Annotated in this window: 446 protein-coding genes, 8 tRNA genes, 1 other RNA gene and 1 riboswitch (1 of these 456 cut by a window edge); of the genes, 225 read left to right on the forward strand and 230 right to left on the reverse strand. The window is 64.8% G+C overall.

Annotated elements, in window-relative coordinates:
* The 7 genes from BMX36_RS04180 to BMX36_RS04210 form a co-directional block, all read left to right on the forward strand.
* A protein-coding gene (locus tag BMX36_RS04180; RefSeq protein WP_093063767.1) for an LPS-assembly protein LptD crosses the window boundary here: on the forward strand, nt 1-662 show its 3' end. It extends 1,597 nt beyond the left edge of the window; only the last 662 of its 2,259 coding nucleotides appear in the window; its start codon lies off the left edge, out of view; its stop codon occupies nt 660-662.
* A gap of 80 nt (nt 663-742) precedes the next feature.
* The gene (locus BMX36_RS04185) at nt 743-2,110 is read left to right on the forward strand and encodes a peptidylprolyl isomerase (protein WP_066780444.1); all 1,368 of its coding nucleotides are present in this window, start codon (nt 743-745) and stop codon (nt 2,108-2,110) included.
* A gap of 1 nt (nt 2,111) precedes the next feature.
* Complete coding sequence (gene pdxA, locus BMX36_RS04190) at nt 2,112-3,116, forward strand: 4-hydroxythreonine-4-phosphate dehydrogenase PdxA (protein WP_093065214.1); 1,005 nt, start codon at nt 2,112-2,114, stop codon at nt 3,114-3,116.
* Complete coding sequence (gene rsmA / locus BMX36_RS04195; protein WP_093063768.1) at nt 3,113-3,931, forward strand: 16S rRNA (adenine(1518)-N(6)/adenine(1519)-N(6))-dimethyltransferase RsmA; 819 nt, start codon at nt 3,113-3,115, stop codon at nt 3,929-3,931. Before pdxA ends, rsmA begins: the two co-directional genes overlap by 4 nt.
* A gap of 503 nt (nt 3,932-4,434) precedes the next feature.
* Complete coding sequence (locus BMX36_RS04200; RefSeq protein ID WP_256210651.1) at nt 4,435-6,006, forward strand: sensor histidine kinase; 1,572 nt, start codon at nt 4,435-4,437, stop codon at nt 6,004-6,006.
* Nucleotides 6,003-6,581 carry a response regulator transcription factor gene (locus tag BMX36_RS04205; protein ID WP_093063769.1) on the forward strand — a complete coding sequence of 193 codons (579 nt, stop codon included), beginning with the start codon at nt 6,003-6,005 and terminating at the stop codon, nt 6,579-6,581. Before BMX36_RS04200 ends, BMX36_RS04205 begins: the two co-directional genes overlap by 4 nt.
* 10 nt (nt 6,582-6,591) lie before the next feature.
* Nucleotides 6,592-6,975 carry a hypothetical protein gene (locus tag BMX36_RS04210; RefSeq protein WP_143058507.1) on the forward strand — a complete coding sequence of 128 codons (384 nt, stop codon included), beginning with the start codon at nt 6,592-6,594 and terminating at the stop codon, nt 6,973-6,975.
* Between the two features lie 121 nt (nt 6,976-7,096).
* On the opposite strand, the gene BMX36_RS04215 is transcribed toward BMX36_RS04210, so the two are convergent.
* From BMX36_RS04215 to guaB, 3 genes are read right to left on the reverse strand one after another with little or no spacing between them, the layout of a single operon-like run.
* On the reverse strand, nt 7,097-7,600 hold the full coding sequence (locus BMX36_RS04215) for a tetratricopeptide repeat protein (RefSeq protein ID WP_066780488.1): 504 nt from the start codon (nt 7,598-7,600) through the stop codon (nt 7,097-7,099).
* 34 nt (nt 7,601-7,634) lie between these two features.
* Nucleotides 7,635-8,807, reverse strand: coding sequence for an RsmB/NOP family class I SAM-dependent RNA methyltransferase (locus BMX36_RS04220; protein ID WP_093063771.1), 1,173 nt, complete (start codon nt 8,805-8,807; stop codon nt 7,635-7,637).
* Between the two features lie 6 nt (nt 8,808-8,813).
* Nucleotides 8,814-10,271 carry an IMP dehydrogenase gene (gene guaB / locus BMX36_RS04225; RefSeq protein WP_066780432.1) on the reverse strand — a complete coding sequence of 486 codons (1,458 nt, stop codon included), beginning with the start codon at nt 10,269-10,271 and terminating at the stop codon, nt 8,814-8,816.
* Nucleotides 10,272-10,392: 121 nt separating this feature from the next.
* On the opposite strand from guaB, the gene BMX36_RS04230 reads away from it, so the two are divergent.
* Together BMX36_RS04230 and BMX36_RS04235 are read left to right on the forward strand one after the other, a co-directional pair.
* A complete protein-coding gene (locus BMX36_RS04230; protein ID WP_093063772.1) occupies nt 10,393-11,367 on the forward strand; it encodes an SPFH domain-containing protein in 975 nt (324 codons plus the stop codon).
* A complete protein-coding gene (locus tag BMX36_RS04235) occupies nt 11,364-11,813 on the forward strand; it encodes an NfeD family protein (RefSeq protein ID WP_066780428.1) in 450 nt (149 codons plus the stop codon). Before BMX36_RS04230 ends, BMX36_RS04235 begins: the two co-directional genes overlap by 4 nt.
* Here BMX36_RS04235 and BMX36_RS04240 read toward each other — a convergent pair whose 3' ends face one another.
* On the reverse strand, nt 11,814-12,866 hold the full coding sequence (locus tag BMX36_RS04240) for a mechanosensitive ion channel family protein (protein ID WP_231731852.1): 1,053 nt from the start codon (nt 12,864-12,866) through the stop codon (nt 11,814-11,816).
* A 161-nt stretch (nt 12,867-13,027) separates the two neighbouring features.
* Between BMX36_RS04240 and BMX36_RS04245 the strand changes: the two genes are divergently transcribed.
* From BMX36_RS04245 to BMX36_RS04285, 9 genes are read left to right on the forward strand one after another with little or no spacing between them, the layout of a single operon-like run.
* Complete coding sequence (locus BMX36_RS04245) at nt 13,028-13,732, forward strand: response regulator transcription factor (protein WP_066780424.1); 705 nt, start codon at nt 13,028-13,030, stop codon at nt 13,730-13,732.
* Complete coding sequence (locus BMX36_RS04250; protein ID WP_093063773.1) at nt 13,701-15,269, forward strand: stimulus-sensing domain-containing protein; 1,569 nt, start codon at nt 13,701-13,703, stop codon at nt 15,267-15,269. The genes BMX36_RS04245 and BMX36_RS04250 overlap by 32 nt, the downstream gene beginning before the upstream one ends.
* A 1-nt stretch (nt 15,270) precedes the next feature.
* Nucleotides 15,271-15,690 carry an HPr kinase/phosphorylase gene (locus tag BMX36_RS04255; RefSeq protein ID WP_093063774.1) on the forward strand — a complete coding sequence of 140 codons (420 nt, stop codon included), beginning with the start codon at nt 15,271-15,273 and terminating at the stop codon, nt 15,688-15,690.
* A complete protein-coding gene (rapZ, locus tag BMX36_RS04260; RefSeq protein ID WP_093063775.1) occupies nt 15,687-16,601 on the forward strand; it encodes an RNase adapter RapZ in 915 nt (304 codons plus the stop codon). The genes BMX36_RS04255 and rapZ overlap by 4 nt, the downstream gene beginning before the upstream one ends.
* 17 nt (nt 16,602-16,618) lie before the next feature.
* Nucleotides 16,619-17,032, forward strand: a complete 414-nt coding sequence (locus BMX36_RS04265; RefSeq protein ID WP_066780483.1) for a PTS sugar transporter subunit IIA — start codon at nt 16,619-16,621, stop codon at nt 17,030-17,032.
* Nucleotides 17,032-17,298 carry an HPr family phosphocarrier protein gene (locus BMX36_RS04270; RefSeq protein WP_093063776.1) on the forward strand — a complete coding sequence of 89 codons (267 nt, stop codon included), beginning with the start codon at nt 17,032-17,034 and terminating at the stop codon, nt 17,296-17,298. The genes BMX36_RS04265 and BMX36_RS04270 overlap by 1 nt, the downstream gene beginning before the upstream one ends.
* Before the next feature lie 8 nt (nt 17,299-17,306).
* On the forward strand, nt 17,307-18,122 hold the full coding sequence (locus tag BMX36_RS04275) for a TrmH family RNA methyltransferase (protein ID WP_093063777.1): 816 nt from the start codon (nt 17,307-17,309) through the stop codon (nt 18,120-18,122).
* Nucleotides 18,123-18,127: 5 nt separating this feature from the next.
* A complete protein-coding gene (locus tag BMX36_RS04280) occupies nt 18,128-18,598 on the forward strand; it encodes an RNA pyrophosphohydrolase (protein WP_371262857.1) in 471 nt (156 codons plus the stop codon).
* A gap of 57 nt (nt 18,599-18,655) precedes the next feature.
* Nucleotides 18,656-19,564, forward strand: coding sequence for a DUF481 domain-containing protein (locus BMX36_RS04285; protein ID WP_331710407.1), 909 nt, complete (start codon nt 18,656-18,658; stop codon nt 19,562-19,564).
* A 54-nt stretch (nt 19,565-19,618) separates the two neighbouring features.
* On the opposite strand, the gene BMX36_RS04290 is transcribed toward BMX36_RS04285, so the two are convergent.
* The 4 genes from BMX36_RS04290 to thiE form a co-directional block, all read right to left on the reverse strand.
* Nucleotides 19,619-20,431: an inositol monophosphatase family protein gene (locus tag BMX36_RS04290; RefSeq protein ID WP_093063778.1), complete on the reverse strand. Its 813-nt coding sequence runs from the start codon at nt 20,429-20,431 to the stop codon at nt 19,619-19,621.
* A 136-nt stretch (nt 20,432-20,567) separates the two neighbouring features.
* Nucleotides 20,568-21,131, reverse strand: a complete 564-nt coding sequence (gene efp / locus BMX36_RS04295) for an elongation factor P (protein ID WP_066780413.1) — start codon at nt 21,129-21,131, stop codon at nt 20,568-20,570.
* Nucleotides 21,132-21,294: 163 nt separating this feature from the next.
* Entirely contained in the window at nt 21,295-21,888 is a 594-nt protein-coding gene (locus BMX36_RS04300) for a M23 family metallopeptidase (protein ID WP_066780411.1), read from the reverse strand.
* A gap of 187 nt (nt 21,889-22,075) precedes the next feature.
* Nucleotides 22,076-22,753, reverse strand: coding sequence for a thiamine phosphate synthase (gene thiE, locus BMX36_RS04305; protein ID WP_093063779.1), 678 nt, complete (start codon nt 22,751-22,753; stop codon nt 22,076-22,078).
* Nucleotides 22,754-22,867: 114 nt separating this feature from the next.
* Here thiE and BMX36_RS04310 point away from each other — a divergent pair, with 114 nt between their 5' ends.
* A complete protein-coding gene (locus tag BMX36_RS04310) occupies nt 22,868-23,530 on the forward strand; it encodes a fasciclin domain-containing protein (RefSeq protein WP_218142133.1) in 663 nt (220 codons plus the stop codon).
* A gap of 37 nt (nt 23,531-23,567) precedes the next feature.
* Here BMX36_RS04310 and BMX36_RS04315 read toward each other — a convergent pair whose 3' ends face one another.
* From BMX36_RS04315 to pgsA, 3 genes are read right to left on the reverse strand one after another with little or no spacing between them, the layout of a single operon-like run.
* The gene (locus BMX36_RS04315; protein WP_093063781.1) at nt 23,568-24,002 is read right to left on the reverse strand and encodes a molybdenum cofactor biosynthesis protein MoaE; all 435 of its coding nucleotides are present in this window, start codon (nt 24,000-24,002) and stop codon (nt 23,568-23,570) included.
* Nucleotides 23,999-24,256, reverse strand: a complete 258-nt coding sequence (gene moaD, locus BMX36_RS04320) for a molybdopterin converting factor subunit 1 (protein WP_093063782.1) — start codon at nt 24,254-24,256, stop codon at nt 23,999-24,001. Before moaD ends, BMX36_RS04315 begins: the two co-directional genes overlap by 4 nt.
* The gene (gene pgsA, locus BMX36_RS04325) at nt 24,256-24,822 is read right to left on the reverse strand and encodes a CDP-diacylglycerol--glycerol-3-phosphate 3-phosphatidyltransferase (RefSeq protein WP_093063783.1); all 567 of its coding nucleotides are present in this window, start codon (nt 24,820-24,822) and stop codon (nt 24,256-24,258) included. Before pgsA ends, moaD begins: the two co-directional genes overlap by 1 nt.
* Nucleotides 24,823-24,935: 113 nt before the next feature.
* On the opposite strand from pgsA, the gene BMX36_RS04330 reads away from it, so the two are divergent.
* Nucleotides 24,936-26,231, forward strand: a complete 1,296-nt coding sequence (locus BMX36_RS04330; protein ID WP_093063784.1) for an MFS transporter — start codon at nt 24,936-24,938, stop codon at nt 26,229-26,231.
* 6 nt (nt 26,232-26,237) lie between these two features.
* Here the strand turns inward: BMX36_RS04330 and BMX36_RS21590 are convergent, their stop codons facing one another.
* The gene (locus BMX36_RS21590; protein ID WP_177179016.1) at nt 26,238-26,399 is read right to left on the reverse strand and encodes a hypothetical protein; all 162 of its coding nucleotides are present in this window, start codon (nt 26,397-26,399) and stop codon (nt 26,238-26,240) included.
* Between the two features lie 88 nt (nt 26,400-26,487).
* Here BMX36_RS21590 and BMX36_RS04335 point away from each other — a divergent pair, with 88 nt between their 5' ends.
* Both BMX36_RS04335 and BMX36_RS04340 read left to right on the forward strand, forming a co-directional pair.
* Nucleotides 26,488-27,012: a gamma carbonic anhydrase family protein gene (locus BMX36_RS04335; protein ID WP_093065221.1), complete on the forward strand. Its 525-nt coding sequence runs from the start codon at nt 26,488-26,490 to the stop codon at nt 27,010-27,012.
* Nucleotides 27,013-27,092: 80 nt separating this feature from the next.
* Complete coding sequence (locus tag BMX36_RS04340; protein WP_066780399.1) at nt 27,093-28,061, forward strand: NAD(P)H-dependent flavin oxidoreductase; 969 nt, start codon at nt 27,093-27,095, stop codon at nt 28,059-28,061.
* Between the two features lie 132 nt (nt 28,062-28,193).
* On the opposite strand, the gene BMX36_RS04345 is transcribed toward BMX36_RS04340, so the two are convergent.
* Nucleotides 28,194-28,469, reverse strand: a complete 276-nt coding sequence (locus BMX36_RS04345; RefSeq protein WP_093063785.1) for a DUF3297 family protein — start codon at nt 28,467-28,469, stop codon at nt 28,194-28,196.
* 116 nt (nt 28,470-28,585) lie between these two features.
* Nucleotides 28,586-28,924, reverse strand: a complete 339-nt coding sequence (locus BMX36_RS04350) for a hypothetical protein (RefSeq protein ID WP_371262795.1) — start codon at nt 28,922-28,924, stop codon at nt 28,586-28,588.
* Between the two features lie 153 nt (nt 28,925-29,077).
* Here BMX36_RS04350 and BMX36_RS04355 point away from each other — a divergent pair, with 153 nt between their 5' ends.
* On the forward strand, nt 29,078-29,482 hold the full coding sequence (locus BMX36_RS04355) for an EVE domain-containing protein (protein WP_093063787.1): 405 nt from the start codon (nt 29,078-29,080) through the stop codon (nt 29,480-29,482).
* Between the two features lie 35 nt (nt 29,483-29,517).
* Here BMX36_RS04355 and BMX36_RS04360 read toward each other — a convergent pair whose 3' ends face one another.
* Nucleotides 29,518-30,585, reverse strand: coding sequence for an oxidoreductase (locus tag BMX36_RS04360; protein ID WP_093063788.1), 1,068 nt, complete (start codon nt 30,583-30,585; stop codon nt 29,518-29,520).
* Nucleotides 30,582-32,405 (reverse strand): translational GTPase TypA, encoded by a 1,824-nt coding sequence (gene typA / locus BMX36_RS04365; RefSeq protein ID WP_093063789.1) that lies wholly within the window; start codon nt 32,403-32,405, stop codon nt 30,582-30,584. Before typA ends, BMX36_RS04360 begins: the two co-directional genes overlap by 4 nt.
* 226 nt (nt 32,406-32,631) lie before the next feature.
* Between typA and BMX36_RS04370 the strand changes: the two genes are divergently transcribed.
* From BMX36_RS04370 to BMX36_RS04380, 3 genes are all read left to right on the forward strand, one after another.
* Entirely contained in the window at nt 32,632-33,843 is a 1,212-nt protein-coding gene (locus tag BMX36_RS04370) for a toxic anion resistance protein (protein ID WP_093063790.1), read from the forward strand.
* Nucleotides 33,840-34,556: a hypothetical protein gene (locus tag BMX36_RS04375; RefSeq protein WP_093063791.1), complete on the forward strand. Its 717-nt coding sequence runs from the start codon at nt 33,840-33,842 to the stop codon at nt 34,554-34,556. The genes BMX36_RS04370 and BMX36_RS04375 overlap by 4 nt, the downstream gene beginning before the upstream one ends.
* A gap of 94 nt (nt 34,557-34,650) precedes the next feature.
* A complete protein-coding gene (locus tag BMX36_RS04380; RefSeq protein ID WP_093063792.1) occupies nt 34,651-35,430 on the forward strand; it encodes a tyrosine-protein phosphatase in 780 nt (259 codons plus the stop codon).
* A 31-nt stretch (nt 35,431-35,461) separates the two neighbouring features.
* Here the strand turns inward: BMX36_RS04380 and BMX36_RS04385 are convergent, their stop codons facing one another.
* The gene (locus tag BMX36_RS04385) at nt 35,462-36,775 is read right to left on the reverse strand and encodes an Nramp family divalent metal transporter (protein WP_093063793.1); all 1,314 of its coding nucleotides are present in this window, start codon (nt 36,773-36,775) and stop codon (nt 35,462-35,464) included.
* Nucleotides 36,776-36,807: 32 nt separating this feature from the next.
* Nucleotides 36,808-37,677 carry a phosphorylase family protein gene (locus tag BMX36_RS04390; RefSeq protein ID WP_093063794.1) on the reverse strand — a complete coding sequence of 290 codons (870 nt, stop codon included), beginning with the start codon at nt 37,675-37,677 and terminating at the stop codon, nt 36,808-36,810.
* Nucleotides 37,678-37,700: 23 nt separating this feature from the next.
* On the opposite strand from BMX36_RS04390, the gene BMX36_RS04395 reads away from it, so the two are divergent.
* Nucleotides 37,701-38,117: a DUF2147 domain-containing protein gene (locus BMX36_RS04395; RefSeq protein ID WP_066780374.1), complete on the forward strand. Its 417-nt coding sequence runs from the start codon at nt 37,701-37,703 to the stop codon at nt 38,115-38,117.
* Nucleotides 38,118-38,150: 33 nt separating this feature from the next.
* Here the strand turns inward: BMX36_RS04395 and BMX36_RS04400 are convergent, their stop codons facing one another.
* Entirely contained in the window at nt 38,151-38,780 is a 630-nt protein-coding gene (locus BMX36_RS04400) for a DNA-3-methyladenine glycosylase family protein (protein WP_093063795.1), read from the reverse strand.
* Between the two features lie 54 nt (nt 38,781-38,834).
* On the opposite strand from BMX36_RS04400, the gene BMX36_RS04405 reads away from it, so the two are divergent.
* On the forward strand, nt 38,835-39,152 hold the full coding sequence (locus tag BMX36_RS04405) for a 2Fe-2S iron-sulfur cluster-binding family protein (protein WP_093063796.1): 318 nt from the start codon (nt 38,835-38,837) through the stop codon (nt 39,150-39,152).
* 99 nt (nt 39,153-39,251) lie between these two features.
* Here the strand turns inward: BMX36_RS04405 and rlmB are convergent, their stop codons facing one another.
* The gene (rlmB, locus tag BMX36_RS04410) at nt 39,252-39,995 is read right to left on the reverse strand and encodes a 23S rRNA (guanosine(2251)-2'-O)-methyltransferase RlmB (protein ID WP_093063797.1); all 744 of its coding nucleotides are present in this window, start codon (nt 39,993-39,995) and stop codon (nt 39,252-39,254) included.
* A 241-nt stretch (nt 39,996-40,236) separates the two neighbouring features.
* Between rlmB and BMX36_RS04415 the strand changes: the two genes are divergently transcribed.
* From BMX36_RS04415 to BMX36_RS04430, 4 genes are all read left to right on the forward strand, one after another.
* A tRNA-Tyr gene (locus BMX36_RS04415) sits at nt 40,237-40,322 on the forward strand.
* 177 nt (nt 40,323-40,499) lie between these two features.
* The gene (locus BMX36_RS04420) at nt 40,500-41,771 is read left to right on the forward strand and encodes a tyrosine-type recombinase/integrase (RefSeq protein WP_093063798.1); all 1,272 of its coding nucleotides are present in this window, start codon (nt 40,500-40,502) and stop codon (nt 41,769-41,771) included.
* Nucleotides 41,772-42,322: 551 nt separating this feature from the next.
* Nucleotides 42,323-43,156, forward strand: coding sequence for a KilA-N domain-containing protein (locus tag BMX36_RS04425; protein WP_093063799.1), 834 nt, complete (start codon nt 42,323-42,325; stop codon nt 43,154-43,156).
* A gap of 121 nt (nt 43,157-43,277) precedes the next feature.
* Nucleotides 43,278-43,733 (forward strand): hypothetical protein, encoded by a 456-nt coding sequence (locus BMX36_RS04430; protein ID WP_093063800.1) that lies wholly within the window; start codon nt 43,278-43,280, stop codon nt 43,731-43,733.
* A 130-nt stretch (nt 43,734-43,863) separates the two neighbouring features.
* On the opposite strand, the gene BMX36_RS04435 is transcribed toward BMX36_RS04430, so the two are convergent.
* Nucleotides 43,864-44,253 (reverse strand): HIRAN domain-containing protein, encoded by a 390-nt coding sequence (locus tag BMX36_RS04435; RefSeq protein WP_093063801.1) that lies wholly within the window; start codon nt 44,251-44,253, stop codon nt 43,864-43,866.
* Nucleotides 44,254-44,328: 75 nt separating this feature from the next.
* Here BMX36_RS04435 and BMX36_RS04440 point away from each other — a divergent pair, with 75 nt between their 5' ends.
* From BMX36_RS04440 to BMX36_RS04455, 4 genes are all read left to right on the forward strand, one after another.
* Nucleotides 44,329-44,568 carry a hypothetical protein gene (locus tag BMX36_RS04440; protein ID WP_256210652.1) on the forward strand — a complete coding sequence of 80 codons (240 nt, stop codon included), beginning with the start codon at nt 44,329-44,331 and terminating at the stop codon, nt 44,566-44,568.
* On the forward strand, nt 44,568-44,879 hold the full coding sequence (locus BMX36_RS04445; RefSeq protein WP_093063802.1) for a hypothetical protein: 312 nt from the start codon (nt 44,568-44,570) through the stop codon (nt 44,877-44,879). The genes BMX36_RS04440 and BMX36_RS04445 overlap by 1 nt, the downstream gene beginning before the upstream one ends.
* Nucleotides 44,870-45,085 (forward strand): hypothetical protein, encoded by a 216-nt coding sequence (locus BMX36_RS04450; RefSeq protein WP_093063803.1) that lies wholly within the window; start codon nt 44,870-44,872, stop codon nt 45,083-45,085. Before BMX36_RS04445 ends, BMX36_RS04450 begins: the two co-directional genes overlap by 10 nt.
* A gap of 535 nt (nt 45,086-45,620) precedes the next feature.
* Nucleotides 45,621-46,433: a DUF1828 domain-containing protein gene (locus tag BMX36_RS04455; RefSeq protein ID WP_093063804.1), complete on the forward strand. Its 813-nt coding sequence runs from the start codon at nt 45,621-45,623 to the stop codon at nt 46,431-46,433.
* Nucleotides 46,434-46,484: 51 nt separating this feature from the next.
* On the opposite strand, the gene BMX36_RS04460 is transcribed toward BMX36_RS04455, so the two are convergent.
* The 7 genes from BMX36_RS04460 to BMX36_RS04485 all read right to left on the reverse strand — a co-directional run bounded on the left by BMX36_RS04460 (nt 46,485) and on the right by BMX36_RS04485 (nt 54,113).
* Complete coding sequence (locus BMX36_RS04460) at nt 46,485-46,853, reverse strand: hypothetical protein (RefSeq protein WP_093063805.1); 369 nt, start codon at nt 46,851-46,853, stop codon at nt 46,485-46,487.
* A 935-nt stretch (nt 46,854-47,788) separates the two neighbouring features.
* Nucleotides 47,789-48,244: a hypothetical protein gene (locus tag BMX36_RS04465; RefSeq protein ID WP_093063806.1), complete on the reverse strand. Its 456-nt coding sequence runs from the start codon at nt 48,242-48,244 to the stop codon at nt 47,789-47,791.
* A 4-nt stretch (nt 48,245-48,248) separates the two neighbouring features.
* Complete coding sequence (locus BMX36_RS04470; RefSeq protein WP_143058508.1) at nt 48,249-48,695, reverse strand: hypothetical protein; 447 nt, start codon at nt 48,693-48,695, stop codon at nt 48,249-48,251.
* Entirely contained in the window at nt 48,695-50,524 is a 1,830-nt protein-coding gene (locus tag BMX36_RS04475) for a hypothetical protein (RefSeq protein WP_093063808.1), read from the reverse strand. The genes BMX36_RS04470 and BMX36_RS04475 overlap by 1 nt, the downstream gene beginning before the upstream one ends.
* A 15-nt stretch (nt 50,525-50,539) precedes the next feature.
* Complete coding sequence (locus tag BMX36_RS04480; protein WP_093063809.1) at nt 50,540-51,784, reverse strand: phage tail protein; 1,245 nt, start codon at nt 51,782-51,784, stop codon at nt 50,540-50,542.
* 738 nt (nt 51,785-52,522) lie between these two features.
* Nucleotides 52,523-52,792, reverse strand: a complete 270-nt coding sequence (locus tag BMX36_RS21295) for a hypothetical protein (protein WP_143058509.1) — start codon at nt 52,790-52,792, stop codon at nt 52,523-52,525.
* A gap of 463 nt (nt 52,793-53,255) precedes the next feature.
* Nucleotides 53,256-54,113, reverse strand: a complete 858-nt coding sequence (locus BMX36_RS04485) for a manganese catalase family protein (protein WP_093063810.1) — start codon at nt 54,111-54,113, stop codon at nt 53,256-53,258.
* Nucleotides 54,114-54,257: 144 nt separating this feature from the next.
* Between BMX36_RS04485 and BMX36_RS04490 the strand changes: the two genes are divergently transcribed.
* The gene (locus tag BMX36_RS04490; RefSeq protein WP_143058510.1) at nt 54,258-55,334 is read left to right on the forward strand and encodes a hypothetical protein; all 1,077 of its coding nucleotides are present in this window, start codon (nt 54,258-54,260) and stop codon (nt 55,332-55,334) included.
* 40 nt (nt 55,335-55,374) lie between these two features.
* On the opposite strand, the gene BMX36_RS04495 is transcribed toward BMX36_RS04490, so the two are convergent.
* Together BMX36_RS04495 and BMX36_RS04500 are read right to left on the reverse strand one after the other, a co-directional pair.
* A tRNA-Gly gene (locus BMX36_RS04495) sits at nt 55,375-55,448 on the reverse strand.
* Between the two features lie 275 nt (nt 55,449-55,723).
* Nucleotides 55,724-56,635, reverse strand: a complete 912-nt coding sequence (locus tag BMX36_RS04500; protein ID WP_093063812.1) for a fructose bisphosphate aldolase — start codon at nt 56,633-56,635, stop codon at nt 55,724-55,726.
* A gap of 235 nt (nt 56,636-56,870) precedes the next feature.
* Here BMX36_RS04500 and BMX36_RS04505 point away from each other — a divergent pair, with 235 nt between their 5' ends.
* From BMX36_RS04505 to BMX36_RS04515, 3 genes are all read left to right on the forward strand, one after another.
* On the forward strand, nt 56,871-58,916 hold the full coding sequence (locus BMX36_RS04505) for an NAD(+) synthase (protein ID WP_093063813.1): 2,046 nt from the start codon (nt 56,871-56,873) through the stop codon (nt 58,914-58,916).
* Nucleotides 58,883-60,730: a sensor domain-containing diguanylate cyclase gene (locus tag BMX36_RS04510; RefSeq protein ID WP_143058511.1), complete on the forward strand. Its 1,848-nt coding sequence runs from the start codon at nt 58,883-58,885 to the stop codon at nt 60,728-60,730. The genes BMX36_RS04505 and BMX36_RS04510 overlap by 34 nt, the downstream gene beginning before the upstream one ends.
* A gap of 61 nt (nt 60,731-60,791) precedes the next feature.
* Nucleotides 60,792-61,226 (forward strand): PaaI family thioesterase, encoded by a 435-nt coding sequence (locus BMX36_RS04515; protein WP_093063815.1) that lies wholly within the window; start codon nt 60,792-60,794, stop codon nt 61,224-61,226.
* Nucleotides 61,227-61,228: 2 nt separating this feature from the next.
* Here the strand turns inward: BMX36_RS04515 and BMX36_RS04520 are convergent, their stop codons facing one another.
* The 4 genes from BMX36_RS04520 to serB all read right to left on the reverse strand — a co-directional run bounded on the left by BMX36_RS04520 (nt 61,229) and on the right by serB (nt 65,530).
* Nucleotides 61,229-62,008, reverse strand: coding sequence for an SDR family NAD(P)-dependent oxidoreductase (locus BMX36_RS04520; RefSeq protein ID WP_093063816.1), 780 nt, complete (start codon nt 62,006-62,008; stop codon nt 61,229-61,231).
* Nucleotides 62,009-62,108: 100 nt separating this feature from the next.
* Nucleotides 62,109-63,548 carry a glucoamylase family protein gene (locus BMX36_RS04525; RefSeq protein ID WP_093063817.1) on the reverse strand — a complete coding sequence of 480 codons (1,440 nt, stop codon included), beginning with the start codon at nt 63,546-63,548 and terminating at the stop codon, nt 62,109-62,111.
* A gap of 3 nt (nt 63,549-63,551) precedes the next feature.
* Complete coding sequence (locus BMX36_RS04530) at nt 63,552-64,532, reverse strand: LacI family DNA-binding transcriptional regulator (protein WP_066780353.1); 981 nt, start codon at nt 64,530-64,532, stop codon at nt 63,552-63,554.
* A 116-nt stretch (nt 64,533-64,648) separates the two neighbouring features.
* Entirely contained in the window at nt 64,649-65,530 is an 882-nt protein-coding gene (gene serB, locus BMX36_RS04535) for a phosphoserine phosphatase SerB (RefSeq protein WP_093063818.1), read from the reverse strand.
* Between serB and miaA the strand changes: the two genes are divergently transcribed.
* From miaA to BMX36_RS04565, 6 genes are all read left to right on the forward strand, one after another.
* Complete coding sequence (gene miaA, locus BMX36_RS04540; RefSeq protein WP_093063819.1) at nt 65,523-66,449, forward strand: tRNA (adenosine(37)-N6)-dimethylallyltransferase MiaA; 927 nt, start codon at nt 65,523-65,525, stop codon at nt 66,447-66,449. The two genes, serB and miaA, sit on opposite strands and share 8 nt — an antisense overlap.
* Nucleotides 66,450-66,526: 77 nt before the next feature.
* Nucleotides 66,527-68,272 carry an acetolactate synthase 3 large subunit gene (locus tag BMX36_RS04545; RefSeq protein WP_093063820.1) on the forward strand — a complete coding sequence of 582 codons (1,746 nt, stop codon included), beginning with the start codon at nt 66,527-66,529 and terminating at the stop codon, nt 68,270-68,272.
* 85 nt (nt 68,273-68,357) lie between these two features.
* Complete coding sequence (ilvN, locus tag BMX36_RS04550) at nt 68,358-68,873, forward strand: acetolactate synthase small subunit (protein ID WP_066780346.1); 516 nt, start codon at nt 68,358-68,360, stop codon at nt 68,871-68,873.
* Between the two features lie 135 nt (nt 68,874-69,008).
* Nucleotides 69,009-70,028 carry a ketol-acid reductoisomerase gene (gene ilvC, locus BMX36_RS04555; protein ID WP_093063821.1) on the forward strand — a complete coding sequence of 340 codons (1,020 nt, stop codon included), beginning with the start codon at nt 69,009-69,011 and terminating at the stop codon, nt 70,026-70,028.
* 164 nt (nt 70,029-70,192) lie between these two features.
* Entirely contained in the window at nt 70,193-70,951 is a 759-nt protein-coding gene (locus BMX36_RS21600; protein WP_177179018.1) for a hypothetical protein, read from the forward strand.
* 84 nt (nt 70,952-71,035) lie between these two features.
* On the forward strand, nt 71,036-71,671 hold the full coding sequence (locus BMX36_RS04565; RefSeq protein WP_066780342.1) for a YceI family protein: 636 nt from the start codon (nt 71,036-71,038) through the stop codon (nt 71,669-71,671).
* Nucleotides 71,672-71,674: 3 nt separating this feature from the next.
* Here the strand turns inward: BMX36_RS04565 and BMX36_RS04570 are convergent, their stop codons facing one another.
* Complete coding sequence (locus tag BMX36_RS04570) at nt 71,675-72,070, reverse strand: BLUF domain-containing protein (RefSeq protein ID WP_066780340.1); 396 nt, start codon at nt 72,068-72,070, stop codon at nt 71,675-71,677.
* 255 nt (nt 72,071-72,325) lie between these two features.
* Here BMX36_RS04570 and leuA point away from each other — a divergent pair, with 255 nt between their 5' ends.
* The gene (gene leuA, locus BMX36_RS04575) at nt 72,326-73,987 is read left to right on the forward strand and encodes a 2-isopropylmalate synthase (RefSeq protein ID WP_093063822.1); all 1,662 of its coding nucleotides are present in this window, start codon (nt 72,326-72,328) and stop codon (nt 73,985-73,987) included.
* A gap of 120 nt (nt 73,988-74,107) precedes the next feature.
* Here the strand turns inward: leuA and BMX36_RS04580 are convergent, their stop codons facing one another.
* Genes BMX36_RS04580 through folE form a run of 3 tightly spaced genes read right to left on the reverse strand, consistent with a single transcriptional unit; the run spans nt 74,108 to nt 75,838 of the window.
* Complete coding sequence (locus BMX36_RS04580; RefSeq protein ID WP_093063823.1) at nt 74,108-74,458, reverse strand: dihydroneopterin aldolase; 351 nt, start codon at nt 74,456-74,458, stop codon at nt 74,108-74,110.
* A complete protein-coding gene (locus BMX36_RS04585; RefSeq protein WP_093063824.1) occupies nt 74,451-75,212 on the reverse strand; it encodes an SDR family oxidoreductase in 762 nt (253 codons plus the stop codon). The genes BMX36_RS04580 and BMX36_RS04585 overlap by 8 nt, the downstream gene beginning before the upstream one ends.
* Nucleotides 75,209-75,838: a GTP cyclohydrolase I FolE gene (gene folE, locus BMX36_RS04590; protein WP_066780332.1), complete on the reverse strand. Its 630-nt coding sequence runs from the start codon at nt 75,836-75,838 to the stop codon at nt 75,209-75,211. Before folE ends, BMX36_RS04585 begins: the two co-directional genes overlap by 4 nt.
* 220 nt (nt 75,839-76,058) lie before the next feature.
* On the opposite strand from folE, the gene BMX36_RS04595 reads away from it, so the two are divergent.
* On the forward strand, nt 76,059-79,106 hold the full coding sequence (locus tag BMX36_RS04595) for a TonB-dependent receptor (RefSeq protein WP_093063825.1): 3,048 nt from the start codon (nt 76,059-76,061) through the stop codon (nt 79,104-79,106).
* Between the two features lie 79 nt (nt 79,107-79,185).
* Here the strand turns inward: BMX36_RS04595 and fghA are convergent, their stop codons facing one another.
* Complete coding sequence (gene fghA / locus BMX36_RS04600; protein WP_093063826.1) at nt 79,186-80,016, reverse strand: S-formylglutathione hydrolase; 831 nt, start codon at nt 80,014-80,016, stop codon at nt 79,186-79,188.
* A gap of 187 nt (nt 80,017-80,203) precedes the next feature.
* On the opposite strand from fghA, the gene BMX36_RS04605 reads away from it, so the two are divergent.
* On the forward strand, nt 80,204-80,485 hold the full coding sequence (locus BMX36_RS04605; RefSeq protein ID WP_093063827.1) for an SWIB/MDM2 domain-containing protein: 282 nt from the start codon (nt 80,204-80,206) through the stop codon (nt 80,483-80,485).
* A 110-nt stretch (nt 80,486-80,595) separates the two neighbouring features.
* On the opposite strand, the gene BMX36_RS04610 is transcribed toward BMX36_RS04605, so the two are convergent.
* The 5 genes from BMX36_RS04610 to BMX36_RS04630 all read right to left on the reverse strand — a co-directional run bounded on the left by BMX36_RS04610 (nt 80,596) and on the right by BMX36_RS04630 (nt 83,012).
* Nucleotides 80,596-80,672, reverse strand: a tRNA-Arg gene (locus BMX36_RS04610).
* A gap of 70 nt (nt 80,673-80,742) precedes the next feature.
* Nucleotides 80,743-81,171, reverse strand: a complete 429-nt coding sequence (locus tag BMX36_RS04615) for a DUF1178 family protein (protein WP_093063828.1) — start codon at nt 81,169-81,171, stop codon at nt 80,743-80,745.
* Nucleotides 81,168-81,995, reverse strand: a complete 828-nt coding sequence (locus BMX36_RS04620) for a carbon-nitrogen hydrolase family protein (protein WP_093063829.1) — start codon at nt 81,993-81,995, stop codon at nt 81,168-81,170. The genes BMX36_RS04615 and BMX36_RS04620 overlap by 4 nt, the downstream gene beginning before the upstream one ends.
* Nucleotides 81,992-82,255, reverse strand: a complete 264-nt coding sequence (gene grxC / locus BMX36_RS04625; protein ID WP_066780320.1) for a glutaredoxin 3 — start codon at nt 82,253-82,255, stop codon at nt 81,992-81,994. The genes BMX36_RS04620 and grxC overlap by 4 nt, the downstream gene beginning before the upstream one ends.
* Nucleotides 82,256-82,286: 31 nt before the next feature.
* The gene (locus BMX36_RS04630) at nt 82,287-83,012 is read right to left on the reverse strand and encodes a ComF family protein (protein WP_093063830.1); all 726 of its coding nucleotides are present in this window, start codon (nt 83,010-83,012) and stop codon (nt 82,287-82,289) included.
* A 45-nt stretch (nt 83,013-83,057) separates the two neighbouring features.
* Here BMX36_RS04630 and BMX36_RS04635 point away from each other — a divergent pair, with 45 nt between their 5' ends.
* The gene (locus tag BMX36_RS04635) at nt 83,058-83,894 is read left to right on the forward strand and encodes a class I SAM-dependent methyltransferase (RefSeq protein ID WP_177179019.1); all 837 of its coding nucleotides are present in this window, start codon (nt 83,058-83,060) and stop codon (nt 83,892-83,894) included.
* A 3-nt stretch (nt 83,895-83,897) separates the two neighbouring features.
* On the opposite strand, the gene BMX36_RS04640 is transcribed toward BMX36_RS04635, so the two are convergent.
* A complete protein-coding gene (locus BMX36_RS04640) occupies nt 83,898-84,287 on the reverse strand; it encodes a MerC domain-containing protein (protein WP_066780317.1) in 390 nt (129 codons plus the stop codon).
* A gap of 108 nt (nt 84,288-84,395) precedes the next feature.
* Here BMX36_RS04640 and BMX36_RS04645 point away from each other — a divergent pair, with 108 nt between their 5' ends.
* A complete protein-coding gene (locus tag BMX36_RS04645) occupies nt 84,396-85,436 on the forward strand; it encodes a COX15/CtaA family protein (RefSeq protein ID WP_093063832.1) in 1,041 nt (346 codons plus the stop codon).
* Nucleotides 85,437-85,511: 75 nt separating this feature from the next.
* On the opposite strand, the gene BMX36_RS04650 is transcribed toward BMX36_RS04645, so the two are convergent.
* Entirely contained in the window at nt 85,512-86,168 is a 657-nt protein-coding gene (locus BMX36_RS04650) for a sulfite oxidase-like oxidoreductase (protein ID WP_093063833.1), read from the reverse strand.
* A gap of 192 nt (nt 86,169-86,360) precedes the next feature.
* Here BMX36_RS04650 and BMX36_RS04655 point away from each other — a divergent pair, with 192 nt between their 5' ends.
* The 4 genes from BMX36_RS04655 (at nt 86,361) to BMX36_RS04670 (ending at nt 90,855) form a co-directional block, all read left to right on the forward strand.
* A complete protein-coding gene (locus BMX36_RS04655; RefSeq protein ID WP_256210653.1) occupies nt 86,361-88,790 on the forward strand; it encodes a TonB-dependent receptor plug domain-containing protein in 2,430 nt (809 codons plus the stop codon).
* Nucleotides 88,791-88,957: 167 nt separating this feature from the next.
* Nucleotides 88,958-89,437: a 50S ribosomal protein L13 gene (gene rplM / locus BMX36_RS04660; protein ID WP_093063835.1), complete on the forward strand. Its 480-nt coding sequence runs from the start codon at nt 88,958-88,960 to the stop codon at nt 89,435-89,437.
* Nucleotides 89,437-89,991 (forward strand): 30S ribosomal protein S9, encoded by a 555-nt coding sequence (gene rpsI / locus BMX36_RS04665; RefSeq protein WP_082746251.1) that lies wholly within the window; start codon nt 89,437-89,439, stop codon nt 89,989-89,991. Before rplM ends, rpsI begins: the two co-directional genes overlap by 1 nt.
* Nucleotides 89,992-90,225: 234 nt before the next feature.
* Nucleotides 90,226-90,855 carry a retropepsin-like aspartic protease family protein gene (locus tag BMX36_RS04670; protein ID WP_093065225.1) on the forward strand — a complete coding sequence of 210 codons (630 nt, stop codon included), beginning with the start codon at nt 90,226-90,228 and terminating at the stop codon, nt 90,853-90,855.
* Here BMX36_RS04670 and BMX36_RS04675 read toward each other — a convergent pair.
* The 3 genes from BMX36_RS04675 to modA are packed head-to-tail and all read right to left on the reverse strand — an operon-like array spanning nt 90,842 to nt 92,881.
* Nucleotides 90,842-91,447: an ATP-binding cassette domain-containing protein gene (locus BMX36_RS04675; protein ID WP_093063836.1), complete on the reverse strand. Its 606-nt coding sequence runs from the start codon at nt 91,445-91,447 to the stop codon at nt 90,842-90,844. The genes BMX36_RS04670 and BMX36_RS04675 overlap by 14 nt on opposite strands.
* Entirely contained in the window at nt 91,437-92,123 is a 687-nt protein-coding gene (gene modB, locus BMX36_RS22035) for a molybdate ABC transporter permease subunit (RefSeq protein WP_256210654.1), read from the reverse strand. Before modB ends, BMX36_RS04675 begins: the two co-directional genes overlap by 11 nt.
* Nucleotides 92,120-92,881 carry a molybdate ABC transporter substrate-binding protein gene (gene modA / locus BMX36_RS22040; protein WP_066780304.1) on the reverse strand — a complete coding sequence of 254 codons (762 nt, stop codon included), beginning with the start codon at nt 92,879-92,881 and terminating at the stop codon, nt 92,120-92,122. The genes modB and modA overlap by 4 nt, the downstream gene beginning before the upstream one ends.
* A gap of 138 nt (nt 92,882-93,019) precedes the next feature.
* On the opposite strand from modA, the gene BMX36_RS04685 reads away from it, so the two are divergent.
* The 3 genes from BMX36_RS04685 to BMX36_RS04695 are packed head-to-tail and all read left to right on the forward strand — an operon-like array spanning nt 93,020 to nt 95,950.
* A complete protein-coding gene (locus BMX36_RS04685) occupies nt 93,020-93,991 on the forward strand; it encodes an acyl-CoA dehydrogenase family protein (protein ID WP_218142134.1) in 972 nt (323 codons plus the stop codon).
* The gene (locus BMX36_RS04690; protein ID WP_093063838.1) at nt 93,988-95,139 is read left to right on the forward strand and encodes an acyl-CoA dehydrogenase family protein; all 1,152 of its coding nucleotides are present in this window, start codon (nt 93,988-93,990) and stop codon (nt 95,137-95,139) included. The genes BMX36_RS04685 and BMX36_RS04690 overlap by 4 nt, the downstream gene beginning before the upstream one ends.
* A gap of 13 nt (nt 95,140-95,152) precedes the next feature.
* Nucleotides 95,153-95,950 carry a crotonase/enoyl-CoA hydratase family protein gene (locus tag BMX36_RS04695; RefSeq protein ID WP_093063839.1) on the forward strand — a complete coding sequence of 266 codons (798 nt, stop codon included), beginning with the start codon at nt 95,153-95,155 and terminating at the stop codon, nt 95,948-95,950.
* A 76-nt stretch (nt 95,951-96,026) separates the two neighbouring features.
* On the opposite strand, the gene BMX36_RS04700 is transcribed toward BMX36_RS04695, so the two are convergent.
* A complete protein-coding gene (locus tag BMX36_RS04700) occupies nt 96,027-96,614 on the reverse strand; it encodes a DUF924 family protein (RefSeq protein ID WP_066780296.1) in 588 nt (195 codons plus the stop codon).
* Here BMX36_RS04700 and BMX36_RS04705 point away from each other — a divergent pair.
* Genes BMX36_RS04705 through BMX36_RS04715 form a run of 3 tightly spaced genes read left to right on the forward strand, consistent with a single transcriptional unit; the run spans nt 96,613 to nt 99,501 of the window.
* Entirely contained in the window at nt 96,613-97,857 is a 1,245-nt protein-coding gene (locus tag BMX36_RS04705; protein ID WP_093063840.1) for a MiaB/RimO family radical SAM methylthiotransferase, read from the forward strand. The genes BMX36_RS04700 and BMX36_RS04705 overlap by 2 nt on opposite strands.
* Nucleotides 97,854-98,786, forward strand: coding sequence for a signal recognition particle-docking protein FtsY (ftsY, locus tag BMX36_RS04710; RefSeq protein ID WP_093063841.1), 933 nt, complete (start codon nt 97,854-97,856; stop codon nt 98,784-98,786). Before BMX36_RS04705 ends, ftsY begins: the two co-directional genes overlap by 4 nt.
* Nucleotides 98,787-98,844: 58 nt before the next feature.
* Nucleotides 98,845-99,501 carry a septation protein A gene (locus tag BMX36_RS04715; RefSeq protein ID WP_093063842.1) on the forward strand — a complete coding sequence of 219 codons (657 nt, stop codon included), beginning with the start codon at nt 98,845-98,847 and terminating at the stop codon, nt 99,499-99,501.
* A gap of 33 nt (nt 99,502-99,534) precedes the next feature.
* Here BMX36_RS04715 and BMX36_RS04720 read toward each other — a convergent pair whose 3' ends face one another.
* Nucleotides 99,535-100,305, reverse strand: a complete 771-nt coding sequence (locus tag BMX36_RS04720) for a PadR family transcriptional regulator (RefSeq protein ID WP_256210655.1) — start codon at nt 100,303-100,305, stop codon at nt 99,535-99,537.
* A gap of 94 nt (nt 100,306-100,399) precedes the next feature.
* Between BMX36_RS04720 and BMX36_RS04725 the strand changes: the two genes are divergently transcribed.
* From BMX36_RS04725 to BMX36_RS04755, 7 genes are all read left to right on the forward strand, one after another.
* Nucleotides 100,400-101,728 (forward strand): replication-associated recombination protein A, encoded by a 1,329-nt coding sequence (locus BMX36_RS04725; RefSeq protein WP_093063843.1) that lies wholly within the window; start codon nt 100,400-100,402, stop codon nt 101,726-101,728.
* Nucleotides 101,729-101,837: 109 nt separating this feature from the next.
* On the forward strand, nt 101,838-104,132 hold the full coding sequence (locus BMX36_RS04730) for an FdhF/YdeP family oxidoreductase (protein WP_093065231.1): 2,295 nt from the start codon (nt 101,838-101,840) through the stop codon (nt 104,130-104,132).
* Between the two features lie 117 nt (nt 104,133-104,249).
* Nucleotides 104,250-105,692 carry a serine hydrolase domain-containing protein gene (locus tag BMX36_RS04735; protein ID WP_256210656.1) on the forward strand — a complete coding sequence of 481 codons (1,443 nt, stop codon included), beginning with the start codon at nt 104,250-104,252 and terminating at the stop codon, nt 105,690-105,692.
* Nucleotides 105,689-106,030: an MmcQ/YjbR family DNA-binding protein gene (locus BMX36_RS04740; RefSeq protein ID WP_093063845.1), complete on the forward strand. Its 342-nt coding sequence runs from the start codon at nt 105,689-105,691 to the stop codon at nt 106,028-106,030. Before BMX36_RS04735 ends, BMX36_RS04740 begins: the two co-directional genes overlap by 4 nt.
* The gene (locus tag BMX36_RS04745) at nt 106,027-106,875 is read left to right on the forward strand and encodes a hypothetical protein (protein ID WP_177179101.1); all 849 of its coding nucleotides are present in this window, start codon (nt 106,027-106,029) and stop codon (nt 106,873-106,875) included. The genes BMX36_RS04740 and BMX36_RS04745 overlap by 4 nt, the downstream gene beginning before the upstream one ends.
* Before the next feature lie 19 nt (nt 106,876-106,894).
* Nucleotides 106,895-106,970, forward strand: a tRNA-Thr gene (locus BMX36_RS04750).
* Nucleotides 106,971-107,318: 348 nt separating this feature from the next.
* Complete coding sequence (locus BMX36_RS04755; protein ID WP_143058513.1) at nt 107,319-108,200, forward strand: hypothetical protein; 882 nt, start codon at nt 107,319-107,321, stop codon at nt 108,198-108,200.
* Between the two features lie 73 nt (nt 108,201-108,273).
* On the opposite strand, the gene BMX36_RS04760 is transcribed toward BMX36_RS04755, so the two are convergent.
* The 5 genes from BMX36_RS04760 to BMX36_RS21605 form a co-directional block, all read right to left on the reverse strand.
* Nucleotides 108,274-110,628, reverse strand: coding sequence for an arylsulfatase (locus tag BMX36_RS04760; RefSeq protein WP_093065233.1), 2,355 nt, complete (start codon nt 110,626-110,628; stop codon nt 108,274-108,276).
* Nucleotides 110,629-110,727: 99 nt separating this feature from the next.
* A complete protein-coding gene (locus BMX36_RS04765; RefSeq protein WP_093063848.1) occupies nt 110,728-112,242 on the reverse strand; it encodes an arylsulfatase in 1,515 nt (504 codons plus the stop codon).
* A gap of 166 nt (nt 112,243-112,408) precedes the next feature.
* Nucleotides 112,409-114,769, reverse strand: coding sequence for an autotransporter domain-containing protein (locus BMX36_RS04770; protein ID WP_143058514.1), 2,361 nt, complete (start codon nt 114,767-114,769; stop codon nt 112,409-112,411).
* Between the two features lie 146 nt (nt 114,770-114,915).
* Nucleotides 114,916-115,155 (reverse strand): hypothetical protein, encoded by a 240-nt coding sequence (locus BMX36_RS04775; protein ID WP_093063850.1) that lies wholly within the window; start codon nt 115,153-115,155, stop codon nt 114,916-114,918.
* 45 nt (nt 115,156-115,200) lie between these two features.
* Entirely contained in the window at nt 115,201-115,347 is a 147-nt protein-coding gene (locus tag BMX36_RS21605) for a hypothetical protein (RefSeq protein ID WP_156455556.1), read from the reverse strand.
* Between the two features lie 133 nt (nt 115,348-115,480).
* Between BMX36_RS21605 and BMX36_RS04780 the strand changes: the two genes are divergently transcribed.
* The 10 genes from BMX36_RS04780 (at nt 115,481) to BMX36_RS04825 (ending at nt 125,134) form a co-directional block, all read left to right on the forward strand.
* Nucleotides 115,481-116,176: an endonuclease/exonuclease/phosphatase family protein gene (locus BMX36_RS04780; RefSeq protein ID WP_093063851.1), complete on the forward strand. Its 696-nt coding sequence runs from the start codon at nt 115,481-115,483 to the stop codon at nt 116,174-116,176.
* A complete protein-coding gene (locus BMX36_RS04785; protein ID WP_066781498.1) occupies nt 116,173-118,458 on the forward strand; it encodes a patatin-like protein in 2,286 nt (761 codons plus the stop codon). The genes BMX36_RS04780 and BMX36_RS04785 overlap by 4 nt, the downstream gene beginning before the upstream one ends.
* 56 nt (nt 118,459-118,514) lie before the next feature.
* Nucleotides 118,515-118,859 (forward strand): DUF1049 domain-containing protein, encoded by a 345-nt coding sequence (locus BMX36_RS04790; RefSeq protein WP_093063852.1) that lies wholly within the window; start codon nt 118,515-118,517, stop codon nt 118,857-118,859.
* 3 nt (nt 118,860-118,862) lie between these two features.
* Nucleotides 118,863-119,537, forward strand: a complete 675-nt coding sequence (gene pyrF / locus BMX36_RS04795) for an orotidine-5'-phosphate decarboxylase (protein WP_066781494.1) — start codon at nt 118,863-118,865, stop codon at nt 119,535-119,537.
* A gap of 81 nt (nt 119,538-119,618) precedes the next feature.
* Nucleotides 119,619-120,254 (forward strand): phosphoribosylanthranilate isomerase, encoded by a 636-nt coding sequence (locus tag BMX36_RS04800; RefSeq protein ID WP_093063853.1) that lies wholly within the window; start codon nt 119,619-119,621, stop codon nt 120,252-120,254.
* Nucleotides 120,251-121,480, forward strand: coding sequence for a tryptophan synthase subunit beta (gene trpB, locus BMX36_RS04805; RefSeq protein ID WP_093063854.1), 1,230 nt, complete (start codon nt 120,251-120,253; stop codon nt 121,478-121,480). The genes BMX36_RS04800 and trpB overlap by 4 nt, the downstream gene beginning before the upstream one ends.
* 61 nt (nt 121,481-121,541) lie before the next feature.
* Nucleotides 121,542-122,333, forward strand: a complete 792-nt coding sequence (gene trpA / locus BMX36_RS04810) for a tryptophan synthase subunit alpha (protein WP_093063855.1) — start codon at nt 121,542-121,544, stop codon at nt 122,331-122,333.
* On the forward strand, nt 122,330-123,190 hold the full coding sequence (accD, locus tag BMX36_RS04815) for an acetyl-CoA carboxylase, carboxyltransferase subunit beta (RefSeq protein ID WP_066781177.1): 861 nt from the start codon (nt 122,330-122,332) through the stop codon (nt 123,188-123,190). The genes trpA and accD overlap by 4 nt, the downstream gene beginning before the upstream one ends.
* A gap of 106 nt (nt 123,191-123,296) precedes the next feature.
* Nucleotides 123,297-124,637, forward strand: coding sequence for a bifunctional folylpolyglutamate synthase/dihydrofolate synthase (locus BMX36_RS04820; protein ID WP_093063856.1), 1,341 nt, complete (start codon nt 123,297-123,299; stop codon nt 124,635-124,637).
* Between the two features lie 65 nt (nt 124,638-124,702).
* Nucleotides 124,703-125,134 carry a DUF6628 family protein gene (locus tag BMX36_RS04825; protein ID WP_066781173.1) on the forward strand — a complete coding sequence of 144 codons (432 nt, stop codon included), beginning with the start codon at nt 124,703-124,705 and terminating at the stop codon, nt 125,132-125,134.
* Between the two features lie 12 nt (nt 125,135-125,146).
* Here BMX36_RS04825 and BMX36_RS04830 read toward each other — a convergent pair whose 3' ends face one another.
* From BMX36_RS04830 to BMX36_RS04855, 6 genes are all read right to left on the reverse strand, one after another.
* A complete protein-coding gene (locus BMX36_RS04830) occupies nt 125,147-126,490 on the reverse strand; it encodes an AmpG family muropeptide MFS transporter (RefSeq protein WP_093063857.1) in 1,344 nt (447 codons plus the stop codon).
* 248 nt (nt 126,491-126,738) lie between these two features.
* Nucleotides 126,739-126,815, reverse strand: a tRNA-Asp gene (locus BMX36_RS04835).
* A gap of 87 nt (nt 126,816-126,902) precedes the next feature.
* Nucleotides 126,903-126,979, reverse strand: a tRNA-Asp gene (locus tag BMX36_RS04840).
* A 24-nt stretch (nt 126,980-127,003) separates the two neighbouring features.
* Nucleotides 127,004-128,245 carry an AI-2E family transporter gene (locus BMX36_RS04845; protein ID WP_371262798.1) on the reverse strand — a complete coding sequence of 414 codons (1,242 nt, stop codon included), beginning with the start codon at nt 128,243-128,245 and terminating at the stop codon, nt 127,004-127,006.
* 78 nt (nt 128,246-128,323) lie between these two features.
* Nucleotides 128,324-129,049 carry a Crp/Fnr family transcriptional regulator gene (locus tag BMX36_RS04850; protein ID WP_066780020.1) on the reverse strand — a complete coding sequence of 242 codons (726 nt, stop codon included), beginning with the start codon at nt 129,047-129,049 and terminating at the stop codon, nt 128,324-128,326.
* A 30-nt stretch (nt 129,050-129,079) separates the two neighbouring features.
* Nucleotides 129,080-130,774 (reverse strand): class I adenylate-forming enzyme family protein, encoded by a 1,695-nt coding sequence (locus BMX36_RS04855; protein WP_093063858.1) that lies wholly within the window; start codon nt 130,772-130,774, stop codon nt 129,080-129,082.
* A 150-nt stretch (nt 130,775-130,924) separates the two neighbouring features.
* Between BMX36_RS04855 and BMX36_RS04860 the strand changes: the two genes are divergently transcribed.
* From BMX36_RS04860 to BMX36_RS04895, 8 genes are all read left to right on the forward strand, one after another.
* Nucleotides 130,925-132,148, forward strand: coding sequence for a serine hydrolase domain-containing protein (locus BMX36_RS04860; RefSeq protein ID WP_093063859.1), 1,224 nt, complete (start codon nt 130,925-130,927; stop codon nt 132,146-132,148).
* Nucleotides 132,149-132,246: 98 nt separating this feature from the next.
* Nucleotides 132,247-134,277, forward strand: a complete 2,031-nt coding sequence (locus BMX36_RS04865) for a 3-hydroxyacyl-CoA dehydrogenase NAD-binding domain-containing protein (RefSeq protein ID WP_093063860.1) — start codon at nt 132,247-132,249, stop codon at nt 134,275-134,277.
* Nucleotides 134,278-134,409: 132 nt separating this feature from the next.
* On the forward strand, nt 134,410-135,732 hold the full coding sequence (locus BMX36_RS04870; RefSeq protein WP_093065237.1) for an amidase family protein: 1,323 nt from the start codon (nt 134,410-134,412) through the stop codon (nt 135,730-135,732).
* Nucleotides 135,729-136,133: a VOC family protein gene (locus tag BMX36_RS04875; RefSeq protein ID WP_093063861.1), complete on the forward strand. Its 405-nt coding sequence runs from the start codon at nt 135,729-135,731 to the stop codon at nt 136,131-136,133. Before BMX36_RS04870 ends, BMX36_RS04875 begins: the two co-directional genes overlap by 4 nt.
* On the forward strand, nt 136,130-137,314 hold the full coding sequence (locus BMX36_RS04880) for an acyl-CoA dehydrogenase family protein (protein WP_066780031.1): 1,185 nt from the start codon (nt 136,130-136,132) through the stop codon (nt 137,312-137,314). Before BMX36_RS04875 ends, BMX36_RS04880 begins: the two co-directional genes overlap by 4 nt.
* 103 nt (nt 137,315-137,417) lie before the next feature.
* A complete protein-coding gene (locus BMX36_RS04885; RefSeq protein WP_093063862.1) occupies nt 137,418-138,545 on the forward strand; it encodes an acyl-CoA dehydrogenase family protein in 1,128 nt (375 codons plus the stop codon).
* 89 nt (nt 138,546-138,634) lie between these two features.
* The gene (locus tag BMX36_RS04890; protein WP_066780035.1) at nt 138,635-139,522 is read left to right on the forward strand and encodes an acyl-CoA thioesterase; all 888 of its coding nucleotides are present in this window, start codon (nt 138,635-138,637) and stop codon (nt 139,520-139,522) included.
* A 68-nt stretch (nt 139,523-139,590) separates the two neighbouring features.
* The gene (locus tag BMX36_RS04895; protein WP_093065239.1) at nt 139,591-141,423 is read left to right on the forward strand and encodes a DUF885 domain-containing protein; all 1,833 of its coding nucleotides are present in this window, start codon (nt 139,591-139,593) and stop codon (nt 141,421-141,423) included.
* 110 nt (nt 141,424-141,533) lie between these two features.
* On the opposite strand, the gene BMX36_RS04900 is transcribed toward BMX36_RS04895, so the two are convergent.
* The 5 genes from BMX36_RS04900 to BMX36_RS04920 all read right to left on the reverse strand — a co-directional run bounded on the left by BMX36_RS04900 (nt 141,534) and on the right by BMX36_RS04920 (nt 146,963).
* A complete protein-coding gene (locus BMX36_RS04900; protein ID WP_066780117.1) occupies nt 141,534-142,331 on the reverse strand; it encodes an SDR family NAD(P)-dependent oxidoreductase in 798 nt (265 codons plus the stop codon).
* A 105-nt stretch (nt 142,332-142,436) separates the two neighbouring features.
* Complete coding sequence (locus BMX36_RS04905) at nt 142,437-143,201, reverse strand: SDR family NAD(P)-dependent oxidoreductase (protein WP_093063863.1); 765 nt, start codon at nt 143,199-143,201, stop codon at nt 142,437-142,439.
* A gap of 120 nt (nt 143,202-143,321) precedes the next feature.
* Nucleotides 143,322-144,398, reverse strand: coding sequence for a phosphotransferase family protein (locus BMX36_RS04910; protein ID WP_093063864.1), 1,077 nt, complete (start codon nt 144,396-144,398; stop codon nt 143,322-143,324).
* Nucleotides 144,395-145,483 carry a Zn-dependent alcohol dehydrogenase gene (locus BMX36_RS04915; protein WP_093063865.1) on the reverse strand — a complete coding sequence of 363 codons (1,089 nt, stop codon included), beginning with the start codon at nt 145,481-145,483 and terminating at the stop codon, nt 144,395-144,397. The genes BMX36_RS04910 and BMX36_RS04915 overlap by 4 nt, the downstream gene beginning before the upstream one ends.
* Nucleotides 145,484-145,646: 163 nt before the next feature.
* Nucleotides 145,647-146,963, reverse strand: a complete 1,317-nt coding sequence (locus tag BMX36_RS04920) for an acyl-CoA dehydrogenase family protein (RefSeq protein WP_093063866.1) — start codon at nt 146,961-146,963, stop codon at nt 145,647-145,649.
* A 156-nt stretch (nt 146,964-147,119) separates the two neighbouring features.
* On the opposite strand from BMX36_RS04920, the gene BMX36_RS04925 reads away from it, so the two are divergent.
* A complete protein-coding gene (locus BMX36_RS04925; protein WP_066780044.1) occupies nt 147,120-148,364 on the forward strand; it encodes a TetR/AcrR family transcriptional regulator in 1,245 nt (414 codons plus the stop codon).
* Nucleotides 148,365-148,578: 214 nt separating this feature from the next.
* Here the strand turns inward: BMX36_RS04925 and BMX36_RS04930 are convergent, their stop codons facing one another.
* The 4 genes from BMX36_RS04930 to BMX36_RS04945 all read right to left on the reverse strand — a co-directional run bounded on the left by BMX36_RS04930 (nt 148,579) and on the right by BMX36_RS04945 (nt 155,607).
* On the reverse strand, nt 148,579-149,880 hold the full coding sequence (locus BMX36_RS04930) for a spinster family MFS transporter (RefSeq protein WP_093063867.1): 1,302 nt from the start codon (nt 149,878-149,880) through the stop codon (nt 148,579-148,581).
* Nucleotides 149,881-149,988: 108 nt separating this feature from the next.
* Nucleotides 149,989-153,042 carry a TonB-dependent receptor plug domain-containing protein gene (locus tag BMX36_RS04935; protein ID WP_177179020.1) on the reverse strand — a complete coding sequence of 1,018 codons (3,054 nt, stop codon included), beginning with the start codon at nt 153,040-153,042 and terminating at the stop codon, nt 149,989-149,991.
* A 174-nt stretch (nt 153,043-153,216) separates the two neighbouring features.
* Entirely contained in the window at nt 153,217-154,281 is a 1,065-nt protein-coding gene (locus BMX36_RS04940; RefSeq protein ID WP_093063869.1) for an acyl-CoA dehydrogenase family protein, read from the reverse strand.
* 105 nt (nt 154,282-154,386) lie between these two features.
* Nucleotides 154,387-155,607, reverse strand: coding sequence for an acyl-CoA dehydrogenase family protein (locus BMX36_RS04945; RefSeq protein WP_093063870.1), 1,221 nt, complete (start codon nt 155,605-155,607; stop codon nt 154,387-154,389).
* A gap of 123 nt (nt 155,608-155,730) precedes the next feature.
* Between BMX36_RS04945 and BMX36_RS04950 the strand changes: the two genes are divergently transcribed.
* A complete protein-coding gene (locus BMX36_RS04950; protein ID WP_093063871.1) occupies nt 155,731-156,939 on the forward strand; it encodes an MFS transporter in 1,209 nt (402 codons plus the stop codon).
* 45 nt (nt 156,940-156,984) lie between these two features.
* Nucleotides 156,985-157,683, forward strand: a complete 699-nt coding sequence (locus BMX36_RS04955; RefSeq protein WP_093063872.1) for a glutathione binding-like protein — start codon at nt 156,985-156,987, stop codon at nt 157,681-157,683.
* 123 nt (nt 157,684-157,806) lie between these two features.
* Here the strand turns inward: BMX36_RS04955 and BMX36_RS04960 are convergent, their stop codons facing one another.
* Nucleotides 157,807-158,592 carry an SDR family NAD(P)-dependent oxidoreductase gene (locus tag BMX36_RS04960; RefSeq protein WP_218142135.1) on the reverse strand — a complete coding sequence of 262 codons (786 nt, stop codon included), beginning with the start codon at nt 158,590-158,592 and terminating at the stop codon, nt 157,807-157,809.
* A gap of 66 nt (nt 158,593-158,658) precedes the next feature.
* On the opposite strand from BMX36_RS04960, the gene BMX36_RS04965 reads away from it, so the two are divergent.
* From BMX36_RS04965 to BMX36_RS04995, 7 genes are all read left to right on the forward strand, one after another.
* The gene (locus tag BMX36_RS04965; protein WP_093063874.1) at nt 158,659-160,203 is read left to right on the forward strand and encodes a class I adenylate-forming enzyme family protein; all 1,545 of its coding nucleotides are present in this window, start codon (nt 158,659-158,661) and stop codon (nt 160,201-160,203) included.
* Nucleotides 160,200-160,985: a thioesterase family protein gene (locus BMX36_RS04970; RefSeq protein WP_093063875.1), complete on the forward strand. Its 786-nt coding sequence runs from the start codon at nt 160,200-160,202 to the stop codon at nt 160,983-160,985. Before BMX36_RS04965 ends, BMX36_RS04970 begins: the two co-directional genes overlap by 4 nt.
* 138 nt (nt 160,986-161,123) lie before the next feature.
* The gene (locus tag BMX36_RS04975; RefSeq protein ID WP_093063876.1) at nt 161,124-161,738 is read left to right on the forward strand and encodes an EF-hand domain-containing protein; all 615 of its coding nucleotides are present in this window, start codon (nt 161,124-161,126) and stop codon (nt 161,736-161,738) included.
* An 80-nt stretch (nt 161,739-161,818) separates the two neighbouring features.
* Nucleotides 161,819-162,538: a response regulator gene (locus tag BMX36_RS04980; protein WP_093065241.1), complete on the forward strand. Its 720-nt coding sequence runs from the start codon at nt 161,819-161,821 to the stop codon at nt 162,536-162,538.
* Nucleotides 162,535-163,872, forward strand: a complete 1,338-nt coding sequence (locus BMX36_RS04985; protein WP_256210657.1) for a HAMP domain-containing sensor histidine kinase — start codon at nt 162,535-162,537, stop codon at nt 163,870-163,872. The genes BMX36_RS04980 and BMX36_RS04985 overlap by 4 nt, the downstream gene beginning before the upstream one ends.
* A gap of 91 nt (nt 163,873-163,963) precedes the next feature.
* Nucleotides 163,964-164,518, forward strand: a complete 555-nt coding sequence (gene dcd / locus BMX36_RS04990; RefSeq protein ID WP_093063878.1) for a dCTP deaminase — start codon at nt 163,964-163,966, stop codon at nt 164,516-164,518.
* Between the two features lie 486 nt (nt 164,519-165,004).
* Nucleotides 165,005-166,447, forward strand: a complete 1,443-nt coding sequence (locus tag BMX36_RS04995) for a reverse transcriptase domain-containing protein (RefSeq protein WP_256210658.1) — start codon at nt 165,005-165,007, stop codon at nt 166,445-166,447.
* Between the two features lie 94 nt (nt 166,448-166,541).
* Here the strand turns inward: BMX36_RS04995 and BMX36_RS05000 are convergent, their stop codons facing one another.
* A complete protein-coding gene (locus tag BMX36_RS05000) occupies nt 166,542-166,877 on the reverse strand; it encodes a nucleotide-binding domain-containing protein (protein ID WP_093063879.1) in 336 nt (111 codons plus the stop codon).
* Nucleotides 166,878-166,902: 25 nt separating this feature from the next.
* Here BMX36_RS05000 and BMX36_RS05005 point away from each other — a divergent pair, with 25 nt between their 5' ends.
* From BMX36_RS05005 to BMX36_RS05020, 4 genes are all read left to right on the forward strand, one after another.
* Nucleotides 166,903-167,610 (forward strand): TniB family NTP-binding protein, encoded by a 708-nt coding sequence (locus BMX36_RS05005; protein WP_093063880.1) that lies wholly within the window; start codon nt 166,903-166,905, stop codon nt 167,608-167,610.
* Entirely contained in the window at nt 167,607-169,484 is a 1,878-nt protein-coding gene (locus BMX36_RS05010) for a hypothetical protein (RefSeq protein WP_093063881.1), read from the forward strand. Before BMX36_RS05005 ends, BMX36_RS05010 begins: the two co-directional genes overlap by 4 nt.
* 85 nt (nt 169,485-169,569) lie before the next feature.
* Nucleotides 169,570-170,583: a hypothetical protein gene (locus BMX36_RS05015; RefSeq protein WP_093063882.1), complete on the forward strand. Its 1,014-nt coding sequence runs from the start codon at nt 169,570-169,572 to the stop codon at nt 170,581-170,583.
* A 63-nt stretch (nt 170,584-170,646) separates the two neighbouring features.
* Nucleotides 170,647-171,345 (forward strand): hypothetical protein, encoded by a 699-nt coding sequence (locus tag BMX36_RS05020; RefSeq protein WP_177179022.1) that lies wholly within the window; start codon nt 170,647-170,649, stop codon nt 171,343-171,345.
* Between the two features lie 193 nt (nt 171,346-171,538).
* Here BMX36_RS05020 and BMX36_RS05025 read toward each other — a convergent pair whose 3' ends face one another.
* The 4 genes from BMX36_RS05025 to BMX36_RS05040 all read right to left on the reverse strand — a co-directional run bounded on the left by BMX36_RS05025 (nt 171,539) and on the right by BMX36_RS05040 (nt 176,036).
* Nucleotides 171,539-172,447: an Hsp33 family molecular chaperone HslO gene (locus tag BMX36_RS05025; protein WP_093065245.1), complete on the reverse strand. Its 909-nt coding sequence runs from the start codon at nt 172,445-172,447 to the stop codon at nt 171,539-171,541.
* A 126-nt stretch (nt 172,448-172,573) separates the two neighbouring features.
* Complete coding sequence (argF, locus tag BMX36_RS05030) at nt 172,574-173,494, reverse strand: ornithine carbamoyltransferase (RefSeq protein WP_066780075.1); 921 nt, start codon at nt 173,492-173,494, stop codon at nt 172,574-172,576.
* 174 nt (nt 173,495-173,668) lie between these two features.
* Nucleotides 173,669-174,859, reverse strand: coding sequence for an aspartate aminotransferase family protein (locus tag BMX36_RS05035; RefSeq protein WP_093063884.1), 1,191 nt, complete (start codon nt 174,857-174,859; stop codon nt 173,669-173,671).
* A gap of 79 nt (nt 174,860-174,938) precedes the next feature.
* Complete coding sequence (locus BMX36_RS05040; RefSeq protein ID WP_093063885.1) at nt 174,939-176,036, reverse strand: DUF5694 domain-containing protein; 1,098 nt, start codon at nt 176,034-176,036, stop codon at nt 174,939-174,941.
* A gap of 78 nt (nt 176,037-176,114) precedes the next feature.
* On the opposite strand from BMX36_RS05040, the gene BMX36_RS05045 reads away from it, so the two are divergent.
* Both BMX36_RS05045 and BMX36_RS21610 read left to right on the forward strand, forming a co-directional pair.
* Nucleotides 176,115-176,942, forward strand: coding sequence for a TIGR00266 family protein (locus tag BMX36_RS05045; RefSeq protein WP_066780077.1), 828 nt, complete (start codon nt 176,115-176,117; stop codon nt 176,940-176,942).
* 117 nt (nt 176,943-177,059) lie between these two features.
* Nucleotides 177,060-177,641, forward strand: a complete 582-nt coding sequence (locus tag BMX36_RS21610) for a hypothetical protein (RefSeq protein WP_218142136.1) — start codon at nt 177,060-177,062, stop codon at nt 177,639-177,641.
* Here the strand turns inward: BMX36_RS21610 and BMX36_RS05055 are convergent, their stop codons facing one another.
* Together BMX36_RS05055 and BMX36_RS05060 are read right to left on the reverse strand one after the other, a co-directional pair.
* Nucleotides 177,642-178,070 (reverse strand): hotdog fold thioesterase, encoded by a 429-nt coding sequence (locus BMX36_RS05055; protein WP_093063886.1) that lies wholly within the window; start codon nt 178,068-178,070, stop codon nt 177,642-177,644.
* Nucleotides 178,070-179,605 carry an aminoacyl--tRNA ligase-related protein gene (locus BMX36_RS05060; protein ID WP_093063887.1) on the reverse strand — a complete coding sequence of 512 codons (1,536 nt, stop codon included), beginning with the start codon at nt 179,603-179,605 and terminating at the stop codon, nt 178,070-178,072. Before BMX36_RS05060 ends, BMX36_RS05055 begins: the two co-directional genes overlap by 1 nt.
* 47 nt (nt 179,606-179,652) lie before the next feature.
* Here BMX36_RS05060 and BMX36_RS05065 point away from each other — a divergent pair, with 47 nt between their 5' ends.
* Genes BMX36_RS05065 through BMX36_RS05075 form a run of 3 tightly spaced genes read left to right on the forward strand, consistent with a single transcriptional unit; the run spans nt 179,653 to nt 182,623 of the window.
* Entirely contained in the window at nt 179,653-180,552 is a 900-nt protein-coding gene (locus BMX36_RS05065) for a DMT family transporter (protein ID WP_066780084.1), read from the forward strand.
* 41 nt (nt 180,553-180,593) lie between these two features.
* Nucleotides 180,594-182,348 carry a DUF885 domain-containing protein gene (locus tag BMX36_RS05070; protein WP_093063888.1) on the forward strand — a complete coding sequence of 585 codons (1,755 nt, stop codon included), beginning with the start codon at nt 180,594-180,596 and terminating at the stop codon, nt 182,346-182,348.
* Nucleotides 182,349-182,368: 20 nt separating this feature from the next.
* On the forward strand, nt 182,369-182,623 hold the full coding sequence (locus BMX36_RS05075; RefSeq protein WP_093063889.1) for a hypothetical protein: 255 nt from the start codon (nt 182,369-182,371) through the stop codon (nt 182,621-182,623).
* 13 nt (nt 182,624-182,636) lie between these two features.
* On the opposite strand, the gene BMX36_RS05080 is transcribed toward BMX36_RS05075, so the two are convergent.
* The 6 genes from BMX36_RS05080 to BMX36_RS05105 form a co-directional block, all read right to left on the reverse strand.
* Nucleotides 182,637-182,948: a hypothetical protein gene (locus tag BMX36_RS05080; protein ID WP_093063890.1), complete on the reverse strand. Its 312-nt coding sequence runs from the start codon at nt 182,946-182,948 to the stop codon at nt 182,637-182,639.
* Between the two features lies 1 nt (nt 182,949).
* On the reverse strand, nt 182,950-184,545 hold the full coding sequence (gcvPB, locus tag BMX36_RS05085; RefSeq protein ID WP_093063891.1) for an aminomethyl-transferring glycine dehydrogenase subunit GcvPB: 1,596 nt from the start codon (nt 184,543-184,545) through the stop codon (nt 182,950-182,952).
* Between the two features lie 92 nt (nt 184,546-184,637).
* Complete coding sequence (gene gcvPA, locus BMX36_RS05090; RefSeq protein ID WP_066780106.1) at nt 184,638-185,996, reverse strand: aminomethyl-transferring glycine dehydrogenase subunit GcvPA; 1,359 nt, start codon at nt 185,994-185,996, stop codon at nt 184,638-184,640.
* A 148-nt stretch (nt 185,997-186,144) separates the two neighbouring features.
* Complete coding sequence (gene gcvH, locus BMX36_RS05095) at nt 186,145-186,516, reverse strand: glycine cleavage system protein GcvH (protein WP_066780111.1); 372 nt, start codon at nt 186,514-186,516, stop codon at nt 186,145-186,147.
* Between the two features lies 1 nt (nt 186,517).
* Nucleotides 186,518-187,660 carry a glycine cleavage system aminomethyltransferase GcvT gene (gene gcvT, locus BMX36_RS05100; protein ID WP_093063892.1) on the reverse strand — a complete coding sequence of 381 codons (1,143 nt, stop codon included), beginning with the start codon at nt 187,658-187,660 and terminating at the stop codon, nt 186,518-186,520.
* Nucleotides 187,661-187,817: 157 nt separating this feature from the next.
* Nucleotides 187,818-187,922: riboswitch (glycine riboswitch) on the reverse strand.
* An 88-nt stretch (nt 187,923-188,010) separates the two neighbouring features.
* Complete coding sequence (locus tag BMX36_RS05105; RefSeq protein ID WP_256210659.1) at nt 188,011-188,676, reverse strand: hypothetical protein; 666 nt, start codon at nt 188,674-188,676, stop codon at nt 188,011-188,013.
* 90 nt (nt 188,677-188,766) lie between these two features.
* Here BMX36_RS05105 and ispH point away from each other — a divergent pair, with 90 nt between their 5' ends.
* The 3 genes from ispH to rnhA all read left to right on the forward strand — a co-directional run bounded on the left by ispH (nt 188,767) and on the right by rnhA (nt 191,209).
* A complete protein-coding gene (ispH, locus tag BMX36_RS05110) occupies nt 188,767-189,717 on the forward strand; it encodes a 4-hydroxy-3-methylbut-2-enyl diphosphate reductase (RefSeq protein WP_066782128.1) in 951 nt (316 codons plus the stop codon).
* 83 nt (nt 189,718-189,800) lie between these two features.
* Complete coding sequence (thrB, locus tag BMX36_RS05115) at nt 189,801-190,760, forward strand: homoserine kinase (protein WP_093063893.1); 960 nt, start codon at nt 189,801-189,803, stop codon at nt 190,758-190,760.
* A complete protein-coding gene (rnhA, locus tag BMX36_RS05120) occupies nt 190,757-191,209 on the forward strand; it encodes a ribonuclease HI (protein ID WP_093063894.1) in 453 nt (150 codons plus the stop codon). The genes thrB and rnhA overlap by 4 nt, the downstream gene beginning before the upstream one ends.
* Nucleotides 191,210-191,224: 15 nt before the next feature.
* On the opposite strand, the gene BMX36_RS05125 is transcribed toward rnhA, so the two are convergent.
* Both BMX36_RS05125 and BMX36_RS05130 read right to left on the reverse strand, forming a co-directional pair.
* A complete protein-coding gene (locus BMX36_RS05125) occupies nt 191,225-192,304 on the reverse strand; it encodes an NAD(P)/FAD-dependent oxidoreductase (protein ID WP_093063895.1) in 1,080 nt (359 codons plus the stop codon).
* Nucleotides 192,301-193,227, reverse strand: coding sequence for an alpha/beta fold hydrolase (locus BMX36_RS05130; RefSeq protein ID WP_093063896.1), 927 nt, complete (start codon nt 193,225-193,227; stop codon nt 192,301-192,303). The genes BMX36_RS05125 and BMX36_RS05130 overlap by 4 nt, the downstream gene beginning before the upstream one ends.
* 55 nt (nt 193,228-193,282) lie before the next feature.
* On the opposite strand from BMX36_RS05130, the gene BMX36_RS05135 reads away from it, so the two are divergent.
* The 8 genes from BMX36_RS05135 to BMX36_RS05170 all read left to right on the forward strand — a co-directional run bounded on the left by BMX36_RS05135 (nt 193,283) and on the right by BMX36_RS05170 (nt 200,955).
* A complete protein-coding gene (locus BMX36_RS05135) occupies nt 193,283-193,756 on the forward strand; it encodes an A24 family peptidase (RefSeq protein WP_066777689.1) in 474 nt (157 codons plus the stop codon).
* Nucleotides 193,757-193,812: 56 nt separating this feature from the next.
* Nucleotides 193,813-194,859 carry a Flp pilus assembly protein CpaB gene (gene cpaB / locus BMX36_RS05140; RefSeq protein ID WP_066777693.1) on the forward strand — a complete coding sequence of 349 codons (1,047 nt, stop codon included), beginning with the start codon at nt 193,813-193,815 and terminating at the stop codon, nt 194,857-194,859.
* A 1-nt stretch (nt 194,860) separates the two neighbouring features.
* Nucleotides 194,861-196,513: a type II and III secretion system protein family protein gene (locus BMX36_RS05145; RefSeq protein WP_066777701.1), complete on the forward strand. Its 1,653-nt coding sequence runs from the start codon at nt 194,861-194,863 to the stop codon at nt 196,511-196,513.
* A gap of 23 nt (nt 196,514-196,536) precedes the next feature.
* Nucleotides 196,537-197,181, forward strand: coding sequence for a CpaD family pilus assembly lipoprotein (locus tag BMX36_RS05150; RefSeq protein ID WP_093065249.1), 645 nt, complete (start codon nt 196,537-196,539; stop codon nt 197,179-197,181).
* Between the two features lies 1 nt (nt 197,182).
* The gene (locus BMX36_RS05155) at nt 197,183-198,469 is read left to right on the forward strand and encodes a CpaE/TadZ family protein (RefSeq protein ID WP_093063897.1); all 1,287 of its coding nucleotides are present in this window, start codon (nt 197,183-197,185) and stop codon (nt 198,467-198,469) included.
* A gap of 38 nt (nt 198,470-198,507) precedes the next feature.
* Complete coding sequence (locus BMX36_RS05160) at nt 198,508-199,482, forward strand: type II secretion system F family protein (RefSeq protein ID WP_093063898.1); 975 nt, start codon at nt 198,508-198,510, stop codon at nt 199,480-199,482.
* 2 nt (nt 199,483-199,484) lie between these two features.
* Nucleotides 199,485-200,486 (forward strand): type II secretion system F family protein, encoded by a 1,002-nt coding sequence (locus tag BMX36_RS05165; RefSeq protein WP_093063899.1) that lies wholly within the window; start codon nt 199,485-199,487, stop codon nt 200,484-200,486.
* 67 nt (nt 200,487-200,553) lie between these two features.
* Entirely contained in the window at nt 200,554-200,955 is a 402-nt protein-coding gene (locus tag BMX36_RS05170) for a hypothetical protein (RefSeq protein WP_093063900.1), read from the forward strand.
* A gap of 22 nt (nt 200,956-200,977) precedes the next feature.
* Here the strand turns inward: BMX36_RS05170 and BMX36_RS05175 are convergent, their stop codons facing one another.
* The 4 genes from BMX36_RS05175 to BMX36_RS05190 form a co-directional block, all read right to left on the reverse strand.
* A complete protein-coding gene (locus tag BMX36_RS05175; RefSeq protein ID WP_093063901.1) occupies nt 200,978-201,643 on the reverse strand; it encodes a hypothetical protein in 666 nt (221 codons plus the stop codon).
* 44 nt (nt 201,644-201,687) lie between these two features.
* Complete coding sequence (gene ppdK, locus BMX36_RS05180; protein WP_093063902.1) at nt 201,688-204,381, reverse strand: pyruvate, phosphate dikinase; 2,694 nt, start codon at nt 204,379-204,381, stop codon at nt 201,688-201,690.
* A 102-nt stretch (nt 204,382-204,483) separates the two neighbouring features.
* A complete protein-coding gene (gene glyS / locus BMX36_RS05185) occupies nt 204,484-206,718 on the reverse strand; it encodes a glycine--tRNA ligase subunit beta (protein WP_093065251.1) in 2,235 nt (744 codons plus the stop codon).
* The gene (locus BMX36_RS05190; RefSeq protein ID WP_093065253.1) at nt 206,715-207,554 is read right to left on the reverse strand and encodes a glycine--tRNA ligase subunit alpha; all 840 of its coding nucleotides are present in this window, start codon (nt 207,552-207,554) and stop codon (nt 206,715-206,717) included. Before BMX36_RS05190 ends, glyS begins: the two co-directional genes overlap by 4 nt.
* A 127-nt stretch (nt 207,555-207,681) precedes the next feature.
* On the opposite strand from BMX36_RS05190, the gene BMX36_RS05195 reads away from it, so the two are divergent.
* The 10 genes from BMX36_RS05195 (at nt 207,682) to lptG (ending at nt 218,122) form a co-directional block, all read left to right on the forward strand.
* Complete coding sequence (locus tag BMX36_RS05195) at nt 207,682-208,581, forward strand: TraB/GumN family protein (RefSeq protein WP_256210660.1); 900 nt, start codon at nt 207,682-207,684, stop codon at nt 208,579-208,581.
* A 127-nt stretch (nt 208,582-208,708) separates the two neighbouring features.
* Nucleotides 208,709-209,323, forward strand: coding sequence for a 50S ribosomal protein L25/general stress protein Ctc (locus tag BMX36_RS05200; RefSeq protein ID WP_066777726.1), 615 nt, complete (start codon nt 208,709-208,711; stop codon nt 209,321-209,323).
* 102 nt (nt 209,324-209,425) lie between these two features.
* On the forward strand, nt 209,426-209,995 hold the full coding sequence (gene pth, locus BMX36_RS05205; protein WP_093065255.1) for an aminoacyl-tRNA hydrolase: 570 nt from the start codon (nt 209,426-209,428) through the stop codon (nt 209,993-209,995).
* Nucleotides 209,996-210,045: 50 nt separating this feature from the next.
* Nucleotides 210,046-211,146 (forward strand): glutamate 5-kinase, encoded by a 1,101-nt coding sequence (gene proB, locus BMX36_RS05210; RefSeq protein ID WP_093063904.1) that lies wholly within the window; start codon nt 210,046-210,048, stop codon nt 211,144-211,146.
* Nucleotides 211,143-212,024 (forward strand): NAD-dependent epimerase/dehydratase family protein, encoded by an 882-nt coding sequence (locus BMX36_RS05215; protein ID WP_093063905.1) that lies wholly within the window; start codon nt 211,143-211,145, stop codon nt 212,022-212,024. Before proB ends, BMX36_RS05215 begins: the two co-directional genes overlap by 4 nt.
* 56 nt (nt 212,025-212,080) lie before the next feature.
* The gene (locus tag BMX36_RS05220; RefSeq protein WP_046410945.1) at nt 212,081-212,323 is read left to right on the forward strand and encodes an acyl carrier protein; all 243 of its coding nucleotides are present in this window, start codon (nt 212,081-212,083) and stop codon (nt 212,321-212,323) included.
* A gap of 98 nt (nt 212,324-212,421) precedes the next feature.
* Complete coding sequence (locus BMX36_RS05225) at nt 212,422-213,684, forward strand: serine palmitoyltransferase (RefSeq protein ID WP_066777735.1); 1,263 nt, start codon at nt 212,422-212,424, stop codon at nt 213,682-213,684.
* Nucleotides 213,685-213,739: 55 nt separating this feature from the next.
* Complete coding sequence (locus BMX36_RS05230) at nt 213,740-215,662, forward strand: ATP-binding protein (RefSeq protein WP_371262800.1); 1,923 nt, start codon at nt 213,740-213,742, stop codon at nt 215,660-215,662.
* A 175-nt stretch (nt 215,663-215,837) separates the two neighbouring features.
* On the forward strand, nt 215,838-217,034 hold the full coding sequence (lptF, locus tag BMX36_RS05235; RefSeq protein ID WP_177179025.1) for an LPS export ABC transporter permease LptF: 1,197 nt from the start codon (nt 215,838-215,840) through the stop codon (nt 217,032-217,034).
* Nucleotides 217,031-218,122, forward strand: coding sequence for an LPS export ABC transporter permease LptG (gene lptG / locus BMX36_RS05240; protein WP_066777737.1), 1,092 nt, complete (start codon nt 217,031-217,033; stop codon nt 218,120-218,122). Before lptF ends, lptG begins: the two co-directional genes overlap by 4 nt.
* A 259-nt stretch (nt 218,123-218,381) precedes the next feature.
* On the opposite strand, the gene BMX36_RS05245 is transcribed toward lptG, so the two are convergent.
* The gene (locus tag BMX36_RS05245; protein WP_256210662.1) at nt 218,382-219,458 is read right to left on the reverse strand and encodes a fatty acid desaturase family protein; all 1,077 of its coding nucleotides are present in this window, start codon (nt 219,456-219,458) and stop codon (nt 218,382-218,384) included.
* A 108-nt stretch (nt 219,459-219,566) separates the two neighbouring features.
* Here BMX36_RS05245 and BMX36_RS05250 point away from each other — a divergent pair, with 108 nt between their 5' ends.
* Nucleotides 219,567-220,721 carry a GNAT family protein gene (locus BMX36_RS05250; RefSeq protein ID WP_093063907.1) on the forward strand — a complete coding sequence of 385 codons (1,155 nt, stop codon included), beginning with the start codon at nt 219,567-219,569 and terminating at the stop codon, nt 220,719-220,721.
* Nucleotides 220,722-220,991: 270 nt separating this feature from the next.
* On the opposite strand, the gene BMX36_RS05255 is transcribed toward BMX36_RS05250, so the two are convergent.
* The 10 genes from BMX36_RS05255 to BMX36_RS05300 all read right to left on the reverse strand — a co-directional run bounded on the left by BMX36_RS05255 (nt 220,992) and on the right by BMX36_RS05300 (nt 229,916).
* A complete protein-coding gene (locus BMX36_RS05255) occupies nt 220,992-221,240 on the reverse strand; it encodes a hypothetical protein (RefSeq protein ID WP_143058516.1) in 249 nt (82 codons plus the stop codon).
* A gap of 291 nt (nt 221,241-221,531) precedes the next feature.
* Nucleotides 221,532-222,302 carry an exodeoxyribonuclease III gene (gene xth, locus BMX36_RS05260; protein WP_093063908.1) on the reverse strand — a complete coding sequence of 257 codons (771 nt, stop codon included), beginning with the start codon at nt 222,300-222,302 and terminating at the stop codon, nt 221,532-221,534.
* A gap of 10 nt (nt 222,303-222,312) precedes the next feature.
* Entirely contained in the window at nt 222,313-222,651 is a 339-nt protein-coding gene (gene erpA / locus BMX36_RS05265; protein WP_066777749.1) for an iron-sulfur cluster insertion protein ErpA, read from the reverse strand.
* A gap of 67 nt (nt 222,652-222,718) precedes the next feature.
* Complete coding sequence (locus BMX36_RS05270) at nt 222,719-223,831, reverse strand: M23 family metallopeptidase (protein WP_256210663.1); 1,113 nt, start codon at nt 223,829-223,831, stop codon at nt 222,719-222,721.
* 228 nt (nt 223,832-224,059) lie between these two features.
* A complete protein-coding gene (locus tag BMX36_RS05275) occupies nt 224,060-224,848 on the reverse strand; it encodes a ferritin-like domain-containing protein (protein ID WP_256210664.1) in 789 nt (262 codons plus the stop codon).
* On the reverse strand, nt 224,845-225,291 hold the full coding sequence (locus BMX36_RS05280; RefSeq protein WP_093063910.1) for a peroxiredoxin: 447 nt from the start codon (nt 225,289-225,291) through the stop codon (nt 224,845-224,847). The genes BMX36_RS05275 and BMX36_RS05280 overlap by 4 nt, the downstream gene beginning before the upstream one ends.
* Nucleotides 225,275-227,947: a bifunctional [glutamine synthetase] adenylyltransferase/[glutamine synthetase]-adenylyl-L-tyrosine phosphorylase gene (locus BMX36_RS05285; protein WP_093063911.1), complete on the reverse strand. Its 2,673-nt coding sequence runs from the start codon at nt 227,945-227,947 to the stop codon at nt 225,275-225,277. The genes BMX36_RS05280 and BMX36_RS05285 overlap by 17 nt, the downstream gene beginning before the upstream one ends.
* Before the next feature lie 242 nt (nt 227,948-228,189).
* The gene (locus BMX36_RS05295; RefSeq protein WP_066777819.1) at nt 228,190-228,831 is read right to left on the reverse strand and encodes a sigma-70 family RNA polymerase sigma factor; all 642 of its coding nucleotides are present in this window, start codon (nt 228,829-228,831) and stop codon (nt 228,190-228,192) included.
* Between the two features lie 102 nt (nt 228,832-228,933).
* A complete protein-coding gene (locus BMX36_RS21615; RefSeq protein WP_177179026.1) occupies nt 228,934-229,077 on the reverse strand; it encodes a hypothetical protein in 144 nt (47 codons plus the stop codon).
* A gap of 41 nt (nt 229,078-229,118) precedes the next feature.
* Nucleotides 229,119-229,916, reverse strand: a complete 798-nt coding sequence (locus BMX36_RS05300; RefSeq protein ID WP_066777822.1) for a response regulator — start codon at nt 229,914-229,916, stop codon at nt 229,119-229,121.
* A 248-nt stretch (nt 229,917-230,164) separates the two neighbouring features.
* On the opposite strand from BMX36_RS05300, the gene BMX36_RS22045 reads away from it, so the two are divergent.
* The 3 genes from BMX36_RS22045 (at nt 230,165) to BMX36_RS05310 (ending at nt 232,339) form a co-directional block, all read left to right on the forward strand.
* The gene (locus BMX36_RS22045; protein WP_256210665.1) at nt 230,165-230,332 is read left to right on the forward strand and encodes a NepR family anti-sigma factor; all 168 of its coding nucleotides are present in this window, start codon (nt 230,165-230,167) and stop codon (nt 230,330-230,332) included.
* A 9-nt stretch (nt 230,333-230,341) separates the two neighbouring features.
* On the forward strand, nt 230,342-231,928 hold the full coding sequence (locus BMX36_RS05305) for a sensor histidine kinase (protein ID WP_093063913.1): 1,587 nt from the start codon (nt 230,342-230,344) through the stop codon (nt 231,926-231,928).
* A gap of 276 nt (nt 231,929-232,204) precedes the next feature.
* The gene (locus BMX36_RS05310) at nt 232,205-232,339 is read left to right on the forward strand and encodes an entericidin A/B family lipoprotein (protein WP_066777768.1); all 135 of its coding nucleotides are present in this window, start codon (nt 232,205-232,207) and stop codon (nt 232,337-232,339) included.
* A 56-nt stretch (nt 232,340-232,395) separates the two neighbouring features.
* Here BMX36_RS05310 and tatC read toward each other — a convergent pair whose 3' ends face one another.
* The 8 genes from tatC to argS form a co-directional block, all read right to left on the reverse strand.
* Complete coding sequence (tatC, locus tag BMX36_RS05315) at nt 232,396-233,169, reverse strand: twin-arginine translocase subunit TatC (RefSeq protein WP_177179027.1); 774 nt, start codon at nt 233,167-233,169, stop codon at nt 232,396-232,398.
* A complete protein-coding gene (gene tatB, locus BMX36_RS05320; RefSeq protein WP_093063915.1) occupies nt 233,166-233,600 on the reverse strand; it encodes a Sec-independent protein translocase protein TatB in 435 nt (144 codons plus the stop codon). Before tatB ends, tatC begins: the two co-directional genes overlap by 4 nt.
* Nucleotides 233,601-233,629: 29 nt before the next feature.
* Nucleotides 233,630-233,869: a twin-arginine translocase TatA/TatE family subunit gene (locus BMX36_RS05325; protein WP_066777776.1), complete on the reverse strand. Its 240-nt coding sequence runs from the start codon at nt 233,867-233,869 to the stop codon at nt 233,630-233,632.
* Between the two features lie 26 nt (nt 233,870-233,895).
* Entirely contained in the window at nt 233,896-234,471 is a 576-nt protein-coding gene (gene scpB / locus BMX36_RS05330) for an SMC-Scp complex subunit ScpB (protein WP_093063916.1), read from the reverse strand.
* Nucleotides 234,468-235,193: a segregation and condensation protein A gene (locus BMX36_RS05335; RefSeq protein WP_066777783.1), complete on the reverse strand. Its 726-nt coding sequence runs from the start codon at nt 235,191-235,193 to the stop codon at nt 234,468-234,470. Before BMX36_RS05335 ends, scpB begins: the two co-directional genes overlap by 4 nt.
* Nucleotides 235,190-236,194, reverse strand: a complete 1,005-nt coding sequence (locus BMX36_RS05340; protein ID WP_093063917.1) for a glycoside hydrolase family 3 N-terminal domain-containing protein — start codon at nt 236,192-236,194, stop codon at nt 235,190-235,192. The genes BMX36_RS05335 and BMX36_RS05340 overlap by 4 nt, the downstream gene beginning before the upstream one ends.
* 122 nt (nt 236,195-236,316) lie before the next feature.
* Nucleotides 236,317-237,042: an SPOR domain-containing protein gene (locus BMX36_RS05345; protein WP_093063918.1), complete on the reverse strand. Its 726-nt coding sequence runs from the start codon at nt 237,040-237,042 to the stop codon at nt 236,317-236,319.
* Between the two features lie 3 nt (nt 237,043-237,045).
* Nucleotides 237,046-238,770, reverse strand: a complete 1,725-nt coding sequence (gene argS, locus BMX36_RS05350) for an arginine--tRNA ligase (protein ID WP_093063919.1) — start codon at nt 238,768-238,770, stop codon at nt 237,046-237,048.
* Between the two features lie 175 nt (nt 238,771-238,945).
* Between argS and BMX36_RS05355 the strand changes: the two genes are divergently transcribed.
* On the forward strand, nt 238,946-239,224 hold the full coding sequence (locus tag BMX36_RS05355; protein ID WP_066777793.1) for a hypothetical protein: 279 nt from the start codon (nt 238,946-238,948) through the stop codon (nt 239,222-239,224).
* A gap of 81 nt (nt 239,225-239,305) precedes the next feature.
* Here the strand turns inward: BMX36_RS05355 and BMX36_RS05360 are convergent, their stop codons facing one another.
* The 7 genes from BMX36_RS05360 to BMX36_RS05390 all read right to left on the reverse strand — a co-directional run bounded on the left by BMX36_RS05360 (nt 239,306) and on the right by BMX36_RS05390 (nt 249,174).
* Nucleotides 239,306-240,457, reverse strand: coding sequence for a DUF1501 domain-containing protein (locus BMX36_RS05360; protein ID WP_093063920.1), 1,152 nt, complete (start codon nt 240,455-240,457; stop codon nt 239,306-239,308).
* Between the two features lie 3 nt (nt 240,458-240,460).
* Nucleotides 240,461-241,903, reverse strand: a complete 1,443-nt coding sequence (locus BMX36_RS05365; protein ID WP_093063921.1) for a DUF1800 domain-containing protein — start codon at nt 241,901-241,903, stop codon at nt 240,461-240,463.
* 93 nt (nt 241,904-241,996) lie between these two features.
* On the reverse strand, nt 241,997-242,773 hold the full coding sequence (locus tag BMX36_RS05370) for a metallophosphoesterase family protein (RefSeq protein ID WP_066777834.1): 777 nt from the start codon (nt 242,771-242,773) through the stop codon (nt 241,997-241,999).
* Nucleotides 242,774-242,836: 63 nt separating this feature from the next.
* On the reverse strand, nt 242,837-243,091 hold the full coding sequence (locus BMX36_RS05375; RefSeq protein WP_066777798.1) for a hypothetical protein: 255 nt from the start codon (nt 243,089-243,091) through the stop codon (nt 242,837-242,839).
* A 69-nt stretch (nt 243,092-243,160) separates the two neighbouring features.
* Complete coding sequence (locus BMX36_RS05380; protein WP_371262801.1) at nt 243,161-244,684, reverse strand: efflux transporter outer membrane subunit; 1,524 nt, start codon at nt 244,682-244,684, stop codon at nt 243,161-243,163.
* A gap of 5 nt (nt 244,685-244,689) precedes the next feature.
* Nucleotides 244,690-247,899 carry an efflux RND transporter permease subunit gene (locus tag BMX36_RS05385; RefSeq protein WP_066777802.1) on the reverse strand — a complete coding sequence of 1,070 codons (3,210 nt, stop codon included), beginning with the start codon at nt 247,897-247,899 and terminating at the stop codon, nt 244,690-244,692.
* A 6-nt stretch (nt 247,900-247,905) separates the two neighbouring features.
* Entirely contained in the window at nt 247,906-249,174 is a 1,269-nt protein-coding gene (locus tag BMX36_RS05390) for an efflux RND transporter periplasmic adaptor subunit (RefSeq protein WP_093063923.1), read from the reverse strand.
* A gap of 153 nt (nt 249,175-249,327) precedes the next feature.
* On the opposite strand from BMX36_RS05390, the gene BMX36_RS05395 reads away from it, so the two are divergent.
* Entirely contained in the window at nt 249,328-249,891 is a 564-nt protein-coding gene (locus BMX36_RS05395) for a TetR/AcrR family transcriptional regulator (protein WP_177179028.1), read from the forward strand.
* Between the two features lie 25 nt (nt 249,892-249,916).
* Here BMX36_RS05395 and BMX36_RS05400 read toward each other — a convergent pair whose 3' ends face one another.
* The 4 genes from BMX36_RS05400 to otsB are packed head-to-tail and all read right to left on the reverse strand — an operon-like array spanning nt 249,917 to nt 255,922.
* Nucleotides 249,917-251,962: a TonB-dependent receptor gene (locus tag BMX36_RS05400; protein ID WP_093063925.1), complete on the reverse strand. Its 2,046-nt coding sequence runs from the start codon at nt 251,960-251,962 to the stop codon at nt 249,917-249,919.
* A gap of 59 nt (nt 251,963-252,021) precedes the next feature.
* Complete coding sequence (locus tag BMX36_RS05405) at nt 252,022-253,404, reverse strand: alpha,alpha-trehalose-phosphate synthase (UDP-forming) (RefSeq protein WP_093063926.1); 1,383 nt, start codon at nt 253,402-253,404, stop codon at nt 252,022-252,024.
* Nucleotides 253,401-255,197 carry a glycoside hydrolase family 15 protein gene (locus BMX36_RS05410; RefSeq protein ID WP_093063927.1) on the reverse strand — a complete coding sequence of 599 codons (1,797 nt, stop codon included), beginning with the start codon at nt 255,195-255,197 and terminating at the stop codon, nt 253,401-253,403. Before BMX36_RS05410 ends, BMX36_RS05405 begins: the two co-directional genes overlap by 4 nt.
* The gene (otsB, locus tag BMX36_RS05415; RefSeq protein ID WP_093063928.1) at nt 255,194-255,922 is read right to left on the reverse strand and encodes a trehalose-phosphatase; all 729 of its coding nucleotides are present in this window, start codon (nt 255,920-255,922) and stop codon (nt 255,194-255,196) included. Before otsB ends, BMX36_RS05410 begins: the two co-directional genes overlap by 4 nt.
* A 124-nt stretch (nt 255,923-256,046) precedes the next feature.
* Between otsB and BMX36_RS05420 the strand changes: the two genes are divergently transcribed.
* Entirely contained in the window at nt 256,047-257,225 is a 1,179-nt protein-coding gene (locus BMX36_RS05420; RefSeq protein WP_066778291.1) for a vWA domain-containing protein, read from the forward strand.
* A gap of 54 nt (nt 257,226-257,279) precedes the next feature.
* Here BMX36_RS05420 and BMX36_RS05425 read toward each other — a convergent pair whose 3' ends face one another.
* From BMX36_RS05425 to BMX36_RS05435, 3 genes are all read right to left on the reverse strand, one after another.
* Nucleotides 257,280-257,978: a ribonuclease T2 family protein gene (locus tag BMX36_RS05425; RefSeq protein WP_256210668.1), complete on the reverse strand. Its 699-nt coding sequence runs from the start codon at nt 257,976-257,978 to the stop codon at nt 257,280-257,282.
* Between the two features lie 143 nt (nt 257,979-258,121).
* A complete protein-coding gene (gene nadC / locus BMX36_RS05430) occupies nt 258,122-258,988 on the reverse strand; it encodes a carboxylating nicotinate-nucleotide diphosphorylase (RefSeq protein ID WP_256210669.1) in 867 nt (288 codons plus the stop codon).
* Complete coding sequence (locus BMX36_RS05435) at nt 258,955-259,317, reverse strand: SH3 domain-containing protein (protein WP_371262802.1); 363 nt, start codon at nt 259,315-259,317, stop codon at nt 258,955-258,957. The genes nadC and BMX36_RS05435 overlap by 34 nt, the downstream gene beginning before the upstream one ends.
* Nucleotides 259,318-259,544: 227 nt before the next feature.
* On the opposite strand from BMX36_RS05435, the gene BMX36_RS05440 reads away from it, so the two are divergent.
* The gene (locus tag BMX36_RS05440; RefSeq protein ID WP_066778296.1) at nt 259,545-260,543 is read left to right on the forward strand and encodes a 2-hydroxyacid dehydrogenase; all 999 of its coding nucleotides are present in this window, start codon (nt 259,545-259,547) and stop codon (nt 260,541-260,543) included.
* Nucleotides 260,500-260,826 carry a hypothetical protein gene (locus BMX36_RS22050; protein ID WP_256210670.1) on the forward strand — a complete coding sequence of 109 codons (327 nt, stop codon included), beginning with the start codon at nt 260,500-260,502 and terminating at the stop codon, nt 260,824-260,826. Before BMX36_RS05440 ends, BMX36_RS22050 begins: the two co-directional genes overlap by 44 nt.
* Nucleotides 260,827-260,896: 70 nt before the next feature.
* On the opposite strand, the gene BMX36_RS05450 is transcribed toward BMX36_RS22050, so the two are convergent.
* From BMX36_RS05450 to BMX36_RS05470, 5 genes are all read right to left on the reverse strand, one after another.
* Entirely contained in the window at nt 260,897-262,300 is a 1,404-nt protein-coding gene (locus BMX36_RS05450) for an NAD(P)H-dependent flavin oxidoreductase (protein ID WP_093063931.1), read from the reverse strand.
* Nucleotides 262,301-262,389: 89 nt separating this feature from the next.
* Nucleotides 262,390-263,526, reverse strand: coding sequence for a glycosyltransferase family 4 protein (locus tag BMX36_RS05455; RefSeq protein WP_093063932.1), 1,137 nt, complete (start codon nt 263,524-263,526; stop codon nt 262,390-262,392).
* Between the two features lie 234 nt (nt 263,527-263,760).
* Entirely contained in the window at nt 263,761-264,879 is a 1,119-nt protein-coding gene (locus tag BMX36_RS05460; protein ID WP_093063933.1) for a glycoside hydrolase family 130 protein, read from the reverse strand.
* Complete coding sequence (locus tag BMX36_RS05465; protein WP_066776487.1) at nt 264,876-265,649, reverse strand: SDR family oxidoreductase; 774 nt, start codon at nt 265,647-265,649, stop codon at nt 264,876-264,878. The genes BMX36_RS05460 and BMX36_RS05465 overlap by 4 nt, the downstream gene beginning before the upstream one ends.
* Before the next feature lie 47 nt (nt 265,650-265,696).
* Nucleotides 265,697-266,572 carry an alpha/beta fold hydrolase gene (locus BMX36_RS05470; protein WP_093063934.1) on the reverse strand — a complete coding sequence of 292 codons (876 nt, stop codon included), beginning with the start codon at nt 266,570-266,572 and terminating at the stop codon, nt 265,697-265,699.
* Nucleotides 266,573-266,609: 37 nt separating this feature from the next.
* Here BMX36_RS05470 and BMX36_RS05475 point away from each other — a divergent pair, with 37 nt between their 5' ends.
* From BMX36_RS05475 to BMX36_RS05515, 8 genes are all read left to right on the forward strand, one after another.
* Nucleotides 266,610-267,968 carry a protein adenylyltransferase SelO family protein gene (locus BMX36_RS05475; protein ID WP_093065261.1) on the forward strand — a complete coding sequence of 453 codons (1,359 nt, stop codon included), beginning with the start codon at nt 266,610-266,612 and terminating at the stop codon, nt 267,966-267,968.
* A 59-nt stretch (nt 267,969-268,027) separates the two neighbouring features.
* Nucleotides 268,028-269,437: a succinylglutamate-semialdehyde dehydrogenase gene (astD, locus tag BMX36_RS05480; RefSeq protein ID WP_093063935.1), complete on the forward strand. Its 1,410-nt coding sequence runs from the start codon at nt 268,028-268,030 to the stop codon at nt 269,435-269,437.
* A gap of 132 nt (nt 269,438-269,569) precedes the next feature.
* Nucleotides 269,570-270,229 carry a hypothetical protein gene (locus tag BMX36_RS05485; RefSeq protein ID WP_093063936.1) on the forward strand — a complete coding sequence of 220 codons (660 nt, stop codon included), beginning with the start codon at nt 269,570-269,572 and terminating at the stop codon, nt 270,227-270,229.
* Between the two features lie 237 nt (nt 270,230-270,466).
* Nucleotides 270,467-271,258 (forward strand): uroporphyrinogen-III C-methyltransferase, encoded by a 792-nt coding sequence (gene cobA / locus BMX36_RS05495; RefSeq protein ID WP_066776508.1) that lies wholly within the window; start codon nt 270,467-270,469, stop codon nt 271,256-271,258.
* A complete protein-coding gene (locus BMX36_RS05500; protein WP_066776501.1) occupies nt 271,255-271,551 on the forward strand; it encodes a DUF2849 domain-containing protein in 297 nt (98 codons plus the stop codon). Before cobA ends, BMX36_RS05500 begins: the two co-directional genes overlap by 4 nt.
* Nucleotides 271,552-271,594: 43 nt before the next feature.
* Nucleotides 271,595-273,226, forward strand: a complete 1,632-nt coding sequence (locus tag BMX36_RS05505; protein ID WP_066776503.1) for a nitrite/sulfite reductase — start codon at nt 271,595-271,597, stop codon at nt 273,224-273,226.
* 117 nt (nt 273,227-273,343) lie between these two features.
* Nucleotides 273,344-273,778 (forward strand): DUF934 domain-containing protein, encoded by a 435-nt coding sequence (locus BMX36_RS05510; protein ID WP_093065263.1) that lies wholly within the window; start codon nt 273,344-273,346, stop codon nt 273,776-273,778.
* Nucleotides 273,771-274,529 carry a phosphoadenylyl-sulfate reductase gene (locus BMX36_RS05515; protein WP_093063938.1) on the forward strand — a complete coding sequence of 253 codons (759 nt, stop codon included), beginning with the start codon at nt 273,771-273,773 and terminating at the stop codon, nt 274,527-274,529. The genes BMX36_RS05510 and BMX36_RS05515 overlap by 8 nt, the downstream gene beginning before the upstream one ends.
* Before the next feature lie 336 nt (nt 274,530-274,865).
* On the opposite strand, the gene BMX36_RS05520 is transcribed toward BMX36_RS05515, so the two are convergent.
* Nucleotides 274,866-276,356: a replicative DNA helicase gene (locus BMX36_RS05520; RefSeq protein ID WP_066782175.1), complete on the reverse strand. Its 1,491-nt coding sequence runs from the start codon at nt 276,354-276,356 to the stop codon at nt 274,866-274,868.
* Nucleotides 276,357-276,455: 99 nt separating this feature from the next.
* On the opposite strand from BMX36_RS05520, the gene BMX36_RS05525 reads away from it, so the two are divergent.
* From BMX36_RS05525 to BMX36_RS05535, 3 genes are read left to right on the forward strand one after another with little or no spacing between them, the layout of a single operon-like run.
* The gene (locus BMX36_RS05525) at nt 276,456-276,938 is read left to right on the forward strand and encodes a UPF0262 family protein (RefSeq protein ID WP_066782174.1); all 483 of its coding nucleotides are present in this window, start codon (nt 276,456-276,458) and stop codon (nt 276,936-276,938) included.
* A 15-nt stretch (nt 276,939-276,953) separates the two neighbouring features.
* The gene (locus BMX36_RS05530) at nt 276,954-277,619 is read left to right on the forward strand and encodes a GH25 family lysozyme (protein WP_177179029.1); all 666 of its coding nucleotides are present in this window, start codon (nt 276,954-276,956) and stop codon (nt 277,617-277,619) included.
* Nucleotides 277,616-278,074 (forward strand): cytidine deaminase, encoded by a 459-nt coding sequence (locus tag BMX36_RS05535; RefSeq protein WP_093063940.1) that lies wholly within the window; start codon nt 277,616-277,618, stop codon nt 278,072-278,074. Before BMX36_RS05530 ends, BMX36_RS05535 begins: the two co-directional genes overlap by 4 nt.
* Before the next feature lie 55 nt (nt 278,075-278,129).
* On the opposite strand, the gene BMX36_RS05540 is transcribed toward BMX36_RS05535, so the two are convergent.
* The gene (locus BMX36_RS05540) at nt 278,130-278,909 is read right to left on the reverse strand and encodes an SDR family oxidoreductase (RefSeq protein ID WP_066782171.1); all 780 of its coding nucleotides are present in this window, start codon (nt 278,907-278,909) and stop codon (nt 278,130-278,132) included.
* A gap of 129 nt (nt 278,910-279,038) precedes the next feature.
* Here BMX36_RS05540 and BMX36_RS05545 point away from each other — a divergent pair, with 129 nt between their 5' ends.
* From BMX36_RS05545 to BMX36_RS05555, 3 genes are all read left to right on the forward strand, one after another.
* Nucleotides 279,039-279,785, forward strand: a complete 747-nt coding sequence (locus tag BMX36_RS05545; RefSeq protein WP_093063941.1) for a helix-turn-helix transcriptional regulator — start codon at nt 279,039-279,041, stop codon at nt 279,783-279,785.
* A 47-nt stretch (nt 279,786-279,832) separates the two neighbouring features.
* On the forward strand, nt 279,833-281,017 hold the full coding sequence (locus BMX36_RS05550) for an acyl-CoA dehydrogenase family protein (RefSeq protein WP_371262806.1): 1,185 nt from the start codon (nt 279,833-279,835) through the stop codon (nt 281,015-281,017).
* A gap of 131 nt (nt 281,018-281,148) precedes the next feature.
* Nucleotides 281,149-282,696 carry a porin gene (locus BMX36_RS05555; protein WP_093063942.1) on the forward strand — a complete coding sequence of 516 codons (1,548 nt, stop codon included), beginning with the start codon at nt 281,149-281,151 and terminating at the stop codon, nt 282,694-282,696.
* Between the two features lie 33 nt (nt 282,697-282,729).
* Here the strand turns inward: BMX36_RS05555 and BMX36_RS05560 are convergent, their stop codons facing one another.
* The 4 genes from BMX36_RS05560 to BMX36_RS05575 form a co-directional block, all read right to left on the reverse strand.
* Complete coding sequence (locus BMX36_RS05560) at nt 282,730-283,476, reverse strand: acyl-CoA dehydrogenase family protein (protein WP_177179030.1); 747 nt, start codon at nt 283,474-283,476, stop codon at nt 282,730-282,732.
* Nucleotides 283,473-285,005, reverse strand: a complete 1,533-nt coding sequence (locus BMX36_RS05565; protein ID WP_093063944.1) for a fatty acid--CoA ligase — start codon at nt 285,003-285,005, stop codon at nt 283,473-283,475. Before BMX36_RS05565 ends, BMX36_RS05560 begins: the two co-directional genes overlap by 4 nt.
* Nucleotides 285,006-285,029: 24 nt before the next feature.
* Complete coding sequence (locus tag BMX36_RS05570; protein WP_256210672.1) at nt 285,030-287,582, reverse strand: TonB-dependent receptor; 2,553 nt, start codon at nt 287,580-287,582, stop codon at nt 285,030-285,032.
* A gap of 92 nt (nt 287,583-287,674) precedes the next feature.
* Nucleotides 287,675-288,595, reverse strand: coding sequence for an oxygenase MpaB family protein (locus BMX36_RS05575; RefSeq protein WP_066775339.1), 921 nt, complete (start codon nt 288,593-288,595; stop codon nt 287,675-287,677).
* A gap of 92 nt (nt 288,596-288,687) precedes the next feature.
* Here BMX36_RS05575 and BMX36_RS05580 point away from each other — a divergent pair, with 92 nt between their 5' ends.
* Nucleotides 288,688-289,356 (forward strand): CerR family C-terminal domain-containing protein, encoded by a 669-nt coding sequence (locus tag BMX36_RS05580; protein ID WP_177179031.1) that lies wholly within the window; start codon nt 288,688-288,690, stop codon nt 289,354-289,356.
* 63 nt (nt 289,357-289,419) lie between these two features.
* Here BMX36_RS05580 and BMX36_RS05585 read toward each other — a convergent pair whose 3' ends face one another.
* The 8 genes from BMX36_RS05585 to BMX36_RS05620 all read right to left on the reverse strand — a co-directional run bounded on the left by BMX36_RS05585 (nt 289,420) and on the right by BMX36_RS05620 (nt 295,553).
* Nucleotides 289,420-290,208 carry an SDR family NAD(P)-dependent oxidoreductase gene (locus BMX36_RS05585; protein ID WP_093063946.1) on the reverse strand — a complete coding sequence of 263 codons (789 nt, stop codon included), beginning with the start codon at nt 290,206-290,208 and terminating at the stop codon, nt 289,420-289,422.
* 12 nt (nt 290,209-290,220) lie between these two features.
* A complete protein-coding gene (locus BMX36_RS05590) occupies nt 290,221-291,417 on the reverse strand; it encodes a zinc-dependent alcohol dehydrogenase (RefSeq protein ID WP_093063947.1) in 1,197 nt (398 codons plus the stop codon).
* A complete protein-coding gene (locus BMX36_RS05595; protein ID WP_066775352.1) occupies nt 291,417-292,022 on the reverse strand; it encodes an SRPBCC family protein in 606 nt (201 codons plus the stop codon). Before BMX36_RS05595 ends, BMX36_RS05590 begins: the two co-directional genes overlap by 1 nt.
* Nucleotides 292,023-292,184: 162 nt before the next feature.
* Nucleotides 292,185-292,613 carry a hypothetical protein gene (locus tag BMX36_RS05600; protein WP_093063948.1) on the reverse strand — a complete coding sequence of 143 codons (429 nt, stop codon included), beginning with the start codon at nt 292,611-292,613 and terminating at the stop codon, nt 292,185-292,187.
* Between the two features lie 243 nt (nt 292,614-292,856).
* Nucleotides 292,857-293,777: a glycosyltransferase family 2 protein gene (locus BMX36_RS05605; RefSeq protein ID WP_093063949.1), complete on the reverse strand. Its 921-nt coding sequence runs from the start codon at nt 293,775-293,777 to the stop codon at nt 292,857-292,859.
* The gene (locus BMX36_RS05610; RefSeq protein ID WP_256210673.1) at nt 293,774-294,649 is read right to left on the reverse strand and encodes a glycosyltransferase family 2 protein; all 876 of its coding nucleotides are present in this window, start codon (nt 294,647-294,649) and stop codon (nt 293,774-293,776) included. The genes BMX36_RS05605 and BMX36_RS05610 overlap by 4 nt, the downstream gene beginning before the upstream one ends.
* Nucleotides 294,646-295,263, reverse strand: coding sequence for a CatB-related O-acetyltransferase (locus BMX36_RS22295; protein ID WP_269450376.1), 618 nt, complete (start codon nt 295,261-295,263; stop codon nt 294,646-294,648). Before BMX36_RS22295 ends, BMX36_RS05610 begins: the two co-directional genes overlap by 4 nt.
* Nucleotides 295,264-295,361: 98 nt before the next feature.
* On the reverse strand, nt 295,362-295,553 hold the full coding sequence (locus BMX36_RS05620; protein WP_066777466.1) for a hypothetical protein: 192 nt from the start codon (nt 295,551-295,553) through the stop codon (nt 295,362-295,364).
* 50 nt (nt 295,554-295,603) lie between these two features.
* On the opposite strand from BMX36_RS05620, the gene BMX36_RS05625 reads away from it, so the two are divergent.
* Together BMX36_RS05625 and map are read left to right on the forward strand one after the other, a co-directional pair.
* Entirely contained in the window at nt 295,604-296,413 is an 810-nt protein-coding gene (locus tag BMX36_RS05625; RefSeq protein WP_093063950.1) for a class I SAM-dependent methyltransferase, read from the forward strand.
* A 13-nt stretch (nt 296,414-296,426) separates the two neighbouring features.
* On the forward strand, nt 296,427-297,206 hold the full coding sequence (map, locus tag BMX36_RS05630) for a type I methionyl aminopeptidase (protein ID WP_093063951.1): 780 nt from the start codon (nt 296,427-296,429) through the stop codon (nt 297,204-297,206).
* Nucleotides 297,207-297,269: 63 nt separating this feature from the next.
* On the opposite strand, the gene phaR is transcribed toward map, so the two are convergent.
* Nucleotides 297,270-297,812: a polyhydroxyalkanoate synthesis repressor PhaR gene (gene phaR, locus BMX36_RS05635; RefSeq protein WP_066777457.1), complete on the reverse strand. Its 543-nt coding sequence runs from the start codon at nt 297,810-297,812 to the stop codon at nt 297,270-297,272.
* 318 nt (nt 297,813-298,130) lie between these two features.
* On the opposite strand from phaR, the gene BMX36_RS05640 reads away from it, so the two are divergent.
* Nucleotides 298,131-298,877: an alpha/beta hydrolase gene (locus BMX36_RS05640; protein WP_371262808.1), complete on the forward strand. Its 747-nt coding sequence runs from the start codon at nt 298,131-298,133 to the stop codon at nt 298,875-298,877.
* Here BMX36_RS05640 and alr read toward each other — a convergent pair whose 3' ends face one another.
* Together alr and BMX36_RS05650 are read right to left on the reverse strand one after the other, a co-directional pair.
* Complete coding sequence (gene alr, locus BMX36_RS05645) at nt 298,878-299,906, reverse strand: alanine racemase (RefSeq protein WP_093063953.1); 1,029 nt, start codon at nt 299,904-299,906, stop codon at nt 298,878-298,880. It abuts the gene before it with no gap.
* Between the two features lie 86 nt (nt 299,907-299,992).
* Nucleotides 299,993-300,442, reverse strand: a complete 450-nt coding sequence (locus BMX36_RS05650) for a DUF3597 domain-containing protein (RefSeq protein ID WP_093063954.1) — start codon at nt 300,440-300,442, stop codon at nt 299,993-299,995.
* A gap of 99 nt (nt 300,443-300,541) precedes the next feature.
* On the opposite strand from BMX36_RS05650, the gene BMX36_RS05655 reads away from it, so the two are divergent.
* Nucleotides 300,542-300,979, forward strand: coding sequence for a type 2 periplasmic-binding domain-containing protein (locus BMX36_RS05655; RefSeq protein WP_143058517.1), 438 nt, complete (start codon nt 300,542-300,544; stop codon nt 300,977-300,979).
* The gene (locus BMX36_RS05660; protein WP_066777446.1) at nt 300,976-301,920 is read left to right on the forward strand and encodes a cation efflux transmembrane domain-containing protein; all 945 of its coding nucleotides are present in this window, start codon (nt 300,976-300,978) and stop codon (nt 301,918-301,920) included. Before BMX36_RS05655 ends, BMX36_RS05660 begins: the two co-directional genes overlap by 4 nt.
* On the opposite strand, the gene BMX36_RS05665 is transcribed toward BMX36_RS05660, so the two are convergent.
* The 8 genes from BMX36_RS05665 to BMX36_RS05700 form a co-directional block, all read right to left on the reverse strand.
* Nucleotides 301,907-302,365 carry a GreA/GreB family elongation factor gene (locus BMX36_RS05665; RefSeq protein WP_066777443.1) on the reverse strand — a complete coding sequence of 153 codons (459 nt, stop codon included), beginning with the start codon at nt 302,363-302,365 and terminating at the stop codon, nt 301,907-301,909. The genes BMX36_RS05660 and BMX36_RS05665 overlap by 14 nt on opposite strands.
* On the reverse strand, nt 302,362-303,288 hold the full coding sequence (mmsB, locus tag BMX36_RS05670; RefSeq protein WP_371262858.1) for a 3-hydroxyisobutyrate dehydrogenase: 927 nt from the start codon (nt 303,286-303,288) through the stop codon (nt 302,362-302,364). Before mmsB ends, BMX36_RS05665 begins: the two co-directional genes overlap by 4 nt.
* 167 nt (nt 303,289-303,455) lie before the next feature.
* Complete coding sequence (locus BMX36_RS05675) at nt 303,456-304,238, reverse strand: enoyl-CoA hydratase-related protein (protein WP_066781786.1); 783 nt, start codon at nt 304,236-304,238, stop codon at nt 303,456-303,458.
* 54 nt (nt 304,239-304,292) lie between these two features.
* Nucleotides 304,293-305,336 carry an enoyl-CoA hydratase/isomerase family protein gene (locus BMX36_RS05680; RefSeq protein WP_093063958.1) on the reverse strand — a complete coding sequence of 348 codons (1,044 nt, stop codon included), beginning with the start codon at nt 305,334-305,336 and terminating at the stop codon, nt 304,293-304,295.
* Nucleotides 305,337-305,551: 215 nt separating this feature from the next.
* A complete protein-coding gene (locus BMX36_RS05685) occupies nt 305,552-306,715 on the reverse strand; it encodes an acyl-CoA dehydrogenase family protein (protein ID WP_093063959.1) in 1,164 nt (387 codons plus the stop codon).
* A 9-nt stretch (nt 306,716-306,724) separates the two neighbouring features.
* Entirely contained in the window at nt 306,725-307,561 is an 837-nt protein-coding gene (purU, locus tag BMX36_RS05690; RefSeq protein ID WP_093065271.1) for a formyltetrahydrofolate deformylase, read from the reverse strand.
* Nucleotides 307,561-308,052, reverse strand: coding sequence for a hypothetical protein (locus BMX36_RS05695; protein WP_143058518.1), 492 nt, complete (start codon nt 308,050-308,052; stop codon nt 307,561-307,563). Before BMX36_RS05695 ends, purU begins: the two co-directional genes overlap by 1 nt.
* 5 nt (nt 308,053-308,057) lie before the next feature.
* On the reverse strand, nt 308,058-309,590 hold the full coding sequence (locus tag BMX36_RS05700) for a CoA-acylating methylmalonate-semialdehyde dehydrogenase (protein WP_093063961.1): 1,533 nt from the start codon (nt 309,588-309,590) through the stop codon (nt 308,058-308,060).
* Between the two features lie 125 nt (nt 309,591-309,715).
* Here BMX36_RS05700 and BMX36_RS21625 point away from each other — a divergent pair, with 125 nt between their 5' ends.
* Complete coding sequence (locus tag BMX36_RS21625; RefSeq protein ID WP_177179032.1) at nt 309,716-309,886, forward strand: hypothetical protein; 171 nt, start codon at nt 309,716-309,718, stop codon at nt 309,884-309,886.
* 6 nt (nt 309,887-309,892) lie between these two features.
* Here BMX36_RS21625 and hemW read toward each other — a convergent pair whose 3' ends face one another.
* Entirely contained in the window at nt 309,893-311,050 is a 1,158-nt protein-coding gene (hemW, locus tag BMX36_RS05705; protein ID WP_093063962.1) for a radical SAM family heme chaperone HemW, read from the reverse strand.
* A gap of 21 nt (nt 311,051-311,071) precedes the next feature.
* Between hemW and BMX36_RS05710 the strand changes: the two genes are divergently transcribed.
* Nucleotides 311,072-311,626, forward strand: a complete 555-nt coding sequence (locus BMX36_RS05710) for a CAP family protein (RefSeq protein ID WP_371262809.1) — start codon at nt 311,072-311,074, stop codon at nt 311,624-311,626.
* Between the two features lie 37 nt (nt 311,627-311,663).
* On the opposite strand, the gene rdgB is transcribed toward BMX36_RS05710, so the two are convergent.
* Together rdgB and rph are read right to left on the reverse strand one after the other, a co-directional pair.
* Nucleotides 311,664-312,290, reverse strand: coding sequence for an RdgB/HAM1 family non-canonical purine NTP pyrophosphatase (gene rdgB, locus BMX36_RS05715; protein ID WP_093063964.1), 627 nt, complete (start codon nt 312,288-312,290; stop codon nt 311,664-311,666).
* Complete coding sequence (gene rph / locus BMX36_RS05720) at nt 312,287-313,003, reverse strand: ribonuclease PH (protein WP_066781807.1); 717 nt, start codon at nt 313,001-313,003, stop codon at nt 312,287-312,289. Before rph ends, rdgB begins: the two co-directional genes overlap by 4 nt.
* A gap of 162 nt (nt 313,004-313,165) precedes the next feature.
* Here rph and hrcA point away from each other — a divergent pair, with 162 nt between their 5' ends.
* Both hrcA and grpE read left to right on the forward strand, forming a co-directional pair.
* Nucleotides 313,166-314,209 carry a heat-inducible transcriptional repressor HrcA gene (gene hrcA, locus BMX36_RS05725; RefSeq protein ID WP_093063965.1) on the forward strand — a complete coding sequence of 348 codons (1,044 nt, stop codon included), beginning with the start codon at nt 313,166-313,168 and terminating at the stop codon, nt 314,207-314,209.
* A 24-nt stretch (nt 314,210-314,233) separates the two neighbouring features.
* Nucleotides 314,234-314,779, forward strand: a complete 546-nt coding sequence (gene grpE, locus BMX36_RS05730) for a nucleotide exchange factor GrpE (protein WP_093063966.1) — start codon at nt 314,234-314,236, stop codon at nt 314,777-314,779.
* A 72-nt stretch (nt 314,780-314,851) separates the two neighbouring features.
* Here the strand turns inward: grpE and BMX36_RS05735 are convergent, their stop codons facing one another.
* The 8 genes from BMX36_RS05735 to ssrA all read right to left on the reverse strand — a co-directional run bounded on the left by BMX36_RS05735 (nt 314,852) and on the right by ssrA (nt 321,263).
* A complete protein-coding gene (locus BMX36_RS05735; protein ID WP_093063967.1) occupies nt 314,852-315,880 on the reverse strand; it encodes a 5-oxoprolinase subunit C family protein in 1,029 nt (342 codons plus the stop codon).
* Complete coding sequence (locus BMX36_RS05740; protein ID WP_093063968.1) at nt 315,880-316,539, reverse strand: 5-oxoprolinase subunit B family protein; 660 nt, start codon at nt 316,537-316,539, stop codon at nt 315,880-315,882. The genes BMX36_RS05735 and BMX36_RS05740 overlap by 1 nt, the downstream gene beginning before the upstream one ends.
* The gene (locus BMX36_RS05745; RefSeq protein WP_218142137.1) at nt 316,536-317,300 is read right to left on the reverse strand and encodes a LamB/YcsF family protein; all 765 of its coding nucleotides are present in this window, start codon (nt 317,298-317,300) and stop codon (nt 316,536-316,538) included. Before BMX36_RS05745 ends, BMX36_RS05740 begins: the two co-directional genes overlap by 4 nt.
* A gap of 95 nt (nt 317,301-317,395) precedes the next feature.
* On the reverse strand, nt 317,396-318,151 hold the full coding sequence (locus BMX36_RS05750; protein WP_093063970.1) for an SDR family NAD(P)-dependent oxidoreductase: 756 nt from the start codon (nt 318,149-318,151) through the stop codon (nt 317,396-317,398).
* Nucleotides 318,152-318,208: 57 nt separating this feature from the next.
* Nucleotides 318,209-318,283, reverse strand: a tRNA-Glu gene (locus BMX36_RS05755).
* 80 nt (nt 318,284-318,363) lie between these two features.
* Nucleotides 318,364-320,109 carry a single-stranded-DNA-specific exonuclease RecJ gene (gene recJ, locus BMX36_RS05760; RefSeq protein WP_093063971.1) on the reverse strand — a complete coding sequence of 582 codons (1,746 nt, stop codon included), beginning with the start codon at nt 320,107-320,109 and terminating at the stop codon, nt 318,364-318,366.
* A 4-nt stretch (nt 320,110-320,113) separates the two neighbouring features.
* Nucleotides 320,114-320,794, reverse strand: coding sequence for a prolyl hydroxylase family protein (locus tag BMX36_RS05765; RefSeq protein WP_093063972.1), 681 nt, complete (start codon nt 320,792-320,794; stop codon nt 320,114-320,116).
* 79 nt (nt 320,795-320,873) lie between these two features.
* Nucleotides 320,874-321,263: a transfer-messenger RNA gene (gene ssrA, locus BMX36_RS05770) on the reverse strand.
* A 43-nt stretch (nt 321,264-321,306) separates the two neighbouring features.
* On the opposite strand from ssrA, the gene BMX36_RS05775 reads away from it, so the two are divergent.
* Complete coding sequence (locus BMX36_RS05775; RefSeq protein ID WP_066781816.1) at nt 321,307-321,738, forward strand: RrF2 family transcriptional regulator; 432 nt, start codon at nt 321,307-321,309, stop codon at nt 321,736-321,738.
* A gap of 54 nt (nt 321,739-321,792) precedes the next feature.
* On the opposite strand, the gene mscL is transcribed toward BMX36_RS05775, so the two are convergent.
* The gene (gene mscL / locus BMX36_RS05780) at nt 321,793-322,245 is read right to left on the reverse strand and encodes a large conductance mechanosensitive channel protein MscL (protein WP_066781817.1); all 453 of its coding nucleotides are present in this window, start codon (nt 322,243-322,245) and stop codon (nt 321,793-321,795) included.
* A 103-nt stretch (nt 322,246-322,348) separates the two neighbouring features.
* On the opposite strand from mscL, the gene BMX36_RS05785 reads away from it, so the two are divergent.
* The 7 genes from BMX36_RS05785 (at nt 322,349) to BMX36_RS05815 (ending at nt 328,401) form a co-directional block, all read left to right on the forward strand.
* A complete protein-coding gene (locus BMX36_RS05785) occupies nt 322,349-322,927 on the forward strand; it encodes a LemA family protein (protein WP_093063973.1) in 579 nt (192 codons plus the stop codon).
* Nucleotides 322,928-322,935: 8 nt separating this feature from the next.
* A complete protein-coding gene (locus BMX36_RS05790) occupies nt 322,936-323,871 on the forward strand; it encodes a TPM domain-containing protein (protein ID WP_093063974.1) in 936 nt (311 codons plus the stop codon).
* Nucleotides 323,871-324,542, forward strand: a complete 672-nt coding sequence (locus BMX36_RS05795; RefSeq protein WP_093063975.1) for a TPM domain-containing protein — start codon at nt 323,871-323,873, stop codon at nt 324,540-324,542. The genes BMX36_RS05790 and BMX36_RS05795 overlap by 1 nt, the downstream gene beginning before the upstream one ends.
* Nucleotides 324,539-325,063: an NUDIX hydrolase gene (locus BMX36_RS05800; protein WP_093063976.1), complete on the forward strand. Its 525-nt coding sequence runs from the start codon at nt 324,539-324,541 to the stop codon at nt 325,061-325,063. Before BMX36_RS05795 ends, BMX36_RS05800 begins: the two co-directional genes overlap by 4 nt.
* A 104-nt stretch (nt 325,064-325,167) precedes the next feature.
* Entirely contained in the window at nt 325,168-326,505 is a 1,338-nt protein-coding gene (locus tag BMX36_RS05805) for a PQQ-dependent sugar dehydrogenase (protein ID WP_093063977.1), read from the forward strand.
* Nucleotides 326,506-326,638: 133 nt separating this feature from the next.
* Nucleotides 326,639-327,943 (forward strand): alkaline phosphatase family protein, encoded by a 1,305-nt coding sequence (locus tag BMX36_RS05810; RefSeq protein ID WP_093065273.1) that lies wholly within the window; start codon nt 326,639-326,641, stop codon nt 327,941-327,943.
* 8 nt (nt 327,944-327,951) lie between these two features.
* Nucleotides 327,952-328,401 carry a MaoC family dehydratase gene (locus BMX36_RS05815; RefSeq protein ID WP_093063978.1) on the forward strand — a complete coding sequence of 150 codons (450 nt, stop codon included), beginning with the start codon at nt 327,952-327,954 and terminating at the stop codon, nt 328,399-328,401.
* A gap of 29 nt (nt 328,402-328,430) precedes the next feature.
* On the opposite strand, the gene BMX36_RS05820 is transcribed toward BMX36_RS05815, so the two are convergent.
* The 5 genes from BMX36_RS05820 to petA all read right to left on the reverse strand — a co-directional run bounded on the left by BMX36_RS05820 (nt 328,431) and on the right by petA (nt 332,623).
* Nucleotides 328,431-329,066 carry a hypothetical protein gene (locus BMX36_RS05820; RefSeq protein WP_093063979.1) on the reverse strand — a complete coding sequence of 212 codons (636 nt, stop codon included), beginning with the start codon at nt 329,064-329,066 and terminating at the stop codon, nt 328,431-328,433.
* A 79-nt stretch (nt 329,067-329,145) separates the two neighbouring features.
* Nucleotides 329,146-329,727 carry an adenine phosphoribosyltransferase gene (locus tag BMX36_RS05825; RefSeq protein WP_066775205.1) on the reverse strand — a complete coding sequence of 194 codons (582 nt, stop codon included), beginning with the start codon at nt 329,725-329,727 and terminating at the stop codon, nt 329,146-329,148.
* 143 nt (nt 329,728-329,870) lie between these two features.
* A complete protein-coding gene (locus tag BMX36_RS05830; protein WP_066775207.1) occupies nt 329,871-330,713 on the reverse strand; it encodes a cytochrome c1 in 843 nt (280 codons plus the stop codon).
* Between the two features lie 25 nt (nt 330,714-330,738).
* Entirely contained in the window at nt 330,739-332,025 is a 1,287-nt protein-coding gene (locus BMX36_RS05835; protein ID WP_066775210.1) for a cytochrome b, read from the reverse strand.
* Nucleotides 332,026-332,038: 13 nt separating this feature from the next.
* A complete protein-coding gene (petA, locus tag BMX36_RS05840; RefSeq protein ID WP_066775213.1) occupies nt 332,039-332,623 on the reverse strand; it encodes a ubiquinol-cytochrome c reductase iron-sulfur subunit in 585 nt (194 codons plus the stop codon).
* 199 nt (nt 332,624-332,822) lie between these two features.
* Here petA and BMX36_RS05845 point away from each other — a divergent pair, with 199 nt between their 5' ends.
* From BMX36_RS05845 to BMX36_RS05855, 3 genes are all read left to right on the forward strand, one after another.
* Entirely contained in the window at nt 332,823-333,278 is a 456-nt protein-coding gene (locus BMX36_RS05845; protein ID WP_066775216.1) for a tRNA (cytidine(34)-2'-O)-methyltransferase, read from the forward strand.
* A 75-nt stretch (nt 333,279-333,353) separates the two neighbouring features.
* The gene (hemF, locus tag BMX36_RS05850; protein ID WP_093063980.1) at nt 333,354-334,196 is read left to right on the forward strand and encodes an oxygen-dependent coproporphyrinogen oxidase; all 843 of its coding nucleotides are present in this window, start codon (nt 333,354-333,356) and stop codon (nt 334,194-334,196) included.
* Entirely contained in the window at nt 334,187-334,780 is a 594-nt protein-coding gene (locus BMX36_RS05855; RefSeq protein ID WP_093063981.1) for a GNAT family N-acetyltransferase, read from the forward strand. The genes hemF and BMX36_RS05855 overlap by 10 nt, the downstream gene beginning before the upstream one ends.
* Here the strand turns inward: BMX36_RS05855 and BMX36_RS05860 are convergent.
* Together BMX36_RS05860 and BMX36_RS05865 are read right to left on the reverse strand one after the other, a co-directional pair.
* Entirely contained in the window at nt 334,750-335,496 is a 747-nt protein-coding gene (locus BMX36_RS05860) for a hypothetical protein (protein WP_093063982.1), read from the reverse strand. The genes BMX36_RS05855 and BMX36_RS05860 overlap by 31 nt on opposite strands.
* A complete protein-coding gene (locus tag BMX36_RS05865; protein ID WP_093063983.1) occupies nt 335,493-336,305 on the reverse strand; it encodes a hypothetical protein in 813 nt (270 codons plus the stop codon). Before BMX36_RS05865 ends, BMX36_RS05860 begins: the two co-directional genes overlap by 4 nt.
* A gap of 53 nt (nt 336,306-336,358) precedes the next feature.
* Between BMX36_RS05865 and lipB the strand changes: the two genes are divergently transcribed.
* The 3 genes from lipB (at nt 336,359) to BMX36_RS05880 (ending at nt 338,274) form a co-directional block, all read left to right on the forward strand.
* A complete protein-coding gene (gene lipB / locus BMX36_RS05870; RefSeq protein WP_371262810.1) occupies nt 336,359-337,060 on the forward strand; it encodes a lipoyl(octanoyl) transferase LipB in 702 nt (233 codons plus the stop codon).
* Between the two features lie 88 nt (nt 337,061-337,148).
* Nucleotides 337,149-337,403 carry a hypothetical protein gene (locus tag BMX36_RS05875; RefSeq protein ID WP_066775232.1) on the forward strand — a complete coding sequence of 85 codons (255 nt, stop codon included), beginning with the start codon at nt 337,149-337,151 and terminating at the stop codon, nt 337,401-337,403.
* A 166-nt stretch (nt 337,404-337,569) separates the two neighbouring features.
* Nucleotides 337,570-338,274 carry a hypothetical protein gene (locus BMX36_RS05880; protein WP_371262812.1) on the forward strand — a complete coding sequence of 235 codons (705 nt, stop codon included), beginning with the start codon at nt 337,570-337,572 and terminating at the stop codon, nt 338,272-338,274.
* Between the two features lie 163 nt (nt 338,275-338,437).
* Here the strand turns inward: BMX36_RS05880 and BMX36_RS05885 are convergent, their stop codons facing one another.
* The 4 genes from BMX36_RS05885 to BMX36_RS05895 form a co-directional block, all read right to left on the reverse strand.
* Complete coding sequence (locus tag BMX36_RS05885; protein WP_093063984.1) at nt 338,438-338,929, reverse strand: asparaginase domain-containing protein; 492 nt, start codon at nt 338,927-338,929, stop codon at nt 338,438-338,440.
* An 80-nt stretch (nt 338,930-339,009) separates the two neighbouring features.
* Complete coding sequence (locus tag BMX36_RS05890) at nt 339,010-340,482, reverse strand: flavin-containing monooxygenase (protein WP_093063985.1); 1,473 nt, start codon at nt 340,480-340,482, stop codon at nt 339,010-339,012.
* A 111-nt stretch (nt 340,483-340,593) separates the two neighbouring features.
* Nucleotides 340,594-340,761, reverse strand: a complete 168-nt coding sequence (locus BMX36_RS21630) for a hypothetical protein (protein WP_156455303.1) — start codon at nt 340,759-340,761, stop codon at nt 340,594-340,596.
* A 53-nt stretch (nt 340,762-340,814) separates the two neighbouring features.
* Nucleotides 340,815-341,756 carry a threonine ammonia-lyase gene (locus BMX36_RS05895; protein ID WP_093063986.1) on the reverse strand — a complete coding sequence of 314 codons (942 nt, stop codon included), beginning with the start codon at nt 341,754-341,756 and terminating at the stop codon, nt 340,815-340,817.
* A 198-nt stretch (nt 341,757-341,954) separates the two neighbouring features.
* On the opposite strand from BMX36_RS05895, the gene BMX36_RS05900 reads away from it, so the two are divergent.
* From BMX36_RS05900 to BMX36_RS05910, 3 genes are all read left to right on the forward strand, one after another.
* Nucleotides 341,955-343,187: a type III PLP-dependent enzyme gene (locus BMX36_RS05900; RefSeq protein ID WP_093063987.1), complete on the forward strand. Its 1,233-nt coding sequence runs from the start codon at nt 341,955-341,957 to the stop codon at nt 343,185-343,187.
* Between the two features lie 112 nt (nt 343,188-343,299).
* Nucleotides 343,300-344,379 (forward strand): 1,9-bis(guanidino)-5-aza-nonane synthase, encoded by a 1,080-nt coding sequence (locus tag BMX36_RS05905; protein ID WP_066775246.1) that lies wholly within the window; start codon nt 343,300-343,302, stop codon nt 344,377-344,379.
* Between the two features lie 110 nt (nt 344,380-344,489).
* Nucleotides 344,490-344,927 (forward strand): MAPEG family protein, encoded by a 438-nt coding sequence (locus tag BMX36_RS05910; RefSeq protein WP_256210675.1) that lies wholly within the window; start codon nt 344,490-344,492, stop codon nt 344,925-344,927.
* 36 nt (nt 344,928-344,963) lie between these two features.
* On the opposite strand, the gene BMX36_RS05915 is transcribed toward BMX36_RS05910, so the two are convergent.
* The 8 genes from BMX36_RS05915 to BMX36_RS05950 all read right to left on the reverse strand — a co-directional run bounded on the left by BMX36_RS05915 (nt 344,964) and on the right by BMX36_RS05950 (nt 352,860).
* The gene (locus BMX36_RS05915; protein WP_256210676.1) at nt 344,964-345,533 is read right to left on the reverse strand and encodes a GNAT family N-acetyltransferase; all 570 of its coding nucleotides are present in this window, start codon (nt 345,531-345,533) and stop codon (nt 344,964-344,966) included.
* 11 nt (nt 345,534-345,544) lie between these two features.
* Nucleotides 345,545-346,681, reverse strand: a complete 1,137-nt coding sequence (locus BMX36_RS05920; protein ID WP_093063988.1) for a calcium:cation antiporter — start codon at nt 346,679-346,681, stop codon at nt 345,545-345,547.
* A gap of 116 nt (nt 346,682-346,797) precedes the next feature.
* Entirely contained in the window at nt 346,798-348,066 is a 1,269-nt protein-coding gene (gene clpX, locus BMX36_RS05925) for an ATP-dependent Clp protease ATP-binding subunit ClpX (RefSeq protein ID WP_066775251.1), read from the reverse strand.
* Between the two features lie 79 nt (nt 348,067-348,145).
* On the reverse strand, nt 348,146-348,835 hold the full coding sequence (locus BMX36_RS05930) for an ATP-dependent Clp protease proteolytic subunit (RefSeq protein ID WP_066775254.1): 690 nt from the start codon (nt 348,833-348,835) through the stop codon (nt 348,146-348,148).
* Nucleotides 348,836-348,906: 71 nt separating this feature from the next.
* Complete coding sequence (locus BMX36_RS05935) at nt 348,907-349,713, reverse strand: MipA/OmpV family protein (RefSeq protein ID WP_093063989.1); 807 nt, start codon at nt 349,711-349,713, stop codon at nt 348,907-348,909.
* A 41-nt stretch (nt 349,714-349,754) separates the two neighbouring features.
* Nucleotides 349,755-350,711, reverse strand: coding sequence for a glycosyltransferase family 2 protein (locus tag BMX36_RS05940; RefSeq protein WP_093063990.1), 957 nt, complete (start codon nt 350,709-350,711; stop codon nt 349,755-349,757).
* A gap of 329 nt (nt 350,712-351,040) precedes the next feature.
* Nucleotides 351,041-352,714, reverse strand: coding sequence for a trigger factor (gene tig, locus BMX36_RS05945; protein WP_093063991.1), 1,674 nt, complete (start codon nt 352,712-352,714; stop codon nt 351,041-351,043).
* Nucleotides 352,715-352,775: 61 nt separating this feature from the next.
* Nucleotides 352,776-352,860 (reverse strand) — tRNA-Leu (locus tag BMX36_RS05950).
* A gap of 273 nt (nt 352,861-353,133) precedes the next feature.
* Between BMX36_RS05950 and BMX36_RS05955 the strand changes: the two genes are divergently transcribed.
* Entirely contained in the window at nt 353,134-353,376 is a 243-nt protein-coding gene (locus tag BMX36_RS05955) for a hypothetical protein (protein WP_143058519.1), read from the forward strand.
* Nucleotides 353,377-353,461: 85 nt separating this feature from the next.
* On the opposite strand, the gene BMX36_RS05960 is transcribed toward BMX36_RS05955, so the two are convergent.
* Entirely contained in the window at nt 353,462-353,920 is a 459-nt protein-coding gene (locus BMX36_RS05960) for a response regulator (RefSeq protein ID WP_093063993.1), read from the reverse strand.
* Nucleotides 353,921-354,033: 113 nt separating this feature from the next.
* On the opposite strand from BMX36_RS05960, the gene BMX36_RS05965 reads away from it, so the two are divergent.
* Nucleotides 354,034-355,104: a pseudouridine synthase gene (locus BMX36_RS05965; protein WP_256210677.1), complete on the forward strand. Its 1,071-nt coding sequence runs from the start codon at nt 354,034-354,036 to the stop codon at nt 355,102-355,104.
* A complete protein-coding gene (gene rsmD / locus BMX36_RS05970) occupies nt 355,104-355,643 on the forward strand; it encodes a 16S rRNA (guanine(966)-N(2))-methyltransferase RsmD (protein WP_093063994.1) in 540 nt (179 codons plus the stop codon). Before BMX36_RS05965 ends, rsmD begins: the two co-directional genes overlap by 1 nt.
* 40 nt (nt 355,644-355,683) lie before the next feature.
* Here the strand turns inward: rsmD and BMX36_RS05975 are convergent, their stop codons facing one another.
* The 3 genes from BMX36_RS05975 to BMX36_RS05985 form a co-directional block, all read right to left on the reverse strand.
* Nucleotides 355,684-356,994 carry an MFS transporter gene (locus BMX36_RS05975; protein WP_093063995.1) on the reverse strand — a complete coding sequence of 437 codons (1,311 nt, stop codon included), beginning with the start codon at nt 356,992-356,994 and terminating at the stop codon, nt 355,684-355,686.
* 142 nt (nt 356,995-357,136) lie between these two features.
* Nucleotides 357,137-357,538 (reverse strand): GFA family protein, encoded by a 402-nt coding sequence (locus BMX36_RS05980; RefSeq protein WP_093063996.1) that lies wholly within the window; start codon nt 357,536-357,538, stop codon nt 357,137-357,139.
* A 62-nt stretch (nt 357,539-357,600) separates the two neighbouring features.
* A complete protein-coding gene (locus BMX36_RS05985; protein WP_093065282.1) occupies nt 357,601-357,996 on the reverse strand; it encodes a GFA family protein in 396 nt (131 codons plus the stop codon).
* Nucleotides 357,997-358,037: 41 nt separating this feature from the next.
* Between BMX36_RS05985 and BMX36_RS05990 the strand changes: the two genes are divergently transcribed.
* From BMX36_RS05990 to BMX36_RS06005, 4 genes are all read left to right on the forward strand, one after another.
* Nucleotides 358,038-360,356 carry an ATP-dependent helicase gene (locus tag BMX36_RS05990; protein ID WP_093063997.1) on the forward strand — a complete coding sequence of 773 codons (2,319 nt, stop codon included), beginning with the start codon at nt 358,038-358,040 and terminating at the stop codon, nt 360,354-360,356.
* Nucleotides 360,357-360,408: 52 nt separating this feature from the next.
* A complete protein-coding gene (locus tag BMX36_RS05995) occupies nt 360,409-361,554 on the forward strand; it encodes an aspartyl/asparaginyl beta-hydroxylase domain-containing protein (protein WP_093065284.1) in 1,146 nt (381 codons plus the stop codon).
* A 94-nt stretch (nt 361,555-361,648) separates the two neighbouring features.
* Complete coding sequence (locus BMX36_RS06000; protein ID WP_066775289.1) at nt 361,649-362,197, forward strand: glycine zipper 2TM domain-containing protein; 549 nt, start codon at nt 361,649-361,651, stop codon at nt 362,195-362,197.
* The gene (locus BMX36_RS06005) at nt 362,194-362,610 is read left to right on the forward strand and encodes a cupin domain-containing protein (protein ID WP_093063998.1); all 417 of its coding nucleotides are present in this window, start codon (nt 362,194-362,196) and stop codon (nt 362,608-362,610) included. The genes BMX36_RS06000 and BMX36_RS06005 overlap by 4 nt, the downstream gene beginning before the upstream one ends.
* Here the strand turns inward: BMX36_RS06005 and BMX36_RS06010 are convergent.
* Nucleotides 362,593-362,943: a WYL domain-containing protein gene (locus BMX36_RS06010; RefSeq protein ID WP_066775295.1), complete on the reverse strand. Its 351-nt coding sequence runs from the start codon at nt 362,941-362,943 to the stop codon at nt 362,593-362,595. The genes BMX36_RS06005 and BMX36_RS06010 overlap by 18 nt on opposite strands.
* 133 nt (nt 362,944-363,076) lie before the next feature.
* Here BMX36_RS06010 and BMX36_RS06015 point away from each other — a divergent pair, with 133 nt between their 5' ends.
* Nucleotides 363,077-364,189, forward strand: coding sequence for a 2OG-Fe(II) oxygenase (locus tag BMX36_RS06015; protein ID WP_093063999.1), 1,113 nt, complete (start codon nt 363,077-363,079; stop codon nt 364,187-364,189).
* 26 nt (nt 364,190-364,215) lie between these two features.
* On the opposite strand, the gene BMX36_RS06020 is transcribed toward BMX36_RS06015, so the two are convergent.
* A complete protein-coding gene (locus BMX36_RS06020; RefSeq protein WP_093064000.1) occupies nt 364,216-366,321 on the reverse strand; it encodes a prolyl oligopeptidase family serine peptidase in 2,106 nt (701 codons plus the stop codon).
* A gap of 232 nt (nt 366,322-366,553) precedes the next feature.
* On the opposite strand from BMX36_RS06020, the gene BMX36_RS06025 reads away from it, so the two are divergent.
* Together BMX36_RS06025 and BMX36_RS06030 are read left to right on the forward strand one after the other, a co-directional pair.
* Nucleotides 366,554-367,948 carry an MFS transporter gene (locus BMX36_RS06025; protein ID WP_093065288.1) on the forward strand — a complete coding sequence of 465 codons (1,395 nt, stop codon included), beginning with the start codon at nt 366,554-366,556 and terminating at the stop codon, nt 367,946-367,948.
* A 69-nt stretch (nt 367,949-368,017) separates the two neighbouring features.
* Entirely contained in the window at nt 368,018-368,842 is an 825-nt protein-coding gene (locus BMX36_RS06030) for an alpha/beta fold hydrolase (protein WP_093064001.1), read from the forward strand.
* A gap of 42 nt (nt 368,843-368,884) precedes the next feature.
* On the opposite strand, the gene BMX36_RS06035 is transcribed toward BMX36_RS06030, so the two are convergent.
* The 5 genes from BMX36_RS06035 to BMX36_RS06055 all read right to left on the reverse strand — a co-directional run bounded on the left by BMX36_RS06035 (nt 368,885) and on the right by BMX36_RS06055 (nt 373,692).
* The gene (locus BMX36_RS06035; protein ID WP_256210678.1) at nt 368,885-369,667 is read right to left on the reverse strand and encodes a sulfotransferase; all 783 of its coding nucleotides are present in this window, start codon (nt 369,665-369,667) and stop codon (nt 368,885-368,887) included.
* Nucleotides 369,664-370,584: an aminotransferase class IV gene (locus BMX36_RS06040; protein ID WP_093065292.1), complete on the reverse strand. Its 921-nt coding sequence runs from the start codon at nt 370,582-370,584 to the stop codon at nt 369,664-369,666. Before BMX36_RS06040 ends, BMX36_RS06035 begins: the two co-directional genes overlap by 4 nt.
* 149 nt (nt 370,585-370,733) lie before the next feature.
* The gene (lpdA, locus tag BMX36_RS06045; RefSeq protein ID WP_093064002.1) at nt 370,734-372,134 is read right to left on the reverse strand and encodes a dihydrolipoyl dehydrogenase; all 1,401 of its coding nucleotides are present in this window, start codon (nt 372,132-372,134) and stop codon (nt 370,734-370,736) included.
* Nucleotides 372,135-372,137: 3 nt separating this feature from the next.
* Nucleotides 372,138-372,335 carry a hypothetical protein gene (locus BMX36_RS06050; protein WP_066778489.1) on the reverse strand — a complete coding sequence of 66 codons (198 nt, stop codon included), beginning with the start codon at nt 372,333-372,335 and terminating at the stop codon, nt 372,138-372,140.
* A gap of 1 nt (nt 372,336) precedes the next feature.
* A complete protein-coding gene (locus BMX36_RS06055; protein ID WP_093064003.1) occupies nt 372,337-373,692 on the reverse strand; it encodes a pyruvate dehydrogenase complex dihydrolipoamide acetyltransferase in 1,356 nt (451 codons plus the stop codon).
* A 110-nt stretch (nt 373,693-373,802) separates the two neighbouring features.
* On the opposite strand from BMX36_RS06055, the gene BMX36_RS06060 reads away from it, so the two are divergent.
* A complete protein-coding gene (locus tag BMX36_RS06060) occupies nt 373,803-374,255 on the forward strand; it encodes a universal stress protein (RefSeq protein ID WP_066778486.1) in 453 nt (150 codons plus the stop codon).
* Nucleotides 374,256-374,299: 44 nt separating this feature from the next.
* On the opposite strand, the gene BMX36_RS06065 is transcribed toward BMX36_RS06060, so the two are convergent.
* A complete protein-coding gene (locus tag BMX36_RS06065) occupies nt 374,300-374,782 on the reverse strand; it encodes a GAF domain-containing protein (protein ID WP_093064004.1) in 483 nt (160 codons plus the stop codon).
* An 85-nt stretch (nt 374,783-374,867) separates the two neighbouring features.
* On the opposite strand from BMX36_RS06065, the gene BMX36_RS06070 reads away from it, so the two are divergent.
* Complete coding sequence (locus tag BMX36_RS06070) at nt 374,868-376,145, forward strand: methyltransferase family protein (RefSeq protein ID WP_177179034.1); 1,278 nt, start codon at nt 374,868-374,870, stop codon at nt 376,143-376,145.
* Nucleotides 376,146-376,158: 13 nt separating this feature from the next.
* Here BMX36_RS06070 and BMX36_RS06075 read toward each other — a convergent pair whose 3' ends face one another.
* A complete protein-coding gene (locus tag BMX36_RS06075; RefSeq protein WP_093064005.1) occupies nt 376,159-377,418 on the reverse strand; it encodes a glutamate-5-semialdehyde dehydrogenase in 1,260 nt (419 codons plus the stop codon).
* Nucleotides 377,419-377,569: 151 nt separating this feature from the next.
* Here BMX36_RS06075 and msrB point away from each other — a divergent pair, with 151 nt between their 5' ends.
* On the forward strand, nt 377,570-378,061 hold the full coding sequence (gene msrB, locus BMX36_RS06080; RefSeq protein WP_093065296.1) for a peptide-methionine (R)-S-oxide reductase MsrB: 492 nt from the start codon (nt 377,570-377,572) through the stop codon (nt 378,059-378,061).
* Nucleotides 378,062-378,143: 82 nt separating this feature from the next.
* Here msrB and BMX36_RS06085 read toward each other — a convergent pair whose 3' ends face one another.
* From BMX36_RS06085 to BMX36_RS06095, 3 genes are all read right to left on the reverse strand, one after another.
* Nucleotides 378,144-378,671: a CHAP domain-containing protein gene (locus BMX36_RS06085; RefSeq protein WP_177179035.1), complete on the reverse strand. Its 528-nt coding sequence runs from the start codon at nt 378,669-378,671 to the stop codon at nt 378,144-378,146.
* Nucleotides 378,672-378,870: 199 nt separating this feature from the next.
* Nucleotides 378,871-380,379 carry an MFS transporter gene (locus tag BMX36_RS06090; RefSeq protein ID WP_371262813.1) on the reverse strand — a complete coding sequence of 503 codons (1,509 nt, stop codon included), beginning with the start codon at nt 380,377-380,379 and terminating at the stop codon, nt 378,871-378,873.
* Nucleotides 380,376-381,194, reverse strand: coding sequence for an SDR family NAD(P)-dependent oxidoreductase (locus tag BMX36_RS06095; RefSeq protein WP_066778476.1), 819 nt, complete (start codon nt 381,192-381,194; stop codon nt 380,376-380,378). Before BMX36_RS06095 ends, BMX36_RS06090 begins: the two co-directional genes overlap by 4 nt.
* Before the next feature lie 155 nt (nt 381,195-381,349).
* Here BMX36_RS06095 and BMX36_RS06100 point away from each other — a divergent pair, with 155 nt between their 5' ends.
* Nucleotides 381,350-382,138 (forward strand): SDR family oxidoreductase, encoded by a 789-nt coding sequence (locus BMX36_RS06100; protein WP_093064006.1) that lies wholly within the window; start codon nt 381,350-381,352, stop codon nt 382,136-382,138.
* A gap of 122 nt (nt 382,139-382,260) precedes the next feature.
* Here the strand turns inward: BMX36_RS06100 and BMX36_RS06105 are convergent, their stop codons facing one another.
* The 4 genes from BMX36_RS06105 to BMX36_RS06120 all read right to left on the reverse strand — a co-directional run bounded on the left by BMX36_RS06105 (nt 382,261) and on the right by BMX36_RS06120 (nt 387,896).
* The gene (locus BMX36_RS06105; protein ID WP_093065298.1) at nt 382,261-383,223 is read right to left on the reverse strand and encodes an RcnB family protein; all 963 of its coding nucleotides are present in this window, start codon (nt 383,221-383,223) and stop codon (nt 382,261-382,263) included.
* 170 nt (nt 383,224-383,393) lie between these two features.
* Nucleotides 383,394-384,986: an AMP-binding protein gene (locus BMX36_RS06110; protein WP_093064007.1), complete on the reverse strand. Its 1,593-nt coding sequence runs from the start codon at nt 384,984-384,986 to the stop codon at nt 383,394-383,396.
* Complete coding sequence (locus BMX36_RS06115) at nt 384,983-386,578, reverse strand: acyl-CoA synthetase (RefSeq protein WP_093065300.1); 1,596 nt, start codon at nt 386,576-386,578, stop codon at nt 384,983-384,985. The genes BMX36_RS06110 and BMX36_RS06115 overlap by 4 nt, the downstream gene beginning before the upstream one ends.
* 58 nt (nt 386,579-386,636) lie before the next feature.
* A complete protein-coding gene (locus tag BMX36_RS06120; protein WP_066778473.1) occupies nt 386,637-387,896 on the reverse strand; it encodes an acetyl-CoA C-acetyltransferase in 1,260 nt (419 codons plus the stop codon).
* 86 nt (nt 387,897-387,982) lie between these two features.
* Here BMX36_RS06120 and BMX36_RS06125 point away from each other — a divergent pair, with 86 nt between their 5' ends.
* The 3 genes from BMX36_RS06125 (at nt 387,983) to BMX36_RS06135 (ending at nt 391,256) form a co-directional block, all read left to right on the forward strand.
* Nucleotides 387,983-388,564: a TetR/AcrR family transcriptional regulator gene (locus BMX36_RS06125; RefSeq protein ID WP_231731784.1), complete on the forward strand. Its 582-nt coding sequence runs from the start codon at nt 387,983-387,985 to the stop codon at nt 388,562-388,564.
* Nucleotides 388,561-389,520, forward strand: a complete 960-nt coding sequence (locus BMX36_RS06130) for an NADPH:quinone oxidoreductase family protein (RefSeq protein WP_093064008.1) — start codon at nt 388,561-388,563, stop codon at nt 389,518-389,520. Before BMX36_RS06125 ends, BMX36_RS06130 begins: the two co-directional genes overlap by 4 nt.
* 119 nt (nt 389,521-389,639) lie before the next feature.
* Nucleotides 389,640-391,256 (forward strand): choline dehydrogenase, encoded by a 1,617-nt coding sequence (locus BMX36_RS06135; RefSeq protein ID WP_093064009.1) that lies wholly within the window; start codon nt 389,640-389,642, stop codon nt 391,254-391,256.
* Nucleotides 391,257-391,457: 201 nt separating this feature from the next.
* Here BMX36_RS06135 and pgk read toward each other — a convergent pair whose 3' ends face one another.
* The 3 genes from pgk to gap are packed head-to-tail and all read right to left on the reverse strand — an operon-like array spanning nt 391,458 to nt 394,107.
* Nucleotides 391,458-392,648, reverse strand: a complete 1,191-nt coding sequence (gene pgk / locus BMX36_RS06140; RefSeq protein WP_093064010.1) for a phosphoglycerate kinase — start codon at nt 392,646-392,648, stop codon at nt 391,458-391,460.
* The gene (locus tag BMX36_RS06145; protein ID WP_093064011.1) at nt 392,573-393,106 is read right to left on the reverse strand and encodes an MOSC domain-containing protein; all 534 of its coding nucleotides are present in this window, start codon (nt 393,104-393,106) and stop codon (nt 392,573-392,575) included. The genes pgk and BMX36_RS06145 overlap by 76 nt, the downstream gene beginning before the upstream one ends.
* Nucleotides 393,106-394,107, reverse strand: a complete 1,002-nt coding sequence (gene gap, locus BMX36_RS06150) for a type I glyceraldehyde-3-phosphate dehydrogenase (RefSeq protein WP_066778466.1) — start codon at nt 394,105-394,107, stop codon at nt 393,106-393,108. The genes BMX36_RS06145 and gap overlap by 1 nt, the downstream gene beginning before the upstream one ends.
* Before the next feature lie 135 nt (nt 394,108-394,242).
* Between gap and BMX36_RS21635 the strand changes: the two genes are divergently transcribed.
* From BMX36_RS21635 to BMX36_RS06170, 5 genes are all read left to right on the forward strand, one after another.
* A complete protein-coding gene (locus tag BMX36_RS21635) occupies nt 394,243-394,419 on the forward strand; it encodes a hypothetical protein (protein WP_177179036.1) in 177 nt (58 codons plus the stop codon).
* Nucleotides 394,419-394,733 carry a cell division protein ZapA gene (gene zapA, locus BMX36_RS06155; RefSeq protein WP_066778464.1) on the forward strand — a complete coding sequence of 105 codons (315 nt, stop codon included), beginning with the start codon at nt 394,419-394,421 and terminating at the stop codon, nt 394,731-394,733. The genes BMX36_RS21635 and zapA overlap by 1 nt, the downstream gene beginning before the upstream one ends.
* A gap of 152 nt (nt 394,734-394,885) precedes the next feature.
* On the forward strand, nt 394,886-395,449 hold the full coding sequence (locus BMX36_RS06160) for a 5-formyltetrahydrofolate cyclo-ligase (RefSeq protein ID WP_093064012.1): 564 nt from the start codon (nt 394,886-394,888) through the stop codon (nt 395,447-395,449).
* Nucleotides 395,446-395,652 (forward strand): DUF2842 domain-containing protein, encoded by a 207-nt coding sequence (locus BMX36_RS06165; protein ID WP_093065302.1) that lies wholly within the window; start codon nt 395,446-395,448, stop codon nt 395,650-395,652. Before BMX36_RS06160 ends, BMX36_RS06165 begins: the two co-directional genes overlap by 4 nt.
* Nucleotides 395,653-395,726: 74 nt before the next feature.
* Nucleotides 395,727-396,806, forward strand: coding sequence for a PA0069 family radical SAM protein (locus BMX36_RS06170; protein WP_093064013.1), 1,080 nt, complete (start codon nt 395,727-395,729; stop codon nt 396,804-396,806).
* 19 nt (nt 396,807-396,825) lie between these two features.
* On the opposite strand, the gene BMX36_RS06175 is transcribed toward BMX36_RS06170, so the two are convergent.
* Complete coding sequence (locus BMX36_RS06175) at nt 396,826-397,635, reverse strand: transporter (RefSeq protein ID WP_218142138.1); 810 nt, start codon at nt 397,633-397,635, stop codon at nt 396,826-396,828.
* Nucleotides 397,636-397,640: 5 nt separating this feature from the next.
* Entirely contained in the window at nt 397,641-401,135 is a 3,495-nt protein-coding gene (gene dnaE, locus BMX36_RS06180) for a DNA polymerase III subunit alpha (protein WP_093065304.1), read from the reverse strand.
* Between the two features lie 90 nt (nt 401,136-401,225).
* On the opposite strand from dnaE, the gene BMX36_RS06185 reads away from it, so the two are divergent.
* Complete coding sequence (locus BMX36_RS06185; RefSeq protein ID WP_093064015.1) at nt 401,226-401,792, forward strand: HdeD family acid-resistance protein; 567 nt, start codon at nt 401,226-401,228, stop codon at nt 401,790-401,792.
* A 51-nt stretch (nt 401,793-401,843) separates the two neighbouring features.
* On the opposite strand, the gene BMX36_RS06190 is transcribed toward BMX36_RS06185, so the two are convergent.
* From BMX36_RS06190 to BMX36_RS06200, 3 genes are all read right to left on the reverse strand, one after another.
* Complete coding sequence (locus BMX36_RS06190; RefSeq protein WP_093064016.1) at nt 401,844-402,323, reverse strand: glutathione peroxidase; 480 nt, start codon at nt 402,321-402,323, stop codon at nt 401,844-401,846.
* A 94-nt stretch (nt 402,324-402,417) separates the two neighbouring features.
* Nucleotides 402,418-403,089: an ABC transporter ATP-binding protein gene (locus BMX36_RS06195; RefSeq protein ID WP_066778347.1), complete on the reverse strand. Its 672-nt coding sequence runs from the start codon at nt 403,087-403,089 to the stop codon at nt 402,418-402,420.
* A gap of 39 nt (nt 403,090-403,128) precedes the next feature.
* Nucleotides 403,129-404,379: a lipoprotein-releasing ABC transporter permease subunit gene (locus tag BMX36_RS06200; RefSeq protein WP_093064017.1), complete on the reverse strand. Its 1,251-nt coding sequence runs from the start codon at nt 404,377-404,379 to the stop codon at nt 403,129-403,131.
* 377 nt (nt 404,380-404,756) lie between these two features.
* Here BMX36_RS06200 and BMX36_RS06205 point away from each other — a divergent pair, with 377 nt between their 5' ends.
* The 4 genes from BMX36_RS06205 (at nt 404,757) to BMX36_RS06220 (ending at nt 407,729) form a co-directional block, all read left to right on the forward strand.
* On the forward strand, nt 404,757-405,344 hold the full coding sequence (locus BMX36_RS06205; protein ID WP_093065306.1) for a cysteine hydrolase family protein: 588 nt from the start codon (nt 404,757-404,759) through the stop codon (nt 405,342-405,344).
* 39 nt (nt 405,345-405,383) lie between these two features.
* Nucleotides 405,384-406,478: an AI-2E family transporter gene (locus BMX36_RS06210; protein WP_066778349.1), complete on the forward strand. Its 1,095-nt coding sequence runs from the start codon at nt 405,384-405,386 to the stop codon at nt 406,476-406,478.
* 97 nt (nt 406,479-406,575) lie between these two features.
* Nucleotides 406,576-407,274, forward strand: coding sequence for a response regulator transcription factor CtrA (gene ctrA, locus BMX36_RS06215; protein WP_066778351.1), 699 nt, complete (start codon nt 406,576-406,578; stop codon nt 407,272-407,274).
* A gap of 200 nt (nt 407,275-407,474) precedes the next feature.
* Entirely contained in the window at nt 407,475-407,729 is a 255-nt protein-coding gene (locus BMX36_RS06220; RefSeq protein ID WP_093064018.1) for a hypothetical protein, read from the forward strand.
* Nucleotides 407,730-407,904: 175 nt separating this feature from the next.
* Here the strand turns inward: BMX36_RS06220 and BMX36_RS06225 are convergent, their stop codons facing one another.
* Nucleotides 407,905-409,086, reverse strand: a complete 1,182-nt coding sequence (locus BMX36_RS06225) for a glycosyltransferase (protein WP_093064019.1) — start codon at nt 409,084-409,086, stop codon at nt 407,905-407,907.
* A gap of 99 nt (nt 409,087-409,185) precedes the next feature.
* Here BMX36_RS06225 and BMX36_RS06230 point away from each other — a divergent pair, with 99 nt between their 5' ends.
* Nucleotides 409,186-410,136, forward strand: coding sequence for a cation diffusion facilitator family transporter (locus BMX36_RS06230; protein ID WP_093064020.1), 951 nt, complete (start codon nt 409,186-409,188; stop codon nt 410,134-410,136).
* A gap of 52 nt (nt 410,137-410,188) precedes the next feature.
* Here BMX36_RS06230 and BMX36_RS06235 read toward each other — a convergent pair whose 3' ends face one another.
* Entirely contained in the window at nt 410,189-411,199 is a 1,011-nt protein-coding gene (locus BMX36_RS06235; protein WP_066778357.1) for a polyprenyl synthetase family protein, read from the reverse strand.
* Between the two features lie 51 nt (nt 411,200-411,250).
* Between BMX36_RS06235 and BMX36_RS06240 the strand changes: the two genes are divergently transcribed.
* Nucleotides 411,251-411,529: a chorismate mutase gene (locus BMX36_RS06240; protein WP_066778359.1), complete on the forward strand. Its 279-nt coding sequence runs from the start codon at nt 411,251-411,253 to the stop codon at nt 411,527-411,529.
* A gap of 39 nt (nt 411,530-411,568) precedes the next feature.
* Here BMX36_RS06240 and BMX36_RS06245 read toward each other — a convergent pair whose 3' ends face one another.
* The 7 genes from BMX36_RS06245 to BMX36_RS06275 form a co-directional block, all read right to left on the reverse strand.
* Nucleotides 411,569-412,360 (reverse strand): enoyl-CoA hydratase/isomerase family protein, encoded by a 792-nt coding sequence (locus BMX36_RS06245; protein ID WP_066778361.1) that lies wholly within the window; start codon nt 412,358-412,360, stop codon nt 411,569-411,571.
* Between the two features lie 13 nt (nt 412,361-412,373).
* Complete coding sequence (locus BMX36_RS06250; RefSeq protein ID WP_066778363.1) at nt 412,374-413,309, reverse strand: NAD(P)H-dependent flavin oxidoreductase; 936 nt, start codon at nt 413,307-413,309, stop codon at nt 412,374-412,376.
* Nucleotides 413,310-413,378: 69 nt separating this feature from the next.
* A complete protein-coding gene (locus BMX36_RS06255) occupies nt 413,379-414,362 on the reverse strand; it encodes a DUF2891 domain-containing protein (RefSeq protein ID WP_093065308.1) in 984 nt (327 codons plus the stop codon).
* Nucleotides 414,359-415,261: a DUF979 domain-containing protein gene (locus BMX36_RS06260; protein ID WP_093065310.1), complete on the reverse strand. Its 903-nt coding sequence runs from the start codon at nt 415,259-415,261 to the stop codon at nt 414,359-414,361. Before BMX36_RS06260 ends, BMX36_RS06255 begins: the two co-directional genes overlap by 4 nt.
* Nucleotides 415,258-415,899, reverse strand: coding sequence for a DUF969 domain-containing protein (locus BMX36_RS06265; protein ID WP_066774992.1), 642 nt, complete (start codon nt 415,897-415,899; stop codon nt 415,258-415,260). Before BMX36_RS06265 ends, BMX36_RS06260 begins: the two co-directional genes overlap by 4 nt.
* 8 nt (nt 415,900-415,907) lie before the next feature.
* The gene (locus BMX36_RS06270) at nt 415,908-416,858 is read right to left on the reverse strand and encodes an alpha/beta hydrolase (protein WP_093064021.1); all 951 of its coding nucleotides are present in this window, start codon (nt 416,856-416,858) and stop codon (nt 415,908-415,910) included.
* A 34-nt stretch (nt 416,859-416,892) separates the two neighbouring features.
* On the reverse strand, nt 416,893-418,416 hold the full coding sequence (locus tag BMX36_RS06275; protein ID WP_093064022.1) for a fumarate hydratase: 1,524 nt from the start codon (nt 418,414-418,416) through the stop codon (nt 416,893-416,895).
* Nucleotides 418,417-418,574: 158 nt separating this feature from the next.
* Here BMX36_RS06275 and BMX36_RS06280 point away from each other — a divergent pair, with 158 nt between their 5' ends.
* Together BMX36_RS06280 and BMX36_RS06285 are read left to right on the forward strand one after the other, a co-directional pair.
* Nucleotides 418,575-421,214 carry an EAL domain-containing protein gene (locus BMX36_RS06280; protein WP_093064023.1) on the forward strand — a complete coding sequence of 880 codons (2,640 nt, stop codon included), beginning with the start codon at nt 418,575-418,577 and terminating at the stop codon, nt 421,212-421,214.
* Nucleotides 421,215-421,654: 440 nt separating this feature from the next.
* Nucleotides 421,655-423,547 carry a ribonucleoside-diphosphate reductase subunit alpha gene (locus BMX36_RS06285; protein ID WP_093065312.1) on the forward strand — a complete coding sequence of 631 codons (1,893 nt, stop codon included), beginning with the start codon at nt 421,655-421,657 and terminating at the stop codon, nt 423,545-423,547.
* A gap of 136 nt (nt 423,548-423,683) precedes the next feature.
* Here the strand turns inward: BMX36_RS06285 and BMX36_RS06290 are convergent, their stop codons facing one another.
* On the reverse strand, nt 423,684-424,136 hold the full coding sequence (locus BMX36_RS06290) for an EF-hand domain-containing protein (protein WP_197420620.1): 453 nt from the start codon (nt 424,134-424,136) through the stop codon (nt 423,684-423,686).
* A 342-nt stretch (nt 424,137-424,478) separates the two neighbouring features.
* Between BMX36_RS06290 and BMX36_RS06295 the strand changes: the two genes are divergently transcribed.
* Complete coding sequence (locus tag BMX36_RS06295; RefSeq protein ID WP_093064025.1) at nt 424,479-424,826, forward strand: ArsC family reductase; 348 nt, start codon at nt 424,479-424,481, stop codon at nt 424,824-424,826.
* A gap of 485 nt (nt 424,827-425,311) precedes the next feature.
* Here the strand turns inward: BMX36_RS06295 and BMX36_RS06300 are convergent, their stop codons facing one another.
* Nucleotides 425,312-425,563 (reverse strand): DUF2171 domain-containing protein, encoded by a 252-nt coding sequence (locus tag BMX36_RS06300; RefSeq protein WP_066780691.1) that lies wholly within the window; start codon nt 425,561-425,563, stop codon nt 425,312-425,314.
* A gap of 70 nt (nt 425,564-425,633) precedes the next feature.
* Between BMX36_RS06300 and BMX36_RS22365 the strand changes: the two genes are divergently transcribed.
* The 5 genes from BMX36_RS22365 (at nt 425,634) to phhA (ending at nt 428,534) form a co-directional block, all read left to right on the forward strand.
* Complete coding sequence (locus tag BMX36_RS22365) at nt 425,634-426,017, forward strand: hypothetical protein (protein WP_371262816.1); 384 nt, start codon at nt 425,634-425,636, stop codon at nt 426,015-426,017.
* Complete coding sequence (locus BMX36_RS06310) at nt 426,014-426,214, forward strand: hypothetical protein (RefSeq protein ID WP_093064026.1); 201 nt, start codon at nt 426,014-426,016, stop codon at nt 426,212-426,214. The genes BMX36_RS22365 and BMX36_RS06310 overlap by 4 nt, the downstream gene beginning before the upstream one ends.
* Entirely contained in the window at nt 426,211-426,492 is a 282-nt protein-coding gene (locus tag BMX36_RS06315; protein ID WP_093064027.1) for a hypothetical protein, read from the forward strand. The genes BMX36_RS06310 and BMX36_RS06315 overlap by 4 nt, the downstream gene beginning before the upstream one ends.
* Nucleotides 426,493-426,495: 3 nt before the next feature.
* Nucleotides 426,496-427,551 carry a ribonucleotide-diphosphate reductase subunit beta gene (locus BMX36_RS06320; RefSeq protein WP_066782073.1) on the forward strand — a complete coding sequence of 352 codons (1,056 nt, stop codon included), beginning with the start codon at nt 426,496-426,498 and terminating at the stop codon, nt 427,549-427,551.
* A 107-nt stretch (nt 427,552-427,658) separates the two neighbouring features.
* A complete protein-coding gene (gene phhA / locus BMX36_RS06325; protein WP_093064028.1) occupies nt 427,659-428,534 on the forward strand; it encodes a phenylalanine 4-monooxygenase in 876 nt (291 codons plus the stop codon).
* A 28-nt stretch (nt 428,535-428,562) separates the two neighbouring features.
* Here the strand turns inward: phhA and BMX36_RS06330 are convergent, their stop codons facing one another.
* The 4 genes from BMX36_RS06330 to BMX36_RS06345 all read right to left on the reverse strand — a co-directional run bounded on the left by BMX36_RS06330 (nt 428,563) and on the right by BMX36_RS06345 (nt 433,055).
* Nucleotides 428,563-429,501: a 50S ribosomal protein L11 methyltransferase gene (locus BMX36_RS06330; RefSeq protein WP_093064029.1), complete on the reverse strand. Its 939-nt coding sequence runs from the start codon at nt 429,499-429,501 to the stop codon at nt 428,563-428,565.
* Nucleotides 429,491-430,192, reverse strand: coding sequence for an SDR family NAD(P)-dependent oxidoreductase (locus BMX36_RS06335; protein ID WP_093064030.1), 702 nt, complete (start codon nt 430,190-430,192; stop codon nt 429,491-429,493). The genes BMX36_RS06330 and BMX36_RS06335 overlap by 11 nt, the downstream gene beginning before the upstream one ends.
* Nucleotides 430,193-430,295: 103 nt before the next feature.
* Nucleotides 430,296-431,666 (reverse strand): methyl-accepting chemotaxis protein, encoded by a 1,371-nt coding sequence (locus BMX36_RS06340; protein WP_093064031.1) that lies wholly within the window; start codon nt 431,664-431,666, stop codon nt 430,296-430,298.
* A gap of 45 nt (nt 431,667-431,711) precedes the next feature.
* Nucleotides 431,712-433,055, reverse strand: coding sequence for a methyl-accepting chemotaxis protein (locus tag BMX36_RS06345; protein ID WP_093064032.1), 1,344 nt, complete (start codon nt 433,053-433,055; stop codon nt 431,712-431,714).
* A gap of 191 nt (nt 433,056-433,246) precedes the next feature.
* Here BMX36_RS06345 and sdhC point away from each other — a divergent pair, with 191 nt between their 5' ends.
* Genes sdhC through sdhA form a run of 3 tightly spaced genes read left to right on the forward strand, consistent with a single transcriptional unit; the run spans nt 433,247 to nt 435,854 of the window.
* The gene (gene sdhC / locus BMX36_RS06350) at nt 433,247-433,672 is read left to right on the forward strand and encodes a succinate dehydrogenase, cytochrome b556 subunit (RefSeq protein WP_066776169.1); all 426 of its coding nucleotides are present in this window, start codon (nt 433,247-433,249) and stop codon (nt 433,670-433,672) included.
* On the forward strand, nt 433,672-434,052 hold the full coding sequence (gene sdhD / locus BMX36_RS06355) for a succinate dehydrogenase, hydrophobic membrane anchor protein (protein WP_066776172.1): 381 nt from the start codon (nt 433,672-433,674) through the stop codon (nt 434,050-434,052). The genes sdhC and sdhD overlap by 1 nt, the downstream gene beginning before the upstream one ends.
* Nucleotides 434,052-435,854 carry a succinate dehydrogenase flavoprotein subunit gene (gene sdhA, locus BMX36_RS06360; RefSeq protein ID WP_093064033.1) on the forward strand — a complete coding sequence of 601 codons (1,803 nt, stop codon included), beginning with the start codon at nt 434,052-434,054 and terminating at the stop codon, nt 435,852-435,854. The genes sdhD and sdhA overlap by 1 nt, the downstream gene beginning before the upstream one ends.
* 293 nt (nt 435,855-436,147) lie before the next feature.
* Here sdhA and BMX36_RS06365 read toward each other — a convergent pair whose 3' ends face one another.
* Nucleotides 436,148-436,750: a 2-hydroxychromene-2-carboxylate isomerase gene (locus BMX36_RS06365; protein ID WP_093064034.1), complete on the reverse strand. Its 603-nt coding sequence runs from the start codon at nt 436,748-436,750 to the stop codon at nt 436,148-436,150.
* Nucleotides 436,747-437,442: a glutathione binding-like protein gene (locus BMX36_RS06370; protein ID WP_093064035.1), complete on the reverse strand. Its 696-nt coding sequence runs from the start codon at nt 437,440-437,442 to the stop codon at nt 436,747-436,749. Before BMX36_RS06370 ends, BMX36_RS06365 begins: the two co-directional genes overlap by 4 nt.
* 107 nt (nt 437,443-437,549) lie before the next feature.
* On the opposite strand from BMX36_RS06370, the gene BMX36_RS06375 reads away from it, so the two are divergent.
* The 9 genes from BMX36_RS06375 (at nt 437,550) to sucD (ending at nt 445,649) form a co-directional block, all read left to right on the forward strand.
* The gene (locus BMX36_RS06375; RefSeq protein ID WP_093064036.1) at nt 437,550-438,527 is read left to right on the forward strand and encodes a C13 family peptidase; all 978 of its coding nucleotides are present in this window, start codon (nt 437,550-437,552) and stop codon (nt 438,525-438,527) included.
* Between the two features lie 70 nt (nt 438,528-438,597).
* The gene (locus BMX36_RS06380) at nt 438,598-439,167 is read left to right on the forward strand and encodes a ClpP family protease (RefSeq protein WP_093065314.1); all 570 of its coding nucleotides are present in this window, start codon (nt 438,598-438,600) and stop codon (nt 439,165-439,167) included.
* A 49-nt stretch (nt 439,168-439,216) separates the two neighbouring features.
* A complete protein-coding gene (gene creD, locus BMX36_RS06385) occupies nt 439,217-440,596 on the forward strand; it encodes a cell envelope integrity protein CreD (protein WP_093065316.1) in 1,380 nt (459 codons plus the stop codon).
* A gap of 14 nt (nt 440,597-440,610) precedes the next feature.
* Nucleotides 440,611-441,393, forward strand: a complete 783-nt coding sequence (locus BMX36_RS06390; RefSeq protein ID WP_066776187.1) for a succinate dehydrogenase iron-sulfur subunit — start codon at nt 440,611-440,613, stop codon at nt 441,391-441,393.
* A gap of 104 nt (nt 441,394-441,497) precedes the next feature.
* Nucleotides 441,498-441,950 (forward strand): PaaI family thioesterase, encoded by a 453-nt coding sequence (locus BMX36_RS06395; protein ID WP_093064037.1) that lies wholly within the window; start codon nt 441,498-441,500, stop codon nt 441,948-441,950.
* Nucleotides 441,951-442,172: 222 nt separating this feature from the next.
* Nucleotides 442,173-443,267, forward strand: coding sequence for a cell division protein ZapE (gene zapE, locus BMX36_RS06400; RefSeq protein WP_093065318.1), 1,095 nt, complete (start codon nt 442,173-442,175; stop codon nt 443,265-443,267).
* 130 nt (nt 443,268-443,397) lie between these two features.
* The gene (mdh, locus tag BMX36_RS06405; RefSeq protein ID WP_093064038.1) at nt 443,398-444,360 is read left to right on the forward strand and encodes a malate dehydrogenase; all 963 of its coding nucleotides are present in this window, start codon (nt 443,398-443,400) and stop codon (nt 444,358-444,360) included.
* Between the two features lie 53 nt (nt 444,361-444,413).
* A complete protein-coding gene (locus tag BMX36_RS06410; protein ID WP_093064039.1) occupies nt 444,414-444,710 on the forward strand; it encodes a GIY-YIG nuclease family protein in 297 nt (98 codons plus the stop codon).
* Between the two features lie 54 nt (nt 444,711-444,764).
* Nucleotides 444,765-445,649 (forward strand): succinate--CoA ligase subunit alpha, encoded by an 885-nt coding sequence (gene sucD, locus BMX36_RS06415; RefSeq protein ID WP_066776200.1) that lies wholly within the window; start codon nt 444,765-444,767, stop codon nt 445,647-445,649.
* Nucleotides 445,650-445,695: the final 46 nt, after the last annotated feature.

Raw genomic sequence — 445,695 nt, forward strand, 5'->3', positions numbered from 1 at the left:
TTGAGGATTCGAACCTCTTCGCGCTGAACCGCTTCGCCGGTTATGATCGTTGGGAGGATTCCTCGCGGGCAACCTACGGCATCGAATATGATCTCGATCTGCCTGGGTTCAGCCTCTCGGCCAATATCGGCCAAAGCTACCGTCTGGATAATCGGGCAACGATCCTTCCGTCGGGCACCGGGCTCAGCGATCGGTTCTCCGATATCGTCGGCCGCACCACGCTGCGCTTCCGCGACTTCGTATCGCTGACGCATCGTTACCGGCTCGACAAGGATGGGCTGGCCGTCCGCCGCAACGAAGTCGACGCCACCGTCGGATCGCGCGATACCTATCTTCTGGTCGGCTATCTTCGCCTGAACCGAGACATCGTGGATCTGGAGGATCTGCAGGATCGGGAGGAAATCCGGGTCGGCGGACGCGTGCAGTTTGCCCGCTTCTGGTCGGCTTTCGCGTCGGGCCTCATTGATCTTACCGATCGCACCGATGACGTTTTCTCGCTGGCCGACGGCTTTGATCCGATCCGCCATCGTCTCGGCGTCCAATATGAGGACGATTGCCTCACGCTCGGTGTCACCTGGCGCCAGGATTACCGGACCACCGGCGACGCCCGGCGCGGCAGCAGCTATTTGTTGACGCTGGCCTTCAAGAACCTCGGGCGCTAAGCCTCGGTTCAGCTACAAGAATGCAGTGCCGGGCCGGCAGCAACGGCGCGCAAGATGGGATTCCTGAACGAGTGACGACGATGGGCAACAAGGCGCTGCGGTTCGGCCGCGTCGCGGGCATGGTGCTGGCGCTGGCCGCCGCGGGCGCAGCCACGGGGCAGCAGGCAGATCCGGCGACGGTGGCTGACCAGTCGCTGCCGGACAATACCGGGCTGAACATCCCCCAGAATCTGGAGATCTTCGGCACCGTCGACCCGAACGTGCGCAAGGCGACGGCGATCGTGAACGACAATGTGCTGACCCGCACGGATGTGGATCAGCGCGTGGCCCTGATCCTTGCCGCGAACAATGTTCAGTTGAAGGCCGAGGAGATCGATCGACTGCGCCTTCAGGTGCTGCGTCAGCTGATCGACGAGGTGCTTCAGATCCAGCAGGCGAAGACCGCTGAGATCACCATCACCGATGATGAGCTGAATCAGAGTCTCAACCGCATCGCCGGCAACTTCGGCCGTACCCCGGAACAGTTCCGCGTGTTCCTGCGTGAACAGGGCTCGTCCGAACGCTCCATCAAGCGCCAGATCGAAGGCGAGCTTGCATGGCAACGCTATCTGCGACGCCGGGTCGAGCCGTTCGTCAACGTCGGCGACGAAGAGGTGAAGGCGATCCTCGACCGGCTCGAGGCAGCCAAGGGGACGGACGAGTTTCACCTGAACGAAATCTATCTGTCCGCCACGCCGGATCGCACCGAAGAAGTCTATGGCGCGGCGCGTCAGTTGATTGGTGAGATCCAGAAGGGCCAGGCGCCGTTCGGCTATTTCGCCCGCAACTTTTCCGAAGCGTCGACGCGCGGCGTGAACGGCGATCTCGGCTGGGTCCGCGGGGCACAGCTCCCGGCGGAGCTGGCGGAAGCGGCCGGCCAGATGCAGGTCGGCCAGGTCGTCGGCCCGATTCCCGTGCCGGGCGGCTTCTCGATCCTTCACCTGGTGGACAAGCGCCAGGTGCTCACGGCCAACCCGCGCGACGCCCGTCTCAGCCTGAAGCAGATGACGATCAAGTTCCCGCGCGGCACTACCCAGGCGCAGGCGAGTCAGCGGACGGCCAGCTTCGCTTCCACGCTGACCAAGCTTCAGGGCTGCGGCTCGGTGGAAAAGGTCGCTGCCTCGATCAATGCCGAAGTGGTGCAGAACGATGCGATCCGCATTCGCGATCTGCCCGCACCGCTGCAGGACATCATGCTGAACCTCCAGGTCGGCCAGGCAACGCCGCCCTTCGGCAATCCGGACGAAGGGGTGCGCACCCTCGTCCTTTGCGGACGGGACGATACGGCATCGGCCCAGCTTCCCGGCTCGGAGCAGATCCAGAACCAGCTGGAGCAGCAGCGCGTCAACCTGCGTGCGCAGCAGGCCCTTCGTGACCTGCGTCGCGACGCCATCGTGGAGTATCGCTGAGATCTCGGTCGTGTCGCCTCTCGCTGTTTCCATGGGCGATCCGGCCGGCATCGGGCCGGAGGTGATCGCCAAGGCCTGGGCCGCGCGCAACGCCGCGGCGCTTCCCCCCTTCTTCGCCGTCGGCGACGTGCGCGCGATCGAGCGGGTGTGGAAGGGCCCGGTCGCCCCGATCACCGATCTGCGGGAGGTGGAAGGCGCGTTTGACGCGGCGCTCCCGGTCCTGACCGTGGAGGATGCCGGGGAGATCGTGCCCGGCCGCCCGGACGCTGACGGTGCGCGCTGCGCGCTTCATTCGCTGGAACTGGCAGTCGGGCTCGCGCGATCGGGCGCAGCCTCCGCCCTTGTGACCGGGCCGGTTTCCAAGGCGCAGCTCTACGGCATCGGCTTCAGCCATCCGGGGCAGACCGAATTCGTTGCCGAGCGCTTCGGTGTGTCGAAGGAAAATGCCGTCATGATGCTGGCCGGCCCGTCGCTGCGGGTGGTGCCGATGACGACGCACGTTCCTCTGGTGCAGGTCGCCTCGCTGCTGACGATCGAACTGGTGGTCGCCAAGGGCCGTGCCACCGCGCGGGGGCTGCGTCGCAATTTCGGCGTGGAGGAGCCGCGTCTCGCCTTTGCCGGCTTCAACCCGCACGCAGGCGAATCCGGCACGCTGGGCCGCGAAGAGATTGAGGTGCTTGAACCGGCCATCGCGCAGCTGCGGGGGGAAGGCATCAACGCCATGGGGCCGTTTGCCGCGGACACCATGTTCCATGATCGCGCGCGCGAACAATATGATGCGGCGCTCTGCTGCTATCACGATCAGGCACTGATCCCGCTCAAGGCGCTGCATTTCGATGAAGGCGTCAACATCACGCTCGGGCTGCCCGTCGTGCGGACCTCGCCGGATCACGGCACCGCCTTCACCCTTGCCGGACAGAACAGGGCGGAACCGGGCGCGACGATCGCCGCCATCGCCATGGCCGCCAAGGCTGCCGCGATGCGCGCCGCCTGTCCCAACCTGTGACGGATCTGCCGCCGCTGCGCGACGTGATCGCGCGGCATGGTCTCAGCGCCTCCAAGGCGCTGGGCCAGAACTTCCTCTTCGACGCGCAGCTTCTCGCCCGCATCGCCCGCATTCCTGGCGATCTGGACGGCGCGGAGGTGCTGGAGATCGGGCCCGGCCCCGGTGGCCTCACGCGGGCGCTGCTCGCGGCGGGGGCGAGCGTCACCGCGATCGAGCGGGACCGACGCTGCATCCCGGCGCTCGCTGAACTCGGCGAAGCGTATCCCGGCAAGTTAAAGGTGATCGAAGGCGACGCGCTGACGATCGATCCCCGCCCCCTGTTCGCCGGCAAGCCCCATATCGTTGCCAACCTCCCCTATAATGTCGGTACGGCGCTGCTGGTCGGCTGGTTGTCCGCGGAATGGCTGCCTTGGTGGCGATCGCTCACCTTGATGTTTCAACGTGAGGTGGCCGACCGGATCGTGGCGTCGCCCGGCACGGACGCTTACGGGCGCCTCGCGGTGCTGGCCCAATGGCGCAGCACGCCGCGCATCGCCATGCCCGTCCACCGCTCTGCCTTCACCCCGCCGCCAAAGGTGATGTCGGCAGTGGTGCATATCGAGCCGTCTGAAGCGCCATCCGGCGTCGCCCTGGCAAAGCTGGAGGCGCTTACCGCAGCCGCCTTTGGTCAGCGGCGCAAGATGCTGCGGCAAAGTCTGCGTGGCGTGCCCGGCGCATTGGCCGCGCTGGAGGCTGAGGGCATCGATCCCACCCGCCGGGCGGAAACGGTAAGCGTGCCGGAGTTCCTGGCCCTCGCGCGCCATCTCAGCACCTGACGACGCGCGCTACGCTGCCAAACAGTCGGTCTGAGTTTTTGCGATTGGGAGGCCGGCATGATCCCCCCGGTCCTCCGGCCTCCCGCTCGCCCGGCCACGCAGCCGCTACCGCTAGGTCGCTCCCTTCTCGACCCCGCGATCACCCGCACGGCGCGCCACATGACAGATGCGGAGCCGGCCCCCTTGCACAGCTCCGCATCATTTCCGTCGCAACGTCCCCCCGTTTTGGTCCGTCTCGACGTGTCGCGCCCTCAGAGGCATCGGCCTAATGCCTAGGGCGTGTACCGGGTGTTATCCGGGAAATACCCGGTAAGTCATCGCGGTACCGGGTATTTCCCTGCTTGGCCGTGATGCTCCCGCACGCCAACGACATGTTTCGCGTTTTCCGTGCTAGATGCAGGGTTTACGCTACCTGTTTGGGGGAAAGGACCGCGTTTCGGAAATCTATGGCCAGCGGCGCGCTCCATGACGATGAGGTACGCTCAGCCTCGCGGCGTCTCGTTTTGGCGCTTCCGCGGGGGCGTGCGCGCGATGTGGCGCTGCTGGCATTGTACGCGCTGGGCTTCGTTCTTACCCACAGGCTTGCCGCCGCCTGGGATGGTGACGGCTATTATTCGCTCTGGTTTCCGGCTGCCGGGGTGCGCTTCGCGCTCCTTTGGCGCGCCGGCGCGCGCCTCACCCTGCCCGTCGCCGCCGTGGAACTCGGCATGGATCTGCTCACCGGCGCGGTGGTGCTCACCCGTTCCGACTGGTTCATGCTCGTGTCCGCCGTGGTCCGGCCGGTATTTGCCTATGGCCTGATTGTCTTTGTCACCCGTCGCCTGCTGCGGGGGATGGAGAGCCGCGGCGTCATGTTTACGGCGCCAATGCCGTTCGCCGTGGCGGCTGTGTTGGCGCCGATCGCCGCATCGCTTGCGGCCATTCCACAGGCGCTGCTCCGCCCGGATCTGACCGGCATCACCGATTTCCGCGCCATGGTACTCTCGCTCAATGCCTTTGCCATTGGCGATCTGCTTGGCGTGCTCCTGGTTGCCCCGCCCCTGCTTTGGGTAGCGGATCACATCAGCGGGAAGAACCGCTTCACCATTCGTCATCGTAGCGCGCCCATCCTGATTGAAAGCGCGTCGGTGTTGGGGTTCGGTATCCTGCTCGGGGTCGGGCTCGCCTGGGTCGGGCTGGGGCTTCAGCCGGCGCCGGTGCTGGTGGCGATCGCCTGGGTTGGCCTTCGCCTCGGCCGGTTCGGTGCCTGGTGCGCGCTGCTCATCGTGGCGACCATTGTGCTGCCCTTCACGGCCACGGAAATGTCGACGGCCGCCCGCCTGAACCTTCACCTTGGCCTCGCTACTTTGGTGGTGACGGGGTATCTGGCCGGCAGTTTTTCCGATGCGCAGGCGCGTGCGCGCGAGGCCCTGGCCCGGCGTGACCGCCTGTTGTTCCAGGCCGAGCGGCTGAAGACGCTGCGCGCCATGTCGGTGGCGGTGATCCATGAGATTTCGCAGCCGCTCTCCACTCTCTCGATCGAGGCGCGTCACCTGCACGAATCGGCGGAGAACGCGCCGCCGGAAGTCGTCGCCACCGCTGCCCTGATCCATGCGAAGGCGACGCAATTGTCGGAGCTCGTGCGGCGTCTGCGCCGCTATGGCGGGCGCGCGGTTGATGAGCCGACGCCGCTGCCGGTCAGTGCATTGATGGACAGCGTCCTTGCACTGGCTCGTCCGGAGATCTCCGCGGCGGGCGTCGGTTTGGCAGTCGGCCGGGTTGACAGCAATCTGATCGTGCTCGGACAGGAAGTGGAACTCGCCCAGGCCATGATGAACCTGATCCGCAACGCCGCGCAGGCATGCGGAACGGGTGGCGAGGTAAGCCTGGTGGTGGAACAGGAAGGCGAAACCGTGCGCCTCTGCGTCGAGAATGGCTGCGCGCCAGGCCGTTCCTCCCAGCCGGGGATGGGCGTGGGCACGATGATCGCGCGCGCCATTGTCGAGGCGCATGGCGGCACGCTCGTCCGCGCCACGGAAAAGAACGGGCGGGTGCGCGCTACCATCACCCTCCCCTTGGTGGGGGAGCCGGCGTGAGCAAAGGTGATACCGTTTACGTCGTTGATGACGATCCCGATCTGGCGGCCAGCGTCGCGCGCCTCCTGCGGCGGCACGGTTATGCCGCCGAACCGATCCTTGATCCGATTGATCTGCTTCATGTCTATCTGGATGCGCCGGCGCACTGCATCGTCACTGATGTGATGATGGGGGATCTGGACGGCTTCGGGTTTGCCGATCGCGTTCGCGTTCTCGATCCGGACGTGGCGATCGTCTTCATGACCGCCTGGCCCACCACCGCCAACGCCGTCGATTCCGTGCGGCGTTATGGCGGGCTGGATTACCTGGAAAAGCCGATCGACGAGGATCGCCTGCTCGCCGCCATCCGCGAGGGCGTCGTGTGGAGCCGCGACCGGCGCGCCGTCAGCGCCCGGACCGCCAGCCTGACGCCGCGCGAACGCCAGGTTTTCGATCTTCTTGTGCAGGGGCATCCGAACAAGGTCGTCGCCGACCGCCTCGGCCTGTCACCCAAGACCGTCGAGGATCATCGCGCATCCGTCCTCGCCAAGACCGGAACGACCGGTCTTGCCCAGCTCATCGCCTTGTCAAAATGAGTTCTTCATCATGACTGCTTCTGTCGCGACACCGCCGCATCAGCGCGGAGATGAGATGCTGATCGAACTGGCGATCCTTGGCGTCCTTGCCGAGCGAACCGAGGTCTATCCCTCGCATCTCGTCGGAGAATTGCGTCGTCGTCTCCCCTGCGTCGCTGGGGAGGAGGTCCGCCCCGTCCTTGAACGGCTCTGGCAGGAAAAGCGCGTCGCGCGCCTGTGGCACCGCTATTTGCTGCCTGGTCGGGTGCCGGCCGTGCGCAAGAAGTGGCTGGAGATGATCGACCGTCGGCGCGAAGATCTGGAGGCGCTTGAGTCTAACGAGAATGGCTATGTCGAAGGGCGCGCCGCCCTGCTCGGCTGGGACGGATGGCACGTGGGGAATGTCGATGCCTGATCGCGACTACGGGCACTCGGCGGTCAGGCGCTTCGGAGCATGTTAGCCATATGACGAGGCGCACCAAGCGGCACCACCGACCATCAGGGCAAAGGCCGCATCGGCGGCGCCTGCCCGCCGCTTAGTTCTTGGCGGGCACCTGCTTGGTCGTGTTGGCCTGGGCCGTGGCGACCGGCGGCCCCTTGGCGATGGTGGCGGCAAGCGTCGTGGCCTGCGGGCAGGAGGCTTTGCACAGCACCTTCACCCGCGCGAGATTCTCCTTGGCCCGCGCAACGGCGCCCTTGGCGACCAGCGCCTCACCCTGGCCTGTCAGCGCGTCCACGTCGTTGGGCTCGAGCAGCAGCGCCTCGCGGTACAGGCGGATCGCCTTGCCCGGCAGACCCCGCCCCTCCGACAACTCGGCCAGGACGATGAACGCCTGGCGATTGCGCGGGTCAACAGCCACCGCCGTCTCCAGCAGGTCGATGGCGGTGTCGACATTGCCGGCGGACCGGGCGGCCTTGCCCTGCTGCAACAGCGCGAGCGACTTGGCATCGATCTGGTCATCGGGACGTTGGCCGTGAAGCGATGTCGAGATTGAAACCATCGCGAGCGCAGCGGCTACGGCGACTGACGTGTAACGCATCAAGGGCTCCAGCTTCGGCACGGCAACGTACCGGTTAGCACGGCGCCACCAGACGCGCGACGAAAAAACCGTCACTTTCGTCTTGCGCCGGCGACAGACGGACACCGGCACCGTGCGGCACCCCCATCGGCAGCGCCGGTGTGGACGCCTTCCAGCCCGGATGCCCTGAGAGGAACTGCTCCGCCTGGAGCGTGCCCTCCGCATCGAGCAGCGAGCATACCACATAGACGATCGACCCGCCCGGTCGCACCAGTGGCGCAGCCAGCTCCAGCACATGCGCCTGTGTCGCCGTCAGCCGCTTCAGCCGTTCGGGCGTCAGCCGCCACCGCGCCTCGGGATTGCGCCGCCATGTGCCCGTTCCGGAACATGGCGCGTCCACGAAGACCACATCAGCGGCGCCGGCAAGGTCGCCAAGTGCCTCGGCCTCCTTTCCGGGGTTCAGCAGCCGGGTCTCGACAATCGTCAGCTTCGCCTTGTCGGCGCGTGGCGGCAGTCGCGAGAGCCGCGCACGGTCGACGTCGCAGGCGATGATCCGCCCGGTTCCGCTCATGGCGTCAGCCAGCGCAAGCGTCTTGCCGCCAGCACCGGCGCACAGGTCGACCACCGTCATGCCGGGCCTCGCCTCCGCGGCCAGCGACACGACCTGGCTTCCCGCATCCTGCACTTCCGCCACCCCGGCAAGCGGAGCGACATCTGTCCCGGCAGGAAGCCGCCAGCCGCGATCCAGACCGGCGATCGGCTGTGCGTCCGGAAACGTCGACAAGGCCTCGCCCGCGTCCACGTCGCTACGGATCCGGATGTCCAATGGTGCCCGGGCCACCAGTGCAGGCCAGGAGGCTGCGGGCAGGCCGGATTGCTCCAATTCCCGCCCAATCCATGCCGGAACCACACCGCTTACGGCCACCGGTTCGCCCTGTTGGATCGCCGCGGGACCATGCGGTGATCCATCGAACCGCGCGGCAATGTCGGGATCTGTCTCGGCCAGCAGCAGCATCGCCGCACGTCCGCTCGGCGGCCGTTCACCACATTGGCGAATGGCCGCATACACCAGTTCCCGGACTGCGCGCCGATCCTTCGATCCCGCATAGCGCCGGGTCGCGAAGTAGCGGGCGATGAGCGTATCAGCCGCAGCGCCTGCCTCCTGCGCGGCGGCGATGATGGCGTCGAGCAGTTCGATCGCCGCCTGGGTGCGTGCCGCAGGTGTCATGCTGGCTCAGCGCGTCGGATAATTGGGTGCCTCCCGCGTGATCGTCACGTCGTGGACGTGGCTTTCCTTCAGCCCCGCACCCGTGATCCGCACGAAATTTGCCCGCTCACGCAGGTCAGCAAGCGTGGCCGACCCGGTATATCCCATGGCCGCCTTGATGCCGCCAACCAGCTGGTGGATCACGTCGCGTGCCGGCCCCTTGAACGGCACCTGGCCCTCGATCCCCTCGGGCACGAGCTTCAGCTGGTCCTTGATCTCGCCCTGGAAATACCGGTCCGCCGAGCCACGCCCCATCGCGCCCACGCTTCCCATGCCGCGGTAGGATTTGTACGCACGCCCTTGATAAAGGAAGGTTTCGCCTGGTGCTTCCTCGGTACCCGCCAGCAGCGATCCTACCATGCAGGTCGAGGCGCCGGCGGCCAGTGCCTTGGCAAGATCGCCGGACGTGCGCAGGCCGCCATCCGCGATCACCGGGACGCCACTCGCCGCGGCAGCCTCGGCGCAGTCCAGCACGGCGGTCAGCTGCGGCACACCCACACCTGCAACAACGCGGGTCGTGCAGATCGAGCCAGGGCCGATCCCGACCTTGATGCCATCCGCGCCCGCATCGATCAGGGCACGCGTCGCCTCACCGGTCGCGACGTTCCCCGCGACGACCTGAACGGAGTTGGACAGCTTCTTTACGCGCTCCACGGCACGCGCCACGTCGCGGTTGTGGCCGTGCGCCGTATCGATCACGACCAGGTCGCATTCCGCGTCGACCAGCGCCTCGGTGCGCGCAAACCCCTTGTCGCCCACCGTTGTCGCGGCCGCGACGCGCAAGCGGCCGGCCGCATCCTTCGTCGCATCCGGATAAGTAACGGCCTTTTCAATGTCCTTGACGGTGATCAGGCCGACGCAGCGGTAATTGTCGTCAACGACGATCAGCTTCTCGATGCGGCGCTGGTGCAGCAACCGCCGCGCTTCTTCCTGCCCCACGCCGACGCGGACGGTGGCAAGATTGTCCCGGGTCATCAGCTCCGACACGGGCTGCATCGGGTTCTCCGCGAACCGCACGTCACGGTTCGTCAGGATGCCGACCAATTTGCCGTCCGTCTCCACCACCGGAATGCCGCTGATCCGGTTCTGCGCCATCAGCGCCTGCGCCTCGGCCAGCGTGGCCTGCGGCGTGATGGTGATCGGATTCACCACCATGCCGCTTTCGAACCTCTTCACCTGCCGGACCGCCGCGACCTGCTCTTCGACGGTCAGATTGCGGTGGAGCACGCCCATCCCGCCGAGCTGCGCCATGACAATCGCCATGTCCGCTTCGGTCACCGTGTCCATTGCCGAGGACAGGATCGGGATGTTGAGCGCGATGTCGCGCGTCACTCGCGTTCGGGTATCCGCCTCGCTCGGCAACACCTCGGATGCAGCCGGAACGAGGAGAACGTCGTCGAAGGTGAGGCCGAGCCGAATATCCATGAAGTGCCGTTTCCGTGTCGCGCAGGAGTGGCGGGCCATGTAACCGCGACAGCGACGATCCGCTAGGCCCCCTCGCCCGCCCCTGCTAAGCTGGCCCTAATCTGGGGAGGAAAGTTCGCGCATGGCCATTGCAACCGCCACGCTGATTCTGGCTATCGTGCTGCTCTATCTGCTGACCAGCATCAAGATCGTACGCCAGGGCTACCAATATACGATCGAGCATTTCGGCCGCTACACGACGACGGCCACGCCGGGCTTCAACTTCTATCCCGCCTTTTTCTATCGCGTTGGCCGACGCGTGAACATGATGGAACAGGTGATCGATATCCCCGGTCAGGAGATCATCACCAAGGACAATGCGATGATCTCCACCGACGGGGTCGTCTTCTTCCAGGTGCTGGACGCCGCGAAGGCCGCTTATGAGGTGTCGGATCTCTACGTCGCGCTGCTGCAGCTCACGACCACCAATCTGCGCACGGTCATGGGTTCGATGGATCTCGACGAGACCTTGTCGAAGCGGGACGAGATCAACGCCCGGCTGCTCAGCGTGGTGGATCACGCCACCACCCCCTGGGGCGTCAAGATCACGCGGGTGGAGATCAAGGACATCCGTCCCCCGGCCGATATCGTCAACGCGATGGGTCGCCAGATGAAGGCCGAGCGGGAAAAGCGCGCGAATATCCTTGAAGCCGAAGGCATGCGCGCATCGGAAATCCTGCGCGCCGAGGGTCAGAAGCAGGCGCGCATCCTGGAGGCCGAGGGGCGGCGCGAGTCGGCCTTCCGCGATGCGGAGGCTCGCGAGCGTGCCGCGGAAGCGGAAGCCAAGGCCAGCCACGTCGTGTCTGCCGCCATCGAGAGCGGTGGAACGCAGAGCCTGAACTATTTCATCGCCCAAAAATATGTGGAGGCGGTTGGCAAGTTCGCGACCAGCCCGAACGCGAAGACCATCCTCTTCCCGGTCGAGGCGACTCAGCTGATCGGCACCCTTGGCGGTATCGGCGAGCTGGCCAAGGCGACGTTCGGCGACAAGGCATCCGATCCCGCGCTCCCGACCAAAGCATCGGTGCCGCAGGTCCGCACGGAGCCGAAGCAATGACCCTCGCCGGCCTCGCACTGAACGCTCCCGTTCTGTGGCTCCTCGTCGCGGTGCTGCTTGCCGGTGCGGAACTGGCGCTGCCCGGTGTATTCCTCGTCTTCCTCGGCGTGGCGGCGGCGATCGTATCGGCGGCCACCTTCATCCTGCCGGACCTGCCGATCGCGGCCCAGCTTGGCGCATTTGCGATGTGGAGCGTGGTGGCGGTGCTGATCGGCCGCCGCTGGTATCTGGACTATCCGGTGGACACGAGCGACCCGCTGCTGAACGACCGTTCGCGGCGACTCGTCGGCGAAACGGTGATCGTCGCGGATCCGATCATCGCCGGACGTGGCCGCGTGCGGGTCGGTGATGGCGAATGGCCCGCGGCCGGGCCGGATGCGCCGACCGGTGCGCGGATGCGGATCATCTCCGTCGCCAGCGGAATCGTGGTGGTCGAACCGGCCTGATCAGGCGAAGCGCTGAGAGGGCAACGCATCACTCTCCGCAAGCGAAAGCAGCCGGTGCTTGGGAAGCGCTTCGGGCATCTCATCGCGGATGAATGCGAGCATCGCCTCACGGATGTCGCAGCGTAGGTCGAAGGCGGTGGGCGCATCCTTCGCCGTGGCGAGAACGCGAACCTCGATCGCGTCCGGCTTGGTATCGGTTACCTGAAGCACGAAGGCGCGTCCGTCCCAGCGCGGGTTGGCGCGGACCACCTCTTCGTACCGCGCGCGAAGTCGGGGAATGTCGGCGGTTGGATCCAGCCAGAAGAAGGCGCTTCCCAGAAGCTTGCTGGTGTTTCTCGTCCAGTTCTGGAACGGCATTTCGAGGAAGCGGGATACCGGCACGATCAGCCGTCGCTCGTCCCACAGCGCCACCACGACATAGGTCAGCCGGATCTCCTCCACCTTCCCCCATTCCCCCTCGATGATCAGAACGTCATCGATGCGGATCGGCTCGGTGAAGGCGAGCTGCACCCCCGCGATCAGGTTCTTCAGCGCCGGTTGAGCGGCCGCGCCCACCGCCAGGCCAGCAAGACCGGCCGAGGCCATCAGCGTGATGCCGACACTGCGGATGCTCGGGATGGACAGCAGCATCAGAGCAATCGTGACCATGGACACGCCGATGATGACGATCCGGCCCAGGATCGCCGCACGGGTGCGCCGCCGACGCGCGCGCAAATTGTCTTCAACCGCGATATCGTAGCGAAGCTCGATGGCGCGGATATACACCTGCACAACGGTGACGATCAGCCATCCGAGAAGGCCGGGCACGACGAACCCAGCGATCATCTGCCAAAGATCGTCGGCCCATTCGGGCAGCACAAGAAAACGCCGCGCGACGGCCAGCGCAATCGCAACCACGATCCAGCGCATCGGTCGGGCGGAAAGGGCGAGGACGGCGTCGTCCACTGAATCGGGCGTCCGCGCGGCCAGGCGGCGGCCAACCGCCATAAACGCGGCATGCAGCGCCAGCGCCAATACCACGGTTCCGATCACGATCGCGGCGTTGGCGACCATGTTGGGGATTTCCCAACCGCTCCAATACGCATCCATGCGGACGTAAAGAACATAGGCGGCAGGATGTTCCGCCGCACTGCACCATGACGGATGCAAGTCGGACCGACGGCGAACCACAAGCCGGCATTGAGCCGATCACCCGTTTGCACTAACGCCGTTTCATGACGGCAACGATCGCGCTCGTCGATGACGACCGCAACATCCTCACCTCCGTTTCGATCGCGCTTCAGGCCGAGGGATTCCTCACACGCGTATACGCCGATGGCGAGACCGCGTTGAAGGCGTTGGTCGACAATCCACCCGATCTCGCCATCTTCGATATCAAGATGCCGAGAATGGACGGGCTTGAGCTGCTGCGCCGCGTGCGTGAGCGCAATCAGATCCCGGTCATTTTTCTCACCAGCAAGGATGACGAGCTGGATGAAGCGCTTGGCCTGGCGATGGGTGCGGACGATTATATCGCCAAGCCCTTCAGCCAGCGCCTGCTGATCGCCCGTATCCGGGCGATCCTGCGCCGCACCGAACTGGCGCAGACGACCGAAGCAGGCGAGCCGGAGGCCGCCGCTCCGATCGAGCGCGGGCGCCTGTCAATGGATCCTGCACGTCACCGTGTGACTTGGAACGGCGAGCCGGTGACGCTGACGGTCACCGAATTTCTGATCCTGGAAACGCTCGCGCAGCGACCGGGCATCGTGAAGACGCGCAACCAGCTGATGGATGCGGCGTACCAGGACGACATCTACGTCGACGATCGAACAATCGATTCCCACATTAAGCGTGTGAGGCGCAAGTTCCGCCAGGTGGATCCCGCCTTTGATGCCATCGAGACCTTGTATGGCGCCGGATATCGCTTCTCCGAAGAGTGACGCCAACGATCTGACGCTGCGATGGTCCGGCCGGGTATCGCTCACGCGGCGCATCCTGGCGGTGAACATCTTCGCGTTGCTGTTGCTCGCGGGGGGCTTCTTCTACCTCGATAGCTACCGCACGCGGATCCTCGACAGTCGTACACGCCAGGCCATGCAGGAGGCTCGACTGATCGCCGAGGCGGTGGGCGTCGTGCCTGAAGAGCGGCGGGAACAGCTGATGCGGCAGCTCGCGCGCGATACGGGCACCCGAATTCGCCTGTTCTGGCGCAATGGCGACCTTCAGGCGGACAGCAGGGCGCTGGGCGAGCGGAACTTCCTGCTGCGCGATCCGGACAAGGACGGGCTGGGGCAGAGGATCGCACGCTTCCTCGACGCCGGGATCGATACGGTGGTCGGTGCGACACGCCCTCCCCTTTACCGCGAGAAGACGAGCGGCATCGCCTGGACAGATGTGCGCACCGCGCTGGGCGGATTTCCTTCGGCAACGGTGTGGCGAGCGCCCGATCGCACGCCCGTCATCACCGCGGCTGCCCGCGTGCCGGGCCGCGACGCCGCCATCATGACCGCGGTGAACGCCCGCGACATCACCCAGACCGTCCGGGTCGAGCGCTTTCGCCTCAGTGTCGTGCTTCTGGTCGTGACGCTGGTCTCGGTTTTCCTGTCGCTGTTCCTGGCACGAACGATCGTCCGGCCGTTGCGGCGACTGGCGCGAGCGGCTGTCCGCGTCCGGCTGGGCCGCGCGCGGGAAGTGGTCGTGCCTCGCCTGCCGGAACGTAAGGACGAGATCGGGCTGCTGGCGCGCGCACTATCCGACATGAGCCTCGCCCTGCGCGCCCGGATCGACGCCACGGAAGCTTTCGCCGCGGACGTGACGCACGAGCTCAAGAACCCCCTCGCGTCCCTGCGCTCGGCCGTTGATGGCCTTGGCAGCGTGCGCGATCCCGTCCTTCAGGAGCGTCTGCTCGCGATCGTTCGCGATGACGTTCATCGCCTTGATCGCCTGATCAGCGACATCTCCGAAGCCTCGCGCCTGGATGCGCAGCTCAGCCGCGCGAAGTTCGAGCCGGTCGATGTCGTCGCCGTGCTCCACGGGATCATCGCCGAGCGCGAGGAGCGCCGGCTGGAGCGGGGCATTCGGCTTCGTCTCGATCATGAAGAAGGCGCGCCCCTCCTTATTTCCGGTGAAGGGGCGCGGCTCGAACGAGTGTTCGAGAACCTCATCGACAATGCGGTGTCATTCTCGCCGGACGGTGGCCTGGTTTCCATCGCCGCGCTCGCCAGCGGCGACAAGCTGGAACTATGCTTCGAGGACGAAGGTCCGGGCGTACCGGAAGATGCGCGCGAATCGATCTTCCGCCGCTTCCACTCCGTACGGCCAAGCGGGGAGGATTTCGGCCAGCACTCCGGTCTCGGGCTCGCGATTGCACGCACGATCGTGGAGGCGCATGGGGGCTCCATTCACGTGGAATCGAGGGAAGATCGCTTGAGCGGCGCGCGCTTTGTTGTTCATCTCCCGCTGATCTCGCGGGCGTAAAGTGAGCGCGCACGCCACTATCCACGCGTCCACAGTGGCGATCGATGGCCGGGCCGTCCTGCTGCTCGGCCCGTCGGGCAGCGGCAAGTCTGACCTCGCCCTGCGCCTGATCGATCGCGGAGCCGTCCTCGTATCCGACGATTACACGCACATCGCGGCGTTCGGCGACACGCTCGTGGCGAGCGCCCCCTCCACGATCGCCGGCCGTATCGAGGTTCGCGGCCTCGGCATCATCCCGATGGAACATGTTGATGGAGTTCGGGTAGCTTTGGCTGTCCGGCTGCAGGATGGGCCGGAGCGGATGCCGGAGCGCCAGTTGGAGCCATTCGCCGGCATCGCCGTTCCTGTTCTGTCACTCGATCCGCGCCCGGCCTCCGCCCCGCTCGTCATCGAACATGCCCTGAGACACGATCTGCCATGAACGCTCCCTCGGAAATCCTGCTGGTCACCGGCATGTCGGGCGCCGGCAAGTCGACGGTGCTGAAAACGCTGGAGGATCTCGGGTGGGAGGTGGTCGACAATCTCCCGCTGAGCCTGCTTGATCGCTTGCTCGGCACTGATGCCGCCATTGGCCAGTCCGAGTTCGCGCGCCCCCTCGCCATCGGCATTGGCGCCATGACAAGGGACTTTGATGCTGCGGCCATCGCGCGCCAGATCGATCGCCTGCGCGAAGTAGGCCGGCAGGAGATCGATACGCTGTTTCTCGATTGCGCCACCGACGAACTGGCCCGCCGGTATGACGAGACGCGACGACGGCATCCGCTCGCCGCGGACCGCCCGGCGCGCGAGGGCATCGCGCAGGAGCGAGAGCTGCTCGAACCCCTCAGGCGCTGGGCACCGCGGCTCATCGATACGAGTCGCTATACCAGTGCCGAGCTGGCACAGCAGATCCGGCGCACCTTCGCGCAGCCAGGGCTCAGCGAGCCGGCCGTCTCGGTCATGTCCTTCGGCTTTTCCCGGGGTTTACCACCAGATGCGGATCTGGTTTTCGACATGCGGTTCTTACGTAATCCGCACTGGGTTCCACATCTGCGCCCGGGCACCGGGCAGGACGAGGCGGTTGCCGCTTATGTGTCACAGGACCCCGCATATGAGCCGGCGGTCAGCCGCATAGAGGAGCTACTTCTGCTCCTCCTCCCCCGCTATCGCGCTGAAGGAAAGTCTTATATAAACATTGCGGTCGGCTGTACCGGCGGGAGACACCGGTCGGTGCATGTAGCAGAACGGATCGCAGCACGGTTGCGCACTGCGGCATTTTCGCCCAGGGTCACGCATCGTGATCTTGCGGCAGTGCCGCAAGATCGGCTCGAGGGACGGCCTGACGGGCAATGAACGGATTGACGACGCAGATGATCGGGCTTGTGCTCGTGACGCACGGCCGGCTGGCCGATGAGTTCGTGACGGCGATGGAGCACGTGGTGGGCCCGCAGAAGCAGGTTCGCACCGTGGCGATCGGGCCGGATGACGACATGGAAGCACGCCGGGCGGACATTCGCTCCGCCATAGCGGAGGTGGATAGCGGTCGCGGGGTGATCGTCCTGACCGACCTGTTCGGCGGCACGCCCTCGAACCTGGCGATCTCGCTGATGGAACGCGGCAGGATCGAAGTGATCGCCGGCATCAACCTGCCGATGCTGATCCGGCTTGAATCTGCGCGTCGGAAGATGGGCGTTGCGGCCGCAGTGGCGGCAGCGCGTGAAGCGGGCCGCAAGTATATTTCCGTTGCCTCCGAGGTGCTCGGGGTGGGAGAAGCCGCCGCGTGATGGTATCCCGCGACGTTCTCATCTGTAATCGGCGTGGCCTGCACGCCCGCGCCAGCGCGAAGTTCGTGACGCTCGCCACCCAACAACCACTGACGGTTCAGGTCGCCAAGGGTGCCTCCACGGTCACCGGCACCTCGATCATGGGTCTGATGATGCTGGGGGCCGCGAAAGGTGACACGATCACCATCAGCGCACAGGGCGGGGAAGCCGAAACGGTCGTGGCCGCCATGTGTGCGCTGGTGGAAGCCAAGTTCGGCGAAGACTGACCAAGGCAATGCCTCGTATCATTACCGCCTTCTCCAATCCGCTGGTCAAGCGCATCCAGGGACTGCGTGAAAAGCGGCACCGCCGCGAGGAAGGCATGTTCGTGGCCGAGGGGCTGCGCATCCTGACGGAGGCGCGGGAGACCGGGCGCCTGCCGCAGTTCCTTTTCTACACGCCGGCCAGCGCGAACCATCCGCTGGTCACGGCGCTCGTCACCGAAGTGGAACGTGCCGGTGGTGAGGCGATCGAGACATCCGATGCGATCCTTTCCAAGCTGTCCGGCAAGGATAATCCGCAATCGGTCGTGGGCGCCTTCACCATGTTCGACACGCAACTGGAGGCGCTGGACAGGGCGGCGAGCCCGATCTGGCTGGTTGCCGAGCGGCTGCGCGATCCTGGCAATCTGGGCACCATCCTCAGGACCGGCGATGCGGTCGGCGCTGGCGGGCTGATCCTGATCGGCGATTGCGTCGATCCTTTCTCGACCGAGGCCGTTCGGGCAAGCATGGGCGCCCTGTTCACGGTGCCGCTCGTCAGGACCACGTGGGACGCGTTCCTGCCGTGGCTCCGATCCGGCCCGGGACAGCTGGTTGGCCTCAGCCTCCGAACGGACAATCACTATCGCGCCGCCCCTTATGCCGCGCCTACGTTTCTGCTCACCGGCAACGAAGCGCAGGGCCTTCCGGCCGACATGGAAGACCAATGCGATTTGCTGGTCAAAATGCCCATGCTCGGAAAGGCTGACAGCCTCAACGCCGCCGTTGCAACGGCCGTGATGGCGTATGAGGTCCTCGCCCATTCGGACAATCAAAGGCTGTCGCAGTGACTGAAATGCTCGATCTTCCCTATCGTCCCTGCGTCGGCGTGATGCTCTTGAACCGCGATGGTCAGGTGTTTGTCGGTCAGCGTCTCGATACCACGCTTGAGGCGTGGCAGATGCCGCAGGGCGGGATCGATCCGGGTGAGGATCCGCGCGACACGGCCATTCGGGAGCTCGGCGAGGAAACCGGCATCAGCCCGCAACTCGTTGAGCTCGTCGCCGAGGCACCCGGAGAGTTCCGCTACGAACTCCCCCCGGAGTTGATCGGGAAGGTGTGGAAGGGCAAGTATCGCGGTCAGGTACAGCGCTGGTACCTGTTCCGCTTTCTCGGCCGGGACAGCGATATCCACATCCAGACCGCGCACCCGGAATTTCGTGCATGGCGTTGGGCCGAGCCAAAGGACCTGACGTCGCTGATCGTTCCGTTCAAGCGCGCTTTGTATGAGGAAGTGCTGGCGGCATTTTCAGCTCATCTCGCCTGAGCCACCGTCCATCCGCCGCTTCTTCTCCTCCTCCCTTACCGTGAGTAGCGGTTGACCGTGATCATCGCCCTGCTTCTTGCCTCATCAAGCTTGCCGGGCGACGGGTCCGGTACGGACGCCGCCGATCAGGTGCGGATCCCGCCGCCGATCCGCGCCATGCTGGATGCCGCGATTGCTTCAGGCAACGAGGCGGAGGTTTCCACGATCGTCAAATATGCGCGCGCCGCTGATCCGGCGAGTGGGGATGCGGTGCTTCGTATCGCCGACGAATGGCGCGCCGTTCGCGCGAAGGATCGTGAAGTCCGCATCGTTCGTGCGGGTTGGACCGATCTGTGGACCGGGCGCGCGGAGTTGGGCGGCTTCATCAGCACCGGGAACACGAGCACGGCGGGGGCCACGGGCATCCTCGATCTCACGCGCGAGGGGCTGGAGTGGCGGCACAAGCTGCGCGGCCAGGCGGACTTCCAACGTAGCCTCGGGATCACCACGCGCGAGCATTACCTCGCGGCCTATGAGCCGAACTGGAAGATCGACTCTCGCCGCTATGTTTATGGCGCGCTGCAATATGAAAGCGATCGGTTCTTCGGCTATTCGGATCGTTACTCGGCATCGGCCGGTGCGGGCTACAGTGCGGTGCAGACACGCGCACTGACCCTTAATCTCGAACTCGGACCGGCGTTCCGGCACACGCAGTTCACCGATGCCACGATCGAGAGCAGCATCGCGGCACGTGGCAATATCGATCTGGATGTGAAGCTGTCGCCCGGCCTCTCCGTAAGCCAGGACGCCTCGGCCTACCTGCAGCGATACAACTCGACCGTCAGCAGCACGACAGCGCTTGCCGCAAAGCTGGTGGGCCCCCTGTCAGCGCAGATCAGCTACACTGTTCAATATGAAAGCGAGCCGCCGGTCGGGCGCGTCTCGACTGACACGACCAGCCGGGCCTCACTCGTCTACACCTTCTGATCAGATGTCCTGGCTGACGAGGCGCGGCCGTCATCGGACCGCGCGCCTGGATCATTAACGCAGCGCGCCCGCCAGCAGCTTGTGCAGCTTTGAATGAAGGCCGTCGTTGGCCGCCAGAAACTCGCTGCGCTCGATCGAGCGGTCGCCGCCGCGGAAGTCGGTAACGAAGCCACCGGCCTCCTTCACCAACAGCATGCCCGCCGCTGCATCCCAGATCTTGAGCTTCGATTCCCAATAACCGTCGAACCGGCCAGCCGCGACCCACGCCAGGTCGAGCGCCGCCGAGCCGAGGCGCCGGATCCCGGCAACCTGCGGAGCAATCGATCCGAAGATACGGGTCCATTCGGCGAAATCGCCATGCCCCATGAAGGGAATGCCGGTCGCAATGACCGACTCAGTCAATTCGCGGCGCGAGGATACGCGCAGCCGCTGATCCTGCAGCCAGGCGCCCCGCCCCTTCTCGGCCCAGAAGCTCTCGTCCGTTAGCGGCTGGTACACCAGCCCGGTCGTCACCTCCCGCTTGCCGTTGGGCAGGGGTTCCTCGACCGCGATGGAGATCGCGAAGTGCGGGATGCCGTGAAGGAAGTTCGTGGTGCCGTCCAGCGGATCGATGATGAACCGCGGCTTGGATGGATCGCCGGCGATCTCGCCACGCTCCTCCATCACGAAGCCCCAGTCCGGCCGCGCCTTCGACAATTCCTCGTAAAGGGTCTGTTCGGCGCGCTGGTCCGCCATCGAGACGAAATCTGCAGGCCCCTTGCGACTCACCTGAAGGTGCTGGACTTCGTTGAAGTCACGCCGCAACCGCGGCGCCGCCTTGCGCGCGGCACGTTCGATGATCGTGAAAAGACCGGAATGGGATGGCATCTCGACAACTCCCCCCTCCCGCTAAGGAGGGGTCGTGGGCTTCAACAATCCGGGGCTTGTTCATGGCGAAGATCGCCATGTCCTTCGGCGGCACTCCCGCCAGTCCCGGTCCCTCCCGAGCGGGAGGGAAAAACAATCAGTCCGCGCGGCGGACGTAGGTCTGCTCGTAAACGTCCACGACGATGCGGGTTCCGCTGGAAATGTGCGGGGGCACCATCACGCGAACGCCATTGTCGAGAATCGCGGGCTTGTAGCTGGAAGAGGCGGTCTGCCCCTTCACCACCGCATCGGCCTCGACGATCGTTGCTTCAATCGTGTCGGGCAGCTGAACGCTGATGGCTTCCTCTTCATAGAGCTCCATCACCACGTCCATGCCGTCCTGCAGGAAAGCGGCCGCATCGCCGAGAAGATCGCGCGGCAGCGTCACCTGATCGTAGGTCTCCTTATCCATGAAGACCAGGCCGTCGCCGTCCGCGAACAGGAACTGAAAGTCCTTGGTGTCGAGCCGCACGCGCTCCACCGTCTCTGCCGAACGGAAGCGGACGTTGTTCTTGCGGCCATCGCGCAGGTTCTTCAGTTCGACCTGCATATAGGCGCCGCCCTTGCCCGGCTGCGTATGCTGGATCTTCACCGCGCGCCAGATGCCGCCTTCATATTCGATGATGTTACCCGGACGGATGTCCACACCGCTGATCTTCATGACTTTTTACTGCCCATTCTCCGTTCGGGCCGAGCAGATCGAAACCCTTGCTCCCCTTCCCCAAGGGGAGCGCCCGTGACGGAAATCCTGGACATGCAGGCGATCAGGGCAGGTTTCGACCAGCTCAGGGCAAACGGCAGTGTTGAACTGGAAGGCGGTCGCCCTAACGAACCTTGCGCTTTCCGGCAAGCAGCGGGTACGGATTGACCGGTGTTCCCTCGTACCATTTGTCGCCGGGTCCCATCTGGCTGACGGCAAAGTGGAGATGGGTATTGCCGGCGCCGGCGTTCCCCGTGTCGCCAACATAGCCAAGCAACATGCCCCTGGTTACCGGCGCGCCCTCGCGCAGTCCGGGCGCGTAGCGGGCGAGATGCGCATAATAATGGCTCCAGCGTCGCCCCGGCGAGCGCACATATAGCGTCGTACCGCCTGCCTTGCTTTGGAACATCTTCTCGACTGCGCCTGGTGCGGCCGCGAGGACGGGCGTGTTCGCGGGCGCGATGATGTCAATCGCCTGATGGCGCCGGCTCCCCCCTCCTCGTGAGTCTCCCCACGTGTCCGCAAGCTGCCTAGGCGCGATCCCGGCTACCGGCACCATCAACGGGGCTGCGACCGAATTGCCTGCTGGCGAAGGCGCCGCCACCGTGCTGGTCGCCGCTGGTGATCGCTTCTCCGACGGCCCGAACGACAACATCGACGCGAAGCCGGCGATAGCCAGCAGGATCAGCGCTAGGATCGTACCGCCCAGCCTGGTCATTCAGCGCGCATCCGCCACGCGGAACGCTGACCCGACCAGCGATCCACGTGACTTTGTCTGCCCGTCAGATCGAACGACGACATCAGGCCGGAAACAGGCCGATCTTCGCCAAAGCGGAACGTCTGGATGGCCGAGCACGATCATTCAACGGCCGTCGGCGTGCCTGGTTGCGGCCGCGACACGGGGCTCAGCCGAGTGCCTCACCAAACGCCCGTACCGCCGCGGCTTCATCGCCGTTCCACACCGCGCCGGACACCGCAATGAAGTCCGCGCCCGCCGCGACCAGCGGACGCGCATTGCTCGGCGTGATCCCGCCGATTGCGACACAGGGAAGCTCGAACAGTGTCGACCACCAGGAAAGGATCACTGGCTCGGGGTGATGCTTCACTTCCTTGGTCGTCGTCGGATAGAAACTGCCGAACGCCACATAGTCCGCGCCCGCCTCGCCGGCTTCCATCGCCATGTGCCGGCTGTCGTGGCAAGTCACACCGATCTGGACATCAGGACCAAGCGTCACTCGCGCCTCGCGCGGATCGCCATCTTCCTGGCCCAGATGGACGCCATCGGCACCCAGTCTCTTGGCCAGCGACACGCTGTCATTGACGATAAAGGCCACGTCCCGATCGGCGCAAATACGCTGCAGCGGCTCCGCAAGCCGGGCTGCCTCGTGCTGGTTGACGTCCTTTACGCGAAACTGAAACGCCGCCACGGGCCCCGCGTCCAGTGCCCGCGCCAGCCGGTCAGAAAAGTCACCTGCCACGTTCAATGGCGAGATCAGATAAAGTTGGCACGGCGGACGTTTGTCATCGCGCTGAAAGGCGGCTGCGAACTGGGGATCCAGCGGGCCAAGGGGATCGTCGATCATCCCACTCGCCTAGCGCTCAACCGCGACAGACGGAAGCCGCCGCGGGCTGTCCGGGGCAACGAACCGGCGGGACAACCGTTGTCTTCTATGTATCGAGCCAGACACAGGTGGTCCGTGACCAAAGCCCTGCCCCTTTCCCTTCTCTCCTTCAGCCTACTCGCCGCTGCGTGCGCGCCACAGACGAAGATCGTTTCCGCCCCGGTGGGCGCGCCTGCCACTGCTACAGCCGTGGCCCCGGTTCGAGCGCCAGCGCCGGTGGACCGCACCGCCGCGATGGCCGCGACCGCGATCAATCCGCGGCTCGCCGGTGCGGAGATGCTGGGCACGCGCACGATTGCGGGCAATTGCGCGGCGGCGCCCAATCTTCAAACGCTGTCGCGCGCCCTCTTCGCCAGTGACGCCGGTCGCTCGCTTGGCGCCACCGGCCCGGTGACGGTATTCGCGCCAAGCGACGAGGCATTCGGTCGCATGCAGCCACAGGTGGTCAACGCGCTTCTTCAACCAGCAAATCGAGCGACGTTGAACAAGCTCGTCAACTATCACGTCGTGGCCGGCACCATGACGCTGGAGCAACTGCGCGCGAAGGTCGATCAAGGCCGTGGCACCGCCCGCCTCGCGACTGTTGAAGGTGACACCCTAACCGTCACGAAGGAGGGCGCTGCCGTGGCTCTGACCGACGCGCAAGGCAACAAGAGCTATGTGCAGACGCCGGACGTTCAGCAAGCCGATGGGGTGTTCCACGTCATCAACGGCGTCATGGTGCCCCACTTGGCCTGAGTCCCTAGAGCGAGAGACGTTGCACTGGCAGCGCGCCTTACGACCGCCACTTCGCCGCTGACTGATCGTCGCTGGCGCGCGCCTCTACCCAGCGATGCTGCCCCGCCACCTGCTCCCGCTTCCAGAACGGCGCATCGGTTTTCAGCCGATCGATCAGGAAAGCGCAGGCTTGCAGCGCCTCTGCCCGATGCGATGCGCTGGTGGCGACAAAGACGATCCGGTCGCCCGGCACCATCCGGCCTACGCGATGCACGATGGTGGCACCGGCAAGCGACCACCGCTGCACCGCTTCTTCGGCAAGCACCTGCAACGCTCGCTCGGTGGCGCCCGGATAATGCTCCAGCATCAGCTCCGTCACGCCATCATCGGCGCGCACCATGCCGGTGAAAGTCGCCAGCGCCCCATCCAACTCGGCCCTCTCCTGCTCCGCGGCCACATCGATCGGCGACGGGCTGACCAGAATGCGGATCATCCGCCTGTCACCGGCGGAAAGATGGCGATCTCCTTCGCGCCGGCAATCGCCGTGTCCAGCGTGACGAAATCCTGGTCGCGGGCAGCCCGCAAGCGATCCGGCTCGCTAAAGGCGGCGGCATGGCGATCCGACCGCCCGGCTAGCCAGCGGATCAGCGCGGCAATTGTTTCAACGTCATCGGGCGGGCTCACCACCTCTTCCGCAAGACCGATCCGCTCGCGCACCCAGGCGAAGTAAAGCACCCGCATCGCCATCAATCCATGTGCTTCAGACCGACGCGCAGGTAGTCCCACCCGGTCACGATCGTCAGCACCGCGGCGCCCCAAAGGGAAACAAGCCCGACCAGCTTGATCCAGCCAAGATCCGGCAGGGCGCCCGCCAGGATCAGCGCGCCTAGTGCCACCAGCTGCAGCGTCGTCTTCCACTTGGCCAGTCGGGATACGGGCAGCGATACCTGCAAGCCGGCCAGAAACTCGCGCAGCCCCGAAACGGCGATCTCGCGTAGCAGGATCACCAGCGCGGCGACGATATGCACCCCGGTGATCACCGCGGTGTCATTGTGCCGCGTCCCTACCAGCATCAGGATGACAGCCGCGACCATGATCTTGTCGGCAATCGGATCTAGGAACACGCCTAAGCGCGACACCGCTCCCTGCGCACGTGCGAGATATCCGTCGAAATAGTCGGTGATCCCCATCAGGCAGTATAGGCCGAAGGCGATGGCGAACCCGGCGTGCCATGTCGGCCACCACAAGAACGCCACCAACGCGGGCACCGCGACGATTCGCGACAGGCTGAGCAGATTGGGCAACGTAAGCACGATTGCTGACTTAGCTCAGCAAGCCGGTGGCGCAACCCTGCCGGGGTTGGCAGCGGTAGCGACGAGCGGCTATGTCGAATGCTCATTCTGCCACAGTCGGGCTACCTCCTGCCATGATCAATGCCCTCGGGCTTCTCAAACGGCGGCGCTTTTTGCCGCTTTTCGTCACCCAGTTCCTGGGCGCCTTCAACGACAATCTATTCAAAACCTCCATGGTTCTCTTTGCGACCTACGAGATTTTCGCGAACGAAAAGCAGGAAAGCTTCTTCAACGCCCTGGCTGCGGGCCTTTTCATCTTGCCTTTCTTCCTCCTGTCCGCCCTGGCAGGGCAATTGGCGGACACCATGGACAAGGCGCGGATCATCCGCGTGGTCAAGATTGTTGAATTCGGCATCATGGCACTCGGCTGCGGCGGTCTCTTGCTGGCCCGCACGGGGCAGGTCACGCTTCCCGTCGTGATGATGCTCGGCGCGGTGGTCGGCCTGGGTATTCACTCAACGTTCTTCAGCCCGATCAAATACGCCATCCTGCCGCAGCATCTCGAGGATGACGACGTGCTTGGCGGCACGGGTCTGGTTGAGGCGGGAACCTATCTGTCGATTCTGCTCGGCACCATCCTCGCCGGGTTCATCTACGAATCGATACCGCTGATCGCCGGGCTGACCTTTCTCGTGGCGCTTCTTGGCTATCTAAGTGCCCGGATGGTTCCTCCCGCGCCGCGGCTGGGGCCGCCGCTGACGCTCGATCACAATCCGCTGCGGGCGTCGTGGCGGCTGGTGGCGGGCACGATGCACATCCCGCGACTGTTTCTGGCGATCTGCGCCATCAGCTTCTTCTGGACGATCGGGTCCGTCCTCGTGGTCATCTTCCCGCCTTTAGTGAAGAACGTTCTCACCTCCGATGCGAGCGTCGCCAGCCTGGTATTGGCCATCTTCTCCGTCGGAGTCGCGATCGGTTCGGTCGTCATCAACCTCATGCTGCGCGGCCATATCTCGGCGCGCTATTCGCCGGCCTCGGTGATCGCGATGGGCGTGGCCGTTCTCGCCTTCTGGTTTGTTGCCTCAAGCTGGGAGGGAGCGCCTGCGGGAACGCTGTTCGACATCGCCGGCTTCATGAGGCACCCGGGCGCGCCTTTGGTACTGCTGACGCTGATGTTCGTGGCAATCTTCGGCGGCATGTTCGTCGTGCCGCTCTACGCCTTCCTCACCACGACCGTTCCAAAGGACCAGACGGCGCGAACCGTGGCGGCGAACAATGTCGTGAACGCAGGCGCGATGACGATCGGCTCGGCTGCGGTCGCCGGGATCACCGCGCTAGGTGCCACGGCCAGCCAGTTGCTGTTGCTCGTGGCCGGCATGTGCCTTGTTTCGGCATGGATCGCACAGCGCCTGCACCGCGCCTGCGACTAGCCGCGATCACATGATGAGGGTGTAGAAGCAGATGAAGAAGGCGGTGAAGCTCAGCACGAACAGCTTGAGGTCCTGATCGTCGCTGTGCTTCGGCTGCGAGTCTTCCGAGACCAGCATTCGCCGAATGGGATGGCGGGCGGCCCGCTCGGGGATCAATCGTTGCTGCATTCCCCCATGGTTAACGAGGCGTTTACGTTTTGGAACTGCCCTGAAGAAGTAATCAGGCGAGTGTCCAAGGTTGGTACAGGAGAGGATGATGCCGCTTTACGAGTTCCGGGGCCAACGCCCTACCTGCCACGAAACGGCCTGGGTGGCTCCGAGCGCTGATATCGTGGGAGACGTTCAGCTGGCCGAGGACACCAGCGTGTGGTTCGGGGCGGTGATCCGCGGCGACAACACGACCATTCCCATCGGCGCGCGCAGCAACATTCAGGAGGGCGCAATGCTGCACTCCGATCCGGGATCACCGCTGACAGTAGGCGAGGATTGTACCATCGGCCACCATGCGATCCTCCACGGATGCACCATCGGTGATCGGGTGCTCATCGGCATGGGCGCGACGATCCTCAACCGCGCGCACATTCCGGACGATTGCATCGTCGGGGCGAACGCGCTTGTCACGGAGGGGAAGACCTTCCCGCCGCGTAGCCTCATCGTAGGCAGCCCGGCTAAGGTGGTCCGCTCGTTGGACGACCAAGCCGTCGCCGGCTTGAAGGTGTCAGCCGCCCATTATGTCGAGAATGGGCGGGCCGCCGCGTCCGGTCTGAAGCGCATCGACTGATCCGACGCACGCTGCACAAGTGTAATCGGCGCCGGCGGGGCGGCTGGACAGGTGATTACTCACCCGACATAACCTGACTTATGTCAGTTCCATCGATCCTCTCCCGTCTGCGCCTGCCGGTCATCGGCTCGCCGCTGTTCATCATCTCCGGTCCGGATCTCGTGATCGCGCAGTGCAAGGCCGGTGTCGTCGGCTCCTTCCCTGCGCTGAACGCCCGTCCGCAGGGCCTCCTCGACGAGTGGCTGCACCGGATCACCGAAGAGCTTGCGGCACACAATCGCGACAATCCCGATCGCCCGGCGGCGCCCTTCGCCGTCAATCAAATCGTTCACAAGTCGAACGATCGTCTGGAGGCCGATCTCGCCACGTGCGAAAAGTGGCAGGTGCCGATCACCATCACGTCGCTCGGCGCACGGGAAGAACTGAACCAGGCCGTCCACAATTGGGGCGGCATCACGTTCCACGACGTGATCGACGATCGCTTCGCGCGCAAGGCGGTCGAGAAGGGAGCCGACGGCCTGATCCCCGTCGCGGCGGGCGCCGGCGGGCACGCCGGGCGACTTTCGCCCTTCGCCCTCGTCAGCGAGATCCGTCAGTGGTTTGATGGCCCCGTGGCCCTCTCGGGGTCGATCGCCACCGGTGACGCCGTACTCGCCGCGCAAGCCATGGGCGCGGACTTCGCCTATATCGGCTCACCCTTCATCGCTACCGAAGAGGCGAATGCCGACCAGCGGTACAAGGAGGGGATCGTCGAAGGCCGCGCCGCGGACATCGTCTATTCGAACCTCTTCACCGGCGTTCACGGCAATTATCTACGCGGTTCGATCGTCGCTGCCGGCCTGGACCCAGATAATCTGCCCGACGGCGACTATAAGACGATGAACTTCGGCCAAGGGGACAATGCGCCCAAGGCCAAGGCGTGGCGCGACATCTGGGGTTCGGGCCAGGGCATCGGCGCCGTTCAGAAGGTGGAGTCAGTCGCCGACCGGATCGACCGGATGGAGCGGGAATATAACGCGGCCAGAGCGCGGATCGGCCTCGCTGCCTGATCGGGCCGCCGCGCATCCGCTGCGGCCGTCCTCGCTTTATCGACGTTGCGAACCTGGCCGGCGGCGGCCGGGTTCGCAGCGATCACATCGTTTTATCGGTGACCCGGGAGGCTCAACCGACATCACGAAGCGTCAGTCGGCCTGGATGTCCTCGCCATCCGTCGCGCCGGCGACGTCTTGGAAATATGCCTCAACGGGGCCGTTCAGCTTGATGGTAAGCGGGCGCCCGCGACGATCCACCTTCTTGCCCAGCGCAACGCGGATCCAGCTTTCGGAGATCGAGTATTCTTCGACATCGGTCCGCTCGACACCTTTGAAGCGAATGCCGATGCCGCGTTCGAGCGTCGGCTGGTCGAAATAAGGGCTCGAGGGATCGATGGAGAGATGATCAGGCGGTGTGTCGGTCATGGCAGCGCGACTAGACGATCACTGCGTCAGCCCCAATAGGAAAAGCGGCGCGGGAGAATGGATCTCCCGCGCCGTCCCCTGCATGCCCATTCAAACAGCTTGCCGGGTCAAGCCGATCAGCGGCAGACCCGAACTGGCACCCGACCGCCGTAATAGGGGTCCCAGCGCCACTGGCGAAAGCACCGCGGCCCGCGCCATGCCGGCCGGTAGGCATCATAATAAGGCTGCGGATAATAGCCCCGATACCCGCGATAGCGTGGCGGATAATCATAATATGGTCCGCGATTGCTCGATGCGATCGCCGCACCCAGACCCAACCCGACAACGCCGCCGATCAGCGCGCCGGCAGCGACATCCGACCCGCGGTCATGACGATGGCCCCAGCGCTGCGCCGTCGCGGGCGTAGCCGTGGCAAGCGCCGACGCGGCCAATGCCGTGCCGAGACCCGCTTTCATCAGAAATCCATTCATCTCGAACCTCCTAACACAAACGCTCGGTCCGCTCTGAAGGTGTAAACACACGATGCCGTGAGCGTGTTCAATGTTATGGGCGATTCGGGCTTAACCACCGCGGAATGCGGCGTTCATGATCGGTTTAGGAAAAAGTAGATGCGTTTCTGGTTGTTGAGGTCGGAACCGGATGTGTACGGGTGGGATCATCTGATTGCGGATGAAGGCACCGAGTGGGACGGCGTGCGAAATTACACCGCACGCAACTTCATCAAGGAGATGGAGCCCGGCGATCAGGCGATCTTCTACCATTCGAACAAGGAAAAAGCTGCCGTCGGAACGATGGAGATCGTGCGTGCCTGGCAGCCCGATGGTGAAAAGGGCATCTGGGCATCGGTTGCCGTGAAGCCGCTGACGAAGCTGCCCCGCCCCGTCCCGCTCGCCACGATCAAGGCGGAGCCGCGCCTGGCGACGCTGGAGGTTCTTCGCCAAAGCCGCCTTTCGGTCACCCCGGTCAGGGATGAAGAATGGGCGGTCCTGATGGAGCTTGGCGGCCTGTCGTGAACCGAGAAAGGAGCGTGTGGCGCTCGCGCATGGTTTTAGTCCTCCGCGAACGCCACCTGCTCTGCCCGCGTCAGGCTGAGCGGTATTGCACGCTGCTCCGAGGACGAACGCAGCGCAGCCTCTATCACCGCTGTGGTTGCAAGTGCCTGGGCGAGTGGCACGGGGCTTTTCGCACCATCACGTATTGCGGCAACCACACCGCGGTAGAAGGCGCGCTGGTCTCCCGCCGGTGCCGGTAACTCTGTCCGCCCACCCTCATCATAACGGACTAGCGGGTCTTCATCCCTGCCCCATCCCGGCGAGCCGGGCACCACCCCGGCCAGCAACTGCGCTTCCTGTTGATCAGCGCGTTCCTTCACCAGGCTGCCTAACGTGCCATGCACGATAAATCGCGCGCTGCCGCCTGCCGCCAGCATGCTCGCGTGCAGGATCACCCGCTTGTCGGGATAGTGTAGAATGGCATGTGCCCAGTCGTGCGCCGACGCGCCGGGGCGAAGAATGGCAAGGCTCGCCTCGACGCGCTCGGGCAAGCCGAACAGCTGAAGGGCTTGGTCCACCAGATGCGGCGCCAGATCGTACCAGATCCCGCCGCCGCCTTCAGGCCGTTCTCGCCAGCGATCGCGCACCTGCGGGCGAAAGCGGTCGAAATGACTTTCGAAATGGACGACCTGGCCGATCAAGCCACGTTCGATCGCAGCGCGAACTGCCAGAAAGTCGCTGTCCCATCGCCGGTTCTGGAATACTGCAAGCAACCGCCCGCTCCGGCGTGCCCGTTCATTGACGCCGCGCGCCTCATCCAGCGTCAGCGCGTAAGGCTTTTCGACTACGACATGCTTGCCCGCCTCAAGCGCTTGGCAAGCGATTGAGGCGTGGCTGTGGTTCGGACTCGCGACCACCACCAGATCGACATCCTGACGCACGAGCAAGTCGGCCACGGACCCAACGACTGGGACAGGCCCGAGTTGATCGGCAATGGCGTCGCGTTGCGAAGACGCAATCGCCGCAAGCTCGATCCCCTCGGTCGCGCCGATCAGCGGGGCGTGAAACGTCCGCCCCGCATAGCCAAAGCCGATCAGGCCTACCCGGACCGGCCGGTCACTCACGCCGCTTCGGCAGACCGCTTCATCCGCTTGCGCTCGTTCGGATCGAGGAAGCGCTTGCGCAGGCGGATCGTCTTCGGCGTCACCTCGACCATCTCGTCATCGTCGATGTACGCGATCGCCTGCTCCAGCGTCATCTTCTTCGGCGGGGTCAGGCGAACGGCATCGTCCTTGCCGCCCGAGGCGCGGAAGTTGGTCAGCTGCTTCGCCTTCATCGGGTTGACCTCAAGGTCTTCCGTCTTGGCGTTCTCACCGATGATCATGCCCTCGTAGAGCGCCTCGCCATGGCCGACGAACAGGATGCCGCGATCCTCCAGCGGGCCGAGTGCATAGGCCTGTGCCTCGCCCGCGCCGTTCGAGATCAGCACACCGTTCTTGCGCCCCTCGATCACGCCCTTGTGCGGGCCGTACTTCTCGAACAGCCGGTTCATGATGCCGGTGCCGCGCGTGTCCGACAGGAACTCGCCGTGATAGCCGATCATGCCGCGCGACGGCGCCGAGAAGGTGATGCGCGTCTTGCCACCGCCCGACGGGCGCATGTCGGTCATTTCGGCCTTACGCAGGTTCATCTTCTCGACGACCGAGCCCGAATGCTCCTCGTCTACGTCGATGATGACGGTTTCATACGGTTCGGTGCGCTTGCCGCTCTCGTCCTCGCGGAACAGCACGCGCGGGCGGCTGATGCCCAGCTCGAAGCCCTCGCGGCGCATCGTCTCGATCAGCACGCCAAGCTGAAGCTCGCCACGGCCGGCAACTTCATAGCTGTCACGGTCGGACGATTCGGTCACCTTGATGGCAACGTTCGACTCGGCCTCGCGGAACAGGCGGTCGCGGATCATGCGGCTCGTCACCTTGCTGCCCTCGCGGCCAGCCATCGGCGAATCATTCACCGCAAAGCGCATCGACAGCGTCGGCGGATCGATCGGCTGCGCCTGGATCGCCTCGGTCACGCTGGTGTCGGCGATCGTGTTCGACACGGTCGCGACGGTGAGGCCGGCGAGGCTGATGATGTCGCCGGCGCGCGCCTCGTCGGTCGGCACGCGCTCGAGGCCCTGGAAGGTCATGATCTTCGACGCGCGGCCGGTCTCGATCACCTTGCCGTCCATGTCGAGCGCGTGGATCGGCTGGTTGACCTTGACGGTGCCCGAGTTGACGCGGCCGGTGAGCACGCGGCCGAGGAAGTTGTCGCGGTCGAGCAGAGTCACGAGAAAGGTGAACGGCGCATCGACGTCCAGCGCCGGCGGCGGCACGTGATCAACGATTTTCTGGAACAGCGGCGTCAGCGTGCCCTCACGGCGATCGGGATCCTCGCTGGCATAGCCGTTGCGGCCCGACGCGTAGAGCACCGGAAAGTCGAGCTGCTCATCGCTCGCGTCCAGGCTGACGAACAGGTCGAATACCTCGTCCAGCACTTCCTGGATGCGCTGGTCGGGGCGGTCGACCTTGTTGACCACCACGATCGGGCGCAGGCCCAACGCCAGCGCCTTGCCCGTCACGAACTTGGTCTGCGGCATCGCGCCTTCCGACGAATCGACCAGCAGGATCACACCGTCGACCATCGAGAGGATGCGCTCCACCTCGCCGCCGAAATCGGCGTGGCCCGGCGTATCGACGATGTTGATGCGCGTGCCTTCCCACTCGATCGAGGTAGGCTTGGCGAGAATCGTGATCCCGCGCTCCTTCTCGAGGTCGTTCGAATCCATCGCGCGCTCTTCGATGCGCTGGTTCTCTCGAAAGGTGCCCGACTGGCGGAACAGCTGGTCAACAAGCGTGGTCTTGCCATGATCGACGTGCGCGATGATGGCGATGTTGCGCAAATTCATACAAATTCCTGGATGGCCACCACGGCGCGGCAGCGTTGCGGGCGCGCATAGCCGAAACGACCCGAAAGCGCCAGCCTTCGCGCTCGCAGCATCGTCATGCCGGGAATCACATGTCGAGCACCGCTCTTCTCACGCTTTGCGCAGTCTCCACAGCGTATTATATGACTGATACACTTGAACGAAGACCCGTCTGCCGCCATCCTGACGGCAACGCTGGAGGAACCACATGGCGAGCACCCCCGACACGATCACCGCGACCGAGCCGGCGCTGACGCTCACGCCCCCCGATCCGGTGCCGACGGTCGCTGCGGAAAAGGCAGCCGGCCTCGTTCCGGTCGATGACGGCACCAAGTCCAAGCTGGAGGAACGCGCCGACTATGCCGTTCAGCAGCTGATGGAGCGGGATGCAAACAGCCCGGAATTCGGCAAGGTGGTCGATGCAATCACCAACATGGGCGCGAAGGAAATCCGCGACGCGGCCGGCCAGTCCAACCGTTTTCTCGATCGCCCCGTCCGGGCGATGGATCAGGAAACCGGCGTGGGCAAGGATCTGGCCCAGTTGCGCCGCGTCGTGGAGGATCTCGATCCGGGCAAGAAGGGCAACCTTACCGCCCCGCAGAAGCTGTTCGGCATCATCCCATTCGGGAACAAGATGCGCAATTATTTCGACAGCTACAAATCCAGCCAGACGCACATCGCCTCCATTCTTAAGAGCCTCGGGTCAGGCAAGGACGAGCTCCTGATGGACAATGCGTCCATCGACACCGAACGCGCCAATCTTTGGAGCGCGATGGGCAAGCTGGAGCAGATGATTCAGCTGTCGAAGATGCTGGATAGCAAGCTGGAGGACAAGGCGAACGAGCTGGACGCGACCGACCCGGCCAAGGCCAAGGCGATCCGCGAAAGCGCGCTCTTCTACGCACGTCAGCGGACCCAGGATCTCCTGACTCAGATGGCGGTGACCGTTCAGGGCTATCTGGCACTCGATCTGGTCAAGAAGAACAACGTTGAGCTGATCAAGGGCGTGGATCGGGCATCCACGACGACGGTCGCCGCGCTACGCACTGCCGTCACCGTCGCGCATGCGATGACCAATCAGAAGCTGGTGCTGGAACAGATCACTCAGCTGAACAACACCACGGCCGGCATCATCGATTCGACCGGCAAGCTGCTGCGCTCCAACACCGCCCGGATCCACGAACAGGCGGCAAGCTCGGCCATTCCGCTGGAAACACTCCAGCGTGCGTTCCAGAACATCTACGAAACGATGGACGCGATCGACACTTTCAAGGTGAAGGCGCTCGATTCGATGAAGAGCACGGTCGACACACTGTCGAACGAGGTGGAAAAGTCGCGCGGCTATATCGCTCGGGCGGAAGGCGCCGCACAGAATCGAGTCGGTTCCTCGCCTGAAACCTTCAAGCTGGAGGCGCTGTGACCTCTTACGATACCGACGACGCGCTTGCGCGGGCACGTGGCACGCTCGATCGGGTCAGGCTGCAGTCGTTCGAGCAGGTGCCGGTCCGCCGCCGACCGCGAGAGGGACGCAGCCTTGCCAAACGCGTCGCCGCCATCGGCATTTCCAACGCCGCCATCCTGATTGCCGCTGCTGTGATCGGCCTGGCCGCGGCTCCTCTGGGCCTGTTCGGCGCGCTTGCAGTGATGATGGTCATGATGGCGGTGACGCTGGCCATTGCCTTTGCGCCAGGGCCCAAACCGGTGACGCACGAAAAGCTTGCCAAAAGCGAGTTGAAGGCATTGCCAACCCAGACCACCCGCTGGCTCGATGCGCAGCGGCCGGCGCTGCCCGCCCCGGCGGTTCAGGTGACCGACCGGATCGGCCTGCGACTGGATACGCTCGGCAAGCAGCTGGCGTCGGTGGAGGATGACACGCCCGCGGCGCTCGATATCCGGCGCCTGGTCGGCGAGCAGCTGCCCGAATTCATTCGCGACTATCAGCGCGTCCCGGCGGAACTCCGGGATACCGAGCGCAACGGCAAGACACCCGATCGGCAGCTGGTCGAAGGACTGGAACTGATAGAGCGCGAAATCGGCCAGCTAAGCGAGGAACTGGCGCGCGGCGATCTCGATTCGTTGGAAACGCGCGGCCGCTTTCTGGAAATGAAATACAAGGACGGTGACCCGGCGTGACGTGATTTGCCAGTCTTCGGAAGGGCATGGGCTCCTCTAAGCCGATCCGCTTAATTGACGCGACATTGTCATGTGGATGCGTTAGCAGTCGCGCATGAACGATCGTGTCCTCGTCTTTGAAGGTATCCACAACTTCCGCGACTATGGCGGCTATGCCGCGCGCGATGGCCGATTGCGGCAGGGTGTCCTTTGGCGCTCTGGGCAGCATGGCGATGCCACGTCCAACGATCTTGCCGGCGTCGCAAACCTCGGCATAGCGACGGTCATTGATCTTCGCGGGGATAGCGAGCGGCAGCTTATGCCCTGCCTTCGTCATGACGGCTTTGACGGCCTGGTGCTTTTCGCACCGGGCGAGACCGCCGGGTCGGAACTGGCGCCGCATGAGGAAGCGGGCAGCGGGATCACAACCGCTTCCGAGGCGCGCGCGGCGATGACGCGCTTGTACGAAAATATGCCGTTCCGGACCGTGCTGGTCCGATCGCTTACTCTTTATTTCGAGGCACTGGCGACGCGCCAGGGCCCCAGTCTGCTTCATTGCCTCGCGGGCAAGGATCGCACCGGCCTTGCCGCGGCCCTGCTTCACCGGCTTCTTGGCGTGCACGAAGATGACGTGATGGCCGATTACCTGCTCACGAATGCAGCGGGCGATCAGAAGCGGCGCATTGCCGCCGCCGGTGACTCGATCCGTCAGCGTTATGGTCCGCAGATCACCGATGAGGCCATCGAGACATTGATGGGCGTGGACGCCCAGTATCTCAAGGCTGCGACCCGCTCGATTAACGAGCATCACGGCTCAGTCGAACGCTATGCCGATGAAGTGCTGGGCGTCGACGCAGCCCGGCGTGAAGCGCTCCGCGAGCGGCTGGTAGCCTGATCGTCACCACCCGCAGCAAACTTCGGCCGAATTATCCAGTGATAAGGCCCCAAAGCATCCAGCCGTTCAAGGTGACGATCGCGGCGGCGATGCCCCACGCAAGCACTGCCAGCCACCTTGGCGCCGCCAGCGGCCCCATCATCCGCCGACTTCCGGTGAACGCTACCAGCGGCAGCACCGCGAATGGAAGTTGCAGACTGAGCACCACCTGGCTGAGGACGAGCAACTGCGTCGCTCCGCTGTCTCCCGCCAGCGCCACGCCGATCACCGCGGGGATGATCGCCAGCCCGCGCGTAATCATCCGCCGCAGCCAGAGCGGCAGACGAAGCTCAAGAAAGCCTTCCATAACGATCTGACCGGCCAAGGTGCCAGTCACGGTGGAATTCTGCCCGCTCGCCAACAGCGCAACGGCGAAAACGACGCTCGCCACGCCGACACCCAGCATGGGCGCGAGCAGGCGATGCGCTTCCTCGATCTCTGCCACTTCCGTCCGTCCCGCGACATGGAAGGTCGCGGCCGCCAACACGAGGATTGCGGCGTTGATGAAGAACGCCAGGCCAAGGCTGACGGTCGAATCGATCGTTGCCATCTTCAGCGCGTCGCGCTTTTCGGCAACCTTCGTTCCGACAGCCCGGGTCTGCACGATCGCCGAGTGCAGGTACAGGTTGTGGGGCATCACGGTCGCGCCAAGAATGCCGATGGCGATGTAGAGCATGGCGGGATTGCTGACGATTTCAGCAGACGGGATCAGTCCCACCGCGGCCGCGCCCCAGTCCGGTCCGGCCCATGCGAGCTCAAGCGCAAAGCAACCGGCGATCACGATCAGCAGCGATGCGACAAATGCCTCCAGGCGACGAAAGCCGTAGCGCTGCAATGCCAGGATCAGGAATACGTCAAGCGCCGTGACGCAGACCCCTGCGACCAGCGGCAGTCCGAACAACAGCTTCAGCGCGATCGCCGTGCCAAGCACCTCCGCCAGATCGCAGGCGATGATCGCGATCTCGCACAAGATCCACAGCACCATGGAAACCGGCCGCGAATATTGTCGTCTGCACGCCTGCGCCAAATCCATACCGGCGCCAATCCCCAGCCGTGCTGACAGCGCCTGGAGCACGATGGCCATCAGGTTGGAAAGAAGGATGACGCTCAGCAGCGTGTAGCCAAAGGCCGATCCCCCGGCGATGTCGGTGGCCCAGTTCCCCGGGTCCATATAGCCGACGGCCACCAGCCAGCCGGGTCCGACAAAGGCGAACAGCCGGCGCCAGAAGCTCGCGCCTTCCGGCACCCGGATGGAGGCGTGAACCTCCGGAAGCGATCGCATCAGCTCGGCAGCAGGCGGGGTCATCCCCGCTGCAATGCGGAATTCGCTTGGGAGTTTCAACGTTTCAATCGGGAAAGAATGGCCGCGTTGCGCTCGACCAGCGCAGGATCGCGCGCCATTGATGCGGTGATAATGGCGCCGTCCAGCGCGGTATCGATCGGGGATGGAGTGCGCTCGGCGGGCAGGCTGGCGACCAGCGCCTTCACCGCCGCTCGTGCAATCGCGCCGTTGGCGGCCATGTGCGACAGGATCGCGTTCACATCGACAGCGGCTTCGTCTTCTCGCCAGCAATCATAGTCGGTCACCATTCCGACCAGCGCGTAGGGCAGCTCGGCTTCGCGGGCGAGCCGCGCCTCCGGCATGCCGGTCATGCCGATCACGTCTCCGCCCCATGCGCGATACATCAGGCTCTCGGCGCGGGTCGAGAATTGAGGTCCCTCCATCGCGAGGTAAGTGGCGCCTTCCGTCACCCTGCCACCGGCTGCCTGCACGGCAGCGGCGGCGAATGCGGACAGCCGCTCGCACACCGGGTCCGCCAGCGACACATGCGCCACCAGCCCCGTGCCGAAGAAGCTCGCCGGGCGGGAGACCGTGCGGTCGATGAACTGGTTGACGATGGCGAATTGGCCGGGCGCCACTTCCTCCTGCAGCGAACCGACCGAGGATAAGGCAAGTAGGTCCGTGCACCCTGCCCGCTTCAATGCGTCAATGTTCGCTCGCACCGGAATGTCATGCGGGGCGATCCGGTGTCCACGGCCATGGCGCGGCAAGAAGCGGAGTCCGACATCGCCTATGCGACCGAAGAGAATGTCGTCCGACGGCGTACCCCAGGGGCTCGCCACCGATCGCCACTCCGCATCCTCCAGGCCATCGATGGCGTAAAGGCCCGAGCCGCCGATGATCCCAATCGTCCATTGCGTGTTCATCGCGCTCCTCCGATAAGATCGGCATGACGATCATCCGCGCCGCCGCCGCCCTTTTCGCCCTCTCCCTTGCCGGGTCGGCGCATGCGGCACAACCGATCGCCGGTCGGTGGCTGACCGAAGATGGATCCGCAATCATTCAAGTGGGACCTTGCGGCGCCAGCACGTGCGGCAGGATTGCTTCGGTGGTGAAGCCCCGCCCCGGCGCTCCCGCTACCGATGTCAACAACCCCGATGCCAAGCTTCGCGCTCGGCCGATGATCGGATTGCCGATCCTGTCCGGCTTTAGCGATGCGGGCGAGGAGTGGCGCGGCCGAATCTATGATCCGCGCAACGGCAAGAGCTACAAGTCGATCGTTACTCGCGGTGAGAATGGCACGCTGCGGGTGAAAGGGTGCGTTTCCTTCATCTGTCAGACGCAGGTCTGGAAGGCCGCGCGGTAACGCTTCATCGGCTCGCCGCGCGCGTGGCAAGGATCAGACCGGCACCGCTTCTCCCTTTGCGCCATAATGGTGCCAGGCAAAGATGGCAGCGGCCCCGCGATGCGGGCTCCAAGGCGCGGCGAGCTCCCGCGTCAGCTTTTCGCTCGGGCGCGTATCGTGCCCCAGGATCTTGCCGACCTCGATCTGCACCGCCAGATCCCCGGCTGGCCAGATGTCCGGCCGGCCTTCTGCGAACAACAGGTAGATTTCGGCCGACCAGCGTCCGATGCCCTTTACGCGCATCAGCAGCGCGACGGCCTCATCGTCGTCCGCCGGCAAATGGGCGAAGTCCAGCCGTCCGCTGACGACCTCTTCCGAAAGGCTCCGCAGATAGGCCGTTTTTTGCCGGGACATGCCCGCGGCTCGCATCTCCTCGTCGCTGGCGTGGCCGAGACGATCCAGATCCACGGGGTCTCCAATCAGGTCGATCAGCTTCCGCCACATCGCCTCGGCGGCCTTCACGCTCACCTGCTGCCCGACGATTGTTCGCATCAGCGTAACATGGCCGCGCTCGCGTATTCGGGTGGGCGGATAGCCAACGCGCTCCAAGGCTGGCGCAAATTTGGGTTCGAGCCGGGCGAGCGCATCCACGCCCTCGCGCAGCTGCTCGGCGCTCAGCCCCATTGCAGCTTGCCCTCAAGATCGGCAATGGAACAGGAAACTTGCGGGGAGAGCATAATGTCCAAGCTTATCGTCACGCTGCGGGACGGGGAAGAACGTGTCATCGATGGCGCGGCGGGGCTGTCAGTCATGGAAGTCATTCGCGATGGCGGCATCGATGAAATCCTCGCGCTTTGCGGTGGTTGCTGCAGCTGCGCGACCTGCCACATCCATGTCGACCCGGAATTTGCGGACAAACTGCCGCCGATGACCGAAGACGAGAATGACCTCTTGGAATCGTCCAGCAGCCGCGATGGCACTTCCCGGCTTTCGTGTCAGCTGCCGTTCGGCCCGGAACTTGATGGCTTGAAGGTTCGGATCGCCGAGGAAGACTGAGGCTTCACCAGACGCGCACCGGCATGCTGCTGCCGGTGCGTGAAGCTCCGCCTGCCACCTCATCAATCGACACTCATGAACCCTGAGCCGATGTCCCGCCTATCGCGTGGCGATAGCGTATAAGGCGATCGCCGCCGCGTTCGAAACGTTGAGGCTCTCGACATTGGGACTGATCGGGAGCTTGGCGAGCTGATCGCAATGTGCCTCGGTGTTCTGGCGCATCCCTTCGCCTTCCGCACCCAGAACCAGGGCGATCCGCCCTTCGCCCATGGACTCCCCAAGCGTTTGCGTCGCGTGCCCGGTCAGGCCGATGCGCCAGAAGCCTGCTTCCGCAATCTCGTCCAGCGCCCGCGCCAGGTTCACCACGCGAACCCACGGAACCGTCTCCAGCGCGCCAGACGCCGAGCGGGCGAGCGCTCCCGATTCCGGCGGCGCATGGCGATCCTGGGTGACGATCCCCAGCGCATCGAACGCCGCCGCCGACCGCAGCACCGCACCCACGTTATGCGGGTCGGTCACCTGATCCAGGATTACGAGTGGACGACGATCATCGCGCCCCTGATCCAGCAAATCTCCCAGCCAGATCTCCTCAAGCGGATCCACCTCCGCCACCAGCCCCTGATGCGGCGCGTCCGCCGGCACCATGCGCCCCAAGTCGGCTACATCAGCGTACACGACCGGCAGAAGCGGCGGGAGTTGCAGGTTCGCCAGCGCCTCCCGCGTGCCCCACAGCTTCTTCACGGTGCGGTCAGGGTTCGCGAGCGCTGCGGTCACGGCATGGCGCCCCCAGAATCGGGGTCGGTTGCCAGGTGCTTGGCTTGGGCGATGTCCACGGCGCGCCATCAGTTCGTCTCTTCCGGTTTGATCGTAAAGGTTGGTCGGGAACGATCGAGCAGGTGCCCGCGAATGGTCGACCCGTTCGTCTGCTACGCTCCAGAAACCCCCGCATAAGCGCAAAGTGCAGCGACGGAAAGTTGGCGCCTGACAGGGAGCCAGCAAAATTCCACCACACCGTGATCACATGCGTTGACACGCCGCCCAGGCTTCGGCATTGGGCGCCCTCGCTCTAACGAAGCGGCCCTGTGGAAGGGTGGCCGAGTGGTTAAAGGCAGCAGACTGTAAATCTGCCCACGCAAGTGTACGCTGGTTCGAATCCAGCCCCTTCCACCAAGAACCGCTCCGGCGGCTTCCGAAACAGTCCGAACAAGGGTAGAACAGGCGCAGAAACGCGCGGGTTCTATCGTCCGGCTTTGTCCAGCACGATCCAGCCCAAGCGTACCCCCTGTCGGGGTATCGGCGGGGGTACTGTTCAGAGGTGGGGGTATTGATACCCCCAGACAGGGAACGATGCTGACGGACGCCCAGATCAAGCGCGCCAAGGGCGCGGACAAGGCCTACAAGCTCTCGGACACGGGCGGATTATTCCTGCACGTCGCCCCCTCGGGCGCCCGCTCCTGGCGCCAGAAGTACCGGTTTGGGGGTAAGGAGAAGCTCCTCACTCACGGCCTGTACCCCCAGGTGAGCCTGTCGGCCGCGCGCGATCTGCGAGACACCGCAAAGAAGGCGCTCCGCGACGGGCGCGATCCGGCGATAGAAAAGAAGCAGGAGAAGGCCGCGCGCGTGATCGGCACGTCGCACACCTTTGAGGCGTGCGCCCGCGCCTGGCACGAGCTCAACAAGCCGCGGTGGAGCAAGGTGCACGCCGGCAACGTGATCGACAGTCTGGAGAAGGACCTGTTTCCCGCGATCGGCGCGATGCCGATCAAGGACGTGACCGAAGCGATCCTTCTCGACGCCCTGCGCCGGGTGGAGAACAGGGGCGCGATCGAGACGGCCAGCAGGATCCGGCAGCGTGCGAGTGACGTCTTCGCCTATGCTGCGGCCGCCGGCCTGCGCACGGGCGACCCGGCGGCGGTGGTCAAATCGTTGCTCAAGCCAAAGCCGAAAGCGACCAAGCAGCCGGCCATCACCGATCTGGACCAACTGCGCGCCATGATCGCGGATATCGAGGAAGAACGGGCGAGCCCGATCACGAAGCTGGCGAACCGGCTGGTGGCGCTGACAGCCGTGCGATCGGCCGTTCAGCGCTTCGCCAAGTGGGAAGAGTTCGAGGGACTGGACGGCCCCTCTCCTATCTGGCGAGTCCCGCCTGGCACCATGAAGCTGGCGCTCCGACTGAAGGACGACACGCAGTTCGAACATATCGTGCCGCTGTCCCGGCAGGCAGTGGAGGTGATCGAAGCGGTTCGACCGCTCACCGGCCACCTGCCCTACCTGTTCCCGAACGACCGTCACGCCCACCGACCCATGTCGGAGAACGGCGTGCGCGCGCTGATCATCCGGGCGAACGGCGGGATCTATCGCAACCGGCACTGCACCCACGGCTACCGCTCGTCGTTCTCGTCCATCATGAACGAATGGCGCCGGCGGGAAGGTCGGCCGGATGATCGCGAGGTGATCAACCTGATGCTGGCCCACGTGGTCGAGGACAAGGTTGAAGGCGCATACAACCGGGCCGCGCACATGGATCGGCGTGTCGAGTTGGCGCAGATCTGGGCTGATATGGTCCTCGCCGACGCGCCGCCGGCAGCGGCGCTGCTGGATGGCAAGCGGAACTGAACTGGGACGCAAAACGGAAGGGCAGCTAACGCCCAATTGCGGACGTTCGACGGAGATGCCACCCGTAGCCAATGCGAGAGATTCTTGGTGGCGCTATAATCGTCCTTGGCGGACAGTGGGTGATCACCGCACCGTTCGCGATCGTGTGGAGCCTTCGGCGGAGACGATGGGTGCTCGCAGCCCTTCTCGCTCTACCTGCGCTGTGGTTCGTAGTCGGGTATTTAGCCGCCGATCAGCGATAAAGCCGAACGTCCGCTCCCCACCCAAATCGGACGTTCACCGGCGGCGTGACAACACGCCGAAGAAGACCTCGACAGAGGATCTACACCCCGTCCTGAAATGGGACGTTCCCGTAAGGTTTCACCCCTGTTCTTCAAACAGAGGATTGGAACAACACTACGAGAACGGATAAAAGGGGACAACCGGCGCTCGTGGGGAGCGACCGGCCGTCAGTCAACCTCTGTCAGGGAGGCCAACCTTGCTAACTGTCGGCTACGATAATCGTACACTGCCGTCAAGCGGTTTCCCTGATCATATAAGGGAAACGTTATATGACATTCACCGGTAAAACACTCGCACTTGTCCCGCACAGCTATCAAGGATCGCTGATCCAGCTTCGCGCTGACGACGGCTACATCAACGCGACCGCGATGTGCAAAGCGGCCGGCAAGCTCTGGGGCCACTACCGCGAGAACGCACAGACGAAGGCATTTCTTGACGCGCTAGCGAGCGATATCGGTATTCCGATATCGACCCTAGTGCAGTCCGTGAAAGGCGGCGCCGCCGAGCATCAGGGCACTTGGGTGCACCCACAGGTATCGGTTCATCTCGCGCAATGGCTTTCGCCTCAGTTCGCTGTGAAGGTCAGCCAGTGGGTGCTAGCCTGGATGACAGGTTTGCGCCCCAACGACCGCGTCTGGGCGCAGTTCGAAGACCGCGTATCGCTTGTTTATGACAACGTCCCCCTGGGCTACTTCGCGGTGTTTCAGCAGATCAGCGACCTGTTCGCTTCAATGATCACCAACGGCGCCGACTTCGGCACAAGAATGATCCTTGACCTAAGCGTCGGGGGATGTTGGGGGCGGCACTGGACAAAGCATCAGCTCGATGAGGATTTCGGCCCACGCGCCCTCTACCCTCACAGCTACCCCTCTTACTTCCCGCAGTCGTGGTCGAACCCGCAGGACGCTTGGTGCTATCCTGAAGACGCTATTCCCACTTTCAAGCGGTGGCTGCGAGAAGAGTATGTACCGGTAAAGATGCCCGCGTATCTTCGAGATCAGGTGCGTAAGAGCAAGCTTCCGGCGCCGGTCGCGAACAATGCGCTGGCCGCTCTGGCGGCGCGCGAGCAGGGCCGCGCGCTCCCGCGATATTCGCCTAACTGAGATAACTTCCCAAAACGCGACAACTGGCCCGCCCTCACCCGGCGGGCTCCTTCGCAGCTCCGCAGGTTCGCTGCTTTCAAACCGCACGGCTCAGAGCTATCTACCCGGAGAGGCGTTGCTTATGACCCCGGCCATGCGGGAAACTCTCGTGTCTGTCGCTGCCGTAATGCAGCCAGAGCGCGATCCTTGGTGGATCGTAGGCAGCGCGGCTGTGGCGCTTTTAGGGGTGTCGCCGGTGCGCGTGGCCGAGATCGACGCCCTGCTCAGCGTGAGAGATGCCGCGAAAATCCTCCCGATGATTGGCGTTGAGCCGATCAGAAACTTCGAGCGCGGGAATTTCCGCTCGGAGATCTTTGCCACTTGGAGGGGCAACGCGATGCGGGTTGAGTTCATGGCGGGCGTGGAAACCCGGGTTGATGAGAAGTGGGAAAGCTTAGTCCTTCAGCCCCGACAGGCCATCGCAGTAGATGGCGCACTCGTGTTCGTTCCCAGCCTGGTGGAGTTGCTCGGCATGTTGGTAGGCTTCGGCAGGCCAAAGGACCGGGAGCGTGTCCGATTGCTCACGGCGAAGCTGTGAAGGCCGCTAAGTCCATGCCCGTCTGGGCGGTAACTTTGCTGGTCCTGCTGACCTACGTGGTTCTGCGGTACGTATGGGTGAGAACGCACGGCACCTAGCCGGCGCGCTTACGCGCTGCCGCCGCGTCGGATCACCGGTGGCTGAGAAGGTAGTCGCCGATGTCCGGCTTGATCGGACCCAGCGCCGGATCCTCGCCGTCCATATTAAGCCGCATCACCAGCCCAAGAGTGCTGTTCGGCAGCGAGGCGCCCTTGATGCGCTCCACAATCCCTCGCACGTCATAACCGCGGTCGATCTTCGACCCGATCCAGCGGGCCCGGTCGCGGCGCAGGTAGCCGATCTTGATGCCCCGAGCGCTTCTGACCGCGACGGCGGCCGGGTCGTGCGGGTTGTCGGGCTCACGCACCAGCTTGATCGGCTCTCCCGGAACACAGCGCGCCAGTTCCTCTTGGCGGCTGCTGCCATCCTCGTTGTTGTACCACTCTCCACATGCCGGCAGTCGAAAATCGCAGATACCCAAGGCCTCGCCTCATCCCTAGAACAAATGCGGAACATCCGGTAAAAGAGGGCATCCGATTCGGGCAAGAGAGATTCGATGATGGCCAATGTCGCAGATCAGAGCACCGCCGTAGACGAAGCGTTCGGCACCTGGCTGGTGAAGCAGGACGGTCGAGGGGGATTGATTGGCAATCTCGCCACGGCGCTGAAAGCCGACCGCACGTTTCCGCGCGCGGCTGATCCTGAGGGAGTGCGCAAGTTCATGGGCGATCGCCGTGCGGGCGGTGACGACTGGGAGGCGCTGGAAGACGCTGAGCTTGAGTGGCGCTGCTACTGATGATCGTTCGAGATCCGCGCGCCAAGCTGCGCGAGCTGGCGGTTCAGCGCAGAACGAGCCTGAACGGCCTGTCCTGCACGATCGGCCGGCCGCGGCGTTACCTGACGAGGTTCGTAAAGGAAGGCCATCCGGAGCGGCTGAGCGCCACGGACATTGACCAGCTATCTCGCTTCTTCGGTGTCAGCCCGGTAGAGTTCGGCGCCGATGATCCACGGTGGCGTCGGTGGCGCGACCATGCGTTCCATACCACCGAGCGCAAGCTAGGGTTCGAGGTGTGGGACGAGAAGCAGGGGCGGTATCGATGCGCGTGATTATTCTCGGACAGCCCGAAACCTCCGTGCCCGACAGCGCCGTCCGGCTTGCCTACGAGCTTGTCCAGACGCTCGGCCGGGAAGAGACGCACGATCTCATCGTCACCGGCATCCGTAGCGCGGAGTCCGGCCGGAGCGACGTAGTTGATGGCTGGGTCGAGTTAGCGCAGGGGATTGAGGCGTTGACGCACGCGACGCGGCATTAACGCCCGGACTCGTTAGCGGGTCGGAAAGGGTGTTACGCTAACCCCGAATCGGGGGGACACGTGCGCGTCAGGCATCTCATTGCGCTGCGGAAGCAGCTTGTTTCTGACACAGGAAACTGGTCTTCAAATGACATGCCGCCTCGCCACTGCCCAATATACTCGAAGACGCGGCCGATCCGCGCGGGGTGGCAGTGGCGATCTGCGACTGCGCAGGGAGGCGGCCGCTCTTTCGTGATGGTGGCCGAATGCAATCCATCCCGGGGCAATTGGAAGTCGTTCCTTCTGCTTGAGACCGCAAACGGGCACTCGGTGATTGCCCGCTTTGAAGATCATGCGAGCCATCCTGGGCAGCACGTTCATTCGCATTGCGAGCGTAGCGGCCTTCAGGTTGGCGCCGAGGGGCTGGGCAACCTGATACGGATACCTCCAGCCGGCAATCGCCACCGAAATGCAACAGCTCTGACCCTGCAGACGTTCTGGGCTAGAGCGCGCCGGTTCTACCGGATCGATGACAACTTAGGCCCGCTGTTCGCAAATGTCTCCTGACGCCCTCTCCGATGCGCTCTGCCGTGCGTTCTGCGGAGCCATAGACGTACGCCCTGTTCCGAGCGGATTAGCGATCAGCTCAGCCTTCGAGGATAGCTCCGGTGACCGCCTCACCTTCTACCTGACGGAGGATGAGGACGGCTATCGCATCGAGGACGATGGCGATTACCTGGCGACGCTTATCGCCAAGGATATCCCCATCAACGAAGGCATGAGGGGACAATTGCTCGATGCAATCCTTGATCAGGGCAAAGCCTATTGGGATCGCGAAACGTTCGAGATCAAGACCACCGCATTTCCTGCGAAGGACGTACAGCGCCGTACGATTGATTTCCTTTCGTCGCTAATTCGCGTCCGCGACCTTGAACTAGTGACGCGCGAAGTCGTCCGATCCACATTTCGCGAGGACGTTGTGTCCGCGATGGTGCGACGCTTCGGCCCAGCGATCACGATCACTGAGGGCGGGGTCGTCGCAAACGACTTTTCCGAGTTTCCCGCGGACATTGTTGTTCATCCAACCGCCTTTGCCCCTGGCGCAAAGGCCGGCGCCATTTATCTCGTGAACAACAGCGACAAGCTGAATGAGGCGCTGTTGGCTCATCAAGAGGCCCAGATGCATGATCGGCACGACATCGGCGTGGTAGCGCTCATCGAAGAGCCGGACATGAAGGTTGTAAGTCGCCGGCGCTTCCAGCGAGCACAGAACCGTTCATTGCCCATGCCGATCTTTCGGGGTGACGAAGACGGCGCGATGACGCTGATTGCTCGGGAGCTTTCACTTCCAAGGACCGTAGCTGCTTAGTTTTGAGCGGCATTCCCCTCCCAGGCAAGGGCCTGTCCGCCGCCCTCAGATTCATCCTGAAGAAGCGCCAGCCCCGTCGGTCGCACCCAACAGCCGCTCCGCCGCCACCACCTCGGCCGCGCGCTGGCGGATCTCGCCACGCGCTTCGATCGCCGCCTCTAGCTTGATCACCTTGCCCTCAAGCATCGACTTCTCCCGGTGGCAGTCGCGCACCTCCTTCTCGAGCGCGTCGATCCGGGCGCCGTCTTTGGCGGATCGCTCGTCCAGGCGCGTGATCTCGTTTGCGAGCCGCTGCCACTGCATGTCGGTGACTTCCTCGGCGCTCTTCTTGGCCTCGCGCCGGTAGGTGAGGATCGACCCCACCGCCCCTCCGCCGAGCAGCGAGGTAATGGAGGCGATTATCAGTTCGGGATCGATCACAAGCGACCTTTCGATTCAGTCGGCTAACCGGCTGTGTTTTCGAGAGTATTGCCGGTTTTGAGGTGTGAAACGCCCAAGACGATTCACACCCCTGGCCGTGCCAACGCGGCTCAGCCGGTGACGATCAGTTCCGACACGCTCTGGGCAGCGCCAGCCCCGACCGTGTAGGTCGTCGGCATTTCTTTGGGCGAAAACCGCTCGTGTCCTAAGGATACTGCCGGATGGGTGCCGCTGCCGAACCCGTAGCCAAAATCAACCGGATGTCGGCCGTTTGAGAACCGCATGTAGAGGCAGCGATCTCCTTCCCCCGATTTACATTGTTGCCACTTTCCAACCCGATAACTTCATTTCCCCATCGCTTGAAAGCCAGCTGCCTGTTAGCTTGAAACAACGAATTGCGAGGATGACAAACGAATGCTTGTGAAGAGACGGGTCGTAATCATCGCGCTTCTGTCGTTTGTGGCCACTGGTTGTTCACTAAAACCGGGAACAAGTAAGGTGGCATCAAATATGAGCCGTCATCCTCTAACGAGTTACCGCAAGTTGTCGGGCTTGGAAGTTAGGTCCTTTCTTGCCAACCGATCGATCAATCTAGGTTGGTCTAATCACATGTATAGTGGCAGGCGACACGAGACGTTCTACACGGATGGCCGGTGGAAATCGTACAAAGAGGCTCGCGCTCCTATCTCAGAGGAAGGAAATTGGCACGTCTCTGATGACGCGTTGTGCGTAGTCCCAAGTCAAAGAAGTAAAGAGTGCAGGGAAGTTTGGATATCTCCCGATCGAACCCGTGTTCATCTTCAACCCCACCCTTTCGGTACGCCACCGTACCACTCTGGAGACTTTACCTTGGCCGTTGGCAATTTACGATAGGAGGTTTCCTTGTCCTACGCCGATATCGGCATTCCGATATCGCTCCGGCGAACGTGTCAGGATCAGCCGCTCTGCGGCAGAAAATCGTATTCGGGCCGAACGCGGATCAGGAGCGCGTCGCTGTCCGACGAGGTAGAAGCAGGCGTGCCGGTCGCGCCTGGCGCAGGCTCGATGACCAGCGGCCCTCCCATGAAGGTATCGAGAACGCCCTCCCCCAGGACTTCGGCGAGCCGCCAGCGCAGGTTCGGGTGTCCGGCGAGCTTCTGTGTCACCTCGGGATCGTGGCGCATCTCCAACAGCCGCCCCTCTGACACATTAGTGCGCAGGACGCTCGCCACGGTCACGGCATCCGCGGCGCGGCCCAAGGCCTTGCCGACGCCCGGGCCGAACACCGTGAACGCCAGCTTCTGCCCTTCCATCCCGCGCGGCGTGCCGTCGGAAAAGCATTCCTGATAGTGAAGGACCAGAACGTCCTGCTGCGTGCAGCGGAGCTGGTCGTCGTCATCGAGCAGCACCATCGCGTCACTCGTCCTCTTCGCCTGGCTGCAGCCGCTCGATGATCAGGAGGCTTCCGCCTTCGCTCGGGAGATCAGGGGTGATCCCATCCACGTCCGGGCTGGGCTCGATCACGAACTGTCCGCCGAAACGAGGCACCAGCGCCCCGTCCGGGCGGACCTTCGCGAAGCGGTAGCGAAGACGCGGAAGGCCGGCGAGGCGCCGGCTAACCTCAGGCAAATGGAGGAACTCGTACGATGGCCCTTCACCGCTCTCCAGGCGGACACCGTTGGCCGTCACCTCGTCTGACGGCAAGCCGAGCGCGGCACCGACGCCCGACCCGTAGATGGTGAAGACGTACGCCTCGCCTTCCATCTGGCTGAACTCGCCGGTGGCGAGTTTCCGCTGATAGGACAGGCGCAGAGCGTCGTGTTGGAACGCCCGCATGTTATCGTTGCGGTCCAGATCCAGCATCAGGCCGCTCCCGTGAAGACGCGCCGATCTGTCCGGCCAGCCGCCACCGCGGCCGCCCATTGCTTGATCACCGGCGTCACCGCGGCGTCGTAGAGCGGCATGTTCGGGTGAAGCGGGTTGCCGCTGTCATAGTAGGTGTCGAGGCCGGCCCCGAGATTGGTAACCGTCTCGATCGCGTTCCGATAGGACGCCCACTCGAAGTCGAGCAGCGCGCAGTTGTATCTGGCTGCCAGCAGGCGAACGAGATGGTTCACGTGCCAGATGCGCTTGTAGCCGGTGCGATTCTTCGCCGGGTCATTGTGGCCGGTCCAGTCGCGTACCTCCAGCAGCTGGTTAAGCCGCGGCTCCATGTGATTTTGCGGGCTGACGGGCGCGGCGTGGTAGGCGGGAAAATTCATCTCCGACGTGGCGCCGCTGACGCCATTTCCCATGTCCGTCGTGTCGGCGAACCAGTTCGGGTCCAGCGCGATCGCCGAGCCTCGCGGGTCAGGCGGAAAGATCGTGTTGAGGACCGGTTCAGCGCCTTTCGCGCGCACCTTCCGAATGCCCGCTTCAAGTGCCGCAAGCTGCGCCATGATGCCGCCCTGCGCGTGATAGAACAGCGTGCGCGCGTCGTTCATGCCGAACATCGTCAGGACAAAGGCGGTATTGCCGGCAGTGAAGGCGGCCGAAGCGTCAAGCTGGCTTGCCATTGACGCCATCGGCGCACCCGGCGCGGATCGGTTATCTGCCTCGAAGACAAGACCAGACCCTGGGAAGCTGTCGTTCAGTGCCGCTGCCGCGACCGTCGCCGGGATGCGGGACGCCTCCACGTAATCAGGGTAAGCGTTGGAGCTGCCGACGACCGTGACATATTTGGTGATCGTCGTGGTGGTGCGCCCGCCGGTGCCCCCGTTCGCGTAGGTCACTGTGCCCCACGGCTTGGCCGGATCCAGCGGCTTCACCGGCTCAAGCAGCTCGTCCACGCCGTCAACGTCGCGCGGCGGGCCCGTCAGGATAAATGACCCGCCGCCAGCCGAATAGGTGAGCGTGACGATCTTTCCCTGTGGCAGATCGCCGGCGAGGGTATCGTTGCCGCCGCCATCGCGCGCGATCCGACGCCGGAAGCCGGGCGCCGTCTCAAGGAAGCTCTGCCCCGTGTTGGTCGCGGTGATGAGCAGATCGAACGACGCGCCGGTAGAGCCAGCGGGAGCGTTGGCGAGCAGGTCGTTCGCGTTCCCTCCGATCGGGGTGGCGGCCGGGGCGCCTACGAGGGTCTCCGTGATCACCTTCGCGACCGCCGCCTGCTCGTTCGCCTGCGCGACGACTGGCGCTAGCAGATCAGCGCCGTCAAGGTTGAGGACGGTCGTCTCGGTGCCGCTGATCGTCAGCGTCGCGCCGGCCAGTGGAACGCCGGTGCTGGATCCTTCCCCTGAGACCGATCGGGTCGCAGGCGCCCCATCACTTCCGTAGGTGTGCGGCAGGACAATGAACTTTCCCACCATCCGGGTGATGCCGGAGAGGACGAGCGCATACTCGAACGGTGACGGATCACCCACGCCGCCGAGGTACGGCAGCCCCTGAAGCGTCGACTTGTTGATGCGAATGCGCAGATCGGTTTCGGGCAACCCGTCGACTGTCGACACGCCCGCCACGCGCAGGCCCTGCGCATTGCCGTTGGTCGTGCCAAGAAGGTCGATCAACGGCGCTCCGGGACGATCCGGGCCCTGACGCACCTGCATCGCCAGCCCGGCGTTGGTCAGGTCCGCTCCCCGCACCTTAAGCTGGTATTCCCAGGCATTATCATCGTTGCGCCAGACCGACAGGTCGTGGCGGGCAGTCAGTGCCATTCGTTTTCTCCGGTCTTAGGGAATGGGGTTCATGCCGCCGCCACCGGGAGGCGTGCCGCCGCCGCCGGTGGACCCGCCGCCGCCTGCGGCCGGCGTGAGGATCCAGCCGACATAGTGGCGGGCCGGGTTGGCGTCTGAGGGGAAGGCGTTCGCGTAAGTCGTGGTCGCCTGCAGCGACACATCACCGCCGGATCGAGCGGCGTCGTCGTAATAGAGCCAGTATGTCGTGGAATAGGCGAGGCCGATCTGCGCGCTTGCGGCGACCGAAACCGTTCGATCGCTGTAGACGCGTTCGTGGGCAGACACGTTGATCGTCGTGCTGCCGCCGGCGTCCCCAGCCGTGATTGAGACGCCACTCGGCCAGCTGTTGCTGATCATCAGGCGCTCGCTGACATCGACTGTGTCGTTGATCGCCTGCGCGAACGGGTTCTTCGCTGGATCATAAGCCGGCGCAGCGACTGCCTGAACCGCAGGAAGATCGTTGGCGTCCCACGCATAGATCTCCGCGGCCTCTTCCCGCAGCGTCATGTTGCAAGTGCCGCCCTCGCCGATCTCCTGCTCCACCACCCGGAACAGCTTTCGATCGAAGCCCAGCGGTGAGAAGGTGAACGGCACCACGCCGCCGACCGGCCAGTTCCACGCCCGGATGTCGAACGGCGCGGTAAATGTCCGCTGGTGCTGCTTGCGCTGCAGCACCTGACGGGCGATCCGCTGCGCCTGGCTCGGGCTTTCCACAACGGCCAGGTCATACGTCAGGGGGCGATCGATGCCGTCGGGGCTCGGAATCCGGACCTCCGGATAGTCGACCATCTGGTAAAGCGAGGCCGCCGACGTATCGACGTAGCGACCGCGAACGACGTTATAGGTCTGGTCCAGCGCGGGATCCGGGTCCCAGGTGAACGGCCCGATCACGTCGTCAGTGAACAGGCCGGCGTCCGTGGCGGCTTCGGCAAGGTCGTTGTGCGCGATCACCAGTGACAGGCGCCCGCCTGTATCGGTGAAGCGCCCGCAGCAGGCCGCGCAGAGCGCATCCAGGCTGGTCTTTGGGTCGTCGCCCTCAGTCATGACGCCAGCGCCCGTATAGCGCCGCTCGGTGCCGCCGGCAGAGCGATTGACCAGTTCTTCTGCCTGATTGGCCGCTTTGATGAACGACGCGAGGTTGATGCGCTTCGGGGGGATGCCAAGTCCCGTTGCTAGCCGCTTCTCGCCGGTAGCCGGGTTGGTGATCCGCCAGCCGAGCAGAAGCCGCAGGATCTGCAAGGGTATACAGGTCAGACGCTCTACGCGTTCCTGATCGATGCCAGCACTGAACTTCGGTCGATCAGCAACGCCGAATATGTGAACCGTGATCTAGAGGCGGAGTGTGCCCGGGAGAGCGTGCTGTTCCGAAGAGCGGTGCGATCATTCACGCCGAAACCAGCCACGCCAACTCGGCCGCTATCGCTACGCATCATTTCATAAAGAGCGGGATCGGAAAGATCGTATGCGTTGTACGCTACAATCGGCCCGCTGAGCGCTGGCTTCCCGGCCGTAGTTGCCTGGCGCGGCGAGATGCTGCGACGGAAGCCGGCGCCGCGGCGATAATCGTCTGAGGTCTACCTTGGCATGCTAGCGGGCCACGTGCCGCGCGACCAGATGAGGGCGGCGATCGCAAAAGCTGCTCGCAGTGATGTCGCCTGGATGGAGCGCGGCATCGATGAACCGCTCAATACCACAAACGGAACGTCGATCGCCCGCGTGATAGGCGACGGGTCAGCGTCGCGCCACTTGGCGGCGTCGAAAGCTGCCGTGCCGGAACAACCGCAGACCAGCAGAAGGGGCAGAAGCAGAGCGCGCACGGCTGCGTCATACCAAGTCATCCCAACGTCCGCTATTGGGCGTGAGCGGAATGGCGGCTTTCGGGATCGACCCCATGATAGCTGCCGTTCCGCCTATTGGGTTGTGCGCCCTCTCGGATGGCCGTGAATGGCAAGGGAAGCGGACCCGCTTTCGGCGATTTCAATCGCGAGCAGCTGCCTTGATCTCACGGACCCACTTCGGGGCGACATAGAGGAGGAAGGCAACCCACAAAGCGGCGTTCCCGAAGAACAGAGCATCTGCAACGGCTTCGCTCACAGGCAGATCAATCCGCGTCCATGCCGTCAGTCCAGCCGCAAGCAACAGCAACATGCTGGCTGCATTCGCCTTGAACGAGGGCGGTGTTAATTCGGTGACTGCAAACGATGCTACGAATAGCATCCCGGATACTGGTGCCGTAACATCTACCATAACGGACACGCTAAGGTGACAACCGGGAGACTGCAAGTGGGCGTTAGCTGCCAAGCTGGTCCCGGGAGGCGTCGCCCAAATGAGACTGCAAAATATTTTGGGGGTACTTTAGGGGGTATATCGTATGATGCTTAACCGAAAGTAACGGTTTTCCGCCGTTTATGGGATGTAGTTCAAAGGAAGCCCCTTCCACCATCCTCTCGCCGGGTCGGGAGAGTTCCCCAAGTAGCGCGGAAATAGACCGCTCTAAACGCCGGTGTGACTTGTCGGCGTCAGCGACGAAACTCCTTTAACAACAGCACCGGAAAACCCACCAAGTTTTCGCAAGGCAGCCAAACACGCCAGCCTGCTTGGGAAAACTATTCTCGCGCTGCACTTGTCGCCCGTGACACCTCTCTGAAGCTGCACAAAAAGGCGGGCCGATCGGCCCGCCTTCTATGTTTCTGGTTCAGCCCGAAACGGCCTAGCCGCCAATCTGCTCGGTCTGCGCCCCGCTGTCAGGCCTCGCCGGACCAAGCACCGGCTCCTCCCCCAACGGCTGTGCGCGAAAGACGCTGAATTCACCCTTGCCGTCGAACGTTTCTCCGTCGGTCCAGCGCCCTTCCGGGAAGCTGCCGTCGAGGGAGGTGACGAAGAAATCGTGGTTATGCTCCTGATTCTCTTCGCTCTGCGGGAAGCTGTTCGGGATCGGCAATGCCGCGCGCAGCCCGCCCATATCCTCGAGCGCCGCGAGCCATTGTTGCTGGTGCATGGTATCCCGAGCAATAAGGAACCGGAGCATATCCTTCATACCTGGATCTTCAGTGGCATTGAACAATCGCACTGCAAGAACACGACCGGTGCTCTCGGCAGCTACGTTGCAGAACATGTCAGCCGCTGCGTTCCCACTGGCGTAAATATGGCTCATGTTGAACGGCACGCCATCGGAATCGATGGGCATCGCTGCCATGCCGGACGACAGCAGGTTCTTGTGGATGATCCCTTCAATCGCGTGCTTGGCATTGCCGCCGCCCATGACGGCACCGACGATACTGTCGGTTGCGCCTTCCTCCTGGGCAGAGCTCGGCGCCGTCTCGAGATTCAAGGCCACTGCTGTAGCCAGCATTTCAATATGCCCTAGTTCTTCCGTTGCCGTGTTCAGCAACAGGTCCCGATATTTCGTGGTCGGCGCACGGTTGCCCCACGCTTGGAAAAAGTATTGCATGGCGACACGGATCTCACCTTCGACCCCGCCGATCGCTTGCTGGAGCATTCGGGCAAACTGGGGATTAGGCGTATCCACACGAACCGGATACTGAAGCCGTCGGTCATGATAATACATGGGGAGCCTCTCTCGCTATCGCTGTAGCGCATCCCCGAACGCATCCAGGCCGGAACAGTTTATTACGCAGCCGAACAAAGTCGGCTTTTCTCCATAACTTAGGTTAAAGTGGTCACAGCTTCTACGAAGAGGTATTGCGACAAGATGTTTGAAGCTGATCCGCCAGTATCTCGACGGCTCGTGATCCATGCGGGGCTGGGCAAGTCGGGATCGTCCGCAATCCAGAAATACTGTCGCGAGCAGGGCGCCGCACTGCGCAACAGCGACGCCGGCTACCTCGGTATGTACCTGGAACGTGGGGAGACCACGCAGCATGATTTTACCTCTGCGGATGATCTCGCTCGCGCGTTGACCGACGATCCAAACATCGAAGACCGGCTCGTCTCGCTGATCATGCAACGCATGCAGGCCCGACCGGCGATCAGGACCTTCATCTGGAGCCACATCGAACTGGCTATGCATGCGGACCTGTTGTCGCGGGTCGCCGCGAGGATTGCGCCGGTCTGCAGCGTGGAGATCATCCTGTATTTTCGACATCAGGCGAGTTGGTTGATCTCCGCCTACCTGCAATGGGGCGTGAAGCACAAATCGACGCCAGGCCCGATACCGGCCTTCAGAGACTGGCTTCCCGAAGCGAAATCACGCGGCGCCGATTATCGGCAGGTGATCGAAAGCTGGCAAAAGGCTGTCGGACCGGAGCGACTGCATATTCGCTCCTACGATCAAACGCCTGATGTGGTCAGCGACTTTCTCGTCACTGCCGGTCTGCCAGCACCGGAAGGAACTGCCGAAGCAAACTGGCACTACCGTACGCCCGATCCCACGATCATGACGCTGTATCGGCTTTTTCAGGGGCAGAATGAAGGCGCGGCCCTGCCCGGCACGCTTCAGCGCTTGCTCGCGACGAATGGCGTCGAGAAGAAGCAATATCGGGATGTCGATCCCGCATCGACTGTTCCTTCCGCTGAAGAATGGGGAGAGTTCGTAACGGCGTTCGGGCAAGAAAATGCTGCACTCGCGCGTGATTTCGACCTTATCCTTACCCCTCCGCACCGCGCTCCGGAGCCCGATCCTGCGTATGCTGCGCCGGCCACGGTCGTGCCAGCATTACTGGACCTGATTATTTCGATGGATCGACGCATCGCGGCCCTGGAGCGGCGCTTGAAGGGGATAGGTGCGGCAAACGGCACCTCGATCGAACAAGAAGATGATGCTCTTTAGGAATCCTCGACGGTCAACCGACGGCGGATCAACGTGCCGGTGGAGCGGGTAACGGGAATCGAACCCGTGTATTCAGCTTGGAAGGCTGCTGCACTACCATTGTGCTATACCCGCGCATCCATCGGACGGGCGCTCACTGCCACGATCAACCGTCGGCGGTCAACTGCATCCTAAACTTACATTTCCCGGTCGTCGGACGGGGTGTGCGGCGAATGGACAAAGTTCCAATTGGCCGTACGGCAGCCACTTGGAGCCCTGCCTTCGCCGATTGTTCATAGGTTTCAGCCATCGCCCGTTAATGAAACGGGCCGATCGCACGTGTCGATCAGCCCGATGCATTTCAGTCCTATGATCCTGACGCGGTCATTCCGGCTACGACCCGGAAGCCATTAAGCCGCGGCCGACAGCGCCTCCTTTTTCGCCGATGCGGTCCAGATCTGATCGATCGCCGCGCCAAGAGATTCGTTGAATTCGGCGTCGCTCATACCGTGGCGGAGATCCTCGAGCAGCGCGCGGCTGAAGCTGGCGATAACCCCATGGTTGCGGGCAAGCTCACGACACGCTTCCGGACGGGCATAGCCACCGGAAAGCGCGACGACGCGCAGGACGCGTGGATGTTCTACGAGCGGCAGGAACAGGTCGGGCTTCGTCGGCAAGGAAAGCTTCAGCATCACCTTCTGATCGCCACCCATCGCGTCGAGTGCCTTGGTCAGCTCTTCGAGCAGGATGGTGTCCGCCTCGGCACGCTCGGCGCTCTTGATGTTGACCTCCGGTTCGATGATCGGAACCAACCCATGGGAGAGGACCTGCTGCGCAATTTTGAACTGCTGCGCCACAACGGCCGCGATGCCCTCACGATTGGCGAGGTTGATCACCGAACGTTCTTTGGTTCCGAAAACGCCCAGCTTGGCCGCGCGATCGAGCAGCGCATCCAGCCCCGGCATTGCCTTCATGAGCTGAACGCCGTTGTCTTCGTCTTCCAGCCCCTTGTCGATCTTCAGAAAAGGCACAACGCCGCGATCTTGCAATGCCTGCGGGACGGGCTTGCCGCCGGCTTGGCCATCCATGGTCCGCTCGAACAGAATGGCGCCAATCACCTTGTCGCCCGTGAACACCGGTGAGGTGATGATGCGTGCGCGCATGTCATGGATGAGGCCGAACATCTCCTCTTCTGTAGACCAGGCTCCCTCTTCGATGCCGTACCCCTTCAGCGCCTTCGGCGTGGAGCCACCCGACTGATCAAGAGCGGCGATGAAACCCTGGCCTTCTGCAATCTTGGCGGTCATCTCAGCAGGAGTCATGATCAGCTTCCCCTCACATTGTTGCGTTGCGTTGCGTCATTAAGGACGCTGGTCGGGTTTGACCAGCGGCTCCCCCAATTGGGGAGGGCAGCGGAACGGCGATCAGCACAGGTCTCCGGCGAACAAACAAGCGCAATGACCGTTGTCCGGCAACAATGTCGTGATCGCAACGAGGCGAGCTGTTCGGCATAGCCTCCCTTGGCGTCGCGTCAGAAAGAAGGATAACGGTTCCGCAATGAACGAGCGCTTCACTTCCATTCACCACCACCGCATGCTTCGCGTGGCGGCGGCTACTCCGATCGCCAGTGTCGGAGACACGGTTGCGAACGCGAAGGCAACGCTGGAGTTGGCGGCACGCGCGCACAAAGAAGCGGTCGACCTTGTCGTTTTTCCCGAGCTTAACCTCAGCTCCTACGCGATCGATGATCTGCACCTCCAGTCCGCGCAGCAGAATGCGTCCTGTGAGGCGCTCCTCGCCCTAGCCGAGGGCACGGCAAACCTCAGACCTGTCCTTCTTGTGGGTGTAGCACTGCCAAGGAACGGCAGGCTGTATAACTGTGCCGTCGCGGTCGCCCGGGGCAAGATCCTGGGTGTGGTCCCCAAGACTTTCCTGCCGAACTACCGGGAATATTACGAAAAGCGCTGGTTTAGCAGCGGATCCGGTCTGACCGGGCTTTCGATGGACCTGAACGGGCAAACGGTGCCTTTCGGCACCGATCTCTTATTTCAGGCGGCGGATCTGCCGCATTTCTTCTTCCACGCCGAAATCTGCGAGGATTACTGGTCGCCCACCCCGCCCTCCACTGCGGGCGCGCTTGCTGGCGCCTTGGTCTGCTGCAATCTCTCTGCATCAAATGTGGTGATCGGGAAATCGCGAGAGCGGGCGATGCTCTCCGCTGCACAATCCGCGCGCGCCGTTTGCGCCTACGTCTATTCCGCCGCAGGCCCTGGCGAAAGCACGACCGATCTCGCATGGGATGGCCAAGGCACCATCCACGAACTTGGAGAGCCGCTGGCAACCTCCACACGCTTCGCGCTCGATCCTGAGCTGGTGATAGCGGACGTGGATTGTGAGCGCCTGACCCAGGAACGTCTACGGACGGGCACGTTCGGGGACGCAGCGGCCTTTTCTGGTCACCCTGAGACTCGGTTTCGACGTATCGCGTTCAATCACGCTCCCGATTACGCCGACGTTGGGCTCAAGCGGGCGATACGGCGCTTTCCCTTCGTTCCCGACACACCGTCCCGCCTTGATGAGGATTGCTACGAAGCGTTCAACATCCAGGTGGAAGGCTTGCTGAAGCGGGTTGTTGCCACAGGCGTGGAGCGACTGGTGATCGGCGTGTCCGGGGGGCTTGATTCCACACATGCGCTGATAGTGGCGGCAAAGGCGCTGGACCGTCTGGGCCGTCCCCGTTCGGACATTCTCGGCATCACCATGCCAGGGTTCGCGACTAGCGAAGGCACGAAGGATAATGCCTGGAAACTGATGCATGCGCTCGGCATCACCGCCGAAGAAATCGATATTCGTCCCGCCGCTCGGACCATGCTGGAAGGGATGGCTCACCCTTACGCCAAGGGTGAGCCCGTCTATGACGTCACCTTCGAAAATGTTCAGGCTGGCCTGCGGACAGACTATCTCTTCCGCATCGCCAACCAGCGTCGCGGGATCGTGGTCGGCACGGGCGATCTCAGCGAGCTCGCCCTTGGCTGGTGCACTTATGGCGTCGGCGACCATATGAGCCACTATGGCGTCAACGCAGGCGTGCCCAAGACGTTGATCCAGTTCCTGATCCGCTGGTGCATTGCGACGGATCAATACGATTCGCAGACCGATGCGGTCCTCGAGGCTATCCTGGCCCAGGAGATTTCACCCGAGCTGGTGCCCGCTGACGAATCCGGCGCAATGCAAAGCACCGAAAGCAAGATCGGTCCCTATTCGCTGAACGACTTCTTCACGCATTACGTGATCCGCCATGGGCTCGCCCCTTCCAAGATCGCCTTTCTCGCCTGGCATGCTTGGCGAGATGTGGATGCCGGACGGTGGCCGATCGGATATCCGGAGGAAGCGCGTACGGCTTACGACATTGATGTGGTGAAAGGCTGGCTGGAGAAGTTTCTCGTCCGCTTCTTCCAGACGAGCCAATTCAAGCGATCGGCCCTGCCGAACTCGCCCAAGGTGTCGGCGGGCGGCGCCGTGTCTCCGCGGGGTGACTGGCGCGCGCCTTCGGATGGCACTGCCTCCTCGTGGCTGGCGGAACTGGCGGCGAACGGACCCTGATTTTTAGCCAAGCAACGCGCCGTTTACGCTCTGCTTGTATCGGCCGCGTCATGGCGACCACCAGACAACCGCGAATCGCCTCTTCGATCTTACTCGGCTGCGCGTATTTCGTCATTTGCGCAGGGACGCTGCGTCTCACCCGTTTCGACGAAGGCGTCGCATTTCTGTGGATCGCGACGGCGCTCCTCACGGCCTGGCTGAACACCCGGCCGTTCCAGCAATGGACGGCGCCGCTGGCCGCCTGCGCGGTTGGAAGCGCCAGTGCGACCGCCCTTTGGGGCCTCGGGCCGCAGATGGCGCTTCCCTTTGCGGCCATCAACATGTTCGAAGCGGCCGTTGGCGCTGCATTTCTCAACCGCCTGGCACCACATCGGTCGGTGCTGGACTCCCACCGCTGGCTCGTGATCTTCGCCCTTGCGGCTGGTGTCATCGCACCCTTTCTCTCAGCGCTTCTGGCTGCGAGCGTGCTTTCGCTGGGTGCCGATCAGCCCTTTCTGAGGAATGCGCTGAACTGGTACAGCGGACATGCCCTCGGCACGCTGACGTTCATGCCCATTTTCCTGCTGGTCATGCGTGGCGACGCTACCCGCCTCATGAAGCGAATGGACCGGCGCAAGGCAGCGGAATTCTGCGCCCTGGTGACGCTGGTCGCGGTGGTGAGCTATGTCAGCTTCGCCCAGGACCGCCTTCCGCTGCTGTTCCTGCCCATGCTGCCGACGGTGCTTGCAACCTTCCGCGGAGGTGCTCTTTCGACGGCCGCCTCGATCGTCATTCTCGCGGTGATCGGCGGGACGCTAACGTTCCAGGGGCATGGACCCATCGGCCTGATTGACGCGCCTCTTGGCGCAAGAATGCAGTTCCTCCAGCTCTATATCGCGTGCGCGATGCTGACGATCCTGCCAGCGAACGCGGAACTGCAGCAACGCGCCAAACTCTTCCGGCAATTGCGTGAAAGTGAAGCGCGGTACCGCGTGCTCATGGAAAACTCGACCGACATCGTTATCAATCTCGATCGATCAGGACGCCTGCTGTTCGCTTCAGCATCAATTCGACAGATCAGCGGTTTCGCCCCAGAAAAACTGATCGGCCGCAGGATTGGTGGCTTGCTCCTCGAGGCGGACGCGGAACGGGCGCGTGCATCGTTCCGCCGCATTGTGGCGGATCCGGATCGCACCCATGTGAATGAATATCGCGGTGTGATCGAAACTGGGGACGTCCGCTGGTTCGAAACACACAGCCGCGCGGTCACCGACGAAACCGGCACGGTTACGGGTGTCGTCAGCGCGATCCGGGACATTTCGAACAGAAAGGCGCACGAAGAGCGTCTGGCACGCGCCGCACTGACGGATCCGCTCACCGGGCTCGCCAATCGGCGGGGCCTGGACGAGGAGCTCAGGGCCCGTCTTTCCTCCGGTTCGGGAGGGTGCCTCGCCCTGTTCGACCTCGATCATTTTAAGCGTGTCAACGATACGCACGGGCACGCTGCAGGCGATGAGGTGCTGCGCCGCTTCGCCGCCCTCGCCCGAGCCAGCGTCCGCGATCAGGATCTGGTGGCGCGACTTGGCGGAGAAGAATTCGCGGTCGTCCTGCCAGATGCAACGATCAGCCAGGCGGCGCTGGTCTGCGAACGACTGCGCCAGACGATTGCGGAAGTGGGCGTGCAAGCTGAGGGTGCGCTCATTTTCGTCACAGTAAGCGGAGGGGTCGCTCCATACCTGCGCAATCAGCCGCCGGAAGAGGTGCTGCGTTCCGCCGATCAGGCACTCTACAAGGCTAAGCATGCCGGGCGCGACCAGCTGGCGCTGGCCGCCTGACCCCCCGCTCTTGATAGCGCCAGCCGCAGCGGACATCATGCGCGTTAAAAAGAGAGGCTGAATGAGCGATCAGGATGATGCACTCCCCGAGCTGAGCCGCACCTTGGGGCTGGTTCGAGTGATCGAAATGAATGTGGAGGGCCGAGCACGGCTCGAATATCGCGCGGGTCAGCACATGTGCCACTCAGGCGGCGTCGTTCAGGGAGGCTTTGTGACCGGTTGGATCGATGCTGCCATGGCGCATGCGGCGATCGCGATGGGCGGCCCCGATATCGTACCCATGTCGCTTGAACTGAAGGTAAGTTTCTTCGCACCCGCCCGGCCGGGACTCGTGATCGCGGAAGGCTGGGTAGAGCGCCGGGGCCGCAGCACCTGCTTTTTCGAAGGACGACTGCTCGACGCCACCGGCCGCGTCCTTGCAAAGGCCAGTTCGACCCTGATGCTCGCTTCGCGCGGCCGGGTCGAACAAGCCTCTGCGGCTGCCCTTCCAGCCTGATTTCAGGCGTTGCGCGCCATGAGACCACCGTCGACGGGAATGATGGCGCCTGTGACGAAACTTGCGCCCGGCGCGCACAGGCTTGCCGTCATGAACGCGACTTCCTCCGGCAGACCATAGCGGCGTAGCGCCGTCCGGCGTGCAGCATAGACCTGCTTCGCCTCATCCGGAATCGCTTGAGTCATTCCTGTCTCGACCGGGCCCGGGCAGATGCAATTGACCGTGATGCCCGACTTGCCGAGTTCCACAGCGAGGCTACGGGTCAGACCAATGACGCCAGCTTTCGCGGCAGAGTAAGCACTGAAACCGGCGGTAGCGCCCAGCCCCTCGGTCGAGGCGATGTTGACGATCCGCGGGTTCGCGGCGCGCCGAAGGTGGGGGAGAGCCGCACGGATCAGGCGCTGATGCGCGGTCAACAGGACGGAAAGGTGCCGATCCCAATGCTGATCGTAGCGATCATCGTCGATCGGCAGATTGGCAGAGATCCCCGCATTGTTCACGATGATCGACAGGTCGCCGAACGCCGCGGCTACGTCCTGAACGACGCTGGTGATGTGGGTGGCATCCGCCACATCGAGCGCCCACGCCTTGGCCCGCAAGCCCTCACCCGTGATTTCATCCGCAACCGACTGGGCCGCTTCGAGCCGCACGTCTGTTACAGCAACGCTGGACCCGGCCCGAGCCAGCAGGACGGCTGTCGCCCTGCCCATTCCGCTGGCGGCACCGGTGACGATCGCACCCGCGCCATCCAGGCGACTGATTACCTCTGGCACAGCCCGCATCCTCTCTCTCCCTCGGTTTACCGACGATTTTTGTTCTCTACCGATATGACATTCTTATTCGGGCCCATGGCCCATCAATCGCGCAAAAGGCTCGCTTCTTCTAATCGGACTTCTGCTGGATCCATCCTCCGGTGAACCCTGCGCGCGTCAACCCGCGACGTAGCACCGGAGAGCGCCGCATGATCTTCCACACGAAATCACTTCGCGCATTCGCAGCCTGAACAAGGATCAGTGCCTGCGTAAGCGCAAGATAGTCTCCCGCCACCCATCCGCTCTGCAGGTTGAGATTGCCCGTTTCAACTTTCCGGTCAGTGAAACGGAAGCTCGGATTGTACCCATTCAGGAAACCATATTCACGGTACAAGCCCGGAACGGCCATGAACGCCTTGGCGGCGGGAAGCACGATCTCGGGCGCGAACGGCAGACTCCCGAGCGATGCGGCAGGCGACAATGTGCCGTCATCCCTCTCCCCCGGCAGATCGAGCGGGCCTCGCCGGGCATAGCCGTGGAACGTGCGTGTCTCGCCCTTAAACGGCAGTTGAAACGCACCGGGCCCGTCGCTCGCCGTCAAGCCCCAAAGGTCTGCGGAATAGCCGTCCCACCGCATCGGATTGGCGATGCAATAGGCTCGGTTGGCGTAGGTCGCCCTGCGGCTGTTCTCGAAATAATCGAAGCCGGCGCCGCGCATCACCGTGTCGCGGATCCCGCGAAAATCGATCCACATATGGCCAAGCTGATGGCCGCATAAAGGACCGTAAGCGAGGTGGCGGGTCTCGCCTTCGCCTCGCCACAAGCGCGGATAGGGTGCACTCCAGGCCTCCCAGGCGCCGTCCTCCACGGCATGGCGCGCCGATCCCAGTGCCAGCAGTACGGCGGTCAGCCCCTCATTGTAGCCAATCACACCCGAGCGGGCGAAGCCGCCCTCCGGACGCCAACTCTGCGATATCTCCGCGCTGCCGTTCTGAAACCAAAGCCACTCGGCGCGATCCACGATGTCCGTCGCGCGGCGGCGAACCTCCTGCTCGTCTTCGTTATCGCCGCTCCACCATCCGGCGGCAAAGAGCATCCCGAGATGAAGGGAGGCGGTGTCCACGCTGGAAATTTCGGCCTTCTTGTACCGCGCGCCGCTTTTCATATCGATCAGGCGATAAAAGAAGCCGCGATGGCCGCTCATCCCACTGGGTCCCTCACCCTGCGGCGCCTCATCGAAGAAGCGAAGCGCCGCGCGTGTCAGGGTCAGCGCCAGATCCCGGCTGATCCAACCACGCTCGACCGCCATCGGCCAGATCGCCAATGCCGCGCCCACTGCGGCGATATTGGCCGCGCTCGGGCTTGGCCACCGGTCGGGAATCAGGCCGTTCGCCGCATTCACCGTGTCCCGGAAATAGCGGAAGGTGCGATATTCGATCTCTTCGTAGAAGTCGGGCAGCGCCGGCGGCTTGGGACTTGGCGTGACCGGAATGGCCGGATCGGCACACCCCGACGCTAGTCCCGCAAGGCCAAATGAGGTGTTCGCAAGGAATGTCCGGCGATCAAGCATTCGTTACTCCAGCACGCTCGTACCGCGAACCACAAGCGCCGGCACGATGGTCTCGTCGACGGGCGTCCCTGCTTCGCCCACCAAGGTTTCGATCAGATGTGCGGCCGCACGCGCGCCCATCTCCGCCATTTGAACCCGCATGGTGGTGAGCGAGAGATATCGCGCGAGCGGAACATCATCGAAGCCGCCAACCGCCACGTCGGCCGGCACCCTTCGTCCAGCCGCTCGCAGCGCATGCAGAACGCCAAGCGCCATCATGTCATTCGCCGCGAACACGGCGTCGAAAGGGACATTGTCGGCAAGCATTGGATTGATTGCGTCTGCGCCAGATTGCTCAGTGAAGTCGCCGTGCGTCACGCGGAGCTCAACCTGGGCGGGAAGAGCAGCGCTACAACCCTCCAGCCGCTCCCGCGCATCAGAGTTGACGGCCGGTCCGGCAACATGAACGATACGTCGCCGACCCTGCTCTATCAGATGGCGGATCATCGCCGTTGCGCCGGCGCGGTTGTCGACCCGCAGCCTGCCTTCCTTCGTCTCCACGTGCGTATTGATCGTCACGGTCGGCATGTTTGACGGCAACATGGCCGCGAGCGCCAACGGATCGACGTTCGGGGCCATCAGAACGAGCCCGTCGATACGCCCCCGCATTGCGCGTAGCGCCTTCAACGCATGATCCGTGTCGGGCTGAATATTTGAAAGAAGAAGGTGGTACCCGCGCGCACTTGCCTCTCGGTCCATGCCGCGGATCATTTCGGAAAAGAATTCACTGTGTAGATCCGGCAGCACTACGCCGATTGCATGTGTTCGCGAGAGGCTGAGGCTTCGCGCGCCGGCGTGCGGCACATAACCAAGGTCATCCACCGCGGCGAGCACGCGAGCGCGCGTTTCCGGATGAACATTGGCGGCGCCGTTCAGGGTTCTGGATACTGACGCGACCGAGACAGAAGCGAGGCGCGCCACGTCCCGGATCGTGGCCCCTGTCATTTAACTCCTCTCCAGCAGTGCGGGTAAGTCGCAACAACCTACGGAACCGGTTACAGCCGCGCAACGATCATGACGCGGCTCTACCGTCAACGAAACGATTAGCTGCCCTTCGCGGATCAGCTGCCCACCCACTCCGACCGGCGGATCCCTTGCGCCCAAAGAAGTGCGGTCAGATCATTATTGTCGATGCGAGCCGCTGCGGCGGCAGCGACGACTGGCTTGGCACGATAGGCGACACCCAGACCGGCGATGTCGATCATTGCCAGATCATTGGCTCCATCGCCCACTGCCAGCGTAAGCTCTTCCGCAAGGCCGAGTTCGGCGCGCGCCTCTCTAAGCGTCCTTTCCTTGGTCGACGAATCCACGATAGGCTTCGAAACCGTCCCGGCCAGTACCCCCTTACCCACCTCAAGAACGTTCGCGATGGCTCGGTCGAAGCCAATGTCCGCTGCAACGGGCTCCGCAAATGCGGTGAACCCGCCCGACACAAGAATGGTCTTGGCGCCACGCGATCGCATCGTGCGAACCAGCGTACGCGCGCCCGGCATCAGGCGCACGCGTTCGTTCCGACACTGCTCGATCGCTGCGGCATCTAGGCCCTTCAGCAAGGCGACGCGCGCGTCTAGAGCCGCCGCAAAGTCCAGTTCGCCACGCATGGCCGCTTCGGTAATTTCCGCGATCTGCGGCTTGATCCCGGCATAATCCGCCAGTTCGTCGATGCATTCGACGGTGATCATGGTCGAATCCATGTCCGCGACCAACAAGCGCTTCTCGCGTCGCTCGCTTGGCTGAACCACCACGTCCACGCCGTCGAACACGCCCTGCAGAGTGGTTCTGGCGGCCACCATGCCCACTTCGAAGCCGATATCAGCCGCATCTCCTTCGTCCAGCCACGCCCAGCCGCTCGGCACGCAACCCGCAGTCGCGAGGCGCTCAACGGCCGACGAGAGGGTCTGGGGCGATAGACGGCCCGCTGCTATCAAGGTTGCAGTGAACAAGAAACTTTCCCTTCCGAAGCTGGCGCTCATCGCAGGGCCTACCGCCAGCGGCAAGTCATCACTGGCCATGGCCGTGGCGCGGCACACAGGCGGCGTGATCATCAATGCCGATGCCAGCCAGGTGTATCGGGATCTGCGCATCATCACCGCACGCCCGACAATCGAGGATGAGAGCGAGGCCGAGCACCGCCTCTACGGCTATATCGGCGGAGCGGAGGCCTGCTCCGCCGCTCGCTGGGCACAGGATGCGCGTGAAACAATCCGCGATCTGATCTCCGACGGCCGGACGCCGATCGTCACGGGAGGTACCGGTCTCTACATGCGCACGTTGCTGGACGGAATCGCGCCGGTCCCTTCGATCGATCCGGCGATCCGAGAAAGCGTGCGCGCATTGCCGGTTTCGGAGGCGCATGCAGCATTGCGTGCCGAGGATCCGCGGGCAGCGGCGCGGCTTGCGCCCACCGACAGCACGCGGGTGGCACGCGCGCTTGAGGTGGTCCGATCCACTGGTCGACCCCTTTCCACTTGGCAGGCAGAGCGGACCGGCGGCATCGCAGATGAGGTGACGGTCTTGCCGATGATCATCCTGCCGGATCGCAAGGAATTATATGAGCGGATCGAAGCGCGGCTGCAGTCGATGTTCACGCAAGGCGCTGTGGAAGAAGTCGCAGCCCTCCTGGAGCAACCGGACGTGCCTCCTGAGGCGCCGATCCGCCGAGCTATCGGCGTGGAGGAGATCGCGACCATGCTTCGGGGCGAGATCACGACGAGCGAAGCCATCTCGCAATCCGTGCTTGCCACCCGGCGCTATGCCAAGCGGCAATTCACGTGGTTCCGCCACCAATTTCCGAGCGACTGGCCACATGTGATAGATCCCAGGCTCGTCAATGTGAAAGAATATTTCAACAACTATCCTTGACGCGCAATTTTAAGCGGCGTAGCGCGCGCCCCACTCCCGCCGTGACCATGCGGCGCCAGTAAAGGAAGGAATTCGACGTGACGGAGAAGAGCGGAGCAGACATCCTGGTCGAGGCGCTGTGCGATCTCGGCGTGGAAGTCATCTTCGGCTATCCAGGTGGCGCCGTTCTTCCGATTTACGACGCGCTTTTCCGCGCAAAGCGCATTCGCCACGTGCTTGTTCGTCATGAGCAGGCCGCCACGCATGCGGCGGAGGGATATGCGCGTTCGACGGGTAAGCCGGGCGTGGTTCTGGTGACCTCTGGTCCGGGGGCGACCAATGCCGTCACGGGCATCACCGATGCGCTGCTCGATTCGATCCCTATGGTCGTCATCACCGGACAGGTGCCCACCGCTTTGATCGGGTCCGATGCCTTCCAAGAGGCAGACACTGTTGGCATCACCCGGCACTGTACCAAGCACAACTATCTGGTGAAGGATCCGGCGCTGCTTGGCGGCGTGATCCATGAAGCCTTCCATATCGCCACGTCCGGGCGGCCCGGCCCGGTCGTGATCGACATACCAAAAGACGTTCAGGTCGCTACAGCCGCTTATCAGAAGCCGGGTCCGATCCAGCACAAGACTTATCGTCCTGCGCTGAAGGCGGATCGCAGCGATATCGAGCAGGCCGTGGACATGCTGGCGGCTGCCGAACGCCCGATCTTCTACACGGGTGGCGGCATTATCAATTCCGGTCCTGCTGCCTCGCAGTTACTGCAGGAGCTTACCCGACTGACAGGCGCGCCGGTCACGTCGACGCTGATGGGGCTCGGCGCCTATCCGTCCAGTTCGCCGCAGTTTTTGGGCATGCTCGGCATGCACGGGACGTATGAAGCCAATATGGCGATGAACCAGGCGGATCTGATCATCGCCATCGGCGCCCGCTTTGACGATCGCGTGACTGGCCGCCTGGACGCATTTTCGCCGTTCAGCCGAAAAGTTCACATCGACGTCGATCGCTCGAGCATCAACAAGACGGTGCGCATCGATCTGGGCATCGTCGCCGACGCCGGCCATGCGATGGAAGACATGCTGCGCATCTGGAAGGCCCGTCAGCATCCAAAACCTGACACAGCCGAGTGGTGGCGCCGCATTCAAGGCTGGCGCGCCGTGCAGAGCCTCAACTTCCCGCAGGATGACCAGGTCATCATGCCGCAGCGCGCGATCAAGGCGCTATGGGAGGCCACAAACGCACGCGAGCCGATCATCACCACCGAAGTAGGGCAGCACCAGATGTGGGCCGCGCAGCATTTCGGCTTTGAAAAGCCGAACAAGTGGCTGACGAGCGGCGGGCTGGGCACCATGGGTTACGGCCTGCCGGCGGCGATTGGCGCACAGCTTGGCAATCCCGGTGCCCTGGTGATCGACATCGCTGGCGAGGCCTCGATCCAGATGAACATCCAGGAGCTGGCCACGGCGACGCAATATCGCCTGCCGGTAAAGGTCTTCATCTTGAACAACGAGTATATGGGCATGGTCCGGCAGTGGCAGGAACTGACCTACGAGAGCCGCTACGCCGAAAGCTATTCGGATTCGTTGCCCGATTTCGTGAAGCTGGCGGAAGCATATGGGTGGAAGGGCATTCGGATCGAGCATCCGGACCAGCTTGATGCCGGCATTGCGGAAATGCTCGCCCATGACGGGCCGGTGATGGTGGATTGCATGGTGGCAAAGCTTGCCAATTGCTTCCCCATGATCCCGAGCGGCGCCGCCCACACGGACATGATCCTGCAGGCGAACGAAGTATCGGGCACCATGGACGATGAGGCCAAGGCGCTGGTCTGAACCAGCTCACCCCAGCTCCTATCGCTTCCACGCCCACTTATTCTCCCCACCCCTCCCGATCACGGGAGGGGAGAAGGACTCCACAGTGCACATCAAATCCGAAGCAGCCGAGCGGCACACGCTTGCCGTCATCGTGGACAATGAGCCCGGCATCCTGGCCAGGATCGCCGGCCTGTTCACCGCCCGCGGCTACAATATCGAAAGCCTGACGGTGAGCGAGATCACCGCCGACAAGGCAGTCAGCCGGATCACGATCGTCACGTCGGCCAGCAAGCCGATGCTGGAACAGATCGTGGCGCAGCTCGACCGGCTGGTGCCGGTCCACAAGGTCCGCGACCTTACCGCGGAAGGCGCGCATGTCGAGCGCGAGCTGGCGCTGGTGAAGGTCCGCGGAGTCGGTGACCACCGGATCGAGGCGCTGCGCCTCGCCGATGTTTACCGTGCGCGGGTCGTGGATGCGACGACATCCAGCTTCGTCTTCGAAGTCACTGGTGGGATCGAGAAGATCGACAAATTTGTCGAGCTGATGGGCGAAGTCGGCCTGATTGAGGTCGCTCGCACCGGCGTCGTCGCCATCGCCCGCGGCAAGGAGGCCGCGTAGCAAGCTTTCCGTCATCCCCGCGTGGAATCCCCATCAACCTAGTACTTTGATGGGGCTCGCAGGCGGGGATCCATAATCACTGACCGCAGCGGGTATGGAGTCCCGCCTCCGCGGGAATGACGAAGGGGTACTATAATGCGTGTCTATTACGATCGTGACGCCGATCTGAACCTGCTGACGACCAAGAAGATCGCGATTGTCGGTTACGGCAGCCAGGGCCATGCCCATGCCCAGAACCTGCGCGATAGCGGCGTGAAAGACGTTGCGATCGCCCTTCGCGATGGTTCGGCCACGGCGAAGAAGGCCGAGGAAGCCGGCTTCAAGGTGCTATCGAACAAGGAAGCCGCTGGCTGGGCGGACATCCTGATGATCCTGGCGCCGGACGAGCATCAGGCGGCGATCTGGGAGAATGATTTGAAGGGCAACATGAAGCCGGGCAGCGCGCTCGCCTTCGCCCATGGTCTGAACGTCCACTTCGGCCTGATCGAAGCGCCGGCAGATCTCGACGTGATCATGATCGCGCCCAAGGGCCCAGGCCACACCGTGCGCAGCGAATATACCAAGGGTGGCGGCGTCCCTTGCCTTATCGCCGTTCACCAGGATGCCAGCGGCAACGCACACGATATCGCGCTTGCCTATGCTTCCGGCGTCGGCGGAGGGCGCTCGGGCATCATCGAGACGAACTTCAAGGAAGAGTGCGAGACCGACCTGTTCGGCGAGCAGGCCGTGCTGTGCGGCGGCATCACTCACCTCATCCAGGCCGGGTTCGAGACGCTGGTCGAGGCGGGCTACGCCCCCGAGATGGCCTACTTTGAATGCCTGCACGAAACCAAGCTGATCGTTGACCTGCTGTATGAGGGCGGCATCGCCAACATGCGCTATTCGATCTCGAACACCGCCGAATATGGCGACATCACCACCGGCCCGCGGATCATCACCGACGAGACCAAGAAAGAGATGAAGCGTGTCCTCGCCGACATTCAGTCGGGCCGCTTCGTCAAGAACTTCGTGCTCGACAACCGCGCCGGCCAGCCCGAGCTGAAGGCGGCGCGCAAGGCCGCCGCGGCGCATCCGATCGAGCAGGTCGGCAGCAACCTGCGTGCGATGATGCCGTGGATCGGCGCCAACAAGCTGGTCGACAAGGCCAAGAACTGACGCAAGGGCAAACGTGGGGTGTTGTGGCTGCCGACGCGCGCCACATCACCCCTGCCGGCTCGCGATCCTCGACCGCAAAGCTCCGCGAACACAAAAAAATTACCCGTTCTGAAGATCTCTCGCCGCATTGTTCCCGCCGGCGTTAGCGACTAGGCGTCGCGACGATGCGGGCGGCGCCTTCCCCCTACGCGACGTACCGGGCGCGCCCCTCCTGGCGAAGTCGCGCGACGTCAATCGCTCTGGCACTGGTGATCGTCGGATTGCTCATCTGGGTCTTGATCCGGATGGGGGGCCTGCCGTCTTTTAGCCCCGGCGACGGTCGCTCACTCGCGACATTTGACGTTCGCGGAGCGGGACCAACAGCCGAGCGGAGCGAGCAGCGTAGCGAAACGCGACCGCGCGAACAGCAGCAGCGCGCGGAGGCGCCGACGCACGCGCCGCCCCCTGCTCCACCGCTGCCGCCAGCGCCAATCCAGCTTCCCGGCGTGATCAATCTCTCGCGTGCGGAATTCGCCGGATCAGACATCGGCCGTATCGCGTCGGCGCCGCCTGCGGTTGGCGACACCGGCGGCGGTTCGTCCGCCATGGCCGGCGGCGGCAGCCAGGGGATGCCGGGCGCAGCACCGGGCGGGGAGACGCTGTACGCGGCCGAATGGGTGCGCGAGCCCACACGCGCGGAACTCGTGACCTACATGCCGCCGCGTCGAGAGAGCGGATGGGGAATCATCGCCTGCCGCACAGCGGAGCGCAATCGTGTTGAGGATTGCCGTGAAATGGGGGAGACGCCCGGTTCCGGCATCGCCCGCGGTCTACGGCGCGCCTCCTGGCAGTTTCTGGTCCGCCCGCCGCGCACGAACGGAAAGCCGATGATCGGCGTCTGGGTGCGGATCACTTTTGATCTGACGGTCGGGATCGAAAAATAATCGAAACGAGTTGTTTTGCGTGAGGAGCTTTCCCGCCGCAGCGCGTTGTGGTTTCAAACGCGAAACGGTTCGGGAGCCTTTATCATGCGCATCGCACACGCCTTCCTTCTCTCCGCTCTTCTAACTGGCGCCGTCGTTGCCCAGCAGGCACCCAGCAGCGCTCCCGGAACGAAGAACGTCGCGGCCATCAGCGGTGGAACCTATACGGCAGATGCTGGCCACACCTTGGTTGAGTGGACCGTCGATCACCTCGGCTTCTCGCCGTACTTCGGCCTGTTCGGCAACGTCACGGGCACCCTGACCCTTGATCCCAAGAGCCCCGCTGCTGCCAAGGTGGACGTGACGATCCCGGTGGCAGAAGTAACTACTGCAAGCGCCGGCCTGACGAAGCATCTGCTGAAGCCGGCCGACGCGGGCAAGCAGGCTGATTTTTTCGGCGCAGCGCCAGCCCCGGCGCGTTTTGTTTCGACGCAGGTGACGCCAAGCGGAGAGAATGCGCGCATTCAGGGCAATTTGACGCTGAATGGCGTGACCCGGCCGGTCACGCTGGACGCCAGCTTTTACGGTGCGGGCAAGATGCCAGCGCAGATGGGCGGCAAGGAGAATGTCGGCTTTACGGCGACGGGCGTCATCCGTCGCAGCGAGTTCAACATCGGCTACGGCATTCCGATGGTGTCTGACGAGGTAAAGCTGAAGATCACCGCCGCCTTCCAGAAGTAATCGTCACGCGGCGCGTCGGGCAGCGATCAGCCCTTCGAACGTGCCGCGTACCGACGGCGAGGCTCCGGCAAGATACTGACGCATGCGAACATCGAATGCGTCGGCAGTGTCACCGGGGCCTCGTCTCGCCATCTCCCAAGCGCCGAATTCGCGCACCGCGATCGTGCGATCCTGAAGCACGACGATACCGCGGTGACGCGCATCGATCTTGATCCGATTCAGAACCGCCTGAACGGCATCGTCCGCCCCTTCCAGCACCTGAAGGAAGCGGCGCTCATCCGTCCACAGCAGGCCGGTTACGCCGTCCCGACGATTGTTGCGCAGAGAGCTGGAAAGGATGCCGGTGATGTCGATCACGGCACCAGGGGTCGCCGTGCTGATATAGAGGAGCTGTCGCACGCCAAGGTCCCTTCCTGCTTGCCTTCCGACATTCCGGCATTGCGGCGCAAATCGTTACGAAAGCGTCAAATTTCTTTGCCGCTGGACTTCGCTGCCGTGATCGGGCAACCAACGCGAGATGATCCGGGCGAGCGGCCTTCTTCTTCGACTTACGCGCCCTTAGGCGCGAATACCGACGCGTGCCTCTGGGCACCGCGATCCGCCTAAGGGCCAGCTAGAACGACCTGAAAGCCCCATCAGCAGAGCGAGCCCATCATGCTGCGCGATCCATCGACCAAATACCGTCCCTTCCCCATCATCGACATGCCAGATCGGCAGTGGCCGTCGAAGACGATCACCCGCGCACCCCGCTGGCTGTCGACCGACATGCGTGACGGCAATCAGGCACTCATCGATCCGATGGATGCCGAAAAGAAGACCCGCTTCTTCGACCTGCTGGTCAAGGTCGGGCTGAAGGAGATCGAAGTTGGGTTCCCTTCCGCGGGCCAGACCGAGTTCGATTTCATCGCCGGACTGATCGCCGATGATCGTGTGCCGGAAGACGTGCTTGTGCAGGTGCTGACGCAATCCCGGCGCGACTTGATCGAAACCAGTTTCCGCAGCCTGGACGGGGCACATGCCGCCATCGTTCACCTCTACAACGCGGTAAGCCCGGCATGGCGCCGGATCGTCTTCGGTATGAGCCGCGAGGAAGTGAAGTTGATCGCGGTCGAGGGTGCGAAGGTTTTGCGCGACGAGGCGGCAAAGCGTCCGAACACCGTATGGCATTTCGAATATAGTCCGGAGACCTTCTCGACCGCCGAGGTGGATTTCAGCATCGAGGTGTGCGCAGCGGTGATGGACGTTCTCCGCCCAACGGCAGAACGGCCGCTGATCCTGAACCTGCCGGCGACGGTCGAATGCGCGACGCCGAATATCTATGCGGACCAGATCGAGTATTTCGGGCGCCACATTCCGAACCGGGAAGCGGTGGTGATCAGCCTTCACACTCACAATGATCGTGGCACCGGTGTCGCTGCGGCCGAGCTTGGGCTGATGGCCGGCGCTGACCGGGTGGAAGGTTGCCTGCTGGGTAATGGCGAGCGTACCGGCAATTGCGATCTCGTGACTGTTGCGCTCAACATGTACACACAAGGGATTGATCCAGGGCTGGATCTTTCGGACATCGACGGCATCGTCAAGACGGTGGAATATGCCACCAACATTCCGGTGCACCCCCGCACGCCCTATGCCGGCGATCTCGTGTTCACCGCCTTTTCGGGCAGCCATCAGGACGCAATCAAGAAGGGGTTTGCCGCACAAGCTTCCCGCAACGACGGTTATTGGGAAGTGCCTTATCTTCCGATTGATCCCGCCGACCTCGGTCGCAGCTACGAGGCTGTGATCCGGGTCAACTCCCAGTCGGGCAAGGGCGGCGTTGCGTGGGTGATCGAGCAGGACAAGGGCCTGAAGCTGCCGAAGCGGCTGCAGGCCGACTTCAGCCGACACGTTCAGGCGCTGGCGGACGAAACCAGCCGGGAGTTGAACGCAGCGGACATTTGGGGAGCGTTCGAGCGGACCTATCTTCCGGGTGATCGTGACCGTTTCGTTCTACGCGACTATGAGGAGACCGGCACCGCAGGCGATCGACTGTTTATTGGTCGCATCGCAATTGATGGGGAGGAACGGTCGCTTTCTGGACGTGGCAATGGCCTCATCTCCGGTGTGATCGCCGCTCTTACCGAATCGACGGGCCCCGCGCTCGACGTGGTCGATTATGCCGAACATGCCATTGGGCACGGCGCCGGGGCGCAGGCCGCCGCCTATATCGAGTGCCGCACCGTGGACGGACAGACCATCTGGGGTGTCGGGATCGATACCGATATCGCAACCGCGAGCGTCCGGGCGGTCCTGAGTGCCGCGAACCGCGCGCAGTAGTGAACCCGTTTGCTGCCGCCTAATCCCGTGTTGCCGCTGCCTCGCTCCTGTTGAGCTTGGCGGCGGCACCAGGCTGAAGCTCAGGCGTGGCTACCTTGTAGTGCCAAGTGACTTGGACCTTCAGCGCCGGCGGATGATCTCGCAGCCGACGCGAGCATCCGGATAGACGTCCAGCTTCATTGAACGAACCGTGACCGCCCGCACGCGGCTGTCAGCAAGACACAGGTCAGCCACCGCTTCCACCAGTGTCTCCTGCAGCGCAAACCCTGGGCCGGAAGCCAGCTGATGGATGCCGTCCCGCAAGAAATCATAGTCGAGCACTTCAGAAATCGCGTCAGCGGAGGGCGCTGCCGCGTAAGCCACAGTCATCTCGACGGAGAGGCGTACGCGCTGCGGCTCTGCCTCATGTGGATGGATGCCAAGGCGCATCGCTACGTCGAACTGGTCCAGAATGATCGAGTATTCAGCCACCCGGTGCAATCCGCTCCCTACCTTCGAACATCACATCACCCTTCCGCTTCAGGAAGCGCTGGCCGCTGTCGACATAAAGCGTCTGCCCGGTCACACTGGTCGCGTCCAGAAGGTAAACGACGGCCGCCGCAACCTGGTCCGCGCCAACGGGCCGACGCAGCAAGTTTTCGCGCGCGACACGGTCGAACTCGTCCGCGCTTTGATCGCCGCTCGGCAGCGTCAGGCCGGGAGCAATGGCATTGACGCGAATTCGCGGTGCGAAGGCCATCGCCATCATGTCCGTCGCACCGGAAAGTGCATATTTGCTCAGTGAATAGGAGAAGAAGTCCGGATTCGGATTTTGGAGCTTCTGGTCCAACAGATTTACCACGGCGCCAGCCTCGAGATCCGGTTGCGCCGCGAGCGCAGCGGTGAGCACGGCCGGTGCGACACAATTGACCGCGTAGAGCCGCGACGCCAGCCTCGGATCAATCGCCTCGGGGCGATCTTCCTCGAACTGTGAGGCGCTATTGATAAGCGCGTGAATCGGTCCGCCGGCCACGGCACGTGCCCGCTCGAACAGATCGGTGAGACGTGCCGTTTCCGCCAGATCGCCCGGAACCACGGCTCCATCCAATTCTTCGGCAAGCGCGCACGCTGCGGCCGACGATGATCCATAGTGAACCACCACGCGCCAATCCGCGCCGGCACAGGCGCGAACGATGGCCGCACCCAGCCGTTTCGCTCCCCCCGTGACCAGAACATTGCGCGTCATGCGCGCCCTTGCATGCCCATCAGCGCGAGCACTTCCTTGCGACTGCGCTCGTCGTCGCGGAACACGCCCATCATCCGACTGGTGACCATCGACACGCCAGGCGTCCGCACCCCGCGCGCCGTCATGCAGGCATGGCTCGCCTCGATGACGACCGCGACCCCCTGCGGCTTCAGTCCGTTCCAGATGCAGTCGGCTACCTCTGCGGTAAGTCTCTCCTGCACCTGCAAACGACGGGCGAAGGCATGAAGCACTCGCGCCAGCTTCGAGATGCCAACCACGTGATTTTTCGGCAGATACGCGATGTGCGCGCGGCCGATAATGGGCGCCATGTGATGTTCGCAGTGCGATTGAAACGGAATATCTTTCAAAAGAACAATCTCGTCATAACCACCCACCTCTTCAAAGATTCGCGAGAGGTGGTGTGACGGATCCTCCGAATAGCCGGCGCAATACTCCTTCCAGGCACGCGCCACCCGTCGTGGCGTATCGATCAGCCCCTCGCGAGAGGGATCATCTCCGGCCCAGCGGATCAGCGTTTGTATCGCATCTGCAACATGATCTGGAACCGCGATCTTCCCGTCCTCGGAAACAATATCGCCATCCTCCGGAGAGCTTTCTGAAATCATCTACGACCAACCTTTGTGCATTGCGGCGAAACCGATGCTGCATCGAAGCATAGGTTTAACTCAGCTACTGTTCCATTTCAGACACAACTGCGCGCCTGGCAATTAAATCCTTTCGAAATGTGTTTGACGAACGAAATTTTCTGACGCTAACTTCCATACCGGACCATCAAACACCGTGACACCGCCATAGAGCGGGCATGGGTCCCAGGAGGGGAGATCGATGAGAAAATCCTATTTGCTTGCTGCTTCCGCTATCGTGATCGTGGCCACAACGCCAGCACATGCGCAAACCGGAGCCACAACCTCGGCTCAGGATACCGCGCCGACTAATGGCCCCGGCCAAGAGGTTCGCACTTCAGAGCCTCAGTCCAGCGCTGGAAGTTACGCCGACATCGTCATCACGGCCCAGCGCCAGTCGCAGCGGCTTCAGGACGTGCCGATCGCCGTCTCGGCGTTTACCGCCGAGAACCTTGAAAAGCAGCAGATCGTCAATCCGCTTGCTTTGCAGCAGACTCTGCCGAACGTAACCTTCACCAAAGGCCAGTTCGCCACGAATACCTTCACCATCCGAGGCATCGGCGACCTTTGCGTTGGCGTGACCTGCGACTCCGCAACAGGCATTGCACTGAACGAACAGCCGGTCGGCGGACGTATTCTGGAAGGTGAATTCTACGATATCGAGCGAATCGAGGTCCTGCGTGGCCCGCAGGGCACCCTGTTCGGGCGCAATGCGACTTCCGGTGTCGTGAACATCATCACTGCAAAACCTGATCTTTCCGGCTTCCACGCCGCGGGCGAGTTCGAATACGGCAACTACGATTCGAAGCGCGTCAAGGGCATGATCAATCTTCCGCTAACAGAGACGATCGGCGTTCGCGTTGCCGGTTACTATCTCAACCGCGACGGATACATCAAGAATACCTATACCAACACCAGCTTCGATGGCCGGGACATGTATTCGTTCCGCGGCACATTGTCCTGGGAGCCGTCACCGGACACTCGCGTAGACCTCATTGCATACTACAGCCGAGAGGACGACGATCGCTCGCGCCTGCAGAAGCAATTGTGCGATCGTGATCCTACCGGCATTCTCGGCTGTCTTCCCACCCGCCGAGACTTCGGCACCCCGAACGCCAATGCGACCCTTGGCGGCGCCACGGAATCGATCCAGGGACTTCCGCTATTCCTTGCAGACGCCTCTGTGGCGTTGTCGACGAGCAACCCGGCCTATGTTCCGACCTTCCTCGCCACGCTGGCCGCCACCCGGCCGATGCTGGCGCCCTTTGGTCTGGGCAGCATCGGCAGCCCGGGCATACCTGCCACGCCGGATGCCTTTGCCAATGCTGTGAACCCGCGCGACTTGCGCACGGTCACAGCGGATTATCTGCCGACCTGGAAGACCGAGGACCAGATCTACACGCTCAAGGCGTATCACAATTTCGGCAACATCGCGGTGAGCCTGACGGCCGGTCACTCGCGCAGCAAGCTGAACGCCACCTCTGACTATAACCTTGCCGTAAACGGTCTGGGCGCGAATGCTCCCGGTTTTGCCACGCTGGAGGCGGTCGGCAATCCTGCATCGCCGCTGTACAATCCGCTGTTCGCCGGACTGCGCAATGCACTGATCCCCAACGGGCCGCAGGGCGGCATCTGCCAATCCGACGGCGGCCCCAGCGGCGTCGGCGTATATGGCGGCGAGACGATCGGCTGCTTTCCTCAGAGCCTCGATTTCGACCGATCCAGGTCTAACTCGAAGGGCTGGGTCGGCGAAGTGCATGTGGACAGCTCCTTCGATGGGCCGTTCAACTTCCTCCTCGGCGGTATCTATACGAACGCCGTCGCCCGTGACATCGACTATTATGTTAACAACGTCGGCCTCGATTATCTGTCGGGTCTGATTGGCACGATCTCTGGTGCGGGCGCCGGTCGCACGACCAGTTCGTTCCTGGCATCACCATTTTTCCGCAGCAATTCGGACCGCTTCGAGCTCGACTCCTACGGCATCTTTGGCGAAGCATATTTCGAGTTCAATGATCAGCTGAAACTGACACTCGGCGCCCGGTACAACAACGACAAGAAATACGTGCGTGCGCGTACCACCTTCGCCAACGCCCTTCTCCCGATCGGCACCACGGATGCCAATCCGGCCTTTGACAGCGGCGCAGCTGATTTCGACGCAACCATCCCGGGGGCGCAGCCGTGGGCAGAGGCACGCGTAAGCTACTCGCGCATGACGGGCCGCGCGGTGCTTGATTACCAGATCACGCCGGACAACCTCATCTATGCCTCTTATGCGCGTGGCTACAAATCAGGCGGCATCAATCCGCCTCTGTCCCCGCTGTTCGCCGTGCCGACCACGTTCCGGCCGGAAACGGTGGACTCCTTCGAGATCGGCAGCAAGAACACCTTTGGCAATGGCGCGCTGCGCCTCAACGTCACTGGCTTCTACTACAAGTACAAGGACCTGCAGCTTACCCGCATTGTTGCGCGTACTTCGGTCAACGACAATATCAGCGCAAATATCTACGGCGTCGAAGCGGAAGCGATCCTCAGCCCGACGCCGGCGTTCGTGATCAACACGAACTTCAGCTATCTTAAGACAGAGGTGTCGCAGGATCGTCTGCTTACCAATCCACGTGATGTTTCCGGCGGCCGCTCCGACGCCGTGATCGTCAAGGATATGGCGGCTGCATACAATTGCGTGGTGCTGCCGACGACAGCTGGCAATGCGGCTGCGTCTCGCGGGTTCGTGGATGCGAGCAATGCACTGCTCGGATTGAACGGCACCGTTCCGCTGCTTGCCAACGGCACATACGGTGCATTCAGCGCCTGCAAGTTCCTGCAAGCGCAACAGCTCGCCACCAATGCGCCCGTTTCGGTTTTGCTCGACGGCAATCCGGTGAGCGTGAAAGGCAATCGCCTGCCGAATAGCCCGACGTTCAAGTGGTCGGTAGGCGCACAGTACACGATCGACATCGGGGACTACACCCTCGTGCCCCGCGCCGACCTGAACTACACTGGCGACCAATATGGCACGATCTTCAACCTGAATCCGATCGATCGAATCCCTGGCTATGAGGTGGTCAATGCCCAGGTTCAGCTGAACGGGCCGGACGACAAATTCTACATCCGGGCATTCGTCAGTAATCTGACCGGCAATGACGCCATCACCGGCCTTTTCGTCACGGATCAGTCTTCGGGCCTGTACACGAACGTGTTCACTGTGGAACCGCGGCGCTACGGCGTCGCGGCAGGCTTCAAGTTTTAAGCGTATCCGCTCCGGCCGGGATCAACCGGCCGGAGCAACAGGTTGACCTATAAGCGGGCCCCTTCGGGGCCCGTTCTTGTCAGAGGCGCTCAGCCGCCCAAGCGACGTGATCACTCATGAAAGTCGAAATGAAGTTATAGCTATGGTCGTAGCCAGGCTGCATTCTCAACGTGAGGCTGATCCCGGCTTCGTCGCACGCGTTTTTGAGCAGCTCAGGTTTCAACTGCTCATGCAGAAACCCATCGTCCGCGCCTTGATCTATCAGGATCGTGTCAAGTCGCGCGCCTTCGTTGATCAGTGCACAGGCATCATAGGCGTGCCACGCCGCACGGTCCGGGCCCAAATATCCGCTCAGCGCCTTCTCTCCCCAAGGGCAGGACAAGGGAGACACGATGGGAGCGAATGCTGACACGCTCTTGAACCGGCCGGAATTTCGTAGCGCGATCGTCAGGGCGCCATGGCCGCCCATAGAGTGACCGGAAATTCCCTGTCGTGTCAGGTCAGCCATCGGAAACTCGCTGGCGATTAATCCAGGCAGCTCATCCTCGATATAGCTGCGCATCCGGAAATTGACCGCCCACGGTTCTATAGTGGCATCGACATAGAAGCCTGCGCCCTGACCGAAGTCCCAGCTTTCGTCATCCGGAACGCCTGGGCCTCGCGGGCTGGTATCCGGCGCGACGAACACGATGCCGTATTCGGCACAGGCGCGGCGATACTCTCCCTTGTCGGTTACGTTCGCATGCGTGCAGGTAAGCCCCGACAGGTACCACAAGACGGGCAACCGAGCTCCCGGCGCGTGTGGCGGCACATAAACCGAAAAGGTCATGTCCGTCCCGGTGACGGCCGAATGGTGCCGATAGACGCCTTGAATACCCTCATAGGCGCGGCTTTGACTGAGCGTTTCCATGCCTTCTCCGCTAAGGCTGTTCGGGCGCTGATTAGCGCAGGGATCGGCAGCACGCCAATTCGCCGGTCATCAAGGCCTTGACCTTGGGTGGTGACAAGCGCCACCGGGCAGCGCACAAGAGACGTCACGCTTTCGAAACGGCGTGATTCCGAGATGCCGAATGACCGGCGCAACAGGAAGGACAGCAATGGCTACGAAGACCAAGACTGAGGAGGGCAAGGCCAAGACCGGCGGCATTCACGCCCCCGTTCAGCCCTCGCCCGAGCTCGGCGTGATCGTCGGCACGGACAAGCTGCCGCGCAGCGAGGTGATCAGCAAGGTTTGGGACTATATCAAGTCGAACAACCTTCAGAATCCCGAGAACAAGCGCGAAATCCTCGCCGACGACAATCTCAAGAAGGTCTTCGGCAAGGACAAGGTCACCATGTTCGAGATGAACAAGTACATCTCGGCACACGTCAAGGCGTGAACAGCTAATGGGCGGGCGCCGGACTGCGGCGCCCGTCTTCACCGTTGCCTCGCTTCGGGACCACAAAACGCATCAAGGGCCGCGCCATTTTGAGCGTCATCCTGTTCTGCTGGTGCCCCCGGCGAGATTCGAACTCACGACCTGCGGTTTAGGAAACCGTCGCTCTATCCTGCTGAGCTACGGGGGCACGCCGCCTAGCTACGGTGCGGGTGTCGGCGGGTCAATGACGCACGCAGTTGCCTGGTGAACGAACCAGTTCAGTTCGTCCGCTCGGGCGGCAGCACCGGAAACGGGAGCGGAGCGACCGGGACACCTTCATCGGCTAGAGCTTTCGCCTCCTCCAGCGTAGTCTGGCCGTGGATCGGCTCCTGCGCCTGATCCCCGACGTGCATGGCGCGTGCTTGCGAAGCAAAGCCCCTTCCCACCCAGCGCGACCCTTCGAGCGCCTGCTGTTGCGCCGTCGCCAGCGCTTTCATGGCGGCTTTCACCACTTCGGGCGTGACCGATGGGCGGGTATTCGCCTTGGCTGCAACGTTCGGCGCCATGACGGCCTTTTCAACCACCGTGTCAGCACAGATCGGGCATTGTACGAGCGAGTGCTCCCGCTGGTCCTCAAAGGCGCTCGACGAGGCGAACCAAGCCTCGAACACGTGACCTTGCGCACAACGAAGATCGAACACGATCATTGCGGCACCACCGTCGCAGCCGGAATGGAGCGGCGATGAGCAATGACCGGAATACGCTGCCTGACGTCCAAGACCTTGGCGGGATTCACGTCCACAAAGCCGAGGCCGACACTCTCGCCCATATCGCCAAGGACGTCTCCCCAGGGGTCCACCGCCAGCGAATGACCGTATGTTTCCCTCCCGTCCTCATGCTGGCCCGTCTGGGCGGCCGCGATGACGAAGGCAGCGCACTCAATCGCTCGAGCACGGAGCAAAATGTGCCAATGCGCCGCCCCGGTGGGTCTGGTGAAGGCGGCCGGTACCGAGAGGATCGTCGCGCCGGCATCGCTCAAGGCACGAAACAGATCAGGGAAACGCACGTCGTAACAGATCGAAAGGCCTAACGCGCCCAGTGGCGTATCAACTACCACGGCGCCCTCTCCACCAGCGTAGGCCGCGGACTCACGCCAGCTTTCCCCGTTGGGCAAGTCGACATCGAAGAGATGCAGCTTGTCATAATGGGCACGAATTTTGCCGGCGCCATCAATGACAAAACCGCGGTTGACGAGCCGGTCAGCGTCACCTTTCAACGCCAGGCTACCAAGGTGCACCCAGATCCCCGCCTTTGCCGCCGCCTCGCGCACCGCGCCAAGGACGCGGTCATTCTCCTCCCGCACGATCGACTGCGCCGCACGGGCACGATCACGATCCAGCAGCCCGGACATTTCCGGCGTGAACAGCATGGCGGCGCCATGCTCAGCTGCCGAACGCACCGCCGTGACCAGAATTTCTGCATTTGCGGCGGGCGAAATCCCGCTCGTCATCTGCAGTATCGCCGCCTTCATGGTGCGGCAGCGAGCATAGCATCCAGCTTACCGGCCTGCTCCAGCGCAGCGAGATCATCCGATCCCCCGACATGCTGACCATTGATGAAGATCTGCGGGACAGTCGTACGCCCTCCAGCGCGATCAATCATCTCACCACGCTTCGCCCCGCCCAGAGTGATGTCGAACTCGGTCGGCTCCACGCCCTTGCTCGCGAGAAGGTGTTTGGCGCGCACGCAATATGGGCACCACGCCTTGGTGTAGATTTCTACCTGTGCCATCGGCTTGACGTGTGGTTGCTGAGGTCGATTGTCAATCTGGCACGGCATCGATCACGCGCGCCCAGCACAGTATGGAGACGCTCGCCGCACCTGACCGCCGTAGCGCACGCACGCACGCATCCGTGGTCGCCCCGCTAGTATAGATGTCGTCCACCAAAACGACATGTCGCCCCGAGATCCGCCACTTGTCCGCCGAAGCGACGGAGAATGCGCCGCGAACGGCGCGTCGGCGCGCTGCTCCGTTCATTGCGCGCAGCACGGGCGTAGATCTGCGCCGCACCAAGGTGCCGCTTGCGTGGGGAACACCACTTTGTTCTGAAAGCGCTGTCGCGATCAGCCCGGCTTGATTGAAGCCGCGGTTCCAGATTCTCCAGCGGTGAAGTGGCACTGGAACAAGGACTTGCGCATCACCGCGCAGGTGGCGGATCATGAGACTGGCGGCGGTCCGTGCCAGGGATGTCCGCCCGCCGTATTTGAGGCGGAGCGCAAGGGTACGCGACACCGGCCCGTAAGCGACCGCCGCATCTACGCTGGCGTGAGCCGGCGCCGCAGCGAGGCACGGGCCGCATTGGGCATAGGGGCCCTGATCATACTCGAACGGAGAGTGGCAAGTCGCACACCAAGGCGGTCCGAGAAAATGAAGCGAACTCCAGCAGGCTGCGCAAAACCGATGATCACTATCCGTGATCGCTCCGCATCCCGCGCATCGGGGCGGCAGCGCAAAGTCGACAACCGGACGAAGAAGCGCAGACAGCATCGCAATGCTTGTCGCGACTGCATGATCCGCGCACAAGCCGCCTGCATGAGCGCACCAGAAATTTTCGATCGAGCCGCCCGCCGCGTCCTCCGCAACCGGGCAGCCCTGAATTACTCGGCGCACGACTTCGTACGCGCCGCAATGCTCGACGGCATCTCGGAGCGCCTCGCAACCGTCAAACGTAGCTTCGTGGACGTGCTCGATCTCGGCAGCTTTGATGGTGCTTACGTTCCGCCGGCGGGCTCGCGAGTCGCGCGCATGGACGCGGGACATACCTTCGCCCGCCAGAGCGGCGCCATTCAGGCCGACGAAGATCGTCTGCCCTTTGCCGACGCGTCATTCGACCTGGTGGTGTCGGCTGGCGTGCTTGACCAGGTGAATGACGTTCCGGGGTCGCTCGCCCTTGCCAGGCGCGCGCTGCGACCTGACGGCTTGTTCCTGGGCGCCCTGCTGGGTGCCGGGTCACTTTCTACGCTTCGCGGCGCGCTGCGAACGGCGGAGGGAGAACGTCCGGTAGCTCGGTTCCACCCGCAGATAGACGTGCGCTCCGCCGGCGATTTGCTGATGAGGGCGGGCTTCGCCTTGCCCGTTGCCGATACAGAGACGCTGCGCGTGAGATACGGCGGGCTGGGCAAGCTGCTTGACGATCTTCGAGGAATGGCAGCCACCAATGTCCTAATCGAGCGGCAGTCGCTCCGCCGAGACACGTTGGCACGAACCGCAAGTGCGTTTGCCGACGCCGCGGATCCGGACGGTCGCACCGCCGAACGGTTCGAGATCATCTTTCTTACCGGCTGGGCGCCTTCGCCTGATCAGCCACAACCGGCACGTCGCGGCAGCGCGACCGCCTCACTTGCGGCGGAGCTTGCGAAGAAGAGCTGATCGTCAGCCGACAGCGCGGCGGTTCAGATCGTGACCAAAGGCTAGAATGGCGACCCCGATGATCGTCCAGAGCGCCTCGCCATCGTGCGTCAGACCGGCATCATGCGGAAGCGACAAGGCACCGGCCATGATCCCGAGACCGAGCGAACCCACTGCGATCGGGAGAAGAAACCCGTGCTGAAGCGCGCCCCGCCCCAGTCCCAACGCGCCCAAGCCAATCGCCACGGCAAGGCCAATTTCGTGAACCAGCGGGTCCACGAACAACCCTCCGACGGCCGATAGCATGGCCAGCAATACAGCGCTGGCGATGCAGTGAACCACGCACAGCCCGGAGACGATGATCGCGAAACGATCCAGCCGAGAAGACAGTACAGGGCGAGCAGCGGTTAGCATCTGACCCGCAGATAGCGCCGTGATGATGAGGATACAACATCACACCAGCAATTTTTTGGCGAGATGATGCGCCATTGCCCCCGTGCTTCGGCGATCCTAAAGGGCGTCATGCTCAAGCCTAGTCCCGGCTTTCGTGTTTCAGCCCGACCGCTGGCTCTTGCTCGCTGGCTGTACGCAGTGGCGGCACTGATCGTGTTGATGGTGGCCGTCGGCGGCATCACGCGCCTGACCGAATCGGGTCTCTCGATTACGCAATGGAAGCCCCTCACGGGTATCATCCCGCCGCTGAATGACGCGCAATGGCAGGCTGAGTTCGCGAACTATCAGAAAATACCCGAGTATCAGCAGATTAACGCGGGCATGACCCTCAGCGGGTTCAAGGCGATCTTCTTCTGGGAATATGTGCACCGCTTGCTGGGCCGGGTGATCGGGCTGGCCTTCGCGCTGCCGCTATTGTGGTTCGCCATCCGCCGTCAGGTGCCGTCAGGGTATATGCCGCGCCTGCTAGCGCTACTCGCACTGGGCGGAATGCAGGGTGCGATCGGTTGGTGGATGGTGGCATCTGGTCTGTCGGTACGCACCGACGTCAGCCACGTACGCCTCGCCGTGCATCTTTCGGCCGCGTTGGTGATCCTGGGCGGCGTGGTCTGGACGGCGCTTGATCTGCGCGACCTTGCCCGCAGCCCGCTTTCCCGTCCCGCCAAGCTGACAGCACTGGCCGCTACAGCGCTGTTGTTGCTAGGTTTTCAGATCGTGCTGGGCGCGTTCACCGCGGGTCTGAATGCCGGCTACGCCTTCAGTAGTTGGCCGTTGATGGGCGAGACCCTCTTCCCCGAGAACACGTCGATGGTTGATCCGGCCTGGCGCAATCTCGTCGACAATCCGGTGGTGGTGCAGTTCGCGCATCGCTGGTTCGCATTCGTTGCCGCCCTGGCCGTGATCTGGCTGGCGGTTGCCGCGCGACGCCTTGGCGCCGTTGCCGCATGGGGCAGCGTGATCCTGCTTGTCGGGTTGCAGATCGTTCTGGGGATCTCGACTCTGCTGACTGGCGTCGAGATCAACGTCGCCGTTGCGCATCAGGTGAATGCCGCCGTCCTGTTGATCGCAGTGGTTGCCGCCGCGCATAAAGTGGGCCGAGGCGCAGGCTAAATTCGGGCATGATCGGCCGGACCTGAGCCGTTTTCGGCCGCACCTTGGTCACTTTCGGCCTGTTTCCGGACGGTTTCAGCCATAACGCTCTTCCCGCCACGGATCGCCGCGCATGTGATATCCATTCACCTCCCAGAACCCCGCACGATCGGCGCCAAGAAACTCAATTGCGCTGATCCATTTCGCGCTCTTCCAGAAATAAAGGTGCGGAATGATCGCGCGGACCGGACCGCCATGCTCCCGCGTGAGCGGCTGCCCCTGCCATGAATGGGCGATCAACGCGGCGGGGTCGGCGAAGTCGCGCAAGGGGACGTTCGTGGTGTAGCCATCATAGCCATGAAGCATGACGAACTGAGCCTCGTCGCGCGGCTCCGCCAGGTCGAGAAGCGTCGCGGTCGACACGCCTGACCAATCATTGTCATAGCGCGACCATGTGGTGACGCAGTGAATGTCGGAGCACATGCTCGCTTGCGGCAGTTGCTGGAAGGATTCCCAATCCAGCGTGATCGGTCGGGACACCAGGCCGCGTACGTCCAGTCGCCAGCGATCGAGCGACACGTGCGGCTGTCGGCCTAGATCCAGGACGGGCCAGTTGCGCACGAGGTGCTGCCCGGGCGGCAGGCGATCACGCTCGGGCGCGGCACCAGGGGGAGCGATGAACTTCCCTTTGGCGGCCCATTGACGCTTGGACCGGGTCAGCTTGGAATCGGGCGGTGGCGTGGGATCACTCATCTCTTGCTACTCCTCCCAGCGCGGACTCTAGCACTGCAGCCTTCGCTTAACATCCACGCGGCCACCCTATTCAGCGCTTGTTCTTCTGCGCCGGATACATCTTGCGACGAATAAGCCCGTGGATCGGCACATAGCAGCCACAAGCATCGTTCAGACCGATCCAATCAACCAACCTCCCTGGGGAGCACGTCCTTGCCTGCATGGCTTCTGCCTCTCGTTACCCTTGCCCCTGCTGCTGTTCCTGCTGCCGCAGTGCCGGCGGCTCCCGTTCCGAGTCCGGCGCAGCAGGCTCCGGCGGGTCAGGAGGCGCCGCCGCCTGATGCCGAGGAGGAACTGGAGCTGGAGGACGATATCGTCGTCACTGGCAACAGGACGCCGCGTGGATCCGTGATCGGCGACATCAAGCCTGAAGTGGTGCTAAGCGGACGCGACATACGCGCCTATGGCGCCAGCGACATCGGTGAGCTGCTGGAGGAGCTCTCCCCTCTGATCGGAAGCATTCAGGGGCGCGAGTCCGGTTCTCCGGTGGTGTTGCTGAGCGGCCGGCGCATCAGCAGCTTTCGCGAGATCCGCGACCTGCCACCGGAAGCGATCCAGCGGGTTGACATCCTGCCGGAAGAAGTCGCGCTCAAATACGGGTATCGCGCTGACCAGAAGGTGGTGAACATCGTCCTTCGCCGACGCTTCAATGCCGTGACCGCGGAGGTCGAGACGAACCTGGCGACCGACGGGGGACGGCAGGTTCATGAGGCCGACCTCAACTACCTGCGTCTGGGCAATGGCAGCCGCTTCAGCGTGGATGGCGAATATACGCGCAGCAATCCGCTGTTCGAGACCGAGCGCGAGCTTGCCAATGCCGATCCGAACCGCACCCTTCTGGCCGCAAGCGATGCGGCCAAGCTGAACGCGACCTACAATCGCACCATCCTGGGCAACGTCTCCGCGACGCTGAGCGGTGAGCTTGAGGGCGCGAATACGCTCGCCGGCCTTGGCAGTGCATCGGATGGCCAGCCGCTGCGCCGTGATGCGCGGACGCGCACCGGATCGCTGAACTATGCCTTGAACGGTGATCTGGCGCGGTGGCGCTGGTCTCTTGATGGCGGATATACCCGGGACTGGTCCACCACACGGACCGATCGCGATTATGGCACGGCTGTCCGGCGCGATCGCGCCAGCTCCGTCACCGAGCTGTTTCAAAGCGAAGCGACGTTAAGCGGCAGCATCGTCGATCTGCCGGCGGGCGCACTGACTGCTACGTTGAAGACGGGCGTCTCGCTACGAGACTTGCACAGCGAGTCGCGCCGGGCCGACCTCTTGTCGTCAACCGACCTGTCGCGCGATCAGGCGAATGGACAGGCGAATGTCGATCTTCCGGTGTTCCGGGACGGGCCGATCGGCGCCTTGAGCTTCAACGTGAACGGAGCGGTGGACCAGCTTTCGGATTTTGGGACGCTTGGCGCGGTGGGTTACGGCTTCAATTGGCGCCCGGCAGAGGCGATCCGGCTGATCGGCTCCGTAACCCACGAGGAAGGTGCCCCCACGATCCAGCAGCTCGGCAACCCGACGATCGTCACGCCCAACGTGCGGGTATTCGACCTTACCACCGGCCAGACCGTGGATGCGACCACCGTTGAGGGCGGCAATCCTAGCCTGCTGGCGGATCGTCGACGCGTGCTCAAGCTGGGGCTTACCGCCAAGCCCATCTCGGGCACCGATCTTACCCTGTTGGTGAACTATACCGACAGCCGGATCGACAATCCGATCGCCAGCTTTCCTACTGCCACGCCCGAGAGCGAGGCGGCTTTTCCCGACCGGTTCGATCGCGATGCTGCCGGAACGCTGATCCGCATCGACAATCGGCCAGTCAACTTCGACAGCAGTCGCCAGCGCCAGATCCGCTGGGGGCTGAACTGGTCGGAGGAACTGGAAGCACCGCCGCCGACCGGACCGGACGGCCAGCCGCTCACCCCCGAGCAGATCGAGGAGCGGCGGTCCGAGTTCCGCGAGCGGTTCCGGCAGGAGCGCGGATCCGGCACCAGCGAGAGCGGCGTTCGAATCGGCGGGCCACGGGCATTCCCCGGCGGAGGCCCGCGCGGGTTCGGCGGTGGCGGTTTCGGCGGTGGCAGAGCCGGACGCGTGCAGCTAAGCGCCTTTCACACCTGGCGCCTGGAAGACACGATCACCATCCGACCGGGTGTGCCCGAACTCGATCTGTTGAACGGCTCGGCCGTGGGCGCCCGTGGCGGGCAGCCGAGGCACGAGATCCAGTTCAACGCCGGGTACAACCGCAGCGGGATCGGCATCAGGCTGAACGGCACCTGGGAAAGCGGCACCACCATCCTGGCCAACCCCGGCGGCGCGTCATCGCCCGAGGATCTTGCATTCGGCTCGCTGTTCACGGCCAATCTGCGGATCTTCGCCGACCTGAGCCAACAGCGGTCGCTGGTGCAGAAAGCGCCATTCTTCCGCGGGTCCCGGCTGACGCTGGCGATCAACAACGTGTTCAACCAACGCCTTGATGTGCGCGACGCGACCGGTGCGGTCCCGATCGGCTATCAACCGGCGCTGCTTGATCCGCTTGGCCGGTCGGTGAAGGTGAGCTTTCGAAAGCTGTTTTTCTGAGCACAGCGTGAGCAAACACGGGCGTGACGATCGCGGCGGTATTTAGGTACCCGTCGTGAACGCCGCGGTTTTGTTGACTTTCTGCACGGCTTACATCAGAGCGCCCCTCAACACGCCGCGCTCGAATTGGGGGCGGCGTCTTCGTTTATTGCAAAGGTCCATAGCCCATGAAGGCGCTGATGAAGACCACCAAGGCGGCCAAGCCCGCAGAGGTGGAAAAGAAGTGGCACATCGTTGACGCCACCGACCTGGTGGTCGGCCGCGCCGCGGTCGTGATCGCTAACGTGCTGCGCGGCAAGCACAAGCCGTCGTTCACCCCGCACATCGATTGCGGTGACAATGTCATCGTGATCAACGCCGACAAGGTGCGCTTCACCGGCAACAAGCTGGCCGACAAGGTCTATTACAAGCACACCGGTTATGCCGGAGGCATCAAGGGCGTCACCGCCGCCAAGGTGCTGGAAGGCCGCTTCCCCGAGCGCGTGCTCGAGAAGGCCGTGGAGCGCATGATCCCGCGTGGCCCGCTCGGCCGCCAGCAGATGCGCAACCTGCGCATCTTCAAGGGCGCAGAGCATCCGCACGAAGCGCAGAACCCTGAGGTCCTCGACATCGCCGGCATGAGCCGCAAGAACAAGGTGGGCGCATAATGTCCGACAATCGCCAGTCGCTTTCCGACCTCGCCGCGCTGACCCAGCAGGCGCAGCAGCCCGCCGCTGACGCGCCGGCCGCCGCCGGTGCCGAGACCGCCACGACCACCGAAGCACCGGTGCAGACCCAGCCGACGACGCCGCTGCGCCAGCAGGAGCTGGACAAGTACGGCCGCGCTTACGCCACCGGCCGCCGCAAGGACGCCGTTGCGCGCGTCTGGCTGAAGCCGGGCTCGGGCAAGATCACGATCAACGGTCGTGACCAGGAAGTCTATTTCGCACGTCCGACGCTGCGCCTCGTCATCAACCAGGTGTTCGGCATCACCGAGCGCGAGGGCCAGTATGACGTGATCTGCACCGTTAAGGGCGGTGGTCTGTCGGGCCAGGCCGGTGCGGTGAAGCACGGCATCAGCCAGGCGATCACCAAGTATGAGCCGGCACTGCGCGCCCCGGTGAAGGCAGCGGGCTTCCTGACCCGCGACAGCCGTACCGTCGAGCGTAAGAAGTACGGCCGCGCCAAGGCACGTCGTAGCTTCCAGTTCTCGAAGCGCTGATCCGGCTGCTCCGCGCCGCCAAACGGCGTCGGAGTTCGCTCACAGACAAGAAGGGGATCGCTCATTCGGGCGGTCCCTTTTCTTTTGCCTGTCGCAGATTGCCGCCGCGATGTTTGTCGCTGCCGGTTCTGTCGCTGCCGGTTTCTTCGATGCCGGTTCGTTCGATGCCGGTTCGCTCGATGTTTGTGACGGCGGATCATCGCAGAGCAAGGATTGCGCTCCTATATCGCTTCCATGCCTGCTCTGGCCGACCTTGCCCCTCACCTTCCGCTGATCCTCACGCTGCTGGCCGTCACGCTGATCGCCGGGTTCCTGCGCCGAATTCCCGTCATCGGGCGGATCGTCGGCGTGTTCACATGGCTGATCCTCATCGCCGCGCTGGCGCTGGTGCTGGGACAGCGCGAGCGGTTTGATCCCTATCTTGGACGAGTAGCGGAGATGCTGGACCTCTCCGGGCAACAGGTGGTCGGCGAGGAGACCCGCATCACGATGAGCCCGGACGGCCATTTCTGGGCCTCGGTTCGCTTCGGCGGGCTGACCCGGCGCATGCTGATCGATAGCGGCGCGACCGTTACCGCTTTGTCCCTCGACACGGCTACGCGCGCAGGGCTGGACGTGCGCGATGCGCTCTTTCCGATGCTCCTGCGCACCGCCAACGGTACCATCCGGGCGCAGACTGCGGCCGTCGAGGAACTGAAACTTGGCAATGTCGTCGCGCGCGATGTGCCGGTGGTCGTCTCACCGGCGTTCGGCGATACGGACGTGCTCGGCATGAACTTTCTGTCGCGACTGAAATCCTGGCGGGTGGAGGGGCGGACGCTGATCCTGGTCCCGCATCATCCGCAGGACGTCACAGCCGGATAATCTGCCGCCCGCCCAGTCGTTCGGCCTCCTCCGGATCGTGCGTGACGATCAGCATCGGCAGCCGTACCTCGTCGCGGACGCGTTCGATCGCGCGCATCGCCTCCTCTCGCCGGGCGCGGTCCAGCGAGGCGAGCGGCTCATCGAGCAACAGGAAATCCGGCTCACTCAGCAGCGCGCGGCCGATCGCCACGCGGCGCGCTTCACCGCCTGACAGGGTGCGCGGCCAGCGATCGAGCAGATGGGCGATGTCGAGCCTGCTCGCCATGTCCGGCAGCGCGGCCGCGTTCGGCGCCCCGTAGAGCAGATTGCGGCGCACGGAGAGATGCGGGAAGAGCCGCGGTTCCTGAAACACGACGCCCGATCGGCGCCGCTGGGGCGCCACGTCGACCCCGCTCACGGCATCGAAGAGCAAGCGGCCGGCGACGCGGACGTGGCCGTGATCCGGGCGGAGCAGGCCCGCGATCGTCATGAGGATGCTGGTCTTTCCGGCGCCGGATGGGCCGAACAGGACGCTGGCGCCGTCGCCCGAGCGAAAGGCGGCGGCGACCAGGGCACCCCCGCGCCGGACCGTGACGTCTATGTCAAAGGACATGGAGGCGGCGCCCCTGGCGGCGGGCGAGCAGTTCCGACAGGATCAGGGCTGCGAGACTGAGCGCGATCGATATGGCCGCGAGTTGCGACACCATCGCCTCGCCGCCAGGACGCTGGAGCGCGGCATAGATGGCAAGCGGCAGCGTCTGGGTCTCACCCGGCACGTTGGAGACGAAGGTGATGGTGGCACCGAATTCTCCAAGCGAGCGCGCGAAGCCGAGCATGGCGGCGGCGAGCACGCCGGGGAACGAAAGCGGGAGGGTGATGGTCACAAAGGTGCGCCACGGGCCGGCACCCAGCGTTCGTGCGGCCTGCTCAAGTCGCTGGTCAACGCTTTCCAGCGACAGGCGAATGGCCCGGACCATCAGCGGCATGGCCATGATCGCGGCCGCCAGCGCGGCGCCGGTCCAGCGGAACAGGATGGTGATGCCGAACCATCGGTCGAGCAAGGCGCCGAGCGGACCGGCGGGAGCAAAGGCGAGGAGCAGCATCCAGCCGGTCACTACGGGTGGGACGACGAGCGGCAGATGGACCAGGCCATCGAGCAGGATCTTGCCCGGGAAGCGGCCGCGCGCCAGCAACCAGGCGAGCGCGAACGCCACCGGCAGCGAGCCAAAGGTGGCCACTCCCCCGATCAGCAAGGACAGGGAGACGATCGTTTGCAGGCCGTCGTTCAAGGTCTGGTGAAGCCGAAACGGCCCATGATCTGCCGGCCACGGGCAGAAATGAGGAACGTGCGGAACATTTCGGCCTGATCGTGGCGGGAGGCGCGCAGGCGAGCGATCGGATAGGTGATTGGCGCATGGCTGGCCGGCGGAAAGACGCCCGCGACGCTCAGCCCGGATGCCATTCGCGCGTCCGTCCGATACACCACGCCATACGGAGCTGCCCCCCGCTCGACCAGCGCAAGCGCGGCCCGGACATTCTCCGCCCGGACAACCCGCGGCAGGACCATCTCCCAGGCGCCGAGCCGTTCGAGCGCCGCCTTGCCATAACGACCGGCCGGTACGGCATCGGGATCCGCCATGGCGAGCGCGGCCCTGCCGAGCGCGCGACCCAGCGCCGCGCCACTGAGGCCGACGATCGACGGCTGTCCCGGACGCGCGACGACGACCAGACGATTGCCGACAAGATCCGCCCGGCTGCCGGGCGCCAGCAGCTGTCGCCGGGCGAGATCGTCCATCCATTCCTGATCGGCCGATATGAACAGATCGGCCCGCGCGCCCGCCGCGACCTGTCGCGCCAGGGCAGAAGATGCCGCGAAGGAGAGAACGGGCCGGGCATGCCCCTGTTTCGCCCAATCATCGGCGGCGGCGCTCAGCGCCTCCTGCATGCTGGCCGCGGCAAGGACCAGCGGGCCGCGTTGCTGGGCCCAGGCCGGGGGGGCGAGCAGCGACAACAAAAGGAGCAAAGCGGAAAAAAGACGCACGGACATCTCCAGCAACTACCCCTTCGTACTGGCGGCATCGCGATCCGACCAGCCGCAGTGTCAGGTGGACAAGCACCGGAACGTTGCTTAGCGACAGGCCAAACGGAGAGGAGCGGCCATGCACAAGCAGGACCGGCTGTTGCGATGGAGATGAACGACGTCGGCGCGATGCTGGCCGATACGGCCGAGCGGCTGTTCACCACCCACGCCAGCGCAATCGACGATGCGGCCAGCGAGGGCGTGTGGCCTGACACTGCCTGGGCCGCGATCGAGGAAAGCGGACTTCCGCTCGCGCTGGTGCCCGAGGAACATGGCGGCTTCGGCATACCGGCGATCGAGGCGCTTGCGCTGATCCGGCAGACCGGTCGCCATGCCCTCGCCCTGCCCCTCGCCGAAACCATTGTCGCCAATGCTGCGCTGGCCGCCGCGGGACTGCCGCTGGCCGAGGGGCCGGTGGGCCTGGCCGAGAGCAGCGATGCCCGCGTTCCCTGGGGCCGATTTGCCCAGACGGTCGTCGTGGCCAGCGCAGGCGGAGTGCAGCGGTACGACACGTTGCCCGTACCTGCGGAAAGCGCCAACCTTGCCGGCCATCCGCGTGATCGTCTGGCGATACCTGCCGGGCAGACGGAGGCGAGCGGCGGCGTGCCATTGCTGGAACTGGGCGCCCTTGCCCGCGCCCTGCAGATGGCAGGCGCGCTGGAGCGCGTGCTCGAGCTGACGGTGGAGCATGTATCGAGCCGCGTCCAGTTTGGTCGGCCTTTGGCGAAATTTCAGGCGATCCAGCAGGAGCTGGCCAAGCTGGCGGGCGAAGTGGCCGCCGCATCCGCCGCGGCCGATCACGTCGCCGACGCTTATGCCAGCGGCGGCGACCTGAGCTTTGCCGTGGCCGTCGCACGCACGCGGATCGGCGAAGCGGCAAGCAAGGCGACGGCGATCGGGCACCAGCTGCACGGCGCGATCGGCTTCACCCGCGAACATTCGCTGCATCGCTTCACTACCGCCTTATGGGCGTGGCGTGACGAACTCGGCACCCAGCGGCACTGGACGCTGATGCTGGGGAAGCGCGCGCTGAGCGCAGGACGGGACGGCTATTGGCCGATGGTGGTGGCGGCATGACGACCCTTCGCTTTCCGACACCGCCGGTCCGCGAAGCCGCGGAAACTTTGCGCAGCGAGGTACGCGCCTTTTTGAGCGAGACACTGGCCGATCGGGCGCCGGTGCGGCGTGCCGACAGCTGGAACGGTTTCGACCGCGATTTCAGCCGCAAGCTGGGCCAACGCGGCTGGCTGGGCATGACATGGCCCAAGCAATATGGCGGGCATGAGCGCAGCGCCTTTGAACGCTATGTCGTGGTGGAAGAGACGCTGGCGGCGGGCGCGCCTGTCGCGGCGCACTGGATCGCCGATCGGCAGAGCGGGCCCAGCCTGCTGAAATATGGCACCGAGGAGCAGAAGCAGACGGTGCTGCCCGGCATTGCGGCGGGTGAAACCGTGTTTTGCATCGGTATGAGCGAGCCCGATTCGGGTTCCGACCTGGCCGCGACCCGCACCCGCGCGGTTTCTCAAAATGGTGGCTGGCGCGTGACCGGCACGAAGCTGTGGACGACCGGCGCGCACCATGCCGATTACATGATCCTGTTCTGCCGGACGAGCGGAGGCCCCGCCGACCGGCAGGCCGGGACCAGCCAGTTGCTGGTCGACCTGAAGGCGACCGACGGCATCACGATCAGGCCGATCATCGATCTCGCCGGCCAGCACCATTTCAACGAGGTGCATTTCGAGGATGCGTTCCTCCCTGGCTCCGCCCTGATCGGGACGGAAGGCGCAGGCTGGGAACAGGTGATGAGCGAGCTTGCGTTCGAGCGGAGCGGACCGGAGCGCTTCCTTTCCTCGATGCAGCTGCTGATCGAGCTGATCGGTGCCCTGCAGGGCTCGTCAAGCGAGGCGGCGGAACTGGCGCTCGGGCGACTGACCGCCCATCTCGTCACGCTTCGGCGGCTGTCGCGCGGCGTGGCGGCGATGCTGGAAGCCGGCGCGAACCCGGGCACGCATGCCGCGATCGTCAAGGATCTGGGCGCCACCTTCGAACAGGATCTGCCGGATATCGCCCGCAACCTGATCGATGCCGAACCGGATGCCGCATCCACATCCGATTTCGTCGCCGTTCTTGCCAACATCACCTTGAACGCCCCCAGCTTCTCACTGCGCGGTGGCACGCGCGAGATCCTGCGCGGGATCATTGCGCGCGGCCTGGGCCTGCGCTGACCGGAGATCATTCATGACCGTTGTTACCACCGAGATCCGCGGCCCGATCGCCATCCTGCGCCTGAACCGCCCGGACGCGATGAATGCGCTGGGCGCGGACGGCGACGGCGAGGCGGTGCGCGCCGCGTGCGACGCGCTGAACGCCGACATGTCGATCCGCTGCGTGATTCTGACCGGCGAAGGACGCGCCTTTTCGGCCGGCGGCGACATCAAGAAGATGGCGGATCCCGAGGGGCCATTCTCCGGATCGGGTCTTGGCATCCGTAGCCATTATCAACGCAACATTCACCGGATCGCGCGGGCGCTCTTCTCGCTGGACATGCCGGTGATCGCCGCGGTGAACGGGCCCGCGATTGGCCTTGGCTGCGACGTGGCGTGCATGGCCGACATCCGCATCGCCAGCGACAAGGCAAAGTTCGGCGTCACCTTCCTGAAGCTGGGATTGGTGCCGGGTGACGGCGGATCATGGCTGCTGCCGCGCACGATCGGCATGAGCCGTGCCGCCGAACTGTTCTTCACCGCCGACGTAATCGACGCTGCCATGGCTGCCGACTGGGGACTGGTGAGCCGGGTCGTGCCCCATGACACGCTGATGGACGAGGCACTGGCGCTTGCCGGCAAGATCGCGGCGCTGCCGCCCCATTCGCTGCGCCTGACCAAATCGCTGCTGCGGCAAGGCCAGACCAGCAGCTATGACCAGGCGCTGGATTCGGCATCCACGGCGCAGGCGGTGAGCCATGCGACGGCAGACCATCGCGAGGGCGTGGCCGCGTTGCTGGAAAAGCGCGAGGCCGTGTTCCAGGGCAAGTAATCGCGCGGCGGGCGATCGATCCGGCCCCTAGCGCCACCATGCGGCGGAGAGGGGCCGGTGCCTTGCCCCCTGTCTCTCAATCCTTGGGCGGGCCGAAGCTCTCGCCGGGCTCATCCAGATAGGCACGCTCTTCGGCGGTCGTGTCGCGGCCCAGTGCGGCGTTGCGGGTTGGGAAGCGGCCGAAGCGGGCGACGACCTCAAGGTGCCCGATCGCATAGGACAGGTTGCCGCCGCCGATTTCCGAGAACTTGGCAACGCTCAGCCGCTGCATCGCAATGTCTTCGGCATGCATCAGGGGCATGTAGAGAAACGCGCGTTCCTCCGTCGCGTAGCGGGACTCCCAGCCGCGCTCGATCGCCAGCCGGCACAGCTCGACCGCGAGCGTATCGGCCTCATAGGCGCGCGGCGAATCGCGGTAAATGTTGCGGGAGAATTGATCGAGCAGGATGATCGCGGCGAGCAGCTGATCCGGGCCATCACGCCATTCCGCGGCCCCCGTCCGAAGCACCTCATCACGCAGCGCACCGAAGCGCGACGCGATTTCCTCATCAAGCGCCGCATCCCTCGCGAACTGCTTTTCCATCGACAGTGCGAACCAGAAGTCCAGCACCTCCTGCGCGGCATCGTGGACTAACGCGTGCTCTCTCCCTAGATCGCCGACCATGCTTTCCCCTCGTTCGCCCGATGTCATCACACTGGGCTGCCGTTTGAACCTTGCCGAGAGCGAAACGATTCGCACGCTCGTCGGTGCCAATGATATGGTGGTGATCAACGGCTGTGGTGTGACAAACGAGGCCATGCGGCAAACGCGGGTGGCGGTGCGGCGCGCGCGGCGCGACCGGCCGGAGGCGCAGATCGTCGTAACGGGCTGTGCATCGGAGATGGACCGCGCAGGCTTTGCGGCCATGCCGGAGGTCGACCGGATCGTTCCCAATGCGGCAAAGCTGCTGCCGGCGACCTGGGGCGGCTTTCCGAACCGGCCGCCGGCGCGTCGCCACGCGCGCGCATTCCTGGGCGTGCAGAACGGCTGTGATCATTCCTGCACCTTTTGTGCGATCCCCATGGGGCGCGGCCCGAGCCGTTCGGAGCCGATTGGGCAGGTCGTCGGGGCGGTCGCCGGCCTGGTGGAGCAAGGTGCGCAAGAGGTCGTGCTGACGGGGGTGGACCTGACCAGCTACGACGGCGGGCTCGGCGCCCTGGTGGAGGCGGTGCTTGGCGGCGTGCCCACGCTGCCGCGCCTTCGCCTCTCCTCGCTCGATACGATCGAGATTGACGAGCGGCTGTTCGAGCTGATCACGCAGGAACCGCGAGTGATGCCGCACGTCCACCTGTCGCTTCAGGCGGGGGACGATCTGATCCTGAAGCGCATGAAGCGGCGGCACCTGCGCGCCGCAGCCGTGGCGATGGTGGCGCGGCTGAAGGCGCGGCGGGACATTGCCGTGGGCGCGGACCTGATCGCCGGCTTTCCGACCGAGGATGAGGCGGCGTTCGCCAACACGCTCGCCCTGATCGACGATTGCGATATCGTCCAGGCTCACGTCTTTCCCTTTTCGCCGCGTGCGGGCACGCCGGCCGCGCGGATGCCGCAGGTGGCGCCCGCGGTGGTCAAGCAGCGTGCGGCGCGGCTGCGCGCGGCGGCGGACCAGCGCCGCAGCGCCTGGCTCCAATCGCTGATCGGCACGAGCCAGCGGATCGTCATCGAAAAGCCTGGCGACCGCGGCCATGCGGAGAATTTCGCCGAGGTCCGGCTGGTCGATCCTCTCTCGCCAGAACCGGATCGGGCCGCGACAAGCTTGAACGGTGACGCCACTCTTCTATCGACCAGCGCGACGGGAGCGATCGGCACGGTTCGATCGGTTACCATCACTGGCGCTGCCCACGATCACCTCATTGGGATTCCTGCATGACTGACCAGCGTTCCTGGCATGACAAGCTCCTTGGCGGTTTCCGTCGCACGTCCGACCGGCTGGTCGGCAATCTCGCCGGCCTCGGCACCGCGCGGCTGGACGACGAGACGCTGGAGGAAATCGAAGAGGCCCTGATCGCGTCCGACCTGGGGCCGGAAACGGCCACGCGGATCCGGACCCGGCTGGCCGAGGGCAGCTTCGAGCGCAACATGGAGGAGCTCGGCATCCGCCTGGTGGTGGCAGAAGAAGTCGAGAAGGTGCTGGCGCAGGTCGCCAAGCCGCTGGAGATCGACGCCTTTCCCCGGCCGCAGGTGATCCTGGTGATCGGTGTCAACGGTTCGGGCAAGACAACCACCATCGCCAAGCTAGCGCATCTGTTCATGGAACAGGATTACGGCGTCATGCTGGCGGCAGGCGACACGTTCCGCGCGGCGGCGATCGGGCAGCTTGCGACCTGGGCCGATCGGGTCGGCGTGCCGATCGTGACCGGGCCAGAAGGCGGCGACGCCGCCGGCATCGTGTGGGACGCGGTGAAGAAGGCGACGGAGACGGGCATCGACGTGCTGATCGTCGACACCGCCGGGCGGTTGCAGAACAAGCGCGAGCTGATGGACGAGCTGGCGAAGATCCGCCGCGTGCTCGGCCGCATCAACCCCGCCGCCCCACATGACGTGGTGCTGGTGCTGGATGCGACGACCGGCCAGAATGCGCTGAGCCAGATCGAGGTATTCAAGGAAGTCGCCGGTGTGACAGGTTTGGTGATGACCAAGCTGGACGGCACGGCGCGCGGCGGCGTGCTGGTGGCTGCCGCCGAACGCTATGGCCTACCCATCCACGCGATCGGCGTTGGCGAGTCGATGAACGACCTGAGGCCGTTCGACCCCAATGAAGTGAGCCGGATCATCGCAGGCGTCGATCGCGGCGGGTGAACCGCAGCGATCGTCAGCGGTTCTGATCAGGATAAGAAACCGCGCCAGTCGCGGATCGATGGCAAAGCGCCCGCTGGATCACACCGGGCGAACGGAGTTTCAGTTGAGCGAAGCGAGCAAATCCTCCCCCGGCCTGCGTCTGGCGCTCGATTACGGGCCGCTGATCGTTTTCTTCGCGGTCAATTTCCTGACGCCCGGTCCGACGATCGCGCGGATCATCGCGGCGACCGGCGCCTTCATGGCGGCGATGGTCGGCGCGCTCGCCTTGTCCTGGTGGAAGACGCGGCACATTCCGCCCATGCTGCTGATATCGGGCGCGCTGGTGATTGTGTTCGGCGGCCTGACAATCTGGTTTCAGGACGAACGCTTCATCAAGATGAAGCCGACGTTCGTCTATGCGATCTTCGCCGCCACGCTTGGCGTGGGCCTCGCCACCGGACGACCGCTGCTGCAGATGCTGCTGGAAAGCGCCTATCCTGGCCTGACGCATGAGGGATGGCGCAAGCTGACCCGCAACTGGGCGCTGTTCTTCGTTCTGATGGCCGTGCTGAACGAAGCGGTGTGGCGGTCCACCAGCACGGATTTCTGGGTCGGTTTCAAATTGTGGGGCGCGATCCCGCTGACACTGGTGTTCGCCATCGCGAACGTTCCCATGCTGATGCGCCATGGCCTGCAGGCAGGTGACGCCCCCGCCACCATCCCGCCGCAGGAATAGCCCGGCGACACCAGGGCCGCCGGGCATTCGCGATCAGGCGAGGCGCTCGATCTTCTGCGCCGCCTCGTCGATCAGGGCAGCGACCTGCAACAGCGTGTCGTCGCTGACCTCGCCCTGGCTGAGGCGATCCTGCAAGGCGACCTTCAGGTTCGTCATGGCGCGCCGCACCGGCATCGCATCGGTCCGCTTGTGCTTCTCACCGGCGGTGGAGAGGCGCGCGAACAGCTTGCCGACCTGTTCCTCCTTCTCGACCAGCTCGGCGCTGCCGCTGCCGGTGATCGAAAAGCGCCGACGCCCTTCGCCATCATCCTCGCTGGCGGCATGGCCGGTTTCCTCGAGCAGGGTAAGCGTCGGGTAGATCACGCCCGGAGAGGGCGCATAACCGCCGCCGGTCAGTTCCTCGATCGACTTGATCAGTTCATAGCCATGACGCGGCTCGTCCCCGATCAGCTTCAGCACGACGAGGCGCAGTTCGCCGCTGTCGAACATACGGCGGCGGCGCAGGCCGACCAGCTTGCCCAGGCCGTTGCCGTGTCCCTTGCCGTGTCCCTTGACGGCGCCCTTCCCGCCGGCACGGCCGCCACGGGCCTTCGCGCCGCCTCGACCCTTCAGTTCCCGCGCAGCGACTGTCGCGCCAGCGGCGGCAGCAGCGGCGGCGGCAACACCAGCGGCGCCAGCGGCCGCACGGCCACCGCGGCCCATGCGCTTCTTCTCAGCGCCACCCGCAGCTGCGCGTGCAGCCTTCCGCATGGCAGCACGGCGCGGCCCGCCGCCGCGCTTGCCCTTGCCTTCTTCCATTTCCATGTTCCGAACTCCTCAAGATACTATCAAGATATATCTTATAAGCTGATCGTCAACCCTGCTGGGAAAGTATCGGGCCAACGCCTATGTGAGGTGCATGGCCGATCTTTTCGCCGAACTGGGAGCGCCGGAAGCCGCCGCCCCGCCTGCAGCCAATGCCCCCCTCGCCGACCGTCTCCGCCCCACCCGGCTGGCCGATGTGGTCGGGCAGGAACATCTGACCGCACCGGACGGCGCGATCGGGCGCATGATCGCAGGCGGCCGACTGTCCTCCATGATCCTGTGGGGTCCGCCGGGTGTCGGCAAGACGACCATCTCGCGGCTGATCGCGCGCGAGGCGGGTTACGACTTCATGCAACTATCCGCGGTGACGACAGGGCTGGCGGATTTGCGCAAGGCGATCGCGACCGCCGCTGCGCTGCACACCGCCACAAACCGCGCAACGGCCGTCTTCATCGACGAATTGCACCGCTTCTCCCGCCCCGTGCAGGACGCGATGCTCCCGGCGCTGGAAGATGGGACCTTCACGCTGATCGGCGCCACTACGGAGAACCCGAGCTTCAGCCTTGTCTCCGCGTTGCTATCCCGGGCCAAGGTCTTCACGCTGAAGCGGTTGAGCGAGGATGATCTGGAGCAGGTGATCGCGCGGGCGGAGCGACATTTCGACCGGTCGCTTCCCCTGCTGCCCATCGCACGCGGCGCCTTGATCGGCATGGCGGACGGCGATGCCCGGTACCTTCTGGGGCTGTGCGAGGAACTGTTCGCGCTGCGTGCCGACCAGCCGCTCGACGTGGCGCAGTTGGCGGACATCGTGCAGGCGCGCGCGCCCTTGTACGACAAGGGGCAGGAAGAGCATTTCAACATGCTCAGTTCCTTTCACAAGAGCCTGCGCGGCAGCGACGTCGATGCCGCGATGTACTGGGCCGCGCGGATGCTGGGCGGCGGCGAGGATCCGGCGGTGATCTTCCGCCGGCTGCAATGCGCGGCGTCGGAAGACGTCGGCATGGCCGACCCGCAGGCGATGGTGCAGGTAATGACGGCCTGGCAGGCCTTCGAACGGACGGGCCTGCCCGAAGGACGGCTCTTTCTGGCGCAGGCCATCGCCTATGTTGCCACCGCGCCGAAATCCAACGCGGCCTATCTGGCGTTCGATCAGGCAGCGGCGCTGGCGCGCAAGACCGGCTCGCTGCCGCCACCCAAGCACATCCTGAATGCGCCGACCGCGCTCATGAAGGAACTGGGATACCACGACGGCTACCAATATGATCACGATCGACCGGACGCCTTTTCCGGCCAGGAATTCTATCCCGACGAGATCGCCGCGGGCGATCCCGAGCCACTGTATGCGCCCAACGAACGCGGTTTCGAACGGGAGATCCGGAAGCGCCTGGCGTTCTGGTCGGCGCGGCGGAAGTCCGGGCGCTAGACTAAAGCGAGCGCCCTGCGCGCTCCCATCAAGCGCACACCGGCGCCGGTGAATGGCGATGCATCCTCCCGCCCAGACGATTGTTCTGTCTTCGAGCGAGGAGACGGCAATGGGCAAGCTGCTGGATGATGACGCGAAAGAAGGCACCATTCACTATTCGGGCACGGAAGGTGGATGGGGATCGGTACGCGGCATCGTGGAAACAGCGCTGCGCGAACGGCCGAAGGCGGCGGCGCTCGACACACTGCGGCGCCAGAACAAGCCCGGCGGCTTCATGTGCGTTTCCTGTGCCTGGACCAAGCCCAAACATCCGCACACGTTCGAGTTCTGCGAGAATGGCGCCAAGGCGACGCTGTGGGAATTGACCAGCCGGCGCTGCACGCCCGAGTTCTTCGCCGAACATACCGTGTCCGAGCTGAAGGGCTGGAAGGATTATGATCTGGAGCAGACCGGGCGCCTGACGCACCCGATGCGCTACGACCAGGCCAGCGACAAATATGTGCCGTGCAGCTGGGATGAGGCGTTCGGCGCGATTGGCCGCGAGCTGAAGGCGATCGATCCGGGCGCGGCGGTATTTTATGCCTCCGGACGCGCGAGCCTGGAGACCAGTTACCTCTATGCCCTGTTCGCGCGTCTGTACGGCCACAACAACCTGCCAGACAGTTCGAACATGTGCCACGAGACCACCTCCGTGGCGATGAAGGAGGTGACGGGATCGCCGGTCGGCACCTGCGTGCTTTCGGATTTCGAGCTGTGCGACGCGATCTTCTTTTTCGGGCAGAACCCCGGCACCAACTCCCCTCGCCTGCTGCACCCGTTGCAGGAGGCGGTGAAGCGCGGGTGCAAGATCGTGACCTTCAACCCCATTCGCGAGAAGGGCCTGGAAGTCTTCAAGAACCCGCAGAGCCCCAAGGAGATGCTGACGCCAGCGGCGACGCCGATCTCCTGCCTGTACCTTCAGGTGAAAACGGGCGGCGACATTGCGGCGATCACGGGCATGATGAAGCATGTGTTCGCCCGCGAGGCCGAACGCTGGGCGGCGGAGAAAATCCATGTCCTGGACGTCGACTTCATCGAACAACATACCGCCGGGTTCGACACGCTGAAGGCGCATGTGGATGCGACGGGCTGGGACGAGATCGAGCGGGAAAGCGGACTTGCGCGGGCCGACATTGAGGCAGCGGCCGATGTGTATGTCGAGGCGAAGCGGTCGATCGCCATGTATGGCATGGGGCTGACCCAGCATGTCCATGGCAGCGACAATATCAAGCAGCTGGTGAACCTGTTCCTGCTGAAAGGGAACATCGGGCGTGACGGTGCCGGCGTGTCGCCGGTGCGCGGCCATTCCAATGTCCAGGGCCAGCGCACGGTGGGCATATCGGAGAAGCCCGAGCTGGTGCCGCTCGACAAGCTCGCCGAGCAATATGGCTTCGAGCCACCGCGCGAGGAAGGCCTGACGACGGTACACGCGTGCGAGAAGATCCAGAGCGGTGAGGTGAAGGCGTTCATCGGGCTGGGCGGAAACTTCATCCGCGCGATTCCGGAGCAGGAGCGGATGGAGGCCGCCTGGACGAAGCTGCGCCTGACGGTGCAGATCGCCACCAAGCTGAACCGCAGTCACCTCATCAATGGCGAGATCGCCTATCTGCTGCCGTGCCTGGGCCGATCGGAGGAGGACATGCAGGTGACGGGCGCGCAGGCCGTGACGATGGAAGACAGCCTGAGCTGCATCCACGGCTCGATCGGCCGGGCGCCGCCGGCATCGGCCGACCTGAAATCCGAGATCGCGATCGTCGCCGGGATGGCCAAGGCGACCCTGCCGCCCAACCCCAAGGTGCCCTGGGATGACTGGATCGCCGATTACGGGCTGATCCGGGACGCGATCGAGGAGACCTATCCCGAGCAGTTCCACGACTTCAACAAGCGAGTGTTCACGCCCGGCGGCTTCTACCGCGGTAATTCCGCGCGTGAGCGGGTGTGGAAAACCAAGAGCGGCAAGGCCGACTTCACCCTGCCGAAGAAGCTGAACAGCTGGGGCACGGAGGACAAGGAGGGCCGCTGGCGCCTGATGACCCTGCGGTCGAACGATCAGTTCAATACGACCATCTACGGCTATTCCGATCGATTGCGCGGCATCGAGGGCTCGCGCGACGTGCTGCTGATGAACCCTGAGGATATCGCCGCCGCCGGACTGAAGGAGGGCCAGGTGGTGGGGCTGGCGAGTGACGCCGGCGACGGGGTGGATCGCCGTGTCGGCGGCCTGACGGTCACACCGTTTCTGCTGCCGCGCGGGTGCATCGGGGGCTATTATCCCGAGATGAACCCGCTGGTGCCGCTGAGCTGGCATGACGAGCAGTCGAAGACTCCGGCGGCAAAGAGCGTGCCCGTGCGGATCGTCGCCTGACCGCGGCATGATCTGCCCTGTTTTCCCGCCGCATCGATTGTGGCAGCGCATTCGGGCGCGGTCCGATCGGCTGCGCTCACCATCTTGGTCGCTTGCCCCACTCGATAGGAGCCGCAGTTGAAGCCTGGCGCACATGCACGGACCCGCAGTTTTAACCTTGCCGACCTCGCGCCGCGAACCCGCGCCCGAAAATTGCTGTGCGCCGGGCTGATCGCGCTCGGCCCTTCCGCAGCGCCGGTATCGGCACAGGTGATCGCCGCCGATCGATCAACGGCGTACGAGCACGCGGTCGCCGCCGGCTACAAGGCGCTGGCGCTGTGCGAGGGCGTGATCGCCGCGGGGCGAACGGAGGCGCAGGTCGAGGCGCTGGAGCTGCGCGGCATTTATCCGGATTATCAGCCGCTGCTGCCCCGGCTCAAGGCGACGATCGATCACAAGGCCCGCAGTGTCCTGGTGTCCTTCCCCGGCGACCTGCCACCGCGCCGCGCCGACTGGGCCCCCGGTGCGGGCTGCGTCCTCGCTCCGATCGGCGGAGCGGCGCGGCTGTGGCCGGCCGGACCATGGCGCGGCCAATTGCCTGCGCCGGCTGATGCGCGCGCCTGGCCGCTTGGCGACGCGGGCATCGCGCCCCGGCCGTCCGCCGCGCTCTCCGCCACCATCGGCAAGGCCTTTGACCGGACGACCTACAAGGGCGAGACGGTTGGCGTTATCGTGATGCGCGACGGGCGGATCATGGGCGAGCAATATGCCAGCGGCTTCGGGCCGTTCGTCGCCAACCGCACCTGGTCCGTTGCCAAGAGCATCGCCGGCACGCTTGTCGGCATGGCGGTGCACGAACTGGGCATGGATCCGAAGAAGCCCGCGCCGATCCCGGAGTGGCGCGTGGCCGGCGACCCGCGCCGGGCGATCACGCTGGACCAGCTGCTGCGCATGTCCTCCGGCCTGCACAGCGACCATTATGGCAACCGGACCGACGCGATCTATTTCGGTGGCACGACCGTGACCGAGCAGGCCGCGGGATGGCCGCTGGAGGTGAAGCCGGGCACACGTTTCCGCTACGCCAACAACGACATCATGCTGGCGGCCCGCGCCGTGCGCGCGGCGATGAACAACGACAGGCGCTATGCCGCCTGGCCGCAGCGCCTGTTCGGTCCGCTCGGCATGCAGCACACGACGGCGGGCACCGACTGGCAGGGCAATCTGATCCTTTCCAGCCAGGTCTATACCACCGCCCGCGATCTTGCGCGGCTCGGCCAGTTCTGGCTCCAGGATGGCGTGTGGCAGGGCAAGCGGCTGCTGCCGGCCGGGTGGATGCGCTACATGACCACGCCCACTGGGCCGCAGCCCGCCGACGGCCCGGGCTATGGCGCCACGATCTGGCTGTTCGGCACGAAACAGGGCCTTCCCGCCGGCACCTATTCGGCGCAGGGCAATCGCGGCCAATATGTGATGGTCGTGCCATCGCATAAGCTGGTCATCGTGCGGCGCGGAGAGGATACGGCAAGCTCGCGCTTCGACATTGCTCGCTTCGCGGCGGACGTGATCCGCGATCTGAAATGAAGGACTGGGACGCCGTCGTGGCCTTTGCGTGCGCCCTCCCGCACGTGTCCATGGCGCCCTATTACGGCGTCCCCTGCCCCAAGGTGAACGGCAAGGCATTCGTATCGCCGGGGCGCGAAGCGGGCAGCTTTTACGTCGCCACGCCGCACGATGAAAAGGCGGTGCTGCTGGACACCGATCCCGACACCTTCTGGCAGACCGCACATTATGAGGGGTGGCCCGGCGTGTTGGTGCAATATGGTGCCGCCGACGAGGAGCGGGTCCGCAATGTCATCCGCCGCGCCTGGTGGGACCGGGCGACAAAGGCGCAGCGGCAAGCCTTCGGACCTCGCCCCTGACGCACTTCCGGCAATTCGCCGCCATCGACTGGTCAGGCGCGAAAGGACATCGGCACAAGGGGATCGCCCTTGCCCTATGCCACGCCGGACATGCTGCTCCGCAGCTGATCGCTCCACCAGACGGAGCCTGGTCCCGATCGCAGATTCTGGCTTGGCTGCGCGCGAACGCCGACGCTCCCCTGCTGGTGGGTATCGATTGCAGCTTCTCCGCCCCCTTTGTCGCGCGCGGTGCGCACCTGCCCGGGGAAACCCAGACGCGGACGGCACGCGATCTGTGGGCCTATGTCGACGCGCATAGCAAGGATGAGGATCTGGGCGCCGCCTCCTTTCTGGAGGAGCGGCGCGGGCGGCAGTTCTATCTGGGTGCCGCCGATGGACCCAAGCGCGACTTCCTCCACTGGCGCGCCTGCGAGATGGCCGGCGGACATTCGACCAAGCCAACCACTGTCTATGACGCGATCGGCGCCGCACAGGTCGCCAAGGCGAGCTTCGCCGGCATGCGGATGCTGCACCACCTTGCGGGGCAAATGCCGGTCTGGCCCTTCGATCCAAGACCTAAGGCCGGCGCGCTGCTGGTGGAGATCTATACGGCGATCGCCGCGCGTGCCGCCGGCGTTCCGCGCGGCAGAAGCAAGCTGCGCGACGCCGTGTCGCTGGACATGGCACTCGCGGCGCTGGGCAGCACACCGCACCAGCCGCTCAGTCGGTACGACGATCATGCCACGGATGCCATCCTAGCCGCCGCGTGGCTCCGCACCTCAGCCAATCGCGAGGATTTGTGGCACCCAACCGGATTGAACGAGAAAATCCGACACACCGAAGGCTGGACCTTCGGCGTATCCTGACGCATGAGCCGGCAACCACGCCGGTTTAGCTCAGCTGGTAGAGCAGCGGTTTTGTAAACCGAAGGTCGCGGGTTCGATCCCTGCAACCGGCACCAGGCCTTTCGGGACAGGCTTGCCCGCCCACTCTCCAGGTTCGACATCTCTGTCGAGATGCGTGCGGAAGCATGGAAACGCTGTTCCCGTTACAAGTTCGTCGCCTTTGGCCCACAGGATGGCTGATGACAGCGCCGGGCTCGCTCCGTTCCGGACTGAATAGTGGATCCACCTGACCGATCGTTCGCGTATCGATGATGACGAACATCGGCTGATCGAATCAGCCTTACTGCGGCAGGCAAGTTCGCAAGGAGGGTACCTCCTTCGCGGTACGGCAGCACAGGCGGGCTCGTGCTATCGTAAGATCATCGCATTACTCACGCTTCTATCGCGAACACATGGAGGGTGTCGTGATACTGAACCTCCCACTGCCCCTGATCTGCGGCGTTGCGTGTGCCAGCGCACTGGCCAGTGCTGCCCCGGCCCAGACAGCACGAACTGTGCTGCCGCGTGAGATACAGCAGGTCATCGCCGAAGCCGTTGCGACGTGCAGGTCCGAGGGCGGGCGGCTGGCGGTACGCCCTGGCTATCTGTCGCGGGCAGATTTCAATGGCGATGGACGCGCCGACTATATCCTCAGCGACCGCGAGCTGACCTGCTCCAACGGCAATGCCTCCTCGGGAAGCTGCGGATCACGAGGATGCAATCACACCATCCTCATATCGCGCGGTGCGGGCTTTTACCCCCGCGCCGATGTCGTTGCTCATGACGCGGCCATCGAACGAACGGGCGGACGAACTCTTCTCCTTGTGAACAAAGAGGCTCCTGACGGCGGAACCCGTTGGGGTTGGCAGGACGGCCGCTTCGATGTCCTGCCCCACGGGTCTGCCACTCGCTCTTCGCCTGCCGCTCAGGCCGGAGCGGGACGGAGCCAAGCACCGCCGTCTGGTCTTTTCCCCTTTCCAGTCGGGATCTACACCAGTGCGAGCAGTTGCAGCGCCGATTCCGGCGGCCTGGTCGAGTTCTTCAGTGAGGGTTATCATCACTGGGAAGCGGACCAAAGCACGTCGTTCGTGCGCAGGATCGAGAAAGCGCCAGGCAAATTCAGCATTGCCGAACGCTTCAACAGCGATGAGGGCGGCGATCCGATCGAGACGGTCGAGTACGAGCGGGTCGGCGCGCAATCCTTTCGCCGCACATCCTTTCAGCGCTGGGATGATCGCCTGCAGAAGATGGTACCCGGCAGGGAGGTAGAGACATACCGCTTCTGCCGGCCGCGCGATCCGCAGTGATCGTGCCGCACCACGTGGCGACCGGCGGCTGCGCCTGACACATGGCCGCCGATCACATCCAACATCGTCCCGCTCACTGACGGGCGTATTTCGCCTTGATCACCTGATCATGGTCGTGATGAGCTTCGCCGCTCACGTCGATCGTCACGGAGTCGATCTCCCCGGTGAACGTGGCACCGTTCGGACCATAATCCTCGACGACCGGCTCACCATTATCCTGGCCGATGTCCATGAAGTCATCGAAGGAGAACAAGGCCGGCACCGTTTTCTCCACGCGGCCGGAGCCGATGTCGCGGCCATCGGCAAGGAAGGTAACGGTGCCGCCCTTGCCCGATCCGCCGCCGTCGTAGGCGAACTGAAGAACCAGCTCCTTCGTCTCCGCCGGCACCGGCCCGAATCCCTTCACGACGAACGTTTCAAGACCGACCCAATTGTGGGCATAGGCCGGCACGCCTTCCTTCAAGTAGAAGCTCCATCCACCGAACTTGCCGCCCTGCGCCACGATCGCGCCGTTCGCTGGACCTGATCCAAGGCGCACCGCCGCAGTCACGGTGAAGTCGGTGTTCTTCACATTGGGAACGGTATTCTCGTTCATCCGGGTCATGCCGGACTGAAAGGTCATGGATGTCCGACCATTCAGCAGATCCGGCCTTCCTGCCACGCGCGCATCAAATCGTTCACGTTGGCGCGGATCGAGCGGGAGGACGTTATACTTGGCGGCCTCGATAAGAAAGCGGTCCTGCAACTTGCGCAGCATCGCTGGATCCTTGTCGGCGATGTTGTGCGCCTGGGTCCAATCGTCAGGGCCGTAAAGCTCCCACGGATCCTCCTCGATCGGGCCGACCTCCTCGCGCTTGTCGGGCCATGGCAGGCGGTGCATCGTCACGGCGGTCCAGCCTTCGTGATAGATCCCGCGATTGCAGCCGATCTCGAAATATTGCGTGGTGTGCCGGTCCTCGGCCTCCGGCTCGTCAAACAGATACACCATGCTGGTGCCTTCCATAGGACGCTGCTGGATACCGTTCACGAAATCCGGTTCGGGAATGCCGGCGAGTTCCAGGACAGTGGGCGCGACATCGATGAGGTGGTGGAACTGGCCGCGTAGCTCCCCTGCCCCCCTGATGCGCTTGGGCCAGCTGATCGTCATGCCGACCCGAGTGCCGCCCCAATGCGAGGCCACGATCTTGCTCCACTGGTAGGGCGTATTCATGGCGTGCGCCCAGCCCGACGGAAAGTGATTGAAGGCGTTCGGCCCGCCGATCTCGTCCAGCCGGGGCAGGATGTCGGCGGTCGTCATCGGAATGCTGTTCTGAAAGGCCATCTCGTTGAACGTGCCATAGGGGCCCGCCTCCGCTGAGGAGCCGTTGTCGCCCAGAATGTAGATGACCAGCGTATTCTCTAGCACGCCGCGCGCCTCCAGCGTGTCCAGCAGGCGCCCGACGTGGTGATCGGTATGCGAGGCGAAGGCCGCGTAGGTTTCCGCGAGGCGGCAGGACACCTTTCGGTCATCGTCAGTCAGTTCATCCCAGCACGGGAGCCATTCGGTCGGCGCGGTAAGCTCTGCATCCTTCGGAATGACGCCAAGCTCCTTCTGCCGCTCAAACGTGATTTCGCGCTGCCTGGTGTAACCGTGATCGAACTTGCCCTTGTACCGGTCGATCCAGTCTTTCGGCACGTGATACGGCGCATGGGTGGCGCCAAAGGACAGGTAGGTGAACCACGGCTTGTCGGGCGTGAAGGTCTGGAGCGAACCGGTCCATTTGATGACCTGATCCACCAGATCCTCGGTCAGATGATAGCCCTCTTCCACAGTCTTCGGCGGATCGATCGCGGTGACGCCGTCCACCAGGGGCGGCGCATATTGATTGGTGTCGCCGCCGAGGAAGCCATAGAATTTCTCGAAGCCATCCCCGATCGGCCAATGGTCGAACGGGCCCGACGGACTCGTTTCCCATGTCGGCGTCTGATGCATCTTGCCAAAGGCGCCGGTGTTGTAGCCGTTCAGCTTGAGGATCTGCGCCAACGTTGCGCAGGTGTCGGGGCGCAGGCCGGTGTTGCCGGGCATGGCAGTGGCGACTTCGGTGATGCCACCCATGTTCACCGTGTGGTGATTGCGACCGCATAGCATCGCCTGACGCGAGGGCGAACAGAGCGCCGTGGTGTGAAAGCGGGTGAACTTGAGCCCGCGGCTCGCCACCTTCTCCGCCGTCGGCATCTCGCACGGTCCGCCATAGGCGCTGCTGGCGCCGAAACCCATGTCGTCGATGAGGACGATCAGGATGTTGGGCGCGCCCTCCGGCGGACGCAGGAACTCCTTCGGGCGGGGACGGTCGGCCTCCTTCGCGTTCATCGGCGTATCGTGCGGAGGCACGCGTTCCGGAATGGGCAGAACGTAACGATTAAGCTCACGATGCTTGCTTGCCGTCATCTTGGCCATTCCTTCTCACCGATAAGAGCGAGCGGACATTCGCCCGGCAGAAGACAGTCGATGGCGGTGGGAGCGACGTGCCGCCATCGAGCATCTGTCCTAATCGTGGCCCTTGCTCATGAACTGTTCGACCACGTTGGACATGTCGAAGCTCTTGCCGCCCTGCACCGGGGGATATTTGGCGAGGGTCGACAGATGCTCCTTCATGAGCTCGCCCAAGGGGCCGGTCTGCCACGACACTTTCTGGATCAGGTGACCATAGCTGTCCGAATTGTCGTAGCTTTCGAAGGGATCCATGCGGATATTGAAGACGAGCGGCTTCGACCGGCCCGTGATCGTTCCGTAGTAATCCTCCGAGGTCGCGAAATGCCACTTCCACGGCCCCATGCGCAGCGCCGCGAGCTTCGACTCATTGTAGAAGAACAGATGGTCACGCGCGGAATTGGCCGCCTCGCCTTTCCAGTAGGAAAGGTTATCAATGCCATCGATATATTGCTGCTTCTCCGCCAGCACCTTGTCGTTCACATCCTGCACGCCGGCCGCGACGGCCAGGGTGGTGAACATGTCCTGATGGCATTGGATGCCGTTCTTCAGCTGCATCGGGGCGATCACGCCCGGCCATTTCAGCATGGAGATGACCCGGACGCCGCCTTCGTAGGTGGTCATCTTCTCGCCACGCCATGGCGTCGTCGCGCCATGCGGCCAGGATGAATGCTCGGGCCCGTTATCGGTCGAATACCAGACGATGGTATCCTCCTCGAGCCCGTTCTCCTTCAGCCAATCGAGCACGAGGCCGATATCGTGATCGTGCTGCAACATGCCCGAGCCGTGAAGGTCTGCCTCGGACGTGTATTTCTCGGCGGCGTAGCGCCATTTGTCGTTGAGGCGGGTGTAGAGATGCATGCGGCTGGTGTTGAGCCAGACGAAGAAGGGCTCATCCGCCTCCTTCGCGCGTTGCATGAAGTCGAGCGCGGGCGGGATGAACTCCTTCTCGTCCACTTCGTGCATGCGGTCCTGATGCAGGGGGCCGGTGTCGACGATCTTCTGCTTGCCGACGCGCCCGAAGCGCGGATCTTCGGTCGGATCGTCCTCGTCCGTCGCCCAGCAATGCAGCACACCGCGTGCGCCGAACTTCTTTTCATAATCCTCCAGGCTGCCGGGATAGGCCTTGGCGAACGCCTGATAGTCGCGCTGCTGATCCTCTTCCGAGACGTTCAGGTGATAGAGGTTGCCGAAGAACTCGTCGAAGCCATGATTGGTCGGCAAATGCTCGTTGCGGTCGCCCAGATGCGATTTGCCGAAATGGCCGGTGCGATAGCCGGCTGCCTTCAGCACTTCGGCGAGACAGGGCGATGCCGGCTGCAGGCCGAGCGGATCGCCCGGCTGGCCCACCGTCACCATGCCCGAACGGATCGGATATTGGCCGGTGATGAAGGAGGCGCGACCCGCAGTACAAGATGGCTGCGCGTAATGATCGGTGAAGCGGATGCCGTCATATCCGATCGAGTCGATATTCGGCGTCGTATATCCCATGGTACCCAGTCCATAGGCGCTGACGTTCTGCCATCCGATGTCGTCTCCCCAGATGACCAGGATGTTCGGCTTCTTAGGCATGTGCGACTCTCCGCTAAAATGGCGGGAGAAGAATGTTTCGTCAGCCGGCGGGCCAGTATCGGAGATAACCCCGAACATCCGCGGTGCCTTCATCCGCCCTCACGGCAGAACACCCCCGTCGAGGGAACAGCCGGCTGGCAGACCCAACCCGCGATGGCAGCTCAAGTCAGAAGCGGAAGGACAGACTGGCGCGCCATCGCCAGCTGGAGAGCCCGCCAGAGCCAATCCCGTAATATTCACCCGAGCCGACCAGCGCGACGCTGCGGCGCACCTGCATCCGTGCACCGAACCGCACCGAGCCGATCACCGAGCGCGTCGAGACCAGGTTGAGATCGGGACGCAGAATGCGGCCTTCGTTCGGGCGGAGGACAGCAAAGTCCATTCCGCCTTCGACAAAGGGGATGACGATTACATCGCGCGCCCGGATCGGGCGGCTGATCTCCAAGGATGCGGCGAAGGCGCCATAATCGAGACGGCTCGCCGGTTGCTCGACCCGTAGGTCGATGCCGGCGGCATTGCCTTGCAAGCTGAAGGGGTCGTGCCAGAAGCGTGCATAGCTGAGCGCGAGGCGCGGTCGAAGCAGCAGGCCGGCGCCGAGTGGACGCTGCGTACTGACGCCCAATGTTCCGGCGAGGGAGAAGCTGTCATGCTTGCCCGACAGCATCAGCACGTGCCGCTCATATTCGGCGAAACTGAAGCCCAAGCTTGCATCCAATATGACGTCTGAACCTGCAATCCTGTGAACCATATAGGGCTTGAGCACGAGGAACTCGGCTTTCTGACGCATGGCACCGCGGAAGGATGAGTGCTCCGAATTGCCAAACTGGATCGCCAGTCCGGCAACCGTCTGATTGTCAAACAAGCGATCGAGTCCGACGCTGTAGAGCGACGAATCGGCCTTCATCGCGCCGCCGGATCGCTTGTCTTCGAGCGACGTGAACGATGCTTCGCCCCACGCCGTCCACCGCCGGCGCGCGTCCGCGACGACGGCGCAGGCCTGTTCGACCAGCTTCGGATCGACCCTGAGCCAGCCCTTGCGCCCGGCCTCGCAAAGCTGGTCGGCGGTCATCAGCATGGGGCGGGGATCGTCAGTCCTCAGGCGAACGTCGCGCGGAAGATGACGCTCCGGGCGCGAGCCGGGCGTGAGCGCGCCGGGCGTGGGTCGCAGCCCCGGAGTGAGCGTGCCCGGGTCGGGATGAACCTCTGGCGTTAGCGTGTCTGGATCTGGTCGCAGTTCTGGCGTGAGCGTGCCGGGATCGGGTCGCACCTGCGGCGTGAGAGCTCCCGGATCCGGTCGCACCTCGGGCGTGAGCGTGTCGGGGTCTGGACGCATCTCAGGGGTGAGCGCGTCGGGATCAGGACGCACCTCTGGCGTTAGCGTGCCAGGATCGGGACGCAGTTCCGGAGTCAGCGTTCCCGGATCAGGCCGCACCTCCGGCGTCAGGGTTCCCGGATCGGGCCGCACCTCAGGCGTCAGCGTGCCAGGATCGGGCTGCACCTCTGGTGTCAGCGTCCCCGGATCGGGACGCAGCTCCGGGGTCAGTGCCCCTGGGTCGGGTCGCACTTGCGGAGTGAGCGTATCTGGATCGGGACGCACCCCTGGTGTCAGCGTTCCCGGGTCTGGCCCAACCTCGGGGGTCAGCGTTCCCGGATCAGGCCGCACCTCCGGCGTGAGCGTTCCGGGATCAGGACGGACCTTTGGCGTCAGTGTTCCCGGATCGGGCCGCACCTCTGGCGTCAGCGTTCCCGGATCAGGACGTACGGCCGGCGTCAGTGTGCCGGGATCGGGGCGAATCTCTGGCGTCAGTGTTCCGGGGTTCGGCCGCACCTCAGGCGTCAACGTGTCGGGGATCGGCCGCAAGCCAGGCGTCAACGTATCCGGATTGGGCCGCACCTCGGGAGTCAGCGTGTCGGGGATCGGGCGCAAGCCAGGTGTCAACGTATCTGGATTGGGCCGCACCTCGGGAGTCAGCGTGTCGGGAATCGGCCGCAATTCGGGTGTCAGCGTATCTGGGTTAGGCCGCACTGCCGGCGTCAACGTACCGGGGTTGGGCCGCACCTCCGGCGTGAGCGTGTCGGGATTGGGCCGGACGCCCGGGGTCAGCGTATCGGGAAGGTCGCGATCCGGGGGATCCCATTGATTGGGGAAGTTCAAGCCGCCCGGCCGCTGATCGGCGGAGTCGAGGAAGATGTCGTATTCGGCAAACTCTGTCCGGATGTGCGCGAAAAGATTGTGTGTTCCGCCATATTCGCGGACGATCGGGGAGATGGTCAGGTGCAATCCGGTGTCGGGCTGCGTCCAGCTATCCACATGTTCGCCCGTTTCGGGAAACACGACAAAGAACTCGCCCGGATCGGTGCCCGAGAGCCATACCGAATGCTCTCTGTTCTCCGTCCAGCCCAGGAACAATATTCGGCCGTCCGGCTCCGCCGTTTGCGCGCCAGCCGCGTTCGTCAGCAACAGGCCGGCAGTTGCTCCCGCCAGGCAGAAGCCGGGAAGTTTCCAAACCGGGCGACGATAGGACACCTCCCTATTCTCTGCCCTGGGCGGCGTTCAGAGCATCAGTAGAAGCCCGTATTTTTGCAGATATCGACAGTTCTCGAAGGAAAGTTCACGGCCGCCTCACGGGCCCGTCCGCAGGGCCGGTGCGTCTCCTTTGCCGCCTCCCGGCGTCACCTGCTTCGCCGCTCTCGTGGACCGATCCGGCGCGTTTCTTCCGCCATGTAGCGCACCACCAGCTTGCGGATGTGGCGCCAGCGTCGGCGTTCGAACGAGGCGAGGCGTGTGCGTGCAATCCGCTTGTCGACATAGCCCAGCGGATCATCGACCTGCTCACCCAGGACGCGGCGCGCACGGATCTTTGCCTCGGTACGCCAGCCGGACTGCGCGCCGAATAGATAATCGAACAGCATCAGCGCGCCTGTAACTTGCTGGCCCTCGGCTGAAAATGCCGGATATCACCTATTCGGATGGCCGGCCGCGCGGATCATGTCTCGCCACACCGCCTCTTGCCGGGCACGGCGATCGGGATCACGCCGCGCGGCGCGCGCGGAAAGCAGCGCCAGCCCGACCAGCGGGAACACGAACACAGCTTCCGATAACATGATGCGCCTCCCTTGCCGCCGACTCCTGACGCCCAGCCATTGCGCCGGAATGCGGTTAGGCGCATCGCCGTTGCGACCGCCACGCGACAAAGTGGCGGCAACCAGCCGGCGAATAAGGCGTTTCACCACCGCAATGATCCGTGTCGCGAGCTACAACATGCGCAAGGCGATCGGCACCGATCGCCGTCGCAATCCCGAACGCATTCTGGAGGTGCTGCGTGAAGTGAACGCAGACGTGATCGCGTTGCAGGAGGCCGATCGCCGCTTTGGCGCCCGCGCAGCCGTGATCACGCCCCATCTGCTGGAAGAGCACAGCGACTGGAAGCCCGTCACCTTTGGCGTGCGCGTCAATTCCATGGGCTGGCATGGCAATGCGCTGCTTGTCCGAAAGAACAGCCAGATCGTCGATTGCGAGTTGATCCACCTCCCCGCGCTGGAGCCACGCGGCGCCGTGATGGCGGATGTTCGCATCGGCGCGACGATCCTCAGGGTCATCGGCATGCACCTGGACCTGTCCGGCCTGTGGCGCCGGCGGCAGGCGGCAGCCATTCTTGCCCATGTCTCGGCCAGCACGCACAAGCGCCCGACGGTGATGATGGGCGACCTGAACGAATGGACGCGGGCTGCGGGGTGCCTGCGCGACTTTTCGCGCGACTTCGCCTTTGCCGAGACGGGGCCGAGCTTTCACGCACGCCGGCCGGTGGGCAGGCTGGACCGGATCATGGTTTCCGAGCAGCTGACGATCGTGGAATGCGGCGTTCATCAAAGCGCCGCTGCCCGCAAAGCCAGTGATCACTTGCCCATCTGGGCCGATCTGCGCCCTGCATGATCCGCGAGACCGAGCTGCGCCTGGCGCTGGTATGCTATGGCGGCATCAGCCTTGCCGTATACATGCATGGCATCACCAAGGAGATCTGGCATGTGGCGCGGGCCAGCCGCGCAAGCCACGCGGGAGAGGTGCTGACCGGCAGCGCGGCCGTTTATGCCGAACTGATGGACGAGATCACGCGCGAGACCGGCACCAGGCTGCGCGTGCTACCGGATATCATCGCAGGCGCCAGCGCGGGCGGCATCAACGGCATCTTCCTGGCGCAGGCGCTGAGTGCGGGGCAGTCGCTGGACCCGCTCACCGACCTCTGGCTCGAGAAGGCGGACGTCGAGGCGTTGATCGCGCCTGGCACCGCCCCCGCCACGCGCTTCTCCAAGGCGTGGGCGCTCCCGCTGGCCTGGATGGCGGCGGGAAGGAGCGCCGACAAGCTGGAGGCGCTGGACGACGATACACGCGACGAGGTGCAGGCGAAGCTTTCCCACTTCGTGCGATCGCGCTGGTTCGAACCGCCGTTTGATGGACCCGGGTTCACCGCCATGCTGCTGGACGCGTTCGACGCCATGGCCGCAGCGCCACGCGGCCCGCGCCTGCTGCCGGAGGGGCAGCCGCTTGACCTGTTCGTCACCGTTACCGACTTCACCGGCCATCCCGAACGCCTGCAGCTTCATTCGCCCGCGGAGGTGATGGAGACCGAGCACCGGCTGATCCTGTCCTTCACCGATCATGGCAGAGAGTGCGAGACCCTCGCCGCCTCGCCCGAACTGACCTTTGCTGCCCGGGCGACCTCGAGCTTTCCCGGCGCCTTTCCGGCATTCAGCGTTGCTGAACTGGATGCGGTGCTCGACGGACGCGCTGCGCAATGGCCGGGCCGACGCGCGTTTCTTCAGCGCACCCTGCCGCGCCATGTGGCGGCGAACGCCGCCGAGAAGGCGCATTTGATCGACGGGTCGGTGCTGGCCAATGCGCCGTTCCGCCCTGCCATCGACGCGCTGGACGAGCGGCCGGCGCGGCGCGAGGTCGATCGGCGGTTCGTTTACATCGATCCGTCGCCGGGCATGAAGTTTCGGCTGACCCGCGGCAATGATGGGCAACCGGGCTTCTTCCAGACCATCCTGGGAGCGATCAGCGAGCTTCCCCGCAAGCAGCCCATTCGGGATAATCTGGAGGCACTGGAAGCGCGTTCGCGCCGGATCGAACGGATGCGCGCGATCACCGATGCGGTTCGGCCGGCGATTGAAGCTGAGGTGGAGGCCCTGTTCGGGCGCACCTTCTTTCTCGATCGCCCGACGCCGGCTCGTTTGTCGGGATGGCGGCGGCGCGCCCAGATGGCGGCGGCGGAGCGCGCCGGGTTCAGCTACGCCGCTTATGCTCACCTGAAGATTGCCGGTGTGATCGAGACGATCACCGCGCTGCTCCATGCGGCCGGTGGCGAGCCTGGGCCGCAGCGCTGGGCAAAGATCCGCGACCGCATCGAGGCTGCCTTGCTTGCGCGCGGGTATGACGAGGCCAGCCCGTCCGATGCCTCAAGTGCGGCGTCGATCGATTTCCTGCGCACCTTCGACATTGGATTTCGGATCAGGCGCCTCCGCCTGCTCGCTCGGCGGCTCGGCGAGCTTGAGCCCGATCATGACGAGGCCGTGCTGCTGCCTGTGCGCCAGGCGATCTACGATTCTCTGGCCGCCTATATCGCCCGCAAGCTACCGGAGCCGCATCGATCCCTGCGCGGCAAGGTGCGATCGCTGAAGAGCGACGCAAGCGGGCTGCTCGACGAGCTTGCCGGATCGCTCGCGCTGACGCGCATCGATGGCGAGACGGACGAGCGGATGGCGGCTGCGCTGGCCGGATTGCCGCGAGCCCCGCGCCGGACCTTGCTCCTCCACTATCTCGGCTTTCCCTATGTCGATCTGGCGACCCTGCCGCTGTTGCAAGGCGCCGGCGTGGACGAATTTGATCCGGTGAAAATCGACCGCATCGCCCCGGATGATTGCGTTGCCATTCGGCAGGGCGGCGCTGAAGCAACGCTGAAGGGCATCCAGTTCAGCAATTTCGGCGCTTTCTTCAGCCGCGCCTATCGAGAGAACGACTATCTCTGGGGGCGCCTCCACGGTGCAGAGCGCATGATCGACATCATCATTTCGGCGCTACCGCTGGACACCCGGTTGAAGGCGGGCATGGTGGCCGCAGCGAAACGGCGGGCATTCCACGCCATTCTGGACGAAGAGGAATCGCGGCTGTCGACGGTGAGCGCGCTGATCGCTTCATTGCGCGCCGAGATCGGCTGAGGCTGGCCAAAGCCCGCGCACCGTAATAGCGTCGCCGGCATGCCGGAGCCTTGTTCATGCAGTTCCTGAAAATCCTGTTCTGGGCGTTGATCGCCTTTGCCGCCGCACTCTTCACCTTCGGCAACTGGAATTGGGTGCCCATATCCTTGTTCGGCAATCTGGTTGCTGAGGTTAACCTGCCGATCCTGCTGCTGGTGACGTTTCTGGCGGGATTTCTACCGACGCTTCTTTACCAGCGCGCCGTTCGATGGCGCCTGCGCCAGCGACTCGCTGCGGCGGAGCGCATGGCGGCCGATCTCCGCGCCCGGGATGTGGCGTCACCAGCGCCCGTGCCCGCGAATGCCCCGGCGCCACACCCAGCGCCGATTTCACCCGTTGCCGTTTCCCCAGAGGTCGCCTGACGCATGTCCAACCGCATCTTCGTCGCCATCGATACGCCGGATCTGGAGCGTGCAAAGGCAATGGCCGCGCGCGTCCGGCACCATGTGGGCGGCCTGAAGCTCGGCCTTGAATTCTTCGTGGCGAACGGCGCGCAAGGGGTGCGGGACATGAGCCAGATCGGGCTCCCGATCTTCCTTGACCTGAAGCTGCACGACATCCCGAACACGGTGGCAAAGGCCATCCAGGCGCTTGGCGGGCTGGAGCCGGCGATCCTCACCGTTCATGCCTCGGGCGGACAAGCCATGCTGGAAGATGCCAAGGCGGCCGCCCCTTCGGGCACCAAGGTGGTCGCCGTCACCATGCTGACCAGCCTGGATGACAATGATTTGGCAGCGACCGGCGTTCAGGGCCGGGCACATGACCATGTCCTACGGCTGACCGAACTCGCCCAGCGATCGGGTGTCGACGGGATCGTCTGTTCGGGCGAAGAGGTGGAGGCGGCGCATCGGAACTGGCCGAAGGGCTTCTTCGTCGTACCCGGCGTCCGACCGGCGGATGGCGCGGCAGGCGACCAGAAGAGGATCGTCACGCCCCGTCAGGCACTCGATCGGGGCGCGTCCGTGCTGGTGATCGGCCGGCCAATCACCCAGGCGGACGATCCCGACGTTGCCGCACGCGCGATTGGCGCGACGCTCTGATCCGGGGGGCGCGGGCGGTGTCTTGCAGCAGTGGCATGCGCGTTGCGGAACACGAGCCCTGCCCCGAGTGAGATTGCTTTGATGACGGACGTAAAAATTTGCGGGCTGAGCACCCAGGCAACCGTCGACGCCGCCATAGCGGGCGGCGCGACGCATATCGGCCTGGTCTTCTTCCCGCCCTCCCCCCGCAACTTGAGCTTCGACTCGGCGGCGGCGCTTGCCGCGCGCATCCCCGCCCGGGTTCGGCGGGTCGGCGTCTTTGTCGACCCCGACGATGCAGCGGTCGAGCGCGCCGTTCAGGCCGGGGGATTGCACGCGCTTCAACTACATAAGGCGTCGCCGCAGCGGGCAGCCCATCTGCGGCAACGCACCGGGCTTGAGATCTGGTCGGCAGTGGCGGTGAAGACACGAGCCGATCTGGACGGCGCCAGGGATTATGCCGGCGCGGCCGACCGCATCCTCTATGATGCGAAGACACCCGCAGGCGCGGCCCTTCCCGGCGGCATGGGCGTGCGGTTCGATTGGTCGCTGCTCGACGGATTTCGCCATCCGCTGCCCTGGGCGCTTTCCGGCGGCCTGGATGCGGCCAATGTTTCAGAGGCGATCCGCCGCACCGGCGCGCCGCTGGTCGATGCGTCGTCCGGTCTGGAAAGCGCGCCCGGCGTCAAGAGCGTGGACAAGATCGCCGCCTTCCTGCAAGCGGTCGCCGCATCATGAACGCTCCGAATTCCTTCCGGGCCCAGCCCGACGAGCGCGGCCACTTCGGCGATTATGGCGGCCGCTATGTCGCCGAAACGCTGATGCCGCTGATCCTTGATCTGGAACGCGAATATCGCGCGGCGAAAAGCGATCCGGCGTTCCAGGCGCAATTCGACGATCTGCTGGAACATTATGTCGGCCGGCCCTCCCCGCTTTATTACGCCGAGCGGCTGACGGATGCGCTACGCGAAAACGCCCCTGAGGGAATGGGCGCGGAGATCTGGTTCAAGCGGGATGAGCTGAACCACACCGGTGCGCACAAGATCAACAATTGCATCGGGCAGATCCTGCTGGCGATACGCATGGGCAAGACGCGGATCATCGCGGAAACTGGCGCCGGTCAGCACGGTGTGGCGACGGCCACCGTCTGTGCCCGCTTCGGCCTTCCGTGCGTGATCTACATGGGCGCGAAGGATGTCGAGCGTCAGCAGCCAAATGTGTTTCGTATGAAGCTGTTGGGCGCCGAAGTTCGCGCGGTGACTTCAGGTGCCAACACGCTGAAGGATGCGATGAACGAGGCGCTGCGCGATTGGGTCGCCAATGTGCACGACACCTTCTACATCATCGGCACCGCCGCCGGCCCCCACCCGTATCCGGAGCTCGTGCGCGATTTCCAGAGCGTGATCGGCCGCGAGGCGCGCGAACAGATGCTCGGCCGTACCGGACACCTGCCCGACCTGCTGGTCGCTGCGATCGGCGGAGGATCGAACGCGATTGGCCTGTTCCACCCATTCCTCGACGATCCCGAGGTGCGGATGCTGGGCGTCGAGGCGGCCGGCGAGGGATTGCAGAAGAAGCACGCGGCGAGCCTTGCCGGCGGTTTCCCGGGCGTTCTCCACGGCAACAAGACCTATTTGTTGCAGGACGAGGACGGGCAGATCGCCGAGGCCCATTCCATCTCCGCCGGGCTCGACTACCCTGGCATCGGTCCGGAGCATGCCTGGCTTAAGGACATCGGCCGCGTAGAATATACGGCGGTCACCGATGACGAGGCGCTCGATGCCTTTCAGCTTCTTTGCCGCACCGAGGGCATCATTCCGGCGCTGGAGCCATCGCACGCAATCGCAGCTGTCGCTCGCATTTCGCGGGAAATGCGGCGGGATCAGGTGATCCTCGCCAATCTGTGCGGCCGCGGCGACAAGGACATCTTCACGGTCGCGCATGCGCTGGGAGTAGCGATATGATCGCTGACAAACATCGCTCGCCGGCAATCAGCCCGGCTCTCCCGATCGGTGGAGGGCCGCAATGACCCGTCTATCCGCTGCATTCCAGAAGGATCATCCTGCCCTCGTCTGTTTCGTGACAGCCGGTGATGGTAACACCCCTGCGGTGCTCGACGCCCTGGTCGAAGGCGGCGCCGACGTGATCGAACTCGGCATGCCCTTCACGGACCCGATGGCGGATGGCCCAGCGATCCAGGCCGCCAACATCCGCAGTTTGGAAGCAGGCACAACAACAGCCGATATCCTTAGGTATGCACACGGTTTTCGCGCGCGGCACCCGAACGTTCCGCTGGTGCTGATGGGTTATGCCAATCCCATGCTGCGTCGTGGCGCGGCATGGTTTGCTACCGCGGCGCGCGATGCTGGTGTGGACGGGATCATCTGCGTGGACATTCCGCCAGAAGAAGACGACGCGCTTGGACCGGAGCTGCGCAAGGCCGGGATCGATCCTATCCGTCTGGCCACGCCGACGACGGATGTAGCGCGCCTGCCCGATGTGCTGAACGGTGCGTCGGGCTTCGTCTATTACGTCTCTGTCGCCGGGATCACCGGCCTGCAGCAGGCGGTGCAGGGCTCGATCGAGGCAGCTGTCGCGCGGCTGAAGGCAGCGACCGATCTGCCGATTGCAGTAGGCTTCGGCATCCGCACGCCCGAACAGGCGCAGGCGATCGCTCGCGTTTCCGACGGGGTGGTCGTCGGATCGGCGATCGTTGAGCTTGTTGCCCGTCACGCAGCGGATGCGCCGCGCCACGTGCGCACCTATGTTGAAAGCTTAGCGGCCGCTGTTCGCGCCGCGCGGAAGGAAATGGCATGAGCTGGTTGTCCAGCGTTCGCAACGCTTTGTCGTTCGTTGTTCCCGCGACGAAGGAGACTCCCGACAACCTCTGGCACAAGTGCAAGGGGTGCGGGACAATGGTGTTCACCAAGGAGTGGGAGGAAAACCTGTCGGTTTGCCCGTCTTGCGATCACCATGGGCGGATCGGCCCGGCAGCCCGTTTCGAGCAACTGCTCGATGAGGGTAGCGCAAAGGTCCTGGCTGCACCGAACGCGCCGGAAGATCCGCTGAAGTTCCGCGATTCCAAGCGCTATTCCGACCGGTTGAAGGCGGCGCGCGCGGAAACCGGGGAGCAGGACGCCTTCATCAACGCGCGCGGCACCATCAAGGGCCATCGCGTGGTGATCGGCGTGCAGGATTTCGCCTTCATGGGCGGATCCATGGGCCAAGCGGTCGGGGAAGCGTTCATCCAAGGCGTGGAAACCGCGATCGCTGATCGCGCGCCCTATGTTGTGTTCACGGCCAGCGGTGGTGCGCGCATGCAGGAAGGCATTCTGAGCCTGATGCAGATGCCGCGCAGCACGGTTGCCATCCAGATGCTGCACGATGCGGGCCTGCCCTATATCGTGGTGCTGACCGATCCGACATCAGGCGGGGTGATGGCGGCTTACGCCATGCTGGGCGATGTCCATATCGCCGAACCGCGCGCAACGCTTGCCTTCACCGGCCGCCGCGTGATCGAGAATACGATCCGCGAAAAGCTGCCCGACGATTTTCAGACCAGCGAATATTATCTGGAACATGGGCTGGTGGACATGGTGGTGCACCGCAAGGAGCTGCGCGATCGTCTGGCCACGGTGATCGGCTATCTGTGCGCAGACCGTAAGGCGGCCTGAGCGCGGCGGCCATCGGCGCAGCACCGGAAGGCCTTGGTAGAAGTTCGGAGCGGCGGCGGGTGTTTTCGGCCTGTCGCCGGCCAGCGCGTGGAGAGCCGGAGCGACAATGCCCGACCATGCCGTTTCGTCCGATCCCGCGGTGCAGGCGCAGCTTGCCCGGCTCTGGTCCCTCTCCCCGGGCGCGGACGTCCTGGGCCTTTCGCGGATCACGGCGCTGCTCGCGCGGCTGGGCGATCCACACTTGCGCCTCCCGCCGGTGTTTCACGTGGCCGGAACGAACGGCAAGGGCTCAACCTGCGCATTTCTCCGCGCGATGCTGGAGGCGGGCGGGAAACGCGTTCACGTCTATTCCAGCCCCCATCTGGTGCGTTTCAACGAACGGATCCGCATCGCGGGCGAGCTGATCGAGGATGCGGACCTTGCGGTTCTGCTACGGGAAGTGCTCGACGCCGGCGGCGATATCGGCGCGAGCTTTTTCGAAGTAACGACTGCGGCCGCCTTTCTCGCCTTCTCCCGCACTCCGGCGGATGCCTGCGTCATCGAGGTTGGCCTGGGCGGAAGGCTGGACGCGACCAATGTTGTTCATCCCCTGATCTGCGGCATCGCGGGCCTCGGGATCGATCATGAAGCGTTCCTTTTGGCCGACGAAGCCGGCACGCCCGCCGAGCCGATGGCGCGAATAGCTTTCGAAAAGGCAGGGATCGCCAAATCCGGCGTGCCGATCGTGACGCTGAACTATCCCGCAATCGCGAACGAGGCCGTCAGCGCGGTTGCTGGAGCGAAGCGCGCGATCCTGCACCGAGCGGGTGATAGCTGGAGGTCCGAAGCCAAGCCGGCGGGTATCCGGTATTCGGATGAGGGCGGCACACTTGATCTGCCCCTGCCCTCCCTTCCGGGTCTCCATCAAAGTGACAATGCTGCCCTTGCGGTCGCCATGTTGCGACACCAGCGCACCTTCAACATCGGGCCGGAGCACATGGCGACGGGAATCCAGCGCACATTCTGGCCGGCGCGCATGCAGCGGTTGCGGGACGGGCCGCTGACACGGATGCTGGGCGATCAGCCGAGCGGCGGCGTCTGGCTGGACGGTGCCCACAACGAATCGGCAGCGGCGGCGATCGCTGCCGCCTGGCCCGGCGATGCGCGCACGGTCGTTGTCATCGGCATGCTGGCCAACAAGGATGCAAATTCGGTGGTCCGCTACCTCACAAAGATGGCGGCAGCGGTTCAGGTCATTGCCATTCCGGTTCCCGGCCATGCGCACCACGATCCAGCGGATCTGGCGGCGATCGCGGCAAGCGAAGGTGCCCTTTCCACCGCTGCGGCCGCCGATGTGGAGCAGGCTTTTGCCATACTCTCCGGCACCGATGCCGAACGCATTCTGATCGCCGGCTCCCTCTATCTGGCCGGTGAGGTGCTCTCACGAAACGACGAGATACCGAGCTGATCGTAATGTGCGATTGACTTGCAATAGCGGATTGAGAGAGACTTGCCGGAAGAGGAGTCTCTTCCATGACCATGTCCGCACCCGCCACTCTGGCGCTTCTGCCACATGCACTTCCTGTCTGCTCCAACGCCCGCACGGCCCTGTTCGCGATGCGTCGGATGGGCGCCCACGGACTGAACGATGCGCGTGCGGCGCACGCCTTCTTTACGGCATTCGGCGAAAGCTTTCGCAGGCCACTGATGCTGATGCGCGGGTTGATGGTGGACCTCGCCACTGCAGCGGCCGGGCCGATCTCCATCGCGCCATGCTGCTATTCGCGGATGACCCATGCCGAGGCCGCCGTGTTGACGATCCTGTCCCGCGTTGAGGTCCATACCGATACGGCACAGCTGCTGATGACCGACCTGCTTGGCATCAGGGCAGTGGATGGTGTTCTGGCCAGTGCAGCGGCCGTCGCCATGGCCTTTGCCGACGAAGGCCGACCGATCACCGCTTGACGCTCGCCCCCGCTAGGCGGGAGCGCCCTCTGCCCGCGCGGGATCCTCTTCGGCCGTTGGCTGGCGTGCCTGCTCCACGACGAAGCCGCGCTTCCACAGGATCCACAACAGGATTAGGCCTGGCACCGCCACGATCATGGTGACGATCCAGAAGCCAACCCAGCCGAAGGCCTCTGCGACATAGCCGGAGGGCGTGGACAGCCAGGTCCGGCCCACCACGGCGAACGACGACAAGAGAGCGAACTGGGTCGCCGTATAGGCAAGGTTGGCCAGACCGGAGAGATAGGTGGCGAAAACCGTCAACCCGATGCCGCTGGTCACCTGTTCCGTCGCCACGGCGATGAACAGCCACGTGGGCGAGTGGCCGTTCGCCGCAAGAATGGCGAAGGTGGCGTTGGACAGCATCATCAGCACGCCGGAGACGAACAATGCCCGTCCCATGCCGAGCCACGCCAGGAACGGGGCGCCCAGCGCCGTCCCGATCAACAGTCCCCAGAGGCCAACCACCTTGTTGATCGCCAGGAATTCGGTGTCGGAAAAACCAAGCTCCACGATCATGGGGTTGAGCATCCCCTGCCCCATCGCATCGCCAAGCTTGTAGACGAGGACGAAGAGCAGGATCAGCACGGCACCGCGCCGCTGGAAGAACTCACGGAACGGGCTCACCACCGTATCGGTGAACCAGCCGCGGCCACCCCGCTTCACCGCCTGTTCGTGCAGGCCTGGGCCGATCCACAAGGCAGCGATCGCAGCGGGCACAAGGCAGAGGGAAGTGAGGCCATAGCCAAATGCCCATCCGAGCCCCAGCCCCTCGGCCGAGGCAATCGCGATAGTGCCGACACCGGCGATGAAGTTGCCCGTGCGATACCCGAACTGGTTCATGGCGGTGCCATGCGCCAGCTCGGCATCGGGCAAAATCTCGATACGGTAGGCATCGATGACGATGTCCTGCGTCGCCGACAGAAACGCCGTCACGATCGCCCAGAATGCAAAAACGCCAAGGTGCAGCTCAGGCTGGCTCGCCCCCAACATCCACACGGAGACGAACAGCATCGCCTGCACAAGGAAGAGCCACGCGCGGCGCTGGCCGAAAAGCTCCGTCAGGAACGGAAGACGCGTGCGATCGATCAACGGCGCCCACAGGAACTTCAGCGTGTAAGGCGTGGTCAGCCCGATGGCGAAGCCGATCGTCTTCTTGTCGATGCCGACCTTCGCCAGCCAGAAGGTCATGGTGCCAAGCAAAAGTGTCAGCGGAAATCCGCTGGAGATGCCGAGCAGAAAAGCGGCCAATGGCCGCGGCCGGAAATACGGCCCCATCGCGGCGCCAAACCCACGCCGCGAAACTGCTTCGGTCATCTACGCTTGCTCCAAACCCCGAACGGAAAGCGACACTAACGGCAATTCGTGGACAGGTAAGCCCATGATCGCGGCCGCTGAGAATCTCATCCCCGTGTCGCTGCGCTTCGTCGCCCTTCCACTCACGCGCGCGTAGCGCCTGCGCTGCGCAGCTGGAGGAGGGATATTGGCGGCGGGGCCAAACCTGGAGAGGGTTGCCGATGCGGCACCCTGCCTTCTCGCGGCAGGGTCAATGCCATCCTGCTGGATGGCGCGAGTGACGGGGCTCGAACCCGCGACCTCCGGCGTGACAGGCCGGCGCTCTAACCAACTGAGCTACACCCGCTCAAACAATCCAAACGCTTGTCAGCACCCCGTGATTTCCGATGCTTCCCGCACCGGTTATAATGAGACGCATCCTCCACCTTGAAGGTGGCGCGAGTGACGGGGCTCGAACCCGCGACCTCCGGCGTGACAGGCCGGCGCTCTAACCAACTGAGCTACACCCGCTTGGATCAGCGTGGAGGCGCGCCACTATGCCACCGGCGCGGGGCTGTCAACGACCTCATCATCGCTTTTGTCGAATCCTCGCGATCTCTTCGTCGGCTGGCGCACCAGGGTACCATGTTCGAAGAGGAAGCCGGCGATATCCGGCTTGCCAGCGCCATTGATGATCGTCTGGATGATGATGAGCAGCGGCACCGCGAGCAGCGCGCCGATCGTGCCCCAGACCCAGCCCCAAAAGCTGAGCGAGATGAGAATCAGCACCGGGCTGATCGTCAGTCGATGGCCCACGATCAGCGGCGTCACGACGTTCGCCTCGATCAGATGAAGCCCATACATGATCGCCGGTGCCGCGAGCGCCGTTGCGACATCGTTGAAGGTCATCAGCCCGCCGAGTGCGACCAGCAGCGCCGCGATCACCGGCCCGAAATACGGGATGTAGTTGAACAGCGCGACGATCCCGCCCCACATCAGCGGAAAGGGCATGCCGAGCAAGTGAAGCGCCCCAGCCGTGACGAGCCCGAGCACGATGTTGATCGCGGTGATCGTGCCGAGATAGCTGGAAACATCGTCCACCACATCCTGGATTACCCGCGCCGTCGCCATCGCGCCGCCGAAGCTTTCGCGATTGGTGATCATGTTCGTTCTGGTCCGCGTCCAGCCAGTCAGGAAGAAGAAGGTGACGAGGACGGCATAGAGCACCTGGATGATCACTGCCGGCGCGGACGTGGCCGCAAGCTCCAGGATCGAACTGGGCGGCGCTACCGCTGCGGTCGGCGATTGCCGCACCGGCGCGGCGGCAAGCCGCCGCAGGGTGCGGTTCGCATATCGCTCCAGGTTCGAGTAGAGATCGAGCAGCGGCTCGAGATTGTCCTGGATCCGGTCGATCCTTCGCGGCAGCAGGCGGAAGAAGTCGATCGCGGGCACGACGATTGCGGCCAGCGCCACATTGGCCGCAAGCAGAAAGAGGATCACGCACAGCAGCGCGGCAAGCGCTGGCGGAAGGCGGCGCGCCTCCAGCCACTCCAGCAATGGGATCAGCGCGATGCTGACCACGATCGCGACCGCCGTCGGCATGAAGAACTCGGCGCCCGCTTTCAGCGCGAACGGCAAGCCAATAAGCAGCCCCATGCCGGCGGTGAGCGTCAGGGCGGCCAGCAGACGATCCCGTCGCAGCGCGACGCGTGGCTCAGGCGACGACGCCCCTGACAATGAAGGGTCGGCAGCATCATCAAGGAGCGAAAGCGACGGGCCCGGTGAGGTTTCAACCACCGTGCGCGCGATCCCGGGGCGAGGCGGCGATCCCGTAAACAGTCTGGTCGTAGCGGGGTACGGAAAGCGTGCTGTTGATCATTCCCGCCAGGGTCCGCCTTCAAGATAGAGGTAATCGGCCTTGAACTCCCCCAACCGGGCGAGTCGGTCAATATCGAGTATCTGCAGCTTGCCACGGTTGAAGATCGCCAGGCCGTCTTCCCGGAGCCGCCGGAGAACGCGATTGACGTGAACGCTGGTCAGCCCGACGACGTCGCCCAGATCCTGCTGGGTCAAGGGGAGCTCGCATCTGCCATCCGCCGCCAACCCGATGGCGTGCATCCGGCAATAGGTCTCGCAAACGAAGTGCGCGACCCGCCCGGCCGCGTTCAGCCGCCCGATGCGAAAGACCCATTCGCGATGAAGCGCGGCGTCGAGCAAGGTGCTGAACCACAGAAGCGATGCCAGATGCGGCCGCTCCTTCATGATAAGGTCGAGCCGGTCGTGGCGAACATAAGCCACCTTGGCCGACGTGATGGTCGCCACATTGTGGTCGATATAGCGGGTCGGATAACTATGGAGGTCCACGAAGTCGCCGGGGACGTGATAGGACAGCATCTGTCGATAGCCGTCGCGTGCATCCATGTAGCGACAGGCGTAACCTTCGACGATCAGCGTGCTCCGCCGAAGGCGATCACCGCGGTTCGCCAGCGACTTGCGCGGCGGCACCACCTCAATCGTTTCGACCGCTGATTCAAGAACAGCCAGTTCTTCGGCAGACAGTTCGCTGCGCCGTCTGCCTCGGAGAAAATCCTTTGTATGCATCGACGCCCCTCGTTTCGCCGATGTAACGCTTCAGGCAGCGGCGCGATCCTCGAAGTAGCTCTTTAACTCACGCTTGAGTATTTTCCCGTTGGCGTTGCGCGGCAGCATTTCCTGACAGAAGCGGATCGCGACGGGCACCTTGAACGCGGCAAGCCGATCCCGGACCCAGACCTGAAGCTCAGCCTCGGTCGCTGTGGTGCCGGGCGCGAGGTGAACGACGGCGGCAGGTTCCTCCCCAAGGATGCGATGCGGGATGCCGATCAACGCGCAATCGGTGACGGCGGGATGGTCGTAGAGAACGTTTTCCACCTCGCTGGAATAGATGTTCTCGCCGCCCCGGATCACCATGTCCTTCGCGCGATCGACGATGAAGCAGAAGCCTTCCTCATCGAGCCGGGCGAGGTCACCCGTGCGCACCCATCCGTCGACAAAGGTGGCAGCGGTCGCCTCGGGCTTGTTCCAATAGCCCTTCACGATCATTGGTCCGCGCGCCCACAATTCGCCGATCTCACCAGGCGCTAGCGCCTCGCCATCCGAACCGGTGACCTTCAGATCGGCGACCGCGACCGCCGGCCCGCAGCTTTCCGGACGTCGCAGGTAATCCTCTCCGGAATGGGTGGTCACGGTGGCGGTCGTCTCGGTCATGCCCCAGCCGTTGCCGGGCGCGGATTTCAACTCGGCGGCGATCTTGCGCACCAGTTCGGGCGCTGATGGCGCACCGCCATAACCGATCGTCTCCAGGCTGGAGAGATCGTACCGATGGCGTTCGGGATGCTCCAGCAGCTGCCAGGCGATGGTCGGCACGCCGCCAGTGGAATTCACCTTTTCCCGCTCGATGATTTCCATCGCCCGGACGGCATCGAACTTGCGCATGTAGATCACCGTGTGACCGGCGGCCATCGCGCCCATCAAGCCGGACGAGAGAGCGGTGGCGTGGAACAGCGGGATCACCGTCAGCGCCACTTTCCGGCTGGGTTCCGGCAAGGGATCGCCGCGGCGCAGGATCGACCGAGCCATGGCATAGCCGGTCGAAAGGATGTTCGTCATGAAATTGCGATGCGTGCCGAGCGCTCCCTTGGGCTGCCCCGTGGTGCCGCTGGTATAGAGGATCGACGCCTCATCGTCCGGATCGAGCGCGACCGGCGGCAACTCACGGGCGGGAAGCCGCGACCAATCGTGGGGCGTGCCGATCACGTCCTCGAGGCGCTCCGCCCCTTGCAGCGGCGCGGTGGCGCGACTCACCAGGATACGCGTGAGGCCGGCCAGTTGCGGACGCAGCGGCGCAATCCTTTCCCACCGCTCATCATCGGCGATCAGCACCTTCGCGCCGGAGTCCGACAAGCCATAGGCAAGCTCCTCACCCGTCCACCAGGCGTTGAGCGGAACCGCGATCGCGCCAAGCACCGTGGCGGCGAAGAAGCCGACGATCCACTCGGGCAGGTTGCGCATTGCGATCGCCACCCGATCACCCTTCCCGATACCACCGGCAGCGAGATCCGCCGCGAGCGCCGCAATGGCACGGAATTGTGCGTCGTAGCTGACCCGCTCATCCTCATAGATGGTGGCCAGTTGCTCTCCGTGCGTGCGCGAAAGCGCCACCAGCGCGGCCATGTGTGGGGGCGCATTCTTCCACACGCGCGTCGGCACGCCGCGGATCACCACCGTTTCCATCTCGAACCTGGCGCCGGGCGCCGTCAGCACGGCTTCCGCTTCCTTCACGGACATGGCCGGCCAAGCTGCGGCCAGAGGTTGCGTTGCCACGTCGGTTTCTCCCAGCGTTGAAATTCGGTTCTCCAGACGCGCACGTTAGGATTGATTCACCAGCCGCTCAAGCGATAGGAAGAGGCCGATTAGAAGCCGGGGTATGGAGGGGCAATGAACATCGCATCACCCGAGAAGCATGGGTTCGACAGCCGGCGCCTTGCTGCGATCGATACCTTCCTGAAAGAACGGTACCTCGATTCGGGTGAGTTCCCGCACACACAGCTTCTCGTGTCGCGCGATGGCGAGCTTGTGCATTTTTCGTCGCAGGGCGCGGCGCGCGAGGGCGGCGGCGCCACCATCGACGAAAGCAGCCTGTTCCGTATCGCTTCCATGACGAAGCCGATCACTTCCGTGGCGTTCATGATGCTGGTGGAGGAGTGCAAGGTCGCGCTCGATACGCCGGTTCATCACGTTCTGCCCGAATTCAAGAAGCTGGGGGTCTATGCGGGGGGCGGCGCCGGCGTGCCGTTCATGACGCGCCCGACGGAAGAGCCGATGCGGATGGTGGATCTGCTGCGGCATACGTCGGGGCTGACCTACGGCTTTCAGAACCGGTCGAACATCGATGCCGCGCATCGCGAACTGAAGCTGGAGAACTGGCACGGCAATTACGATCTTGACGGCTTCGTTGCCGAACTTGGCAAGTTGCCGCTGGAATTTTCGCCCGGCACCAGCTGGAATTATTCTGTTTCGACAGACGTTCTGGGCGCCGTGGTCCAGCGGGTTTCGGGCATGTCGCTGCCGGACTTCTTCGAGCAGCGTATCTTCAAGCCGCTGGGCATGAACGACACGGGGTTCACCGTGCCGACGAACAAGCTGGATCGCCTCGTCGACTGCTATACGCTGGTACCGGGCAAGGGACGGGTCATGTTCGACCGCGCCGAGGAAAGCATGTGGTTGAAGCCCTTCACGCTGGTTTCCGGCGGCGGCGGCCTGGTGTCCACCGCGCTGGATTACCAGCGTTTCTGCCAGATGTGCCTCAATGGTGGCACGCTGGACGGTGCGCGCATCCTCGGCCGCAAGACGATCGATCTGATGACCCAGAATCATCTGCCCGGCGGGGCGGACCTGTCGTCCATGTCGCGTTCCTTGTTCAGCGAAACGCAGAATGCCGGCACCGGCTTCGGCCTGGGCTTCGCCGTGACGATCGACACCGCCCGCTCGATGATGCCCGGGAGCGTCGGTGAATATTATTGGGGTGGCATGTTCTCCACCGCGTTCTTCATCGATCCGGTCGAGCGGCTGACGATGGTGTTCATGACGCAGCTTTCGCCCAGCATGATCTATCCCATCCGCCGCGAGCTCAAGACGATGATCTACTCGGCGCTGACCTGACCCCTCTCCGTCCGTCCCGAGCGAAGTCGAGGGACGGACGCCACACGACACCGTGTCCCGGCTCCGCTCGACACGAACGATTTTGATTGGAGATCCAAATGACTTCCCCCGTCCGCTTCGAACGCCACGACGATGTCCTCGTCATCATTTCCGATTCACCGCCGGTGAACGCGCTCGGCGCTGGCGTGCGCGACGGGCTGCATGAAGGCGTGAGCCAGGGCATCAACGATCCCGCGATCAAGGCGATGGTGATCCGTTGCGACGGCAAAACCTTTTTCGCCGGCGCCGACATCACTGAATTCGGCAAGCCGCCAAAGGGCGCGTCGCTCCACGAAGTGATCGCCATGATGGACTCGAGCGAAAAGCCGATTGTCGCGGCGATCCACGGCACGGCTTTGGGCGGCGGCTGTGAAGTCGCGCTCGCCTGCCATTATCGGGTCGCGGTTCCCTCGGCCGTGATGGGCCTGCCGGAAGTGAAGCTTGGCCTGCTGCCGGGCGCCGGTGGTACGCAGCGCCTGCCGCGCATCGTCGGAGTGAAGGCAGCGATCGAGATGGTTGCGATTGGTGATCCGATCCCCGCCAAGAAGGCGAACGAAGTCGGCCTGGTCGATCGCGTGGTCGGCGAAGACTCGCTGGAGGCGGACGCGATCGCCTTTGCGCGCGAAGTTGCCGACAAGAAGCCGATCCCGCGCGTTCGCGACAAGACCGTCGCGCCCGATCCCGAAGCCGTGGAGGCATTCAAGAAGCAGCATGGCAAGCGCATGCGCGGCTTCGACGCGCCCGCCGCCAACATCGCCTGCGTCGTCGCGGCGAGCGAGCTGCCGTTCGACGAAGGCATGAAGTTCGAGCGCGCAGAGTTCGTCAAGCTGATGGAGGGCACCCAGTCGGCCGCACAGCGTCACCTCTTCTTCGCCGAGCGCCAGGCCGCCAAGATCGACGACGTCGATCCCAAGACTCCGCTGCGCCCGATCAACAAGGTCGGCGTGATCGGCGCCGGCACGATGGGCGGCGGCATCTCGATGAACTTCCTGTCGGCCGGTGTGCCCGTCACGATCGTCGAAATGCAGCAGGACGCGCTCGATCGCGGTACCGGCGTGATGCGCAAGAATTATGAGGCGAGCGCCGCCAAGGGCCGCATCAAGCCCGACGCGCCGGAAAAGGCGATGGGCCTCGTCACGCCGACGCTCAACCTCGAGGATCTCGCCGATTGCGACCTCATCATCGAGGCCGTTTATGAGAATATGGACGTCAAGAAGGAGCTGTTCACCAAGCTCGACGCCATCGCCAAGCCGGGCGCGATCCTCGCCACCAACACCAGCTATCTCAACGTCGACGAGATCGCCGCGGTGACGAAGCGGCCCGAGGATGTGCTGGGCATGCACTTCTTCTCGCCGGCCAACGTGATGCGCCTGCTTGAGGTGGTGCGCGGCGAGAAGACCGCCAAGGACGTGCTCGCCACCGTCATGGCGCTGGCCAAGAAGATCAAGAAGGTCGCGGTCGTGGCGGGCGTCTGCCACGGCTTCATCGGCAACCGCATGCTCTCGCCGCGGCAGATCGAGGCGAACAAGCTGCTGATGGAAGGCGCCACCCCGGCGCAGATCGACAAGGTCCATCTCGATTTCGGCATGCCGATGGGTCCGTTCCAGATGGCCGACCTCGCCGGCATCGACATCGGCTGGCACCGCGACCCAAGCCGGATCGAGAGCATCCGCGATGCGCTCGCCGCCGAAGGCCGCTGGGGCCAGAAGAAGGGCGCGGGCTATTACGACTATGACGAGAAGCGCAATGCGACCCCGTCGCCGCGTGCCTTGGAGATCATCGAGGAATTCCGCGCCAAGTCCAACCTGCCCAAGCGCGAGATTACCGATCAGGAAATCGTCGAGCGCACGCTCTACACGATGGTCAACGAGGGCGCGCTGATCCTCGAAGAGGGCAAGGCCCAGCGCGCAAGCGACATCGATGTGGTGTGGATCATGGGCTACGGCTGGCCGGTGTATCGCGGCGGCCCGATGTTCTGGGCGCAGAACGAGGTCGGCCTGAAGAAGGTGGTCGAGGGGCTGGAGAAGCATGGCTTCAAGGTCGCCGAAGGCCTGAAGAGCGCCGCGGAAACGGGCGGTTCGCTCAAGTGATCGCGACCGGCCCCTTTCCGTCCGTTTCGCCCGGCGCTCTCGCCGGACGGAGCGGTGCTGCGAGGTGGCCGGGCGCTCGCCCTGTCTGTTTACGGTGGCGGTCGGTGGAGCCCGTGGGAGATGTCGCACATCATGGCTGAGCGGACCGCTCTTGGAACCGCAGCGGCAATCCGGTCCGGCGAGACCAGCGCCTTGCTGGAGGCTGAGGCGGCCATTGCGCGGATCGAGGCGCGCGATGGCCAGCTGAACGCGGTGGTCGTGCGCGATTTCGATCGGGCGCGCCACGCGGCCGCCGAGCTAGACCAGCGGATCCGGAACGGCTTCGACGCGCCGCTGCTTGGCGTGCCGATGACGATCAAGGAAAGCTTCAACGTCGCGGGCCTTCCCACCACCTTTGGCTTCGAAGAACATCGCGACTTTATCGCGACCGAAGACGCGGTCGCCGTGAAGCGGCTGAAGGCGGCGGGCGCGATCCTGCTCGGCAAGACGAATGTGCCGCCGGCGCTATCCGACCTTCAGTCGAACAATCCGGTCTATGGGCGCACCCGAAACGCCATCAACCCAGATCGTAGTGCGGGCGGGTCGTCGGGCGGATCTGCCGTGGCACTGGCCGCCGGCATGGTCCCGCTGGAATTCGGCTCCGACATCGGCGGTTCGATCCGAGCGCCCGCTGCCTTCAACGGCGTCTATGGGCACAAGCCGACCTGGGGCGTGCTGCCGACCGATGGACATTGCCACCCCGGAACGGACGGCGCGCGAAGCGTCCTTTCCGTCATCGGCCCGCTGGCGCGCGATGCGGACGACCTGGAAACGGCGCTGGGCGTCGTCGCCGACCATCCCCTCGCCCCCGCCCGTCAACATGGCCCAGCCTGGCGCATCCTGATGCTGACGGATCACCCGCTGGCGAAGGTGCAGCGAGCCATTGTTTCCGCGATGGAGACGCTGGCGAACGTGCTGGAGAAGGCGGGCGCGGTGGTGGATCGGTCATCCGACCTGCTGCCCGATCTGCCACGACAACATGCCGGCTATTGGCAGATGCTGAACATCGCCATGACGCGCCGGCAGCCGGCGCGAGAGGGGCAGCAGGAGCCGACGCTGGAAGCCTGGCTGCACCTTCACGACGAGCAGGCGCGCATCCAGCGACAATGGCGACGGCTGTTCGAACAGTATGACCTGGTGATCGCACCCGTCATGGGCATGACGGCCTTTCCGCATGACGACACCCCGCTGGCGGAGCGGCGGCTGGATGTGGACGGCGAGGATACGCAATTCTTCCATCAATTCGCCTTTGCCGGGCTCGCGACATTCCCGATGCTGCCAGCGACCAGCGTGCGCATCGGCACCGATCCGGACGGCATGCCGATCGGGGTGCAAATCATCGCCGACCTATACGCGGATCGCACTGCAATTGCGGGCGCGCGTACGGCCCATGATCTTACCTGGGGGCAGGCATGACGGTCAGCCGCATTCTGTTCACCAAGTTCATCGTGGCCGATCTGCCGGCGGCGATTACCTTTTACGAGCAGGCCTTCGGGTTCGTGGTCCGCAACCGGATCACGCTGCCGGGCATGGAGGAAGTGCTGATCGGGCTGGCCGACGACACCTTCACGCTCGTTCTCTACCATCATACGGATGGTCGCGCGCTGACCCGCGGTGATCACCATGGCCCGCTCGGCCTGTCGACCCGCGACATCGACGCTGCCTGGGATCGAGCGATCGCTGCGGGTGGCACTGCCGTACGTCCCCCGGAAGACCTGCCCGGTATGCGGATCGCGTTTCTGGACGATCCCGAGGGGCACGCGATAGAATTGATTCAGTACAAGCGGGACAAGGCCCGCGAAGGAGCAACCCAATGAGCGATCTTGAACAATTTCGCGCCGAGACGCGTGCCTGGCTGGAGGCGAACTGCCCGCCCGAGATGCGCGAGCCGATCCGCAGCGAGAAAGACACGGTGTGGGGCGGACGCGACCAGAGCGCGATGAGCCCGGCCCAGAAGCAGTGGATGAACGCCATGGGCGCCAAGGGCTGGACCGTGCCCGATTGGCCCAAGGAATATGGCGGCGGCGGGCTTTCCGCGGCGGAGACCAAGGTCCTGCGCGAGGAAATGGGCCGCATCCGGGCGCGCAATCCGCTGAACAGCTTCGGCATCTCGATGCTCGGGCCGGCGCTGCTCAAGTACGGCACCGAGGAGCAAAAGAAGGAGCATCTGCCCAAGATCGCGCGCGGCGAGATCCGCTGGTGCCAAGGTTATTCCGAACCGAACGCCGGGTCGGACCTCGCCAGCCTCGCCACCAGCGCGGAGGACAAGGGCGATCACTTCCTGGTCAACGGCCAGAAGATCTGGACCAGCTACGCCAACTATGCCGACTGGATCTTCTGCCTCGTTCGCACCGACAAGACGAACAAGCATAACGGTATCAGCTTCGTCCTGTTCGACATGCAGACGCCGGGCGTGTCGACGAAGCCGATCCTTCTCATCAGCGGCTATTCGCCGTTCTGCGAAACCTTCTTCGACAATGTGAAGGTGCCCAAGGAAAACCTCGTCGGCGAGCTCAACAAGGGCTGGGACGTGGCGAAGTATCTGCTCGGCCACGAGCGCGAAATGATTTCCGGCATGGGCCTGGGCAGCGGCGGCAAGAACCCGCTGATTACCGGTGCGATCGCCACCATCGGACTTGATCATGACGGGCGCCTGGCAGACCCGCTGCTGCGCGCGAAGATCGCCGAGTTCGAAGTGCGATCCAAGGCTTTTGCGGCGCAATCCGAACGGTTTATCGATGAGCTGAAGGCCGGCCGCGCGCATCCCGCACAGCCTTCGATGATGAAATATTACGGCACCGAGCTAAACAAGGCACGCCATGAACTGATGATGGCGTCGGGCGGATCGGACGCGCTGGAGTGGGAAAGCGAACGCTCGGACGGCGGCAGCGCGCCGCGCGCCTGGCTGCGCACCAAGGCGAACTCGATCGAGGGCGGCACCAGCGAGGTGCAGCTCAACATCATTTCCAAGCGCATCCTGCAGCTGCCGGGCGCCTGACCCTCGCGATTGCACGGTTCCGGCTCCGGCCGGAACCTCCCAGCATCAGGCGCATCCAAGTGGTGCGCAATCCCGGCGAGTGCCGGGGATGACGGAGTAGACCATGCCTCTCTACCTCAATGAAGACCAGACGATGCTCCGCGACACGGCCCGCGACTTCGTGGCCGATGCCGCCCCCGTGAGCCACATGCGCAAGCTGCGCGACGACAAGGATCAGACGGGCTTTTCCCGCAACCTGTGGAAGCAGTTCGCCGAGATGGGCTTCACGGGCATCCTCGTCGGCGAAGACCAGGGCGGTCTTGGCCTCGGGCATGTCGAAGCCGGCATCGTTCTGGAGGAAATCGGCCGCAACCTTTCGCCGTCTCCGTTCCTTCAGACTGGCGTGGCTGCGGTGGAAGCGCTGAAGGGCACGCCGCACGCCGATCGCTGGTTCCCCGGCATCCTGGCCGGCGACACGATAGCCGCGCTCGCGATCGACGAAGGCGCCAAGTTCCGCAACAGCGTCGCGATGAAGGCGGAGCGTTCGGGCAACGGGTTCAAGCTGACCGGTGCCAAGCAATTCGTGCAGCATGGCCATATCGCCGACGTGCTGATCGTCGCGGCACGGACCGCCGGCTCGGCCGATGACGATCAGGGCGTAACCCTCTTCGCCGTGCCGAAGGGCGCCGCCGGCCTCACCGCCACGGCCGAGCGGCTGACAGACGCGAGCCTTGCGGCGCGGATCGAGTTTGAAGGTGTGGAGGTGGATGCCGACGCCGTGATCGGAGAGGTGGACGCCGGCCGTACCCCGCTCGCCCGCCTGGTGCGTGCCGGCCAGGCAGGCGCCGCGGCCGAAATGCTGGGCGTGGGCACCGGCGCCATGGACATGACGGTGAACTACCTGAAGGAGCGCAAGCAGTTCGGCACGCTGATCGGCACGTTCCAGGCGCTGCAGCACCGCGCGTCGCACCTTTACAGCGAAATGGAAGTGGCACGCGCCGCCGTGCTGAAGGCGCAGCAGCTGCTCGACGCCGGTGACGACAAGGCAGACGAAGCCGTGTCGGTGGCAAAGGCGATGACCGGTCTGGCCACCATGCTGAGCGTGCAGGAAGGCATTCAGATGCACGGCGGCATCGGCATGACCGATGAATATGACATAGGCTTCTACATGAAGCGGCAGCGGGTGCTCGCGGAGCTGTTCGGCGATGCGAACTTCCACGCCGATCGCCTGGCGCGCGCCGCCGGCTATTGACCTTTCAACGTGCCCCCGCGCAGGCGGGGGCACCATGATCAACAGCGCATCGCGAGCGCCGTCCGGCTGTCGCCTGCGCGGGAGCACCGATGACCGACACGCCCAGCCCGCAAGCGCTTGCCGCTGATCTCGTCGACCTTCTTGACGTGGAGGAGATCGACACGGACCTGTATCGGGGACGCCGATCGAAGGGCGGCGTCGGACGGGTGTTCGGCGGCCAGGTGATCGCGCAGGCGCTGCAAGCCGCGCAGCGATCCACCGACGAACCAAAGATCGCGCATTCGCTCCATGCCTATTTCATGCGCCCGGGCGACGAGAACTTTCCCATCATCTATCGCGTAGTGCGCGATTTCGAGGGGCGCAGCTTCGCCACCCGCCGGGTAATCGCGATGCAGCGCGGCGCGCCGATCCTCAACATGGCCTGTTCGCTGCAGGTGCCGGAAGAAGGCTTTCACCATCAGGACGGGATGCCGGATGTGCCCCCTCCGGAGTCGCTACCGACCGAGGCCGAGCTGCGCGCGCGCGACGCCGTTCACCTGCCGGAGCGGCAGCGCCGTATGGTCACGCGGCCGCGGCCGATCGAGATCCGCCCGGTTTACCCGCGCAAATGGTTCAACCCCACGCCGACCGATCCGATCCAGCACAGCTGGTTCAAGGTCGTGGCACCGATCGGCGATGATCCCGCGATGCACCGAGCGATCCTGTCCTATGCATCGGACATGGCGCTGCTCGGCACCTGCATGTTGCCGCATGGCGTGAACTGGACCACGCCGGGGTTCCAGAGCGCGAGCCTCGATCACGCGATCTGGCTGCATGAGCCGTTTCGCGCCGACGAGTGGCTCCTCTACGCCACACACAGCCCTTGGGCTGGCCATGCCCGCGGGATGAACCATGGCAAGATCTTCACCCAGGACGGTCGGCTGGTCGCCAGCGTCGCGCAGGAGGGATTGATCCGGCAGCGTCCGCCGAAGGAATGATCGACCGGACGACAACCTTCCTCTACCCCCGCTTCCCGATCCCCTCTCGCCTTCACCTGGAATTGTTGATGACCCTCGCTCGCCGTGATTTCCTCGCCGGCACTGCAGCGCTTGCCGCAACGACCGCCCTTCCCGCGGCGGCAGCCGGGTCGAACGGCGATGCGCAGGCGCTAGCGCTGCTCCAGCGTCATGCCGAAGCGCTGCTGCAGGATTACCCCGAAGGTGCGGCGTATCTTGGCCTGGATACGGGATCGCGCGCAGCGCTGAAGGGGCGGTTGACGGATCGCAGTGCGGCGGCCGAGGCTGCCCGGCGCGCCGGAGCGGCAGAGCGCCTGACGCAACTGAACCGCATCGATCCCGCGGCGCTGTCTCCCGCCGTGGCCGTCCATGTCGAGACGGTTGCTGCCGCCCATCAGATCGGGGTGGAAGGCTGGCGGCAGATGCCGATCGGCGACATGGCCTTCCTGTCGAACAACAATTATCGATCAACGCCCTATGTCGTGACGCAGGGCAATGGCGCCTTTGTCGACACCCCTGACCTGCTGGAAAACAAGCACCAGGTGGCAAACCGCGCTGATGCCGAAGCCTATATCGCCAGGCTGAATGCCTATGCGAAACAGCTGGGCGACGAGACGGAGCGGGTACGGGCCGACGCGGCCGCCGGCGTGCTGCTTCCGGCCGCGTTCAACGAAATCACGGTCGCGCAGCTTCGCGCCGGCGCCGCGCAGCCCGCGCGCGAACAAGGCATGATCCGCACGTTCGGCGAAAAGACCAGAAAGGCCGGGCTTGGTGATGATTGGGAAGCACGGGCGACAGCAGTCGTCGAGCAGCGGATAGCCCCTGCGTTGCTTGCCCAGGCAGACGCGATCGCCGCGCTGCGACCGCAGGCGCCCGCCCATGGCGGCATGTGGAGCATGCCGGATGCCGCCCGCCGCTATGCTTGGCTGGTAGAGGCCAGCACCACGACCAAGCGGACGCCCGACGAGATCCACGAATCCGGGCTGGAACAATGCCGCTCCTATGCCGCCGAGCTCGACCCACTGCTGCGGGCGCAGGGCCTGACGCAAGGCACCTCGGGTGAGCGGCTCGCCGCCTTGGGCAAGCGCACTGACCTGCTGTTCGCCAATACGGACGCCGGGAGGGCGGACCTGCTCGCCTACCTCAACACCGTCGTGGCGCGGCTGCGCCCGCGATTGCCACAGGCGTTCGGCAAGCTGGTGCGCGGCAATCTGGTGATCAAGCGGGTGCCGCCGGCAATCGAGAATGGCGCGCCCAACGGCTATGCAGGGCCGGGCGCTCTGGATGGTTCATCGCCCGGAATCTATTACATCAACCTGCGCGACACCGCCAATTGGCCGCGCTTCGAACTGGCCACGCTGACGTTTCACGAAGGCATACCGGGCCACATCTGGCAGGGGGAATATACGTTCGACCTGCCGCTGATCCGGACGCTGCTGGGCTTCAACGCCTATTCCGAAGGCTGGGGCCTGTATGCCGAGCAGATCGGTGCCGAGCTCGGCTATTACGACGACGATCCGCTAGGCCGGATCGGATATCTGCAGTCCATGAATTTCCGTGCCGCGCGCCTGGTGGTGGACACCGGGCTTCATCATAAGCGCTGGACAGTGGATCAGGCGGTGCGCTGGCTGATGGCGGCGACCGGCTATACCGAAAGCCGCGCCCGGTCCGAGATCAACCGATATTGCATCTGGCCGGGTCAGGCGCTTGGCTACAAGACCGGGCACAATGAGATCAACCGACTGCGCGACGATGCGAAGGCACGGCTGGGTAGCCGGTTCGACGTGCGCGGGTTCAACGACACGGTGGTACAGGCAGGCGGGATGCCGCTGGGCGTGCTGGCCAAGGTGGTGGATCGCTGGGTAACGGCGCAGCGCGGCTGAGCGGATACAGCACGCGCCTGTTCCCGCGCGGCAATGGTGAAGGTTTCCGGAAGTGGCGATCGATTGCCTCCTTCCGGAAATGCGCCTCCTAGCGTGATCGACCAACCCTTTCAGGCGGTGGTGCGACCATATTCCTGCCTGGTCACCGGATGGCTGGACGACAGCCCGCCATCCACGGCAATCGCCTGCCCGTTGACGTAGCTCGCATCGTCGGAAGCGAGGAATAGCGCGACACGGGCGAGTTCCTCCGGCTGTGCCCCGCGACGCAGCGGGTTGAGCCGGCCGACGCGGTCCATTTTCCCGGCATCGCGGGCATAATCGAACACCTGCTTGGTCATGCCGGTTTCGGTGAGGCCCGGGCAAATGGCGTTGACGCGCACGTTCGAGCCGGAAAGCTGCTGCGCGGACACCTGCGCGAGATTGATCACGCCGGCCTTAGACGCGGAATAGGCCGGCGAGCCCGCGCCCGAGCGGATGCCGGCCACGCTGGCGGTAAGGATGATGGCGCCCTTGCCGCGCTCCGCGATCCGCGGTGCACCGTGCTTGATCGCAAGGAACGGACCGATCACGTTCACGCGCAGGACTTCGCTGATCAGCGCCACGTCGGTATCGAAGATGTTGGCCATGCCGCCCGAGATGCCAGCATTGGCGAACATCACGTCAAGACCGCCGAACTTGTCGCACGCCAGCGCGACCGTGCGGACGACATCCTCTTCGCTGCCCGCATCCATGTCGATCGCATGAGCAATGCCGCCCGCGGTGCGGATCGCCTCGGCCGTCGCTTCAGCGCCAACCTTGTCGGCCACGATCACCTGACCGCCCTCGGCCGCAAACAGCGTCGCCGCGGCCCGGCCAATGCCAGAGCCCGCGCCGGTGACGATGATCGATTTGTCGGTGAACCTAGCCATCATGCACTCCGTTCGCCTCCGGATGAACCGAGAGGCCGCCTAGTTTTCCGCGTATCAATACAGGTGCCTTCGGCCCAGCGCCGAAGACACCATGCTCAAGGCGGATCAGATCGTGACGCCGCCGTCGATCACCATCGTCTGCCCCGTCATGAAGCCGCTGGCCCGGGACGCCAGGTACACGACGGCGCCGGCGATCTCTTCCGGTTCGCCGATGCGGCGCAGCGGCGTGGTGCTGTTGCGATCTGCGACAGCGGCTTCGTCTTCCCACAGCGCCTTGGCGAAATCGGTCTTGATGAGGCCCGGCGCGATGCAGTTCACGCGGATGCCATGCTTGCCATATTCATGGGCCAGATTGCGCGCGAGCTGCATGTCCGCCGCCTTGCTGATGCAATAAGCGCCGATCACGGTCGATCCGCGCAGGCCACCGATCGAGGACACGATGACGATGGAGCCTTCTCCCCGCTCCTTCATTTCCGGCGCCACCATGGTGATCAGCCAGTGGTTCGACAGAATGTTGTTGTCGAGGATTTTGCGGAACTGCTCGTCGGCGATCCCCTCCTGCGGCCCGTAATAAGGGTTGGACGCGGCGTTGCAGACCAGGCAATCGATGCGGCCGAACTCCCGTCGGCTCTGATCCACCAGGTGCTGTAGCGCCGCCTTGTCCGAGATGTTCGCCGCAGCCGCCACGGCCGTGCCGGCGCCGAACCGCTCGTTGATTTCAGCCGCGACCGCATCGCAGGCGTCTTGCTTGCGGCTGGAGATCACCACCTTGGCACCCTGCTCGGCGCAGGCGATCGCGCTGGCTTTGCCGATCCCGCGCGACGAACCGGTGATCACCACGACCTTGCCGGACAGATCGAACAGACTCATCGAATCTCCTCTTCCCACTTGTGGGAGCGGGCCGGCGAGAGGGGCGGTCGAATGCCGCGCCGCTCCGAAACTGCCCCCTCTCCCCGACCCTCTCCCCGACAGCAGGGAGAGGGAGATTTCCTATTCGCTGGCTCCTGCCTTGCGGGCGAACTCCCATGCCGCTTCGGCCAGCATCGGGACGCGCGCACTGGTCGCTTCGGCATTGGCGCTGGACGCGGTGCCGATCAGAAAGCGTTTGCGGATACCCTGTACGATCGAGGCCAAGCGGAAGAGGTTGAACGCGAGCAGCCAGTTAAGATCGGGCACGCCATCCCGCCCGGTCTTCTCACAATAGCGCGCGACGACTTCCTCCACCGTGGGAATGCCGGTTTCCGGCCCGGTCAGACCCATCACGCCCGATCGACCTTCCGGCACGGTCACCCAGCTGATCAGGAAATAGCTGAGATCGGCGAGCGGATCGCCGGTGGTGCACAATTCCCAGTCGAGCACGGCCGCCACCCGCGGCTCGAGCCCGGGCGCGAACTTCATATTGTCGCAGCGATAGTCGCCATGAACGATCGCGGTTCGGGTCTGTTCGGGAATGGTCTTGGGCAACCACTCGATGAGCCGCTCCATGGCCGGCATATGCTCGGTCTCGGCGCCGCGATATTGCTTGGTCCAGCGGCTGACCTGACGCTCAAAGTAGTTGCCCGGCCGGCCGAAATCCTCCAGCCCCGTGGCCTTCAAATCGACATTGTGAAGCGCCGCCAGCGTATCGATCATTGCATAATAATGCGCGCGCCGCGTGTCGGCATCCATGCCGGGGAACGACCCGTCCCAGATCGTCCGGCCGTCGACCATCTCCATGACGTAGAAGGCCGATCCGATGACATCATTGTCCTCGCACAGGCCGTACTGGCGCGGCACCGGAAAACCGGTGGGGTGAAGCGCCGCCATCACCCGATGCTCGCGATCGACCTGATGCGCCGAAGGCAGCAACTCGCCCATCGGCTTTCGCCGCAGCACATAGTTCCGCCCCGGCGTCATCAGCTTGTACGTCGGGTTCGACTGCCCGCCGGCGAATTTCGCATAGGTCAGGGGACCCGCGAAATCCGGCACATGCGCCGCCATCCAGGTCGAGAGGCGATCGGTGTCCAGCCGATCGCGCTCGCTCACCTCCGACTGGAGGCTGGTATCTTCCGCTACCGCCGTGCTCATTGATCGAACACGATCACGCTGCGGGTCGCATCGCCCTTGCGGAGCTCGTCAAATGCATCGTTGATGCGGTTGAGCGGCATGCGCTCCGCGATGATCGTGTCGAGATCGAGCAGGCCGCGCATGTAGAAATCGACCAATCGCGGGATATCGACCGGGAAGCGGTTCGACCCCATGATGCCGCCCTGCAGCTTCTTGCCCGACAGCAATTCCATCGCGCTTAGGCCGACCTTCTGATCGAGCGGCATCATGCCGAGGATCGTGGCGGTACCGCCGCGGCGGAGCACGTCGACGGTGGTCTGGGCCGATTGCGGCCGACCGACCGCCTCGATCGCGTGATGCACGCCGCCCTTGGTCAGCTCGACCACTTCGCCAACGACGCCGTCCTGCATCGGATCGTAAGTATGCGTAGCACCAAGCTTTTCGGCAACGGCGCGCTTTTCCGGCACCGGATCGAGCGCGATGATCTTGCCGGCGCCGGCGATCTTGGCCGCGTTCACCGCAGCAAGGCCGATGCCGCCGCAACCAACGACGCACACCGTCTCGCCCGGCGTCACGTCCGTGGTATTGAACACCGCGCCCGCGCCCGTCGTCACCGCGCAACCGATCAGCGCCGCGCGATCCAGCGGCATCTCGGGATCGATAGCGACACAGGCATGCTCGTGAACCAGCATCTGTTCGGCATAGGCCGACAGATTGAGCATCTGGTTCACCACGCCGCCATTGGCGAGCTTGAGCCGCGGTTCCGCCTTCGGACCACGGCGGGTCTCGGCGCTGACGCACAGGAACATCCGGCCGGTGATGCAGAATTCGCAATGCCCGCAAAAGGCGCTGAGGCAGGTGACGACGGCGTCGCCCACCTTCACTGTGCGCACTTCATCACCCACGGCTTCGACGATGCCGGCTGCCTCATGGCCCGGAATGGCGGGCAACGGGTGCGGATAGGCGCCATCGACAAAGTGAAGGTCGGATCGGCAAACACCGCATGCAACGGTGCGGATCAGCACCTCATGTGGGCCCGGCTTGGAGACGACGACGTCCTCGATCTGAAGCGGCGCCTTGGTTTCGAATATTACTGCGGCTTTCACGGTTTCTCACTTCCCCTCCCCGTGCGCCCTGAGCCTGCCGGGGTGCCCATCAAGTCTAGGTTTGATGGGGTCCTCGAAGCGCGTGTCACCTACGTTCCTGGCTGTGACACGGACCTCGACAGGCTCAGTCCGAACGGATGATTGTTGTTCGATCAGGCGGCGTTCAGCGCGACACGCCGATGTCGCCGCTCGAGATTTCGCCAGCACGCGGCGCACCACGATCGTTGGCGATGTCTGCCTTCCAATCGCCGTACTTGCCGAACTCATTGCGAGCGATGGCGCGGGCGTGAACCTCGTCCGGGCCGTCGGCGAGGCGCAGCGTGCGCTGCGACGCCCAGGCGTGCGCGAGACCGAAGTCCTCCGCAACGCCGCCGCCGCCATGCGCCTGCACCGCATCGTCCAGGATCCGCAGCGCCATGTTTGGCGCGAAGACCTTGATCATCGCGATCTCCTGGCTCGCGGCCTTGTTACCAGCCGCATCCATGGTCTGCGCCGCCTTGAGACAAAGAAGACGCGTCATCTCAATCTCGATGCGGCCCTGGGCAATACGCTGCTCCCATACCGAATGATCGGAAATGCGCTTGCCGAACGCGACCCGGCTGAGCAGCCGCTTCGCCATCTTCTCCAGCCCGACTTCGGCCACGCCGATGGTGCGCATGCAGTGATGGATGCGGCCGGGCCCGAGCCGACCCTGCGCGATCTCGAACCCGCGCCCTTCGCCAAGGATCACGTTCTCGACGGGCACGCGGACGTTGGTGAAGCTGACCTCGCCATGGCCGTGCGGCGCATGATCATAGCCGTAGACCGAAAGCATCCGCTCGATCTTGATACCCGGCGTATCCATCGGCACCAGGACCTGGCTCTGCTGCTGGTGACGCGAGCCCTCGAAGCTCGTCTTCCCCATCAGAATGCCGATCTTGCAGCGCGGATCGCCAACACCCGACGACCACCATTTGCGACCGTTGATGACGTAATGATCACCATCCCGCTCGATCCGAGTTTCGATGTTGGTGGCGTCGGAGGACGCAACGGCCGGCTCGGTCATGAGGAACACCGAGCGAATCTCGCCATTCATCAGCGGGCGGAGCCATCGCTCCTTCTGCTCCAGCGTGCCGTAACGGTGCAGCACTTCCATGTTGCCCGTATCCGGCGCGGAGCAGTTGAAGACCTCGCTCGCCCAGCCGATCTTTCCCATTTCCTCGGCGCACAGCGCATATTCGAGGTTGGTGAGCTGCGTTCCTTCGAACTTGAAGGTGTCATCAACATGCTGCTGGCCCGAATGCGGTGGCATGAAGAAGTTCCACAGGCCCGCCTCGCGCGCCTTGGCCTTGACTTCCTCGATGACCGGGATGACCTTCCACTTGTCGCCGCTATGCGCCTGTTCGTGATATTCGGCCTGGCGCGGCGCGATTTCCGCGTCGATGAAGGCTTTCACGCGGTCCCGGAAGTAGGTCTCGCGCTCGGTCAAGGTGAAGTCCATGGCATCCCTCCGCTTCGCTATTTGACCAAAGCTGTAAAGCGTACCGCATCTTCGGACAAGCACTCGAATCGGCGAGATGACCCCCTGCGTCGGTGAGGTTCCGGCGAATGCAAAAAGGGACTGTTCGTTCGAAAATTAGTCGCTAGGATTGATGGGATGCAGGCTCGGGGGGAACCGGGCGGCGATGGAGAGGAGGTAGGCACACGTCGCTTTCGAGCAAAGCGCGAAGCCATCCTCGCCGCAGCTGCCGACGCGATCAATGAACAAAGCGCGAAGGGCATGACCTTCGCGGATGTAGCGCGGCGCGTGGGGCTGAACACCACAAGCGTCACCTACTATTTCAAGCGAAAAGAGGACCTGGCGGCCGCCGCGTTCGAGCATACGCTCGATTACCTGCTGGTCATGCTGGACACTGCGATGGAGGCGGAAACGCCGGAGGCGCGGGTCGAACGCTATCTAGCGCTCAACATGGCGCGGCTTGCCCGGGTGCAACGTGGCGAGGAACGCCAGATTGCCGGCCTGTCGGACCTGCGGGCGATGGAAGATCCGGTTCGCGCGCGCCTGATGGCGGGCTGGCGCGAGGTGTTCCGCCGCGCGCGCTTGCTCTGGGGCCCGACCGAAACCCGGGCCCAAACCGACCTGAATGGCGCCCGCGCGCACGTTCTGATGGAAAACACTTTCTGGCTGCCGGTGTGGTTGAACCGGTACGACATGGATCAGCTCGCCCGCGTCGAAACCTGTGTCATGGACGTGTTCCGGCGTGGCCTGGCGGCCAGCCAGGCCGAATGGGCGCCGCGCCCCCTTTCCTTGCCGCAAGACTCGTTGGAGGGACGCGACGCGTTCCTGCACGCCGCCACCCGGCTGATCAACGAGCTGGGCTATCGCGGAGCATCGGTGCAACGGATCGCCAGCGAGTTGAACGTCACCAAGGGCAGCTTCTACCATCACCTTGATGCCAAGGATGATCTGGTGATCGCTTGCTATCAGCGCAGCTTCGACACGATCTCCGCGGCACAGCGACTGGCGGATGAGAAGGGCGGAACGCATTGGGAGCGGCTGTGCGCCATGTTCGCGACGCTGCTGGAAGTGCAATTTTCGGAGACGGCGCCGCTCCTGCGCACCACGGCGCTCAGCGGCTTGCCGATGTCCGTCCGCGCCACAATGGTCGACCGGTCGAACCGCATCGCACGGCGCTTCGCGGGCACGATCTCCGACGGGATCGCCGAAGGTACGATCCGCGCGGTCGATCCGCTGGTCGCGAGCCAACTGGTGATGGCATTCCTGAACGCGGCCTTCGATATGCGGAAATGGGCCTGGGCGATCCCGCGCGATCGTGCGGTGGCGCTCTACGCCTCGACCCTGGCGTTCGGCATGTTCGATGATCGGATGATCCGGCGCTGATCCGCCCGGCTGATTGCTGACAACGGGTGTTTAAAAACGGCTGATGGCTGAGCCAGCCGTTCTGCGAAGTTGCGCCACGCAGCCACCCCGCGAGGCTAATCTGTCGGCACGCGGCGCGGACGGCCTATCTTGAAGGAACAAGCTCCGGATCGGCGGCGATCCGGAGCTTGCAGGTGTCGTTACTCAATCGGAAGTGCGACGCAGATGGCGCGGCTTACGTGCCGGCTCGCTTCATCAGCACGCCTGCGCGCCAATAGTGAAAGATCCCCCAAGGCGTCAGCATCGCCACGGAGAACATCGCCCAGCGCAGGGACTCAGGCCCGTACACCGGCTTCAGCATGTCGCTGATCTGCCCAACCGCGAACGGCCCCAGGCCGAGACCAAGCAGGCTGGTCGCGAGAAGCGTCAGCGCCGCCCAGGTCGCGCGGAGCCGAAGCGGGGCCAGGTGCTGGATCATGGCATAGGTCGGCCCGATATAGGCACCGGCGAATATGGCGGCGACGAAGTAGGAGCTGAGCGCCAGCCAGAGATGATCCACGAAGTAGAAGCCGAGCGCGAACGGGAAGGCGATGACCTTCATGATCACGACCACGAAGCTCTGCGCGTAGATGCCCTTGTTACGGGCGGCGCGATCACAGAACCAGCCACCGAGCATGGCGGAGAACCCCGCCACGAACGCTGCGGGAAGCGCGACGTACTTCGAGACATCCAACATCGACATGCCAAGCGAGCGCTGCATGTAGCTCGGCCCCCAACCAGTCACGGCATAGCCGACCAGCGAGGTGATGGTGATCGCGGCGACGAGGTGGAAGGCGGCGCGATTGTGCCAGAGGGAAGCGATGCCCTTCCACAGGCCAATCGCCGGCGCGTCGGCCGGAGATGCGGGTGCCTTGCCGTCCGCGAGGCCACGGCGCGGCTCGACCACGAACAGCTTCATGATCACGGCAAGCGCAATGCCCGGCAAACCGACGACCATCATCGCCGCGCGCCAGCCGTAGGAGTGCGCCACAAAGCCGCCGATCACCATGCCAAGACCGCCGCCCAACAAGACACCCAGCGAATAGATCGCCATGGCGCTCGCGCGCTTTTCCGGCGGATAAAGGTCCGCAATGATCGACTGGCTGGGCGGACCGAAACCGGCCTCGCCAATGCCAACGCCGATCCGCGCCAGCATCAAATGGGTGAAATTCTGTGCCACGCCGCACAGCGCCGTCATGGCGCTCCAGAAAGCCAGACTGATCGCGATGATGTTGCTGCGGCTCGATCGATCCGCCAGGCGTGCGATCGGCAGACCGAGCGTGGCGTAGAACAGCGCGAAAATAAGGCCCGACAACAGGCCGAGCTGAGCATCCGAGAGCTTCAGGTCAGCCTTGATCGCCTCCAGCAGAATGGCAAGGATCTGCCGATCCATGAAACTGAAAAAATAGGCGATGGTCAGCAGTGCCAGCGTCCAACCTCTCCTGCGGATCGCCCGCGCGTCGCGCTCGTCGTGCGACCACGTGGTGCTGGCATCCATATCTCTCTCCTAATCGTGATCTTATCGCGGCAGCTTAAACGAGCCGCCGCGACAAGCCAGCCTGTCAACTCGGCTGCAACGCTTCGAAACAAACGTTGCAGCCGTGAATCAGAACCGCTGGGATACTGCTGCCTTCAGCGTAAAGCCAAGAGGTGATGCAGTGAAGCTGTCGTAATTCGGATCCAGCCGAGCGAACGGCGGCTCGCGATCGAAGATGTTGACTGCCGACAGGGTGAAGGTCGTGCCGCTTTCGAGCGCCAGGCGGTAGGTGGCATCGAACGTCCGCCACGAGCCAATCTCCTTGCCGCGCGTGTTGGCGGCACCGCCAAGCGCACCAAGGTTCGGCCCGAAAATCGCGGCGCCGCGCTGATCGGTATAACCGTCGACGTAATTGAACTGCAGCCGGAGCGAATGGGCGCCCGTGTCGCCCTGAACGTACCAGTTCCCGCGCCATTGCGGGATCGGATAGGACGTCGTCTGGAAGTTCAACTGACCCACGGCGTCGAACGCCGGCTGCACCAGCACGCCTTCGACCACCAGATCATCGACCTTATAGTCGATGACATAGGTCGCAGCGCCACCCACCACGATGTCGACGGGGCCAAGCTCGCCGCGGTAATTGGCGGTGAAATCCAGACCCGACGTCTTCACGTCAGCGCTGTTGAACACCTGCGCCCGCAGCCGGCTGACGTTGTTGATGCCGCAACCGGTTGCGTTGAAGGTGAAGCGGGCCTGCAGCGCCGCATAGGCAGGATTGCCGCAATTGGCCGAGCCGGTGGCGCCAAACAGCGCGTTTGTGAGGCCGGAGACGGGCTCGGACTCGATCGGCCCGGCGAATTCGTAGCGCCAGTAATCGAGGCTGGCGTTGAACGGTCCGCTGTCGATCAGGACGCCGGCGTTGTAAGTGGTCGCGCTTTCGGGCTTGAGGTTCGGATCACCGAACACCTCAACCGCACGGAAGCCGGTTCCGATCACCTGCAGCGACACCACCGAGCCGGAGAGGTTCTGCGGCGGCGGGCCGCGGAAGCTGGTTCCAACGCCGCCGCGAAGGCCGAGCCAATCGGTCACTTCGACCTTCAGGCGCGCCTGCGGATCGAAGGTGGAGCCGACCGCGCCGCCATAATCCTCGTAGCGGGCAGAAAGTTGAAGGTTGATGGCGTTGATGATCGGAACCTGAAGTTCCGCGAAGAGCGCATAGACGTCTGCATCGGCGTCCTGCTCCGGATTGGTGCCAAGGAAGCCCAACGCACCCGTCTGCGGATTGCACGTGGCGTTAGGGTTCAGCGGCGTGCCGGGGCAGGGATAAACGGCGATGTTGGAATCGGCGTTCAGGCGTCGCTGAAAGGTGTTCTTGCGATACTGGCCACCAAGCGCGAAGCCAATTGCTTCATCTGCCCACAGGCGAACACCTGTGCGGCCGGAGATCGACATGTCGCCGACGAATTGCTGCGTGCGCAGCTTCGTATTGGGGGTGCGGAAGAACAGATCAATTGTCGAGGGATCGTTGATCAGCCCGGCGCCGGGCGTCAGGCTGAAGCCCGCCGGGTTGCGCGTGCCGGCATAGTTCGGGTTTGCCACGCCGTTCACGGCATTGGCGGCGACGCTGGTCGAGAAAGGATTGAAATAGGTGCAGCCGTTCGTGCCGGCCAGGCCGGCAAGCTGTGCCGGCGTCAGCCCCGCGCGTGACGCCGTGCTGGCATAAGCGCAATCAGGACCGCCGAACCCCGCCAGCGCGTTCTGCAACAGATCACCGAAGGAGTCGGTGCCGTCATAGTCACGCTCATATTGGCTGAAGGTGAAGCCGGTCGCGAAGTCGATGTCGCTGGATAGCTGGACGTTCAAGTCCGCCGTGAAGCGGAACGCCTCCGTGTCACGCTTGGAAATAGCCGAACCGCGATCGTTGCTGTCACTCTGAAACAGCGGATTGCCGCCGAGCAGAAAGGGTCGGAACAGCACTGGCAGGCCAACCGCGCTGTCCAGCCCGCCGGCAGCATTGCGGGTGCACCCGGCCTGGGCGCCATAGAGGGCGCAATAGTCCTGCAGCGCCGGCGAATAGCCCGGGATGACGAACAGGGCATTGTTGCCGAGTGCCGCATTCGTGGAGGGCGGCAGCGTGGGAAGATAGCTCGGCGAGCTCGTCACCCGCGTGTTGGTGAAGGAGTAAAGGCCAGAGAAACGCAGCGACGCATTGTCCGCCACGTCGAACTCGGTTTCCAGATAGGCCTGCATGCGCTCTTCAGGCTCGACCAGATTGTCGAACTGGCCGAACTGGGTGAAGCAGCGATCGGTATTCGAGCCCGGCGCGCTGCGGAACCCGCCGAGGCCCTCGCATCCAAGATCCGTGGTCAGGTTGATCCCGCCAACGGTGCCGTTGAAGTCGAAATTGCCCGGATTGCCGCCGCCCGTCCAGGCGCCCTGCGGATTTTCGGGATAGGATCGCACGGCGAAATCGCGATCGGTGAAGCGCAGTTCGGAGCGGCGCTGATATCCCACGGCGGCGAAGACGCGAAAGCCTTCCTGATCGTGGCCGAACGACGCGGCGCCGCCGTAATCGCCCTTCGAACCATCAATCCAGCGATAGTCCCCGGAAACCAGAAACCCTTCCTGATCGATGCGGGTGATGAAGTTCACCACGCCCGCGATCGCATCCGATCCGTAGGTGGCCGCGGCGCCATCCTTGAGGATTTCGATGCGGCCGATCGCGGCGGCGGGGAACATGTTGACGTCAACGATCGGGATGCCGAGCCCGGAGGGGACCATTCGCTTGCCGTTCAGCAGCACCAGGGTGCGCTGTGGCCCGAGCCCGCGAAGGTTGACCGAGGCAACGCCCTCGGACCCCTGCGCGCGATTGTCGAACTGGTTCGCGTCACCGACTGTGCCATTCGCCACCGTCAGATTCTTCAGCAGATCGACAGCCGTCGGCGCGCCCTGCTTGGCGAGTTCCTCACTGGAGATCACATCGACCGGTACCGCCAGATTTTCCGGCGTGCCGCGGATCAACGTGCCCGTCACGACAATATCGGGTGCCGATGAGGCTTCGGCTACATCAGGAGAGGTCTGGGCCGGAAGTGGATCGCCGCCAATCTGGGCCTGCGCCGTACCCATCGCGAGCGCCCAAGCGAGCGCAGACGCACTTACCCGGACGAAAACCGCTTTCGCCATTCTCTCTCTCCCAATGTTGGTTGGCGTCTGTGTGCGCCATACCGGTTCATCGAATAGACGCTGAGGGTTCCGCTGCGTCAAGCATGAAAACACGAGAGCAAAAGGCATTAAACGAAAAAGCGGCGACAGCCCCGCTGGGCTGCCGCCGCCATACTCATTGTTTTAGAACGCGTTTCAATAACCGTTTAGACGCGCGAAGCGATCGCGGTGATAAGAAGCCGTGCCCCACATGCTTTCCAGAACAGCAGACCGCTTCAGATACAGACCGGCGTCATATTCATCGGTCATGCCGACACCGCCGTGCAGCTGAACCATTTCCCGGCTGACAAGGCGCAGCGTATCATTGGCGATCGCCTTCGACAGGCTGACCGCCTGATCGATGTCCGAGCGGCCAGCGTCAATCGCCTCGAGCGCGCCCTCCACGGCAGAGCGCATGAGTTCAAGCTCGGTCTTCATCTTCGCCATGCGGTGCTGCAGTGCCTGGAAGGTCGAGAGGACCTGCCCGAACTGCACGCGCTGCTTCAGGTAATCGAGCGTCTGATTGAACGCGCTGTCCGCCATGCCGAGCATCTCTGCGGCCGTCACGGCAGTGGCACGGTCGACAATCGCCTGGGTCAGGTCCGCACCGCCGAGCTTCTCGGCCGGAGCATCGCGGAATTCGATGTCCGCGTGGCTGCGGCTGTCCACCATCTTGCGGGCAGAAACGGTCACCCCCTCACCCTTGGCAACGAGGTACAAGCCGTCGGCGGCCACCACGATGAACACGTCGGCCCCGTCGCCCTCGGCCACGAACCGCTTGGTACCGCTGAGCTTGCCAGCGGAAACCGACGCCTTGATCGCGCCGCCGTGGACGGGCGCTTCGTCGATCGCGAGCGTCGCGACCGCCTCGCCCGAAGCCAGCTTCGGCAGCCACTCCTGCTTCGCCGCATCGGATGCGCCCATCACGATCGCGGTGGCCGCCACCGCGGTGGACGACAAAGGCGACACGGCCAGGTTGCGCCCGAGCTGCTCGACCACCAGACCCAGCGACAGATAGCCAAAGGCAGACCCGCCGAATTCCTCCGGGATCACCACGCCGGCCCAGCCCATCTGGCCGACGGTAGTCCACGCCTCAGGATCAAAGCCCTTTGCGGGAGCCGCATCGCGCAGCTTTCGGAAGGCCGCGATGGGGGATTCATTGTCCGCCCATTCGCGCGCCATGTCCCGCAGCATCACCTGTTCGTCGTTCAACACCGCCATGTCATCAAACCCCAATCAAAGGACTTGCCGGGGAGGAGGAGCGTCTGGCGCACTCCTCCTCGACCCGGCCCTCTCCGACGCGTGTCTTGCCGCGCCTAACCGAACTCACTGGTGATCGAGCATCCCGAGAATGCGCTTGGCGATCACATTATTCTGAATTTCCGACGAGCCGCCGTAGATTGAAACGGCCTTGCCCCACAGCCAGGTGCGCGTCTGGGCGAGCTCCTCCTGAGCGAAGCCTTCGCCTTCCCAGCCAAGCCCCTGCATGCCCATGATCTCGATCGCCAGTTCGGCGCGATCCTGGGTAATCCGCGCGCCGACGTTCTTCATGACGCTGGTCGCGGCGGACGGCCCGGCATTGCCCTTCGCCTCCAGCGCCGCGCGGCGCAGCGTGAGCGCAAAGGCACGCTGATCCATCTCATGCTTGATGATGCGGGTCCTGAGATCGCTGTCCGACAGGCGGCCTTCCGCATCGAGCTCACGATATTTCTTGGCGATAGACGGGATCGGCTCACCCTGGTTCATGCGGCCCTGCGATCCGCCGCCCCCGGAGAGCGAATTGCGCTCATGCTGCAAAAGGCGCGTGCCGATTTCCCAGCCCTGTCCTTCGCGGCCGACCAGATTTTCCTTTGGCACCTTCACGTTGGTGAAGAAAGTTTCGCAGAACGGCGAGGCGCCGGAGATTAGCTTGATCGGGCGCGTCTCAACGCCTTCCGCATCCATGTCGATCAGCAGGAAGCTGATGCCGGCGTGCTTCTGTGACTTGTCGGTGCGCACAAGCGCGAAGCACTTGTCCGCCCATTGACCGCCAGAGGTCCAGGTCTTCTGCCCATTGACAATGTAGTGATCGCCCCTGTCCTCGGCGAAGGTCTGAAGGCTGGCGAGATCCGAACCGGCGCCTGGTTCGGAATAGCCCTGACACCAGCGGACCTCGCCGCGAACGATGCCGGGAATGTGCTTCCGCTTCTGTTCCTCATTGCCATATTCGAGCAAGGTCGGGCCGAACATCATCACGCCCATGCCGCCGATCGGGTTCCACGCCCCGATGCGCATCATCTCCTCACCGAGCACCCGCGCCTGTTCACGCGTCAGCCCGCCGCCGCCGAGTTCCGCCGGCCAGGTCGGGACACCCCACCCCTTTTCACCCATCGCCTCGCGCCAAGCCTTCTGATCCGACGTCTCGTCAGTCGGACCATCCACGGCAGACATTGCATTGTCCTTGCCACGCAGGCTCTGCGGGAAATTGGCCTCAAGCCACGTCCGCGCCTCCTGGCGGAAGCCCTCCAGCGAGTCAGTGGAACGGTCTAGTTCGGCGGCACTTGCCATCAATCAAATCTCCGAAGCCGATTCTGAAGATCGGGTATGGCCGGGACATGGCACGTTTCGCGTCTCAAGCAAAGGGACAAGGCGCTTCGGCTCGGCTAGGTGAAACGTGGGAGAGCCAGAGCGATGCGATTCGAACATCGTGCCGTGCCGATTGCGGTGATCGCCATGCTGATCGATTCGATCGGTTTCGGGATCGTATTGCCGGTATTGCCGTCGCTGATCGTGGAACTGGGCAAGGTACCGCTTGCCGAAGCGACGCGGATCGGCGGGTACATGCTGGCGGTCTATGCCGTAACTCACTTCTTCGCCGGGCCGGTGATCGGGAGCCTATCGGATCGGTTTGGCCGCCGCCGCGTGCTGCTGGCGAGTCTCGGGTGCTTTGCGGTCGATTATGCATTGATGGCAGCCGCGCCATCGCTCGGCTGGCTGTTCGCCGGCCGCGCGATCGCCGGGATCGCTGGCGCGACCTACGGCCCGGCCAATGCGGTGATCGCGGACGTGACGCCACCCGAGAAGCGCGGCGCGGCCTTTGGCTTGCTGGGCGCGGCCTTCGGCGGCGGCTTCATCCTGGGGCCGGCGATTGGTGGCTTGCTGGCAGATCAGGGCGCACGCGCACCGTTCTTCGCCGCGGCGGGGCTCGCTTTCGTCAACATGGTGCTGATCCTCGCGTTCATGCCCGAAACGCTGCCGCCGGAGCGGCGGCGTGCATTTGACTGGAAGCGGGCATACGCCGTGGGCGCTTTCGCCCCGCTGTTCCAGAGCGCGGGAGCAAGCGCGCTGCTGGCGGGCGCATTGGTCTGGCAGGTGGCTCATATGGTCTATCCGTCGACCTGGGCCTTTTTCGCGGCGCTCGCGCTGGGTTGGGATGCGGAGGCCGTCGGCTGGTCGCTCGCAGCGAGCGGGCTGGCCATGATGTTCGCTCAGGTCGTCCTGATCCGGCCGGCAATTCGTTATCTGGGGGAGGAGCGAACGGTGTTGATCGGGCTGGCGAGCGGCGCGATCGTCTTTGCCGGATATGTCTTCGCGCGGGAGGGGTGGCAGATATATGCCCTCATTGCGGTGGGCGCGCTCACCGGCCTGGTCTTCCCGTCGATCAACGCGCTGCTGTCGTCCCGCGTCGATCCGTCCAACCAAGGCGCATTGCAGGGCGGCATGGCGAGCCTCGCCAGCATTGCCGCGATCGTCGGCCCCCTTGCGATGACCCAGGCGCTGGCGCTCGGCGCGGAGCGCGGACATGCCGGCGGCGCGTTCCTCCTGGCCGCCATCCTGTGCCTTATCACCTTCTGCATCTTCTTGTTCGGCGTAGTGCGGCGGCCCGGTCGGCTTGCCTGACCCGCCCGGCCCCACCATCTGCTGCGCGACACAACGGAGGAACGGATGATCGATCTCTATTATTGGCCGACGCCGAACGGCCACAAGATCACGCTGTTTCTCGAGGAAGCCGGCCTCGAGTACACCATCAAGCCTGTGAACATCGGAGCGGGAGAGCAATTCCAGCCCGATTTCCTGAAGATCGCGCCGAACAACCGTATGCCGGCGATCGTGGACCACGCCCCGAAGGACGGCGGCGAGCCCGTGTCCGTGTTCGAATCGGGTGCGATCCTGCTGTACCTTGCGGAAAAGACCGGGCGGTTCGGCGGCGAAAGCGTCCGTGCGCGCGCCGAGGTGAACCAATGGCTGATGTGGCAGATGGGCGGTCTGGGCCCGATGCTGGGGCAAAACCACCATTTCCGCAACTATGCCCCGGAAAAGATACCCTATGCGATCGATCGCTATCTGAAGGAGACGAACCGGCTGTACGGCGTCCTTGACCGGCGCCTGGCAGACCGGCGTTTCGCGGCAGGCGACGATTATTCGATCGCTGACATGGCCAGCTATCCCTGGATTCTGCCTGACGCGCAGGGGCAGGACCTTGCGGATTTCCCAAATCTGGCGCGCTGGCATGAGGCCATCAAGGCGCGACCCGCAACCGAGCGGGCCTATGCCCGCGCCAAGGAGGTCCAGGCGCAATCCGCTCCGATGAGTGAGGAAGCCAAGAAGGTGCTCTTCGGACAGACCGCCGCGACCGGTCGCTGAGCATCGGCGACGTCGATCTGCCACGATAGCCGCACCCCCTTTCCTTGGAGGCGCGGCCATCGCGGAGGCGCGACCTGCAGGCGCGACGGCGCACGAGCGGCTATGCCGCTCGGCGTCGGCGGATCAGCCTTCGCGGCCTGGCCGGCGGCTGCCGCCGGTGTCGAGATGGAAGCCGGCGTCGATGCGCAGGACCTCTCCGGTGATCGCCTTGCCCGCCGGGTCCAGCAGCATCTCAATCGGACCGGCGATATCCTCTGCCTGCGGCGCCATCGCCATCGGCGTGCGCTTCGCGATATTGTGGTCGAGCTTCGCCTTGCCTTCCTCGCCGAGCGACTTCTCGAACCACCCCGTCCCGACATAGCCCGGCGCAACCGCGTTCACGCGGATCGCCGGCGCGAGAACGCGGGCGAGGCTCTGCGTCATGGTGATCAGCGCGCCCTTCGACGCCGCATAGGCGATCGACGAGCCGACCCCGTGCAGGCCAGCTATCGAGGCGACGTTCACCACCGCGCTCATCGACCCACTTTGCATCGCCGGCGCGCAAGCGCGAACCATCTGGAACGCGGCAATGGTGTTCAGCCTGTAAATGTCCACGAAGTCTTCCGCGTCCAAGCCGTGCAGATCCTCATGCGCGACATGCTTGGTACGGCCGGCATTATTCACGAGGAAGTCGAGTCGCCCGAACGTCTCCATCGCCGTCGCAACGAGCTTCCGGCATTCCGCATCATCGGCGATGTCGGCCTTAACCGCGATCGATCCGTTCGCGACTTCTTCGGCGAGCCCCTCCGCCTCGGTACGACTATGAGCGTAATTGATCACGCTCTGCACGCCGCGGGCGGCAAGCCGCCGAACAACCGCGGCCCCGATCCCGGTCCCGCCGCCGGTTACGATCGCAACACCTCCCCGCATCATCAACCTCCTTAATTTTGAATGTCGCGTATGGCATTCGGAAGAGCCTGCCGCTAGCGACGTCGCATGGAGAGTATCGCAGACCTTCTGGCGCAGCCCTTTGGCACCCTGCCCGACCTCATCCGGCAACATGCCGGCAATCAGCCTTACAAGATCGCCATCACGGATGGCGATGCCGAGCTGACCTACCGCGCGCTGGACGCGCTGATGGATCGTGCGGCCGCGGCGCTTCAGCGCGATGGCACGGCTCAGGGCCAGGCCGTGGCGATGGTGAGCTACCCCAGCGTCGCGCAGGCCGCCGTGTTCCTGGCGGCTGTACGCGCGGGCTCGATCGCGGCGCCGATCCAGCCGTCAGCGACGCCGGAGCAGATTGCCGGCATGATCGGCGACAGTGGCGCCAATCTGGTGTTCCTGGATGCGGCCAACGCCGAAGCGCTCGCCTCTGAGACGCTGAGCGCGCGGATCGTTATGCTGGAAGAACTCGACCGCTGGCTGGCTCCTGAAGGTGCGACGCCGGATGAGGTGACCGTTCACCCGAACGACGGGTTCAACATCATCTATTCGTCCGGAACGACGGGGATCCCGAAGGGCATCGTTCAGAGCCATGCGATGCGGTGGCAGCATCTGTCCCGCAACAGCGCCGCCGGGTTCGACACGGCGGTGACGCTCCTTGCCACCCCGCTTTATTCCAACACGACGCTGGTCAGCTTCCTGCCCACACTCGCCTGGGGTGGAACGGCGGTGCTGATGAAGAAGTTCGACGCGCACCGCTATCTGGAGCTCGCCGAGCAGTATCGCGCCACGCATACCATGCTCGTGCCAGTCCAGTATCAGCGCATCATGGCCCTCTCGAACTTCGACCGCTTCGATCTCTCGTCATTTCGCTTCAAGACGTGCACGTCCGCGCCGTTCAAGGCGGAACTGAAGCGCGATGTGCTGAACCGCTGGCCCGGCAAACTGGTCGAATATTACGGCATGACCGAGGGGGGCGCGTCGTTCATCCTTGCCGCGGATGAGTTTCCTGACAAGCTGCACACGGTCGGGCGTTTGTCGCCCGGGCATGAAGCAATCCTGCTCGACGACGAGGGCAACGAAGTGGCGCCCGGCGAGATGGGCGAGATCGTCGGGCGCTCGCCCGCGATGATGAACGGCTATCACAAGCGCGAGGGCGCCACGCGCGATGCGGAATACCATGACGCCCAAGGCAATCGCTGGATCAGGCATGGCGATGTCGGTCGGTTCGATGAGGATGGCTTTCTGATCCTGATGGATCGCAAGAAGGACATGATCATTTCCGGCGGCTTCAACATCTATCCGTCTGACCTTGAGGCGGTACTCGCACAGCATCCTGCCGTTGCCGACTGCACGGTGGTGGGAGTGCCGAGCGAGGAATGGGGTGAAACGCCGGTGGGCTTCTACGTGCCCCGTGCCGGCGCCAGCGAGAGCGCAGAAGACGTGCGCGCAGCGACCAATGCGAAGCTCGGCAAGACCCAGCGACTTTCCGCGCTGTACGTGACCGATGAACTGCCGCGCAGCGCGATCGGCAAGGTATTGAAGCGGGAATTGCGGGACCGGCTTTCCGCAGGCGAATTCCGGGGGGAAACAGCATGACGAGCCTGAAGACGATTTTGGACAATCTGGTGCCCATGGCGGAAGGCACCGGCTGGCGCGGCGAAATTCCCGATAGCTGGTTGCAGGGACGCACGGCTTATGGCGGCCTTTCCGCCGCCATGGCGCTGCATTGCGCGATGCAGTCCGATGACGATCTTCCCCCGCTGCGCTCGGCACAGGTAAGCTTCATCGGCCCGCTTTCCGGACAGGTCATGGTGACGACGCATCGCCTCCGTCGTGGCAAGAACGCCGCCTTCATCCAGGCAGATATCGAGAGCGAAGCGGGGCTCGGGCTGCGCTGCACCTTTGTCTTCATGCGCGCGATCGACAGCGAAATCGATTACGCGACCACCACGGTGCCCGACTTCGAACAGCCCGGACCGGAAGAGAAGACCTTCAAGGGCAATCCGCATGTCGCCTTCACCCAGAATTTCGAGTTCCTCGACCGGCGGGATGGCGCCGACCTTCAGCCGGCGGAGTGGCTCCGCTGGACCCGCCTGAACGAGCGCGACGGGATCGACCCGATGGTAGAGCTGATTGCGGTGGGCGACTGCCTGCCACCGGCGGCGCTGCGCCTGCTGGGGCGCAATGTGCCGATGAGCTCGATGACGTGGATTCTCAACGTGCTGGGCCCGGCTCCTCGAACCGAAGATGGGTGGTGGCTGCTGCGTTCCAACGCGGATTACGCACGCGCGGGAAGCTCGTCGCAGCAGATGGGGATCTGGAACAGCGCCGGCGAAATGGTGGCGGAACAGATGCAATCAGTCGCCGTGTTCGCCTGATTCGCCGGGGTTCGCAGCCGTCCGCGACGACAAGTTGCGACACTTTCCGCGCGCGGTGGCACAGTCGGGCGACAGATCGGTTTCATAAGGGCCTCATCGACGGACATCTGCTCCGTCCACACGAAGGACTCTGAAGCCATGAAACGCCTCCTCATCGCCGCTGCGCTCAGCGCAACCACCCTCGCCGGCGTGGCCGTCGCGCAGAACCCTGCGCCGTCGGCCGCAATGGCCAAGCGCGGACCGGCGGCGGCCGACACCAATGGTGACGGCATCGTCACCCGCACCGAAGCCTCTGCCGCTGCCGACGCGCTGTTCGCCCGCTTCGACGCCAATCGGGACGGCAAGATCTCGGCAGACGAACGCCGCGGTCGACGCGGGGCCGATGCACCCGACATGACGCAGCAGCAGTTTCGTGAGCGCGCCATGAAGCGCTTCGACCTGGCGGATGCGAACAAGGACGGCCGCATCGATCAGGCGGAGCGCCAGAACATGCGGGGCAAGCGCGGGGATCACCGCCGTGGTGGCATAATGCACCATGGTGGTGGCAAGGGCGGCATGGGCATGATGATGCGCGCGGACGCGAACCGCGACGGCATCCTGACCAAGGCCGAAGCAACCGCTGCTGCCGCTGCAATGTTCGATCGGGCTGACACCAACAAGGATGGTCGGATCGACCAGGCTGAGCAGGAAGCTGCACGCGCCCAGATGAAGAACCGGATGGGCGCACGGCCGAACCCCGCTGCCGTGAAGTAAGGCAGAACAGCCATCCCTCGCACTGGGCGTGCCCCGCCCGGTGCTTTTCGCGGAAGAGTGACATGCTAGACGGCGATCCCATGGTCGATACGCCTCACCTGCTGCTCGTCGATGACGAGCGTTCAATCCGCGAGCCGCTCGCGCAATATCTCACCAAGCAAGGCTTTCGCGTTACGCAGGTCGGCGACGCGGAGGCCGCGCGCACGCGGCTGGGCGCTTATGCGATCGACCTCGTGGTGCTCGACATCATGATGCCGGGGGAGGACGGCCTGAGCCTCTGCCGCTACATCCGGGCGACCAGCGACACGCCCGTCATCCTTCTGACGGCCCGGACGGAGGAAACCGACCGGATCGTCGGGCTCGAAATGGGCGCCGACGATTACATGGTGAAGCCCTTCTCACCGCGGGAGTTAGCCGCCCGGATCAAGGTGGTGCTGCGCCGCCTGCAAGCCGGTGGCACGCGCCAGCACGCGCCCGACGCCGAAGCCTATGCCTTCGCCGGCTGGATCCTGAAAACGGGCGAGCGCACGCTAGTGGATCAGGAGGGCGTCGCCGTTCCGCTCTCCACCGGCGAGTTCAACCTCCTTCATGCGCTCGTCACCCGCCCGCGCCAGGTGCTCACGCGCGACCAGTTGCTGGATCTGACGCAGGGGCGAGAAGCGGCGGCGTTCGATCGCGCCATCGACAATCAGGTAAGCCGCCTGCGCAAGAAGATCGAAACCGACGTCAAGAACCCGCAGCTGATCAAGACGGTATGGGGCGGCGGCTACACGCTTGCGACAGAGGTGACGCGCTTGTGAAGCTGCCGTATCCTCGCAACCTTTCCGGCCAGCTTGCCCTTCTACTCGCTCTGGCGCTTTTCGCCGCGCAGGCGATCAATCTTGCGCTGGTCCTGCGCGAGCGGGCCAACTTTCGGCTGGCGCAGGCGACCCGCCCCGCCGCCGTTCGGATTGCCGATGCGCTCGATCATGCCATGGACCGACGAACGGCGCAGGAGCGCAGCCGGGTCCGGCGGCGCGATACCAATCCCATCCCGAGCGATCTGGAACGCATGCCGATGATCGCGGCCGAGCTTCGTACGCAGTTGGCCGAACTGGGGATCTCCGCCGGCCGGATCGATACCGGCATTCGTCTGCGCATTCATGAACCCAAACACCGTGGAGACCGGCTGATCGGGCGGCATAATGATACGCTGCTGATCGCCGTTCAGCTCGCCGACGGATCCTGGATCACCACCAACGCGCCATGGCCGCGGCGAGACAATCGAATCCTATGGGCATTGCTGTCCCAGACGCTGATCATTTACATCCTGATTTTGCTGCCCGTTCTGTGGATTACCCGCCGGATTTCCCGTCCGCTGCGAGGACTGGCCGGTGCAGCGCGCTCCTTTGCGCCCCGCAAGGAATTGCCACCCCTCCCTGTTGAGGGGCCGAGCGACGTGCGCGACGTGATTGTCGCGTTCAACGGCCTCGCGCAGCGCGTCACGGCTATGCTGGACGAAAAGGATCGCATGCTCGGCGCGATCGGCCATGATCTTCGCACGCCGTTGGCCGCGCTGAGGGTGCGCATCGAGTCCGTCGAGGACGAGCAGGACCGCGCGCGCATGGCAGACACGATCGCGGAAATGAGCCGCACGCTCGACGACATCCTCTCCCTTGCGCGCCTGGGCCGCCCGAGCGAACCCGTCACAGAAGTCGATCTTAACGCGCTGGTGGATGCCGTGGTGGACGATTTCCACGACCTTGGCGCGGAGGTTCTCTTCGAAGCGGATGCGCGACTGCGGATGCACCTGCGGCCGACGCTGTTCCGGCGCGCCGTGCGAAACCTGATCGAGAATGCGATCAAATATGCCGGCTCGGCCGAGGTAACGATCCTGCGCGAGCCAACGACCATCCGCGTTTGCGTCGCCGATCGTGGTCCAGGAATACCGGAAGACGGGTTGGTGAAGGTTTTCGATCCCTTCACGCGCCTTGAGACTTCCCGAAATCGGGAAACTGGCGGTATCGGCCTTGGGCTGGCACTGGCGCAGGCGATCGTTCAGGATGCGGGCGGTACGATCACCCTGGCCAATCGCCCCGGAGGCGGATTGGTGGCAACCATCGCCCTTCCCACAGGCGCGACCGCGCAGGGCTGATCGGTACCAGCGGGAACGTACACATGATCCGCGTGCGGGCTTGCCTCCTGATCGATGTGCGGCAAAGAGCACCCGCGAGGGAGCCACGCACATGTCCATCCAATCCGACCGCTGGATTCGCGAGCAGGCGCTTGCGCACGGCATGATCGAACCGTTCGTGGAGGCCCAGCGGCGCGACGGCTGCATCAGCTATGGTCTCAGCTCCTACGGCTATGACGCTAGAGTCGCTGATGAATTCAAGATCTTTACCAACGTCGATTCTGCGACGGTCGATCCCAAGGACTTCGCTGCCAACAGCTTTGTCGATCGCAAGACCGACGTGTGCATCATCCCACCCAATAGCTTCGCACTCGCCCGCACGGTGGAATATTTCCGCGTTCCGCGTGACGTGCTGGTGATATGCCTTGGCAAGTCCACGTACGCGCGTTGCGGCATCATCGTGAACGTCACGCCGCTGGAACCGGGCTGGGAGGGGCATGTCACGCTGGAATTCTCCAACACCACCCCGCTCCCCGCGAAGATCTACGCCAATGAGGGCGCGTGCCAGTTCCTGTTCCTGCAAGGCAATGAGCCGTGCGAGACTAGCTATGCCGACCGGGCCGGCAAATATATGGGGCAGCTTGGCGTGACATTGCCGCGCCTGTGAACGTTCGGACAACCTTACACTGACATTCGCACAACCTTACACTGACATCCGGCTGATTTCGGGGCTTTTCACGACGCACGAGGACATAAAGGTCGAGCCTCCTTCGCTCATGCACCCTCGACTGGCGGTAAGGCAGAGGCGGCAATCCTTACACCTGACCCCGATCCACAACGACCGGTTAGGAGCACAGATCGCTGTTCACCGTCTTCGTTCCCTCTGGTATAAGCATTCTACGGGGTCTCCCCCTCGCATACGCGCTGTAGAAACTGCGGCGTAAGAGTCAAAGTCTGCACCTATCGTGCCCGCCGAATGCCCTTGGGTGCACCGGCGTGATTGGAAGGGGACCCCGTGCCACGCCCTGCCCGCGCCTTCGGTCCCCCGATCCGCGTCAAGCTGCCTGTCGAGGTCGCGAGCGAGGGAGCGATCCTCGCACATCTCGCCGTCAGCCCGGCCGAAGCGAAGAAGATCCGCTACTATCGGGCGAGGATGTACCGGACCTTCTCCATCCAGAAGAAGTCCGGGAAGGCGCGCATCATCACCGCGCCCGACCGGCGGCTGAAGATGCTCCAGCGCAGGATCTGCGACCTGCTCACGCCGGTGTATCGGCGTCGCAACCCCGTTCACGGCTTCGTCGCCGATCGATCGGTCAGAACGAACGCCGAGGCGCACCTCGGAAGCAAATACGTTGTTAACATCGACCTCAAGGACTTCTTCCCGTCCATCTCGGAACGCCGCGTCACCGGCGTGCTGATGTCTTTAGGCATCGGCCGAGACGTGGCCGAGATCCTCTCGTCCATCTGCTGCGTGAACGGCTGTCTGCCACAGGGCGCGCCGAGCAGCCCGCTCCTGTCCAACATGATTTGCTTCAGGCTGGACAAGGAGCTGATGGCGTTCGCGAAGAGGACGCGTTGCATATACACCCGCTACGCCGACGACATCACCTTCTCGAGCTATCAGCCGCTCGCAGGGCTGTTCGAAGCGGTTCCCCCTTCACCCGGCCGCTTCGCTCCGGACCTTCTGTCCGCCGAGGTCGCCGCGATCTTCGCTGCGAACGGCTTCGTCATCAATCCCGAGAAGGCCCACTACGCAGATCGACACTCGCGCAGGACCGTGACGGGCCTTCGCGTGAACGAGGCGATCAACGTCGATCGTCGCTTCGTCCGCAACCTGCGTGCCGCCCTCTTCTCCGTGGAGAAGCTCGGGGCGGCGGCGGCGCAGGCCAAGTTCCATGCCACGCACGGCGGAAGGGTCGCGCTCGGCAACCACCTGCAGGGCAAGCTGTCATGGCTAGGATACGTCAAGGGCCAGTCCGATCCCGTCTTCCGCAGCATGGCGTCGCGCTTCAACAGATCCTTCCCCGACCGGGCGCTGACGATCCAGCCGACCAGGGACGAGATCCGTGATCGCGCGGTCTGGCTGGTGGAGCACTGGGAGAACGGAGGTGACCAGGGCACCGCCTTCTTCCTCAGAGGCGTGGGCCTCGTCACGGCAAGCCACTGCGTGTCGCCCTCCGGTGCCGTGGAGGTCTACCATCCGTCGAAACCGTCGAACAAGTTCACGGCGAACGTGAAGCACCGCTGCGAGCACCGAGATCTCGCCGTCCTCGATCATGCGATCGCCGCCACGGAGTTCTTCGAACTGGAGGCAGCCGCGACGGCGGTGGTCACCGGCGACGCCACCGTCGCGGTCGGATATCCGGGCTTCGGACCGGGCGACAAGCTGAACGTGAGGACGGGGAACGTGACCTCCCTCCCGATCAAGAGCGGTGTGCAGATGGTGGAGGTCCAGCAGATGCTAACCCAGGGCATGTCCGGTGGCCCGCTCACGGATCCGGACGACGGGGTCATCGGCATCATACACAAGGGCGGGCCGGAGCACGGAAGGCAGTTGTCCGTAGCCATCGAGGTGCTCAGGGACTGGCTGGCCTGAGCCACAGCAAGGCACCCGTCCAGACACTCCTTCAAAATCGTGCCTTCGCCTCATCTCTTCACCTGGTCCGGCTCTGCATCCCGCGGTCGACGGCTCAGACGATCGTGACGAGGAAGGAACCGCTCCTGGCGACGAGCAGTCCGTCCTTCACGATGAGGCACTCGATGCTGTGCGTGCCGGGATATTCGGCCCCCTCATACCTCGAGAGCACCCCCGGCGTGACGTCACCGGCATCGAAGCCGCCGCGGAGATCCCGCGCCACCCTCGCGGCCTCGCCCGTGTTCACGATCTGCCAGAAGACCTCGAACGGTCGCTTGACCTCCGTCCGAGCATCGAAGCGCAGCTCGGAGCCACGGGCGATCGGCTCGCCGCTCGAGAAGACGTGAGGCCTGAAGCCGTCGCGCATCGCGGTGGCCGTGACGATGTCCACGCTTCCTTCACGGTAGATCGGCCAGGTGGGCGAGCGTGAAGCCGCCGGTCTGCCGCCCAACCCCTACCAGGTCGTCATCGTCGAGCTGGACCGGCGCATGACGCTCAAGGCCTTCTACCAGGAGGTCCTGAAGGAGCTGGACGACGAGTTCTGGAACGAGAAGGTCAGCGCCAAGGTGCTCGAGAACCGCATCGCCGACTTCGTCCGTCGGCTCGGCGTCGAACTCCTTATCGCGGACGAGGTGCAGCACCTCAGGAGCAAGGCGAAGGAGGCGGGCGAGGTCACCGACCGCCTCAAGGTCTTCCTCGACAAGGGCGTCGTTCCGCTCGTCCTGGTCGGCGACGAGGACTCGGTCGAGTTCTTCCGGATCAACGGCAAGCTCGCGGCCCGCCTCGGTCGACCGCTCGAACTCACCCCGCTCGATCCGCAGCGGACCAAGGGTGACGCGAGGCTGTTCAAGCTCTTCTGCGGAGCGGTGGACGATCTGCTCGTCACGAGCGGGGTGTTCGGCATGAGGTCCGGCCTCACGGACCACGCGATGCTCGACAGGCTGCTGAAGGTCTCGAGCGGGCACGTCGGCCGCGTCGCGCGTGTCGTGGGCATCGCGGCATCCGACGCCGTCTGGAGGGGCGCGGACCGGGTCGAGCCCTACGACCTCAGCAAGGTCACGCGGGAGTATGCGATCGGTGCCGGCTGGCTCACCGATGATCCCTTCTCGGCCAAACCCGCATGAGCGAGCATGACCGGCAGCTCCGCCGCCTCCGCTTCGATCTCGACGTTCTATCCGACGAGAGCGTGCCGGGCGCGATCGCGCGCGGCGTCGCCGAAAATCATCTCGTCAAGCTCAACGTCGTATTGAAGGAGATCGGGATCGGCAGATACGCCGGCGCCAGCCAGCTCGCCGACACAGCCACGCTCGATCGCCTCGCGACGGTGCTCCGCTGCGACCCCGAACGACTTCGGGCCCAGGCGGGGCGGCGCCTCGTCGAACCCGGCGACCGACGTCTTCAGCACTTCCTCGACTTCGACGGACTCGTCGTGCCGAGAGGCCATCTCGAGCTGGCCCGTCGGCGCATCTCACCCCTTTCCCTCGCCCGCTCTCCCCACCACCGCCAGTCGTGGCTCATGTCGGTACTGCCGTTCTGCCCCGAATCCCTTGAATGCCTCATCGACTCCTGCAGCCACTGCGGCAAAACGCTCGGTTGGGTGCAGTCCGTCGGCATCGGGCGATGCGAGAACTGTCTGCGCCCAATCGAGCCGAACCCGATTCCGCCGCTCTCCGATGACCTCGCCGAGGACTACCGCATCTTCGCAGGACTGCTGTCGTTGATTCCCGAAGAGCGCGACGCCGCAAGGAGCATCATGCCCGACCGGCTGAAGGACCTCTCGCCGGGAGCGCTCGCCCGCCTCGCCATGCGCTGCGGGCTGGACTGCGACGATGGCGAGGAGAAGCGCGCCTGGCAGACGCGCGCCGGTCGCATGCGCCCCGAACGACTGGCGCTGACCGCGGTGCGCGGCGTGGCCCTTCTTCGCAGCTGGCCCAACGGCATCCTCAATTGGGCCACCCAGCGGGTCGCAGCTGCGAGCGATGAGAAGGGGTGTAGGGCCGACATGGCCCGCCGTATACGCCGTATTGCATGGGGCGACTCCAGGTTCGACGACCAGCGCGATCTCGTTCAGGAGGCGTTCCCCGGCTTCGCACCACCTCGGGTCGGTTTGGCCGGTGGCGGCCGGGTCTATACCGGGCGACAGGCAAACCGCGTTCTTCCCGGCTTCCGTACGCAAGCAGAGACGATCCGCCGTTTAAGGATCGTGCCGACCCGAGCGGTCGCCTCACATGGCATTATGCTCGAGCACGCGTACTCCGCGGTTCCGATCGATGCCGCGGCGGCGAGATGGGCCGACTCCGTTCCGATCAGCACCATCGCCAGCCGCCTGCGCCTGCCGCTCTACGCAGTCGAGCAGTTGATCGAGACCGACCTCCTCGCGCGACACGATGACGAAATCCTCGCCATCATCTTACGTCGCCCTCAGGCGGTCGCCTCCACCTTCGAAGCCTTCGTCCGGCGCCTCACCGAGCGAGCTTCGCGAAAGCGGATGCCTTCCACGGCCCTGCCGATCGGGCAGGAGAGCCGTCGGATCGGAGGGCGACCGAAGCCCTGGTCTGAGATCTACGCGGCCCTGCTCGATGATCGCATCCCCTTCTGGCTCGACGGAGACGTCGATACGGACCGCCTCCTCGTCGCGCGGGGAAGCCTCGACCGTTTCATCGTCGCGTCAGAGCCGAAGGTGTTCGGCTCAAATACGCCGTTCGCCACTCAGATGTCGACGGGAGATGCTGCCGAACTGCTGAACGTTCGGCCGGCCGTAGTCGCAGAGCTGAGCTCGGCCGGGGTCATCACCCGCACCAAGGGTCTGCGAGCAATGATGACCCCACGCATCGGCGTCGAGCGGCTCGCCGCAAAGCTCGTCTCCGCCGCCGAACTGGCTCGACGTGCCCGCACTTCGGCGGAGCAAGTGAACGATCGGCTGCGGGCGGCCGGCTTCGTCGACTTCCACGGGTTCTGGCGCAGGCGCGAGGTGCTCGACCTCCTGCCGCTCCGATGAAAACGCACACGCCGATGGGCAGCACCAGGTCCCCGCCCCTCTCCAACTCGCCGCCACCCCGATCCCGTCAACAGGAACCAATCTTATGAGGTACGAAACGATCAAGCCGGAACTGTCGAACCGCATCACCACGGCGGTGCGCACCGGCCAGGAGGCTGCTGGGCATTCCAGGCCATGGTTCAAGGACGGCTCGTTGGCGCTTTATCGGCACGAGACGGGAGGGATGATCCTGGAGGCACGCGTGCCGGTCGGGCCGCGCTTCCGCCTCCGGGTGCGAAGCGGCATCATCGACGAGACGTCTCCCGACGAGCGGGTATCGCACGCCTTCGTGGAGGATCTCGTCGCGGTCCTTCCGACGATCCGGCGCGTCGCCCGCACGATCGGCGCGACCGCGGCCGGGATCCTCGACCTGGTCCGAGCCGCCATCGATCCCGCTTACTATGAAGTCGAGCATGTCGCGGAGGATGCATCGTTCATCAGGAGCCTGACGCCGGCGGAGCTCATTGCCCGCATGCGCTTTCGTGTCTCCTTCAACACGCTCTCTGCGACCTTTACGAACGAGAAGCAGACTTTCGAGGTGGCCGATGCGGACGAGGTCCGATGCGAAATGGGGCGACGCCTCGCACACCAGGATGAGCGTTCCCGGGCCTACAGGCGGGCGCTTGCAGTCGGGGACACGTTCCTGATCGACGAGGTCGCCATCGGACTGATAGAGGCGAACGGCGCCGACGTGATCGCGACGCTGCGCCGGATGTCCGAGGTACCCTGGCTCAAGCTCGGCGATCCTCGACTGGGGCCACGCCGGTTGCTGGCGCTCGTCGGTCGGAACGGGCGAGTGCAAGCACACCAGCGCCTCTTCGAAGACGAGGATCACGGGTACTGGTACGAAGATCGCCTCTATGTGAAACGCCGTCGCGAACACGCGCGAACCGCTGTCGCTGGCGCCCCCGTCGCCCCGCTCGTCGAACACAGCGTATTCGCCGAGCGACGAATAGTCTCGGTGAAAAAGGAGGAGCGCGGGCTCTGGTGCATCAAGGTCGACGCGGCCACGCTGCGGTTCGACGCAGCGGATGGTAGCCTGCGCCAGAGCCGAGAGTGATCAGCTGCCGCGAGCGCGCATCGTCGTTGGAGTAGAACGAAGCTCTTCAAACAAGGGCATGGAATGAAGCACTTTGTCCCGTCGAAGCATGGAGCAGAAAGATTGCCGCCTAGTCTACCCGAAGTGTTCCTGCGCGCTGACGCCCCGAAGCGGATGAATCAGGATCGTGAGGACGGTCAGAACGCCTTTCTTATTCTTACCGACGAAGCTCGGATCGGACTGATCACCGACCTGATCATGCATCTGGAGGACATGAAGCCACTCAATACCGCAGCCACCGGCTCCGCCTTCCGACTGGCATGGGAGCTCGAACCATATCTTGGCGGCAAGCGGTTGGGCACGTACTTCAGTGCCGCAGAAATCATCTCAGCCGGGCGGTTCGAGTCGGGGGTGAGCGAAATCGTCGGGCGCTTGGCGAACGAGATGATGACGGCCGACGAACGACGGCGACTGTCGGAAACGAAAGCGCCACTCATCGTCTATCGCGGCGGCGTGGGCGATCCGGCGTCGATCTCTCAAGGCATGAGCTGGACCACGGACATCAGCTGCGCTGACTTTTACGCTCGAAAATGGCTCGTCCGTTGGGGGGCCGCGGGCGAGCCGCGCATACTCTCATCTCAGATCGAACCGGAGGTTGTCGCCGCGATGTTCGATGGTCGGGACGAGAGCGAAATCCTGATTCCTAATGGGCTACCGGTTGAGCGCGTGGTCGAAGTGCCGACCCTCTCTGACGTCAAGCCCCGCTCTTCTGGTAGCTGTTAGGAGGCAGCTGGAGGAATGTCATAATAAGGTTGTGCCAACGGTGAAATCAGAAAAACGTCGTTAGGCGTTAGGCGGTTAGGCGGTTAGGCGAAAGTCTTCCTACCTGACATGAACATGTCCCACGTGCATCTTGGATGCTCGTTGCCCGCCGTGCGCCGTCCGGGAGTTTGATTTCCGGCCGGCGCATCCCCGATCAGTCGGCGAGTTCGTCGACCTTGATCGGGAAGGTGATGGAGCAGAAAGCGCAATCCACGCCGATCACGCCATCGGCGTCGGCCATCGCCATCCGTTCGTCAGCCGGGAATTTCGCGAGCACCGAGCGGATGTAGTCAGCGTCGCAGCGGCATCCGCGTGACAGGCCAGTGCTGGCCATCACGCGCACCTCATCCTCCTCGTTGAAAAGCCGCCATAGCAGCGTTTCCAGCGGGAGAGTGGCGTCCGCTAGCTCCTCCGCACCGACCGTTGCCCCAAGCGCAGCGACATGCTCCCATTCGGGATGGTCCATTTTGGCGTGAAGCCGCTCGCGGCCTTCCTCACCCTCCGGCAGATGCTGGAGCAGCAAGCCGCCAGCAACGCAGCGACCATCCTGGTGAGTGAAGCCAACGCGCACTTGCGTCGGGATCTGCTCCGACTGGGCGAAATAGCTCTGCACGGCGTCCGCCAAGCGGTCGCCGTCCAACGGCACAATCCCCTGATAACGCTCGCCCGTCGCTGCCAGATCGAAGGTGATGGCAAGATAGCCCTGGCCGAACAGCGCGAACAGCGTGGGATCCACCGGCGCTTCGGCGAGGCGATCCTCGTTGAACTGAACATAGCCGCGGATCTCGCCGCCCCGATAGTCACACACCAGCAGCCGGACGACCCCGTGCTCGCTTTGCGTCTGCAGGGTCAGTTGACCGTTCACGTCCTTCAGGGTCGCGCCGACCAGCGCCGTCAGCGTCAACGCTTCGGCGAGCAGCGCCTCGATCGCGGGCGGATAGGCGTGGACGGAAAGGATCGTATCGAGCACCGGGCCGAGCCGGACCATCCGGCCCCGCGCGTTCCGGGCCGGGATGGCGAAGCCGATCGCACGGTCCAAGTCATTCGAAATCGTATCTGCCATATCCACCATTCGCGCTGAGCTGGTAAAGCCCCGTCCGCTTCCTTCAGGTGAAGACGTGCAGCGCTTCGATCAGCTCAGCACAAACGGGGCCCCGAGAGCTTCAGATGGGAAGCCGTGCCACCATGATCAACCGATCTGCCCAAAGCACCAGCGAAGGATGGATTTCTGCGCGTGAAGGCGGTTTTCCGCCTCGGCCCAGATCAGCGACTGCGAACCATCGATCACATCGACGGTGACCTCCTCGCCGCGGTGGGCGGGAAGGCAGTGCAGGAACTTCGCATCCGGCTTTGCCGTGGCCATGAGTGCCGCATCGACCTGGAACGGCATCATTGCGGCGAGCTTAGTGTCGGCATGGGCCTGGCCCATGGATATCCACGTATCGGTGACGACGATGTCCGCGCCCTCGACCGCCTCACGCGCGTTGCCGACGACGGTGGCGCGCCCGTTGCCGAGCGCGAGATCAGCCTCGGTCGGCTGAAATCCCTGCGGGCAGGCGGCAACCACGTCGAACTGCATCAGCCCGGCTGCCTCGACAATCGAGGCGAGCACGTTGTTACCATCGCCCAGCCATGCAACCTTGAGCCCGGGCAGCGACTTGCCCTGTTCGATCACGGTCAGCAGATCGGCGACGATCTGGCACGGGTGCGACGCGTCGGTGAGGCCGTTGATCACCGGAACGCTCGCATAATGCGCCATTTCCTCGACCTTTGCATGATCGTCGGTGCGGATCATGATGGCGTCGACATAGCCCGACAGGACCCGCGCGGTGTCGGCGATCGTCTCGCCGCGGCCGAGCTGCATCTGGCCCGCCTCCATCACGATCGACTGCCCGCCGAGCTGCCGGACGGCCATGTCGAAGGAGACGCGGGTGCGGGTCGAATTTTTCTCGAAAATCATCGCCAACACGTGCCCGGCAAGCGGTGCATCGGCGTCCACACGGCCCTTGGTCCAGCCAGCGCGCGCCTTTTTGCGATCAAGCGCGTCGGCGAGGATGGCGGCGATACCATCGGGTCCGGCATTCGACAGGTTCAGAAAGTGGCGGGTCACTTAGCTCTCCAATGGCCTGATGAGCATCATGGGGACGCATGGTTCGGCGAAAATCGGCCTTGCTCCGGGGCCGGGTCGGATCAAATCGGCCAGATCGCGACAATCAGCCCGGCCGGCAGCGCAGTCGCACCGTCAGGGACGATGCGGCCGCCGCTGCCGGCGCGAGCCAGAAGGTCAATCGTCGCTGGCCGGCACATAGACGCGCGCCGCTTCGCTCAGCTTCTCGACGCATTCGGCGATGTGGCTTTCTTCGATGACGAGCGGCGGCAGCACGCGAACGACATTCTCGCCCGCCGACACCAGCAACAGCCCGTGATGGTCGCGTGCGAACTCCACGAAGCGGCGGCTGTCGCTCTTGAGCTTCAGGCCGAGCATCAGCCCGTGGCCGCGCACACTGTCGAACAGGTGATCGTGGTTGGGGATCATCTGTTCCAAGCTGGAGCGCAGGCGCTCACCCATCTGGGTCACGCGGTCGAGAAAGCCATCGTCGAGAAGCACGTCGAGCACCGCCTCACCGGCGGCCATCGCCAGCGGATTGCCACCATAGGTGGAGCCGTGTGTGCCGATCACCATGCCCTTGGCCGCTTCCTCGGTCGCGAGGCACGCACCGAGCGGGAAACCGCCGCCAATACCCTTGGCCACCGCCATGATGTCCGGCGTGATACCGTACAGCTCATGCGCGAATAGCTTGCCGGTACGGCCATAGCCCGCCTGCACTTCATCCAGCACCAGCAGCAGGCCATGATCGTCGCAGGCCTTGCGCAGGCCCTGAAGGAACTCCGGCGTCGCCGCGCGGATGCCGCCTTCGCCCTGGATCGGCTCAACCAGGAAGCCGGCGGTATTTTCGTCGATCAGCGCAAGCGCGCCTTCCAGATCGTTGAACTCGGCATATTTGAAGCCGGGCAACAGCGGCTCGAACCCATCACGCATCTTGGCCTGATTGGTGGCCGAGATGGTGCCGATCGTGCGACCGTGGAACGCCATCGAGAAAGTGATGAGGTCGTGCCGCTGGGGGTTGCCGTTCGCGAAATGGTAGCGGCGCGCCGTCTTGATCGCGCATTCCACCGCCTCAGCGCCGGAGTTCGTGAAGAACACCGTGTCGGCGAAGGTGTTGTCCACCAGCCGCTGCGCAAATTGTTCACCCTGCGGGCTGCCGTACAAATTGCTCACATGCATCAGCGTGGCGGCCTGATCGGCGATCGCCTTCACCAGCTTCGGATGACCATGGCCAAGCGCGTTCACCGCGATACCGCTTGCGAAGTCCAGGAAACGGCGGCCATCCTCGCTGATGAGATGGCACCCCTCGCCTCGCACTGGCCGCACCCCGCAGCGGGGATAAACGGGCATCAGGGCGGTGATCGACACGGGGCGTCTCCTTGAAAGAGCAAAGGCGGCCCGGAAGGAGCCGCCCTGTCCCCTTGATAAAGATGCGGTGCCGGGGGCGTCAACGCTTGTGAAGCAACGCCGCCGTATCAACGACCTGAACATCGTGCAGCATGCGCAGATAGGCGTCGAAATAGGGCTTGTGCGAGGAGCCAACGATCGTGAGCAGCCGCGCGCCGGGCTGACGCTGCAGCACTGCGCGGATATTGGCCACCATGCGCAGGTTCCGCGTTTCCCACCAGCCGACATAGCGGCGGCCAAAGCGCCCGGCTGAGGGCTCCTTCAGCGCTGCACCCCAATCGCTGTCAAAGGCGATCTGCGCCGTGCTCGGATCATTGTGATAGCGATAGAGCGCCAGCAGACCATCAGTGGTGCCGAGCTTCGCCTCCAGGGCCGCAGCGCTGGCCTTGCGCTGCTCGGTCGCCGCATTCTGCCAAGCGCCGTTCACCGCCGGTCCAAATGCTGGATCGTCACTCGCATCATCGTCGGCGCTATGGTCATCGGTGGGATAGACGCGCTCCAGCCCGAGCCGCGCGGCGAGCGTGGCGGCAATCAGCACATTCTCGTTCTGGCGCGCGCCCGCTTTCTCCAGACGCGTCACCATCGCTGCGTCGAGCCCGTCGCCTGTGCGGCGCTCCGCCGGCGTGAGTCGCAGCCATTGCACATAAGCCGAGGCAGGATCGCCGCTCGCCAGGAACAGCGCCGCCAGCCGCCGCCGCTGCGCCGCATCGGGATGCGCGGGCCAGCCCTTCAACATGGTTTCCACGGCGATCGTCGCACCTGCCATATCCAGACCGAGCGCCTTCTGCTCCGCCGCGACGTCAGGGCAATAATCCTCGGCGGCATTGGCGTGCAGCGCCGCATAGCGACGCAGATGGTCGCATTGCGGGCCGGACAGCGCCTCGATGGTGATGATCTGCGGCTGCCACGCGGCGAGCCGGTCCAGTAGAGGTGCGAGCTGTTCCGGGCGAAAAGTATCCGGCAGGCCCGACAAATGCGGCGTGCCGAGCACCAGCACTTGCGACGATGGACCGGCGAAGGTGCGATGCGCGCGCGGATCCCAGCCCTGCGCCAACGCAGATGCCCCCGCCGTTCCGCCGAACGCTGCTGCGCCGACCAGCCCCGCCAGCCCGGCCGCCAACCATGCCAAATGCCGCATGACACCCCTTCCTTGCCCTTGCCCACTCGGCTATCAGAAGTGTGTTAGCTCATCAACACACATGGAAGGAGCATCCGCATGGCCGGTCCCTGGTCCCATCACGCCCGCACGGGCCTGTCCGATGATATCGATTTCGAGATCAAGGGACAGGAACTGCAGTTCGTCGAGATCGAGCTTGATCCCGGCGAAAGCGCAGTGGCGGAGGCGGGCGCCTTTGTGTGGAAGGATGCGTCGATCGACATGACGACGGTCTTCGGCGACGGCTCCGGCGACAGCGATGGCGGCTTCATGGGCAAGCTGCTGGGTGCGGGCAAACGGCTGGTGACGGGAGAAAGCCTGTTCACTACAGTCTTCACGCATCGCGGCAGCGGCAAGGCGCGCGTCGCCTTTGCCAGCCCGACGCCTGGCACGATCCTGCCGATCCGCCTTGCCGATGTGGGCGGCACGCTCATCTGCCAGAAGGACAGCTTCCTCGCCGCGGCCAAGGGCGTGTCGATCGGGGTCGCGTTTCAGCGGCGAATGATGACGGGGCTGTTCGGCGGCGAAGGCTTCATCATGCAGAAGCTGGAGGGCGATGGTTGGGTCTTCGTGCAGATGGGCGGCACGTTGGTGGAGCGCGAGCTTCGGCCAGGCGAGCAGCTCCATGTCGACACCGGCTGCCTGGCCGCATTCACGCCCTCCGTCGACTTCGAGCTGGAGATGGTGCGCGGGGTGAAGAGCATGATCTTCGGCGGCGAAGGCGTGTTCTTCGCGCGTCTGACCGGACCGGGCAAGGTATGGGTGCAGTCGCTGCCGTTCGCGCGCCTGGCCGGGCGGATGATGGCGGCGGCGCGCGGTGCCGGCGGCAACCGCGGCGAGGGCTCGGTGCTCGGCGGGCTGGGCGATCTGATCGGGGGGAATGACTGAGGCTGGAACGGTGATGGGCTGAAGCCGATTGCGATCCAGGGGCGAATTAGCGGCGGGAGGTTTATGGATCCGGCGCCGCCTCCGGCGAGTTGTCGAATGGCAAGAGAAAGGGCTACGATGAAGTCGCTTTTCTACCTGTTATCGCTTGGCGCCATGACAGCAGCTCCCGCTCTTGCGCAGGACATACCGCGAGACTTGCGCGACATGGTCGGCGCGCGCGCCGGGCAGGCGGAGAGCGAATTGGTGCGGCGCGGCTATCGCAACGTTCGCGGCGAGAAGGGCGACGATCGCAGCTACACCTATTGGTGGAATGACGACCGCCGCGAGTGCGTTACCATCGCGACCATGGACGGGCGCTACTCATCGATCACAGCGACAACACCGCCGGATTGCCGGCAGTCCGGCTCCAACTCCTCCCGCGGGCGGCGAGACTATTCAGATCAGGACGGCGCTGCCCGCGACCGTCGACCCGACCGGCCAAATTACGGATCGCTCGATAGCACCCGCTTGCAGCGCGAATGCCGGATGGAAGCGTCGGAGTCCTTTGATCGACGGCCGGGTGAGCTGTTCGTGAACGCGCCGATCCGCCAGCCCAACGGCTATATCGTGCAGGGCTGGTACGAGCAGACCCGCGACAAACGGAGCCGCTTCTTCAACTGTCGCTTCGATCAGGATGGCGCGTTCATCAACCTGTATTGATCAGCCCGAAGCCGCATCGATCACCGCGGCAGTCATGCGGGACAGGCAGATGAGCTTGCCCGCATCATCCTCAATTCGGATGGTCCAGACCTGCGTCGTGCGGCCGAGCTGTTCGGCCTTGGCAGTGGCGTAAACATAGCCGTCGCGCGCGGCGCGGACGTGATTGGCGTTGATGTCGAGCCCGACCGTCACCTTGCCCTCCGGCACCGCCATCGCCCCGGCGACCGAGGCGACCGTTTCGGCGAGCACCACCGACGCGCCGCCGTGAAGGCGGCCGAACGGCTGATGCACCTTTTTGCCGACCGGCATCCGTGCCCGGATCCAATCGTCGCCGTATTCGGTGAATTGGATGTCGAGCAGGCCCGGCAGCACACCATCACCCAGCGCGGTGAGCTGTGCGAGGTCGATCGGCCGCGTCCAGACCGCCATCAATACGCCCTTCCGATCAGGACGCGCTCGACCGCCGGCGCGCCGGTAAAGATGCAGGGTGCGCCTGGATGGCCGGTCTGCCCCATTGGTGCGTTGCGGATCGTGAGCTTCAGCGCCTTCAGCCGCTCGACTACCTTGTCGAGATCCGCGCCGGTGGGGCGCGACCAGGCGATATCGGCCCAGCCAGGACGGGCGGCGCTGTCAGCGAACATCGCTTCGACGCCGGCCCAGTCATCGACCGGGCTGATGCTGGCCTTCAGCCGCTCGTCGGCCTGCGCAAAAAGCTGCGCCTGGATGTCGGCGAGCGTGTCCGCGACCTCGCCGACGAACGCGTCACGCGCGACGATCGCACTGTCGAGCTTGCCGTCCTCGCGGTACAGCCGGTCGCGGCGCACCACCGATACGTTGCCGCCCGCCATGTCGCGCGGGCCGACCTCGACGATCACGGGGGCGCCCTTCTTCACCCAGCCCCAGCGCTTGGTCGCGGCCTTGGCGGGCTTCAGGTCGAGCAGGGCGCGCACCGGCTCGCCGAGCGCGGACTGCTTGGCGAGATCGGCCTGCAGCGCCTTGCAATAGTCGATCAGCTCCGCATCCTCGGGCTTGTCGCGCAGCATCGGCACGATCACCACCTGCCACGGCGCGATCTTCGGCGGCACGCGCATCCCGTCATCGTCGCCATGCACCATGATCACGCCGCCAATCATGCGCGTCGACATGCCCCAGCTGATCGTGTTGGCGAGTTCGAGCTCGCCATTGGCATTCTGGAAGCGGATGTTCTGCGCGGCGGCGAAATTGGTGCCCAGGAAATGCGAGGTGCCGGCCTGCAGCGCCTTGCCGTCCTGCATCATCGCCTCGATGCTGTAGGTCGCGACCGCGCCGGGGAAGCGCTCGTTCTCGGGCTTCTCGCCGGCGACCACCGGAAGCGCGGCGCATTCCTGCGCGAAGGTGCGATAGACCTCCAGCCCGACCATCGTCTGCTCGCGGGCCTCCTCGGCCGAGGCATAGGCGGAATGCGCCTCCTGCCACAGGAACTCCGAGGTGCGCAGGAACATGCGCGTGCGCATCTCCCAGCGCACCACGTTGGCCCATTGGTTGATCTGCACGGGCAGGTTGCGCCACGACTGCACCCAGCGCGAGAACGCGGTGCCGATCACCGTCTCTGACGTAGGCCGCACGACCAGCGGCTCCTCCAGCTTCGCGGCGGGATCGGGAGTCAGCCCGCCCTTGCCGTCGGCGATCAGCCGGTGATGGGTGACGACCGCCATTTCCTTGGCGAAGCCGTCGACATGCTCGGCCTCCTTCTCGAAATAGGAGAGCGGGATGAACAGGGGAAAATAGGTGTTGTCATAGCCGACCGCCTTGATGCGATCGTCGAGCAGGCGCTGGATCCGCTCCCAGATGCCATAGCCCCATGGCCGGATGACCATGCAGCCGCGAACGCCCGATTCCTCGGCAAGGTCGGCTTCCGAAATGACGGCCTGATACCAGGCGGCGAAATCCGCCTCGCGGGTGACGGGAAGAGCATGCTTGATCATGCGCCGCGGATAGCTTCTCGCGCGGTCGCTCGCTAGGGCCTGTTCCAATGCCTCAGGATAACGTCGCTCGCGCCATCGGCCTGCGCCTCACTTCCGTTGCGCTATTCGCAACGATGAACGTGGTGATCAAGGTGGCGGAGGCGCATGGGGCAGGACTGGGGGAGATCCTGTTCTGGCGGCAGTTCGGGGCCGCGCTGCTGGTGGGGGCGATCGTCGGCGCGGGACCGGGCTTCGCCTCGCTTCGGACGCAGCGGTTCGGCGCGCATGTGCTGCGCTGCGTGATCGGGCTGACCGCGATGTCGCTCACCTTCTGGACGCTGCTGCTGCTGCCGCTGGCGGAGGCGACGACGATCGGCTTTTCTATGCCGATCTTCGCGACGGTGCTGGGTGCGCTGGTGCTGCACGAGGCGACGGGGTGGCGGCGCTGGGCGGCGGTGCTGGCGGGGTTCATCGGCGTGTTGATCGTGACCCAGCCAGGGGACGGGCATATCCCGCCGCTGGGGATCGCCACCGGGCTGGGGGCGGCCTTCTGCACCGCGTGCATCTCGATCCTGCTGCGTACCATCGGCAAGACGGAATCGGGGCTGACCACCGTGTTCTGGTTCTCCAGCCTGTCACTGGTGCCGCTGTCCGTCGTTTACGCAACGTCGATGAAGGCGCACACGCCGCTGGTTTGGGGATTGCTGTTGGCCGTCGGCCTGCTGGGCGGGGTGGCGCAGATCGCCATGACGCGATCGCTGCAGCTTGGCGACGTCAGCCTGGTGGTGCCGATGGACTATACCGCGCTCCTCTGGGCAACCTTGTTCGGCTGGCTGGTGTTCGGCACCCTGCCGGTGGCGAGCACATGGCTTGGCGCGCCGGTGATCATCGCATCGGGCCTCTATATCGTGTGGCGCGAACATGTGCGGCGGCGTCAGGCGACGAAAGGCGCGATTTCGCAGGAGTGACCGCTTGCGGGAAAGCCGCCGATCAGACACCAAGCGTCCCCATGCGTTTCCTTGCCCCGCTGGCCCTTGTCGCCATCGCCACCGCCGCCACCCCCGCCCCTGCCGCCACCAGCGCCGATGCGGCGTTTGACTCGATATGGCAGGCCGAGTGGGCGTGGCGGCAGAGCGAGGGGATCGCGGATTCAGGCCCGGGCGTCGTGGACGATCGCCTGCCAGACGTATCGGCGGCCGCCCACGCCAAGCGGCTCGCCTATTGGCAGGGCACGCTGGCCAAGCTGGACGCGGTCGATACCAAACGGCTGTCGCCTGACACGCTGATCGACTGGCAGGTCTATCGCGCGCAGATCGCCGCGCAGGTCGATGAAGAGCAGTTCCGTGAATGGGAAAAGCCGCTGAACGGCGACAGCGCCTTCTGGAGCGACCTGCATTACGCCACGCGGGGGGACTTCACCGGGGGTGACGAGGATTACCGCCGTTACCTGCGCTGGCTCGCCGATGTGCCGCGCTATCTTGGACAGCAGACGGATAACATGCGACTGGGCCTGAAGCGCGGCTTCACTCCGCCCGCCGTGATCATGCAGGGCCGCGAGAAGGCGGTGGAGACGATCGCGACGGCGAGCGACCCGACAGCAGTGGTTTATTACAAGCCGTTCGCCAGTCTGCCCGCATCCATCCCGGCCGCACGGCGCGCGGCGATGCAGGCCGAGGCCCGCGCGATCATCGCCGAGCGGATCATCCCGGCGCACCGCACCCTGCTGGCATTCCTGCGCAACGACTATTTCCCGGGCATGACGAACGAGCTGGGGGCAACGCGCTACGACAATGGCGCGGCCTATTACCGCAGCCGAATTCGCGCGTTCACCACGCTCGACATGACACCCGACGCGATCCACGCCCTTGGTCTCGCCGAGATCGCAAAGATCCGTGCCGAGATGGAGCAGGTAAAGAAAGATGCGAAGTTCGACGGCGATCTTCCGGCATTTCTGAAGTTCCTGCGCACCGATCCACAATTCTATCCGAAAACCGCCGACGAGCTGATGAAGGAGGCGGCATGGCACGCCAAGCGCTTCGACGCGATGGCGGGCAAATGGTTTGGCCGCCTGCCGCGGCAGCGTTTCGCGATCATCGAGGTGCCCCCCGACATCGCGCCCTTCTACACCGCCGGCCGCGGCGGGCCGGGCACGTATCTGGTCAACACGTATAATCTGCCCTCGCGCCCGCTGTTCCAGCTGCCGGCGCTGACGCTCCATGAAAGCGCGCCTGGACACGCATTCCAGATGCCGCTCTCGATCGAGAATACGAGCCTGAAACCGTTCCGCCGCAACAGCTACATCTCGGCCTTCGGCGAAGGCTGGGCGCTTTATACCGAGCGGCTGGGCGACGAGATGGGGTTCTACCGCACGCCCTATGAGCGGTTCGGCATGCTGTCCTACCAGGCGTGGCGTGCGGCGCGGCTGGTGATCGACACCGGCATCCACGCCAAGGGATGGACGCGCGAGCAGGCGCTGCAATATTTCCGCGAGAATACCGCGCTCAGCGAGCATGAGATCACCACCGAGGTGGATCGCTACATCGGCTGGCCGGGGCAGGCGCTGAGCTATTACCTGGGCCAGCTTGCCATTCAGCGCACGCGAGCAAAGGCGGAAAAGAGCCTTGGCGACAAGTTCGACATTCGCAATTTCCACGACATGGTGCTGAGCCTTGGCAGCGTGCCGATCCCGGTGCTGGAGGCGCGGGTCGACCGGTTCATCGCGGAAGGCGGCCCCTCCCCCTACCCCAAGGAACCCGCGGCCTGATCGCATGCGTTCAGCGCGGCATGGATGACAATCTTGCGCTGGGCGCCAGACGAACGGCCGAAATGGCCGCGGTGTTCATGATCGGTGACGGGCTGCTCGGGCTATTGCAACCCGAGCGCCATGTGGCCCTGTGGCGATCCGATGTCGCGCCGGTCGACGCGCTGGTGCGCCCGTTCGGCGGGCACCCGGGACGCCGCCGGCTTTATGGGTTGGTACAGATCACGGCCGGTCTTGCGCTGGCGGCGGCGCAACGACCCAAGCGACCGAACAACTGAGTATTTCCGCCCGTCATGAGATAATGGCGATCAATCCCGCGAGGATCAGTGCGAGGGCGGCCGCGAACACCATTACCCGGCCGCGCAGCGCCTTTCCTTGGCGTGCGCGGCGGATCATGTCGGCTGCACCCGCCATCGCCCCAGCGATCGTGGCGATCGGCACCACGCCGCCCAGCATTGCGATGCCCGGCTTGGGATCATCGCTGAGCGGCGGCAGGCTCAGCACATTGTGCCACAGGTAAACAAAGGCGAGCGCCGCCAATAGGCCAAGCGCGGCCCCGCCAAGAAGACCGGCGGCGCCTGCCGGCGCCGCACGGCCGCGCATGTTATTCCGCCGCCTCGCTGGAGACGACCGGCTCCTTCCACACCAGCTTCGGCTTTCGCGCCGCCAGCGTCTCGTCCAGGCGGCTGCGCGGGGCAAAGTGCGGGGCGGTCTTGAGCGACGCGTCGCCCGCCTTCGCCCGCTCCGCCACCGAGCGCAGCGCGCCGATGAACTGATCGAGCGCTGCCTTCGACTCGGTCTCGGTCGGCTCCACCAGCATCGCGCCATGAACGACCAGCGGGAAATACATGGTCATCGGGTGAAAGCCCTCGTCGATGAGCGCCTTGGCAACGTCGATCGTGGAGAAGCCTTCCGGGAAGCCCTCGTCGGAGAAGATCGCCTCATGCATGCACGGGCCGCTCGAGGCGAACGGGGCGTCCAGCGTGTCCTCCAGCGAGCGAAGAACGTAATTGGCGTTGAGCACCGCATCCTCGGCAACCTGGCGCAGGCCATCGCCGCCGTGGCTGAGAATGTAGGTCAGCGCACGGGTGAACATGCCCATCTGGCCATGGAAGGCAGTCATGCGGCCGAAGCTGTCCATTTTGCCGCCGAAATGTTCGGCGGAGAACTCCTCGGCGCGCTCCTCTTCGATCAGGTGAATATGGCCGTCCTTGGTCCGCGCCGTATAGGGCAGCGGCGCGAAGGGGCTAAGCGCCTCCGACAGAACGGTCGGGCCGGAGCCGGGGCCGCCGCCGCCGTGCGGGGTGGAGAAGGTCTTGTGCAGGTTAATGTGCATTGCATCAACGCCGAGGTCACCCGGCCGCACACGTCCGACGATGGCGTTGAAGTTCGCGCCGTCGCAATAGACGTAGGCGCCCGCCGCGTGGACCGCGTCCGAGATCGCCTTCAGATCGCGCTCGAACAGGCCACAGGTGTTGGGATTGGTGATCATCACCGCGGCCACGTCCGGCCCCAGCCGCGCCTTGAGCGCTTCGGTGTCGACGCGGCCCTCCGGCGTGGCGGGAATGTCCTCGACGGTGAAGCCGGCGAAGGCCGCCGTCGCCGGATTGGTGCCATGCGCGCTCTCTGGGACGAGCACGACCTTGCGATGGCCCTCGCCGCGCTTCTCCAGCGCTGCCTTGATGCAAAGGATACCGCACAGCTCGCCATGCGCGCCCGCCTTGGGGCTCATTGCGACGCCGTGCATACCGGTGAGGTCGATCAGCCAAAAGGCCAGTTCGTTGATGACGCCGAGCGCGCCCTGCACTGTATCGACCGGCTGGAGCGGGTGGACGTCCGCGAACCCGGGCAGCCGCGCCATCTTCTCGTTGAGGCGCGGGTTGTGCTTCATGGTGCACGAGCCGAGCGGGAACAGGCCGAGGTCGATCGCGTAATTCTGCCGGCTTAGACGTGTGTAGTGCCGGATCGTTTCGGGTTCCGACAGGCCGGGCAAGCCGATCGCGGCGGTGCGCGCGAGATTGCCGAGCCGGCTCGCGGTGGTGACGGGCTCGGCCACCTCCACGCCAGTGGTGTCAGTTGAGCCGATCTCGAAGATCAGCGCCTCCTCCAACATCAGCGCCTTGTTGCCGGTGAAGGTGGCAGGCGCGTTCCCGCCAGCCTCGGGAGTGGTGGGACGCCAGCCGCTCTGGTTCAGTGCCATTGTTCGAACCCTCAATTCCGTTCGGGCTGAGCCTGTCGAAGCCCGTGTGATCGTGGCACGCCCTTCGATAAGCTCCGGGCGAACGGTTGTTGTTAGACCAGCGCCTCTTGTAGCGCCGTCGCCAATGCCTCGACGTCCTCGGTCGTGGTCGTTTCGGTCACCGCAACGACAAGCCCGTTCTCCAGCGCCGCCTCACCCGGATAGAGCCGCCCGAGCGACACACCGGCAAGGATGTGCTTGTCGGCAAGCGCGCGGACGATCGGGCGTGCCTCACGGCCGAGATCGAGCGTGAACTCATTGAAGAAGGTGTCGTTCACCAACCGCACGCCCGGCACCTTCGCCAGTCGCTCCGCCGCGGCGACCGCCCCCGCGTGGTTCGTGGCGGCAAGCGCACGCAGGCCTGCCTCGCCGAGCAGGGTCATGTGGATGGAGAAGGCCAGCGCACAAAGCCCCGAGTTGGTGCAGATGTTGCTGGTCGCCTTCTCGCGGCGGATGTGCTGCTCACGCGTCGAGAGCGTCAGCACGAAACCGCGTCGGCCATCCGCGTCCACAGTCTCGCCGCAAAGGCGGCCCGGCATCTGGCGAACATATTTGTCCTTGCAGCCGAACAGGCCGACATATGGTCCGCCGAACTGAAGCCCGACGCCAATCGACTGGCCTTCGCCCACCACGATGTCGGCGTCCATTTCGCCCGGTGACTTGATCGCGCCGAGCGCCACCGGCTCAGTGACCACGGCGATGAGCAGCGCCTTATTGGCATGGCAGGCATCGGCGAGCGGCCGAAGATCGGCGATGCGGCCGAGGATGTCAGGGTACTGAACAACGACGCAAGAGGTGTCGGAATCGATCTTGCCGATCAGTGCATCCAGGTCGGTCTCGGCAGAAAGCGCCGGAAGCGATACGTCCAGCGCGTCACCGGTGTACTTCGCCATAGTCTTCGCGACCGAGACGTAGTGCGGGTGGAGCCCGCCCGACAGGATCGCCTTGCCTCGCTTGGTGATGCGCCGCGCCATGCCGATCGCTTCCCAGCAAGCGGTGGAGCCATCGTACATGCTGGCATTGGCAACGTCCGTCCCCAGCAGGCGCGCTACCTGCGTCTGGAACTCGAACAGCATCTGCAGCGTGCCCTGCGCGATCTCGGGCTGATAAGGTGTGTAGGCGGTCAGGAACTCGCCACGCTGGATCAGGTGATCGACGCTGGCCGGCACGTGGTGGCGGTAAGCGCCGCAGCCGAGGAAGAACGGCGCCTCGCCTGCCGACAGGTTCTGCCGCGCGAGCTTCGTCATGTGGCGCTCGACCGCCAGTTCGCTGGCATGGGCGGGCAGGTTCGCGATCGGGCCGGAAAGTCGCGCGGCTTCGGGCACATCGACGAACAGGTCGTCAATTGAACCCGCGCCAATCACGGCGAGCATCTCACGGCGATCATGGTCAGTAAGTGGTAGGTAGCGCATTCGATACACTCCTCCCCTCCCGCTTAGGGTTGCCATGAAAGTGATACTTTCATGGGGCCCTTCCGGGAGGGGTCGGGGAGGCCTGTCCATCATCGGAGCGCTAGGGGACAGGCCCTCCCCTAGCTTCGCCCGCAAGCGGGAGGAGAACTCAAAGCTTGGCGACGAAGGCCTGATAGGCGGTTTCGTCCATCAAGCCGTCGAGTTCGGACGCGTCCGACAGCGTCAGCTTGAAGAACCAGCCTTCCCCTTCCGGATCGGTGTTCACCAGCCCCGGCTCGTCGGTGAGCGCGGCATTGCCCTCGATCACCGTGCCCGACACCGGCGAATAGACGTCGCTCGCCGCCTTGACGCTCTCAACCACCGCGGCTTCGTCACCCTTGGCGAGCGAGCGGCCTTCTTCGGGCACGTCGACGAACACGATGTCGCCAAGCTGACCCTGGGCATAGTCCGAAATGCCGACGATGCCGGTCTGGCCGTCGACGTCGATCCACTCATGATCCTCGGTGAAATAACGGCTCATTTTACTTCGCTCCTCGGACGTAGCGATGGGGGACGAAAGGCATGGGAGTGACGGTGGCGGCGTGGAGCTTGCCACGCTGCGAAAGTTGAATGCGGGTGCCGGGCGCAGCCATGGCCAGCGGAACGTACGCCATGGCGACCGGTGCCCCGACGCTCGGCGCGAAGCCGCCGGAGGTCACGTTGCCGACGATGCTGCCCGCGGCGTCAACAACGCTTGCGCCCTCGCGTACCGGCTGACGGCCCTCGACGAGCAGGCCAACGCGCTTCGTGGCGGGGCCATTCTCCCGTTCGGCCAACAGGCGCTCCGCGCCGGGGAAGCCGCCCTCCTCGCGGCGGCGCTTGAACAGGGCAAAGCCGAGATCGGCCATGACCGGCGTCGTCTCGGGCGACAAATCATGGCCATAGAGCGGCAGGCCCGCCTCCAGCCGCAGGGAATCGCGCGCGCCAAGGCCGATCGGCTTCACCTCGGGCTGCGCCAGCAGCGCATCGGCGAAGGCTTCTGCACCCTCCGCCGGGATCGAGATTTCAAAGCCGTCCTCGCCGGTATAGCCGGAGCGGCTGATCCACAGCTCATGCTTCTGCCAGGTGAAAGCGGCGGCCTGCATGAACACGAGCGCATCGACGCCAGGCACCAGCCGCATCAGCGCATCCACAGCCTTCGGACCCTGAAGCGCCAGCAGCGCATGGTCCTCCATCAGGTTAAGCGTGATATCGTCCGGCAGATGATCGAGCATGTGCGCGATATCATCATATTTGGTCGCGCCGTTCACGACCATATAGATGCGCTCGCCGTCCTCATCCGCGGGCTGGCGCGTAAGCATCAGATCGTCGAGCACGCCGCCATGATCGTCCAGCAGCAGCGAATAGCGTGCGCGGTTCAGCGCAAGGCCCGCGATATCAGCGGGCATCATCGCCTCGAGTGCGGGCACAAGCCCGTCGCCGCGGAAGGTGATCTGACCCATGTGGCTGACATCGAAGAGGCCAGCGCTCTCGCGCGTCCACAGATGCTCGGCCATGATGCCTTCATACTGGACCGGCATCCAATAGCCCGCGAACTCGACCATGCGGCCGCCACGCGCCCGATGCCAGCCGTCCAGCGGCAGCGTCATGGTTTCGATGATTACGTCTTCGTCCTGGTCGCTCATCACGGCAATTCCGTCAGCAAGGGCGATCGTCCGCCACTGCTGGCGACACGAACCGAACCCCCTCTGTCACGGAACCTGAGAGCTTTCCCCCGCCAGTCGCGAGGTTACCCCTTCGGTGGGCCAGGGCAAAGCCAAGGCCGCTTTCCAGAGCGTCGAATCGGGCTGCGCGGTCCCTGTTGCCTGAGAGATTCCGGGGTGGTTGCTCCTTCGGCGGCGACATTGCTGGCCTGAAAGGCCGGTCGCACTCTCCCGCGCGCCCATCCCGGTTGCCCGGCATCGACCTTCGCGCTGTGGCCGCGCCCGGGAGACGAGTCAATCGCCCAGGTGCGGCCGCTACTTTGGGTTAGTCTTCAGCGCTGCGCGTTGTAGCGCAGTTGATCGTCGGTCAGCTGAAAACCGACCAGCGCCTCGAAGCTGGCGGACAGCACCGCCTGGCGAACCTCCGGCGTGGACAGCGGATCGACCGCGGCGTCCTGATCGCCCGCCTTGCGCTTGCGCGTGAGCTGTTCGCGCACCGAGTCGGGCAAGGTTGCCGCCGAGCGGTTCACGGTGGCGCTCCCTTGCGCGGACGTGCTGGCGAGCGCCTGCTCGGCTTCGAACCGGACCGCGACGGCGCCGACCCGCTTGGCGACCACCTGCGTGCCACCGCGAACGATCGTGATGAAATACGGCAACGTCACTTCGCGCGCACCATCCGTGCGGGCGCGACGGGCGCGCACGTCAAAGGTGACGTTGCTGACCACTTCGGCGCCGCTGTCATCGCAAGTGCTGCGAACATTGGTGATCACCGCCGTCACGTCGATCGCGCTGGCATCTCGGCTGGCGGGCGGATCGAACAGGGTGATATCCCCCGTGCCGGTAGGAACGCCGACCACCGGACAGGCGGACCGCACTGCGGTGATGCCTACCCCGCCATCGACCGAGATGTCGCCGCTCTTGGCGCAACCGCCGGCAAGCAGGACCAGGGCGAGCGGAACGAGGCTGACGGCGCGATACGCTGGGGTGCAAAAGGACACGTGCGGAGAAACCTTATACGAACGGGTACGAAGTGCCCGGGCGCTCATAACCGCCTTCCGTGCGGGCAGGCAATCGCGTAAGCGGCAGGGATGACCGACAAGCCAGCGCTCGAACTGCTGATCGCCGCCCCCCGCGGCTTCTGCGCCGGAGTGGACCGCGCGATCCGCATCGTCGAACTCGCGATCGAGAAGCACGGCGCACCCGTCTATGTCCGGCACGAGATCGTCCATAACAAGTTCGTGGTCGACACGCTGAAGGCCAAGGGCGCGATCTTCGTCGAGGAACTGGACGAGGTGCCCGATGGCGCCCCGGTGGTCTTTTCCGCGCATGGCGTGCCCAAATCGGTGCCGGCCAATGCCGAGGCGCGCGGGCTGGAATATCTCGACGCCACCTGCCCGTTGGTGTCCAAGGTGCACCGTCAGGCGGAGCGGCTGGTCGCATCCGGGCGGCACATCCTGTTCATCGGCCATGCCGGTCACCCGGAGGTGATCGGCACCTTCGGCCAGGTGCCCGAAGGCGCGATGACGCTGATCGAGGATGTCGCGGATGCGGAGGCGCTGCAGCCGGCGGATCCCGAGAACCTCGCCTTTCTGACGCAGACGACGCTGTCGGTGGACGATACGGCGGAGGTCGTGCGGGTGCTGCAGCGGCGCTTCCCGAATATGCAGGCACCGCGCGGCGAGGACATTTGCTACGCCACGTCCAACCGTCAGGCAGCGGTGAAGGCGATCGCCAGCGCGTGCGATGCCGTGCTGGTGATCGGTGCGCCAAACTCCTCCAATTCGCTGCGTCTGGTGGAAGTAGCCGAGCGCGAAGGCATTCGCGCCACGCTGATCCAGCGCGCCAGCGATCTCGACTGGTCCTTCCTGGACGGAGTTGGGACCTTGGGGGTGAGCGCAGGCGCGTCGGCTCCGGAGCTTCTGGTGCGCGAGCTCGTGGATCTTCTGTCAACGCGATATGAGGTGAGCGAGCGCGAGGAGGAGACCACGCGCGAGACGATCGCCTTTAAGCTGCCCCGCTCGCTTGAGGCGGCCGCCTAGAACCGATCGCGCGGGTTGCCCGTGAGGCGATCCCTATATTGACTTGGCAGGGGGATGCCGGCGCGCCGGCATGGTGATCGCGAATGGCGGTTTATACTCATGTGTCGGCGGAAGCGCTTGCCGCCTTTCTGCGGCGCTACGACGTCGGCGAGCTGGTGTCCGCAAAGGGCATTGCGGAAGGAGTGGAGAACTCCAATTATCTCGTGGACACGACAGGCGGGCGGTACATCCTGACGCTGTATGAGAAGCGGGTAGCGGCGGATGACCTGCCCTTTTTCATGGACCTGCTCGACCATCTGGATGCCAAGGGACTTCCGGTGCCGCCGGCGATCAAGGATCGCGACGGGCGCGAGATCCAGGAACTGGAGGGTCGCCCCGCCTGCCTGATCAAGTTCCTGTCCGGCGTGTCGCTGTCACACCCGACGCCAGCGCAGGCGCTGGCGGCTGGCGATGCAATGGGCGCTATGCACCGCGCGGTGGCCGATTTTGCGCCGGTGCGCACCAACTCCATGGGGATCGAGACCTGGCGACCGCTGTTCGAACGCTGTGGGCGCAGCCTCGATGAGATCGCGCCGGGATTGTACGATGACCTCGGCACTGCGCTGGATCACGTGGAAGCCGACTGGCCGGGCACCGAATTCGAGCGCAGCGCGATCCACGCCGATCTGTTTCCCGACAATGTGCTGATGTTGGGAGACCGGGTCACCGGGCTGATCGACTTCTATTTCGCGTGCACCGACATCCGCGTGTACGATCTGGCGGTGATGCACACCGCCTGGTCCTTCGACGCCAAGGGCGGCAGCTATGACGCCGCGGTCGGCGACGCGCTGATTGCCGGCTACGGGCGGCACTTCCCCTTGTCGACACTCGAGCGCGCGCAGTTCGGCACCTTGGCGAGCGGCGCGTGCATCCGTTTCGCCCTGTCACGCGCCTGGGACTGGCTCAACACGCCGGCGGATGCGCTGGTCGTGCGCAAGGATCCGCTCGCCTATGTGCGGCGGCTCGCCCACTACAATCCGGCACTGGTGACGCACATTAAATGACCGAAATGACGAAGGTGGAGGCGTTCACCGATGGCGCGTGCAAGGGCAATCCTGGCCCAGGCGGCTGGGGCGCGGTGCTGCGGATGGGCGCGCACGAGAAGGAATTGTCGGGAGGCGAACCGCTGACGACCAACAACCGCATGGAACTGACCGCCGCCATAGAGGCGCTGAACGCCTTTACGCGGCCGTGCCACGTGATGCTCTATACTGACAGCCGTTACGTGATGGATGGGCTGACGAAGTGGATCCACGGCTGGCGGCGCAACGGCTGGAAGACGGCGGACAAGAAGCCGGTCAAGAATGCCGAGTTGTGGCAGGCGCTGCTCGATGCCGCCGCGCGGCACCGGGTGGAGTGGCAGTGGGTGAAGGGGCACGCCGGCCATCCGGAGAATGAGCGCGCCGACCGTCTGGCGAGCGATGCCGCGGTCGCTGCTGGCAAGCGCGGCTGAAGCCCTTCGCTAGGCCTACCCGAACCGCGTCGGCGCATAGCGCGCAATGTCGATCTCGCTGGCAAGCGCCGGGATCTCGCCAAGCAGCAACGCGGCACCGATCATGGCGGCGGCAGGTGCGGTCTGAATACCGAAGCCGCCCTGCCCCGCGAACCAGAAGAAGCCGGGCGTATCGGCCGCGAAGCCATAGACCGGCAGGCGATCCGGCGCGAAGCTGCGCAGCCCGGCCCATTTGCGCTCAAGCTGCGTGATGCGCCAGTCCACCGCCTGTTCGAACCGATCGATCGCGATGGCAACATCCAGCTCCTCCGGCTGGACATCAGCCGGATCGGTAGGTGTCTCGTCATGTGGGCTGAGCCATAGCCGACCGCCCGCCTCCGGCTTGAAGTAGAAATCGCCGCCGACGTGCACGACATGTGGCACGCCGGGCGCGGGCGCCGGATCGGTCTTCAGCTGCACCATAGTGCGACGGTAGGGCTGGATGTTCAGCGGCGTGGCGCCGGCGCGTCGCGCGATCTCGTCGGCCCAGGCGCCGGCAGCATCGACCAGCACGCTCGCCTCGTATGTGCCGGCCGTCGTCTCGAGCCGCCATCGGCCGTCCAGGCGGACGGCGCTGGTCAGCGCGGCCTGCAGCAGCACGTCGGCTCCGGCGCGACGCGCGCGCGCCAAGGCATCGGCGTGCAGCGCGGCAACGTCGATGTACGCGCAGGTCGGCTCCATGATGCCGATGGTCCAGCCGGCACGCAGACCGTGCACGTGATCGCGCGGATCAACCGGGATCAGGGGCACGCCGCTGCCGGCGAAGGCGGCGAGGAAGGCGTCTGCCTCCTCCCGCTCGGCAGCGCGGCCGATGTGCAGCGAACCCAAGGGATCAAGAAACCCGCCCGCCCGCAGATACTCGCCCGACGCCGTGGTGAGCGGCTGGATTCCAGGCCCACCATAGGTTTCCGACCAGAAGGCCGCGGAGCGACCGGTGGCGTGATAGCCGGCGATCTCCTCCGCCTCGATTAGCAGAACGCGCGCCCGGGTGCCTATTTCGGCCGCGAGCGACGCGCCGGCCATGCCGGCACCCACAATGGCAATGTCGTGGGTCACCGCGCGTGCGCCTGCAGGAACTGATCAATGGCGGCGAGCGCCCGATCCCGCACCGGATCGGCCTCACGCAGGATCTCATGCGCCGACTCCGCGCCGAAGCGCAGCAGCTCCGCATTCGGCAGGCGGCTCGCCACCTCTAGCGCCGCACGCGAATCGACCAGCCCATCCCGGTCGGCCAGCAGCATGAGGATCGGCGTCCTTAGTGTAAGCAGGCGCGGATCGCTGCGCTGCCGGCGGGTGGAGGCGAAGGCCTGCGCCAGCCATGACCAGCTCGGCGGACCCAGCTTGATCTCGGGCACCTGGTCGTACCACCATTGTTCGTCTTCATAACGGCTGACGTCCGCCGTCAGCAGCTGTTGCCGCTTCAATCGGCTGACCGGCCGCTCATTGCCCTTCCACGCCGCACGCGCCGGATCGCCGAGGTCGCGCATGGTGCAGGCGAGCCATTCACCAAAGCGCGGCGCGATCGGCGCCTTCAGCCCCAGCATCGGTGCGACCAGCACGGCGGCATCAGGCGTGATCGCCTGCTCCAGCATCGCCTGCAACACCAGGTGGCCGCCCATCGAATGGCCGATTGCCACACGTGGGCCGGCGACGTCCCATTGCGTCCAGAAGGCGGCGAGATCGCCCAGGAACAGCGTGAAATCCACCGCATGGCCAACGTGCGGATCCGGTGACAGCCGGCCCGACCCACCCTGCCCGCGCCAGTCGAACGCGGCAACCGACCACCCCCCGGCATGCCAGTGCGCGAACGTCTCCAGATATTTTTCGAAAACGTCCCCGCGCCCCGTCTGGAACAGGATGCCGCCGCGCCCGCTGCCGCGCCAGTCGAACCGCCGCAGTTGCCACCCATCCGGCGCGGACCAGTGCGCAACGGTCGCATCGGCCGGGATCGCCCGGCGGATCGGGGAAGATGTATTCATGATGAGGCGGCTTGGTTACGGTTTCGCAAGCCATTCCGTCTAGTGCCGCCTCCTTATGGGGTGGAATTTTCTTTCCTGGGCGCTGCCGATCATGCTTGGCCTGCTGTTGCTTTCGGCCGGCATCGAAGACGCACGCGTCCGTGAAATCGCCAACTGGAAGAACGCGGCCATCGCTCTCCTGGCGCCCTTGTGGTGGCTGGCGATCGGCATCGCGCCATGGCCGGGCATGGCGGTTCAACTGGCCGTCGCACTGGTGACGCTCGCACTGTTCTGCGTTGCATTCCACTTCGGGCAGATGGGCGGGGGCGACGTGAAGCTGATCGCCGCCCTCGCGCTCTGGATGCCGGTGACCGCGTTGATCCAGCTTCTGCTGATCATGTCGATTGTTGGCGGGGCCATCACAATAGTGATGCTGATTGATCACAGGTTTCGCAAAAACAGCGGAAATCCCGAGATCCCCTACGGTGTCGCGATTGCCATCGCAGGACTGATCGGACTGCGCGAACCGCTTCTTAACCACTTCACCTAATCATACGCCAGCATGGGCAACACTGGCCAGCGCTGATGCGAAAGGCACGATGATTCATGGATAGTCGCAAGGTCATATTGCTGATTGGCGCTTTGTTCGTCGCAGCGATCACTGCCTTCATGGCGCGCTCGCTCATCATGGGCACCAGCGCGCCGCAGGCGGGCGCCGTTCCAGGCGCGCCGGCGCCGGTACCCGCCGGGCCGAAGGTATTGGTCGCCACACGCGCCCTGCCGGTCGGCACGATCCTGGACCCGGCCTCGGTGAAGTTCCAACCCTGGCCCGCCGAGCTCGTCGAGGGCGCTTATTTTCAGGAAACTCCAGAGTTCGACATGAAGAACGTGCTGGGCACGGTGGTGCGCAACCCGATCACGGCCGGCCAGCCGATCACGCAGGGCGCGCTGGTGAAGCCGGGCGACCGCGGCTTCCTGGCTGCCGCGCTCGGCCCCGGGATGCGTGCCGTTACCGTGCCGGTGTCCACGCAATCCTCCGTTGCCGGCTTCGTCTTTCCCGGTGACCGGATCGACCTGTTGCTGACGCAAAGCGTGGAAGGTGGCGGCGATGGCCCTCCGCTTCGCGTGTCGGAAACGATCCTGCGCAACCTGCGCGTGCTCGCCACCGACCAGCGGACCAGCCAGGAAAAGGACGAAAGCGGCAATACGGTCGTCCAGGCCTTCTCCACCGTTACCATCGAGGCGACGCCGAAGATCGCGGAACAGATCGCGGTGGCGCAGACCATGGGCACCATTTCGCTCTCGCTCCGCTCCATCGCGGACAATGCGGCGGAGCTGGAACAGGCGATCGCCTCGGGTGACGTGAAGGTGCCGGAGGGCGGCGATCCGAAGGCGGAGCGCGACATGCTGCTGCGCGTCGCCAGCGCGCCGCAAGCCGGCAACCCCACCTATGCAGTCGGAGCGGACGTGTCGCGGTTCCAGCGGCGTACCGTGCCCGGTCGGGTGCAACAGCCATCCATGATGCCGAGCGCGCCCAGCGCTGGCGGCGCACCGGCAACGTACCCCGGCGCGGCGGTTCGCCCGTCCGGACCGGTGGTGAGGATCGCACGCGGCAACAACGTGACCGAAGTGCCGGTCGGAGGGAAGAACTGAGATGCGTGTTGCTTCAAAGCCAATCCGCCTGTCCCTCGCCCTGGCGATCGGGACTGCGGCGAGCGCGATCACGCCCGCAGTGGCGCCGGCGCAGAACGCAGCCGTGTCGGGCCGGACGCTTCAGGTCGCCACCAATCGCGGCCAGCTGATCAATCTGCCCCGGCCGATGACCGATCTGTTCGTGGCCAACCCGGACATTGCCGACGTTCAGGTCCGTTCCCCAACGCAGCTTTATGTGTTCGGCAAGAAGCCGGGCGAGACGACCATCTCGGCAACGGCCAAGGGCGGGGGCGTGGTCTATGGCGCGACCGTTCGCGTCGGCAACAATTTCGACTCGCTCGGCCAGATGCTGTCGATGGCGATGCCGGAAGCGAATATCACGGCAACCACCATGAACGGCGTGGTGCTGCTGACCGGCACGGTCGCGAGCCCCGATGACGGCGCGGAAGCAGAGCGGCTGGTTCAGGCGTTTGTCGGCGAGGAGACCAAGGTCATCAGCCGCCTGCGCACCGCGACGCCGCTGCAGGTGAACCTGCAGGTCCGCTTCGCCGAGGTGAGCCGCAGCTTTGTGAAGAATATTGGCGCAAACCTGACAACGATCGACGGCACTGGTGGATTCAAGTTCGGGATCGGCAGCGGCCGACCGGTCGGCACCATCAACACCACCCCAGGGCTTCCGCTTGGTGTCGGCGGCACCGTGCAGGGCTACACGATCGATCCGACGGCGATCACCTATCTGCCCAATGGCCAGATCGACCCCAGCTCGATCAAGCTGATCCAGCAGGCCGGCACGACCATCACCCCCGGTGCGCAGCATACGACCATCGGCTTCCTGACCAAGCTTCTGGGGCTGAACCTCGCCGGAGCGCTCGATCTTGGCGAGCGGATCGGCCAGGTGACCAGCCTTGCCAACCCGAACCTGACGGCGCTGTCGGGCGAGACGGGCACCTTCCTGGCTGGCGGCGAAATCCCGATCCCGATCGCTCAGGGGCTGGGCGGCGTCGGCGTAGAATATAAGCAATATGGTGTCAGCCTGGCCTATACGCCGACAGTCCTGTCGGATGGCCGCATCTCCTTGCGCGTGCGCCCAGAGGTGTCACAGCTGGACTATTCCAATGCGGTGGCGATCGGCGGCGTACAGGTCCCAGGTCTTACCACACGGCGGACGGAAACCACGGTGGAGCTTGGCTCCGGCCAGAGCTTCATGATCGCCGGCCTGCTCCAGAACAATCACAATAACTCGATCGAGAAAACGCCCGGTGCGGGCGACATCCCGATCCTGGGCGCGCTGTTCCGTTCGAATGGTTTCCAGCGCAACGAGACCGAGCTGGTGATCGTGATCACGCCCTATCTGGTGCAGCCGGTGAACGGCAACGACATCAAGCTGCCGACGGACGGATACAAGTCACCGACCGACGTGGAACGCGTGCTGCTGGGCCAGCTTTCGTCGGGCACGACCGGGGGAGATCGACCCAAGCCGACGCTTGAAGCCGGCCCCCCTGCTGCTCCGGCGATCGGCGCAACAACGCCGATCCAGCCAGCCGCACCCGTGCCGCTGCCCGCGACCGGCGGTGATGAAAAGGCCGTGAACGCGGGCAAGGGCAAGAAGGACAAGAAATCGAACACGCCCGCGCCGGGCTTCTCGTTGAACTGATGGTGACGGTGAGGAACAGCAACATGCGCAAACGCACACTCCTCCTGGCGCTCGCGCCGGTCCTGATGATCGGCGGCTGCGGCGGCACCATGAACCGCGGGTTGGAATCGGTGCATCAGCCGGTCGTCGCCCGCGCCGATTATGCGTTCGACGTCGGCGCTGGCCCTGGCGGCCTGGCACCCGGCGAGCGTGAGCGGCTGGGTGCCTGGATGGGCTCGCTGAAGGTCGGCTATGGCGATCGGATCGCGGTGGACGATCCGGCGCGCGACCCTGCCACCCGCGCTGATGTTGCCGCGGCGGCCGCGCAGTTCGGATTGCTGGTGTCGGACGAAGCGCCCGTCACCCCTGCGCCGATCGCGCAGGGGACGGCGCGCGTGGTGGTCAGCCGCGCCCATGCCTATGTGCCCGGCTGTCCGGACCACAGCCGCATGTACCAGCCAGATTATGAAGCGCACACATCATCCAACCAGGGCTGCGCGGTGAATTCCAACCTGGCGGCAATGGTTGCCAATCCGACAGATCTGGTGCGCGGCGAAGGTGCCCGCAATCCTTATGACCCGGCGGTCGCCACCAAGGCGATCGATCGCTTCCGCAAGGCAGAGCCGACCGGGAGCGGCGGCACCAAGGTGCAGGCGGACGGCACTGGCGGACAGTCGGGGGGACGCTGACATGAATGCACCATGGAAACCCGCGGGCGCGACGAACCGCGAACCGTTCGTCGCGTATGTCTGCGACGAGAACACCGCCGAGGCGCTGCGGCCGGTGGTCAGCGAGATGGGCTGGTCCGCCGAGAAGGTAAACAAGGGCGGGCTGCGCAATGCTGTGCAATCCCTTTCCGTCTCCGCCTCGCCGCAGATCCTGTTCGTCGATCTTGCCGAATCCGGCGATCCGCTGAACGACATCAACTCGCTGGCGGAGGTCTGCGAGCCCGGCACGATCGTGATCGCGTCCGGCCAGGTAAACGATGTCCGGCTGTACCGCGATCTGGTGTCAAGCGGCATCCAGGACTATCTGCTGAAGCCGCTCAACCCGGACATGTTGCGTGATGCCTTCAGCCATGCGCAGCTGCTGCTCAACACGCCCAAGGTGGCCGAGGCAGCCAGCGAGCACCCGCATTGCTCCGTTGCCGTGATCGGCACGCGTGGCGGTGCCGGCGCATCGACGATCGCCACGTCGCTTGCCTGGCTGATGAGCGAGCGAGAACGCCGGTCCACCGCGCTGCTTGACCTCGATGTCCATTTCGGAACGGGCGCGCTGGCGCTCGACCTGGAACCCGGCCGGGGGCTGACCGACGCGATCGAGAATCCCAGCCGGATCGACGGCCTGTTCATCGAACGGGCGATGGTGCGCGCGTCGGAAAAGCTGGCCGTGCTGTCGGCGGAGGCACCGATCACGGCGCCGATCATGACGGACGGCGGCGCCTTCCTCCAATTGCAGGAGGAAATGCGGGCCGCCTTCGAATGCACGGTAGTGGACCTGCCGCGCAGCATGCTGGTCAGCCATCCCCAGTTGGTGAAGCAGATGCAGACGGTGGTGGTCGTCACCGAGCTGACGCTGGCCGCCGCGCGCGACAGCATTCGCCTGCTTTCGTGGTTGAAATCGAACGCACCTGAGGCCCAGGTGCTGGTGCTGGCCAACAAGGTGCAGCCGACCGCACAGCTCGAAATCAGCCGCAAGGACTTCGAGACATCGATCGAGCGCAAGGTCGATTATCTCGTACCGTTTGACCAGAAACTTGCCGCGCAGGCGGCGAAGCTCGGCAAGCCGCTGGTGGAAGCCGGCAAGGCATCCAAGACCGTCGCGGCCATCGCCGAGATCGTGACTCACCTGTGCTTCATCAGCCAGGATGATGGGGCGCGCGGCAAATCGGGACGCCGCGGCAAGGGTGGCACATCGCTGATGGGCAAGTTTGCGGATTTGAAAGGCTTGATGCCTAGGAAACCCGCCAAGAGCTGATCCCGCCAACGACACGGCGGAGGAGAACGGAACGCGATATGCCCCTGTTACCGGTGATTACCCTGGCGATCGGTGCGCTTGTCACCCTGGGGCTGGTGTATTTCGCGCTTGCCGGCCCCTCGTCGCAGCGGGTCGCGTCACGCCGCATGGATACGGTTCGCCAGCGCCATTTGGAGGTGGCGGGCGATCCCGTCGAGGCGCAGATGCGGCGGATCACGGGCCGCGGCGCGACCAAGGCGGACCGCGCCGCCATGCGCTTCCTGCCACGCCCGGAGGAGCTTCAGAAACGCCTGAACATGACGGGCAAGCCGTGGACGGCCGGTCGCTATGGCGGCGCCACGCTGGGCATATTCGCCGTCTCGCTGCTCCTGCTGCTGTTGATCGGCTTTCCCCTGCTGCTGGCGCTGTTCGTGGCGCTCGCCGCTGGAGGCGGGATCCCGCACTTCGTGGTAAGCTATGTCATCGGGCGGCGCATCAAGGCGTTCAACGCGAAATTTCCGGATGCGATCGAGCTGCTGGTGCGCGGTCTGCGCTCGGGTCTGCCGATCACCGAAACCATGGCGGTCGTCGGAAGTGAGGTCAGCGGCCCCGTGGGTGAGGAATTTCGCTCCGTCGCTGACAAGATGAAGATCGGCCGGTCGATGGATGTGGCGCTTCAGGAAACCGCCGACCGGCTCGGCACGGCGGAATTTCAGTTCTTCGTCATCACCATCGCGATCCAGCGCGAAACCGGCGGCAACCTGGCCGAAACACTCCAAAATCTGGCCACCGTGCTTCGCCTTCGCGGCCAGATGAAGCTGAAGATCAAGGCCATGTCGTCCGAATCCAAGGCATCGGCGATGATCATCGGCGCCCTGCCGTTCATCGTCTTCGGCCTGATCTGGTTCATCAACGGCTCTTACATGCAGAAGTTCTTCTCCGACGAACGACTGATGGTAGCGGGAGTCGGCGGGCTAATCTGGATGGGCATTGGCGCCTTCATCATGTCCAAAATGGTCAACTTCGAGATCTGATGATGGAACCGACACAGGGACCGACGCTGCTTGGCGTGGACGTACTTTGGGTAGCGACGATCCTCGCTGCGGTGGCAGCATGCGCGGTGTTCGTCGCGATCTACGCTGCGATCAGCGTGCGCGATCCGATGACCAAGCGGGTCAAGGCGCTGAACGACCGTCGGGAGCAGCTAAAGGCAGGCATCACCGCTTCGACCAGCAAGCGTCGAGCGAAGCTGGTGCAGAAGAGCGAGAACGCCGATCGCATCCGTCAGCTGCTGGAATCGCTGAAGGTGCTCCAGGACAGCCAGGTAAAGGAAGCGCAGACCAAGCTGCTGCAGGCAGGTATCCGTAAAAAGGAATGGGCAGTCGGCGTGATCTTCGGCCGAATGATGCTGCCAATCGTGTTCGGCGGCTTCATGCTGTTCCTGGTCTACGGCACCGACAATTTCGCGCACTGGTCGCCGCTCAAGCGCTACCTGGTGGTCGCCGGCACGTTCCTCCTGAGCTACAAAGCGCCGGACATCTATCTCAAGAACAAGATCACCAAGCGTTCCGATGCCATTCGCAAGGGCTTGCCGGACGCGTTGGACCTGCTGGTGATCTGCGCCGAAGCCGGCCTAACGGTGGACGCCGCCTTTCACCGCGTAGCCAAGGAACTGGGCAAGGCTTATCCCGAACTCGGCGACGAATTCGCGCTTACCGCGATTGAGCTGGGTTTCCTTACCGACCGTCGCCTTGCCTTCGAAAACCTGGCGAACCGCGTCGCCCTGGAAGAGGTGAAAGGCATCGTCACGACGATGGTCCAGACGGAGAAATACGGAACGCCGCTCGCCAGCGCGCTGCGCGTTCTCTCCGGCGAGTTCCGCAACGAGCGCATGATGCGCGCGGAAGAAAAGGCGGCGCGGCTGCCGGCGATCATGACGGTGCCGCTGATCCTCTTCATTCTTCCCGTGCTGTTCGTCGTCATCCTCGGTCCGGCCGCCTGCTCGATCAGCGATGCGTTCATCGGGGGCAACTTCTGACGCCCCGCACGAGCTGCGGAACGCGGACCGTGAAGCATCGTTTGACCTGCGTAACAGGAGGAACGCGATGCTTTTCACGACGCCCACGCAATGGCTGGCGCTCGCGGTTGCCCTGATCGCAGGATGGCTGCTCGGACTGGCGAGCCATCCGGGGGGTCGCAAATGGAAGCAGCGCTACGTTGACGAGCGCGATGTGCATGGACGGACCCGCAAGGACCTGGACGCCCGGATCGCCGATCAGGACGCGCGCATTGCCGAGCTCACGCGCGAGAATGAGCGGCTCGCCCGCGCGACGCCGGTTGCCACCCCGGAAATGGCGAGTGACCGCGCGGTGACGACACGAGATCATCTGGGACGAGATCATCTCGCCACCACCCATGCGCCCCTCGCGCAGAGTGCGGCGCGACCGGCCGGTTCAATGCGCGCACGGTGGTTCGACTGGAAGAACCGAGTCGGCACGAACGGCTGACCTCCTGCGGCGCAGCGGGCGTTCACCGGTCCGCCGGTTCTCCAGACCATATCAGCCGCATCCACGCGGTTTCCCGCCCTGCCCTGCCCTCGCCCATGATCGTCAGATGTTGAGCATTGGAGTGGAGGTCCGGAAGCGATGCTATTGCGCCCAGCCGTAGCGGCAGTGTGGCAAGCACCTCCAGCCCACCGCCAAAGGTGACGATCTGCGAGCGTTCGGTGTCGCCGGTCGCGTTCCACAACCCGATCCACTGGTCATCCCGGATCTGCGTTCCGGCAACGAACTGAAAGCCAGGGATCGTCGGCGTCGCTTCGGGCTTCGCAGGGACATAGCCGGCGCGATACCCGCTTGGCGCGATGCGACCGCCCAGGATGCGACGGACCTTGCCGCCAGCATAATCACTGTCCCACCCAAACCAGCAGTTCGAGCTTCGCGAGTGGACGAAACCAGGAGACAGATCGAAGTCAGTAAACCGGGGATCGTCAGACTGCAGCATCAAGCCCCAGTCGTACCGCAGCTTGCCGACGCGCGGATCGCCGGGCGGTGACCAGCCGCGGGTGACTTCATGCCGCCCGCCAAGCTCCGACAAGGCCATCGGACGGGAGGTGATCGCCACCGGTTCTCCGATGACGCCGGCGCAGACGGGTGCCACCGCCTGCGCCAACACGAACGCGATCGCCGCCGCCACCTTTTGTCGGACTGATCAGATCATCGAAACCCGATGACGGCTGGTCAGCCCTTCGCCTTGAGCGCCGCTTGCGCCGCTGCAAGTCGGGCGATTGGCACGCGGTATGGCGATGCCGAGACGTAATCGAGGCCAATGCTCTCGCAGAAGGCGATGGAAGCCGGGTCGCCGCCATGCTCGCCGCAAATACCGAGCTTCAGCTTGGGCTTGGTCGCCCGGCCGCGCTCCGCCGCCAGCTTCACCAGCTCGCCCACGCCCTCCACATCAAGGCTCACGAACGGATCCTTGGCGTAGATGCCCTGCTCCACGTAGGAACTGAGGAAGCGTCCGGCATCGTCGCGGCTGACGCCCAGCGTGGTCTGAGTGAGATCGTTGGTGCCGAAGGAGAAGAACTCGCCAGCCTCCGCAATCTCGCCCGCACGTAGCGCCGCGCGCGGCAGCTCGATCATCGTGCCAACGAGATACTCCACGGTCTTGCCGCGCTCGTCGAACACCGCCTTGGCCGTGCGATCGACCACCGCCTTCATCAGCTCCAGCTCGCGCTTGGTGGCGACCAGCGGGATCATGATTTCCGGTATCGGCGCCTCACCCGTCTTTTCCGCGACATCCAGCGCTGCCTCGAAAATGGCGCGGGCCTGCACCTCATAGATCTCGGGATAGGTCACGCCGAGACGGCAGCCACGATGGCCGAGCATCGGGTTGAACTCGTGCAACTCACCCGCACGGCGCTTCAGCGTGTCGACGTCGACGCCCGCGGCGCTCGCCACCTCGGCGAACTCGGCTTCCTCATGCGGCAAGAATTCGTGCAGCGGCGGATCGAGCAGGCGAACCGTCACTGGCAGGCCTGCCATCACCTCAAAGATCGCCTGGAAGTCGCTGCGTTGTTCCGGCAGCAACTTCTCCAGCGCCGCGCGGCGCCCCGCCTCGTTCTCGGCAAGGATCATCTGGCGCACCGCAGTGATGCGGTCGGCCTCGAAGAACATATGCTCGGTGCGGCACAACCCCACGCCCTCGGCGCCGAAATCGCGCGCCGTCTGGCAATCGAGCGGCGTCTCGGCATTGGCGCGCACCTTCAGGCGGCGCACCTCATCCGCCCATTCCATCAGCGTGCCAAAGTCACCAGCCAGCTCGGGCTGGATCGTCGCCACTTCGCCCGCCATCACCTCGCCGGTCGCGCCGTCGATGGTGAGCAGATCGCCTTCCTTCACCTCGCGACCGGCAACGCGGGCGATCTTCGCCTTGTTGTCGATCGACAGCGCGCCGGCGCCCGATACACAGGGACGACCCATGCCGCGCGCCACCACGGCGGCGTGGCTGGTCATGCCGCCGCGGGCGGTGAGGATGCCCTTCGCCGCGTGCATCCCGTGGATGTCCTCCGGCGAGGTCTCGGTACGCACCAGGATCACGGCCTTGCCCTCGGCGGCCATCTTCTCGGCCGTGTCGGCATCGAACACCGCCGCGCCCGAGGCCGCACCGGGCGAGGCAGGTAGCCCCTTGGTGAGCACGTCGCGCGTCGCCTTGGGATCAAGCGTCGGGTGGAGCAGCTGATCAAGCGCCTGCGGATCGACCCGGGCAATCGCTTCCTCGCGCGTGATGAGGCCTTCCGCCGCCATGTCCACCGCGATCTTCAGCGCCGCGTTGGCAGTGCGCTTGCCCGAGCGCGTCTGGAGCATCCAGAGCTTGCCCTGCTGCACGGTGAACTCGATGTCCTGCATGTCGCGGTAATGCCGCTCCAGCTGGTCGAACACCGCCGCAAGCTCGGTATAGGCGTCCGGCATCGCCTCTTCCATGCTGAGCGGCTTGGCGCCAGCCTCCTCGCGCGCAGTCTTGGTGAGATATTGCGGCGTGCGGATGCCGGCCACGACGTCCTCGCCCTGCGCGTTGATCAGGAACTCGCCGTAATAGGCATTGTGCCCGGCAGAGGGATCGCGCGTGAAGGCGACGCCGGTGGCCGACGTGTCGCCCATGTTGCCGAACACCATCGCCTGCACGTTGACGGCGGTGCCCCAGCTGCCCGGAATGTCGTTCAGGCGGCGATAGACCTTGGCGCGGTCCGACTGCCAAGATCCAAATACCGCACCAATCGCGCCCCAGAGCTGATCGTGCACGTCCTGCGGGAACGGCTTGCCCTGCTGCTCCTCCACAAGGCCCTTGAACTCGGCAACCAGCGCCTTCCAATCGGCGGCCGACAGCTCCGTATCAAGCGTGAAGCCCTTGTCTTCCTTGGCGACTTCAAGCGCTTCCTCAAAGGCGCCGTGGTCCAGGCCGAGCACCACGTCCGAATACATCTGGATGAAACGGCGATAGCTGTCCCAGGCGAACCGCTCATCACCGCTTGCGCTGGCAAGGCCTTCAACGGTCTGGTCGTTCAGGCCGAGATTGAGAACGGTGTCCATCATGCCCGGCATCGACACGCGCGCGCCCGAGCGAACCGATACGAGCAGCGGATCGGCGGAATCGCCGAACTTCTTGCCGGTGATCGCCTCGATATGGGCAAGGCCATCCGCCACTTCCTGGCGCAGGCTCTCCGGGAAGCTTTCGCCTTCCTCGTAATAGCGCGTGCACATCGCGGTGCTGATGGTGAAGCCCGGCGGCACCGGCAGGCCGATCGAGGCCATTTCGGCAAGGTTCGCGCCCTTGCCGCCCAGAAGGTTCTTGTCCCCGCTCCCGCCGTCAGACACGCCGCCGCCAAAGCGGTAGACGTACCGTTCATCCGCCTGGGTCTTAACCGCGGTTGCCATGGGTTATCGCCTCCTGAATCTTGTTATTGCGCCGCAACACACGTCCGGACGCCGGATTGCAAGCGCAAAGCGGCACCTAAGTAGATGTAACCGTTTACCCGATTATCCCTCAATGCGAGAGAAATCCGCAACACCGTGAACAGCCGCCCGGACGCGCGCCAGCAAGGCCAGCCGGCCAGCACGCTTGTTCGGATCTGGGTCATTCACCGTGACCTGGTCGAAGAACGAGTCGATCGGCGCGCGCAGCGTCGCGAGTGCAGCCATGGCACCTTCGAAATCCTCGTTCGCGATCGCGTTCGCCGAGGCAGGTTCGGCCGCATCGAGCGCGGCGACCAGCGCCGCTTCGGCCGCTTCTCGGCTATAATCGGCCACGGACTGATCGGAGCTGGCCAGATAGCCTTCCTTCTTCAGGATATTGGCCGCGCGCTTGTATCCGGCGAGCAGATTTGCGCCGTCCTCGGTCCCGACGAACGACTGCAACGCCTTCACCCGCGCGAGCAGCCGAACGAGATCGTCCTCCCCGCCCAGCGCGAACACCGCGTCGATCAGGTCGTGGCGAACGCCGGCTTCGCGCTGCTGAACCTTGAGGCGATCGGCGAAGAAAACAAGCAATGCTCCTACCGCATTTTCAGAGGTTTGGATGAAAGCAGAAATGAGTGGATTGCTTTGGTGAGCGCGAAGCCGCTCATCATGAATAATGCTTTGGAACAGCTCACGTGTTCCTGCCTCTGCCCCCGGAGCGTTGTTAAAAGCCGCTAGCAGATCACCACCAAATGCTTGCGCCAATCTGAAGCCGAACGCCTGCGCGACTTCGCCTACTGCTACGGTGAAAGCGGTTGTTAGTCGCATTCGAATTTGGGCCCGTTCAACCAGCAGGATCACACCCAAAGCGGCTCTGCGCAAGGCAAATGGGTCTTTCGATCCGGTGGGCAGCTCACCTAACGCGAAAAAGCTTGCTAACGTATCCAGCTTATCCGCCAGCGACACCGCGACCGTTACCGGCGCGGTGGGCACGTCGTCGCCCTGCCCGACCGGCTTGTAATGGTCGCGGATCGCTTCGGCGACTTCGGCGGGTTCGCCCTGCGCGGCGGCGTAATAGCCGCCCATCAGGCCCTGGAGCTCGGGGAACTCGCCGACCATGCCGGTAACGAGATCGGCCTTGGCGAGCCGCGCGGCGCGCTCGGCGAGGTCCGGGTTTGCGTCCTTGACGATTCCCTCGTCGGCCAGCCAACGGGCGAGCTTCGCAACACGCTCCACCTTGTCGGCGACGGTGCCGAGCTTTTCGTGGAAGACGATCTTTTCGAGCTTCTTCGCCTGGCCGGCGAGCGGCACCTTGAGATCCGTCTCGTAGAAGAAGCGCGCGTCGGACAGGCGAGCGGCGAGCACCTTCCGGTTGCCCTCAATGATCTTATCGCCGCCGTCCGCCGCATCGATGTTCGCGGTGCAGACGAAGGCGTTGGCGAGCTTCCCGTCACCAGAGCGGCAAACGAAATACTTCTGGTTCACGCGCGCGGTGAGCTGGATCACCTCGGGCGGCACATCCAGGAACGCGGCATCGAAGCGGCCGAGCAGCGGCACCGGCCATTCGGTAAGGCCGGCATTCTCGCTTACCAGTCCTTCATCCTCAACCAGCGTCAGCCCGGCCTTGTTCGCCGCCATCTTGGCGCCGAGCGCGATCGTCGCGCGGCGCTCGTTCTGGTCGACGATCACGTGGCAGGCGCGCAGCTTTTCAACATAATCGCCGGCGCTGCCGATGGTGATCACGCCAGGATGGTGGAAGCGATGGCCGACCGTCGCCGCCCCGCTCTCCACTCCCGCCACGGCGCAGGGCACGACCGTATCGCCGAACAGCGCGACGATGCCCTGAAGCGGGCGAACCCACCGCGGGCTCTCGGTCGAGATCGACGCCGCGCCCCAGCGCATCGACTTGGGCCAGGGAAAGGCGCGGATGATCGCCGGGATCGCTTCCGCCAACACTTCCACCGTTGGGCGGCCGGGCTTGTCGATCACCGCGAGCAAGGTCGCCCGGCCCTTTACGTCGCGGGTCTGAAGCGCGTCGCGCGTCAGGCCAGCCTTGCGCAGAAACCCCTCGACCGCAGCGTCGGGCGCATCGGCGGGCGGGCCCTTCAGTTCCTCGCTCACCGCCGCCGTCTCGCCCGGCAGGCCGCGCGCGATCAGCGCCAACCGACGCGGTGTCGCATAGGTGACGAGCTCCGACGCCTTCAGCCCGGCCTTGTCGAGTTCGGCAGCGAACAAGCGCGCCAGATCCTCGCGCGCCTTGTCCTGCATCCGCGCGGGGATTTCCTCCGAGCGCAGTTCAAGGAGGAAGTCGGTCACGCCATCCACCCGTTCTTTTCCATATACGCCGTGCAGGCACCCTTCGCGAGATCGCGGACGCGGCCGATATAGGCCTGACGCTCGGCGACGGAGATCACGCCGCGCGCGTTCAGCAGGTTAAAGATGTGGCTTGCCTCGATCGCCTGCTCATAGGCCGGGATCGGCAGCTTCGCGGCGAGGCAATTCTCGCACTCGGCCGCGGCCTTGCGGAACAGGTCGAACAACGTGTCGGTGTCGGCGACCTCGAAGTTCCAGGTCGACATCTGCCGCTCATTTTCGAGGAACACGTCGCCGTACGAAACGCCGGCGTCGTTGAAGCGCAGGTCGTACACATTGTCGACATTCTGGATGTACATCGCGAGCCGTTCGAGCCCGTAGGTCAGCTCGCCCGCGACGGGCTTGCAGTCAAAGCCGCCCATCTGCTGGAAATAGGTGAACTGAGTCACCTCCATCCCGTCGCACCACACTTCCCAGCCGAGGCCCCAGGCGCCGAGCGTCGGGCTTTCCCAGTCATCCTCGACGAAGCGGATGTCGTGGCGGGTGAAATCGATGCCGATCGCCGCGAGTGAGCCGAGATACAGCTCCTGCAGATCCGGCGGACTCGGCTTCAGGATCACCTGATATTGATAATAATGCTGCAGCCGGTTCGGGTTCTCGCCGTAGCGGCCGTCGGTCGGCCGGCGGCTTGGCTGGACAAAGGCGGCGTTCCACGGATCCGGGCCGAGCGCGCGGAGCGTGGTGGCAGGGTGAAAGGTGCCGGCGCCCATGCGCATGTCATAGGGCTGGAGAATGGCGCAGCCCCGCGCGCTCCAGTAGGAATGGAGGCGCAGGATCATGTCCTGGAAGCTCAATGGCGCGTCTGTTGAGGTGGCGTTCATCGCGGGGCGGGCAATGGCCGATGCCTCGCCAACAGGCAAGGGCCACGCTAGGCTCGCTATGTCCCGTTCAGGAAGGCTCAACCCCGTGTTTCGTCCCTTTATCTCGCTGTTCGCTTCTGCCGGCCTCGCCTTCACCCTGCCAGCCTGCGCCCAGCCGGCGCCCGCCGTGCAGCAGCAGGATGCCGATCCCGCCTTGTGGGTCGTGCGGGACAAGGACACGACGATCTATCTCTTTGGCACCATTCATGTGCTGAAGCCCGGGCTGTCGTGGTTCGACGAGGCGGTGAAGAAGGCGTTCGACCGATCGGGCACGCTGGTGCTGGAGATGGTGGAGCCCGACGTCGAGACTCAGCAGAAAGTCGTGGTTTCCAAGGCGTTCGACCCGGTCGGGCCGACGCTGGTCGAGAAGCTGCCGGCGGACAAGCGAGCGGCGTTCGAGAAGGCGCTGGAGGACAACAAGCTGCCGCGCGCCACCTTTGAGCGAATGCAGCCGTGGTTTGCCGCGATCAGCCTGTCCGTGCTGCCGGTGCAGAAGCTGGGCTATGATGCAGGAAACGGGCCCGAAGGCGTGCTGACTCAGGCCGCCAAGGCGCAGAAGAAGCAGGTCATGGGGCTGGAAACTTTCGAAGGGCAGATGTCGATCTTCGACTCGCTGTCGCAGAAGGCGCAGCTCGAACTGCTCAGCTCCACCGTCGACGAACTGCCCAAGGCTGGCGAGACGATGGACCAGATGGTCGAGGACTGGGCCAAGGGCAATCCCGAGGGCCTTGCCGAGACCATGAACGAGAGCCTCAAGGACTCGCCGGAGGTCGGCAAGGCACTGCTGGTGGATCGCAACGCGAAATGGGCCGAATGGATTGCCGAACGGATGCGCACGCCCGGCCGGGTCTTCATCGCGGTCGGCGCCGGACACCTTGCCGGGCCGCAGAGCGTGCAGGCGCACCTGGGCAAGTACCGGCTGAAGGCAGTGCGGGTGAAATACTGACAGCAACGCGCGGCCGGACACGAGGATTGCGTTTCGCGCCCCTGCCCGCTATGCGCGCCCGCTTCCGGCCATGGTCATCCCTGGAGGCGTGGCGCGGAAGGACACACATGAGTTTCGGAGAATATCAATGAGCGACCAGTTGACGCTCGCAGCCGAGACGCGTGACCGGGTTGGCAAGGGAGCCTCCCGTGCGCTGCGTCGTGACGGCCGCGTACCCGCCGTGATCTACGGCCAGAACAAGGAACCCACCTCGATCCATCTCGAGGAAAAGGCGCTTGTGAAGGCGCTGGGCACCGGCCACTTCATGAACACCGTCGTGATGATCAACGGCGAGCGCACCCTGCCCAAGGACGTGCACTTCCATGCCGTGACCGACCGTCCGGTGCACGTCGACTTCCTGCGCATTTCCGCGCACGCGACCGTCACCGTCGCAGTGCCGGTGGTGTTCGCTGACGAGGAAGAGGCGCCGGGGCTGAAGAAGGGCGGCGTGCTGAACGTGGTTCGTCACGAGCTGGAGCTGGTGTGCGACGCGGCGGAAATCCCGTCGGAAGTGACCATCTCGCTCAAGGGCCTGGACGTGGGCGATTCGCTCCACATCTCCGCCGTCACGCTGCCCAAGGGCACGCAGTCGGCCATCGACGATCGCGACTTCACCATCGCGACCGTGGTTGCGCCGTCGGCGCTGAAGTCCGCCGAGGGCGAGGCTGCAGCCGAGACGACCGAAGAAGCTGCCGGCGAGTAATCTCGCCGACCGCCGCAGCGATGCGGCGCGGATGATCGGGCGGGTGGCGGCAACGCCCCCGCCCGTTTTCGTATGGGCGCGTGGCAAGCGGATGGATGGGTGATGCAGCTTTGGGTCGGCCTGGGCAATCCGGGTGCGCAATATGCGATGCACCGGCACAATGTCGGCTTCATGGCCGTGGACGCCATTGCCGGGGTGCATGATTTCAGCCCGGTGGCGAAGAAGTTTCAGGGCTGGGTTCGCGAAGGGCGGCTCGGCAACCAGAAGGTGCTGCTGCTCAAGCCCGCCACCTTCATGAATGAAAGCGGCCGCAGCGTCGCGGAGGCGCTTCGCTTCTACAAATTGGGTGTCGAGGCGCTGACCGTCTTTCACGACGAGCTGGATCTCGCGCCGATGAAGCTGAAGGTGCGGATGGGCGGCGGTCTTGCCGGCCACAACGGGCTTCGCTCAATCGACCAGCATCTCGGGCCCGAGTTCCGCCGGATCCGGATCGGCATCGGCCATCCGGGGCACAAGGATCGGGTGACCGGCCACGTGCTCGGCAATTATGCCAAGAGCGAGATCGACCCGCTCAGCGACCTGCTCGGCGCGGTGGCGGCGGAGGCACCGACGCTGGCCGCGGGCGATGACGTCCGCTTCATGAACGACGTGGCGCTTCGACTGCAATCGTAAGGGGCGGCGCCCTTCCCCATCCGCTTGCGGCGCAGTATCGCCGATCCGCCATGCTCTTTCCTCCCGCCTCCTGTGCCCGCCTCGTGGTCAAGATCGGTTCGGCGCTGCTCGTGGACCCGTCGGGCGCGGTGCGACGGGAATGGCTGGCGGGGATCGCGGCCGATGTCGCCGCGCGCACCGGCGCCGGCCAGCAGGTCGCCATCGTCTCCTCGGGCGCGATCGCGCTGGGCGCGCGCCGGCTCGGCCTGCCACGCGGCGGACGCGCCAGCCTGGAGGATGCGCAGGCGGCGGCCGCGACGGGGCAGATCGCCCTCAGCCAGACTTGGGCGGAGGTGCTTGGCGCCAATGGCCTGACCGCCGCGCAGATGCTGGTGACGCTGGACGATCTGGAGGACCGGCGCCGCTATCTCAATGCCGCCGCGACGCTGGGCCGGCTGCTTCAGCTTGGCACCGTTCCCGTGATCAACGAAAATGACAGCGTCGCCACGGCGGAAATCCGCTTCGGCGACAATGATCGGCTTGCCGCGCGCGTGGCACAGGCCGCGACGGCGGAGGGCGTCGTGCTGCTTTCCGACATCGATGGCCTCTACGATCGCAATCCGGCGCAGCCCGGCGCCGTCCACATCCCCGAAGTGGCCCATATCGATGATCGGATCGCCGGCATGGCGGACGATGGCTCGGCTTCCGGCATGGGATCGGGCGGCATGGTCTCAAAGATCGCGGCCGCCCGGATCGCCACGTCGGCAGGGGTGGCGCTCGCCATCGCTTCCGGCCGGGTCGATCGCCCGCTTTCCATCGATGCCCGCCACACCATCTTCCTTCCCGAGAAACGCGCAACGGCGCGCAAGGCGTGGCTGGCCGGTCGCCTGACGGTGAAAGGGGCGGTCACGGTAGACGCGGGTGCTGCCGAGGCGCTGATGCGGGGGCGCAGCCTGCTGGCGGCCGGTGCCGTCGCGGTCTCCGGCGCATTCACGCGCGGCGACGTGGTCGCGATTGAGGGACCGGCGGGGCCGATCGCGCGCGGGCTGGCGGAATATGACGCGGGCGAGATGCAGCGCCTGCTCGGCCGGCGCAGTGAGGAGCAAGAGGCGCTGCTTGGTTATGCCCCGCGCGCCGCGCTGATCCACCGCAACCATATGGCGATGCTGTGATCCTGGCGCTGACCGGCGGTACCGGCTTTGTCGGCCGGGCTACGATCGAAACCGCGCTGGCGGCCGGACATCAGATCCGCGCGCTGACCCGTCGGCCTCAGCCTGATCGCGACAGGGTGACGTGGATCTCCGGCGCGCTGGACGATGTGGCGAGCCTGGCCGCCCTGGCCGACGGCGCCGATGCCGTCATTCACATCGCCGGCGTGGTCAACGCGCCCGACCGTGCGGGCTTCGTGGCCGGCAATGTCGAGGGAACCAGAGCCGTCGTCGCGGCGGCGGGCACGCGCCGGCTTGTGCATGTGTCATCACTGTCCGCGCGCGAGCCGGACTTGTCCGTTTACGGCTGGTCCAAGCGGGAAGCGGAACGGATCGTCGCCGAAAGCGACAGTGACTGGACGATCGTGCGGCCAACGGGCGTCTATGGCCCAGGCGATACCGAGCTTCGTGACATGTTCCGGCTCGCGCGGTTCGGACTGGCCTTTCTGCCCCCGCCGGGGCGCGTTTCCCTGATCCATGTCGAGGATCTCGCACGCCTGTTGGTGATGCTGGTGCAGCGCCCCGGCGCACGCGAAACCTTTGAGGTGGATGATGGCAGGGCCATGACGCATGCCGATCTCGCCGCGGCGATCGGCCGGGCAGTGGGTCGCCGGGTGCTGCCGATGCACCTACCCAAGCCGTTGATGCGGGTCGGTGCGCGGCTCGATCGCATGGCGCGCGGACATGGCGCAAAGCTGACGCTCGACCGGGTCGACTATCTCAGCCACCCGGACTGGGCGGCGGCGGCCGAGCTGCGTCCGCCGGCGGCGCTCTGGTCACCTGCCATCCCGCTCGAACAAGGCTTGGCGCAAACCGCGCGGTCTTACGGCATCGCAGGATGAACACGCTTCCGCCGCATTCGATTGGCACCTCGCCCGCTTGCAGCTAAGGACCCGGCATGAGCGACCGCGACAGCATCTTCGACACCGTCAAGGCCCAGATCGAACCCTTCAACAAGAAGGGCGTGACCGTGACGGAGGCCACCACCTTCCAAGGCGATCTCGAATGGGATTCGCTGACGGTGATGGACTTCGTCGCCGCGATCGAGGACGAATTCGACATCATCATCACGATGAACATGCAGGCTGAGATCGAGACGGTCGGTCAGCTTGCCGATGCCGTCGCCAAGCTGAAGAACTGAACGCCCGTTTGTGCAGCGGGCGATGACCGGAACCATGCCGGGCGCGCGTCGCCCGGCGTTTCCACACGGCCCGATGCGAACGGTTGGGGATTGAACAGATGACCGAAACCGGCCTCCAGGCAGAAGCACTGCCCGCCGATCCTGCCGAAGTGGCACCCGAACGCGACCTGTTCGACAAGTTCGCGCCCTTGATCGCGGAGCGCCAGGCGCTGCTCGATTCCGGCGTGCGCGACCCGTTCGGGATCGTGATGGAAGAGGTGAAATCCCCGACCGTTGCCGTGATCAAGGGGCGCGAGACGATCCTGCTCGGCACCTACAATTACATGGGCATGACGTTTGATCCGGACGTGATCGCCGCCGGCAAGGAAGCGTTCGACCGGTTCGGTTCGGGCACCAACGGCAGCCGCGCGCTGAACGGCACGTTCCACGATCACATGGAAGTCGAGCAGGCGCTGCGCGACTTCTATGGCATGTCCGGCGCCATCGTCTTTTCAACAGGTTACCAGGCGAACCTCGGTATCATCTCAGCCATTGCGGCAAAGGGTGAGTATATCATCCTGGACGCCGACAGCCACGCCTCGATCTACGACGGCTGCGCCATGGGCAATGCCGAGGTCGTGCGCTTCCGGCACAATTCGGTGGAGGACCTGGACAAGCGGCTAGGCCGGTTGCCCAAGGAGCCGGGCAAGCTGGTGGTGCTGGAAGGCGTCTATTCGATGCTGGGCGATGTCGCGCCGCTGAAGGACATGGTGGCGGTCGCGAAGAAGCATGGCGCGATGGTGCTGGTGGACGAAGCGCATTCCATGGGCTTCTTCGGCCCGAACGGCCGCGGCGTTTATGAAGACCAGGGATTGCAGGACCAGGTCGACTTCGTGATCGGCACCTTTTCCAAGTCGGTCGGCACCGTTGGCGGTTTTTGCGTGTCGAACCATCCCGAGTTCGAAATCCTGCGCTTCGTCTGCCGCCCCTACATCTTCACCGCCAGCCTGCCCCCCGCGGTGGTCGCATCCGCGACCGCCTCGATCCGCAAGCTGATGCATGCCGCCGACAAGCGCGAGCGGCTGTGGGCCAATACGCGCCAGCTTCACGCCGGCCTCTCGCAGCTTGGCTTCCGCCTGCCGACGGCGCAGCCCGAATCCGCCATCGTCGCCGTCCTTCTGGACGACCAGGAGCAGGCGGTGCGGATGTGGCACGGCCTGTTGGAGGCCGGGCTGTACGTGAACGTCGCGCGCCCCCCGGCAACGCCCGCCGGCATGTTCCTGCTGCGCTGCTCGGTCTGCGCGGAGCACACGCCCGAACAGATGGCGCAAGTTATCGCGATGTTCGAGGCGGCGGGACGGGCCACTGGCGTGATCGCTTGATCGACGCCAGCGGGCCGCTTTCGCGAACCTTTTCCATCTGCTAATTCCCATCCCCGTGATCGCGGACGAGGGCGTCGACACTAAAGACGGGCCGGCCTCGGCCTGGCGCACCTTCACGCTGCTCGTGATGGGTGTGCTGGGGATTGGCGTGCTGGTGGCGCTGATCCTCGCACTCGGCGAGGCGAACCGGCAACGCGACCGCGCCGTATCGCTGCAGTCGCACAGCTATGACGTCATGATCCTGGCGCGAACGCTGTCGGGCACGATTGCAAAGTCCGAAGCGTCGCTGGGGCGGTATGTCATTTCCGGCGATAAGCAACTCGGCCAGCTGTATTTCGACGATTGGCGCCGCGCCGGGGAGCAGATCCAGCGGCTGGAGTCGCTCACCCGCGACGATCGCGGGCAACAGCGCCTTATGGCGCGTCTCCGCTCCGCCTATCGCAGCCGGGGCGAGGAGCTGTCGCTCACGGCGCTGTCGACGACCTACGGGAAAAACGAACAGGCACTGTCACGCTATTACGCTGCGCGACAGGCAGCGTCGCTCGACGAGCTACGCGTCGTGCTCGATGCCATCATCACCGGCGAGCGTGATGTGCTGCTGCGTCGCACGGCCGCTGCCATGGCGCTGGTAAACCGCTCCACCAAGGCGGCATTCGTCTTCTCGGTCTTCGGCGTCCTGCTCCTGCTGGGCGCGCTGTCGCTGGGGTGGCTGACGGTACAGGCCCTGACCGAGCGCGCGATCGCGCAGGCGGAGGCGGATGCCGAGCGCGCCCGCGCCGAGGAACTGTCAGTCGCCGTCGACGAGGCCACCGATGAGCTGCGCACGCAGGAGGCGCGATTGCGGCAGGCGCAGAAGATGGATGCCGTGGGCCAGCTCACCGGCGGTATCGCGCATGATTTCAACAATATGCTGGCGATCGTTATTGGCGGACTTGAACTCGCCCAACGATCCATGCCCAGCGGCGCGGATGAGACGAGCCGACATATCGAAAGTGCGCGCGAAGGTGCCTTGCGCGCCGCGGAGCTGACGCGGCGGCTTCTCGCTTTTGCCCGAGAGGGGCCGATCGACCCGCAGCCGATCCATATCACCACCCTCCTAGAGAATATGCGCGACCTTCTGGATCGCACCCTTGAGGACGGCATCCGGATCGAGATCGTCGATGCGACCGAAGGCGCCTATGTCCATGCGGACAAGGTGCAGCTGGAGAATTGCATCCTCAACCTGGCCGTCAATGCGCGCGACGCGATGGATGGGCGCGGCGTGCTGACGATCAACGCTCGGCTGGAATGGTCGGACGACGGTGACTTCGTTGCGCTCGCCATTCGCGATACGGGTTGCGGCATGACCCCGCAGGTGGCGGAGCGGGTGTTCGAGCCGTTCTTCACCACCAAGCCCGTTGGCAAGGGCACCGGCCTCGGCCTCAGCCAGATCTTCTCCTTCGTGCGGCAGCTGGGCGGCGACGTGGTGATCGACTCCGCGCCGGGAGCCGGGACCACGGTTCACCTGCGCATGCCCCGCGACACCACGTCGCAAACGCAGCTCGAAACCGAAAAGGCCGAGCCCGCGACGCCCGCCCCGGTCGGATCTCTTACCATTCTGGTGGTCGAGGATGATCCCCGGGTGCTATCCGCCACGACAGACGCGCTGCAGGAACTCGGCCATCATCCGATTGCCTGCGGCAGCCCGGTGCAAGCGCCGGCCATACTGGACCAACATGCGCCCGTCGACCTGATCATCACTGACGTCCTGATGCCGGAGCAAACCGGCCCGGAGATGATCGCCGCCCTTGATCGGCGCCACGCGGGCATCGCCGTGCTGTTCGTCACCGGCTTTGCCGGCGAAACCCGCGATCCGGAATTGTTCAGCGGCCACCACGTGCTGCGCAAGCCGTTCACGCTCGTCGCGCTCGAAAAGGCGATCGCCGAGGCAATCACACGGCGTCAATCGAACGGACCGCACAGTCTGGCGGCTGAATGACGCTGGCGCGGCACCAATCAACCGTTCCCCCGTTGTCCCCCATGATCGCGTTGGTTTCGCCTCTTCTCACGGCCTGGCATCGGTCAGCGATGTCATGCAAAGGGGGTGGCGCTTGCCGCCCGGTCCCCTATACCCGGCCATCCACCCGTCAGCCTGAGCTTCCCAGCCGCCGCCCATGAAATCGATCGACCGCTACATGGCCCGGCTGATCGCGCTGCCGCTGTTCTCCACATTGGTGATCGCGGCAATGCTTCTGCTGCTGGATCGCATGCTCCGCCTGTTCGACTTCGTGGCGACGGAGGGCGGGCCGGTCAGCGTGGTGTGGCAGCTGCTCGCCAATCTCCTGCCGGAATATCTTGGCCTGGGCATTCCGATCGGCCTGATGCTGGGCGTGCTGCTTGCCTTTCGGCGGCTCGCCACCTCGTCCGAGCTGGACGTGATGCGCGGCGTGGGGATGAGCTACCGCCGGCTGCTGCGCGTGCCCTATATGTACGCGGTCGGGCTCGCGCTCATCAACCTTGCCATTGTCGGCTTCATCCAGCCGCGTGCGCGTTACGCCTATGAGGGGCTTCGGTTCGAACTTCGCACCGGTGCGCTTGGCGCCTCGATCAAGGTGGGCGAATTCACCCATCTGGGCGATCGCATGACGCTGCGCATCGAACGCAGCCGGGACAAGGGACGCGAGCTTTCGGGCATCTTCGTCCGCGCGGAAACAGCGCAGGGCGACCGGATCAGCGTGACGGCGCAGCGTGGGCAATTCTTCGCGACGGACGATCCGAACACGATCATCTTTCGCCTGACGGATGGGACGCTGATCCACAATCGGGCGAATTTCCCCGCCCCGCGCGTCCTGACCTTCAGCGCGCACGACCTTCCGATCGACCTTCCCAAGTTCGAGCAGTTCCGCGCACGCGGCGGGCGCAATCTGGAATATACGATTCCCGAGCTCGCCCGGATCGGGGCGACGAGCGGCAGTGAGGAAACCCGGCATGGCAGCCAGGCGGAGCTCTATTTCCGGCTGGCCGAAGTGCTGATGATGTTCCTGCTACCGCTGCTAGCCGTCGCGCTGGGCGTGCCGCCGAAGCGGTCCACTTCGGCACTCGGCGTGTTCGTGTCGATCGTAATGGTGGTCGCCTATCACAAGGTGAACCAATATGCGGCGTCAATCGGCGAGCTTGGCCGCGTGGATCCGTTCATCGCGCTCTGGACGCCGTTCGCGATCTTCGCCGCGCTGATCATCTGGATGTACTATACCTTGGCCTATGTTCCGGGCGGACAGCCGATCGGCGCGCTTGAACGCGGGGCGAGCAAGGCGCTGAAGGCGATCACCCGCCGCATGCCCGGCCGCCGTGGACGGGATACGCGCGAATGATCTCCTTCTTTCCGTCGCGCACCGTCGCCATCTACATGGGCAAGATGTTCCTGGTCCGCACCTTCGGCATTCTTGCCGGGCTGGTGCTGGTGCTTCAGGCGCTCGATCTGCTTGGCGAATCCGGCAAGATCCTGGCCGTGCCGGGGAACACGGACGCACAGGTGTGGCAATATATGTCGCTGCGCGTGCCGCAGATCATCGCGCGCTTCCTGCCCTTCTCGGTTCTTCTGGGCACGATCCTGACGCTGATCACGATGAACCAGAACAGCGAGATCGTGGCGCTGAAGGCTTCCGGCATGTCCGCGCACCAGGTGCTGGCGCCGCTGATCACCGCCAGTGTCGGGATCGCGATCCTCAGCTTCGCCTTCAACGATCGCATCGTTGCCCGCTCGACCGCGACACTCGCGCAGTGGCAGAAGGTGAACTACGGCAAGCTGCCGATCGACCGCGGCGACCGCGCGAACGTCTGGGTCCGCACCGCGGACGATCTGATCCAGGTCGACCAGATCCAGGGTCGCGGAGACCGTGCGAGGCTGGGCGGCGTGACCTTGTATGAGCGTGACGGCGGCCTGTTGAAGGCGATCGTCACCGCCCCGAACGGCCAACGGCGGGGTGACGGGTGGGCGATCGGCCCCGCCCGCCGCTTTGATGTCGCGAGCGGCGCTATCACGGACGTGGGAACGGTGGTGATCGCACGCGGCGTGACGCCGGATCAGTTCACGCTGTCGACCATCAACGCCGACGGCCTCTCGTTCCGCGCATTGAACGAGGCGATCGACGATCTCGCCGCCGCCGGGCGCCCGACGAAGGCGCTTGAAGGTTCCTTATGGCACAAGCTGTCGGGCCCGCTTTCGTCCGTGCTGATGCCACTGCTTGGCGCGGTCGCCGCCTTCGGCATCGCCCGCTCGGGAAAGCTTTTCATCCGCGCCGTGATCGGCATGGCGTTGGGCTTCGCCTATTTCGTCGCGGACAATTTCGCGCTCGCGATGGGCAATCTGGGCGCCTACCCGCCCTTTCTGGCGGCCTGGGCGCCGTTTCTGCTGTTCCTGCTGATCGGCGAAGCGGTGCTGCTGCGCACCGAGGAATAGTTTCGCCGCTGCCTGCCCCCGCAGTGGGGCGTGTGGCTCTTTCATCGCCCGATTAGCGCCACGGCTGGCCGCTTTGGTCCAGCGTCTTCACGTGCAGGCCAAGGTCGTGAGGAGAAGGCGTTTGGGTTCCAGACCTCGCCGGATGATATGGTCGGCTGGTCGAGCACGCGTCGAAACGTAAAGGCCCTGTCCGGGCATGACGCGCGGACAGGGCCTTGATCCGTTCGGCCGCCCTTTCGGGCGCCGCGACCTTGATGCGTCAGCGTGGCAGCATGGTGCTCCGCGCGATCTTCGCTACCAGGCCCGGCATGCCGGCATAGTTCGCCTTGTAATATGGCGAGTCCTTGTCGAGCACCGCGCTCAGCCGACGATGCGCCTCGCCAAGCGCATGATACGGAAGGCCCGGCAGCAGATGGTGAAGCGCGTGGTAGCGCAGCCCGACCGGCGCCCACAATGCTGGCAGCGTGGCAGGCGGCGGCACGTTGACCGAGTCGAGATACTGAGCGGTCACCGTCATCGGCTCGCCCTCATTTTCCCAAAGGTGCGCGACCAGGGTGCGCAGCTGATTGATGACGGCGAGACCCGAGGCGACGCCGACCATGATCGCAAAGGCGCGGGCCGGGATCGTGCCGGTCGCCACCAGCGCGATCAGGGACATCGCCCAGATCGCGCACGCGGCCTCGATCCGGTTCCACTGCTTCGCCGCCTCGCCCTCCGGCATGCGCCGGCGGAACTGCGGGTTGATCGCCAGTGCGGAATACCGCTCCACCACAATACGCCGCAGCCCCGGCACGATCACCGACAGCGGCGACAGCACGCCGTAACGGAAGATCAGCGCGACAGGAGCGAGCGCCGCGATCAGCACGAACAGCGGAAGCGACCAGGGCTTCATCAGCGCCAGCGGGAGATATTCCGGATCCTCCGACGTGCCGTATCGCGTACGTGCGTGGTGCAGATTGTGCACCCCTTCGTACATGAAGGACGGTACCAGCAGCGGCACGCCAATCACCGCATTATACCCCAGCCGGAAGCCGGGCAGCGCGGCATGCTTTACATGCGTCAGTTCGTGGATGAAGCTCATCCCGCGGTAGAGCGCCAGCATCGACACCACGCCAGCGATCAGCGTGAGCCAAAGCGGGCCTGCCGCGATGGCGACGCCCAGTGCCACATAGCCGACCAGAGCCGACCCGAGCAGGTCCGCCCAGTAGATCGCCGGCCGCGGCGCATTCAGATCGCGGGTCAGCTCGGCAGCGGCCTTCAGCATGGCACGATCATCGGCGATCGGCACACGAGCGGCAGCCACAGAATTGGTCCGGGCGAAAGTCATGGTCGTCATAGGCATTTCCATTAGCCAGAGATAATGGCGACACAGTGGCTACAACACCCTCCCCTGCCACGGAAAGGCCGCTCGCCATGATCGCTTCAGGCGATTACAGGGCCGATCATGGCAGGCTCACTCACCATCCGTCCCGTGCAGACCAAGCGCGATCGCAAGGCGTTCGTCGATCTGCCGTTTCGTCTTTACCGCGATGATCCCAACTGGGTGCCGCCGTTGAAGAGCGAGGCGCTGGGGCTGATCACGCCGGAAAAGAACGGCTGGTACAGCCACGCCAAGGCGCAGCTTTTCCTCGCCGAGCGGAACGGCAAGGTCGTCGGTCGCATCTCGGCACATATCGACACGCTGGCGCTTGAGATGCCTCAGGTGCAGGGGTTCGGGCCGGGCACCGGTCAATGGGGCCTGATGGAAGCGGAAGATCAGGGCGTGTTCGCCGCCTTGCTGCAGGCCGCGGAAACGTGGCTGCGCGAACAGGGGATGACGCGCACGCTTGGTCCAATCTCGCAGTCGATCTGGGAAGAGCCGGGCCTCCTGATCGACGGCTATGATCATCCGCCGACCGTGATGATGGGCCATGCGAAGCGCGAATACCGCGACTGGATCGAAGGCGCAGGCCATCAGCCGGTCAAGCAGCTGATGACCTATGATCTGGACATCACGCAGGAATTTCCGCCGATCGTCCAGCGGATCATCAAATCCGGCGAGAAGAATGCGCGGATCAACGTGCGCATGGTCGACAAGTCCCGCTTCGATGAAGAGGCAGCCATCATCCTGTCGATCCTGAACGACGCCTGGAGCGACAATTGGGGTTTCGTCCCGCTGACGCCGCCGGAAATTCGCGATGTCGGCGTCAAGCTGAAGCCGATCGTGTTCAACGATCTGATCCGTATCGCCGAGCTGGATGGAAAGCCCGTCGCCTTCATGATCACCCTGCCCGACCTGAACGAGCCGCTGGCGGGGCTGAACGGCTCCTTGCTGCCGTTCGGCTGGGCGAAGCTGCTCCTGTGGCTGCGGCGCCCGAAGGTTCGCACGATGCGCGTGCCGCTGATGGGGGTGGTGAAGGAGCTTCAGTCATCGCGCATGGCGAGCCAGCTTGCCTTCATGATGATCGAATATATTCGCCGCGCCTCCATCACGCATTATGGCGCCACGCGCGGCGAGATCGGCTGGATCCTCGATGACAATCAAGGGATGCGATCGATCGCCGAGACGATCGATAGCCGCGTCAACAAAGTGTATCAGGTGTACGAAAAGACCCTGTAGCGGGTGTCTTCACGGCCCGGCGCGCCGATAGCGTTTCGCCTGCCCGCGGCGGTCGTCATGCTTTCGTAAAAGCCACAGCTGCCCGGCCCGTGTGACGCTGACCGGGCTTGCTGAGACCCGCGAGAGGCAGTGGAGCTGGCCTCCGGCCCGGATCCGTCAACATGGATCACCGGACCGGCCGTAGCCACTGCTCCCATCGCGAACCCCAGCGCCTTCATCCTCTCTTCTCCTGTTTGCGGCAGGCCCCGATATGCCCCGGCGGGGCGCCATTCAGCGCGTCGCCAGCGGATCGGTGCCCTGCGCCACCCATTGCGCGCGCGACTGGCAATAGCGGCGAGCAGCGCCGACGCCCGGAAGCGTATCCACCACGCACACGCGGCGCAGATCGGTTTCGGGATTGATGTCCTGGGCGAGACGCTGCTCAACAGGAACGGTGGCAGGTGCCGGCGCGGGAGCAGGAGCCGGCTCGGGAGCAGCGGTGCCGAGAGCGAGGGCAGCGGCGAGAGCGATCATCGTCATGGCAGTTCCTTTCAGGTCCGGCAGCGCCCTGGTGCGCCGCCACCAAACCTATTGCAGGCCCCGTGCCAAACTTTCTCGCGACGTAAATTCAATGACTTAGAAAATTGCCCCCCGCGACCTTCGCTGATCTTCGGCATGGATTACCAAGTCGCGGCGGATCTTGCCGAACATCAACTGTGCGCATCCGGACGCGCGCGAACACTGCGTCCGTCCGCGAACGTCACGTAATCGCAATGTTGTGCTTCATCCGCGACCATGTCGGACGAGGGGGGCGGACGACGGGGCTGCCGATCAGCGCAGCCGCACCCAGGTGGGCGCGTGATCGCTGGCCTTTTCTCGCCCGCGATATTCCTTATCAACGCCCGCCTCGATCAGGCGATCCGCCACTGCGGGGGAAAGCAGCAGATGATCGATCCGGAACCCGGCATCACGCTGCCACGCGCCGGCCTGATAATCCCAGAACGTCCATATTCCGCCGGCGGGGTTCCGCACGCGCAGGGCATCGGTCCACCCCTGCGCCAGCAGCGCACGGTAGCCGGCGCGGCTTTCCGGCTGCATCAGCGCATCATCGGCCATGGCCCGCACGGAGAAGGTGTCACCGTCATTCGGAATGACGTTATAGTCTCCCGCCAGCACCGCGGGGATCTCACCTGCCAGGAGCTCACGCGCGCGGCGTGTCAGGCGGTCGATCCAGCGCAGCTTGTAGTCGAACTTGGGACCGGGCTGCGGATTGCCGTTTGGCAGGTAAATGGATGCGACCGTCAGGCCGTCCACGGTGCATTCGAGATAGCGGCTATGTTCGTCCTCCGGCTCGCCCTCTAGACCGCGCTGCTGCTCGACAGGATCGCTGCCGCGCGCCAGCACCGCGACCCCGTTGAACCCCTTCTGCCCATGCCAGCACGCGCCATAGCCCGCGTCGCGCACCTCCTGAATGGGGAAGGTTTCGTCGCTGGACTTCAGCTCCTGCAGGCAGACGACATCCGGCTGCTGCTCGGCCAGATATTCCAGCAGGCGCGGGAGGCGGGCCTTGATGCCGTTGACGTTGTAAGTGACGATCTTCACGCCACCGGCATTACACCGAGAAGCTGGTCCCGCAACCGCAACCCGACGCGGCGTTCGGATTATCGACCTTGAACGCGGCACCACCGAGAGACTCGACGTAATCCACTGACGCACCCCGGACGAGATCCAGGCTCACGTCATCTACCACCAGCCGAACGCCGTCCGTCTCCGTCACCACGTCGCCAGCCTCTGGCGCATCAGCAAAGCCGAAGCGGTATTGAAAGCCGGAACAGCCGCCGCCCTCCACCGACAGACGGAGGATGGCAGGCTTGTTCTGCTTGCTTGCGATGGTCGCGACCCTGGCTGCGGCAGCGGAGGTCAGCGCGATGTCAGCAGCGAGTGTAGCCATGGCAGGGAGATAAGCCTCCCCTACCCCGCTCGCAACCCGCGATCGTGCGGGTGCGCGCGGATCAGTCTCAATGTTCCAGAGCGTCCTGCGCGGCAGGTCCACCGGTGGAAACCGGGATCTGACTGACGGAGCGATCCTGCGCCGCCAGGAGATAATCGGCGGTGGTCAGGAACGGCACCGGGTTTACGGCAGCGCCATCGATCCGGACCTCATAGTGAAGGTGCGGACCGGTCGAGCGGCCGGTCGACCCCATCAAGCCGATGATCTGCCCGCGACGCACGCGCGCATTGTCGCTGATGATGATCTTCGACAGGTGGCCATAGCGGGTGGCGATCCCCTTGCCATGGTTGATCTCGATCATGTTGCCATAGCCGCCCTGGCGGCCGGCGTGGTTCACGACGCCATCTGCCGTGGCATAGATCGGGGTACCGGTCGGCCCGGGAATGTCGACGCCCGCGTGCATCGCCGCCGTTCCGCGGAACGGATCGCTGCGAACACCGAAGTTGCTCGTGAACGACAGGTGCTGAACCGGCTGAACGGACGGGATGGAGATCACCCCCTGTTCCAGCGTGTCCAGCTTCTTCCAGGTCATGAACAGCGAGCGGAATTGCGCGTCGGCGTTCAGGTCGGCGGTCGCTTCCGCGCTCGCGGCCGGGATCAGCGGACCGCCCATCGCGCCGACGACGGCCTGCTTGCGCCCCTTCACCAGACGCTCGGGCCGCAAGCCGCGCTCGCGGATTTCCTGCGTCGCATGCTGGTAGCGGGCCTGCAGCTGATCGAGCGCGACATCGGCCAGCATTGCCTGACGGCGCTCCACCTTGCCGAACGGCGCCAGCGCAAAGGCGGCCAGCCGATCGCCAGTGGGATCGATCTTCAGGGTTGCGAGCGCCAGCTTCTTCTCGTCGCCCACGCCGGTCAGCGCTGCGGCGAGCAGCGCCTGGCGCTGCTCCAGCCGGGTGGCATGCTGTTCGGCGGTCTTGCGGATCGTGGCCACGCGCGTCTGCATGTGCGCGAGCTTGCGTTCCATGGTCTGGATGCGCTGCTCCGAGCGCGGCGCGGCCGTCAGGCCAGCGGCTATCGCAGCCTGGCCAGTCGCGGTGGCGGCACCATAGCCGGCAAAGGCGACCACAACGGCAGCGGCGCCGACGATCGCCGTCTGCGATCCACGGCCAACACGCATCCGGCGAACTGCGCGGCCGTCGTGGAAGACCACGTTCCGCGGCGAAAACAACAGGCGAGCGCCAGCAGCGATGCGGTCAGCCGGCGCGGAAAAAGATTTGGACATCGAACCCCAAACGAGATCGTTGATACGGCAGCCGCCGGGACAAGCCCGACGCGCTTTATCTGAACTGGTCTGGATTGCGGCCCCCCGCACCCGGACGCCGATTACTGGTCTGATCTACGTATATTAGGCAATAGCGCCATAATATTCTCGCGTTAGGCCGGCAGAGTCGCGCGCTGAGTCGTTGAACGGACCCTTCACCACACCGCTGAACTGAGCCGCGATCAGCGATTGCCAATGCGCCGCGGGCGAAAGATCGCGCTCCCTGCAGCTGGCCTCGAACCATTTGGTTCCGAACCGCACGTGGCGGATCTCGTCGGTATAGATCCGCTGCAGGATGCGCGCGCTGGTCTCGTCGCCTGCGGCCATGAAGCGGGCAACGGTTGCGGGGGTCACGTCCAGGCCGCGCGCCTCCAGCGCCATGGGAACGACGGCAAGGCGCGCAACAGCATCGTTCGCCGTGGCACTGGCCGCCTCCCACAGGCCGGCGTGCGCGGGCAGCGCACCATAGCCGCTGCCCAAGGCCTTCAACCGCCGGTCGAGAAGCGCGAAGTGCATCGCTTCATCCGCACCAACGGAAAACCAATCGTCCACAAAGGCGCGGGGGTAACCGGCGCCGAAGCGTCCGACGATGTCGAACGCCAAATCGATCGCCACGAACTCGATGTGCGCCAGTGCATGAAGCAGCGCCAGGCGGCCGCGCGCCGATCCGCCTTTGCCGCGCTTCGGCATGCGATTAGGGGGCAGCAGTTCGGGCGTAAGGGGCCGCGCAGGCGAATCCGGCATCTCCACGTCGAATGCGTGATCGAGTTCGCCCAGCCGCCACGCCCGCGCCGCGTGACGCGCAGCCTTTACCTTCCGGACGGGATCGGCCGCGTCCAGCACTCGGCGAGCCGCCTCGGCAACACTGGTCACAAGGCGCGTGCCGCTTCCAGCACGGCCTCTGCGTGACCGGCCACCTTCACCTTGCGCCATTCGCGCGCCAGCCGCCCTTCCCGGTCGAACAGAAAGGTGGAACGCTCGATCCCCATGTAGGTGCGCCCGTACATGGATTTTTCCACCCAGGTGCCGAACGCCTCACAGGCGGAGCCATCTTCGTCGCTCGCCAGCGCCACCGCCAGGTCATATTTGGCGATGAACTTCTGGTGTTTTGCCGGCGTATCGCGCGAGATACCGAGCACCGAGACACCAGCAGTGGTGAACGCCGCGGCAAGCGTGGAAAAGTCCTGCGCCTCGCGTGTGCAGCCCGTCGTGTCGTCTTTCGGGTAGAAATAGACGACCATCGGGCAGAGGCGGTCCTTGAGACGGAGAACCGAGCCGTCAGGCGCAGTCACCGTCACATCAGGCAGCATGTCCATCCGTTACTCCTTTCCACGCTGCCGTAACCTCCTGCCGCGCACTGTCCAGCGCGGCGCCGACCGCCGGCCAATTCTCCAGCCGCAGCGCGCGGGCGATCAGCGCCCGTGTCGCCGGCATATCCGGCTCGGCAGCGTCCGGCGCCACCAGGCGCAGGGTGACGATCAGGCGGGTAAGCAGATCGTGCGCCTGTACGAGGCCGCGCGGGAGATCGAGCGCAACGATGGCGCGACCCAGGTGCGGGTCGAACCCACGGCATTCCAGCAACTGACGAACGTGAACGGCGAATTCCAGATCCACCAGACCACCGGGCAGCAACTTCGCATCCAGCGGACCGGCAGGCGGCTTGTGGGTGGCCATCTCGGCACGCATCTTCAGCGCATCGGCAACGATATCCCGCTCCGGCCGGTTGCCCGCGAGCACATCGGATATGATCGCCTGCAAGGCTGAACGCGCTTCCGGTGAGCCAAAGACCGGGCGTGCCCGGGTGAGCGCCATATGCTCCCAAGTCCAGGCACTTTCCCGCTGGTACCGCGCGAAGGATTCAAAGTTGACGACCAGCGGCCCCTGGTTGCCGGAGGGCCGCAATCGGGTGTCGATCGGGTATAAGGGCCCGGCCGCGGTCGGCACCGACAATGCGGCGCTCACGCGCTGCGCCAGCCGGTTGTAGTACAATGTCGCGCCCAGTGGCTTGGCGCCGTCGGACTCCGCCGCGAAATCGCCGGTGAACAGATAGACCAGGTCCAGGTCGGAAGCATGGGTCAGTTCACCGCCGCCCAGGCGGCCGAGTGCCAGGATGACGAATTCGCTGTTGGGCACCAGCCCGTGAACGCGCGCAAATTCGTCAACCGCTGCCTGAGCCAGCACGTCAATGGCGGCCTCCGCCACGCGTGAATAGCCGGCGGCGACCGCCAGCGGATCGGAGGCGCCAGCGATGATCTGGGCACCAAGGGCAAAGCGCCGGTCCGCGACGACCCTGCGGACATGATCGAGCTGCGCCTGATAGTCCCCATTCTTGCGCAGTCGCATCTCGGCCGCGAGCCCGGCTCTGTCCGGCACCGGATCAAAGGCGGACGCGTCGATCAAACCGTCAAGCAGATCCGGCCGGCGCGCCAGCTCGTCCGCCAGCGTGGGCGCGTGGCTGAGCAATTGGACAAGCAGCACCGACAATGCAGGCCGTGCCTCGAGCAAGCGGAAGATGTTCACCGCGCTTGGCAGTCGTTCAAACGTGCGATCGAGGCGGTTTAGCGCCGCCTCCGGCTCCGGCGCCTCGGCGAGCGCCGCAACCAGACCTGGCAGCACGGCTTCAAGCGCGGTCTGCGCGGCGGCGCTGCGCAGCGCAGGATACCGACCCGCGCGCCAGCTCTTGATGCGCGTCATCGCCGTTTGCGTGTCGGTGAAGCCAGCCCCCGCTAGCTGGTCGGCCAGCTTGTCAGGATCGGTCGAAAGCGCAGCCGCGCCGGGCGCTGCCAGCCGATCGAATATCTCCGCTACCCGTTTAACGTGCGGAAGCAGATGCGCGAGCAGCGCGGCGCCGTCCGCACGGCCATCGAGCCGAGCGACCCGATCCAGCGCCTCGCCGGTCGGCAATGTGTGGGTCTGTCGATCGTCGATCATCTGCACGCGATGCTCGGCCGTGCGCAGCGCCACATAAGCGTCCGTCAACGCCTTCGCATCGGCCTGATCGATCCGCCCCGCCGCCGCAAGCGCGGCCAGCGCGGCACGGGTGTCGCCGATGCGAAGCGCCGGGTTTCGGCCGCCGTGGATCAACTGGTGGATCTGAGCGAAGAACTCAATTTCACGAATACCACCGCGGCCGCGCTTCAGATCATAGCCGGGGCCGAACTTCTGCCCCTGCGAGTGGTGGTCGCGGATCCTTCGCGTGATCTCGACGATCTCACCGACAGCACCGAAATCCAGGCTTCGCCGCCAGATGAACGGGCGGATCGCCTCCAGAAAGGAGCGGCCGAGTGCCAAGTCGCCGGCGGCGGGGCGGGCGCGAATGAATGCCGCCCGTTCCCATGGCAGCGCCTGCGATTCATAGTACACGATGGCGGCATCAATCGGCACCGCGATCGGCGTGACTTCGGGGGTAGGCCGAAGCCGAAGATCGACCCGCAGGACATAGCCGTCCGCATCGCGCGTCTGGAGCAACTCGATAACGCGGCGCCCGATACGGACGGCCGCGTCGACCGGCTCCTCATTATTCCGTGTGGGCAGCGTTCTGGGATCGAACAGGAAGATCGGATCAATGTCCGATGAATAGTTCAGCTCACGGCTACCCTGCTTGCCAAGCGCAATCGCCACGAAGCCCGCCGGTGTCGCACTGGGTGTTCGCTCTAGGATCGCGGCACGGATCGCCTGATCAAGCGCGCGATCCGCGAAGTCGGTCAGGCGATGCGTAACCTCGGTCAGGTCGAACAGGCCGGAAAGATCGCCGATCGCCACCTGGAGCGCCAGCCTGCGGCGAGCCAAGCGAAGCGCCTTACTGGTTGAATATTCCTCGGAAATTGGCGGCGGACCGCTGCGCGGGTCGGCGACTGTTTCCCCCTCGCGTTCCAACAGGTTGGCGAGGAACGGCGCGTAAGTCTGAGCGCGCGCGATCGCATCGGGAAACGCTGGATCAACGATTATTTCGCTTGACAAACGGTCCACCATCAAAATGACCTTGAAACCTTCCGGCCCGGTCGCCCGTTCTAACGGCTATGATGGGACATGAACATCACACAGGAGATCGCGGCGGCGGAGGTTATTTCGTCCCCCGCCCGCGCGTGACCGACGCAATCGGCGAGTCGCTTCGCTGCGCCTATACCGAGCGGCGCAGGCTGCCAGAGGAGCTCGCCCGGGTTCTGGATCAGCTGGACCGGGTATCGATCCAGCATTGAGGGAAGTGGCGAAGCTCAGCGATCGCGGCTGAGCTCGTCCACCTCGTCCATGATTTCATCCAGCGTGGGCTTCAGGCTGGCGATCGTATGATCGGTGCGCGACGTCATGTCGCTTCCGCTCATCAGCGATTCCAGCGCCACGCGGCCCCGCGCCACGCGGCTCTTGATCGTACCCACGGCGACGCCGCAGATCTCGGCGGCTTCCTCATAGGCGAAGCCGCCCGCACCCACCAGGATCAGCGCCTCGCGCTGCGGCTGCGGAAGATGGAGCAGTGCACGCTGCATATCGGCCAGTTCGACATGCTTGTCCTGGCTGGCCGGCGCGGCCAGCAGACGATCCGCGACCAGATCATCCCACTCGCCCTTGAAGCGCGCACGGCGCATCTGGGACAGGTACAGGTTCCGCAGGATGATAAAGGTCCACGCACGCATGTTGGTGCCGGCCTGGAAGCGCTTGCGCGCTGCCCAGGCCTTCAGGAGCGTTTCCTGCACGAGATCATCCGCAAGATCGCGATTGCCGGACAGCGAACGCCCGAATGCGCGCAAGTGCGGAATCACCTGCGCCAGCTGCTTCTTGAACTCGGGATCAGACAGGGAGACGTGCTCGACCGACACCTCATCGGCCGCGTCAGAATTGCGCGGTTCAGCTTCGGTCATGTTCTGTCGTTCGGTCCCCGCGCCGGGAGGTTCCGGCGTCCTTTGCGCAAGATAGGTATCGCCGGCGCGCTTTGCCAGCCGCTCTGTCAGCATGCTTGCCGCTTACTGCCGCGCAAACAGGATGAGGGCGAAGATCACCACAACAAGGACGAGCGATATCGGCAGAATGTAGCGCGTCATGTGCGGCGTGCTACCGGCCCGCGCCTCATCCGTCGTTACTTCGATACGTTCGTTTTCGTGTGCCATGCCTGCTCAACCCCTCAGCCTCGCTTTGGCTCCGTATCGAATTACGAAACCGGTGCGGTCGATTGATCGAAGAACAATGCCTGGCTGATCGCCGCCTTGACGGTGGAACGCTGGAAAGGCTTGGTGATCAGGAAGGTTGGCTCGGGCCGCTCGCCCGTGAGCAGACGCTCCGGGAAGGCGGTGATGAAGATCACCGGCACCTGGAATTCGTGCAGAATGTCCTTCACCGCGTCGATGCCCGAACTGTCATCGGCAAGCTGGATGTCGGCGAGCACCAGGCCCGGCCGGTCCTCCATGGCGAGCGCCACCGCCTCGTCGCGGGTCACTGCCACGCCGGTCACCTCATGGCCGAGATCGCGGACGATCGTCTCGATGTCCATGGCGATGATCGGCTCATCCTCGATGATCAGCACGCGGGCGCGGGTCTGCTTCTCGATTTCCGACAGCGCCTCGGCGACCAGCGCCTCGACCTCGCTTGGCGCCACATCCACCAGATAGGCCGCGTCCTCCACGGTGAAACCTTCCATCGCCGTCAGCAGAAGTGCCTGGCGCGAAAGCGGCGTCATCCGGGCAAGCCGCGCCCGTGCGATTGCTTCCTGATCGTCAACGTCACCGGGATCGGCCTGCTCGCCGTCGTTCGTGGAATTCCAGATTACCTGGAACGTCCGATAGAGACCCAGGCGGGGATCAACATCGCGCGGGAATTCGCTCGGCGCGGCAACGATCGCCTCCAGCGTGGCGCGCACATATTTGTCGCCATGCGACTGGCTGCCAGTGAGCGCCCGCCCGTACCGACGCAGGAAGGGCAGATGCGGGGCGAGCTGTTGTCCAAGCGACATGAGGCGGAACGACTCCCAATAGATGAAGGCATGGCTTTGCGCGCCGCGCCCTGATTGATCAACTTCATCGACAAACCCCCCGCGGGCGCCAAACGCCCGACGACGCAATTCGTCGCCGGTATGTGGAACCAACGAGCGGCTTTTTAGTTTCACCGTCGTCAGCCATGATCAATAGGCTGGCGCCGCGGCCCGTATCCGGCCAAGGAAATTCATCGTCACGCGGAACGGGTGGTTCAGGGGGCTAAGCGTTGGTTTCGGACAAGGAAGCGCCAAAGAAAACGGTCAAGTCGAAAGGCGGCACGGCAGTGCAGTCAAAGGACCGTGACATGGGTGCGGCGCTACGATCGATTTATCAAAAGACGATCGATGAGTCGGTGCCGGACGAGATGATTTCCCTTCTGAGCAAGCTAGATTAAAAACAGCATATGAATACCACGGCGTCGGAAGATTCGCGCGGCGGCGCGACGGCGCCGTTCATGATGCGATGGCCGACGGGAGCAAAGCTTCTCGTCATCATCTCCATCGCGCTCCTGCCACTTGCGATCATCGCGGTGTTCGCGACCTTGCGAATCACGCAGATCGCCGATGCCGAGGCCAGGGCCAGTCTCCGGATCGCGTCGGCGGAAAGCAGTCGCGCGATCGCCATCGAATTGATCGGCGATATGACGGCGCTCCGCGTCGCGGTTGATGCGCTGGAATCAGACCCGCTCGACACGCCCAGTTGCGCCCGCGTACAAGGTGTCTTTGCACAACAGGCATTCAACGGCGCGCGCTTCGCGGTTTTCGACGCGCGGGGCAGATTGCTGTGCGGCAGTAGTTTCACCCAGGGCCTTGAGGTCGCGCGCGCGGCACGCGACTCCGCCGTGGCCGCGCGGATCCTGCCGGGCAATGGATTGCTGCTGGGTGTCGTCGGTCGATCCGGCCGCGTGACGGCGTCCGCCTTCTTCCCGAAGGACTTCATCGCCGAACTGAGCCGGCCGAGTGGCTTTACGCCTGCTTACGCCGCCAAGCTGACCCGGCAGTCCGAAGAGCTCATCCTGGAGCCGTTGCCACGCGAGAACGCGTTCGAGCGGCGCGAGAGCAACGTGACGGATCTCGGCATCGGCGAACTGGCGCTTGCCATGCAGGTGCGGGCCGCGCCGATCACCTCGCCTTTGGTGATCGCCCTGCTTCTGCCGCTGATCATGTGGGCGGCCGCAGCGGGAATCGCCTGGTTCGTGGTGGATCGGCTGCTGATCCGGCCCTTGCGTCAGTTGCGCGCCCAGGTTGCCGCTTTCACTCCCGGCGAAGAGCCAGACCCCGCGACGATGCGTGCACTGCCGGCGCAGGAGCTACGCGAACTCGGCGACACCTTCCGCGCGCTCACGCGCACCGTCGCCATTCACGAAGCCGGCCTGGCAGAGGGACTGGTACGCCAGACCAAGCTCACGCGAGAGGTTCACCACCGCGTAAAGAACAACCTCCAGGTCATTTCGTCGCTGATCAACTTCCATGCACGCGGCGCGCGCTCCCCCGAGGCGGCACAGGCCTATGCTTCGATTCAGCGGCGGGTTGATGCGCTTGCGGTCGTTCACCGCAACCATTTCGCCGAAATGGAAGAAAACCGCGGTCTGGGCCTGCGCCCGATGCTGGGCGAACTTGCCTCCAACATCAGGGCCACAGCGCCCGAAGGCATTCAGCTGCGGATCCAGCTGGACTCCGATCCGTACCTCGTGTCGCAGGACGTCGCGGTCGCCGTCGCATTCATCGTGACCGAGCTGATCGAACTAGCCGTGACATGCGATCCGGCCGCTCATGTGCGGGTCTCGGTCAAGGAAACCGGCGCCTCCGATCGGGCGACGCTGCGCGTTTCATCCCCTGCGTTGATCGACAGCCCACTCCTTCGTGAAGGTCTCGCCACGCGCTTCGGCCGGGTTACCGAGGGTTTGGCGCGTCAGCTGCGGGCGCCGCTCCACCATGATCCGCTCACCGGCGCCTATGAGATCTCCATCGCGGTACTCGGCCGCGACTGATCCATGCTGCGCAGATGCGCGGCCATTAACCAGAATACGAAAAAATACGCGATCTTGTTGGAACTGGCCTCCCCAAGTCGCGTTTTACTCTTCGGATAGCGACCTTATGCCCCCCCGCTCTCGCTATCCACGACATAGGCCCGGAAGCGTCAACCCTCCCCCCCCGGTGACGCTTCCGGGCCTTATTACATCCCCGGCAGTTCATAACGACTTTGGAACGAACAGCTTCATTGCGCATTTGCGCTCTGGGCGGCTCAATTGCGCTCAGGAGGACGTATGAAGAAGATGATGGGGATGCTGGCAGTGGCTAGCGCACTGCTGATCGCTGCTTGCAACACCGTGGAAGGTGTGGGCCGCGATGTCTCCTCTGCCGGAGACACTGTCGCTCAGACCGCAGACGACGCCAAGTAAGCGAAGATCCCGGAAAGAAAACGGCGGACGCGGCAAATCCCGCCTCCGCCGTTTTGCTATTCGGCCGAAACCGTCTCTCGCTCCCGCGAGCGTTTGCGCTCCGTGAACCAGATGCCGATCAGCGCAAGCTCGTAGAGAAAGCACAAAGGAATGGCGAGCAGCAGCTGCGAGCCGACATCGGGCGGCGTCAGGACAGCAGCGATGGCGAACGCACCGACGATTGCGTAGCGACGGGCGGACACCAGTTGCTTGCGCGTCACGATCCCACCGCGCTCCAGCAGCATCAGCAGTACCGGCAGCAGAAAGGCGACGCCGAACCCGAACAGGAACTGCATGATGAACGACAGGTAGTTGCCGATCGCCGGCAAAGCTTCTTGATTGACGCCGCCCACATCGCCCTGAAAGCTCAACAGGAAGTGCAGCGCCATCGGAACGGCGATGTAATAGGCCATCGCGGCGCCGCTGAGGAAAAGAACCGGCGTCGCCAGCAGGAACGGCAGCAGGGCGCGCTTCTCGTTGCGGTACAGCCCCGGCGCCACGAACTGCCACAATTGGTTGGCGATGATCGGAAACGAGACCATCACCGCCGCGAAGAACGCTACCTTCACCTGAACGAAGAAGGCCTCGAAGATCTCGGTGTAGATCAGCCGGGTCTGCCCGGCCGCGAGCAGCGGCTGGACCAGAAACGAGAAGATGGACTCCGCGAAATAATAGCAGACCAGGAACGCCAGCACGATGGCGCCGATGCAATAGAGCAGCCGCCGGCGTAGCTCGATCAGGTGGTCGAGCAGCGGCGCGCGCGAATCGTCCAGTTCGTCGACAGTGCTCACGATGCAGCCTTGTCCTGGGGCAGTTTGGGTTCGTCCGCCGGAGCGGCAACCATGGTCGGCCGCTCCACCATGACCGGTTCGTGCTGCGGATCCTGCATGAACATGTCGCCCTGCTCGGCCGGGCGGGGCGAGGGATCTTGTGGCGGAATTTCGCCCGTGGGCGGTTCGGAAGCGGCAGGCTGAGCGGGCGAGATCATCGGATGCTCCCGCATGATCCGCTCATTCTCCTCCTTCCACTTCTTCTCCATCTCGGCGAGTTCCGCCTCACGCACCATTTCGTCAAAGCCGGCGCGGAACTGCCGCGCCACGCCCCGCGCCTTGCCGACCCAATAGCCAAGCACCCGCAGCGCCTTGGGCAGGTCCTTGGGGCCGATGACGACAAGGGCGACAAGCGCCACGACCGCCATTTCCGTGAAGTTGAAGTCGAGCATAAGCGCAGCCGCTTCAGGCGGACGTCAGATCAACGCGCCACCTTGTCGTCCTGGACGATCGTCTCGGACGCGGGCCGGGCTGCCTGCTGTGCCTCGATGCGCTGCGCCGGCTTGGCCGACGCCTCTTCATCTTCCTCAGACATGCCCTTCTTGAAGTTCTTAACGCCCTTCGCGACGTCACCCATCATGCTGGAAAATCGTCCGCCGCCCAGCAGGAGGATGGCAACGATGGCGAGCACAAGAATATGCGGGAGGCTGAAGCTACCCATTAGGATTCTCCTGAAGTCCCGCCCATCTAGTCGCCCTCGCCGGGCTTTTCCACCGCCAGTTCTTCCATCGCGAGATCAATCGGATCGAGCAGCCCCGCTGCCCGCAGATCGTCCATCCCCGGCAGGTCGCGCCGGGACGCCAGCCCGAAGTGCGCAAGGAAGCCTTGAGTGGTGACGAAGGTGAGCGGTCGCCCCGGCACCTCGCGCCTGCCCCCCGGTCGGATCCACCCGGCATCCATCAGCACGTCGAGCGTGCCCTTGGAGATCTGCACCCCGCGGATTGCCTCGATCTCGGCCCGCGTCACCGGCTCGTGATAGGCGATGATCGCCAGTGTCTCGATCGCCGCACGGCTCAGCCGGCGCACCTCCTCCCGGCTGCGACGGAGAAAATGCGCCATGTCGCCGGCCGTCTGGAAATGCCAGCGATCGCCGCGACGCACCAGGTTGATGCCGCGACCGGCATAGTCCGCCGCCAGCCGATCGAGCGCGCCGCGAACGTCCCCTTCACCCACATGCGCGCGCAGGCTGTCGACCGACATCGGATCCTCGGCGGCGAACAGCACCGCCTCAACCGCCCTCGTGAAATCGTCCGGCGGTGTCACGCGGGAGCGCGCAGATATAGCGGCGCGAACGGCCCGTCCTGCTCAAGCTCGATCCGCCCTTGCCGGGCCAGCTCGAGCGCCGCCAGGAAACTGGACGCCAGCGCGGAGCGGCGAAACATGCCGGCGGCTCCGTCCGGCAGGAACGCTTCGATGACACCGCGGTCGATGGTCGTCCCGATCAGCCCGGCGATGCGCGCGATTGCGGCTTCCAGCGTCATCACCTCGCGATCATGCACCACATGCATCACGGGGCGCGTCCGCGCGCTGATCCGCCCATAGGCAGAAATCAAATCGAAGATGCCTGCCGACCAGCTTGCCTTGCGCACGGCGCGGAGCCCCTCGGGCGCCCCGCGCCTGAACACGTCCCGGCCAAGCCGGTCACGGCCCATCAGCCGCGCCCCCGCCTCCCGCATGGCGGACAGCCGCTCCAGCCGAAGCTGCAGCCGAAGCGCGAGTTCTTCCGGGCTCGGCTCCACACCGGGATCACGCGGCAGCAGGAGCGCGGACTTCAGATATGCCAACCACGCCGCCATCACCAGATAATCGGCGGCCAGCTCAAGCTGGATCGTCCGGGCTCGCTCAACATAAGCGAGATATTGCTCCACCAGAGCAAGGATGGAGATCTGCTTCAGGTCGACCTTCTGCGCCCGGGCAAGGTTGAGGAGGAGGTCAAGCGGCCCCTCCCAACCTTCCAGATCCAGGGTCAGCTGCTCTCCCGTCACGCCGCCATTGCGAGCAGCGCATCGCGCTTGGCGATCAGTGCCGCGAAATCGCCCTCCTCCTTTTTCACGCTGCCCATGGCGGCGTCGAGGCGCTCGCGTGCACGTGGCGCGATGTCGCTCAGCCGGTCTGCGATGGCGATCATCTCGTCCATTCTCGCCCAGCAATCCAGCACCACGTCACAGCCGGCGGCAATCGCACCCGCCGCCTTGTCCGCCGGTGTTCCGGACAGCGCCTTCATGTCGATGTCGTCGGTCATCAGCAAACCATCGAAGCCGATGCGGCCACGGATCACCTCTTCAATGATCGTCGGCGACATGGTGGCGGGCGCCTTCCGATCCCAAGCCTCGAAAACGATATGGCTCGTCATCCCCATGGACGCATGGGCAAGCGCTCGGAACGGCGCGAGATCATCCTCAAGCTCCGCCTCGCTCGCGGTGACGGTGGGCAGGAGATGGTGCGAATCGACCAGCGCGCGGCCGTGACCCGGCATGTGCTTTACGACACCTACGACGCCCGCCGCGGCCAGGCCCTCCAGCGTTGCCCTCCCCAAGGCGCCGACGCGCATTGGCTCACTGCCAAACGCCCGGATGCTGATCGCCTCGGTCGTCTCCGGCCGGATCACGTCAAGGATCGGGTGACAATCGACCGTGATGCCCACTTCCGCCAGCATCATGCCAAGCGCGGTGGCGTTCGCCCTTGCCGCTTCGATCGCGGACATCGGCGCGACGTCGTACAAACGGTCGAAATCTGGGCCTGCGGGGAACGCCGGCCACTCGGGCGGGGCGAGCCGCGCGACCCGTCCGCCCTCCTGATCGATCAGGATGGCCACGTCGTCACGGCCTTCGAGCTCGCGAAGCGAGTCCGTCAAGGCGAGCAGCTGCTGGCGATCGACGCAATTGCGCTTGAACAGGATATAGCCGGCAGGACGCGCCTCTGCGAAAAACGCCCGCTCGTCGGCGGTGAGGATCGGGCCGGAAAGACCAAAGATCACGGGTTTCATTCCGCGGTGTTAGCGAAAGCGCAGCGGCTTTTCACCCTGCCCGATGCCCAAAGCCGCAGCAAAATGCCGGCCGGCCGCACGCCGGCCATGGTTGGCCGGCGCGGGAAAGCCGTAGCGCGCGCTCAGCTCGTCACGAAGCACTTCTCGCCGGCCACGGTCAGCCGCCCGCAAAGATCCGAAGCGGCATCGGCGCTGCCGGCATTCACCTTGAGACGGTAAACCTTGCGGCCATTCACCTCGGCGGACTGGACGGTCTTGCCCAGCGTTGCGACATAGGAGAACCTCTTGGCGACGGCGCTCCATGCGGCGTTTGCCGCAGCCTCGCTGGGGAAGGCGCCAAGCTGAACCAGCGACCCACCGGATGCCTCGCCCGGTACTGCCCTTTTCGGGGCAGACATGGGCGCGGTCGCGGTGAGACGACCGCCGGAGCCTGGCACTTCCGCCACGGTGCGCGCGCTACCGCCGGTCACGGGAGCAGCGGCACCGCTCGCCCGGCGCCCGTCAATCGGCGTTTCGGGCACGGCTTTCAGGTCGATCGCGGCCGCCGCAGTTGAACCGGCGCTTGCCGCGATCGCGGAATCGCCCTCGCCTTCGACCTGAAGCCCACCCGGATCGTCCGGCCGCACCTTGTAATCCCCTGCGGGCGCGGCGATCAGCTCGCCCTGGCCGTCAGGCGTGCGCTGCTGAAAGTTCAGCACGGCAAAAACGATCGCGGCAAGCAGGACAAGCCCGACAACCACCAGAACGACCACACGGAAGATACCCGGCCCTTCCGGCTCGTCCGGTTCAACAGTTTCCAGCCACGGCAGCCGGTCTTCGTCCCGCAGGTCGATCTCGTCGCTCGCCATGCCTTACATCTCCGAAACCGCCTCCACGCCCATGATGGAGAGGCCGTTGCGAATAATTTGCCCGACGCCTTCCGCCAAGAACAGACGCGCGGCGGTCAACTGGTGATCGTCCGGCAACAAGAAGCGCCGGTCCGGGCGGTCGTTGCCGACATTCCACAGGGCGTGGAATGCGGCTGCCAAGTCGTAGAGATAAAAGGCAATTCGGTGTGGCTCGCGCGCGGCCGCCGCGGTCTCCACCACGCGGGGGAACTGCGCGGCAAGCTGAACCAGCGCCAGTTCCTCCGTATCAAGGCGGGACAGGTCAATTGCCGTTGTTTCAATCCCGGCTTCCGCCGCGCGCCGGCGGAGCGAGGCGACGCGGGCGTGCGCATATTGCACGTAGAAAACAGGATTGTCCTTCGACGCCTCCACCACCTTGGCGAAGTCGAAGTCCATCTGCGCATCGGAACGCCGGGTCAGCATGGTGAAGCGCACCACGTCCTTGCCGACTTCGCGCACAACATCGGCAAGCGTCACGAAATTGCCAGCGCGCTTCGACATCTTCACCGGCTCACCGCCGCGAAGCAGGCGTACCATCTGGACGAGCTTCACGTCGAAGCGGGTCTTGCCTTCGGTAAGCGCCGCAACGGCTGCCTGGATGCGCTTCACCGTGCCGGCATGGTCCGCGCCCCAGATGTCGATCAGTTCGTCTGCGCCCTGCGCCTTCTGAAAGTGATAAGCGAGGTCGGCGCCGAAATAGGTCCATTGACCATTCGACTTCTTGATCGGCCGATCCTGATCATCCCCGAAGTTGCTGGAACGGAACAACGGCAGCTCGACCGGCTCCCAGTCCTCCGGCGTTTCCCCCTTGGGCGCCTCCAGCGTGCCATCGTATACGAGATCGCGCGCGCGCAGCCATGCCTCGGCGGCCTCGGGCTTGCCTGCGGCCTGAAGCTCCGCTTCCGACGAGAACACGTCATGGTGGATGCCGAGCAAGGCAAGGTCGGCCTTGATCAGCGCCAGCATGGCGGCAACGGCACGCGTGCGGAACAGCGACAGCCACTTCAGCTCCGGAGCAGTGACGTAACGGTCGCCAAACTCCTGCGCCAGCGCCTCGCCGACCGGAACCAGGTAATCGCCGGGGTACAGGCCTTCCGGGATCGCACCCACGTTTTCGCCAAGCGCTTCACGATAGCGCAGGTGCGCCGAGCGGGCGAGAACGTCCACCTGACCGCCGGCGTCGTTCACATAATATTCGCGGATCACGCGATGGCCGGCAAACTCCAGCAAGGCGGCGAGCGCATCGCCCACCACCGCGCCGCGGCAATGCCCCATGTGCATCGGGCCGGTCGGGTTGGCGGAAACATATTCGATGTTGACGCTGGTCCCCGCGCCGCGCCGGGAGCGGCCATAGTCGCCGGCCGCTTCGATGATGGCGGACAGTTCGGCACGCCAGCTGTCATCGGTCAGGCGCAGGTTGATGAAGCCGGGCCCGGCGACGTCGACAGAAGCAACCTCGTCCCGCTGCTCAAGTTCGGCCGCAATCTTCTCCGCCAGCGCACGCGGGTTGGTCTTCGCTGCCTTCGCAAGCACCATCGCTGCGTTCGTCGCAAGGTCGCCGTGCGAAGGATCGCGCGGAGGCTCCACGGTCACGGCACGCCGGTCGATGCCAGGCGTCAACACCCCGGCAGTTTCAAGGGCGTCCAGCGCCGCATCGATATGCGCGGCAAAGCGTGAGTAGAGCGTCATGGCAACCAATCGTGTTCGTGAAGTCGCGCGCGATAGACCAAGCGGCAGCCATCGACAAATCTGATGGCGATTGCATTTCACGCAACCGTCAAAAAGCTTTTTGCGCTCGCAATGCCGCAGTGCAGCACATATTGTGCAGCTGCGAACAGATTAGGTTTTTAACCGAGGATTTCCGATGCGCAAGCTGATCACCACCGCCGCTCTCCTGACCGCTCTGGCACCGCTTGCTGCGCAGGCCGAGGCCGAGAAGACGTTCCAGCACGAGCGTGACACCTACGTTTACAAGACCAGCGAAGGCCGTGGCGGCTCGACCATCATCACCGGCCGTCGCGTCGGCGGTGACCGCTTCCGCCTCGTCCTGAACGGCGAGCGCGTGACCGGCAACGTCGGTGGCACCCCGGTCGCGTTCCGCGCACCGCAGGACGGCTCGGTGCAGGTGCTGACCGCCAACTAAGTTCGAGACTTCCCTCTCGACATGCGTGAGCCGCCCGCGTTTGCTGAACGCGGGCGGCTTTTCGTATGGCGGTCGGTGCGATCAGGCGACCAGGCCTGCCATTGGCGCGCGTCGGCCGATCGCCGGGAAAAGCACCGCGCCTGTTCGCTCTGGGTCCAGGCCGAAATGGGCCGATATTGCGCCGGATATGACATCGTCGAGCCGCGTGGTCGGCCGAAGGTCACGTCCCTCGTATAACTGAGCGGCTGCAAGTCCGGGCCAGTCCGCCACCACTTTCCCGCCGCGAACGCCGCCGCCAAACAGCATCGCCGCCGTTCCGGTACCATGGTCCGTTCCCCCGGTTCCGTTCACCGCAACCGTACGGCCGAATTCGGTCGCGACCAGCACCAGTGTCTGCTGCCACAACGGCCCCAGGCCGCTTTGCAGCGCCGCCAGCATCGCATCGAGGTTTTTCAATCCGTTCGCCAGTCTTGCACGCTGCGCGCTGTGCGTATCCCACCCCCCCGTCTCGATCATGGCGATGCGCGCCCCATCGCTGGGCGCCAGCAGTTGCGCCGCCAGGGCACCCGTGGCCGCCGCTTCCCGCCCGCTTCCTTCGGCCAGGTCGCCTGCCAGGCGCCGCGTGTCCATCGCCTCGCCCCACAGCGCATGAAGCTGCGCGTCGCCCTGATAAAGCATGGTGACCCGATGCAGCAGATCGTCCGAGGCATCGGGAAGAACGGAGGGAGCGTAGCTCGCCACTTCATGATTGCCGCGTAAAGCCGCGGGCACCGTTGCAGAAACGGCGATCGCTCGATTGCCGTCTTGCGGAAGCAGGCTGAGCAACCGGTTCATCCACCCGTCTCGAGTCTGGTACGCGGCCGCCCCGCCCGTCTCCAACACGTTCTGACCATCGAAGTGGGACCGATCGCGATAAGGCGAGGCCACCGAATGGACGAACAAGGCTTGCCGCCTCTGAAAGAGCGCCGCCGCGGTCGACAAAGCCGGATGCAGGGTGAACATGCTGTCCAGCTTCACACCAGCAGTTGCATCTTCCAGATATTGATGGCGGACAGCGCCGTATGCGGGATCTCCCACCGGCATGACCATGCCGATGCCGTCCGCGGCTCCGCGCTGGATGATGAAGACAAAGCGCCGCTCCGTCGCGGCGCGTGCAAAGGCCATGGGAGAAACAGAACCGGCGGCCAGCGTGGCGAGCGTCGTACGGATCAGAAAGGAACGGCGATCAAGCATCGCTTACCTCCGCATCATGTCGGGGGAGACGAGCAGCAGCGCGAGCGCTTGACCCGGACTCTCCGCTCTTCTCAGCGCTTCCGAGGTTTGCTGAGTAACGGAGCCCGCAAACAGCTTAGCGGCCAGCTCGCTCGCATCCAGCACACCGGTCCGCTGGGCAAGCCGTTCTGCCGCCTCAACCCGGCGCATCAGCGCATCGGGGCCAGCCCAGGCGGCAGCAGTGTCGTCGAAGCCACTCGGCTGGCCCGGCTTCCACACCTTTTGACCAAGCTGATCCTGCAGACCCAAGCTTGCGCCCGAATCCACAACGCCGGATCCAAGTGCCCGCAAGGCGGCGACGGACCATTCCCACGGACTGCGAAACTTCACCGGCTCGGCAACCCAAGCTTCGGGCGAATCGATGATGGCGCGGTACACGGTTGGCAGATCGCCATCCGAGCGCAGGAAGGCTTGCTTGAGCCGCTCTATCATGGCCGCCGGCGGAGCATCACCGGCAAAATGTCGCGCCAGCTTTGTCGCGATATGGGCGGCGGTGGCCGGATTGCGGGCAAGATCGGCCAGAACCGCCTCGGCTTGCTCCTGCCCCTCTTGCGGATAGGCCCCGCCCATGATCGTGCGCGTACCGGGCTCGTGCAGTTCCGGCACGAAGGCAAAGCCGCCGGTCACCTCACGCACGCCCGTCCGCCGCCCGATGCCGGGGACCGTCCACCCGGTGAGCGCGCGCGCAAATTCGACCACATCGGCTTGGTTATAGCCTGTGCGAACGCCGAGAGTGTGAAGCTCAAGGATTTCACGAGCCAGATTCTCATTGAGCCCGCCTTGTCGCGCGGCGACACGCGGACGCTGACCAAAGCGGCTGCCCGGCCCGATGGAATCGGCCTGATCAAGATAGAGCAGCATGGCGGGATGTTGCTCCGCAGCTTTCAGCATCGCGCCGAACTTGCCCATCACATTCGGCCGAATAGCTTCGAACTCGAACGCGCCCGCCAGCGGAGATACTGAAATCTTGTCCGCAGACACCGCAAAGTGGTTGGACCAGAAATGCGCCAGGCGCTCAGCAAAGGGCGAGCTTGTCTCAAACGCTGCCTGGACCCGGGCCTCCACTGCGTCAGCATAATAGGATCGCAGCGTGCGACGCGTCTCCTTGCGCATGATGAGCGCCACTTCGCGCTCATCCACCATCGAGCCTGCGGCTGCCTCGATCTGGGCGTTATCCCCATCCGGTCTGTTCCTGCGCACGGCGCGAGCCTGAGCCTGATAGTCTGCGAGATCGTTCAAGATCGTGTCGGTACGAGCCACATTACGCAGCGCCGGAGGGCTCGGCTCATATGTACGCATCTGGGCGACGAGCCAATCACGCGCCGATGCCCGAGCCGAATCAATGGCCGGATCATCAGCGCGACCACCCAGCCCGAAACGGTTCAGCGCGATCGAACGGTCATTCACACCAGTCTCCTGCCAGGGAAGGCAGACTAGGACCCGCTACCTTTACTGCAGATGGACAAATGAAGCCGTTCGCCGAAACGGATGCATCTGCAATCAACCAGCGCCGGCGCGACTGGTTTCGCTGATCGGATGCTTCGGCTCGGGCGAGAGCGTGCGCGCCAGCGTCTCAAACCGGCCGCCATCAATGCGGATCTCGTTGAACGCAGGCGGGGAGGAACGAAGCCTTTTCGAAAGGGTCCCCGCCCCGATCATGCGCACGGTCCAGTCGCCGAACTCGACGGGCTTGTCGAACGGATCATGGACATGACCTGAAAGCACCGCATGGACACCCGCCTTGGCGAAGGCGGCGAGCGCCTTTTCACCATTGCGGGTCTTTGCGGTGCCCCGGGTGCCGCCTTCGATCAAAGGATGGTGTCCGGCAACGAAGATCAGATTGCCCTTCGGTGCCGCGTGCGCAAGCTCCAGCGCAGCATCCAGGGCGTCCGAACTGACATAACCCTTGGACCAGTTCAGGCGCCATTGCGCACGTGCCGTGGTCTTGAGCGGGATTACCGAAACGCCCGGTAGATCGAGCGTCTTCTCGATCAACCGTTCCGCGGCACCATATCGCTTGTAGGGGCTAAATAGACGTCGCAGCGGATCCCAATAATAGGGAATGTCGTGATTACCGACCTCGATCGTCACGGGCACATTCAGCGAGCGCAGCCATTTTCCGCCAGCGTCGAATTCGCTGGGCTTGGCCCGCATCGTGAGATCGCCCGTCATGATAACAGCGTCTGGAGCCTCATCGGCAACACAGCGCGCGAACCAATCCAGCGCCTTCGGGTCTTCCGCACCGAAGTGCACGTCGCTTACGTGAAACAGTTTCATCGGCATGGCCAACGCGCTGCCCGCAATAAGGTTCGCGGGCAAGCGCTGCTCGGCTGCGTCAACTCAGAGGCGTCGATGCTTCCCGCCGTAATGGGTCCCAATATAGCCGCCGATCCGCGCCATCTCATCAGCCGCGTTTCGGGCCGCCTCCGCTGCGCACGGAAACGGATCCCGTTCGGCCTGGCTCGCGCGCATGGCAACCCGCTCACAAAGGGTCTCAATATCGGCGCGGGTAAGCACATTCTTTTCGCGAAGCAGGCAAAGCAAGCTCTGCAAGATCACCAGTGATTCGTCGCCCGCGCGCTCTTTCGGCACCATCGGCTCTCTCCTCTTCCTAACTACGGAAGAGTATCCAAATCGTTCCGACTTGCAAGTGCCTGAACTTGATCAGCGAATGCCGCCTCCGAGCGAGCGGTATAGTTCCACGAGGTTGCTTGCACGTGCCAACCGCGTATTCACCAGTTGCTGCTGTGCAGCGTAAGCGGTTCGCTGTGCATCCAGAGACACAAGGAAAGAATCGACTCCGGCGCGGTACCGTGCCTCGGACAAGCGAGCGGCAACGGTAGCAGCTTCTGCCCGGGCGGTCTGAGCCGAAACCTGCTCGTCGATTGTCCCGCGCTGCGCCAGCGCATCGGAAACCTCGCGGAACGCGGTTTGCACCGCACGTTCATACGTCGCCACCGCCACCTGCTGGGAGGCCTTGGCGTAGTCGAGATTGGCGGCGTTGCGGCCGCCATCGAACAACGGCAGCCCAATGGCGGGAGCGGCATTGTACGTGAAGCTGCCGCCGGAGAAGAGGCCGGAGAGCGCCGTCGAGATGGTCCCGATGGTCGCCGTCAGCGAAATGCGCGGGAAGAACGCTGCACGCGCGGCGCCGATGTTTGCATTCTCGGCGATCAGCTGATGCTCTGCCTGAAGCACATCGGGCCGGCGCAACAGCACCTCGGAGGAAAGGTCACCCGGCAGCGCGTCCCGTGTCACAGGCGTGGCACCCAGAGCAGCGGGCAGCTGCTCGGCCGGCACGGTCGTGCCGACCAGCAGGTTAAGGGCATTCTGGTCTCGCGCCACCTGGGTCTGCAACGTCGCGATATCGTTGCGCGCGGCCTGATAGTTCGTCTCTGCCTGCCGCGCCTCCAGCTCGGACGCGACGCCGATGCGGAACTGCGCACGCGTCAACTCCAGCGATTGCTCGAACGTCTTCAGCGTCTCGCGGCTGATGCGCAGCTGCTCCTGATCCGACGCCATGGTCAGCCAGGCGGTGGCGATCTCCGCGATCAGGCTGATGCGAGTCGAACGCTGCGCTTCCTCCGATGCGAAATATTGTTCGAGCGCCGCACGCGACAGGTTGCGAACCCGGCCAAACAGATCGAGTTCGAACTGCGAGAAGCCGGCGTTGACCGAATAGAATTCAAGGTTGGACGAGGTACTCCCCACACCCGCTCCGGCACCAACGCCGGTGCCCCCGCCGGTGCCCCCGCCGGCTCCTGATCCCGTACCAGTACCGGTGCCGGAGCCAGTTCCGGTACCAACCCCGCCACCGGCGGTGCCGGCGGCGCCAAAGGCATTGTTGGTATAGGTGCCCGAGCCGGAGATGGTGGTCGAGGGCACCAGGTCCGCCCGCTGAACACGATATTGCGCCCGCGCCTGAAGCACATTGCCCGCGGCAATGCGCAGGTTGCGGTTGTTCGCAAGACCAGTCTCGATCACCTGCTGGAGCCGGGGATCAAGGAAGAAATCGCGCCAGCCGATCTGGGTGACGTCCGGCGCATCGGTCGCGGCGCTGGGGTAGATGCCGCCTTCCGGCAGCGCGGCCGGTGCCGCACCTACCGGACGGACGTATTTCGGTGCCAGGTTGCAGCCCGATAGCGCGGTGGCGACGGCCAGCGCCGCCAGAAGGGAACGGCCACTCATTCTACTCATGCTCCCTGCGGCGCCGGACCACGGTCCCGATCGCCCTCGCCGTCATCACGCTCGTCGCGCAGCGGCTCGTAATTGTTCACATTCTGGTCGCCCTCGTCGCCCTTCCCGTGGCCGAACAGCCGCGAGACGACGACGAAGAACATCGGCACCAGGAAGATCGCCAGCACCGTCGCCGACAGCATGCCGCCAACCACCGCGCGCCCGATCGCATTCTGTCCACCCGCACCAGCACCGGTCGAGATCGCCAGCGGCAGCACGCCGAAGATGAACGCAAGGCTGGTCATCAAGATTGGACGCAGACGCAGCCGAGCTGCTTCGATTGCCGCCTCGAACGGCCGCATCCCTTCGGCAATCCGCTCTTCGGCGAACTCGACGATCAGGATCGCGTTCTTCGCGGAGACGCCGATCGTGGTGATCAGGCCGACCTGCAGGTAGATATCGTTGCTAAGGCCCGTGAGCGTCGCGGCAAGCAGCGCACCAATCACGCCGAGCGGCACCACCAGCATCACCGCGATCGGCACCGACCAGCTCTCATAGAGCGCAGCAAGGCAGAGGAACACGATCAGCAGCGACAGGGCATAAAGCGCTGGTGCCTGACCACCCGACAATCGCTCCTCATAGGACAGGCCCGTCCATTCAAGCGACGTGCCCGGCGGCAGCTTGGCCTGCATTTCCTCGATCGCCTCCATCGCGGTCCCGGTGGAAACGCCCTGCCCCGGCGAGCCCTGAAGCTGCATCGCGGGCTGGCCATTGTAGCGGGTCAGCGACACAGGTGCATTGGCCCATTCGATGGTCGAGAAGGCGGTGAACGGTACCATCTGGCCATCCGAACCGCGCACGTAGAAGGCGGCAAGGTCCTCGGGCTTCAGGCGATAGGGCGTATCCGCCTGAACATAGACGCGCTTCACGCGGCCACGATCGATGAAGTCGTTGATGTACGATCCACCCCAGGCGGTCGCGATCGTCGAGTTGATCGTGCCGAGATCGAGCCCAAGCGCCCGTGCCTTGTCCTGATCGATGTCGATCTTGAGCTGCGGCGCATCCTCCAGGCTGAGCGGCCGAACCTGCGCGACGCGCTGATCCTGCATGGTCATGCCCAGAAGCATGTTACGGGCCTGGGTGAGCTTCTCATGCCCGATCCCCGCCGTATCGACCAGCTGGAGGTCGAAGCCGGTAGCATTGCCCAGCTCCTGCACCGCCGGCGGCACCAGCGCGAAGATCATGCCGTCGGTATATTGCGAGAAGGCACCCATGGCGCGTCCGGCGATCGCCTGCGCCTTGTTCTCGGCACCCTCGCGATCCTCCCAAGGTTTCAGACTGACGAAGGCGAGACCCGCGTTCTGGCCCTGGCCCGCGAAGCTGAAGCCGTTGATGGTGAACACTGATTGCACGCCTGGCTCCTTGAGGAACTGGCTGCGGATCAGATCCAGCCCCTTGTCGGTGCGCGCAGTGGTGGCGCCGGCCGGACCCTGCACCAGCGCGATCACAGTGCCCTGGTCCTCATCGGGGAGGAAGGCGCTGGGCAGGCGAACGAACAGGAACGCCATGATGCCGACGATCAGCGCATAGACCAGCATGGAGCGCTTCCAACTACGCGCGGTACGCTTGACGCCCTTCTCGTACTTGGCCGTCCCCTTGTCGAAGGTCCGGTTGAACCAGCGGAAGAAGCGCGCGAAGATGCCGTTGCCCTGGTTCTTTTCCTTGGTGTGCGGCTTCAGGATCGTGGCGCACAGGGCGGGCGTCAGGATCAACGCGACCAGCACCGACAACACCATCGCCGAGACGATCGTGATCGAGAACTGGCGATAGATCACGCCCGTCGAACCGCCGAAGAACGCCATCGGCAGGAACACCGCGGACAGCACCATGCCGATGCCGACCAGCGCGCCCGAGATCTCGTCCATCGACTTGCGCGCTGCGTCCTTGGGGCTCAGCCCCTCATCAACGATCAGTCGCTCGACATTTTCGACCACGACGATCGCGTCGTCGACCAACAAGCCGATGGCGAGCACCATGCCAAACAAGGTCAGCGTGTTGATCGAGTAACCGGCGGCCTGCATCACCGCAAAGGTACCGAGCAGCACCACTGGCACCGCAATGGTCGGGATGATCGTCGCGCGCCAGTTCTGCAGGAACAGGAACATGACGAGGAAGACGAGCACCACCGCCTCGACGAGCGTATGGATCACCTGCTCCACCGACAGGCGCACGAACGGCGTGGTGTCGAACGGATAGACGACCTTCACGTCGGCCGGAAAGCCCTTGGCGATCGACTCAACCTCGGCCTTCACCGCCTCCACAGTGTCCAGCGCATTGGCCCCCGCGGCGAGACGGACGCCGAAGCCCGATGCCGGCTTGCCGTTGAACTTCGTGTCGAAGCCGTAATTCTCCGCACCAAGCTCGATCCGCGCCACGTCACGCAGGCGAACCACCGCGCCGTCAGCATTGGTCTTCAGCCGGATCGCACCGAATTCCTCGGGCGTCTGCAGGCGCGACTGCACCGAGACGGTCGCATTGAGCATCTGCTCCTTGGGTGCTGGCTGCGCACCGATCTGGCCGGCAGAGACCTGCGCGTTCTGCGCCTGTACCGCGCTCGACACATCGGCGATCGTCAGCTGATAATTGTTGAGCTTGAGCGGATCGACCCAGATACGCATCGCATATTGCGAGCCGAAGATCTGTAGCTCGCCCACGCCGTTGACGCGGCTGACCGGATCCTGAAGTCGCGAGACGACCATGTCGGACAAGTCGGTGATCGAGTGCGAGCCGTCCTGCGAATAGAGGCCCACGATCACCAGAAAGCTGGCGGCCGACTTCTGCACCTGAATGCCCTGCTGCTGCACTTCCTGTGGCAGCAGCGGCGTCGCCGCCTGCAGCTTGTTCTGTACCTGCACCTGCGCGATGTCAGGATCGGTGCCTTGTTCGAACGTCAGCGTGATGGTGAGCACGCCCGACGAGGACGAAGACGAAGAGAAGTAACGCAGATTGTCGATGCCGCGAAGCTGCTGCTCGATGATCTGCGTCGTGGTGCGTTCAAGCGTGTTGGCGTCGGCACCGGGATAGGTTGCGGTGATCGACACCGTTGGCGGCGCGATCTCCGGGAACTGGGCGACGGGAAGCGAGCGGATGGCAATGGCGCCAGCCAGCATCAGGACGATGGCGATCACCCATGCGAAGATGGGTCGATCGATGAAATAGCGTGCCATCTGGGATTACTTCGCCTGTGCCTGGCTGCCCTGCCCAGGCTGCCCCTGACCGCCCTGGCCCTGACCACCCTGGCCCTGACCGCCCTGCGCCTGGCCCGCGCCGGGCTGACCGCCCTGCCCGGCCGCGGGCTTGGCATTGGGGTTCCATGGCTTGGGATTCACGGCCGCGCCTGGTCGCAGCATGCCGCCGCCGCCTTCCACGATCACCCGGTCGCCGGCCTTCAGCCCGCTCGTGACCAGCCAGTTCTCGCCAATCGTCCGGTCTGCCTTGAGCACGCGCTGCTCGACCTTGTTGCCCTGGCCGACGACCAGCGTCGTGGGCTCGCCCCGCTCGTTGCGGGTGACCGCACGCTGCGGCACGAGCAGGCCGTCAGCCTGCGTTCCTTCGACCAACTCGGCGCGCACGTACATGCCGGGGAGCAGCAGGCCACGAGGATTGTCGAACAGGGCCCGGATGGTCTGCGTTCCCGTTGCCGGATCAACCGTCACGTCCGCGAACTGCAGCGTACCTTCGATGGGGTAAAGCGAGCCGTCCTCGAGCCGCAGGCGCACGCGCGCGGCTCCGCCGCCGCGCGACAGATCACCTGCCGCGATCGACTGTCGCAGGCGAAGCAGGTCCGCGCTTGATTGCGGCACGTCAACATAGATCGGGTCGAGCCGCTGGATCGTCGTCAGCGCCGTAGTCTGCCCGGAAGTCACCAGCGCGCCGGTGGTCGCCAGCGCGCGGCCAATACGGCCGGAGATCGGCGCGCGCACAGTGGTGCGCTCGAGATCGATCTGCGCGGTTCGCAGCGCAGCCTGCTGGGCAGCGACATCCGCCTGCGCCTGCTGCGCCGACGTGATCGCATTCTCATATTCCTGGCGCGCGATCGCGTTGATCTTGACCAACTCGCCATAGCGCCGCTGGAGCGCCGCGCTCGACGCGATTGCAGCCCGCGCGCGGGCCAGGGCGGCGCGAGCGCTCGCAACGGCCGCAATGTACGGCTGCTGGTCGATGCGGAACAGCGGCTGGCCGCGGCGCACGTAATCGCCTTCCTTGAACAGCCGATCGACGATCAGGCCGTTTACCTGCGGGCGCACCTCAGACGTCTCATAGGGCGCGGTGCGCCCCGGCAAGGTCGTCGTCAGCGTTACCGCCTGCGGCTGCACCGTGACATAGCCAACTGGAGGTGGGCCCGCCTGCTGCTGCGCTTGCTGGGCTTGATCGTTCTGCCCCCCGCACGCGGAAACGGAGGCCAGCAGCAGCGCCGTGAGCGCGACCCTCTTGAATGACATATTGTTCTCTGTGATATGTGAGTGATCGTTCACTCACGTTTGCTGCTACTGCGAACTGGGCGAAGCGTCAAGCACGGGAGACGAACCATCAACGAGTGCAGCACCGCCCCGCCAAGTGCGCGCACTGGCCGGGCAAACGCACGACGTGAGAACTTGATCCAAGCGGCGCGCGATGCGTTCGCCGCCCATGGTTTTGATGGCACCGGCATCGCTCAGATCGCACAGGCATCAGGCGTTGCCGTCGGGCAAATCTATCGCGATTTCGCCAACAAGGAGGCGATCGTGGCGGCCATTGTCGAGAGAGACCTCGAAGAGTTTCTCTCGGAGAGCGGCCTATGCGCGGCCAACAACAGCGGGCATCCTGAAGCGGTACGCAAATGGATCCGGGATTTCGTCGCTTGTGAGGAGCGAGGCGATGGTGGACGGCTGTTTGCGGAAATCATGGCGGAGGCATCGCGCAACGAACGAATCGGCGAAATTGCCCGCGGGTTGCAGAGAAGGATGCATTGCGCGCTTACGACTGCCTTGCAGTCACTTGTCCCGACCAGCGTCAGGCTTGAGCGATGTGAACGGGTAGCCGAAATGATCCACACCATTGCGTTCGGTGTCTTTCAGCGTCGCACCATAGACCCCAACTATCCCCCTGCGGCGGCAATCAACATGCTGATGGACTGCATCGATACCGCGATCGACCATTTGCAGCGCGAAGCAGGCTAGCTCGCCCTCACCCGCGACCGAATGTTCACTGCCGTATGCGCAGTCCAATCCAAAGCGTTCGGGGCGTGGCTCGCTCCACCACGCCAACACCGCTGATGCCTGCCTCCACTTGCTCGTCCAGCAGGTTCTCGCCGCGCAGCTCCATGGCGACACCAGGCATGAGCGGCGCAGCCAGATACGCGTCGACCGTCGTTGCCGGTGCGAGCTCCCGGCCATTCTGGTCGTCCTCGAACTGGCGAGCGACATGCCGCAAGGTAGCTGACGCCGTCCATCTACCGCTTCGCATGCCAAGCGTGCCCGACACCTGATCCAATGGGGTTTGAGCTGGCCTGAGATCATCCAGCGTTACGGCCAAACCTGTCGCCTCCACCCGCGGATCGACGTGGCTCCACGAAGCCAGGGCAAACACCGGCCCGGCCTGCCACCTTGCATCCAGCTCGAAGCCTTTCGACTCAATCGCATCGAGATTCTGCCTGACGCGGTATGTTCCGGCCACGAAGCCAACACCCGGGAACGTTCCCGGCCCGACGCCGGCGGTGACGTTCGAGATGGCGTCTTCCAGACGATTCCAGAAGACCGTTGCACTGAACGAAATGTCGGCGGTGGGAGCGATCGTGACACCACCGTCGACGCCACTCAGCTGCTCGGGTTTCAGCAAGGCGTTTGCAGCGGTCGCATCAGCGCCGACGCGGAACGGCCGGTAGAGTTCATTCAGCGTCGGCAAGCGCCACCCGCGATAGGCGCTCGCGCGGAGCGTGATGTCCTTGGAAGCGGCGAATGCCACTCCAGCCCGCCCGGTCCATTCCGTGCCGGTTCGATCTTCGAACTGCGCGTCGGTGAGTGGCACGCCGGTCGCCAAGGTATATTCGTTCAAACGCCCATCGGCGATCCGCCATCGATCGACGCGACCGCCCAACGTCAGCGTCCAATCACCCGCCGTCACCGCGCCGTCGATGAACAGACCCAACGTACGACTGTTCCCGCCGGCGATCCGCCGCCGCGTCGGTGAGCCGTCGACAAAGGTGTAGTTTTCCTGTGTCCGCCCTTCGACATCCCGCCAATCCATGCCAAGCCGCAGATCACGCCCCGGGCCAACAGGAGGCACGATTTCGAAGCGAGCGCCCACTCCGGTTGCAGGAGTGTTATATTGATCCAGGGTCTGCGTGGCGCTCGCCCGGTCTGCTGGCACGCTGGCGAACTGCGACGCGAAGGCCCGGGTCTGAAGATAGGCAAGTGCCGAATAGCCCCATCTTCCCCGTCCGACCAGCCGAACACTGGCATCAGCCCCCTCGCTACGATTTGCCGTAAAGGCCGTGCCACGCTCACGCCGATCGGTGAAGGCGCTGAGGTTTGCTTGCAGCTCCGTATCAGGCGAGAGTCGAAGTCCCCCTCTCACCGCTCCCGATGCCTGCTCGTAACCGGCAGGCCGATCCGCCGCGCCGCGCGCTTCCGCGATCGTCGGCACGAAGCCATCGCCGCGCGAATAGGCAGCCGACAGCGTTGCAAAGCCAACACCGGCCAACATCGTGCCGGACGCTTGCGCATCAAGGGAGTCGCGGCTTCCATAAGCAAGCGAGCCGGCGATGCCCGGCTGCTCACGCGGATCGGCGCTTTCCAGCTCCACCGTACCGGCGAGCGCTCCGGGACCGAAATAACCACTACCGCCGCCGCGCGACACTCTGATCCGGCCGATCCGATCCGTGGCATAAGCGGGAAAAGGCACCCACCCGCCGAACGGATCCGTTTGCGGGACACCGTCGAAAATCAGCAAGGCCCGGCTGGATGCATTGCCGCCGATACCGCGCAAGGAAATGCCCTGGCTGGTCGGGTTCGCCGACCGGGAGTCCGAGCGTCGGAACTGCTGTAGGCCGGCGACGTCCGCAAGCACGCTTTCCAGCCGATCGCTTGCGTTCGCCGAAATACGGTCGGCATCTATCGTCACCACGCTCGCCACGCGGTCCCCGGCTCGATCCTCAAGGCCTCGGCCCGTCACGATGATGTCCGGCGCGGTTTGCGCCAAAGCGGGAGTAGCAAGAAGCAAGGCGCCGAACGCACTGAGTCGAAAGGTCATATGGCGCCTTGCCTACGACGCGCCGGTCAGCGCAAGCCATACCTCCAGGCATTCATGAGCTAAGCGTGGTTCAACTCCACGGCTGCAAGCGCATCCGTGAAACGGCGACGCCACCAGATCACATCCTCACGGCAAACATTGTCGTACATCTTGCGCCAGCGTGCGATCCTTTCATCGCGCGGCATGGCCAGCGCCTGCTCGATCGCGTCCGCCAGTTCGTCCGGGCTATACGGATTGATCAACAACGCCTCGCCAAGCTGTTCCGCAGCGCCGGCAAATCGCGACAAGATCAATACGCCCGGATCGTCAGGATCCTGCGCCGCGACAAATTCCTTGGCCACGAGGTTCATCCCGTCGCGCAGCGGCGTGACAAGCGCGACGCGCGCCGCGCGGTACACGCCGGCAAGAACATCCCGCGGCAAACCCCGGTTCACATAGCGAAGCGGAACCCAGTCGATTTCCGCAAAGGCGCCATTGATGCGGCCGGAAAGCGCGTCCAGTGTCGCGCGGATCTCTTGGTAGCTCTGAACCGTCGCACGCGAGGGCGGCGCGATCTGCAACAACGACACATTGGTGCGCTGATCGGGTCGCGTTTCCAGGAAGCGCTGATAGCCGTTGAACCGCTCTTCGATGCCTTTCGAATAATCGAGCCGGTCCACACCGACGATCAGATCACGCCCGCTGACGCTTTCGACCATGCGGGACAGTGTCGTTGCCGCCTTGTCGCCGTTCGCTGCGGCTATGAACTCGCTTGCATCGATGCCGATCGGGCAAGCAATGGCCTTGATGGTGCGACCTCCTACCGTGACCTCGTCATTGGGCCCGATGGTGCCGTCCATCTCCCGCTCAACATAGTCGTGAAACGTCTCGAGCCACTCCCGCGTCTGGAAGCCGACGACGTCATAAGCGAACAAAGCCTCCACCAATCGCCGATGCTCCGGCAAGGCGATCAGCAACCGCGTCGGCGGCCAGGGTATATGGAGAAAAAATCCCAGTCGGTTCCTCACACCCCTCTGCCTCAGCATCCAGCCAAGCGGCACCATGTGATAGTCGTGAACCCAAACCAGATCCTCGGGCTCGATGTGCGGGCTGATAACCTCGCTGAACAGGCGGTTGACCCGCTCATAACCGCCCTGGAAGTCGCGCTCGAACTCAGTCAGACCCAGCCTGTAGTGGAACAGGGGCCAGAGCGTGCGATTGGCATAGCCGTCGTAATATTCCTCGACATCCTGCTCCGGCAGATCGATCGTCGCAGAGGTTACGCCATCATAGGTCTCGAACCGCAGTTCACCCGTGTCGCCGGTGTTGCCGGACCATCCGAACCAGATACCGTCCGCTTCGCGCAGGGCAGCGGTCAGCGCGACCGCCAGCCCACCCTGCGCGCTTGGTTGTTCCGCAGTGGGCGCCGACACCCGGTTCGATATGACGATCAGGCGGCTCATCGGATCGCGCTCCAGGGCTTGCTCAGCAACACCGCGCAATTGATGACACCGACCAACGAATAGGTCTGCGGGTAATTGCCCCATAGCTCACCAGTGACGGGATCGATGTCTTCGGACAGCAGGCCGGCGGGCGTACGCCGCGACAGCATCTCTTCAAACAGCTCGCGTGCGTCAGCGTCCCGGCCGGTAAAGTGCAGGGCCTCGATCAGCCAGAAGGTGCAGACGTTGAAGGCAGTATGAGGCAGACCGAAATCGTCCTCGGTGGCGTAACGCAACATGTGCGATCCGCGCCTCAGCCCGCCTTCGACTGCATTGAGCGTGGACTGGAAACGTGGATCATCGGGCGCCAGGAACCGAAGGTCGAGCAGCTGCAGAAGGCTGGCATCAAGATCGTCGCCGCCGAACGTCGCCGACATCCTTTGCGTCTCAGGCCGCCAGGCTGCCTCCTCAATGCGCGCCCGCATGATGTTCGCCCGGTCACGCCAGAAGATCGCCCGCTCGAAAAACCCCAGAGCCTGCGCACCATTCGCCAGCCGATCACAGGCGGCCCAGCACATCGCCGCCGAATAGGTGTGCACGTGACTTTTGGTCCGCAGCTCCCACAAACCCGCATCCGGCTTGTCGAACTTCTCCCAGGCGCGCTCACCCACCGGTTCGAGCGCCTCAAAATCGTCTCGGTCCGCTACGCGCAGCAAGCGATGATCAAAGAAGGCTTGTGCGTTCGACAGGACGATCTGCCCGTAGGCGTCGTGCTGGATCTGCTCATATGCCTGATTGCCGACGCGCACTGGCCCCATGCCGCGGTAACCGTTGAGAGCCGGAGCCTCGCGTTCAACCAGCGTCGCCTCACCACCAACGCCGTACAACGGCTGAATATGGCCATCCTTTGCATTGTCGACGATGTTGCGGAGATATTCGAGATAGCTCTCCAGGACGTCGAGCGCACCAAGACGGTTCAAGGCCTGAACCGTGTAATAAGCGTCGCGTACCCAGCAGTAGCGATAATCCCAGTTCCGCTGCGAATCCGCATGTTCAGGGATGGAAGTCGTCAGCGCAGCGACGATCGCGCCCGTTTCCTCGTGCTGGCAAAGCTTCAGGGTGATAGCCGAGCGGATTACGGCTTCCTGCCACTCGTACGGAGTGGCCAGGCTGCGCACCCAATGCTGCCATTCCTCAATGGTGCGATCGAGCATGTTCTCGAGCGACACGGCAATGTCGTCAGCAAAACTTTCATCCGGCCCCATGAAGAAGTAAAGCGGTCGTTCGACCCTGAACATGCGCTCGTCTTCGATCCACCCGACCGGCGCCGTGGTGGACAGGCGAACGACGCTGTCATCCAGGAGATACCGAATGTGATTGGAGCCGCGGGTAGTATCCGCCTGCCCCTCACCCCAGTTCGTCGCCGGTCGCAATCGGATGCGCACTCGCGGGCTGCCCGCCACAGGCCGAACGATGCGAACGAATGCGACCGGACGATATTTGCGGCCGTTACGCGTAAAGCGCGGGCAGAAGTCTATTACCTCGATCGCGCTTCCATTCTCGTCCTCGTGACGCGTGACCAGGATGGGGGTGTTTCGAATATAGTGCTGCTTCGTTTCCCGCAGGCGATCGATATCGATCTCCCAGAAACCGAAGGCATCATCTCCGGCCGGTGGCTTGTCATCAAGCAGCGAACAGAATGCAGGATCGCCGTCCACCCGCGGCAGGCAGCCCCATACAAAGCGGCCCGCACGATCCACCAACGCTGAAACCTGGCAGTTTCCGATCGGCCAAAGATCCATTGTCGCCGTCATGCCGCAGTCCCCAGCCAATTTCTTACCGCGGCGACATCATCCAGCCGATACGTCGCCGTAGTCTCCCGTGCTGGTCCGACCAGCACGCCAACCCCGTTCAGCCTGGCCACTGCCGCAAAGCCCGCTTCATCGGTCACGTCATCGCCGACAAACACTGGCTTGCATCCTTCAAACGCTGGTTGGGACAGCAAAGAGGTGATGCCGCTGCCCTTATCGTGCCCGCCCGCACGAAGCTCCACCATCATCTTGCCTGTTTGCAACACCAGGCCCTCTTGTCCGACGAAATCCTCCGCCAGTCGGCGGGCTGTGGCAGCCTGCTCCGGCGCCATGCGATAATGAACTGCTACTCCCAGAGACTTCACTTCGATCACCACCCCCTTCTGCCCCGCGAACGCGGCGGAAAACACTCTTTCCGCCTCATCGAGTGCGGCGGGACGAGCAGGCGTCAGTCGCTCACCGGAAACCCGCAGTTCGGCACCATGGCTACCGACCACTGCGATCTCCGGAACGGCAAGCCCGAGAAAATGCTCGATTTGCGCCACCGATCGCCCACTCACTAAGGCGAGACGTCCGGCAAAGGTTCCCGCAAGGCGCCGCAACAGCGCAACCAGCCCGTCATCGACGATAACGGCGTCAGGCCTGTCGACCAGCTCAACGAGCGTGCCGTCGAAGTCGAGCAGTATACAATGGCCCGCCGCGATCAGGGCAGGTGGCGGAGGAAGCATGCGTGCTGTCACCATGTCAGCGGCTCTAGCGGCCTGACGGCGCCTCGTCAGCGCCTCATGTGCTGGCGCAGGCGCGGCAAGTCTGCCATCACGTGAAAAAAGCACATGATGGGGCGGATGGCCGATGTTCCTCAACTTCCTTGACGAGCTGCGCGTCGCAGGCATTCCGGCGAGTTTGAAGGAGCACCTGTTGCTCCTCGAAGCGCTGGAAAAGGACGTGATCGAACGCACACCGGAAGACTTCTATTATCTCTCCCGGTCAGTGTACGTGAAAGATGAAGGACTGCTCGACAAGTTCGATCAGGTTTTCGCCAAGGTATTCAAGGGCATTGAAACCAGCTTCGCTCAGGAGGGAGCTGAAATCCCCGCCGAGTGGCTGAAGGCTGTGACAGAGAAATTCCTGACGCCCGAGGAGATGGAGGCGATCAAGTCTCTGGGCTCGTGGGACGAGATCATGGAGACGCTGAAGAAGCGGCTTGAGGAGCAACAAAAGCGGCACCAAGGCGGCAACAAGTGGGTGGGTACCGGTGGGACCTCGCCTTTCGGCAATTCCGGCTACAATCCAGAAGGCGTGCGGATCGGCGGAGAATCGAAACAGAAGCGCGCGCTGAAGGTCTGGGATCAGCGCGAGTTCAAAAACTTGGACAATACGCGCGAGCTTGGCACCCGCAATATCAAGATCGCGCTTCGTCGCCTGCGCAAGTTCGCCAGAGAAGGTGCGGCGGATGAACTGGACATCGATGCGACCATCGACGGAACTGCCCGGCAGGGATGGCTGGACGTCCACATGCGCCCGGAACGCCGGAACGCTGTCAAATTGCTGCTGTTCCTAGATGTCGGCGGATCCATGGACCCGTTCGTCAAACTGTGTGAAGAGCTCTTTTCAGCCGCGACCAGTGAGTTCAAAAACCTGGAGTTCTTCTACTTTCACAACTGCCCTTATGAAGGCGTGTGGAAGGATAACAAACGCCGTTTTGCAGAACGGACGCCAACTTGGGACGTCCTCCATAAGTTTCCACATGATTACAAGCTGGTGTTCGTCGGCGACGCCTCAATGAGTCCTTATGAGATCACGCATCCGGGCGGCTCCGTGGAGCATTTCAACGAGGAGTCTGGGGCAGTCTGGATGCATCGACTGACGACAACCTATCCTGCGGCAGTTTGGCTGAACCCCGTCACCCAGTCGCAATGGGGATATTCTCAATCGGTAAAGGTCATCCGTGAGTTGATGAACGACCGCATGTATCCGCTTACCCTAGCTGGCCTCGACGATGCGATGCGGGAACTGACCCGCAAGCGATAACGGCTTGAGACCGGGCGAGCATTGCCGCGCCCGGTCAACACTTTCAATGCTGGGCTAGCGCGACCCGCGCCAGACCCGCACCCGTGCGCTTGCTTTAACGCCGCCCTGATGCGCCGGGCACCGCGTATATTGAAAGCGCTTGTTCATGCAGATCCAGACTTCATCCAGCCAGCCCTGACGATCGGTAGTGATCTTCATCATATCCGACCTCATCCCAGGATTAACACGGGCGATGGCGTTGGCGAGCTTTCCAGCAGAGAGCGGCTGCCGCGATAGCGACACCATGTCCGGGTAGCGCAACTTGCGGTACAGGCTGGTGGCCTTGGCGAAGTAGCTGTCCGGCGTCTCGCCCGCCATACAGGTACCGTGCTTGGCCCATTCATGCTGAAGCAACTGCGCAGAGGGGGTGGAGCAGATGTTTGCGCGGATCGTGCGTTCGGAAAGCAGCGGCGTTGCTTTGCAATATTGCGGCCACTCCTTCCCGACACCGTCGGGCCAAAGCCCGTGCAGAACAAAGCCGAAGCGATTGCCCCCGCCGCATTGCACACGGGAACGCGCCGCTCGGTCCGGCTGGCGGCAATATTGCGGCGACCAGCTTATCGCGAGAGTATAGTGACCGATCGGTAGGAGGCGCTGCGGTTCCTTTTCGTTCGGCAGGTCGGGGCGAACCGTCAGTATGCCGCTGTCCGGCACTGAGCATTGATACGCCTGTGCTGTTGCCACAGCAGGCAACATCGCAAGCGTCAGCCCCATCCATCTGATCATCAATCGAACTCCATGAAACTCGCGCCGGCCGTAGCCCTGGCGAGGAAACTTATCCTCAGAGCTGAATAGGATCCGCATCAGTCCCTACTGCGGCCCTGCACACACTTCGACTTGCGACAGGCGTCAGCAGATCACGCGATCTCGTAATCAAGACCGATATCGGCCGCGGGCGCAGATTGGGTAAGCCGGCCGACGCTGACGAAGTTCACGCCCGTTTGCGCCACCGGCCGGATCGTCTCCAGCGAAATGCCGCCTGATGCTTCGGACGGGATGCGGCCATCAATCATCGCTACTGCCTGGGAAAGCACCGCCGGAGGCATATTGTCCAAGAGAAGCCGCGTAGCGCCGGCAGCGATCGCCGGCTCGATCTGGTCAAGCCGGTCAACCTCCACGATGATCTCGGCGATACCTGCCGCGCGCGCTCGGGCAACCGCGATCGACACGTCACCGGCCACCGCGACATGGTTGTCTTTGATCATCGCGGCGTCCCACAGACCCATACGGTGGTTCTGCGCACCGCCCATGCGGGTGGCATATTTCTCCAGCAGGCGAAGTCCAGGGAGGGTCTTGCGGGTATCCAGCAGCACCGTGCCCGTTCCCGCAAGACGATCCACGTACAGGCTAGTCATGGTGGCGATCCCCGACAGGTGCTGGACCGTATTCAGGGCGGAACGCTCAGCGGTCAGAAGCGCGCGTGCCTGGCCACTTATCCGCATCAACACAGAACCGCGGGCAACACGAGCGCCATCCTTTGCCAAGGCTTCGACAGTAGCCGCAGGATCCAGATGCCGGAAAAACGCGCTGGCAACTTCAAGCCCCGCGACGGTGATCGCGTCGCGGGTCGCCATCACGGCATTGAACCGGGCGTCGGCGGGAATCACCGCCTCGGATGTGACGTCGACACCGGGGCCAAGATCTTCCGCCAGCGTTGCCGTGACAAACGCTTCAAGTTCGAAATCCTGTATCACGGGAGTGTCTCCTCCGGCGCGACGCCCCACAAGCGGGTCGCCTCTACAAAGCCGACTTGCCCTCGCACATCAAAGCGGCACCAGCCGCGAGCGCATTGGCTCACGCGCCCCACCACGCCCGGCTCCGCACGCCAAAGCACCCGCGCTCCGAAGGCCGGTCGATCGCGCAGTTCAGTGACCGCTTCCTGCACGATTGCCGTTCGCGTGCTGCTGATCAAATTGCCCAACATCCAGCCCTGCTCTCCGCCGGGATCCTCAACCTTGCGCCACTCCTTGAAGACGTCGACGACCCGCACCGGCAGGTCAGCACGCACATAGAGCCAGGTTGCAGGATATGAGCGGCCCGGCCCTGAACGCATCCTCGCCTTCCCCGCGCCGATCGACGCGAAGTACGGGGGCTTGGGTTTCTCTTTTCCGGTTTGCGCGGCGACGCTGCCCCCCGAAATCAACACGGCAAGCATCGCCAGTCCTGCCGTCCATCGCCGCATGATCGTCCCCCCGTCGCGCACAATGTTCTGTAGCCGGGTGTATCGCCCAGCTTCAACCGATCGTTGACGCGAAAGCGCCGCTTCGCCAAGCCTGCGGCATGGTCGATACGCGCCGTTGCCCCAATCCTCGGGTCTTTGTTACCCGCGAGCTGCCTGACGCCACCATGAACCGGCTTGAGGATCTGTTCGATACGGTCAACAATCGGGCGGACCAAGTCATGTCGCGGGAACAGCTTGCCGCAGCCATGAAGGATTGCGACGTACTGGTCCCGACCGTGGTCGACACAATAGATGCCGAACTGATCTCCGCCGCCGGCGATCGGCTCAAGCTGATCGCGAACTTCGGTGCTGGTGTGAACCACATCGACCTGAGGGCTGCACGGGCACGCGGTATCATCGTCACGAACACGCCGGGTGTACTGACCGAAGATACGGCCGACATGACGATGGCGCTTATCGTCTCGGTCCCGCGTCGCCTGGCGGAAGGTGAGAAGCTTGTCCGCTCTGGCGAATGGAAAGGCTGGAGCCCAGGCGGCATGTTGGGTCACCGGATTGGCGGCAAGGCACTTGGTGTCGTCGGCATGGGTAGGATCGGCCAGGCAGTAGCGCGCCGAGCCCGCGCATTCGGCCTTTCCGTGCATTATCACAATCGTCATCGCCTGCCGAAAGTCCTGGAGGCAGAACTGCAGGCACAATGGCATCCGAACTTGGATGAGATGCTTGCCAATATCGACATTCTGACCATCCACACGCCGCGCAATGCAGACAGTGAGAACCTGATCAGCGCGCAACGGATCGCGCTACTACGCCCGCACGTCTACCTGATCAACGCGAGCCGTGGCGGCATCGTTGATGAAAATGCGATGATCGATGCGCTCGAAGCGGGACGCCTCGCCGGCGCCGGACTCGACGTCTGGACACATGAGCCGGTGATCGATCCCCGGCTGCTCGCCCTGCCGAATGTCGTCATGACCCCGCACATGGGATCCGCGACGTTCGAGGGCCGTCTTGCCACCGGCGAAAAGGTGATGACGAACATCCGGATGTGGGCCGATGGCCATCGACCACCCGATCAAGTGCTGGAAGGTTGGGTCTGACGGACTTCTTAATTCAGGCTGCTATTTCGCTGGGAACACAAAGCAAACCTACTGCATTTTACGATCGTTCAACATGATCGGAGATTTCGCAATGAAGAATGCAGTTCTTCTGCTGATGCTTGGCGTGACCGCTGTTGGCACCTCGGCGTGCTCAACTTTGAGAGGAGCCGCGATCGGCGGCGCTGGCGGCGCTGGTGTTGCTGCGGTGTCGGGCGGCGACGTCGAGAAAGGCGCGGCTGTCGGCGGTGCGGCCGGCGCAGTCGTCGGAACGATCGACAACTGATTGCCGAACCTGGCCACTATCTCCGTTGCGCCGCACGTCGGCGCAGCGGAGACAGCTGGCGGGTGGTGGCTCAGTCGCCGGTGAGGATCCGATCGACCAGCTGCTTCACCGTGGGCACGAAGCCGTTGGAGTAGAACGGATCACGCTTGAAGTTGTAGGCGGCATGGCCAGCGAACATCAGGTTCGCTTCGGTGTCGCCGCCATGGGCGATTTCCTGCAGCGTCTTCTGAATGCAGAAACTGCGCGGATCGGCAAGGCGACCGGTAGAATTGGTCTCGGTATCCGCCCAGCTCGAGAACAGGCATTGGCTGAGGCATCCCATGCAATCGGCCTGGTCCTTGCGGATCTCCGCCTTTTCCTGGGGGCTGACGAAGACGAGCGTGTTGTCGGGCGTCTTCAACGCATCGGTGAAACCATGGCCGAACCATTCGCGGGCACGCAGCAGATCGTTGCGCGTGACCCAGAAGTTCTTCCCCTTCACACCGACATCAAGCTGGAAGACGTGATCACCCGCCTCCTGCGTCGAGAAGGCGATCTGACGTTCCGAACGGGCCTCGAGGCTGCGGAGGAACGGATTACGCACAGCCGACGAATAGAAACCGGTCGGGGAGAAGCGATGAAGAAGGACGTCGCCTTCCTCGATCGTCATCAGCCGGTCTTTCCACGCCTGGGGAATGGGGCTTTCTTGGGTGAGAAGCGGACGGGTCCCGTATTGAAAGGCGATCGCGCCGAGTTCGGGATTATCGATCCAGTGATTCCAATCGCGCAGATACCATACGCCGCCGGCCATGATGATCGGCGTGGTATCGGGGATACCCCCTTCACGCATGGTTTCGCGCAGCGCCTTCACGCGCGGATACGGATCTTCCGGCTTCAGGGGATCTTCGGCGTTCGACAGGCCATTATGGCCGCCGGCCAGCCACGGATCCTCATACACGACGGCGCCAAGCAGATCGGCGACCTTGGAATAGGCCCGCTTCCAAAGCGCGCGGAAAGCGCGGCCGGAGGAAACAATGGGCAGATAATTCACATTGTACGAGGCAGCGATCTCGCTGAGCTTGTAGGGCATGCCAGCGCCGCAAGTAACACCGGCGACCAGCCCGCGGGTGCGTTCAAGCACGCCCTGAAGCACGCGCTGCGCACCGCCCATTTCCCAGAGCACGTTGATGTTGATGGCGCCTTTTCCGCCAGCAATTTCCCAGGCACGCTGAACCTGCTGAACCGCCCCTTCGATGGCGTAGGCGATAAGCTCCTCATGCCGCTCCCGCCGGGTCAGCGCATGATAAACCTGCGGCACGATCTTGCCTTCCGCATCATAGCTATCTGCATTGACCGCGCTGACCGTACCAATACCGCCAGCAGCAGCCCACGCGCCAGCCGATGCGTGGTTCGTTGCGGCAACCCCTTTTCCGCCCTCCACCAGCGGCCAGACTTCGCGGCCGTTGTAGACGATGGGCTGCAGCCCCTTGAACACGGCAGATGCCACGACTTTGCTTTACCTCCAATGAGACGGATAAGGCGCCCTAGCGAGAAAGGTTGCGTGGCGCGAGAAAATTACGTGGATCAAGAAAGCGCGCCCGGCCGTCCGATGGCCTCTTCATACAGCGCTGCGTAGCGCTTGATCATTCGGCGTTCGTCATATTCAGCCTGTGCCTTGCGCCGATTTGCCTCGCCGACACTGCGGCGAAGCTCAGGATTGGCGATCAAAGCCTGCATCGCGTCCCGCAGGCGAACCTCGCCGTGATATTCTGTGATGAAGGGCGCATTTTCAGCCGAGACCATCGCCGGAACATCTCCGACGGGAGGTGCGACGATCGGTAGGCCCGCAGCCATTCCCTCCACAACCGAGATAGGAAACTGCTCTGACCGGGAGGACAAAGCGAGCATGTCGAAATGGCCGAGAAAGCGATAGGGCCGGTCAAGGAAGCCGGGCAACACCAATTGGTCCTCGATCCCCATCGCCAGCGCCGCCTGCTCGATCGCAGCGCGTTCCGGCCCTTCTCCGACGATCACCAGGCGAAAGCGTGAGGACAGCCCGCCCGCGGCACGCACCAGCGCCGGCAGATCCTTGACCGCCCGCAATCCGGCCACCGTGCCAATCACGGTTTCCTTGGGCTTGCGCACGAAGCCGGGAATGCCCTTGGGATCGGGCTTGCCGGCGTACAGACCCGTCGCGATGCCGTTGATGATGCGGTGAACCTTCGCGCGCGGCTGCTTCCACGTCTCCAGCGCGATGCGCTCCAGCGACGTGGAGGGCACGGCAAGGCCATGCGCGGCACTGAGCGCCAGGCGACGGTAGAGGTTGCGCTCACGCTTCAAACCGCCGGCCTCATCCTCGTTGAAGCCGTCTTCGTGATGCACGACCGGCGGGACACCGCGGCCAAATACACGGCGCGCCATCACGCCATCGATGGCGCCCCAATTATACGTCAGCACGAGATCAAAGCGGCGCATGTAGCGTGCCAGAGCATCGTAGCGCGCCACGGACGGACGGCCCTGCAGCGGTGGCGGGTTCTGCGCGATCTCGTACTTCACGCCCTTGTCGATCCGCTCGCGCGCGCCGTAGCGCCCCTCCATGCCCGACACGATCGTGTGGCGTGCGCGATCGCCAAAGGCGTTCATCAGCCGCGTGGCGCGCGCCTCCTTTCCGCCCAGATCGAAGGTGGAATGAAGGTGAAGGATGTTGAGGGGCTGAGACATCAGATCAACGCTTCGGCTGGCACAAGTTGCGGCGCTGGCACCACAAGGGGGCCGGGCGAAAGTTCACGAAAATGGCGCGTATAAAGATTGTTTGCAGGGGGCGAAGTTCGCAGGCTGGCGAGCGGCTCGATCATGGGATGCCCATGACACAGATGGGGTAGCGTAGGACAGGGGTGGCGTAGGACGGGGGTGGCGTAGGATGGGGTGGCGCTGCACGCGCGGGTGCCCCAACCCTCAGGGCCGGATCGCGTCCTTGGGGATATGGGTGATCCGGCAGGCGAGATCCGCCTCGCCGCTGGCCACGATCCAGTGATCGCCGGCATCGACGATCCCGGTCGTGAAGACCACATTGTCGAGGTACATCTGATCCTTGAGCGGCTCGGTGAGCGCCGGATTGGGCTCAAGCAGCGGCTGATGCTGGGTGGCGATCGCACGCCAGGGTTCGTCGCGATCGAGCAGCGTCCAATAGGTGCGGTAGATACCGACCACGCCGGATGGCTCGACGCCGTGCCACAAGGTCAGCCAGCCATCATCGGTAAGCACGGGCTGCGCCCCCCCGCCCATCCGTGCGGTCGCCACAGTAGCAGCGTGGGGGCGGATGCCGGGATGGTCGCTGGGTCTCCAATGAAGCGCATCGGGCGAAGAGGCGAGGTTGATCGAAGGCCCTGCCCGCCATTCACTGTCGGGCGGATAGGCGAAGTAGAGATCGCCAAGCGGGCGGGTCTGCGCCCAGTATTTGCCACCGATCAGCCCTTCGAAAATCAGCATGTCCTTGTTCTGATGATCGAGAACAACGCCCTCCAGCGTCCAGTCCAGCGCACTCGCACTGGTGTAGAGCGTGGTGGAATGGCGCTCCGGACTGACCGAGCAGCTGGTCATCAGGAAGTGATCGTTCACCCGGCTGATGCGGGCGTCCTCCACGCCGTAATTTTGGTAACTGGCGCGCGGGGCGATGGCCTTGTCATAGTGGACGGCCTCGATCCGGCGGCCTTCGGGATCGAGCTCCACCGGCAGAAGCCACGACAGCGAGGTAAGCGCCATCACCTTCCAGCCGCCGCCGCGCATCAGGAATTTGCGAGGGTCGGCCGTATCGACCAGCTGAAGCGGCCATGGATCAAGGCGGTAGGCGCCATCGTCCCAGCGGATCGCGCGCACGTGTCCGTCCCGAATGGGCGTGCGCAGCGCCTCCGCGATCCGCACCATCAGGAGGAGGTTGCCATTGGGAAGGCGGGTCATCCCCGGGTTGAAGGCGCCGAGGACAAAGGTTTCCTCATCGATATGCCCGGCGAGCGGCGAACGGGACAGATCGACATGGTTCGGCGTGAAGACCAGATGGTCGAGAGGGAAGGTCATTCCTGATCCTGCATCCGGGGGGAGATCGTGACCTGCTGCACCACGGTGCGACGCGGCTGGGTCAGCAGGTAGTGAACGCCAACGGCGATATCCTCGGCACGGAGCATCTCTTCCTTGCCGATCCGCTCCGCCTGCTCCTCGCTGGTGCCCTTCACCATGTCGCTGCCCGTCAGGCCGGGCTCAACGAGGGACACGCGAATGCCCTTGGTGCCAAGCTCCCGCCGGAGAGCGATGGCAAAACCCTGAATACCGTATTTTATCCCGGCATAGACGGTGGAACCCGGTCCCAGGACATAGGCGCTCATCGAGCCGACAAGGACAATGTCACCCTTCCCCTTGGCATCTTCGCCATAGGCGCCCATCGCCTTGGTCGCGGCCTGAGCGGACAGCAAGTAAGCGGTGAAATTACTGCCGATGGTGTAGCGAAGATCGGCTTCGCTCATCTCCGCCAGACCTTCGGCGCCGCGGGCGGCGTTGATCACCGCCACGTCCAGCCCGCCGAGGTAAGCGGTGGCGGCTTCGAACAGCCGATCGACGTTGCTTTCCTCCGCAAGATCGATCGAGATGCCGTCGCCCTCCCCTACCTCTCGGATGCGGACGAGCGCGTCTTGCAGATGCTGCTCGTCGCGACCGCAGATGAAGACCCGGGCGCCCTCGCTGGCCAGCAACACGGCGATGGCACGGCCGATGCCGGTCGTGCCGCCCGTCACCAGGACGCGGCGGCCGGCAAGCGGCGTGACGGCGGTATGCGCGTCTGATCGATCGGTCATGTAGGCTCCTTAGGCGCGGACATCGGCGCGGGAGCCTTCTTGACGCCTCAGGTGCTTGCCGGTTCCACCGCGGCCCTGGCGAGCCATCGATCGATGGCACCCTGTACGCCCGGCTCGCCGAGCGTCGGGGCATGGCCGATGCCGGGCAGCGTGATCAGCTCTGCCTGAGGCAAGAGCTCGACCATGCGCTCGGCGACGGCGGCGGGCAGCATGTCGGATCGGCCGCCGCGCACCACCAGCACCGGCGCGCTGCCCAAAGTCGCAAGCGCGCGCCACATGTCGGGGCCCGCCGCGCTTCCGGGAACGCGAAACGGCTCTGCGATCTTGAGGTCGTAATCGATCACGATCCGCCCGGCATTGTTGAGCCGGTACAGGCGCTTGGCCATCGCCAGCCATTCCTCCACGCCCCAATCGGGATAAATCTCGCCATGCGTTTCCTGGATCGCGCGGGCGGCATGCATCCACGTGGGCCAGGTGCTGGAGCGACCGACATAGCCGCGCACGCGCGCCAGGCCGGCAGGGTCGATTTCCGGCCCCACATCGTTGAACAAGACGCCGCCGATGCGACCGGGCATCATGCCCGCCATCAGCATGATGACGGTGCCACCAAGCGAGGTGCCAACGGCGATGAAGCGGTCAATCTTCTGTTCCGCCAGCAAAGCCGCCAGATCCTGCGCATAAGTGAGCGGAACATAGCTCATCGGATCCCGGGCATAGGCGCTTTCGCCGCGGCCGCGCAGGTCAACGGCGAGCACCCGATGACGGCTCGCAAGGCGGCGCGCGAAGACGTCATAGTCTCTGGCGTTGCGCGTGAGACCGGGCAGGCAGATGATCGGCAAACCGCCGGCGTCGCGGGAATAATCACGCGCGTGGAGGCGCAGACCATCGTTGGACCACCAGTAACGATCTTCCCAGGCGGTCATGCTTGCACCTTTGCTCACCCTGCGCCCATATCCACTCATGCCCTTCGACCCGCAAGCGTACCGACCCGAGACGACCATCCTTTCGCTGGGCGACGCCTTCTACGACGTGGTGGAGGCGGCCAGCTTTCCGGAACGGATCATCCGTTTCCGCAACGACCGGGCGGCGGCGGAGATCGGCCTGGGCGGCATGGACGACGCAGTCTGGGCGGAACATTTCGGCCGCTTTCGGCCGCTTCCCGGCTCCCTGCCCCAACCATTGGCCCTGCGTTATCACGGCCATCAGTTCCGCGCCTACAATCCCGATATCGGCGACGGGCGCGGCTTTACCTTTGCCCAGCTTCGCGACCGTGAAGGGCGGCTGATGGACCTGGGCACCAAGGGGTCGGGACAGACGCCCTGGAGCCGCTTCGGTGACGGGCGGCTGACGCTGAAGGGGGGCGTGCGCGAGGTTCTGGCGACGGAAATGCTGGAGGCGCTGAACGTGCGCACCTCGCGCAGCCTGTCGCTGATCGAAACGGGCGAGGCGCTGCAGCGCGAGGATGAGCCGTCCCCCACCCGCGCCGCCGTGCTGGTGCGGCTGAGCCACAGCCACATTCGCGTCGGCACGTTCCAGCGGCTTGCCTATGAACAGGATGCGGCGGCGATGCGCCGGCTGGTCGGATATGTGCTGGCGAACCTGTACGAGCGGGACAGCGACGATCCGATGGCACTGCTCGAACTGGTCATTGCCGAGACCGCCCGCCTCGCCGCCTCCTATATGGCGGCGGGGTTCGTCCATGGCGTGCTGAACACCGACAATATCAACATCACCGGCGAAAGCTTCGACTATGGCCCGTGGCGGTTCACGCCCACATGGGAGCCGGAATTCACCGCCGCCTATTTCGACCACAATGGCCTATATGCCTTTGGTCGCCAGCCCGAGGCGATTCACTGGAGCGTGATGCAGCTGGCCGCATCGCTGCGCCTGCTGGCGGAGGCGGACCCGCTGATCGCGGCGCTGGAAGGGTTCGCGCCCGCCTATCAGGCGGCGATCACCCAGGCCCTGCTGTGGCGGCTGGGCCGGAGCCCCACATCGCCGGACGGCGACCGGGCGCTGGTGCAAGCGACGGAGCGCGCGCTGCGCGAAAGCGGCGTGAGCATCGACCGGTTTTTCTTCGACGCGTTCGCCCAGCCACTGCCACCAAGCTATGGCCCGGAATGGGACGAGGCACGCGCGCTGCTCGACACTGCGCCGGTGCGCAGCGGCCGATCGCACGGTTATTGGGCCGGCACGCCCTGTTCGCTGCTGATCGAGGAGGTCGAGGCGATCTGGTCAGCGATCCGGGACAAGGACGACTGGTCGCCGTTCCACACCAAGATCGGAGCGATACGCGCGATGGGCGAGGCGCTTCGCTGAACTTGTTTCGCCCGGCTGAATTCCCGTAAGGCCGGATCAACGCTTATTGAGGGCAGTACGTGACCGAGATCATCTCCTTCGAGCCCGCAACCGGCGCCGAACTGTGGCGCGGGGCGATCGGAGACGTGGATGCCGAAGTCGCGGCGGCACGCGCGGGTTGGGCCACCTGGGCGGCGCGCCCCCTTACCTTTCGCATCGAAACGATGCGGCGGTTCGCCAATGTCGTGCGATCGCGCCAGGACGATTTCGCCAATGTGATCGCGCGCGAAACGGGCAAGCCGCTGTGGGAGGCCCGCACGGAGGTCGACACCGTCATCGGCAAGGTGGACATTTCGGTGTCGGCCTATGCCGACCGGACAGCGCAGCGGCGGCTGGATGCGCCGATGGGATCGCGCATGGCGCTGCGCCACAAGCCGCACGGCGTGCTGGCGGTGCTTGGTCCCTATAACTTCCCGGCGCATCTGCCGAACGGGCATATCGTCCCTGCGCTGATCGCCGGCAATGCGGTAGTGTTCAAGCCATCGGAGAAGACGCCGGCGACTGGCGCCTTCCTGGTCGACTGCTATCGCGCCGCCGGCGTGCCGGAAGATTGCATCCGCCTGGTGATCGGTGGGCCGGACGAGGGTCGCACGCTGGCGGCACATGACGGGATCGACGGGCTGCTCTTCACCGGATCCGCCCGAACGGGGATCGCGCTGCACCGCGCCTTCGCCGAGAAGCCGGAAAAGATCCTGGCGCTGGAGATGGGCGGCAACAATCCGATCGTGGTGTGGGAAACGCCCGATCTCTACGCTGCGGCGATCATCATCATCCAATCCGCCTTCACCACGGCCGGCCAGCGCTGCACGGCGGCGCGGCGGCTGATCGTCGACGAAAAGCTGTACGCGCCGTTGATGGAGCAACTGAACGGCCTGCTCGATCGCCTGATCGTCGGCGCGCCGCACGACGACCCCGCGCCTTTCATGGGGCCGGTGATCGACAATGAAGCCGCCGACCAGCTGACCGAAAGCTTTCTTGCGCTGCTGATGCGCGGCGGGCGACCGATCCGCCATCTGGAACGGGTGACGCCGGACCGGCCATTCCTGCTGCCGGGCATGATCGACATGACGGGCGCGAGCGAGAGGCCGGACATGGAGCTGTTCGGGCCGATCCTCCAGGTGGTGCGCACCGACACGTTCGAGGAGGCGATCGCGGAGGCGAACAACACGCGATACGGCCTGTCGGCATCGCTGATCAGCCAGACGCCAGCGCGCTATGACCAGTTCTGGGCCGGTGCGCGCGCGGGCATCGTCAACTGGAACCGCCCGACCAACGGTGCCTCCTCCTCGGCGCCGTTCGGCGGGATCGGCTGGTCGGGCAATCATCGCCCCAGCGCTTATTATGCGGCGGATTATTGCGCCTATCCGGTGGTGTCGAACGAAGCGGACGCCGCGCGCGCCTCGATCGGGATTGGCCTGCGCAACGCCTGACCGGCGGGGGATGCGGCCGAGCCAAGCTTCAGATGATCTGACGTCCTAGCGTCGATGAGGGAGCTCTCGCCGTTGAGGGGGCGGATCGACGCCTTCAGGAAACTTCCGCTGCCCCCTCGCGGTTGTGCGAACATGCGAACGCTGGTTCCCGCCCTTGCCCTGAGCCTTGCGCTGGTCGCCTGCTCATCCGAGCCGGACACGCCGAACGCGGCTGATCCGCCCGCCGCGACGCAGGATGTGCCGGAGGCAAACCCGAGGCCTTCGCCCTCGGCGACGCCAACACCATCCGCGGCGCCGACGCCATTGCCGAGCGCGGAACAGCCCGCGACCGGAACATCGCCCTCATCGCCGCCGCCGCCGGGCAAGACGCTTGCCCTTGAGGGGCTGGGCACGCTGCGCATCGGCGCCGCCGTGCCGCGAGGCGGAAGCTGGGCCGAGCGCGGCGCGCAGATCGATGGCGATTGCCGCACGGTCAGCTCGCCCAGCTACCCCGGCGTCTACGCGATCGTCAGCGGCGGCAAGGTGCGCCGGATCACCGTTGGCGAGCGATCGGACGTGCGGCTGATCGAGGGCATCGGTGTTGGCGCCAGCGAACGCGAGGTGAAGCGCGCCTTCGCCGGTTTCCGCGAGGCGCCGCACGAATATGAAGGCGCGCCCGCCAAATATCTGACTGCCCCCAATGCGCGGCCCGGCGAACCGGCGCTCCGCTTCGAGATCGGGCAAGATCGCAAGGTCAGCCTGATCCATGTCGGCACCATGCCGGTGCTCGGCTATGTCGAAGGGTGCGCCTGAGCATCATCGCCGCTCCTGTCCAATGGTGTCGAGCGAGGTCGAGGATGCGGCGCGAGCGATGCGGTCGGGCTCGCCCCTCGGCTTCGCCCGGGACGAACGGCTTGGGCGTGATCGGTTGGGCTTGTTCTCGTTCTCGCTTGCGCTGAACGGGATATGCGCGATCGGCATAGCTATCCTACGGCATCGTCAAGCATCGCTCGGTTGATGCCGGGGGGCCGGCACGCCATCTTCCCGATCATGGCGAGCCTTCTCGATCCCGACGCGCGTGGCCGCGTCATCCTTGTTGGCGCCGGACCGGGCGATCCGGGGCTGCTGACCGTTCGCGCTGTGGAAGCATTGAAGGCTGCGGACGTGATCGTCCATGACGGCCTGATCGATCCGCGAGTGCTCGACATCGCGTCGGCCCAGGCCCATCGTATCTCGGTCGCCAAGCGGCGCGCGCGGCATACTCTGCCGCAGGAGGCGATCAACGCATTGATCGTGGCGCATGTGCGCGCAGGCAGCGTGGTGGTGCGGCTGAAGGGCGGCGACCCGTTCATTTTCGGGCGCGGCGGCGAGGAAGTGGAAGCGGTGCGTGCCGCCGGCCTGCCCGTCGAGGTAATTCCCGGCGTTTCCGCGGCGCTCGGCTGCGCGGCGGAGGCAATGCTGCCGCTGACCCACCGCGATCATTCCAGCGCGGTCAGCTTCGTCGCCGGCCAGTGCAAGGGGCTGACGGAGCAGGATTGGTCCGGCCTTGCTGGCCAGGGCCGCACCCTGGTGATCTACATGGGCGTCGCCACGGCGGACGCGATCGCCGACAAGCTGATGGCTGATGGCGTGGCGCCGGACATGCCGGTGGCGGTGCTGGAAAAGGGCACCTGCCCCGGTCATCGCGCGCTGAAGACGCTGCTGGCCGACCTTGGCGCGATGGTGACTCGCGAGAAGGTGGCGAGCCCGGCGATCATCGTCGTGGGCGAAGTGGTCGAACTGTCGGACGCAGAGGATAAATTGGTGGCCTGGGCACGGGCGGCGGAGAGCATGAACGGATGAGATTGCTGACGGGAAATGATCTGGTGACGGGCGATGTCACATGGTGGACGGGCGAAGGCTGGTCCCGCCATGTGGAGGATGCCGCCGACGTGGGCGATCGCGGCGAGGCGATCGCCAAGGCGGAGGAAGGCGCACGCCGGGTCAACGTGCCCTATGTGATCGATGCGGTCGCCACGCCCGAGGGGCCACGGCCGGCGCACATCAAGGATCGCATCCGCGCGCTGGGCCCTACGGTTCGCCCGGATCTGACGCTGAAGCCGGCTGATCCCGACGCGGGAAGCTGGGTGATTTGAATTTCGATCTCGCCCCCGGAAGGGCGAGAGCCAGGAAGACACGATGTATCAGTATGACCAATATGACCAGTCGATGGTTGACGCCCGGGTCGAGGAATTTCGCGACCAGGTGAAGCGGCGGCTGTGCGGCCAGATGACCGAGGACCAGTTCAAGCCGCTGCGGCTGATGAACGGCCTCTACCTTCAGCTTCATGCGTACATGCTGCGCGTGGCGGTGCCCTATGGCACGCTGAGCAGCCGGCAGATGCGCATGCTGGGCCATGTCGCGCGCAAGTACGACCGCGGCTATGGCCATTTCACCACCCGCCAGAACCTCCAGTTCAACTGGATCAAGCTGGAGGATGCGCCCGACATTCTCGCCGAGCTGGCGACGGTGGAGATGCACGCCATCCAGACCAGCGGCAATTGCATCCGCAACATCTCGTCGGACCAGTTCGCCGGCGCGGCCGCCGACGAAGTGACGGACCCGCGCCCCTGGGCCGAGCTGATGCGGCAGTGGAGCACGTTCCACCCCGAGTTCACCTATCTGCCGCGCAAGTTCAAGATCGCCGTCATTGCGGCGCCCGAGGATCGCGCGGCGATGCGGCTGCACGATATCGGCATCGAGCTCCTGAAGAAGGACGGCGTGCTCGGCGCCAAGATCTTCGTGGGCGGCGGCATGGGCCGCACCCCGATGATCGCGCACGAGATCCGCGACTTCGTGACGGCGGACGAGCTGCTGAGCTATCTGGAGGCGTGCCTGCGCGTCTACAATCGCTATGGCCGGCGCGACAATATCTACAAGGCGCGGATCAAGATCCTGCTGCACGAACTGGGGCCGGACGAATATCGCCGCCAGGTCGAGGAAGAATTCGCCCATGTGAAGACGCTGGGCATCGATCCGCCGGTGGCCGAGCTGGAGCGGATCAGCGCCTTCTTCGCGCCCCCGCCGTTCGAGACCGGGCTGAGCGACCAGGTGGATCGCAGCGATCCCGACTTCGCCATCTGGCTGGACCAGAATGTGAAGGCGCACAAGCAGCCGGGCTATGCCATCGTCAACATTTCGCTGAAGCCGGTCGGCGGCATCCCGGGCGATGCCTCGGCCGACCAGATCGACGTGATGGCGGATCTGGGCGAGCGTTATTCGTTCGACGAGCTGCGCGTGACCCATGCGCAGAACATCGTGCTGCCGCACGTGCGCAAGGCCGATCTATATGCGATCTGGCAGAAGCTGACCGAGGCGGGGCTGGCCGAGGCGAACCTCGACCTCATCAGCGACATCATCGCCTGCCCCGGCCTCGATTATTGCAGCCTGGCCAATGCGCGCTCGATCCCGCTCGCGCAGAAGATCGCGGAACGCTTCAAGGACCTCGATCGTCAGCGCGACCTGGGCGAGCTGAAGCTCAAGATCTCGGGCTGCATCAACGCCTGCGGCCATCATCATGCCGGGCACATCGGCATTCTGGGCGTCGATAAGAAGGGCAAGGAAAATTACCAGCTCTCGCTCGGCGGATCGGGTGCGGAGGACGTCAGCCTCGCCAAGATCACCGGCCCGGGGTTCGACGAGGACGGCGTGGTGGACGCGATCGAGCGCGTGACCGATCGGTACGTGGCCGTGCGCGAGCCGGGCGAGCGGTTTCTCGACACCTATCGCCGGGTCGGCTTCGATACGTTCAAGGAGGCGATCTATGGGTGAGCGCGCGCCCACCCACGCCAGCCACACGCCCGCCCCCACCCCCTCTCTCAAGCGGGAGGGGAATTTCGAAGGCCATCCTTCCCGCAAGCGGGAGGGTGACGAGTGACCATGACCGAGATGACCCACGACAATCTGCTGCGTTTCCGCGACGACGAAGCGCATGACGAGCCGGCGATCACGCTGGACGCCTTTCTCGACGGCCAGACCAATGCCGGCGCGGTGCGGCTGGAGGCGGGGGACGACGCCCGCGCGCTGCTGCCGCAGATCGGGCAGCTCGCGCTGGTGGAAGTGAGCTTCCCCACCTATCGCGACGGGCGGGGCTATTCCGCGGCCCGGATCCTGCGCGAGGCGGGCTATACCGGCGAGCTGCGGGCGGCGGGCGACGTGCTGGTCGATCAGATCCCGCACATGCGCCGCTGCGGCTTCGACAGCTTCGCCCCCGAGGCGCCGGTCGACGCCGAGACGCTGCAGCGCAGCCTTGATCGCTATGCCAATCCCTATCAGCGCGCCGCCGACACCGCGACGCCCATATGGAAGTTACGTCATGGCTAATGCCGCTCGCCGCCTCGACACGATCGACGTTGCCCCCGCCTTCACCAGCGTGGATGCAGCGGCGATGGAGGCGCGCTTTGCGGGCGTTTCTACCCAGGACATGCTGGCCGAGCTGCTGACCGGCGAGCTCCAGGGCCGCATCGCCGCGGTTTCCTCGTTCGGCACGGAATCGGCCGTGCTGCTGCACATGATCGCGCAGGTCGACAAGGATGTCCCCGTCGTCTTCACCAACACGCAGAAGATGTTCGGGGAAACGCTTGAATATCGGGATGAATTGTCCGAGCGGCTTGGCCTGACCGACCTGCGGGTATTCCGGCCGGACCCGCGGATCCTGGCCGCCAAGGACGCGACCGGGCTGCGCTGGTCCTATGACCCGGACGGCTGCTGCGAGATCCGCAAGGTGGAGCCGCTGCGCCGTGCCCTGTTACCGTTCGATGCGTGGATTTCCGGCCGCAAGGGCTTCCAGTCCTCAACCCGCGCCGCGCTGCCGCGGTTCGAGATCGACGATGGTCGGCTGAAGCTGAACCCGCTCGCCGACTGGAACAAGGAGCGGCTGGAGACCTATTTCGCGGAGTATGAGCTGCCGCGCCATCCGCTGGAGGCGGACGGTTATCCGTCGATCGGGTGCAAGCCGTGCACGTCCAAGGTGCTGCCGGGCGAAGACCCGCGCGCCGGGCGCTGGCGCGGGTGGGAAAAGGTGGAATGCGGGATCCACGTGCCGGAGAAGCCGGGCGAAGAACCGGTATTCTGAGGCGTCGTCTGGGTTGGCGCGGTGACGCTGACCAAGGCCTGGCGTATCCTCTGGGGTTTGGTCCAACCAGATCGATCCGCCTCCCCGGCGATGGCCGGGGCGCAACTGCGCGACAAGGCTGGCAGGCACACCGAATTCTGCCAACGCTTTCCCACCTGGACCCCGGCCTTCGCCGGGGAGGTGCTTTCAACGCCAGGTCATGACGGGCTTGTCCTGGCATCCAGGATGCCTCGCCACTCCAAGCTTTAGAGTTCGCGGAACGCTGGACCCCGGCACAAGGCCGGGATGACGTTCGGATGAGGCGATGTCCTGCCGTCGATTGAGCAGGACGGGCCCTCAATAGCCCGCGTAGTCGCTGAAGCGCGTCACGGCGGGATCGAACTTCATCGTCACCTTGCCAGTCGCGCCGTGGCGCTGCTTGGCGATGATCAGCTCGGCCAGGCCGAACACGCGCTCCATGTCGCTGGCCCATTGGGCGTGATCCTCGAAGATCTTGGCCGCATCGCCCTCCGTCGGTCGCTTGGGCTCCTTGGCGGCGACGTAATAATCTTCGCGGAACACGAACCAGACCATGTCGGCGTCCTGCTCGATCGAGCCGGATTCACGAAGGTCGGAGAGCTGCGGGCGCTTGTCTTCGCGCTGCTCCACCGCACGGCTGAGCTGGGAGAGCGCAAGCACGGGGACGTGCAGATCCTTCGCCAGTGTCTTCAGACCGCGGCTGATTTCGGAGATTTCCTGCACGCGATTGCCGTCGCTCGACTTGCCACTGCCGCTGAGGAGCTGAAGGTAATCAACGATAACCAGGCCAATTTCATTATTGTGCCGACGCTGCAGCCGGCGCACGCGGGTGTGCAGCGCGCTGATCGAAAGGCCGCCGGTGTCGTCGATGAAAAGCGGCAGGCTTTCGAGATCCGCCGCCGCCGCCGCAAGCTGGTGAAACTCGGCCCGGCTGATGTCGCCGCGGCGCAGCTTTTCCGACGTGATGCGTGACTGCTCCGCCAGGATACGCGTGGCCAGCTGATCGGCGGACATTTCGAGGCTGAAGAAGGCGACCTTTGCGCCGATCGACTCGCTGGGCGCGATGCCCGCCTTCATGTCCATCATCCAGCGCTGCGCGGCGTTGAACGCGATGTTGGTGGCGAGCGAGGTCTTGCCCATGCCGGGACGGCCGGCGAGGATCATCAAGTCCGAGCGGTGCATGCCGCCGATCCGGGCGTTCACCGTATCGAACCCGGTGGTGATGCCCGAAACCTTGCCGCCGGAATTGAGCGCCGTTTCTGCCATCTTCAGCGCAACCTTGGTCGCCTGCGCGAAGCTCTTGATGGCATTCTCGGTCGTGCCGTCAGCGGCGACCTTGAACAATTCTTCCTCGGCAAGCTCGATCTGGGCGCGCGGATTCACCTCCTCCGACGTGTCCATCGCGCGATCGACCAGCGTGCGCCCGACGGTGACGAGCGAGCGGAGCATGGCGAGATCATAGATCTGCTGTGCGAATTGCCGTGCGCCGATCAACCCCGCGCCCGAGCCCGTCAGCTGGGCAAGATAGGCTGGGCCGCCAAGCTCGCGCATCCCCTCGTCCGCCTCGAACATCGGGCGCAGCGTGACCGGCGTGGCCAGCATGTCGTTGGTGCGCAGCGTCTTGATCGCGGCGAAGATGCGGCCGTGCACCGGTTCAAAGAAATGCGCCGGGTCGAGCCGGTCGACGACATCGTCGGCCAGCCGGTTGTCGATCATCATCGCGCCGAGCAGCGCGGCCTCGGCCTCGACATTGCGCGGCAGCTGAAGGGGTTCGGCCGGGGCCGGATGGGGGAAAGCCAGAGTCGCCATGATCCGCCCGCTTCTACCCCCGCTCATCCAAAACGGGAACCGGCGGGGCTGTGGATAACGAGAATTGTCGCGACGGCGTTTGGCCTCTATCGCGGGCCAATGCCCGATCCGCGGATCATCGACATCGAATTGGACGAGCGCACTATTTTGTGGCGCTCTGCCGATATCGAGCAGGAGCGCCGGATCGCGATCTTCGACCTGATCGAGGGCAATCACTTCGCGCCGCAGAAGCAACATCCCGACGGCTATGCCGGGCCGTACCGGCTGGCGCTGTCCGTTGAAGAGGGGCGGCTGGTCATGCAGATCAAGCGCGAGGACGGCACCCTTCTGGAGGCGCATATCCTTGGCATGGGCCGGTTTCGCCGGCCGATCCGCGATTATTTCGCCATCTGCGACAGCTATTATCAGGCGATCCGGCAGGCGACGCCGCAGCAGATCGAGACGATCGACATGGCCCGGCGCGGCGTTCACAACGAAGCGGCCGAGCTGCTGATGGAGCGGCTGCAGGGCAAAATCGATCTCGACTTCGACACGGCGCGGCGGCTCTTCACGCTGATCTGCGTCCTTCATATCAAGGGTTGAACTGACGTGTTTCGGGTGAGGCGTTTCCTCCTGATCTTTGCCGTGCTTGCCGTGGTGGGCGCGTTCGCCTGGCGCGAAGCGGTGCGCTGGCGTCCGGCGAGCGAGAAGTTCGCCGTGCAGGGCGTGGACGTTGGCGAAGCGAATGGCGCAGTCGAATGGAAGGTGGTGGCCGGCGGCGGGGCCGACTTTGCCTATGCCATCGCCACCTATGGCGCGCGGCGCCGTGATGCGCGGTTCGAGGAAAACTGGCAGAACATGGCGGGGGCCGGGCTGCGGCGCGGTGCGGTGCATATATGGTCACTGTGCGAGCCGGGCATCGACCAGGCCAACGCCTTCAACACCATGGTGCCGCGCGATGACGCTGCCCTGCCCGCGGCAATCGACTTCCACTATGCCGAAGGCTGCACCAACCGGCCCGAGCGGCAGGTGCTGATCGAAGAGGTGAAGCGCGCCGCCGACCTGATCGAAGCGCATACCGGCAAGCCGGTGCTGCTGCGGGTATCGCGCGATTTCGAGAAGGATTACGAGTTGGCCGATGCCCTGCCCCGCCCGATCTGGGCCATGGGCAACTTCTTCATGCCCGATTATGCCGCGCGGCCGTGGCGCATGTGGCGGGCGAGCGACGTGCGGCGGATCGACGGGATCATGGGGCCGGTGAACTGGAACGTAGCAGCATCATGAGCGACGAAGCCAAGCATCTGATCGCGCTGGCGCGGGTGGCGGCGGGCAACGCCCATGCGCCTTATTCCGGCTTCGGCGTAGGAGCCGCGGTGCTGCTGACCGATGGATCGGTGGTGCAGGGCGCGAATTTCGAGAATGCGAGCTACGGTCTGTCGCTTTGCGCCGAGACGGTCGCGCTGGCGACGGCGAACGCGCAGGGCCGGCTGGCCGACGTTGTTGCGATCGGCGTCGTCGGCGGCATGATCCGTGACGGCGCGATCGCCGGCGAGGACGTAGTGCGCCCCTGCGGCCGGTGCCGGCAGGTGATCAACGAAGCAGCGCAAATCGGCGGCCGCGACATCCGCGTTCATTGTGCGGGTGCGCAAGGTGACGCCGTGACGAGCTACCTCCTCTCCCAGCTTCTGCCCGACGCCTTCGGGCCGGCCGACCTGGGGATCGGGGCCAAGCGCGGCTGACCACATGCGCCGGGTGCGAAGAGGCGAACCGCCCCTTCGCACCGATCGAGGCCGATCAGCCGAGCGCGTTGGCGCTGGCATCCCCCAAATCGTTGCCGCCATCCACGTTCAGGATCGTGCCGGTGACATATTTGGCGGCTGGGCTGGACAGCCACAGCGCGGCTTCGGAGACATCCGCCTTGGTGCCATAGTCGCGGAGCGCCAGGCGCCCCTTGATCTGAGCCTCGCGCGCCGGATCGCCGCCCAGCCGCTTCATGCCCTCGGTATCGCCGATCGGGCCGGGCGAGATGGCGTTGACGCGAATGCCGGCGGGGCCCCATTCGAGCGCCAGGCACTTGGTGACCATGTTCACGCCCGCCTTCGCAGCGCAGGCATGGATCTGGAACGCCGACGGATGCACCGCCTGGCCCGCAGTGATCGCGATCAGCGAGGCGCCCGGCTTGGTGAGGTGATCGTAGCTGGCGCGGAAGACGTTGAACGTCCCGAGCAGGTCGATGTCGACCACCGTCTTGAACGCATTGGCCGACAGCTTCACCGCCGGCGCCAGAAAGTTGCCGGCAGCGCCCGACACCAGCACATCGACCGAGCCGAACTTGGCGGTCGCCTGGGCATAGGCCGCCTCCAATCCTTCATAGTCGCGCACGTCACAGGAAATGCCGATCGCCTCGGCGCCGGTTTCGCGGATCCCGGCCGCGGCAGCCTCGATCTTGTCGGCGCTGCGGCTCAACACCGTGACCTTCGCGCCGGCGCGCGCGAAGCCATGGGCGATTTCCAGATTGATGCCGCTCGACGCACCGGCGACGAACACATGCTTCCCTGCGAACTCTTCGCTCATCCCTCTCCCTTTCACACCATAACTATAGTTACGGTGCGTGGATGACGCGAACTCGCCGCCATGGCAAGGGGCGGCCTTGTCGGGGGGGCGGCCGAAGGCTAGCGATCCCGCAGGGGAGCGGGAGCGCCAATGCATTCTATCAAGCCGACAGCCCTGTCATGGGACGATGTCGACGCCCTGGCCGATGAAGTGGTTGCAGCCGGCCAGCGCGCCGGCCTGCCCTTCGTGGCGGCGCAAAGCGACCTCGGCGACGCGGCGCCGATGGCGGACCGCAATGGCCAGGCCTATGCCGCGCGCATGCCGTGGCAGCCTTCCAGCGCATGCTATTGGCAGAACCGCAGCCTGGCGCTGCGATCCACCTTTCTTCATGCCGCGCGCATCTTTGCCGAACCGATCTGGTATCAGGACGGCCAGCTTGGATCGTGGCGGGCGACCAGTGCGCTCGAGGCGATCGATTGCTCGCATGTGAAGCAGGAGTTCGGGTTCAGCGCGGCCCTGATCGCGCCGGTGCACCTGGCGGGCGGCCAGGTGGGCACGGTGCTGTGGGTGGCGGTGGAGCCGATCGACATGGCGGCGGTGTTCGCGCGCGATGCCGAGCGGATGTTCGCCCTCGCCTTTCGCTTCCTTGCCGCCCATACCGAGCTGACCACCCGCCGCGCCCGCACGCCGCCGGGTCAGCTCTCCGCGCGCGAGGCTCAATGCGTGCGCTGGGCGGCGGCCGGAAAGACCAACGCGGAGATTGGCACGATCCTGTCGCTGTCGGTGTCAACGGTTCGCTTCCATCTGCGCAACGCGGCGGAAAAGCTCGGCGCGACGACGCGGGCGCGAATGATCCAGATTGCGACCGGGCACGGCTTCCTGGGCCCGCACGCCTGAAGCGCAGCGCTTCGGGCGGGCCCCCCGCGACCTGACAGGAGCGTCAGGTGCGCCCGCCAGCGCGGCGGCGCACGGTGATCGGCATGGAGAGCCTGAATAGCGCAGAAGCGCACACCTTTCGTGAGGAGGTGCGCCAGTTCCTGTCGGAAAAGCTGACGCCGGAATTGCGGCGCGGCGCACGGCGGGGCACCAGCGTGTTCCTGCATCCCGATGTTGCCGACACATGGCAGCGCATCCTTCACCAGCAGGGCTGGGCCGCACCGGACTGGCCGGTCGAATATGGCGGCACCGGATGGAATGAGATCCAGCGCTATATCTGGGCGGAGGAATATGCCCGTGCCCATGCGCCGGGCCTGTCGCCCATGGGGCTGAAGATGGTCGCGCCGGTCATCATGCATTATGGCTCGCCCGAGCAGAAGGCGGCGCTGCTGCCGCGCATCCTTTCCGGCGAGGATCGCTGGTGCCAGGGCTATTCGGAACCGGGCTCCGGATCCGACCTCGCCTCGCTGAAGCTGCGCGCGGTGCGCGACGGCGATCATTACGTGCTGAACGGCTCCAAGATCTGGACCACCCACGCGCATTTCGCCAACCGCATGTTCTGCCTGGTGCGGACCAGTACGGAAGGCCGGCCGCAGACGGGGATCACCTTCCTGCTGCTCGAAATGAACACGCCGGGCATCACCGTCTCTCCGATCCATACCCTGGCCGGCGAGCACGAGTTCAACCAGGTGTTCTTCGACGACGTGCGCGTGCCGGTGAGCGGCCGGCTGGGCGAGGAGAATGACGGCTGGACGGTGGCCAAGCACCTGCTCACCTTTGAGCGGTCCGGCCGTTATGCGCCGGGGCTTGCCGCCTTTCTCGACATGGTGCGCGAGGCGGCGCAGGCGACCGGATGGCTGGAGCATGAGGGCAATCGCGAGCGGCTGGCGCGCGAGGCCATTGCCGTCGACGCGCTGCGCGCGATCGAACTGGCCGGCCTGGAAGGCGGCGGGCCGGCGGATGCGGTGCGCCCGTCCATGCTGAAGGTGCTGGGCACCGAAACGTCGCAGCGGATCGACCTGCTGGCGCTGGAAATCGCCGCCGATTGGGACGGCCCGGTCGAGGATGCGCCGGACGCGATCGCCATTGCCATGCCCAAATATCTGAACAACCGCGCCGCCAGCATCTATGCCGGATCGAACGAGATCCAGCGCGACCTGATCGCGCGCGTCGTGGTGGATCAGGCAGTCTAGCGCGCTACCCCGCAATTCCGGCCATGGCCTGCCCAATGCCCGATTGCCTGCCATGGCGATCGGCCATAGGGCTGCGCGTTTAGCCCGAAGGAGCGCGTACGGACTTTCGGGAGGGTATCGAGGAACGGACGATGAGGCATCACCTGCGGATCGCGGGGCTGATGCTCGGAACGGCGATGCTGCCGCTTCCGGCACAGGCACAGACGGTGCAGGAATTGCAGCGGCAGATCGATGAACTGAAGGCGCAGCTTCAGGAACTGATCGCCCTTCAACGCGCCAGTGCCGCCAGCGCCCCGGCGGCCGAGACGGAAACGGCACCGACCCGCTCGGCGGCGGCTCCGGTCGTCAGCGCGCCGACGCAGGCGCGAGCCGTGGCGGACAGCACGCCGGCGGCGGCCGGACAGGCCGGAACCACCGCGCCGGCACAGCAATCCGCGCAGGTCAGCGCGTCGCCGGAGCCTCTCACCCCGACCGCCCCGCCCGCTTCGGCGCCCGTCGCGCTGGCCGATGCGCCGGCCGCGGACATGCGCGCCTGGTATCAGCGCATCAGCCTGCGCGGATATACGCAGCTGCGCCTCAACGAAATCATCGCCGGGGATGCGACCGTGCCGGACGGCCAATCACGCCTGCGCAGCCCCCACGACAGCGGCATTACCGACCAGGGTAATTTCACCTTCCGCCGCATCCGGCTGGTCCTGTCGGGCGATATCTCCGACGATGTTTCCTTCTACTTCCAGCCGGATTTCGCCAATTCGGTCAGCAACCAATCCAATGACGAGAGCCGCGAAGGCTTCGTTCAGCTGCGCGACGCTTATGTGGATTGGTTTCCAGGCGGCGATCACCGGTTCCGCCTGCGCTTCGGCCAGTCCAAGGTGCCGTTCGGCTGGGAAAATCTGCAATCATCGTCCAGTCGACTGACGCTGGACCGGTCCGACGGGATCAACAGCGCCATTCCGTCCGAACGCGACATCGGCGTCGTCGGCTATTTCACGCCGCGTGCCGTGCAGCGGGTCTGGGATCGGCTGGAGGAGGATGGGCAAAAGCTGTTCGGCAATTATGGCGCGTTCGGTGTCGCCGTCTACAATGGCCAGGGCATCAATCGCCGCGAGCGCAACAACGGCCTGATGACGGTGGCGATGGCGACCTGGCCATTCGCGCTGGACGGCCTTGGCGGGGGCTTCACGGGGCAGGTTCTGGAAATTGGCGGCGCGGCGATGCGCAATCGCGTGCAGCCGGAGGTGCGGACCGGCGGGGTGAGCGATACGAGCTTCAAGGACGAGCGCGTGGGCATTCACGCCATCCTTTATCCCCAGCCGTTCGGCTTTCAGGCGGAATGGAATTGGGGCCGCGGGCCCGAGTTCGACCCAATTACCGGAACGATCGAGACCCGCGATCTGAACGGCGGCTATGTGCAGGGCATGGCGCGGGTGCGAAACAGCGTGCTGGGCCCGTTCATGCCCTATGTCCGCTGGCAACGTTACCGTGGCGGGTGGAAAGCGAGCACCAATGCGCCGCGCCTGGAAACGAACGAGCTGGAGCTGGGCATCGAGTTCCAGCCGATCGAGCCGCTGGAGCTGACCATCGCTTATGCCGACATGACGCGAAGGGAGCCGGACGAGCGGCGCATCGGGCGTGCGGAAGGGCAGCTCATCCGGACACAATTACAGTGGAATTATTGAAGCTGGGCTAGCCGGGGATCCGCCAAGGCGGCGTCAGGCAGCGTAGCGGCGGAGATGCGCCCTTGCCGTTCCATCCCCCTGCGCGAGCAGGCGGGCACGGCGGAAGTACCCGCCGAGGCGCAATTCGGCGGTGAGCCCCATGGCACCGTGGATCTGCACCGCGCCCTCCCCCAGCAGGCGCGCGGCATCGTCACACACCACGCGGGCCGCCGAAACAGCACGTGCCCGGGCCTGATCGTCGCTGTCGAACGCGGTGATCGCGATGGCAGTGATCGCATCCGCCTGTTCCAGGATCATTGCCATGTCGGCCATGCGATGGCGCAAGGCCTGGAACGAGGCGATCGCCACGCCGAACTGCTTGCGCTCCTTGGAGAACAAGGCCGCGTCGCGCAGCATCGACCGGCCGAGGCCCACGATTTCCGCACAATGCAGCACCGTCAGCGCGTCCTCCGCCCAGCGGCGCTTGTCCTCGCTGTTCGCCAGGGCAAGCACCGCCGCCGGGCTGTCCGCACGCGGCGCACCAGCGCCGCGCGCGCCGAGCCGGGTTGCCACCCAATGCTCCGCCCAGGGCAAGACGACGTTGGCACGGCCGAACGCCGCCGCGACCACCGCCGCGTCGCGCAGGTCGGTGCCCAATCCCTCTTCTTCCGCCGGCACGCCAAGCGAGTCGAGCCCGGTAGCCGTGACCGCTGCTTCCCAATCAGCGTCGCCGGCCCCAAGCGACGCGTCCAGCGTCTCGGCCAGCATCCGCTGTTCGTCGGTTCGTGCAAAGGCGGTCAATTCACTCTCCGTTCGTGTCCTGCCCAGAAGGGCTCGCGCAAGGTGCGCCGCAAGATCTTGCCCGATGGATTGCGTGGCAGCGCCTCGATGAACTCCACGCTCTTCGGACATTTGAAGCCGGCGATCCGCTCCCGCGCATGCGTGATGATCGAAGCTTCATCACAAATGGCGCCGGGCTTCAGCACCACCATCGCCTTCACCGCCTCACCCCATTTCGGATCGGGAACGCCGATCACGGCGACGTCAGCCACCGCCGGATGTCCGTAGATCGCGCTTTCCACCTCGGCCGGATAGACGTTCTCGGCGCCGGTGATGATCATGTCCTTGATCCGGTCCTGGATGAAGAGATAGCCCTCCTCGTCCAGAATGCCGGCATCGCCGGTGCGCAGCCAGCCATCGCCGATCAGCGCCTTGGCCGTTTCCTCCGGCTTGTTCCAATAGCCGCCCGTGTTGTTGGGGCTGCGGATCGCCACCTCGCCGATCTCGCCCGGGGGAAGATCAGCGCCGTCCTCGTCGATGATCTTGAGCTCGACGCCGGGCAGCGCCTTGCCCGCGGCCGTCATCTTGTGCTCGCGGCCCGGCAGGTGATCTTCCGGCGGCAACGCCACGATCGATCCCCAGGTTTCCGTCATGCCATAGACCTGGACGAAACCGCAGCCCATTCGCTCCACCGCCTGCTGCAGCAGCGGAAGCGGGATCGGGCTCGCGCCATAGGACAGGGTTTCGATGGACGAGAAGTCAGCCGTGGCAGCCTTGGGATGCTGCAACATCAGGCCGATCGCGGCCGGCACCAGGAATAGGCGGCGCACGCGATGTTCAGCGATCGCATCCATCACCTCGCCGGCATCATATTCGGCGTGGATGATCAGTTCCTGCCCGCTGTTCACCGCACCAAGCGCCACGCCCACGCCGCCGATATGGCCATAAGGCATGGCGATGATGGTCGTGTCACCCGGCTCGGCAAGGAGCCACTCGATCTTCGCCTCGATCTGGTTCTTGCGCTGGCGGATGCCGTTGGCATGGCTGAGCATCACGCCCTTGGGCGCGCCGGTGGTACCCGAGGTATAGAGCTGGAGGACGATATCTTCCTCCGTCACCGAAACGGGCGGAGCGGCATCGCTCTGCACATCACGCCAGCGGGCAAAGCCCTCGTCCAAGACAACGACCTGCTCGGCCGCGAACGGGCGCCTGAACCCCGGCTCGACGAACAGCACGGCGGCGGCGGAGTCCCTGAGGATCCCGTCCACCTCCGCCGGGGCGAGCCGCCAGATCACCGGCACCAGCACCATGCCTGCGCGCGCGGTGCCGAGCGCCAGCTCGACCGCCCAATCGCTGTTCTTGCCGAGATATGCGACGCGATCGCCCTTCTTCAGCCCCATGGCCAGCAGGCCATTGGCGATCTGAGTCACGTGACGATCGAACGTCGCATAATCGGTAACCCGATCCTCGAAGCGTAGCGCCACCTGCTGCGGCCGTTCCGCCGCATGCCGGGCCAGCGCTTCGCCGAAGGTCGTCGGCAAGTCAGTCATGCTGTTATCCGCTCCTATCGCTCGTCAGAACCGGAATGTCGCGGTGGCGCCATAGGTGCGCACCTGCCCCGGGAAACGAACCACAATGTTCGCATTGCTGGCGACGGCGTTCCAGTAATATTCGTCAAACAGGTTGCGCGCCCAGACATTCAGGGCCCAGCTCTCGTTGGCTGCCTTCACACCGACCCCGGCGTTCACGACCGTATAGGCCTTGATGTCATAGAGCGGGTTGTATTCGAAGATCGTGGTCTGACGCGACTGCCAGCGCACGTTGGTGTTGGCGGTGAAGCTGACATCATCGTTCAACGGCTGATCGAACAGCGCCGTGCCGGACAAGGTCCATTCCGGGCTGTAGATGAACCGCGCGCCGTCGAAATCCTGCGGCTGACCGGCCGCATTGGTGCCGACATAGCCGTTGATCCGGGTCTTCAGCCAAAGAGCGTTCGCCATCAGCGTCAGCGGGCGCGCCGGCCGGACGGTCAGTTCGCCCTCGATGCCGTAAGCTTCGGACTTGGGAATGTTATCCAGCCGGGCAAGCGCGGTGTAGATCGGATCAGCGAAATAGGCGCTGATCTGCTTGTCCTTATAATCGTAATAGAAGCCGGCGAGGTTCAGCTGAACCTTGCGATCAAGGAACCCCAGCTTGGCGCCGATTTCATAGGCGGTCAGCTGTTCCTGGCGCGCGGGCAGGTTCTGGCGCGCGTTGCTGGCCGCGTTGATCGGCGAGGTGCCCGATTTGTAACCGCGCGAGATCGAGGCGTAGATCAGCGTGGTGGAATTGGGCGTGATGTCGAGCGAGCCGCGCCAGGCGAAATTATCCTCGTCGAGCCGCGAATTGACCACGCCGAAGCTGTTGGTCGCGGGATTGAAGGTGTTGCACTCGTTCAGCCCGATCGGTGCAGCGAGGCCACCGGTGGGGTTGAACAGCCGCTGGTAAAGACCACGGTTGAACAGGTTGATGTTGGTCAACATGCTGCCGTTGAAATCGCGCGAGCAACCGGTGAACTTCTGCAGATCCTGCGTGTAGCGCGCGCCGAGCGTCAGCTTGATGAGATCGGAAAAGGCATAATCGCCATTGGCGAAGATGCTCCACGTACGGGTGTCGAACGAACCCTCATCGCGATAGGTGCGGAAGGTGGTCGCGGCGTCCGCCAGCGTGTAGCCGAAGGTGTTGATGGGCGTGTTGACGAGCTGCGCCGTGGCGAAGCGGATCAGGGCCGAGTTGGCGTTTTCGCCCAGCAGCGTCCGGTTGGTATCCTCGATCGTGTCCTTGGCATAATAGCCACCGACCAGCCAATTGTAGCCCGGGCCGTCGCCTTCGACGCGCAGCTCCTGACCGAAGCTCTTGATGCGCCCGTCAGCCTCCTGGATCAGCACTTCGTTCGGGATGCCGGACCAGTCGAACGTCGCCTCGCGATCGAACTCATTATAGCTGGTCAGCGACACGACGCGGACATTGTCCGCGACATCGAGCTGCACCCGCCCCTTCAGGCCGAGGAAGTAATTGTTCTCCTGCAGCGGATCCTTGAGGCCAGCGCCGCGGCCGATGTCCGCCGAACGGCGTGCATAAGGCGCCCAGTCCGCCTGCTTGCCGTTGGTCGGGAAGTTCGCGGCAATATAGGCCGCAGCGCCCGGCGCGTTGAAGTTGCTGGCCGCGCCGCCGCCGCCGGGCGTCGTCGCGGGAGTGAAGCCGATCGCCTGGCCGGCAACCGTATCCGACTTGTTGACCCAATAAGTGGCGGAGAGATCGATCTCGAACGGCCCGGGCTGCAGCGCGAGCGACCCGCGCACGCCGTAGCGCTTCACCCGGCCGAGGCGCTCGTCGGGGCGGCTGTTGCTGACCTGCCAGCCGTCATTGCTGAGGTCGACGCGATAGCCGATGCGCGCCTGAACGCCCTCCGCGATCGGACCGGTGACATAGCCGCCGACGTTGAACGTCTCGTAATTGCCGACGTCCACCGACATCGCGCCGGACGCGTCCTCGCTCGGCTTGCCGGTGACGAAGTTGATGAGGCCAGCGGTGGTGTTGCGGCCATACAGCGTGCCTTGCGGCCCCTTCAGCACCTCCACCCGCTCGATGTCGATCAGCGGGCCGGTGTTCATGATCGGATAAGCGTAGGCGACTTCATCGACATAGGTGCCGACCGTCGATTGCGCGGACAGGTTGATCGAATTGAACCCGATGCCGCGCAGCGTGTACGTGGGCACGCCCTGATAGCTTTGCGCCACCGTGAAGCTGGGCACCACGGCGGCAAGATCGCGAACGTTCTGAACGCGCAGCTCCTGCAGCGTTTCGGACTCGAGCGCCTGGACGGAGATGCCGACGCGGTTGATCGATTCCGCGCGACGCTGCGCCGTGACGACGATCTCGCCAATACCGACGTCATCGCGCGCCGTTTCCTGCGCGGGTGCGGCAGCGGTCCCCGCCGGCGCGGCATCTGCAGGGGCAGGCTGTGTGACGGTCGTATCAGACTGAACCGCGGCGGTGTCCTGCGCCTGAGCGGCGCCGGCCGCAATCACCGCGAACATGCTGGCGCCGACTTGAAGCGCGATACGCGTACGACCCATCTTGGCCATGAAATCCCCTCCCAAAATTATCAGGCAGCACCCATTTCGGGTGTCATTATGCAATGTCTGTAGCAGCGCGCGTCAGGCGCGCTCCCTGACATCTATGTCAGGGTTGCCGTCGCCTCCGCGCGGGCCGTCGAGCGACTTCCCAGCATCCGTTGCTGCTGCGCCGGCGAGAGCCAGGCGAACTCTCCGGGCAAGCCAAGGCGTTGCGCGGCCTGCCAGGCGGGTGACTGGCGGCTGCGCACCATGTCCGCCAGCTTGCCCGCCGTTCGCAGCAGCAGGGTATCGGTCCGCGTCAGATCATATTCCGCGCCAAGCTCCAGCCGTTGCCGCACCTCAGGGGGCAACAGCGAAATGGCCGCGCGTGCGAGCGCCCGATGAAGCATCCTGGGAACGGCCGGCGCCGCCTTGCCCGACTGAATGATATCAAGGAATTCCAGGTTGATCGGATGCGCCTCGAACCGGGGCAGCAGCCTGTTCAACATGGCAAAGAAATCCTCGTCACTGCGGAGCGGATTTTCCACGCCATAGAGGCGCGCGATCGGCTCCCCGTCGCGATAATAGGCGCGACGGTCCTCCTCGCTCACCGGCGCGACGAAGCGATGGTACGCCTCCAGAAAGCCATAGGTGGCCGTTGCACTGACCCAGTCGAGCAGTTCGGGATCGAGCGCCTGATACGCCTCGCCCTTGGGCGTTTCGCCAACAACCTTGCGGTGCATGCGATTGACCCCGCCGATGATGCGCCGGGCGGCACTGGCCGGCCCGAACACGCCGGCCATTGCAGCGATGCCGGTGCGCTTCGACCGGCCGATCGGATCCACCTTGTAGGTGGAATGATCCCACACCCCGGACCGGATCCGCGCATCGGCAAATTCCAGCAGCACGGCGGCAACCCCGCCGATGGCAATGGCCACCGGGTTCTTGAACACGCGCCATTGCGGCGACGTGGGCGCGACCAGCGCGGGCTCCCCCACCGGGCGGCGATAATCAACCTGGTAGCCCTTAAACTCGGACGCCATTGGACCCACCTTCAAATACGATCATACGATAGAAGTTGGTTTATGTGTACACGGGCTGTTCCGCAAGCCCCGCCTCTTCTATGCCCGCGCGCGTGAGCAATGGTCCGACGCCCCGGAAGAGCAGCCCGCGCGGGCCGTATCGCAGCAGCGCGGAGACGCGGCAGCGGCTGATCGAGAGCGCGCTTGCACTGTTCGGGAACAACGGCTTCGAGGCGACGAGCACGCGCGACATCGCCGCGCGGACGGGTGTGGCGCTGCCCGGCATCGCTTATCATTTCGGGGGCAAGGAGGGGCTGTACCGCGCCTGCGCCGAGACTGTCGTGGAACGATATCGCGAGCGGATGCGGCCTGGTGCCGATGCAAGCGACGTACGGCTGCCGAAGGAGCCCGACGTCGCCCGCGCCGCCCTGAAGCGAGTGATGGCAACGCTTGCGGCCATGCTGCTCGATTCAGCGGGCGACGATGCCTGGCTGACGTTCATGATCAGAGAAATGAACGGCACCGGCCTGGCGCACGACCTGCTTTACCGCGACCTTTGGAAGCCGGGCCTGGCCCTGATCGCGGCGCTCGTCGCGGCGGCGCGGGCGCGTGAAACAATCGAAGAAGAGGACAAGCTGGAAGCGCTGCTGCTCCTGTCGAGCTTCAGCGCGTTCAGCACCTCGCGCCGGGTCGCGCTTGATTTTGGCGGCTGGGCTTCGATCGACGAGCCGCTGGTCAGCGCCATGCTGGACCGACTGGGCGAGCGCATCGACGCGCTATAAGCGGCTGACCGTGGGAATGACGGCGCCCGCCCCTGCCAATGGGAGCGGACGCCATCGCCTACGTCATTCCTTGCTATCGCCCGATCCCGGCTCCGCCATGCCACGGTGCAGTTCGGCAAGCGTCGATTGCGGCACGATCCCCGACGCCAGCACCTGAAGCTTGTTGCCAAGGCCGGACACGATGTGTCCCTTGCCGGCGATCAGCGCATCCCAGCCGTCCTTTGCGACCTTTTCCGGATCGGCCTTCTTGCTCTGGCCGACCGAGGTGTCGAGCATGTCGGCGCGGGCGAAGAATTCCGTCTCGGTCGCACCCGGCATGAGCGTTGTCAGCGTGACCCCGTCCACGTCCTTCAGCTCGTTGCGCAGCGCTTCGGTAAAGTTGTCGATGAACGCCTTGGTGGCATTGTAGATGGCGTTGAAGCTGCCGGGGATATAGCCGACGATCGACCCCGTCACGAGCACCTTGCCCGAGTTGCGCGCCACCATGTCGCGCAGCACCCTCTGCAGCAGATACACGGTGCCGGTGACGTTAGTGTCGACCGAATGCCGCCAGTCGGCGACGCTCTCGTCCAGGAACGGACCGCCCTTGCTGATCGCCGCATTGGCGCAGAGCAGTTCGATGCGGCGATCGCCGGCGGCGGCGAGCACCCGGTCCACGCCGTCGATGGTGGAAAGGTCCGCCTCGACCGCCTGAACCTCGGTCCCGAATTGTTCGAAATCCCGCGCCGCCGCCTCGATCAGCGGCTCATCGGCGACGACGATCAGGTCATAGCCCTCCCGCGCCGCGATCGTCGCGAGTTCGAAGCCGATACCGGTGGATGCACCCGTTACGATGCCGAGTTTGCCAGCCATGTCCGTCTCTCCTCAAATATCGAGTTCGACGCGCTCGAGGCCGGGCTTCAACACGACCTTGGTCACTTCGTTCTGCTTGTCATGAAAGATGCGATAGCCGTCCGGTGCATTTTCAAGCGGCAGGGTGTGGCTGATCAGGAAGGTCGTATCGATCTTGTCTTCCATGATCGCGTTCAGCAGGCCCGGCAGGTAATGCTGCACATGGGTCTGACCGGTCTTCATCGTCAGCCCCTTCTCCATGAAGGCGCCGAGCGGGAATTTGTCGACGAACCCGCCGTAGACCGCTGGCATCGACACACGGCCGCCCTTGCGGCAGGCGAGGATCGCCTGACGGATCGAGTGGGGCCGATCGGTTCCCAGGAACGTGGACGCCTTGATCTGATCGATGACATTGTCGACGAACAGGCCGTGTGCCTCCAGGCCGACCGCATCGATGCACGCGTCAGGGCCGATGCCACCGGTCATCTCCATCAGCGCCTCATAGGTGGCGCTTTCCTCGAAGTTGATGGTCTCCGCGCCGAACCTGCGCGCCAGTTCCAGTCGGCGGGGGAAATGGTCGATCGCGATGACGCGCTCGGCGCCCATCAGGAAGGCCGATTGAACGGCAAATAGCCCGACCGGCCCGCAGCCCCACACCGCGACGGTATCGCCGGGCTCGATCTCCGCATTCTCCGCCGCCATCCAGCCGGTGGGCAGAATGTCGGACAGGAACAGCACCTTTTCGTCCTCCACCCCATCCGGGATGACGATCGGGCCGACATCGCTGAAGGGCACGCGGACATATTCCGCCTGACCGCCCGAATAGCCGCCCGTCATGTGGCTGTACCCGAACAGCCCGGACATGGGCTGGCCGTAGAGCGTCTGGGCAATGTCCTGATTGTCCGCCGGCAAGCCATTGTCGCACGCGGAATATTGCTGCTTTCCGCAATGATAGCAGGAGCCGCAGGAGATCGTGAACGGCACGACGACCCGCTGGCCCTTCTTCAGCGTGGACTTGGCGCCCACCTCGACCACTTCGCCCATGAATTCATGGCCGAGGATGTCGCCCGACTGCATGGTGGGAATATAGCCATCGTAGAGGTGAAGGTCGGAGCCGCAGATCGCGGTGGATGTGATCTTGATGATGGCGTCGCGGGGGTTGAGGATCTCCGGATCGTCCACCGTATCGACGCGGACGTCATGCTTGCCGTGCCAGGTAAGCGCTCGCATCAGTTCTTCCCCTCTTCCAGAAGGCGGCGATTGCGCGCGCCAGTGGCGACTTCGCCGGTTTCCATGAGCTGCTTGAAGCGACGCAGGTCGCGACGGGCCTGAATGGCCGGCTCCCGCTGGAACATCTTGGCGATCACCTTGCCGATGATGCCGGCGGGCGGATCATAAAGGATGGTGGCGGTGACGATGGTGCCGCGATCGGCCTGCGCGTCGCGGAACTCGATACGGCCGCTGTTCGGCACGTCCGCCCCCTCCTCGGAGGCCCAGGCGATATACTCGCCTTCGCGCTCATCGGTGATCCGCGCGATCCACTCGACATGGCCACCGCCGGGCGCCTTCACCGTCCAGTGAGACCGGCGATCGTCGAGAATCTCGATACGCTCCACATTGTCCATGAAGCTCGGCAAGTTGGTGAAGTCTCGCCAGAAGGCGTAGAGCTCGGCGCGCGGGCGATTGATCGTGACCGTTCGGCCGACCAGCTGATCCGCATCGCCCTGTTCGGGCGAACCATAAGTCTGGGTCGCGGCATCAACTGCGGCAGACCCGTGTTTTGACGTGGAGAGCGGCGCATCATCTGCGCGCACAGGGTCGATCGTCTCGGCCATCTCATCCTCCTGGTGAATGGCCTGACAACGTCGCGTGTCAGCTGCGCGTTCCGATCATGTGAGCGCAAGTTGCGTTATTATCGGGAGAATCTTTGCCCCTGCTGATGCCCTGATGATCGGGCTGGCATCCGAGGCCGGGCGCACGACCTGCCAGGCTCCCGATCAAAGCCGGCGGCGGCGAGCGCGATCGCGGCTCGTCGAAGCCGAGATACTCGCCATCATGGTTTCATACTGGCCGACCGTGAAGCCGGCCGCGAAAAAGGCGCGCAGCTCGCTGACGGGAACCTGGAAGCTGTGGTGCCACGCGAGGACGGCCATGCGGCGGAGCGCCTCCAGCCGATCATCGGCGAGCCGCGGATTGTTCTGCCGGAACAGCGAGGCCATCGCGCTGGACAGACGCCCTGGCACCCGCAGCGACGAAAGAGTGTCACGCCGCGCCAGCGCGACAACCGACCATTCGAGGGCGCTGAGCCGCGCAGCCGCCGCATTGGCCCTGTCCTTTGCGGTAAGGACCGGCTCTTCGGCGGGGGCAATCAGCGCGGCGGGCGGGGGCAGGCCGGCGTCCAGCGTGTCGAAATTCATATATGCCATGTCGATCCCCTCTGGCCGCACGCGATCACTGACCGATCCGCACGCATCGCGGCCCGCCCAGGGAAAGCTGGTTTTCAAGTTACGAGCGGCGCGGAAGGTCTTCAGCGGACACCCGGTTTGTGTACCAGGCGGTATAGAGAGCAGATGAAGAACCGTCAACAGATTTCATACCGGCTGGTATGAATGATCGCCGGTGGGGAGTAATGGATCGTCCGGAGGGGCCCCGATCCGTGCGGCCGAAGGTCACGACAGCCAGCGGGGCATACCGCGCTCGTTGCAGACCCCTGCCCACCAGCCAGCCATCGCATCCTTCCATTGCCGCTTTGCGCGACGCCGGCCGAACCGCGCCCATGTCAGCAACAGGGCAAAGGGGATCGCGACCGCCAGGCGAGCGGGAGTCGTATCGCGCACCACGTGGAGCTTGTTGCGTTCATCAAGATAGATCGGCAGCAGCGGCCGCTGGTGAATGTCGGCGGCCGAGCCGGTCGTACCGCCCTGCCCGTGGCAGATCCGCGCATCAGGCGCGAAGCCCAGACGCAAGCCCCGAGATCGTGCGCGGAGACACCATTCAACCTCCTCGGCGTAGAGAAAGTAATCGTCGCGCATCGGACCGGTCGCCTCAAGGAACCGGCGGCCGACCAACATGCACGCGCCCAGCAGATAGTTCATCCGGGCCTCTACCCGGCGCGGCTCGATCCGGGTCGTGAGCGGCTCTCCCAGCCCGATGGAACTGGCGCGCGCGAGCCAGGGATTCCAGTGGCCACCATAGGCCTGTACGCGCCCATCAGGGTGGTAGAGGACGCCGCCGACCGCATCGCAGTCCCCGAGATCCAGGCGGTCCACCAGCGCCTGAAGCGCGCCCGGGTCTGGCCGAGTGTCAGGGTTCAGGATCCACCAGCCGTCCACGTCGGACCGCGCGGCCATGCAGGCGTTGACCCCGCCAGCATATCCGAGGTTCTCTTCCTGCCGAAGCAGCGTGACGGCCTGCCCGCCCGCGAGTGTCGACGGCAGCGTGTCACGGAGCCGCTGGCGCGCGTCCGGCCCGCCGTTTTCGCAGATGACCACCTCAAAGGCTTCAAAGGTGGATTGCGCCACGGCATCGAGGCAATGGGCGATCAGCGCGGGATCGCGGAACGAGACGATGCACACCGCAAGGCTGGTCAAGCGTGCGCCCCCATCAAACGCAGCAGCCCGTCGGCAAAGCGCCAAAGGCGAAGGCGTGCCAGCGTCGCCGCACCACGGCGGCGCTCACGAGCATTGGCGAGCGCGGGGCTGGCGATGATCCGTGGCAGGTGAACCAGGATGGAGAGCGGCATCGCCGCCGTCGCTGCCAACCAGCGAAGACGACCTGCGGGACTCATCATCATATTGGCGTACAGTTCCGCATTGAGGCGCCGCCACTTCACCAGCAAGGAGCGCCAGTCGGTCCGCGCCGGGTGCGCCACCACTGCATCCTGAGCATAGCCGAGACGATAGCCAAGGGCGCGTGCACGCAGGCACCAATCGCGGTCCTCCGACATGCCCACGCGGAACGGCCCGGTCGCGAGATACACGTCGCGCCGGCAGAAAAGGTTCGCGGTAACGGAAAATCCCTCCCGTTCCACATAGCGGCGATTGTTGAAGGCGAAGACCGCCTCATAGGCCTCCGCGCCGGACTTCGTGCCTGGCGTGAAGAGGAGGGTCATCGCGCCCCCAACCACGTCATGATCGTCAAGATGGGCAAGGCCCGCTGCCAGCCAGCCCGGTTCCGGCACGCAATCCGCGTCCGTGAAGGCAAAAATGCGCCCGCGTGCGACGGCCGCCGCCGCATTGCGCGCGGGGCCGGCGCCCTTGTCGGTGGCGAACACCAGCCGTGCCCTCCCCGCAATCGCGCTACGCACCATGGCGCCGCCGCAGGGGCTGAGATTGTCGCCCACCACGATCTCGTACCGGCTGCGCGGCACCGTCTGCGCCGCGAGGGCCGTGAGGCAGCGATCCAACCCGGCAAGATCACTGAAGTGTGGGATGATGATGCTGACGTCGACCATGATCGTCATGCCGCCGCGGCAAGGCCGCGCCATTGGCGCAGCAGGCCAGTAGTGGGGTGAAAGGCGAGCGCGGGATTGTCCCGAACGAGCGCGCGAAGGCCGGCGAGGTCGAGTTCCCACCAGCGGCTTTGTTCAAGGGCGGCCTGCACGTCGCGGGGAAAGCGTTCGCGCAGGACTCGCGCGGGATTGCCGGCCACCACGGCGTAGCGCGGCACGTCACGGGTCACGATCGCCCCGGCACCGATAATGCTTCCGCGCCCGATCCGGCGACACCCCGGAAGGATGATGGCGTGGTGCCCGATCCAGACATCATCCTCGATGACCTGCGGATCATCATAATGGATGTCGGCATCCACCACCCCGAATTTGCGTTCGTACAGGGCCGGATGGGTGGTGATCGCCTCCACCGGATGATTGATCGGCGCGGATCGCGCCGTTTTGGCGATGGAGCAATATCGGCCGACGATCAGCGGCCCCGGCATGCGCCACTGGTCAAAGCAGCCATAGCTGTAGAGGCCGACGTCAATGCGGTGGCGATCCCGAAACCATTGTCGCAGCGCAAGGCTTCCGAACGGATCCCGCTGCCAGCGCCAGATCCGCGCACGTTCGATGGCCCGTGACACCAGCCCCAACATTGCCGCCCCCGCCTGCCTTTCCTGCCGCCAACAATAGCGGAAGCGGCCAGAGTGGGTCGGCTAAAGCATTCGAAACGGAGCCAGTTTCACGCCCGGATGGCGAGGGCGCCGAGGATCAACGCCGCCGCGATCGCGGCCAACTGGACGGTTCGCCAATCGATCAACCCGACGGCGTCGGGATCGTGCCGCCGGGTGCGCCGGCTGTCGCGCCAGGCCGCTCCCGCTGCGGCCACCCCGCAGGATGCTGCCGCCCCGAGCAGCACCGCTTGCGTTGCCATTCTTCTGCCTCCAAACCCGACGCCATGAACCTGTTCGAGGGAGAGAGATAATGCGCACGATCGGCATTGCGACCTTGTTGCTCGCGACCGCGACGGCAGCGACCGCCCAGCATGAATCGCACCAGCAGGTGCAGGCTTCTCCCGAAATCAGGACCGCGGTGCAGAGCGCTCAGCGCAGCGACGTCAACCGCCAGCGCGACGAGTTCCGGCATCCGGCGGAAACGCTGGCGTTTTTCGGTGTGAAGCCGACGGACACGGTGGTGGAGTTCAGCCCAGGGGGCGGCTGGTACACCGAAATTCTCGCGCCGCTGGTGAAGGGCAAAGGACGCTATGTCGCGCTGGTGAATGCGCGCGGCGTGGCCGGCACGGAAAAGATGCTGGCGGACAAGCAGGCATGGTTCGGCACGACCACCGTGGCGACCATCGACGGGGCGAGCGGGACGAGCACGGTTCCGGCCGGCAGCGCGGACGTGGTGCTGACGTTTCGCAATGTCCACAATCTGCTGATGAACGACGATCCGGCGGTTGCCGGACGCGCCTTCGCCGCCTTTCATGCAATGCTGAAGCCCGGCGGGACGCTGGGCGTGGTGGATCATCGCCTGCCGGAAGCGATGGACACGGCGCTCGAGAAGAAGAGCGGCTACATCAAACGGTCAACGGTGGTGCGACTGGCGGAGGCGGCCGGGTTCAAGCTGGCGAGCGAAAGCGAAGTGAACGCCAATGCCAAGGACACCCACGATCATCCTGAGGGTGTGTGGACGCTGCCGCCAACCTTCCGCCTGAAGGACGTGGACCGCAGCAAATATGCAGCAATCGGCGAAAGCGACCGCTTCACGCTGAAGTTCGTAAAGGCGAAGTAAGAGGCTGAAGGCCATGGTGAAGACAACCGAAGAACTCGCCCTGATGCGCGAATCCGGCAGGTTGCTGGCGTCCGTGTTCGAGATGCTCGACGGGCAGCAGCTCGCGGGAATGTCGACGCTTGCCGTCAACGACCTGGTCGAGCGGTTCATCACCATGGATCTGGGCGCGCGGCCGGCCAGCAAGGGGCAATATGGCTTTGCCTATGTCCTGAACTGCTCGATCAACCATGTGGTGTGCCATGGCGTCCCCGATGCGGATGAGATCATCCGCGACGGGGACATCATCAATCTGGACATCACACTGGAGAAAAACGGCTTCATTGCCGATTCCAGCAAGACCTATCTGGTGGGCAACCCGCCGCCCGCGGCGCGCCGGCTGGTCCGCGTGGCGCAGGAAGCGATGTGGAAGGGCATTCGGCAGGTTCGGCCGGGCGCACGGCTGGGCGATATCGGCGCCGCCATTGAGCGCCATGCCAAGAAGAACGGCTATTCCGTCGTGCGGGAGTTCTGCGGCCATGGCATCGGCCGCGAGATGCACGAAGACCCGCAGGTGCTGAACTTTGGGCGGCCGGGCACGGGAACGGTGCTGCGCGAGGGCATGACCTTTACCATCGAGCCGATGATCAATCAGGGAAGCCGCAAGGTATCAACCGAGGATGACGGCTGGACGGTGGTGACGAACGACCGGAAGCTTTCGGCCCAGTTCGAACATACGGTGGCCGTGACGAGCGACGGGGTGGAGGTGTTGACCCTGCGCGTCGACGAGCGTCCGCTGGCCGCCGCCCACGCCTGATCCCGGCGAGGATCGAAGGCGCGCGCGGGCAAGATCCGGCGCGCTCTTCGAAAACCCGGACGTTCAGCCGGCGAGCTTGTTCACCTTGTCCTGCAGACTGGCCAGTTCCGCCTTCAGCGCCGCGATCTCATCGTCCTTGCTGGCGGCGGGCGGCGGCGTTGCCGGCTTGAAGGCGCTGGTGGCCGCTTCGAACATGGCCATGTTGCGCTTTGCCATCTCCGCGAAGGGCGAACCGGCGAAGGCCCCTTCGACCGCAGATTTAAACTGCGCCTGATTGCGACGGAAGCTGTCCATCGACGCTTCCAGATAGCCAGGCACCATCGCCTGCATCGAATCACCATACATTGCGATCAATTGCCGCAGGAAGTTGACCGGCAGCATGGGTTGTTCCCCCCGCCCCTCCTCTTCCATGATGATCTGTGTAAGGATATTATGCGTGATGTCTTCGTCGGTCTTGGCATCGACAACCTTGAACTCCCGCCCCTCGCGAGTCATCGCGGCGAGATGTTCGAGGGTGATGTATGACGAACTTTCGGTATTGTAGAGACGGCGATTGGCGTATTTCTTGATGATGATCGCGCCCTCTCCGCTGTGCTGTTTTTTCATCGCGATGCCCCGCTCATGACGTCTTACTGCGCTACAGCATCTGTTATGGCACCGCAACACGGCCCAAGGCCACTCCCCTTGTTCCTGGACATGCTGCGCAACGAAACTGCAGCATCGCCATCCAGAATGGTCACGGCCCTGGCGGGATTGCGCCGCTATCAGGAAGCGCCGCGGACCAAACGGCGTATGGCAAAAGCGGTACGTCGCCTGGGCCACGCGCGGCTGCGCGACTATGGTGGCCGGGGACGGCCCGTGCTGTTCATCCCATCGCTGATCAACCCGCCGTTCATTCTTGATCTGATGCCCGGCCGATCGCTGATGCGGTGGATCGCCGAGCAGGGCTTTCATGCGTGGTTGCTCGACTGGGGAGAGCCGACGCCCGGAGACGGCGACCTGAGCATCAACGGTCATATCGAGCGCGTGCTGATCCCGGCGATGCAACAGTTCGACGAACCGCCGGTGCTGGTCGGCTATTGCCTGGGCGGAACGATGAGCATCGCTGCCGCGATCGCCGGCGATTGCGCCGGCGTGGCGGCGATCGCCGCGCCTTGGCACTTCCGGGGCTATGGCGAAGCGCGGGACGACATCGGCTCACTTTGGGAAGCGGCCCGCCCGGGATGCGAGCAACTCGGTTTGGTGCCGATGGAAGTGCTGCAAACCGGCTTCTGGCGGCTGGACCCCGCCCGAACGGTCGCGAAGTTCGAAAGCTTCGCCACCATGGCTCCGGAGGCTGCAGCCATGTTCATCGCCATGGAGGATTGGGCGAACAGCGGCGCGCCCCTGACCTATGCCGCGGGGACCGAATTGTTCGAGCAGCTTCTGCTGGCCGATGCGCCTGGCTCGCGCGCGTGGCGCGTGGCGGGGAGGCTGATCGATCCGGCTGATCTGACCTGCCCGGCGGTCGAGTTCGTCTCCCTGGGCGATCGGATCGTCCCGGCCGCGACGGCGATCGGCCTTCCCGATCGCCGCGATCTGGGTGCTGGCCATGTCGGGATGGTCGTCGGAAGCCGCGCAAAGGAACAGCTGTGGGAACCGCTGCGCGACTGGCTGGCGACTATACCCTGATCAGACCCAGATCCGGTCGAAACGGCGGCCCAGACCGGTCAGCAGCTCGTATTGCGACACGCCGGACGCTGCCGACGCATGTGGCAGATCGGAGTCGAAGGCGATCCAGTCGCCTTCCCCAACGTCCAGACCGGTCACGTCCACGGCGGTGAGATCCATGGAGACGCGGCCGATGACGGGAACGGCCGTTTCCCCCACATAGGCAAGCCCCCGGCCCGAAAAGGCGCGTCGATAGCCATCGGCATAGCCAAGGTTCACGACGGCAACGATGCTGTCCCGCTCCGCGGTCCAGGTAAGATTGTAGCCGACGCGTCCACCGGTCGGCACCGCACGGCGTTGCAGCACTTCTGCCTCGATCGTGACCACCGGGCGGATCACGCCGGCCAATCCGGCGGAGGGCACGCCGCCATAGAGCGCGACTCCGGGGCGCGTGAGATCGAACGCATAGTCGCTGCCAAGGGCGATCCCCGCGGAGTTCGCAAGGCTGATCCGGCGTGCGCCGGAGCGGACGGCAATGGCGTCAAGCGCGGCCCGCTGATGGTGGTTGATCGGCGCGTCCTGCTCTTCCGCCGACGCCAAATGGCTCATCAGCGTTTCGACGGGCAGCCCGTCCAGCAGACCGGTGGCGATGTCATCCGGCGAGACGCCGAGCCGGTTCATCCCGGTATCCACCATGATGTCGCACGGTCCTGCACCGCACTCGCGCCAGCGCTGTACCTGAGCGACCGTGTTCAGCACGGGGCGGGCGGGAAGCTGGCCCGCGACCGGCAAATCGGCAGCGCGGAGGCCATGCAAGACCGAGATCGAAAGGTCTTTGCGGGCGAGTGCGGCAGCTTCTGCCCAGGTGGCGACGAAGAAATCGCGACATCCCGCCTGCTCAAGCCGGGCGACGACTTCTGGCGCGCCTAGGCCATAACCATCCGCCTTCACAGCGGCGCCGCAAGCGGCCGCGCCGCTCATCCGGGCCAGTGCCCGCCAGTTCTCAACGAGGGCGGCCCCGTCCAGCCGCAATCGATTGGGTGCATCCATCCGCAGGCGGATAGCGGCGACCGCATGCGGAAGCTACCATTGCCCTCCCGCCACCCGACACCGGCGGCGGGAGGCAGCGCGGCGGCCTAGTCCTTCAGGCCGGCGGGAACGATACCGCCGTTCTTTTCCAGCTCGCGCATCACTGCCTTGTGCAGCCAGATGTTCATTTCCGCCGAACCGTCCTTCTCGCCGGTATAGCCGAGCTCGGTGGCGAGCTCCTTTCGATTGGACAGGCTGGAATCGATATCCAGCAGCTTCATCAGGTCCACGATCGACGTACGCCAGTTCAGGGCCGGACCGCCCTTCTTCGCGGCAAGATCAGCCAAGACCTTTTCCACGTCGACCGGTGCTGCTGCCGGTGCCGCCTGCGCAGGCGTCGTGGGTGCCGGCTGTCCCGCGGGTGCCGATGGCGGCGGCGCCTTTGGCGTCGCGGTGGGAGCAGGCGCCGCCTGGGGGGCGGACTTGCCGGAGAACTGGCCACCTAGCGGGCCCTTGTCGCCGAAGATGGCTTTTTTGATCGCGCCGAAGATGCTCACGCCTATGTCTCCGTTTATGGCTGATGGTCGGCAGAACGCGAGATCACCCGCTTTGTGCCCTTGGAACGGCGGAATGGGTGGAGACGTTTAGCCCCCGAAATGACCATACGGATCGCCGGCCTTCTGCTCCTTATACTCGGCGCGTGTGATGCGTTGCCGCGCGATCCCGAACATAGCAGCGAGCGTATTCAGCAAAGCCGCACTTTGAGGATCGGGATCACCGATCCGAAACTGGTGCCGGAGGCGCAGAGGCTGGTTGCAGCATTGGCGCAGCAAAATTCGGCACGCCCAATCATGCGCCAGGGCGCGCTGGAACCGCTGATCGTCGATCTGGACGCGGGCCGACTGGACCTGATCATCGCACCCATGGCGAAAAGATCACCGTGGAAGACGCTGGTCGCACCGGGGCCAGCGCTGACCCACATCGGAGAGGGCAAGGAACGCGTGGAATGGCGCGCGCTGATGAAGAACGGCGAGAACCGCTGGATCATGCAGGTCGAGCGCGCGAGCCGGCGTGTCTCCGGGGAGCAACCTTGAGCGCCGCCGGCACGCCTGCGGAGGCGCTACGCCGGGCCAAGCGGCTCAGCTGGTATCAACTCGGCTGGTTCACCACGGTCGTCATCGTGATGGGGCTGGTGCTCGGGCAGAGCCAGACGATGAAGACGGCCTGGATCGAGGACATGCTGGGCTTCGTGCCCCCGATCGCGTTCCTAGTGGCCGCGCGACTGGAGCAACGGCCCAGGAGCGCACGCTTTCCCTTCGGCTTTGCGCGCGCCAACGGCCTGGGGTTCTTCGTCGCTGCCGTGGCCCTGGCGGCGGTGGGGGCCTTGCTGCTGATCAACGCCGGGATGACGCTGTTCGCCGGTGAGCATGCAACGGTGGGCTCGATCAGCCTGTTCGGGCGTGACGTCTGGCTCGGCTGGCTGATGCTGGCCGCGCAATTCTACGCCCTGATCCCGCCGGTGGTGATCGGCGTGAAGCTGCTGCCGCTGGCGCGTACGCTGAACGACAAGCTGCTGTACACCAATGCGATGATGAACAAGGCCAACTGGCTTACCGGCGCGGCCGGGATCGCCGGAGTGATCGGCCTTGGGCTCGGCTGGTGGTGGGCGGATGCCGTGGCGGCGGGACTGATCTCGCTCGACATCATCAACGATGGCTGGAAGGCGATGCGATCCGCCGCCGCGGAGCTGATCGACGGGGCGCCGCGCGCGCTGAAGAAGCCCGAGGTCTCGGCAGAAGCGACCGCCCTCCACGCCGCGCTCGATCGCCGTTTCCCTGGTGCTGCGATCCTGATGCGAGAGGCAGGACGCCTGATCCATGTCGAGGTACACGGCGTCGCGCCGCCCAGCCCCCTGCCCTCGCGCGAGGAGCTTTGGCCTTGCGGCCGGGAGAGCGCGTGGCGGCTGGCGCAGGTGACGTTCAGGGAGCGGCCGCTGGAGGCCGATCGACATCAGCGCCTTTTCAGATCGACGTGACGCCGAGAATCTCGATCGCGTCGGCGCGGCCGTTGAACGCCACCAACTCGCCTTCCGCTGCGCCCATCATCGCGCGCGGCAGCGGCGCCGAAAAGGCGATCAGTCCGCGCGCCGGATCGGCCTCATCATCGCCGACGATGGCGATTTCCCGTTCCGCACCGTTCAGGCGAAAGCGGACGCGCGAGCCGAACGCCACTTCGTCTGCCGGCGGCGGTGGCGCCAGAATGGCGGTGATCCGGCGCGTGTTCCAGTAGCGCAGCTCTCGTGCGATCTCCTCGCCGCGCGGCTCCTCGGCATGCGCCTGCTCGGCCTCGAGCGCGGCGATCCGCTCTGCGATGAGGGCGAGGCCGCGCTGGGTGACCAGATTGGGTCCGGACGGCAGCGGCAACTCGAAGCGGGGCTCGAGATGCTCCTCGTCGCTGTCACGGCGAAACGCGACGCTCATGCCGTGCCCTGAAACCGCTTGATGATGCCGGAAAAGTCGGTGGCGCCATGGCCGGCATCGTTGAAGGCATCGTATAATTCGGTGGCGCGGGTCGCCATCGGGATATCCGCACCGGCCTCATGCGCGGCCGCCATGGCCAGTCGCAGGTCCTTCAACATCAATGCCGTCGCGAAACCGCCTTCATAATCGCGGTCGGCCGGGCTTTCCGGGCCGACACCGGGAACGGGACAATAGGTGTTGAGCGACCAGCTCTGCGCGGTCGCCTTGCTGGCAATATCGTAGAACACCTGGAGGTCGAGACCGAGCTTCTCCGCCAGCGCGAGCCCTTCGCAGGTCGCGATCATCGTCGCACCGAGGATCAGGTTGTTGCACATCTTCACCGCCTGCCCGGCGCCGCTGGTGCCGGCATGGATCACCGCCTTGCCCATGGCGTCGAGATAAGGCTGCGCCAGCGCGAACCCTGTTTCGGTGCCGCCGACCATGAAGGTCAGTGCCCCGCTGTTTGCCGCCGCAATCCCGCCGGAAACTGGCGCGTCGACCGCCTCCAGCCCCTTGGCGGCCGCATCCTGCGCCAGTTGCCGCGCGGTGGCGACGTCGATCGTCGAGCAATCTATCAGGATTGCCGACGGCGCCGCATTGGGGAATACCGCTTCGGCATAGACGCTGGCGACATGCGCGCCGGCGGGCAGCATGGTCACGATCGCCTCGGCGCCATCCACCGCCTCGGCGGCGCTGGCCACTGGCAGGCATCCAGCCTTTTTCGCGCGTTCGAGCGCCTCGGGGCTGAGGTCGAAGGCGCGCACGTCATGCCCCGCCTTGGCGAGGTTCGCCGCCATGCCCCCGCCCATATTGCCCAGACCGATGAATGCGACGCGTGCCATTTTAATCTCCCGCCCTCGCCCCTGGACAGGGGAGAGGGATATCGCAGCTTGGCGGCGCAGCCGCCTAGCGAAGGTTGGGAGAGGGGTGGAGCGAGCCTCAGGCTCGCGCGGTTCGTGCCGAACCGCATCACCCTCTCCCAGCTACGACTAAGGCTGTCCGAGCCTAAGTCTTCGCAACCCTCTCCCTCAAGGGAGAGGGCATGTTGAACCTACCGCCCCTTCCAGGCGCCCTGGCGCTTCTCGATAAAGGCGGACATGCCCTCGGCCTTGTCCTCGGTGGCGGTCAGGATCTGGAACAGCCGCCGCTCGGTCAGGATGCCTTGCGCGAGGTTCGTCTCGAAGGCGGTGTTGACCATCTCCTTGTTCACCATCGCGGCCATTGGCGGCATCGAGGCAATCAGGTCGGCAGTCTTCAGCGTCTCTTCGAGGAGCGAGGCGAGCGGCACGACCTTGGCGACGAGCCCCGAGCGTTCCGCTTCGGCGGCGTCCATCATGCGCCCGGTGAGGCACATTTCCATCGCCTTGGCCTTGCCGATCGCGCGGGTCAGTCGCTGCGAGCCGCCCATGCCCGGCGCGACACCCAGCTTGATCTCGGGCTGGCCGAACTTGGCCGTATCCGCGGCGTAGATGAAGTCCGCCATCATCGCGAGTTCGCACCCGCCGCCCAGCGCGAAGCCGTTGACCGCCGCAATCCACGGCTTGCGCGTGGCGACCACGCCGGTCTGCCAGCCGGCAAAGAAATCCTGCAGGAAGAAATCGGCCGCCTGCATCTCATACATCTGCTTGATGTCGGCACCGGCGGCGAACGCCTTTTCGCCCGCGCCGGTCAGCACGAGGCAGCGCTGACCCGGATCCTTGTCATAGGCACCGAAGGCCGCGGAGAGATCGGCGAGCACGTCGCTGTTCAGCGCGTTCAGCGACTGCGGACGGTTCAGCGTGACGAGCGTGACGGCGCCGCGCTGTTCGACAAGGATGTTGGCGTAATCGGTCATTGGTCTCTCCCTTGGTCGCCGCGGCGTTGATCCGGCGGAACGGTATGTTGTTGATCAGGCAGGGGTCCAAGCCTCATGGTCCGGCAAAGGCGCAAAGATCTGGTCGATCACGTGATCGCTGACGCCCTCCGGCGTTGCCGGATTCCAGCGCGGCGCATTGTCCTTGTCGACGATCACCGCGCGCACGCCCTCTAGGAAGTCGTGACGCTGCACCACTCGAGCGCCGACGGCATATTCCTGGCGCATCTCGTCCTCGAAGGTCGGCATGGCCTTGCCGTCGAGCAGAAGCTTCAGGCTGACCTTCATCGTCTGCGGCGATTTGGTCTTGAGTGTCGCCAGCGTCTCGCGGGCGAAGTCGCTAACATCCGCCTGCAACGCGTCGTAAATGTCCTCCAGCCGGTCAGAGGCGAACAAGCGGTCAATCGCTTCGCGCTGATCGAGCAGCCTGGCCGGGCCGGGTTCACCCGACAGATCTTCAAGCATTGCCCTGATGGCGAACGGATCGTCGCCGATGCGGCGCTTAGCCTCCTCAACCATCCCGGCCGACAGATAATGCGTGGCGAGCCCCAGCGCGAAGGTCTCCGCACCATCGAGGCGGTGCCCCGTCAGCGCGAGATATTGCCCGACCCGCCCCGGCAGACGCGAGAGATACCAGCCACCGCCGACATCAGGGAACAGGCCGATGCCGGTTTCGGGCATGGCGAACTTCGTGTTCTCGGTCGCCACGCGATAGCGGCACGGCTGCGACAGACCGACTCCCCCGCCCATGGTGATGCCGTCCATGAACGCCACCGTATCCTTGGCGTAGGTGAACAGCCGGTGGTTCATGCGATATTCGGTGTGGAAAAAGGCCCTTGCCTCGGCGCCGTCCTTTGCCCCGCTTTCCGCGAGCATGCGGATGTCGCCGCCGGCACAGAAGCCGCGGCCTTCGGCATGGTCGATGATGATCACGCGGATCGCATCATCGCCGCGCCATGCCTCCAGCGCGTCGAGCACGCCTTCGCACATCGCGGTGGTGAGCGCGTGGATCGCCTTGGGACGGTTCAGCCGAATGCGGCCGATTGGGCCTTCGGTGGTGACGATAAGGTCTTGGGTCATGATCTCTCCCTCCCTCACCCCTGGACAGGGGAGAGGGATACCGCAGCTTGGCAGCAAGGCTGCCTAGCGAAGGTTGGGAGCGGGGTCGAGCGAGCCACCGGCTCGCGCGGTTCGTGCCGAACCGCCCACCCCTCTCCCAGCTTCGACTAGGCAGCGAGCTGCCAAGTCTTCGCATCCCTCTCCTCTCCGGCGGAGGGGCGAGGGACAGGCACTATTCACTGGCGCGTCAGCTCGCGGCCCACGATCATGCGCATCACCTGGTTGGTGCCTTCCAGGATCGAATGCACGCGCAGGTCGCGCCAGAAGCGTTCGATCGGATAGTCCATCAGATAGCCATAGCCGCCGTGCAGCTGAAGCGCGCGGTCGACGACGGACGAGCCGGTATCGGTGGCGAGCCGCTTGGCCATGGCGGCGAAGCGCGTCTTGTCGGGGGCGTTCGCCGTCACCTTGGCGGCGGCGACGTAGAGCAGGTAGCGCGCGGCCTGAAGCTCGGTATCCATGTCAGCGAGGGTGAACTGGGTGTTCTGGAAGTCCGCAACGGGCTTGCCGAACTGCTGGCGATCCTTGGTATAGGCGATCGCCTCGTCCAGACAGCGCTGGGCGCCGCCGAGCGAGCAGGCGCCGATGTTGAGGCGGCCGCCGTCGAGGCCCATCATCGCGAAGCGGAAGCCCTCCCCCTCGCCGCCGACGCGGTTGGCGACCGGCACCTTCACATTGTCGAACAGCACCTGCCGGGTGGGCTGGGCGTGCCAGCCGAGCTTGCGTTCATTGGCGCCGAACGAGACGCCGGGCATGTCCTTGTCGATCACCAGGCAGGAGATGCCCTTCGGCCCTTCCGCGCCGGTGCGGACCATGGTGACGTACACCTCGTTCTCGCCAGCGCCCGAAATAAACTGCTTGGTGCCATTGACGATGTAATGGTCACCTTCGAGGCGTGCGGTGGTCTTCAGCGCCGCCGCGTCGGAGCCCGAGCCAGGCTCGGTCAGGCAATAGCTCGCCATCTTGTCCATGGTGACGAGATCGGGGAGGTAGCGGCCCTTGAGATCGTCCGAAGCGAAGCGGTCAATCATCCACGAGGCCATGTTGTGGATCGAGATAAAGGCGCTGGTGGCGGGGCAACCATAAGCCATCGCCTCCATGATCAGCGCCGCCTCGAGCCGGCCGAGATTGATCCCGCCGCTCTCCTCGCTGACGTAAATGGCGGCGAAGCCAAGCTCGGCGGCGGCCTTGATCGTGTCGCGCGGGAAGATGTGCTTTTCGTCCCACTCCGCCGCGAAGGGCGTGATGCGGTCGGCGGTGAAGCGGCGCGCGAGTTCCTGGATCTCGCGCTGGTCGCCGGTAAGATCGAATTGCGGTGTAAGGTCGAACTGGTCAGTCATGGCAGCGCTCTAGCGAAAGACGACGGTGCGCGCACCATTGGCGAGCACGCGGCGCTCGGCGATCCAGCGCACCGCACGGGCCAGCACCTGCGCCTCGATATCGCGGCCGATGGCGATGAACTCCTCCACGGTGGCGCGGTGATCGACCCGCTCGGCGGCCTGTTCGATGATCGGCCCCTCGTCGAGCGCGGTGGTGACGAAATGGGCGGTCGCCCCGATCAGCTTCACCCCGCGCGCATGCGCCTGATGATAGGGCTTGGCGCCCTTGAAGCTGGGCAGGAAGCTGTGGTGGATATTGACGCAGCGCCCCTCGACGGCGGCGACCAGGTCGGGCGAGAGCACCTGCATGTAGCGGGCAAGCACCAGCAGCTCGGCGCCGCTATCCTCCACCACCTCCAGCAACGCGCGCTCCTGCTCCGCGCGATTGGCCGAGGAGACGGGGAGATGGTGGAACGGCACATTGTGCCATTCGGCAAGACCGCGCAGCGTTTCGTGATTCGAGACCACCGCCACCGGATCGATCGGAAGCGCGCCGATCGACCAGCGGTGCAGCAGATCATTCAGGCAATGCGAGGTGGTGGAACAGGCAATCACCACCTTGGGGCGATGATCGGCAGGCACCAGCGTCCAATCGAGGCCGAACTGCACCGCCACCTCGGCCAGCGCGTCGTGGAGCGCCGGGCCGGTAAACACCAGCCGCATGAAAAAGCGGCCGGTTTCGAGATCGGCATATTGCTGACTGTCGAGGATGAAGCCGCCCGCGTGCGCCACACGCCCGGTGACTGCCGCAACGATCCCGCCACGGTCCTGGCAAGAGAAGGTGAGGATCCAGGGACGCTCGGCCATCAGGCGGCGCACCGCGTGTAGCGCAGCGTCTGGCCATCTGCGACGCGGGTCAGGACGTTGCCGTTCTCTTCAAGCGTCAGGGGGGTATCCTCAGTCCATTGCTGCCCTTCACCGGAGAAGGCGAGCGTCGCGCGCAGCTCGGTGGAGGAAACGCCTTCGAGCCTGGTGATCGTGGCGCGCGATTCGTAAAAGCTCAGGCGATCGGGCGCGACCGTCATGAGCCCCTTGTTGTCCCCCGCCGTGGAGGTGCAATCGGCCGGCACGAGCCCCCAGCGGCCGAGGAAGGCCGGGGGAATATGCTTGTCCGCAATGATCCCGCTGCGATCGGCGATCTGCGCGCTGTCATTCTCCGGCGCAGGCTCGATTGCGTTGATGGTGTTGAGCGCGGCAGCGGAGCCATCGTCCACTTGGTTCTTCTGCTCGGGCGTCGGGGCCTGGCACCCCGCGAGCAGAAGACCAGCGGTCAGGGCAAGCATTTTCCTCACGGCCATGTCGCTCATCCCATTGTCGGGATGACAAAGGCGTCCTGGATGCGGCTGGGCCCGCCATCCTCGCTGCCGCGCGGCAGGTCGCCCGATCCGTCCGGCCAGCGCTGGGTGATGGTCTTCACCTTGGTCCAGAACTTCACGCCTTCCATGCCATGCTGGTTGGTGTCGCCAAAGGCGGAGCGCTTCCAGCCGCCGAAGGTGTGATAGGCGACCGGCACCGGGATCGGCACGTTGATGCCGACCATGCCGACGTTGACACGCGCGCCGAATTCACGCGCGGCATGGCCGTTGCGGGTGAAGATCGCGACGCCATTGCCGTACTGATGATCGCTCGGCAGGCGCACAGCGGTCTCGAAATCGGGCGCGCGGACGATCTGGAGGACGGGGCCGAAGATCTCCTCCTGATAGCTCTTCATCTGCGGCGTGACGCGATCGAACAGCGACGGACCGACGAAGAAGCCATTCTCGTGTCCCTGCAGTTTGAAGCCACGGCCGTCGACGACGAGTTCCGCGCCCTCGTCCACGCCGGTCTGGATCCACTGCTCGACCCGGGCCTTGTGCGCGGCGTTGATGACCGGGCCGTAATGCGCCTCCGCATCGGTGGAGACTCCGACGCGCAGAGCCTCGATCGCGGGTAGCAGCTTCTCGCGCAGCGCGTCGGCGGTCTTGTCCCCCACCGGCACCACCACGGGCAGCGCCATGCAGCGTTCGCCGGCCGAGCCGAAGGCGGCGCCGGAAAGGTCAGCGACGACCTGGTCGAGATCGGCATCGGGCATGACGATGCCGTGGTTCTTGGCGCCGCCCATCGCCTGGACGCGCTTCCCCGCCGCGACGCCGCGATTGTAGACGTAGTGCGCGATGTCGCTGCTGCCGACAAAGCTGACCGCGCCGATCGCCGGATGGTCGAGGATCGCGTCGACCATCTCCTTGTCGCCATGAACGACCTGGAAGATGCCCTCGGGCATTCCCGCCTCGCGCATCAGTTCGGCGAGGCGCACCGGTACGCTGGGATCGCGTTCGGAAGGCTTGAGGATGAAGGCGTTGCCGCAGGCCGTCGCCACCGCGCCCATCCAGAGCGGGATCATCGCCGGGAAGTTGAACGGCGTGATGCCGGCGCCGATGCCGATCGGCTGGCGCATCGAATAGACGTCGATGCCGGGGCCGGCGCCCTGGGTATATTCGCCCTTCAGCACGTGCGGAATGCCGCAGGCGAACTCCACGACCTCAAGACCGCGCTGGATATCGCCCTTCGCGTCGGCGATGACCTTGCCATGCTCGGACGAGAGCAGGCGTGCGAGTTCGTCCATGTTCGCTTCGACCAGCGCCTTGAACGCGAACATGACCCGGGCGCGGCGCTGCGGGTTGGTGGCGGCCCAGCCGGGCTGCGCGGCCTCGGCGGCGGCGACGGCACGGTCTAGCTCAGCCTGGCTCCCGAGCCGGACCTGCGCCTGCACCTGGCCGGTGTTCGGATCGTAAACATCGGACACACGCCCGCCCGCCATGCCCTGATGGCCGACGATGTGATGATCGATGACGCGCATGATGCCTCTCCGTTACTCTGGCCAGCGCCTTTAGCCGCCAGCCGTTCGTTGCCACAACCCACGCCGCACATAGTGTTGACCTTGGCCGCCCATACGCCGAAGCCGTAGCCCATCGGAGGTGCACGATGACCGACCAACCCTGGCCGCCGGAACGTGAACGACCGCCGGGCATGCCACATCCGGACGATCCGGCGATCTTCGTGGATCAGCCGGAGCGTGATCCGGAGGGCGGGCGCCACCTCATCTTCGTCGCGATCGCTCTGGTCACGATGGTCCTGTTCTGGTGGGGCATATAAGCGCGCTCAGGCCGGCACCCCGACCCGCACCACCTCCGGCAGGATTGCATCCAGCAGCAGCATCCCCTGCTCGGTGACACGAAGGCGGTCACCATCTCGCTCGATCAATCCGGCGAGGCGCGCGATCGCACGTTCATCGACGAGGTCATGGGTGTCCATGCCGCCGGCCAGCCGCGCGATACGCGCCAGATCGACGCCCTCACGCAATCGCAGCCCCATCAGCAAGGCTTCCGAGGCCTGGGTGCCGGGGGCGAGCGGCTCCTCGCTTTCGATGCCGTGGCCGTTGCGTGCGACGGCGGCGAGCCAGTTCTCCGGCTTCTTCCGGCGCAGGGTGGCAAGCCCGCCGCGACGGCCGTGCGCCCCGGGCCCGACACCCGCATAGGTCTGGTACCGCCAGTAAGCGAGGTTGTGGCGGCTTTCCGCGCCGGGGCGGGCATGATTGCTGATCTCGTACGCAGGTAGGCCGGCGGCAGCGGTGATCGCGCGAGTCGCCTCGAACAGGTCCGCTGCCGCATCCCCGTCAGGAATGGTAAGGCGACCGGCGGCCGCTTCCGTCGCGAACCGCGTTCCGGGCTCGATCGTCAACTGGTACAACGACAGATGCTCGGTGCCGAACGCCAGTGCCTGCTTCAGCTCGGCGGTCCAGGCGTCGAGCGACTGACCAGGGCGGGCATAGATCAGATCAAAGCTGACGCGCGGGAACACGCGCTGGGCAATCTCAAGAGCGGCCAGCCCCTCGCTCACGTCATGCGCCCGGCCGAGAAAATGAAGCGCACTGTTGTCGAGCGCCTGCAGCCCCAAAGAGACGCGGTTCACGCCGGCCGAGGCGAGATCGGCGAAACAGGCGGATTCCACGGACGATGGGTTGGCTTCCAGCGTGATCTCAATGCCCGGCGCGAAACCCCAGTGTCGCTCCGCCGCCTGCAACACCGCCGCGACCGTCTCGGGCGGCATCAGCGAAGGCGTGCCGCCACCGAAGAAGATCGACGTCAGCCTGCGCCCGGCCAGAACCGATGCCTCATGCGCGAGATCGGCCAGCAGCGATTCGCGCCAGATCGCCTGGTCGACGCTTGCGCGCACATGGCTGTTGAAGTCGCAGTACGGGCATTTGGACACGCAGAACGGCCAATGGACGTAGAGGGCCAGAGCATTGTCGGAAGTCATGATCGCGCCGATATGGCGGCGATGACGCTTCAACGCCACCTCCTCGCGCTCGCCCTTCTGCTAGCTGGCTGCGCGCAGGGGCCAGAGCGCGTGGTGGAGGAGACGCTGACGGAAAAGCCGGCACCGCGCGGCGGCGCCTTGCTTCGCCAGGTGATGCTGGAAGGGCACAACCGGGCACGTGCGCTAGCAGGCGTGCCGCCGCTGCAATGGGACGAGGCGCTGGTCGCCTCCGCGCGCGCCTATGCCGAAGAAATGGCGCAAACGCGGCGGTTCGCCCATGCGGAGCAGCCTCATGGTCCCACCCGCCAGGGCGAAAACCTCTGGACCGGAACGCGCAGCGCCTATCGGTTCGAGGAGATGCTGGGCCATTGGGCGGCCGAGGGGCGCGACTTCGTGAACGGCGTCACGCCCGCGTTCAGCCGGACCGGCAAATGGCAGGATGTATCGCATTACACGCAGATGATCTGGCGCAACACGACGCGCGTCGGCTGTGCGATCGCATCAAACCGGCGGGACGATTATCTGGTCTGCCGGTACAGCCCTCCAGGCAATGTGGTGGGCGAACGGACGCTGTGACGGGTGCGGCGAGCGCACCCGTCCACCGCAAGCGTCGTCAGAAAACCGCGGCGACCAGCTGCCGGAAGGCGTCGGCGCGATGGCTGATCGCATGCTTCTCGACCTGATCCATTTCACCGAAGGTCTCGGTGCGCCCCTCGGGCAGGAACATGGGATCGTAGCCGAAGCCCTTGTCCCCGCGAGGAGGCCAAACCAGCGTGCCATCGACCCGGCCTTCGAACCATTCCACGTGCCCGTCCGGCCAGGCAAGCGCGAGGGCGCAGATGAAATGGGCGTCGCGGGACGCGTCATCGATCGCGGCGATCTTGTCGTTCACCCGCCGCATCGCTTCGTCGAAATCCTTGGCTTCCCCAGCCCAGCGCGCGGAGAAAATGCCCGGATCGCCGCCGAGCGCCTCGACACAGAGGCCGCTGTCGTCGGCAAGTGCGGGAAGACCGGAAAGGTCGGCGGCCGCCCGCGCCTTCAGCTCGGCGTTCATGACGAAGGTAGTGCCGGTCTCCTCGGGCTCGGGAAGGTCCAGCTCCTTGGCCGACACCGCTTCGATGCCATGCCCGTCGAGCAGTGCGGCAATCTCGCGGACCTTGCCGGGGTTGTGGCTGGCGATCACCAGCCTGCCCGGTTTCAGCTTGCGGATCGCCTGCGGCTCATTTCCCTCGCCGCTCATGCGCGGACCGCCCGATCCTGCGCCGCGAAGATCTCGGTGCAGCCGATGCGCGCCAGCCGGAGCAGCCGCAGCAGCGCCTCCTCATCATAGGTCGCGTGCTCGGCCGTCGCCTGCGCCTCCGCAATGTGACCATTTTCGAGCAGCACGAAATTGGCGTCCGCGTCCGCGTTCGAATCCTCGTCGTAATCGAGGTCGAGCACCGGATTCCCCTTGAAGATGCCGCAGCTTACCGCCGCCACCTTCTGCGAGATCGGATCCTTTTCGATCTTGCCGGCCTTCATCAGGCCATTGACCGCCAGTCGCAACGCGACCCAAGCGCCGGAGATCGATGCGGTGCGTGTGCCGCCGTCCGCCTGGATCACGTCGCAATCGAGCACGATCTGCCGCTCACCCAGCGCCGTCATGTCGGTGACCGCGCGCAGCGACCGGCCGATCAGCCGCTGGATTTCCTGGGTACGACCGGATTGCTTGCCCTTGGCCGCTTCGCGGCTGCCGCGGGTGTGCGTGGCGCGGGGCAGCATGCCATATTCGGCGGTGACCCAGCCCTGCCCCTTGCCGCGCAGGAACGGGGGCACCCGCTCCTCAACGCTGGCGGTGACGAGCACGCGCGTGTCGCCGAAGCCGATCAGCACCGATCCCTCGGCGTGACGGGTGAAGTTCGGCTGGATGGTGATGGCGCGCATCTGATCAGGCGCACGGCCGCTGGGACGCATTTGGGACAACTCCTGAAGCCGCTCGCCCGGAACCTGAAGCAGCCTGCGGCTTTGTTCAAGCGCGTGGCGTGCCTCGGCGGCGCTGGACGGGCAGCGGTGATTTCACCCGGCCGTAGCCGCTGGATGATTGCCGCGCCAGTATGCGCCGCCTAGATTTGGACCGTGACCCCATCTCCGCCCATCGCCGAACTGTCCGATCGAGCGCGCGACATCTTCCGCCGCGTCGTTGACGGTTATCTGGCGAGCGGCCTGCCCGTCGGATCGAAGACGCTGGCGCAGGCGGGCCTCAACCTGTCGCCAGCGTCGATCCGCAGCGTCCTGGCGCAGTTGGAAGATTGGGGGCTTCTGGCCGCGCCCCACACCTCTGCGGGACGCATGCCGACGGAACTGGGCCTGCGCCTGTTTGTCGACGGCATGATGCAGGCGCTTGAGCCCTCCGCCGAGGAACGGGCGACGATCGAAGCGCGGGCGGGACTTGCCGGGCCGGTGGAGGAAGCGCTCGCCGCCACGACGGCCGCGCTTTCCGGCCTGTCGGCCTGTGCGGGCCTGGTCATGGTGCCCAAGCATGAGCAGGTGCTGCGTTCGATCGGCTTCGTCCCCCTGTCACACGGACAGGCGCTGGCAGTGCTGGTGAGCGAGGACGGCGCGGTGGAAAACCGCGTCGTGGACCTGCCGCCGGGCGTGGGTCCGGCCGCGCTGGTGGAGGCCGGCAATTTCATGTCGGCGACGCTATCCGGCCTGACCCTGGCAGCGGCACGCGCCCGGATCGAGCGGGAACTGGCGCAAGGGCGCGCGGATGTCGACAGTGCGGCGCGTGCGCTGATCGAGCGCGGCATCGCGGTGTGGAGCGAAGATGGCGAGCGCCGGCCGGTGCTGATCGTTCGCGGGCAGGCCCGCCTCCTCGACGATGCCGCAACCGCAGACCTGGACCGGGTGCGCGAATTGCTGGACGATCTGGACGGGAAACAGGAAATCGCCGCGCTGCTCGATTCCGCCCGCGCCGGCGATGCGACACGCATTTTCATCGGCGCGGAGAACAAATTGTTCGCGCTTTCCGGTTCGTCCGTCATCGCCAAGCCCTTTCGCGGGAGCGATGGCCGCGTGGTCGGCGTTGTCGGCGTGATCGGGCCGACCCGGTTGAACTACGCGCGCGTCGTGCCCATGGTGGATTTCACTGCCGCAACGCTCGCCCGTTTGATGGGTTGAGCTGCCAGCAAAGACAGGGAAACAATGAACGACACCGAGACGAACACCCCGGGCGAGGATCTGCGCGACGAAACCGCTGCCGCCGCCCCCGAGGTTGCCGAGCATGACCGTCTAGCCGAACTGGAGGGACAGCTGGCCGAGGCCAAGCAGCAGACGCTGTACGCCCAGGCCGAGATCCAGAACGTGCGTCGCCGCGCGGAGAAGGACGCCGCCGACGCCCGCGCCTATGCGGCGACGTCGTTCGCGCGCGACGTGCTGAGCGTGAACGACAATCTGGAGCGTGCGCTGGCGGCGATTCCCGCCGACCTGCGCGAGGACGAACGGCTGAAGGGCCTGGTCACTGGCCTGGAAGCCACCGGCCGTGAGCTGACCAGCGTGTTCCAGCGCCATGGCCTGACCCGGATTGAGGCGATGGGCCAGCCGCTCGATCCGAACCGGCACCAGGCGATGATCGAAATGCCGTCCGATGCGGAACCCGGCACGATTGTGCAGGAAATGCAGTCCGGTTGGATGATCAAGGATCGCCTGCTTCGCCCATCCCTGGTCGGTGTGGCGAAGAAGCCGAACTGATCACGAGCATCTGCGATTGCCCGGAGATGATGGCGGCGGGTGCCGCCCGTCGATCGTCTCCGGGCAATCAGGTCAGCGTGCGCTTGGAGGCCAGGGTGGCGCCCCTGACGAGAAGCGCCGGGTGACCACAAGTCCGTCGGCCAGATTAGCCGTCAGTAGCGATGGGCGGCGCCGTGCCGCCGTCTTCACACGATCCAGCCATGCCGCAGTGTCGGCAGCAGCCGCGCGGGTCAGCGCGATCGCCTCTTCCGGTTCAACCAGTTGAAAGCGGATGGCTGACCCAGCCGGGAGTTGCGCCAGCCGATCAATGTCGGGATCGATCACCACGGCAATGCGCGGGTAGCCTCCGGTCGTCTGGTGGTCGGCGGTCAGCAGGCTCATCCTGCCATCACCATCGATCTGGAGCGCGCCGCGCATCGCCGGTTCGCTGGGCATGTCGATCCGCTCCGGCGGAAGCGGCGGACCATCAAGCACCATTCCCATGCGGTCGAAACGGGCGCTGGCGGCGAAGGGCTCGCTGGTGAGCCGGCGCAGCACTTCTGGTGTGAAATATCGCTGCTGCGGCCCCAGAACGGCACGGGCGACCGTGAAGGGCTCTCCATCAGCGAACCGAGGAATATCGACCGAGGCGACATCGCGGCGCGCCTCCCGCACCGTCAATCTATCGCCCTCTCCGATCCGCCCTCCGCCCAAGCCTGCGATCAGATGCGTCGCGCTGCTGCCGAGCCATTCGCTGCAGTCCAGCCGACCCGCCGGCGCGCAATAGCCCCAATTGCCGCTCGATTCGCGAATGCGGCAGCGCGCGCCGGGCTGAAGCGTCACCACGCACCAGCCGCCGACCTCAACACCGTTGACGGTCGCCAAGGCAGCACCGGTGATCGCGACCGAGACGGCGCGCTCCTCCGCCACCAGCGTCAGGCCGCCCAGCGAGAACTCGATGGCGGATCCATATCCGCCGCTCGCACCCACTGCCGCCGCGAAGGCTCGCCGATCGACCGGACCTGATGGCGGCACGCCGAAGCGGCGCCACCCGGGCCGCCCGGCATCCTGGATGCTGGTGAGCGGCCCTGCCTCCTCAATCCGCAACCGCGCATCGCTCATCACAGCGCCTCCGCGCCGACGCGAATGAAGCGCACTCGATCGCCGGGCTCGAACAGAAAGGGGCGATCGGCCGCCGCGTCGAGCACGCGAAGCGACGTGCGCCCGATCACCCACCAGCCGGTAGGCATGGGCAGCGTCGTGATCAGGCACTGCGGACCGGCAACCATCACGCTGCCAACCGGATGGCCCCGCACCGCGGCTGCCTTGCGCGGCAAGTGCAGGTCTCGCGGTACGCCGCCGAGATAGGCATAGCCGGGCGCGAAGCCGTACATGAAGACGCGATAGTCACCCGCCAGATGGGCGGCGATCACCGCCTCTTCAGACAGGCCAAGCGTCTGGGCGGCCGCGGCCACGTCAGGACCAGCATCGCCATCGTAACAGACCGGCACTTCGTGGGTGGTGGTGGCCAAGAGATCGACCGATGCGGCTTCAAGCGAGCGAAGATGCGCGGCGACACTGGCGTGATCGGTGGCAAGAGGATCGAACACGATCAGCAGGCTCGTATAGGCCGGCACCGCCTCCTCGAACCATGCGGGCGGTTGTGCCGAGAGCGCACGATCCAGCGACACCACCTGCGCAAACACATCCTCTGCGATCTCGCCGCCGAAATCCGCGAGCAACGCGCCGGAGCCTACCGGTCGGAAGGTGGGCCCGCTCATGCCCGGTCGAGGAAGGGTGCGATCGCCAGGCCCTGCCCTTCCAGCACCGATCGTATCCGCGACGCCATGGCGACGGCGGCCGGGTTGTCGCCGTGCACGCAAATGGAGTCCGCCGCCAACCGGATGGCGCCGCCCTCGACGGTCGGCATCGCGCCGCTATCGAAAAAGTTGAGCAGGCGCGCCGCCGCAGCTTCCGCATCATGGATGACCGCCCCCGGTGCGCTGCGGGGGACCAACTGTCCCGATGCGGTATAGCCGCGATCGGCATAGATTTCGCTGAACACGCGAAGCCCGGCCCGCCCCGCCGCAGCCTCCAATTGCGTGCCCGAGATCGCGAGCACGGCAAGCTCCCGATCCAAGGCACGAACGGAACGGACGATCGCCTCGGCAACATCGCGTTCGGCCGCCGCGACGTTTGCGAGAGCTCCATGCGGCTTAACATATCGCACCGGATGGCCAGCCAGCGCCGCCATGCCCAGCAATGCGCCGACCTGAGCGGCAACGAACCGCTCGATTTCGGCCACGCTCGCGGGCAAGCGGCGGCGGCCGAAGCCGGCGATGTCGGGATAGCTGGGGTGCGCCCCCACGACCACATCGTGCTCGCGTGCGAGCGAAAGCGTCCGGAACATGGTCTCCGGATCGCTCGCATGGCCGCCACACGCAACATTGGCGCTGGTGACGAGGCCGAACATCGCGGCGTCGTCCCCCAGGGTCCAAGGGCCGAAGCCTTCGCCAAGATCCGCGTTGAGGTCGATGGTCATCACGGCGCCTGCCTACTCCGTGCCGCCAGGCCTGTCCAAGCTTCCGCCGGCGCCCGGTCGGCATGGGAGACGCGGGCGCCGCGTCCAGCCGGTGCTTAGAGCGACTGTCCGTCGTCGATGTCGATGACCGATCCGCTGACCCAGGCGCTTGCGTCCGAGGCGAAATAGAGCAGTTGCGGGTCAAGCACGTCGATCGGCATGAAGCGGCGACGATGCCAACCTGCGATCTGTTTCGCGCCGCCTTCGCTCTCAAACCAGTCGCCGGCGATCTCGGTCTGGATATAGCCCGGCTGGATCACATTGACGTTGATCCCCTGCCGCACCCATTCACGGGCGAGATTGCGGCCCAGATGCGCCACTGCCGCCTTGGAGGCGGCATAGGCGCTATCCCCGTGCCCGGTCACATGCGCAGTGATCGATCCGACAAGGACGATCCGGCCACGGCCGCTGTCACGCGAACCGGCAGCGATCATACGCCGCGCGCCTTCGCGTGCCGTCAGCAGAACGCCGGTGAAATTGGTGTCGATCGTCTGGCGCAGCTTGTCAGGCGCCACATCGACCGTGCGACCGCCATTGGCCACGCCGGCATTGGCGATGACGGTATCAACCGTGCCGAAGCGGGCCTCTGCCGCATCAAAGGCAGCTGCGATCGATGCCTCATCGGTCACGTCAATGGCGACCGGCAGCGCCTTTGCGCCGAGGCGCGCCGCAAGCGCCTCCACCCGGTCGACACGCCGTGCGCCGATCACCACCTGTGCACCGGCAGCGACAAAGACTTCAGCAAAATGAGCACCGAGCCCGGAAGACGCGCCCGTAATGAGCGCGGTGCGCCCGCTAAGATCGAAAGCCACGCATCCTCCCCGTTCTGGCGCCCTGTCGGCGCCGAACGGAGCGATCGGGCGAGGTGCTGGTGACCCCTACGGGACTCGAACCCGTGTTTCAGCCGTGAAAGGGCCGCGTCCTAACCACTAGACGAAGGGGCCAGCGGGGGGTGCAGCTAGAGGGGGGCGAGGCACCTGTCAATCGCCACATTCCACTTCATCTGCATTTTATCGGCAGCCAATCAATCCGCCCATGCAGCGTCGTCGATGTGGAGCTCGGCCGCCGGGCGCTGCGACCAATCATCGATCTTCGGGCGACCGGCGAGCCAGAGCTTGCGGTGCGGGGCAGCGCCGAGCAGCGCGGCGCCCAGCGCTGTTTCCGCCGACCGGAACGCCATCGCTTTCAGGCTGCGCCCGTCATCACCGGCCACGATCGCGCGAATATGGCCATTGCCGACCACGTCGACACGGACCGGGCGCACTGGCCCGATCGCGACCCGCGGACTGGGCCAGCCGACGCCGTAAGGGCCACCCGTCTCCATCGCCGTGACCAGATCGGGCGTGACTCCGCCAGGCGCATGGATCGAATCCACCAACAGCGCCCGGTCGGCCACCGCTGCCGTGACCCGATCCGCCAACAGCTCCTCGAGGAAGTCGGCAAAGGAAGGCACCTGGTCCGCCATGATCGTCAAGCCTGCCGCCATGGCATGTCCCCCGCCTGCGACCACCAGTCCCGCAACCTTGGCGGCCAGAACTGCCTGCCCCAGATCCACACCCGGGATCGACCTGCCTGAACCCTTGCCGATGCCATTTTCATCCACGGCGATGACGATGGCGGGCTGACCGAGTTTTTCCTTCAGCCGCCCTGCGACGATCCCGATGACGCCCGGATGCCAGGCGTGACCGGCGACAACGGTCACACGGCGACCAGAGGCGTACATGGCTTCCGCCTCCACCTGGACGGTGGCCTCAATCGCGCGCCGCTCCTCGTTCAGGCGGTCAAGCTCGGCGGCGATGTTTTTCGCCTCCGCCACATCCTGCGTCGTGAGCAGACGCAGGCCGAGATCGGCTCGCCCGACCCGACCGCCGGCGTTGATGCGGGGTCCAAGCGCAAAGCCAAGGTCGCTGGCGGTAGGCGCCCGCGTCAGGCGCGACGCCTCGATCAAGGCGGCAAGACCAGGGTTGCGCCGGCCAGCCATGACCTTCAGCCCCTGGGCGACGAAGGCGCGATTCAGGCCGCGCAGCTGGGCGACATCCGCCACCGTTCCCAACGCGACCAGATCGAGAAGCTCGATCAACTTCGGTTCCGCCCGGTTCGTGAAGAACCCCCGGCGGCGCAGCGAACGAAGCAACGCCGCGCCGAGCAGGAAAGCGACGCCGACGGCCGCCAGATGGCCGTGGGCTGCCCCTTCCGCCTCATCAAGGCGATTGGGGTTCACCACTGCATGTGCCACCGGCAGTTCGCTGGCGCATTGGTGATGATCGACGACGATCACGTCGACCGGCGCCGCATGCGCCGCCGCCAGGGCATCGAACGCCTGAGCGCCGCAATCGACCGTGACGATCAGCGAGGCCCCTTCCCGCGCCAGTCGCGTCATCGCCGCCGCGCTAGGACCATAGCCTTCGGCCACGCGATCCGGGATGTAGCCGCGCGCCTCGATCCCGAGTTGGCGCAGAAGCAGGATCATCAGCGCGGCGGAAGTCGCCCCGTCCACATCGTAGTCGCCGAAGATCGCGATGCTCTCCGCACGCTGCACCGCGTCCGCCAGCCGGTCCGCGGCGGCATCCATGTCCCGAAAAATCGAAGGGTCCGGCATGAACGCCCGGATCGACGGGCTGCGATGATCCTCGAGCGTCTCGGGTGAGCAGCCGCGGGCAAGCAGCAGCTGCGTGACGAGATCGTGCGGCGCGAGATTGTCGGCGGCGGTGGCGCGCCATCGCCATGGCTGGCCCAGGATCGACCGTTCCACGCCAAGGACGTGCATCATGCCGCTATGCTCCCGGCGTCCAGGGCGCTTCGCGAAACCATTTGGTGATGATGTATTTCACGCCTTCGGACACTGCCGTACCTTCATGCAGCGTGGCGGTGTTCGGGCTGCCGTCCGGGTTCATGTTGTTCCACGCGAGCAGCGTACCCCGCTTCGGCTTCACCCGAACGCCCGCCTGAGGGAACCAGGTCGCGCCGCCCTCCTCCACGTCGTTGAGGAAGATCATCGCGGTCCAGACCCGCTGCCCGCCAGACGCCTTCATCGAGGGCCAGTAGCTTTCGCCCTCGTGGAAGTAATCGTGATGCGCCTTGAAATACTGCCCGGGCGCATAGCGCTGCCCCTGCATCGTCTCCCCCCAAAGGGGATCGAGCCCGAGGAGATGGGCCAGCCCCTCGTCGATTGGCTGGATCTCGGGCGAGCGGCGGTTCATGTCGCAGCTCTCCGACGTCCGGAACGTGGTGTCGCCGTGATCCGACAGAAGCGTGGAAGGTCGACGGTTGGCATCGATCATCGCCACCAGCCGCTTGCAGTTGGCCACGTCGAGATAGGCCGGAATCTTCCAGGCGGCAGCCTGTTCGGTGGGAAGGCGCACGGCGCGTGGATCCGCCTCCAGCCGAGCGGCAACGGAGCTGCCGATGCGGGCGCGATGCTCTGAAGGATGACCGGGAACGCTGGTGATCGCCATGGCGCACCTATTTGCGCGCGCCAAAGCGGAAGGCAAGATCCCGCGGGGAAGCGGCCATCCAAGGCAGAACCATGATGGAGGTGGGGAGCTTCTGTTGCCCGGCGCTCCCCATGCCGCTGGAATCCGCTTCTGTTGCCCGGTGCGGTCCGACCGCGCTATTTTGGAGTAACCTTAGGCCGTTAAGCCGTCAGGTTACGCCGCAATCGCGAGTGCTTCGTTATCGTTGGCACTTGTGTATGGGCCGTCGCGGTGGTCCCATTCCGAGCAAAAACCAGCGCTTTTCAACACACGTCGATCCTGGTTCGGCCCCGTCAACGAAGCTGCTGGGAAGCAGCTGCGATGGTGGAGCCGCCGGGTACTGCCCCCGGGTCCGCTGTGCCTATTCTTCGCCGGCGTTTATCGCCATAGCCGTGGGGCAAGCCCCGCGAGCGCGACCGATATAGGGCGCCGAACACAAAGTTGGAAGAGGCGCCTTTCGGTCGCCATAATGCGGGTGCATATAACAGGATATCATGCTTACCCAGCGTTCCCGATACGCGCTCCGCTCGATGCTGTTCCTTGCGACCATGCCTGCGGGCGGACCACCCACCCCGATGAACCGCATCGCCGCCGAGGCGAACGTTCCGCGCAAGTTCCTCGAGCTGATCCTGGCGGACCTGCGCGATGCCGGCCTGCTGCACAGCCAGCGGGGCAAGATGGGCGGTTACGTCCTGTCGCGCCCGGCGCATCTGATCTCGCTGGGCGAAGTGATCCGCGTGATCGAAGGGCCGCTGGCGCTCGTCCCCTGCGTCAGCCGCACGGCCTATCGCCCGTGCAAGGATTGCAAGAGCGAGGCGGATTGCGCCATTCGCCACGCCATGGCCCGGGTGCGGGATGAAACCGCGCGCATCCTTGATGGCACCAGCCTGGCGGATGCAACGGCCGAGGAGATGGCCGCGGCGTAAACGCCCGGCCACTCCACCTACATCATCAGGCGAGCAGAACGCTCACGCCGCGGTTCAGACGTTAGGCCGCGCCTTCAGTTCGTCGCGAATCTCGCGCAGCAGCGCGACGTCTGCGGGTTCCGCCTTGGGCTCGTCCGCCGTCTTGGCCTTTTCATGCTCGAACAGGGCCACCGCTCGGTTGACGGTACGGACCAGCATGAAAATGATGAAGGCGACGATCAGGAAGTTCACCGCCTGGGTGATGAACGCTCCATAGCCGAGCAGCGGGACGCCAGCCTTCTTCAGCGCCACGTAATCGGTGGAGCCCTGCAAGGCTGCCGGCACATCGCCGAGCACCAGGAAATAGCTGGAAAAGTCCAGCCCTCCGAACACCTTGCCGATCACCGGCATCAACACGTCTTCCGTGAGCGACGTCACGATCTTGCCGAACGCGGCACCGATGATCACCGCCACGGCGAGATCCAGCACATTGCCGCGCGCGATGAACGCCCTGAATTCTTTGAGCATCGTCACCTTCCCCGTGTTTTGATCGACGCTAATTGCTCTTTGCCCCTTCGCCAAGCCACCAGACTGTCCTATATCGATGACACAGTAACTGGAGAGCCAAACCATGAGATCGCGCCCTGTCGTCCTCCTCGCTCTGTCCGCCAGCCTTGCCAGCTGCGGGATCAACAGCGTTCCGACAGCGGAAGAGAATGCCAAGGCGCGCTGGGCCGATGTGCAGAACCAGTATCAGCGCCGGGCGGACCTGATTCCCAATCTGGTCGCGACCGTGAAGGCCGCGGGCGCCCAGGAGAAGGACGTGCTGACCGAGGTCACACAGGCCCGCGCCTCCGCGACCCAGATCCAGGTTTCCGGTGACGATCTGGCCGATCCAGCCAAGATGCAGGCGTATCAACGCGCGCAGGCGGGCCTGACATTGTCGCTGCAGCGGCTGCAGGAGGCGTATCCGGAACTCAAGAGCCAGGCGAACTACACAACGCTGATGAGCCAGCTGGAAGGTACGGAAAACCGCATCACCATCGCGCGCAACGATTACAATACGGCGGTGCAATCCTATAACACGCGCATCCGCACCTTCCCTGACGCGATTGGCGCCCGCATCTTTTATGGCGCCAAGCCGATGGTGCCGTTCCAGGCGACCACGCCCGGAGCCGAAGCTGCGCCAAAGGTGGATTTCGGCGGCTGATCGTCGGCATGTCCGCACCGCTTGCTGAAGACAGGGCGCATGGTGGCGGCCAGACGCCGCCGCTTCGGCTCTGGCTCGCTGCCCTGCTGGCGGCGGCGTCGCTGCTCCTGTCGCCGTTCGCCATCGGTACGGCAGATGCGCAGACATTTCCCAAGCTGACCGGCTTTGTCGTGGACGCCGCCGAGATACTGCCGCCGCAGGTGGAAGCGCAGCTCACCCAGCAGCTCGATGCGGTTCAACGGGACACCAAGCGACAATTGATCGTCGCAACCGTGCCGAGCCTGCAGGACTATCCGATCGAGGAATATGGCTACAGGCTGGGCCGGGCCTGGGGCGTGGGCCTGAAGGACGTCAACAACGGCGCCATCCTTCTTGTCGCACCCAACGAGCGAAAGGTGCGCGTGGAGGTCGGCTACGGCCTGGAACCGATCCTGACGGACGCTTTGTCGAGCGTGATCATCAACCAGCAGATACTACCCCGTTTCAAATCCGGAGATCTGCCGGGCGGCGTGGTTGCCGGCGCTCAGGCGCTTGAGGCGCAACTGCGCGCTTCGCCCGAGGAAGCCCAGGCCAGGCTGGATGCCGCGATCAAGGAAATTGACGGCGCGCAGGCGGGCCAGCGTCGCAGTGGCGGGGGCTTCCCGCTTGGTCTCGTTTTTTGGGGCATGATCGCGCTTTTCGTTCTCCTGTCGCTGGGCCGCCGCGGCAGCGCCAAGGGCCGGCGTTACCGGGGCGATAGCGGGCTAAGCTCGGTGATCCTGTGGAACATCGCCGCGAATGTCGCGAGCGCCGCGATCAACAGCAGCGACGACGATGACAGCTGGGGCGGCGGCGGTGGCTGGGGCGGAGGATCCGGCGGCGGCGGCGGCGGCTGGGGCGGCGGCGGTTTCTCGGGCGGCGGTGGTGGCTCGTTCGGAGGCGGCGGCGCCTCGGGGAGCTGGTGATGCGGCTTTCGCAAGAAGATCACGCCAAGGTCACCGCCGCGGTCGCCGCGGCCGAGCAGGCGACCAATGGAGAGATCGTCACGATCGTCGCCCGCCGCTCTGACGCCTATCATGATGTCGGGCTGCATTGGGCCATCCTCGCCATGCTGCTCGTGCTGGCGCTGCTGGCAACGTTTCCGAGCGCGGTTGACGCCGTTCACCTGCTGACCGGCGGATCGTGGAACGAACACGTCTCCACCGCGACTGCACTGACGGTGGCCACCATCCTGTCCGTTGTGGCCTTTCTGCTGGTGCGTTACCTGCTTGCCCTGCCAACGCTGCGCATGGCGCTGACACCCGGCGCGACCAAGACCAGGCGGGTTCATGCCCGCGCGCTCACCCTGTTTCGGGCTAGCGCGGAGCATCGCACCGTCGCTGCGACGGGCGTACTCCTCTACCTCAGCCTTGACGAGCATCGCGCCGAAATCGTCGCTGATGCCGGCATCCACAGCCGTGTCTCGCCCGATGTGTGGGGCCATGCCATGGCGGTCTTGCTGGCGGCGGTGAAGGACGGGCGTCCCGGAGACGGCATGGCAGCCGCCGTCGAGGAAATCGGCGTCGTGCTGGCAGAGCATTTCCCGCGCACAGGCACCAACCCCAATGAACTGCCGGATCGATTGATCGAACTATGACGGACGAGACCCTCGCCGAAACCATGTGGGAAGGCCGCTTCATCAAGATGGTGAAGCAGGGAAAGTGGGAATATGCGTCGCGATCGAGAGGGATCGGCGCTGCCGTGATCGTGGCGATCACCGATGCCGACGAGGTGATCCTGGTCGAGCAATATCGCGTGCCGCTGGGGCGTCATTGCCTTGAGCTTCCGGCCGGACTGATCGGAGACGTAGAGGCAGGCGAGCCGCTGGTTGAGGCGGCCCGGCGCGAACTGGAGGAGGAGACTGGTTATCGAGCCGGCTCGATCGAACCCCTAGGCTTCTTCCATTCGTCCCCCGGCATGGTGAGCGAGGGCTTCACGCTGGTACGCGCGCGTGATCTGGTGAAGGTCGGCGAAGGCGGCGGCGATGCGGAAGAGGAAATTACCGTCCACGTCGTGCCGCGCGCGACGCTCCCGGACTTTGTCGCCCGGAAACGTACCGAAGGCGCCGCGATGGACGTGAAGTTGCTGTTGCTGTTGTCGGACGCGTTGCTGGCCTGAGCAGCAGCCGGAACGCGCAATAATCCGCGCATGTGGCGCGTTCGAGGCGCTCGACATCGTCCTGCGCCCTTTCCCCGCCCGTTCGGCGCGTCTATCTCGAATTCATGCGCAAACACATCCTGATCGTGCTCGGCCTGATCATCCTTGCCGGCATTGGCATCTTCATCTGGCTGAGCTGGCCCGACAAGGCCCGGCTTGGCGTTGCCGAAGTGACCGGCCAGCGGCCGAAGATCACCGAGCCGCGCAGCCAGATGATTCCCACCGTCAAGGTGGCCGACGCGGTCGGCTGGGCGGCCGGCGCGAAGCCGCAGGTTGCGGCCGGGCTCACCGTGGCGCGTTTCGCCGAGGGGCTGGATCATCCCCGCTGGATGTATCGCCTGCCGAACGGCGACGTGCTTGTGGCAGAAACCAATTCGCCGCCGCGTGGACGCAGCTTCGTCGATCGAGTGATGCGTTACCTGATGGGGCGCGCCGGCGCCGGCGTGCCTTCTGCCAATCGCATCACCCTGCTGCGCGACGCCGATGGCGACGGTCGAGCAGAATTCCGCTCCGTGTTCATGACCGGGCTCAATTCTCCGTTCGGCATGACACTGCTGGACGGGCAGCTCTACATTGCGAATACCGACGCCCTGGTGCGCGTCCCCTATGAAGAGGGTGCAACCAAGATTGTGGCGAAGCCCGAAATGGTGGTGAAGCTTCCTGGAGGGGAGAACCATTGGGCACGCAACGTGATCACGGCCGAGGATGGCCGCACCTTGTACGTGTCGGTCGGATCCGCCTCGAACGTTGCTGAAAAGGGGCTCGATCTCGAGCGACGCCGGGCCAACATCCTGCAAGTATGGCCCAAGGAAAAGACCTCGCGCATCTATGCCGCCGGTCTGCGCAACCCCAATGGCATGGCGATCAATCCGAAGTCCAAGCAGCTGTGGACGGTGGTGAACGAGCGCGACATGCTGGGATCCGACATCGTGCCGGATTATCTGACCGCGATTGAACTCGGCGACCACTTCGGCTGGCCGTGGTATTATTGGGGCGGCTATCCCGACAAGCGGGTCGAGCCTGCCAATCCGCAGCTTCAGCAATATTCCAAGCGGCCCGACTATGCGCTGGGGCCGCACGTCGCGGCGCTGGGCCTGACCTTCGCCGGAGACGTGAACCTGGGGCAGCGGTTCGCGCAAGGCGCCTTTATCGGGGAGCATGGTTCATGGAACCGTGTGCCGCCGTCAGGGTACAAGGTAGTGTTCGTACCGTTCACGCCGAAAGGTTGGCCCGTGTCTGGCGCGAAGCCGGTCGACATTCTGACAGGCTTCCTGAATGCCGATGGCGAGGCGATGGGGCGGCCGGTGGGGGTGATCGGGGATCGCACAGGCGCGATGCTCGTCGCCGATGACGTGGGCAACGTGATCTGGCGCGTCGCTCCGGCAGCGACGCCAGCGCGCTGATCCAAGCCTTTCTTTCCGGGCATAGCCGCACGGGCGGGCCGCCGATCCCTCCCGTGTGTCTCTGGTGATCGAAGCGCCGCGCGCGCCCAATGCGATGGGCGACAGCAGCCGCTCTGATCGCTACCGGGGACGGATGCTACGCCGACTCATTCCCGCTCTCTTCGCTGCCTCGTTCCTGGCCGGTTGCGGCTATCCCGGAACGCCCCCTGCCCTGCCGCTTGCTACATCGCCAGCACCGCAAACCACGCTGGCCGCGCAGAACGAAATCCGTACGCCCGTGACCATCCTGGTCTCGATCGACGGCTTTCGGACAGATTATCTCGAGCGCGGTGTCACACCCAATCTGTCGCGCCTGGCGAAAGAGGGCGTGACGGGGCCAATGCGGCCGTCCTTCCCCTCCAAGACCTACCCCAATCACTGGACGCTCGTGACCGGGCTCCGTCCCGATCGCCATGGCATCACAGCCAACATGATGGAGGATCCGGCCCGTCCGGGCGAGGTCTTCACGATGGCCACCGACGATCCCTTCTGGTGGAATGCCGCGCCGCCGATCTGGGTGACGGCGGAACAGGCAGGCGTGCGCACCGCCTCCATGTTCTGGCCGGGATCAACGGTGGCTTGGGGCGGCACGCGCGCGACCGAGTGGCCGAACACGTTGACGGGCGGCGTGCGGCCGAGCGACTGGCAGGCGTTCAGCCAGCAGATGCCGGGCGAGAACCGCGTCCGCCAGGTGATCGACTGGATGCGCCGCCCTGCTGACATCCGGCCCCAGTTCGTGACCACCTATTTCGATGTCGTGGATACCGAAGGGCATCGCGGCGGTCCGGACTCGGCAGGCGTGCAGACGGCGCTGGCGGAAGTCGACCGGCAGATCGGTGAACTGGTCTCGGAATTGGCGGAGCTCGGCCAGCCTGCCAATCTGATCATCGTGTCCGACCATGGCATGGCGGCAACATCAAGCGAGCGGGTGGTTCCGCTCGATCAGATCGTTGCCGCGACCGACGCCCGGATCGTGGAGGCAGGCCCCTATGCAACTTTTGCCCCGTTGCCGGGACGGGAGGCGGCAGTCGCGTCCGCATTGCTGAAGTCGCACCCGCACATGGAATGCTGGCGCAAGGAGAACATCCCCGCGCGCTTCCACTATGGCCGCAACACACGCATCCCGCCCTTCCTCTGCCTGGCGGCGGACGGATGGGAATTGATGAAGACTGCGCCCGCCCAAAGCTACACGCGCGGCAACCACGGGTTCGATCCCATGGCGCCCAGCATGAGCGCCTTGTTCATTGCCAATGGCCCGGCCTTTGCGCGTGGGCAGACGCTACGGGCGTTTGACAATGTCGCGGTGGCGCCGCTGCTCCGCACCCTGCTACGCCTGCCGGCCGATCCAAAGCTGGACGGAACGGACGCGGTTTTCCGCCCCGTGTTGCAGAACCGATAGGAGAGAGAATGCAGTATTTCGAAGACATTGCCGTCGGCACCAAGGCGAACTTCGGCAGCTATCACGTCACGCGCGAGGAGGTGATGGATTTCGCGAGCCGCTATGATCCGCAGCCGTTCCACCTATCGGACGAAGCTGCGGCGCAGACGCATTTCGGCCGGCTCTCGGCCAGCGGTTGGCACACCTGTGCGATGGTCATGTCCATGATCGTCGCAAACCTGAAGAACAACAAGCAAGCGGGCCTTGGATCCCCGGGCGTCGACGAGTTGCGCTGGCTGAAGCCCGTTTATCCGGGCGACACCCTGCGGTGCGAGACCGAAGTTATCGAAAAGCGTCAGTCGCAGTCGCGTCCAGAAATGGGCATCTTCAAGAGCCGCACGACTGTTTACAATCAGGACGATGTCGCCGTCATGTCCATGGTGTCGAACGGCTTGATCGCGACCCGCCCAGCCGCCTGAGCCGGCGCGGGCCGCGCTACAGGCCGGCGTTACCGCGGGCGCTCGGCCCCGCGCGGGTTGGCGCCTCGGCCGCCGCCGCTGCCGCGGTTAATACCAGGGTTGCGGGTAAAGCCCGGACTCCGGTTGAACCCCGGCGTACGCACGCCATCCGCGCGATTTTCTCGCCGCAGATCACGCCAGTCCTGACGCACGTCACGCCGGAACTCGCGGCGCGCATCCTGGCGCCCCTGGCGGAACTGATCGCGATTGATCGTGCCGTCGCGGAAGTCCTGCCGATTGCCGCGCAGATCGCCCCGGAAGTCACGCCTTTCCGCGCGATAGTCCCGGCGGAAATCATTCCAGTTGGCACGCGCGCCAGGCTGGTTCCAGCCGGGCCGCGACTGCCAATAGCGCCGCTGTGCATTGTTCCAGCGGTGCGGACGGCGATAGCGGTCGTAGACGTAAACGCCGGTGCCCGGATAATAGAAGTCGTTGTACCATCCGAAGGTGCCGCCATAGCCGAGGCCGTAACCGCCCCAGCCCGCGTCGGCATAATAAGGATCGGCATAATAGGCCGATCCATAGCCGAGCGATGCACCGCCATAGCCATATCCGTCCGTGCAGGCGGCCGTTCCGACGGCAAGTCCACCAATCAAGGCCAGCAGGCCGAAGCGCTTGAGACCCATGTTCTCACTCCCGTACATTGGAGAAGCGGCAAATACGCACCGCAATGCTCTTGAAACGAGAGCAATAAAGCGAAGTTCCTTAATGGCCCGGGAACGAAACAAGCGCGTGCACATCAATGCCGTCCTTCCGCAATGCTGCAGCGCCGCCGAGATCGGGCAGGTCGACAAGGAATTGCGCTTGGGTCACCACTGCACCGGCCTTTCGCAACAGCCTGACCGCCGCGCGCGCCGTTCCACCGGTGGCAATCAGATCATCGATCAGCAAGATGCGCGCGCCGGGCGCACAAGCATCCGCATGCATGGCGATACGGTCTTGCCCATATTCCAGCGCATAGTCTTCGGCGATCGTGACCCCCGGCAACTTGCCATCCTTACGGATCAGCAGCACGCCCGCCTTCAAGGGCACCGCCAGTGCTGCGGCGAAGAGGAACCCGCGCGCTTCGATGCCCGCCACAAGGTCAATCGGCTCCGTGGTCGCCGCGGCCATCCGCTCGACACTTTGCGCCAGCCCCTGCGGATCGAGCAGCAAAGTAGTGATGTCTCGAAACTGGATGCCTGGCTTCGGGAAGTCGGGGATCGTTCGGATCAGCGCCTTCAGATCCTGGTTGTCAGGCCCGCCCACCTGGGGTGCTTTCGGCGTCTGGCTTTCACGCGAGGTCATGGACCTCACATGCCTGTCCCGCCGGCGCACCGCAAGGAAGTTGCCCGACGCGGTGCCAAGCGCCTGTTTGCCGAAACAAGAAGGCCCCGCTCGCGCCGAGCGAGCGGGGCCTTGTTGGCCGGGCCGTGGAGCCGAGCGAGGTCTTAGTGCTTCACCCCGCGCCAGACGTTCCGATAGGCGCCGATGGTGAGGAAGACGAAGATGACCAGGAAGATCACCGTCGCAAAGCCAGCGCCGTGCCGCGATTCCAGGTTCGGTTCTGCGGTCCAGGTGAGGAACGCTGCCACGTCCTTCGCCATCTGGTCACGCGTCGCCTGCGTGCCGTCCTCATAGGTCACCTGCCCGTCCGACGTGATCGGCGGCGGCATCGCGATGTTGAGGTTTGCGAAATACGGGTTGTAGTGCAGCCCGGTCGGCGTCTTGGCATCCGGGAACTTGCGCAGCAGCTCAGCCGGCTGGTTCTGGTAGCCGGTCAGCAGCGAGGCCACATAGTTCGCGCCGTCGTGCCGAGCCTTGGTCATCAGCGACAGGTCAGGCGGAAGCGCATTGTTGTTTGCCGCGCGCGCCGCAACCTCGTTCGGATAGGGGCTCGGGATACGGTCGGACGGAATGTTCTTCCGCGTTGCGGCTTCGCCTGTCTCCGGATTTACGCTCGGCTGCTCGATCGGCCAAGCCTGCGCGAGTGCCTTCACCTGGCCTTCGCTGTAGCCGAGCTCCTCGAAGTCGCGGAACGAGACATACTTCAGGCTGTGGCAGGCGGCGCAAACCTCCTGATAGACCTTCAGGCCGCGCTGCAGCTGCTGCTTGTCAAACTTGCCGAACAGGCCTTCCGAGGGAAGGCCGACGTTCTTCGGGTGCAAGTGGAACTCATGTTCCGCGGTTTCGGGCGCCGGATCGGTGATCGCGGTCGAGATTGTCCCGAACAGCGCGATGCCGAGCACGAACACGAAGCCCGCGCCGATCAGGAGTGCGATGGTACGAACCATTTTCTTGTAATTCCCCCGTATCGGCTCAGTGCGCCAGCGCGGTCTGCGCCGGCGACGTGCCACCATGCTTGGCGAGCACCGCCTCGGTGATCGAATTCGGCAGCGGGCGCGGACGCTCCGAGCGCGAGACGATCGGCAGGATGATCAGGAAGTGCGCGAAGTAATAAGCCGTCGCGATCTGACCGATGATGACGTTGCGCGCTGTCGCTTCCGCACCGCCGATATAGCCGAGCACCAGCACGTCGATCAGCAGGACGGCAAGGAACCAGCGATAGGTCGGGCGGTAGTTGGCCGAGCGCACCGGCGACGAGTCCAGCCACGGCAGGAAGAACAGCAGCAGGATCGACCCGAACATCGCCAGAACGCCCCACAGCTTGCCCGTCAGGATGAAGTCCGCGGTGAAGCTCTTCAGGATCGCGTAGAACGGCAGGAAGTACCATTCAGGCACGATGTGCGCCGGGGTCGAAAGCGGGTTCGCCTCGATGTAATTGTCGGGGTGCCCCAGCATGTTCGGCGAGAAGAAGATCAGCGCAGCAAAGATCAGGAAGAACACTGCCACACCGACGCCATCCTTGGCCGTGTAATACGGGTGGAACGGCACTGTGTCCTGCTCGCCCTTCACATCGACGCCGGTCGGGTTGTTCGAACCCGGAATGTGCAGCGCCCAGATGTGCAGGATGATGACGCCCGCGATCACGAACGGCAGCAGATAGTGCAGCGAGAAGAAGCGGTTCAGCGCAGCATTGTCCGGCGCATAGCCGCCGAGCAGCAGGATGCGGATCGGCTCACCGACGAGCGGGATTGCCGAGAAGAAGCCGGTGATCACCTGCGCGCCCCAGAAGCTCATCTGGCCCCACGGCAGCACGTAACCCATGAAGGCGGTGGCCATCATGAGGAGGAAGATCACGACGCCGAGCAGCCAAACCATCTCGCGCGGCGCCTTGTAGGACCCGTAGTAAAGGCCGCGGCCGATGTGGATATAGACGACCGCAAGGAACATCGACGCGCCGTTGGCGTGCGCGTAGCGCAGGAACCAGCCCCCGTTCACGTCGCGCATGATCTGCTCGACCGACTGGAAGGCGACTAGCGAGTTGGCACCATAATGCATCGCCAGCACGATGCCGGTGACGATCTGGCACACCAATGCCACGCCGGCGAGCACGCCGAAGTTCCAGAAATAATTGAGGTTACGCGGCACGGGATAGCCGGCACCAACGGCATTGTAGACGAGACGCGGCAGCGGCAGCTTCTCGTCCATCCACCGCATCAGCGGCTGCTTTGGCTCATAATGTTTGGCCCAGGGAAAGCTCATCTCTCGTGCTACCTCAACCGACCGTCACGACAGTGTCGGACGTGAATGTGTAATCCGGGACGACCAGGTTGGTCGGCGCCGGGCCCTGACGGATGCGGCCGGCGGTATCGTACGCCGAGCCATGGCAGGGGCAGAAATAGCCGCCGAACGGCCCCTTGTTCTCGCCCTCGCCCGCGCCGAGCGGCACGCAGCCCAGGTGGGTGCACACGCCCAGGGTGATGAGCCAGTTCTTCTTGCCCGCCTTGGTCCGCTCTTCCAGGGACTGCGGATCGCGCAACGAGCTCACCGCCACCGCATCAGCGTCGGCGATTTCCTTCGGCGTCAGATTGCGCACGAAAAGCGGCTGCTTGCGGAAGGTGGACTTGATCGCCTGACCCGGCTCGATCTTGCTGATGTCGACTTCGGTCGTCGACAGCGCGAGCACGTCGGCGGATGGGTTCATCTGGTTGATGAGCGGCAGAACAACGACGCCCGCGCCCACGCCAGCCCATGCAACGGCAGCGATATTGATGAAGTCCCGGCGACGGGGATCATGCCCGTCCTCTTCATGTCGGGCAGGATAATCGCCCGGAGTAATCGTGTTGTCGACCGTCGCCATTCACCAACCCTTGTCCAACCGGCCCCGGCGGGGTGCGCATGTGGAAAGAGCCTCCCCCGACGCCCGCCTGAAAACCCCCATCGACCCGCGGGGTGGGCGGTTGATAGCTGCGCACCCTGCCCCTGCCAATGGTGATTTTTGCCTCCGTTCATCAAGCCTTCATCGTGTCGGCGGCGTTGGAGCACGCTATTGAAGCGCGATGCGCATAGCCTTGTATGAGCCCGACATTGCCGGAAACGTGGGCACGATCCTGCGCACCGCTGCTTGTTTTGGCGTGTCCGTCGATCTGATCGAGCCGATGGGGTTCCCGTGGGGCGACCGTGCCTTGCGCCGATCGGGCATGGATTATGCGGGTTCCGTGGCGGTTTCCCGGCATCTCGATTGGGCGTCATTTAACAAGGCCCGAACCGGACGGCTGGTGCTCGCCACGACACGCGGCGCCGTTGACCTGTGGGACGCGCGGTTCGAACCCGACGACATTCTTCTGTTCGGCAGCGAAAGTGCGGGTGTGCCGGATCACGTGCATGCGACGGCCGAGCTTGCGGTGCGCATACCGCTTCGGCACGGCTTCCGATCACTGAACGTCGCGGTGAGCGCCGGCATCATCCTCGCCGAATCGCTTCGCCAGACCGCGACAACGACTGTTTCCGGGTGAGCAGCCCGCGACATGGCAGGTCGGCCCGCGACTGACATCTCGACAGTGCGGCTTTTGACCCGGTATCAGCCCGCCATGCAGACGCTTGACCACGAACAATCCACCGCCCGCGCTTGGTTCGAACAGCTTCGCGACCTCATTTGCGCGGAATTCGAGGCGATCGAACGCGAGGCCGGCTCGGACGCCACCTTCGACTATACGGCATGGGACCGCGAGGATCCCTCAGGTGCAGCTGGCGGCGGCGGCGTCCGCGGCGTGATGCGCGGCCGCGTCTTCGAGAAGGTCGGCGTGAACGTCTCAACCGTTGGCGGCCGGTTCGAGGGCGAATTCGGCAAGACGATCCACGGCGCTGCCGAGGATCCCAGCTTCTTTGCGACCGGCATCAGCCTGGTCGCTCACATGGCCAATCCTCACGTGCCCGCCGTGCATATGAACACCCGTTTCCTGGTCACCACGAAACGCTGGTTCGGTGGCGGTGCGGACCTCAATCCACCACTTCCCCAGCAAGAAGACACGGCGGATTTCCACGCGACGCTGAAGGCCGCGTGTGATGCGCACGATCCGGAGCATTACGATCGCTTCAAACAATGGGCGGACGAGTATTTCTACATCCCCCACCGCAAGGTCCATCGCGGTGTCGGGGGCATCTTCTACGATCATCTGGAGGGCGATTTCACCGCTAACTTCGCCTTTACGCAGGATGTTGGCCGCGCCTTCCTCGACGTGTTCCCGCGCATCGTCCGCCGGCGCATGAGCCTTCCGTTTACCGAGGCAGAGATGGCTGAGCGCAATGCATGGCGCGGGCGCTATGCGGAATTCAATCTGGTCTACGATCGGGGAACGTTGTTCGGACTGAAGACGGGCGGCAACATCGATGCCATCCTGATGAGCCTGCCTCCCGTCGCGACATGGGCCTGATCCCAGTCCCGAACGATCAGCTGGCGACAATCGTCACCACGCTGGAGATGACCGAGAGGCCGAAGCTGCGCCCGCTGCCGGCCTCTCCCTTGCGCCTGGTGCACTGGCCGGAGCCATCGGCCGCAGCGTACCGGACGTTGTTCCGCCGGGTAGGCGGCCCATGGCTGTGGTTTTCCCGCCTCGCCATGGGTGAAGATGAGCTGCTCGCGATCATCCACAGCACCGGCATCGAGATATATGCCGTCACCGACCGCAGCGGGATCGAGGTCGGCATGCTGGAGCTCGATTTTCGCCACACGGGCGCGTGCGAGCTATCGTATTTCGGGCTTGTTCCGGAACTTGCCGGCCAGCGTCATGGCCGGTGGCTGATGAGCGAAGCGATGGCGCGAAGCTGGCGCCCCGGGGTCGAGCGCGTGATCGTGCACACGTGCACGCTGGATCATCCGTCAGCGCTCAACTTCTATCGCGCACAGGGCTTCATTGCCGTGAAACGCACGATGGAGACCTTTGCCGACCCTCGCCTCGCCGGATTGTTACCGCCCGAGGCGGGTCGTCATGTTCCGATGCTGGCGAAGCGGCGGTAGACGACGATCCCGACCAGCAGCAGGCCGACGTTGTAGATCGTTCCCGCCAACGTCAGAAGGATCGTGACGAGCGCGATGAGGAACGGATTGTCGTGGCCCGGATCCCTCAGCCACGCATCGAACGAGAAAAGCGGACTGACGGCCAGCCACTGCGCCATGAACAGCGCGACCACCGCGCCAAGCACCGCCCAGCCGACCCCAGCCGTCATCCGCCAGCTGCGCCCCAGCGCGCGCGCGGCGCTCTGATCCGTCTCAGCTGCCACGATCGGCACAGCGGCGATGAAGCGGGCTTGCAGGTACAGGCCCGGCAAAACGAAGAGCCATAGTCCAAGCCCCACAGGGATCGCGATTAGCAGGTTCACGAGCACGAACCTGCCCAATCGCCGCAGCGCAGTCGTGAGGCTGGCGCCCACCGTCGGCCGTTCAGGCGCCACCAGCAACAAAGCGATGGCAGCCAGCCCGACCATGCCGACGAGATCTGCCAGTAGATACCAAATCGCGTTGCCCTGCCCCCATGTCGATACCGCCTCCATCCACTGCGTCATCGATGCTTCATCGCCGGGTTGAGCCGGCAGCGGGGGCATCGGATCGCACAGCAGTTGCACCGCAAGCGCAGGCAGAAAGACGAGCGCCCCCGCCAGCGCGAGAACCAGTTCGGCCTCACGGCGAAGGACAGCCCAGCCGTCCGCCAGGAGGCGCGCGAAATTGATGGTCATGCGGCCTCGTGCGCCTCTTGTGCCGTCGCGTAAAGGCTTGCGCCGAACACGGCTTGCAAGATGCTGAACAAGGCGGTGACGAGAGCCGTGGCTGCAGCAACGGCCAAAGACACCGCGACAGTGCCGTTCGCTCCTGCGAGCAGGCGGGCGACGAGACCGATCACGGATGTTGCGGCAGTCAGCACCACCAGGAACACGACGCCATATAGAATAAGCACGCCGATCAGCTTCAGCGTCGCGCCACGCGTCAGCGCGAACGACCGTGCAATCGCCCCGATGCCGCGACGTTCGTTCACGATCACGGCGCCAAGCGGAACAAGCCTCGCCGCAGCCCATAACATCAATGGCGCCAGCAGAAATAAATACAGAATTCCAATGCCAAGAAGGGTTAAGTTCACCGCATCCTGAGCTCCGCCCGCGCGTGCCTGCTCCACGCTGAAGCCCGAGATCCCGACAAGGATCAGGCCCGGAAGTGTGACCAGTCCGAACGCTAGTCCGATGATCAGCGAAACTCCGATGAAGGGACCAAGACGCGCACGTCCGATTGCGAGAGCCGATGCGCGGTCCACATCAGGATTGCTCGCGACCGCTGTAATCGCGATCGCGCCGATCGCCGCGGCTACAAAAACGACTAGAGCCATCGCCATCTGCATGGCTCGCATCGCGAATGAAGTGCCGCCCAACGTATCGACGGCAGCCTGCACAAGCGGCGGGGCGATCAGCAGAAGCAGTGCCAGCGACAGCAGGATGCCGAACCGTCCGGCAATGACGGACATGGTGCGATCCCACACTGTCCCGATGTTGATCATGGCCGATCCTGTGCGTGCATCATGCCCGCAACGCTACTCGATCGACCGGTCGCTTGCCAATCGCCGCCACCATCCGCATCTGCCCTTTCGTGATCAACGCTCAAGAAATCGAATGGCGGATAACGCCGGGGCTGACCGACTATGCGGCCGCGCTCGAGGAAATGGAGCGCCGCGCCGCGGATGTCGCCACGGGGCAGGCGCGCGAGCTCGTGTGGCTTCTGGAACATCCGCCAGTCTATACGGCCGGCACCAGCGCAGACGCTGCGGAATTGATCGACCCTCGCTTCCCGGTGGTGAATGCGGGCCGTGGCGGCCGGTACACCTATCACGGGCCGGGCCAGCGCATCGGCTATCTGGTCCTCAACCTGGCCCAGCGCGGCCGCGATGTGCGCTGCTTTGTTCACGCGGTTGAAGGCTGGGTGATCGCCGCACTTGGCGAAATGGGAATAGCCGCGTTTCGCGCACCCGGCCGGATCGGGATCTGGACCCGAAACAGCAGCGGAACCGAGGCTAAGATCGGCGCGATCGGCGTGCGCGTGCGCCGCTGGGTCACCATGCACGGCTTCTCCGTGAACCTCTCCCCTGACCTGTCGCATTTCGGCGGGATCGTGCCGTGCGGCATCGCTGATTATCCGGTGACCAGCGCCGAGGCGCTTGGCGCGGAGCACGGGTTTGAAACCTTTGACGCCGCGATGGCGTTAACATCCAACGCTTTCCTCGAAAGCCTTACTTGTGCGCGTGAAAACGAGGCTTGAGGGGTCGGCGATCTGTGACTAATATCCACTTCGATTTGGGTATTAAGGATCCGTCCGCCGTCCAAATCCACTATCTAGGGAGCTTTCCATGCGTGCTATCTCGAAGATCCTGACCGGTTCGGCCATTGCGGCAGCCGCGCTTGCCGTGTCGGCTTGCGGCTCGCAGACCGAAACCACGGTCGACAACACCACCATCACCGACATGAACGCGACCGAGGGTCTCGACACGATGACCGACAACATGACGGCGGTCGATGGCGCCATGAACGGCGGCATGATGGCGAACGACACCATGATGTCGAACGACATGATGATGACCAACACCACCACGAACGCGATGTAATCCTCGCTTCGAAAAGGTGTTCTTCAAGACCGCTCGGGCAACCGGGCGGTCTTCGTCGTTTCAGAGCAGGTAAGGATCGCCCGATCGTGCGATTGGCGTGACGAACAGGGTTGGAGGATTGCGCAAAAACGCGTATGAATCCCGCGCGTTGCGTTTGGGGGATATCATGCGGATGGTTGGGTTGCGGATCGTCGGGCTAAGCTTGGCAGCGGCCGCGGTGACGGGCGCCATGCCGGCTTCGGCGCAATTCTTCATGAAGTCCAAGGACCTGTCGGGCGCAGTGGTGCGCGGGGATGAACCCGGCATCGCACATCCGCTGCCCGGCGCGACCGAGCAGGAAGTCAAGGCTGGACTGACCTGGACGCTGCGAGCGGCGCTGAATGTCGCCGCGCTGCAATGCCAGTTCGAGCCCACGCTCCTCACGGTCGACAATTACAATGCGGTGCTGACCGATCATCGTGCGGAGCTGAAGGAGAGCTACGACACGCTGACTGCCTACTTCAAGCGCGTCAACAAGACGCCCAAGGCAGGGCAGACGGCGCTCGATCAGTTTGGCACCAGAACCTATTCCAGCTTCAACGCTGTCGCCTCGCAGTTCAACTTCTGCCAGACGGCAGGCAAGATTGGCCGCGCTGCGATCTACACGCCGCGGGGCAGCTTCGGCACCCTGGCGCAGGAGCGCATGCGCGAGTTCCGTAACAGCCTGTCGCCGTGGGGTGAGCAGCAATTCCCGCGCTACTTCTACGCTGAATCTCGCGTCCCGCGCCTCGACAGCATCTGCTGGTCCCGGAAGGGCGAATGGCAGACGAAGAAGTGTGGCGTGCTCGACTTTCCACCCCCGGTCGGCGTGGTGAGCCTCGCGCAGCGTTGAACAACGCGGGCGGGCTCGGATCAGCCCGCCTTTTTACGATACCGCCGTCTGGTGTTCTTAACCCGCCACCAGCCCTGAGATGACCGTTTCGAACGGCGCGCTGAAGTCCGCGATGCGACGAATTGGCGAGTGACGGCGGGCGCCGGTTCGGAATTGGCGAACCTTATGGTTCGACGGGGATAAAGGCGTTCGCGGCACGATCCTTCCGGACTCGCAACCCGTCGAAAACGGTACCGTTCATCACGATCCAGACGCCCGCAGGTGCAGCCTGGGCAGTGGCGATCGCCATGCCCAGATTGAAGCTGGCGTCACTTTCGGCGAAGCGTGCTGGTGACAGGGCACCCACCAGGACGATCGTCCTACCCGTAATGCCGGCGAGCGCCTGCGCCGTCTGCGTCATGGTATCGGTGCCATGAGTGATGATGATGCGTGTCTCGGCCGCACCTTCGACCTGACGGGCGATCAACGCCCGATCATCGTCGGTCATCTCCAGGCTGTCCTTCCGCATCACCTCGGCGACGCGATACGGCAAGGTCACGCGTGCCGTCTTCAGCACCCGATCGACCACACTTTCGCCAATCTGATAAGTACTCAGTGCATCGAAATAGAGCTTGTCGATCGTTCCCCCAGTGGTGAGGATCAGCACATCGGCCACCGCGCCATTCTCCTTTGCTGCGAAGGCACGCGCCTTAGCGCCTTAGACGCCGGAGGGAACAGGCGAATGACGCGACGTCGCTATGCCGCGGCGCGCGTCCTTTCCGGCAGCGGATTGGAGAATTCCATGCTGTCATCAACCGAGCCGAAGCGGAGCGCCATGACGTCCAGCGCATAATTCTGGTTGAGGCGCCACGGCTTCCTGTTTCCCTGCTTGGGCAATTGATCCGCCACCCGCTGGATATAACCCGAACTGAAATCCACGAACGGTTCCGCGGCGATCGACTGGTTGCCGATCCGGGGAGTGGCCTGGCGCACGCCCCGCTTCTTCATGGTGTTGAGCAGGCGGCACAGATACATGGCGACCAGATCGGCCTTCAGCGTCCAGGAGGCATTTGTATAGCCAAAGGTGAACGCCAGATTGGGAATGTCGGAGAACATCATTCCCTTATATTGCAGCGCGTTCGCGATGCTCTTTTCCACGCCGTCGACGATCGGATCGATACCGCTCAGCAGCTTCACCCGCAGCCCGGTCGCGGTGACGACGATGTCCGCCTCAAGCAGCTGGCCGGAGGACAGCAGGATCCCCTCTGGCGTGAAGCGCTCGATCGTATCCGTCACGACCGCCGCCTTCCCGGCCTTGATCGTGTCGAACAGGTCAGCGTCCGGCACCAGGCAGAGACGCTGGTCCCACGGATTGTAACGCGGCGTGAAATGGGTCGCCACGTCGTAGTCGGGACCGAGGTGTTCGCGCACTTGATCCAGAAGCTTCTGCTTAACCTTGTCCGGCTTCCGGCGCGTCATCCGATAGAAGAACATCCCGAACATGACGTTCTTCCACCGTGTCAGCCCGTAGGCCGCCTTGCTGGGAAGCTTCGCCCGCAACCAATTGGCCAGCGCGTCCTGACCCGGGCGCGATACGACATAGGTGGGCGATCGCTGCAGCATCGTGACGCTCGCCGCCGTCTTCGCCAGTTCCGGCACCAACGTTACGGCCGTGGCGCCGCTGCCGATCACGACAACGCGCTTACCGGCATAGTCAAGGTTCTCGGGCCAGAACTGCGGATGTACGATCCGGCCGCCGAATTCTTCCTGATTGAGGAAGTGAGGCGCATGCCCCTGCTCGTAATCGTAATAACCCGAACACATGTGCAGGAATGAGCAGGTGAAGGACGTCGGCCCATCCGGTCCGTCAACGCTTACCGTCCAGCGCGCGTCAGCCGTCGACCATTCCATGCCGGTCACCCGATGACCGAACCGGATTCGCCGATCTATTCCGCCGTCGCGCGCCGTTTCTTCGATATATTCACGGATCGACGGGCCGTCGGCGATGGCCTTAGCCTTGGTCCAGGGCCGGAAATTGTATCCGAGCGTATGCATGTCGCTGTCTGAGCGGATGCCCGGATAACGGAAGAGATCCCAGGTTCCTCCCATCGCCTGCCGGGCCTCAAGGATCAGGTAGCTCCGATCCGGACAGCGCTGCTGCAAATGATGCGCCGCCCCGACGCCAGACAGCCCGGCCCCGACGATGATGACGTCGACATGCTCGTTCATGGACGATCCTCTCTTTGACGAGAGCCTAGCTCATCCGACGATGGCAGGAAAGAACCGAACTTACCTTGATGTCAGTAATCACCCGAGATCCAAGGGGGCGTGCTGCCAAAGCTACAAGGTCCAGATCAGCACGTTTCCGAACAGAACGGCCGCCATCACGATCATCAACCAGCCACGCTTGGTATCCCGACGCGTCTTGATCAACCAGCCGCCGCCCAGCAGGCAGGCGAAGGACGCAAGCATGGCAATGGCGGGCGCGGCGCTGGCAATCGCATTCATGATGGCCTCCTATCGCTCTGCGCGGGACCGGCATAGGCCGAGCTGCGGCGCTCTCACGATACGGCTGAAGTGGCGATGGTCCGCGCATAAGCGTCGATATCCACATTCCCGCCGGACAGGATCACTACCATCCCGGGCACAGGCGCGATTGCACCTGAGAGAACGGCAGCCAGGCCAACCGCACCACCTGGTTCGACCACGAGGCGCAGCCGCTCTGCCGCCCAGCGCTGCGCCGCCCCGATCTGCGCCTCCGAGACCGCCACGCCCGTGGCATCGCGGCGCGACAGCACGTCGAAGGTGAGCCGGGAAACTTCCTTCGTCATCAATGCGTCGCAACTCGTCGGCGGCGGCCCATCCCCCACCGGAAGGATCCAACTCGCCTCCAGGCTCCGGCGCATATCATCCCACCCTTCGGGCTCTACGACGCTGACTGCTGCTCCCGGAAGGGCCAGGGCAAGGCCCGCCGCCAGCCCGCCGCCCCCGCACGGAACGACCACATGGCGCGGCTCTCCCAAGCCGGCGGCTTCCATCTGAGCAGCGATCTCGACCCCGGCAGATCCCTGACCTTCGATGATCCACGGATCGTCAAAGCTTGGCACCAACGTGGCTCCACGCGCCTCGGCAAGCTGGGCTGCGATCAGCTCCCGGGACTGGGTAAGCCGGTCGTAGCTCACCACCTCCGCGCCCAGCCCCAACGTGCCCTGCACCTTCGATCGGGGCGCATCCGCAGGCATCACGATGATCGCCGGCATGCCGAGTCTCTTGGCCGCCCAGGCAACCCCCTGCGCATGATTGCCGCTCGAGAACGCAACCACGCCGCGTGACCGTGCGTTCGGTTCCAGCGCGGTCAATCGGTGCCAGGCACCACGTATCTTGAATGCACCGACCGGCTGCAGCGATTCCGCCTTGAAGGCGACAGGCACGCCCTTGATTTCGCTAACGAAAAGCGGCGTCGGTGGAAGGATCGCGGCGATCTTCGCCGCAGCATCGCGCACTCCGGCGCGCGTAGGTTGTCGCAGAATTGTCACAATTCGTCCTTGCCGCAAATTCGAGCCAGCGAAAACACACTTTACATAGGGGGTGAGCGACCCTAAGTGCGCGCCTCCGCTGCCCCATGGGACTTCCACCGCAAGGCAGTGATTTCGTCAACTGAAGACCGGGGGCTTGCCCCCTGGCATTGGAGGTCCCTTGAATTGCACCAGGATCATCGCGCGCTGGGGCTAGCGCCCCTCTCGACCGTTGCTCGCAACTCTGTTTCGGGCGCTATCGACATCGCACAGGGCAAGCCGGTCCAGCCGGTCACGCTCGTGCGTCCGCACGCCGCGGCACGCGCCGCCCGGTTCTTCGTGGAGAAGTTTCCGGGTCGCTCGATGTATGCCGTGAAGGCCAATCCCTCGCCGGATCTGATCAAGATCCTGTTCGACAACGGGATCACCACGTTCGACGTTGCCTCAATCGGCGAAGTCCGGATGGTGGCGCGGACCGTGCCGGAAGCGACGCTCTGCTTCATGCACCCGGTGAAGGCCGAAGAGGCGATCACCGAGGCATATTTCAAGCACGGTGTGCGCACGTTCAGCCTCGATTCGATGGAAGAGCTCGAGAAGATCATGCGCGCCACGCGCAATGCATCTGATCTGACGCTCTGTGTCCGGCTGCGCGTCTCGTCCGAGCATTCCAAGCTCAGCCTGGCGTCCAAGTTCGGCGTGTCGCCGCACGATGCGAAGCCGCTGCTCTTTGCCGCCCGCCAGGCGGCTGACGCGCTCGGCATCTGCTTCCACGTCGGCAGCCAGGCGATGACGCCCGAGGCTTATGCTGATGCGATGGAGCGCGTGCGTGCGGCGATCGTCGACGCGGCTGTGACGGTTGACGTGATCGACGTTGGCGGCGGGTTCCCCTCCACCTATCCGGGCATGGAGCCGCCGCCGCTGGAGCGGTACTTCGAGACGGTCCATCGCGCGTTCGAGAGCCTGCCGATCAGCTATTCGGCTGAGCTCTGGGCGGAGCCAGGTCGTGCGCTGTGTGCGGAATATAGCAGCATTGTCGTGCGGGTCGAAAAGCGCCGCGGCAACGAGCTGTACATCAACGACGGTGCCTATGGCGCATTGTTCGATGCCGCGCACATCGGCTGGCGTTTCCCGGTCGCGCTGCTTCGCGAGCCGGAGTCGACCGTTCGCGATCACCCGTTCTCGTTCTATGGCCCGACCTGCGACGATATCGACCATATGGCAGGTCCGTTCCTGCTGCCGGCCGACATCCAGACCAGCGATTATTTCGAGATCGGCATGCTGGGTGCCTATGGCTCAGCGATGCGCACGGCGTTCAACGGCTTCGGATCGGACGAAACGGTGATCGTCGAGGACGAGCCGATGGCATCGATGTACGCCATCGTGGAACGCGAAGCCGCTTCCAACGTCGTAAAGCTGTAACTCACGACCTACATCACTGAACAGCGGCAGCGCTCCTTGCGGGGCGCTGCCGTGCTTACGGGTTAGCGCGTCCCCTTCCGAACGACTGTGCAATCATGCGAGAGCAACCGACATGACTGACACCCTCACGAAGACCGCGGCCGCGAATGCGCCGATCAACGACACCCGCAAGGCGGAACTGCTGTCGAAGCAGGTCAAGCACATCGACATCCGCTCGTTCGATGCGCGCCCGATCGTGGACGCGATGAGCGACATGAGCTTCACCAGCCGCGACCTCGGCCGCGCGACCAAGATCTACAACGACATGCTGGCCGACAAGGACTGCACCGTCGTGCTGGTGATCGCGGGCTCCACCTCGGCCGGCGGCTGCATGGACCTCTATGCCGAGCTGGTGCGCAACAACATGGTCGATTGCATCGTCGCGACCGGCGCCACCATCGTCGACATGGATTTCTTTGAGGGCCTGGGCCACAAGCATTATCAGGCGCTGGAAGTGCCGGATGATGACACGCTGCGCTCGCTCTATATCGACCGCATCTACGACACGTACATCGACGAGGAGCAGCTGCAGGACTGCGACTTCACGATCAACAAGATCGCCGAGTCGCTGGAGCCGAAGCCCTATTCGAGCCGCGCGTTCATCCGCGAGATGGGCAAGTATCTCGTTGAGCATGGCAAGAAGGACAACAGCCTCGTCAAGCTCGCCTATGAGCATGACGTGCCGATCTTCTGCCCGGCGTTCGTCGATTCGTCGGCCGGTTTCGGCCTGGTGAAGCATCAGGTGGACGCGGCCAAGGAAGGCCGCCCGTACATGGTGCTCGACGCAATCGCCGACTTCCGCGAGCTGACCGAGATCAAGATCCAGGCCGGCACCACCGGCCTGCTGATGATCGGTGGCGGCGTGCCGAAGAACTTCATCCAGGACACGGTGGTGTGCGCCGAAATCCTCGGCCACGAGGATGTCGAGGTGCATAAGTACGCCGTGCAGATCACCGTCGCTGACGTGCGTGACGGCGCCTGCTCGTCCTCGACGCTGCAGGAGGCGGCGAGCTGGGGCAAGGTGAACACCGGCATCGAGCAGATGGTGTTCGCGGAGGCGGGCTCGGTAATGCCGCTGCTGGCGTCCGACGCCTATCACCGCGGCCACTGGAAGGACCGCGCCAAGCGCGGCTGGGCCAAGCTGTTCGCCTGATCGATCGGAAGCGGGGCGGCGTAGCTGCCCCGCTTCTGCCGGCGCCAGCGCGGCCCGCGCCCCCTGCCGACGCGCGTGACAGCCGATCGGCGTCGCGCTAGCCTTCGGGCATGATCTCCCTCGCGCTTCTCCAGCCTGCTGTGGCGCTGATCGGCTGGACGCTGGTGATGCTAGGCTGGATGCTTGCCACTCGGCTCCCCGCGATGCGCCGTGCCGGTATCCGCATGGGCACGCTGGTCGGCTCCCGCGCCTCCGACGCGGATCGCTCGCTGCCTGCCGAAGCGCAGTGGAAGGCCCATAATTATAACCATCTGCTCGAGCAGCCCGTGCTGTTCTACGCGCTATGCGCTATCTTGACGCTTGCCGATGGCGCGTCGTCGATCGCGCTGATCCTGGCCTGGGCCTATGTCGCGCTGCGGGTGGCACATAGTCTCGTCCAGGCGACCAGCAATCGGGTGAAGCCGCGCTTCATCCTTTTCGCAGTGTCGAGCAGTTGTCTTGCGCTGATGACCCTAGTGGCGGCCTTTGCCGTCACACGCGCTGGCTGACGATCCGTCGCGAATCGAACACCTCGTTGCCGGCGCTCAGTCCGCTGGGCGGCACATCGACCAGAACCTAGGGCCACCGCCCGGCACCGTCCATTCGTCCGTGACGGTGAACCCCAGCGCGCGATAGAAGCCTAGATTGCGCTCGGTCGCAGTCTCCAGATACGCCGGCCATCGCTTTGCCACGCGATCGAGCCCGGCCTTCACTACATCGCGGCCCAGCCCCCTGCCCTGCGCCGTGGGATCGCATCCGGCGATGTGCAGGTACCAGAACTCACCGGGCGGCATATGCGCCTCGATCGCGGCCGACACCTTGAGCGCGCGCGGAATGCGGGTGCCCAGCGCGCGCCAGAACGGCCAGGCCTGGCGCAGGATCGCAAGCGTGCTGGTTGTCGCCTCGCCGGGTCCACGCCATAGGGTCGCCGCCTCGCCGTTCGCGGTTACCAGGCGCATGCCTCCGGCGTCATCGTCGAACAATAGCGCGAACAGCCGCGGCAGCCGGCGCGCGCGCTCTGCCGGATCGGGAAAGATCCACGCCATGGCGGGATCGTCGGCAAAGGCGCGCGCCAGCATGGCCGAAATGCGCGCGCGATCCGCACGGCCGGCCATCCGGATCGGCGTCACGGGACCACGGTGGTGAACAGATAGGCCGCGAAGATCACCAGATGCACTGCCCCTCCCAGGATGGTGGTCCGTCCCGTTCCAAGTGACAGGGTGATCGTGAACAGCGACAGGATCAAGAGCGTGATGCCCTTGGCGCCAATGCCGAGCGCGAGCGGCAGATCGAGCATCAACGAGACGATCGCGACCGAAGGAATGGTCAGCCCGATCGTCGCCAGCGCGGATCCCAGGGCAAGGTTGAGGCTGGTCTGCAACCGATTGCGCTTGGCCGCACGATAGGCCGCCAGGCCTTCCGGGGCGAGTACCAGCGCCGCGATCACCACACCGACGACGGCGAGCGGCAGGCCGGCGTCGAGCACCGCTCTCTCGACGGTGGCGGAAAGCCCCTTGGCGAGCAGCACCACCCCCACCAGCGCGATAAGGAGGAAGGCGAGCGCGAGCATCGTGGTCGTGCGGCTCGGCCGGTCAGCGTGCGCATCACGGGGCAGCTCCTCGCCTGGGAGGAAATACTCGCGGTGTCGCACGGTCTGAACGAGCACGAACATGAGGTACAGGAACAGCGACACGACCGCGACGAACACAAGCTGCGCTGGCGCATAGGTCGGCCCTGCTGCGCTGGTGACGTAATTGGGCAGCACCAGCGATAGCACCACCAGTGCCGTCAGCACCGCCAGTGCTGCGCTGACACCACTAAGCGTAAACCGTTGTTCGCCATGTCGCAGCCCGCCTGCCATCAGGCAGAGGCCGACGATGCCGTTGAGGATGATCATGATCGCGGCAAACACGGTATCGCGCGCGAGGGCTGAGGCATCGCCGGAGTCCGACAACATCAGGCTGACGATCAGCGACACCTCGATGACGGTGACCGCAATGGCGAGCACCAAGGTGCCGAAGGGCTCGCCAACGCGGTGCGCAACGACCTCAGCGTGGTGGACCGCGGCAAGCACGGAGCCGATCAGGATCACGGATGCAGCAACGGTGCCGATCGTCCCCATCTTGTAGAGCGACAGCAACACGGCGATCGCACCGAGCAGCGGGAACGCCAGCGTGTAGGCGGGCAGCCCAAGCCGCCCCAGCAGGGCCCGCTTGCTCGCGGGCGGCACGATGGCGTCGACGTTGTCGGGCTGTTCAGTCATCAGATCTCCTCAATTGTCCCTCTTGGGAATGACACAGCCGCGTAAATGCTCCCGATCTGAAACGAAAACGGGCGCCGATTGCTCGGCGCCCGCTCATGCCCTGCGCAGACGATCGCTTATGCGGCGTCGCTACCGGCCTTTTTCTTTTCGGCGTATACGCGGATCGGCTCCTTGCGGCCATCCACCACGTCCTTGTCGATCATCACTTCATCAACCGAATTCATGCCGGGCAAGTCGAACATCGTATCAAGGAGGATGCCCTCCAGGATAGACCGAAGGCCGCGAGCGCCGGTCTTCCGCTCGATGGCCTTCTTGGCAACCGTCACCAGCGCATCGTCGGTGAAGCCAAGCTTCACTTCCTCCATTTCGAACAGCTTCTGGTACTGCTTGACCAGCGCATTCTTCGGCTCGCTCAGGATCTTCACCAGCGCGGCTACGTCCAGATCCTCAAGCGTTGCGATCACCGGCAAGCGTCCGACAAACTCGGGGATGAGGCCGAACTTGAGCAGATCCTCCGGCTCGGTCTGACGCAGCACCTCGCCGGTGCGCTTCTCCTCGGGCGACGCGACATAAGCGCCGAAACCAATCGACTTGCCCTGCAGACGATCGCCGATGATCTTTTCCAGACCCGAGAAGGCGCCGCCGCAGATGAACAGAATGTTCGTCGTGTCGACCTGCAGGAATTCCTGCTGCGGATGCTTGCGGCCACCCTGCGGCGGCACGGAGGCGGTGGTGCCCTCCATCAGCTTCAGCAGTGCCTGCTGCACGCCCTCACCCGACACGTCGCGCGTGATCGACGGGTTTTCGGCCTTGCGGCTGATCTTGTCGATCTCGTCGATATAGACAATGCCGCGCTGCGCCCGCTCGACGTTATAGTCGGACGCCTGGAGCAGTTTCAGGATGATGTTTTCGACATCCTCGCCGACGTAGCCGGCCTCGGTCAGCGTCGTCGCATCCGCCATGGTGAACGGCACGTCGAGGATGCGCGCCAGCGTCTGCGCCAGCAGCGTCTTGCCGCATCCGGTCGGGCCGACAAGCAGGATGTTAGACTTGGCAAGTTCGACATCCGCGCCCTTCGCACCGTGGTTCAACCGCTTATAGTGGTTGTGCACCGCCACCGAGAGCACCCGCTTGGCCTGCTTCTGCCCGATGACGTAATCGTCGAGGACGTCGCAGATCTCCTGCGGGGTCGGCACGCCGCCATCCTTCTTGGAGACAAGCGCCGACTTGGTTTCCTCACGAATGATGTCGTTGCACAGCTCCACACACTCGTCGCAGATGAACACGGTCGGTCCCGCGATGAGCTTGCGAACCTCGTGCTGGGACTTGCCGCAGAACGAGCAATAAAGCGTGCTCTTCGAGTCGCCGCCGCTGAGCTTGGTCATTCAATCACATCCTTTGCCGGCCGGGCATGGTAACCCGGCCAGTCATGATCCGGCAATGCCGGAAAGAGGCTAACGGAGATCAGGCCGCCGCTGCCACATCATCGGCCGGTGCCGGCCGCTTGTCGAAAACTTCGTCGATAAGGCCAAATTCCCGGGCCTCGTCCGAACTCATGAACTTGTCGCGATCCATCGCGTTCTCGATCACCTCGATCGGCTTGCCGGTATATTTGGCGTACAGTTCGTTCATGCGGCTGCGGATACGAAGGATCTCGCGCGCCTGGATCTCGATATCGCTGGCCATGCCCTGCGCGCCACCGGACGGCTGGTGGATCATGATCCGGGCGTTGGTAAGCGCCACGCGCATACCCGGCTCGCCCGCCGACAGAAGGAAGCTGCCCATCGACGCCGCCTGACCGATGCACACCGTGCCGACGCGCGGCCGAATATATTGCATCGTGTCATGGATCGCCATGCCCGCCGTGACGACGCCGCCCGGCGAGTTGATGTACATGAAGATGTCCTTCTTCGGATTTTCCGATTCCAGGAACAGCAGCTGGGCGGTGATGAGGCTCGCCATGCCGTCTTCGACCCCGCCGGTAACAAACACGATCCGCTCGCGAAGCAAGCGGCTGAAGATGTCGAACGAACGCTCGCCGCGGTTCGACTGTTCGATCACGATGGGAACGAGGCCGGCTTGCGTCTGCTGCATGCCGACTCCGGCGCGCGCCAGGGCGCCTGCGAAGTCGCCGGTCTCGAACGGATTGTGCATGGAATATCTCTCTTATGCCTCAGGAACACCTATGTCGCGCGCGGGTCGCACGACTTCAAGTCCCGCTCAGATCAGTCGTTCACCGGTCCGAATGTGTAGGTCAGCATGATGCCGCCAGACCATTGATCCTTCGAGTCCAGTCGATCCACAATGGGGGAGCGACCCGCATCGTCAATCAGCCGGTCGTACTTGGCGTAGCTCGATATACCCCAGCGGCGATCAAGCTGCTTGAGAAACGTGGCCGTGCCACCAACGGCATGAATGCCGCCGTCGGGCCGGAAGGCCGGCAGGCCTGACGGGATCGGGGCTTCAACCGGGACGCCGAAATAGGCGCGCTGATACCCGCCGTCGCTGAACGACAGGCGCGGGCCTATCGCAAACAGCCAGTCGTCACGATCACGGGCAATGTAATCAACGCTGGCCATGCCAACGAGACCTTCATGCCCGCCGATACCCTGCCGCACCTCCAAACGGGCGCGCACCGGGTTTGCAAACGTATACTCAAGGAAGCCGCCAGCCTCCACCGTGAAGCCGACACGCGGCACGCCAGGCAGATCCTGTGTTCGTCGCGATCCCTCGAATGTCAGTGCCGGACCGAAGTCAAACCCCTGCTGGCGCAACAGGGGAAGGCCGCTGCTCTCATCCGCTGCCTCGAACTCGAATGGCGTATCGCCGCGCGCCCGCGACACGTCCAAGAAGGGCCTAAAGACCATATCTCCCGAGCCCGGAAAACGGGGCACCAATTGTGGCCCCGCCCCGATCCGCGTCCGCCACGCTCCCCGCGGCTTCTCCGCCTCATCCTGCGCGTGAGCTGCGTTGGGCAGCGCCATGCCCGCCAGCACGAGGGCCATGACGCGGCTCGCGAGTTTTTGTGTCATTCGACCAGCCTAGGGCAGCCAATCAGCCGTGACCAGCGTCATCAGCCGCCAGGTGCACGATGCGCCAGATAAGCAAGGCGACGCACCTCACGACGACCGCGAACAACCGTATCGAGGATCAGCCCGGCAAAGGCACAAAGCGCCGCCAGGATCGTCAGCCCGGTCACGAGAATGGCGGTCGGGAAACGGGGAACAAGGCCGGTCTGCGCATAAGTGACCGCCAGCGGTATCGCGAGGGTGATCGCAAGCGCCAGCAGCGCCGCGCCAAAGGCGCCAAAGAACCACAAGGGTCGTTCTATCCGGTACAGGGTCGCAATCGTGCCCAGGATGCGCCAGCCGTCCCGATAGGTGCTCAACTTGGACACCGATCCTTCTGGCCGAGCGAAATAGGGCGTTTCAATCTCAGCCACCGGCATCTTGAGCTCAAGCGCGTGGACCGAAATCTCGGTTTCGATCTCAAACCCGACCGACAGCACCGGGAAGCTCTTCACGAACCGCCGAGAGAACACGCGGTAACCCGTCAGAATATCGCTGAAACTCCGGCCGAACAGTCGTGTGAGCATGCCGGTGAGCATTGCATTGCCGAAGCGGTGTCCCCGGCGATAAGCGGCCGCCGCCTCGCCGACCCGGCTCCCGACGACCATGTCCAGCTGCTCCTCGAGCATGCGCGCGACCAATTTGGGCGCGGAGGCCGCGTCATAGGTCGCATCCCCGTCCGCCATGACATAGATGTCCGCGTCGATATCGGCGAACATCCGACGCACCACCGCGCCCTTGCCCTGGATGCGCTCGGTCCGCACGATCGCGCCCGCCTCGCGCGCCACCTCCACCGTTCGGTCGCTGGAGTTGTTGTCGTACACGTAGATCGCTGCGCCCGGCAGCGCCGCACGGAACCCTGCCACTGTGAGGCCGATCGCGGCATCTTCGTTGTAGCACGGCAGCAGGACAGCGATCACTGGCTGATTCAAGCGTAATTCCTTGCGTAATCGCTGCCGCATACTGCGTCACTGCGCCGCTCACCTGATAGCTCAAGGTTCTTGCGGAAGGATGGACGCCGGGCAAGCCTGCCGGGCAGGGCCAGGGAAGCACATGGCAGGACGATCATACGTCTGCCTGAGGCCAAACAGCACATCACCCCGGCCTCGATCCGGAGTCCCGCACCCCGCCATATCGCGGAAGGTGGCGGGACCCCGGCGCAAAGCCGGGGTGATGAGAATAGGAACAGTCAACCGCCAGACCGTCGGTGCCGGGAACTGGAGACATCACGCGCTACGTTGTCGCATGTTTCTCCAGGCCGCCCTGAACGGTCGACGGACCGGCCTTTCGATTACGCCTCGGTCTTCGGCGCAGCCTTCTTCGCCGGTGCCTTCTTGGCTGGTTTGGCTTCCGCTTCGCCCTCAGCCGCTTCGTCCTGTGCGGCTGGCTTTGCGGCAGCCTTCTTCGCTGCCGGCTTCTTGGCCGGCGTCGCTGCGACAGCTTCCTCGCCAGTGTCGGCAGGAGCATCAGCCGCCTTCTTCTTGGCCGCAGGCTTCTTGGCCGGCTTCACCTCGGCATCGTCCTCAGCTGCCACGTCGGCGGTAGCTTCCTCGGACTTCTTCTTGGCAGCAGCCTTCTTCTGCTTGGGCTTGTGGTTGTCGTGATCGTGGTGGTGCGTGCCGGTCGCGAAACCGTCCTCGCTCTCGATCGCGGCTTCCAGCTCCTCGCGGGTCGTCTCGCGCTCGGTCACGTCAGCCTTGTCGAACAGGAAGTCGACGACCTTGTCCTCGTACAGCGGCGCGCGCAGCTGGGCAGCCGCCATCGGCTCCTGCTGGATGTACTGGATGAAGCGCTGCTGATCCTCGCCGCGATACTGCTGCGCGGCCTGGGCGATCAGGCGGTTCATCTCCTGCTGCGTCACCTCGACGCCATTCGCCTGGCCAATCTCGCTCAGCAGCAGGCCGAGACGGACGCGTCGCTCGGCGATCTTGCGGTAATCGTCGCGCTCCTTCTCCATCTCTTCCATGGCTGCCTTGGGATCGGGCTCATGGGTCGCTTCATGCTCAAGCTGCGCCCAGATCTGCTGGAACTCGGCTTCGACCATCGACGGCGGGACTTCGAAATCATGGCCGGCGGCGAGCTGGTCGAGCAGCTTGCGCTTCATGTGCGTGCGGGTGAGATTGCCCAGCTCGCTCTCGACCTGGCTGCGGATCAGGCCACGCAGCTGTTCGAGGCTCTCCAACCCGAGGTTCTTTGCCAGATCCTCATCGACCTTGGCTTCGCCAGCGGTCTTCACCGACTTGATGGTGAGATCGAAGGTCGCGTCCTGGCCGGCCAGTTCCTTGGCCTGATATTCCTCAGGGAAGGTCACCTTGATCTGGCGCTCTTCGCCTGCCTTTGCTCCAACGACCTGATCCTCGAAGCCCGGGATCAGTCGACCCGAGCCGAGCTCCACGGCCATGTCGGTGCCCGTGCCGCCCTCAAAGGCGACGCCATCCATCGTCTTGCCGACGAAATCCATGGTGACGAGGTCGCCGTTCTGGGCGGCATAGCCCTCGTCGGTCTCATCCCAGCTCTTGGTCTGATCAGCGAACTTCTGCAGCTGCTCGTCGATCACCTCGTCGGCGGCCGGCACGACCAGCTTCTCGAGCTTCAGACCTTCGATAGCGGGCGCAGGCACCTGCGGCAGCACCTCGACCTCGATCTTCAGCTCGGCATCCTTGCCCGGCTCATAGCCTTCGGTCAGCGCGACGGAGGGCTGAACGGCAGGACGAAGCTGCTTCTCGGCGAGCAGCGCCTGAATGCTTTCCTGAATCGACGTGTTGAGCGCGTCCTGCATCAGCGCCGGGCCGTGCATCTTGCGCACCAGGTTTGCAGGAACCTTGCCCGGGCGGAAGCCCGGCATCCGCACCTGCGGCGCGACGCGTGCCAGTTCGGCATCGACGCGGGACTCGATGTCCTTCGCGGGGATGGTCAGCGTGTAGGCGCGCTTCAGGCCCTCGTTCAACGTCTCGACAGTCTGCATCTTCGTGCCTTGAAAAGAATTTCGTGGATGGTGCCTATCCGCGGGCACGCCGCGGATAAACTGGTGCGGGCGAAGGGACTCGAACCCCCACATCTTGCGATACTGGAACCTAAATCCAGCGCGTCTACCAGTTCCGCCACGCCCGCATAAGGCACCGCCGGTCGCGGGCCTCTATACCGCGCAGCGCCTCCCCGCAAGCATTGGCAGCAACCGCGACGCACGATCGCGCGTTGGTGCGGCAGAAGAGGACAGATGACAATGGCTACCACGCCCCCGCCCGAACAGCCTGTGCCCCCAAGCCAACCGGCACAGCCGACCGCCCCGCCGCCCGAGGTCACGCCGCCCAGCCCCGATTTCGATCAGCCTGCCCCCGCCACTCCCGGCACCGATCCGGCACCTACGCAGCCGAGCATATGACCATGACTGACCGACGTACCAACGATCCGCACCCGGACAGCTTGCCAGAGGACGAACCCGACACCTCTCCTGACAGCGCACCGGCCGCATGGGACGATGCGGCACGTACCGACATCGAGGGCCAGGCCGCGGCACGGAACGACGCGGTGGACGACGGCGCCCCGGCGGAGCCGCATGACGCGCCGGCCCGCTTCAGCGAGCCGGATGGGCCTGAGGCTCCATCCGTCGATCCGCGCGTGAACTGATCCACGCGCGCAGCGCCGCGAAAACATTTGAGGTGCAGGTGCCGCGCGGTGATCGTCGCTTGCGAGACGCCGTACCTACGGAGCGTCAGCCGAACGCAGCAGTGTCGCCGGTGCTTTGGACGGGTGCAAACAGCCGAAAGCCATGAGGCAGCCGGCGCGGTGCCTTGCCGCTTCGCGTAGCCTCGACCGCACCGATCGCTCCCAGGAGATCGCGCGGCGCATAAGGCTTGGACAAGCAGCCGACCGCCAGCGCCTCCGCGTCCCCGGGGCAGTTTCCGGTCACGAACATCACGGGTATCCCGAGCTGACCAGCGGCGCGCGCCACCTCGATCCCGCTGCCATCCGCAAGCGCCAGATCAGCCAGCACAAGATGAATGTCGCTCGCCGTGTTCAGGATCGCCACGGCGTCTGCGACCCGGTCGACCGTGGCGATTATCTCATAATCCTGTTCGCTCAGCAGATGCTCGGTATCGAACGCAACAAGCGGCTCGTCCTCCACCACGAGTAGCCGTACGATTGAACGCTTCTTTCTGCCGAAGATCATTCCCTGGACCTGTGAGTTTTACGACGGCGAACGCCTGATCAGATAACGCGCATCTGCTCGCTGCGACGCAAATAATTTCGCCGCGCGCGCACAACGGCTGTATCAGGTGCGGCATGTCGAGTTCTTCCCGCGCCGGATCGCCGCCCACTGCGCCCTTGCATCGTATCGCCAAGCTCCTCGCCCGCGCCGGGGTTGCCTCCCGCCGCGAGATCGAGCGCATGATCGCTGATGGTCGAGTCGCGCTTGGCGGCGTGCTGGTCGACACTCCTGCAACGCTTTTGCCTTCGCTGGATGGCGTCACGGTTGACGGCGCGCCCGTGGCGGCGCCTGAGCCTGCCCGGTTGTTTCTGTTCCATAAGCCCACGGGTGTGCTGACGACCGAGCGCGATCCCAAGGGGCGGGCGACGATCTATGATCGACTGCCTAAGGGCCTGCCGCGGCTGATGCCCGTCGGTCGGCTCGATCTGAATACCGAAGGCCTGTTGTTGATGACCACCGATGGCGGCCTGAAACGACAACTCGAGCTGCCCGCCACCGGCGTGGAGCGTGCCTATCGCGCCCGCGCTTATGGCAAGGTCAGTCAACCGCAGCTTGAGGAACTGATCCACGGTGTCGAGATCGAAGGGGTGAGGTACGGCTCGATCGACGCCAACATCGAGCGGCGCACCGGCGCGAACCTGTGGATCGAGCTGGTGCTGAAAGAAGGCAAGAACCGCGAGGTTCGCCGCGTGCTTGAACATCTCGGGCTGCAGGTCAGCCGGCTGATCCGTACGCGTTACGGCCCGTTCGTCCTGGGGGAGCTGGCGCCAGGCGAGATCGGCGAAGTGCGCCATCATGACGTCGAGGCGTTTCAGGCAGACCCGACCCGGCGTGAACTGCCGCAGCCGTCCCGGCGCCGCGGGGTTGCGCCCGTCGCTGTGGATGATGCTCGAGCGCCGGAGGTGCGCGCCAGTGTCGAGCCTCGCGCGCAGGCCAAGGCCCGGCCGGTCGCGTCCGACAAGAGCAAAGCCGGCGCGAAACCGGCCAAGGGCCCACGGCGCCGCGCGGATGGCACGCTGGCCGTGCGTGACAGCGGCGCGCGCACCGAGCGCACCCGGTCGTTCCGGCAGGATCGCAGCGACGAAGCGCCGCACTCGCCGCGACCGCGTCCGAACCGGCCTACCAAGCCGCGGGGCGTGCGCTGATGCGGATCGTTGCGGGACAATGGCGTGGGCGCCCGCTCGCGGCACCCCGGGGAGACGTGACCCGCCCTACCGCGGATCGTACCCGGGAGGCGCTGTTTTCCATGCTGACCAGCCGTCTCGGCAGCTTTGACGGCCTGGCAGTGGCAGACCTTTTTGCCGGATCCGGCGCGCTGGGCCTGGAGGCGTTGTCGCGCGGGGCTGCTTCGTGCCTGTTCGTCGAGCAGGATCGTGCGGCGCTGGATGCCCTTCGCGCCAACATCGCGACCTTCGCCGCGCCCGGCGCTGATGTCCGCGCGGGAAGCGTTCTGGCGCTGGGACCGGCGCGGTCGCCGATGGACCTGATCATGATGGACCCGCCCTACGGCACCGGCGCGGGTGCGGTCGCCCTCCACAAACTGGGTCGGCTTGGCTGGACGGGGCCGGCCACGTGGATCAGCATCGAAACCGCGCGTGACGAACAGGTGACCGTGGACGGCTTTGTCGAGGATGCCACCCGTGTCTATGGCAAGGCCAGATTGACGTTGCTCCGCCTCGCATAGCGGCTCGCCACGACGATGTGGCGGCCTAGCAGTGCCGCGCTCACGGCTGCACCACGATCGCATGCGCGCGGGGACGTGGCCGCGTCGCGACCAGCGCGACCAGGCTTAGCGCGGCCGCCACGCTGCCGTACCAGCCCACCGCCGCCAACCCGACATTCTCCGCCAGAGCCTGCGCGATCAGCGGGGTCAGGCCGCCGCCAAGCACGCCCGCAATGTTGAAGGCCATCGATGCCCCCGTGTAGCGAACACGCGGCGGGAACAGGCCCGGCAGCCAAGCGCCGAGCGGGCCATAGACGAAGCCCATCAGCAGCAAGGCGAGCGCGAGATAAGCGAATACCAGCAAAAGTGATCCCGACCCCAGCATGGGGCCGAGCAGCGGTCCTGCCAGAACCACGCCCACGCAGCCCCCGGCAAGCACGCGCCGCTCATCGAACCTGCTGTCCGCGAGCCAGGCCGAGCCATAGATGCCGACTGCCATGAACAGGATCGCACCGAGTTGGACGAGCAGCATCGACTGCATCGAATAGCCGAGCGTCTTCGTGCCGTAGCCGAGCGCGAAGGCGGTGGTGATATAGTAGAGGGCGAAGCACGCGATCGCGCCGATCGTCCCGGCGATGGTGGCAAGGCCATGATGGCGGACCAGTTCCGCAAACGGCACGGCAGGGGGCGGTGCTTCTTCCAGTGCGGCGGCAAATTCGGCCGTCTCGGTGAGCTTGAGCCGGATCCACAAACCCAGCCCGACCAACAGGGCACTGATCAGGAACGGGATGCGCCAGCCCCACTCGCGGAACTGATCCGGCGTCAACCACAAGCCGAGCAGAAGGAACAGGCCGTTGGCAGCGATGAACCCGGCCGGGGCGCCCATCTGGGGCGCGCTGCCGAAGCGGGCACGCCAGCCCGGCGGCGCATTCTCCACCGCCAGCAGCGCCGCCCCGCCCCATTCACCGCCAAGGCCGAACCCCTGCCCGAACCGCAGCAGGCACAGAATGAACGGTGCCCACCAGCCGGCATCGGCATAGGTCGGGAGAAAGGCGATCAGCGTGGTGGACAGCCCCATGGTGAGCAGGCTGGCGACGAGCGTGGACTTGCGACCGATGCGATCCCCGAAATGGCCGAAAAAGGCGGCCCCGACCGGACGCGCGAAAAAAGCGACCGCCAGCGTGGCGAAGCTTGCCATCTGCTGCATGCCGGGCTCCGCCACCGGGAAGAAGATCTGCCCGAAGACGAGGCTCGCCGCGGTGGCGTAGATGTAAAAATCGTAGAATTCGACGCCTGTGCCGACGAAGCTCGCCAGCAGCACGCGGCGGGGGGAATTGGTGCTGGTCGCGGTCGTCGCAGTGGTCGTCGTCATGCCCCCCTCTCCCCTCGCCGCCAGCCCGCGTCAATATTGCCGTCCGCCGGCACTTGGCCGGCGCAAAGACAAACTTTCCACGCGCGCCGACGAAGAAGCGCGGGACTGCCCGCCGGCAAACCGACCGGCAAAATTCTCGAAGTCAGTCCATACCGGGATAAGTTTGAAAAGCGGGAAGCTCAGTGATGCCGGCGGTCCAGCCGAGCCGATCCTTGACCATGATCTGCGCGCCCGGCGGCTGGCTTTCGGGGTCGTCGAGCGTTCCTGACTGGATGTCGATGATGCCCGGCAACGCTTCGGCATTGCGGTAGAACAGCCCCGTCCCGCAGCTGCCGCAAAACTCACGCGTGCCGTGCTGCGAGGAATGATAGGTAGCCGTGTCCCCGCTGACCGTCACGCGATCGGCCGGCCAGGCGATCCAGCCGACCATCGGCGCGCCGGACCAGCGGCGGCAATCATCGCAATGGCAGATGGCATGATGTTCCGGCGGCCCTTCCGCCGACCAGCTGATCGCACCGCAGTGGCATTTGCCCGTCGTCGCCATCGACTCCTCCTCCTGCTTCTTGTTTCCGCTATGTTCTCATGAAGCCGCGTCAACTGCAATGATCATTCTGGGAAGCGGCGATGCCCCGGGAGCAGATGGGCACGGGCGAGCCATTCAGGCGCATCGGCCAGCTGGATCCGCTCGGTGGGGACGTGTGCATCGGGATCATCGAAGGTCGCAGACTGAACGTCGACCAGCCCGGGAAACAGCGACTCGCTCTCGTAGAACAGGCCAGTCCCGCAACCGGCACAGAAGCGCCGCTCGACATCGCCCGAGGATCGATAGATCGTCGTGTCGCCCTGAACCGCCAGATCCGCCCGGCGCACCGATGCCCAGCCCACCGGAACGGCGCCGGCACAGCGCCGGCAGTCGCTGCAATGGCAAAGCGAGTGTCGGCGGACCTCACCGCTGATCACGTAGCGCACCGCGCCGCAATGGCACCCTCCGTTGATCGTCACGTCGCTTGCTCCCACCGCCCTCGTTCCCTAACTGTTCGTGCGTGACCGATACCCAGCTTGCCGACCCTCCGTATCTTAGGGGCCTCAATCCGCAGCAGCGCGAAGCGGTGCTCACGACCGATGGGCCGGTGCTGGTGCTGGCCGGCGCCGGCACCGGCAAGACCGCGGCGCTGACCGCCCGGCTTGCCCATCTGCTCTATACCCGCCGCGCCTACCCCAGCGAAATCCTGTCCGTCACCTTCACCAACAAGGCCGCGCGCGAGATGCGCGAGCGGGTCGGGCGGCTGGTGGGCGATGCGGTCGAGGGTATGCCGTGGCTGGGCACATTCCACGCGATCGGCGCCAAGATGCTGCGCCGCCATGCCGAACTGGTCGGGCTGCAGAACAATTTCACGATCCTCGACACCGATGACCAGCTTCGCCTGCTGAAGCAGCTGATCGCCGCGGCCGATATCGATGAAAAGCGGTTTCCCGCGCGCAGCCTCGCCGGGCTGATCGACGAATGGAAGAACAAGGGGCTCACTCCGCGCGAGATCGATGCGGGGGAGAGCGAACGCTATGGCAATGGCCGCGGCGGTGAGCTGTACGAACAATATCAGGATCGCCTGCGCGCAGTGAACGCGTGCGACTTCGGCGACCTGCTGCTCCATGTCCTGACCATTCTAAAGACCAATCGCGAGGTGCTGGAGCAATATCAGCAGCGCTTTCGATACATCATGGTGGACGAGTACCAGGACACCAATTCCGTCCAGTATCTCTGGCTGAGGCTGCTGGCACAGGAACGGCGCAACATCTGCTGCGTGGGGGACGACGACCAGTCGATCTATTCCTGGCGCGGCGCGCAGGTGGAGAACATCCTCAAGTTCGAAAAGGATTTTCCCGGCGCCAAGGTGATCCGGCTGGAGCAGAATTACCGCTCCACGCCGCACATCCTGGGCGCGGCGGGCGGCGTGATCGGCAATAACTCGGGCCGACTCGGCAAGCAGCTGTGGACCGAGCTGGACGTGGGCGAGAAGGTTCGCGTGATCGGCGTTTGGGACGGCCCGGAGGAGGCCCGGCGCGTTGGTGACGAGATCGAGGCCTGTCAGCGTGCCTTTCGGTCCGAAGGCGATAAGTCGCTGGACGATGTTGCCATCCTGGTCCGCGCGCAGCACCAGACGCGCGAGTTCGAAGATCGCTTCATCGCCATCGGCATGCCCTATCGCATCGTCGGCGGCTTCCGTTTCTACGAGCGGCAGGAAATCCGCGACGCGCTCGCCTATCTCCGCATCGTCAACCAGCCGGCCGACGACCTTGCCTTCGAGCGGATCGTCAACACACCCAAGCGCGGCCTTGGCGACAAGGCGATCGCCAAGCTGCACCAGCTCGCCCGCGCCCAGAACCTGCCGCTGAGCCTGGCCGCCGCACGCATCCTGGACACCGACGAGCTGACGCCGCAGGCGCGCCGTGCACTGGGCAATTTCATCGGCGACATTGCCCGATGGCGCGACATGGCGCGCGACCTGCCGCATGCCGAGCTGGCGCGGCAGATCCTGGATGAATCGGGCTATACCGCCATGTGGCAGGCGGAGAAATCCGCCGAGGCCGCAGGGCGGCTGGAGAATCTGAACGAACTGGTCCGCGCCATGGAGGAGTATGAGAGCCTCGGCGCCTTCCTGGAGCATGTCAGCCTCGTCATGGACAATGAGGGCGCGCGCGAGGACCCGAAGGTGACGATCATGACGATCCACGCCGCCAAGGGCCTGGAGTTCGACACGGTGTTCCTCGCCGGATGGGAGGAAGGGCTGTTCCCGTCGCAACGCGCGCTGGACGAAGGCGGCACACGCAGCCTGGAGGAGGAGCGGCGCTTGGCCTATGTCGCGATCACCCGTGCGCGCCGGCTGGCCGTGATCCTGCACGCCGCCAACCGCCGCATCTATGGCCAGTGGACCAGTTCCATCCCCTCGCGCTTCGTTGGCGAACTGCCGCCCGATCATGTGGAAAGCGAAACCACCATGAGCGGGGGCGAAAGCCTGTGGCGCGCCAATTGGTCCGAGCGGGCCGATCCCTTCGCCGATGTCGGGCGCGGCACCGGGCGTGGGCCGGGGTGGCAACGGGCGGCGGGCACGCTGGGCGGCAAGCCGGGCGGAGAATGGCAAAGCCGCACCTTCAACCGCGAGCCGACGCGCGTGGTGGAAAGCCGCGCGCCTTCCGTCAGCCTCGGCAACAAGGGCCGGTCCGACCTGTCCGTCGGGCAGCGGGTGTTCCACCAGAAGTTCGGCTATGGCACGATCGAAAGCATCGAGGGCAACAAGCTCGAGATCGAATTCGAGAAGGCCGGGCACAAGCGCGTGATGGACAGTTTCGTTACCCTGCCGTGACGCTGGCCTGCTTTACGCGCCGGGGTGGAGCCGCGATAGAAGCGGCATGACCATGACCCGCGCCGAAGCCGAACACCTCGCCAGACAGGGTGTGGAGGCGTTGCGGCGCGGCGATGGCGCAGAGGCGCGGGCGAACTTCGACCAGATCATCGCGGCGCGCCCGGCGGACTTTCCCCTGCCCTGGTTGGCTTTGGCGCAGGCGTGCCGGTTGAGCGGGGACGCAGCTGCCGAGACTGCGGCGCTGCAGGCGCAATTGCGCGAACAGCCGCGTCATATTGCCGCCCTCCTGCTGATGGGCGATCGCAAGCGGCAGGACGGCGACGATCGCGCCGCCGCGAACTTCTACACCGCCGCGCTCAACCAGGCGGCCGTGACACGCGACGTGCCGCCCGCGCTCCACCCGCTGCTGCGGCAGGCGGAGGCGTTCAAGCAGGAGGCGAACGCGCGCTTCACCGGCCATGTCGAGGGCGCGATCACCGGCCAGCAGCCGCCGCGGGTCGCGCAATCGATCGAGCTGCTGCTCGGCCGGCGCGAATTGTACCTGCAACAGCCGAGCATGTTCTACTTCGAAGGGCTGCCGCAGCGCGCCTTTTACGCGCGCGACGAGTTCGCCTGGGTGGCGGAACTGGAAGCGGCCACGCCGGCGATCCGGGCCGAGCTGGAGGCCGCGACGGAGGGTTTCGCGCCTTATGTGGAGGGCAATGCCGATCGCCCGCTGCCGAACAATCCGCTGCTCGACGATCCGGCGTGGAGCGCGCTTCATCTGTGGCGCGGCGGCGAGGTGGTAGAGGCGAACGCGTCGCGCTTCCCGGCGACCATGGCGGCGCTGGCGAAGCTGCCGATCCCGCGCATCGCCGGGCGGTCGCCGATGGCGCTGTTCTCGCGATTGACGCCGGGCGCGCACATCCAGCCGCATCACGGCCTGCTCAACACGCGCCTGATCTGCCACCTGCCGATCATCGCGCCGCCCGGATGCGGGCTGCGCGTCGGCGCGGACGTGCACCAATGGCGCGAGGGCGAACTGGTTATCTTCGACGATTCGTTCGAACATGAAGCGTGGAACCGGGGCAGCGAAACACGCACGGTGCTGCTGTTCGAGATCTGGAAACCGGAGATCGACCTGGCGGAGCGCGGCGCGCTGACCCGCCTGTTCGAGGCCATCGATGCTTATGGCGCACCGATGCAGGACCAGGGCTGATCGTCCGCCCGGGGCGCGAGGTTCGTTCAGGAACGATATGGCCGGGCGGCCGTATCCTGCTGCGGCCCATTGTGGGCGTGGAGAGAAACGTCACATGCTTACCCGTCGCATCGCGATCGCCATCGGCGCAGCGGCCGTCGCCATCGGCACGCCCGCCGTCGCCCAGTCCAGCGCAGACGATGCGCGTTTCCGCGCGGCGCAGGAACGGTTCGAGCGCGAGTTGCAGATCTTCCGCAGCGAATTCGACCGCTATCAGTCGGTGCGCCGGGTGCCGGGCTCCGGCTATCGCGATCCGCGCTGGGACGATGGCCGGGGCGCGCCGCCGCCCGTCTCCCGCTATGACGACGAGGAATGGCGCGACGAGGGGGATTATGATCCCACCCGCTATTACCGCTCCGGCACGCAATATCAGGAGCGTGCGCTGGCCCCCACCGATCGCGTCTATTCCGGCTCCGACGGGCGCTATTACTGCCGCCGCTCCGACGGCACGACGGGCCTCATCGTCGGCGGCGCGCTGGGCGGCGTCCTGGGCAATGTGATCGACGGCGGGCGCAGCCGGATCGTCGGAACGCTGTTCGGCGGCGCGGCCGGCGCGCTGGCGGGGCGGGCCGTGGACCAGAACAGCCAGGTCCGCTGCCGGTGAGCGAGGCGGCCGCTCTGATTGCGCGCCATCGCCTGGCGCCGCATCCCGAGGGCGGCCATTATCGCGAGACGGTGCGCCTGCCAGCGCCGGCGGGAGAACGATCGCCGATGACCGCGATCCTGTTCCTGCTCGATGTTGGCGAGCGGTCGCACTGGCACCGGGTGGATGCGGCGGAGCTGTGGCTGTGGCACGCCGGCAGCCCGCTGCTGCTGCATGTGGAGGGGGAAGGCGCGATCACCACACACCGGCTGGGGCCAGACGCGCCGCAGGTGCTGGTGCCCGCGCACGCCTGGCAGGCAGCCGAGGCGGCGGCCGGCTGGGCGCTGGTCAGCTGTGTCGTAACACCGGGGTTCGACTTTGCCGGGTTCGAGCTTGCGCCGCCCGGCTGGTCGCCCTCAGCCCTCAATGGTTAGCAGCGTAACGCCTTCGTAGCGTTCTTCGGCCGGGTTGAAGAGCTCGCTGCGCGTGAAGCGGCGCGGGGTGACGCGCATGCCGCTGAGGCCAGCGATCTTGAACGCGCCGATCTTCGGCTCTCGCGGGGGCTTGCCGTCACGCTCCAGCGTCAGCGCGTCGAGGTAGAACTCGCCGTGCTTGGTGTAGACGATGTGCGGGGCCAGCGTGACCGTGCCGCGATTATAGGTCGCGGCGATCGCCTGTTGCTTCACGATCGCTTCGAAAACGGTCGGCATGCTGACGGGCGGCGTTGCTGGTGCGGCGACCCGATCTTCATCGGTGTTCAGCTTCATGCTCACCGGCAATATCCATGCTGTTGCAGTGCAGCAATAACCGTTTTCTGCAACGGTGCGTTCCCACTTTGCATCCGTAAACCCACGTAGCAAAACGAATCGCGCCGTGCTTGGCGGGATGATAGCGTTCCTTATGCCCCATCTGCTGCTCCCGGGCGACCAAGCGCCCTGGTTTCATGCCCCGGCGTTGTCCGGCAACCCGCGCTACGCCTTTGACACCGCCGCCGGCCGCCCGATCCTGATGCTGTTCGCCGGCCGCGCCGCTCATCCCGCGATCGCCCCGGCGCTGCGGCTGCTGGCGGAGAACCGGGCGCTGTTCGATGATCGGGGGGCGAGCTTCTTCGGCGTATCGACCGACCCCGCCGATGCGACGCAGGGCGTGGTGCGGCAGGAACTGCCCGGCATCCGCTGGTTCCTGGATCATGACGCGGCCGTGTCGCGCCTGTACGGGGCGTGCGACGAGGCGGAGGGCCCGGCGAAGTACCGGCCGCACTGGCTGCTGCTGGACAGCACCTTGCGCGTGCTGGACCGATTTCCGCTCAACGCCGGCGACCAGGCGATTGCGGCATTGCAGGCGCAGATAGCGGCGCCGGAGATCTATCCCGCCGCGCCGGTGCTGATCGTGCCGCGCGTGTTCGAGCCGGCGCTGTGCCGGCGACTGATCGAGCTTTACGAGGCCAATGGCGGCGAGGAGTCCGGCTTCATGCGCGAGGAAAACGGCCTGACGGTCGGGCGCATCGATCATAGCCACAAGCGCCGGTCGGATTACCATATCGAGGATGATGCCCTGCGCGAACAGCTGCGCGCCCGCCTCGCCCGTTTCCTGATCCCGCAGATCAAGCGCGCGCTCGGCTGGGAAGCGACACGGATCGAGCGGTGGCTGGTCGCCTGCTATGACGGCGACAATGGCGGCGGGCATTTCCGCGCGCATCGCGACAATACGACCAAGGGGACGGCGCATCGCAAGTTCGCCTGCACGATCAACCTGAACGCCGGCGACTATGACGGGGGTGATCTCTGCTTCCCCGAATATGGCCCGCAGACCTATCGCGCGCCCACCGGCGGGGCGGTGATCTTCTCCTGCTCGCTGCTGCACGAGGCGAAGACCGTCACTCGCGGCAAGCGATATGCGTTCCTGCCGTTCCTCTATGACGAGGAAGGCGCCAGACTGCGCGCAGCCAACCAGCGTTATCTGGCGCCGGAACCCACCAGCCACCCGGCCGCTGCCGCCGACGCGCCCGCCTGATCATCAGGCCGGCGCGCCGGGCGGCGTTACGGGGCGCCGGGCCCGATCAGCTTCTGCGCGAAATACACCGTCTGCAACGCCTGCAGCCGCGCGCCCTGGGCGATATCGGCATCGCCGGAATGGCCGCCGGCCGTATCCTCATAGAAGAGGTACGGCAGGCCATATTCCTTCATCCGTGCCGCGAACTTGCGCGCATGTTGCGGGCCGACGCGATCGTCCTTGGTGGTCGTCCAGATGTACGGCTCCGGATAACGGCCATCCTTCCGGAGCGCATGGTAGGGCGACATGCTGGCGAGAAAGGCGCGCTCCTCCGGCACGGAAACGGAGCCATATTCGTCCACCCACGACGCGCCGGCGGCGATGCCTTCGTAGCGCAGCATGTCGAGCAGCGGCACCTGGATCGTCACCGCGCCCCAGAGTTCGGGGTGCTGGGTGAGCTCCACTCCCATCAGCAGACCGCCGTTGGAGCCGCCATAGATGCCAAGCTTCTCCGCGCTGGTGATGCGGCGCGCGAACAGATCCCGGGCGATGCTGGCGAAATCGTCGAACACCAGCTGGCGCTTCGTCTTGCGGCCCGCCTCATGCCATTTCGGCCCGAACTCGCCGCCGCCGCGAATGTTGGCCAGTACGAAGGCGCCGCCCCGCTCCAGCCACAGCTTGCCCGTGATGCCGGAATAATAAGGCGTATTCGAAATCTCGAAGCCACCGTAGGCGGTCATCAGCGTCGGCGTACTCCCATCCTTGGGCGCTCCGTCGCGGTGAACGAGGAAATAGGGCACCATGGTGCCATCCGACGAGCGCGCCTCGAACTGCTCCACGATGAGGCCGCTGGCATCAAACCGCGCAGGTGAGGATTTCACGGCCGTCGGCGCCGCCGCGCTCGACGCGTCGAATGCCAGCAGCCGGGTCGGCGTGGTGAAGCCTGAAATCGTGAGATAGCCGCGATCGCCGCCATGTTCGGCCGTCACCAGATCGACCGACAGATTGTCGGGCAGATTAAGCGCACGGCTCTTCCAGCCCTCGCCCGAGGGCGTGAACACCATCGCCCGGCCGCGTACGTTGTCGTAAACGGACGCGATCACCGCGGAATCGGTGACGGCCACATTGCCTCGATCCACCGACTGACGCGGCCCGGGCGCGAAGATCGTAACGAGGTCGCCGCGCCCTTCCAGTGCATCCTTGAGCGGCAGCGAGGCCAGCGCGCCTTCCGGCACCTTGCCCCATGTTTCGCTGGTGCGAACGACCAGATGGCCGCTCACCAGCCCGTTCACCTCCACCTTGCCGGGCAGGGGCACCTTCACCGCCCTGGTGCCGTCCCAAAGCAAGATATCCGAGGTGAAGAAGGTCTTCGCGCGGGTGATCACGATCGCACGATTGCCCTGTGCGTCCCGCTCGACCGAAGGCCAGGTGCCGATATCGTCGGGCGTGCCGCGATGGATCTCCTGCGCGGAGGCGAGCGGCTGGCCGCGCTTCAGGATCTTTACGACGAAGGGATAGCCGGACTTGGTGAGCGTGCCCTCGCCCCAGTCGCGCGAGACGATCAGCGTGTCGGCATCGATCCAGTCGGCATTCTGCTTGGACGCGGGCAGATCAAACCCGCCCTTTACGAAAGTGCCGGTCTGGAGATCGAATTCGCGCAGGCTGGTCGCGTCCTCTCCGCCTTCGCTCAAGGCGACAAGGCAGCGGCGCTCGTCCGGTTCCAGGCAGGTGACGCCCTTCCACACCCATTTGCGCCCTTCCGCCTGGGAAAGCGCATCAAGGTCGATCAGCGTCGTCCATTCGGGATTGGCGCTGGCGAAATCGGCCGCACTGGTCACCCGCCAGATCCCTTGCGGGTGCGCCTTGTCCCGCCACAGGTTGAAGACGCGCCCGTTGATGATCTGCGGCATGGGAATGCGATCTTCGGCGGAGGCGATCTCCAGCGCCTCGGCGTAGAAGGTCGGATAGCGCGGGTCCGCCTCCAGCCGCGCCAGCGTGCGCTTGTTTTCGGTTTCTACCCAGGCGAGCGGCTTAGCGCCCTCCCGATCTTCGAGCCAGATATGGGGATCATCAGTCACGGCCGCGGTTTGGGCGATCCCGCCCGAGGTCGCAAGCACCGCCAATCCCACAGCCGCCAACCACCGATGCTTCATGTGTCGCTCCCCCGTTATCAGGCATCCTCCATGCCGGGCGCGCCGGCCGGCCGCAATGTGCCGGAACTGTTTCGGATCATCCCGCCCCTTGCGACGTTTGCCCGCCAGTCACCGCTCGTTCACGCCGTGCGGCTCGGGAGGATGAATTGCACCCGCCACAACAACCGATCGCGGGCCATCGGCATGACAGCGGCGCTTGCCCGCCCGGCCAGCTTCCGTAATGCAGGCCGCGATGTCGGATGGCCTGCCCCTTCCCCGCCGCCTCTTTGCGATAGCCTCGCTGGGAAGCGGCTCCGCGCTGGTCATCATCGACGGCGGCATCGCCAATGTCGCGCTGCCCACCATCGCGCACGACCTGGGCGTCGCGCCCAGTTCGGTGGTGTCGATCGTCACCGTCTATCAGGTGATGCTGGTCATGCTTCTCCTGCCGTTCGCCGGGCTGGGTGAGCGGATCGGGCTGAAGCGCACCTATCAGGCGGGGCAGGTGATTTTCGCGGTCGCGACTTTGCTCTGCTTTTTCGCCAAGAGTCTGCCGTTCCTGCTGATCGTGCGGGCGGTACAGGCGATCGGGGCAGCGGGGGTGCTGAGCGTCTCATCCGCGCTGATCCGCCAGACCTATCCGGCGAGCCAGCTTGGCCGCGGGCTCGGCATCAATTCGGTGATCGTCACCAGCTCCGCCGCGGCCGCGCCGACGATCGGCGGGCTGGTGCTGGCGGTGGCGCCCTGGCCCTGGGTGTTCGCCAGTTCGCTGCCCTTTGCCGTAATCAGCATCGCGCTCGGTCGCTCCCTGCCCGATCCCAAGCCCGGCCTTGCGCACCTCGATCTTATCGGCGCGATCATGTGCGCTGGCATGTTCGGCCTCACCATCGGCGGGGCGGAAAGCCTGGTTCATGGCGACAGCCCGGTGGTGAGCCTTGCCATCATCGCGACAGGCGCGGCGCTCGGCTGGTTCTTCGTCCGGCGTGAAATGGGCGCCCCTGCCCCGATCCTGCCCGTCGATCTTCTCGCGCGGCCGATTATCGCGCTGTCGGCGGTGGGCAGCCTGACGGCGTTCACCGCCTCCATGACCCTGCTGGTTTCCACCCCCTTCCGCCTGTCGGCGCTGGGCTTCACCGCGACCCAGATCGGCGCGTGCATCGCGCCCTGGCCGCTCACCAACATGATCGTGGCGCCGCTGTCCGGCTTCCTCTCGGATCGCGTGCCGGCCGGCATTCTGGGCGGCATCGGCATGGCGGTGACGCTGGTGGCGCTGACGCTGCTCGCCACCTTGCCGGCGGATCCGAGCTATTTCGACGTGGCCTGGCGCATGGCGCTGTGCGGCTCTGGCTTCGGCCTGTACCTGCCGCCCAATGCCCGGCTGGTCGTCGGCTCCGCCCCGAAAGCGCGGGCGGCGGCGGCGGGCGGCCTCGTCTCCACCGTCCGGCTCACCGGGCAGACGACCGGCGCAACGCTGGCGGCGGCCCTGCTCGCCGCCGGGGTCGGCGCTGGCGCGGTGCCGTCGATGGTCGCCGCCGGCCTCGCGCTGATCGCCGGCCTGTGCAGCATCGCCCGGCTGCGGCCCTCGATCCGAAGGCCAACGATGACCGAAATGCGGGACGACGTGCCCACGCTGCGGCAAACGCGTTAGGCGGCGGCCCCGGCACGGAACGCGGCCTTGCCGCTACCGTTCTTCCAGTCTCACCGACCGGAGTTGAACATGCCCTACGTCAAGACGCGCGATGGTGCCGATCTGTTTGTGAAGGACTGGGGCGAGGGTCGACCCGTCGTGCTGATCCACGGCTGGCCGCTCTCCGCCGACAGCTGGGATCCGCAGGCCCTGGCGCTGGCCGAGGCGGGCTATCGCGTGATCGCCTATGACCGGCGCGGCTTCGGACGGTCCAGCCAGCCATGGAACGGCTATGACTATGATTCGCTGACCGACGATCTGGCGGAAGTGATGAAGGCCGCCGGGGTGGAGCAGGACGCGACGCTCGTCGGCTTCTCCATGGGGGGCGGCGAAGTGGCGCGTTACATGAGCCGCCATGACGGCCGCGGCGTCAACGCGGCGGTGCTGATCGGCTCCGTCGTGCCGGGCCTGCTGAAATCCGAGGAGAACCCGCATGGCGCGCCGGAGGCGGACCTGCTGCAGATCGGCGAAGGCATCCGGCACGACCGCGCCGACTTCTTCCGCAGCTTCTTCAAGGACTTCTTCGGCGTCGGCTATGTCACCAGCCCGGTGAGCGAGGCGACGCTCGACTGGGCATGGCGACTGGCGATGCAGGCGTCGCTGCGTTCCACGCTGGAATGCGCACGCAGCTTCAGCTTCACCAATTTCCGACCCGACCTGCCGGCGTTCCGCGTGCCGACGCTGGTGATCCACGGGACGGGCGACAAGACAGTGCCGATCGACGCCACCGGCCGCGCCGCCGCCGACGGGATCGGCATGAGCCAGCTGGTGGAATATGACGGCGCGCCGCACGGGCTGTTCGCCACCGAAAGCGACCGGCTGACCAAGGATCTGCTGACGTTCCTCAGCCGATAACAAGGGCTCGGGCGCGGCGCTTCCTGCCGCGCCCGGCCACGGTTAGCGCGCGCGTATCCGGTGCTCCGCCATGGCGGCGTAATCCGCCTGGCATGCGTCGGCGACCTCAGCGAGCGCTGGCGGCAACGCCTCGGGTTCCGGCTCGGGCGGGCCGAAGCCGCTGGATGCCTCGACCCGGCCATACCAATGCGCGGCCCAGACCCCGTCCTCCGCGTGGCGCCCCGGCGCCCAGGACAGCATCGCTTCATCCCACGGGATGCCGAGCGCCCCGCACAGGGCGGACAGCGTGCCGGCGGGATCGCGCAGCACGTCCGCCGAATCGATCACCGGCGGCGCGGTGCCGAGCCGCTCCGCCTCGCGGTCGAAAAAGGCGCGCTGCGCCGCGACGCCGAGATCCGCGGGCGTCACCGTCTCGCGCTTCGCGGCATAGGACGCCGCCATGCGTGCCGGATCGCGGATCAGAAAGGCATGAACCACGCCCGCGAGATCGTCTGGCGCGATCGGGCCGACCATGTGGTGGGGCATGTGCTTCTGGTACCAGACCGGCTTCCCCGCCGGCGCCGGGCCGGACAGAGTGGCGGCCACCGACTGCCAGTCGCAATCCATGCTGGCGATCACCGCCTCGCGCATCGGGTGATCGGCGCCGCTTTCGGCCAGGAAGCAGCCGTAGAAAGGCTCGTCGCTGACCGCACAATCGGCGCGGCTGGAGAAGCTGCGCATCATCGCCGTGGAGATGTTGCGCGGGCCGGACCACATGGCGATGCGCAGCGGCTGTTCGCCGCGAGATATCATGCGCAGCGGCTGGGAGCCGATCTCCAGCGTCATGCCAGTTCCCGGTCGACCGCCGCGCGATAGAGCGCCTGCAAGCGTTCGACCATCGGGCCACGCTCGGTGCCGATCACGCGGCCGTCGATCGTGCCGATCGGGGCGAGGCCAGCGAAGGTGCCGGTGGTGAACGCCTCGTCAGCGCCATAGACGTCGGTCAGCGAGAAATTGCGCTCATACGTGGGGATGCCGGCCGCGCGCGCGGTCTCCACCACGATGCGGCGGGTAATGCCGTCAAGGCAATAGTCGCCGGTCGAGGTCCACACCTCGCCGCCCCGGACGATGAAGAAGTGCGTGGAATTGCACGTCGCGACGAAGCCATGCGGATCGAGCATCAGCGCCTCATCCGCGCCCGCCTGCGCCGCCTGGATGCAGGCGGTGATGCAGTTGAGCTTCGAATGCGAGTTGAGCTTCGGGTCCTGCACGTCGGGATAGCCGCGACGGACATGGACGGTGGCGAGGTTCAGCATCCGCGTCGCCGTGCCGGTAGCGGGCGCCTTCCACTCCGGGATGATGACGATCGTCGCCGGCGAGATGACGACGCGCGGATCCTGATACGGGGTGGAGCGGATGCCCCGCGTGACCATCAGGCGGATGTGGACGCCGTCGCCCGTCATCTCATTGGCGTCGAGCACGCGGCGAAGGCGCGCGACCAGTTCCTCGCGGCTGATGCCGATGTCGAGCATGATCGCCTTGGCACCCTGCCACAGCCGGTCGAGGTGGCGATCGAGGAACGCCATGCGACCGTCATAGACGCGCAGCCCCTCCCACACGCCGTCGCCCAGCATGAAACCGGAGTCGAACACGGAGACCTTCGCCTCGGGACGACGGAAGAGTTCGCCGTTGACGTCGATCAGGACATTGTCGTTGCGCGGATCGGGGGTGAAGACGTGCGTGCCGGTCGCGTGTTCGGTCATGGTCGCTCCTTTGTCGATCATACGTCCTACCGCGTTCGTGCTGAGCTTGTCGAAGCACGTGCCGCAGGCGGAGCGGCCGCGCAGCACGCACTTCGACAAGGCTCAGTGCGAACGGTGGTGGAGGTGTGCCTGCCCTCCACCCCAGCGGCTCAGATATGCAGCGCCTTGCCGTACGCCCCCAGCACCGCCTCGTGCATCGTCTCGCTGATCGTCGGGTGCGGGAACACCGTTTCCATCAGCTCCGCCTCGGTGGTCTCCATCGTCTTGCCGATGGTGTAGCCCTGGATCATCTCGGTCACTTCAGCGCCGATCATGTGCGCGCCGAGCAGCTCGCCCGTCTTGGCGTCAAACACCGTCTTCACGAAGCCTTCCGGCTCGCCCAGCGCGATCGCCTTGCCATTGCCGATGAACGGGAAGTTGCCGACCTTCACCTCATAGCCGGCTTCCTTCGCCTTCGCCTCGGTCAGGCCGACGCTGGCGATCTGCGGGCGGCAATAGGTGCAGCCCGGGATGTTGCGCGGGTCCATCGCATGCGGGTGGCCGCCGGCGATCGCCTCGGCGGCGATGACGCCCTCGTGGCTCGCCTTGTGCGCCAGCCACGGCGGCGCGGTGATATCGCCGATCGCCCAGACGCCCGCAACATTGGTGCGGCACATCGGATCGGTCTTGAGGAAGCCGCGATCGTCCACCTCGACGCCCAGCTCCTTCAGCCCGATGTCGGCCGTATTCGGCACAATGCCGACCGCGACGATGACATGGCTGAACTCGACCGAGCTTTCCTTGCCCGACTTGTCCTTGAGCTTCGCGACGACACCCTTGTCGCTGACGTCCAGACCATTGACGCCAGCCGAGGTCATGATCGTCATGCCCTGCTTCTTCAGCGCCTTCTCGAGATGCGCCGAGACATCCGCGTCCTCGACGGGGACCAGCCGGTCGAGCATTTCGACCACCGTCACGTCGGCGCCCATGTCGTTGTAGAAGCTCGCGAACTCGATCCCGATCGCGCCCGATCCGATGACCAGCAGCTTTTTGGGCATTTCCGGCGGCGTCATCGCATGGCGATAGGTCCAGATACGCTTGCCGTCAGCCTTGGCGAACGGCAGGTCGCGGGCGCGCGCGCCGGTCGCGACGATGACGTTCTTGTAGCCGATCTCGGTCGCCTTGCCGTCCTTGTCGGTGACGGTCAGCTTGTTCTTGCCCGTCAGCTTGCCGGTGCCCATGTGCACGGCGACCTTGTTCTTCTTCATCAGGTGCGTCACGCCCTGATTGAGCTGCTTGGCGACGCCGCGCGAGCGCTTCACCACCGCTTCAAGGTCAGCCGTAATCCCCTGCGCCGCCAGGCCATAATCCTTGGCATGGCTCATCAGGTGGAACACCTCGGCCGAGCGCAGCAGCGCCTTGGTCGGGATGCAGCCCCAGTTGAGGCAGATTCCGCCGAGCAGCTCGCGCTCAACGATCGCCACCTTCAGCCCGAGCTGCGAGGCGCGAATCGCCGCGACATAGCCGCCCGGTCCGGAGCCCAGGACGACGAGATCGTAAGTGTCTGCCACGTATCAGTTCCTTGGTTGGCGCGCCGCCCTGATCAGCGCGGGCACGCTCATTGCCAGCATCGCCAGCATCGTCAGCAGGCAGACCGGCTCCAGCGAGCCGGCGCCCTGCGGATAGGACCAGATGGCCGCGCGGAAGAGCGCAAGCGTCAGCAGCAGGCCCGCGGCCAGGTGCAACAGCTCGGCGGCAACCGCGCGGTTCATCTCAAGCCAGCATGCCGAGCGGGTTTTCGCACAGCGCCTTGAACGCCTGCATCAGCTCCGCGCCGTCCGCGCCGTCGATCGCGCGGTGGTCGAAGCTGCCGGTGGCGCTCATCACCGTCGCAATGCCGAGCGCATCGTCGATGACATAAGGGCGCTTCTCGCCCGCGCCGACCGCCAGGATCATGCCCTGCGGCGGATTGATCACCGCCTCGAACTGCTTGATCCCGAACATGCCCATGTTGCTGATCGAGGCGGTGCCGCCGGTGAATTCCTCCGGCTTCAGCTTCTTGTCGCGGGCGCGGGCGGCAAGATCCTTCATCCGCGTCGAGATGGACGAGAGCGAAGCGGTGTCCGCTTCGGTGATCACCGGCGTGATGAGGCCTTCGGGCGTCGACACCGCGACCGAGATATCGGCACGCTTGAACGTCACCAGCTCGTTCGGCGTGTACATGACGTTGCACTTGGGCACCTGCACCAATGCGACCGCGAGCGCCTTGATCATCAGGTCGTTGACCGAAAGCTTCACGCCGCGCGCACCCAGGCTGTCGTTCAGCTCGGCACGCAGCTTCAGCAGCTTGTCGAGGCGCACGTCCACGGTGAGGTAGATGTGCGGCACCTGCTGCTTCGACTCGGTCAGGCGGCGCGCAATCGTCTTGCGCATGTTGCTGAGCTTGGTCGTCTCGTGCGGGATGTCGGGGATCTGCGCCGGCGCCGGGGCGGGCACGGCGGCCGGAGCGGCAGCGCTCGGCGCCGCCTGTTGCTGCTGCGCGGCGGGCGCGGCCTTGCCCGGCTCGGCGCTTTCCACGTCAGCCTTGACGATGCGGCCGTTCGGGCCGGAGCCGGTGAGAGCCGACAGCTCCACGCCCTTCTCGGCGGCGATGCGACGCGCGAGCGGGCTGGCCTTCACGCGCTCCCCATCGCCGCGCGGGGCCTGCTGCTGCGGCGCGGGCTGCGGCTTGGTTTCGGGATTGTCCTGCGACACCGGCTCGCCCGTCTCGCGATCGACCGGCGCGTCGACCTGCTCCTTTCGGGGTTCGGGCTTGGATTCGGGCTTGGCTTGGGACTTCGCTTCTTCCTTCGGCGCGTCCTGCTTCTTCGCCGGGGCACTTTCCTCACCCTCGCCGTCAAGCAGCATGATAACCGTGCCGACCTTCACGCCGTCCGTACCCTCGGCGACGACGAGCTTGGCGACCACGCCCTCGTCCACCGCCTCGAACTCCATCGTGGCCTTGTCCGTCTCGATCTCGGCCATCAGGTCACCCGCCTTGACGGTATCGCCCTCCTTCACGAGCCATTTCGCCAGCGTCCCCTCCTCCATGGTCGGAGAAAGAGCAGGCATCTTGATTTCGATCGACATGAGGGTCCTCAGCGGTTCCTGGGGGAGCGCCCGTCTCTTGCGCCGAGGCCTTGCGCGGTCAACCCCGCAGGAAGATAAGCATGGCCTTACTTGGGGGCAATCGACGACGCATGCGTATCTATCTGACCGTGATCGATGACGCGCCGGAGGCGGAGATCGCATTGCGGTTTGCCGCGCGCCGGGCGGTGAAGACCGGCGGCGGCGTCGAGATCCTGGCGCTGGTGGAGCAGCAGGAATTCATCGCCTTTGGCGGCGTGCAGGCGACGATCGAGGAAGAAGCGCGGCGGCGCGCGGAAGGGCTGGTGGCGAAAGCGGCGGGCACGCTGATCGAGGAATCTGGGCTGCGCCCGTCGATCACCGTGCGACAGGGCGACGGGCCGAAGATCATCCGGGAACTGATCGCCGGCAACCCGGACGTGGCGGCGCTTGTGCTCGGCGCATCGGGAGACGGACCGCCGGGGCCGCTGGTGACGCATTTCGCCGGTCAGGCGGGAACGCTGCCGATCCCGCTCATGATCATTCCGGGCAACCTCGATCGAGAGGCGATCGACCGGCTGAGCTAGAGGCGCGTCCTGCCCCGGCGCCGCGCAGCGCCGGGTGCGTGCGGTCAAGCGATCCGGGCAGCGAGCAGCGCGGCAATCGCCTCCCCGCCCGCAGCATCCTCCGCGTCGAACCGCGACGGCGTCGGGCTGTCGAGATCAAGCACGCCGATGAGGCGGCCATCATGCACGATCGGAACCACCAGTTCGGACGCGCTCTCAGCGTCGCAGGCGATGTGCCCGGGAAAAGCATGGACGTCCGCCACCAGCTGCGTCTCGCGCGTGGCGGCAGCGGCACCACACACGCCTGCGCCCACCGCGATCCTGATGCACGCCGGCTTGCCCTGGAACGGCCCGAGGACCAGTTCGCCAGCGACCATGCGGTAGAAACCGGCCCAGTTCAGGTCGGGCAGATATTGCCAGATCAGCGCCGCCGCATTGGCCATGTTCGCCACGGGATCGGGCTCGTCCGCGGTCAGGGCATCGAGCGCGGACAGGATGTCGCGGTAAAGTTCGGCCTTCTCGCCGGCCTTGATATCGAACTGGTACATGCCGGGCGATGTAGTCCCGCTGCGGTGCGGAAGCGAGCGCATCCTTCATGGGGCGATTACCTTTGCTGTGCTACGCCGCCGATGCATGCATCAGAAAGTCGCGCTCACCCCCGACCGTCACGCCGATCCGCGGCCGCCTTCCGCCGTATCGCATGGCGTGGGGGTTGCCGGGCTGGCAGGGCTGATCGCCTGGGTTCTGTTCGCACGCGTCTATGGCCTGGACGGGCCCTATGCCGCGCTCGTCAACCTGCTGGCGTGCGGCATACCGATGGTGTTGTGGTCGTTGCTGGTGGACAAGGTGCATCGCCGCCCATCCACCGGGATCGACTGGGCAAAGGTGCGCCCCTGGCGTGAGACGATCGACGTCAGCCTGGTGAAGCTGGTCGGGCTATGGGCCACCTGGGCGGCGATCGCGCTGATCTATGGAACGGGGCGCTTTTACTGGGAGGGCAATTTCCGTTTCGCCATGTGGTGCTTCGGCACCGCCGCGCCTTTCCTGTTCCTGCTCTCCATCCCGTATGTGATCTGGCTCGACCGCCGGCTGGTGGAGCCGCGCGACGGCGCCTGGGCGTTCGGCGCCTGGCTGACGCATACCAGCGGCACCGAGCCGGAGGCGATATATGCTCACTTGCGCGCCTGGGGGGTGAAGGCGTTCTTCCTAGCGTTCATGCTGGCAATCGTGCCGCCCGGCTTTGGCGAGTTCATCCGGACGCCCACTTTCGGCCTGCTGGCGGATCCGGTGCGGCTCGCCAATTGGCTGATCACCTTCATGTTCGTAATCGACGTGGCTTTTGCGACGGTCGGCTATGTGCTGACGATGCGGCCGCTCGACGCGCATATCCGCAGCGCCAATCCCTATGCGGCCGGCTGGGCCGCTGCGCTGATCTGCTATCCGCCGTTCATCCTGATGGATCAGGGCGGCCCGCTCGATTACCACCCCGGCACCGCGGACTGGAGCCAATGGCTTCAGGGACATCCGCTGTTGCTGGCGATCGTCGGTGCGGTGCTGGTGCTGCTGACCGCGATCTACGCCTGGGCGACGGTTGCGTTCGGCCTGCGCTTTTCGAACCTGACGCATCGCGGGATCCTCACCCACGGGCCCTATGCCTGGTCCCGCCACCCCGCCTATCTCACCAAGAACCTGTTCTGGTGGCTCTCCACCCTGCCCCTGCTGACCACGGGATCGATGGTCGATGCCGCGCGCGCGACGCTGATCCTCGCGGCGGTCAGCGGCATCTATTACTGGCGCGCGCGAACGGAGGAGCGGCACCTGTCGGCGGACCCGATCTATCGCGACTATAGCGCCTGGATGAGCCGCAACGCCCCGGTGCCGCGCTTCTTCCGCTGGGTCGGCGGCAGATGAGCCTGCGCCCGTATCAGCTTCGTACCTGACCAGTGCCGCGACCGACCCATTTGTAGGTCGTCAGCCCCTCCAGCGCGACGGGCCCGCGCGCGTGCAGCCGGCCGGTGGCGATGCCAATCTCCGCGCCCAAGCCGAACTCCCCACCATCGGCAAACTGCGTCGATGCGTTCCACAGCACGATGGCGGAATCGACCTCCGCGAGAAAACGATCCGCGACCGCCGTGTCCGAAGCGACGATCGCGTCGGTATGACCCGAGCTATGCCGCGCGATATGCGCCAGCGCGCCCTCAATCCCGTCGACGATTGCGACCGAACAGATGGCGTCGAGATATTCGGTATCCCAATCCACGTCGCCCGCCGGCGCTACCTCGATGATCGCGCGGAGGCGATCATCGCCGCGCACGAGGCATCCCGCATCCGACAGCGATCGGACCAGCCCCGCCGGATCCGCGTAATCCGCATCGATCAGCAGCGTTTCCATCGCGCCGCATACGCCCGTGCGTCGCATCTTGGCATTGCGCACGATTTCCGCGGCCATGCCAGCGTCGGCGGAGGCATGGACGAATACATGGTTGATGCCGTCGAGATGGGCGAGCACGGGCACCCGCGCCTCGGCCTGCACTCGCGCGACCAGCCCCTTGCCACCGCGAGGGATCACCAGATCGATTGCGCCCTGCGCCGCCAGCATCGCGCCAACGGCGGCGCGATCCGTGGTTCCCACCAGCTGTACCGCCTCCGTGGGCAGTCCGGCGGCGCTCAGGCCAGCGCAAAAGGCGCGGTGAATGGCCGCATTGCTTTCGCTCGCCTCGCTGCCGCCGCGCAGGATCGCGGCATTTCCCGCCATGACGCAAAGCGCGGCGGCGTCCGCGGTCACGTTGGGGCGGCTTTCGTAGATGATGCCGATGACGCCGATCGGCACGCGAACGCGGGTGAGCTCCAGCCCATTGGGACGTACCACGGTGTCGATGACCTGCCCGACCGGGTCGGGGAGCGTGGCGACCGTCGCGACACCGGCCGCCATGCCGGCGATCCGCTGCTCGTCGAGGCGCAGCCGATCGAGCATCGCACCCGATAGTCCTGCCGCTTCCGCCCGCGCCAGATCCGCCGCATTGGCCGCCAGTATATCTGCCTCGGCGGCACGGATCGCCTCCTCGGCGCGCAGCAGCGCGGTGCGCCGCTGATCGGTGGAAAGCCGGGCAAGCTGATGCGCCGCGCGCCGGGCGGCGGCCGCCATGCCAGCGATCATTGCCTGGGGATTTTGCGCGTCCAGCATGGCATGCTGCCTAGCACGGCCGTGCCTGATCACCGAAACAGCGATTCTCGCCGGTGCGAAAGCAGAACACGCATCACGTCTTGGAAGGAAATGCATGGCGGCGAAGCGCTGCGCCGATGCACGCCGCCGCCGCGGCACTATATCGGCGTGCATGAGCCGTTCGCTTGATCGCCGCACCCTGATCCTGGGCATGAGCGCGGGTGCCGCCACGCTGGTGCTCGGCGCCTGCGACCCCTCGCCCGCCGAGGCAAAAGCCTTTCCGCTGCAACTCCGCGATGCGCAGTGGCGCGAGCGACTGTCCCCGCAAGCCTATCAGGTCCTGCGGCATGAGGCGACCGAGCGGCCGTTCTCCAGCCCGCTCGACAAGGAAAAGAGGCGCGGCACCTTCGCCTGCGCAGGGTGTGGCCAGACGCTGTTCTCGTCCGCCACCAAGTTCGACAGTGGAACCGGCTGGCCAAGCTTCTGGGCGCCGCTGAAGCAGGGCGTCGGCACCAGGCGGGACTTTAGCCTGGGGATCCCGCGAACGGAGGTGCATTGCGCACGATGCGGGGGGCATCTGGGCCATGTCTTCGACGATGGTCCGCCGCCGACCGGCAAGCGTTACTGCATGAACGGAGTCGCAATGGCCTTTCGGCCGGCGTGAAGTGCTATTGGTGAGGATGACACAGCAGACCGGTCGCGCCGTTATCGGCTGACCCGCCGCCCGGGCACCGCCTCCCGGCGGATCAGTTGCCGATCGTGATTGCGCCGCGCACCGGGGCGGCAGCGGCAGCGGCGATCGCCAGATTGGCGAGGCGGGTCTCGTTCGCCTCGTCATCCTGATCGGCGATGATGGCGGGTGCGACGCCATCGGCATGATCGCTGTAGATGAAGCCGTTGGTCGGATAGCTGGAGGTGCCAAGCCCGCCCTGCGGCGCATACCACACCTTCACCAGGCTCCAGTCGCCCGCCTCGGACACGTCGATCGCGCGCACGTCACGCTCGATGCCGCCGCGACGCGACCAATTGGCGTGGGTCAGCAGAACTTCGCGGTCGCTGACGATCTGGCTGACCATCGCGACATGCCCTACCCGCATGCGGCTCGTCGGGCGGAAGGAGAGCACCGCGCCGACCTTGGGCGCAGCGCCGCGTTCGTAGCGGCCGGCGGCCTGCCCCCACCAGGTGTTGGCGTTGCCGTGAATCTGAATGCCCGAGATCTCGCGAGCATAAGGAGCGCACTGCCAGAACTGCGCATTTGCTGCCGTCGCCGTCATAAGGCCGCACGACACAACAAGCGCGAAGCGCGCTCCGAAAGCCTTCAAGTTCACTGCGACCCCCCGGTCTACGGATGTTCGTCTCACTCCGGCTACGGGGGTGGTTCAGGAAAACCAATAGGCGCGGGAACCAATTCCGATGAACGGTGTTGCCGCGCCGACGAAGTGCCGGGCGCAGCAACTGAACGGGGCCTGACCGTCAGGGAACGGGATCAACCCGCTCCGAATCAAGCGCTTGCATGCGCAATGCCTCAAGCCGCGCGGTATGTTCGGCGCGGCCGAAGGGAAAGGCGCGATAGAGGGCGGCTGCCACCAGCGCCAGGCCGGTCGCCGCGACGATATAGATGACGGTCAGGCGATCGAGCACCTCCACCGGCACCTGCCCCGGCACGGCCTTGGCCGGGAAGTTGGCGGCCGCAAGGATCAGGCCGGTCACGAAGATGCCGACCCCGCTGGTGCATTTCTGGATAAAGAAGCCACCGGCGAAGAAGACGCCCTCGGAACGCCGTCCGGTTCGCTGCTCGGAATCCTCCACCACGTCCGCCATCATCGATGCGCCCAGGATGTGCGCCGTCACGCTGGCCGCCGTGCCGAGCGCCAGCATGGTGAAGAGCAGCGGGAGCATGGCGGGGCTGCCAACTTCGGGGAACACGCCCGCCAGCCGCGCCCAATAGGGCGAGGTGCCGATGATGATGGCCAGCACGGCAGCGGTCGATGCCGCCTTGGGCTTGCTCGTCACCTGGCCGATGCGCGGCGCGAGAACAAAGGCCACCAGAACGCCGCCGAACAGGACCATGCTGAGCGGCACAAAGGTGGGCACCGTCAGCCCGGCGATCGTCACCGTCGTGAAGCGCCAGACATAGGTGTAGAGATAGTTGGAGATGGCATAGGTGATGCCCTGGTTCGTATAAACGAACAGGCCGGCCGCCATCAGGATCAGGAACGCCTTGTTTCGGAGCGTCTGCCCAAGCTCGGCGAAGTTCTGGCCGATCGTCTGCTTTTCGATCACTGGCGACGGCAGGTTCGGGATCTCACGATGCGTTCCCATGGCGGATGTCAGGATCGCGACCCCCATGAAGAGCGCGCCGGCGATAGCGAACCCCTTGTAGCCGTTCGGATTGAGCAGACCGTTGGGATATTCCGGCGTCGGCGCCAGGAAGATCCAATAGGCCGCGATCAGCATCACCAGCCCGCCGGCCCAGCCGAACAGATAGCGATAGGCCATGATCCGCGTGCGCTCGTCATAATCCGAGCTGAGCTCGGCCGCCATGGCCTGGCTCGGCACCTCATAGGCGCTGACCGCGCTGCGCACCATCACGGCGATCACGAACAGCCAGCCAAGCGTCGCCGCCTGCGAGCTTTGCGGCGGGTTCCACAGCAGCACCCAGCCAAGCATGATCGGCAGCGCCGAGCCATAAAGCCACGGATGGCGCCGCCCCCAGGACGTTCGCGTGCGATCGGAGAGGAAGCCGATCGTCGGATCAACGAACGCATCGATGATCAGCGCGCACATGATGACGAAGCCGACCGTCGCAGCCGGCACGCCGATCACCTGATTGTAGAACAGCAGCAGGAACGTGCCGAAGCCGGAATCCTTCACGCCATAAGCGGCAGCGCCGAAGCCGTAGCTCGCCATGGTGCTGCCGCGCAGCCGTCGCCCGGCAGGCGCGCTGCGGACAGAGGCGGTGCTTGCGAGAGTAGCGCTCATTGCAGAGCCTCCAGTGCGGCGAACAATCCGGGCTGGTCCGGATCCCAACTCTGCCGCGTTCCAATGGTTATACCACCATCCACCACCAGATGCGTGCCGGTGACAAAGGCCGCGTCCTCGCTGAGCAGGAAGGATACCGCGGCGGCGATGTCTTCCGGCCGACCGGCGCGCTTCACCGGCTGGGCCCCGGCGGCGACCTGCGCGATCACCTGGTTCGCGCGCTCCAGCTTGTCGGCCGGCACGTCCAGGTGGCGGGTGAAGATGTTGGTGGTGATGAAGCCCGGGATGACGGCGTTCACGCGGATGCCGTGCTTTGCCAGATCCGCGGCCGCCATCTTGGACAAGTGCAGCACCCCGGCCTTTGCCGTCGAATAGGCGGTCGGCGCATAGCCGGTGCCCAGTGCGGAAACGGAGGAGGTGTTGACGATCGCGCCGCCGCCGCGCTTCGCCATCAGCGGCGCGGCATAACGCATGCCGAGCGCCACGGAGCGGAGCAGCAATGATTGGGTCCGGTCCCAATCCTCGGGCGCGATCTCGTCGATCTTCTCGGGCGCGCCGCCGGCACCGGCATTGTTGAACAGGACGTCCAGTTCGCCCGGCGCCTCCATCAGCGCGCGGATCTCCTCCGCCTGGGTCACATCGCAAAGCTGAAAGTGGATCTTGCCGTTGGAGGTGCTGGCAAGCTCCCGGCCGCCGGCCTCATCAATGTCGCCGATCCAGACCTCGGCACCCTCCTCCGCCAGCCGCAAAGCCGTTGCACGACCGATGCCCGAAGCGCCGCCGGTCACGACGGCACGCTTGCCCGAAAAGCGCATCCTCTCATCCTGTCATTTCTGTTTTTCGGCAGCATAGTATGGCATCGCTCGCCGTCAATCATAACCTGTTCGAAAAAGCGGTAGGCCGCTTGTCCCGGGCGATCCGCGCCGCTAGCCGGCGGTCACACGAGACGATCGGATTAGGGAGGTTACGGATGAGCCTGAGCAGTCTTTTCAGCCTGGAGGGGCGCACCGCGCTCGTCACCGGCGGCAGCCGCGGCATCGGCAAGATGATCGCCAAGGCCTTCATCGAGCAGGGCGCGACCGTTTACATCTCGTCCCGCAAGGCAGCCGCGTGCGACGAGACGGCGGCGGAACTTGGCCCCAAATGCATCCCCTTGCCGCAGGACGTGGCGACGGTGGAGGGATGCCGCGCGCTCGCCGCCGCCCTGGCGGAGCGGGAGGATCACCTCGACATCCTGGTCAACAACGCCGGCGCGGCCTGGGGCGTGCCGTTCGAAGAGTTTCCGGAGAGCGGCTGGGACAAGGTGATGGACCTCAACGTCAAATCGCCCTTCTTCCTCACCCAGGCGCTGCATGGCCTGTTGAAGACCGACGCGAGCCACGATGCGCCCTCCAAGGTGATCAACATCACCTCCATTGACGGCATGCGGCTGAATCCATGGGACACCTACAGCTACCATGCGTCCAAGGCGGCGCTGATCTATCTGACCAAGCGGATGGCGGCCCGGCTGATCAAGGACGGCATCATCGTCACCAGCCTCGCCCCCGGTGCCTTCGCCAGCGAGATGAACCGCGCCGCGCGCGATCATGGTGACGAGGTCGCCAAGGGCATCCCAATGCGCCGGATCGGCAATTTCGAGGACATGGCGGGCGCCGCGATCTTCCTTGCCAGCCGAGCCAGCGACTATGTCGTCGGCGACACTTTGGTGGTGGACGGCGGCCTGGTCAATGCCGCGCTGGGAACCAGCCTGGAGGCCTGATCCGCTCAAGCGTGAACGTCGTGAAGCAGGTGCCTGGCGGGTGACCAGGCCCCTGCTTCTTCTCTGCCGAACGGCGCGTTGCGGCGCACACCTTCAGCCCCGCGCCCGGCAGCGGCGTCTGCTTACCAGAAGATGTCGTGGATCACGTCCACCACTTCGCCCGAATAGACATCCACCAGCAGCGCATCATTGTAATAGCGCACCCAGCGGAACGCCCCGTCCGTGTCGGGCAGGCGATAGGCATAAGGATCGTTGATCCAGTAGCTCTGCGCGAACAGCACCGACGAGAGGACCGCACCTACCGCAAACCTGCGATAGCCCTGGTTCCAGCCGTAGGGCGCGTAATAGCGCGGCAGGCGGAAGGCATTGCGGTTCGTCGCCCGCCAGCGACCCCAATCGTAGCGCGAGTCGCGGCGCCAGTCTCGATTCCAGCCCCCACGATCCCAGTTGCCGCGATCCCAGCTGCCCCGATCCCGATTGCCCCGGTCCCAGTTGCCCCGATCCCATCCGCCGCGATCATTCCGATCATAGCCCGGTCGCCGATCGTTCCAGTCGCTCCGGCGATCATCCCAGCGCGCATGGTCGTTCCAGTCGGCACTGCTGCGCGACCAGCTACGTTGCACTTCGTTGCGACGGTCGCGCTGCAGCTCTCTCCGGTCCTGCGTGCGGTCGCGGCGGAATGCCTGGGTGTCGCGCGCCCGGTCGGCACGGAACGCATCGCGCGTCACCGCTCCGGAGGAAAGCGCCTGGCGATCGCGCTGCCGCTCGGCCGTGAAGTCACGACGCTGCTCCCGGCGTTCCTGACGCAAGTCCCGGCCCGCATCGGTGCGCGGCGTTTCGCGCCTTTGCACTCGGTCGCTGCGCACATTGGATCGCTGCCGAGCCTGTTCTGCGCCGGCCTGCGCCTGACGCTCCGGGCCGCGCGCGCGCTGGCCGCCGCGCTGCCAGTCCCCGCCGGGCTGGCCCTGCCGCTGCTGCGCGCCGCTGCTCCATTGCCGGCCACCGCCGCCACGCTCCTGCGCTACGGTGACGCCAGGCACCAGCGCCGCTGCCGCCATCAACGCCGCCACCAATCTCCTGCCCATCTGCTGCAAACTCCACCGCCGACGCACAAGCCGGCCCCGATGATGCAGCCCTTTTGCACGGACAGGGGCGAATGATGCCTGAATGTGACTGTCAGCGTTGCGAAAGGAATGACGGGCACAGCGGGGCGTGTTCCGCTCCGCTAGCGCCATCCCCTGGCGGGCCGCTGGCGTCAGGCGACGCCGGCCAGCCCCTTGGCCTTGGCATAATCCGCCTTGCCATTCGGCGCCCGGAGCGATTCGCCGGTGGCGACGATCAGCTTGGGCAGTTTGTATCCGGCCAGCTTCGTGCGCAGCACGTCGCGCGTCACGCCCTCGTCGAAGCCGCGCACGGACTGCACCACCGCTGCCACCGCCTGGCCCCATTTCGGATCGGGCATGCCGAAGACCAGCGCGTCATCCACCTGCGGGCACAGCTTCAGCGCTTCCTCGACCTCCTCCGGGAAAATCTTCTCGCCCGCGGAGTTGATGCACGCCGAACCGCGGCCGAGCAGGATGACCGAGCCATCCTCCGCCACCTGCGCAAAATCGCCGGACACGGTGTAGCGCGCGCCGTCGATCACGCGGAATGTCCGTGCGCTCTTTTCCGGATCCTTGTGATATTCGACCGGATTGGGCGGACCGAGCACCACCTTGCCCGTGACTCCCGAGCCGGGCACCACATCCTTGTCATCATCGTCCAGCACGCGGCAGCGCGGGCCGACGACGAACTTCGCGGTTTCCACCGTGCCGTCCTTGGTCGTCAGCGACACGCCCATGCCGATCGCTTCGGAGGAGCTGAAATTATCCTGGCAGGTCGCCTCCGGCATATGCCGGATCAGCCCGTCCTTGACGCCCTGCGTCCACATCACGCCCGATGAGTTGATCAGCCGCATGGACGAAACATCCCAGCGGTTCGGCTCGGCATCGAGCGCCTCCAGGATCGGCCGGGCAAAGGCATCGCCGACCACGACGAGCCGATTGGCCTGCCACCGGTCGATCGCGTCCAGCGCCTCCTCCGGGTGAAAGCTGCGGCTCGGCAGGGTCGCGACAAAGCCGCCCCCCAAAAGCGAGCCATAGGAGGTCAGCAGCCCCGTGCCGTGCATCAGCGGCGGGCCGCAGACGGTGCGCGGATAATCGGGATTTGCCGCGGCAAGCGCCGCCGCCTCTTCCACGGTCGTCGGCACCGGCAGGCCGGCAGCCTCGGCCGCGCCAAGAGCAATGGCGTTCAAATCGGCATGGCTCCACACCACGCCCTTGGGCATGCCCGTGGTGCCGCCGGTATAGATGAAGAACCGGTCCTGCGGGTCCCGCGCCAACCCGAGCGGTGCACCGTCGCCCTGCACCAGATCCTCGAACGCTTCGGCAAAGGCGGGCGCTGTCCCGTCGCCGCCGATTTCTACATAGCTGCGCACCAGCGGCGAGCGGTCGACCACCTCCTCGACACAGTCGCGCAGGCGGGCATCATAGACCAGCACCGTCGCATCGCTGTCCGCGAGGATATAGGCCAGCTCATCGGCGACATAGCGGTAGTTGACGTTCACATGCGTGCCGCGCGCCTTCCAGCACGCCATCAGCGCAACGAGGTAATCCGCCGAATTATAGGCATAAAAGGCGAAGCGATCGCCGGGCTTCAGCCCGCGTTCCACCAGTGCCCGGGCAAGGTTGTTGGACTGCGCCCGCAGCGTCGCCCAGTCCACCACCTGATCGCCATGCGCCAGCGCCGGCCGGTCGCCGGGGATCACGGCCTCCACGGCCTCGATCATGTCCCCGAAGTTGAAGCTCATGCCGCCTGCTCCGTCGGCGGCACCGCCTCGGCCGGCTTGGTCTTGCCCCAATATTCGTCGCGCAGCAGCCGCTTGTAGAGCTTGCCGGTGTCGTGGCGCGGCAGCTCGGCGCGAAAATCCCAACGGCGCGGGCATTTGACATGGCTGAGGTTCGCGCGGGCATAGTCCGCCAGCTCGCTCGCCAGCGCCTCCTGGTCGGCCGCGAGATCCTTGGGCTGGATCACCGCCACGACCTGCTCGCCCATTTCCTCGTGCGGCGCCCCGATCACCGCGACATCGGCGACCTTGGGATGGGTGATCAGCAGGTTCTCGATCTCGGCCGGGTAGATGTTCACCCCGCCCGAGATGATCATGAAGCTCTTGCGATCGGTGAGGTAAAGATACCCTTCCTCATCCATCCAGCCCACATCGCCCAGCGTCGTCCAGCCCCGCGCATTGGTGCTGTCCTTCGTCTTCTCGGGGTCGTTGTGATAGCTGAACGGCGCCGCGCCGGTGGGGTTCAGATCCGTTACCGGCGCCTCGAAATAGATCGTGCCCTCCGTGCGCGGCGGCACCTCGTTACCATCCTCGTCGCAGATATGGGTGATGGTGGTCAGGTTGCGGCCGACCGAGCCCTTGTGCGTCAACCATTCGGGCGAGAGGATGTTGTGGAAGCCGTTTCCTTCCGTCCCGGCATAATATTCGCCGATGATCGGGCCCCACCATTCGATCATCGCCTCCTTCACCGGGATCGGGCACGGCGCGGCGGCGTGCCACACCGCCTGAAGCGACGAAACGTCATATTTCGCACGCACTTCCTCCGGCAACTTCAGCATGCGGATGAAATGGGTGGGCACCCATTGCGCGTGCGTGACCCTGAACTTCTCGATCGCCTCCAGCGCCTTTTCGGCGTCGTAGCGCTCCATCACGATCACCGTGCCGCCAAGCTGCTGCACCGCCATCGACCAGCGCAGCGGCGCGGCATGGTAAAGCGGCGCCGGCGACAGATAGACCATGTCACTGGTGAAGCCGTACAGCGCGCTGCCGATCCCGGCGAGCGGCGAGATGTTCTCGCCATAAGGCTCCTCCGGCAGGGCGAAGCGCACGCCCTTCGGCTTGCCCGTCGTGCCGGAGGAATAGAGCATGATCTGGCCCGGCGACGGGTCGGCGATCGGCGTGGTCGGCTGCGCGGCGCACGCTTCCTCCCAGCTCTGATACCCTTCCGCCGTGCCATCCACCATGTAGCGGTCGAGATCGCCGACGACGGGCAGCAGCGCCTCGGCGCAGGCGGCCGTGCCCTTTGACGCGATGAACACGCGGCAGTCGCCGTCGCGGATGATATATTCCGCTTCCGCCGCCATCAGCTTGGACGAAATGCAGGTGAGATAGACGCCGGCGCGCTCGGCCGCCCAGGCGACCTCGAAATAGCGCGGCGAGTTATCCATCATCATGGCCATCGCGTCACCGCGCTTAAGGCCCAGCGATCGGATCAGATGCGCACCCTGGTTCGCGCGCGCATCGAGCTGTGCGAACGAGACCGTCTCCCCCGTTCCGGCCATGATGAAGGCGGGTTTGTCGGGCGTGGCGGCGGCGTGCTTGTACGGGTGCGTCATCATTCTCTCCGCCGCGGCGGGCGCTATCGGCCCGCTCGCGGTCTTGCTTCTGCTTCGATCAGGCGGCGAGGCGCTCGACGATGATCGCCGGGGCCATGCCACCCGCGGCGCACATGGTGACGAGGCCGTAGCGCTTTTCCTGGCGCTCCAGTTCGTCAACGATGGTGCCGATCAGGATCGATCCGGTCGCGCCGATCGGGTGGCCGAGCGCGATCGAACCGCCGTTCACGTTCACCTTCTCGCGCGGCAGGTCGAGATCGCGGATGAACTTCTCGGACACAACGGCGAACGCCTCGTTGATCTCGAACAGGTCGATGTCGTCCACCGTCAGGCCGGCCTTCTCCAGCACCTTCTTGGCGGCCGGCACCGGCGCGTTCAGCATCAGCGTGGGATCATCACCGACATTGGCCATGGCGACGATGCGCGCGCGCGGCTTCCAGCCCATCTTCTCGGCATATTCCTTCGACGCGAGCAGCACCGCCGCCGCGCCGTCGACCACGCCCGACGAATTGCCGGCATGGTGGAAGTGCTGGATGTCGAGATCCGGATATTTGCGGTTGATCTGCTTGCGGAACGTGTCGCCAGCCTTGTTGTACGGCATGTCGGCCATGGCGGCGAAGGACGGCTTCAGCGCGGCGAGACCCTCGGCGGTCGTCTGCGGACGCGGGAATTCGTCATGGTCGAGCACGACGTTGCCCTCGTCGTCCACCACCGGCACGATCGACTTCTTGAAACGGCCTTCCTGGATGGCGACCGCCGCCTTCTGCTGGCTTTCCAGACCGGCGCGGTCGAGCTGCTCGCGGGTGAAGCCTTCCTTGCTGGCGATCGCATCGCCACAGATGCCCTGGTGCGACTGCGGGTGGCTGAGGTTCAGGCGCTCGTTGCCCGATCCCATGCCGAGCGGCGCCTTGCCGGATTCCATGTCCTCCTGGCCCATGGCGGCAGTGAGGCTCATCATCTCGGTGCCGCCGGCGATGACCAAGTCTTCCATGCCGCTCATGATCTGCGCCGCGGCGAAGTTCACCGCGGTGATGCCGCCGCCGCAGAAACGGTCCAGCGTCGTGCCGCTCGCCTTCACGTCATAGCCGGCGTCGAGCGCGGCCATGCGGCCCATGTCGCCGCCCTGCTTGCCGCGCTGCGTGGAGGTCGACCAGATGATGTCGTCCACCTCTTCGGTCTTGATGTTGTTGCGCTCCTTCAGCGCCTTCAGCACGGTGGCGGCGAGATGCTGCGGGTGCATGTGCGCCAGCGCGCCCTTGCCCTGCTTGCCGATCCCGCGCGGCGTGCGGACAGCGTCGATGATGTAAGCGTCGGCCATTGCGTCAAAACCTCTCCAAGAGACCCACCCCCACCGGCTCTTTACCGGCGCGGTATTCCAGCATAACCTTCGTTATGGTAGAAGGGATGTCAAGCGTGCAGCCAGTAGTTTCGGGATCAACCGTAGCGGCAAGAAGCCCGGACCTGACTCCGCGTGATTGGCTGGAGGCGGGCCAGTCGCTCCTGCGGCGCGGCGGCCTGCGTGCGCTGAAGCTGCGCCCGCTGGCCGAGGAACTGAAGGTCTCGACCGGCAGCTTCTATCATCACTTCCGTGACTTCGACGATTATCAGGGCAAGCTGGCGGCCTATTTCGCGGAGGATCAGGTGAGCGACCTGATCGCGGCGCTCGGGCGCGCCACGCCCGATCCGATCGGGCGGATCCGCCTGCTGGGGCAAACGGTGCGCCGCCGCGGCTCCTCGCGCATTGCGGTGGCGATGCGGGCCTGGGCCGAAAGCGACCCTCGCGCGCGCACCGCCGTTGAGCGGCATGATGAGCTGATGCTCGATTTCCTGGCGAGCAGCCTCATGCAAATCGGCTTTTCCCGCAGCGAGGCGGAAATCCGCGCTTATGGTCTGATTACCCTGGGGCTCAGCAAGGTTCACGCGCCGCACCTCGACATGGCGACCTTGTTCGATTCCCTGCTCGACATCATGGTCGACCGTCAGTGAGGGCGCTTGTCGTCTCCACCTTGTCGCCGGACCTGTCGGGAACCGCCCTCATCGAGGTCCCAGCGCCACAGGCCGCGCCGGGCAAGGTGCTCATCCGGGTCAAGGCCGCGGCGCTCAACTATCCCGATCTTCTCATGACGCGCGGCGAATATCAGCTAAAGCCGCCCCTGCCCTTCTCACCGGGCATGGAGATCGCCGGCGAAGTTGTTGAGGGTGATGGCTTTTCACCTGGCGATCCCGTGGTCGCGGGAACGCGGCTCGGCGGCTTTGCGGACATGGTCTGCGTGGATACCGCAGCGGTGCGGCGCAAGCCCGCGCACCTGTCCTTCGGGCAGGCCGCCGGGGTCGGCGCCGCTTATCTCACCGCCTATGTCGCGCTGGTGCGGCTGGCCAAGGTCGAGGCGGGCGAATGGGTGCTGATCCACGGCGCCACTGGCGGCGTCGGCCTGGCCGCGGTCGACATGGCGACGTCACTCGGCGCGCGGGTGATCGCGACATCCCGCTCGCCCGAAAAGCTGGCCGTGCTGCAAGCTGAGTATGGCGTCGAGGCCTGCCTGCCCGCCAGCGGATTTCGCGATCCGGTGAAGGAACTTACCGGCGGCGGTGCGGACGTAATCTACGATCCGGTGGGCGGCGATGTGTTCGACGAATCGGTACGCGCCATCGCCTTTGGCGGGCGCCTGTGCGTGGTTGGCTTCACCTCCGGCCGGATCGCAACAATTTCCACCAACATGCCGCTGATCAAGGGTTTTTCGGTCGTCGGCGTTCGCGCTGGCGAATATGGACGCCAGTTCCCTGAAAAGGGCCGCGAGAACCAGGAGGCGATCTGGGCGCTGGCGGAGCAGGGCAGGATACGTCCGCGTGTCCATGCCGAATATCCGCTGGATGACTGGCGCGCCGCGTTCGAGGCGATGCAGCGCAGCGACATGATCGGGAAGATCGTGCTGGTGCCCTGACGGGTGGGACAGCCCCGGCCAGCCGCACGGAATTAGCGCTGGCCATCAGCCCCGCTCCTCGCGCAAGATCGTCTCAGCCATCCTCGCGGGCGGGGATGAGAAAATGAACGGAGAGGAAGATGGCTGGTTTCGATTACGTCATCATCGGCGGGGGTTCGGCCGGATGCACGCTCGCGGCGCGGCTCAGCGAGGATCCCGCCGTCACCGTCTGCCTGCTGGAAGCGGGCGGCGCGAACAAGGAGATGCTGGTGCGGATGCCCGCGGGCGTCGGCAGCCTGATCAAGGCCAAGGGCAAGCACAATTGGGGCTTCTGGACCCAGCCGGAACCCCATTTGAACAATCGCCGCCTCTGGTGGCCGCGCGGCCGGGGTTTGGGCGGCTCCTCCTCCATCAACGGCATGGTCTATACGCGCGGGCACCCGCAGGATTTCGACGAATGGCGCCAGCTTGGCCTGACCGGCTGGTCGTGGGAGGACGTGCTCCCCTATTTCCGCAAGCTGGAAGGCCATCATCGCGTTCATGAGCTGCACGGGTCGGAAGGCCCGCTGACGATCTCCGGCGGCGAAAGCGACAGTCCCTTTCACGACGCGCTGATCGAGGCAGGGCGACAGGCCGGCTATCCGGTGACGGAGAATTTCAATGGCGCCGAGCAGGAAGGCTTCGGTCGCTATGATCTGACGATCTCGAACGGCCAGCGCTGGTCCACCGCCGCCGCCTATCTGCGCCCGGTCGCCACGCGGACGAACCTGACCGTGATCACCGATGCGCGCACTGCGGGCGTGGTGGTCGCTGGCGGCCGGGTCGTTGCCGTCAACTACATCAAGGACAATCAATTCCAGCGCGCCGAGGTGGATGGCGAGGCGATCCTGTGCGCCGGCGCGGTGCAGAGCCCGCACATCCTCCAGCTGTCGGGCATCGGCAACGGCGCGGCGCTGCGCGAGGTTGGCGTGCGGCCGGTCCATGACCTGCCGGGCGTCGGCGAAAACCTGCAGGATCATCTCGACATCATCATGAGCTGGTACAGCCGCGGGCTGAAGACCGCCTTTTCCTCGACCAAGGGGCTGCGGCAGTTGCGCGTCGGGCTGGAATATCTGACTCGCGGCACGGGCCTGGGGCGCCAGCAATTCCTTGAATCCGGCGCCTTCATCTGCTCGCGCGAGGGGCTGTCGCGCCCCGACGTGCAGATTCACGGCGTGCTCGCGATCATGAAGGATCACGGCAAGACGCGGGTAAAGGCAGACGGCTTCTCGCTTCACCTGTGCCAGCTTCGCCCGGAGAGCCGGGGCCGCATCGGCCTCGCGTCGACCGATCCCACCGCCGATCCGCTGATCTTCGCCAATTATCTGGCAAGCGAGGTGGATCGCCGCGTGATGCGCGATTGCGTCCATATCGGGCGGGAGGTCGCGTATCAGGCCGCGCTCGATCCCTATCGCGGCGAGGAATATGCGCCCGGTCGCGCGGTCCAGTCCGACGCGGAGATCGACGCCTGGGTCCGCGCCAATGCGGAAACCATCTATCACCCGGTCGGCACCTGCAAGATGGGCACCGATGGGGACAAGATGGCGGTGGTTGACGAGCAGCTGCGCGTGCGCGGCCTCACCGGCCTGCGCGTGGTCGACGCCTCGGTGATGCCGACGCTGGTGGGCTCCAACACCAATGCGCCGACGATCATGATCGCCGAAAAGGCGGCGGATCTCATCCGCGGCGTCGAGAAGCCCACGGCCCTCGCTGCCTGAGCAACGGCTGTAAATTCTAAAGCCGCCACCCCGGCGAAGGCCGGGGTCCAGGTGGGAAAGCTCTGGCAACAATTGGTGCGCCTGCCAGCTTTCGCTCCGCAACTGGACCCCGGCCTGCGCCGGGGTGGTCGCTTTGAAGCTCGATCGATTTCGAAAGCAGGAAAGACGCGCGGTGACCACCACCGCGCGCCGGCATTCGGCTTACTGGATCAGCGCGGCGACGCCGGGCAGCTCCCGGCCTTCCATCCACTCAAGGAACGCGCCGCCTGCCGTGGAGACAAAGGTGAGGTCGTCGGCGACGCCCGCATGGTTCAGCGCCGCGACCGTGTCCCCGCCGCCGGCCACCGACACCAGAGTGCCGCCGATCGTCAGCGCCGCCGCCGTCTTCGCCAGCGCGACGGTCGCCTTGTCGAACGGCGTCGTCTCGAAGGCGCCGAGCGGCCCGTTCCACACCAGCGTGCGGCAGTTCTTCAGCACATCACCCAGCGCCTCGACCGCTGCCGGGCCGACATCGAGGATCATCTCGTCGGCGGCGACTTCATGCACGTTGACGGTGCGCGTCGGCGGGTTGGCCTTGAACTCCTTCGCCACCACCACGTCATAGGGCAAGTGAACGGTGCAGTTCGCGCGATCCGCCGCCTCGAGGATCTCCTCGGCCGTGCCGGTCAGGTCGTGCTCGCACAGGCTTTTGCCCACATCCACGCCGCGCGCGGCAAGGAAGGTGTTCGCCATGCCGCCGCCGATGATCAGATGATCGACCTTGCCCACGAGATGCTTCAGCACGTCGAGCTTGGTCGACACCTTCGCCCCGCCGACCACGGCCGCCACCGGATGCTCCGGCTCGCCAAGCGCCTTCTCCAGCGCCACCAGCTCCGCCTCCATCGCCCGCCCGGCAAAGGCCGGAAGCCTGCGCGCCAGCCCCTCGGTCGAGGCATGGGCGCGGTGCGCGGCGGAGAAGGCGTCGTTGACGTAGAGGTCGCCAAGCGCGGCGAAGCGATCGATCACCGCCGGGTCGTTCTTTTCCTCGCCGCCGAAGAAGCGGGTGTTCTCCAGCACCGCGATATCGCCGGGCTGCAGCGTCGCGACATTGGCGGCGTCCCCCTCCCAATCGATGTAGCGGACGGGCCGGCCCAGCACCGCCTCATAGGGCCTGGTGATCTGCGCCAGTGACATTTCGGGGCTCGGCACGCCCTTGGGCCGGCCGAAATGCGCCAGGACGAGCACGATCGCGCCCTTGTCCGACAGTTCGGTAACGGTGGGAATCGTTGCCCGCAGCCGCGTGTCGTCGGTGACGGCGCCGTCCGCGAAGGGGACGTTCAGATCCTCGCGGACGAGGACCCGCTTGCCGTGGACGTCTCCAATATCGTCGAGCGTGCGGAATGACTTGGCCATGTTTCCTCGATCCTGATCTCATCGCCGACGGCGATATGGCCGCCCTGCACCACTTTCGTACACACGCCGCCGCGCCAATCGCTTGCGAGCGCCGCCTTCAGCCCTTCGGCAAGCGCTTCCATCCGCTCGCACGGATCGGTCTCGCGCGTGATCTCCAGGATCACGTCGGCCCCGATGCGCAGCCGCGCGCCCGCGACCTGCGGCAGATCGAGGCCCTCGACGAGAAGGTTGGCGCGCCGCTCCTGCCACGGGATGGCATGGCCGACGTCGTCCATTGCCGCTTCCCAGTCGCCCCGCTCGATCAGCGTCACTTGCCGCTTGTAGGGCTTGCCCTTCATCGCGCCGCGATAATCGCCGGCGATGCCGCCCTCGAGCGTGACGTTGGCCGCCTCGATCACCTCTATCGGCGATTTCGGAAACGCATGACGCGCAATTCCGGCGAGGCGGCCAATCGGCATTACCCCAGCTTGGCCATCAGCGTCGCAGTGTCGACCATGCGGTTGGAGAAGCCCCATTCATTGTCGTACCAGCTGACGACGCGAACGAGCTTGCCGTCGATCACCGCCGTTTCCAGGCTGTCGACGGTGGACGAATAGGGCGTGTGGACGATGTCGATCGAGACCAGCGGCTCGTCGGAATAGTGCAGCACGCCCTCCATCGGGCCTTCCGCCGCCGCCTTCAGCAGGGCGTTCACTTCCTCGATGCTCGTGTCGCGCTTCGGCGTGAAGGTCAGGTCGACCAGGCTGCCGTCCGGCGTCGGCACGCGGATCGCCGATCCGTCGAGCTTGCCCTTCAGTTCCGGCAGCACCTCGCCCACCGCGCGCGCAGCGCCCGTGGTGGTCGGGATCATGCTCATCGCGGCCGCACGCGCACGGCGCAGGTCCGGGTGGATCTGGTCCAGGATCTTCTGGTCGTTGGTATAAGCGTGAACGGTGGTCATCAGGCCACGCTCGATGCCGATCGCATCGTTCAGCACCTTGGCCACCGGCGCCAGGCAGTTGGTGGTGCACGATGCGTTGGAGACGATCGCGTGGCCGGCCTCCAGCTTGTCATGGTTCACGCCGTACACGACGGTGAGGTCCACGCCCTTGGCCGGGGCGGAGATCAGCACCTTCTTGGCGCCGGCATCGATGTGCTTCTGCGCGCTGGCGCGATCGGTGAAGAAGCCGGTGCATTCCAGCACCAGGTCCACGCCCAGTTCCTTGTGCGGCAGGTTCGCCGGATCACGCTCCGCCGTGACGCGGATGTGCTTGCCGTCGATGACGAGATCGTTGCCCTCGGCCACCACCGTGCCCGGATACTTGCCGTGAACGCTGTCGCGGCTGAACAGCCAGGCGTTGGATTTCGCATCGGCGAGATCGTTGATCGTCACCAGTTCCAGATCGCCGCCGCGCTCCAGCATCGCGCGTGCCACCAGGCGGCCAATGCGCCCGAACCCGTTGATCGCAACCTTCGTCATCTCGACCGATTCTCCCCTCGTCCCGAATATCTCGCGCGCCTTTGCGCGACGGATGCGCTGCGCGTCAACCGCACCGACCGGCCAAGTGTCGCTCCGGGGGTTGCCGACAGGGCGGCGCGATCCTAATCCGCAATCATGACAGAAAGCGACGCTGTGACGCGGATCGACGCCGCGATCAGGCGCATCGAGGAAGCAATCGAAAGCCGGGCGGGCGACCACGCTGCCCTGCGAGAGCGCCATGCTGCCCTGCGACAGGAAGTGGCCGATGCGATTGCCGGCATGGACGCGCTCGCCACCAAGGGGAGCGACTGATGGCGCGGGTCACGCTTGACGTCGGCGGAACGCCCTGGGTGGTCAACACGCGCGAGGGCGGCGAGGATGAGGTGCGGCGCCTCGGCGCGATGCTGTCCGAACGCTGGCCGCAGGCGATCCGGGCGGCCGGCGATGGCGGCGTGCCGCAGGCGCTGCTGCTTACCGCGCTGATGCTGGCGGACGAACTGAGCGAGGCGCAGCAGGCCGCATCTGCCCCACCTGTCGCCGATATGGACTCGGTTGCGCTCAGCTGGGTCGCCGATCGTCTGGAATCGCTTGCGGAAGCCCTTGAGCGTGCGCCGGGGAACGACTAGATTGGTGGCGACGGGTACTGCCCGGTACGAGCCTAGACTTATCCCTGAGGCTATTCATCATCCATGGGGGCTGTCCCTGCCCGGGCCCTGGCCCGACGCACATGGTCCCCACCTGACGTTCTGGGCGTCAGTGGAAATCCCGGCAAACGGCCATGGCGGTCCCGTCACCCTCCTCCGCCGCTGAGAAGAGCGCGCTGCGCGCCGCCGGTCGCGCCGCTCGGCGCGCGCTGGCGTCGCCTCGCCCGGTCATCGCACCGCTTCCCGCCTTCCGCGCTGCGCTGTCGCCCGGCATGGTGGTGGCAAGCTATGCGCCGGTCGGGGCGGAGGCGGATCCGACCGCGCTGGTCGCAGCCGCGATCGAGATCGGCTGCCGCATCGCTTTGCCCTTTGTCGTGGATCGCGCGACGCCGCTCCGCTTTTTGCAATGGCGGGCCGACGCCGCGCTGGTCAGCGGGCCGTTCGGGCTGCTGCAACCGGCCGATCACCCGGAGGAGCTTGCACCGGACCTGATCCTGGCACCGCTGGTGGCGTTCGATCGCACCTTGGGGCGGCTTGGCCAGGGCGGCGGCCATTACGACCGCGCGTTCGAACACTTCCCCAGCGCCCGCCGCATCGGGGTTGCCTTTTCGGTGCAGGAAGTGGAACGCGTGCCGCTCGACCCGTGGGACGTGCCGCTCCACGCCATCATCACCGAACGAGAATGGATCGCCGCATGAGCCCGTCCTGGCGCAAACCGGCCGGCATGATTGTCATCTTGCTCCTGATCGGGGTCTGGTGCGCCGTGATCGTGAGCTTCTCGAGCATTGTGGGCGCATGGCATCCGGCGGCGCAGCTCGTCTTCTATGTGGTGACGGGGATCATCTGGATTACGCCGCTTAAGCCGCTGCTGCGCTGGATGGAAACCGGCCGCTGGCGCTGACGCGCGGCTGACACGACCCTTGATGTTCCCGTTGCGTTCTCGTAGCCTTCCGCCTCGAGTCCAGGGAGGCAGCGATGGGCAACGCACGGCCGCAACGCGGCGCCACGATCAATGCCGTAAGCGATCGCTTCAACCTGCCGCAGCGGGAGAGCGACGGCGACTGGCTTGACGCGCGCGGCGACATCGACGGACCTGCGGCGCCGGTACGCACCAGCGTGCAGCCGCTCCATCCCAAGACGATCATCTCCTACAACAAGAGCCCGGACGTTCCGTTCGACCGCAGCATCAACGCCTATGTGGGCTGCGAACATGGCTGCATCTATTGCTTCGCCCGTCCCAGCCACGCCTATCACGACCTTTCGCCGGGGCTGGATTTCGAAACCCGGCTGTTCGTGAAGCCGGATGCGGCCGCGCTGCTCCACACGGAGCTTCGCAAGCCCGGCTATCGCTGCGCCACCATCGCGCTGGGCACCAACACCGATCCCTATCAACCGATCGAATCGCAATGGCGCGTCACGCGGGAGATCATCGCGCTGCTTGCGTCATGCGATCACCCGGTGATGATCACGACCAAATCCGACCGGGTCGTGCATGATCTCGATCTTCTCGCGCCCATGGCGGCGAAGGGGCTGGTCGCGGTGGCGATCTCCGTGACGTCGCTGGAGCCGAGGGTCGCGATGACGATCGAGCCACGGGCACCCCATCCCGAGCGGCGGCTGAAGGCGGTGCGACAGCTCAGCGACGCCGGCGTGCCGACCTATGTCAACATGGCGCCGATCATTCCCGCCATCACCGATCATGAGGTGGAGGCGATCGTGGCGCGCGCCGCCGCCGCCGGGGCTCGCGGTGTCTCCTTCATTCCCGTGCGGCTGCCATGGGAGGTAGCGCCGCTGTTCCGGGCCTGGCTGGACGCGCATTTCCCCGATCGCGCGGGCAAGGTGATGGCCACCATCCAGTCGCTGCGTGGCGGCGGCAGGGACAATGACCCGGGCTTCTTCACCCGCATGCGCGGGCAAGGTCCCTGGGCGGAGCTGCTGCGCACCCGCTTCCTCATCGCGCGGCGGCGGCACGGCATCGACCAGAACCGGGAGAAGCTGCAGCTGCGCACCGATCTGTTCCGGCCACCGCCGGGCGATCAGGGCGAGTTGTTCTGAATGCCGCCGCACCTTCCGGTCAGAATCGGCGCGACGCTCCCACGAACAGCGCCGAACGGTCCGAATCGCCGCTGAAGCCGATCCGCGTTCCCGCATCGAACATCAGGTTATCGCCAACCTCCAGCGTCAGCCCGGCCGAGCCGATCGCCTGATAGCGCCGCGCCGCGCCCTCCGCCGCTCCGCGCGGCAGAATGCCGACATATTCGACATAGGCGCTGACGGGACCGGCCACCGGATGGCCCAGCGTCACGCTATGCACCAGATCCAGGCCATAACCGCGCCCCTCGTCGCGATAGACCAGATCCGCCTCCAGCATCGCGCCCAGCGCCCAATCACCCGGCAGGTCGGTGGCGACGGGCAGGATCAGCCCGCCCTCGACATGGTCGTTGGATAGGCCGCCGGTGCCGGTCGGCAGCTTCACATAGGGCATGATCGCAAAGGCGGTTTGCTCGTGATCATTGCCCTGCAGGTTGATTTTCAGGCGCAGCAGCGTCTCGTCGCCGAAGCCCTGGTCAACGCCATCCTCGCTCTCGACACGCTGATAAGGCGTGAACAGCAGTTGCACGTCCACGTGATCCGACAGGCCAAGCTTCACGTTGACCGGCAGCGCGTCCAGCGTCGTGCTGTTGTCGCGCCCGCGCGTGTATTCGGCAAGGCTCAGCTCGATCTGCACATGGCCCGCGTCCAACGTATACGGACTTTCCGTCACATCAGGGCGATCGGTGCTGAACTCGTGCATCTCCGCCCGGGGCGTCGGCTCAAAGACGGTGTGCCGCTCCGGTGGGGCGGCCTGCGCAGCCGCAGCCTGAAGCAATAGCGCCGCCAGCACCGCCGTCAGCCGACCAGCGCCAGCCGGGTCTCCGACTGGCGCAGTTCCACCCCCTTCACGCCGGGCAGATCCTCGATCCGCTGCACCAGTTCGAGATCCAGCAGGAAATCGCGGCCGAGCAGCAGCGTAGCTTCCCCTTCCGCCAGTGGGGCGCGAACGATCACCTCGCCGCGCGCGCCGCGCTGATGCTCCAGCAGCCCGGCAAGCGCCGGCAGCGCCGCCGCCTCGCCAACGATTACCTCCACCACGAAGCGCGCCTGCGATGCCAGCGCCTCGAACGGCTGGATCCGCTTCACCGTCACGCGCGGCGTTTCCTCGCCCGGGCGGCGATCAAGCTCCACCGTGATGAGGCCGCATCCGCCCTCACGCGCGGCTTCTTCCAGATCCGCCGCAACGGCATCGTCGAAGCAGGTCGCCATGAACTGGCCGCTCTGGTCGCTGAGCGTGGCCATCATGTACCTCTTGCCGCGCGCGGAGGTGCGCCAGCGTGCCTCCTCGACCAGCGCGGCCATGGTTGCGCCGGCGCGCGTGCCATCGTCGGGGATCGCGAGCTCGGCCAGCGCCGTGTAGAGCCGCGCGCCATGGCTCTTGGCCAGATGCGCGTGCCGGTCGACGGGGTGCGCGGAGAAATAGAAGCCGAACGCCTCCTTCTCCTGCTCCATCCGCTCGGACATGCTCCAGCGTGCCGATGGGGGCAGCTTGATCGCGTCGCCTGCCGGCTCGGCATCACCGAACAGGCCGCCCTGCCCGCTGGTCTTCGCCTCATGCGTGCGCGCCGCGACCGCCAGGATCGTCTCCGCCACGGCATAGACGCCCGCACGGTTCGGCTCGATCGGATCGAATGCGCCGCCGGCGGCCAGCGTTTCCAGCTGCCGCTTGTTGATCAGCCGCGGGTCCACCCGGCTGGCGAAATCGTCCAGCCGGCCAAACGGGCCGCTCGCGTCGCGCTCCGCGACAAGCTTTTCCATCGCGCCTTCGCCCACCGACTTGAGCGCCGCAAGCGCGTAGCGCACGGCCGGCCCCTCATCATCGACTTCCACGTCGAAATCGGCCTGGCTGCGGTTGATGTCGGGCGGCAGGCAGCGGACGCCGAGCCGGCGCATATCGTCGCAGAAGATCGCCAGCTTGTCGGTCTGATGAATGTCATACGCCATGGACGCGGCGAAGAATTCGTGCGGGTAATGCGCCTTCACCCACGCGGTCTGATAGGCGAGCAGGGCGTAAGCGGCTGCGTGGCTCTTGTTGAAGCCATAGCCGGCAAATTTGTCGATCAAGTCGAACAGCGCATTGGCGCGATCGGCGGGGATCTGGTTGTGCTCGGCGCAGCCGGCGACGAAGGTCGCGCGCTGCGCATCCATCTCCGCCTTGATCTTCTTGCCCATCGCTCGGCGCAGCAGGTCAGCGCCGCCGAGCGAATAGCCCGCCAGCACCTGCGCCGCCTGCATCACCTGTTCCTGATAGACGAAGATGCCGTAGGTCTCGGCGAGGATCGGCTCGAGCAGCGGATGTGGATAATCGATCGCCTCCGTCCCCTGCTTGCGGCGGCCGAAGGAAGGGATGTTGTCCATCGGGCCGGGCCGGTAGAGCGACACGAGCGCGATGATGTCGCCGAAATTGGTCGGTCGCACGGCGGAAAGCGTGCGCCGCATGCCTTCGGATTCCAGCTGGAACACGCCCACCGTGTCGCCCTTCTGGAGCAGGGCATAAACCGCCTCGTCGTCCCAGGTCAGCGCGTCGAGGTCGACGTGGATCCCGCGCTTGTCCAGCAGGTGCAGGGCACGCTTCAGGACGGACAGGGTCTTGAGGCCGAGGAAGTCGAACTTCACCAGCCCGGCGCCCTCGACATATTTCATGTCGAACTGGGTCACCGGCATGTCGGACCGCGGATCGCGATACAGCGGCACGAGCTGCGCCAGCGGCCGATCGCCGATCACCACGCCGGCGGCATGGGTGGAGGAATGGCGCGGCAGGCCCTCCAGCTGCATCGCCAGATCCAAGAGGTGACGCACCTGATTGTCGTTGGCGTATTCGCGGTGCAGCTCCGCCACGCCGTCGATCGCGCGCTTCAGCGTCCACGGATCGGTCGGGTGGTTGGGCACCAGCTTGGCGAGACGATCGACCTGGCCATAGCTCATCTGCAGCACGCGCCCGGTGTCCTTCAGCACCGCGCGCGCCTTCAGCTTACCGAAGGTGATGATCTGCGCGACCTGATCGCGCCCGTATTTCTCCTGCACGTAGCGGATCACTTCGCCGCGCCGCGTTTCGCAGAAGTCGATGTCGAAATCCGGCATGGACACGCGTTCCGGGTTCAGGAAGCGTTCGAACAGCAGGCCGAGCTGCAGCGGATCGAGATCGGTGATGGTCAGTGCCCAGGCGACCGCCGAGCCGGCGCCGGAGCCACGCCCCGGCCCTACCGGTATGTCGTGGGACTTCGCCCATTGAATGAAGTCGGCAACGATCAGGAAGTAACCGGGGAAGCCCATCTGGATGATGACATCCAGTTCGAAGTCGAGCCGCTTGCGATATCCGTCCTGCCACCCTTCCGGCAGCGGGTCGGTTGCCAGTTCCTCGATCCGCTTCAGCCGGGCGGTCAGCCCCTCGTGCGAGCGTTCGCGCAGCATTGCCGCCTCGCCTTCGCGGTCGCCGGCCAGGCTGGGCAGGATCGGCTTGCGCTTCGGCGCGGCGACGGCGCAGCGCTTGGCAACGACCAGAGTGTTCGCGATCGCCTCAGGCAGATCCTCGAACAGGGCGCGCATGGCGTCTGCGGGCTTCATCCACGCGTCTGGCGAACTGCGCGGGCGATCGTCGCTTTCGACATAGGTGGAATTGGCGATGCACAGCATCGCGTCATGCGCCTTGGCGAAGGAATGTTCGGCGAAGCAGCAGGGATTGGTCGCGACCAGCGGCAGATCACGCTCATAGGCGAGGTCGATCAGCGCCGGCTCCGCGCGTTCCTCGATCTCCTCGCCCCGGCGGACCAGCTCCACATAGACGCGGGATGGGAACAGCGCGTCGAGCCGCTCGGCATAGGCGCGCGCCCGTGCCGGCTGATCCTCCGCAAACAGCCTCGCCAGGGCGCCCTCGCCGCCCGCCGTCAGCGCGATGAGCCCGTCGGTGCGCCCGGCCAGCGCCGCAAAGTCGACGTGCGGCGGCAGGTCGATCGGGCGATCGAGATGCGCGGCGCTCACCAGCCCGCACAGATTGTCGTAGCCGCGCTCGTCCTGCGCGTAGAGCGCGAGCCAGTCGACGATCGGCGCAACGCCGTCCGGCATGTCGGGCCGCGCCACGCCAAGCATCGTTCCGATCACCGGCTGCACGCCCTCGCCAAAGGCGGCGTCCGAAAAGGCCATGGCCGCATACAGGCCGTTGCGGTCGGTCAGCGCCGCGGCGGGAAAGCCCAGCTTCGCCGCCTGCTTCGCGATCGCCTTCGGATCGATGGCTCCGTCGAGCATCGTGTAGGACGAGAAGATGCGAAGCGGTACGAACCCGGAATGCGGCATCATCTTCGCCTACCCGCCACCGCGTGATTCGACCAGCGGAACTGCGCCACAACCGATCCGTTTCGAGGCGAATGGACGGGAGGCTGCACAATGACTGACATGGGCCGTGAACATGTGGCGACGACGGGTGCCGGCTGGGGGTGGATCATCGCTTATGGCGTGCTTTCCGCGCTGTTCGGGCTGGCAGCGCTGCTCTGGCCCTTTCCGGCGACGATCGCGGCCACCTTCGTCATCGGCATTGCCTTCACGGTCTCCGGCATCTTCTCGCTGATCGCCGGGCTGCGCGGCGCCGGCGCGGAGAGCCGGGGTTATTCGATCCTGCTCGGCGTGCTGTCGATCGTGGCCGGCATCATCATGATCGCGCGGCCGCTCACCGGCGCGATCTCGCTGACCATCGTCGTCGCCGCCTGGCTGCTGCTGCGCGGCGCGCTGGAAATCGTGCTCGGCTTTCGCATGCGTCGCCGCCGCTGGCTGATGCTGCTGCTGGGCGTCGTCAACATCCTCCTGGCCTTGCTGATCATCGGCACCGTGCCCTTCTCGGCGCTGACGCTGCCGGGCTTCATCCTGGGCGCCAGCTTCCTGTTCGGCGGCGTCACCGCGATCATGGCGGGCATGGATCACCGCTCGGGCGCTTCGGCCTTCACCTTTCCGGATTGAGCCAAACGCGTTTGCGCTGAGCCCGTCGAGGCACGTGCCGGGAACTGTCGCCTACAGCAGCTTCTCGATGTCCTTGCGGATGTCCTCGGGCTTGGTGGTCGGCGCATAGCGATCAACCACCTTGCCGTCGCGATCCACCAGAAACTTGGTGAAGTTCCACTTGATCGCCTTCGAGCCCAGGACACCCGGCGCATCGCTCTTCAGCCGTTCGAACAGCGGATCGGCCTGTGCGCCGTTGACATCGATCTTGGCGAAGACCGGAAAGGTCACGTCATAGGTCAGCGAGCAGAAGTTGGCGATTTCCGCCGCATCGCCGGGCTCCTGCGCGCCGAACTGGTTGCAGGGAAAGGCCAGCACTTCGAAGCCGCGATCGGCATAGTCGCGGTGGAGCGCCTCCAGCCCCTCATATTGCGGCGTGAACCCGCATTTCGATGCCGTGTTGACGATCAGCAGCACCTTGCCGCGATATTCCTCCAGCGAAGCTTGCCCCCCGTCCGAAGCCTTGACCTGGAAGTCGGTGATCGCGCGCATTGCCCTCTCCTTTGCTCGACGGGAGGGAGGTTTCGCGCGATATTTGATTGCGCGCAAGGGAATAACGCTACTTGGGGCCGGAGTGTCGCGGCGCTCAGGTCAGCACGCCGTCGTGCAGCCGCACCACACGGTCCATCTTCGCCGCCAGCCGCTCGTTATGCGTCGCGATCAGCGCCGCCGAGCCTTCGCCGCGCACCAGCCGCAGGAACTCCGCCAGCACCCGATCCGCCGTGCCTTCGTCGAGGTTGCCGGTCGGCTCGTCGGCGAGCACCAGCGCCGGGCGATTGGCCAGCGCCCGCGCCACCGCGACGCGCTGCTGCTCGCCGCCCGACAATTGGCTCGGGCGGTGCGTCAGCCGGTGCCCCAGCCCCAGCGCCTGCAGCAAGGTGGTGGCGCGCGCCTCCGCCGCGTCGCGCTCCGCACCATGGATCAGCTGCGGCAGCACGACATTCTCGATCGCGTTGAAATCGGGCAGCAGGTGATGGAACTGATACACGAAGCCGAGGTGATCGCGCCGCACCACCGTGCGCCCGTGCGCATCCAGCCGCGCCGCCTCCGCGCCGGAAATCTCGATCGACCCCTCGAACCCGCCCTCCAGCAGGCCGACCGCCTGGAGCAGCGTCGACTTGCCCGATCCGGACGGGCCCAGCAGCGCCACGATCTCGCCCGGCGCGACGGACAGTTCCACGCCGCGCAGTACGTCGATCGTCTCGTCGCCCTGGGTGAAGCTGCGCGACAGGCCGCGCGTCTGCAGAACCGGCGTCACGACAGCACCCCATTGCAACGCTTTGCGCTCACGCGGCGACTATTCATAACGCAGCACCTGAACCGGATCCGTGCTGGCCGCCTTATAGGCCGGGTAAACGGTCGCCAGCAGCGTCATCAGCGCGGTGATGAGGACGATCGCCACGATCTCCACCGGATCGGGCTTCGACGGCAGCTCGGTCAGGTAACGGATCGAGGGATCCCACAACTCCTGCCCGGTCACGAACTGGACGAAGTTCACCACCGCCTGCCGATAGAACAGGAACACCGCGCCCAGGATCAGCCCGGCGACGATCCCCAGCGCGCCGATCGTGACGCCAACCGTCATGAAGATCCGCATCATCGCGCCGCGGGTCGCGCCCATGGTGCGCAGGATCGCGATGTCGCGCGTCTTGGCGCGCACCAGCATGATCAGCGAGGAGGCGATGTTGAACGCGGCGACCAGGATGATGATGCACAGCACCACGAACATCGCGACGCGCTCCACCGCCAGCGCCTCGAACAGTTGCGCGTTCATCTGCCGCCAGTCGCTCACCACCGCAAAGCGGCCGACCTTTTCGGCAAGCGGCGCCAGGATCTGGCCCACCCGGTCGGCGTTCACCGTATCCAGTTCGATCATGCCGACCGCATCGCCCAGCAGGAGCAGCGTCTGCGCATCCTCCATCGGCATGATCACATAGGCCTTGTCGAAATCGTACACACCGATCTCGAACACGGCCGCCACGGTGTAATTGACGTAACGCGGCACCGTGCCGAACGGCGTGGTCTGCCCGGCGGGATTGATCAGCGTGATTTCGGACCCGACCGTCGCCCCCAGCGATTCGGCCAGCCGCGAGCCGAGCGCCACGCGATTCGAGCCTGGCGTCAGCGAACTGATCGTGCCGGTGATCACCTTGCTGCCGATCGTCTGGTTCGAACGCAGGTCCTGCACGCGCATCCCGCGCACCAGCACCGCCTCGACCCGGCCGTTATAGGTGGACATCAGCGGCTGTTCGACCAGCGGCACCGCGCTGGTCACGCCCGGCGTCGCCTCCGCCTGGCGCACCACGTCGCGCCAGTCGGTCAGGCGGCCGCCGATGCCCTGCACCACGGCATGGCCGTTCAACCCGACGATTTTGTCGAAAAGCTCGGCCCGAAAGCCGTTCATGACGCTCATCACAATCACGAGCGCCGCCACCCCCAGCATCACCGCGCCGAGGCTGAAACCAGCGACGAGAACGATGAAGCGCTCGCCGCGCCCGGGAAGCAGATAGCGCCGCGCGATCATTCGTTCGTAGCGCGACAGGATCATGGCTCGCGTCTATCGGCGGCTTCGCACACTGGCAACGGCGCTGTTGCGAAATAATCACAGAGCAGCAGCAATCGGTTTAGCTGGCGTTCATTTTCATGGACGACCCATCCGGAACGACCTAGCAATTACCGTACTGGCACACAGGCAAAGGCCGTGGTTCGGGGACGCTTCCAGCTCCGCTTCATAAATGAGGCGCGCGGGCGGAAGCACAAGGGGGCTGACGAGCAATCGTCACGCAGGCGCCCGGGTCGGAAACGATCCGGGCGTTTGCTTATCCTAAATCAAGAATCCGCTTCGATACAGCAATTTGCGCCCAAATAATGCGGCCAAAGTCGCTCGGCGTCGTTGTCTCAAGCATCGACAACTGGGCACCTTCCATGAACGGCAAAGCGGCGATTCTCGTCATTGATCTGCTCAACACCTTTGATTTCTCGGGCGGCGAGAAATTGAAAAAGGCTGTGGCTGAGATGGTGGAACCGTTTCAGTCTCTTCGCGCGCAAGCGCGCGCAGCCGACGTGCCGGTCATTTTCGTCAACGACAATTATGGCCGCTGGCATGACGAGCCGAGCGAACTCATCGCCTTTGCGCGCGGGCAGAAAGGCGGGGAGCTGATCGACCAGGTTCGCCCGCAACCCAGCGACTATTTCGTCATCAAGCCCGAATCTTCCGGCTTCTACGCCACTACCCTGCCCGCCCTCCTGCCGCGGCTCGGCGTGTCCCGATTGGTCCTGACGGGTATCGCTGCGGATATCTGCGTCCTCTTCACCGCGGCGGACGCGCACATGCGGGAATATGATCTGTGGGTGCCGCGGGATCTTGTCGCCTCCCAGCATGAGGAGCGCGCACAATGGGCGCTCGAGATGATGGAAAACGGCATGAGCGCCGATGTTCGGCCCACCAGCGAGCTCGCCCTGGCCGATTGGCTGGCCAGCGAACCCAAGGTCTACACGGGCCGCGGCAGCTGAGCCGCTGCAACGTCGCGTCGCTTGCCACGTTCATGGTCCATGAACCGGCTTTCCCCTGATCAAGACGACGCCCGATACATTCGCCGGTTGTTCCTGACATTGGGCGTCATCGCGCTGGCCGCGACGCTGTATTTCACGGGCGACCTGCTGATCCTCGCCTTTGGTTCGATCCTGGGTGCCATTGTCATTCACGCGCTGGCGGAGATCTTCGAGGATCGTTTGCGCCTGTCTCCCAAGCCTGCGCTCGGCGCCGGGATCTTCACCGTCCTTGCCCTCATCATCTTTCTCGGCTGGCTGTTCGGCGTCGAGTTCCGCACGCAGGTCAATGTTCTCGTCACTCGCCTGCCCGGCATTCTGGCGGAAATCGGCGCGCAGCTTTCGACATCGCCGGTCGGGGCGAAGGTGGTGGACGCGGTCCGATCGGCCTTCGCCGGCAGCCGTGTCGCACAGGATATCGGCGGCCTTGCCGAAGGGGCAGGACAGTTCGTCCTCAACGCCCTTCTCGTTCTCGTCGGCGCGATCTTCTTTGCCGTCGATCCGAAGGTGTATGAACGTGGCTTCCTGCTGCTCATGCCGCCGTCCAAGCGTGCGGTGCTGGAGGATGCTTTGCTGGACACGGCATCCACGCTCCGTCTCTGGCTGCGCGCGCAGCTCATCCAGATGACCAGCATGGGCGTGCTCGTCGGTCTGGGGCTCTGGCTGGTCGGCGTCCCGTCCGCGCCGGCACTTGGCCTGCTCACCGGCCTCAGCGAGTTCATCCCCTATGTCGGCCCGCTCGCCGCGATGGTCCCGGCGCTGGGTCTCGCCGCCACCCAGTCGCTTCATCATGTCCTGCTGACCGTTGCAGTGTTTGCCGTTGTTCGCGTCGTTCAGACCAATTTCATCACGCCATTCGTCACCAGCCGGGTTGTTGCCATCCCGCCCGCCGTCACGCTCTTCGCCATTCTGGCAATTGGCGCCGTGTTCGGGCTGTTCGGCCTGTTCTTCTCGGCAGCAATATTGGTCGTGATCTATACGCTGATCCGCAGCCTGTATCTTCGGGATACGCTTGGCGAAGACATTCCCCGCACCCGTCACCGTACCTTGTTCGATGCTGCCGGTTCTCCGCGGGACTTGCCCGGAACCATGGATTAAGCGTCTGTTTACCTTTTACGTTCACTTGTGTTTTGGTTAATGGATCGGTTGGGGCGTGACGGGGTGCCGCGCATGCTCGCAAACGGGAGAATGACGGATGCGCGTGCTGCTGATCGAGGACGAGCCAACGACCGCAAAGGCCATCGAGCTGATGCTCTCTGCCGAGGGCTTCAATGTCTATTCGACGGATCTGGGCGAAGAGGGTTTGGACCTCGGCAAGCTCTACGACTACGATATCATTCTTCTCGATCTCAACCTGCCGGACATGCACGGCTATGAGGTGCTGAAGAAACTGCGCGTGGCGCGGGTTTCCACGCCAGTGCTGATCCTGTCGGGCGTGAACGAGATGGAGTCGAAGGTCCGCTCCTTCGGCTTCGGCGCGGACGATTACGTCACCAAGCCGTTCCATCGTGAAGAGCTGATCGCCCGCATCCAGGCGGTGGTCCGCCGGTCGAAGGGCCATTCGCAGTCGGTGATCCGCACCGGCAAGCTGTCGGTCAACCTTGATGCCAAGACGGTGGAGGTGGACGGCGCGCGCGTTCACCTGACCGGCAAGGAATATGCGATGCTGGAGCTGCTTTCGCTTCGCAAGGGCACCACGCTTACCAAGGAAATGTTCCTGAATCACCTTTACGGTGGCATGGACGAGCCTGAACTGAAGATCATCGACGTCTTCATCTGCAAGCTGCGCAAGAAACTCAGCATGGCTTGCGAGGGCGAGAATTATATCGAGACCGTCTGGGGCCGCGGCTATGTTCTGCGTGAGCCCGATGAGGTTCCGGCAAAGGTCGCCTGATCCTGCTCTGATCTACCGAGCACGGCCGCGGATGTCGGGGGGCTTTCCGCGGCCTCTTACCTGAACCCGTGTCGCACACCAGCGACGTGTTCCCGCCTTCACGCCCGTCTGACGCAGCGACGATTGTCGTGGCTGTGAACGGACGGCCTGTGCAAGCGGCAGTCGAACTGCGCCCCCACCGAACTTCCATGGGGGACCATATGACGAAAATTGCTCTTCTGCTCGGCGCTGCCGTGTTCGCCCTGCCGGCCAGTCCGGTATCTGCCGCACCCGAGCCAACGCGGACCACAGTCGCGAGCCCGGGCTGCGACGAACAGCCCTGCGCCGTGCGCAAACCCGCAACCTGCATCGTCGATGCCTCGCGCGGCGTCATCGCCAATTGCCAGCACTCGGCCGCCGCCATGGAGGAACTTGGCCGACGTCAGCTCGATCTGCTGATCGCCGATATGAACTAAGCAGGCAGGCCAGCGTCTGGCGCCGATCCACGGTCGCTGGATCGTTCTCGGAGGAAGCGCGCCGTTTGCGCGACTACCCTCGTCACCTGCTGACGTGCTTCATCGAACCGCCTCCAGCAACAGGTCTGGCGAACGTACCGGCATCATAGAAGACCCGCGACGCGGGGACACCAGCTCACCGACGCGCGCGATGCTTCGCGACCAGTTGCTGCAGGTGCGCGCGCAGCCCCGCTGCATTGGCGCTCCAGGTGAAGCGCGTTGCAAGGCTGCGGGTCGCTTCCGGTGCCGGGGGATCCTGCAGCAGTTCGGCGATCGCTTCGGCGAAGGCCGCCGGCGTGCGCGGCACGACCCGCCCTGCCGCCGGGTCAGTCACCACCTCGCGCGCGCCGCCGGCTTCGGTAATCACGATCGGGGTGCCGCACGCCAGCGCTTCGACCCAGGCGTTGGCCAGTCCTTCCGATTCGGATGCCAGCGCCATCACGTCGGCAGCCGCCAGCAGCCGAGGCAGATCGGCATGGGGCACGGCGCCGAGCAGTCGCACGCGATCCCCGAGGCCGGCGCGATCGACCGCCGCGTCGATTGCGCCCCGCGCCGGGCCCTCCCCGGCGATCAACAGCGATACGCCGGGCAGTCGGGCCAACGCCTCGACGACGATCTCATGTCCCTTGCGGTCGATCAGGGCACCGACGCAGATCACGAGCGGTCCCTTGATGCCAAACACGTCCTTTGCAGCGCTGCGGTCCAGGGGTTTGAAGCGGTCGAGATCGACGCCGGTATAATGAAGGCCGATCTTCTCCAAAGGCAGGCCGATCTTCGCCATATCCATGCGCATGGCGGCCGAAACCGCCAGAAGGCCGTCTGCCGCCAGGCCGGCCGCGCGGACCTGCGCCGCCGTTGCGGACTGCCGACCCCAGAAGTGGATGTCGGCGCCCCGGGCCTTGATGGACACCGGCACGTCATACCGCCGCCCCAGCGCCACGGCCGCCGGACCGTCCGGGAAGAAGAAGGACGCATCGATCACGTCAAAGGGAAATGTCTGACGCATATCGTCCAGCAGCGGGATCAGGGAGCGCTTCAGAGCGGATGCATGAAACCTTCCGTAAGTGCCTGGCAGAACGGTAAAAGCGGGCCGACAAACCGGTAGCCCCTTCCACGTCTCGCTACCCGGAAGATCGGTCAGCTTTCGATAGTGAGGCAGCATCCGCAAGGGCCAGGGCGGCAGCCCGACCGGCGCCACGACGCGCACCTCCACCCCAGGTTCTGCGGCCAGCCCAAGCGTCTGTTGCTCGACAAAGATGCCGAAATTGGGCCGGGTCGAATCCGGAAACAGGCTGGAAAGCGTCAGAACGCGAAGCATAACGCCCCTGTATCGCGCCGCCGGTTAAAACGAGATGCTCGTCGCGAGACAAATTCCCGAACGATGGCATTCCGCCGAACCTGCTGCTAATCCATCCCAATGGCGCACGCGCATCACGGCCACGGGCACCATCACGGCCATAGCCACGATCATGGCCACCATCATCACCCTGCCCCGCCGGATCGCTGGGATCGCGCCTTCGCGATCGGCATTGGGCTTAACCTTGCCTATGTGATCGCCGAGGCAAGCGCCGGCCTATGGACCGGCTCGGTCGCGCTGCTGGCCGACGCCGGCCACAATCTGTCGGATGTTCTGGGACTTGCCGTCGCCTGGGCCGGCGCGGCGCTGGCACGCACGCCGCCGTCGAAGCGCTTCACCTATGGATTGAAGGGATCCACCATCCTGGCAGCGCTGGCCAACGCCGTGCTGTTGCTGGTGGCGCTGGGCGCCATCGCGATTGAGGCCGCGCAGCGCTTTACCGAGCCGACCCCGGTGCCGGGACTGACCGTTTCTGCCGTCGCGGCCGTCGGTATCGTGATCAACGGCGTGACCGCCTGGCTGTTCGCCCGCGGCCGCGAGGGCGATGTGAACATTCGCGGCGCGTATCTCCACATGCTCGCCGACGCCGCAGTCTCGGCCGGCGTGGTGCTGGCGGGTCTCGGGATCTGGCTGACAGGCTTTGGCTGGATCGATCCGGTCGTGAGCCTCGTCGTTGCCGCGCTGATCTTCTGGCAGACCTGGGGATTGCTGCGCGAAACGGTGGAGATGAGCCTGGCGGCCGTGCCGCGCGCGATCAACTATGATCGGGTGCGCAATTCACTCGCGGCCCTGCCGGGGGTGGCCGCAGTACATGATCTTCACATCTGGCCGATGTCGACTACCGAGCCGGTGCTGACGGCTCATTTGCTGATGCCGGGCGGCCATCCCGGCGACGCCTTTCTGAACGACGTGCAGCACATGCTGCATCACGATTTCGGGATCGGGCATGCAACGCTCCAGGTGGAGACCGGAACCGGCAATTGCGTGCTGGAGCCAGCCACCGCGGTATAGGGATGAGGCCCAGCCGGTAAGGCGTCGTGCCGGGTCAATTGCAGACCCAGCTTCAGTAGACCCGAGCCACCGCGAATTCGACCGCCTCGATCATCGCGTCCTTGGCCGGTCCGTCGGCAAACGGCGCCACCGCATCAATCGCCCGCTGGCCGTAATGCCGGGCCCGGGCGATCGTATCGTCTACCGCGCGGCTGGAGCGCACCAGCTCCACGGCATGCGCGAAATCGGCATCGCTATCCCTGCGTCCCTCCACGGCGTCCTTCCAGAACTGCCGCTCTTCCGCATTGCCGCGCGCATAGGCCAGAATGACGGGCAGCGTCATCTTGCCCTCGCGGAAGTCATCCCCCGCATCCTTGCCCATGGTGCCCGCATCGGAGGTATAATCGATCGCATCATCGACCAGCTGGAATGCGATACCGAGATTGCGACCATAGGCATCCAGCGCCGCTTCCTCGCTCTCCGGTCGATCGGCAACTACCGCAGCGATGCGGCAGGCGGCCGCGAACAGCGCCGCAGTCTTGGCGTTGATGATCTCGAGATAGCGATCCTCGCCCAGATCGACGCGACGCGCGGCAGTCAGCTGATTCACCTCACCCTCGGCAATGACGGCGCTGGCGTTCGACAGGATCCTGAGCGCGCTGAGGCTTCCTGATTCCACCATCAACTCGAATGAGCGGGAGAAGAGGAAGTCGCCCACCAGCACGCTGGCCGGATTGCCCCAAATGATGTTGGCGGTCCGCTTGCCGCGGCGCAGGTCAGACCCGTCGACCACATCGTCATGGAGCAATGTAGCGGTGTGGATGAACTCCACCGCCGCGGCCAGGCCGTAATGGCGCGCGCCATCATAGTGCAGCAGCCTTGCGCTCGCCAGCGTGAGCATCGGACGCATCCGCTTGCCACCGCTGGCGATCAGATGGCCGGCGAGTTCGGGAATCAAGGGGATCTGCGATTGCATGCGATCGACGATCGCAGCGTTGACCTGATTCATGTCGTCGGCGACGAGGTGAATCATCGGATCAAGCGAAGGCTGATGGCCGGCAAGGCGGTGGACGGTAGCGCTCATCTCCAACTGCCTCTACGGACGCAGGCGCAAGGCCGCAATGGGAGGGCGCGAATGGCGGACGAGGTGTTGAAGGGATATCGCAAGAGCATCGACAATATCGATGCGGCGCTGGTCTGCCTTCTTGCCGAGCGGTTCAAGGTCACCCAGGCCGTGGGGCGCTACAAGGCGGAAGCCGGCCTGCCGCCCGCCGATCCGGGCCGCGAGGACCAGCAGATCGCACGGCTTCGCGCGCTTGCGGAGGAAGCCGAGCTGGATCCGGAATTCAGCGAGAAATTCCTGCGCTTCATCATCGATGAAGTCATCCGGCACCATCAACAGCTTCAGGGCTGATCAGCCTCCCCCTCCTGCGGCGCAGAAGGGGGAGCATGATCACTTGCCGGTGAACGCGGCCGGGCGCTTTTCAAGGAAGCTGGCCATTCCTTCCCTGAAGTCCGCGCTCTGGAACAGCGGCAACAGCTGCAGATAGACGTGCTGCACATGGGTATCGAAGGTTTCCTCCATGCCCATGCGCATCAGCCGCTTGGCGCCCTGCACCGCCATGGGTGCGTTCGCCGCGATCTCCAGCGCCAGTTCGCGGGCGCGCGCAGCGACCTGGTCGGCCGGCACCACCTCGTTGACGAGGCGCTCCTTGAGGCAGTCCTCCGCCGAAAGCGTACGGCCGGTAAAAACGATCTCCGCCGCCTTGGCCCAGCCGATCATGCGCGGCAGGAACCAGGTGCCACCCGATTCGGGCAGCACGCCACGCTTCACGAACGCCGCGGCAAGCTTCGCTTCCGACGCCATGACCCGGATGTCGCAGCCGAGCGCCAGGTCCATGCCATAGCCCGCCGCCGAACCGTTGAGGGCGGCGATCACCGGCTTGTCCAGCGCATGGAGCACCGTAGGCGGCGTGTTGCGCAGGTCGATCGTCGCGCCGAAGGTGGCCGACGAGGAGCCGATCCCCTCGCCCTTCTGAGCCGCATTGAGATCAAGCCCGGCGCAAAAGGCCCGCCCCGTTCCGGTGAGTACGATGACACGTACGTCGCGGTCCTCGCCGGCCTTCACCAGCAGGCGGGTTAGCTCGTCCAGCATGGGGCCGGAAATCGTGTTCATCCGCTCCGGGCGGTTCAGCGTCAGCGTCGCGACGCCTTCGGAAACCTCATAGGTTACGTCTTCGCTCATTCTTCCTCTCCCCTCACGCGGCCCGCGCCATGCGCGCCACCGTCGCCTCATATTCCGCCATTGTCTCGTCGAAGATCTGCGCTACGGGCTTCACGTCGCGGATGCGGCCCGCCACCTGTCCGGTCAGCGCGATGCCGGCTTCCAGATCGCCACCGAAATAGACCGCCTGGGTATCAGCGAACTCGCCAAAGATGTTGGGCGTGCCCTCCTTCTCGATGCGCGTCGTCCGGTCGGTGCGAAGCGCGCGGAGCGCCGGGCCCGGGCCGCTGCGGTTGAGGAACACGGTGTCGGTCGAATCCGCCTCGACGATCGCCGTCTTCCAGTTTTCGTGCACCGGGCTTTCGGCGGAGGAGAGGATCCGCGTGCCCATCAGCACGCCCTCTGCACCGAGCGCGAAGGCGGCGGCCATCGTCCGCCCATCCATGATCCCGCCGGCGGCGACGACCGGCACGTCCACTGCCTCGACCACCTGCGGCACCAGCACCATGGTGGAAACGTCCTTGGCGTTCTTGAACCCGCCGCCCTCGCCGCCCTCGACAATCAGCCCGTCGACGCCGGCCTCCACGGCGCGCAGGGCGCCGGCAAGGCTGGGAACGACATGGAAAACGGTGAGCCCTGCCGCCTTCAGCATGCCGGTATATTTCATCGGATCACCAGCAGAGGTGGTGACGAAGCGGATGCCCTGATCGATGACGAATTGGACGATGCCGGGATCGCGCACAAACGCCTGTGCGACATTCACGCCGAACGGCTTGTCGGTCAGCTCGCGCATTTTGAGGATCTCTTGGCGAACCGCCTCAAGATCGCCGGACGAGGTTTCGATGATTCCCATGCCGCCGGCGTTCGACACGGCCGAGGACAAGTGAGATCGGGCGATCCAGCCCATGGCGGCCTGGATGATCGGTTTCTCGATTCCGAGCATCTCGGTGACGCGCGTCTTCAGCGCCATTTCGCTCTCCCGCTTCTTATCGATTCGAAGATCGGGTTCGCACGAGCGGCGCCTAGGCGCCAGCCCCTTTCAAACAGTGAGTGCGAGAAGCGCGAAGGTCGCCAACCAGTGCGTGCCCATATAATGATCGGCCAGATGCGGCAGGCTTGCGGCGAGGTGATCGTCCGCTGCCGCGGCGGCGACAGATGCGATTGGATGGGCCGGCAGCGCAGCGGCGATCGAACGCCAGCACCAGGCACGGCTGAGGTTCAGGCCATCGAGATGCGCGATCTTTCCGTCGCTCCGGTCGGAGACAAGGGCGGGCGTGAACAAGGTGCGCGGCGCACCCAAGGCCGCTTCGGGCAGGAAGGCTTCGAACCAGCCGGCGAACTCATCGCCGAGCACCCGGCTCATCAGCAGCGCCTCCGAGAGCGCGGAGGAGAGAAATTCGTCACCGCCCGGCTCCCAAGCCTGACACGCGCGATCCTCACCAAACCAATGGCGCGCCCGCGCATCGATGAGCGAGACTAGTGCCGCGTCGTGCTCAAGGCCCCAATCACGTGCCAGCGTCAGCGCAAAGGCGGTGTTGAAGTGGGTCCCGACGCGAATCGGATAGGTCAGCTTCGGTAGATGCTGGTGGAAGCGTTCGGCAAAGGCGCGCGCAAGCGGTTCCAGCGCGTCATTCCAGTCCGCCTCGTGCCGCACCGCCTCACCATGCAGCGCCAGTGCCCACGCCCAGCCATAGGGTCGCTCGAATCCAGCGGCATAGGGACGGGCGAGCACCGCCAGTTCGCCCGCGACCTTCTCTGGCACCAGCATCTCGTCCGCACGGTGGCGGATGTCACTCGCTTCGGCCAGTTCCGGGAACATGCGCGCGATGGTCAGCAGCTGCCACCAGCCATGCACGCAGCTGTGCCAATCGAAGCTGCCGTGAAAGATCGGGTGGATCTCATGCGGCTCGCGCAGGTCCTCCGGCCCGTTCAGTACCTGATCGAGCTTGTAGGGGTAACGCTGACCGACATGGCCGAGCGTGAGCCGGGCAAAGCCGGCGGCGATCTCAGGCTTCAAGGTCACGCGACGATCCACCACAGCAGGAGAAGGTTGAACACGAGCAATGGCAGCGCCGTCGGCACTTGCGCGCGGATCACGCCGTTGCGGTCCTTCAGCTCGAGCAGCGCCGCCGGCACCAAATTGAAGTTCGCCGCCATGGGCGTCATCAGCGTGCCGCAGAAGCCGGCGAGCATGCCGACGGCTGCGACCGGCGCGGGATCGGCACCATAGCTTTGCACCAGCAGTGGAATGCCGACCGCCGCTGCCATCACCGGAAAGGCGGCGAAGGCGTTGCCCATCACCATCGTGAACAGCGCCATGCCGAGCCCGAAGGCGAGCACGGCGCCAAGCACGCTGCCCGTCGGGATCGCGACGCCGACGAGGCGGCCGACCACCTCTCCAACGCCAGCGAGCGCGAAGACGGCGCCGAGGCTCGCCAGCATCTGCGGCAGCGCCGCCGCCCAGCCGATATCGTCCATCAACGCGCGCCCTGCACGGAACGGCTCCGCGGGGGCGGGCCGCAGCCAGGCGTAGCAAAGCGCCAGTGCCAGCAGCACGCCTGTGGCCAGTGCCACCAACGTCGCCTGCTTGCCGTCGAACAGTGCCGGAAATTGCTTGAACACGAAGGTGCCGATCAGCGCGGTCGCGGGGATCACCAGCGCGGGCACGAACACCATCGCGCCGCGGATGGCGGGCTCGCCAGCGGGCACGCGTCGCTTCATCCGCCCGCTCGCGGCGATCGCCACCAGCGCAAGGACCAGCACGCCGTTACCAAGGTCACCCAGCCAGTCGCCGGCGAGAAAGCTCGTCGCCACCAGGCCATAGAAGCCGGTATTGGCCCAGCGGCGCTCACCCGCCGACAGACCGGCAAAGGCAAGGAAGGTCAGCCCGGCAATCAGATATACGAAGTTCAGCCCGATCATGCGCGCCGCGCCTTTCGGTCGAGCAGCCACAGCCGTGTGCCGTGAATGACGAAGGCGGCGATCGCGGTGGGGATCGCCCAGACCGACATGTGCAGCGGCTCGACGAAGATGCCATAACCTTCCAGCACGCCCTTCATCAGCAGGATCGATCCAATCGCGATGAAGATGTCCTCGCCGAAGAACAGCCCGACATTGTCGGTCGCGGCGGCCATCGCCTTCACCTTTTCCGGATCATGCGCCTCGCCAGCCGCAGCCTCCGCCATTGGCGCGATCAGCGGGCGCACGGTCTGCGCGGGCCCGGCAACCGAGGTGAGACCAAGCGCCGCCGTCAGCTGACGAAAGCCGAGATAGGCCATCAGCAATCGCCCGGTCGTCAGCCCCTTCAATCCGCCCACGAGCGAGCGCGCACGCGCCTGCAGCCCGTTGCGTTCAAGCAGGCCGATGACCGGCAGCACGATATAGATCGCGGTGACATAACGCGTGTCGTTGAAGGCCTTGCCGAAGGCGGCGAGGATGGCGAGCGGATCGATCCCGGCGGCAAGCCCGGTGACGAGCGCGGAAGCCGCGATCACCAGCATCGGGTTGAACCGCAGCAGGAATCCCAGCGCGATGATCGCGATGCCGGATAGGACGAGCATTCAGTTGATCAGGCGCGCGGTTTCGCAGTCAGTGCGCGCCGCAATGCGGCAATGCGGGACTGGTTTGCCTCTTGCGCGATCGCCGCGTCCGGCAGCGCGTCAAAGGCATGTATGGCGCCCGGCCAGACATGAAACTCCGTCGGCACGCCGGCCGCGAGCAGCCGCTGCGCGTAGGTGATGTTTTCGTCGCGAAAGAGGTCCAGCGCTCCAGTCGCGATATAGGTCGGCGGCAACCCAGCTACGTCCTCCGCTCGCGCGGCGGCGACATAAGGCGACACCTCTGCCTCGCCGGGCTCCTCACCCAGCATGCACTGCCACCCGAAGCGATTACTCGCCCGATTCCAGATGAACTCGCCGGTCAGTGGATCCGGATCGTTGCTGCACGTCCGGTCATCGATCATCGGATAAAGAAGGTGTTGAAACGCCAGCTGAAACTCGCCGCGATCGCGCGCTAGCAGCGCCAGCGAGGCAGCAAGCCCACCCCCGGCGCTTTCCCCCATCACGCCGATGCGGGCAGGATCAATGCCTAGTCGCTGAGCGTGGGCAAACGTCCAGCGCAATCCGGCGTAGCAATCCTCGATCGGGCCCGGAAATGGCGTCTCCGGCGCAAGGCGATAATCGACCGACACCACAATACAGCCAAGCGCCGCCACGATCGGGCGGAGCCGAACCGCGCCGTCCTCCGCCTTGCCCAGAACATAGCCGCCACCATGCATGTGCACGATGCAGCCAGCCCCTTTCGCGAGCCTGGCAGGACGAAACAGATATAGCGCAACATCCGGTGCGCCCGCAGGTCCTGGCACGATGACGCGTTCAACCGTCACGCCATCATCAACCACCTGAGGCTTTGGCGATTCCCAGCGACGCGCCTGCTCCAGCGACTCGGCCGACAAGGACATCGTCGGCCAGAGGTCGAGCAGCGGCAACAATTCAGGATCCACCAGATGCCGCGTGCTCATTGCCTCTTCTCCTCGGGCGATCATCGCCGGTCGTTCACGCCGGTTGGAGCAGCCCTTCCTTGGCGATCTTCTCCCGCCACACGAGCGGGGCGAGCTGGTGGACATTATTGCCCTCGCTGTCGACCGCGACGGTGACGGGGAAATCCTGCACCTCGAATTCGTAGATCGCCTCCATGCCGAGATCTTCGAACCCGACGACCTTCGATCCCTTGATCGCCCGGGCGACGAGGTACGCCGCGCCACCGACCGCCATCAGATAGGCGCTCTTGGCGTCCTTGATCGCATCGGTTGCGGCGGGGCCGCGCTCAGCCTTGCCGACCATCGCGAGCAGCCCCTGGTCAAGCATCATGCGGGTGAACTTGTCCATTCGCGTCGCGGTAGTGGGGCCAGCCGGGCCGACCACTTCCTCGCCGACCGGATCGACCGGGCCGACATAATAGATCACGCGGCCCTTGAACTCGACCGGCAGCTCCTCGCCGGCATCGAGCATGTCCTTGATCCGCTTGTGTGCGGCGTCACGCCCGGTCAGCATCTTGCCGTTCAGCAGCAGGCGATCGCCCTGCTTCCACGACTGGACCATCGCGGGCGTCAGCGTGTCGAGGTCGACGCGGATTGCGGCCTTGTCGGGCGTCCAGTTCACCTTCGGCCATTCGTCAAGCTTTGGCGTCTCGAGATAAGCCGGGCCGCTGCCGTCGAGCGTGAAATGCGCGTGCCGGGTCGCGGCGCAATTCGGGATCATCGCCACCGGCTTGCCCGCGGCGTGGCACGGCGCGTCCATGATCTTCACGTCGAGGATGGTGGAAAGCCCACCCAGCCCTTGGGCCCCGATGCCCAGCGCATTCACCTTGTCGAAGATTTCGATGCGCAGCGCCTCGATGTCGTTCCTGGGCCCACGCGCCTTTAGCGGGCCCATGTCGATCGGCTCCATCAGCGCCTTTTTGGCGAGCAGCACGCAATGCTCCGCCGTGCCGCCGATGCCGATCCCCAGCATGCCCGGCGGGCACCAGCCGGCGCCCATCTGCGGCAGCATCTCCAGCACCCAGTCAACGATCGAATCGCTGGGATTCATCATCTTGAACTTGGACTTGTTCTCGCTGCCGCCGCCCTTCGCCGCGACATCCACCGAGACCTTGTTGCCCGGCACCAACTCGACATGGAGCACGCAGGGCGTGTTGTCCTTGGTGTTGCGGCGGGTGAAGGCGGGGTCGGCGAGCACCGAGGCGCGCAGCTTGTTCTCCGGGTGAAGATAGGCGCGGCGCACGCCTTCATCGACGATTTCCTGCATCGAGCGGGTGGTGTCATCGATGCGGCAATCCATGCCCCATTTGACGAACACGTTGACGATGCCCGTATCCTGGCAGATCGGCCGGTGCCCCTCGGCGCACATCCGGCTGTTGGTCAGGATCTGCGCGATCGCGTCCTTCGCCGCCGGGCCCTGCTCCGCCTCATAGGCGTCGCCCAAAGCGCGGATGTAATCCATCGGGTGGTAGTAGCTGATGAACTGGAGCGCATCGGCAACGCTCTCGATCAGGTCTGCGGCGCGGATCGTCGTGGTCATGAACCGATCCACTATGGCGACGGATCGGCACACGCAACCGGTCTGCTGCCACAAGTTCACCAGATCGCGCCGTGCCCGACTGGCTCGAGCAGCCGAAACGGACCAGAAAAACTGTCCGCATAAACGCTTTCCCAATCCTCTCCATCTAGCCAGACGTGATGGGATCCATTCGTCGTGCCTTGGCGGTCTCGCCAGTTCGTTCCGTGCGCCTGATCGAAGTGCTGGGGCTGGTCGCCACCGAAGACGATGCGTTGCAGGATGCCGGGCATGCGCGGCTGGCAGAAGTCGCGGCTCTTTGGCCAATTATCGTGGTGGCTTCCGTCCTCGCATCGGCATGGACCATGGCAGCGCCAGCCTTCTCGCATGAACCGCTGGGCCTTGCCTCCGGGTTGAGCACGGCGCTGTGCGGACTGGCGCTGGCGGTCTGGGGCCTGCTGTCGTTGCCGGCTGCACGCGAGCTTGCCGTGCACCGCCGGATAACAGCCCTCGCCGGGCTTGCAGTCCTTTTTGGCATCGCGTTCTCGCTTCTTCTCGCTCTCGCCCCGGCGCTTCCCACCCAGCCGTTTCGACTGACCGGCATCGTTCTGGGGCTCGGCAGCATCGTCATCACTGCCGTCGCGCTTCATCCTGTTCGGGCGGCATGCATCGCATTCGCCGGGGGGCTTGCGCTGACGGTGCCGTTCGCGGCGGGCATCGGAACGGCGGCGGCGGGAGCGCTGGTGCTTGCCGCTCTGCTGGCCGCAGGCGCGCTCCGCATTGCCGCGCGCGATCAGGAACGGCTCGGCGCGAACAGGGAACGCGAACGCGAAGGGCAGCTCGCAGCACGCCTGGTGCGGGAATATGAAAGTCACGGCACCGGCTGGTTCTGGCAGACCGATCGCGCCGGCTGCCTCAATTACGTCAGCGCCAAGGTGGCGCGCGAGCTTACCGCAATGGGCATGTCGCCAGCGGGACAGCGGCTGGTGGACATCTTTCGCGTCGATTCGAGCCTGGCGGAAACCGAGCGGACGCTGACCTTTCACCTGTCCTCCCGCACCAGCTTTTCCGATTATTCGGTGCGCCCGGCATTCGAGGCGGGCACGGATCGGTGGTGGTCGATTTCCGGCCGGCCGGTTCTTGATGATCTCGGCCGATTCCAGGGCTTCATCGGCTTCGGATCCGACCTGACCGAGAAGCGGCGGTCGGAAGCGGAAATCACGCGTCTCGCGCTGTTCGACAGTCTGACCGGGCTGGCCAACCGCCAGCGGCTCCGCCTGTCGCTCGACCAGGCGCTGTCTCCCGCACAAGGGCCGCACACCACCACCTCCCTGTTCCTGCTCGACCTGGATCGGTTCAAGGCGGTCAACGATACGCTCGGGCATCAATGCGGCGACGAGCTGCTGAAGCAGGTCGCGCAGCGGCTGCAGCGAACGGTGGGTGATGCCGGGCTGGTCGGCCGCCTGGGCGGCGACGAGTTCCAGGTCGTGCTGCCCCGCGAAGGGAGCCGTGAGCGATTGGGCGCGCTGGCGCAGCACATCATCAACGCCTTGTCCCAGCCGTTCTTCGTCGCGGGCTCGTCCCTGTCGATCGGCTGCTCGGTCGGCATCGCGATCGCGCCCGAACACGGGAACGACAGCGAAACCCTGATCCGCAATGCCGATCTCGCCTTGTACGCAGCAAAGGCCGACGGGCGCGGCGTATCACGCTTCTTCCGTCAGGAGATGCTGGCCGGCGCGCAGAAGCGGAAGCGGCTGGAGGACGATCTGCGCGGCGCGCTCGGCGCGGACGAGTTTCACCTCGTCTATCAGCCGGTGGTGTCCACCGCCGACCAGCATATCGTCGGCTATGAAGCGCTGCTCCGCTGGGAGCACCCCACACGCGGCGCGGTCAGCCCGGCCGATTTCATCCCGATCGCCGAGGAATGCGGGATGATCGAGGCGATCGGGGAATGGGTGTTGCGTACCGCGTGCACCGAAGCGGCGAACTGGCCGGCGGATGTCAGGGTTGCCGTGAACGTGTCGGCGATCCAATTCGCCAATCCCGCCCTTCCGGCGATCATCACCAGCGCTCTCGCCGCGTCCGGTATTGCTCCACACCGGCTGGAGCTGGAAATCACCGAAAGCGTGTTCGTCAACGACGACGCATCCTCCAATCAGATGTTCAAGACGCTGAAGGGCATTGGCGTGCGCCTGGCGCTGGACGATTTCGGCACCGGCTATTCCTCGCTCGGCTATCTGCGCAAGGCGCCGTTCGACAAGATCAAGATCGACCAGAGCTTCGTGCGTGGCGCGATCCAGGACGGCAATCGCAACGCCGCGATCATCAAGGCGATCGTGAGCCTGGCCAATACGTTAGGGATGGAGACGACCGCCGAGGGTGTGGAGCAGCAGGACGAGATTGAACTGATCAGCGACCTGGGCTGCAGCCACATTCAGGGATTTGTCTATGGCCGGCCCGCCCGGGCGGAGGACGTGCGCGCGCAGCTGGCCATGAGCTCCGGCAGCGCGACCGCGGTAGGCCATCGCTTCAGCCGCGCCAGCAGAGCCACCGTGCTGCGTTCGGCGCGCGTCGAGATGAACGGCACGTCGGGCGAGGTGCGCATCCGCAACCTGTCCGCCACCGGGGTGATGATCGACGGCATCGACCTTCCGGAGCGCGCGATCGGCGCTGACGTGCGCATTGAGCTGGTGGACAACGAGCTGTTTCCCGCGACCATCCGCTGGGTGTCAGACGGTCGCGCCGGACTCGAGTTCGCGCGCCATTTTGACATGGAACGGCTGTCCCAGGGACCGTCACGGCTTGCCCGGCGAGTCAGCTGACGCTGGTCCGCTGCCCGCATCGCCGATCCTGCCCGTGCTCGGAACGAGCCGATCCGGCCACAAGCACCCGATCGGCTCATAAGGGCAAAATTATTTTCACCGCGCCCTATCGGTCTTGCAATTCGCGAACCCGGCGGAAGTCCACGCGTCGCTTCCTTTGAACCCCGCCGGACCGCGTCTCAGCCGCGGTGAGCCGTTCGCCCATCCACGTGATAAACCTCTTGCCTATGCGCAGCTCCTGCCACAATCTGTTGGGGTAATCCGCAGGAACAGGCGCTAGCGCTGGTAGAACAGGAACCGCAGCACTTGTGCTGCGGCATGGGATCGTGCCGCTCCGAAGCGAGCCGCGGTCACTTTTTGTTCTCATCACAAGCCCTGCTCCGGTGTAACATGGGGGCTCGCCTCCCGATTCGATCAAACAGGGTGTTGGGATGGCGGCGATGGACTTTAGGGACGCGAACGAGGCGAACATGGCGATCGACGCATTGGAAGCGATTGACGGAACCGAGACGGCGCCTGCGGCCGAGCAGAGCAAGCGGCGGCCCTACCCGCTGGACGTCGATCATTCGCGCGACGCGCTGCTGACCGATTTCGGCAAGGACACGCTGCAGGATCGTTATCTGCTGCCGGGTGAGACCTATCAGGATCTCTTCGTCCGCGTGGCCAGTGCTTATGCCGATGACGCGGCTCATGCGCAGCGCATCTATGATTATATCAGCCGCTTGTGGTTCATGCCGGCGACACCAGTGCTGTCGAACGGCGGCACGGGGCGCGGCCTGCCGATCAGCTGCTATCTCAACTCCGTCCCCGACAGCCTGAACGGCATCGTCGACACCTGGAACGAGAATGTCTGGCTGGCCAGCCGCGGCGGCGGCATCGGCACCTATTGGGGCAATGTGCGCGGGATTGGCGAGCCGGTCGGCCTGAACGGCAAGACCAGCGGCATCATCCCCTTCGTGCGCGTGATGGATTCGCTGACGCTGGCGATCAGCCAGGGCTCGCTGCGTCGTGGCTCGGCCGCCTGCTATCTCGACATCTCGCATCCTGAGATCGAGGAGTTCCTCGAAATCCGCAAGCCGTCGGGCGACTTCAACCGCAAGGCGCTGAACCTGCACCACGGCGTGCTGATTCCCGACGCGTTCATGGAAGCGGTGCGCGACGGCGGCGAGTGGGAGCTGAAGAGCCCCAAGGACGGCAGCGTGCGCGGCAAGGTCGACGCGCGCAGCCTGTTCCAGAAGCTGGTCGAGACCCGCCTCGCCACGGGTGAGCCGTACATCGTCTTCGCCGACCATGTGAACAGCACCATGCCCAAGCATCATCGCGATCTGGGCCTCAAGGTGTCCACCTCGAACCTGTGCAGCGAGATCACCCTGCCGACCGGCAAGGATCACCTCGGCAACGATCGCACCGCGGTCTGCTGCCTTTCCTCGCTGAACCTCGAAACGTGGGACCAGTGGAAAGACGACAAACAGTTCATCGAGGACGTGATGCGCTTCCTCGACAACGTCCTGCAGGATTATATCGACCGGCATGAGCCAGGCATGGAGCGCGCGGCCTATTCCGCGGCGCGCGAGCGTTCGGTCGGTCTTGGCGTCATGGGCTTCCACTCCTTCCTCCAGGCACGCGGCCTGCCGATGGAGGGGGCGATGGCGAAGAGCTGGAACCTCCGGATCTTCAAACACATCAATGCGCAGGTGAACCAGGCATCGATGACGCTGGCGGCCGAGCGTGGGCCCTGCCCCGACGCCGCCGATATGGGCGTCATGGAGCGCTTTTCGTGCAAGATGGCGATCGCACCGACCGCGTCGATCTCGATCATCTGCGGCGGCACTTCGGCGTGCATCGAGCCGATCCCGGCCAATATCTACACCCACAAGACGCTGTCGGGCAGCTTTGCGGTGAAGAACCCGTATCTGGAGAAGCTGCTCGTCGAGAAGAGCAAGAACTCCGACGCGGTGTGGAATTCGATCCTGGAACATGGCGGCAGCGTGCAGCACCTCGACTTCCTCTCGCCGGAGGAGAAGGACTGTTTCAAGACCAGCTTCGAGATCGACCAGCGCTGGCTGCTGGAGCTTGCCGGTGATCGCGCGCCCTATATCGATCAGGCGCAGTCGCTGAACCTCTTCATCCCGGCGGATGTGGAGAAATGGGATCTCCTGATGCTGCACTTCCGGGCGTGGGAGCTTGGCATCAAGTCGCTCTATTATCTGCGTTCGAAGAGCGTGCAGCGGGCCGGCTTCGCCGGCGGCGTGGAGGCGGACAATACGATCGAGAAGCCCAAGTTCGATCTGGGCGAGACGACCGATTATGACGAGTGCCTCGCCTGTCAGTAACGGGTGAAAGGCGCCTGGCTCCTCGATTCCTTAAGGCGCTGCCGATCGACCTGCGTATCGTTCCCCGGCCGGATGCCTGGTCCGGTCGGGAGCGATGGGGCGGTGCTCCGCTTATGATAGGCCGGTCCGGCAAGCTTCAATGCTGCTCGGACAGGTCGAGTACGCCATCCTTGTTCTTGTCGGCACGCGCAAAGGCCTGGGCTGCGCCTTTTTCCAGCTCGGCCCTGGTCAGTCGCCCATCGGTATCACCGTCCATCCGCTTATAGCGTTTGGCGATCTTCTTCGGCAGATCGACATAGTCGATGACACCGTCACGATTGTCGTCCCACCGATTGAATTGCTGCAATTGGCCCTGAACATAGGTTTTCGCGCTCGCGGAGCGCCCCTTTGGCGCCTGTTGCTCAGTACAGCCGGCAGCGACGCCCGGGCTCATGACCAGCACCGCCGCAGGCAACAGCCGCTTCAGCCCGCTGATCGGTCCCGCCCGCCGGCGGTGGCTGCTGCGGCTCACTCGATGCAGAACGGACAAGCCGGAATGTCGCGCCTCCCCTTCCTCGCCCCCGCGTCTGCTGCGACCTTGATCAGACACCGCACCCTCCTTCTTGGCCATGTTGAGCGGCACATGAAGGGCAACCTATCGTTCCTTCGAAGGCCGCTGATAAGAGGCGCAAAGTGAGATCATGGGATACCCACAACGGCACCATGGCATAACAAGCCTGAGCGTCGGAATTCTGATGATTATCCCTATGCTTGCCGGTTGGTTGCGCACAATTGTCCGGTTTGCCGACCGTAGCTGCCTATGTCCGATCGGCCACGATGCGAAACAGGCCTCGCGTGGCAGTGCGTCGCGCCGGCCGACCCCGGATTACGCACTGATTTCTCGCGCCCGAGCCGTTATCGACGATTCACGACCACTCCCGCGGAGATACTGATGACCGCCATCCTTTATGGCATTCCTGCTTGCGATACCGTTCGGAAGGCCCGCGCCTGGTTGGACGCGCAGGGGGTCCCCTATCGTTTTCACGATTACAAGAAGCAAGGCGTCGACGCCGCCATGCTGTCGCGCGCTGTCGACCAGCTCGGCTGGGAAAAGGTGCTGAACCGTCAGGGCACGACCTTTCGCAAGCTGCCGGAGACCGACCGCGCGGCGCTGGATGAAGCGCGCGCGCTGGCGATCATGCAGGAGCACCCGTCGGCGATCAAACGGCCGCTGCTGGTATATGGCGAGTCGATCGAGGCTGGCTTTTCCGCCGACCGTTACGAGCAATTGCTCGGTTGATTCGATCAACGGCGGCCGGCTCGGGCGCAGTGGACTCGTTGCGGCCGCACTCCGCTCAATCCCTGATTTTCCCGAGCTTGACAGCGACACGCACATGCGGAACATAGGGTGAACGTTGGCAGATTGCCGCGGATCGCGCCTTTGTCAACTACATACTAGATATTGGGCAGGAGCGAGACGCAATGTCTATATGTTCGATTTTGGGCGTAGTCCGGACGGGCATATTGCGCTAATCTGATTCACGGTTCGGCAGGCTGCGTACTGCGCAGCGAAAACGATCGTTCCGGGGTTGATCATGCTGGTGGGAATGCGCGCGGATGGGACGGACGAATAGCCGATGCGCCGCCATGCCGGCGAATGGCCGGACGGGCCGCGGCGGCCCGTGTTATCCAAGCCGCAACGGGCGCCGCCGGCTGTCCGGCGCCGCCCGCGCGACGGGTCGGCACTGCGTCACGAGCCTGGCTCGGGGCAGCGCCGCTAAAGCGTCACTCCGCTTCTTCGAACATGTCGATGGCGTTTTGCGCGGTCGCGCTCAGGCGAACCGTGTCGCCCTCGATTTCGGCCACAAGACCGGCGGGAAGATAATGGTGCTTCGCGCCCTGCCCGTCCTGCGTCGAGGGGCTGTCGGTCTTGGTCAGCTTGATCCGCTCGCCGTCGACATGATCCACCGTGCCGACATGGACGCCGTCGGCGCCGATGACGTTCATATGTTCCTTGATGTTGCTGTGATCGTGCATGCTGGGTCTCCTTGGCGGTCGGCAACAGAACGACACATGACGCGATTGGATGCGTCGGGGGATGTGCGCGATGCGCGCTGACCGTTCGGCGCTGGTGATCCATCTGGCGAGGCGCGCGCGACGAACACTGGCGCTGGCCATCCGCCCTTCGGCAGGCGCGGGACGAGCGGCCTTGCTGGCGGCCCCGGCTCTGTTCCTTTCCGCTTGCGCGAAGCAGATGCCGTCTGCCGTCACCCACACTGCCGCGACGCCCGGCTTTCTCCTCGGGCTGTGGCACGGCTTCATCTTCCCGGTCGCCTGGATGCTGAGCCTCTTCATGCCGGATGTGGCGGTCTATGCCGTGCCCAACAACGGCGGGTGGTATGACTTCGGCTATTTCATCGGCATCGTCTTCCTGGGCGTTGGCGCGCGCAAGACGCGCACCGTCTATGTCACGCGCAGGGCGCGGCCATGAGCTGGCAGATCCTTGCCATGTATGCGGCCGCGCTAGTGTTCGCGCTGGGCGGCGCGGGGCTGCTGCTCGCGCTCACCCGGCCACGTAGCGAGGGGCAGGTCTATGCCTTCCGCATGATTGGCATCATGGCGCTGGCCGGTGGCGTGGTGCTCGCGATGAGCGCCACCGCCATGTTGCAGTGGAGCATGGAGGGATGAGCCTGCCCGCGCTTCCTGCACTGCCCGCACTTCTCGCACTGATCATTGCGGGCCCGGGCCTGCTGGCGCTTGGCCTTTGGACTTTGCGCTCCCGATCATGGTATAACGGAATACCGGCCGCGGAGATGCTGATCGACGGCATCGGCGGGGCAACGCCACCGCCGCGCACCGCGACCGACCGCCACTTCGCCCGTTTTCACGCCTGGATGAGCATCATCTTCGGCGCGTTCTTCTCGCTCTGCCTGCTGGCAGCCATCATTTCGCTTCTGTCGGAGTAATCCATGCCCCTCCTCCAAGCCTCCAAGCAGTACAAGCCGTTCGAATATCCCTGGGCATTCGAATATTGGAAGCGCCAGCAGCAGCTTCACTGGCTTCCCGAGGAAGTCCCGCTGGGCGAGGATTGCCGCGACTGGGCGCAGAAGCTCACCGATCACGAGCGCAACCTGCTGACCCAGATCTTCCGCTTCTTCACCCAGGCGGACGTCGAGGTGCAGGATTGCTACCACGAGAAGTACGGCCGCGTCTTCAAGCCGACCGAAGTGAAGATGATGCTGACCGCGTTCAGCAACATGGAGACGGTGCATATCGCCGCCTACAGCCACCTGCTCGACACGATCGGCATGCCCGAAAGCGAATATGGCGCGTTCCTCGAATATGCCGAGCTGAAGGACAAGCATGATTACCTTCAGCAGTTCGGCGTCGATAACGATGAGGATATCGCCCGCACGCTGGCCATGTTCGGCGGATTCACTGAAGGCGTGCAGCTGTTCGCCAGCTTCGCGATGCTGATGAACTTCCCGCGCTTCAACAAGATGAAGGGCATGGGGCAGATCGTCAGCTGGTCGGTGCGCGACGAGAGCCTGCACTGCGAGGGCATCATCCGCCTGTTCCACGCCTTCGTGAAGGAGCGTAACTGCCTGACCAAGGCGGTGAAGGATGACATCGCCGACCAGTGCCAGACGACCATCCGGTTGGAAGATGCGTTCATCGATCTCGCGTTCGAGATGGGCCCTGTCAACGGCATGACGCCCAAGGACATCAAGAAGTATATCCGCTACATCGCCGACTGGCGGCTGGGGCAGCTGGGTCTGAAGCCGATCTACATGATCGACGAGCATCCGATCCCCTGGCTCACCCCGCTGCTGAACGGCGTGGAGCATGCGAACTTCTTCGAGACCCGCGCGACCGAATATTCCAAGGCCGCGACCAAAGGTCAGTGGAACGACGTTTGGGACTCCTTCGACAAGCGCCAGAAGGCGAAGGGCGCGCGCCCGGCGAACGAGGATGCGGGCGAGGAAGGCGACATGTTCTCCCGCGCCGGCGTTGCGGCGGAGTGATCGCCTGACCATCATTCAGCCGTCATGTCGGGGCAACCGGCATGACGGCAGAGTGGTAGCGAATGTAACTATCTTGCCCAGATCCGGCGCCATGCTATGCACGGTGGATGGCTGATGCATCCCCTGCGCTCACCCCACCCCCCGGCGCTGCTGCGGACTGGACGGTGCCGCAGGACTGGGCGCACTATACGCCCGAGGAACATGCCACCTGGGACACGCTCTTCGCGCGCCAGGCGAAGCTGCTGCCTGGGCGCGCCTCAAATGCCTGGCTACGCGGGCTGGATGTTCTGAAGCTTTCCAAGCCCGGCATCCCCGACTTCACCGAACTTTCCGATCGGCTGATGGCGCTTACCGGCTGGCAGGTCGTGGCGGTGCCCGGCCTAGTGCCGGACGACGTCTTCTTCGATCACATGGCCAACCGCCGCTTCGTCGCCGGCAACTTCATCCGCCGCCCCGATCAGCTTGATTATCTGCAGGAGCCGGACGTCTTCCATGACGTGTTCGGTCATGTGCCGATGCTCGCCGACCCGGTGTTCGCCGACTATCTCGAGGCGTACGGGCGCGGCGGGCTCCGCGCAATGGAACATGACGCGCTGAAATATCTCGGTCGTCTCTACTGGTACACGGTGGAGTTCGGCTTGATCGCCGAGCCGGAAGGCTTGCGGATCTATGGATCGGGCATTGTTTCAAGCTATGCCGAAAGCCGGTTCGCGCTGGAGGATCCGTCGCCCCATCGACTGAAGTTCGATCTCGCGCGCGTCATGCGCACGGATTACCGGATCGACGACTTCCAGCAGAACTACTTCGTCATTCCAAGGTTCGACGAACTTCTGCGGGCGACGGTGGAGACAGACTTCGCCCCGCTGTACGATGCGATCAAGCAACAGCCGGAAATCGCGGTTGCGGAGATCGTCAGCGACGACGAGGTGATCACGCGCGGCACGCAGGATTATGCCGCGACGAAGTCCGCCCGGCCCGACTGAGGTCCGTGCCGAGCGTCACCAGCGGGCCTCAGATATCCAGCGCCCAGCCATCGCGTCCCTTCGGATCCGGGGGGCTCTGCGGCGTGAACCGCTGTGCGCCGGCCGTTAGGCGAAGGATCGTCCAGTCGCCACGGCGATCCATGTCGGCCAGCGCGCATCCGCAGGCGAGAAAGGCATCGACCACCTTCTCTCGCTGCGTCTCCAGCAAGCCGGCGAGCACGATAGTGGCATTTGCGTCGGCGATGGCCGCCAGCTCGGGCGCCATGGAGACGAGCGGACCGGCAAGGATATTGGCGATCACCAGATCATAAGGCGCGCGCGCGGTGATCGCGTCGCTCAGCGCCCCGTCGGCGACGATCAGTTCCACGCCCGCGACGGCGTTCGCCGCGGCATTCTCCCGCGTGACGTCGATTGCGGCAGGATCGATGTCCGTCGCGACCACATTTGCCTGCGGCCACAGATGCGCGGCGGCGAACGCCAGCACGCCGGTTCCCGTACCCACATCGATGACATTGCCGAACTCCTGCTCGGCCAGGCCATCCAGCATCGCGAGACACCCGCTCGTCGTGGCGTGATGACCGGTGCCGAACGCACGTCCCGCGTCAATCAGCAGCGCCCGCCCGCCATCCGGCGCCGCCGTCGGATGGGCGCTGGTGTGAACCACGAAGCGGCCTTCGCGGATCGGCTCCAGACCTTCCTGCGACATGGCCACCCAATCCTGCGGGCTGAGCGCCGTCACCTTTGCCGGCGTGCCCTTGGCGCTGGGCACCAGCGCACGGATCGCCGCCAGCATGGCCTCATCAGGTTCGTTCTCTGTATAGGCATCGAGCCGCCAGCGTTCGACATCGTCTTCCACCTCTTCGGTGGTCATCAGCACGGCGTCGATCGCCAGGTCGTCAGCGGCGTCGATCGCCTCCGCCTCCGCGCGCGTGCACGGCAGGGTTACGCGCCAGCTGTCAGCGGACATAGCTTGCTCCGTTCACGTCGAGCACCGCGCCGGTCATGGAGGCGGGAGCGTCAAGCGCCAGCCATCGCGCCATCTCCGCCACTTCTTCCGGCATGGCGACCCGCCCCAGCGGGATGTCGGCGAGCAACTTGTCGCCGCCGCGGCTCGCAAGATAATCGTCCGCCATGCCGGTCATCGTAAAGCCGGGGCAGATGACGAAGGCGAGAATGCCGTGTTTTGCATAAGCGCGAGCGATCGTCTTGGTCATGGCCACGACGCCCGCTTTGGACGCAGCATAATGCCAATGCGCGGGGCTGTCGCCGCGATAGGCCGCGCGACTGGCGACATTGACGATCCGGCCGGGCACGCCGCGGCGCTGCCAATCAAGCACTGCCAGCCGGCACAGTTCGGCCGATGCGGTCAGGTTGATCCGCATCGTGCGATCCCATGCGGCGCGCCAGGCTTCGTCATCATCCTCGATCGGATTGGCTTCGAACACGCCGGCGTTGTTGATGAGCACGTCCACGCTGCCCAGCCGCGCGACGGCTTCATGCCACAGGTCGGCGGCAGCGCCTGGCTGATCGAGGTCGGCGGCGATGAGCCCGTTTTCCGCGCGCGTTGCCTGTCCGACGATCCTTGCCGCTGGCGACAAAGCGGCCAGTATCGCCGCGCCGATCCCGCGCGAGGCGCCGGTGAGAAGTATGTTCGTCATGACCTCGCCATAGGAGGCGCGGACGAACTGCTCAATTCACCGCGTCACGATGATCTTGTGGTGGAAGGAGCCAGCCGGACCGCCTTCGCGCGCAAAGCGCCGGCTAGGCCACCTTGGCGCTGAACTCCACCGCCGCCGTGCGAAGCGCGATGAGGCTGTTGTCGATCGCCGCGAACTCCTGGCCAAGCACCTCGAAGTCGCGGGCAAACGCTTGGCCTTCCTGCATGATGGTCGCCATGTTGCCGGCAGTCGCATCGGCCGCCAGCGCGGTTTGATCCACCGCGGCGGTGATTGCCGTCACCGTTTGCGCCTGAAGCTCCATTGCTCGCCGGATTCGCGTGGCGGAGGTCTGCACCTCGCCGATGGTGGTGCGAATGCCGGCACTCGCGTCGACGGTAACTCGGGTCGCGCTCTGGATCGCGGTGATCTGGGCGGCGATATCGTCGGTCGCGCGCGCGGTCTGGCTGGCCAGGCTCTTCACCTCCTGCGCCACTACGGCAAAGCCCCGCCCGGCCTCACCGGCCCGGGCGGCCTCGATGGTCGCGTTCAGCGCCAACAGGTTGGTCTGACCGGCGATGTCACGGATCAGCGCAAGGATCGATTCGATCGATTGCGCATGTTCGCTCAAGGTGTCGCTCACGCCCACGGCGCGATCAGCCTGCGTTGCCGCACGCGTCGCGATCTCGGCGGCCGCCTCCACTTCGGTGCGCGCCTCCTCGATCGCACGGATGAGCCCCCCTGCGGTGGAAGCGGCATCCCGCATGGCGAGCGCCGATTGCTCCGCCGCCGCCGCCACCTCAGCGCCACGCCCGATCATCGCGCTTGCGGATTGGGACGCATTGGACGCCTGCGCACGCACCCGCTCCCCCAAGGCGGCGGCACCGTCGATTGCGCCGGCAATATGCTCGTGGAAGGATCGTGCGTGCGCGCCGCGCTCCTCTGCGATGCGGTCCTGATCGACCTGCGAAAGATGGGAGGCCATCACATCGGCCTCGATCAGCGCCAGCCGTTGCACGATATCTGCGAACCGGCGCATTCGCTGACAATCTCCGGACAAACGCTGCTCGATCAGTGCCAGCGTCCGCGCATGGGCAAAGGCAAGCGACGCCAGCAGGGCAGCCAGCGGAATGCCGGACTCACTCGCGATATCGGCGTGCCTGGTGGCGGCCGACCGCCACGCCTCATCGAAGGGCGCGGCATATTTCATCCGTATATATTGAGCGCTGCGCGCCCGCTGCCGCTCCACCCAGGCGGGATCGAGCGAATGGCCAAGCTGGCGCGCGGCCAGCCCGTTCAGGAAATGACGCCAGAACTCGTGCGAAATCTGCTCACAGTCCTCGGCGGAAAGCAGTTCGGCGATGCCGGTAGCGCCGGCTTCCATTTCGCCGTCCCAGTCATAGTCCCGCACGTGCGCAGCGATCGACCGCCTGGTCATGTCGATCCGTTCGGCCGCCAAAGAGCCGTGATGAGCCATGATCCTCTCCCGCGCCGCGCCATGCGCGACGCTTGTTCTTCTTTGTTATGCGGCAACGCGCGCGGCAAAGTCCCCGGCGCGCCCACTAAGGGCACTCAGCTGCCCGGCAAGCCGGTCGAAGCCGGCACCCAGCGCGTCGATCTCGATCGCCACCGCATCCGTATCCGCGTGGATCGAAGCGATCGTGCCGGACATGGAATCCGCTGCCAGGGCCGTCTCGTCCACTGCGGCAGTGATCGCCGTCACCGTCTGCGCCTGCGCTTCCATCGCGCCGCGAATCCGGGTGGCGGAGGTCTGAACTTCTCCGATGGTGGCGCGGATACCGGCATTCGCTTCCACCGTGACGCGGGTTGCGGCCTGGATCGCGCGGATCTTGGCGGCGATATCGTCCGTCGCCCGTGCCGTCTGATTGGCGAGGCTCTTTACCTCCTGCGCCACCACGGCAAAACCGCGCCCGGCATCCCCCGCCCGCGCAGCCTCGATCGTGGCGTTCAGCGCCAGCAGATTGGTCTGCCCAGCAATCTCGCGGATGAGGCCAAGGATCGACTCGATCGATTTGGCATGGTCGCTGAGCGCCTCGCTCACGCCCACGGCCTGATCGGCCTGCCCCGCCGCGCGCGTCGCGATTTCGGCTGCCGCTTCCACCTCTACCCGTGCGTCCTCGATCGCGCGGATCAGGCCCGCCGCCGTGGCGGCCGCATCGCGCATGGCCAGTGCAGACTGCTCGGCCGCCGCGGCAACCTCGCTCGCTTTCCCCAGAACACCGCGAGCCGACAAGGAGGCGGTCGAAGCCTGCCCGCGCACTTCCGCCCCCTCCAGCGTCGCTTCCTCGGCCGCGGCGGCAATGCCGACCTGGAAATCCGCCGCCAGCCGATCGCGGGCGACCTGAGCGCTGTGCATGCGATACTCGGTGAAGATCGCCCCGGTGATTTCCCCCTCCAGCGCGGAAAGCCGCATCAGCGTGTCGACCAGGGCTGGCAGACGCGGATCGGATGCGTCGCACCGCTTCATGAGGATGCCGAGCGCCGCGCGATCACTCGCGCTGATCATCGACAGGAGCGCCAGCGGCGACACCTGCGCCTGATAAGCCGCCGCAACCGAGCGTTCGATCGATTCGATCCAGGCCCTGCCCTCCGTGTCGAGGAAGCGGTTGCGCAAGAACTCGCACCCAAGCTCGATCATCTTCGCCGTTTCGTGCGCGGCCCAGACCCGGCCGTCATCGAAGCACCGTTGCCACTGCTCCCAATAGGCTTCGGAAATCGACTGGATGTCCGGTTCGATCAATTGCCACACCTCGCGACCGGATTGGCGCATGGTGCCGTCGGAATCGAAAACGCGCAGCCGGGCTTGCAGATCGATCATGCGGGCGACGGTGCCCGCGGCTGGCATTACGACAGACAAGTTGATGCGCTCCCCGGTTGAATATGCCTCCTGCTAAAGGCTGATTGGTTAAGCCCCGGTTAGATTTGTAACACATCAACAGCTGCAATCGATTCGCAGTAGGGCGCCCGCGCTTGCAACATCGGCCCTCCCGTCTCATAGACCGGGCCAATTCACGGCTCGTCGCAGGAAACTTCGCCTTGGCCTCCAAACCCGTTCGTCCAAAAAGCCCGCATCTGTTCAGCGGCCCGCTCTCGCTTCATTATCGCTGGAGCGCGGCAATGACGACGTCCATCCTGCACCGCGTGACGGGCAGCGGGATGGCGACGGTCGGATCATTGCTGCTTGTCTGGTTCCTCGCGGCCCTCGCGTCCGGCGCAGAGGCCTATGCCACCTTCCGCGATGTGTTCACTTTGTCCGACGGGCGGCTGAACATCCTTGGCTGGGTGATCGGCATCGGCCTGACGTTCAGCCTGTTCCAGCACATGATGAGCGGCATCCGCCACCTTGTTCTCGATACGGGCGCGGCCTTCGAACTGAAGCTGAACCAGAATCTCGCACGGCTCACCTTCGTCGGATCGACGGTGCTGACGCTGGCCTTCTGGCTCTACCTGGGGACCAAGTAATGGGTACGGGAACCTCGATCGGCCGCGTTCGCGGTCTGGGCAGCGCGCACGAAGGCGCACATCACTGGTGGCACCAGAAGATCACGGCGGGATCGAACATCCTGCTGATGAGTTGGCTGATGATCTCGATCGCCCGCCGCCCGGGCTATGATTATGGCGCGATGCGCGAATGGCTGTCCTCGGCCTGGGTCGCGATCCCGATGATCCTGCTGGTCGTATCGGTCTTCTACCACTTTCGCATCGGCCTTCAGGTGGTGATCGAGGATTACCAGCGTGACGAGCGCCGCATCGTGGCGATGGTGCTGCTCAACCTGTTCACCGCGGTGGTCGCCGGCACCGCCATTTTCGCGATCCTCAAGATCGCCTTCGGAGCGAATTGATGCCCGCCGCTTACCAGATCATCGATCACACCTATGACGCGGTTGTCGTCGGCGCCGGCGGCTCGGGCCTTCGTGCCACGATGGGCATCGCCGAAAGCGGACTGAAGACCGCCTGCATCACCAAGGTATTCCCGACCCGCAGCCACACGGTTGCGGCGCAGGGAGGCATCGCGGCGAGCCTGGGCAACAACTCGCCGGACCATTGGTCCTGGCACATGTACGATACCGTCAAGGGCTCCGACTGGCTCGGCGACCAGGACGCGATCGAATATATGGTGCGCGAGGCGCCGGCTGCGGTTTACGAGCTGGAGCACGCCGGCGTGCCGTTCAGCCGCAATGAGGACGGGACGATCTACCAGCGCCCGTTCGGCGGCCATATGCAGAACATGGGCGAAGGCCCGCCCGTCCAGCGCACCTGCGCGGCGGCCGACCGTACCGGCCACGCCATGCTTCACGCGCTGTACCAGCAGTCGCTGAAGTATGACGCGGACTTCTACATCGAATATTTCGCGCTCGATCTCATCATGGAGAACGGCGCGTGCCGCGGCGTGATCGCGCTGAACATGGAAACGGGGCAGATCCATCGCTTCCGCGCCCATGCGGTCGTGCTGGCGACGGGCGGCGGTGGCCGCGTGTACCAGTCGGCGACCTCGGCGCACACCTGCACCGGTGACGGCAACGGCATGGCGCTGCGCGCCGGCCTGCCACTCCAGGACATGGAGTTCGTGCAATTCCACCCGACCGGCATCTACGGCGCTGGCGTGCTGATCACCGAGGGTGCGCGCGGCGAAGGCGGCTATCTCACCAACTCCGAGGGCGAGCGCTTCATGGAGCGCTATGCGCCGAGCGCCAAGGACCTCGCCAGCCGTGACGTGGTGTCGCGCTCGATGGCGGCGGAAATGCGCGAGGGCCGCGGCGTCGGCAAGGACAAGGACCACATCTTCCTGCACCTCGATCACATCGATCCGAAGGTGCTGGCGGAACGCCTGCCGGGCATCACCGAAACGGGCAAGATCTTCGCCGGCGTCGATCTCACGCGCCAGCCGCTCCCCGTTACACCGACCGTACACTACAACATGGGCGGCATTCCGACCAACTATCACGGCGAGGTCGTCCAGCTTAAGGACGGCAACCCGGATGCGATCGTACCCGGCCTGTTCGCCGTAGGCGAAGCGGCCTGCGTGTCGGTGCATGGCGCGAACCGCCTCGGTTCGAACTCGCTGATCGACCTCGTGGTGTTCGGCCGCGCGACCGGGCTGCGGCTGAAGGACACCCTGAAGCCCAACACGTCCCACAATCCGCTGCCCAAGGGCTCGGAGGAGATGGCGCTCGGCCGGCTTGATCATTTCCGCAACTCGACCGGCAGCTTGCCGACCGCGAAGATCCGCGCCGAGATGCAGAAGACGATGCAGCGCCACGCCGCGGTGTTCCGCGACAGTGAGCTATTGTCGGAGGGCGTCACCAAGATCGACGCGATCTACAAGACGATGGAAGACGTCGGCATCAAGGATCGCTCGCTGATCTGGAACACCGATCTTGTGGAGACGCTGGAGCTCGACAACCTCATCAGCCAGGCGGTCGTCACGATGCGCGGCGCGGAAAATCGCAAGGAAAGCCGCGGCGCGCACATGCACGAGGATTATCCCGAGCGCGATGACGCCAATTGGATGAAGCACACCATCGCAACCTTCGATGGCTGGGGCGGCAAGGGCGGCAGCTGCTCGCTCGATTACCGTCCGGTGCATGATTACACGCTCACCGACGACGCCGAGTATATCAAGCCGAAGAAGCGGGTTTACTAAGGTCTGCTCTGACCACGCTGGCAGGCTCTGTCCTCAATCGGGCAGCGCCTGTCATGGTCTGCCACCGACGAACCGTCACTCGGCCTTGTGCGAGCCCAATGCGAAACCATGGGGTTTTGCCGGGCTTGTCCCCGCATCAACTAAGCCGCAGATCCTAAGCTCTCGGGTTTGCGGAACAGTCTATCCCAGCACGAGACCGCGACAATGCAGCTCGTTTGAGGAACGCACGATCCGCAGAGCCCCCCGCTCTGCGCTGAAGTCCGGTAGGTGAGGAAGGTAGGACGGGCCGCCCATCAACGCGCGCGGCGACGCAGGACGGCCGCGTGGACGAGCGGCATGCGATCGTTCCCGAAATACATGTCCTCGCCGCCAACGAAGATCGTGGGTGAACCGAAGCCCCCGCGCGCGATCAGCTCGTCGGTATTCGCGCGAAGCTGCGCCTTGACCTGATCGTCGGCAATGGCCGCAAACAGGGCCTGCGGTGCAACTCCGGCGGCGGCAGCGACTTCGGCGATCACCGCATCGTCGGAAATGTCCCGGTCGTCCGTCCAATATGCGTGAAACGCCGCCCGGGCGAAGGGAACGCAGTCCTGCCCGAGCCAGCAGCACGCCCGCATCACCTTGACGCTGTTCACCGGGAACACGCTGGCCGGGAAGTTGATCGACAGTCCCTGCAGGCGCGCCCAATCCTGCAGATCCTTCAGCATATAGCGCGCCTTGACCGGCACGGGGTTCTTCCGGCTCTCGTACACGCTGCCGTTCACCGCATTGAAGACGCCGCCGACCAGAATGGGACGCCAGCTGATCTCGACGCCAAGCTCCCGCGCGAGCGGTTGAACGCTCTCGAAGCCGAGCCACGTCCACGGGCTGGAACAGTCAAAGAAGAATTCGATCATGATTTTGCCTCTTCGATGCCCATCATCACCTTCTTGGCATCGGCGGTGATCTCCTCCGGTCGGGCCATGCGTCCGACGGCCGTGCCGGCGATCACGGCCGGGCGCTGGCGTATGTCGGCGAACCAGCGGGCGACGTGGGGAAACTGGCTCATGTCGATGCCCTGCGCCTTGTGCGTGATGATCCAGGGGAAGCAGGCGATATCCGCGATGCTGTAATCGTCACCGGCGACATAGGCGCCGGTATGGGCGAGTTGTCGATCGAGCACGCCGTACAGCCGGTCAGCCTCTCGGCCGTATCGATCGATGGCATAGGGCAGCTTTTCCGGGGCGTAGAGCCGGAAATGCCCGTTCTGCCCCAGCATCGGCCCAAGGCCCGCCATCTGCCACATCAGCCACTCGATCGTCCGCATCCGCGCGCGCAGATCGGTGGGCAGGAAGCGGCCGGTCTTCTCGGCCAGATACAGCAGGATCGCGCCGGTTTCGAACACGCTGACCGGTGCGCCGCCGCCGGGGGGATCGTGATCGACGATCGCGGGAATCCGGTTGTTGGGGCTGATCGCAAGAAACTCGGGGCGGAACTGCTCCCCTGCCCCGATGTTCACCGGCTTGATCGCATAAGGAAGCCCGCATTCCTCCAGCATGATCGTGATCTTCCAGCCGTTCGGCGTGGCGGCAAAGTGCAGGTCGATCATGCGGGCCTCTCCTTTTGGCCCAGGCTAGACGCCTCCCGCTCGCCCAATCAAGCGATTGACAGGAAAGCGCCGGCCCATTGTGATGCGGATCCGGGAGGGTGCCGGGCATGAAGAGGCTGCTGACGATCCTGTTGGCCGGGCTGGCCGGGGCGGCGCCGGCGCAGACCTATGAGCCGCCGCAGCACACGCGGCCCGTTCCGCTCGTGGCCAGCGCTGGAGAAGCGGGGCTGATGGAACTCGCCGATCAGGGGGGCGCGATCGAACATGATCGCCCGCCCGCCTGGCAACTGGCCGAACATCGCCGCCTGTCGGCCGCCCTCGCCACATTGGCCCCACAGCGCAAGGGCGTGGTCGACGCCTATGTCGTCGCCGCCGCCCTGGACAGCGATCCCGTTTTCGGCCGGGAGGCGCGCGAGGCAGCAAGGGTTCTTGGCCGACGTTATGATGCGGAGCGGCGAACCATCGTGCTCGCCGGAACGGATGGCACCGTCGAAAGCGCGCTGCCGATGGGCTCGCCCGCCAATCTGGACATGGTGCTGGCCCGCGTCGCTGAAGTGATGGATCCCGGCGAGGACGTACTGGTGCTCTATACGACCAGCCACGGGGCCCGCTTCGGCATCGTGTACAGTGACGCTGATCAGGGCTTTGGCGCGATCTCGCCGCGTCGGCTGTGGAGCACCTTGTCGCAACTGGGCATCCGCAATCGCCTGATCCTGATCAGCGCCTGTTATGCCGGCGTCTTCGTGCCGATCCTGTCGAGTGACACCACCGCGATCATCACCGCCGCCTCGTCGGATCGCACCTCATTCGGCTGCCAATCGGACAATGACTGGACGTTCTTCGGTGACGCGCTGGTCAATCGCGCGCTGCGCAAGCGGCAACCGCTCGCGGCCGCCGCAAGCGAAGCCGCCCAGACGATCGCCAGTTGGGAACGCGATGCGAGCCTCGAACCCTCCGATCCGCAGGTGTCGATCGGCCAGGGAGCGACGCGCTGGCTCGCGGCGCTCGATGCGCGCAGCCCGGCCGGAGCAAGCGCGCCGGTCGGGCGGCCCGCAAATGCGAGCTTGCTGACTGCCGGCAGGTGATCGTCACCTCCGAGGCACAGAAATTGTGGGCCGTTCGGAACCGTCGCCCGCGCCCATGGTTCGGCGCGCCATGACCAACAGCAACGCCACCGATTATCCGCTGCTCGCCAACCCGCAGATCCAGCTGCACGGGACAGTCGACAATGTGATGTACGAAAACTTCAAGAACCAGCTGAGCGCTGCAACCGGCGACGGGCCGCTAGTGGTTTCGATCACCACGCTGGGCGGGGATCCGGAAATGGCCCGCGCCATGGGGGACACGATCCGCCTGCTGCGTGAATATACCGGGCGCGAGACGCTGTTCCTCGGCAAGGTAGCGGTCTATTCGGCCGGTGCGACCTTCATGTCCGCCTTTCCGGCCGAAAAGCGCTTTCTCACCCGCGGCACGCGGCTGATGATCCATGAGCGGATCATGAATTCGACCGTACAGCTTTCCGGGCCGCTCAACACCCTGGCCCCGGTGCTGCTCGCCAAGCTGAACGAGATCCAGGACTCGATCCGCATCCAGGACGAAGGCTTCGCGGCGCTGGTCGAGGGTACGCAGGTAAGCCTGGACGAGCTGAAGGCGAAGGCGCCCTCCAACTGGTATATCGAGGCGGAGGAGGCGCGACGCCTGGGGCTGGTGCTCGACATCATCTGAGCGTTGCGGCACCGTTGCGCGCTCATCCGCTGTGCAAAGGTGCCGTTTGGTGACTGCAGGGCCTACCCCCGGCCGAAAGTTCGGCACGGCGATCCTCATCGCCCTCCTCCTCGCCGTCCCGCTCTTCGCGGTGTACCTGCTCGTCTATGATCGGCAGGATCAGTCGAACACCGCGCGCGCCTCCATTGCCTCGGGCTGGGGTGGGCCACAGACGATCGCCGGTCCGGTGCTGGTCCTCCCCTACCAGGCCGAAGCGACCGAAACGGTGAACGAGGGCGGCCGTTCGGTGGTCAGGACCAATCGGGTGTGGCGGGAACTGACGCTCGCCCCGCAGGTAGCGGATGTGCGCACCGATATCAGGCCGGAGCGTCGTCAGCGATCGATCTACGAAGCGGTGCTGTTCGAGGCGGTGGCGAGCGGTAATGCGCGCTTTGCCCTGCCGGACGATCTCCAACGCTTCGGCATAACCGCCGATCAGCTCGCTTATGACCGTGCCGAGATACGGTTCGGCCTGTCGGACGCGCGCGGTCTCTTTGGGAGCCCCCCTGCGGTGAGCGCCAATGGACGCCGCCTCGTACTTCAGCCGGGCAAGGGTTCGCCCGCCACCAACAATTCGGGTTTCTTCACCTGGCTTGACGCCACATCCATTCGCGCGGCGCCGATCGCGGTCCAGTTCCGCTTCGCCTTTCGCGGCAATGGATGGCTGGCGCTCGCGCCCCAGGCTGGCGATACCCGCTGGCAGGTGACATCGCCATGGCCGCACCCAAGCTTCCAGGGCGGCTTCCTGCCGACGGCGCAGCGGGTAAGCGACGTCGGCTTCACCGCCACCTGGCGAGTCGGCAATCTCGCCCTGGGACGCAGCCTCGTCTCGTCGGGTGATACCGTGCCCGACTCGCGCCCTCAGGTCAGCGATCGCTTTGCCACCGCCTCGCCCGCCGGCGATTACGAGGCGCGCGTCGACCTGATCTCGCCAGTCGACCTCTACAGCCAGGTCAATCGCTCGGTGAAATACGGCTTTCTGTTCATCGGCTTCACCTTCATCGCCTTTCTGATGTTCGACGTGATCGGCGGTGTCCGGGTGGCAACCATCGAATATCTGCTGGTCGGTGCCGGGCTGGTGCTGTTCTTCGTCATGCTGCTCGCCTTTGCCGAGGTGATCGGCTTTGCAGCTGCCTATATCGTGGCGGCAGCGGCGATTATCGGCCTGCTCTCAGCCTATTCTGCGGCGGTGCTGCGCAGTTGGCGACGGGGCGGCTATATCGCTGCGCTGCTGGCCGCCCTATATGGCGTCCTGTACGTGTTGCTGAGCCTTGAAGCCTATGCGCTTCTCATCGGATCGCTGCTTCTGTTTGCGGCACTGGCCGGTGTTATGTATCTGACGCGCAACCTCGACTGGAGCGGCTTCCGCTCTCAATCCTCAACCGACTGAAGCGGGAACGGAAAATGGCCGAATTCACCCTGCCGGCGAACAGCAAGATCAAGGGCGGTCGCAAGATCCCCTCGCCCGAGCCGGGCGGGACGATGCGCAATTTCAAGATCTATCGCTACGATCCGGACAGCGGCGAGAACCCGCGCTACGACACGTTCGAGGTCAATCTCGACGAGTGCGGCCCGATGGTTCTGGACGCGCTGATCAAGATCAAGAGCGAGCAGGATTCGTCGCTGACCTTCCGCCGTTCGTGCCGCGAGGGCATCTGCGGTTCCTGCTCGATGAACATCGACGGCAAGAACGGCCTCGCCTGCACCACCGCGATCGAGGACGTGAAGGGCGAGGTGAAGATCACGCCGCTCCCCGCGATGGACGTGATCAAGGATCTCGTTCCCGACTTCACGCACTTCTACGCGCAATATGCCTCGATCCAGCCCTGGCTGAAGACGGTCACGCCGCCGCCTGCCGGCAAGGAGCGGCTCCAGTCGCCGGAAGACCGCGCGAAGCTGGACGGCCTGTACGAGTGCATCCTGTGCGCCTGCTGCTCGACGTCCTGCCCCAGCTATTGGTGGAATTCGGACAAGTTCTTAGGGCCGGCGATCCTGCTCCAGGCGTATCGCTGGTTGGCTGACAGCCGCGACGAGATGACCGGCGAGCGGCTCGACAGCCTGGAGGATCCGTTCCGCCTGTATCGCTGCCACACGATCATGAACTGCGCCAACGCCTGCCCCAAGGGCCTGTCGCCGGCCAAGGCCATCGCAGAGATCAAGAAGATGGAGGTCGAGCGCGTCGTCTGAGGCGTCGCGCTCCATCACCGCAAGTTTAACCACCCCGGCGTGGGCCGGGGTCCAGTAGCGGGCCGGTCCCAGCTGGACCCCGGCCTTCGCCGGGGTGGATCGTTATGGAAGAAGCAAAGCCCGCGTTTCTCTACGAGGATCACCCGGACTATCCCGGCTGGAAGCGCTGGGGCCTCAAGAACTCGGATCGCTACAACACCTTCCTGGGCGATATGATGGTCCGGGTCGAAGATGGCACATGCCGCGTGCGGATGCTGCCCGAACGACGCCACTCCAATCTCGGCGACAATGTCCACGGCGGTGCGATGCTCGGCTTCATCGACGTCGCGCTGTTCGCCGCGGCCCGCAGCTTCGGCCTGATCGAGGCGGGCACCGCGGTGACGCTTGACCTCAACACGCACTTTATGGGCGCCGGGAAGATCGGCGAGCTGCTGGAGGCCCGGGTGGAGCTGCTGCGCGAAACCGGGCGCCTGCTCTTCATGCGCGGGCTGGTGATGCAGGATGCCGGGCCGGTCGCGGAATTTTCGGGCACGATCCGCAAGCCTACGAAGCGCTGAGCTTGTCGAGCCGCCGCGCTATCCTCTACCCGCATCCCTGAGAAAGGCGGAACGTTCACCTCCGCGCCTCGTCATCCCGGACTTGATCCGGGATCCAAATTGCCGCGCACGCTGTGGTTCATTACGACCCGCAGCGCGTGCGGAGGAATGGATCCCGGATTAAGTCCGGGATGACGGACGTGGGATAGGGACGGCCCAGCCACCCCAAACCGGAGCGTGTACGTGCCCGCAGTCCTACAAGCCTACGAAAACCTTATCGCCGCGGGCGAGCTGCGCCCGGATCCCGAACAGGCCGCCGCCGCCGCTCGCCTGGACGCGCTGGCGTATGAACTGGAACACCCGAAGACCACCGGCTTCTTCCGCAAGAAGGTGGTGCCGGCGCGCGGCATCTACATGTGGGGCGATGTCGGCCGCGGCAAATCCATGCTGATGGACCTGTTCTACGCCAACGTGAACGTCGCGCAGAAGCGGCGCGTCCACTTCGGCGAGTTCATGCTCGAGGTGCATGAGCGGATCGCGGCGGAACGGCGGAAGGAACAGGGCGATCCGATCCTCCCCGTCGCTGCCGCCCTTGGCGAGGAAGCGCGGCTGCTCGCGTTTGACGAGATGATCGTCAACAACTCGCCCGATGCCATGATCCTCTCGCGCCTGTTCACGGCGATGATCGAGGCCGGCGTCACGGTCGTGACGACCAGCAATCGCGTGCCCACGGATCTCTACAAGAACGGCCTCAACCGGGAGCATTTCCTCCCCTTCATCGCGCTGATCGAGAAACGGCTCGACGTGCTCGCGCTCAACGGCCCGGTGGATTACCGTCGCGACCGGCTGGGACAGCAGAATACCTGGCTGGTGCCGAACGGCCCGGAGGCGACCGCACAGCTTTCCGCCGCCTTCTTTCGCCTCACCGATTACCCTCCCGAAGACCGTGCCCATGTTCCCAGCGAGGATATGACGGTTCAGGGCCGCACGCTCCGCGTGCCCAAGTCGCTGAAGGGCGTCGGCGTGTTCAGCTTCAAGAAGCTGTGCGGCGAGGCGCGAGGCAGCGCCGACTACCTCGCCATCGCGCGTCGCTTCCACACGGTGATCCTAGTCGGCATCCCGACCCTCGGCCCTGAAAACCGCAACGAAGCGGCGCGCTTCGTCAGCCTCATCGACGCGCTGTACGAGCACAAGGTGAAGCTGCTGGCGGCCGCGGATGCGGAGCCGGACGCGCTTTATCCCGCCGGCGACGGCCGGTTCGAATTCCAGCGCACCGTCAGCCGACTGGAAGAAATGCGGTCGGAGGAGTATCTGGCAGAGGGTCACGGCACCGGCTGACAAGCGTTATTGCTATTGCGAACGGTTATCTATAAAAAGCGCGCCGCGCGGCTTTAGTGGCTTGTGCCATCCGCCCAAAGGGCGTACCCGACCTCTCCAATCACGACCCACGTTACGGAAAGGGGATTGGATGGCCCGCAAGAAGATCGCGCTGATCGGCGCCGGCAATATCGGCGGCACGCTCGCGCACCTCGCTGCTCTCAAGGGGCTTGGCGACATCGTTCTGTTCGACGTGGTCGAGGGCGTGCCGCAGGGCAAGGCGCTTGACCTGTCGCAGTGCGGCCCGGTCGAAGGCTTCGACGCCAAGATCACCGGCTCGAACGATTACAAGGACATCGCTGGCGCCGACGTGATCATCGTCACCGCCGGTGTCGCCCGCAAGCCGGGCATGAGCCGCGACGACCTGCTCGGCATCAACCTGAAGGTGATGAAGGCCGTCGGCGAGGGCATCCGCGACAACGCGCCCGACGCTTTCGTGATCTGCATCACCAACCCGCTCGACGCGATGGTCTGGGCGCTGCGCGAATTCTCAGGCCTGCCGCACAACAAGGTCGTCGGCATGGCCGGCGTCCTCGACTCGGCACGCTTCAGCCACTTCCTCGCCGACGAGTTCAAGGTCTCGGTGAAGGACGTGAACACCTTCGTGCTTGGCGGCCACGGCGACACGATGGTGCCGGTGCTGGAATATTCCACCGTCTCGGGCATCCCGGTCAGCGACCTGATCGAGATGGGCTTCTCCACCAAGGAGAAGGTGGACGAGATCGTGAAGCGCACCCGCGGCGGCGGCGGCGAGATCGTCGCGCTGCTGAAGACCGGCTCGGCCTATTACGCGCCCGCCACCAGCGGCATCGCGATGGCGGAAGCGTATCTCTACGACCAGAAGCGCATCCTGCCCGCCGCGGCACATCTGACCGGCCAATATGGCATCGATGATCTGTACGTCGGCGTTCCGGTCGTGATCGGCGCCGGCGGCGTCGAGAAGGTCGTCGAGGTGAAGCTGTCGGACGAGGCCAAGGGCAATCTCCAGGTCTCGGTCGATGCGGTCAAGGAACTGCTCGTCGCCTGTAAGGGTATCGACGAGAGCCTGGCGTAAGGAAGTAATCACCGCCCCGGCGAAGGCCGGGGCCCAGTAGCGGGGCCGCCGCGATGAGTGAACAGGCCTGCGTCTACATCATGGCGAGTTCGAGAAACGGCACGTTGTATCTCGGATCGTCGGTGAACCTGGCTCGCCGCGTGTGGGAACACCGCAACGGCGCGGGCGACGGGTTCACCAGGAAGCATGGCTGCAAGCTCCTCGTCTGGTACGAGGTTTGCGGCAGCTGGGAAGCGGCACGGCAGCGCGAGCTGCAGATGAAGGGATGGAAGCGAGCCTGGAAACTGCGCGAGATCGAAGGGCTCAATCCTGATTGGGAAGATCTTTACGACCGCATTGCACAACCATGATCGTGATCCCAACTGGGCCCCGGCCTTCGCCGGGGTGGTAAGATTGGAGAGCCAATGAGCATTCTCGTCGACAAGAACACCAAGGTCATCACACAGGGCATGACCGGCAACACCGGCAGCTTCCACACGCAGGCGGCGCTGGATTACGGCACGCAGATGGTCGCCGGCGTCACCCCGGGCAAGGGTGGTGGCACGCACCTCGGCCTGCCGCTGTACGATACCGTTGCCGAGGCGGTGGAGAAGACTGGCGCCGATGCCAGCGTGATCTACGTTCCGCCGCCCTTCGCCGCGGACTCGATCCTCGAGGCGATCGACGCCGAAGTGCCGCTGATCGTCTGCATCACCGAAGGCATTCCGGTGCTCGACATGGTGCGCGTGAAGCGTGCGCTTTCGGGCAGCAAGTCGCGCCTGATCGGCCCGAACTGCCCGGGCGTGCTGACGCCGGGCGAGTGCAAGATCGGCATCATGCCGGGCAACATCTTCAAGAAGGGCTCGGTCGGCGTCGTCTCGCGCTCCGGCACGCTGACCTATGAGGCGGTGTTCCAGACGTCGAACGCAGGCCTTGGCCAGACGACCGCGGTGGGCATCGGCGGCGATCCGGTCAACGGCACCAACTTCATCGACGTGCTCGAGCTGTTCCTGGCCGACGACGCGACCGAGTCGATCATCATGATCGGCGAGATCGGCGGCTCGGCCGAAGAAGAAGCGGCGCAGTTCCTGAAGGACGAGGCGAAGCGTGGTCGCAAGAAGCCGATGGCCGGCTTCATCGCAGGCCGCACGGCGCCTCCGGGCCGCCGCATGGGGCACGCCGGCGCAATCGTGTCGGGCGGCCAGGGCGGCGCCGAGGACAAGATCGCGGCGATGGAAGCCGCCGGCATCAAGGTAGCGGCGAGCCCGAGCGAGCTCGGCTCCACGCTGCTGTCGGTGCTGGGGAAGTAAGAGAACCTTTCTCTCCCCTGGACAGGGGAGAGGATACGAAGCCTCG

It is taken from the genome of Sphingomonas sp. OV641 (assembly GCF_900109205.1).
Classification (GTDB): Bacteria; Pseudomonadota; Alphaproteobacteria; order Sphingomonadales; family Sphingomonadaceae; genus Sphingomonas.

Excerpts from the sequence above, each read along its gene's own strand:
- BMX36_RS04185 (WP_066780444.1), top strand. The coding sequence starts at position 743 with ATGGGCAACAAGGCGCTGCGGTTCGGCCGCGTCGCGGGCATGGTGCTG.
- BMX36_RS04210 (WP_143058507.1), top strand. The coding sequence starts at position 6,592 with ATGACTGCTTCTGTCGCGACACCGCCGCATCAGCGCGGAGATGAGATG.
- BMX36_RS04215 (WP_066780488.1), bottom strand. The coding sequence starts at position 7,600 with ATGCGTTACACGTCAGTCGCCGTAGCCGCTGCGCTCGCGATGGTTTCA.
- BMX36_RS04220 (WP_093063771.1), bottom strand. The coding sequence starts at position 8,807 with ATGACACCTGCGGCACGCACCCAGGCGGCGATCGAACTGCTCGACGCC.
- guaB (WP_066780432.1), bottom strand. The coding sequence starts at position 10,271 with ATGGATATTCGGCTCGGCCTCACCTTCGACGACGTTCTCCTCGTTCCG.
- BMX36_RS04230 (WP_093063772.1), top strand. The coding sequence starts at position 10,393 with ATGGCCATTGCAACCGCCACGCTGATTCTGGCTATCGTGCTGCTCTAT.
- BMX36_RS04235 (WP_066780428.1), top strand. The coding sequence starts at position 11,364 with ATGACCCTCGCCGGCCTCGCACTGAACGCTCCCGTTCTGTGGCTCCTC.
- BMX36_RS04240 (WP_231731852.1), bottom strand. The coding sequence starts at position 12,866 with ATGGTCGCCAACGCCGCGATCGTGATCGGAACCGTGGTATTGGCGCTG.
- BMX36_RS04245 (WP_066780424.1), top strand. The coding sequence starts at position 13,028 with ATGACGGCAACGATCGCGCTCGTCGATGACGACCGCAACATCCTCACC.
- BMX36_RS04250 (WP_093063773.1), top strand. The coding sequence starts at position 13,701 with ATGGCGCCGGATATCGCTTCTCCGAAGAGTGACGCCAACGATCTGACG.
- rapZ (WP_093063775.1), top strand. The coding sequence starts at position 15,687 with ATGAACGCTCCCTCGGAAATCCTGCTGGTCACCGGCATGTCGGGCGCC.
- BMX36_RS04265 (WP_066780483.1), top strand. The coding sequence starts at position 16,619 with ATGATCGGGCTTGTGCTCGTGACGCACGGCCGGCTGGCCGATGAGTTC.
- BMX36_RS04270 (WP_093063776.1), top strand. The coding sequence starts at position 17,032 with ATGGTATCCCGCGACGTTCTCATCTGTAATCGGCGTGGCCTGCACGCC.
- BMX36_RS04275 (WP_093063777.1), top strand. The coding sequence starts at position 17,307 with ATGCCTCGTATCATTACCGCCTTCTCCAATCCGCTGGTCAAGCGCATC.
- BMX36_RS04280 (WP_371262857.1), top strand. The coding sequence starts at position 18,128 with ATGCTCGATCTTCCCTATCGTCCCTGCGTCGGCGTGATGCTCTTGAAC.
- BMX36_RS04290 (WP_093063778.1), bottom strand. The coding sequence starts at position 20,431 with ATGCCATCCCATTCCGGTCTTTTCACGATCATCGAACGTGCCGCGCGC.
- efp (WP_066780413.1), bottom strand. The coding sequence starts at position 21,131 with ATGAAGATCAGCGGTGTGGACATCCGTCCGGGTAACATCATCGAATAT.
- BMX36_RS04300 (WP_066780411.1), bottom strand. The coding sequence starts at position 21,888 with ATGACCAGGCTGGGCGGTACGATCCTAGCGCTGATCCTGCTGGCTATC.
- thiE (WP_093063779.1), bottom strand. The coding sequence starts at position 22,753 with ATGATCGACGATCCCCTTGGCCCGCTGGATCCCCAGTTCGCAGCCGCC.
- BMX36_RS04315 (WP_093063781.1), bottom strand. The coding sequence starts at position 24,002 with ATGATCCGCATTCTGGTCAGCCCGTCGCCGATCGATGTGGCCGCGGAG.
- moaD (WP_093063782.1), bottom strand. The coding sequence starts at position 24,256 with ATGGCGATGCGGGTGCTTTACTTCGCCTGGGTGCGCGAGCGGATCGGT.
- BMX36_RS04330 (WP_093063784.1), top strand. The coding sequence starts at position 24,936 with ATGATCAATGCCCTCGGGCTTCTCAAACGGCGGCGCTTTTTGCCGCTT.
- BMX36_RS21590 (WP_177179016.1), bottom strand. The coding sequence starts at position 26,399 with ATGCAGCAACGATTGATCCCCGAGCGGGCCGCCCGCCATCCCATTCGG.
- BMX36_RS04335 (WP_093065221.1), top strand. The coding sequence starts at position 26,488 with ATGCCGCTTTACGAGTTCCGGGGCCAACGCCCTACCTGCCACGAAACG.
- BMX36_RS04340 (WP_066780399.1), top strand. The coding sequence starts at position 27,093 with ATGTCAGTTCCATCGATCCTCTCCCGTCTGCGCCTGCCGGTCATCGGC.
- BMX36_RS04345 (WP_093063785.1), bottom strand. The coding sequence starts at position 28,469 with ATGACCGACACACCGCCTGATCATCTCTCCATCGATCCCTCGAGCCCT.
- BMX36_RS04350 (WP_371262795.1), bottom strand. The coding sequence starts at position 28,924 with ATGAAAGCGGGTCTCGGCACGGCATTGGCCGCGTCGGCGCTTGCCACG.
- BMX36_RS04355 (WP_093063787.1), top strand. The coding sequence starts at position 29,078 with ATGCGTTTCTGGTTGTTGAGGTCGGAACCGGATGTGTACGGGTGGGAT.
- typA (WP_093063789.1), bottom strand. The coding sequence starts at position 32,405 with ATGAATTTGCGCAACATCGCCATCATCGCGCACGTCGATCATGGCAAG.
- BMX36_RS04370 (WP_093063790.1), top strand. The coding sequence starts at position 32,632 with ATGGCGAGCACCCCCGACACGATCACCGCGACCGAGCCGGCGCTGACG.
- BMX36_RS04380 (WP_093063792.1), top strand. The coding sequence starts at position 34,651 with ATGAACGATCGTGTCCTCGTCTTTGAAGGTATCCACAACTTCCGCGAC.
- BMX36_RS04385 (WP_093063793.1), bottom strand. The coding sequence starts at position 36,775 with ATGACCCCGCCTGCTGCCGAGCTGATGCGATCGCTTCCGGAGGTTCAC.
- BMX36_RS04390 (WP_093063794.1), bottom strand. The coding sequence starts at position 37,677 with ATGAACACGCAATGGACGATTGGGATCATCGGCGGCTCGGGCCTTTAC.
- BMX36_RS04395 (WP_066780374.1), top strand. The coding sequence starts at position 37,701 with ATGACGATCATCCGCGCCGCCGCCGCCCTTTTCGCCCTCTCCCTTGCC.
- BMX36_RS04400 (WP_093063795.1), bottom strand. The coding sequence starts at position 38,780 with ATGGGGCTGAGCGCCGAGCAGCTGCGCGAGGGCGTGGATGCGCTCGCC.
- BMX36_RS04405 (WP_093063796.1), top strand. The coding sequence starts at position 38,835 with ATGTCCAAGCTTATCGTCACGCTGCGGGACGGGGAAGAACGTGTCATC.
- rlmB (WP_093063797.1), bottom strand. The coding sequence starts at position 39,995 with ATGGCGCGCCGTGGACATCGCCCAAGCCAAGCACCTGGCAACCGACCC.
- BMX36_RS04420 (WP_093063798.1), top strand. The coding sequence starts at position 40,500 with ATGCTGACGGACGCCCAGATCAAGCGCGCCAAGGGCGCGGACAAGGCC.
- BMX36_RS04425 (WP_093063799.1), top strand. The coding sequence starts at position 42,323 with ATGACATTCACCGGTAAAACACTCGCACTTGTCCCGCACAGCTATCAA.
- BMX36_RS04430 (WP_093063800.1), top strand. The coding sequence starts at position 43,278 with ATGACCCCGGCCATGCGGGAAACTCTCGTGTCTGTCGCTGCCGTAATG.
- BMX36_RS04440 (WP_256210652.1), top strand. The coding sequence starts at position 44,329 with ATGATGGCCAATGTCGCAGATCAGAGCACCGCCGTAGACGAAGCGTTC.
- BMX36_RS04445 (WP_093063802.1), top strand. The coding sequence starts at position 44,568 with ATGATCGTTCGAGATCCGCGCGCCAAGCTGCGCGAGCTGGCGGTTCAG.
- BMX36_RS04450 (WP_093063803.1), top strand. The coding sequence starts at position 44,870 with ATGCGCGTGATTATTCTCGGACAGCCCGAAACCTCCGTGCCCGACAGC.
- BMX36_RS04455 (WP_093063804.1), top strand. The coding sequence starts at position 45,621 with ATGTCTCCTGACGCCCTCTCCGATGCGCTCTGCCGTGCGTTCTGCGGA.
- BMX36_RS04465 (WP_093063806.1), bottom strand. The coding sequence starts at position 48,244 with ATGGTGCTGCTCGATGACGACGACCAGCTCCGCTGCACGCAGCAGGAC.
- BMX36_RS04470 (WP_143058508.1), bottom strand. The coding sequence starts at position 48,695 with ATGCTGGATCTGGACCGCAACGATAACATGCGGGCGTTCCAACACGAC.
- BMX36_RS04475 (WP_093063808.1), bottom strand. The coding sequence starts at position 50,524 with ATGGCACTGACTGCCCGCCACGACCTGTCGGTCTGGCGCAACGATGAT.
- BMX36_RS21295 (WP_143058509.1), bottom strand. The coding sequence starts at position 52,792 with ATGGTAGATGTTACGGCACCAGTATCCGGGATGCTATTCGTAGCATCG.
- BMX36_RS04485 (WP_093063810.1), bottom strand. The coding sequence starts at position 54,113 with ATGTATTATCATGACCGACGGCTTCAGTATCCGGTTCGTGTGGATACG.
- BMX36_RS04490 (WP_143058510.1), top strand. The coding sequence starts at position 54,258 with ATGTTTGAAGCTGATCCGCCAGTATCTCGACGGCTCGTGATCCATGCG.
- BMX36_RS04500 (WP_093063812.1), bottom strand. The coding sequence starts at position 56,635 with ATGACTCCTGCTGAGATGACCGCCAAGATTGCAGAAGGCCAGGGTTTC.
- BMX36_RS04505 (WP_093063813.1), top strand. The coding sequence starts at position 56,871 with ATGAACGAGCGCTTCACTTCCATTCACCACCACCGCATGCTTCGCGTG.
- BMX36_RS04515 (WP_093063815.1), top strand. The coding sequence starts at position 60,792 with ATGAGCGATCAGGATGATGCACTCCCCGAGCTGAGCCGCACCTTGGGG.
- BMX36_RS04520 (WP_093063816.1), bottom strand. The coding sequence starts at position 62,008 with ATGCGGGCTGTGCCAGAGGTAATCAGTCGCCTGGATGGCGCGGGTGCG.
- BMX36_RS04525 (WP_093063817.1), bottom strand. The coding sequence starts at position 63,548 with ATGCTTGATCGCCGGACATTCCTTGCGAACACCTCATTTGGCCTTGCG.
- BMX36_RS04530 (WP_066780353.1), bottom strand. The coding sequence starts at position 64,532 with ATGACAGGGGCCACGATCCGGGACGTGGCGCGCCTCGCTTCTGTCTCG.
- ilvC (WP_093063821.1), top strand. The coding sequence starts at position 69,009 with ATGCGTGTCTATTACGATCGTGACGCCGATCTGAACCTGCTGACGACC.
- BMX36_RS21600 (WP_177179018.1), top strand. The coding sequence starts at position 70,193 with ATGCGGGCGGCGCCTTCCCCCTACGCGACGTACCGGGCGCGCCCCTCC.
- BMX36_RS04565 (WP_066780342.1), top strand. The coding sequence starts at position 71,036 with ATGCGCATCGCACACGCCTTCCTTCTCTCCGCTCTTCTAACTGGCGCC.
- leuA (WP_093063822.1), top strand. The coding sequence starts at position 72,326 with ATGCTGCGCGATCCATCGACCAAATACCGTCCCTTCCCCATCATCGAC.
- BMX36_RS04585 (WP_093063824.1), bottom strand. The coding sequence starts at position 75,212 with ATGACGCGCAATGTTCTGGTCACGGGGGGAGCGAAACGGCTGGGTGCG.
- folE (WP_066780332.1), bottom strand. The coding sequence starts at position 75,838 with ATGATTTCAGAAAGCTCTCCGGAGGATGGCGATATTGTTTCCGAGGAC.
- BMX36_RS04595 (WP_093063825.1), top strand. The coding sequence starts at position 76,059 with ATGAGAAAATCCTATTTGCTTGCTGCTTCCGCTATCGTGATCGTGGCC.
- fghA (WP_093063826.1), bottom strand. The coding sequence starts at position 80,016 with ATGGAAACGCTCAGTCAAAGCCGCGCCTATGAGGGTATTCAAGGCGTC.
- BMX36_RS04605 (WP_093063827.1), top strand. The coding sequence starts at position 80,204 with ATGGCTACGAAGACCAAGACTGAGGAGGGCAAGGCCAAGACCGGCGGC.
- BMX36_RS04615 (WP_093063828.1), bottom strand. The coding sequence starts at position 81,171 with ATGATCGTGTTCGATCTTCGTTGTGCGCAAGGTCACGTGTTCGAGGCT.
- BMX36_RS04620 (WP_093063829.1), bottom strand. The coding sequence starts at position 81,995 with ATGAAGGCGGCGATACTGCAGATGACGAGCGGGATTTCGCCCGCCGCA.
- grxC (WP_066780320.1), bottom strand. The coding sequence starts at position 82,255 with ATGGCACAGGTAGAAATCTACACCAAGGCGTGGTGCCCATATTGCGTG.
- BMX36_RS04630 (WP_093063830.1), bottom strand. The coding sequence starts at position 83,012 with ATGCTGTCTGCGCTTCTTCGTCCGGTTGTCGACTTTGCGCTGCCGCCC.
- BMX36_RS04635 (WP_177179019.1), top strand. The coding sequence starts at position 83,058 with ATGAGCGCACCAGAAATTTTCGATCGAGCCGCCCGCCGCGTCCTCCGC.
- BMX36_RS04640 (WP_066780317.1), bottom strand. The coding sequence starts at position 84,287 with ATGCTAACCGCTGCTCGCCCTGTACTGTCTTCTCGGCTGGATCGTTTC.
- BMX36_RS04645 (WP_093063832.1), top strand. The coding sequence starts at position 84,396 with ATGCTCAAGCCTAGTCCCGGCTTTCGTGTTTCAGCCCGACCGCTGGCT.
- BMX36_RS04650 (WP_093063833.1), bottom strand. The coding sequence starts at position 86,168 with ATGAGTGATCCCACGCCACCGCCCGATTCCAAGCTGACCCGGTCCAAG.
- rplM (WP_093063835.1), top strand. The coding sequence starts at position 88,958 with ATGAAGGCGCTGATGAAGACCACCAAGGCGGCCAAGCCCGCAGAGGTG.
- rpsI (WP_082746251.1), top strand. The coding sequence starts at position 89,437 with ATGTCCGACAATCGCCAGTCGCTTTCCGACCTCGCCGCGCTGACCCAG.
- BMX36_RS04670 (WP_093065225.1), top strand. The coding sequence starts at position 90,226 with ATGCCTGCTCTGGCCGACCTTGCCCCTCACCTTCCGCTGATCCTCACG.
- BMX36_RS04675 (WP_093063836.1), bottom strand. The coding sequence starts at position 91,447 with ATGTCCTTTGACATAGACGTCACGGTCCGGCGCGGGGGTGCCCTGGTC.
- modA (WP_066780304.1), bottom strand. The coding sequence starts at position 92,881 with ATGTCCGTGCGTCTTTTTTCCGCTTTGCTCCTTTTGTTGTCGCTGCTC.
- BMX36_RS04685 (WP_218142134.1), top strand. The coding sequence starts at position 93,020 with ATGGAGATGAACGACGTCGGCGCGATGCTGGCCGATACGGCCGAGCGG.
- BMX36_RS04690 (WP_093063838.1), top strand. The coding sequence starts at position 93,988 with ATGACGACCCTTCGCTTTCCGACACCGCCGGTCCGCGAAGCCGCGGAA.
- BMX36_RS04695 (WP_093063839.1), top strand. The coding sequence starts at position 95,153 with ATGACCGTTGTTACCACCGAGATCCGCGGCCCGATCGCCATCCTGCGC.
- BMX36_RS04705 (WP_093063840.1), top strand. The coding sequence starts at position 96,613 with ATGCTTTCCCCTCGTTCGCCCGATGTCATCACACTGGGCTGCCGTTTG.
- BMX36_RS04700 (WP_066780296.1), bottom strand. The coding sequence starts at position 96,614 with ATGGTCGGCGATCTAGGGAGAGAGCACGCGTTAGTCCACGATGCCGCG.
- ftsY (WP_093063841.1), top strand. The coding sequence starts at position 97,854 with ATGACTGACCAGCGTTCCTGGCATGACAAGCTCCTTGGCGGTTTCCGT.
- BMX36_RS04715 (WP_093063842.1), top strand. The coding sequence starts at position 98,845 with ATGGCAAAGCGCCCGCTGGATCACACCGGGCGAACGGAGTTTCAGTTG.
- BMX36_RS04720 (WP_256210655.1), bottom strand. The coding sequence starts at position 100,305 with ATGGAAATGGAAGAAGGCAAGGGCAAGCGCGGCGGCGGGCCGCGCCGT.
- BMX36_RS04725 (WP_093063843.1), top strand. The coding sequence starts at position 100,400 with ATGGCCGATCTTTTCGCCGAACTGGGAGCGCCGGAAGCCGCCGCCCCG.
- BMX36_RS04730 (WP_093065231.1), top strand. The coding sequence starts at position 101,838 with ATGGGCAAGCTGCTGGATGATGACGCGAAAGAAGGCACCATTCACTAT.
- BMX36_RS04740 (WP_093063845.1), top strand. The coding sequence starts at position 105,689 with ATGAAGGACTGGGACGCCGTCGTGGCCTTTGCGTGCGCCCTCCCGCAC.
- BMX36_RS04760 (WP_093065233.1), bottom strand. The coding sequence starts at position 110,628 with ATGACGGCAAGCAAGCATCGTGAGCTTAATCGTTACGTTCTGCCCATT.
- BMX36_RS04765 (WP_093063848.1), bottom strand. The coding sequence starts at position 112,242 with ATGCCTAAGAAGCCGAACATCCTGGTCATCTGGGGAGACGACATCGGA.
- BMX36_RS04775 (WP_093063850.1), bottom strand. The coding sequence starts at position 115,155 with ATGCTGTTCGATTATCTATTCGGCGCGCAGTCCGGCTGGCGTACCGAG.
- BMX36_RS21605 (WP_156455556.1), bottom strand. The coding sequence starts at position 115,347 with ATGTTATCGGAAGCTGTGTTCGTGTTCCCGCTGGTCGGGCTGGCGCTG.
- BMX36_RS04780 (WP_093063851.1), top strand. The coding sequence starts at position 115,481 with ATGATCCGTGTCGCGAGCTACAACATGCGCAAGGCGATCGGCACCGAT.
- BMX36_RS04785 (WP_066781498.1), top strand. The coding sequence starts at position 116,173 with ATGATCCGCGAGACCGAGCTGCGCCTGGCGCTGGTATGCTATGGCGGC.
- BMX36_RS04790 (WP_093063852.1), top strand. The coding sequence starts at position 118,515 with ATGCAGTTCCTGAAAATCCTGTTCTGGGCGTTGATCGCCTTTGCCGCC.
- pyrF (WP_066781494.1), top strand. The coding sequence starts at position 118,863 with ATGTCCAACCGCATCTTCGTCGCCATCGATACGCCGGATCTGGAGCGT.
- BMX36_RS04800 (WP_093063853.1), top strand. The coding sequence starts at position 119,619 with ATGACGGACGTAAAAATTTGCGGGCTGAGCACCCAGGCAACCGTCGAC.
- trpB (WP_093063854.1), top strand. The coding sequence starts at position 120,251 with ATGAACGCTCCGAATTCCTTCCGGGCCCAGCCCGACGAGCGCGGCCAC.
- trpA (WP_093063855.1), top strand. The coding sequence starts at position 121,542 with ATGACCCGTCTATCCGCTGCATTCCAGAAGGATCATCCTGCCCTCGTC.
- accD (WP_066781177.1), top strand. The coding sequence starts at position 122,330 with ATGAGCTGGTTGTCCAGCGTTCGCAACGCTTTGTCGTTCGTTGTTCCC.
- BMX36_RS04820 (WP_093063856.1), top strand. The coding sequence starts at position 123,297 with ATGCCCGACCATGCCGTTTCGTCCGATCCCGCGGTGCAGGCGCAGCTT.
- BMX36_RS04825 (WP_066781173.1), top strand. The coding sequence starts at position 124,703 with ATGACCATGTCCGCACCCGCCACTCTGGCGCTTCTGCCACATGCACTT.
- BMX36_RS04830 (WP_093063857.1), bottom strand. The coding sequence starts at position 126,490 with ATGACCGAAGCAGTTTCGCGGCGTGGGTTTGGCGCCGCGATGGGGCCG.
- BMX36_RS04850 (WP_066780020.1), bottom strand. The coding sequence starts at position 129,049 with ATGCATACAAAGGATTTTCTCCGAGGCAGACGGCGCAGCGAACTGTCT.
- BMX36_RS04855 (WP_093063858.1), bottom strand. The coding sequence starts at position 130,774 with ATGTCCGTGAAGGAAGCGGAAGCCGTGCTGACGGCGCCCGGCGCCAGG.
- BMX36_RS04860 (WP_093063859.1), top strand. The coding sequence starts at position 130,925 with ATGAACATCGCATCACCCGAGAAGCATGGGTTCGACAGCCGGCGCCTT.
- BMX36_RS04865 (WP_093063860.1), top strand. The coding sequence starts at position 132,247 with ATGACTTCCCCCGTCCGCTTCGAACGCCACGACGATGTCCTCGTCATC.
- BMX36_RS04870 (WP_093065237.1), top strand. The coding sequence starts at position 134,410 with ATGGCTGAGCGGACCGCTCTTGGAACCGCAGCGGCAATCCGGTCCGGC.
- BMX36_RS04875 (WP_093063861.1), top strand. The coding sequence starts at position 135,729 with ATGACGGTCAGCCGCATTCTGTTCACCAAGTTCATCGTGGCCGATCTG.
- BMX36_RS04880 (WP_066780031.1), top strand. The coding sequence starts at position 136,130 with ATGAGCGATCTTGAACAATTTCGCGCCGAGACGCGTGCCTGGCTGGAG.
- BMX36_RS04885 (WP_093063862.1), top strand. The coding sequence starts at position 137,418 with ATGCCTCTCTACCTCAATGAAGACCAGACGATGCTCCGCGACACGGCC.
- BMX36_RS04890 (WP_066780035.1), top strand. The coding sequence starts at position 138,635 with ATGACCGACACGCCCAGCCCGCAAGCGCTTGCCGCTGATCTCGTCGAC.
- BMX36_RS04895 (WP_093065239.1), top strand. The coding sequence starts at position 139,591 with ATGACCCTCGCTCGCCGTGATTTCCTCGCCGGCACTGCAGCGCTTGCC.
- BMX36_RS04900 (WP_066780117.1), bottom strand. The coding sequence starts at position 142,331 with ATGGCTAGGTTCACCGACAAATCGATCATCGTCACCGGCGCGGGCTCT.
- BMX36_RS04905 (WP_093063863.1), bottom strand. The coding sequence starts at position 143,201 with ATGAGTCTGTTCGATCTGTCCGGCAAGGTCGTGGTGATCACCGGTTCG.
- BMX36_RS04910 (WP_093063864.1), bottom strand. The coding sequence starts at position 144,398 with ATGAGCACGGCGGTAGCGGAAGATACCAGCCTCCAGTCGGAGGTGAGC.
- BMX36_RS04920 (WP_093063866.1), bottom strand. The coding sequence starts at position 146,963 with ATGGACTTCACCTTGACCGAGCGCGAGACCTACTTCCGGGACCGCGTG.
- BMX36_RS04925 (WP_066780044.1), top strand. The coding sequence starts at position 147,120 with ATGCAGGCTCGGGGGGAACCGGGCGGCGATGGAGAGGAGGTAGGCACA.
- BMX36_RS04930 (WP_093063867.1), bottom strand. The coding sequence starts at position 149,880 with ATGGATGCCAGCACCACGTGGTCGCACGACGAGCGCGACGCGCGGGCG.
- BMX36_RS04935 (WP_177179020.1), bottom strand. The coding sequence starts at position 153,042 with ATGGCGAAAGCGGTTTTCGTCCGGGTAAGTGCGTCTGCGCTCGCTTGG.
- BMX36_RS04940 (WP_093063869.1), bottom strand. The coding sequence starts at position 154,281 with ATGGCGGTGTTGAACGACGAACAGGTGATGCTGCGGGACATGGCGCGC.
- BMX36_RS04945 (WP_093063870.1), bottom strand. The coding sequence starts at position 155,607 with ATGGCAAGTGCCGCCGAACTAGACCGTTCCACTGACTCGCTGGAGGGC.
- BMX36_RS04950 (WP_093063871.1), top strand. The coding sequence starts at position 155,731 with ATGCGATTCGAACATCGTGCCGTGCCGATTGCGGTGATCGCCATGCTG.
- BMX36_RS04955 (WP_093063872.1), top strand. The coding sequence starts at position 156,985 with ATGATCGATCTCTATTATTGGCCGACGCCGAACGGCCACAAGATCACG.
- BMX36_RS04960 (WP_218142135.1), bottom strand. The coding sequence starts at position 158,592 with ATGCGGGGAGGTGTTGCGATCGTAACCGGCGGCGGGACCGGGATCGGG.
- BMX36_RS04965 (WP_093063874.1), top strand. The coding sequence starts at position 158,659 with ATGGAGAGTATCGCAGACCTTCTGGCGCAGCCCTTTGGCACCCTGCCC.
- BMX36_RS04970 (WP_093063875.1), top strand. The coding sequence starts at position 160,200 with ATGACGAGCCTGAAGACGATTTTGGACAATCTGGTGCCCATGGCGGAA.
- BMX36_RS04975 (WP_093063876.1), top strand. The coding sequence starts at position 161,124 with ATGAAACGCCTCCTCATCGCCGCTGCGCTCAGCGCAACCACCCTCGCC.
- BMX36_RS04980 (WP_093065241.1), top strand. The coding sequence starts at position 161,819 with ATGGTCGATACGCCTCACCTGCTGCTCGTCGATGACGAGCGTTCAATC.
- dcd (WP_093063878.1), top strand. The coding sequence starts at position 163,964 with ATGTCCATCCAATCCGACCGCTGGATTCGCGAGCAGGCGCTTGCGCAC.
- BMX36_RS04995 (WP_256210658.1), top strand. The coding sequence starts at position 165,005 with ATGTACCGGACCTTCTCCATCCAGAAGAAGTCCGGGAAGGCGCGCATC.
- BMX36_RS05010 (WP_093063881.1), top strand. The coding sequence starts at position 167,607 with ATGAGCGAGCATGACCGGCAGCTCCGCCGCCTCCGCTTCGATCTCGAC.
- BMX36_RS05015 (WP_093063882.1), top strand. The coding sequence starts at position 169,570 with ATGAGGTACGAAACGATCAAGCCGGAACTGTCGAACCGCATCACCACG.
- BMX36_RS05020 (WP_177179022.1), top strand. The coding sequence starts at position 170,647 with ATGAAGCACTTTGTCCCGTCGAAGCATGGAGCAGAAAGATTGCCGCCT.
- BMX36_RS05025 (WP_093065245.1), bottom strand. The coding sequence starts at position 172,447 with ATGGCAGATACGATTTCGAATGACTTGGACCGTGCGATCGGCTTCGCC.
- BMX36_RS05040 (WP_093063885.1), bottom strand. The coding sequence starts at position 176,036 with ATGCGGCATTTGGCATGGTTGGCGGCCGGGCTGGCGGGGCTGGTCGGC.
- BMX36_RS05045 (WP_066780077.1), top strand. The coding sequence starts at position 176,115 with ATGGCCGGTCCCTGGTCCCATCACGCCCGCACGGGCCTGTCCGATGAT.
- BMX36_RS21610 (WP_218142136.1), top strand. The coding sequence starts at position 177,060 with ATGAAGTCGCTTTTCTACCTGTTATCGCTTGGCGCCATGACAGCAGCT.
- BMX36_RS05055 (WP_093063886.1), bottom strand. The coding sequence starts at position 178,070 with ATGGCGGTCTGGACGCGGCCGATCGACCTCGCACAGCTCACCGCGCTG.
- BMX36_RS05060 (WP_093063887.1), bottom strand. The coding sequence starts at position 179,605 with ATGATCAAGCATGCTCTTCCCGTCACCCGCGAGGCGGATTTCGCCGCC.
- BMX36_RS05065 (WP_066780084.1), top strand. The coding sequence starts at position 179,653 with ATGCCTCAGGATAACGTCGCTCGCGCCATCGGCCTGCGCCTCACTTCC.
- BMX36_RS05070 (WP_093063888.1), top strand. The coding sequence starts at position 180,594 with ATGCGTTTCCTTGCCCCGCTGGCCCTTGTCGCCATCGCCACCGCCGCC.
- BMX36_RS05075 (WP_093063889.1), top strand. The coding sequence starts at position 182,369 with ATGGATGACAATCTTGCGCTGGGCGCCAGACGAACGGCCGAAATGGCC.
- BMX36_RS05080 (WP_093063890.1), bottom strand. The coding sequence starts at position 182,948 with ATGCGCGGCCGTGCGGCGCCGGCAGGCGCCGCCGGTCTTCTTGGCGGG.
- gcvPB (WP_093063891.1), bottom strand. The coding sequence starts at position 184,545 with ATGGCACTGAACCAGAGCGGCTGGCGTCCCACCACTCCCGAGGCTGGC.
- gcvPA (WP_066780106.1), bottom strand. The coding sequence starts at position 185,996 with ATGCGCTACCTACCACTTACTGACCATGATCGCCGTGAGATGCTCGCC.
- gcvH (WP_066780111.1), bottom strand. The coding sequence starts at position 186,516 with ATGAGCCGTTATTTCACCGAGGATCATGAGTGGATCGACGTCGACGGC.
- gcvT (WP_093063892.1), bottom strand. The coding sequence starts at position 187,660 with ATGAGCGACCAGGACGAAGACGTAATCATCGAAACCATGACGCTGCCG.
- ispH (WP_066782128.1), top strand. The coding sequence starts at position 188,767 with ATGACCGACAAGCCAGCGCTCGAACTGCTGATCGCCGCCCCCCGCGGC.
- thrB (WP_093063893.1), top strand. The coding sequence starts at position 189,801 with ATGGCGGTTTATACTCATGTGTCGGCGGAAGCGCTTGCCGCCTTTCTG.
- rnhA (WP_093063894.1), top strand. The coding sequence starts at position 190,757 with ATGACCGAAATGACGAAGGTGGAGGCGTTCACCGATGGCGCGTGCAAG.
- BMX36_RS05130 (WP_093063896.1), bottom strand. The coding sequence starts at position 193,227 with ATGAATACATCTTCCCCGATCCGCCGGGCGATCCCGGCCGATGCGACC.
- BMX36_RS05135 (WP_066777689.1), top strand. The coding sequence starts at position 193,283 with ATGGGGTGGAATTTTCTTTCCTGGGCGCTGCCGATCATGCTTGGCCTG.
- cpaB (WP_066777693.1), top strand. The coding sequence starts at position 193,813 with ATGGATAGTCGCAAGGTCATATTGCTGATTGGCGCTTTGTTCGTCGCA.
- BMX36_RS05145 (WP_066777701.1), top strand. The coding sequence starts at position 194,861 with ATGCGTGTTGCTTCAAAGCCAATCCGCCTGTCCCTCGCCCTGGCGATC.
- BMX36_RS05150 (WP_093065249.1), top strand. The coding sequence starts at position 196,537 with ATGCGCAAACGCACACTCCTCCTGGCGCTCGCGCCGGTCCTGATGATC.
- BMX36_RS05155 (WP_093063897.1), top strand. The coding sequence starts at position 197,183 with ATGAATGCACCATGGAAACCCGCGGGCGCGACGAACCGCGAACCGTTC.
- BMX36_RS05160 (WP_093063898.1), top strand. The coding sequence starts at position 198,508 with ATGCCCCTGTTACCGGTGATTACCCTGGCGATCGGTGCGCTTGTCACC.
- BMX36_RS05165 (WP_093063899.1), top strand. The coding sequence starts at position 199,485 with ATGGAACCGACACAGGGACCGACGCTGCTTGGCGTGGACGTACTTTGG.
- BMX36_RS05170 (WP_093063900.1), top strand. The coding sequence starts at position 200,554 with ATGCTTTTCACGACGCCCACGCAATGGCTGGCGCTCGCGGTTGCCCTG.
- ppdK (WP_093063902.1), bottom strand. The coding sequence starts at position 204,381 with ATGGCAACCGCGGTTAAGACCCAGGCGGATGAACGGTACGTCTACCGC.
- BMX36_RS05190 (WP_093065253.1), bottom strand. The coding sequence starts at position 207,554 with ATGATCCTGCGCCTCCATTCCTACTGGAGCGCGCGGGGCTGCGCCATT.
- BMX36_RS05200 (WP_066777726.1), top strand. The coding sequence starts at position 208,709 with ATGAGCGACCAGTTGACGCTCGCAGCCGAGACGCGTGACCGGGTTGGC.
- pth (WP_093065255.1), top strand. The coding sequence starts at position 209,426 with ATGCAGCTTTGGGTCGGCCTGGGCAATCCGGGTGCGCAATATGCGATG.
- proB (WP_093063904.1), top strand. The coding sequence starts at position 210,046 with ATGCTCTTTCCTCCCGCCTCCTGTGCCCGCCTCGTGGTCAAGATCGGT.
- BMX36_RS05220 (WP_046410945.1), top strand. The coding sequence starts at position 212,081 with ATGAGCGACCGCGACAGCATCTTCGACACCGTCAAGGCCCAGATCGAA.
- BMX36_RS05225 (WP_066777735.1), top strand. The coding sequence starts at position 212,422 with ATGACCGAAACCGGCCTCCAGGCAGAAGCACTGCCCGCCGATCCTGCC.
- lptF (WP_177179025.1), top strand. The coding sequence starts at position 215,838 with ATGAAATCGATCGACCGCTACATGGCCCGGCTGATCGCGCTGCCGCTG.
- lptG (WP_066777737.1), top strand. The coding sequence starts at position 217,031 with ATGATCTCCTTCTTTCCGTCGCGCACCGTCGCCATCTACATGGGCAAG.
- BMX36_RS05245 (WP_256210662.1), bottom strand. The coding sequence starts at position 219,458 with ATGACGACCATGACTTTCGCCCGGACCAATTCTGTGGCTGCCGCTCGT.
- BMX36_RS05250 (WP_093063907.1), top strand. The coding sequence starts at position 219,567 with ATGGCAGGCTCACTCACCATCCGTCCCGTGCAGACCAAGCGCGATCGC.
- BMX36_RS05255 (WP_143058516.1), bottom strand. The coding sequence starts at position 221,240 with ATGACGATGATCGCTCTCGCCGCTGCCCTCGCTCTCGGCACCGCTGCT.
- erpA (WP_066777749.1), bottom strand. The coding sequence starts at position 222,651 with ATGGCTACACTCGCTGCTGACATCGCGCTGACCTCCGCTGCCGCAGCC.
- BMX36_RS05270 (WP_256210663.1), bottom strand. The coding sequence starts at position 223,831 with ATGCGTGTTGGCCGTGGATCGCAGACGGCGATCGTCGGCGCCGCTGCC.
- BMX36_RS05280 (WP_093063910.1), bottom strand. The coding sequence starts at position 225,291 with ATGGACATGCTGCCTGATGTGACGGTGACTGCGCCTGACGGCTCGGTT.
- BMX36_RS05285 (WP_093063911.1), bottom strand. The coding sequence starts at position 227,947 with ATGGTGGACCGTTTGTCAAGCGAAATAATCGTTGATCCAGCGTTTCCC.
- BMX36_RS05295 (WP_066777819.1), bottom strand. The coding sequence starts at position 228,831 with ATGACCGAAGCTGAACCGCGCAATTCTGACGCGGCCGATGAGGTGTCG.
- BMX36_RS21615 (WP_177179026.1), bottom strand. The coding sequence starts at position 229,077 with ATGGCACACGAAAACGAACGTATCGAAGTAACGACGGATGAGGCGCGG.
- BMX36_RS05300 (WP_066777822.1), bottom strand. The coding sequence starts at position 229,916 with ATGTCGCTTGGACAACAGCTCGCCCCGCATCTGCCCTTCCTGCGTCGG.
- BMX36_RS05305 (WP_093063913.1), top strand. The coding sequence starts at position 230,342 with ATGAATACCACGGCGTCGGAAGATTCGCGCGGCGGCGCGACGGCGCCG.
- BMX36_RS05310 (WP_066777768.1), top strand. The coding sequence starts at position 232,205 with ATGAAGAAGATGATGGGGATGCTGGCAGTGGCTAGCGCACTGCTGATC.
- tatB (WP_093063915.1), bottom strand. The coding sequence starts at position 233,600 with ATGCTCGACTTCAACTTCACGGAAATGGCGGTCGTGGCGCTTGTCGCC.
- BMX36_RS05325 (WP_066777776.1), bottom strand. The coding sequence starts at position 233,869 with ATGGGTAGCTTCAGCCTCCCGCATATTCTTGTGCTCGCCATCGTTGCC.
- BMX36_RS05340 (WP_093063917.1), bottom strand. The coding sequence starts at position 236,194 with ATGAAACCCGTGATCTTTGGTCTTTCCGGCCCGATCCTCACCGCCGAC.
- BMX36_RS05345 (WP_093063918.1), bottom strand. The coding sequence starts at position 237,042 with ATGGCGAGCGACGAGATCGACCTGCGGGACGAAGACCGGCTGCCGTGG.
- argS (WP_093063919.1), bottom strand. The coding sequence starts at position 238,770 with ATGACGCTCTACTCACGCTTTGCCGCGCATATCGATGCGGCGCTGGAC.
- BMX36_RS05355 (WP_066777793.1), top strand. The coding sequence starts at position 238,946 with ATGCGCAAGCTGATCACCACCGCCGCTCTCCTGACCGCTCTGGCACCG.
- BMX36_RS05360 (WP_093063920.1), bottom strand. The coding sequence starts at position 240,457 with ATGCTTGATCGCCGTTCCTTTCTGATCCGTACGACGCTCGCCACGCTG.
- BMX36_RS05370 (WP_066777834.1), bottom strand. The coding sequence starts at position 242,773 with ATGAAACTGTTTCACGTAAGCGACGTGCACTTCGGTGCGGAAGACCCG.
- BMX36_RS05375 (WP_066777798.1), bottom strand. The coding sequence starts at position 243,091 with ATGGTGCCGAAAGAGCGCGCGGGCGACGAATCACTGGTGATCTTGCAG.
- BMX36_RS05380 (WP_371262801.1), bottom strand. The coding sequence starts at position 244,684 with ATGAGTGGCCGTTCCCTTCTGGCGGCGCTGGCCGTCGCCACCGCGCTA.
- BMX36_RS05385 (WP_066777802.1), bottom strand. The coding sequence starts at position 247,899 with ATGGCACGCTATTTCATCGATCGACCCATCTTCGCATGGGTGATCGCC.
- BMX36_RS05390 (WP_093063923.1), bottom strand. The coding sequence starts at position 249,174 with ATGTCATTCAAGAGGGTCGCGCTCACGGCGCTGCTGCTGGCCTCCGTT.
- BMX36_RS05400 (WP_093063925.1), bottom strand. The coding sequence starts at position 251,962 with ATGACCTTTCGACTCAGTGCGTTCGGCGCCTTGCTTCTTGCTACTCCC.
- BMX36_RS05405 (WP_093063926.1), bottom strand. The coding sequence starts at position 253,404 with ATGAGCCGCCTGATCGTCATATCGAACCGGGTGTCGGCGCCCACTGCG.
- BMX36_RS05410 (WP_093063927.1), bottom strand. The coding sequence starts at position 255,197 with ATGACGGCGACAATGGATCTTTGGCCGATCGGAAACTGCCAGGTTTCA.
- otsB (WP_093063928.1), bottom strand. The coding sequence starts at position 255,922 with ATGCTTCCTCCGCCACCTGCCCTGATCGCGGCGGGCCATTGTATACTG.
- BMX36_RS05420 (WP_066778291.1), top strand. The coding sequence starts at position 256,047 with ATGTTCCTCAACTTCCTTGACGAGCTGCGCGTCGCAGGCATTCCGGCG.
- BMX36_RS05425 (WP_256210668.1), bottom strand. The coding sequence starts at position 257,978 with ATGGGGCTGACGCTTGCGATGTTGCCTGCTGTGGCAACAGCACAGGCG.
- BMX36_RS05435 (WP_371262802.1), bottom strand. The coding sequence starts at position 259,317 with ATGCGTTCAGGGCCGGGCCGCTCATATCCTGCAACCTGGCTCTATGTG.
- BMX36_RS05440 (WP_066778296.1), top strand. The coding sequence starts at position 259,545 with ATGGTCGATACGCGCCGTTGCCCCAATCCTCGGGTCTTTGTTACCCGC.
- BMX36_RS22050 (WP_256210670.1), top strand. The coding sequence starts at position 260,500 with ATGGCCATCGACCACCCGATCAAGTGCTGGAAGGTTGGGTCTGACGGA.
- BMX36_RS05455 (WP_093063932.1), bottom strand. The coding sequence starts at position 263,526 with ATGTCTCAGCCCCTCAACATCCTTCACCTTCATTCCACCTTCGATCTG.
- BMX36_RS05460 (WP_093063933.1), bottom strand. The coding sequence starts at position 264,879 with ATGACCTTCCCTCTCGACCATCTGGTCTTCACGCCGAACCATGTCGAT.
- BMX36_RS05465 (WP_066776487.1), bottom strand. The coding sequence starts at position 265,649 with ATGACCGATCGATCAGACGCGCATACCGCCGTCACGCCGCTTGCCGGC.
- BMX36_RS05470 (WP_093063934.1), bottom strand. The coding sequence starts at position 266,572 with ATGACCGCCTGGGAAGATCGTTACTGGTGGTCCAACGATGGTCTGCGC.
- BMX36_RS05475 (WP_093065261.1), top strand. The coding sequence starts at position 266,610 with ATGCCCTTCGACCCGCAAGCGTACCGACCCGAGACGACCATCCTTTCG.
- BMX36_RS05485 (WP_093063936.1), top strand. The coding sequence starts at position 269,570 with ATGCGAACGCTGGTTCCCGCCCTTGCCCTGAGCCTTGCGCTGGTCGCC.
- cobA (WP_066776508.1), top strand. The coding sequence starts at position 270,467 with ATGGCGAGCCTTCTCGATCCCGACGCGCGTGGCCGCGTCATCCTTGTT.
- BMX36_RS05500 (WP_066776501.1), top strand. The coding sequence starts at position 271,255 with ATGAGATTGCTGACGGGAAATGATCTGGTGACGGGCGATGTCACATGG.
- BMX36_RS05505 (WP_066776503.1), top strand. The coding sequence starts at position 271,595 with ATGTATCAGTATGACCAATATGACCAGTCGATGGTTGACGCCCGGGTC.
- BMX36_RS05510 (WP_093065263.1), top strand. The coding sequence starts at position 273,344 with ATGACCCACGACAATCTGCTGCGTTTCCGCGACGACGAAGCGCATGAC.
- BMX36_RS05515 (WP_093063938.1), top strand. The coding sequence starts at position 273,771 with ATGGCTAATGCCGCTCGCCGCCTCGACACGATCGACGTTGCCCCCGCC.
- BMX36_RS05520 (WP_066782175.1), bottom strand. The coding sequence starts at position 276,356 with ATGGCGACTCTGGCTTTCCCCCATCCGGCCCCGGCCGAACCCCTTCAG.
- BMX36_RS05525 (WP_066782174.1), top strand. The coding sequence starts at position 276,456 with ATGCCCGATCCGCGGATCATCGACATCGAATTGGACGAGCGCACTATT.
- BMX36_RS05535 (WP_093063940.1), top strand. The coding sequence starts at position 277,616 with ATGAGCGACGAAGCCAAGCATCTGATCGCGCTGGCGCGGGTGGCGGCG.
- BMX36_RS05540 (WP_066782171.1), bottom strand. The coding sequence starts at position 278,909 with ATGAGCGAAGAGTTCGCAGGGAAGCATGTGTTCGTCGCCGGTGCGTCG.
- BMX36_RS05545 (WP_093063941.1), top strand. The coding sequence starts at position 279,039 with ATGCATTCTATCAAGCCGACAGCCCTGTCATGGGACGATGTCGACGCC.
- BMX36_RS05555 (WP_093063942.1), top strand. The coding sequence starts at position 281,149 with ATGAGGCATCACCTGCGGATCGCGGGGCTGATGCTCGGAACGGCGATG.
- BMX36_RS05565 (WP_093063944.1), bottom strand. The coding sequence starts at position 285,005 with ATGACTGACTTGCCGACGACCTTCGGCGAAGCGCTGGCCCGGCATGCG.
- BMX36_RS05570 (WP_256210672.1), bottom strand. The coding sequence starts at position 287,582 with ATGGCCAAGATGGGTCGTACGCGTATCGCGCTTCAAGTCGGCGCCAGC.
- BMX36_RS05575 (WP_066775339.1), bottom strand. The coding sequence starts at position 288,595 with ATGGCGTCCGAGTTTAAGGGCTACCAGGTTGATTATCGCCGCCCGGTG.
- BMX36_RS05585 (WP_093063946.1), bottom strand. The coding sequence starts at position 290,208 with ATGGCTGGCAAACTCGGCATCGTAACGGGTGCATCCACCGGTATCGGC.
- BMX36_RS05590 (WP_093063947.1), bottom strand. The coding sequence starts at position 291,417 with ATGCGAGCGCTTACCTGGCACGGCAAGCATGACGTCCGCGTCGATACG.
- BMX36_RS05595 (WP_066775352.1), bottom strand. The coding sequence starts at position 292,022 with ATGGCCGAGACGATCGACCCTGTGCGCGCAGATGATGCGCCGCTCTCC.
- BMX36_RS05600 (WP_093063948.1), bottom strand. The coding sequence starts at position 292,613 with ATGGCATATATGAATTTCGACACGCTGGACGCCGGCCTGCCCCCGCCC.
- BMX36_RS05610 (WP_256210673.1), bottom strand. The coding sequence starts at position 294,649 with ATGACGATCATGGTCGACGTCAGCATCATCATCCCACACTTCAGTGAT.
- BMX36_RS05620 (WP_066777466.1), bottom strand. The coding sequence starts at position 295,553 with ATGGCAACGCAAGCGGTGCTGCTCGGGGCGGCAGCATCCTGCGGGGTG.
- BMX36_RS05625 (WP_093063950.1), top strand. The coding sequence starts at position 295,604 with ATGCGCACGATCGGCATTGCGACCTTGTTGCTCGCGACCGCGACGGCA.
- map (WP_093063951.1), top strand. The coding sequence starts at position 296,427 with ATGGTGAAGACAACCGAAGAACTCGCCCTGATGCGCGAATCCGGCAGG.
- phaR (WP_066777457.1), bottom strand. The coding sequence starts at position 297,812 with ATGAAAAAACAGCACAGCGGAGAGGGCGCGATCATCATCAAGAAATAC.
- BMX36_RS05640 (WP_371262808.1), top strand. The coding sequence starts at position 298,131 with ATGCGGTGGATCGCCGAGCAGGGCTTTCATGCGTGGTTGCTCGACTGG.
- alr (WP_093063953.1), bottom strand. The coding sequence starts at position 299,906 with ATGGATGCACCCAATCGATTGCGGCTGGACGGGGCCGCCCTCGTTGAG.
- BMX36_RS05655 (WP_143058517.1), top strand. The coding sequence starts at position 300,542 with ATGACCATACGGATCGCCGGCCTTCTGCTCCTTATACTCGGCGCGTGT.
- BMX36_RS05665 (WP_066777443.1), bottom strand. The coding sequence starts at position 302,365 with ATGAGCGTCGCGTTTCGCCGTGACAGCGACGAGGAGCATCTCGAGCCC.
- BMX36_RS05675 (WP_066781786.1), bottom strand. The coding sequence starts at position 304,238 with ATGACCGATTACGCCAACATCCTTGTCGAACAGCGCGGCGCCGTCACG.
- BMX36_RS05680 (WP_093063958.1), bottom strand. The coding sequence starts at position 305,336 with ATGACCCAAGACCTTATCGTCACCACCGAAGGCCCAATCGGCCGCATT.
- BMX36_RS05685 (WP_093063959.1), bottom strand. The coding sequence starts at position 306,715 with ATGACTGACCAGTTCGACCTTACACCGCAATTCGATCTTACCGGCGAC.
- purU (WP_093065271.1), bottom strand. The coding sequence starts at position 307,561 with ATGGCCGAGCGTCCCTGGATCCTCACCTTCTCTTGCCAGGACCGTGGC.
- BMX36_RS05695 (WP_143058518.1), bottom strand. The coding sequence starts at position 308,052 with ATGGCCGTGAGGAAAATGCTTGCCCTGACCGCTGGTCTTCTGCTCGCG.
- BMX36_RS05700 (WP_093063961.1), bottom strand. The coding sequence starts at position 309,590 with ATGCGCGTCATCGATCATCACATCGTCGGCCATCAGGGCATGGCGGGC.
- BMX36_RS21625 (WP_177179032.1), top strand. The coding sequence starts at position 309,716 with ATGACCGACCAACCCTGGCCGCCGGAACGTGAACGACCGCCGGGCATG.
- hemW (WP_093063962.1), bottom strand. The coding sequence starts at position 311,050 with ATGACTTCCGACAATGCTCTGGCCCTCTACGTCCATTGGCCGTTCTGC.
- BMX36_RS05710 (WP_371262809.1), top strand. The coding sequence starts at position 311,072 with ATGACGCTTCAACGCCACCTCCTCGCGCTCGCCCTTCTGCTAGCTGGC.
- rdgB (WP_093063964.1), bottom strand. The coding sequence starts at position 312,290 with ATGAGCGGCGAGGGAAATGAGCCGCAGGCGATCCGCAAGCTGAAACCG.
- rph (WP_066781807.1), bottom strand. The coding sequence starts at position 313,003 with ATGCGTCCCAGCGGCCGTGCGCCTGATCAGATGCGCGCCATCACCATC.
- grpE (WP_093063966.1), top strand. The coding sequence starts at position 314,234 with ATGAACGACACCGAGACGAACACCCCGGGCGAGGATCTGCGCGACGAA.
- BMX36_RS05735 (WP_093063967.1), bottom strand. The coding sequence starts at position 315,880 with ATGAGCGATGCGCGGTTGCGGATTGAGGAGGCAGGGCCGCTCACCAGC.
- BMX36_RS05740 (WP_093063968.1), bottom strand. The coding sequence starts at position 316,539 with ATGAGCGGGCCCACCTTCCGACCGGTAGGCTCCGGCGCGTTGCTCGCG.
- BMX36_RS05745 (WP_218142137.1), bottom strand. The coding sequence starts at position 317,300 with ATGACCATCGACCTCAACGCGGATCTTGGCGAAGGCTTCGGCCCTTGG.
- recJ (WP_093063971.1), bottom strand. The coding sequence starts at position 320,109 with ATGATGCACGTCCTTGGCGTGGAACGGTCGATCCTGGGCCAGCCATGG.
- BMX36_RS05765 (WP_093063972.1), bottom strand. The coding sequence starts at position 320,794 with ATGGCGATCACCAGCGTTCCCGGTCATCCTTCAGAGCATCGCGCCCGC.
- BMX36_RS05775 (WP_066781816.1), top strand. The coding sequence starts at position 321,307 with ATGCTTACCCAGCGTTCCCGATACGCGCTCCGCTCGATGCTGTTCCTT.
- mscL (WP_066781817.1), bottom strand. The coding sequence starts at position 322,245 with ATGCTCAAAGAATTCAGGGCGTTCATCGCGCGCGGCAATGTGCTGGAT.
- BMX36_RS05785 (WP_093063973.1), top strand. The coding sequence starts at position 322,349 with ATGAGATCGCGCCCTGTCGTCCTCCTCGCTCTGTCCGCCAGCCTTGCC.
- BMX36_RS05790 (WP_093063974.1), top strand. The coding sequence starts at position 322,936 with ATGTCCGCACCGCTTGCTGAAGACAGGGCGCATGGTGGCGGCCAGACG.
- BMX36_RS05795 (WP_093063975.1), top strand. The coding sequence starts at position 323,871 with ATGCGGCTTTCGCAAGAAGATCACGCCAAGGTCACCGCCGCGGTCGCC.
- BMX36_RS05800 (WP_093063976.1), top strand. The coding sequence starts at position 324,539 with ATGACGGACGAGACCCTCGCCGAAACCATGTGGGAAGGCCGCTTCATC.
- BMX36_RS05805 (WP_093063977.1), top strand. The coding sequence starts at position 325,168 with ATGCGCAAACACATCCTGATCGTGCTCGGCCTGATCATCCTTGCCGGC.
- BMX36_RS05810 (WP_093065273.1), top strand. The coding sequence starts at position 326,639 with ATGCTACGCCGACTCATTCCCGCTCTCTTCGCTGCCTCGTTCCTGGCC.
- BMX36_RS05815 (WP_093063978.1), top strand. The coding sequence starts at position 327,952 with ATGCAGTATTTCGAAGACATTGCCGTCGGCACCAAGGCGAACTTCGGC.
- BMX36_RS05820 (WP_093063979.1), bottom strand. The coding sequence starts at position 329,066 with ATGGGTCTCAAGCGCTTCGGCCTGCTGGCCTTGATTGGTGGACTTGCC.
- BMX36_RS05825 (WP_066775205.1), bottom strand. The coding sequence starts at position 329,727 with ATGACCTCGCGTGAAAGCCAGACGCCGAAAGCACCCCAGGTGGGCGGG.
- BMX36_RS05830 (WP_066775207.1), bottom strand. The coding sequence starts at position 330,713 with ATGGTTCGTACCATCGCACTCCTGATCGGCGCGGGCTTCGTGTTCGTG.
- BMX36_RS05835 (WP_066775210.1), bottom strand. The coding sequence starts at position 332,025 with ATGAGCTTTCCCTGGGCCAAACATTATGAGCCAAAGCAGCCGCTGATG.
- petA (WP_066775213.1), bottom strand. The coding sequence starts at position 332,623 with ATGGCGACGGTCGACAACACGATTACTCCGGGCGATTATCCTGCCCGA.
- BMX36_RS05845 (WP_066775216.1), top strand. The coding sequence starts at position 332,823 with ATGCGCATAGCCTTGTATGAGCCCGACATTGCCGGAAACGTGGGCACG.
- hemF (WP_093063980.1), top strand. The coding sequence starts at position 333,354 with ATGCAGACGCTTGACCACGAACAATCCACCGCCCGCGCTTGGTTCGAA.
- BMX36_RS05855 (WP_093063981.1), top strand. The coding sequence starts at position 334,187 with ATGGGCCTGATCCCAGTCCCGAACGATCAGCTGGCGACAATCGTCACC.
- BMX36_RS05860 (WP_093063982.1), bottom strand. The coding sequence starts at position 335,496 with ATGACCATCAATTTCGCGCGCCTCCTGGCGGACGGCTGGGCTGTCCTT.
- BMX36_RS05865 (WP_093063983.1), bottom strand. The coding sequence starts at position 336,305 with ATGATCAACATCGGGACAGTGTGGGATCGCACCATGTCCGTCATTGCC.
- BMX36_RS05875 (WP_066775232.1), top strand. The coding sequence starts at position 337,149 with ATGCGTGCTATCTCGAAGATCCTGACCGGTTCGGCCATTGCGGCAGCC.
- BMX36_RS05880 (WP_371262812.1), top strand. The coding sequence starts at position 337,570 with ATGCGGATGGTTGGGTTGCGGATCGTCGGGCTAAGCTTGGCAGCGGCC.
- BMX36_RS05890 (WP_093063985.1), bottom strand. The coding sequence starts at position 340,482 with ATGAACGAGCATGTCGACGTCATCATCGTCGGGGCCGGGCTGTCTGGC.
- BMX36_RS21630 (WP_156455303.1), bottom strand. The coding sequence starts at position 340,761 with ATGAATGCGATTGCCAGCGCCGCGCCCGCCATTGCCATGCTTGCGTCC.
- BMX36_RS05905 (WP_066775246.1), top strand. The coding sequence starts at position 343,300 with ATGACTGACACCCTCACGAAGACCGCGGCCGCGAATGCGCCGATCAAC.
- BMX36_RS05910 (WP_256210675.1), top strand. The coding sequence starts at position 344,490 with ATGATCTCCCTCGCGCTTCTCCAGCCTGCTGTGGCGCTGATCGGCTGG.
- BMX36_RS05915 (WP_256210676.1), bottom strand. The coding sequence starts at position 345,533 with ATGGCCGGCCGTGCGGATCGCGCGCGCATTTCGGCCATGCTGGCGCGC.
- BMX36_RS05920 (WP_093063988.1), bottom strand. The coding sequence starts at position 346,681 with ATGACTGAACAGCCCGACAACGTCGACGCCATCGTGCCGCCCGCGAGC.
- clpX (WP_066775251.1), bottom strand. The coding sequence starts at position 348,066 with ATGACCAAGCTCAGCGGCGGCGACTCGAAGAGCACGCTTTATTGCTCG.
- BMX36_RS05930 (WP_066775254.1), bottom strand. The coding sequence starts at position 348,835 with ATGCACAATCCGTTCGAGACCGGCGACTTCGCAGGCGCCCTGGCGCGC.
- BMX36_RS05935 (WP_093063989.1), bottom strand. The coding sequence starts at position 349,713 with ATGACACAAAAACTCGCGAGCCGCGTCATGGCCCTCGTGCTGGCGGGC.
- BMX36_RS05940 (WP_093063990.1), bottom strand. The coding sequence starts at position 350,711 with ATGCGGCAGCGATTACGCAAGGAATTACGCTTGAATCAGCCAGTGATC.
- tig (WP_093063991.1), bottom strand. The coding sequence starts at position 352,714 with ATGCAGACTGTCGAGACGTTGAACGAGGGCCTGAAGCGCGCCTACACG.
- BMX36_RS05955 (WP_143058519.1), top strand. The coding sequence starts at position 353,134 with ATGACTGACCGACGTACCAACGATCCGCACCCGGACAGCTTGCCAGAG.
- BMX36_RS05960 (WP_093063993.1), bottom strand. The coding sequence starts at position 353,920 with ATGATCTTCGGCAGAAAGAAGCGTTCAATCGTACGGCTACTCGTGGTG.
- BMX36_RS05965 (WP_256210677.1), top strand. The coding sequence starts at position 354,034 with ATGTCGAGTTCTTCCCGCGCCGGATCGCCGCCCACTGCGCCCTTGCAT.
- rsmD (WP_093063994.1), top strand. The coding sequence starts at position 355,104 with ATGCGGATCGTTGCGGGACAATGGCGTGGGCGCCCGCTCGCGGCACCC.
- BMX36_RS05975 (WP_093063995.1), bottom strand. The coding sequence starts at position 356,994 with ATGACGACGACCACTGCGACGACCGCGACCAGCACCAATTCCCCCCGC.
- BMX36_RS05980 (WP_093063996.1), bottom strand. The coding sequence starts at position 357,538 with ATGGCGACGACGGGCAAATGCCACTGCGGTGCGATCAGCTGGTCGGCG.
- BMX36_RS05995 (WP_093065284.1), top strand. The coding sequence starts at position 360,409 with ATGACCCGCGCCGAAGCCGAACACCTCGCCAGACAGGGTGTGGAGGCG.
- BMX36_RS06000 (WP_066775289.1), top strand. The coding sequence starts at position 361,649 with ATGCTTACCCGTCGCATCGCGATCGCCATCGGCGCAGCGGCCGTCGCC.
- BMX36_RS06010 (WP_066775295.1), bottom strand. The coding sequence starts at position 362,943 with ATGAAGCTGAACACCGATGAAGATCGGGTCGCCGCACCAGCAACGCCG.
- BMX36_RS06015 (WP_093063999.1), top strand. The coding sequence starts at position 363,077 with ATGCCCCATCTGCTGCTCCCGGGCGACCAAGCGCCCTGGTTTCATGCC.
- BMX36_RS06020 (WP_093064000.1), bottom strand. The coding sequence starts at position 366,321 with ATGAAGCATCGGTGGTTGGCGGCTGTGGGATTGGCGGTGCTTGCGACC.
- BMX36_RS06025 (WP_093065288.1), top strand. The coding sequence starts at position 366,554 with ATGTCGGATGGCCTGCCCCTTCCCCGCCGCCTCTTTGCGATAGCCTCG.
- BMX36_RS06030 (WP_093064001.1), top strand. The coding sequence starts at position 368,018 with ATGCCCTACGTCAAGACGCGCGATGGTGCCGATCTGTTTGTGAAGGAC.
- BMX36_RS06035 (WP_256210678.1), bottom strand. The coding sequence starts at position 369,667 with ATGACGCTGGAGATCGGCTCCCAGCCGCTGCGCATGATATCTCGCGGC.
- BMX36_RS06040 (WP_093065292.1), bottom strand. The coding sequence starts at position 370,584 with ATGACCGAACACGCGACCGGCACGCACGTCTTCACCCCCGATCCGCGC.
- BMX36_RS06050 (WP_066778489.1), bottom strand. The coding sequence starts at position 372,335 with ATGAACCGCGCGGTTGCCGCCGAGCTGTTGCACCTGGCCGCGGGCCTG.
- BMX36_RS06055 (WP_093064003.1), bottom strand. The coding sequence starts at position 373,692 with ATGTCGATCGAAATCAAGATGCCTGCTCTTTCTCCGACCATGGAGGAG.
- BMX36_RS06060 (WP_066778486.1), top strand. The coding sequence starts at position 373,803 with ATGCGTATCTATCTGACCGTGATCGATGACGCGCCGGAGGCGGAGATC.
- BMX36_RS06065 (WP_093064004.1), bottom strand. The coding sequence starts at position 374,782 with ATGTACCAGTTCGATATCAAGGCCGGCGAGAAGGCCGAACTTTACCGC.
- BMX36_RS06070 (WP_177179034.1), top strand. The coding sequence starts at position 374,868 with ATGCATCAGAAAGTCGCGCTCACCCCCGACCGTCACGCCGATCCGCGG.
- BMX36_RS06075 (WP_093064005.1), bottom strand. The coding sequence starts at position 377,418 with ATGCTGGACGCGCAAAATCCCCAGGCAATGATCGCTGGCATGGCGGCC.
- msrB (WP_093065296.1), top strand. The coding sequence starts at position 377,570 with ATGAGCCGTTCGCTTGATCGCCGCACCCTGATCCTGGGCATGAGCGCG.
- BMX36_RS06085 (WP_177179035.1), bottom strand. The coding sequence starts at position 378,671 with ATGACGGCGACGGCAGCAAATGCGCAGTTCTGGCAGTGCGCTCCTTAT.
- BMX36_RS06090 (WP_371262813.1), bottom strand. The coding sequence starts at position 380,379 with ATGAGCGCTACTCTCGCAAGCACCGCCTCTGTCCGCAGCGCGCCTGCC.
- BMX36_RS06095 (WP_066778476.1), bottom strand. The coding sequence starts at position 381,194 with ATGCGCTTTTCGGGCAAGCGTGCCGTCGTGACCGGCGGCGCTTCGGGC.
- BMX36_RS06100 (WP_093064006.1), top strand. The coding sequence starts at position 381,350 with ATGAGCCTGAGCAGTCTTTTCAGCCTGGAGGGGCGCACCGCGCTCGTC.
- BMX36_RS06105 (WP_093065298.1), bottom strand. The coding sequence starts at position 383,223 with ATGGGCAGGAGATTGGTGGCGGCGTTGATGGCGGCAGCGGCGCTGGTG.
- BMX36_RS06110 (WP_093064007.1), bottom strand. The coding sequence starts at position 384,986 with ATGAGCTTCAACTTCGGGGACATGATCGAGGCCGTGGAGGCCGTGATC.
- BMX36_RS06115 (WP_093065300.1), bottom strand. The coding sequence starts at position 386,578 with ATGACGCACCCGTACAAGCACGCCGCCGCCACGCCCGACAAACCCGCC.
- BMX36_RS06120 (WP_066778473.1), bottom strand. The coding sequence starts at position 387,896 with ATGGCCGACGCTTACATCATCGACGCTGTCCGCACGCCGCGCGGGATC.
- BMX36_RS06125 (WP_231731784.1), top strand. The coding sequence starts at position 387,983 with ATGTCAAGCGTGCAGCCAGTAGTTTCGGGATCAACCGTAGCGGCAAGA.
- BMX36_RS06135 (WP_093064009.1), top strand. The coding sequence starts at position 389,640 with ATGGCTGGTTTCGATTACGTCATCATCGGCGGGGGTTCGGCCGGATGC.
- pgk (WP_093064010.1), bottom strand. The coding sequence starts at position 392,648 with ATGGCCAAGTCATTCCGCACGCTCGACGATATTGGAGACGTCCACGGC.
- BMX36_RS06145 (WP_093064011.1), bottom strand. The coding sequence starts at position 393,106 with ATGCCGATTGGCCGCCTCGCCGGAATTGCGCGTCATGCGTTTCCGAAA.
- gap (WP_066778466.1), bottom strand. The coding sequence starts at position 394,107 with ATGACGAAGGTTGCGATCAACGGGTTCGGGCGCATTGGCCGCCTGGTG.
- BMX36_RS21635 (WP_177179036.1), top strand. The coding sequence starts at position 394,243 with ATGACAGAAAGCGACGCTGTGACGCGGATCGACGCCGCGATCAGGCGC.
- zapA (WP_066778464.1), top strand. The coding sequence starts at position 394,419 with ATGGCGCGGGTCACGCTTGACGTCGGCGGAACGCCCTGGGTGGTCAAC.
- BMX36_RS06160 (WP_093064012.1), top strand. The coding sequence starts at position 394,886 with ATGGCGGTCCCGTCACCCTCCTCCGCCGCTGAGAAGAGCGCGCTGCGC.
- BMX36_RS06165 (WP_093065302.1), top strand. The coding sequence starts at position 395,446 with ATGAGCCCGTCCTGGCGCAAACCGGCCGGCATGATTGTCATCTTGCTC.
- BMX36_RS06170 (WP_093064013.1), top strand. The coding sequence starts at position 395,727 with ATGGGCAACGCACGGCCGCAACGCGGCGCCACGATCAATGCCGTAAGC.
- dnaE (WP_093065304.1), bottom strand. The coding sequence starts at position 401,135 with ATGCCGCATTCCGGGTTCGTACCGCTTCGCATCTTCTCGTCCTACACG.
- BMX36_RS06185 (WP_093064015.1), top strand. The coding sequence starts at position 401,226 with ATGACTGACATGGGCCGTGAACATGTGGCGACGACGGGTGCCGGCTGG.
- BMX36_RS06190 (WP_093064016.1), bottom strand. The coding sequence starts at position 402,323 with ATGCGCGCGATCACCGACTTCCAGGTCAAGGCTTCGGACGGGGGGCAA.
- BMX36_RS06200 (WP_093064017.1), bottom strand. The coding sequence starts at position 404,379 with ATGATCCTGTCGCGCTACGAACGAATGATCGCGCGGCGCTATCTGCTT.
- BMX36_RS06205 (WP_093065306.1), top strand. The coding sequence starts at position 404,757 with ATGAACGGCAAAGCGGCGATTCTCGTCATTGATCTGCTCAACACCTTT.
- BMX36_RS06210 (WP_066778349.1), top strand. The coding sequence starts at position 405,384 with ATGAACCGGCTTTCCCCTGATCAAGACGACGCCCGATACATTCGCCGG.
- ctrA (WP_066778351.1), top strand. The coding sequence starts at position 406,576 with ATGCGCGTGCTGCTGATCGAGGACGAGCCAACGACCGCAAAGGCCATC.
- BMX36_RS06220 (WP_093064018.1), top strand. The coding sequence starts at position 407,475 with ATGACGAAAATTGCTCTTCTGCTCGGCGCTGCCGTGTTCGCCCTGCCG.
- BMX36_RS06225 (WP_093064019.1), bottom strand. The coding sequence starts at position 409,086 with ATGCTTCGCGTTCTGACGCTTTCCAGCCTGTTTCCGGATTCGACCCGG.
- BMX36_RS06230 (WP_093064020.1), top strand. The coding sequence starts at position 409,186 with ATGGCGCACGCGCATCACGGCCACGGGCACCATCACGGCCATAGCCAC.
- BMX36_RS06235 (WP_066778357.1), bottom strand. The coding sequence starts at position 411,199 with ATGAGCGCTACCGTCCACCGCCTTGCCGGCCATCAGCCTTCGCTTGAT.
- BMX36_RS06240 (WP_066778359.1), top strand. The coding sequence starts at position 411,251 with ATGGCGGACGAGGTGTTGAAGGGATATCGCAAGAGCATCGACAATATC.
- BMX36_RS06245 (WP_066778361.1), bottom strand. The coding sequence starts at position 412,360 with ATGAGCGAAGACGTAACCTATGAGGTTTCCGAAGGCGTCGCGACGCTG.
- BMX36_RS06250 (WP_066778363.1), bottom strand. The coding sequence starts at position 413,309 with ATGGCGCTGAAGACGCGCGTCACCGAGATGCTCGGAATCGAGAAACCG.
- BMX36_RS06260 (WP_093065310.1), bottom strand. The coding sequence starts at position 415,261 with ATGATCGGGCTGAACTTCGTATATCTGATTGCCGGGCTGACCTTCCTT.
- BMX36_RS06265 (WP_066774992.1), bottom strand. The coding sequence starts at position 415,899 with ATGCTCGTCCTATCCGGCATCGCGATCATCGCGCTGGGATTCCTGCTG.
- BMX36_RS06270 (WP_093064021.1), bottom strand. The coding sequence starts at position 416,858 with ATGAGCACGCGGCATCTGGTGGATCCTGAATTGTTGCCGCTGCTCGAC.
- BMX36_RS06275 (WP_093064022.1), bottom strand. The coding sequence starts at position 418,416 with ATGACCACGACGATCCGCGCCGCAGACCTGATCGAGAGCGTTGCCGAT.
- BMX36_RS06280 (WP_093064023.1), top strand. The coding sequence starts at position 418,575 with ATGGGATCCATTCGTCGTGCCTTGGCGGTCTCGCCAGTTCGTTCCGTG.
- BMX36_RS06285 (WP_093065312.1), top strand. The coding sequence starts at position 421,655 with ATGGACTTTAGGGACGCGAACGAGGCGAACATGGCGATCGACGCATTG.
- BMX36_RS06295 (WP_093064025.1), top strand. The coding sequence starts at position 424,479 with ATGACCGCCATCCTTTATGGCATTCCTGCTTGCGATACCGTTCGGAAG.
- BMX36_RS06300 (WP_066780691.1), bottom strand. The coding sequence starts at position 425,563 with ATGCACGATCACAGCAACATCAAGGAACATATGAACGTCATCGGCGCC.
- BMX36_RS22365 (WP_371262816.1), top strand. The coding sequence starts at position 425,634 with ATGCGCGCTGACCGTTCGGCGCTGGTGATCCATCTGGCGAGGCGCGCG.
- BMX36_RS06310 (WP_093064026.1), top strand. The coding sequence starts at position 426,014 with ATGAGCTGGCAGATCCTTGCCATGTATGCGGCCGCGCTAGTGTTCGCG.
- BMX36_RS06315 (WP_093064027.1), top strand. The coding sequence starts at position 426,211 with ATGAGCCTGCCCGCGCTTCCTGCACTGCCCGCACTTCTCGCACTGATC.
- BMX36_RS06320 (WP_066782073.1), top strand. The coding sequence starts at position 426,496 with ATGCCCCTCCTCCAAGCCTCCAAGCAGTACAAGCCGTTCGAATATCCC.
- phhA (WP_093064028.1), top strand. The coding sequence starts at position 427,659 with ATGGCTGATGCATCCCCTGCGCTCACCCCACCCCCCGGCGCTGCTGCG.
- BMX36_RS06330 (WP_093064029.1), bottom strand. The coding sequence starts at position 429,501 with ATGTCCGCTGACAGCTGGCGCGTAACCCTGCCGTGCACGCGCGCGGAG.
- BMX36_RS06335 (WP_093064030.1), bottom strand. The coding sequence starts at position 430,192 with ATGACGAACATACTTCTCACCGGCGCCTCGCGCGGGATCGGCGCGGCG.
- BMX36_RS06340 (WP_093064031.1), bottom strand. The coding sequence starts at position 431,666 with ATGGCTCATCACGGCTCTTTGGCGGCCGAACGGATCGACATGACCAGG.
- BMX36_RS06345 (WP_093064032.1), bottom strand. The coding sequence starts at position 433,055 with ATGCCAGCCGCGGGCACCGTCGCCCGCATGATCGATCTGCAAGCCCGG.
- sdhD (WP_066776172.1), top strand. The coding sequence starts at position 433,672 with ATGGGTACGGGAACCTCGATCGGCCGCGTTCGCGGTCTGGGCAGCGCG.
- sdhA (WP_093064033.1), top strand. The coding sequence starts at position 434,052 with ATGCCCGCCGCTTACCAGATCATCGATCACACCTATGACGCGGTTGTC.
- BMX36_RS06365 (WP_093064034.1), bottom strand. The coding sequence starts at position 436,750 with ATGATCGAATTCTTCTTTGACTGTTCCAGCCCGTGGACGTGGCTCGGC.
- BMX36_RS06370 (WP_093064035.1), bottom strand. The coding sequence starts at position 437,442 with ATGATCGACCTGCACTTTGCCGCCACGCCGAACGGCTGGAAGATCACG.
- BMX36_RS06375 (WP_093064036.1), top strand. The coding sequence starts at position 437,550 with ATGAAGAGGCTGCTGACGATCCTGTTGGCCGGGCTGGCCGGGGCGGCG.
- BMX36_RS06380 (WP_093065314.1), top strand. The coding sequence starts at position 438,598 with ATGACCAACAGCAACGCCACCGATTATCCGCTGCTCGCCAACCCGCAG.
- BMX36_RS06390 (WP_066776187.1), top strand. The coding sequence starts at position 440,611 with ATGGCCGAATTCACCCTGCCGGCGAACAGCAAGATCAAGGGCGGTCGC.
- BMX36_RS06395 (WP_093064037.1), top strand. The coding sequence starts at position 441,498 with ATGGAAGAAGCAAAGCCCGCGTTTCTCTACGAGGATCACCCGGACTAT.
- mdh (WP_093064038.1), top strand. The coding sequence starts at position 443,398 with ATGGCCCGCAAGAAGATCGCGCTGATCGGCGCCGGCAATATCGGCGGC.
- BMX36_RS06410 (WP_093064039.1), top strand. The coding sequence starts at position 444,414 with ATGAGTGAACAGGCCTGCGTCTACATCATGGCGAGTTCGAGAAACGGC.
- sucD (WP_066776200.1), top strand. The coding sequence starts at position 444,765 with ATGAGCATTCTCGTCGACAAGAACACCAAGGTCATCACACAGGGCATG.